Consider the following 461,373-nt stretch of genomic DNA (forward strand, 5'->3'; position numbering starts at 1 on the left):
AGCCAGAGCCGGCTTCACCATTAACATATCCGCGCCTTCCAGCACATCGGATTCTGCTTCACGGAGTGCTTCGCGCAGATTGGCAGGGTCCATTTGATATGTTTTGCGATTCCCGAACTGTGGTGCTGAATCCGCTGCTTCGCGGAAAGGGCCATAAAATGCCGAAGCATATTTGACCGAATACGACATAATCGGCACATGCTCAAAGCCGTTCTCATCAAGTCCCGCACGAATTGCGTGAACAAATCCATCCATCATGTTGGAAGGGGCGATAATATCTGCTCCAGCTTTTGCTTGGGATACCGCCGTACGAGTCAAAAGCTCCAGCGAGGCATCGTTGATAACATCGCCATGGACCACACCATTCACCGTATGCGTATGCACCATTCCACAATGTCCGTGATCCGTAAATTCACAAAGGCAGGTATCTGCAACGACCAACAGCTCTGGGTACCACTGCTTGATCAAGCGAGTAGCCTCTTGCACAATTCCATCCTCTGCAAAACCGGAAGAACCGATAGCATCCTTCGTCTCGGGAATCCCGAACAACAATACAGCCGGGATGCCTAGTGCGGCGATCTCGTCCACTTCTGCTTTTAACGTATCCAGCGAAAAATGATACACGCCCGGCATTGAGCTAATCTCATTCTTCACACCTGTTCCATAAGTCACAAAAATAGGCTGTACCATATCCAGCACATTCAGTATCGTCTCCCGCACCATGCCACGAATTCCAGCAGAACCGCGCAAACGGCGGTGACGTGTAATTGGAAAGCTCATTTGTTCATCCTCCTGAAAAATCAAATATAAAACCAAATTATGTGTCTGGCAGCAAACTACAACTAGCCACAGCCAAGTCTAAATTAGCCGCAACCAAACCGCCGACCACTGGCTAACTACGTATAGTTGTAGTTTGTGCAACTATCTCGATGTTTTGTCCTAATTGTAAGCTTTAGTTGCATTCTCTACAGTTATTTATTACAAAAGTGCGAAGATTCCTCATTTAGCGGATATTTAATTGCACATACTACAACTAAACTCGGCTTTAGCTGATATATAGGAAATTTAATTGTATAAAGTACAACTAAACCTAAACTTCAAGCAGATCTGCTCACATTAACCTACTGCATATTCTCTACATACCAGTTAGTTTACAACCAAATATTATCCTCCGAACTCCATAAGTAACTACGTTCGGAGTTCAATTTATATGTTACTTGAAGGTAGCGATGTGGCACTTTTGAGCGTAGATATAACGGCGAGTAAACCAACAAATGTTAGTTAGTAAAAGTAACCGCAAACTCATTAATAATTACCCACTCACGTGTAACCACGAACTATTTAGTAACTACGAACAAACTCTAAACTCACATGTAACCACGAACTATTTAATATCTACGAACTATTTAGTAACTACGAACTATTTAGTAACTATGAACAAACTCTAAACTCACATGTAACCCCAACTATTAGTAACTACGAACAAAACTCTAGCCTATAATCTAACTAAATATAAGCTGAGCGCTATATTTCTAAGCAGGCACTGCCTTTCTCCGTTGAACAGCTACTACTCTCCCCGCAGAGTAATCAGCTTCTACCTTCCCACCAGAAAGTAAGCTGCGTAAGCTAAGCACACCTGTAAACTATTGCTTCGTTCTATCCTCGATCCGAGCGCTACTGCAGCTGAGTCTCCGCATTCCAGCGGCAGAGCTCCTGCACCAAACCATCTATGGTTGCCTCTTCAGACAAGAGACCCGGTGTCAGTCCCGCGTCTACCGCAGTCTGCTCCGTTAACGGACCGATGCAGGCGATTTTCACATTTGCAAGCAGCGGGAGCGGATCTTCAAGCCCCAACCGTTTCAGGATGTGTAAGAAATTACGCACGGTTGACGAGCTGGTGAAGGTTACCGCGTGAACGCGACCTTCCTCTAGCAGCTTCAGCAGCTCGACGTCATCCTCACCCGTGACAACCGTCTCATAGGTATCCACGTCTGTCACCTGAAGGCCAAGCTCTCTCAGCTTGTCCGGCAGCCAGTCCCGCGCCAGATCGCCGCGCGGCAATAGCACGTTCTGCCCCGGCAGCAGCTGGGGACCGAACGTCTCAATCAGACCTTCCGCCTGAAACTTCGCCGGAAGTTCCTCAGCAATCACCCCGCGCTGCGCCAGCGCGGCGGCTGTGCCTGGCCCCACCGCTGCAATACGCGCGCGGTGTAGCCCGCGAATGTCCGCCCCCAGCTCCGCCAAGTGGCGCCAAAAAAACTCCACGCCGTTCGGGCTAGTGAAGAATACCCAGTCGTACGATTCCAGCGCGCCAAACGCCGCTGCAATCTTCGCCTTCTTCTCTGCCCCTTCCGGCATGATCGTCTCGATCACCGGGAACTCGTAGGGTTCCCCGCCGAGTTCTTCAATTCTATCCACCAGCTCGCTTGCTTGGCTGCGAGCCCGTGTCACCACGATGCGTTTGCCGAATAACGGCATCGCCTCGACCCACTTCAGCTGCTCACGCTGCAGCACCACGTCACCGACGACGATGACTGCCGGCGGCTGAAAATCCGCCGCCTTCACCTTCGCCTCAATGTCGGCGAGGGTTCCCGTCAGCGTCTCCTGATCCGCGCGGGTGCCCCAGCGCACAAGTGCCACTGGTGTTTCTGGCGGCCGCCCGTGCTTGATCAGCTGAGCGCTGATGTAACCTATTTTAGCTACGCCCATTAGAAACACTAACGTTCCCGTGGCGTTCGTTACTTTATCCCAATGAATGGAATGATCCAGTTTATCCGGACTTTCATGCCCGGTGATAATCGACAGGGAAGAGGCATGATCGCGGTGCGTAACAGGTATACCCGCATAGGCAGGTACACTGATCGCTGACGTGATGCCCGGTACGATTTCGTAATAGATCCCATTTTTGCGCAGCAGCTCCGCTTCTTCACCCACCCGGCCAAAAATCGTAGGGTCCCCACCCTTAAGCCGCACCACTGTTTTCCCCTGTAAAGCCAAATCAACTAACAATTGATTAATCTCTTCCTGCTTCATCGTGTGGCGATCCGGCAGCTTGCCTACATAAATCTTCTCCCCGCCGGGTTTCATGCATTTCAGCAATCTAGGACTTGCCAAGCGATCATACACCAACACGTCGCTTTTTTGGATACACTCGAGGCCTTTCACAGTAATCAGCTTTGCGTCCCCGGGACCTGCACCTACCAAATAAACCTTCCCCGTCAATCCACTCATCCCCTAACGTCTGACAGTATCTTCTCCGCTCCTCTTGCAATCAGCTTTTTAGCGACTTCTTCGCCGAGCTGTACCGGGTCAATCCCCGTGCAAGTTTCTTTCAAAATCGTTGAACCGTCCGGTGTTCCCACCATCCCCGTTAACGAGATTACTTTGTGCTCAGCGGTAGCAGCTTTGGCGGCTGTGTCAAGCACCGCATGAGCACCAATCGGCACTTGGCAGCCGCCATTCAGCACGCCAAGGAACGTGCGCTCCGCCGCTACCGTCAATGCCGTATCGGCATCGTTGTATAATGCCAGCAGCTTCCGCAGGTCAGCGTCATCTGCGCGGCATTCGATGCCGAGTGCGCCCTGCCCTACAGCGGGCAGGCAAACCTCCGGCGGCAGGTAGGCGCTCACGCGATCCTGCCAGCCCATGCGCGACAGCCCCGCCGCTGCCAGCAGGATTGCGTCGTATTCGCCGCTCTCCAGCTTGCGCAGCCGCGAGTCAATGTTGCCGCGCACAGGCTCAATGACCAGATCAGGCCGCAGCGCAGCGAGCTGGCTGGATCGGCGTAGGCTGCTTGTGCCTACGCGTGCACCCTGAGGCAGCTCGTCTAGCGAGACGCCTCCGTTAGAGATCAAAACATCACGCGGATCGACACGCTTCGGCACAGCACCATTGATCAACCCATCCGGTAACTCGGATGGCATATCCTTCATGCTGTGCACCGCCATGTCGATTTCTTTTTCCAGCATCGCTTGCTCGATTTCTTTCACGAACAACCCTTTGCCGCCTACCTTGGATAAAGTAACGTCAAGAATGCGGTCACCTTTGGTGACGATCTTTTTCACTTCAAAAGTAAAACCAAAACCATGCTCCTCGCTAAGTCGCTCCAGATCAGCAATCACATGTCCCGTTTGCGTCAACGCAAGCGCGCTTTGTCTACTCCCCACTATAACCTTACGCATTTGTCCATTCCTCCTGGTAACGTTCGCCTCTTACTCTTCACCGCAAAACCTTGCACTAGAAATCCAAACCCAAACTAACCAATTAACTACTCTCACTCTAAAAAAGGCATTATTGCCTTTGAATTCGCTACTTCGGATAATTCCCGCCGAATTTGAGGCATTTTTGCCTTTCATAAGCTCCTTCGGCGATTGTTGCTTATTTTAAGGGCATTGTTACCGTACATTCCGCCATCTCAGCTACTTAAGTCCAATTCAACAGCATTTATACCGTACATTCCACCCTCTAAGCTACTTCAACTCAATTCAACAGTATTTATACCGTACATTCCACCCTCTAAGCTACTCCATCCCAATTCAACGGGATTTATACCGTACATTCCGCCATCTCAGCTACTTAAGTCCAATTCAACGGGATTTATACCGTACATTCCGCCATCCAAGCTACTCCATCCCAATTCAACAGTATTTATACCGTACATTCCGCCATCTCAGCTACTTCAACCCAATTCAACGGGATTTATACCGTACATTCCGCCATCCAAGCTACTTAAGCTCAATTCAACAGTATTTTTACCGTACATTCCGCCATCCCAGCCACTACGAGCCAACTCAGCCATTCATTATAGTTACTCAAAACCGCTCATCCACTTCATATCTTAATCTAACCCAATTTTCTAATCTTTACAGTGTCCACGCGCACTTTTACTCCACCCGTTGCTCAGCAATCCAAGCGTCCATATCCTCCGGGCTCCACGCTATGAAGGTACCCTTACTCATCTCGTTCAACACATCCAGCGTGCCAAGCTTCCGCAAAAGCCTTCCACGAACTTCAGCAGAAGGTTCTTTTTCCTTAATCCGGGTACGCATGGCATGCACAAAATCCAAATATGGCTCATACGCCGCATCCAGCGCTTTTTCAAGCACATTTTTGATCTTCGTTGCCTCAAGCGGGCCAGCACCCGAAGTAGATACAGCTACCGTCAAACGTCCCCTCCGAACCACTCCGGGCGTGATAAAGTTTCCCGCTTCGGCATGGCTGGCCACATTCACATGAATTCCAAGCCGTCTAGACTCCCGCGCAACCTCTTCATTAACCGCCCTATCGTTAGTGGCTGCATATACGAGAAAGGCCCCACGGAGATCTCCGGGAGCATAAGTACGGTCCATCCAGATCAGAAGACCTTTTTCAGCTAGAGAATCAAGCGGATCTGTCAAAGAAGGACTAATCACCTTAACCGCCGCTCCAGCTTCCAACAGCCCGCTCACCTTACGTTCAGCCACGACACCACCGCCAATAACCACACAGTGCTGCCCTTCACAATCCAGCATTATGGGTAAATAACGCGTCATGCCCTTCACTCCCCGCTCCAACCGTGAAAATCAGACCAAGAATTCAACAGAAAATTTAAGATAATAAAAGCATATCCTAAAATCGCCCAGCGAGCCATACTTACTCCACTTTTCCGCCCGGACTTCTTAAAGATAATATAAAATATGTAAATCCCAAGACCGATAAGAGTCGTTAATACTTTTAAATCCTTCAATAAAAGCGTCCGTCCCTCAGAAACTATAGATAAACCCGCCACCACCAGCGATATTCCCAGCAAAGGAGTGCCCACCAAAATAGCGGTATAAGAGTATTTATCTGTAGTCTCCAGGTTCGGCAAACGACGGATCCGGTCGCTCCATTTCTTGCTTTTGAGTCTGGTGTGCAGGAACAAGTACAATATTGCAAAAACCGTCCCTAACGTCAGTGCTGCAAAACTCAAATTTGCCAAAATCACATGCATCGTCAGCCAGCCATACACCGCACTCCAAGTCTCGAGCGTATGCCCACCCGCCGTCAGCCAGACCCGATTAAGCAGAAAAACACTAAACCCGGCCATACTGAGCAGCAAAATCGTAAACTCGCCACCACGTGTAAACGCCACCGCAAGCGAAGTCAGCACAATACTAAACGCAAACCAAAACAAGAAATCATAAGGTGTAAAAATAGGCAGGCCTTTCTCCTGAGAGAAACGAATTCCAAGCCCTGCAACTTGCAAAAGACCCACAACAACAAGAAGCCCCGTGCCTAACCGCTTCCCACCCGGACTCCTTTTAAGGCAATCCGAGAAAACAAACAGCAGGCTCAGGGCATAGACCAGCAGAGCGGCGTCATATATTCCGTTCAGCAGTTGCATATTATTCACCCACCCAGCAAGCCTGCCGGAGCAAGCGCCGTTTTAGGCACAGAGAAATCAGCGCTGCCAGCCGTACGTTCTCCAGAACTAGACTGCTTAACCGGGGCAATGTCTCCATCATCTGAATCGGATTTGAGCTGTTCCTGCAACGCAAAGATTTTGGAAAAATAATCAAGAGCTTCATTCCCCTGCTTACCACCGGACAGCTCTTTAATTACATTGATCGGATCATGCATCATCTGGTTCACGATACTTTTAGTCAGGCGGCGGATTACTTTCCGCTGATGCTCGTCCAGCTCGGGCAGCTTGTTGAACAGACTCTCCATCGTTTCTTCATGAATCGTATTCGATTTATCCTGGAGCGCCCGGATCACCGGTCTTACCCCAAGCGTCTTGAGCCACAGCTGGAACTCATCCATTTCCTCGCTGATCATCACTTCAATCTTCGCAGCTTCACTTCGGCGCATTTCCAGATTGTTCTCCACAATGCCCTCCAGATCGTCAATATCATACAAAAAAACATCCGGCACATTTGCCGCCGCAGGATCAATATCACGTGGTACAGCAATATCAATCATAAAAAGCGGCCGCGAAGGGCGGCGTTTCATAGCATGCGCTACCTTATCAGCCGTAAGCACATACCCGTCTGCTCCTGTCGAGCTGATCACGATATCTACTTCATTTAGAGTTGTTAACGCATCTTCAATCGTGCTCGGCTTACCCGAGAACTTCGCCGCCAATTCAATCGCACGCGACAGCGTACGGTTAGCGACAATCACTTCTGCCGCACCACTACTGTATAGATGCTTCACGGTAAGCTCGCTCATTTTGCCGGCGCCGAGAATCAGCACTTTTTTCCCAGTGAACATGCCAAAAATCCGCTTGCCCAGCTCCACAGCCGCATAACTGACCGATACTGCGCTCTCGCCGATTGACGTTTCACTATGTGCTCTTTTGCCGAGCGTCACCGCTTGCTTGAACAACCGATTGAACCAAGTTCCAGTTACACCCTCAGCCTGAGCTGTGAGAAAAGAACTCCGCACCTGTCCCAGGATCTGCGTCTCCCCAATCACCATGGAATCCAGGCCGCAAGTCACGCGGAACAAATGCGCAATCGCCTGTTCGTCTTCATAAATATACATATGCTGAGCAAATTGCTCACTTTTCACACTAAACCATTGCTCCATAAAGCCGCGGATGAAATAACCAGCCATATGAAGGCGGTCCATCACCACATAAATTTCCGTACGGTTGCAGGTAGCTACTAAGACCCCTTCTAGCACACCCTTCGTCTTCATCAGTTGATGGAGCGCTGCCGGAAGATCACTTTCCGCAAAAGCAAACTGTTCCCGAACCTCCACGGGAGCCGTACGATAATTCAGGCCAACGACGACGATGTGCATCGATAGTTCACCATCCTAGTCTCTATAAGTTGCTGAAATCCAATTATATAAATTAATATCTTACATACCGTTCACTTTCACAACATCTCAAAACACTGTGTTAAGTATATCACACGAAAATAAGACTTTTTACAGATTTTTTGAACGCTTTATGAAATCCAGATAATAATTATTATAAATAAAAAACCGTAGGTTCGCTACGGTTAGGATGAGTTATTTTTAGCTAATTTATAAGGTTGTGATAGCAAAAAGGAAACATTAGGGCCTACTAGTTCTTAAAATTGTCAAAAATTCCGTTCTCAAAAAAAAAAATAAGTCACTGCTCAGTGACTTAAAACTTCTCAGCCAAAAGAGATAGACCTCGGAAGTTATATAGTAGACTCTACTCTTTTCAGAAGTCGCCGATGCTTAGACCAAACTTTAACCCAAACACGATTTTCATCATCCAGATAAAAACGAATATTCACTAATTTTAAAGGCGTCCATATTTCTTTAAAATAGTAATTAGGCATTTGGCGTCTCTCCCACGAGAATAATATTGATATAGTTATAAGTATAAAACTATTAAACAATATTGTTTGTCGTAATGCGCCTTAAGCCAAGATAAGAAAAAAACTGTTTTTGTCGGATTATAGTGAACATTCTACAGCAGATTAGCGAAACCAGTTCTTAATCTGATCAAGAGTACTTTTTGCCTCCGGACCATTGTAACCAAAGGTGTTGCCGATCATTTTTACATACTCGTTGAACGTTGTTTCTCTACTCTTTCGGTCACTCCACCAGCGTTTAGCGTTATATCCTGATGCAGAACCCACATACGTCAGCTCAAACTCCGATTTTTTGTACACACGACCAAAAAGAAATTTCACCCTCCGCATGTGAAAGTCAGAGGAAATAACAATCGCAGATTTAAAACCGTATTCTTTCATTATTGGAAGAGTGTACTCGGCATTCTGATGAGTGCTTTTTGCCGCGTTCTCAGTATAAATAACATCCTGGGGTATGCCTAAGGCTAGGGCATTTTGGACCATGTCACCCGACTTACTTGTAGACTCTTTAGCATTGGAAAGAATTATATAAGGAGCATAGCCTGCTTTATATAACTCAGCTGCCTTTTCCACACGACCTTGACCTCCGCTTAGGACGATGATCACATCTGATTGTTTGGGAGATTCAGTTAGAGCTAAGAAGCGGCCTGCACTGAAGAAACCAGTAATCAACAATAGTAAGCATACAAAAAGGACAAATCTTCTATTCATTAAATTACCTTTTCTTTTCTTAACAGATAAATCATTCATAAATCACTTATGCGATTCGTTACTAAGGATTTGTTGCCACCATTCAGCATTATCAATATACCATTGGATCGTCTGCGCAATTCCTGTCTCAAAAGTATAAGTTGGCTTCCAACCTAAATTCTCAAGTTTCGTTGGATCAATGGCGTAGCGTTTATCATGTCCTAATCTATCTGTTACAAATTCAATCAAATCTTCAGATTTCCCCAAGGTACTGATAATCGTCTTAACTACTTCAAGATTAGTTCTCTCATTATGACCACCTACATTATATACTTCACCACTTACTCCTTGGTGCACAACAAGGTCAATGGCCGCACAGTGATCCCAGACATGGAGCCAGTCGCGAATATTTTTTCCATCTCCGTATACAGGAACCTTCTCTTCGTTTAATACTCTTGAAATGGTTAGTGGAATCAGTTTCTCAGGAAAATGATAGGGGCCGTAATTGTTCGAGCAGCGTGTTATGTTCATTGGTAAACCAAAGGTCTCATAATACGCACGGACTAGCAAATCAGACGCCGTTTTACTAGCACTATAAGGACTGTTAGGCTGCAAAGGTGTTTCTTCGGTAAAAAATACAGTAGGATCAAAATCGAGTTCGCCATACACTTCATCCGTAGAGACATGGAGGAATTTAGTAATGCCGAATTTTTTAGCTGCATCTAGTAGTACCTGTGTCCCCATAACATTCGTACGAACGAATATCGCAGGATCAGTAATTGAGCGATCCACATGACTCTCCGCAGCAAAATGAACAACATAATCGAATTTCTCCAACTCAAAAAGAGACAATATTGCCTCTCGGTCAGCAATATCAGCTTGAACAAACCGATAGTTGGATTTGGACTCAATATCCTTATGTTTCGTTAGATCACCCGCATAAGTTAGCAAATCCAAATTCACAATATCATAATGCGGATATTTATCTACCATATACTGTACGAAGTTGCCTCCAATAAATCCGGCACCACCCGTAACCAGCATCTTTTGCTTACTCAATGAACGCACTCCCGATCTATTAGCTTTATTAGTTATTGTAAAAAAAATTCAAATTAGCATCTTTTAATAAAGGCGCCTTCTCATCCTTGGCAGATAATACAGGTGTAATATGAAGAGGCCATTCGATGCCAATAGAAGGATCATTCCACAGAATACCCCCATCACATTCCGGGGCATAAAGCTCATCGCACTTATACTGAACCTCTACGTCTTCTGTTAGTGTCATGAATCCATGTGCGAATCCTTTTGGGATCAGCAGTTGCTTTTTGTTCTCAGCATTCAGTTCAATGCCGAACCATTTACTATAGGTATGACTACCTTTTCTGATATCTACGGCTACATCAAAAATAGCACCACGTGTACAACGAACCAATTTCGTCTGTGCCTTGGGATGTAATTGATAGTGCAAACCACGTAATGTTCCTTTAGTCGCAGAGTAGGATTGGTTATCTTGTACAAACTCCATATCTATTCCATGCTCTTTAAACTTAGCTCCGCTATACGTCTCCATAAACCAACCGCGGTGGTCCCCAAAAACAGCCGGTTCAACGACTAATACGCCTTGCAATAAGGTTTCTGTAATTTTCATCACTGCCACACTTTCAGTTATTAGTATTGTATTTTACCTGTAGCTACTTTCATCAAATACTGACCATACCCCGTCTTACTTAACTTCTCCCCGCAATTCCACAAGTGTTCTTTAGTAATCCATCCATTAATATATGCAATTTCCTCCGGAGCGGCGATCTTGATTCCTTGATGATCTTCAATAGTCCGTACAAAGTTAGTTGCGTCGACAAGACTTTGATGAGTTCCTGTATCTAACCAGGTGAATCCCCGACCTAGAAGTTCCACATCAAGCTCACCAAGATTTAAGTAAGCTTCATTAATGGAGGTAATCTCCAATTCTCCACGTGAAGAGACCTCAACGTTCTTAGCAATCTCAATAACTCTGTTATCATAAAAATATAGACCAGTAATTGCATAGTTAGATTTTGGTTGTGTTGGTTTTTCTTCTACACTCAATACTTTACCTTCTTCATTAAACTCTACCACACCGAAGCGCTCTGGATCTTGCACGTGATATCCGAACACCGTTGCTCCTTGTTTTTTTGAAGAAGCACGTTGCAACATCTTCCGCATTCCATTTCCATAGTAGATATTATCTCCAAGGATCATGGCAACTGAATCATCACCTATAAAAGATTCACCCAAAATAAAAGCCTGCGCTAAACCATCAGGACTTGGTTGAACTTTGTATTATAATGAGATGCCAAATTGAGAACCGTCACCTAATAAGCTTTCAAATCTAGGCGTGTCCTCTGGAGTTGAAATAATAAGAATTTCTTTAATGCCCGCTAGCATTAATGTGGATAGTGGATAATAGATCATTGGTTTGTCGTAAATAGGTAAAAGCTGCTTACTTGTGACCATTGTTAATGGGTATAGGCGCGTACCGCTGCCACCTGCTAGGATAATGCCTTTCATTTATATACCACCTCTTCTGAAACATAAATTATATAACAAAGTTCGTAATTAATTAACTCACAACGCAATTATCAATGGTATCTCTCATGATAAATGATCTTATTTAATTTTTCATTAAGTACTTAAAATTCTCTAATGTCTTTACTATGTCTTTTCGCTTTATAACTAGATATATTACATATACGACTAAATATAGGACTAGTGCAATCCAAGAATTCAGATACCATCCTGTTATTATAAAAATAAATGACATAATTAATTCTAAAACTATATCTTTATATAAGGATAATCTTAGAATTTTTGAAAGAAAGATTTCTGCTAAAACACACCTCAATGCTAGTAGAAATACAATCGAGACTATTGCTGAATCTAGATTTTTATACAATACAGTGGTAAAAAAAGTGATAATTACTCCTAGCACTAGCGATATCAGGTTGATTTTCAGCATTAGTTTTTCTTTTCTTAAAGTCTTAAGATATGTATTAATTAATAGTGCCATTTTCCCTTCATAAACACACATTGGAAATACTAATGCCATATACGCTAAACTATCTGAATACTTTGGTAGCCACCCAGATAAAATAGCTCTAATAGGGTAATATAAAGTAATTAAACCCAATAATATTACCATCAAAAAGTTCCTCATAGACACATATATACTTGGCAACTTTTTTTCATTTGTCCTCCGCAAAATTGGAAACATTATAATTCCGACGGCATTTATGAATAACATCATAAGGTTAGATATACTTAATGTGAGTGAAACTACACCAAATGTTGAAACAGTCCATGTTCTCTCAATACCAAATCTGACTACTCCTATAATCAACATACTTGCTATATTTGAGAACATTAACTTCATACCAACGTTAATATTTAGCTTTGTTTCTTGAAAGCTAAACTGAAATAAAGAAAATTTACGAAAAACAATATCTCTACAACAATACATCGCATACAATAAAGATAATAATTTTCCAATTAAATCAGCAACTATCAGCAATTTATATTGTCTCACACCAAATATTAAAAAAACTATAATCAAGGTGCAGTATAATATCCGGTCCATCATTGTAATTTGTGAATACTCTTTGATTCGATTAGTAGCTTGTAAAATATACAACAACATAAGTCTGATGTTTACTATCACCAAACATATTGACACCATTTCTATCACAAAAGTTTTATTTATATCAAAACCAATGAGAGTAGAGCTTAGAAGTAACAGTCCTGATATTGTTAATTGCAAAACAACCAACATACAGAACTGTGAGAAAAATAGCCCCTTATCTATTTCTTTATACTTTTCCCCACCATACCTTAGATAGATTCCATCATTCCAACCAAAATGCATAAATCCAACATAGGAAGAATAAAATAAATATATCTGCCAATAGCCGTATTCTTCAACACCAATTAATTTTGGTACTATTAATATTACTAAAGTTGATACTATCAGTGAAACCAAATTTGATGTCAGGGTGTACGAAAAATTTTTTATGAAATTAACAGTTTTATCGTTCAATTTCTTTTCCTCAACATACTATTTTCCCCTTTTCCTAAGATCTACCGAGAAATCAATTCAGTAATTTATATAGTTTTAATAAACTATTATTTTATCATTTCTCTTAATTTCAAAAGAAAGAATTTTTCGTATTTTCCTAAATTAAACAAAGAAATATACAATGCTTTTTTGAATTTAGTAACTTTTAAATAGTTTTCAATATAAACTTTGTAACTATTTTCAATAATCTTATTTTTTTGGCGCCAGCTTTTTATATTCTTACTTATAGTAACACCTTGATAGTGAATAATTTTTTCATCACATAGTATACATTGTTTATAGTTCTTTTCATTTATTTTATAAGCCAATATGTTCTCTTCACAATATAAAAAAGTACTCTCATCAAAGTAATTGATTTCACTCAAAACATTACTTTTAATAACAAAAAAACACCCCGATAATACATCAACATACATTTTAGTTTTATCGCTTAGAGTCCTAATATCATAAGTAATACTAATGTTGAATACTTTCTCGAATATCTTAGATGATAATAAAAAGGAATTTATCAATACATTTCTATATGATGGCAATTTCCAAGCAAAATTTTTAACAATATTATCATTAACATCATGAATTAATCCTGAGGCAGCTGCAACATTTCGATGTGTATTTAAAAATTCGCAAATATTCATTATACTTTTCTCAGACACTTCAATATCAGGATTAGAAATGATTATGTTCTTTGGGCTATAATAACTTTCAATATGTTTAATTCCAAAATTATTACCACTTGCGTAACCATTATTCCTCTCCGTAGAAATAACATCTACTTTTTCTGATTTCAACTCCTTTAATAATGAATAAGAATTGTCAGATGAGCAATTATCTACGATCACAATCCTATCAAGAGAGCTATAATTTTTTATTTTTGTAATATACTTATATGTAGTTTCATAATCATTGTAATTCAAAACAACAGCTATATTCATTTTCCACCTCAATGATTCAATCTTAATTCTTAATTCGACTTTACAGCTTAATTCAATGAATCGCTAATCATAAACTACGACTTTATAGATACATTACGTGGAAATACATACAGACAAAGTACAATGAAAAACCATAGGCCCTGAGTTAAAAATGCCATTTCAATCATAGACATAATAAACACGTAGCATCCAAGCATTACTACTCCAATGTACTTATTCTCAATTTCACAACTTCTCACTAGGAAACAAACCAATCCAAATATTATACATGTAATTATCACACCAATAATTCCAAGGCTAAAATAACCTTCTGTGAACGAACCAATACTTGCGTTAGTCCCTGTACCAATAACATTTATTCCAAACCAATTTGTTATATTCCCGCTACTTCTATAAACAGAATCGACCCCAAAAATAGAAGCTATTTTAGTATGTGAGAAAAACGTTAAATTCCCACTAAAATATTCAGCGTACTGTCTTGATAATAAACCCTCAACAAAAAAAGATCTACGAATATAAGTTGTTATGTACATTTTTCCAGTAACAAGAAACATAAATAATTCAAGTGAAAGACCTACACAAAGCCAAGCTAAAAAATTTCCCATTTTTTTAAACTGAGAGTCACCAAAGAATAAAAGCACCATTAATGCAGTATATACTAAATACCCTTTCAAACTTCCTGTTGTAAGATAAACAACTATAATCATTACTAACACAATTACAGTCCCTATTTTTTTCTTATTTGACATGAAATATATTAATAAGAATGGTAACAAATATCTTTCAAGTGGGTTGGCGACATACCCGATATATGGATTATCCAATGACTTTGCTAGAGCTCTTGACTCATATACTTCCTTGAGCAATAAATTAGATAAATCGATATATTGATATCTTGATAATAATGGTGTTACCAATATAAGTGCAATGATTGTCCATTTTATTGCCTTACGCTTCTCAAAAATTATTTTTTTCGGACTTATTTCTATTTTAGGTGTGAATTTATCAAGAAAGAAAAGTGTGAAAAGTGGAAATAAAACAATTAACACAGGCGCTAACTTCCACCCCATGCAAATAGCTAATATTACTGCCGGTATAAAATTCATAGTCAATATACAATGAAATAACATGTAGTATAAAAAATCTTTTATTGTTGCTCCCAGTCCTGTAATTAGAATCACAAGAAAAAAGCCACCCAGCAGTGACGTAGCTGAAAAATCCCAAATTCCAAAACCAGCATAACTAAATAATGGTGCTATCATATAAAAGTAACTCAAAAACAAAAGCCAGAAGAGAACTATAAAATTAACTATAACTCTATACTTGGTATATTTACTAGGCCTTAAATGAATTGCTCTTGATGTCATATTTTCACCTACTTTGTTAATTGTCCAGTATTGTAAATATCTATAACTTAATTTTTTTATAGAGATAAATCTTTCAAGAAACTTCCCAAAAACATTTGTAACTAATTTAAAAGTTAACAAAATAAAACCCTATACACGTTTGTATTATTCTTATGGAATACTTTTAAGATTAAATATGCCATGAATACCCTGATTATTGTTTATTAGAAGTAAGTCCCAATATATCACTTCATTTAAATATATTAACACTGAAGTTGACGCTTTTTTTCTCCAACAGTAATAACCAGTAATGAGTACTCTACACATAACATTCATAGTATCCTTATAGAGTCAAATATTATTAAATAATCATTGATTGTTATCTATAAACACTATAATTAATTACCGAGCAAATTATATATCTCATTATAATCCGTAACAACTTTCTCCCAACTAAAAACATTAGCTGAATTTATACATTGAATACTTATTTGCTTATAATTATCTAAAATTTTTTCTATCACATTAGCAATTTCATTTGGATTACCACAATCCACATGGTATCCCACTTCACCTTCTTGAAACTGTTTATCAAACCCCTGTCCTTTTGTATAAACAATCGGTAGTCCTTGGCTCATTGCTTCCGCGTAAACTAGACCAAAAGTTTCTTTGATTGAAGGCATTATAAATATATCATTAGTACGATATATATTTAGAAGTTCCTCTTTAGGTTTAGGGTCTATATATTTAACATAGGGGATTCTGGATATTCTTTTATAGATCCCTTTATCAGCAATCCTGCCTACTATAGTAAATTCTACATTAAAGCCCTTTCTCAAAAGTACTTCAATCGCCTTAACTGTTGTTAGAAGATTTTTGTTTTTATTTATTACACCTGCATAAACCAGTCTTAATTCTTTATGTTCATTTTTCATTTTAGGTTTTCCTTTATTTTGAAGCCAAAAATCATCTATTCCATTCGGTATAATCACTGTTTTATGCATAATATCCTTTTTTAAGTTAGAAGAAATATATTTATCTAAAACAATGTTTCTATATGATTCCGAAAGAAAAATCACCTTATCAGCTTCCTTTAAAATCTCAATGCCAATTGCCCTTAAGTGAAACATGTACTTGAAAAAGATGTTTACATCAGTATTTCTTACTGCGACAATATATGGTATGTCATATTTTTTCTTCAACAATAAAGCAATATATCCATTTGAGAATAAAGAATGAGCGTGTGTTATATAAATAGTATTCATATCATATTTTTTAACGATATCTGCATATATTTTCACATGCTTAATATGAAAAAAAATCCTGTCATATTTACCATGATTAGCACTTTTGGTAGTGTATTCGCCAAGGTTTAAAGCAGAAACATCAGTAGACTTTGAAACGGGTACATACACATTTATATCTAAGCCATTTTCTATTTGCCTATCATATAAGTTTTTATAAAAGTTACTACCACTGTAATATGAATTTATGTGCAATATATTCATTTTTTTCTCTCTCTCATTCCTAACTTTATAATGTTTTTATTCGATTTTTTTATAATCTCCAAAAGCTATAACCCATATTTTCTATCTCTGATTTATCCAGAATACTTTTCACATCAATGATTACCTTCTCGCTATTATCAAAATTTCCAAACAACATATCTATCTGTTTCAAACTCATAGATTTGAATTCCTCATGTGCTACTGCAAACACAAGGCAGTCTGCGTCTCTAACATTTTCAATACTGACTAATTCTACACCGTATTCTCGTTTTGCATCGATAGCACTAGCTTGAGGATCGACTACTATTGGAGATATGTCGTATTCGTTTAACCTCTTTATTATATCTTCTACTTTTGAATTCCTAGTATCAGGACAATTCTCTTTGAAGGTAATCCCAAGGATAACTACCTTCGCCTGTTTAACAACTTTATTTGCTAGTATTAACTTTTTAATAATTGCATCTGCTATAAATGAGCCCATACCATCATTAATTTTCCGTCCTGAAAGAATTATTTGAGAATGGTATCCTAACTTTTCAGCCTCATATACAAAATAATACGGGTCAACTCCAATGCAATGACCCCCAACTAACCCCGGATAAAATTTCAGAGCATTCCACTTTGTATTCATAGCTTCAACAACTTCATTAGTATCAATATTCATACGATCAAAGACCATTGCTAACTCATTCATGAACGCTATATTAATATCGCGTTGACTGTTCTCTACAACCTTTGCAGCTTCTGCTACTTTGATAGAACTTGCTTTGTGTACACCAGCCTCAATAACCAATTCATAAACATTTGCAACTTCTTCGAGAGTTTCCTCATCTATACCAGATACAATTTTTATTATATTTTCCAACCTATGCACTTTATCGCCGGGATTAATACGTTCGGGAGAATATCCAATCTTAAAGTCTATCCCACACTTTAAGCCAGACTCCTTTTCAAGTATGGGAATACAAATATCCTCTGTAACACCTGGATAGACTGTAGATTCATATACAACAATTGAACCTTTTGTTAAATTTCGCCCTACAATAGCACTAGCTCCTTCAACAGGACTTAAATCTGGGGTCTTGTCTGCGTTTACCGGAGTAGGCACTGCGATAATATGAAACTTTGCTTCTCTAAGCTTATTTTCATCTGAAGTGAATTCAACTGATGTCTGTTGAATTGCTTCATCTCCTACTTCATTTATCGGGTCAATACCCTTTTTAAATTGTTCGATCTTTACTTTATTCAAATCGAACCCGATAACATTAGCCTTCTTCGCAAAAGCGACTGCAATAGGCATACCAACATATCCCAGTCCCACTAATGATATTTTTTCTTCTTTATTAACTATTTTTTCGTATAAGCTCATAATCAACTCTCCACTTTTCTGTATTTTGATTTATTGTTAATATATGTATTTATTTCATTAAAAAAATCTAATGGTGACACTAGTATCATAATTAACGCATTAATGAAGGCACGAAAATAATTTTTATTCCGTTTATAGGCTACGACCATAACGGCGTAATGTCTAAATGTAATAAACATCTTTTCACGTAAAGAAAAAAGATGAAAATACTTCTTTTTAAACCTATATAATAATTTCTCACCATCAATTTTATTCTTCCCCTGTGAAATCCCACCATCATTATGTCTATAAGCTATCACATCGCATACCGACAAGTACCGGATATTCAAATCCCACTCTATTGATTTAAGCATTAAATAAAACTCTTGTCCCATTTTAGAATCCTCAAAACCTCCTATTTTTTTCAACTTTTCCGCTTTATACATAAATGTTGGCGTACCAGTTAAATGTCTCATTAAATGATATTTAAGTAATGTCATTTTATCGAAACTCTTTAATTTATGATAATCTCGATATTCTAGTATTTTTTTATGTTGACTAACCAATTGTAGATCTGTAAATGACATATCACAGCTAGTTCTAATCATGAATTCTAATTGATTTTTTACTTTATTTGGTAAGTATTCATCATCATCATCTAAAAATGTAATAAAATCTCCTGAAGCGGCATTGATTCCGTTATTTCTAGCTAAAGAACCGCCTACATTTTTAGAATTCATTAGATAAATAACGTCAGGATCAGAACTATATTTTTTCATTAACTGCATCACTTTTTTTCTATAATCTGAGTTGGGAGGATTATCATCAATTATAATTAATTCAATATTTTTAAAAGTTTGATTCTTAATGGAATCTATAGCTCTTAAAAGATAATTATTTTCACGTTTATATGTTGGAATTATTACACTTACTCTTTTATTTCCCTCACTCATTTTGCTATAGTCTCCTCTTTCCTAACGTTAACTTTTTGATAATCATTTACTCCAATTCTGCCTTCTACAACACCTTCATGCTTCAACACTGATAAAATAGTGTCTAAGAAGCATTTGATATCCATCCCTATGGATATTTTAATAGTATATTCCCCATCAAAGTATGCCTTCTTTTCAATAGTTAGTTCATCTCTACCATTAATCTGAGCCCACCCAGTCAAGCCAGGTTTAATATCGTTAGCTCCGTACTTATCACGTTCAGCTATCAAATCATATTGATTCCATAATGCAGGGCGAGGTCCAACAATACTCATTTCACCTTTAAGGATATTGATAATCTGAGGTAATTCGTCCAAGCTTGTTTTTCTTAGGAACTTACCTATTTTGGTAATGAAGAAATCAGGGTCTTCTAGTAGATGCGTTGGCATGTCCTGAGGGGTATCTGTTCGCATCGTTCTAAATTTAAGTATGTAGAATTCCGATTTATTTTTGCCTAAACGTTTTTGTTTAAATAATATAGGACCTTTGGAGGTTGTCTTAATTGCGATCGCAATAATTAAAAAGACTGGCCATAATAATAACATTCCAATTAAAGCTAATAGAAAATCAATGGTTTGCTTCACGTAAACATAAGGTCTCATAAATTCACCTGATCCTTTAAGTTACTATTTCTTCATATATGTAGATCATCTCTATGCCAAATGAGCATAGAGATGATATTGTACTACTCTCTTAATCCCCCATTTTCGCAGCCAGGTCTTTCCCCAACTGAAGCTGTGATTCAAATTCACTTTTATATTGACTAATAACTTCTGTACTGTAGCCATTGCTGTTCAGTTTTTGTTCAGCATCAGCAACTATACTATTGAAGCTAGCAGTAAATGAGGCTAGTTGTTGTACCCCTTTAGCTTTTATACTTTTCTTACTCGCCTCATCTGTTGCTCCAACATACTCAAATGCAATACTCATTAATGTCGATTGACTTTGATTTTTAAGCGCCGTAAGTTTAGCTTCTGTGTCACTAGTGATAGTGTCATATGAAACCTTTCCAGTTCCTGCAGAACCACCACCTGTTGCACCTGTTGTATCCGTTGGCGCTGGTGTCGCTACTGGAGATGGGTCCTTAACATTGTCATTGTTTGTCGATCCATTAGTGGCTTGTTCCTGATAAGCCTTGGAAGCTGCAGTAATGGTCTTCGTCTTCTGATCCCAGCTAATGTTATGACCTACAGATTCCGATAAAAAACGTAGGGGTACATATAAGGAACCATTCAGGATGAAGCTAGATTGACCTGTAGGCAAAGCCTTGGTTGCACCGTTAAATGCATAACTTGCCTTTACTTGATTGAGGACAATATTCTTCGCTGCTGCTGAAGAACCATTCCCGTTCTTTGCATTCATTAGGTATTCTTTAATCACAACTAGCTCTGAACTACTAGGCTCTGCTACGGTAACTTTAACGTTTTTATCATCCCAAGCTACACTCTTTTGTAAAGCATATGACATAAACCGTAATGGAACATACGTTGTATTGTTGTACATGAATACATACTGGCCTGCGGGTGGCTGAATACTCACGCCGTCAAAAATCAAATTCACGTTCATACTTTGCACTTTAATCATATTATTTGCAGCCTTAGGCGTTGCACTTGGTACTGCCGCTGCTGATACTGATATAGGTGCGGATGCTGTTAAGGGTGCTAAACCAATTGAAGCAATTAATGATAAAGCTACGACTGATAGTATTGCTTTAGACATATTTATTCACTTCCCTTTTCTTTACCTTTTATTTGATCATATGTCTTTCCTTGACTGACTCCGTACTTCTTAGCAATCTGAGAAAGCTCATTATATTGCTCTTCTGATACTTTACCTAAAATGATACTACGTGCTTCTTTCTTTTCTTCTAAGGTCAAGCCGCCCTTGGCTAACTCTTTTAGGTGGTTAATATCTGATACGCTAAGTTGACCAAGAACAATAGAAGCAACATCTGCTTTATCCTTAATCGTTACATTTTCTTGAATTTGCTTAGCTTTATCTGTGGAGACCTGTGCTGTGTAACCATCTGAAGAGCCATCTTTATCTGATGATGGAGCTTTGGTCGGTTCACTAGTAGTAGAAGCTGTTGTTTCACCATTAGGTTTATCGTTATTTTTACTACTTTGATTACTATTTCCCTCATCATTTACTGGTGGAGTAGAAGGTACCGCAGACTCTACAGGTTCGACATTACTATCATCAACTGTATCAGTCGGTGCCGTTCCTTGATCTTGACCACCAACATTATCCTCAGATTCCAGATCAAAACCATCTGCCATTGAATTCATCAGCTTATCGACAGCATAATTCGCGGCGAACAAGCCGCCAACACCCAGTACTACAATAACTGACAGCGTCCATAAAAGGATCTTTTTCCATCGTTTGTTGAACACTTTATATCCTCCTTTATGAATTACTTAGCTAATAGCAACTTGGGCAACGGGCTGCATCGGTACAATCTGATTGATTATTTCGCGGATGACTTCTGGTTCCTCAGCGAGAACACGTTCCAAACGTTTAAACTCCAGTTCTAACTGGTTCAGACTTATGACATTAGGTTTACCGATAAAGATTCTTCCATGATCAGTAGAACCTAGATTTTCTTCATCTGTAAGCAACTCTTCATATAACTTCTCACCCTCACGAATACCGGAGAAATGAATATCAATGTCCTTATAGGGTTCATATCCAGAGAGCGTAATTAAGTCTTCCGCCAACGTTAGAATCTTAACCGGCTCTCCCATATCCAGAATGAACACTTCTCCGCCTTTGGCGAAAGAACCAGATTGGATGACAAGCTGAACAGCTTCCGGAATCGTCATGAAATAACGCACCATTTCTGGATGAGTCACAGTCACTGGCCCCCCGGCAGCGATCTGCTGCTTAAAGGCTGGAATCACACTACCACGACTGCCAAGAACATTCCCAAAACGCACAGCAGAGAACTTTGTTTGACTTGTGGTGTGCAGGCTCTGCACATACATTTCCGCAATCCGTTTAGTGGCACCCATTACACTGGTTGGGTTAACCGCCTTATCAGAAGAGATCATTACGAATCTCTCGGCACCATATTTATCTGCACAATCCGCAACATTTTTGGTGCCAAAAACATTATTTTTAATGGCTTCCGAAGGATTACGCTCCATTAAAGGAACGTGTTTATGTGCTGCTGCGTGAAAGACCACATGCGGTCTATGGCCACTGAATACATCCATTATCCGACTGCGATCCTGTACATCTGCTATCACGGTTACAATGTTCAACTCCGGAAAACTCTTACGAAGCTCCATTTCAATCGTGTAAATACTGTTCTCACCGTGTCCAAGTAACATTAGCTTGTCCGGACCAAAAGGAGCAATCTGCCGGCATAACTCTGAACCAATAGATCCGCCAGCCCCCGTAACTAACACCGTCTTATGATGTACATAACCTAAAATACTGTTTAAATCAGCTACGATCGGCTCACGACCTAATAAATCTTCTACGCTAACATCGCGAAGCTTCTTAACTGATATTTTCCCAGCGATCAGATCATTAAGAGCCGGTATAATCTTAAGCTTTGCTCCAGTCTTTTTGGCAAGATTAATAATTTCAGAAATCTCAGTACGTGAAACAGAGGGCATGGCGATGATTATCTCATGAATTTCTCTTTCTTTCACAATAGCTGGGATTGCATAGCGATTTCCAATTACAGGAACACCCATAATATACATATGGTATTTATTCGCATTATCATCAATGAAACCAACTAATTTGGTATGCGCAAAAGAGGGTCCCATCATTTCCCGAGCAATTAATATCCCACAATCACCAGCACCTACAATTAGTGTATGGGTCTTAGTGTCTTTGTAATTGATTCGATCATTATGAAGTACTCTCCACAAAAATCGGACTCCACCTACTAATAAAAGAATAGTCTCCATCGACCGAACTTCTATGGCAAGAGGTACTCTATCCGGCAAAATTAGATATGCCAGTGCAAATGAAAATAAAGACCCTACTACAATAGCTTTAGAAACCGATATAATTTCACCGATGCTGGCATATTGCCACATTCTTCGGTAAAGACCGAAGTATATCAGGCTTCCACCAAATGCAAATGTTGCAATCAAACCAAATTGCAGCATCTGTACAACGTATTCCTGAAGAGCATGGTTAGGGTACCGAAACAAATAAGATGTCACAATACTGAACCAAATGATCGCAAGATCAATGAAGAATAAAAGAATCACTCTAGATTTCGCTGTCATTTTCAGTGCCTCCAAAAATAACATTTTTAATTATGAATAAATCAATTTCCATAGTAGTAGTAATAGTACCCTTCACTAGCTTTACGTTTTACATTATTGAGAACAACGCCGAGCATTTTTGCACCTACACGATCTAGATTAGCTTTAGCTTTTACTGCGATATCGCGTTTCACCTTACCATAACTGACAACCATAATAACGCCATCACTCTTCGAGGCCACAATTTGTGCATCCGTAACCGCTAATAATGGTGGAGTATCAATAAGAATGACATCATACCGCTGACGCAAATCCTGTAAAAGAGTGCTCATCCGATTAGATGCCATCATTTCCGCCGGGTTGGGCGGGATTGGTCCAGAGGTCATAATTGAAAGATTATTAACACCGGAGTCTTGGACAGTGTCCTCAAGAACTGCCTGTTGAGACAGTAGGGAGGATAAACCAAAACGGTTGCTTAGTGTAAAAGTCTTATGTGCCGTCGGCTTCCGCAAATCGGCGTCAATCAACAATACTCTTTTATCTGCTTGTGCGTAAGCTGCCGCCAGGTTAGCAGATACCGTAGATTTACCTTCTTCCGGTCCGGATGAAGTGACCATAATCACTTGAATAGTCTGATCTACAGAAGAAAAATCAATATTCGTGCGCAATGCGCGAAACGCTTCAGAGACAGGAGAGCGTGGGTTCGTAACGGTGATCAGATGGCGTTGTTTATTTGGAAGCTGTGACATGTTCGAGGTCCCCCGCCTTTCTGGATGATTGTTTCTGTGTTTGTGCGGCACCTTGCTTGCTTTCATCTTGACCCAATCTAGTAATCATAGCTATGGTAGGCAAACCAAGATACTTCTCAATATCAGCTTCTGTCTTCAGGGTGTCATCCATATATTCCAGCAGGAAGGCAATCCCTAATCCAATCATCAAAGAGACGATAAAAGCAATAGCCATGTTCAGTAAAACATTCGGTTCTACCGGCCGTGGCTCAACAGTTGGATTCACTTTAGCTTCATTCAGAATCGATACATTTTCCACATTAAATAGACTTGGAATTTCTTCCTTGAACACAAGTGAAATGGCATTCACGATTTCAGCAGCCCGCTGATAAGAATTATCTCGAACGACAAGTGTCATCACCTGCGTATTATTTACGGAACTCACATTAACCTTTTTTAATAGCTCTTCCGCAGTAATATTGAATTGCGGATAATCCTTTGTAACAATATCAAGGATGGCCGGAGTCTTAATAATTTCCTTATACGTATTAATTAATTGAATATTGGTATTAATCTGGTTTAAATCAAGCTGCCCCACCGCTGACTGCGTCGGTGTTTGGTTAACGATAATCTTCGTGGATGCCTCATATACCGGGTTTTTAATATACAGACTATATACACCAGCAATACCGCACACCAATACAACTATGCTGAAAATGAGCCATAGTCTCTTCCTGACGATCTGAAAATAATCGCGAAGATCCAATTCTTGTGATGACAAGTGAAATTACCCCCAAGCTATTTCTGAAATATTTCGATGCCTGTTCAAATCTTCCCTATTTGCAAAAAAATCGCCTCCTCTCACCTACATGAGAGGAGGCTGTATACTATAAGTTTTATTTACTTGAAGTTAATAGTACGGTAGATAATTACTGCTGCTTCAGCACGGGTAGCTGTATCGTTCGGGTTGAACTTGCCAGCATTTCCGATAACCAGGTTGTGGCTTGCTGCAAACGCTACGCCATCTCTTAGGGATGCGCTGATCTTAGCAGCATCAGAGAATTTGCTGATTGCAGTAGAATCGGTTTTCGCATCAGGATTGATAGATTTCAACGCACGGGAGATCATTGTTGCCATTTCTGCACGTGTAATAGTTGCATTAGGATCAAATTTGGCCGCACTGCGTCCAGTGATAATCCCTTTTTCTGCTGCAACTGCTACATATGGTGCATACCAAGCAGTTGAACTTACATCGCTAAAGCTTTGTACAGCAGAGTTGTTTTCCAGGTTAAGCGCACGAATCAACATTTTGGAGAACTCAGCACGAGTTACGTTGTTCTTCGGTGCAAATTTACCTGCTCCGACTCCTTCAATCGCACCTTTAGCAGCTACGACTTGAATTTGTCTACCAGCCCATGCTTGTACAGCAGCAATATCATTAAAGGAGACTTTATTCTCAAGTACTGCATAAGAAGAGAATGTATCACGTGGTTCTACGATGAACTCTCCATCAAGTACTCCACCTTGGAATTGCAAGTCGCCGTATACAAGCTTACCAACGGAAAGCAATTCTTTATCAAGACCATCAGTATTCTTAAGTGGCAATTTGATAGTAATTGGTTGTTTAAATGTGCTTTGTACTACACCGTTCACACTAAGTGTGAATTCATACACATCCGAAGCCAATTTCAGCTTGGTAACGGAAGTTACAACTTCTGGTTTAGCTGTAGTTACTGTCAATGAAATCGCTGTGCTGAATTGGCTTACAGGAATCGTTACAGTTACACCATTGAAAGTAACGGCGATATTCGCAATACCTTTAGCTTTTGCAGCTTCAATAATGGCTTGGGAAAGTGGAACTTCAACTGTAGTAGCGTTTACTGTTCCCAGATTCAGGGTCAAAGTAAGACCAGTTTTACCAGGGTTCGCTGCAACCAGCTTATCAAATTCTTTAATTACATCAGCATCAACCAATTTCAAGGTTGCTTTACCGTCAACAATGCTTACGAGCTTAGATACGTCATAGATTCCTGGAGTTTGAACAGGAGCTACAGGCGTTGTAACACTTCCACTCCCACTGCCACCGCTACCAGGACCGACTCCGCCGCCAGTACTAAATCCATAAGCTTTAACGTAAGCAACAGCAAGTGATTTTGCCGCAGGTTTTGCGGATTTAATATTATTGTTCAGGTTTTTCAATGTTTGCTTAACATCATTAGCAGTAACTCCAAGCTTGTTCAAAGCCTGACTTACTGTAAGAGCTCCTGCACCTGTAGTGTGGTTCATCACTTTCGCAATGGCTTCATCCAACAAAGTCTCGTAACCAGATTCAGATGTAAGAATTGCCAACAAATCTGCTGATGACTTGTTACCTACCAGTTCACGAAGTTCTGTTTCAATACTGCTCAAGAATTCAGCAACACTATCAACAGTAAGTCCAGACACACCCGCTTTAGCTGCAATTTTGCTTACCAAAGCAATGTTTTTGTCATCGTTACGGATCACTTGGATTCCGGAGAAGTCATTTCCATAGACATCGTAGACTACACTAGTAACGCTTTGGAACAATTTAAGTGATGTTTTTGTTTCTTCTCCATCCAGTGAAAGCTTGTTCAGTACTGGAGCAAAAATTTCTGTAAATTCTTTCTCACTCAGTGCTGCAACCTCAGTCTTCAAATTGTAGAGATAAACTGCATCTGTTGCGGATAATTGTTTGTAAACAGCAAGAACCTTATCCTTAACTGCTGTACTGCTACTAACTGTAGCCGCAGATGCTGTGCCTACTGCTCCAAGGCTTCCCAACGGAAGACCCGCTACGGATGCTGCTACCATACTTGCTGCTAATGTTGATACTACTAGTTTCTTTTTCAAAGTCACTAAATATCCACCTCTTCTTATGTATTAAAATACTGTACTACCATAGACCTAGAACAATTCGCCCAAATGCTACGCTATTACGTATAGCATTAAATCACCCAATAAAACCCATTCTACCACTATTAGGTAGATTAGTCAGCCCTTTCGGAAAAAAAATCCAAACAATTTTTGTCGGTTTCCCCTTGTTTGTACGTGTTTTCCATGAATAACCTCGCCATTGGTCATAATTTGCTGAGCATTGCCGCGAACATAGTCACGCATCTCAGGGCCTAATTCTTTCTCCATAACCACATAAGCAGCGTTTAATCCAAAAGGACGATGAACACTATCATGTGCATCAGAGGCCAACACATGTACTGCATTTCTACGGCATAGCTCCAGCGACAATCTCTGTAGCTTATTCCCGAAAACGCCTGCAAGACTCTGTGCGGTTACCTGTCCAAGTGATCCTAGCTCTATCAATCTCTCTAGTTTAGAAGGATCAGCAGCTATTTCAGCATTGCGCTCCGGATGGGCGATGACCGGAACGAACCCTTGAATGATCAGCTCGTGGCAGATTTCTTCCATGTTACGTGGTACTCGTGAAGAAGGCATTTCTAGTAAAATATACCGCGAATCTGCAAGACTCAGCAGTTCCCCCCGCTCCAGATCATTCAGCAGATCACCGTAGATACGGATCTCTTGACCTGGAAGAACAAGCAGTGGATTACCAGCCTGACGAAGTCTCTCATTCATCATCTCCACAGCTTCTTTAATCTTGGGGGCATTATTCATATATTGACCGTTGGCATGATGTGGCGTGGCGATGACTGAAGTAATCCCTTCTCTGTGGGCGTCTTGCGCCATGGCAAGAGCAGCTTCCCAATCAGAGGCTCCGTCATCCAAAAAGGGTAAGATGTGGCAATGAATATCTATCATATGTTATCTATCGGTCCTTTTCCATAGAAATTTTAGTTTTATCAACAAAAAAATACAACCATTCCCACCAGGAATGGTTGCTTGATTGTAAATGAGTTCATATCTTACGCTTCGGTTGACTCCTCTTGCTGAGATTCATTTGCTATCATTTCAGCATTCTCTGAATCCGGAGATTCATTCTCAGAAGGGCGAATATACCCATCGATTAAGCCCCAAAGCTCGTCTTTGCCGAGACCAATTTCCGAGGAGAATGGAATAAAATTATCCCCTGGCAGCACGCCCAGCTCCTGCTTCATGGTCTTGATATGCTTTTGCCAGCGTGTCTTAGGAATTTTATCCGCTTTGGTCGCTACAACGCACATAGGAAGATCATAATGCTTCAACCAGTCGAACATCATCTTATCATTGCTGGTAGGCGAATGCCGCAGGTCCACAATAAGCAGAACAAGCTTCAACGTATCGCGCTCAGAGAGGTATTTTTCAACCATTTTACCCCATACCGCGCGTTGCGTCTTGGAAACCTTGGCATACCCGTAACCTGGAAAGTCAACAAAATACATGCTGTCTTCATTGATACGGTAATAGTTCATGTGTTGTGTCTTACCAGGCGTGGAGCTTGTCCGAGCCAGATTCTTACGGTTAATCATTCGGTTAATGAGGGAAGACTTCCCCACATTGGAACGCCCTGCCAGAGCAACCTCTGGCAAGGAATCATCAGGGTACTGATCAGGGCCAACGGCACTGATAATAAATTCGGCAATATTAACTTTCATAGGACTTCCTTTCTAATGCACACTACTCGGTGGCTCACTGCTAATTTCATTATGATGCTCAACTAACGCATGATGCAAGACCTGATCCATATTAGATACCGGTACGAACTCAACATCATTACGTACGCTCTCAGGAATATCTTTCAAATCCCGTTCATTGTCTTTGGGAAGAAGGATCTTTTTATATCCAGCTCGGTGAGCCGCAAGGGATTTCTCTTTCAATCCACCAATTGGCAGTACACGTCCCCGCAAGGTGATTTCACCTGTCATCGCCACATCCTTCGAAACATAACGTTTCGTGAGCGCGGAGATCAATGCGGTTGCAATCGTAATCCCTGCAGACGGACCATCCTTCGGAATTGCACCTTCCGGAATATGGATATGAATATCAATCTTCTCATAAAAATCGGGCTGGAGCCCCAGCTCCTCCGCCTTCGAACGAGTATAGCTGAATGCGGCCTGTGCCGACTCCTTCATTACATCGCCAAGCTGTCCGGTGAGGGTTAGTTTACCTGTTCCCTGCACAACCGTAACTTCGATCAGCAATGTATCGCCGCCAACCTCAGTCCAAGCCAGCCCAGTGACCGTACCGATCTGATCTTCAAGCTCGGCCATACCGTAACGATATTTAGAAGCCCCAAGATAATCCTTGATGTCGTCAGGAAGAATGACCACTTTCTCTTTTTCCTCAGACACGATTTGTTTCGCAGCTTTGCGGCATAATGCTGCAATCTGCTGTTCCAAATTACGAACACCGGATTCACGGGTATATTCGCGGACAATGCGTAATAAGCTATCGTCTTCGATAATCAGTTGATCTTCTGCAAGACCGTGGTTTTTCTTCTGCTTAGGCAATAGATAACGGCTGCCGATTTGCAGTTTCTCCAGTTCCGTATAACCTGGAATGAACAGCATTTCCATCCGATCCAGCAAAGGACGCGGAATATTATGCACTACGTTCGCTGTTGTTACAAACATTACGTTCGACAAGTCGAACGGCAGCTCTACAAAATGATCACTAAACGTGTTGTTTTGTTCTGGATCCAACACCTCAAGCAGCGCTGAAGATGGATCTCCACGGAAATCCGCAGCCATCTTATCGATTTCATCCAATAGGATAACCGGATTAATCGTACCCGCCGTCTTCATGCCTTGGATAATCCGACCCGGCATCGCACCTACATAAGTCCGGCGATGACCTCGAATCTCCGCCTCATCACGTACACCACCTAACGAGATACGGACGAACTTGCGATTGAGCGAACGGGCGATGGAACGGGCCAGTGAGGTTTTCCCCACCCCTGGAGGACCTACAAGACATAAAATCGGACCCTTAAGCTTCTTAACCAGCTGCTGAACGGCCAAATATTCCAATACCCGTTCCTTCGGTTTTTCCAAACCGTAGTGATCCTCATCAAGTACCTGCTCGGCCTTTTTGATGTCAAGATCATCCTCTGTCTGTTCACTCCAAGGGAGACTGAGCAGCCAATCTACATAGTTGCGAATAACGCCGCCTTCCGCAGAGCTGACTGGCATTTTTTCCAGCCGATCGATTTCTTTCTCCATCTTTTCTTTCACACGTTCTGGAACATTTTTCTCTTCCATTAGCGTCCGCAGCTCTTCCGCTTCTCCTACCCGGCCTTCCTTCTCGCCGAGTTCTTTCTGGATCGCTTTCATTTGCTCACGCAAATAATATTCCTTCTGCGTCTTTTCCATCTGCTTTTTGACACGTTGATTGATCTTACGTTCAAGCTCCAGCACTTCACGCTCATTATTAAGAATATCAAGAAGCTTCTCCAGCCGTTTACTAACATCAATCGTCTCGAGAATTTCTTGCTTATCCTTAATTTTTAGCGATAAATGACTCGTAATGACATCCGCAAGTCGACCAGGCTCTTCTATATCGGATACAGCAGCGAGGGTCTCTGGGGTCACTTTTTTGGATAACGTAATATAGTGTTCGAACTGATTGAGTACTGTACGCATCAGCGCGTCACATTCTTGATCGCTATCTTCATCTTCCGGCAGCTCACGCGCCATAACCTCATAGTACTCATCATTATCGATATAATTAATAATTTCGGCCCGTTCTACACCTTCAACCAGTACACGTATCGTACCGTTTGGAAGCTTCAGCATTTGCCGCACATTGGCGACAGTACCGACCCGAAAAATATCGTCCTGACCTGGCTCTTCAATATTCACTTCCGACTGGGAACAAAGAAGAATCAAATTATCTTCAACCATAGCTTTCTCTAGCGCCCGAACTGACTTCTCACGGCCCACATCCAAGTGAAGAACCATGCTTGGGTACACAAGAAGCCCTCTTAGCGGCAATAAAGGAAAACGACGACCTTTTGTTTTATTTGTCATCATCGCTTTCGCACCTCCCATGGCTCTCAATTAATCTCATATGCATTCATTCTAACAAAAGCAGCCCCAAAACACCAACAGAGTCCTTAGATTTCAAGAAGAACCGACTTGCTTTTCCATAAATAGAGACAACGTTCTTGTAGCATTTAAAAAGGAAGCAGCAGAATTGCCTGCAGCCTCCTTTATTTTACAGCGACAAATCTCACCTTATTCTTCGAATTAGGGATCAATTTAGTTTAACCCTTTGCAGATTCACCAGCCGCATCGGCCTTTAGGAGTGAAGGTGCAGCGGAGAACAGCTCTCCAGCAACTGCAGGCAGCCTTACATCAGCTGTATCGGCACCGAACAGGTGACGGAACACCTCTTCTACTGTTTCCATTGGAATAACGCGTAATGGTGCGAGGTCAGCGAAGAGCGACTGCCAGTTTTCTTTTGGAATAAGCACTGTAGTGGCTCCAGCTTGAAAAGCAGCTTCTACTTTGGCAATTACACCACCCACTGGCTTAACTCGACCATGGATGCCTATCTCACCTGTGATCGCTACCGTGTTATCCACGGGAAGTCCACGAATAGCGGAGACAATTGCTACTGCCATCGCTACTCCAGCAGAAGGTCCGTCAATCGGTGTACCCCCTGGGAAATTCACATGTAGATCATAACGATCGGGCTCCAGATTCATCGTACGCAGTACGGTCAATACATTCTCAACTGAGCCCTTTGCCATACTTTTTCGCCGAATCGTGCGGGAGCCTCCACCGATCTCTTCTTCATCCACCACACCTGTCACGTTCAATCTGCCTTGGCCGTTCACAGCAGGCGCTGCGGAAACTTCGATTTCGAGCAGAGTACCCATCCCTGGCCCATACACGGCAAGACCATTGACTAATCCAATCTGCGGTGCCGAAGGAATCTTGCGTTCCGTACGCAGCGGAAGCTGGCTGCTGCCTGCCACCCATTCCACATCAGCAGCATTTAGTGTATCTCTCTGCTCAGTTAAAGCTAATCCGGCAGCCAACTGAATCATATTAACTGCCTCCCGGCCGTTGGTTGCATACTGTTGCACCACAGTGACTGCTTCCGGACTTGGTTTAAGCCCAATTTTCTGTATCGCGTCACGCGCGATGACGGCAATCTCATCCGGCAGCAGCGGGCGGAAATAAATCTCCATGCAGCGCGAACGCAGCGCAGGTGAAATCTCATCTGGAGAGCGCGTAGTAGCGCCAACTAGCCGGAAATCAGCAGGCAATCCATTTTGAAAAATATCATGAATATAAGCCGGAGTATTATTATCCTCCGAATTATAATAAGCGCTCTCTAGCAGGACCTTCCGGTCCTCAAGCACTTTAAGCAGCTTATTCATCTGAATAGGGTGAAGCTCTCCTATCTCATCCAGAAAAAGAATCCCGCCATGCGCCTTAGTCACCGCGCCCGGTTTCGGCTGTGGCACACCCGCCACACCCATGGCCCCTGCACCTTGATAAATAGGATCATGCACAGAGCCGATCAACGGGTCAGCAATACCACGCTCATCAAAACGAGCGGTAGTGGCGTCAATCTCTGTGAATTTGGCGTCACTTTTAAAAGGAGAAAGCACATTCTTTTTCGCCTCTTCCATGACAACACGTGCTGCCGCAGTCTTGCCGACTCCCGGCGGACCATAAATAATCACATGCTGCGGATTAGCGCTGCAAAGTGCGGCTTTCAGGGCGCGCAGCCCATCTTTTTGCCCGACAATATCTCCAATAGAAGCCGGACGTGTTTTCTCCGACAATGGTTTAGTTAATGTAATCATCCGCATTTTCCGTAACTTGTCCAGTTCCTTGCGCGACTCTCGTTCTACCGCTGTCTTATTTGTCTTCTGACCCCGCAGCAGATTCCAAAAGTATACGCCGATAACCAGCGCGAAAAAGAGCTGCACGATCATCACAACTATACTTAATTCCATAGGTCATCCTCCTGTTTCGTTCAGTCTACCTTTCCACCCTTGGCTACTATTAGGTAGTATAGCCGTTTCGGTAATTAGTAAACGCAAATTTAAGGATTTGTTGAATTGTTGCAGTAGGATAGACTCTGATAATTAACTATAAGGGCATTAATGAGTGTGGGAATTGCGAATGTGGCTTAGGTAATTTTTAAAAAGGAGATAGTTGAGGAGGTTGGAGAGGAAGGAATGCGGAGGAGTGCGGAGTTATACTCAACATTTTTGACGCCGATTCCCCTCTTCACAGGGGTAAGCCAGCCTTTTTCACAGAGATTCTTTAGCATCATGCGTACTGTTTTGGGATCTAGCGTGAAATAATCAGCGACTACTTTAGGGCGTATCACCCCAGCTTGACGCACCACTAAACGCATGATTTCCTTCTCAGCGATTAGCAGTCTGCCACGCGGTGCATCTACAATTTGGTAGCGGCTTAGCGCCAAACGCAGCAGTGTAACACATAACTCAGGGCGCTGTTCAACATCATCATAGGCAAATGAAATTACTTGATAACCCATTCCGTACAGAAAAGTTTCACGATTTAGCTCATTACAATACTTCAGCCTATCCATGTCTCTTACATGAGCTGCATACCCTTTGATCTCAAACAAAAGCTTGATCGGCCCCGGCAAAAAAGCAAAATCAGCAAAATAAGCTCGTCTTTGTAAATCCAGCACCTCATACTCCGGATGAAGATTATTGAAATCACCACAAAGCGGCCACCAGACATTCTGCAAAAATAATTTCTCGGCGTGGCCATGCCCTCTCTCCAGCCTCCCCCGACGTTCGCCCGCTCTGCTTGCAAGATGATGCGCAATAAATTTTTCATGGGCTTGTTCATAGTTCATGTTTAATCATCCCTTCCTCCAAAATGGAAATAAACGCAAAAAAAAACGCCCCATGAGCCCCCGGATATACCGGAACTGCACAGGACGTTCTTCGCCACTTAGATCACTACTTACCTAACGTCGCCCAAAATTACTATACGATGCTAAGAAGTGTTTATAATATTATGAGATTGAAAATTCTTATAAATACCATTCAGACCAAGTTACTTCGATTGCACCGGAGGTGCAAGGTTAGCGTGGGCGCGGCCTGGGATTTCGCCCGTTGCCTCGTAAGCCACCACAATCGCATCAATTTCCTTCTTCAGCTCGTTTACGAGTTCAGCTTCAGGCACTTTACGGATCATTTGTCCGTAGCGGAAAAGCAAACCTTCCCCACGAGCGCCAGCAATACCGATATCTGCTTCACGTGCTTCACCAGGACCGTTAACAGCACAGCCAAGGACGGAAACTTTAATAGGCACCTTAAGCTTCGAAATGTATTCTTCCACCTCATTAGCGATGGAAAAAAGATCGATATCCAGTCGTCCGCAAGTCGGACAAGAGATCAGCGTCGCCGCGTTAGAGATCAGACCAAACGTCTTCAGCAGCTCACGCGCCACCTTAACCTCTTCAACCGGATCGGCACTAAGCGAGATACGCAGTGTGCTGCCGATGCCCATAGAGAGCAGTGCACCAATACCTGCGGAGCTCTTCACTGTACCAGCAAACAATGTGCCAGATTCTGTAATCCCCAAGTGCAGTGGATAAGGGATGACTTCCGCAGCCTGACGGTAAGCTTCGATGGCCATTGGCACATCGGATGCTTTTAGAGAAACGATAATGTCGTGGAAATCCAGTTCCTCCAGAATCCCAATATGGTATAACGCACTTTCTACCATAGCTTCTGGGGTTGGGTATCCGTATTTTTCCAAAAGGTGATTCTCCAAAGAACCGGCGTTTACACCAATCCGAATCGGAATTCCTTTTTCTTTACATGCTTTAACTACCGCTTCTACCTTTTCGCGACGACCAATGTTCCCCGGATTAATCCGTACCTTATCGATGCCGTTCTCGATAGCCATCAACGCTAGCTTATAGTTGAAATGAATATCCGCTACGAGTGGGATATGAATCTGTTTCTTGATCTCCTTGATTGCGGCAGCCGCCTCTTCATTGTTGACAGTTACACGTACTAGCTGGCAGCCTGCTTCCTCAAGCCGCAATATTTCAGCTACAGTAGCCTCCACATCAGCGGTTTTGGTTGTACACATGCTTTGAATCGCAACCTCGTTGTTTCCCCCAATAATGAGCCCGCCAACATTGACAGGACGGGTTTGGTGTCTCAAGAACATGATTTTTCTCCCCCATAACGCCAAAGCTCCACCCCTTCGCTCCCGCTAATGTGAAGCGGGATAAGCGGAAGAAAGGTGGAGACTGTGACATGTATTGTTAAGGAAAAGCGGCTTACGCGCTTTCCTCTTTCTTCTTGTCTTTCTTAAGGTTGAGCTCAGGCAAAGCTTTCTCCTGAACGACCTGTTCCGTGATCACACAATCCTTAATATCATCGCGTGAAGGAACTTCATACATCACATCGAGCATGATGCTCTCAATAATCGCGCGCAGTCCACGGGCTCCCGTATTACGTTTGATCGCTTCCTTGGCAATTGCTTCGAGTGCCAATGGTTCGAACTTCAACGCTACGTTGTCCATTTCCAGCAGCTTGATATATTGTTTAGTGAGTGCATTTTTAGGCTCGGAAAGGATACGTACAAGCGTATTCTCATCAAGCGGCTCCAAAGTCGAGATGACTGGCAGACGGCCTACAAATTCAGGAATAAGACCGAATTTGAGCAAATCTTCAGGCAATACCATCGACAAATATTCGCCAGGCTTAAGATCCTTTTGTCCTTCAACTGCTGCGTTGAAGCCAATGATTTTTTTACCGATACGGCGTTTAATCATTTGCTCCAGGCCGTCAAAGGCACCGCCAACGATGAACAGGATGTTCGTCGTGTCGATCTGAATAAACTCCTGGTGAGGATGCTTACGTCCGCCCTGCGGAGGCACAGAAGCAACAGTTCCTTCCAGAATCTTCAGAAGCGCTTGCTGCACACCTTCGCCGGAAACGTCACGAGTAATGGACGGATTCTCGGATTTACGTGCTACTTTATCAATTTCATCAATATAGATAATGCCGCGTTCGGCTTTCTCCACATCGTAATCTGCAGCTTGAATGAGTTTGAGCAGAATGTTCTCAACATCCTCGCCAACATAACCAGCTTCCGTTAAGGAAGTAGCGTCTGCAATAGCAAAAGGAACGTTGATAATCTTCGCCATCGTTTGTGCTAACAAGGTTTTACCAGAACCTGTTGGACCGAGCAAAAGGATATTACTCTTCGTCAGCTCAACATCTTCGATCTTGCTTTGGCTGTTCACGCGCTTGTAGTGGTTATAAACCGCTACAGAAAGAGATTTCTTCGCTTGCTCTTGACCGATTACATATTGATCCAAAATATCACGAATTTCCTTTGGTTTTGGAATGTCCTTCAGATCAAGCTCTTCCTCATGACCGAGCTCTTCTTCCACAATTTCCGTGCAAAGCTCGATACATTCGTCACATATATAAACGCCCGGTCCTGCTACAAGCTTACGAACCTGCTCTTGTGATTTACCGCAAAAAGAACATTTCAATTGCCCTTTTTCATCATTAAATTTAAACATCTAACCACCCCTTTAAGATTTCATCGGTGAAGAAAGAACCTGGTCAATAAGCCCATATTCCTTGGCTTCTTCCGCGCTCATGAAGTTATCGCGGTCTGTGTCCCGTTCGATTTTTTCAAGGGGCTGACCTGTGCGATCTACATAAATTTGATTCAGCTTCTGTCTCGTCTTGAGGATCCAGTCAGTGTGAATCCAAATATCAGACGCTTGACCTTGAACACCGCCGAGCGGTTGATGAATCATTACTTCGCTGTTGGTCAGCGCATATCTTTTGCCCGGAGCCCCAGCTGTTAGAAGGAGCGATCCCATGCTTGCTGCCATCCCTACACAAATGGTTGAAACATCCGGTTTGATATATTGCATCGTATCGTATATACCCATGCCGGCTGTTACTGAACCACCGGGTGAGTTGAGGTACAAGTGAATGTCCTTCTCGGGATCATCTGCTGCCAAAAACAGCAATTGAGCAATAACCAGATTGGCGACATCATCGTCAATCGCACTGCTTAAGAAAATGATGCGATCCTTGAGCAATCTGGAATAGATATCGTACGAACGTTCTCCACGACTTGTTGATTCCACAACCATTGGTACCAGACTCATGCCACCAACCTCTTTTCTCTGTACAGATTAGTCTTATCGTTTCAGAAATATTTTAACACGTTCACGGCGCGATGTCATTTTTTCACTACAGTGGACAGTCCGCTGCTTGTGAATTGTGACGTTACCGCCCCTATTACCTTATTGCCATACGTTCATACGGATACCTATGTAGTCACATATATTTGCGGCCGAGGATAAAAATAAGGCACGTAACGAAACTTACGTGCCTTATCATATCTGTATGGAGGCCGTGTAACTTGGCCGTTCTAGGTAGTGTCAAGCTAAAACGCCTTCGGCGTCCATTTAAGGACGGTAAGCGTTTATGCGAGAATTATAAGAATAAAGTATAAAGTGAAACTTATACCTTCTTATAATTTTAAAATATCCTACTCAGCTTTAGTGTCTTCAGCAGCTGGTGCTTCTTCTACTGCTTCAACTTCTACACTATTGCTAACAAGGAAATCAATGGTTTTACGCAACGAAAGCTCTTCGCTCAAGCTGCCCAGTGAACCGTTAGCTGCCAAGATGCTGCGGATTTCTTCTGGAGTACGTTTGTAAGCTTCAGCCATAGTAGCCAACTCTTCGTTAACTTCTTCTTCGGAAACTTCAATGTTCTCTTGTTTTGCGATAACTTCCAATACCAGGTTGTTGCGAACGCGTTTTTCAGCATCGCCTTTCATTTGGTTCTGCAAGTCTTCACGAGTTTGGCCGGAGAAGCTAAGGAACATATCCATGTTCATGCCTTGTTGACGAAGACGAGTGTCGAAGTCACGAACCATATTCTCAACTTCACTGTTGATCATAGCTTCAGGGATTTCAACTTCAGCGTTAGCTGCTGCTTTATCAACAACTGCATTTTCACGAAGGCCTTTTAGTTCTTCCTCTTTACGGGATTCGAGCTGAGCCTTCAAATCTGCTTTGTACTCATCCAAAGTTTCGAATTCACTTACATCTTTAGCGAATTCATCATCCAATGCAGGAAGTTGTTTGCGTTTGATTTCGTGCAGCTTCACTTTGAATACTGCTTTTTTACCCGCAAGGTTCTCTGCATGGTATTCATCAGGGAAAGTAACTTCAACATCTTTGAAATCTCCAGTAGCCATTCCTACCACTTGCTCTTCGAATCCTGGAATGAAGGAGTTGCTGCCAAGCTCAAGAGAGTGACGTTCAGCTTTTCCGCCTTCAAACGGTACATCATCAACATATCCGTCAAAATCGATTACAGCGATGTCGCCGTTAGCTGCTGCTTCTTCTTCAACTACTACAAGCTCAGCATGACGTTCTTGCAGACGAGCAAGTTCAGCACTCAACTCTTCTTCAGTCACTTCAGCTTTTTGTACTGGAACTTCCAGACCTTTGTAATCGCCGAGCTTCACTTCAGGTTTAACCGTGATCTTCGCTTTGAAGATAAAGGATTGGCCTTTAGCAAATTGCTCAATATCAACTTCAGGACGGTCTACAGGGAAGATGTCAGTTTGTTCAACTGCTTCACCGTAAGCTTCAGGAAGAAGAATGTCGATTGCATCTTGGTACAAGCTTTCTACACCAAAACGGGATTCAAAGATCGGCCGAGGTACTTTACCTTTACGGAAGCCTGGTACGTTAGCTTTTTTAACGACTTTGTTAAAAGCTTTATCAAGTGCTGCTGTTACGCGTTCTGCGTCTACTTCTACTTCAAGAACTCCAAGGTTCTTCTCTATTTTTTCCCATGTTGCTTTCATATTATACTTTTCCCTCCAAAATATAGGTTCACAAGTTTACTTCAAATAATGATACAATCCACGCACAGAATAACCATTATATTATATACAACATTACTTTATTTATCAAGTAGAGAAGTCTTTACAAAACCCTTGAGAGCACGATAAGCTCCCTCAAATTGAAAGCGCATGCCGTCTGTGATGCCATACATTCCACGTGTCTCTTCCTCTTGTCGGGAGCCGTTTAAACTCTCAGAAACAAATTGGTGCAACGCTCCTGCCCAAATATCCAGCAAAACGTCTTCGCCTTCCAGCAATTTCCGATATTCATCCGACCCATAAATCGACATGATGAACTGGCCCCAGAGCTCTTGTGCAAAATAATACAGCGTAGGCTCATGCACCTCAGCCTGCCCGGCTACCCGCTCCAGCACATGACTCACCTGCGGAGGAAAATCCTCCGTCTGCAGTGGCACGCTCTCGATCTCTACAAGTACCTTTTCATGTCCGCGAATCAGCTTCACTGTTCCCTGCATCCCACGCCGCTTAAGCGTCTGCAAGGTCCGAAATTGCAGCAGTGGATGAACATTATCCCCCTGTAGCCAAGTGGTCAGCTCCTCGTCAACGCCGCCACCTTCCAGATAGGATAGCTGCTCTAGTGCAAGTATTGTCGCCTCAGACAGAGGCTCGTTCATCACCCGCTGCAGCAGCTTTTTGGGATACCCCGTATCCTCGTTCATTTTAGATTTGGCCAAAAAGCGGGCCATATCCTCTTCCCTTAAATCTTCGTCTTCGGGGTGAACAGCTCCCTCCGCATCTCCATTCTGGGACGCGTAAGGAAATGCCGTTTCGAGCCATTCCAGCAGGGACCGCCATTCCTCGTAATTTCGCTCTTCCTGTCCTTGACACTGCAGCAAAAAACGAAGCAGCTCCATCGCTTCCCCGTAGCGTTCACTTTCCAGCATCACCGTCAGCTGGATTTGATAATAGTCCAGTGTCTTGGGGAAAAGGACGATATTCTCTTTGGTGGCGGGGGAATCCGAATGTTTAATGAGGGCACCTCCTTATGTCTACTTATGTGAATGGAATCCTAACCATTATAAAAGTTATTAATACCTTAAGCTTCTTCCGAAACTTAATAATTGTAGATTATAGCATACCCCGTACTCTTTTTAAAAAACAGCTTGAAAAAAAACACCCCATATGATATGATAATTCCTGCTTGCTTTTCTGCCAGCAACCATGTCCCGGTAGCTCAGCTGGATAGAGCATGCGCCTTCTAAGCGCACGGTCGGGGGTTCGAATCCCTTCCGGGACGTCATATAGAAACAGCCTTCCTTCGGGAAGGCTGTTTCTATGTTCAGGGGAGAGGTTGGGCGGAGCTCAGGGAGTCACTGGGACGAATAGACGACTGAACGACTGAGCTTAAAGATTCGCGGCTCTGGATTAGTTGAGTTTCAGAGATTAATGGAGCTTGGATTCGAAGCTCAGAACTTGATGAAACCTTAGCCTCGTCGGAGCTCAGGGTCCGATAGAGCTTAGCATTCGAAACTTAGAATTCAGTGAAAACCCATGCCTCGTCGGGCTATGAGTCGATGGAGCTTAACTTTTGATGCTCGCTCGGACTTGGTCACACTTAGAACTCATTGGGGCTCAGGGTTCTGTGAAGCTTAGCAATCGATGATCAGTTTCTATGAGTCACTGCCAGGTCATCCCACGTTTAGCATTAGAACATTACGGCTGCTTTTCCGGAGAAACGCCGCTACATGCTATCTAATTGCATTTTCTGCAACTAAAAGTACCCTTTTACCTCCAAAACTCGCTTTAATTGCATTACATACACTTATATTCTCAGATTTACGCCTAGAATGGCCTTTTCACCATTTTTAACTGCACAAAGTACAATTAAACCCAAACAAACCTATCCCCCTTAAAAATAAGTGCATAAAGTGCAATTAAAAACCACTCTTATCACCATTACTCACTCATCACTCACTACTCACTACTCACCACTCATTACTCACCACTCACCACTCACCACTCACTACTCACTACTCACTACTCACTACTCACTACTCACCACTCACCACTCACCACTCATCACTCATTACTCATCGCTCACTACTCATCACTCACCACTCACCACTCATTACTCATCGACTATTACTCTTCACATTCCCATTTCTGATTTTTAAATATGGAAACTTTTTTAGCTCTCTATAAGCGTGGCCAATCCAATTACTCAAAAGACACGCGCATTAGCAATTTTATCGAAGGATGAGAGTACCTTTGCTTATTTAATCGGGAATAAAAAAACTGTTCACGGCGATTTCTCGCCGAGAGACAGTTTTTTATGCATGTCTTCCTATATTAGCGGAATCAGCGCCCTTTGCGACGATTTCCGAGCCAGAGCGGAAAACGGAAGGCAAAGTTAATAAACAGAACTACAAATACGAGTACGGCTGCTGATTTGTCAGCGATTTGCCGCGCATCTTCTACAATTGCTTCAGATTGTACATACCATAGATGCACTGCCAGGGTTTCTCCCGGCGAGAACAGATTAAAGTCCCACATTTCGCCCGAGGTACTAAGGCCAGCGGTAAGGATAATAACCGCAGACTCCCCGAAGGCGCGCCCAGCAACGAGACAAATCCCAGTAACAATGGCTGACATTGCAACGGGTAGAACTACTGTGCGGATCACGTGGAATTTAGTCATGCCCAGTGCATATCCAGCTTCACGCATCTCCCCAGGAACAGCACGAACCGCTTCCTCCGTCACACGTGCAAGCATAGGCAGATTCAAAAGCGCCAAGCTTACCCCACCGCCAAGAATCGTCAGGCCGATCCCAAAATATTCAGCAAATATCGCAAGTCCAAGCATACCAAATACAATTGAAGGAACCGAAGAGAGAGCTTCTACACATATACGCAGGCCGCCTGTAAAAGCATTATCCGGAGCATACTCCGCCATATAAATCCCCGCACCTAAACCGATAGGGACGGAAATAAGCAGCGAGATGAACAAAATATAAAAAGAGTTGAAAAGTACAGGACCGATCCCGCCACCTACGTCAATCTCTTCAGGCTGTTTAATCAGGAAGTCAGGCCGCAGTGCTGGCAGACCTTTACTAAGAATCGTGAAGAGCAGCCAGAAGATTAGCAGCATAACTAAAGCCCCAAGCGTATAAAACCCTATAGTCGCCATCTTATTGCGTCTCTGAGCACGCGCTGTATGCTTTGTACTTGCGAATCCGTTCACGCTGCATCCCTCCTTTTTCTACCCAGCACGCGGATGATCAGAATCAGTACAAATGAAATCACCAGCAGAAGAAAGGCCATCATATGTAGGGCATAATTCCAGGTTGACTCAAACTCTACATTCGAGATTTGCATAACGATGTTACTAGTCAAGACCGAGGCAGGTGTAAATAAGGTTTTTGCCAACTGTGGTGTGTTTCCTATAACCATAACTACAGCCATTGTCTCCCCCACAGCACGAGTCATCCCGAGAATGACCGCGGAGATAATTCCTCTGCTAGCCGCAGGCAAAACAACACGCATAATAACTTGCAGACGGGTAGATCCAAGAGCGTACGCAGCATCCCGATATTTGCGTGGAACAGCGACAATTGCATCATCACTGATTCGGCAAATTGTTGGCAGGACCATTAATGCGAGCACGAGGGCCGCAGCCAGTAATCCATCGCCCAAGCTCTCCCCACTAACTCTACGAAGAAATGGAAGTAATACCGTTAAGCCTAAATAACCATATACTATAGAAGGTATACCAACGAGCAAATCGAGCACCGGGCGAATGAAGGTCTTCATCCACTTCGGAGCAATCTCCGCACAGAGCACGGCCATACCCACAGAAATAGGTACTGCGATCAGCAGGGTCAAAGCCGTCAGTGAAAGTGTATTTACGATGAAGGCAGCAGCCCCAAAGGAGTCCTCTTCAGGCGTCCAGTTAAAAGAAAAGAAAAAGTCCGCAGGCGAGAGATGACCAAACAGAAGCAGCGCCGTTTTGCCGATAAATAGAATTACAAGTCCAAGCACGAAGCAAAGTGCAAGAATGCTGAATAAGAAATAAAAGCGGAATAATCGGTTGCTAAACATATGTCTACTGTGACGTTTGGAGTTGGCGCTAACTTTTGTAACGCCCTCCTTAACCTTAGTTGCCAGGTTGTGGACTGGTGCCCCCATACTTTCCCTCCTGTAAGCGGCCAACCCCGTATCAAAATCGGGGCTGGCCGCTGTTACCGTTCAATATGATCTTCAGATGTTATTAACCCTTCATTGCTGCGATCGGAATGAATTTAAGCTTTTTCAGAGAACCTTGTTGGAACTTTTTGCTTTGTACGTATTCGATAAATTCTTTAGTTGCGCCAGTAGGTTGGCCTTTAGTCATGTAGTAACCATAAGCCCAAATCTTATAAGAACCGTTAATTACGTTGTCTGTAGTAGCTGCGATACCGTTGTGTTTCACTGCTTTTACGTCGCCACTTACATAAACAAGGTCGATATAACCGATGGAGTTAGGAGTAGTTCCTACTGCTGTTTTCATGTCGCCGGATGAACCTGTTTCTTTGTAGTTCTTAGCTTTTTTAACGATATCTCCGCCATCCAAGGCTTTAGCTTGATAGTTAACGCGGGTACCAGAACCGAAAGAGCGAGTGATGACAACGATATCTGCATCTGCGCCGCCTACTTCTTTCCAGTTGGTAATTTTGCCAGCGAAAATGCCTTTAAGTTGTTCTGTTGTGAGGTTATCTACACCCACATTTTTGTTTACAATCGTTGCAAAAGGAATGACAGCTACTTTGTTCGCTACCTGTCCGTCAAAAGCTTTGAAGCCTGGTACGTCGATGCTAGCATCCCAGTCGCAAGCGCCGATATCAGCGATGCCTTTTTTCACAGCTTGTGGTCCAGTTACAGAACCTTTACCAGATGCTGCGATTTTTACTTTAGGGTGCAGCTTTTGGAATTCTTTTGCCGCTTGCAAGGTCAATGGAAGAAGTGCGGTTGAACCGTTAACGGTGATTTTGCCACTAAGTGAATCTGCTGCTGCTGCAATCCCTGCAAAAGATGCGGTTACCGCGATTACGGCTGTTAAAGCCGTTACTGTTAATTTCTTGAAGATTTTCATTGTACTATTTTCTCCTCTCGGCTCTAGGCCGTTAAAATATGTTTTAGGATAATCATTATTTAGTCAGTTGCAGCCCTTTACCGCCTTGGATAACCCATACGCTGTCGCCGCTCACAATCGCAAGCTTGCTTCCATCTTTAGATACAGATACTTCAGATACATCTTCAGTCGTACGGAACAGTTCGGTCTTTGCACCACTACCATCGATAGAATAGATCACTGTGCTTCCGTCTGCCGTAGTACCTGCCACTACCAAACCATTGCTAACGCCAGTGGACCAATTCACTTCGATATCAAGTGCAATATTAGTGCTGGTTGCGTCCGCTTTTACAAGCTTCAGGGTATTCTTCGCATTGCCGTCTGCATCTGCGCTCAGGTATGCCACATTTCCATCAGCCAAAATCTCTGGGTAAAGCTTGTTATCCGCTGTGGTTGTTAATGCAGCTGGTTTAGCATCTTTTGTAGCCAGATCAAGCTTGTAAAGCTGCTCTCCTGCCGAGCTAAAGTCTACCGTAAGAGAATCTTCTGTGCTGTCTGCATCATTTTTAGCAACACCCGTCAAATTAACGATATAAACGGCACTTTTTTCGTCAGCAGAAATGCGCAGTTCAGATTTATTCTCAACCTTGTCAGCCAATACGGATTTAACATCACCAGTCTCTACTGAGATTTTAGCGATTTTTTCTTGCTTGTCTCCTTGGATGAAATAAATGCTTTTCCCATCTTTGGACCAAACCAGATCTGTCTTCACGCTATTGTCGGTGCCTAGTGTTTTAACAGCTCCGCTAGACAAGTTAATCAGATTCAGCAAACCTTTCTCATCATTAAAAGCTCCCCACTGTTGATCCGGCGATACTGCAAAGTCCACCGCACTGTCATTTGACGAAAACACTTCATAGTTACCTGGTTCTGTACTGAATTTGATAAGCTGAGTAGTTTCTGCATCACTTTTGTTCGCAATCAGGTTACCAGCTGCCGTCCAGTGCAAAGTATCAAACAATCCTTCCGGACGTGCAAAGCTCAAAATCGTGCTAGCATCAGCGTCCAGCTCTCCACCTAATGCAATAACTAACTTAGTCAGCTCTACATAGGTTTTACCGTTATAAAACACTGGAGCCACTGTGAACGATTCGGAATTACCATCTACTTGATAGCTCTTTGAGCCTGTTTTGAGTTGCACATTATGTAGTCCTTTGCTGTCGTTAAGTTCAAACCCGCTTGTTCCCAGTACTACCTTAGCCCCAATTTCACCAGCTACCTGAGTCAGCGAGTAAAGCTTGTAACCACTGCTGTTAATGGTGTTAAACACAATCGGCGTTCCGTTTACATTCCAAGTAGTTGTACCTTCTTTAACTGCTGTAACAGCAGCGACTTGATTGGTAGCTACAGATTTTACATTACTGCCGGTGCTAGCTGCAGATACACTTCCAACGCCTACTGTTGCAAGAAGTGCTGAAGCCAACGTTGCGCTAATCCATTTACTGTTTTTCAATTAGATTCACCCTTTTCGTATAGGTAACTGCTAATGTCATTTTCGTCTACAATTGTCAATTCTGTTGCAGAGGAATGTAATGGAAATATTAACTAGTATTCTTTTTTTTAAAAAATCAGGTATATTAGCTCATTTAACAATTTTCTTGATCTAAACCAAATGAACTAAACAGCAAAAACAGCCTATTTTCGTAAAAAGGTGCTTGGTGTGGCTACCTTATTTAGTTGGAGAATTGTTTGGAATTTGGCGTGACGAGGGACTAATTTGAGATTGCAGGCGGGTGGGGGGAGCTTGTTGCCGAGGTGGGCGGGTGGAGTATATTGGGAGGTCGCTTGGGCGCGTGGGGAAGCTTGTCGAGGAGGCCGCTGGGCACGGTGAGTATATGTGGAGTTCGCTTGGGCGCGTGGGGAAGCTTGTTGCTGGGGTCGATGGGCACGTGGAGTATATGTGGAGTTCGCTTGGGCGTGTGGGGAAGCTTGTTGCTGGCGAGAGTCTGCTATCAATTATGTGGCTGCTGCTTACGATTTAAAAACTACCTGGTCTGTTGGGGCGGTTTCTGCGTAAGGTTAGGAGATTCGGCTGATTGTACGGGATTTATACCGTTCTTTTACTGACTTTAGTAGGATTGGGCTCATTGTGCGGGATTTATACCGTTCTTTTACTGACTTCAGTCGGATTGAGCTCTTTGTGAGGGATTTTTACCGTTCTTTAGCTGACTTCAAAGAATGAGCTCACTCTACGGGATTTATACCGTTCTTTTGCTAACTTTAGCGGGATTGGGTACATTGTACGGGATTTATACCGTTCTTTTACTGACTTTAGTAGGATCGGGCTCATTGTGCGGGATTTATACCGTTCTTTTACTGACTTTAGTAGGATCGGGCTCATTGTGCGGGATTTATACCGTTCTTTTACTGACTTCAGTCGGATTGAGCTCATTGTGCGGGATTTATACCGTTCTTTAGCTTGATTTATCTAAATCATGCCTATTTAGTGGCATTTATGCCCTTCTTTTGTCTGGTTTAGGTAAACCCGTGCTATTTTGAGGCAATTATGCCTTTCTTTTAGCTGATTTAAGTGGATCGACGCCATTTAAGGGCATTTATGTCTTTCTATTACCTAGTTTAGGCGGACTGACACTATTTAGTGGCACTTTTGCCTTTCATTCAAATCATCTCTATATACATAGTAAAAGGACATGTTGAATTAACAAACGTCAATCGGGATTAAGCTAATACTGTGGGATACCTTTGTATAAAATATATGGTTTACAATTCCTAACTTTTGATGCAGAGTAATGAGTGAGTACTCACTCATTATATAATTAGAGTGTTTAACGCAATGCAGTTCATCACCATCACCATCACCATCACCATCACCATCACCATCACCAGCAACATCTTCAACTCAAGTAAGTATCCCAGAACATTCAGAATCGAGGAGATAAACATGGGTTCAGAGGTTCCAGTTATTTCAGTGAGCCATGTCGGGAAAGCGTTTGGAGAGAAACAGGTGCTCGAGGATATTTCGCTTCAAGTGGAACGTGCGGAAACCTTTGGCATACTAGGGCCATCGGGCTCAGGAAAAACAACATTAGTGAAGCTGCTTACAGGTATCGATGAGGTAACCTCCGGCGAGGTGAAAATACTTGGCGTGACGATGCCGAAGCTGACTATGCTGCAACAGATTGGGTATATGGCCCAGTCTGATGCCTTGTACACGGAGCTTAGCGCGAAGGAGAATCTGGAGTTTTTTGCAGCGCTATATGGACTAAAGGGGGAGCAACGCTCCAAACGCATCACAGCCGTAATGGAGATCGTTAATTTACAAGATCATTTGCGAAAAAGAGTAGACCAATACTCCGGCGGGATGAAACGCCGCTTATCATTGGCGATCGCGCTGCTGCATGAACCGCCGTTGCTTATTCTTGATGAGCCTACAGTTGGCATAGATCCGGTATTGCGGCTATCCATCTGGAAGGAACTAAAAGCGCTGAACCAGAAAGGCACCACTATTGTGCTGACCACGCATGTCATGGATGAAGCTGAAAAATGTGACCGGCTCGGAATGATCCGTGATGGCAAGCTGCTTGCTGCCGACACGCCTGCCGGACTGCTGCAAGCCACCGGTTCAGCTTCTATTGAAGAAGCCTTTTTATATTATGGAGGTGTGCGTTCATGAGAATCCGAGCGATCACCTTAAGGATTTTGCGACAATTCATTCATGATAAAAGAACAATGGCATTAATGTTCATTGCACCACTCCTCGTTCTAAGCTTAATGAGCTTGGTCTTCAACGGTGACGCCTATGAACCCAAAATCGGTGTGTCCGGTGTACCTCTAAATATGTCAGCTGCGTTAAAAGAACAAAATGCCATCATCAAAGAATATGCCAGCTCAGAGCTGGGAAAAGGCGCTTTAGTAGAAGGAAAAATTGACGCTTTGATCACTTTGAACGGAACCGCCGGAGATTCGCAAGTTACGCCTCAAGTGCTGCTAGAAGGTAGCAACCCTACAGCCAACAAGGCAGTAATCATGACGCTTCAACAAATCTCCCAGAAGCTTCTTCCAAGCACAAAGGAACAATTACAGCCGCAGATCAGCTATCTTTACGGTTCTGAGAATATGAAGACAATCGACCGTTTCGGTCCCATTATGATTGGCGTATTTGTTTTCTTTTTCGTATTCTTGATTGCAGGTGTATCCTTCTTAAGGGAACGAACCACAGGCACGCTTGAACGCCTACTTTCGACTCCATTGAAAAGATGGGAGATTGTGATGGGGTATGTATGTGGTTTCGGCATATTTACCGTTTTTCAGGCGCTATTGATCTCATGGTATTCCATACAGATTCTTGGCATTATGATGACAGGCAGCTTTGGTTACGTATTGCTGATCACATTACTCCTATCGATGACAGCGCTGACGTTGGGCACACTGCTGTCGGCTTTTGCAGCCAATGAGTTGCAGATGATTCAGTTCATTCCGCTCATTATAGTGCCACAAATCTTCCTCAGTGGATTATTCCCGCTTGATACCCTTCCACTGTGGCTCCAGCGCGTTGGCCTCGCTACACCGATCTATTACGGATCAGAAGCTCTGATGGACATTATGGTCCGTGGCAAAGGATGGAGCGCAATTGCACTGGATGTCTATGTACTAATAGGATTTTCGCTGCTATTTATGCTGCTGAATGTATTAGCACTGCGCAAGCATCGCAAAATGTAACTTCACAAAAACTATTATCATTGAAACAAAATGAATCAAGCATGGAGGGCTATTGTAATGAAAGAGGAAGTTTCTAGGGAACAAAATATAGAAGAGCAGTGGATAGAAGAACTGCTGACCCTTGGCAAAGACGAGAAACTGACACCGAAGCAGATTTCTATTCTACAAGCGGCGATTGAGGTATTCTCCGAAAAAGGATACTCTGCGACTTCAACGAGTGAAATTTCTCAGAAGGCGGGCGTGGCGGAGGGAACGATTTTTCGCTATTACAAGACTAAAAATGATCTGCTGCTTGCCATAGTAGGTCCTACCATGAGTCGCATGCTTGCGCCTTTTGTGCTGCGGAATTTCAACGGCGTGCTTGATATGCCCTACGACAGCTTTGAGGAGTTCCTGCGGGCATTTATGATCAATCGGCTGGATTTCGCCCGCAAGAATTTTAAAATTCTTAAGATTCTTATTCAGGAGATTCCTTTTCAGCCAACAGTTAGAGCGCAGTTTGTAGAGAATATTCTTAGCAAAATACTGGAGCGCGTGATTGATATTGTTGAACATTTTAAGGAAAAGGGTGAAATCATCGAGGTGCCTACACCCACACTTATACGCTTCACACTCTCATCTGTCGTAGGTTATTTGATGAATCGCTTGCTGCTGCAGCCAGATAAGGACTGGAACGACGAGGAAGAAATCAACCTGACGATCGCTTTTATCATGCATGGAATAAGTAAAACAACACCCCCTATTTGATGCGCACGCCCGTTCTGTTATCATAAGTACTATATTAAATTCGGGCTTTTCAAGATCAAGTTATGAGGAAGGAATTATGTTATGGGCTTTAGTGTATCAGAACGGGTAATCAAACTGCTGTGCGGCAAGTCTATTTTTGAAAAAGGATTAGCTTATTACCAAACTGAAAGTGTCGATATAATTGAAGTTGAAGAATACAATGACTCCATTCCAGATTTGCCCCGCTCTCGATATGAAGCCATTGTTCAGGGGGCGATCGACTATGAAGTTATGGTGGTCATTGATATTGATGGGGATGTCCAGGCAGAGTGTAATTGTCCAGCCTACTCCCATGGGGGGCCATTCTGTAAACATATCGCGGCTGTGCTGATCAACGTTGACGCCCTTAAAACTGGCCGAGATCGTTCAGAGCCTACCGGAGCTTCGCACCTGTCCTCTATAGAAGATACTGAGATTCTAACCCCACGTATTTTTACAGATACTGCGCAAGACAACGGGGGAAAGTCCAGAGATCAACAGCTCGTGAGCAGCCTACTGGGGATGTTCAGCAACCATACACCGCGTCCTAGCGGTACGGGGGCTTTTGTAGATAACAGACTTCCTCTAAATATAGAGTTTACATGCAAGCCGTTCACTTATAGTTACAGCCACACCATGCTGGGTATAGAAATGAAAGTCGGTCCAAAACGTCTATATATTGTTCAGAAAATAAGGGGTTTTCTAGAAAGCGTACACCGCGGAGAATCCTTTGAGTTCTCGAAACATTTTATCTATGATCCTGCCATTTACAGCTTTCGGAAGGAAGACAATGTTGTTCTACAGAAGCTGATTGATATTGTATTAAATGAAAAAATGTACCGCGATAACGTAACTCCTTACTCACCTTATGGGGGAAGTATTGGGGGAGATCGTTTGCTGGCCGTCCCTCCTTTTTTCTGGGAGTCGCTTCAGCCTGCGCTTTCAGAGGTCTCTTCGGTATTTTTGCAACAAGAAGAGGTGCTGTACGAAGGCATCCTTGTGTCTAATGAGGCGCCTCCACTCAGCTTTGAATTTGAACAGGCAGAAGAGGATGGATATCATCTGGATATTCAAGGACTTGAGCAGATTTCGGTCTTAGAAGATTACGGGATAGTACTGTCGGAAGGTAAGTTGCTGAAGCTATCCCCTCAAGAAAGCATACGCCTTGCTGAAATGAAAAAAATGCTGGATTCCTCCCGCCGAAATGGCATCGATATTGCCCCCGAGCAAATGGAGTCTTTTATGGACAAGGTTATTCCTGGTCTGAAAAAGCTAGGCAACGTCCATATCGCCGATTCCATCGCGGATCGGATTGTCCAACATAGGCTTATCGCGAGACTTTATCTGGACCGTGTGAGAGATCGGCTGCTCGCCGGACTAGAGTTCCAATATGGTGACATTGTGATCAATCCCTTAGATGAAAAAGCCCATGTTCGCGGGACGAATTTGATTCTTTTGCGAGACGGGGAGGGAGAAGCCCGCATTCTGGAGCTGATGGAGCACGAATCCTTCGCTAAAACTGAGGGCGGATATATTATGACAGACGAAGAGGGCGAGTACGATTTTTTGTACCATACCATTCCGCTGCTGGAACCGCTGCTTTCGGTCTATGCGACCTCCGCAGTCAAAGCAAGACTGTTCACGAGCACTACACCCCCAAAGGTGAGCATTAGTTGGAATGAAAAGACGGACTGGCTTGATTTTAAATTCGATATGGGCGGGATTCCAGAAGCTGAGATTGTTATGGTTCTGAAATCCCTGCAGGAAAAACGCAAATACTACCGCTTGCCTGATGGGGCCCTACTACCGCTGGAGAGCGAGGAGCTTCAAGAAATCATTACCTTTATGAATGATATAGGCATCCGGGAAGGTGAGATCAAAGGGGTGGAATTTTCTCTGCCCGTTGTTCGCGGGCTACATTTGACCTCCACGGATGCTAAGAGTGACTCCATTAAGCTGGGCAGATCCTTTAAAAGGTTACTTGCGAACATGCGGAATCCTGAGAATCTTGATTTTCCTATACCTGACAGTCTGGTTCCTGTGCTAAGGGATTATCAACAATATGGATTTCAGTGGTTGAAGACGTTGGCCCATTACCGTTTTGGTGGTATTTTGGCGGATGATATGGGGTTAGGCAAAACGCTGCAAAGTATCGCTTTTCTCCTGTCAGAACTTCCAGAGATCCGCCAGAATGGACTGCCTGCCCTAATTGTCGCTCCTGCGTCTCTCACTTATAACTGGCTTAATGAGCTTAAAAAATTCACGCCAGAGATCAAAGCTGTCATTGCAGACGGTAGTCTAATTGAGCGCGGGCGGATTTTAAAAAATACAGCAAAAGCTGATGTAATCATCACTTCTTATCCGTTGCTTCGCAGAGATGTTCAGCTGTATGCTAAAAAGTCTTTTCATACCCTGATTCTCGATGAAGCACAAACTATAAAAAACCATACTACACAGACAGCCCAAGCTGTAATGGCGCTTCAAGCCCGGCACCGTTTTGCACTTACGGGTACTCCCGTGGAGAATGCGTTGGAAGATTTATGGTCCATTTTCGGCACCGTGTTCCCTGGGTTGTTTCCAGGCAAAAAAGCTTTTCATGATTTACCAAGAGAAACGGTTGCGAAGCGGGCGCGTCCCTTTTTGCTGCGGCGCTTAAAGAGTGATGTGTTAAAGGAACTTCCGGACAAAATTGAATCCGTACAAGCATGTGAACTGCTGCCGGAGCAAAAAAAGTTATATGTAGCTTATCTCGCCCGTTTGAAAAAAGAGGCGCTTAAGCATTTGACCCAAGATAGCTTCGGCAATAATAATCGGATCAAAGTTCTGGCGGGACTAACTCGTCTGCGCCAGTTGTGTTGCCACCCTGCTCTTTTTGTCGATGGATATGAAGGAAGCTCTGCTAAATTCGAGCAGCTGCTCGAAATCATAGAAGAATGTCGTAGTTCGGGTAAACGTATGTTAGTATTCTCACAATTCACAGAGATGCTCGGCCTGATTGGGCGTGAACTAGGATATCAGGGCATTCCATACTTTTATTTAGATGGTCAAACGCCTGTTTCTCAACGAGTAGATTTATGTAATAAATTTAATGAAGGAGAGCGTGATATTTTCTTAATCTCCTTAAAGGCCGGCGGGACCGGGCTCAACCTAACTGGGGCAGACACTGTAATCCTTTACGATCTTTGGTGGAATCCTGCCGTCGAGCAGCAAGCTGCGGATCGGGCTCACCGTATCGGGCAGAAAAATGTAGTGCAAGTAATTCGTCTCGTCACCCAAGGCACCGTAGAGGACAAGATGTATGAGCTGCAGCAGAAGAAAAAGAACTTGATCGATGAGGTCATCCAGCCAGGTCAAGAAAGCTTGTCTACCCTCACAGAGCAAGACATCCGGGAGATTCTAATGATCTAAATAACAACGTTGGAGAAAAAATCAGGATATCCTGCAGCCCATAGGGCTATCGGGATATCCCTTTTTCTTCAGATTATGCGATTGTAACTCCTGCACTAGCATAGCCAGCAACAGTTGTTGCAACGTCAATGCCAGCCGTGACCGTCGAAGTGAAGACCAACAACAAGCGTTCTCCCACAGTTACAGGGATGCTCAAACCTGTGGTATTACCACTGCTAATAGTTCCAAGAGCAACTAATCCTGTAAGCGGAGGACTTAACGTAACTAAAGCCCCAGGTACTGCTGTGAAGGTATTGTTAGGTGTAGTAGATCTGTATAATTGAGCCGTGATTGTTACCGTAGTCCCCACTAAACTAACGGAAGCTGTCGCACTGAAATAGGCTGCCATAGACGTAATCGTTCCAGTTCTAGGAACCGAGAACGCAAAGTTCAGCAAGGTTCCAGCCGCTCCGGTGAGATCTATAGTACCGCCTGTAATACTGATATTGGTTGCACTGCTACCAAAACCAACTGCACTTGAAGTATTCAAAAGCCCCCCTAATACAGTGGTCATTGCTACTGGAAGACCAGAAGAATATGGAATAATTGCACCTGAACCAGTAGCACCTGTTGCTCCAGTTACACCAGCACCTGTTGCTCCCGTTGCTCCAGTACTTCCTGTCGCTCCAGTTACACCAGCAGTTCCTGTCGCTCCAGTTACACCAGCGCTACCCGTCGCTCCCGTTGCTCCAGCACTTCCTGTCGCTCCCGTTACTCCAGCAGTTCCTGTCGCTCCAGTTACACCAGCGCTACCCGTCGCTCCCGTTGCTCCAGCACTTCCTGTCGCTCCCGTTACGCCAGCACCTGTTGCTCCCGTTGCTCCAGCACTTCCTGTTACTCCCGTTGCTCCAGCAGTTCCTGTTGCTCCGGTTACGCCAGCACCTGTTGCTCCCGTTGCTCCAGCACTTCCTGTCGCTCCCGTTGCTCCAGTGCTTCCTGTTGCTCCCGTTGCTCCAGCAGTTCCTGTTGCTCCGGTTACGCCAGCACCTGTCGCTCCCGTTGCTCCAGTGCTTCCTGTTGCTCCCGTTGCTCCAGCAGTTCCTGTTGCTCCGGTTACGCCAGCACCTGTCGCTCCCGTTGCTCCAGTGCTTCCTGTTGCTCCCATTGCTCCGACGCTTCCTGTAGCTCCAGTAGCTCCAGCACCTGTGGCTCCCGTTGCTCCAGCAGTTCCTGTCGCTCCCGTTGCCCCTGCACTTCCTGTCGCTCCCGTTACTCCAGCACCTGTGGCTCCGGTTACGCCAGCACCTGTCGCTCCCGTTGCACCAACGCTTCCTGTAGCTCCAGTAGCTCCAGTAGCACCTGTAATTCCTATATGTTCTCCATATAATTCAGAGTAGACAAGGCGATGAGCAGTCACTAATTGACCTGTGCTACTCTTCCCCCAAACTGAAATTTGAATGGGATCATCAATCGTAATAGGTGTTGTGAATAGAAATTCAAATGAATCAAAGTTTGCATAATAATCCCTATTAACCACTTGATTAGGAGCTAAATTAACCTGTTCACTTACATATAAAGTTCTTGTCCCATTCATATAATAGCCTTCGACTTGAACCGTTGACGGAGTATCATCACTCTGATTGACAATTTTAAGAGTAACAAGCTGAGTAGGTCTTACACCGCCTACCAGATTATTTTCTATGGGACCAGTAGATAGTTGACTCAATTTTCAACACCTCATTTTTTATGAAATTATAATACTCGTATTATTTGAATTTCGAAAATCAACTCACCTGAACAAAACTATCCTCAAGAGTTACGTATAAACTAGGGTTTTATCTATAATCATTCCTCCCCCTGCTCTAAGTTGATAATCTATGAGCCTACAAATCAGTTCATATTTTTTGGCTCTTTATAGTATTATTCTTATTTTGAATTAAGGTGTGGACATCCATTTAAAAACTACTATTACACATATTTGATTTATTAAAATAAGCTAAAAATCTGTAATGGTTTAATAGAATAAGAATCTAATAAGCAACGTTCCAGTCGACTTATAACATATGCCAACAAAACAGAGGGTAACCCGAGAGCCGCACTAACGGCTACCGAATTACCCCTGTTATAAACACTGAACTTGAAGATAAATAAGCTTAAGTTAATTCATGAACAGACCAGACGATACCTGCTGAGTTCGCTCCACCCAAATTCAAAGGAACCGTCAAACCATTTGCCACATAGAACAAGCCAATCACATCACCTGCGGTTAATGCAAATTCTCCAGCCAGCGTCACAGTACCACTTCCCAAAATTGCTCTCAAATCTAATATAAGCGCTACATTCACATCAAGTACTGGGAACAACCCACTTACCAGATTTGTTGCAGTAGGAGAAGTTCTCTGAACTACGAAAGCCGGATTAACTCCAGCACCAAGACTGATAGAAAGTGAGGCAGTTGTAGAATAATTGATAGTCGCTTCAATCGAATATCTACCAGTTGTCGGAATGGTATAATTTCCGCCAACTTCGTCGAAAGACGGGCTATCATAAAAAGGTGTTGTCACAGTCCAGCCAGTTAATTGTGTAGATGTGGAAATTGCCAATGAGGGCTTGAAAGCAGAAAACCCTTCTTGTTGAATGTTCGGACCTGTAGCTCCAGTTACTCCGGTTGCACCTGTTGCACCAGTGAGCCCAGTTGCTCCGGTAGCTCCTACCACTCCAACTCCTGTTGCTCCAGTTACACCAGCTACTCCTGTTGCTCCGGTTACACCAGCTATTCCAGTCGCTCCTGTTACTCCCGTTGTTCCCGTTACTCCAGCTACTCCTGTTGCCCCCGTTGCTCCTGCTACTCCAGTCGCTCCGGTCACTCCAGCTTCACCCGTTGCTCCGGTTACACCAGCTACTCCAGTCACTCCGGTCACTCCCGTTGCTCCCGTTGCTCCAGCTACTCCTGTTGCTCCGGTCACTCCTGTTTCACCCGTTGCTCCGGTTACACCAGCTACTCCTGTTGCCCCCGTTGCTCCTGCTACTCCAGTCGCTCCGGTCACTCCAGCTTCACCCGTTGCTCCGGTTACACCAGCTACTCCTGTTGCTCCCGTTGCTCCGGTTGCCCCAGCTACTCCCGTTGCTCCAGTCGCTCCAGCTTCACCCGTTGCTCCGGTTGCCCCAGCTACTCCCGTTGCTCCGGTTGCCCCAGCTACTCCCGTTGCTCCGGTTGCCCCAGCTACTCCCGTTGCTCCAGTCGCTCCAGCTTCACCCGTTGCTCCGGTTGCTCCAGCTTCACCCGTTGCTCCGGTTGCTCCAGCTACTCCCGTTGCTCCAGCTACTCCCGTTGCTCCAGTCGCTCCAGCTTCACCCGTTGCTCCGGTTGCCCCAGCTACTCCCGTTGCTCCAGTCGCTCCAGCTTCACCCGTTGCTCCGGTTGCCCCAGCTACTCCCGTTGCTCCAGTCGCTCCAGCTTCACCCGTTGCTCCGGTTGCTCCAGCTTCTCCCGTTGCTCCGGTTGCTCCAGCTACTCCCGTTGCTCCGGTTGCTCCGGTTGCTCCGGTTGCTCCAGCTACTCCTGTCGCTCCGGTTGCTCCGGTCGCTCCAGTTGCTCCAGTTGCTCCATCCGCTCCGGTTGCACCAGTCGCCCCAGTTACTCCGTCTGCTCCTGTCGCACCAGTCGCACCAGTCTCTCCATCGGCTCCTGTCGCTCCTGTGGCACCCGTTGCTCCATCGGCCCCCGTTGCACCAGTCGCACCAGTCACTCCATCTGCTCCGGTCGCCCCTGTCTCTCCTGCTCCGGTCGCTCCGGTAGCACCCGTTGCTCCGTCAGCTCCCGTTGCACCAGTCGCACCAGTCACTCCATCTGCTCCGGTAGCACCCGTTGCTCCATCCGCTCCAGTTGCTCCCGTTGCACCTGTAGCTCCATCTGCTCCTGTTGCACCAGTTGCACCTGTAGCTCCATCGGCACCTGTTGCCCCAGTCTCTCCTGCTCCAGTCGCTCCAGTTGCTCCATCCGCTCCCGTCGCCCCGGTTGCACCAGTTACTCCATCTGCACCTGTCGCCCCAGTCTCTCCTGCTCCGGTCGCTCCCGTTGCTCCTGTTGCTCCATCCGCTCCCGTTGCACCAGTCGCGCCAGTTGCTCCATCGGCTCCTGTTGCCCCAGTCTCTCCTGCTCCGGTCGCTCCTGTTGCACCCGTTGCTCCGTCAGCTCCCGTTGCACCAGTCGCCCCAGTTACTCCGTCTGCTCCTGTAGCTCCAGTCTCTCCTGCTCCGGTCGCTCCTGTTGCACCCGTTGCTCCATCGGCTCCTGTTGCACCTGTAGCTCCATCGGCTCCTGTTGCCCCAGTCTCTCCTGCTCCGGTCGCTCCTGTTGCACCCGTTGCTCCATCCGCTCCCGTCGCCCCGGTTGCACCAGTTACTCCATCTGCACCTGTTGCCCCAGTCTCTCCTGCTCCGGTCGCTCCAGTTGCTCCGTCTGCTCCCGTTGCACCAGTCGCCCCAGTCACTCCATCTGCCCCTGTTGCACCTGTCGCTCCAGTCTCTCCTGCTCCGGTAGCACCCGTTGCTCCATCGGCTCCGGTCGCTCCCGTTGCACCAGTCGCACCGGTCGCACCAGTTATCCCTTGCGTTACACCAAGCAATTCTGCATGTACAAGTCGATGGGCAGTCACAATCTGGCCAACGCTATTTTTTCCCCATACTGAGATTTGAATCGGATCATCTACCAGACTTGTAGTTGTAAAAATAAATTCAAACGCATCAAAATCGCCATAATAATCACGTGTTATAACTTCATTAGGTGCTACATTTATCAGCTCGCTGACATATAAAGTTCTTGTCCCATCCATATAGTATCCTTGAACAAGAGCCATTGATGAATCAATGTCACTTCGGTTATCAATTTTGACAGTAACATGCTGAGTAGGTCTTACACCCCCTACCATACTATTGTCTATCGGTCCGGTAGATAAATAACTCAATTTCTCATCACTCCTTTAACGTTAACTGTGTCACAAAAATAATTATTAAATTAATACTGCCTGCTTCTCCCACGCAACTATGCGATGAGGATCTACCAATGCCCCCGAGTTCTGTTTTCCCCAGACTGAAATCCCAACCTCTGCTTCAACTGCTTCTACTGTTGTAAACACAAATTCAAATGCGTCCAAATCGGCAAAATAGTTCTTAGTTAAAACTTGATTAGGTGCTAGATTTACTGTTTCATTCACATACATCGTTCTTGATCCGTTAAGAAGGAAACCTTGAATAACTAGATTATAAGGATTAAGAGAATCCCGATTAACTACTTTTACGGTTACCAGTTGCGACGGTCTGACCCCTAGGATCGGGCTGTTATCTATAGGTCCAGTAGAAAAAATAGCCATGTTTTATTCACTCCTCCCTTCCACTACAATTTGAAAGATTAGTGGCTCCGTATAGTAATATTCCTTGGCTTGAGTTAGCGTGTGGACTGTTGTGTAAAGGAACAGCTAGTCCTATAACAAGACAGCCTTCTTTTTTCAAATTTATAATCTACTAAACTGATAATCTAACAACAAAGAGCAACCAAGATTGTTAAGAAGCTAACCACTATTGCTTTTTATGAAATATTAGGTATACTGGTAAAAATTAATTAAGCATCGATGAGCGGGAGAGTAGTTAACGAGATCTAGTCCTCAGCGAGCCGGGAGAGTGTAAGCCGGTACAGATCCCTTTAATGAAGCGCACCCGTGAGATGGACTTCTGAACCTTAGTAGGAAGTCCCGGCTGAAGGCCGTTATCCCGTAAGGTGGCTGAACAACTTGTTCAGCAACGAGAGTGGTACCGCGAGCGCTAAAGCCCTCGTCTCTTTTGAGACGAGGGCTTTTTTGTATTTTCAAAGGAGGGTATACCATGTTAAATCAAATCATCAAAGACGGAATCGAGCACAGTGTACAACGTGTATTCAATACCTTAGGAGCTGACTATCCAGAGGACATTGCCATTCTGATCGAACAGCCAGCAAATCTAGAACATGGTGATTATTCATGCAATATCGCTATGCAGCTAGCCAAAACTCTACGTAAATCCCCAATGGTCATAGCAGAATTAGTGAAAGCAGAGCTTCAATTCCAAGGGCGCTTCGCCGGTCTTTTACAAAAAGTTGAAGTCGCTGCTCCCGGATTTATCAATTTGTATATGAATTGGCAAAGCTGGGCTGAACATTCCTTTGAACTGCCTGCCAGCACTGGGGAAAAAGTCATCATCGAGCACACTTCTATCAACCCCAACAAAGCCGCCCACGTAGGTCATCTAAGAAACGCCTGTATCGGCGATACTCTAGTCAGAATTATGAAAAGAACTGGGTATAACGTAGAGGTCCATAACTACATTGATGATCTCGGCAATCAGCTGGCGGATACAGTTGTTGGATTATTAAATATATCTTTAGAAGGGGAACACCAACGTTTCGGTGATTTTTGCTGGGATCTTTATGCCAAAGTGAACAAAGAATATGCGCTGAACCCTGAGATGACACATAAGCGCACAGATATACTGCACTCCCTTGAACAAGGGGGCGGTAACGAAGCCTGGCTGGGCAACCTTGTAGCTGAACGCATCGTTAGAGAGCATGTAGAGGAAATGAAACATTTTGGAATTTATTATGATTTGCTGGTATGGGAGAGCAGTATTTTAAAAGAGGGATTTTGGGCAGCCGCAGCTGAGCTACTGAAGCAGACAGCCGTTTTTGTACAAGAGACTGAAGGTAAACTCGCAGGCTGCTGGGTGCTGAAGCAAGGAACAGAGGCTAACATTGGAGCGGATTCAGAGGAGCATCAGCTCGATAAGGTGCTGGTGCGTTCGAATGGGATTTTAACGTATACAGCCAAAGATATTGCCTATCATCTCTGGAAATTTGGTCTTTTGACCAAAGATTTCTCCTATAGCGAATTCTCCTCCGGTTTATGGACAACTGGATTAACTGGAACCCAAGAATCTTATGGGCAGGCGGACAGAGTCATCAATGTGATCGATTACAGACAGGAATATCCACAACAGATGGTTAAGCAAGCCTTAGGGGCACTAGGTTATAACGAGCAAGCAGACAAACTCCATCATGTGAGTTATGGTGTTGTATCTCTTAGTCCCGCCTCGGCGGCCGAGCTGGGTATAGATATTTCAGAAGGCAAAACTTCTTATGCTATGTCCGGACGCCAGGGAATCGGGATTAAGGTAAGCGATCTGGTGGAGCTTATGGAACAGAACATTGAGCACTCACGTTCCGATAAAGACGGCCTCTCCAGCCGATTGATTGCCACTGCTGCGATTCGCTACTATCTGCTGCGGTTTAATTTAGGAACGGAAATCGTGTTTGATTTCAAACAGGCTACCGAAATATCCGGCAATACCGGAGTTTATCTGATGTATACTTTTGCGCGTGCGACAAGCGTTTTGAGTAAAGCTACGATCCCAATCCTTACAGCTGCCGCACAGCTTCAGTTCCCTTCCGAATTGGAAAAAGCAGAGCTTGCGCTGCTAAGACAGCTAAGCCTCTGGCCGGAGACATTACATTCAGCAAGTATAGAGTTGACGCCAAATACGCTCTGCACTTACGCACATACCTTAGCTACCCTGTTCAACAACTTCTATTCTGTATGTCCGATTCTAAAAGGCGATCCAGCTACGATCGAATTCCGCCTCTGGCTTACTTCAAGATTCAAGGACATCTTGGGAGATGTGCTCGAAGTGCTTGGGTTACCGACACCGAACCGAATGTAGAAGATACAAAAAAAGGGCAATTTCCGCGCTTAACGCGGAGATTACCCTTCTATATATAATGTTACTTATAAATCTCTATCACATTTCCAGCTTCCGTGCTGAGACGATCAAAGTCCGCACGTTTGATGCGAACACCACCACTACGATAGCGGTTAGGTGTACCTTCTGTTTGCACTTCCGTACCATTGATAGTAATTTGACTAATCTCACGACCTGTAAGGTGATAGATAAAGTCTACCTTAGTGCCTGCATATTCAAAACTAAAGTGCATTCCATCCAGCGATTCCGGCAGAATAGGGTCAACAATTAAGTCTCCACCTTCCGTACGGATCCCCAGTGCATTCGAGATTAACTGGTTCATATAGATCCCAGGACCGCTGGAATAGATTCTCCAGCCACCTTTAACAGCTACGTCACCATTGCGCAGTTTATCGAAATTCTCCTGTGCCTCATAACGGGTGTTAAATTTACCATCCGAACTACTGAAATAGGAGTTAGCTTGACGTAGTTCAGCGTTTGGCACCACATCGCGGATTCCGATCGGATTAATCGCTGCCAGACCCTTCCAGACCTGATCGGTTTTACCGAGCTTGGCCATAGCCTCTACATAACGGATATGTGCATGCACATACTGAAGTCCAATTTCCCGGCCAAAGTTAGCCGCTTGCTCCGCACGTTTGAAATGAGTGCTGACCCCGCCAACATATTGAGCTGGACGATTCATCAGACGCACACCATCAGGGCAGAATAGTTTATCCTGAATGACATCATAGTGTGCTTCGGCCTGTTCCGGAGTAAGCAGCTCACTGATCATACTGCGCGTCATAGGCAGCAGACGGTACTGAATACCTGTTTCTGTGTCACTTGGGTGCACCATAAGTTTAATTTGCTCAGGGTCTTCCATATACAGGAAGCCAGGAATCACTTCGGATTGAAGCATATGAGTATGGAAATCCTTACGGATCCCTTCCACCATCGCCTTCAGTTCCTCTGCCTCAGCTTGATCAACTGAACGAAGCACCTCTGAGAACTGATTAAGTGTCTGATAGGTAAGTGCCACTGTCCAGCTGCTGACCATATACTGCTTCAGCTGTGGATTTGCAGGTTGGAGCGTATCATCCCAGTCTCCATCACCGTAAGAAGACAGATGTGTGTCATGCAGGAAATGATCCTTAATATAAGCAATTTCCTTCCGTGCGTGATCCAGCAACGTCGCCTTTTCTTCTGTAAAGTCAAAGCTGTGCTTACGGGTATACGGTAATGTTGCTCCCAAGATGCTGTAATCCTGAGTTACTGCCAAGTAGTCTCCAAGCACCTTAAGCGGCCATACAATAATATCTCCATGACTTTCTTCTTGTTGTATCTTCGTGTATTTATCAAACATGAACCACTGTGGCCAGTTGCCATCATCTTCATATTGATGACTATACAGCGTCAGCAAAATTTCCCGAACCTGTTCGTATTTTTGCGTAGCCATGAAATATTCCACAGGTCCCTGACATACATCCCGGGTTCCCCAAGCAGCGCCACCATATTGCTCTAAACCATGTGGAACCGAATAGTGAACCAGCATGTTATGTGTGTACCACCAAGTCAGAGCGTTAACCTTAAACAGTTCACCTTCTGTTCCGTCCCCAAGCGTCAGGCGGAAGCCATTCATCACACCAGCATAAAACGCGCGATAAGCAGAAATCTCTTCCTCAGCTGAACGATTTCTTGGAGCAAGTGACTTACCATCCAGAAGGCCTTGAATATTCAAGGTCCATTCACTGCTGGCAGACAGCTCCAGAACTGCTAACGGCGCTTCAGTTGGTTGAACCGGAGAGACAAGTCTACCTTCATCCTGCAGAGTTAACTCCGCACCCTGTACCTGTAATTTATACTGTAAGTCAGGATATTCACCAGCACTTAGTGCGCTTCTGTCAGCCGAGAAGATTACTGCTCCACTTTCTTGCTTAGATTGATATGGAAGCTCGTATTCATTAACGTTCATGGTGATTTGATTAGTGACTAAATAACGATAAGCTCGTCCGCTTTCCGAACGCACATTCAGGAATATCTCCGGCGAATCTTCGGTGGTGTAGTTCGTAATAATGAAGCATTCACCATCTGTTCTGTAATACCAACGAGCATAGTTGAAACCAACCTCAAATAGAGAAGGCATGGTCAGCAAACGATATTCACCGTTCCACTCTACATAAATGCGTTGTCCTGAAGCTTTTGGAATGTTAAGCGCATTTCTTGGATTGGACATTAGCTTGTTGAAATTGGTATTTCCAATTACCACTTGGGAGTTAAAGATCCCGTACATATAAGAAGTTGTTGTGATGACCTTATCATTAAGTCGAGCGTTATCCCCACTCATCAGGATATGGCCGTGTGGCCGTTCTACGCGCATTTCTTTCTCTTTTAATACTACGTGCTCATAATTCTCCGTGAAAAAGGAAAGTAGTGTGTCTCCTTCTCTCTCCTCCTGATAACGAACCGGAAACAAGACCCCGATCTCTTTCTCTGTCAGCGAATCTGCAGCCAGCGGTGCTCCCAGCTCCTTCGAGAAGAAAGAACGTTCAAGTGCTGCTTCAGCTTCTAAAGGTAAATCTTTAACAGCATCCCAAGCCGCAGCAATATCATTAGCAAATTCTAGCGCAGTGATCGCTTCTGGATGATCTTGCTTAAACAATCCGTAGAACACAAACCGTGTTTCCCCGCTCAGCTTCACCCGTTCCGATTGCAGCGCAGTATATGCAAATTCATATTGATAGATCTCATTACTTAATTGCTCACGACCCAAGCTCTCTGGTTGGTTGGTTTCTTTATAGGACAGTCCAAAGAATTGAAAACCGTCTGTTGAGAAGCTTGTTGCCTTGGTAAGTGAACCCTGTTGCAGATATGGGAATTTCCCGCCCTGCGGCTGATTCTGTCTAGAGCAAACAACGTACCCGTTGGATTGATCCTCAAATACCGCATGATCGATATACTGTGACAGGTAAGCTTCATTACTGCGGACAGCGGCGATATCAGCAATCCCTACATCCTGTCCGTACACAAGATCTACCTCTGCATTTTGTCCAGTAAGCTTCACATCCCAGAACCAAGCTCCTCCTGCAGTAGGGGTGAAAATAACTTGATATTCAATATTTTCCGCAGTACCTTCCCAAACCAAACGGTTTCCAGCCTTACGTACAGTGCTTGAAGAATGAATGCCCAGCAAAGGAATGGCTTGAATGTTTCCATCATTGTGCACTCGCAAATATAGATTGGATAATGAACCATCCACAATGCTTGGCAGCAATTGATTGATCATTGTCCGTTCGTAGAGGACTTGGAACAAGTCCCCGCTGTTTGTAAAAGTGAAGGATAGATCCCCGGCGTTTAAACGGATGTTAGTATTCAAATTAGTAGTCATATTATACACTTCCTCCATTACGGCGTTACTGCCGTATATATTCTACTTATGCTAATGTTAAGCAAAAATCCCGTTCTTTAACCTCATTGCTGTTCGAACCGACGAATAATTTAAATCGTCCCGGATCGCTGCTAAAGCTTAGATCGCTATGATAGTAACGAAGCTGCTGTTCGGTAAGTGTAAAGGTCACTTCACGACTTTCCCCTGGTGAGAGGTTGATTTTGGCAAAATCCTTCAGTTCCTTCATTGGTCTGACGACCTCTCCGGAAATGTCTCGGATATACAGCTGCACTACCTCTTCCCCATCCACTTCTCCAGTATTGGTCACCGTAACTTTTATTTCAATAGGCTGATTTTCAGTCATGATATCACCGGACAGAATTGGTTCACTATAGCTAAATGTCGTATAGCTCAGTCCAAAACCAAATGGCAAAAGCGGTTCATTAGGAATGTCCAGATATTGCGAGACATAACGTTTGTCGGCACCCGGAGCATGAAGTGGGCGTCCAGTGTTGAAATGATTGTAATAGACTGGAATCTGCCCAACGGATACCGGGAAAGACATCGTTAATCTTCCTGAAGGATTCTCATCTCCATAAAGTAGACTGGCAATTGCCGCTCCGCCTTCACTGCCCGGGAACCAAGCTTCCAGAATAGCATCTGCATGCTCGTACACACCGGCCAAGTCTAGTGGACGTCCATTAAACAACACCACCACGATAGGCTTATTCAGCTGTTTCAGACGTTGTAAAAGCTCAAGCTGCGCTTCCGGCAAACGGATATCTGAACGGCTGCCCGCTTCTCCACTCATCTCTGAATGTTCACCAAGCGCCAGTACAATCACATCAGCTTGCTTAGCAGCCGCTTCCGCCTCCAGCCACTGTTCCTCTGTAAAGCTATCGACTCCAGAACCTTCTGCAACAGTAATCTTACCCGCACCTGCGCGAGCTTGAAGTGCTGGTGCAAGACGGCTTGCCTCTTCCGTTGAACCCAACCACGACCACGGTCCAAGAATATCACCGCTAGTAGCAAACGGTCCAATTAGCGCAATCCGTTGCTCTGCAGCAAGCGGCAGAACCTGATCATTCTTGAGCAGTACGCAGGATTTAGCCGCCAACTCACGCGCCGCATTTCGATGATCTTCACAGAAGATTACCTCACGCTCTTTCTCGACGTCAGCTCCGCGGAACGGATGCTCGAACAAGCCCAATCTTTGCTTCAATTTCAAAATACGAAGCACAGCTTCATCAATAATCTTTTCATCTACTTGTCCATCTGCAACAAGCGCCGGAAGCTGATGAACGTAACAAGCCGTCATCATCTCGATGTCTACACCCGCTTTGATGGCTTTAAGTGCTGCCTCAGCCTCATCCTCGGCGACACCATGTGGGATCAGTTCCTTCACTGCACCCCAATCCGAAATCAATACGCCATCAAATCCCCATTCCTCACGAAGCAGCTGGCGAAGCAGCTTGACGTTGCCGCTTATCGGAATCCCATCAATCGTATTAAATGAAGTCATGACCATTTCTGCACCTTCATCCAGTGCTGCACGATAGGCCGGCAGATAATATTCACGCAGCTGCCGTTCCGATAAATCCACCGTATTATAATCACGACCGCCTTCGGATAGACCATAGGCAGCAAAGTGCTTAATACAAGCCGCCAGACGATCTACATCACCAGTCAAGTCGCTTCCTTGAAATCCGCGCACAAACGCACGGGCAAACCTACCATTCAAATATGGATCTTCTCCTGTAGATTCCATTACTCTTCCCCAACGTGGGTCCCGTACAAGATCCGCCATTGGCGCATAAGTAACGTGCACACCGGAGACTGCCGCTTCTTTAGCCGCAATCTCGGCGCTCAGCTCTGCGCGATCCATATCCCAAGAGCAGCCAATTGCCAGCGGGACCGGAAAAATCGTCTTGAAGCCATGCACAATATCCGCCATCATCAGCAAGGGAATGCCCAATCTATTTTTGCGTAAATGGGCTTCCTGAACCGCAATGACTTGCGCTGCACCTGATAGACCAAGTACAGAGCCGCTGCTCTCGATCATGTGGTCCGTAATTCCCATGGATGCCATAGGGCCAGTGATTTTTCCTCCATCCTCTGCCCCTTCATAGAAATTAGCGGCTAGCTGCTGCAATTGTGCAATCTTTTCTTCAAGCGTCATCTGGTTCAACAAGGTAGTCAGTTGCTGCTCATTCATTTCAAATCCTCCATTGTTCAATTCTGCCGATGCCTATGAATGGAAAAACCCGTGTGCAAGAATTGCACGCGGGTCCTGTAGGTTCATTCCTACATGCATAGGGCGAAAGCTATTTTTTTAGATTGTTTAGTTCATCTAGAACCGGCTGAACGAGGGATTGTTTGCTCTTAACCCATTCTTTCCAGTTCGCCTCTAGATCGCCTGGTTTCAAAATCAGGTTAGTGTATTCTGTAGCATAGTCAAAGGAAGCCTGATTTTTAGCCTTGGAATCATACAACTGGTAGTCCCAGTCATATTCAGCCGTTGCTTTGTCTTTTAACGCAAGCTCAGCTTTTTCCTTGAACAGTTCTACAGAACGATCGCGATATTCTTTTTTGATCGCAGGGTTCACGACACTAAAGTCATCCGCCAAGACATACAGTCCTTCAAAACGGTTCGGATATTTCTTATCCAATGTTGTTCCTTCAGGGAGTAGGCTGATTAATTCGCCATTTTCGCCTTTTTTCCAGTCTGTTCCTTCAAAGCCCAAGTTAACGGTCAATTGACCTTCTTTACTTGTTGTATATTCCATGAAGTCCATAATCCGTTCAAATTTCTCTTTGCTAATATCTGGCGAGAAGATTACAGCAGACCAGAAGTTAACTTGATCGAGGTTACGATATTTACCGTCATCGCCAAGTACAATAGCTGTGTGTACTAGGTCATCACTATTTACACCTAGGTTATCTTTCATTTTAACGTCCATGTCTTTTCTGTAAGAAGCCAAACCACCTAGACTCGTAATACCGGAAACACCGTTAACTGTGAACTTTTGGCCAGATTCACCATTTTTCCAAGTATAAAACTCAGGGTGCAGTAATCCTTCTTTATAAGTAGTTTGAAGTTCTTTCAGTGCCGCTAACGTTTCATCGTTGGCTGGACCCCATTGGTATTTGCCATCTGCATCTTTATAGAATGCTGACTCTACTCTGGAATGCACGCTATTAGCCATTACAATATTAGTCAAAGCATCGTTGATGTCATAAGAAATAGGAATGAGTTTATCTCCTACCTTGCCAGGGTCTTTCTCTTTAAGCAATCTAGCAAATTCCATCAGTTCTGTAGTAGTGTAGGCATCCTTCAATTCAAAACCAACGGCTTTAGCCCAGTCAGAACGCAGAGCAATTACTCCGATTTGGTTAATAAGCGGATCTGCCGGCTTGTTCTCAAAGTATACCGGTCTTGGCAGAACATAAGTGCCACCTACCGCTTTCTCCAATTCATCGCCAAGTCCTGTCAGCTTATAAGCGGCTGCCACATTCGGCCAGCGTTCTTTCCAGTCATCTGGCAGCTTGTACAGCAGCCCTTGATCAATGTAATTAAGCGCATCACCGTGAACATAGTTCCAGCTTGCTACGTCAGGAAGATCACCAGAGTTAATCCATAGGCGAAGCTTCTCAGCCCATGAATCCCATTCAATATAGTTGTAATCCCATTTAATATTGAACTTATCCGTAAAATATTTATGATACACGTTATCAAAATCAGATTCTGTTGTCTTAATGGTACTGGCTAACGAAATCTTCAACTCATCTTTATATCCATCTGTTGGATTGCCTGAATTTCCGCTATTAGCATTGTTGTCTGAGCTTGAGCATGCTGCCAACATGATTGGAGTAAGACATAAAACACCGGCAAGGATTGACTTTACAGATTTTCTTTTTAAAATATTCATTTTGTCCTCCTTAAATTGTGTGACTGACCCTCTTTTATATGGATAAATCATAAACCACTAGGTCTTGATAGCCCCTGTAAGTACCCCTTTGGCAAAGTGCTTTTGGAGCATTGGGAAGAAACACATAATAGGAACCATGGTAACGAATACTGCCGCCATTTTCATACCCATGGAGAATGATTGTTTACCCACTGCGTCAACACTTGTGGCATTCGATGCATTCACTTGGGCTTCCATAATGATAGATCGCAACACGTTCTGCAGTGGCATCTGATCCGCTTTCCGCAGGAAGATCATGGCGTCATACCATCCATTCCAGAAGGCTACTCCGTAGAACAATGTGATGGTAGCTACGATTGGAGCAGATAATGGCAGGACTACAGAGAACAGGATTCTCCATTCCCCAGCACCATCAAGTCGCGCAGATTCCATCAGGGACTCAGGCAGACTGCTAAAATAGTTCGACATCAGAATCAGGTTAAACGCACTGAAGCTTCCAGCCAGAATAACTGACCAAAGGTTGCCTGTCAGATGCAGATCCTTCATCACCAGGTACAAAGGTACAATCCCGCCATTAAAAATCATTGTGAACAGGACGAGCATAAAAATGAGCTTTTTACCCGGGAATTTATTGCGGCTAAGGCCGTAAGCCATACTTGTCGTTAAGAACAAGCTAAGCGGGAGTCCTAAGATTAAGATCTTAAAGGTATTCCAATACCCTGTCCCGATCCGCCCATCAGCAAAGAGTGCCCGATAGGATTCCAGTGTTGGGTTCTTCGGAAATAACATCATAGGGTTATCAGCGTATTCTTTTTGCGTAGAAAAAGAAATCATAATGACATTCCAGAATGGAATAAGAATGGCCAAAGCGCCTACACTCAGAATTACGAAAATCACATAATCCATAGCGGTCATTTTTTTATGGTCTTGCATAATTGTCAGCTTTTTTTTACTCATACATTTGCACTCCTTTCTTACCGGAATAAACCGTCTCCGCCCATAAGTTTGGCAGCTCTGTCTGCCAGAATCAGCAGAATCATATTAACAAGTGAACGGAACAAACTGACTGCAGTGGAGAATGAAAAGTCTGTTGAAGACTGGAACGTGATTCGGTAGATATACACATCTAGTACTTCCGAGACGTTTTTCGTTGCAGCGTTGCTCAAGTTAAAGATTTGGTCAAATCCAGATGACATCAGGCCACCGACAGAAAGGATAAACATAATCGTAATCGTCGGAAGAATGTTAGGCAGAGTAATGCGGAACATTTGCTGCAAGCGTGTAGCGCCATCAATCTGTGCGGATTCATATTGGTCTGTATCAATACCAGAGATAGCGGCCATAAAGATAATGGCTCCCCAACCTGCTGATTTCCAGATATCCGTAAGATACAACATCGGAACGAACATTTTTTCAGAACCCAGGAAGTTAATGCCTGTCCCGCCAAACATTTGAATGAGGCTGTTAACCAGACCATCATAGGAAAGCACATTGATAACAACCCCGGATACTACGATCCATGACAGGAAGTTCGGAAATGTAAACACCGTCTGTAAAGCTTTTTTGTAACGATTCATGCGCAGTTCATTCAGCAGCAATGCCAATATGATTGGAAAAGGGAACTGAATAATCAGCTTACCGATGTTAATGGTTAACGTTCTCCATACGGCGTCAATAAAAGCCGGGTCACGGAACACATAGGTGAAATTCTCGAATCCGCTCCATGGGCTGCCCCAAATTCCTAAGTTCGCTTTAAAATCTTTAAAAGCCAGAGATAGACCACCCATCGGCAGATAAGCGAATAGGAAAAGCCACACTAGTCCAGGAAGCACCAGAGTATAGACCATTCTGTTCTTCCAGACTTCTCTTAGGAACAGTTGGAATCTGCTGTCGTTCATTTTTTTAGCCGGTATTGCAACTTCGGATTTCAATTTGCATCTCCTCACTCTGCTTATGTCTTTTAGTTGTACAAGAAATCAAAGGTTGTCTTCAGATGCTCCTCCCAGAATCGCCATTCATGAGTTCCAGGGGTCTCAACATACTGAAATTTATAAGGGGTCGTCTCTAGGTAAGCTGCGAATTCCCGATTCATCTCCACAAACGGATCTTCCGAACCACAGCAAGTCAGAATCGAAGGCAGGTTACGTTTATCGTCGACCAATTGCGCAGCTAAAGCGTACAGATCCTGATCCGGCTTAATTTGTAAGCGTTTTCCAAAAGTACCCGCCATCTCCCTCGCCATGTCCTTGGACATTTGCGGATCGTTTAATCGTTTCTGGAGATCGGTAACTCCTGATAACGAAACCACTTTGCTGTAACGCTCGGGATAGGTAAGTCCACATTTCAGAGCACCATACCCGCCCATCGATAAACCAGCGATATACGTCTTCTGCGGATTATCATCCAACCTCATCATTCGGCCACAAAGCTCGGGAAGCTCATGGGTCACATAGTGGAAGTAATCCAGTCCGTACTCCATGTCTGTATAATAGCTCCTGTTTACTTGGGGCATTATGACTGTACAACCATGTTGACTTGCATACTGCTCAATAGTAGTCATCCTGTGCCATGTACTGGCGTTATCACCAGCACCATGCAGCAGGTAGAGCGTTCCTCCAGACATGTTGCCTGAATCGACGGGGGAGATAATACTGATGGTCGTTGTCATTCTCAAGGTAGGAGAACCTGTCTCAACTGTTAATAATGCCATGAGTTATCTCCTTTTCGTTCTTATTCATTTGTTTATTTTCTTGCAAGATCCCCGCTTAACCAGTACAGATTCGAATACCATATGTTTGTTTTGCGAATCACCTGTGATCAGGTCAAACAAAATTTCAACACTGGCCTTCGCCATATCCACTCCGGGTTGGCTGATCGTATCCAGAGATGGATGATAATATTCTGCCATTTCAATCCCGTCGAATCCGATAATCGAAACATCATTTGGAATTGATAAGCCCAAGGACAATAACGCCTTAGCCGCCCCAATGGCAATCGTATCTGATGCAGCAAAAACAGCAGTGATATCTTTTTTCTTATTGAGCAGACGTTTGGTAGCTGTAAAGCCAGAGCTTGGACTATATTCACAATCCTCTACCATTGAAGGGTCGTACTCAATTCCATGCTCCTCAAGCGCCTTGATATATCCCATAAGCCGCCGGTTACCTGTTGTATTTTGCACCAGAGGAAATCTGGCTAAAAAACAGATATTGCGATGTCCTAATGAGATTAAATAGCTGACAGCCTTATAAGATTCCTGAAGATCATCAATGATCACGCTTGAAAAAACAGCAGGATCGACTTCTTTTGTAGTCGTGATGGTAGTCAGAACAAATGGAATTTTTAATTGTTTGAATTTATCTTCGGAGTGATCATACGTTCCGCCCATAAAAATTACGCCATATAGATTTTTTTCTTTTACAAGCTGTAGAGCGATATCGATCTCGTCTACTCCATCTTCTACATGCTGGATCATTAGCGGACATCCCCGCAGGTTCACCTGGCGTTCAACTTCTTTGATCATGTCGGCAAAAAACGGGTTTGAGATCCCTTTTACCATTAGCGCTATGGTATTGGATCGCGTTTTTTTCAAGTTGCTCGCATTACCGTTTGGAATATAGTTATGTTCTCTAACAACCGCCATCACTTTAGCTCTAGTTGTATCGCTTACAACACCGCTATTATTGATTACTCTGGAGACTGTGGCGATACCCACGCCTGATAGCCTTGCAATATCTTTGATATTCATATTTACCTTGCTCCACTCCTATGATGAGTCCCCCCTTCACCCGATGAAAATCAGGTTGTGGAAACGCATGAAATGATGGGAAACGTTTCCCACGACATCATTTTGAGTCCTTAGCGCGTTTTTTCCGCTTACTTCGTCCATTATGAACAGGTAATTTTTATAAGTCAACTAAAAACGCAAAAAAAAATTGTGATTCATCACTTTTTATTTGGTTAAAATTACAATAAGTCTATAGTTACTAAATCAATGAATTAGAAATAATTGTAATTTATATATCAAATAATAGTTCCACTTGCTTTATTGACTTTAAAATAAGAATGGAATACCATCAATTTAGTGATTTTCATCGCAATAACAGAAAACGTTTCCACTTATTTTTCTAGTTTTTCTTTTTGTCACTTCGCTATCCTAGCTAGGAATATCAAGAGAAAGAAGGACTCTTTTTATGTTGAACATGGCTCCATTCGCAGCTAAGGCTCGTGAACGAAACCTGAATATCTTCAATGTTCGTGTGCTTCAAAACGGAAACCTTGTGGGAAAACTGGATCTCACGGAGGATATTCGGCGCTTGCAGCATTCCGTCAGCAAGTCTTTTACTTGTATGGCAGTAGGTTTTGCCATTGATGAAGGGAAGCTGACACTGGAAACAACGCTTAAAGATGTTTTTCCGGAGTATGCCTCTCCTCTTAAACCAACACCTCCATCCATGCAGCCCGGAGATATAACTTTGTTCGATTTGCTGCGAATGAGTACAGGGCACGACTCCCCTCCATTTTGGGCTGAAGAGAGATTAGCCTTGAAGGATAAAAATTGGGTGCAGCATTATTTGGCTCTGACTTTAGACAGAGCTCCCGGAGAGAAATTTACATACAGCAGCGGAGATACCATTATGATCTCTGCAATGGTGCAAGCCCGCGTCGGGCAAACCGTAAAGGATTATCTGGTACCTCGTTTGTTTGCACCTCTGGGCATAAACAATGTCGATTGGGAAACAACACCTCAAGGGGTAACCCTTGGCTGTGCCGGACTTCAGATTAACACGGAAGAGTTAAGCCGGTTTGGACAGCTGCTTTTACAGCAAGGAAAGTGGCAGGGCCAGCAACTAATTCCCGCAGCATGGATCGATTTTGTTACACAAAAACAGATCGACAATGATGGAAACGGCGACTGGGGAGAAGGATACGGCTGCCAATTCTGGCTCTGCTCCCACGACGCTTACCGTGCCGATGGCGCTCATGGACAATTCTGTCTTGTGGTGCCGGACGCTCAAGCAGTCATTGCAATTAACAGCATGGAAGATAACATGCAGGGAATCCTGGATACCGTCTGGGAGGAAATTTGGCCGCTTCTTTAGGAGCGGTCTTTTTTTATGACTTGAGGTTAGCGTGCGCATAATGGGTAATTTACATTCTTCGGCGATTAGTACATAACACCGCCAAGTAACCAGCACTGTTTGAGGCTGAGGAGGCTTGCGGACTCAGATGACGCTATTTACTCATTTATCGCCTTTTGAGCAACGTTTCGGACTCCAGCGCAGCTATTCCTGAGAAAGTAGCTCATTTGGGGCACGTTTGGCACCAATAGCGACGATGGAGTCCGATGACATCGCAAATCCCGCACTTTTCAGCATTTAAGGTCCTCTGTGTCCGATAGCTGCTGCGTATGTACAATATAAGTAACTAAACAGATGATAAGTAACTAAACACGCCCAAGCGTTCACACCAATAAATGCTCAAACCGTAAGTCCCCAACGCCAAACACGCCATGCAGTCAACACCAATAGATGCACAACACCAAGTAACCAGCATTACTTAGACTGAGGAGGCTTGCGGACTCAGATGACGTTATTTACTCTTTTATCGCCTTTTGAGCAACGTTTCGGACTCCACTGCAGCCATTGCTGAGAAAGTGGCTTATTTGGGGCACGTTTGGCACCAATAGCGACGATGGAGTCCGATAACATCGCAAATGTGGCACTTTTCAGCATTTAAGGTCATCTGGGTCCGATAGTTGCTGCGTATGTACAAATGTGGGCTAGATGCTGGAAGTTTGATGTTCAACGGTGAATCGAATTTCGACGTTTAGATCAAGAAGGAAGACAAAGCACCCCGTGTGTGACCTCGAACTAAAACTCGCGCACGCAAAAACAGCCTTCCCGAAGGAAGGCTGTTAATTGACGTCCCGGAAGGGATTCGAACCCCTGACCGTGCGCTTAGAAGGCGCATGCTCTATCCAGCTGAGCTACCGGGACATATAAGAAATAAATACTATGTATTGACGCAACGATATTTATTATACCTTATTCAGCGGATTTTTCAAGTCAAAACAACTTAGAAAAATAATAAAAGTGTTTCCGGTGCAGCTTTTTCACACATCAGCGTAACCACAGGAAATGAAAAAAACGGCATTTCTGCCGTCCTTTTCAGCCATTCCAGTGTGCATTTTACAAACCTTCGCTATTTACTCCAGCTTTCGAAAACGCTTCTCCAGCTGCTTTTTTAAATCCCCAAAAGTGAGTAATTCTCGTTGAAATTTGGAATGCTCATCTTCTGGCGACATAAAGTTGCTGCCTGTAAATGCACTCGAGGTCACATCTTGAAAAGCGTCATGCATATTGTTATCAAACCAATCGGTAGAGGTATCAGCATCATTAGTCAGAATACGGACAATCTCATATCCTTCTTCACGCCGATCCTCAACGATATACACCAAAAGCGCAGGATCACTAACAGCACCCGGCAAAACACCCACTTCTGCACAAGGCGCACCATCGTACTCCATCATTCTGCGAATTTTGGCGTCTTTAATATAATACACCTGTCATCCTTCCCTCCTGGCAAATTCCCCTCTCCCCTAGTGTTCGGATAAGGACATACATTTTATGCCTTCCTTCGGCATATATCTGTATTACTTGGCAAAAAAGTAAGGACAACAATCGCACAAAAGAGAGGATGAACCATCATGTGCGGAATAACCGGATTTATCCAGTGGCGCGGAGATCTCACTCAGCACTCGCAGCTGCTGGTCAAAATGACTGAAACTTTAGCAAACCGCGGCCCCGATGCAGCCGGAACCTGGATCTCAGGCCCCTGTGCTTTCGGTCACCGCAGACTTAGCGTTATCGATCCGGAGAACGGTGCCCAGCCCATGATCACCCGCCATGAGGAACAGGTATACGCGATTGTTTACAACGGCGAATTATATAACGCCCTCGAACTCAAACAGGAACTTAAGCAGCGAGGGCATCAATTCCGCACCCAGTGCGATACAGAAGTGCTGCTGCATTCCTATATCGAATGGGGGCCGGATTGCGCAGAGAAGCTCAATGGAATCTTTGCTTTTGCAGTATGGGACGGTCTTCGGGACCAAGTCTTTTTTGCACGTGACCGTTTAGGTGTGAAACCCCTGTTCTACAGCAAGGTTGATGATGTCCTGGTTTTTGGCTCAGAGCCTAAAGCGTTACTACAGCATCCCAAGGTACAACCAATCGTCGGTCCTGAAGGTCTCGCAGAAATCTTCATCATCGGTCCAGCGCGTACACCGGGTCATGGTGTTTATAAGGATATGCAAGAGCTTCGTCCAGGTCATGCTATGATCTATAGCCGTGAAGGTCTGCGCAGTTATGCCTATTGGAAGCTGGAGAGCGCAAAGCATACTGACAATGAAGCAGAGACAGCCGCTAAGGTGCGTGAACTGCTCCAAGATACACTCGAACGCCAACTGGTCTCAGACGTCCCTGTTTGCTCTCTTTTGTCGGGAGGGCTGGATTCCAGTGCGCTGACGGCACTTGCAGTGGATTACTACAACCGGAATGGTCAGGGACAAGTGGATACTTATTCCGTAGACTATGTAGATAACGACAAACATTTCAAAAGTCATACTTTCCAGCCGGGAGCAGATGGGCCCTGGATTAAACGAATGGTCGATGAATTGAATACAAATCACCACTACATCTCGTTCGATACTCCGGAGCTTGTAGAAGCGCTGGATAATGCTTTGTACACTAGGGATTTACCAGGGATGACCGATGTGGACTCTTCGTTGTACTTATTTTGCCGGGAGATTAAAAAGAACGCGACAGTAGCTATTTCCGGTGAAGCGGCGGATGAGATTTTTGGCGGATACCCTTGGTTCCACCGTGAGGAAATGCTCTCCTCAGGCACTTTTCCTTGGTCAGTTGCGCCGAAAATGCGTGCAAGTCTACTTTCCCCAGAAATTAACGAGTGGATTCGTCCACTGGAATATTTGGGTGACAGATATAGCGATGCGGTGGCTGAAGTTCCAAAGTTGGATGGAGAAACAGGAAAACAAGCACAAATGCGCGTAATGTCCTATCTGAATATCACCCGCTTCATGCCTACTCTGCTAGACCGTAAAGACCGAATGAGCATGGGCGCAGGGCTAGAGGTACGTGTTCCATATTGTGATCACCGACTCGTTCAATATGTATTTAATATTCCGTGGGAAATCAAGAATCTGGGGGGCCGTGAAAAAGGGATTTTACGTAAATCTCTTGAAGGCATTCTTCCAGACGATGTGCTCTACCGCAAAAAAAGCCCTTACCCCAAAACTCATAATCCTGCCTATTTAAATGCGGTACGAACTCAGGTATTAAACATTCTGGATGACTCCACTTCCCCCCTACTTCCGCTAATTGATGCTGCCAAAATCCGTGAGATCGCCGCTTCCCCGGAATCCTCAACCAATCTGCCTTGGTTCGGCCAGCTCATGTCCGGTCCTCAGCTGTTTGCTTACCTCGCCCAAGTGGATCTCTGGCTGCGTAAATATAACGTCTCCATCCAATAAGCACGTAGAGAACTGAGGTAACCGACAAGCCAAACAGCAAGTCCCCGTATCCGGTGGCTTGCTGTTTGGCTTGTATTTGCAATGATTACTCTACGATCTTATCTGAACGATCTTTAAAAGTTAAAGTTGTCCGGGTCCGGGCCAAATCGATGGTCTTTGTTCAAGCCCTCGATAGCTTTGACATCCTCGTCACTAAGCGTAAAGTCAAAGAATCCGGCATTCTCCTTGATTCGATCCGCATGTACGGATTTAGGTATCGTAATGACACCTTGCTGCAAATCCCAGCGAAGTACAATTTGAGCAGGGGTCTTGCCATACTTCTCAGCCAACTCGTTTAAGAGTGGTAGATCAAGATTCCCCTGCATTAATGGACTCCATGCTTCAAGCTGAATACCCTGTTCATTGGCATATTTCAGCAGCTCGCGCTGAGTCAACAGCGGATGGAATTCCACCTGATTCACCACAGGCACCACTCCGGTATCCTCGATGATATCTTTCAGATGATGAACCTGAAAATTGCTCACGCCGATAGATTTGATGAGGCCTTCTTTTTGCAGATGAATTAAGGCCTTCCATGTCTCACGATATTTTCCTGCCACCGGCCAGTGTATGAGATACAGATCTAGATAGTCCAGACCTAGCTTACGCCGGCTATCCTCGAACGCTTTTAGCGTAGACTCATAACCTTGATCAGGATTTCGTACTTTAGTCGTAATAAACAACTCATCCCGGGCCACTCCACAATCACGAATAGCTTGTCCTACCCCTTCTTCGTTATTGTATCCGGCTGCCGTATCAATACTGCGATATCCTAATTCCACTGCGGTTTTGACCGCATGAATAACCTCTTCGCCATCTTTAGTCTTATACACGCCAAGACCCAGCCACGGCATGGTCACCCCGTCATTTAAAGTAGGACCACCCGAGAACGGTGCATTTAATTCACTCATCGCTTAACCCTCCAAGCTTATTGTTATTTCGTTAAACATACTTAACCTATTTACCCACTTAAGAAGCAAACGCTACCATAAAAAGTATAGCAGATGGCTTCATCATTCCCCAAATCCTTATAAAAAAACGGAGGCGTAAGCGCCCCCGCTCTTCTTTATTTCTCAATTAGTTTGAAATCATCAAAATGGAATTCAGGAGAAACAATACAGGATACCAGCGTCGGCTCTTTGCCTAACGAGCGCGCGGCCTGCCATACTCCCGCTGGAACAACCACTTGTGGCTGCTGGCCTGCAGCAATATCGAGACCCAGAATAACTTCCTGCACATCCTCAGGCTTATCTCCATTACCTCCGAGACTTAGCACGATTGGACTACCGGAATGCCACAACCAAACTTCATCGGACAATACAGTATGCCAATCAGATTGTTCGCCTTCGTGAAGTAAAAAATAAATTGAAGATGCCGAATGACGTGATCCAGAATAGCTATCGCCTAACACTTCCTGCGAAATTTCAAATTCCGAATTCCAAAGTCTTTTGTACCAACCACCCTCAACGTGAGGCTGTAATCCAAGCAGTTCAACTAGCGGTGAAATTTCTTTTTGCGTCACAGTAGCTTCTCTCCTTCAAAGTTAGCATGAACAACAATAGCTTCGTATGCATAAGGTTGTTTTTGCTTTTTACTTTAACGGAATAAGCTCGAATTGTAAAATCTATTTACTGTCCTTGCTCGCTTTGAAGACTTCTGCAATCGCTCCAAGACTTCCCAGCGTTTCAACAGCGCTTGTTGGCAAGAACACTTTATTAGCAGGACCTTTGGCAATCTCAGCCAGAGCCTCGAAGGAACGATAAGCCAGAACATGCTCATCCAGACCTGCCGAACGAATTAGCTCAATGCGTGATTTTTCTGCTTCTGCCACGGCTTGAATCGCTTTAGCCTCACCGTGTGCTTCCAGCTCTTGCGCCTGGCGAGAACCCTCCGCTTGACGGATACGCGCTTCTTTATCGCCTTCTGCTTTTAGAATCTTACTTTGTTTATCCCCTTCAGCGCGTAGGATCATATCCTGCTTGGCAGCTTCCGCCTCCAAAACAATGGCACGTTTGCTCCGCTCTGCTTTCATCTGCTTATCCATCGCTTCCTGAATATCCAACGGCGGTTTGATATCGATAACTTCCACACGCTCGATCCGCACGCCCCACTTCTCAGTAGCTTCATCGAGAGCAAGACGGATATCCGTCGAAATCTTTTCCCGTCCAGACAAGGTCTCATCCAATTCCAGCTTACCGATGATTTGCCGCATTGTTGCCGTCGAAATGTTTCTTACCCCATACACATAATCAGAAATACCATAAGTAGCTTCCTCTGGTCCAACCACCTGGTAGAAAATAATCGTATCAATCTGCACCTGCACGTTATCCTTTGTAATTACCGTTTGCGGAGGTACATTCGCTTGTTGAATCCGTAAATCATGGTACGTGCGCACCTGATCAATTACAGGAATCAGAATGTTCAACCCCGGTGTCAGCAGACGATTAAATTTACCGAGCCTTTCCACTACGCCTACCCGTTGCTGTGGTACGATTTTGACTGTTAATGCCACAAAAACTACGACCACTACAATAATAATTGCGATAATTGCCCATTGCATTAGTTCATTTCCCCCCATCGTTCTACTTCGATAATCGTCGTGCCTCTTTTCACTACTCTTACAACCTCATCCTTGCCCAGATTCTGATCAGAGCTCGCGCTCCACGTATCTCCGCCTACCTTCACTTGCCCGTAACGTCCCTGCTCTATCGGCTCAACAACTACTCCTTGCCTACCGATGATTTCTGTACCTGTATCCTTGAACCCACGTGAATGGCGAAATCTTGAAACCAGTGGTTTCGAGAATATAGTCAGACCAAGTGCGACCAGTGATCCAAGGACCACCTGAAACAAAATGGCTTCGGGAACAATCAGCGACACCAAACCTGCGGCCAAAGCACCAATACTAAGCCACAATAAATAAAAAGTAAGCGTCATCATCTCAACAACAAACAGGACACCGGCTGCGATCAGCCAAAACACCCACACAACCATCGGTGAGCCCACCACCTTCCGTATGATACTACTATAACGAAAAGAAACATCGATGCGTTGCATAGTTCCATAAAAAAATATTTCAGGCATGTATATGATTTATATTCATTACATCGGTGGTTATGTGTTTCTTCATGAGTTTCTTGATAAAAGCGAGTATACAAATCCAAAAGGGTTCACTTTTTGAAGAGTCACTATAAATTAGAAAATTGTCCCCCTATATCACCTGATTTTATCCCTAGCGCAATTGCAAGCTATGCTTGAGAATAAGAGTTACCATCACCCATTTATATCTAATTCATCCTAATTATCCAACTTCCAAACATCCTCCTCTATTCATTCAAACCATACACAGCATGTTACATCTTTAAAAATCCATGAAACAGCAGCACACAAAAAGCATAAAAGAAAGCGCTTACTGATTGGGTAAGGCTTGATTTGGACCGCTGCTTTTTTGCTGCTGAATCTACGAATTGATCTTCAATAGAATGATAGAAACGCCAAGGGTGATGGTGCACTAGAACCGACGGGAGGTGAAGGTCAGGACATCTTGCCGAAAAGAATTTCGAACTACACTTTGAATATAGGAGGTAGAAATTCAATGATCTTCACGAAAAAAGCTTCACGCAAAACCTTTGCAATTGCGATGATCGCCGCGCTTGTTCTGACACTCTTTTCCACCTTGGGCGGCAGTCCCAAAACAGCCAACGCCGCACAGGATTACAAACTGGTTGGTTATTACGCTTCATGGGCCGCTTACGGGCGTGCTTACAATGTAACTGATATCGATCCTACCAAAATGAATGTCATTAACTACGCTTTTGCGGATATTTGTTGGAATGGAATCCATGGCAATCCCGACCCCACCGGCCCTAATCCGGTGACCTGGTCTTGCCAGAATGAGCAAGGCCAAGCCATCAGCGTTCCGAACGGTACGATTGTTCTTGGTGACCCTTGGATTGACACTGGAAAAAGCTTCGGGGATGACAAATGGGATGATCCCATCAAAGGTAACCTGAAGCAGCTATGGAAGCTTAAGGAAAAGAACCCGAACCTGAAGACCCTAATCTCCGTTGGGGGCTGGACCTGGTCGAACCGTTTCTCGGATGTAGCTGCGACAGCTGCGACCCGTGAGGTTTTTGCCAATTCCGCGGTTGATTTTATTCGAAAATACAAGATGGACGGCGTGGATCTCGACTGGGAATATCCAGTAAGTGGTGGACTCGCAGGCAATAGCTACCGTCCTGAAGATAAAGAAAACTATGTACTGCTGCTGCAAAAAGTTCGCGAAAAGCTGAATACAGCCGGCGCGGCGGATGGAAAAACCTATCTGCTGACCATTGCTTCCGGAGCAGGCCCAACGTACATCAACAATAATAATCTGGCTGGCATTGCTTCCGTTGTAGACTGGATCAATATTATGACCTATGACTTTAATGGGAGCTGGAACACCACCACCGGACATAATGCTCCGTTGTACTATGATCCCGCAGCTTCCGCTTCGGGCTTAACCGAACCGCAAAATTTTAACATCGATAAAGCGGTAACCTCCTATCTTGCGAATGGTGTACCTGCGAACAAGCTTGTACTTGGCATGGCTTTTTACGGTCGTGGTTGGGGCGGAGCTCCTGCTTCAGGAAACGGCCAATATCAGGTGTCCGCTGGCATCTCACCAACGGGTACATGGGAAAAAGGCAGCTATGATTTCTATGATCTCGAAGCCAATTATATCAACAAAAACGGTTATACCCGCTATTGGAATGATATATCCAAAGTGCCTTATCTCTATAATCCAACAAATCAAACCTTTATCAGTTATGACGACGTAGAATCCTTTGGCCACAAGATCAGCTACCTGAAGTCCAAAGGTCTTGCAGGTGCTATGTTCTGGGAAACAAGTGGTGACCGGAACAAAACACTAACCAATAAACTAAACGCCGATCTTGGTGGCGGAGTGGTGCAGCCGACACCGACACCATCCACATCACCAACACCTACTGCAACTCCAACCGCTACACCTACTGCAACTCCAACTGCAACACCAACACCAACGCCAACCCCAACGCCTACACCGGGACAATGTTCAGCAGCGACCTGGGGTGCAACAACCGTATACACTGGCGGACAGCGTGTCTCCTACAATGGCTCAGTCTATGAAGCCAAGTGGTGGACGCAAGGGGATCGTCCTGATCTTAGCGGAACTGATGGGGTCTGGAAATTCATCAGCGTATGCGGAACAGCGACACCAACACCAACTGCAACTGTGGCCCCAACTTTAACACCTACGGTAGCACCAACGGTAGCACCAACGCCTACCGCAACCGTTGCACCTACGCCTACTTTAGCGCCAACACCAACTGCAACCGTTGCACCTACACAAACTCCTTTACCTACCGCTACGCCTACTTCGGAAGGGTCTAGCTGGGGAACAGGCGTTGCGTACAAAACAGGTGATGTCGTCGCTTATAACGGAAAAACATATACCTGCTTGCAGCCCCACACTTCACTTCAGGGCTGGGAGCCAGCCACCACACCTGCGCTATGGAAGCTCAATTAAAGACTTGCTGGAAGCATCGTTCCTGAAATAACATTATCCCCCTTTGGAGGTATATTAAATATGATTGCAAAAGCACGTGCTAAGCGCAAAATATCCATAAGTTACCTTGCTGCGCTAATGAGCCTAATCGTTCTGGTTCCACTTTACACCGGGACAGGTGCATCCTTACCAGTGGCCCATGCCGCGGAAACAACACCTTCCGCTCCCGCTCCAGCAGCTGATCACCCTCGTAAAATCGTTGCTTACTTCCCAGAGTGGGGCGATCAGGAGAACAAAGGATTTTACACCGTAGACAAGATTCCGTGGGATAAAATTACCCATATTAACTACGCCTTCGCCAAGGTAAATCCTCAAACGAACAAGATTGATCTCATGGACCGTACAGCTGCAATCGAAAAAGACTATCCCGGTCAGCTGACCACCCTGCCTTTTAAGGGGCATTTTAACCAACTGGTTAAGTACAAACAGCTCTATCCTGATGTCCGCACCCTGATTTCTGTTGGCGGCTGGTCGGGTTCCGGAGGGTTCTTCAACATGGCGAATTCAGAAGCCGGGCGAGAAGCTTTTGCCAATAGTGTTGTGGATTTTCTGCGTACCTATCAGTTCAACGGAGTAGACATCGATTGGGAGTACCCTTCTGGCACTGGGCAGTCCGGTAATCCTAACGATTTTGCCGTGGCAGAACCGCTGCGTACAGTTAATTACAACAACTACGTTCTTCTTATGAAAAAACTCCGCGAAAAGCTCGATCTGGCAGGTGCTCAAGACAATCAGAAATATGACCTGACCATTGCGGCCACCGCCTCTTCCTGGATTCTTGGGGGCATGAAGCTTGGGGAAGCCAATCAGTATTTAGACTGGGCGAACCTTATGACCTATGATTTCCATGGGGCTTGGAATGGATATGTAGGGCCGCATTCTGCATTGTACCCGGATTCCCGCGATACTGAAACTGCTGCGCTGGGCACTCCGGTTCTGAATACCGACTGGGCGGTCCGATACTATCTTGGAACGCTTCCTCCGGAAAAAATCGTGATCGGAGTTCCTTATTATTCACGAGGCTGGAAAAATGTGAATGGAGGCATCAACAATACCGGCCTTTACGGCACAGCTCCGACAACCGGTGGGGGAGCAGATGGCCAATACGGGATCTGGAATGATCCCGCACCAGAGCAGCCTGCTGGTGCAAATCCGATCTGGCATGTGCTAAATCTGCTCAAAGATCCAGCGAATAAGCGTTACTTCGATCCTGTTACCAAAACACCGTACTTATTCAATGCAGACAAGAAGATTTTTCTTACGTATGAAGATAAGGAATCTCTTGGCTACAAGCTGGATTACATCAAGCAAAAAGGCTTGGGAGGTATGATGTTCTGGGAACTAACGGGCGATTACTCTGAGCAGAGCGATGGCACTTATACGTATGGCAATTCTCTGACCGATTTTGCCTATGATCAGCTGAAGACAGCCTCGCCGCCGGGCGGAGCTCCTAAGCCGCAGTTGCCTGAACCTAAAAACTTCAACCTCAGCTTCAGCGGCGCCTATGATCATCCGAACTATACCTATTCATTAAAAATAACGAACAATACCGGCACAGATATTTCCGGTGGCTGGAAGCTGGAGTTCGACCTGCCAACAACTACAACCCTAACCTCGGCATGGGGAGCCGGTAGCGTTGAGCAAATCTCCACGGCCTGGGATTTCAACCGCTACCGTATTACAGGTACAGCTACTCAAACTATTGCGAATGGAGCTTCACTTGAAATTCCGGGTATGATGAAGCTGAATTTTTCAGGCGGTCCACAGCGAATCACCCTGAACGGAAACTCGTCCCAACAGGAATACGATAAACTGTACGGAGGCATTACGCCAACACCAACACCGTCTGCATCACCGACAGCAACACCTACTCCTACGACTACACCAACACCAACGTCTACTCCAACGGCAACACCGACTCCGACGGCAACCGTGACGCCTACGCCAACTGTAGCGCCAACACCTACTCCTACGCCGGGACAATGCTCGGCAGCGACCTGGAATGCGGCAACCGCATATACTGGCGGACAACGCGTTTCCTACAGCGGCTCACTCTATGAAGCCAAGTGGTGGACACAGGGAGACCGTCCCGATCTTAGCGGACCGGACGGTGTCTGGAAATACATCAGCGTGTGTGGAACAGCAACGTCTACACCAACGGCAACTGTAGCTCCAACAGTAACACCGACGGTGGCACCGACGCCTACTGCAACCGTTACTCCAGCGCCTACGGTGGCACCGACGCCCACCGCAACCGTAACACCGACGCAAACTCCATTACCGACTGCTACTCCTACTTCGGGAGGGTCTAGCTGGGTAACAGGAGTTGCTTATAAAGTAGGTGATGTCGTCGCCTACAGTGGAAAAACGTATTCCTGCTTGCAGCCTCACACTTCACTTCAGGGGTGGGAGCCAGCTTCCACACCTGCTCTTTGGAAGCTGATATAATCCGGTACTCTCCTTGATTCCAACAAGGAGAACATCCCATTATTAGTGCAGAGTCATACTCATTCTCTGGGGCTTTCGTTACGGACCCAGTTGACGTTATTTACAAATTTCAAGCCTTTGGAGCTGTGTTTCGGACTCCAGTGCTGCTATTCCCTATAAAATGCTTCTTTCGGGGTGTTTTTCGTGCCCATAGCGACTTTGGGGTCCGTTCGAATCTCAAATATCGGATAAAGCTGCGTTTAAGGTCAGCTGTGTCCGGGTAGCCGCTTCATACGGGTGAATGTGCTAGAATCGAACGAAGTTTGATGCTTTGTTTAAGGGGAAGGAATAAAAAACGGGGGTGCCCAGCAGCCATTTCGCGGCTTTTGGACACCCCCACTTTTATATAAAAATCTATTCCTGCGATAAGCCGCCTTCGGCTGCCAGTTTTTTCTCCAGCTTTGCCGTCAGCAGTCGCAGTGCAGTTCCTCGATGGCTAATCTGCTGCTTCTCTTCCAGCGTAAGCTCGGCCATAGTTTTTTCATGTTCCGACAGATAAAATAGCGGGTCGTAACCGAAACCGCCAGCACCTGATGGTTCTGAAGTAATCCAACCTTCGACCGCACCTTCTGCGGTTAGCTCCTGCTTGGAAACTGGATCGTACAGCGATAAAGTACAGACGAACCTAGCTGTGCTCAGCAAAGGCTGATCTGTGTCTTCCCCCTGTTTCAATCTCTCTAGCTCGCTAAGCAGCTTCAGGTTATTTTCCCCATCCGTAGCGTCTTCACCGGCAAAACGTGCAGAGTACACACCCGGTCTGCCATCCAAAGCATCTACACAAAGGCCCGAATCATCAGCGAGTACCGGAATTCCAAGTGCATCACCTACGGCTTTGGATTTTTTAAACGCATTCTCTGCAAAAGTAGCCCCGTCTTCCACCACATCGGGCAGATGCGGATAGTCATACATACTCTTAACTGTCAGGCCCAGCGGGGCAAAAGCGTGCTCGAATTCGCGCACCTTCCCCTTATTCTTCGTTGCGACAATGAGAATATTGCCCGTGGAATTCATGTTACACCTCTTGGCCCGGTTGGCCGGAAGGGATTTTCAGAGCAATCACTCCGAGCGCTTCTTTTTGCGCCGCAATCAGTTCATAAATTCCCTTCTCACCTAGACCTAATAATAGGTCCAGCTCTTGACGCGAGAATGGTCTTTCTTCGCCAGTCCCTTGTACCTCAACAAAAGCACCGCCGCCGGTCATGACTACATTCATATCCACTTTGGCTTTGGAATCCTCTTCATAATTCAGATCGAGCAATGTTTTATCCCCTACAACACCTACACTAATTGCTCCCAAAAAGTCTGTAATAGGAAAAACAGCCAGCTTGTGCTGTAGTGCAATTTTATTAATAGCAAATGCCATGGCAACAAAAGCGCCTGTTATCGAAGCCGTCCGAGTTCCCCCATCCGCCTGAATCACATCACAATCCAGCGTAATACTACGTTCACCTAACGCTTGTAAATTCACCACAGAGCGAAGCGCACGGCCGATCAGCCGCTGGATCTCCATTGTACGTCCGGTAAGTTTACCGCGTGCAGCTTCACGTTGATTACGGGACTGGGTGGCCCGAGGAAGCATCGAATATTCGGCAGTTACCCAGCCTTTTCCTTGTCCTTTAAGAAACGGAGGCACTTTTTCCTCTACAGTAGCCGTACAAATAACTTTGGTGTCTCCCATCTCAATGATCACGGAGCCCTCAGCATATTTATTCGTTTGGGTCGTTATTGTCAGCGGCCGTAATTGGTCGTCAGTTCGCCCGTTTGATCTCATCTTTTCTGCCTCCTACATCGTATAGCTAATAGTTTAGTGTGAGTCCCGTTTCCCTGTTGTTCATTGCGGCAGTTCACCGTTCGGGACGTTACGTCTTTTTGAGCAACTTTTATTCTACCAAAGAGGAGGCACAAAAGCATCTTTTAAACCTTAGAAGGTCATTCTATAACGGGAGCTCGTTCAAAAATTCAGGTGCAGAAACAGGTTTGCTATAGTCCACATTGTCAGTGTCGGTAATCGATTGTTTGCCGTTCAAACGAATTTGAACCAGAGCATCTTCCGTATTTTGCGCAACAGTCAGAACAACCGATTCCAGTAATTCGGCAGGAACTTCCTTCCCATCTGCGAACATATCGTCAGTCAAGGATACAGTAACAACACCGTTTTGTCCGGCTTCAACCGAATCAAGTGATGTGCCCTGTGTCATAACCATTTCCAGACCGTCTCCGGATTCAGGTCCCGCAATCAGCTCATTGATAGCAGCAGTCAGCTGCTCTTGCCCTGCGGGTACAAAGCGCGTAACCGGAACATAATATTGGATACCGTCAGGAGATGTTGTGGAAAAATAAACAGTAACCGCACTAGAGTTCATCAAAGATGGACCTTGTTTAGGCAGGTTAATGCCCATTGTACGGGACAGCGGGCGATCCAGCGGAGTACCTTGAAGCGGCATTTCCGTAAGCTTTTTACCATCTACCCAGAACTGTACACCTTTAATGTCATCTTGACCGGTAAGTGTCCAAGTGATCGCTTCAAGGATTTTGCGTTCATCCGCAGCATCATAGTTGTTAAATTCCGAAGTGAACTCAACAACTGCCAAATTCGACTTGTCTACCGTAATGCTTTGCACCTCAGTTCCAGCTGGTAGAATGCCTTGGAAGCCTTCTGGCAATGAGGACGCATATTCTCCCTTATTCACTAATGCCATTAAAGAGTTCTTGAGCGTGCTGGAATCTTTGCTTTTTGGCAGATTTAGCGACACTGGAGCGAGTAAGCCATTTCCATCTTCCAAATATACGGTCGTCCGGTCACCGGAAGCCGTTGCTTTATCCGTTGCTTTAGCGGCTTTGGTGCTGTCCTTCACAACTGCTTGTGCATCATCCTGAGCCACTGGACCAAATACACCTGAATCCAAAGTATTATTTCCCTCTGTCTGTAACATCTGCGCTTCAACCTCAGGTGGCGGAGCATCAATCGATGCTGATTCCGAACCGAACAAGCCGCAACCGGACAGTGCCAGTGGAACTGCGAGTAGGCAGACTGCGGAAATCCCGCGGATTTGTTGCATTGTTTTCATCATTTATTACCCCTTTCAAGGTTAGATAGCATTTGTACTGCTATGTATACGAGACCTTTGTCCAAAAAATAACAACTGCTTATCCTAAATTGTTGGAAAAGCCTGTGCGCTTTATTTTCAGGTTAGGTTGGATCTAGATTTTAATTCATATAGACTCCGTTTTCTGGACAAATACTTTTTCTAAACGTACAATCTGAGATAACACCAGCACTTAACATCATGCTAACGAACGTTGTAATGCAAAGACTTAACTTACGAGGTGACTAATCATGGCTGATGAACCAATCGCAAAAATACCTTACAGTCTGAACAGCAAGGCAGTCGCAGATGCGACCAAAATGTGGTTGAATAAGCGTGGAGTAAACCTGCAGGAAATCGCAGAGCTCGTAATGTTTCTGCAAAAAAAATATTATCCAAACTTAACGATGGAAGAATGTGTCCATAACGTTGAGATGGTACTCAGCAAACGAGAAGTGCAAAATGCGGTACTTACGGGCATTCAATTGGACATGCTCGCGGAGGAGGGGAAGTTGTTTCCACCGCTTCAGGATATGATCGAAAATGATGAGGGATTATACGGAGTGGATGAGATTCTGGCTTTCTCCATCGTAAATGTATATGGCAGCATTGGCTTCACCAACTATGGTTATGTGGACAAGCTTAAGCCAGGCGTTCTTGAACGGTTGAACGACAAAAACACCGGGCAGATTCACACCTTCCTCGACGATATCGTCGGCGCGGTAGCCGCTGCAGCTAGTAGCCGAATCGCACACCGTAAGCAAGCGGAGCGTGAGATAGACCTCGAACTTCCGCATTCGCCTGAGGATCGCGAAGAAGCTGCAAGGAAACTTGCAGAACATGAAAAACAACCGGAGTAACCGGTGTTTTGGGTACACTCTGAGAATTAAAAAGCGATTGTTTCGTAACCCTTGCGGGTTATGAGACAATCGCTTTTTTTAAGGTTGGGTTGGGTTGGGTTGGGTTGGGTTGGGACCGTTTTAGGGAAAAACTCCCTAAAAAATACCGAAAATCGTTCAAAACCTAAGTTATTAGGGAATTCTTCCCTAATAACTCTACGAAAACCTTAATTTATAGCTACATTCATAGATTATTAGGGAGATATTCCCTAATATCCGCTCTACACCCCAACAAACCTCAATAAACAGGGAGAAATTCCCCAATTAGTCAATACCAGCACTTAGTTACTCGATAAGATGTGTTTCTACCCACGAATAGCGGCATCTGAGTCCGAATGTTCTGTGTGACGCATGAGTAAAGTAATCAAATGTTAGTTTGGTAATGCGATCGGACTCAGGTGACACTATACTCACATATCCCCTTTGATTTGGACACTTTCGGACTCCAGGGTCGCTATTCATTCAAAAATGACCAATAACAACCCATTATTCTAGCAATAACGCCTCTCCGGTCCGATACTAACCTCATAAGTACCAAAACCCACGAATAGCGGCTTCTGAGTCCGAATGATCTGTGTGACGCATGAGTAAGTAATCAAATCTGAGCAAGAATGATCAGCATGACGCATGAGTAAAGTAATCAAATGTTAGTTGGTAATGCGATCGGACTCAGGTGACCCTATTTCCATAAAACACCTTTGATTTAGTCACTTTCGGACTCCAGAGTCGCTATTCACTCAAAAATGACCAATAACAACCCTCTGCACTAGCAATAACGCCTCTACAGTCCGATACTAACCTCAAAAGTCCCAAAACCCACGAATAGCTGCATCTGTGTCCGAATGATCTGTGTGACGCATGAGTAAGTAATCAAATCTGAGCCTGAATGACCAGTGTGACGCACGAGTAATGTAATCAAATGTGAGTCCAAATGATCAGCATGACGCATGAGTAAAGTAATCAAATGTTAGTTTGGTAATGCGATCGGACTCAGGTGACACTATACTCACATATCCCCTTTGATTTGGACACTTTCGGACTCCAGAGTCGCTATTCACTCAAAAATGACCAACGACAACCCTCTGCACTAGCAATAACGCCTCTCCGGTCCGATACTCACCTCAAAAGTCTCAAAATCCACGAATAGCTGCATCTGAGTCCGAATGACCTGCATAACGCATAAGTAAAGTAATCAAATGTTAGCCCAAATGATCAGTGTGACGCATAAGTAAAGTAATCAAATGTTAGTCCAAATGATCAGCGTGACGCATGAGTATGTAATCAAATGTTAGTCCAAATGATCAGCATGACGCATGAGTAAAGTAATCAAATCTGAGTCCAAATGATCAGCGTGACACATAAGCAAAGTAATCAAATGTTAGTCTAAATGATCAGCGTGACGCATGAGTATGTAATCAAAGGTTAGTTTGGTATTCGGTCGGACTAAGGAGCTCAATATTCATATAAATAACCGAATTATACTCTCTGCTTAGTCACTAAAACCAAAACCCAAAAAAAGAGCAGTCCCAATAACACAGGACTGCTCTGTACCTCTACTCGATCATAACCTTCATATCTCAATTCATTTCATCATTCATCACTCATCACTCATCACTCATCATTCATCACTCTTCGATCCCGCTAGAAACTCTAACTAACATGGTCTCCAGCACTTTCAGATGCTGCAAACAATATAGCACCGTCCGCCTCTATCATTACCGCTTGCTCCCGGCGCATTAACTCCGCTAAATGCGCAAGTGTCTCACTCATTGCAAAGCGCATCTGGTGAACGGTGGTTACCCGGCTGCGAAACAGAATTTCGCAGACGGCGAAGCCGCTCAGCGGGCCGTTTGCGAGCAAGGCTGCCGTGGTATCCAGCCGCTCCTCATGATGAGCGAGCAGGCTGCTGACCCGATGCGCGAAGCCCGTGAACGGTTCCCGATGACCCGGGAACGCCATGCTGACCGGGTAGCTCCCCAGCTCCCGCAGCCCCTGAACAAACGTCTGCAGCGGCTGTGGATCGCTGCCTGGAAGCAGGCTGACATTGGGCGAAATCTGCGGCAGCACAGCATCGCCGCAGATCATTTGCCCGCTGCCCGCATGATAGAAACTCACATGTCCCGGTGCATGTCCGCCAGTTACAATCAATTTCCATTCACGGCCACCCATCCCGAAAGGCTCTACCTCATTCAGATAAGTTACAACCGGCTGCGGCTCCACTTGCGCGTCAAAGCTCTCCAAATGCGCTTTTATTCCACTCGACCATTCTTCCGACATTCCGTGTCTGATGAAATATAACGGCAAAACTTCATTGATATCCGTGTCACCGCCCCACATCAACATCGCTTCGGCATGAGCACGTTCAGTCATCCATACTTTACATCCGGTCTGCGACTGCAACCATCCCGCCAATCCATAATGATCGGGATGATGATGCGTTACGACGATATCCCGCACGTCCTTCCACGACAATCCCAGCTCCTGCAGGATCGCATGCCAGCATTTTTCTGTCTCCGGGCTACGCGGACCCGGATCGATAATAGTAATTCTGCCATCCTCATCGGGAAGAATATAGCTGTTCACTTGACGAAGCGGCGAGTCCATGGGTACCGAGACCTGAAGAATGTTCTCGTCCCATGAAGTGATATCCGCCTTAGACATGGTGCGATCACCGCCTTTGAATCTTTTTCCTGATACCATTACGATCGAATTCCACTAAAAATCATCCGCGTGGAGCTTGCTGCATTATAAACCTCATCTTCATAGCTGCCATGCACAGCTTCGAGCTGTAAACCCGCTTCCTCGATCATTCCGCTGAATTTCTCCAAGGAATACAGCTTCACACGTTCATGATATTGACGAGGTGTAGAATCATTCTTAGAGGTTAAAATGATGTCCTTCTTCACATACCCATCCTCGATCCGCCGCGACTCATCAATCAGATTCTTTCCATCCTCACGGGTAGAATGCGGCACCAGATGACGAATCACATACGCAGGGTTCAGATAATCAATAACAAACTTGCCACCCGGCTTCAACATCCGATAGATTTCACGCAAAACCTTTACCTGCTCCTCATCCTCTTCAAAATAACCAAAGGAAGTGAATAGATTAACCACAGCATCGAAACCTCCTATTAACGGTAGGTCGCGCATGTCAGAACGCAGCCAAGTTACCTGCTCCGCTCCTTTTTGAGATCTTGCCTCACGCAGTAATACCTCTGATAAATCTACTCCAGTTACCTCGTACCCTGCTTCCGCAAGTGCCAGTGAATGACGTCCCATCCCACAACATAAATCCAGCACTTTGGAGCCTGGCGGTAGTCCCAGCCACGAGATCATTCGTTCAACTTCTTTACGAGCTCCGCCAAAGTCTCGATGTTTGTATACGACCAGATAATCCTCTCCGAAGCTCTTTTCATACCATTCAGTCATGTTGTCTCTCCTCCCACAGGCGTCTTCCTGTAACTCCACTCTATGTATGTTAATGTATCGCCATTGTACAGTCTTTTACTCACAAACTCAAAGAAGAGTTGTCACAGTGGAGCGCTCAGCCCCTTCATGACAACTCATTCCTGTAGCTTCCCTTACACAAGCTGCTGCAAATATACTCGTGCTTCATAAGGACGAAGTTTAAGCGGTTGGATCTGCTCATCTTTTTCCACGGAATAATTAGAAATTAACAGCTCTATATTGTCTGGTTGGAACTCCGCTGGCCATTCGAATACAGGCTCTCCATCATAAAAATTCAGAATAACCAGCAGCCGCTGATCTTCTAATGTCCGAGTATACGCATATATCTCTGTATGCTCTGCGAGCAGCAGCCCGTAGGCTCCATAAACGATGACTTTGTGTTTTTTTCTCAGGGCAATCAGCTGTTTATAGTAGTTGTAGATGGAATCGGGATCTTTAATCGCATTGCCAGCGTTGATCTCCATATAGTTGGAATTTACTTCAATCCAAGGAGTGCCCGTCGTAAAACCACCTGCGTGACCATCGTCCCACTGCATCGGGGTGCGGGCATTATCCCGGCTTTTATAATGAATGGCAGACATAATCTGCTCTTCTGGAATGCTGTTTTTTCGCTTTTCTTCATAATAATTAAGCGTCTCTACATCCCGGTACTCATCAATGGATTCGAAACAGACATTCGTCATACCAATTTCTTCGCCTTGATAAATATAAGGTGTGCCTTCCAGCATGTGAATGAAGGTCGCCAGCATTTTAGCCGAAGGAATCCGGTAAAAAAGGTCGTTCCCAAACCGGGACACTGCGCGCGGCTGGTCATGGTTGCAGAGATAATTCGCATTCCAGCCTTTGTCATGCAGAACCGTCTGCCAATTACTCATAATCTTTTTCAGCTCCAGTAGACTCCATGGGACGACATCCCATTTTCCACTACCTGCCGAAGCGGCATCCAGAAACATATGCTCAAACTGAAAAGTCATATTCAGCTCTCTACGCCCGTCCCCTACATAATCTAGCGCCTGCTCCGGTCCAAGTCCTGAGGTCTCTCCTACCGTCATAATATCGTAGAAATAAAGCACTTTATCATATAAATTCTGTAGCAGGGTATGCACATCTGCCAGATTGGAGAACATTCCATAAGCCCTTACGGTAGGTGTTCCACCTGGATTATCCGCATCCGGGTACCCTTTCGTCTTCACGATATGTGCAATGGCATCAAAGCGGAATCCGTCCACACCCTTCTTCAGCCACCATTCCACCATCTCATGCAGCTTATCAATGACCACCGGATTCTCCCAGTTCAGATCAGGCTGATATTTGGAGTAAAGGTGAAGGTAATATTCATCCGTCCGCGGATCAAGCTCCCACACCGAGCCACTGAAATAAGACTCCCAGTTATTCGGGGGTCCCCCATTTTTTCCTTTTCGCCAAATATAGTAATCCCGTTTCGGATTATCTTTCGACGATCTAGATTCAACAAACCATGGGTGCTCATGTGACGTATGGTTCAGAACCAAATCCATCATCAGCTTCATCCCACGTGCGTGCATCTCCCTCAGCAAATGGTCAAAATCATCCATCGTGCCAAATTCCTTCATAATGTCACAGTAATCACTGATATCATAACCGTTATCATGGTTTGGTGATTTATAAATAGGGCAGACCCAAATCACGTCTACACCTAAATCCTGCAGATAATCCAGTCTGGATATGATTCCTTGCAAGTCTCCAATCCCATCTCCGTTACTATCCATGAAGCTAATCGGATAAATTTGGTACACGACACTCTCTTTCCACCATTTCGGGTTCATTTCTCGGTTACCTCCTATTTAGCTATATGTAGAGTTTAACCACACAAAGCCTAGTAGATAACAATTTACTCCTACTTCCCTAGTCCCTTTTGATATTGTGAGGGCGTAAGTCCGGTCCATTTCTTAAAAGTAGCACTGAAGTGGCGTTCTTCCCCATAGCCCACTAACTTTGCAACGGCGTACATTTTTAAGTTTTGGCGGAGCAGCTTTTTTGCCTCTTCTACCCGGTATTGATGCAAGTAATCGAGAAAATTCACACCCAGCTCCTGGCGGAACAGTGAACTTAAATAAGTATTAGATACATAAGCTTCCTTCGCAACATACTCCAGAGATAGATTGGTATTATATTTGTTACGGATGATCTCAAGCGCTGTAACTACTGTTCGATGCAGAGGGCGATGTTTAGAAAAAGCCTCTACCACATTCTGCATGATCTTATTCAGGATCGTAGATAATTCTTCCAGCGTCTCGATCTGTGGTGCCTGCTCCATCCAATTGACCAAATGCTGCTTCCATTCGAATCCAGCTACTTGTTTTTCCTGCGCAAGCCTCTTAAGGCGAACGACAAAAGCTGTTGCCCGAATATTCACCTCCTGCTTGAGGCATCCGGGGTTTCCGCGAAAACGTTCCAGCCACTGCTCCAGCAGATCGAGGGCAAGCTCATTACTTCCTGCACCGACTGCCACAAGCATCTCATCCTCCAGCACATTTAATTCAGGATCATCTAAAATCCCGATCTCCTGTGCGCCACCCCCAATAACTCCCGAACCTTCTGTAAAAAAATAAACGCCGCCTTTCCCGTTCAGAAAGCGGGATTCCATAGCCTGAAGCGCTTCTTTATAAGACAGGTGAGCTTCCGAAATATCCGCACGACAGGAGCCTACAGCAATACTGATTGACAGCTTGAGGTATTTCTCCAGATTGCTTTGCAGCATCCCGATCTGCTCTTTTAAATAGATGGGGGTTCGGTAAGACTTGCGAGAATCCGTTCCAGCTAAACCACTGCCGATCCAGAGCAGGAGATTGCCATCATGAAAGGTCTCGATTTTTCCTTTATAGATAGGAGACAAGGTCTCACTAATAATATTTAGGGCCGCGTAACGTAAAAGTACAAAATCCTGTCCAGACCCACCAGCAGAGGGAGGATCAAAATCAAAGCTGACCAGCCCAATCTGCGGACCTTCGTGACTAATAGCCATAGCTAACTCACCGATCAGCTCCTGCCGCCGCTCCAGCGGAACCGGAGGATGATGAATCCATTGGGACAGCACTTGGCTTTTGACAAGCGGTGCATTTTTATGCCAGGAACGATCTCTTTTTAGCTGCTCATTCTCCTGACAACGCTGCCTTTCAATTAGCTCCTTAGCCTTGAGTACCGTCTTCAGAATTTCCTCCGGCCGGCACGGCTTCAGCACATAATCGACAACCCCCAGCGCAATCGCTTGTTTCGCATAAGAGAACTCATTATAGCCAGATAAAATAATCGAGCGAAAGTCGTAACCGCGACGCCGTCCAGCTTCGATTAGCTCCAGACCATTCATCTGCGGCATGCGGATATCCGTTAACAATAAATCCGGCTGTTCAGACTCCATCAGAGCCAGCGCTTCACTTCCGTTCCCCGCTTCGCCCATTACCTCAATCTGATGCGAATTCCAGTCAATCATATTGACGATACCCTCACGGATGGTGTCTTCGTCTTCAGCAATCAGCAGCTTCAGCTTCATCATTTAGGGACCCTCCACAGTGATATGAATGATAATACGTGTGCCTGCTCCTTCTACACTCTCTACTTGCAATGAGGCTCCGGCAAAAAACAAAGCTAAACGTTCCTGTACATTCGAGAGTGCAAACCCCGAACGTCCAGCATTCTCCTCTTCCTCCGAGATAGAGCTTCCTCTCGCTAAACGCTGATGTAGCTCCTGAAGTCTTTCCGGCGTGATTCCCACCCCGTTATCTTGAACTTCGAGCACAATAGTCCTATCTTTGCGGAAGGCGCGAATCGAGATTAGTCCGCTTCCAGCCAGTGGCTCGATCCCATGAATCACTGCATTTTCCGCCAGTGGCTGGAGCAGCAGCTTAGGAACTGTAAAATCCTTGATACTCTCATCCAAGGTAATTTCGAACTCAAAACGTTCTCTAAACCGATTTTTTTGCAGGAACAAATAATTCTTTACAAGCTCTACTTCCTGTTCCAATGTAAACGTATCCCGCCCATCATTTAAGCTCAGCCGGAATACTTGAGAAAGCGAATAGACCATATCCGCTATTTCTTTGTCGCCTTTCTTCTCAGCTTCCCAACAAATCGTATTCAGCGTGTTATATAAAAAGTGCGGCCTGATCTGTGCCTGAAGCGTTTTCAATTCTGCTTCCTGCTGCTTCAGTTTGGAGGCATATACATCATTGATGAGCGATTTGATCCGCTGCACCATTAGATTATAACCATGGCCCAAGAGACCAATCTCATCATTTCCTTCAAAAAATACGCGCTGCGTGAAATCCCCTGTCTGGAATCTGCGCATGGAGCGGGAAAGTTTTTTCAGCGGTTTCGTTATTGAGGCGGCGGCGAGCCAGGTAACCATTAAGCTAACTGCTAAGCACAGAAAAGCGATCGTCACCGTGACCTGTGAAATCTGCCCCAGCTCTTTGACAAGCTGCCGTTTGGAATGCACCACCACTACATACCAACCCGTCGTTTCTGACTGCAGATGCGAGACAATCCACTGTTTGTGATCCGCTGTAGACTCCAGTCTCTCCTCTAGGTTCAACTTAGGGTCGCTGTCCGCAAAATACGGAAGATCAAGATCTCTTTTGCCGATCCAGCTCCGGTTAGAAGCCGTAATGATGAGTCCGTCTCGATCTACCACAAACATATCTACATCATCTTCAGAGTTGTCTAGATATTGGCTTCCGATCTTTCCAGCATCGACCCCGATCACCGCTAGCCCTGCCGGTTTTAAAGTATATACATTCTTGATAATTCTGGAAAGTACAATCTTATGATAATGATCACCAACAAATATGCCATCCGTGGGTCTGGACAATCCAAAGGTTGGACTGCCTGCGGCTTCAACGGCTTCCTTGTAGTACGAGGTTTGGACAAAGTTAGAGAACTTCATGCCAGTCGTCAATCCGGCTTGGTTCGCAGCAAAAGGCTCCGCCCCGTTATTCTGGTCTTCCAAAGAGTATAGAATCAGGGATTGAATCGAGTTGCCAGCGACCATCAGGTTGGTGACCGTTTTAAATACGGAATTACGTTCTTTTTGTGCTTCTGACGACACTAAGAGCCGCTGCACACTTTCATCCAGAAAGAGTGTATTGGAAAAAGAAATCATTCCCCTCACCATCTCATCAATCTGCTCTGCTGTTTTTCGGGTCAGGTGATCCTGTGACTGTTTCATTTTCTCCACCACCTGCTGCGAAGAGATCTGATAGGAGTTCCACCCCATAGCAAATATAGTCACGAGAAGCAGCGGCACAAACCATAATAACAGCTTAAACTGGAGCGGAAGATGGCGATAACGGCTTAATAAGCGGATGTTTCGATTCATGAGAACCACCTTCATGTATAATCAATAAATGTGTAAACCAAGTATAACTGAAATCATTAAACCCTGAACCAGCTTTTTACAATCACTGAAAAATGCCTACATAGTTCTTAAATATGGACCATGTTTCTATCGGTCATAAACTCTTAAGATGGGGATGCAAGAAGAAACGACATTGTCGTCCTCGTTTGATGACAGCCGTTCTCGTGGAAATATATCTCATAAAAAAGGTGGGTTTTTGATGAAAGGTAAAGGAATAAAGCTAGCACTTATGAGTCTAATGCTACCAGCTCTGCTGGCAGGCTGCGGTGGCGGAAATAACAATGCGAAAGCTACCAATGCACCTACAAATGACAAGGCCGAAGCTACTGCCGAAGCAACAGCTAGTGCAGGGGAAAACACACCCGCCGAAAAAATCACACTGAAGTTCTTCACCGCGCTCGCGGATCGGGCCAATGGTTCAGGTAAGGTAGAGCAAGACATTATCGATGCTTACATGAAAGAGAACCCTAACGTCAAGATTGAAGTGGAAGCGCTTCAAGATGAGCCTTACAAATCAAAAATCAAAGTATATGCCTCCAGCAATCAGCTTCCCGATATCATTCAAGCCTGGGGTCAGCCCTCCTTCCTGAGTCCGCTGCTGGATAACGATCTGCTGCTTGAACTGAACAGTGCTGACTTCGAAGGTAATCAGTTTGTGTCCGGATCCATGGACGGCTTCAGTAAAGACGGTAAGCTTTACGGCTTGCCGCGTGGTGCCGACTACATGGTGATGTACTATAACAAAAAAATATTTGCTGACAACGGCATCGAGGTGCCAAAAACAACAGATGATTTGCTTGCCGCCGTCAAAACACTTCGTGCCAAGAAAATTAACCCGATCGCTATGAATGGTATGGACGCTTGGACACTGCCTATCTGGTATGAATTTGTAGCCCAACGTCAGACTGGCGATTTCAATACAATGGATGAAGCTGTGGCACGTAAAATATCCTTTACAGATCCTAGTCTGGTTGCAGCTGCAACTGAAATGCAGCAATTCGCCGATGCTAAAGGTTTTGCCGATGGCTGGCTGACTGCCGATTACGGTGCTGCACGCAACTTGTTCGGACAAGGGCAAGCTGCCATGTTCTTTATGGGCGCTTGGGAGTCGGGTCTGGCAACAGACGAGAACTTCTCTGAAGAATTCCGCAATAACGTAGGTGCTTTCGCATTCCCAGCTTCAACTAAAGGTAAAGCAACCGATGATGCCGCTTGGTATGGTGGTGGATATGCAGTCAGCAAAAACTCCAAACATGCTGAAGCCGCTGTTGATTTCTTGAAATATTTCTTCGCTCCAGAGCATTGGTCTAAAATGCTATGGCAAGCTGGCGCGGGTACACCTGCGCAGCAATTCGATCAATTCCTAACGGGTAACGAAACCCAGCTGCAAAAAGAATTGATTGAAGTGTTCAGCTCCATGACCTCTTCCAGCGGTACTCCACTGCAGGATGTGGGTGACGATGAGTTCAAGCAAAAGGTAATGGAGGCGCATCAAAGCCTGCTTTCTGATGCGATTACCCCTGAAGAATTCGCCAAAGCACTGGATGCTGCATCCGATAAATTCGCTGGTAAATAAACCAGAGAACTACAAAAAACATGAACCTTAGCGCTCCTGAAGTAACCTTATAGATGGCAGTGCGCAAACCCCGGCTTCCCCCAGAGGCCGGGGTTTTGTTTTCGAAAAAATGTATACACCGATCTGAAATTTACGGCATGTTCCGGTGCCTGGCTTCCCGTTACGATGGTAATAGATAGATTACTCTTTAAAAGGACGGAGATTTCCATGCACAGAGTGTTAAGCGACAAAAAAGCGATATTCTTACTCATCGCACCTGGACTGTTCCTATTTGCTTTTATGATCTGCATCCCTATCTTCATGAGCGCTTATTACGGTTCTACGGATTGGGGCGGAATCGGCAAATACAATTTCATCGGCTTTGATAACTACCGCGAAATTCTATTTCATGACAAAGTGTTCTGGAGATCGCTGGTCAATGCCCTGCTCCTGACCGCCGCCACTGTATTTTTACAACATCCCTTTGCCATTCTCATGGGGATATTCCTAACCAATTCCGGCAAATACGAAAAAATATTCCGGACGATCTTTTTTATCCCCGCTGTAATTTCCGTCGTCGTTACAGCCAAGCTGTGGACCGGAATTTTCCATCCGAACTACGGACTGCTCAACAAGCTGCTAAGCGGAGTTGGATTGGACGCACTTACGCATGATTGGCTCGGTGATCCGAAGACAGCCATCTGGTGCATCATCATTGTTGTTATGTGGCAAGGCTTTGGGTATGCACTGCTGCTGTATTATTCAGGTCTGCAAGGCATTCCGGAAGATTTAAGCGAAGCCGCAAGAATCGATGGCGCCAACAACTTTACCCTCTACACGCGTATCATCATTCCGCTGCTTTCGCCGATGATGCGGGTTGCCATCATCATTGCCGTCACCACCTGTCTTAAGCAAATGGAAACCGTATTCTTAATGACCAACGGTGGCCCTGCAAATAGCACACAGTTCCTAGGGAACTATCTTTACAAAACCGCCTTCTCATCATCGCTATACGGCTATGGTAATGCCATTTCGATTCTGTTTATTGTGTTCTGCCTGATCCTAACCGTTATCCTCAACAAGATTTTAAAGAAAGATATCGGAGAATTTTAAAGAAACCCTGTAACCGGAGGATATCCTATGAATAATTCCTTATCGCCTGCCGCTTCACCCCCTAAGCTAAACCTTCACAAACAAGAACGCAGAAAGCCTACAACGGGCAAAATTCTAATGATGGTGTTCCTGTGTATCATCGCGTTGATTCAGTTATTTCCGCTTATTTGGTTGATCGATTATTCCCTGCTCAAGAGCGGTGAGTTCTTCGGAAGCTCATTTCTGAAATGGCCCTCTCCACCCCAGTGGGAGAACTATCGAAACGCTTTTACCTACGGGCGTGTGCCACGTTATTTTGCCAACAGTCTTATCATTACAGTGATAACTGTTATGCTCTCTGCGCTGGTGTCCCTGATGATGGGATATGCGTTTACCCGGATGAAATGGAAGCTAAGTGGCATTGTCCTCTCTCTAATCATGTTAGGCATGATCATTCCCATTCACGCCACATTGCTGCCAAACTTCATTCTGTTTAACAAGCTTGGGATGCTGAACAATATGTACACATTGATTTTGCCTTACTCAGCCATTGTCATCCCCATGAGTGTCCTGATTATGACCGGGTTCCTGGAGACCATCCCACGGGCCATTGAAGAGTCCGCCGTTATTGATGGCAGTGGCATTTACGGGTTAATCTTCCGTATCATCCTGCCCATCACCAAACCGGCGCTGGCAACCATCTGTGTGCTCAACTTCATCAGCACTTGGAATGAATTCATTATGGCGAATACCTTCCTCACCTCGGAAGATCTTAAGACGATTCCCTTCTCCATTATGAAATTCACTGGTGAGTATTCATCCAACTATGGTGCACAGTTCGCGGTTATGACGATCATCGCTATCCCCACCATCCTGATCTACCTGCTCTTCACAGAACAGATGACCAAGGGAATTACCGCTGGAGCGGTTAAGGGCTAACACAATAAACTTAATCCTAACAACATTAAAAGGCTGACAAGACAGGTTTCGTACCCGTCTTGTCAGCCTTTATTCATTCTTACTAATATCTCTTACGGTCGTTGCCAATCCTCCCTCAGCCATTCAACCAAGAGGAGCTCTGGCACATTCACTTTATTAACTTCGGCATAGTCTCTCACCCGTTCAAGCAAACGTCCCGCGGTTCCAGCACTAACCTCTAAACCATGTGCGTTCAGAACATGCATGATTCCACCACTTCCGGAATGTTTACCTAACACAAAATGATGTGCTCTCCCCACCTCTGTGGGATCAAAGGTCTGGTAGGTGGCTGTTTCTTTCAACAAACCGTCAACATGTATCCCAGATTCATGTGTGAAGGCGAGTGATCCGACGATTGGTTTGGCATCGCCGACACTTCGGCCCGAGGCTGTGATCACCCTATCCGCCAGCCCTTTCAAACACTCCGGACGTACGCTGCTCTCTCCGCCATAAAGATAACGCCAAGCCATCACTACTTCTTCCATTGCTGCATTCCCGGTACGTTCACCAATCCCTGCTACCGTAGTGCTTGCCCAGACCGCACCCGCGGCAATACCGCTAAGTGTGTTTGCAGCCGCAAGACCAAAATCATTGTGGCAGTGTACCTCAAGCTCTACATCTACAGGAACAGCACTAAGTAATGTGCTTACCCGCTCTGCCATTTGACCCGGATGATGAGCAGATACCGTATCTGCATAACGGAACCAACGAATGCCTTCTTTATATAATGTATTTACCAGTTCAACCAGGTACTCCATACTTGCCCTTGAAGAGTCCTCCATCCCCACCGACACAGTCATTCCTAGCCGTTGACCATATTCCGTCGCATGCAGTAATCTTGTCAGACCTTTGGCAGGTGTTAAACCTAGCTTACCTTGTAATTGAATTTCCGAGACAGGGATCGATACATGACTCCAGTTCACACCCGTCGCCCAAGCTTTGTCGATATCACTTTCCAAAGCCCGATTCCAAGTCATCATCTTCATAGGTAGACCTAAATCAGCGATAGCCGCAATATCTTCTTGCTCTTGCTTGCCCATGGCAGGAATTCCTACCTCTGCTTGCTCCACTCCGCATTCCGACAGCAACCTTGCGATTTCCAGCTTTTCTTCCCTCGTGAATGAAACTCCAGCCGCCTGTTCACCATCCCTAAGTGTCGTGTCACATAGCCTGAGACTTTTCACGGTTTACCTTCCTCTCCGCAGCAAGTGCAATTCGGATTACGGGTAATATGGACGCTGTAACAGGCGAAGTCGAGTGAATTGAAGCGATGCATTACGCCCGCATAAGTCGTCCCTACCCTTGTAACCCATTTTACGGCTTCCAACGCAGCCAGACAACCCGCAATTCCGGAGGTTGCTCCCAATACTGGAAAGCCAAACGGTTCCCATTCTGGATTCACATCCGGATAAAGACACTCTAAGCAAGGGGTTTCACCAGGTATAACCGTTGTTAGTGAAATCTCAAATCCATACATCGCCGCCTCTACCATTGGCGTGCCGGTTTCTACACATAGGCGGTTCAACGTATATCTTTCCGGAAAATCATACCGTGCATCAATCACTATATCGGCTTGTTCTACCCAAGGTTTTGCTATATTATATTCTATCTTCGAATTAAATCCTTCCATTTCAACATTTGGATTCAGACGTTTTAGCTGCTGAATGGCTGTGCTCATCCTTTCCATACCCAACTGATCACTGTCCATCAAAATCTGTCGATTTAAATCTGGAGGCACAATGTTTCCTTCATGCGCCAAGATCAGCTTGCCGATTCCGGCAGCAGCTAAATAAAGTGCGGCAGTGCCTCCAAGCCCTCCAATTCCAGCAATCATCACTGTAGCTTCTTTTAGCGCTTTCTGCCCGCCTTCTCCAAGCAGCTTCAATTGGCGAGCGTATCGTTCCAGTTCGGTGCCGCCTACAAGCTGCTCCATGTTGCTCCCTCCCTGTGGCTGAGCTGCATCATTGGAATCTAACCCTCCAGACCATCCGTTCCATAAAGAGCTGTCATTTCATTAAATTTATCCATAAAGGCTAACCCTTCTTCTACACAAGCAACGCCGTAGCGAATTACTTTCTCCTCAGAGGTAAAAGGAAACGGAAAACCTGCTCTCAAGCTTTTTAACACAAGAATAATCCGATCACTATATAAAAGAGCACGCCCAAATCCTTCCCCGTTTATTTCAGATGAACTCTGAACCAGAACCCCACTCTTCTCCTCGATCACGCCCGCCACCGCCTGAAACAAGAGAGGAACCTGCAAACGGACTTTTGGAGAAACCGCGCAGTTAAAATCAGATTTGTTCTTATCTTCAGCGGAAGCGAGAAACAATCGTTCGATCTTCTTCTGTGGTGAAAGAGAAGCCTGTCTTCCAAAAAAGTCTTCTGTATCAAGCAATTGACACAACTGCCGTATGAACATCTCTGCTATATCTTTATCCAGCTCTTTCTCCGTGGTTCGACTACGGTGTTTTAATGCTGATGCTTCCGGAGCAACCCGGCCCATTAATGCAGCACTCTCATTAGCTATGGGATCCATCTACACTCGCCCCTTCCGCTTCATTTTCAGCATGTAATACCTTGGCTAGCCACATTGGTGGTTTGCCCTGTAGCATTTCAACAATCCGCTTCACTTGCTCATCAATAGGACTGCCTGGTGGAACCTTTACCGGCATAATTTTACGACGTGTGACTCTTGCCGCTGCTGAGGCTCCAATCTGCATGATGAATATTAGCGTGCAATCCTCTACCACCTCCAGACGACTCTCTATTTTGCCTGCTTCATCCTGATTGAGAATCGTTGGCAGTTTACGAAGACCTATAAGCTCCCCGCCACTTTTGGTAACTTTATAAATTGCGAACATCGGACTCTGCCCAAAATGGGCATTCACTCTAATTCCATCCTCTGTAGCGAATGCTACTTTCACGATGTTCCTCCTCCCTTCGCATTAACAGATTCGCCGCTTTATTCGTCCACTCCATCGCTCCCCGATACCCTACAGAAGTGGCCATATAAGCACCAAGCTCATTCCAAACGGGAAATCCAGCCGCCATAAATACTGCATCTAACCGCGCCGCTCCATTTATCCCATGTGAGTTACCGATCCATAAATCTGCACCTTTACCCAAAAACTCAACATCATCCAGATCACCGACCCATACCTCTCGTTCCATCTCAACCACCAAAGGAGTTTCATAGGAAGTGACCAGGGCCTTTTGCTCCACCCCCAGCTCTTCGAGCCAAGAAGATACGGTATACAAATGATCTGGCTCCAGCGCAACAAGTGCAGACATTCCCGCAAATTGAAAATGAGCATCCAGCATGCTATCCAATAAATTCTCTCGTTGCCAGCAATAACGAAGCTGTACCGGCTGCCCGCTAATTTGATGCAGAAATTGCAAAATATCATCCGTTGCTTTAAGCCCCATAGCACTCTCGAATACTTTGTAGGGAGTTCCCAGCGCATTATGCAGTCTTCTAGCTGGACGCTCCATACTTCCGCCGATGGCAAGGGTTAGACCCGAATGCAAGCTTTGCAGCATCGAATCTAGAGGCACCCCACCTCTTGTTAGCGGTGAAAATCCTGTCAGCAGATGCCCAGACAAAGAGGTCGATATATCAGGTACAGCGATTACCTCAAAACCGAAGGAGGATATCATTTCTTTCAGCTCCATCACATCACCCGGCGTCAGAAACGATCCCGGCAAGAGGGTAATCTGACGTGAATTCACACTCCTTGAACCCCGATGGCCTACCTGCTGAATCATCTCATCAAGCATCGCCTCCACGGTAGAACTGAACCCCGATTCCAATGAACCACGAAAGTCAGGTAAGGTGACGGAAAAAGCAAGCCCACCCCGCATGTTCCGCTCCCTTTTATAGGTCTTGAGCATGGATTGATAATCCACTCCAGCCACATCCGTCAGCTCAGTCCCAATAATGCCTATAATGTCTGGTCGGTGTTTACTGAGTATGGTATTTAGAGCTTCCTCTAAATTACGATTCGCATCAAAGATTACATCCATCTCCTGCAAAGCAGAGGTCTGTACGGCTATAGGCTCGCGAAAATGCCGGGTAAGCAGCGCCTTCGGAAATGCGGAACAACCTTGCGCGCCATGCACAATAGGCAATGCCTTGTAGCAACCCTGAAATGCCAGTACGGAACCAAGGGATTGACCGATTTTGATTGGATTAACTGAAGTAGGTTTACTCCTTTTGTTAACGGTCATAGGAAGGTTCCTCCTTATCCCAGGGAGCGGCACTGGCAGCCAGCTTCCAGATTGGATTAGCAAGAGAATACGTCAGCTCCTTAGCCAGCCTTAGTAAACCTTCGTAACCAGCATAGGCCTTGTGTCTTTCTTGATTAATATCGATAAACGGAATTTGCTCTTTCATTGCCACATACATATTCCGTCCGCCAGCAATCATAATATCTGCCTTACGATCCCGGACGGTTTTGATAATTCGGCTTGCCCCGCCCTCCGGGATATATTCGGTGTCATCACTAACACGATCCGCTATACGCCGTATATCATCTTCCGTGCTTTTGTTCGTGCCTACACCTACCACCTGAACGCCTAACTCCTTCAGTGCGGAAATAATCGACCAGCTTTTTACTCCACCCGTATAGAGAACTGCTTTCTTTCCTTTAAGCAGCTTGCGGTAGGGCCGCAGCTCCTGAATCAGTCTGCTTTCCTCTAGTTCCGTCAACCGATCCACACGCCGCTCCATCTCACGGTCATTCAGCAAATAAGCCATTTGACGTAAGGAATAAGTTGTCTCCTTGGCCCCATAGAAGGAGCCTTCGAAATAAGGAATGTGGTATATTGCCTCCATTTCTTTTGCCAGACCTAACAATGCACGGCTGCACACAACCATATTCACTTTTGCATGATGTGCCCATGTAATTTCCTTATATCTTGCATCCCCTGTAATTCTGGACATTAGCGTAATTCCAACACTCTTCATTAATTTCTCGATATCCCACATTTCACCCGCGATATTGTACTCCCCAATCAAATTCACACCTAAAGGAATCTCAATCTCTGGTTCACCTGTGCCAATTACATATTGTAGCAGCGCTTCACCAGCCAGCCGATTTCCAAGATTCTTACTGCCTACGAATCCGGGGCTGTTCACGGGGATCACAGGAAGCCCCAATCTGCCTGCCGCTTCCTTGCATACCGCATCCAAATCCTCGCCAATCAATGCTGTCACACAGGTCGCATATACAAATATTGCCGGAGGCATAAAGCGCCCGGCAATATAGTCAATGCTATCTTTCAGTTTCTTTTCTCCGCCAAAAATAATATCGTTATCGTTGAGATCTGTAGTGAATCCGTATTGTGAAAGCGAAGGCCCGCTTGACAAAGCCCCTCTACTTTCCCAGCTATTCCCGGCACAAGCAGCCGGCCCATGGACAAGATGCGCAGCATCCATGATCGGCAGCAGCGTGATTTGGGCTCCGTCAAAGGAGCAGCCCCCAGCCGCTTCGCCCGGCTTGGGGCGTGGACATGGTTTCGATTTCGGAGTTAAGCTCCCGCAAGCTTGCGCGTCGGATACATCGTTTCTGATGGACTCCATCGTACCACCTCCCGTAACTGAATACTCCTTACGCTTAAAATGCTCAATTATTCAGTGTCACTACGATAAATATTGCACTTCCGGCCGCTCCCCAACGCTCGGCTCCGTATGAGGACGAGGGAATGAATCGGAAGTATACGATTCGGCTTAACGTTCTCCTACTAACGAACAAGATCGTGGTTGAAGCCAGATGAATCCTCATCCAACCCCTGCAGAATTGTATTTACTATAGTAGTTAACAAGTTCAAGGCACCTTGATAACCGATAATCGGATAACGATGCAGATGATGGCGGTCAAAGACAGGGAAGCCTACACGGATCAAAGGAACGTCGGCATCTTTGGCAGCAAATTTAAGATGAGAGCTTCCAATGGCCAGATCCACAGGATCATCAATCAGCAGAGAGCGCATATGCCACAAATCATTTCCGATATGAACCGTTGTTTCTGCTCCGTAGGGGCTGGCAGCAAGCAGAGCTTTCGCTTCTTCTTTAAATCCGTTTTCCCCATTAGAGCACACAATATGAATAGGCTCTATACCGACTTCCAGACAGAATTCAATCAGGCCGATCAGCAAATCCGGATCGCCAACTAAAGCCACTCGTTTGCCATGCAGATAAGGGTGGCTATCGAGCAAAGCATCCACTACCCGGCCACGTTCTTCCACAAGCTCAGGCGGAATGGGCAATCCCGTTAATTCACTGATAGACTCTATTAGCCGATCTGTGGCATGAATGCCCAGCGGAGTCGACATCGCAACGGTCTGTTGTTTCCATGTGCCGCTGATGTATTCCAATGTTTTTTTGACAGAATATTTCTGAAGTGAAAGAGTTCCCAACGCATTAGCTGCCTTCGGCACATCCGCCAGCTTCGTTCCCCCATAATAATAGGAATATTCTCCCGTAGCCGGGGAATCAAAATTTCCGCTGTGGTCACCAAGGAAGGTGTAGCCTGTATCAAACGCGGCAAGGATTTTTCGAATTTCCGCAAAATTCCCCGTATAAGGCTCAAACCCTAAAATGACATTCAGCTTCTCTCCAGTTCCCTCTCCACTGCCAGGGGTAGCTTCAATCCCAGAGCGGATGAACAAGGTACTGAGGATGGACTTTAACATGGAATCGTAACCTGTAATATGTGATCCGGAAAAACTTGGCGTGTTGGCGTAGGGCACTGGAATTTCGTTCGAAATTGCATCCTTCTGGCGGGCATTGGATATAAAAGCCTGCAGATCATCCCCTATAACCTCAGCCATACATGTAGTGGATACAGCTATCATCTCTGGCTTATAGAGCGCCACACTATTTTCAAGACCATCAATAAGATTATTCATCCCTCCAAACACCGCACCATCTTCTGTCATAGAGGAAGAAACTGCGGGGGTCGGCTCCTTGAAATGACGGCTTAAATGACTACGAAAATACGCAGTGCAGCCTTGAGAGCCATGTATAAACGGCAGAGTTTTTTCGAATCCCAGCGCAGCCATCAAGGCTCCTAGGGGCTGGCATGCTTTATGAGGATTAACTACCAGTGAGGTGCGGGCAAAATTCTTATCCTTATATTCAGACGACTTCGAGTAGGCTAATGCTTCTGCTGTCTCTTGCTCACTGCAGGGTGCCTCGAATACTTTTTTCCCTTCACGTTGCTTCACATAGGGTTCAGTTTGAAATAATGTATTGTAATCTGGGATCTCCAGTTTGTCCTTCATACGCCCGCCTCCTTTTTAGGGAGTGATCCTGTTTTCCCTGAATTAATCAAGCTCCACACTGGGCTGTTAATGGTCATGTCCATGTCCTTAGCAAAAATCTTAAACCCATCATAGCCATGGTAAGGACCACTATAATCCCAAGAGTGCATTTGCCGGAAAGGAATACCCATCTTGTGATACACATATTTCTCCTTCACACCCGAGCCCATCAGATCAATATCAAGTCTTTGCGCAAGCTCTTCCAGCTCGTAAGCGGTTGGATCATCGTAGATAATAGTGCCTTCCGGAAGTTCAGGGAATGTCTTCTCGTAATCATCCTTGTGAGCGAACTCATAACCTGTGCCCACTACCTCCATCCCCAGATCCTCATAAGCCCCCAGTGTATGGCGGGCACGTAATCCGCCTACCAGCAGCATGACCTTTTTACCTTCCAGCCGGGGTTTAAATTTAGAGATTATCGCCTCCATTTGTGGCGTGTACTTAGCGATGACTTTCTCGCAGTTTTCCTGAATATATTCATCAAACCTTGCGGCGATGGCTCGAAGGCTTTCAGCGGTTTTGGTCGGCCCGAAAAAGTTGTATTCCAGCCAAGGAATCCCATATGCTTTCTCCATCGTCGTTACCATATAGTTCATGGAGCGATGACAGTGAATCAGATTGAGCTTCGCCTTATGCGCAATCGCCAATTCATTGATGGTTCCATCCCCAGACCACTGCGCAATAACACGCAGACCCATTTCCTCCAGTAAAATGCGTGAAGCCCAAGCGTCCCCACCGATGTTATAATCTCCGATAATATTAATATCGTAAGGACCACATTCCGCAAGCTCCTTCTTCCCCATCAGAAAATCACGGATCGCATCGTTAGCAATATGATGACCCAAGGATTGGCTAACCCCACGGAACCCTTCACAACGAACGGGAATGATCGGGATACCTAGCTCGATAGACATTTTTTTGGACACCGCTTCAATATCGTCTCCGATTAGCCCCACAGGACACTCTGATTGGATCGAAATTCCTTTAGCCAGTGGGAACATTTCTTTAATTTCACGGCAAATGACTTCAAGCTTCTTGTCACCGCCAAATACAATATCTGTCTCCTGAAAATCACTCGTCACCTGCATAGCCGTAAAATTATCAATGCCCAGTGTTCCGTTGGCATAATTCCGTCTTGTTCCCCAGCTATATTGCCCACAACCTACAGGACCATGGCTGATATGCACCATATCCTTGATCGGGCCCCAGACCACGCCCTTCGAACCGGCATAAGCACATCCTCTTTGGGTCATAACCCCCGGACGGGACTTCATATTCGATTTGATGGCGCATTTGCCACAGTTTATTAACTCTTCATTATTGATTTCAAAATGCTTCTGACGATCCTTCCGTGCCTTTTCCGGGTAAGCCTCAAGAATCTCTTCGAGCATCTTTTGGTTATCTTCGATATTAAGCCCCATTCTGAACCCTCCTCATCCCTTAGAGTGATCCAGTGAACAGCCGTCTCTCCACTCCTGTTCACCGGACGAACCTAATTATTGGCCAGATGCCTGCAGCTTTTTCAGCGCCGTCTCTTCATCCTCAATCACACCAAATTCCATGAGTAAATCCTCCAGCTCTTCCATAGAAATCGGGGTCGGGATTGTCATCATATTGTTATTCAGGATCTTTTCTGCCAAAATCTCATATTCTCTCGCTTGCTGATGATGAGGATTATATTGGGCCACGGTCATTCTTCTCAGCTCTGCATGCTGAACCACATTATTCCGCGGGACAAAATGGATCATTTGTGTATTCAAACGGCGTGCCAGCTCCATAATGAGCTCATCCTCACGGTCCGTATTACGACTGTTGCAGATCAGACCGCCCAATCTTACGCCACCGCTGTTGGCATACTTTAGAATTCCGCGCGCAATGTTATTGGCCGCATACATAGCCATCATTTCCCCGGAGCATACGATATAAATTTCCTGTGCTTTATTCTCACGGATCGGCATTGCAAATCCACCGCATACCACATCACCAAGTACGTCATAGGATACAAAATCCAATCCTTCATAAGCCCCTTGCTGCTCCAAAAAATTAATAGCTGTAATAATCCCGCGGCCGGCACAACCCACACCCGGTTCAGGTCCACCACACTCCACATTAAGAATGTCGCCATATCCCAACTGAACTACATCCTCGAGCTCCAAATCCTCAACCGTTCCTCTTTCTGCTGCCAATTGGAGCACTGAATTCTGAGCTTTAGTGTTCAAAATCAGCCGTGTGGAGTCCGCTTTAGGATCACAGCCTACGATCATTGTTTTTTGACCAAATTTAGTGGCGAGCTGCGCCAAAGTGTTCTGCGAAGTTGTGGATTTACCGATACCGCCCTTACCGTAAAAAGCTATTTGTCTCATCATTCATCATCCCTTCGAAATCGATATATTTTCAAAATAAGAGCTGAATTTCACACTTTCTAGAATCGCATCCTGTATTTCACCTTTACGCACCAGAGGCAATACTCCGGCTTTATTTAAGCTGGCGCGAGGGACATCGCCAATACCAGAACAGAGCAATATTTGACAGTCCTGTAATATAGAAATAATTTCTTGTAACGTGGCATTCTTATCCCCATTACAATCCGCTTTACCGTGGCAATAGGCCTGAATCTTTCTGATACCTAGCAGTTTCACGTTTATTCCATCCGTTTCATAAACCATGAACTCTGTCGCGTGGCCAAAATGTTGATTGACCTTATCCCCACCACGTGTAGCAACAGCGACTTTGGTGGTGTGCTGCCCTTGCTGGAAAGAGTTCTGCCTTAGCTCTTTGGCTTTGACACGCTGACGGATTTTGGCATCGAGTTCACGTTGAAAGAGCGCTCTAGCTCGCTCATTAATAACTGGATTTTCATCCATCTTTTCTAATATAAAATCCTGATTACGATCCTGACCTAGCAGCCCAATGGCATCAGCACGACATTGCCGACAATGGCGCATGACCTTCATCCCTTCGCGCCCAAGCACTTCCTGCAGGTTGTGCAGTTCTTTAGGACGCGGCGCCTTGCGCCCATCCCGTTCATACTGACTTCCCGGTGCGATAATTAAAGGCGTCACATTATGCAGAGTTGCCCCGAGCGCTTTAACTGTTCGCGATACTTCAGGGAGATGATGATCATTGACCCCTGGAATCATAACGGAATTAACTTTAACAAGAACACCTTGCTGCGCCAGTAGCTCCAAACCTTGAAGCTGGCGGCTGATCAGCAGCTCCGCTGCTTCTTGTCCTTCGTACCGGATCCCTTCGTCAACAACCCATGGATAAATTTCACGGCCCACATTGGGATCAATGGCATTGATGGTGATCGTGACATGACGGATACCTAGCGCTAGTATGGCGTCTACATGCCTGTAAAGGGTCAATCCATTAGTACTCAGGCAAAGGGTAACATCAGGGACCTGCCGCTTGACTCGTTCGAACGTGTCAAAGGTTCGTTCTGGATTCGCCAGCGGATCACCCGGACCTGCAATCCCAACTACCGACAGTTGCATCAGCTGTGCGGCTACACCTTTCACTTTGCGTTCAGCTTGCTCTGGAGTTAGCACTTCACTAACTACACCAGGCCTGCTTTCATTCACACAATCGAATTTCCGGTTGCAGTAATTACATTGGATGTTACAGGCGGGAGCAACCGGGATGTGCATCCTAGCAAAAAAACGATGAGCTTCCTCACTGTAGCAGGGATGGCGGCTGAGCTCCTCCTCTGCTTCAATGGATAACCTCGATGACGCCTGCGGCATTTCCCCACCTCCTAAAAATTTTATGCAGCATGAACTACTAGTACTTCTTCGCAGTAAAACTCACTCCGATAGAACAACTCATGTAATTTTAGTTAATATAGTTCTCGCTTGATTGCTTTGATTAGTTTCATCATATTTTCATCAACCTACATCGTCAATCGAGTTTTCCCTTTTTAAGTCCTGTTTTTCCTTATGTTTGCAGTTTCGTCATATTAAATGTTAGTTTATATAACCTATATATATCATGTCTCCGTTTCCATTTTATTCAATCTCTGTTGATTCTCCGTCATCATGTCATGTTTCTGGCCATTTTAAGGATTCTTAAAAGATAGAATCCATTTATTTCTGCAACTTTTATTGACAATGACTTTCATCTCGTATATGATCTCTTTAGGCAAGAACACATTGAATAATCTTAAAAATTTAATATATCCCGTAAAGGGGAGTAGCTGTTAAATAAAGTCGTCAATACGAGAATATGAGGATATTCTCCGGCTTTATTGGCAATTCACATTGTTAGCGAGACCTTTACCAATCAGGTTAGACCTTTATTCCAAAGGCTAATCTGTTTGGTAAAGGTCTTTTTTATATAAATTTGGTTAAAATGGTAGGGTAGATATCTTTTGGTAGATATTTGCATTCAAAAAGGGAGGACAACAGTAATGGATTGGGGATTATTATTAGAGTACGGTTGGGTATTGCTTGTTCTGGTAGCACTAGAGGGACTACTCGCCGCAGATAACGCATTGGTATTGGCAATTATGGTTAAGCACCTTCCTGATGAGGAAAGAAAAAAAGCGTTGTTTTACGGATTAGCGGGGGCCTTCGTGTTCCGATTCGGTTCGCTATTTGTCATCTCCTATCTGGTCGATATCTGGCAAGTACAAGCCATCGGCGCGATTTATTTATTATTTATCGCGGGTAATCATATTTTCCGAAAACTGTTGTTTAAGAAGCCCGTCACAGATGAAGCTGCTGAAAGCGGCACTGACGGTGCGGTCAATAAAAAGAAATCCAGCTTTTGGTTTACTGTTCTGAAGGTAGAAGTTGCTGACATCGCCTTCGCGGTCGATTCCATCCTAGCCGCAGTTGCACTCGCGGTTGCTCTTCCTGCAAGTGGTCTTCCAAAAATCGGAGGCCTCGATGGCGGACAATTCCTCGTCATCTTTGCCGGTGGATTTATCGGTCTGGTCATTATGCGTTTCGCAGCTTCCTTCTTCGTTAAGTTGCTGCATTCCCGTCCAGGACTTGAAATTGCAGCCTTCTTTATCGTAGGTTGGGTGGGTGTTAAGCTCTCAGTCATTACATTGGCGCACCCTTCACTTGGTGTTCTGTCCGAAGATTTCGCTCATAGTACCTGGTGGAAAGCCACCTTCTACGTTGTGCTCGTACTCATCGCTGTAATCGGCTGGTTTATGAGTAGCCACAAGGTTGAAGAGAATGTTGGCGAGAATCCGGTTCGAGAAGTAGACAAACAACTCGGTAAGTAATCGTTAAAATACAGCCACAAACCATACCCCGAAAGATGCACCTTCTGAACAGGTGTCCGTCTTTCGGGGTATTGCTATTTATCCTCGTTTTTGCTCTCGATATTCCTGCGGCGTACAGCCAACGGTTTTTTTGAAGAATCGAAAAAAATAGTGCTGATCACTAAACCCGAGCTGGCCGGAGATCTCGTGCATTTTTAGAGCAGTTCCAAGCAGCAGCTCCTTACTCAGCTCCACTTTTTTCTCCAGAATATAATCAGAAATCCCCTTCCCTGTCGTTCTTTTATACCAGCGTGACAGATAGGACGGATTAAGTGAGACTTCCTGCGCAATCCGGGTTAAGGACAAATCATCGGCCAGATGGGATTTAATATATTGGTGGATCATGGACAGGATATTCGATTCATCATGTTTATAGGTAGCGCTTCTGTTCGAGATAATCCATTCAAAAAACGTGTGATAAAAAGAGATGACATCCGACCAGTGTGTATTGATATTAAAATATAACATGCGTGATAAATTCATACCGCTATGTGCTTTTTCCGTTAAACCTAACTCTTGTAAAGTCTGCAGCAGAGTGTTACTGATCCCAGACATTAATCTTAATCTCAAAAAAGGATCCTCCGGCCCACCTTCCCCCGAGAGCTCCACCCATTTGCGAAAAGATGTGCCCCAATCGAGATCACCTTCAAGCAGCCTTTGTTTTAAATAGTCGAGCAGTAATTCCGCTGTTGCATTTCGATTATGCATAGAACCTGGACTTGGGCCCACTTCCTTGGTATTTATCCTCAGCAGCTTTTCCATCCCAAGTCCGGGGCTATCAAAAATGGCTAATCGTAAACGGTTCAAGGCATAGTTCAGCTCATGCCAATGCACTTCCTGATCACTGGCGATGATAGACACAGATAGTTGCAGACATTTGCCACAGGCTTGTTGAACGGATTCCATTGTTCCGTGGACGAAGCGCAGCGTTTTTAACCAGAGCTCTTCTTCCTTGATTGAGGATACACTTTCACTTTTAGGCTGAACAAAACAAGCTATCGTCCCCGGATCCAGATCCACAGCCTTAACTTCAACCTTGTCGCTGAGCAGCTCCTCCGCAATATTGGCTACCGCATAACGAATTAAACTCCGGTCTGAAGCCGTTTCATAATTTCGCCAAGCCTCCATCCGCAGAATAATAGGCAGGACGGATCCATCCGCTTTGAACGGGAGCTGAATGGCATCGAATTCAACCTGCAAGCTCTGCCGGTCTATCCGTTCGGTGCGTCTTAGAATATCGTGTAATAACTGCTGCTGTAACTGGGGCAGCGCGCGCGGGAGCTTGTCGCGAAGCCACTGGCTTTTATAGAAATAATCCTCTTCTGAAGATATTTTCTCCAAAGTCAGCTCCACAGCGGCACGAATTTTATCCATCCCCTCTGTCTTCAATAAATAGTCAACTACACATGGATTTCGGATCGCCTGATGGGCAAAATCGAATTCATTATGTCCTGTCAGCAGAATTACTTTACAACGTGGCCAGCGGTCGACAATTTCCTGAATTAACGCCATCCCATCCATACCTGGCATACAGATGTCACTAAGCACAATATCTATTTTTACGGTATTAAGCCAGTCTATGGCATGATCCGCTGAATGAACCTTTATGATCTCCAAATCTTTAAAATCTGCCTTTACAAAAAATTCGTACAGCCCATCCAAAATATTAGGCTCATCATCAACTATCATCATTCGTTGCATCCTGCACGTCCCCTTTAAGCGGTAAATTGACTCTTACACAAAGTCCGCCCAAACTGCTTCTCTCTGCCATCAAGCCATAAGGGGAACCAAATTTGATCCTCAATCTCTGATTTACATTTAATAAACCCGTGATCTCCCCCTGAATGGCATTCTGCTCGGAGAACTGGCGCTGCAAGAGATTTAACTTGTCCTCACTAAGTGAGTCACCGTTATCTTCTATTATAATAGTCAGCGTATGCTCAACTTTTTCATAACTCATTTTTAATAGGCCATTGCTGCTTTTTTGCTTAAGCCCATGCTCGAATACATTTTCAATAATGGGCTGCAGGAGAACCCGTGGGACTTTGATGTCCCGGCAATCCGCTGCAATCTCATCTACCTCAGCTCTAATTCTCGCGCCAAAACGAATCCGCTGTATAGCCAGATAGACCAAAGCATGCTCCTGCTCTTGCTGCAAAGTAACCTCCTGGGCGGAATCCCGGGTCATGTACCGAAAATATTGCCCTAAATAATCAGAGAATTCCTTGATCAGCTCTACATTTTCCACCTCAGCCATCTGTTTTATGCTAAATAGACTGTTATAGAGAAAATGAGGCGTGATCTGCGATTGTAAATGTTTAAGCTCCGCTTCCCCTGTCCGGATACGCTGCACGTAGTTCTCATCGATTAACGTATTCAGATGCTTAAGCATCTCATTGAAACGAGAATATAGATACCCAAACTCATCCCTGCGGGAGTGAGTTATAAAGATCCCCGTCTGCCCCTGCTCCGCTTTCTTAAACCCCCTGATAAGAATAGACATCGGGCGATGAATCATCCTGTATGTCCATAAAGAGAACAAGATAATGATCACTATCGAGACAACGAACAACAGCCATAGCAACAATGAGTAGACATGAATCGGCTTCATGAGCACCGTATTGGGAATATTTGCGGTCAGCCTAAAGTTATTGCTGTGATCGTAGAGCGAATAGTAAAAAGAATTATCAAAACGATACCGCTGCACACTTACAGTCTCTTCACTATTTAGTGGTTTCTCTATGGGGAACAACCTGGGCTTCTGGTCAGAAGTTGATATCACATAATCGTTATTGCCGAAGGCTAACGTAATATCGCTCCCCCCTGATACCGCAAATTCTTTCAAACGCAACTCAAGCTCAGGTGAGGAAAGCTTCACTCCCAGCAAAAAATTAGGTGAAAGATTGCGATCCAGGTTATAAGGATTACTACGCAGTAAATATAAGTCATCTTCGTATTTAGATAAAGCACCCTTCAGATTGCCCATAGTGGCCAGCAGACTTTGCCATTCCTCGTTGGTTACATCCCTAACCCCCACCGCAGCGCTAACCCGCTTATTAATTTCCGGTACATAATACACAACATCACTAATATAAGGACTGGTTTCTTTGATTTGTTTTAGCTTGGTGTATATATTGTTCAGATTAGAATCCACTTCGTACCGGCTCATAATTGGAATACGGGTACTGAAAGTAGCCAGCGTTTCATCCTGAGAGTACTCCGTGACTAAGCCCGTTATCCGTTGCAGCTCAAATTCAAGATGGCTGTAGTAAAAATGAACCTTCGATTCGTTCGCCCTCTCCACTTCAGCTTGCATTTGGTTGGAGCTATAGTAGGTAATAGATACACTCAGCGCGCAGAGTGGAAGCATGACCAATAGGAAAGCTCCGATCAGCTTGATCACAATGGAATCGGGGTTCCACCCGATGGAGAATGATTTCATTGGAATTTTCTCCCTCTTCTATCGAATAATAATAAAGAAGGAGCCATGTTCAGGCTCCTTCTTATTTTTAGGTCCAGTCCAGTTTAACCCTTTACACTACCCACGACTAGTCCATGCACAAAATATCTTTGCAGGAACGGATAAATCGCCAGGATCGGAATGATAGACAAGAAGATCTGGGAGGCTTGCGTTGTACGGTCTGAGATTTGGTTTAATAACGCAGCTTGTTCAAAAGTAATATTTTCGGTCTGGATCGATACCTGCTGAAGTATGGATTGTAAATAGGTGGCCAGCGGATAATGTTCCGGGCTTCTCATATAAATCATGCCATCGAACCATGCATTCCAGTGACCTACCAAAGCGAACAACGTAATGGTCGCAATACTTGGCATAGATACCGGCAGGTACACACTCCATAACGTGCGTAAGTGTCCCGCGCCATCCATCCATGCGGCTTCCTCCAATTCTTTGGGCAAACCTCTGAAGAAATTGAGCATAAGCAGAACATTAAAGATCGGCACCGCGCCCGGTATAACAAGCGACCAGATGCTATCCAGCAGCCCCATTTCCTTTACAATTAAATAGCCAGGAATCAGACCCCCGCTGAAGAGCATCGTGAACACAAAAATCCAGGCATACACGGTCCGTGAGCGGAAGGACTTTGCCTCTTTAGACAGCGGATAAGCTACTAGAATCGTAAACAACAAGTTAACGGATACCCCAAGCACTACCCGGAGCAGACTAGTTCCGAAGGAGTGAATGAACTGGTTGTTCTGAAGGATATATTTATAGGAAGAAAGAGTGAAATCCACAGGCCAGAAGGTTACGCTACCCGCGTTAACAGCTGCGCTGGAGCTGAAAGAGATCGCCAGAATATTCACGATTGGAAAAAGACAAAGCACCGCGAGCAAAGTCAGAAATACATAATTGCAGCGGAGAAACCAACGATAAGCAGTTGAAGTATGGTGCATTTAGTCCACTCCTTTCTCTCTAAAAAATCCGATATTTAGCAAAACGATACGCCAGATAATAACCCAGCCCGATAAATACGAAGGAAACTACCGATTTTATCAAGCCTAGTGCGGTCGATACAGAGTACTGAGCATCCTGTAGACCAATTCGGTAAATCATCGTGTCCAAAATATCACCTGATTCATACACTAGCGGATTGTACAGGTTGAACACTTGGTCAAATCCCCCATTCAGGACGTTGCCAAGGCTGAGTGTAAGCATCAGGATCATAATCGGGCGAATGCCCGGAAGCGTAATATGCCAGGTCTGCTTCCGTCTTCCGGCACCATCGATTACAGCAGCTTCATAAAGGGAGGAGTCAATGCTGGTTAAAGCCGCCAAATAAATGATCGTCCCGAATCCAAACTCCTTCCATTGATCTGTGATCACTAGTACGTATGGGAACCAGCTATTGTCCGCTAGAAATTGAATAGGCTGCATGCCTAGTGCTTTTAAAAGCATGTTGACAATCCCGCTGCTCGGAGACAGTACATCTACGATAATCCCGCCCAAGATAACCCATGAGAAAAAGTGCGGCATATAAATAATCGTCTGAATCGAACGTTTGAAGCCGTTTACACGAACCTCATTAAGCAATAAAGCCGCTATAACTGGCACGGTCAGCCCAGCAATAATTTTCATGACGGAGATAAATACAGTATTCCATACGACCTGACCAAAACCGGGAAGCTCAAACAAATAACGAAAGTTTTCGAGCCCTGTCCAGTTCATATTCTTAAACCCTGAAATCGGGGAAAAATTCTGGAAGGCAATTACAAGGCCAGCCATCGGAATATAACTAAAAATAATGATTACTATTAAGGCAGGTAAAATCATTAAATGGAGCGGAATATTACGTAGAAATTGCTTAGTATTAAAGTGCATATGCTTTCTCCTCCTTGTATCTCAATTATAGAGCAGCCCCAAATTGCCTTAATAGTGTAGCGTATTGACTTTAAGTATCTTTTGTTGACCTGGTTATCGAACCGAATAGCTGTTCAGCCAAAAAAAGAACTGCCCGTTTGTCATTATCATGACTAGGGGCAGTCCTCTTCTGCGTCGTTTTTACTAGTTTGCTTTTACGATATCATTTACTTCTTTCGTTATTTGATCTCCACCGAGCTTTTTCCAGTTGGCTACGAATTTGTCGAATTCATCGATAGGAAGACTTCCGTAAATGATTTTGACAAAGGTCTCTGCACGCAGTTTATCCAAGGTAGCCGCTTTGCTGTTCATCGTTTTAGTTGGGGCATAAATGAACTCATTCATCAACACCAAGTCATTGTCGCGGTAGTGTTTGATAACCGATTGTGAGCTAAGCGGCCCAAAGATCCGTTCCATATGCCATTTATCAAGATCTCCACCGCGGTAGCTTTGAATATCATCATAGAATAATTTAGCTTCAAGGCCCATGTTTGAGGTATCTCCCGATTCAAGGGCTTTTTCCACTTCATCCTGTGCTTTTACATTTTTGTTCGGTGGCAGGTTGGATACAACCGCATTTTGGAAGCCCAGACCTGTGTCCCCGTTCAAATATTTTGCCCGTTCTGTTTTAGCGGACTCCCCAAACATTTTCTCTGCTTGGAAATTAAGCAGCTTGATCAATGCCTCCGGATGTTCGTAGCCCTTACGGACCGCGAATACGCCACCAATTGTAAGATGGTTTTGGGTTTTGGCAGGTTGGTCATCAATAGATTGTACTGGATAAGGCACCCAGTTAACATTTTGATCCTTTTTAATCATGTCCTTTACTTGGAAAGGGGCCCATTGCGGCAAAAATAACATACCGGATTTACCAGCATTCACATCCTCCATCGCTTTGGCAAAGTCTTTTACCCCAAACTCTGGATCAATGACTCCTTCTTTATACAATCTTTGCAGCTCCGCAAGTCCAGCCTTTACCTCCGGTTGAATCGTACCATTCACAACCTCGCCATCGGCGTTTTTGATCCAAGTTTCCAGGTAAGCATGGTACCCGAGTAGAAACGCATTGATTGGCAAGTCCTTGTTCAACGAAATGCCGTAAGTATCCTGTTTGCCATTTCCGTCTGGATCTTTAAATGTAAAGTCTTCTGCAATCTTAATAATATCCTGCATGGATGTTGGCTCTGCCAGATTCAGCTTGTCCATCCAGTCTTTTCGAATCCATATCATATCAGAGGAATCCAGCGAACCCGGGAAGCTTACCATCGCCATCAGTTTTCCATCTTTCGTAACCGGCTTTAGCCCTGCTCCGTCCTCTTCTGCGTAATATTCTTTGACAAGATCCGAAGCATATTTATCAAATACCCCGGTCAAATCCTCCAACATGCCAGCTTCATAAAGCTGCTCGAATTGCACCGTGGACACCTTTAACAAATCAGGCAAATCCCCGCTCGCCAAGGTAACATTCATTTTATCGTTATAGTTAGCATCAGCCACAATCCAGTCATAGGACACTTTAATCCCAAGCTCTTCCTCGTATCCTCTGGTCCAGATGTTATTGGAATGTGTATCGCCCTGCGCCAACGTCTCTTTGCCTGTTTCGTTCATCGTGGAGCGAAGTTTGATCGGCGGATCATATTTGGTTAAAGGGCCACCTTCCATTTCCGTTTGCACACTAGTGTTTCCCTCTGCGGAACTACTACTGTTTCCACTATTATTGCTGGAGCAACCACTGAAAACTAATGATAAAACAATGGCCGATGCCATTAAAGGCAAGCCTTTAATCTTTCTTTTCATCTATTGAACCTCCCTTATTTTCTATATCCTAATTGTAAGAAGAAAGCGTTAACACAGCGAGTGTGAACCGTTTACATTCGGTATCTTTTCTTTACCTATTCATGTTCGCCTAACAAAGCTCCGCTTTAGGGTCACTCTGATTATCATAATACTGTGAGTTTGTAAGTGTCTATGTATTGGTAATTAATTACACAAAAAAGAGGCTGATCCTTATACTATCCCTTAAGAATCTTAGCCATCAAGATTACCTATATAGTGAGCCGGCGGTGCATAGTGTAGGCGGAATGGACTGAGGATTGCGTTGAGGATTACGCGGCATTACGCGTTTAATTGTATTTAGTACACTTATAATGCATCAAATCACTCGGCCAAAGGATATAAGTGTATTCCGTACACTTATATTCTTGCTTTTCTCGCCAGTAGGTGAATTCTCTAGTTTTTAGTTGCAGAGAATGCAATTAAAGATATACATTCACCTTTTGCATAAGAAATAGCTGTATAGAATGCAGTTATTTTTCGGATTCCAGCAAGAATCGGCGCACAAAAAATGCTGAGAGAATACTGGAAACTGCATCTGCCAGATAGAGATGCTTTAGTCAATCCGCCGCGCTGCAAACTAAAAAACCAAACAGCGATTCTCCAATCGTCGGAGAATCGCTGCCTGGCTGTCTTATTAACACTTATTGACCTATGATCTGATCGGTCTTTCCTTGCAGCTCCACTAGCTTCATGATCACCGAAGCCGCCAGCGCTTTTGTTACATTCTGCTGCGGATTAAACTTGCCGTTGTCATCCTTTAAGAGTCCCAATTTCACAACAAGAGCCACGGCCCCTTTATTGTTTATAGCTGAGCTATCACTAAACTGACTTACAGTCACATCTTTATCAAGATAAGCTGTGAGTTTATTGTATTTCAAGAAATTAGCCAGATGAACAGCAAGCTGTTCCCGGGTTAACTTACTCTCTACTTGCAGGCTTTCATCCTTATTGATCCATTTACGATCTGCTGCAAAAATAACTGCATCATAATATGAATTCTCTGGCTTCACGCCTGCCACAGTTTTTCGTTCATTATTATTATAATAATTGGTGAAATTTGGACTAGAAGCTTTGGCAAGATAGGATAACCAATCACCGACAGTTATTTCTTGATCCGGGTTCACTTTGCCATCGGCATCCGGTGTAATCACATGGTGGTTTACCAATTCTGATAATTCCCGCTCTGCTGCATGACCTTTGATATCCGTTGCAGATAGTTGAGCATCTTGCTGACCGAGGTAATCATACACCGCAACCCATTTTCCAGTGGCTGCATCCAAAACCTGATTCAATCCATTAGATTCATCAAAGGTTGTATCATATACCAGCTTCACCTTCGGTGCGACATAGTTACTATAAGTATTGTATCCACCAACCTGAGTATACTTCAGTTTAGTCTGATATTTAGGTTTATAACTTTCGAGCGCTTCTTTCTTGGAAATTGTTGCATCAGGCGATAATGTGATTCCATCGATACCGCTTATCCGATTCCCCATGTAAGAAGTCAGTCTGCCGTAAAGATCCAAGCTTACCGTAATGGTGCTGTCACTCACAGGAATTCCTTGATGATATCTAATAAACTGGTATCCATATCCTGATCCGTCTGAAGTCAAACTCGAATTATCCCCGTATTCTACCAGCTTTAGCTTCTGGCTCGCCTGAGGATATAGACTATTAATTATACTAAGCGCTTTCACCTTCGCTTCAGCCTCACTAAGCTTCTTACCTCCAGCAGGTGCCGGCTCTTCCTTCTTCTTATCCTGAATAGCACCATAAGCTTGAACCTGGTACTGCAATACTTCACCGGTCTTTGCATCGATCTCAGCAGAGGATTGTTCTGGAAAGCCAGCACCAATGTAACGATCATTTCCATTACTGCCCCAGTATAGCTGCCAGATTTTCCGATCTGAATCCTGATAGTCATTTCTCAAGGTTTGCGAGATCAATTTACGATCTGCCGGGATATAAGCAACCTTCTCTACAAGCTGTGCTGCTTCTTTTGCAGAAAGCTCTGTACTAGAACTTCTTGCCTGAAAAACATCCTTGCTCTTCGCTACTTCTGAATACACGACTGAGGTGGATACGGATTCTTTTCCTTCATAATCTATCCGCTTGCCCGTTAATGCATCGATAGGATATAGAGACTGATCTATTGGACGCCAGCCTAGGATCCAGTTGTTAGGTTTTCCGTTCTTATAAATAGGAATGTAAAATAGGCCCACATCAAACTGTTCCGCAAATTGCTTCTGTGCTTGCTCCAAGGTAATCTTGGGCTGTGCAGATGGGTACTCAAGCCCTTGAGAAGACTTAGAGAATTGCGTTACAGTTCCGTTACCATCCACAACTATGTTAATGCTGTCCGATCCAGAAGGAATACCATTTTTCAGAATACTGAAGTTATATCCATATTGAACAGGACCGAATAATGATTCCGAAAAATAACTATAACCAACATTCTCATTTAATTGCAGCTCACTGCTCTTAACCGATGAGGCTGCCTTAGCCACAAAAGTCTTGGCGATCTCCAATGCCTGAGTCTGCGATACTTTCGGTGGATAATAGGATTCGTTCTTCTCCTGGGAGAATGAGAGATAGGTGTTGATGATATCACCATTAATGGCGTCTACCTCACTGCTAAAACCATATCCTATATTCCCTTCTTGAACCTGCCACTGAATATGCCAGATCATTTGATTTGCTGGAGCTGGGTAGCTTTGGTTAGATCCCAGTTGAACATTGTTTACAGTTGCATCTTTTAGAGATGGGAATAGTTCTTTTAACTTTGCAATGGCTTGCTCCTGCGTGAATTTCACTTTTGCAGGATCAGCCTCAGATTTCGTAGTCGTAGCTGGAGCCGCTGATTGCGTACTAACCTGCGTTACGGAAGTGTTGCTGCTAACAGATATAGAATCGGCTGCGGCTAAGCCAGGGGGTAAGAGTAACGCGAGTGCAACGGAAGTGATTAATACCGTTTTAGCTGTTTGATGAACAAAAAGAGTACTATTGCTTTTCAAAAGAATTCATCCTCCTCTAACACGTGATTCATATTATTATACAGATATTTTCTTGTATTTTCCATAATTATTTAACGACAGGAAATTACGACATTTTTGTGATGTGAGCTATAATGGTAAACAGTTGCAGCTATAATTCATCTAGAAAGGGGGTCACCGACATTACTGACTGGAACCTTCAGCCGCTTATTGACGGTATTACTAACCTAGACATTCGCAGTTGTTTGATCATTCAACATGGAGAACCCATACTGGAGCATTACCGCGATCCACAAATCGCTGAAGAGCTTGGCAAAATCAACTCGTGCACCAAAAGCGTACTCTCCGCCTTAGTTTGCATAGCCATAGATAAACAAATGATTCCACCTCCAGACACACCTATTTCTTTATTTTTTCCTTCATTAAAAGAAGATCGTGACCCACGTAAAAGTGAGATCACTATCGAACACTTATTAACGATGACCGGAGGCTTTAACTGGACAGAGTTTGGTGGGCAGAATTCTTTTCCGGCCATGACTAAAACCGCAGACTGGATAAAATTTGTGCTTGCACAGCCATTAGCTCATACACCAGGAACCGTGATGACTTATAACTCAGGCTCCTCTCAGCTCTTGTCCGCAATCCTGCGTGATTGTGCTGGACAGGCGGTTGCAGAATTTGCCGAAGATCAGCTGTTTCAACCACTTGGCATTCAAAGCTATCACTGGGAGAGTGATCCGCAAGGCATACATACCGGTGGGTTCGGACTTCATCTGAAGCCGGAGGATATGCTGAAATTCGGCTTACTTTATTTGCAAGAGGGACGCTGGAAGGATCAGCAGATCCTTTTTCCAGATACAATTCAGCAATCTACTCGCCCTTACGTTGAAGCCAATCATCCGCAAAAAGGATTCTACGGCTGGCATTGGTGGGTATCCCAATTCAATGCAGGTTCAGAGCAACAGCCGAACGAGATCCCTTATTATTTTGCACTCGGCTTTAAAGGGCAGCATATCATTGTAGTTCCTGCTTACGAGCTGGTTGCCGTTATCACCGCGGATAAGTACAAAAAAGGCTCTCCTGCAAATGTTTTCGGCCGATTTATTGTGCCGGCTCTTCTAGGGCAGTAAGAACCAGGAATCACATGCAGTTCTATGTGTGGATACCACACAATCCATAAAGCAGCCGCAGCCATAGACTGATAAAGTCTTGGGCTGTCGCTGTTAGTTTTGTACAAATGATCGCTATTAATTTTTCTTCAACTCGTTTGCTACAAGCTTAAATGACACCAAATTTCTTTAATGCGTAGGCTATCCCGCCTTCACTTGCTTTTTTTGTAACAAAATCGGCTTTTTGTTTTAACTGTTCCGCACCGTTTCCCATCGCAATGCCCAATCCCACATACTCCAACATGTCGATATCATTCCCACCGTCACCAAACGCGATAACCTCTGACTTGCAAATATTCAGATAATCCAGCACCTGTTTAATCGCCGTTGATTTAGAAACTTTTGTTTCTTCAAGCACATTCATAACGTATCCGTGAAAACGTTCGAACCATAATTCAGGAAATCTTGGGATACTTCTATCAATTTCACTCACTAGAGTACCGTCCACATCAAAAAATACAATCTTATACATATTATGAAATAAGCCTCCCCGTTCGATCGTAACTAGATAGATTATATTTCATGGGATCTAAAACAAGAAGGAAGCCGATCACACGGATCAGCTTCCTTCTTGTTTTCTTATTCAGCTTCGGCACAACAAGCTTACGTCGTTAATTTTGCATATACCACAAAAAATAACATCATTTCACCAATGATCAGGTAATTAGGTATAAGGAACAACAAATCTACTACGAAAAAAACACCAAGTAAACCTAATAACAACGCCAAATGGAATATCCCTAACCGTTGCTGTATACGTCTATATTTATGGAAGACCAGTGAGGTAGAGCAGAAGTAGAGCAGGACCGATCCAAAAATAAAACACACCATAAATATATAATTTAATTGATCTAAAAATAGCAGTTGGATCGAAGCTGCAATCATACTCAAGGATACATAAATAAATAAATGCCCGTAAATTATGGTTTGCCCGGCAGTCTCTATAGTCTTATCCACTTTCTTTTCAACATTATCAAAATATTGCCACCACATAGCTATAATTAATAGAAAAGTTAATAATGCAAATACAATAGATTGCCACGTCCAGTGGCTAGACTGTAAAACCGCAAGGATACTGACCACTGATTCCCCAAGCAGAATAAGCGTAAACAACGAAAAGCGTTCCAATAAATGATGAGTATTGATCGGACTTTTTACCAAGTATTTCCGACCTACTAATGGAAGCAGAATGTCTACAGTAATTCCCGCATACAAAACTACATAACGCATCCAAGAGTCAAAGAAAAGTGATAAAGAAGAGATCACTAATCCAATCCAAAATCTGCTTCCCAAATACCGGGCAGTGCCCTTTCTATCAGCCGCTTCATTCTTATTTATCGTAAGATATTGAATGGCTGTCATAGCTCTTAAACCAACATAACCTATTAAGAATGGCATATAATATTGATCAAAGTTAACCGATAGGCTCGCCGTCATTATTAATACAAAAAATAATTGTAGAATCAAGAATATCCGATGTGAAAAGATATCTTGCCCAAACCGATTCACAAAAAGCGATTGCCCTACCCAAGCCCACCAGATCGGAATAAATATTAAGATAAATTTGGATAAGTATTCAAGTGGAATTGTACCCGCCTCTACATGCAATAGGACATGGCTCGCTTTTGAAACTGCTGCTACAAAAAGCAGATCATAAAATAGCTCCAGCCAAGTAACTTTCTTCTCAGCAATGGATACTGTACTGTGCTCAAATCCCGATTTGCGTTTATTCATCGTCTGACTCCCTTGGTTTGGATGTGTATTTCTAATACAGTTTATCGAATACTTATCCATCTTAACCGAATTGATATACTAATTTGAAGACCCTTTACCTAAAAATAAAACCAGCAAGCCTCCACACAGAGAGCTTGCTGGTTTTTAGTAAATAAAGTTATTCCCCGGCAATACCGGAGCGTTCCACACTTTCTACAAAATGACGCTGTACGAACAAATACAGAATCAGAATTGGCAGAATGGTTAGAATACACGCCGCCATAACCTGATTCAGTCCAGTTGGGGCCATCCCAATAGAACCCGAAGTCATTTGCGACATCGTCTCCGCTGCCTGATTATTGGAACCATAAAACATCGCTAATCGCTGCGACAGATTATAGAAATCCGGTGTTGTTAAATACGTATTCGGTTCAAAGCTGTCATTCCAGTGCCATACCACAGAGAACAAGAATACGATCAGCATTGCCGGCTTGGCGATAGGAAACATGATTTTCCAGTACGTTCTGAATGCGCCTGCACCGTCGATACGTGCTGCTTCCTCCAACACTTTAGGCATTCCGCGGTAGAACTGAATAAAGATCAGTACGAATAATGCCCCCTTCAACCCGTGCCCAAACATAGAAGGAACCACAAACGGCAAATGTGTATTAATCCACCCCAAGTCACTAAAGAACAAATACAGTGGCACAACAATCGTCTGCGGTGGAACTAGAAAAGTAAACAGCAGCAGAACGAAACACACTGCGTAGCCTGGAAAACGGTATCTGGCAAAACCATAACCGATTAAGGAACAGCTTAAGATTTGCAGAACCGCACTCCCGAAGGAAATAATCGCACTATTTGCGAACCCGGCCCAGAATTTAAGCGAATCCCATGCCAGAAAATAGTTGCCAAAACTTATCTTTTTCGGAAGCCATTGCACTGTGGCATCAGCTACGTCTGTTACTTGCATCATGGATTTGGATACCATGTATAACAAGGGATATAGGAATACGAACGTTAAGCTGAGAATAACCAAGTAATAAAAAGCGATATTCAGCACCTGAAGCGAACGTTTCACGACCCTGTCCAGCTTGCCGCTTGCTTTTAGACGAGTTGTCAGATGTTCCATGTTCGTTGTCCGAACCTGCTTTACGGATTCCTTCAACATCTTCTACTTCCTCCCTTCGGTGGCACCGAGCGACTTGCTGAATAACAGGAAGACCAAACCCAGAACCAAGAAAATAAACACAAAATAAATCCAGCCCATCGCTGAGCCATATCCAAAATCATTATTCTTAAAGACGACATTCAAAATATGACTCATGATTTGATTATCTGCCTTCGTGAATGAGCTGACGATACTAAACAATGTGTTTACGAGCATCATCGGCATAATCATCGGGAAGGTGATTTTCCAAAAACTCTCCCACGCGGTTGCTCCATCACATTTGGCCGCTTCATACAGTGAAACAGAAATCGTCTGTAACCCCGCTAGAAAAATCAGAATTTGCACGCCAGAATCCCACATCACCAGCGTTAAAGATTCTGCATATTTCAGCAATGACTTCAAAATGTCGCCGGGGATAAAGTTATGGAGCTTATCATATAAATCCTGATTATAAAAAATTGGTAAATTTGCGGCACCCTGATCCATCAATTTGCCCAGAATCGCCCCTGAAGCAATGATGACCGGCAAAAAGAACACGCCACGAAAAAAGGTTTTTCCTACGAGTCCGCGATTTAGCAGAATCGCACAAAAGAGCGAAAAGATAAGAATTAACGGAACCTGAGTCACCGTCGACACCATCGTCGATTTCAGCAGAGGCAAGAAATTAACATCTGTAGTAAAAGCGGCGCGATAATGCTCCATCCCAACAAAAGTGGCCAGTAAACCGCCTTTGCTCACTTGGAGATCCTGAAAGGAATAATACAAGGAACGGCCCAGCGGAACAGCCATAAACACCAGAAATCCGACCAGCCACAGGCCGATGAAGGAATATCCTTCAACGAAATAACGCGCTCGCATCGATAGCTTTGATTTTTTCACTTCATCATCCTCCTGTTACCGCATAGCTGAATGCCTCGACGGTCTGACCAGACACGTCAACAGACTGCTCATTATAGTTGACTATAATGCTCACACCGTTTGCATAAGTCGTCCGAAAGACCTTACTTTGCAGCTGCTCATGATTCGTCATTTGCTGGTTGCTAATGCTGTCATAGACCTCTTTCAATGCGAGATAATTCTGCACAGAAGGTGCCAGCCAGTTCTCAAGACTAGAGCTGAACAGCCGGTCTGCCATGGTTCTCTGAAGATCGCTAGTCGGAGCATAGGTTAATTCATAACTTGGAAGGGCTCCATATTCCAGCGCCCGTAAGGTTTGGTTACGGGAATCATCGTACAGATTAACCGGGCTTGCTGTATAAGGCACTAAGCCGTGTAACACTAGTTGATAAAAAGGAATCGCCCGATCTGTATAGACAAATTGACTGGAGTCGAGCGGCACCTGATCAATCCGGTTCACATGTCCTAATGTATAGGCAAAACCATAATCTACTGCCGTGTTAAGCTCACCCTTACGGAAGTTATCCAATGCATTAACATAAGTATCTTCTGTAAGCTGGCGGTCCGTATTGGATTTATTATCCTCATCGGAGTATAGCAAGCTTCCAAAGTGTTCAAACTGTACACCCTTCACACCCAGATCCTGAAACTTGCTTAACTCAGCATTACTGCGTTTTGCGATAACACTAGGTTTCATTAAATAAAAATAGTCATCCGTATTCCACCGGGTAGAGAGATAATAGACGTACTGCTTCAAGACTTCACGATTAATACCGCGGACAGCATCTCTGCTTGCCTTCACGCCGTTGCTATCTTGGTAAGGTTTCACGTAGTTAGCTTTCAAATAAAGATTTACGCCCTTGCCTGCGGCATATTCCTGAAGCTCTTTTAGTCCCTTATTGCCTCCCAACTTCTTCTCAACAGGGAATTGTTCTGGCTGGTTTCCGTATAAACCATTTTTGGACCATCCCTCGATCGTAATCTCTAGCTGAGTAACACCCTCTGCCTGATATTGATCAATCATGTCCTTGATTTGTTTAAACGTAGCTGCTTCTATAAAAGTTGAACCGATGACTTCATCACGTGAAATCCCACCGAGCACTTGAAGATACAATGGCGTGTTCTCAAGAACTACTTCCTTGACCTTTTTCTCCTCCATTAAGTAATTACGGTATTCCTTCGCCATCCCAACGTAGTTGGCTTCCTCACCTTGGAGCAGAACATAACGTACGTTACGATCGGTTTTGATCATCTCACCCTGATAATAAGGAATTTGGCCGGAATTGCCGACAAAAATAACATCATCCTTGCGCAGGGTAAATTCACTTGATGCTCTATAAAGCGAAATAGCGCGAATGCCTGATGGAACACCGTTGATTTTAGCGTCGGTATCTCCCTTAGTAACAATTGCTAAATATCCTGTGTCTCCCTGATAGATCCCAAACACTGGCAAGGCGATAGCTTTTTTAAGAGGTGCCGCCTTTTGCCAAGAGTTATCCGTAATTTCATGATTTTGTTTCACGAAGGTTTCGTCCCCGCCGTAAATGTATTCAGAATAACCTTTCAAATAAGCGGGATGATCTTTCCGAAACTCCAGCAATGCCCCTGAACCATCTGGAAGCATCATTGCCCCCTCTGCATCTTCTCTAGCCGCATGAAAAAATGGCAGCACCTCCAGACTCGTGAATTTCGCATTCCCCTCTTCCTTCAAATACTCCTGTGGAATGGAAGCCTCGAATCCATTAGCAGTCAGTCTGTACTCCAGAGCAAAAGAAAGCTTCAGGCTAATAAAAGCAAACTCCGCGCGGACGACATCTTGCTCAATCGTTACGGTAACCGTGGAGTCTTCATCTTTAAGTGGGTAGACCTGTGTAATGTCAGCCCCCTGTGTGTATCTGGCATAAATTGGCGCGGTCGTATATTTCTTAATATTTGGCATGGCTGTTCGCTCCAGCTGTGGAGATCCAAGCCACTCCTTGTTTGTGATTTTGTCTGTGATGCGAAGATTTCCCGATTTCTCATCTACATATAAAATATAGCGTTCGTTCTCCAATGCTTTTGTTCCAGGCGTGACCGGCTGTAGCTCAACCTTCTGTACAGGTGCTGCTACAGCGGCTGGAGCCTGCTCTTCTACGGGATCCGTGGTCTCCTTTTCTTGCACAGAAGTGGCCTGCCCTTCAGCTGGTTCAGTCACCACCGATGTTTGCTCTTGCCCAACCTCTTTGCTTTCTTCAGTCTGAACAGACTGCGCAGCGGTGGACGGATCGGCGGAACTGTGTTCGGGTTGAACATTTATCACTGCGAACAGCATCATCACAACAATACAGAGAATGGCCCGCACTTTAACTTTTTTTCTCATCGTGTTACCTTTCCCTCCTTACGCGCGCAATCTCAATTCTTTGAGCAGATCGACAATAAATGAAACAAATTGATTGGAAATACCAAATAGCAAAATGCCTACAAACCAGATAATGGCGATCCCTATTACACTGATTATGGTGATAAAAATAACCTTGCGAATCTCAAAATCATGCAGGATCTTCACCTTCATTAAAATCAACCAAGCCACCCAAAGAATCACAAACTTGTGCAGCAGATTGAAGGTTGAAGCCTCATCCAGCGAAAGGACCAACGTTAGCAGTGTGACTGGGATGATAAAGAGCATGTATGGAACAAGCGCAAAGGCACTGCCCACAAAAATCTCTTTAAATTTCCCCTCACCATCCATAATCGTACTGACACCCCAGTTCGAGACACACCAGGTCAACCAAGGAACGATAAGCCAAATAAACTCATGAAACATAGAGATTTCATGCGGCTCTCTAGTTTGAAAAGCATACCCTGTAATCAGAATCGAGATCATTCGTGCCACAAAGGTCAGTAGAACGATGGCAATCCCCTGTATCCAGCGGATACGCTGCTTTCCTTGAATATCGTTATAGAACTGATAAGGATGAACTACAACCTGATGAATCATTCGCAAAGTGTTCATCCAATCTCCCCCTTTGCCGGTTCCAAAACTGCCTTGTTTCCTCTATACAGCCAGGTATGGAATCTCCGGTATAATCTCGGCGCACTCCAGAACAGTACTAAGAACAGTCCAATTCCGCCGGCAAAGAAATAAGTAAAGTGCTCCCGGATATACAATTTACGATATTCGCGGAAAGCGGATGAATAGTCAGCTTTGGAATTTGAAAGCTTGAAATAGCTCATAGATTCCTTATATTGCTCTGCTTTATAAAGCGCTTTGCCGATAGCCTGATAAGCCATATCATAATTGGCGTTCAATCGCAGCACCTCTTGCCATAAGGATTGCGCTTCGTCATAGCTGCCATCTACATATAGCAAAGATGCCTGATGAACCAAATCCGCAAACGGCGTGGTCCGGAAGCGATCGATTCTACCCCGTCCTTTATCCACTACATAGATCAGACCATCAGCGGTTTGATCTACGGCGGAAGGAGTCACGAATAGTCCATTCTGATCCCCGATCCCGCCGAAGCTGAATAACAAATTCCCCAGCTTGTCATATTGGAAGACTTTACTGGACTGCAAATCCAGCGCGGTTATAAACCCGTTCTTATCAATACTGATGCCCATAAAAGAAGCCATACTGAATGGACCCTCGGAGTAATAATCGCCGTACCAGTGTTTACCAATGTTCAGCGTATCTACGCCTACCGGAGATAACCGTTTGATCTGGTTATACTCTTCGCCCAGGGTCGTGCTGTAGATAAATCCTTCTTCATCCAGATCCACGTTGGAGAACTCAGAAGGTTTAACGGTCGCCAGCTGGTTCTGCTGCTCTTTGGTGGCCACCAGCTTAATTAAGAGTCGTGTCCAGGAGAAGCCTACATGGTTCGCTCCATAGAACCCCTTGAACTTACCGCCCGAGTCAATTTGCAGCAACCCCTGCGTGTTACCATCGCTCACCACATACATATAATCACGCTTATCTACAACTAATTTAGAAGGAGAATAAGAGAAATTAGCACCCAGTAATGGGCTATCCGGTTTTAGAAACTCTTTTACGAACTTGCCATTTTTATCAAAAATAGCAATACGCGCGTTTTTTGTATCTGCTACATATACCGTTCCATCCTCTTTCACGAATACACCCTTCGGCTCCTGCAGCTTGCCGCTGCCCTCCGCATCACCGATCAGATTTAGCAGACGACCGTCCTTATCCATATGAACAATACGGCTATTGCCCGTGTCTACTACGTAGAGTGAATCGTCATCACTAATAAAGAGAGATTCCGGATTTTTGAAGGACCCCGTATCTGTTCCTGTTGGATCGATAGAAGAATCGTAGAGATAACCATTAATCGAGCGGACCTCATTGCTGGACTGATTCCACGTATACCCCTCATACGGGGCTTCGCCAGCTAGCGCCTGCCCTGGAAGCAGCAGCACTGGCAGTGTCAGCGTCACCAGTAGCCCTGTTAGCAGCATTTTTTTCATATTACGTCCTATCATCATGACTCCCCCTATTCCTTCAGCCCCGAATGGGCCATTGTCTGAAGCACCATCCGCTGCGTTAATATAAAGACAAGAATAGTCGGGAGAATCATCAAGAAGCTTGCTGCTGCCAAAGTGCCTACCCTAGCAACGACTCCGGCTCCACCACTGATGGTTTGGATGGCAAGCGGCAATGTCTTCATTTCCTGAACAGTCGTATAGACCATTGAAGGATACGGATCATTCCAAGCAGAAATGAAGCTAAATAAAGCAAAAGTCGAAATCGCCGGCTTAAGCATTGGCATCACAACCACCCAGAATACCTTCCATTCTGAAGCCCCGTCTATGCGGGCCGCCTCTAATAAAGCGTCTGGAAGCTGCCGCAGGAACTGGGTCATAAGAAACATTCCCATCGGTGCAGCCAGATAAGGTAAGATCATTGCAAAATACGAATTCATTAATCCGCTGCGGCTAATCAGCAGATATTGCGGTATTTGCAATACTAAAGGTGAAAACATCAGCGCCGCCACAATCATACTAAAGATAGCGCTTTTAAATGGCATATTGTGCTTGGCAAGCGGATAAGCCGCCATTGCTGAAATTAAGACACCCCCGACCACAATCCCCGATGTAACGACCACGCTATTGAAAATAAACCGTGAGAACGGCACCGCCGAAGTTCCGGTAATTAACAGCAAATCACGAAAGTTCACCAACGTCGGATTCACTACGAAAAACCGCGGTGGGAACAGGAATAGTTCGCTTGTTGGTTTTAAAGCAGTCACTGCCATATAGACAAGTGGCAGCAGCATAATTAGGCCAAACACCGTTAAGAACAGATATAAAAAGATGCCGCCATAGTCAATACGCCTTAAATTTATTTTGTGCATCCTAATCCCTCCCCAGCACTTTGAAGATGAGACGGTTGAGCCCAAGCATCAAAGCGAACAGTAATACAGCAATCGCTGACGCATATCCCATCTCAAAGCGGATAAATGCGTAGTCGAACAGATGCGCCATAATCGTATGGCCTGCATAAAGGGGACTCGGAAATCCAACAAGCCGCATACTGACGTCAAATACGGTAAGCGAACCGACCACCTGCATCACCGCACCGAATAATAGCTGCGGTTTGACGCATGGAATCGTAATGTACCAAAGCTCCTGCCAGCGGTACTTGACCCCATCAATTGAGCCAGCTTCATATAAATCTGTCGGTACATTTTGAAGTCCGGCCAGAAAAGCAAGGAAACCTACCCCCATACTCATCCATAAGGAAACTATGATGATCACCGGTACGATCGAATCTACATTTTGTAGAAATAAATAAGGTTCATTGATAATCCCCAGCTGAATGAGCCAGTGATTGAGCAACCCCTTGCGGTCTCCGGCGAACAAATACAACCAAACCACGGACATTGCTACTGCACTTGTAATCGATGGCACATAGTAGCATAGGGTATAGAAAAAGCGGAACTTCTGCGGAATCTGGCTAATCAGCCAGGCCAGCAAGAAGGCCATAATATAACCTATCGGACCTGTAATAATAGCAAATTTTAGCGTAATCCCAACAGCTTTAAGAAAGATATCATCGTCTACAAACAACAGCTTATAGTTAGAGAAGCCAATGAATCTCGGTGTCTCAATAATGTTGTAATAGCTGAAGCTTAGAACGACGGACATGATAATAGGAACAATAGTAAAAACGGTGAACAGAATCAGGAAAGGGGCCAAGAAATAATAGGAAACTTTATTTTTCTTGATATCCAACCAAAGCTGAGCCCATTTCCCGGGAGTTTTCGTCGGCTGCATCTGTACGGCTTCGTTCTGTGCCGGTGTAATTATTTCACTACTCATTTCTGACCTCCTTCCTCTTTAGCGCTTGAAGTCTGGGAAGTTTCAATTCCGAACTCTTCGCGTTTCTTACTAAGCTCTTTATTGATTTCACGCACACCTTGCTCCATCGCCTCCCGCGGGAATTTACCGTTGAGCACAATTTCATTCCAGATGTTGGCGATATGCCGGGTCGTGTAATATCCTCCAAGCACCACTTCGCGCTCTTTAAACCACTCCCACTGTTCCATAATGGCGTCGATATCATCTTGCTGCCACGGCAGACGTTTGAGCGCTTCAACATTGGCTGTATTCCAACGAGCTTCAACACCCAGCAAAGACTCAAGCTCTGAGCCGAAGTTCTCCTGTGCATCCGCACTGGTCCACCATTTCAGGAACTCCCAAGACTCTTCTTTCATATCCGTATCCTTAAAAATAATTCCTGTCTGTGCAAGCCCGCCTGTAGAACGGTTAATCTGTCCATCGGCTTGTTCAATACCCGGCATTGGTTTCATGCCCCACCAGCCTGTCAACTCAGGTGCGGCAGTAGATAACAGAATGTATGTGGAATAATCAGCAACGCCGATTGGCATCTCTCCAGAACGGAAACGGTTATAGAAATCCGCTTGTTTCTGCAGCTTGTAGTTCGTAAAGAGTTCCGTCCACATTTTCATAGCTGTCAGTGCTTCTGGTGAATCCAGATCAGACAACATCCCATTATTCTTATAGAAATCTCCACCATACTGGAATAAGAACGGCGCAAACTCATTAATGGCTAGACTCGGATTGTTCGGGGCATGTGGATAATAGAAGTCCATCCCGTTTTGTTGCAGCACAGGAATCAGTTCCATAACCTCTTGCCACGTATTCGGAATATCCTTCTCGCTAATACCCAGCTGTGCCATAATATCTTTCCGGTAAAAGAGCATCGTGAAGTTCTGATTCTCCGGCAATGCGAAGTCTCCGTTATCATACTTATAAGGAATCAGTGCACCCGCTCTGAAACGTTCAGCAACCTCTTGATAATCTGAGAATTCATTCAGATTCACGAGTGAATTCCGCACCGCGAAGTCAATCGGCACTTCACCCTCAACCCCCAGTGCCACATCGGGAGCAAGTCCGGCAGTATTGGCTAATAACAGAATCTGCTTCTGATCCGCTGCAAGCGTAGGAATAATATTGACGTTCACCTTGATGCCCGTGTTTGGTGTAAAGTCCTCATCCACCATTTGCTTAATGATCTCCGCCCAATCACGTCCACGAGAGATCCAGACATCCAGCACCTTTTCATTTTTGTACGTATTTCCTATGCCGCTGTAATCCTTTGTAAAAGAACTAAAGAAGTCATACGTCATCGTCCCTACACGGGTATACCAAGGAGCCGCGTCTTTAGGCCATGGCTGATCTTCCGACTTCACTTCAATATAGTCCATTACAATACTCTGCTTCATTAATCCGTTGACCCATAAGCCAAGCGATGACTGCAGATCTGTAAATTGCTGAAGACGACCTGGAATACTTGAGGTATCCTTCGCCATTTCCAGGAACCGATCACGTGCTTCATAAAGCGTACTCAGCTCAGAGCTTCCATCCGCAACGCCAAAAGCATACATATCCTGCACGGCATCATCCAACGTCCGCGCCATCAAATGTAAACGTGGCACAAGATTAGGAATGTTCTGCTCCAGCTGCCAATCCCCGTTTGGATCGGGGTTCGTTCCCGTTACCTGCGTGATTTCACGTCCCAAAAGAGACATTTTATGTGTAGTGTTCAGCACAGCTTCAATCATTCCGCCTACACCCGATACTTGAACTTCCATCCGCAACGTATGCTTGCCTTGTTCGAGATAAAAGAAGTATTCTCCGTCCTCATTCCCCAGCTTGTTTACTTGCCATTCCGCTTTGTAAGGGAATTTCAAGGCATTCAGCTCTTGGAACGGTACCTCGCCATCAATCATAATCCGGCGTTCCACCGGTATCCCGTTTAGGAACCACTGGCCGTAACGAATTGCGATATTGTAGAGCCCTGACTCAGGAATCTCGAAATTCCATTCCGCCCATTGTCCACCCGTACGCCACCCGACACCCCCAAAACTATTAAGCACAATAGCATCTTTGTTAAAAGGTTCGGTGAGTGGCTCCCGGTCCTCGATCCGCTTCAGCGTTGGATCTGAACGAAGGGAGGATTCTTCTGCCTGAATTTTGATCACTTGATTCTGAACAGGCTTGTAACCCTTATTCTCATACTCCTGCTTCACTTCCGCATAAGTCGGGAGCGGTTCTGGAGAAAATATTCTCAGTTCACTAAGTGCAGCCGGTTCCCGGATGGCTTCCAGCTTCACCGTATGCTCCCCTTTGGTCAGATAAAAGCGAAAGGGATCCGCAGTTCTGGCCTCGGCATCTCGAAACTCCCGATATTGCCAGCCTGTTACCTCTTCCCGCTTGGGATTAAATTCATTCCCTTGATTGTCCAGCCATGGCTCTGCACTTTCCTTCCACATCCGCTGGAATTCCATTTTTTTTACTTGAGAGAATAAATACTCCCCATCAATCTTTACGCTTCGAATGATCGAGGATCGTTTACCAGGAAGGGCATAATACTCCATCCCCATCTGATATAACCCATCTGCCGGAACCGTAAATGTATATTCCACCCAGCTATCCTCTGCTTTAAGCGCTAGTACCTTGCCGGGTTTTCCACCAAGATCCGTCATTACCTCTGTACCTTCAGCACTAATGGCCGTATAATCCGCCGAAGGAATAGCAAGCGTAAAATCCGATGAGTCCTTTGCTCCATCCTGCTGTTTTTCCTCGTAATAGCTTAAGTAAGAGGCTTCGAGTTTTGAATTCACACTATCGCTTTCTAAAATAGAGCTTTCATCAACATCCGCATAAACGGGGATGCCCTCCATCGCTGAATTATCAAACCCTCGTGATTGATTCCACCACACTAGGGAGACTCCTAAAAGTACCAGTAACAACAAACTAATCTTATATTTTCGCAGTATGCGTAACACGCATCGGTCTCCTCCCATCTTTACGGGCCTCTCGGACTTAAGTGAATACAAGCAGGGCAGCTCTGGCAATTGCAGGCTGCCCCTCCTGTTATTAGATTTCCTTACGGCTGCATTCCCATTGCCTTTTTAAAGGCAGCAATTTCTTTGGAAGCTTGCTTCAAGACATCATCACCAATTTTTTGAATAGCCGTCTTGGAATCTGTGTTCTTAGCCAGTGCATCACCGATCGCCGCTATAAAGATTTCCCAGCCCTTGTTATCTACTGGTGTAAGGTGTTTGACTGGAATATCGTTGCTTAATTGCTCATATAGTTTAAATTCCTCTTGCCCACCCAGATATTCATTTTTAGTGTTTGCGTACCAATCAAGACTGGAAATATCCTTGTAACCCGGCTGAATGGAATGTTTTGTCCAAATTTTCCAAGCATTTTCACTTCTCATGCTCCACTGAATGTAAGCCCATGCCGCTTCTTTATTTTTGCTTTGCGAAGGGATAACAAAGCTTGAGCCGCCCATTCCCACGTTAATTCCTATTGGCAAACGGGTTACCTTCCATTTTCCGGCAAGCTCAGGGAATGTTTCCTGAAGTCCGCGCGCTCCAAATGAACCCGATACGACACCAACTAAATCACCTTTCAGAACTAGCTGTTTACCTTCGTCTGAGCCATAACCGATATGAGGTGCCCAGCCCAGCTGTTGTCCACGTTTTGTAATATCAAGAACTTTCACCATTTTGTCCGTATTACGTGTCCAGTTCATATCCTTATCAAAGTAGCCGACTTCATCTCCTGCCCATACGATCGGGCCATCGCTCCACTCCATGAAATATTTACCGTTAGCTTTCAAAATTTGAGCCAGGTTCAAGAGATTCTCTTCATCTTGCATGTATTCACCAAGCTCAGCAGGATCACTTGGCAATCCAAGCTCTTCAAAAATGTCTGCACGGTAGTAATAAACCCCCGGTGTCATATCCCAAGGCATACCAAGCAGCTGTGAGCTGTCTGGTGTCATCCAACGTTCCCAGTTATATGGAGCAACCAGATCTTTATATTTTCCAGCGTTATAAGGCTCTTCCAAAAGATTCTCCAGCACATTGCCCGCCATATAACGGTTCAACTGGTACATTTCTACTTCAGCTACATCCGGCGCTCCACTACCTGCGGCGATTGTCGTTTGCAGCTTGTCATGCAGGTCGCCAAAGGGCATAACTACCGTCTTCAGCTTGATTCCAGGATATTCAGCCATAAATGCAGCGCCGACTTCCTCGAACACTTTTTCATTAAAGGCCCAAACGGTAACCTCACCTTGAATATCTTTGCTTGGCAGGTCGTTGGCAGGATCTGCTGCTTCCGTGCCCTCAGTAGCTGTTGCATTGGTTGGCTCACTAGCATTATTAGTTTTTTCAGTGTTCGTTTTACCGTTGTTAGCTGCATTTTGATTCGTCGTTGAGCTTCCAGCGCTGCTACAGGCTGACAGAATAAGCACAAAAACCATTACCATACATACGACTAAACTGCTCGTTTTTCTTTGCGAAATCATAACCTAACCTCCCTCTTAAATTGAACAAATAAATGCTTGTTTATAGTGAAGGAGTGAACCTCCCTCCGTGACCGGCTATTTCCCCCCTTCCTTTAGTCTTAACACGGTCACGGAATATTTCGGGAATTCAAACTCCAGACTACCTTTGTCTACACTTACCTTTTGAGTTACAGGTACCACCTTGTCAGGTTCAGCGAAGCTATTCTCAGCATTTAAATCGTCCGACTGAAGTACGGTAGCTGTTCCTTCCAGACTTGATGTGGCAAGTCCGGCAAAAGAAACATCCGTGCGCTGAGCAGTGTCATCCGCATTAACGACTTTAACGATCAGCTCACCTGTGGCAAGATCACGGCTCGCAGTTTGGAACAGCGGCCCTGCTGGACTTTCATCGTTCACCTCTTGTATAAGCTCATCGTCGAGATAGAGCCGGATATTAGCACCTGATAATTCAATGCGAATATCGTACAATTTCCCAGTCTCAATCCTTACAGGAACCGTTCTTCCGATGACTGCTCTTGTTCCACCTACTGATTTTTCAATCGCGCTCTGCGTATTTCCCCAGCCGCCAAGATTCCACCAATAGAAGTTACCTTCATCTTTAGAGCCGAACATAACGAGCATGCCTTCTGCTCCGCCAGTCTTTTTCGCCTTAAGAGAAAGTGTATAATCACTCCATGAAGTCTCACCGGCAACTGCACGAATATCAATATCATTAGAAGTCTGCTTAAAAGTACCCTTGGATTGTTCCCAGTCCCCATTGTTTAGAGTCCAGGCTCCGGAATCCTTCTTGAAATGATCTTCAAAAAGAACGTCATCACCTTTCGCTACTCGTACATCGCTGTACTCTACCTGGGTGGCCCAAGTCCCCAAACCAATTCCACCTTGAATGGATTGCTTACCGGAGGTTTCTTCTTGACCTAGAGCCACAAGTGAGGTTGGAAGAACTACATCCCCCTTATTGCTTCCGAACATCTGCTGCACATGATAAGAAGGTGTTCCGTAGCTAGTCGATGAATCAAACACAATAGCGTCCGGGTTCCAAGTACGATCCTTCGTATTCACAAACAACGGGGCATAAGAGGACATTTTTACGATATCAGAATTCCGTTCCATGCCCATCATAAAAGCGGCCTCGCCGATTGCAGCGTTCAGATTGCCTTCTCCGGCACCCTTGGTTACCGCATACTCACCAACATAAATCTCAGGACCACTCCGGTCATAAGTATCGTATCTGTTCGAGTTGCTGAGGAACCATTCAGTGGTTTCATAGTAATGCTCATCAACCATCTCGATAGGCTCACCTTCAACTGCCGCATTGGCAATGAGATGAATCTCTGGATACTTCTCTTTAATTGCTTTATAAAACAAGCCATAACGCTTAATATATTCACTCATCTGGAAATTGTTTTCGTTACCAATCTCTACATATTTCATATTAAAAGGCTCCGGATGACCATTAGCGGCTCTTTGTGCCCCCCATTTGCTAGTAACCGGTCCGTTTGCATATTCAATGGCGTCCAGCGCATCTTGTATCCATGGCTGAATTTCACTGACTGGAACGGTATTCTGCTTGGCTATAGGATCTCCGTTATGTGAAATCCCGATATAAGCTACATATAATGGTTCCGCTTTCAGATCTTCGGCCCATTGCAGATATTCGTGGAAGCCCAGCCCATCTGAGGAGCGGTAATCCCAATATCCCTTATGACCGGGACGCGTTTCAATCGGACCAATGGTGTTCTTCCATTGATAAGCATCAGTTGGCGTTTTCCCTTCCACAAAACATCCCCCCGGAAAACGAACGAATGCGGGTTTCATCGCAGCTATCTTTTCAGCCAAATCGATGCGAAGCCCATTCTCCCTGTTGTTCCAAGTCTCAGGAAACAAAGACACCATATCGAGATAAACAGTCCCTACATTGGCAGCAGAGATTACAATTCGTGCGTTTGCTACAGTACCTGTAGAAGTCAGTGTGTATGTATATGGATGCCATCCTTCTTTTAACTTATCAACGGTCTGTTCTGCATATAGCTCTTTGCCATCTGGGCTCTCTAACGTTATACGCAGTGGCATATTGTCCCCTGGCTCTGGCCGCGCATAGAAAGACAACTTGTAACTGGCATCCTTCATCAAAGCAATCCCCCAGTAACCATTATTCACAGCAGATACCGAACCACCCTCGGCAGCTGATGATACTGTTAAAGCCATTGCCTGGGTCTGAGCATCGTTCAAAAGCTTACTGCTGGTCAGAGCAAGCTTCCCTTTACTCCCTCCTTTTTCATCAATCCACCAATTGAACAGTGTGACCGAACTATCCTCAAAGGAACGATTGGAAATCAGCTCTGCATATAGCCCTCCATCTCCCGCATGATTAATCTCTTCGAAAAAGGCTCCGTACAACATCGGGCTGATCTTAGCTCCCGGATTCCCCGTATCCACAGTCAACGTATATGCGGTTCCACTACTTGTGTTAGCTGCTGTCGCCGTTGGAAGAGTTTCCTTTCCCGCTTCACCCGTTGCTTCTTTGGCAGACTCCTGAGACAGTGTTGCTGGGTTTTCGTCCTTAGAAGCCCAATAATACGTCAGCCCGCCAATCACAATCACGAAAATCAGCACCGTAAGCCATAGCTTCCGTCCATATTTATTCAAAGATAATTCCCTCCAACTTTTTATTAGCGTTTTCATTTTTATGAAGTGAACAGATCCTTCCATTCGTAATAACTTAAAATCATTTCACAAAACCTAAATGAATCCGTTTCCATTGATAAAATACCATACTAAAATCTGGTTGTAAATAAATTAAACTAAACCTTTTTATACTTTTATGAATATAATTTCCAATAGTTTTGCAAGAAATCAAGAGATTTATTAGTTTTTTTAAAACAAATTCCCTCTTTTCATCTCACCATCTTTATATTTTTCTAAAATAAACGGGGGTTTACAGCCCTAAGTAAGTTTAATTTTCATTTTTTTCTTCATTTATTTTACTGTTTTATTTTTCCATTCAAATAATAATGAAACTAAAATTAATTGTATTGCCCCCAAAAAATCATATAAAAAAAGCTCCCCCTTGCCTAAACTCAGGCAAAGGAAAGCTATAGTTCAATCTCCAACTAAATTTAGTTCCGCCACTTCATAAACTTGTAATCAAGAAAATCAACAAGCAAGAAGAGAATAAAACCGACCAAGCTGAACAACATAATTCCCGCATACATCTCCGGATAATCTAATCTTAACCACGCATCCATGATGAAAAAGCCCATACCGTGCTCTGTTCCATAGATCTCCGTAAAAAACAGTACAGATATCGCCGTTCCAAGCGAAATACGAATCGTACTCAGAATTACTGACAATGCACCCGGCAGTGTCACATGCCAGAACTTCTGCACAGCGCTGGCACCTATACTAGTTAAGACATCATAGGTATTGTCCGGAATAGCCTTAACCCCATCCCTTACCGAAATGATGATCTGAAACAATAAAATCAGCATGATCATTAGGATTTTGGACGTCTCCCCAAGCCCGAAGAACAGCATCACTACTGGAAGCAGGGCAATTTTGGGAACAGGATACGTCAAGTAAACCACAGGGTCCAGCAGTTTGTTCCAGGTCAATGAACGTCCCATTAGAAGACCTATAAGCAGTCCAATAATTAACGCCAGTACCACACCTGCAAAAATTCTGAACAAGCTATACCCTACATTTATAGCAATATCCTGCGCCCCTAACTGAAACATCGCCTTATATACAGCAAAGGGACTTGGCAGAATCGAATGGTTCATAAGTAAAAATGCGATATACCAGACTACATTCATACAGACAAATACAAATAGCAGCCTTACTAGATGATGAAGTCGACGTTTGTTTACCATATCTCCTGCATTACCTTTCTAATCCGCTTAGTCTGCTCAAAGAAATCCACACTGTCCCGCTTATCCTCATGCTTCATATGAAACACCAAATGATTATCAATAATTTCAGGTGTAGTTTCTTTGTTGGACGGCATGACGATAATCTTTTGCCCCAGCAGAATCGCTTCTTCCACATCATGAGTGACAAATAATGTAGTCGTCGGGTTAGCCATCCAGTTCTCTAAAAAGAGGACCTGCAGCGTTTCCCTTGTTATCGCATCGAGTGCAGAGAATGGCTCGTCCAGCAACAGAATAGTAGGCAAAATGGCAAAAGCTCTGGCAATCGCTACTCTTTGCTGCTGGCCTCCACTGAGGGATAAGGGATAACGTTCTGCTAAATCAGAGATCCCCATCGACGAAAGCCACTGCTTAATCTGCGTCTCCCGTTCTTGCTTGGATGAACTTGCCGTATGCGTAATCTTCATTGCGATTTGAATATTATCATGTACAGTCTTCCAAGGAAGAAGCCCATAGTTCTGCGGCACCAGTCCAATTAACGTTTCTTTTTCGTGCACAGATTTCTCATTAAAAAGAATTTGTCCCTGATAACTAGGCAGCAAGCCCGCAATCGCCCGTAATAAAGTAGATTTCCCGCTGCCGGAGGGTCCGATAATGGTGTAGATCCCATGATCCGGCAAAGATAAATCCACCTGACCTAAGGCTAATTGTCCGCTCTTATATTCTACTTTCAGATCCTTTATGGCGAGTCCTTTATTTCTTGAATTGGACATCAGAAATCACATCTTCAGCCGAGATATTTTTGCTGAGCAAACCTTTTTCCCGTGCCCAAGCAAATGCAGCCTCTACTTCCTTCACATCCACTTGATAAGCTGGTACATAATCCGGTACTTTGATCTCATCTTTTAATGTCTCTGGATATCCTACTTCTTTGATTACAAGATCGATATATTCAGATTGCTCATGGGATTTCATATAAGCTACTGCTTCATCATATGCAGCATACATACTGCGGATAGCTTCTGCTTTGGCATCAATTGCAGTTTGCGGGAAAGCTAATACGAACGGATTTACTCCCGCAGTTAGCGTTGAGCTCAGTACACGCAGGCCTGAGGTTTTGCCCATCGTTACAAAAGGTTCTGGCAAAATTGCCGCATCCGCCTTATTATTCTTAAGCAATTCTAAACGGGTCGGAATCTGTGGAACCTCTGTCACTGTAATATCAGCTTCGGTCAGACCTGCTTGTTTCAGCATCATGGCCACTGTATATTGTGTGGAGGTATTTTTGGACAAAATCACGGTTTTCCCCTTCAAATCCTTCACATCCTGGATCGATTCATTTCCAGTCAGTAAATCAAATTCCCCAAAAGTTGTACTGGTGATCTTCACATCCAGTCCAGCCTCATTGTAAATGGAGATCGCAACCAGGTCAGCACTTAGACCATCCAGCTTGCCTGCTTGAAAAGCTACATCCCGATCTTTGGCGCTTTTAAACGTCTGGATGTCCAGATCCACACCGTGGTTTTTATCGAAACCTTGTTCATGTGCGATGATAAAAGGAATAGCATCAATCGAGGGTAATAAACCGAGCGACAAGGAGGTAACTTCTTTTGCAGCCTCTGGAGCAGCTCCCTCTGACGATTCTGTATTTGTATTATTTTTCGAACCACAACCGACTGCAAGTGCAGCGATGACAACAACCATCATAGATAACAACAACATTCTCTTTAGACCTTTATTCTTCATTTAACTCTCCTGCCTCCATTATTCTTTCTATAGTGTAATTCTCTGTAATATTCTTTGCTCACTCATAAATGTGCATGCAAAAAAATCCTTAAGCTCTACAAAAAAAGCTTTAGGCATGTTAAGTTTACCACCAATCTTTATATTTTGTATATTTATAAATTTAGATATAAGTAAATAGAAGCGATGCAAAAAAAGCTGACAGCGGAATGGTTCCGCTACCAGCCTCAATCTCTATGTTATGGAGTTAGTAGATTTGTATGGATTTTAATGACAGCTTTTTTAATCTGCTGCCCCGGTTGACCCATACCCGGTCTGTGAACATCATGAGGGAAAAAGACCGCGAACATTCCAGGCTTCAAAGATAACAATATTTCATCTGCTGATGGGGGATAAAGCGCATATTCTCCTTCGGCATCGTAAGGCTTAATGGGCTCGATCCCTTCTTGCAGGGGTGCCCAGCCAATCGTTTCTTCACCTTCGATCAGATAATGCACATCAATATAAGTCTCATGCTTCTCTGCGACTTGTTCCTCCAGCGATTTTGCCTCCAGAGCCATAATCGAAGCATACATTTCGTTCCCGCGGATTTCGATTCGCCCAAGATCAGGATCATGTTGTAAGATTACTTTCAATTCCTCAATAGCCTCAACAATGACAGGATTCTCATACTTGATATGCTCTTCCCAAGATGACAAAGAACCTAAGATCATAACTTCCCATTCCCCTCACATCTTAATGTGCTAAACCAGTTTCTCACTGACTGCTGAAGCTGTAGTTTCTTTATTGATTATGGATTGCTCACTAGTCTTCTTGAAATATTCTACATATAAAATATCAAGCAGATAGAGCTGCGATATCTTTGCAGATAATGAACCCCCTTGCAGCGGTCCTTCATTAGCACCACATAGCAGGGTCAGATCGGAGTACGAGGTTAACGGTGACTTTTCAAACCTGGTAATGGATATTACTTTGGCTCCTCGTTCCTTTGCTTTTCTCGCAACCTCAATGCTATCCTTGGTCGAGCCGGAATAAGAAATCACAACAGCGACATCCCGGTTAGACATCAACGCTGCCGACATCATCTGCAGATGTGAATCCATTAAACATTCCGTTTTGTTCGTAATACGCATAAATTTAATCTTGGCTTCCATAGCTGTGACTAGAGAAGAGCCCACACCGAAAAACAATACACGTTCTGCATTAATCAAATACTCAATGGCCTCACTGATCTTCTGTATATCAATTAAATTATAGGTCTCGTTGAGTGCACTTACATTCGTGGTCAGCACTTTAGAAGCAACAGCTTCAATTGTATCATCCATCAGAATTTGATCGGTAAGCTGCGGGATCTCATTCTCCACAGTGATGCTATGTGCCAATGCGATCTTGAACTCTTGATACCCTTTATAACTTAAAGATTTGCAAAATCGAAATATACTTGATTCCCCAACATCACATGCATCTGCAAGATCAGTAATCGACATGTAGACTACACTTCTCGTATTCTCCAGTACGTAGTCCGCTACCTTCTTCTCCGTATTTGTCAAATTATTGTATTTAGAATGAATTGAAGAAAAAATACTGATTGTCCGCAAAAAAGCCCCTCCTTTTCAATAAATTAATGTACGAATAAGGAGGAAGCTCCCAGCAGACCTGCCTTATTCCCTAATGAGGCTTTAACAATTCTCACTCCCGCAAAGCTTTCCATAATCAAAGACTTCGTGCGTTCTTCTACCCTTCGAACCAAATCTTCTTGTTCCATTACGCCGCCACCAATAATAATCGCGGATGGATTGAAGATATGTGTGATAGAAGCTAAACCCACAGCCACCTCAGTAATCCATAGATCTAGAATACGATCAAGCTGCTCATTTCCGCTCTGTATTTTATCAAATAAAGCTTTTCCGTCCGTGCATTCGGGATCTGCCAGCTGAGCCATCTTCACTAAAGCTGTAGTTGAAGCGTATTTCTCATAATACGGCAGTCCTTCTACTCCGGATGGGGCCGACAATGGGTGAGTAAAGATATGGCCAAATTCAGCCGCTACCCCATTAGCCCCTTTATAGATTTGGCGATTAATGACGATCGCACCGCCAATGCCTGTGCCAAAGGTTAGACATAAGAAATTGTTAAAGCTCTGAGCAGCTCCATAATAAGCTTCGCCTAATGCTGCTGAATTCACATCGTTCTCTACCATAACAGGTTTATGAAAATGATGGGTGACAATATCCTTAATTTTCATTCCAGTATATCTAGGTATATTTTCGTTAGCATAGACAATAAATCCTTCTTCTGCATTAACTTGGCCCGCGGTGCTTATGGCAATGGCATCAAAATGATCGTATTCTGCAATCTTTTCCAGCATTCTTGAGATTACATGGGGTCCCCCCAAGTAGCTTTCTGTTGCATACTCCTTGAAGTCATGTACATTCCCCTGTTTATCGCATATACACATCTTGGTATTGGTACCGCCAATATCTACGGCTACAATTCTCATTCCCATCTACCCTCTCTGGCGTTCTACTGAATAGCGTTCACAAACCGTTTCGTAATCTCCATCGGTCTCGTGATCGCAGAGCCAACCACTGCTGAATACACACCTAAATCAAACATGGTCTTTAATTCTTCAGGAGTGGAAACCCCACCTTCAGCTATAACGGGAACAGAGAAGTTGTTGACGATTTGCTGAACCAATTCAAAATCTGGCAAGTTGCGGCCTTTAGTAGCCTCTGTATAACCGCTCAAGGTAGTTCCTATCAGATCAAATCCCAGCTCAACAGCCTTCGCAGCTTCCGCAAATGTAGAACAATCCGCCATAAACAGTTGATCTTTATAGGTCTCTTTTAAAAGTGGAAAAAGTTCAGAAATAGTAGATCCGTCCGGGCGAATCCGGTCTGTAGCATCCATAGCAATGATATCTACCCCTTCGCGGTACAGCTCATCGACTTCCTTTTGAGTGGGTGTAATAAAGACTTCAGAGCCTTCATACACCTTTTTGATTATCCCAATGATCGGCAGATTCACTTGCTTTTTGATTTCTTGAATATCCGCTACGCTGTTTGCCCGAATTCCAGAAGCCCCGCCTAAGTAAGCAGCATAAGCCATTCTCCCCATAATAAACGGGCTATGCAGCGGTTCTTCTGGTAAGGCTTGACTGGAGACGACTAGTTTATGTTTTATTTTTTTAAGTACATTATTTTCAGTATTCATCAGTAACCCACTCCACATTTTTATTTATTCTTTAACTGCTCCTGCCGTAATCCCATTGGTGAAGAACCGTTGGAATAACATGAACACTAGCAACATCGGAATTGCAGCGATGGTAGCTCCGGCCATTTTATAAGCGAAATTAGGATTCAAATCCTGCATTAAGGTCGCAGTACCAACCATTAATGTTTTCATTTTGTTCTCTTGGCCTATAACCAGCTGCCACAAATAATCATTCCAGACTTGCACGAAATTCAGAATAAATAAGGCTCCAATACCAGGTTTGACAATAGGCAACATGATGCGCGTGAAGATTCTCCATTCATTTGCACCATCTATTCTCCCGGCTTCTCTTAAGGCATTAGGGGTTAAATCGAAGAATCCCTTTAATAGGAACACTCCAAATGCACCCGCCACGTTCGGCCAAATCATACCGTTATAACTATTTACCATTCCAAATTGTTGGGTGATCCGGAATAAGGGTACTATCATAATTTCTTTAGGAATCATCAAACTTGATATAAAGATAATGAAGATTATATTTTTACCTTTAAAATTAATCTTTGAGAACGCATAAGCGGCCATAGAGCCTACAACAATAACCAAAATAGTAGAAATACCAGATACATAAATACTATTAAACGTCCATCTTAAAGCCGGCTGGTTCTGAAATACATCCACATAGTTGGAGAATGTAATCGATTTGGGCCACCAGTCTGGAGGCATCTTCACAACATCCGAGCTGTTCTTGAGTGAACTTGTGAATAACCAATATAGTGGAAAAAGATTAAGGAGTGCGAAGAGGATAATGATCACATTCGATATCACATCAAACTTCTCTCTCTTTTTCTTGTTTTTAATCTTCGACATGTTGTATTCCCCCTCACTTCACCTTAATCATGCTTCGTAGCTGTGGCACAGACAATATCAATGTAATCACGAACATGATAACCCCTACCGCAGAAGCTACACCGAGTTGGTTATATTTAAAGGCATTATTATAAAGGTAGTACATCAGCGTTACGGAGGAATTGTTCGGTCCGCCACCGGTCAATAACTGAATAACTACAAAGATTTTTAATACGGCAATAATATTGATAATCGTAATATAAGTTGTTGTAGGTCCTACCGAAGGAATCAGGATCTTTGTAATCACTTGCCATCTGCTAGCACCATCGATTTCTGCTGCTTCAAAAAGCTCTTTCGAGACACCAATCATCGCAGCTATATACAGAATAATTGCCTGGCCCACGTTAGTTGCGAAGGTTACAAATATCACGACTGGCAGAACCGTCTTTGGATTTCCCAGCAGATTAATCGTCCCTAGTCCCATGTCTTTATATAGATAAGAGATAAGTCCGTTAGCCGGATTCAGCAAAAAGCTCCAGACCATACTCATAACCACCATGGACACCATTACCGGGATATAATAACTTCCTCTAATAAAGGAAACGTACTTAGCATTCTTATCAAATACCGCAGAGGCTACGAACAATGCAAACCCCACTGTAAGTAGAACGATAAATATTACGAACACAACGGTGTTGATAGTAGCCTTAAAAAATACCGGATCATTAAACAATGTGGTGTAATTGGCAAAACCCACAAACTTCTCGCTGTCATAATTAATCTGGTATAGACTCAGCCGCATCCCTTCTAAGATCGGATAGACAAGAAAGGCTAAGAATACTATCATCTGAGGTAAAATAAACAGATAACCTGTAATATTCTCTTTTAGGTAATTACTACGTAGTTTCATATCGTTTACCTTTCTAATTAACAGCCCTAGAGTCTCTTCAGACCCTAAAGGCTGTCAATCGTGTATTGTTTATCTGGTCTTAGATTATTGGAAAATTACAGAGCCAGCTTTATTGGTCTCAATCACCTTGTTGCCACTTGCCTGATAATCTTGCACAAACTGTTCCGGTGTCTTAGCTCCCATGTAAAGTGCTTGTAGCTCTGGATATAAGACCTCTCTTAATTGGCTGTATCCTGGAACGTTGCCTGTGAAGTTGAACAAATATTTAGAGTTGGCATCGTAAGCTGCAAACAGTGGATTCTCCGCTTTAAGCGCTTCGGCTACAGAACTTCTTACAGGAATACCATTCTTAGAGGATTTAACTAACTCAGGATCGCTTGAGAAGAACTTCACGAAATCCTTAGCTACTTCAGTCTTCTTAGCATCTTTGGACTTGAATACACTAGCGCCTACAACATAAGTAAAGGATAGAGGATCTCCGCTTTCCGACGGAATATTAGCAAGTCTCATATCGAATTTCGCTGCCGTACCGTCCGCCATATTTGCTTTCGTACCATTAAATAGAATCGGGTTAGTGAAACTGATTGCTAATTGCTGATTTTGGAACATAGCATTGGCATCATTAGAAGAAACAGATTCTGCGCCTGGATTTGTATATCCGCCGTCATATAGGTTTTTCAGCCAAGTTGCAGCTTTAACTCCGTTCTCATCATTCAGGACAATGTTGCCTTGATCATCAAAGAACTTATTGCCGAACATTCTCATATAGGCAAGGTTCCATGTATCGCCCTGATTATTTACAGCGAATAATGCCATTGGATATGCATTGGAATACTTATCCTTCGGCAGATTGTTTTTCAGACCCTCAAGAATTTGTTGATATTCATCCAAGTTCCAAGTTTTGATTTCGGATTCTTCACCCACAAACTTTTCTAAGCCTGCTGCTTTAAACATGTCCGCGTTGTAAACCAAGGTGCCTGGGTTGTGCTGGAATGGATAGAAATAAATATCTTCTCCGAACGTTACAGCGTCCCAGTAGTTTTGAGCAATATCGCTTTTCGCGTCTTCATCAATGATGTCGGTCAAAGGAACCAATGCTCCCCGGTGAACGTAATCCCCCATCGGGAATACACTCTCAAAGAACACATCTGGAGGTGTTCCTCCGCTTAAGTTAACGTTAAGCAATTGATCGCGCTGATCTCCAGCAATGACCTCTATTTGAATATCTGCATCGTATTTATCATATTGTGCTTTGAATTTCTCAGCGGCGTGCTTTAGGAAGCTATCATAGTCCGCGCCTGCCTCCGTGGCATCCACAACACCCTTCCACTGTGGAGTCAGCCATACTCTGATCGCCACTTTTTCCTTCCCAGACGCAGAAGAATTATCGGATGTATTAGAGCTCGCAGCATTGTTACCTGAGCAACCTGAAATTAAAGAAATAATCACCATTAGCGCAAGCATTGCCGAGAGTAAACGTTTTTTCTTCATTTATAAACCTCCCTAAAAGTTTTGTGAGCATTACCTTCTCTGAATCGCTACGTACAAAACTCGCATCGAAAGCATACGCTTAAAGTTTTGTGAGCATTATCTTCTCTGAATCTCTTCGTACAAAACTCGCTCGAAAGCATAGAACCTTTAATTTAAAATCCGTTTGGCATGGTATTGCACTAAATCGGCCATGCTGCGATGTCCTTGCGGATCAAGATGCATATAATCAATTTCATTCATCGATACATGGTCTCTGGAATCTACAAAGTGGATACCAGTTCCCGTTAGCAAAGCTGCAAGATGCTCAGCGAGCTCCATAGACTTCTCACTACATCCGCTACCCATTGGTTTGCCAATAGGGGTATGAATATACTCTGCTCCAATCGGAGGGGGCGCGATTACTAGAACCTCTGGAGCCTTCCCCTCAGGTCCTGCACTGCTACCTTTAGCTTTAAGAGCCAGCCTAACAATACCTTGTGCGATGTTATAAGAAGTTAATCCAAACCTTTCTTTGGTATCATTGGTTCCAAGCATGATCACAACCAAGTCTAATGGCGAATGTGACATCAGGCAGGGATAGATATAGGAAATTCCAGAAAGTCCTTCGAATAGAGGGTCCTCACTGACACTTGTTCTGCCGGGAAGTCCTTCTTCGATCATTCGGTAGGCGTCACCCAATTCTGTATGAAGAATTCCCGTCCAACGAATATCATCCTTAAATCTGCGGTCTGTCTCTGCGTCGTAGCCCCAAGTATTAGAATCGCCAAAGCATACGATGGATTTCTTCATTGTCTTAACCGCAATATCTTTCAATAGCTTGATCAATCAATTTTATAATGTCTGCGATCGGACCAGCATCTTTAGCGGCTACTGCCTCAAGCGGTGCTCTTACGCTACCAATGTTTACGCCTCTTAATTTTAGAATCTCTTTTATTCCGGCATACATGGCACCTTTGAGCGAACAAAGGGCGATGATAATATCGTTGATATCGCTTTGAATTTGTCCAGCTTCTTCGAACTTACCAGCCTTAACAAATTCATTTGCTTGCAGGAACAGCTCAGGCATAACCGCATAGGTTCCACCGATTCCCGCATCCGCTCCCATGATTCTTCCCGCAACATATTGTTCATCCGGTCCATTAAATACCACTACATCTTTTCCACCCACTCTTTTGAATCTTTCAATATCCATAGTCGGCATGGAGGAGTTCTTCACACCAATCACCTTTTTGTTCGCAAGCAGCTTCTCAAATAGGGACGGAGTCAGTGTATATCCAGTAGTCTGAGGAATGTTGTAGATGATGAAGCTTAGAGGGGTTGCCTCCATAATCTCGCTCCAATATTTATAGACTGCACTATCAGGTAACTTGAAATATATAGGCGGGATTGCGGATAATGCATCGTATCCTAAGGTTGCAGCATGTTTCGCTAACTCAATACTATCTCTAGTGGAAGGGGCACCCACGTGGGCAATCAGTGTCATTTTACCTTTCAGGTTACTAGCTACGTAGCTTAGTACCGCTTTGCGTTCGTCGAGACTCTGGTAAATACATTCTCCTGAGCTGCCTCCCACATATACACCTTGAACTCCTTTTTCAAATAAATAATCACATAAAGCATGCGTCCGGGATTCCGAAATATTTCCTTGATCGTCATAGCAGGCATAAAAGGCAGGTATAATTCCGTGGAACTTTGTGAGTGTCATTGTTAATCCCCCTTAAGTTGTGAGCGGTTTCTTTTCTACATAAACAAAATATCATTATATTTTGCTTTTGTAAATTATTTTCTCTATTTTTAGAAAAATAAAATTTATTTCCACCAATCTTATTTATGATTAGCAAAATAATGGTTTTCAGTGCAACTCGCAGCTAATAATCATTTATTTTTCCATATTCATTAGAAAATAATCCTGTAAATTCTCCACCCTAAATTTATTTCTTCAGGGCAGTATTTGTTGGATATACGGATGTAAAATAATTTAAAAAGGTGGTACTAATGAGTATCCTTTCAGCTTCGTTAAAAATGTCTCCTACAGGGAGACACTTCTCTCCAGATGAAGCACAAAACCTAAATAACACACAATGTTCACTGAATAATCTGTGTTTTACAGACGGACACACCTTTTAAAAAATGGAGTTTAGGATTATAATGAAAGCGTAAACAAAGAACAACAAAATCTATTTTGTTTCTTCGCCAAAGGAGGCTGGAGGAAATGCTAGCAGGACTTAAGGAACTTAAAAATTGGGTGACAGAAAACTGGAATCCAACATTGAATACAGGTAATGAGGACTACCGGAAAATGGAGTACTCCGTGGAGCGCCATCTGCACACTCCGCAATCTCCGAAACCACTTAGCTATGAAGAAGAGGCTCGCATCAAGACCGTTAAATTTCATTAACTAACCCTTCAGATAAAGATTGATTCATAACGAAGACATCAGACCGCCAGTTCTGGAAGCAATTTCAGTGGATGCGGTCTTTTATTATGCCTTGTAGTTGTATACCGAAAAAACCTCCTCCACCCTAAAGGGTGAAGAAGGCTAATAGGTTACTTTCAAGGACATGGCAGTAGGTTATCAATTCAAAGGCCTTGTTTAGTTCATCCTTCGATAAACCTCAGCGCGCGTTCCGATTGATAATCAGCTAGGCCTTGGGCGAATTGTTGATCAGGAAATCCTCTATGCAGCAGCTTTAATCCACCTGAAGTTAAGGAGACATGATGGTGGAATTGATAAAATAACAGCCTATCATGATCCAGAGCATCGTTCTTTAAGTACCGGTAAAAATCCCCAAATCTCATCTGCAAAAAACTATGCTCATGCTCAATATCATAAAACATTGCTCCTTCGATATCGATCAAGAAAGGTTCCAGTTTATCGTTAACCATAACATGGTCAGGACCCAGTTCCCCGTGAATAAACCCATATTGCTGTCTGGGTTGAATTTTTGATTCAAGCTCGTACAACTTATCGAGCAGTTTGCTTTGATTAGACCTGATCTTCTCAATATGTTGGGAGGCATAGGCTAGCTGTACTTTCGCATTTTCCATTTGTAATAAATGACATTGCCCCATGCTGCTCTCGTTAGCATTTGCTTTCCCAAAAACATGCCTCTCGTGGGTATGCATAGCAGTAAGCATCTCCCCCACACGCTGAAAAACTTTATCTTGAACACGTAACTCGGGATGATGAAAATAGGTTTCTGCCATTCTTCCATCTATATATTCAACCAGAGCATAATCGAAAGAGTAACGATCTCTTACCTTATTCAGATCATAAAGAGCAGGGGTCTGAATTCCATGTTGTGTTAAGTACCTGTTATTTAATTCGAATAAATGACTTCCATAGGATTGTTCGTTTATATCTTCATTTTCTTTTTCTTCTTTAAAATAATTCATAGAAAGATCCCACACATACAAAACGCAGGAAAATCCATTACTGCACTCAATCTTGTAGACCACCTTTTGTGCGCCGCCATGCATGCGCGAAACACGAGCAACGAAATAACTGCTGCCAAAAACCCTACTAATATAATCCTGTAAGTCAGCCTTATCGAGATGACAAGTAACGTCCATTAACAACACTCCATTTATTAGGTTTTGCCGGCTTCACAATAGTAAATAAAATCCAGCCGAAAGTATAGACTTATTCTTTCTGATCAATTATGATGTTGAATAAGGTCTTGAAAAAAACAAGCATACAAAAAGCCGTTGGAATTCATTTCAACGGCTTTTTTTTATGAAATATCTAAACAAATATAGAGGAGTACTTTCACAACATGTTCAAACGACTAACTGCACTATTTTCGATTCCCTCTTATGGCTTACTCTTTTTATGTATGTTACTGCAGGGGATGGGGATTTCACTCAGCGCACCCTTTTTATCCATTTATTTTACGGAGCAGCTTGGAGTATCTGTCGGGCTGTTTGGTGTTTTTCTGGCCACCACGTTAATTGCCGGGATATGGATCAGTACACTAATCGGAAGACGCTCTGACCTCGGCTTAAATCGAAGAAACATTTACCTTGTCTCCACGCTCTGTAATGCTCTGGCTTATAGCGGATACTTGCTCATTGGGGATTTTACGATCTTATTCATCTACATGATTGTGTTCACCGCCCTCGGTGCACCAGGGATGCCTCAATTGTTCGCCATAGCTAGAGAAGCAGTGAATAAGAGCGATTTTACGGATACTGCATTTGCAAATTCTACCTTGCGTTCTGCTTTCTCTCTCGGCTTTATTACAGGTCCTTTAATCGGTACTCTGCTAATTGCTGCTGTTGGGTTTAAGGGGATTTTCTCGGGCACCATCGGAGTATTCCTGCTGGTTGCCTTACTTATCTCGCTATTCCTGAAATCAAATACAGAAGTGAAAAGCAGTACTGCAGAAGTAAAAGTAAAAAGTTTCCGGTTGGGTCAGAACCGTAATGTTCTGCTTCCTTTTCTGATTATGATACTAATGTATGTAGCCCACTGGACGAGTAGCATCAATACTGCCCTTTTTATTACCAACAATCTAGGGGGAACAACAAGCGATGTTGGTTTAGTCAGCAGTATTTGTGCTGCGCTGGAAATTCCTTTTATGATCATGCTGGGACTACTTAGTGCGAAATACAGTAACCGAATCCTGATGATGTGCGGAGCCATTTTCGGAGGAGCTTATTATCTCGTTGTCATTACTTCAGGCGCGATGTGGCAAATGCTTGCAGCCCAAATTTTGCTTGCCTTTTTTGTTGCCGTTATTTCAGCGATTGGCATTAGCTACATTCAGGATCTGCTTCCAAACATGCCTGGGTATGCATCCACACTCTACTCTAATTCATCCACGATCGGCAGACTGATTGGCAGTCTTGTTGGCGGGTTATTAGCTAGTGTTGTTGGGTACCGGTATTCATTTGTACTCTGTTTCATACTCGTCATTATTTCTACAATCATGCTTGCGGTAAGCGGACGTTACTCTGTAGATGATCCACAAAAGCTAGCGATTTAATCCACTTTTTCGGGCTTCATTCAGCCCTTGAAACTTCTCCATATTTTCTCGCGACTAACTAACATATCTTTAAAAAGGTGGGGTTAGATGTTAAAAACTATTGCAAGAATGCTCATGTTGATGTCTTTAATCTTTCTGGCAGCATGTGCAGGGGATGTTAAACCCATCGAGGAGCCGAACACAGGAGCAAATACGCCAACCCAAAGTCCAGCGATGAATACGCAGAAGCCGCAAAACACAGAACCCAAGCAGCCAAATGAAACCAGCTTTAAAGCAGAATTGTCGATAAATCTGAAATCATATTCAGATCAATTGACAGAGTATGATCTCCCCGCACTTGAAGTGCTGGAAAAAAACCTAACTGCTTTGGTTGAGCATGACCACACACTTTTCCAATCCGGGTTCGTAAACAAAAAACTAGCAGATGCTATGGAACCTTATTATGACGAACAATATCAGTACAAATTCACAGACATCGAAAGCATCGATTCCATGTTACCCAACGAACATCAGGTAAATATAACGGTGACCGGACAACGCTTGGATATGGCCGCAAAGACCGTTGAAAATGTAAAAATGCTATACGCTATTCGGCCAAACGATCAAGGGGAATGGGTCATTTATATCATTGATTGATTGACTGATTGATTGACTAACTGACTGACTAGCTTTTGAAAATCGTCGTCCGATTCCTGACAGGGAATTTGAACGGCGATTTTTTTGTGAAAAAAAACCAATTTCTCCCCTTGCTAGCATTGCGAGATGCGGAGAATGGAATCATGTTTGTGGTAACCTTCTAGCTACCTACCCGATCTAATATTTAAGTAACGTTACGAACATCCTAAGACTTCTAGTCAAGAAAGCAGGTAAATCTTTGCATATAGATCCTATTGTCGTCAAAGCCAAAGCTGGAGACCCTGAAGCATTCGTGCAGTTGATGCAGGAGATAGAGTTACCTTTATACAGAACTGCAAGGTCCATCGTCAACAAAGAAGAAGATTGTGCAGATGCCCTGCAGGAGACGATGCTTAAAGCCTTTAAGAACATCCATACACTCAGAGAGCCCGCTTTTTTCAAAACGTGGATCTTCCGGATTCTGATTAATGAATGCAATAAAATGCTCAAAAACAACTCAAGATCCCTCCCTTATGGAGAGCTTCCCGAAATCCCTTCCACTTCCAAGGATTATGAGAAAATCGAATTATGGGATGCCGTTCAACATCTTGAGGAGAACCTCCGGATTGTCATTCACCTTCATTACCTACAGGACATGCCGATCCGTCAAATTTCCGACATTCTCGAAATTTCTACGGTTGCCGTGAAGACCCGGCTGCATCGCGCCCGCAAAAAGCTAAAGCATTCATCTCAATTCAATCAAGAAATGGAGTTGCGACATGGTAAACACTAAGTTAGAAGAACAGTTAAAGAACTGCCAAAGCCTACTTCCCGCTCAGTTATCGGATATTGCCCGCTCCAAACTGAATGAGACTTACCAAATCATCAGGGAGACCGATAATTCCACTTCCCCCATTCAGAGAAAGATGGATGCATCAAGAACTTTTAATAAGTGGTTGATTTCCACTGCAGCCGCTGCAATTCTTGGAGTTACAGTCCTTGCTTCCGGCTTTGTATCGCCCGCAATGGCTGGTGCACTCAAGCAAATTCCGGTTTTGGGACAAATCTATTCATTATGGGGCGAAAAAAACTTAGATCCCGGTGTTCAACAAGCCGGGGATTTCATCACAAACGTAAACCAAAGCGTGACCCATAGCGAGGTGACCATGAATATCCCAACGTTGTTATTTGACGGAACCCGAATTCTTATGAACCTAACCACTCCTGGAAACCGTTTGGCTTCGGAGCCCAATTCGCCGCCTTCAGATGCCAATAAAGGCGCGGTGGATAAGTTTGAGGTTCTCTATAAAGGTCAACCTCTGCTCTGGAGTTACGAACACATGGATGGTGAGACTGCTTCCAGCATAATGGTTCAGGTTTTGAACACTTATTATGATCCGAGCACAACAACACAGACTGTCCAGTTCCCTGATCAGTTTGACTTGACTGTAAATGTAACGTTAAAGGGTTACGATGTCCCGTTCGAATTCGTTCTGCCTGTTACCAAATCAACGCCTGTTACCGCACTAACTTCAGAGGAGACCAAGCATCACGATAACATTAACTTGCAGATCAGTAAGGTAGAAATCACCCCAATCACAACGCAGGTATCCATTGAGTACAAAACCAAACCGGGCCAGAGCGTAGAAGAAATGCTCGCTTCTATCCCTTCGAAATATAAGGGTGCTAACGGGGGCGTCATCGCTCTTCAATTTGACATTGTGGATGAACGTGGCGTTCAACTGAAGCCCATCGGTGCTCACCCCTTAAGCGAATCTTATAATGTTCGTTTTGAACCCTTCAAGACTATACCGAATACCGTAACCATCAAACCGTACTTAGTCGTTTCCGAAGGTCAAGCCCCAGCTGGGACTAAAGGACTGTGGGAAGACAACAATATGGTCAAGGAATATATCCCTGAGCTGGAGACTGTACTTTCGGTCCAATAGTTCATTTGTAAAAGGGTATGCAAAACTACAAAAGACGAAGCCATAATAGGCTTCGTCTTTATATTTAGATGGCTTCAGGTAGGTTGAATCCAATAAGGTTATTTTGATGAAGCCAGCTTCGATAATTTGTCGGCAATATCTTCGGCTTGTAACAAGGAGGAGTATGAATCTGCTGCAAAATATTTTTCCATATCAATCTCAATCATTCGATTGTTTTTGACCGCATCCAACATCTTCCATGTTGCTGGCAACTTAGGCGGTTCTTTGTCCTTTACGGTAAGGACAATAACGTAGTCACTGAAGCTAGAATAAAAAGTGGACAGTAGTTAACAGACTGGCGATAATGAGTCCACGGAGGTGTGTTCACATGGGAGAACATCGACAACGGTATAACGAAGAATTTAAAAAACAGACAGTGCAGTTCATTCAAGAGCAAACAAAGACAGTGGGCGACTTGGCGGAAGAGCTTAACATCCCAAAAAGTACCCTGCATCAATGGAGTATATGTTGCTGTTTACTCTGTCTACGTATCACATGTTGGCGAATATCCACCAGTTGAACCGTACATTCCACCGTTTCAGCCACTTCAGCTCTTTTCTACGGGATTTATACCGTACATTCTACCGTTTCAGCTATCCATGCAAAATAATTATGAAGTACGCTCGCAACTCCAGTTTTCGTTGCCCTATATAATAAATTCGGCCTCTTGAATGAGAGTCCATTCCCATAGATAACCTACGCAAATTATCTATATCGGCAAGATTTAGGGCCATCCTTTTACAGGATGGCCCTCTCATTGATTAAGTTGCAATTTTGCTAACCTTAATACTCTCCTTTAATTACAAAAAACGAACCCCGAATTGTTCCGGCTAGCTTGGACTTCTGCCTAGCAAACTTAAACTTCTCTTCTAGCTCCTTTGGGATCTCCATCCCCTCAGAAAGCTTAAAACCAACAGCCCGCTTCTTAGGGTCATCCACCGTATACATAACGTTCACCGCAAGACCATCCTCATAAAAGACATAAGCGAATTTAATATTTTCCACTTGAAAACGCGATGTTTCTAAAGGTTTGGCCGCAAACTCAATATCGCGTTCTTCTTTTAAAATTCGGTTCACATAATCAAGGGTCTCCTGACTTTCGCTGGCTCGTACAACCGTAAACTCATGTTTGTATTTGTTCATAAAGTAACGGGCCTCATTAGCACGCAGACCAGCAAGTGCATCTACTACAGGTGAAGATTCTAACCCAACCGTAGACACATTTTTAAAATCAACGATATAGGACATTTTCATCTCTCCTTTTCTCTCATTATTACCAAAAAAACTTATCGTTACTTAGGATACGGTTCGCGTATTGTCTGTAACGGCAAGTTTCTGTGTTAACTGCTGTGCTCTTTTTCTATTAAAGTGACCATCTCACGCTTCCACTTTTCTCGCTCCTCTGGCGGGATCGGCTCCCCTTTGTCATACAGAAATCTAATCATATAGAACCCATCCTTCGTAAGCAGGCTGGTAACAAGTTCATGTTCTAATACATTATTGTTCATCAACTGCGTCTCCACTATAGAGCTATTAACAGTCTGATGCAGTACTTGAGCGGTCAACAAGGTCTCTTGGGAGATATAATCCGCTGTATGCTTCTCTACAGAAGATGCCTCTATCTTATCAAAATAATTAATCGTGAACGTATGCGAAGGTTCGTACCGATGGTATTCTCCTAACGGATAATATCCGATAAATTGACTGTTACTGTAGATATGGAAGGTTGCAGGTACATAGCTATCAAGCTGAAAATACGGGATGAATCGCGCAATGCCTGAATTGATCTCTTCTCCAGGAGGAATGACCGCATCCACACCACTAAGGAAATCACCCTTCTTATCTACAAAAATCGTGCTATAAGGGCTGTACCTCGTAATCCAAATTGAACCATTCTCCTTCACAGCCTCAACGTAATAACTGATAATTTGATTTCTTTTTTCCTCACGTTCATCGGCGGGGTTGATACAGGTATGAATGTGCTTCCGAGTGTATGTAAAGACTGCTTTAGTGGCATCCATTGACAGCAATTCAAATTCGAGAATTTCAGATTTTATATTATAGATTTGAAATGTCATCATTAATTGAAAGTGATTTAAAAAGGACATTCCCCTTTTATCTGGATGAAATCTTTTGCTCAAACCTTCTTCATCCTTATCCATATAAGCCTGCTCCAAGCCTTCAACCAAGGCCTGTAGCTCCTCTTTTGTGATGCCTTTATTTTTTTTAAAGAAAAACATGTCTTCTCTCCCCTCATCATCAATCTACTTCCAATTACTTGCTCCTATTTATTATACGGGCATACCTGTGTACTTTTCTAGTTATGAAGAAACCATCCCTGACAAAGAAATGGTTTCTTTGAGTAGGTATACCTTTCGGTCATCCCTACATTTTTAAAATGTTCACGAACTAACCTAAATTGTTCTTCTACGCTCATGTTTGGTGTTCTTTCTATGGTTTTGATGCCCAGCTTAGTGCATTCTCTCTTCCGGGATAAACGGTAATATAAATTCAGGCATTATTCCTAAATCTATTAGGATTGGTTGGTCATCAGGTAACTTCAGCAAGTCAATAATAAGAATTCCATCATCTCTTCGACCACTTGAAATAACCATTGGCTAGAGATCATCCTGTAATGTTTGAAAACCTAATTCCTCTACAAACTTCTTGGTTTAATTGTTCTTTCAAATAATTATTATTTATCTTCATCCAACACACCCCATTTATATTTCAAAAAGCTTACTCTGACACATTGGTTGTGAGGGGTTGGCGGATTCTTATCTTTCTAGATAAAAAAAGCCTTCCCCACCCAAAAGGGTGAAGAAAGCTTAAATGTGTATCCCCAAAATATGGGCAGCTATATTAGGTTTTCGTACCCGAGGATGTCTTAGTCAATTGCTCCTCCAGCCACCTTATCGCCTCAGACTCTCCAGAGAAGGCGCCTCCGGGGCAGCCGTAGGTTCTTTTAGTGGACAACGCTGTAACTGGCTTGTAGACAGCAAGCAACTTTGCATTCTGCATTACGACCGCGATACCTGAACAATATTGGGCGATTTCCCGCTTGTTCATCTTGCACCAGTTCATATACAGCTGTGTGACCGCACGCTCTGGACGTGTGTTTTTCTCAGCAGAATGCACCATCAGCAGGCCGAAGGCAGATCGGCGCGCGAGCAGTTCTTCCCAATAAGCGATATATTCTTCTACTGTCTCCTGATCAAACGCCTCCCCCAAACTAAGGCTTATGATCGGCCAAGCGGATTCATCCTTTGTTATAGCCATACGTTTCCCTCCTAAAATGTGCCGAGCATTGCCTAAGATGTGATGCGGAATCCAACGGATTGCTGTTGCAGCTTCCAGAGCCGGTCGTACAGTCCGCCGCGCAACAGTAAGGCTTCATGTCGTCCCTGCTCGACCAGCCGACCGTCTTCCAGTACGATAATGTTGTCCGCACCGCGTATGGTTTTCAGCCGGTGGGCGATAACAATGACGGTTCTGCCCGTAATCAACGCATCAATTCCTTTCTGGATTTCGGCCTCATTCTGCGGGTCAAGCGATGCAGTAGCTTCATCCAACAGCACAATTGGAGCATTCTTGAGAATCGCACGGGCAATGGAAATTCGCTGCTTCTCCCCTCCGGAGAGCGTACTGCCGCCTTCGCCTACCGGCGTATCATAACCAAGCGGTAATTTCATGATGAAATCATGGCAGTGAGCCATTTGCGCTGCCTGCTGAATATCCCGACGCGACGCCCCCGGCCGCCCAAAAGCAATGTTGTTCCCGATGGTATCTTGGAACAGGTACACATCCTGAAACACCACCGATACGGATCCTAGCAGATGTTCTGGATCAATATCCTTGATGTTGCGCCCACCTAGCAGAACGCTCCCTTCTTCAGGATCATAGAAACGTGAGATCAGGCGCAGCACTGTACTCTTGCCGCTGCCTGAAGGGCCCACAATTGCAGTCAGTGAACCTTGCGGCATTTCCAGACTTAAATTTTTGAGAACAGGCTCTCCTCCATAGCTGAAGGTTACATTGTCAAACCGAATGGTGCTGCTTTTAGGAAGAGGACTCGTAGCACCTGTCATTACCGGCTGACGGAGCAGATCTACTATACGTTCACCCGCTTGTTCGTTGTAGCGGAATTCGGCATAATTGGCTAGCGCTGTAGTCAATGGATCATAAATACGTGTGCCGACAATAAGGAATACTGCCAACTGCAAAATACCGAGCTCCCCGCCTAATAATAGATGAACACCTACGTATACCATTAAGGTCAGTCCCGCACGAAGAAGAGCCATAGCGGTTAGAATAACCGGACCGAACATCCCCTCCAGCTTCACACTTTCCTTCATCAAAGTTTTAAAAGAGTTATCCAGACGGACAAATCGTTCTCCCGTCAGGTTATAGGCCTTCATCACCCGTATACCGTTCAAGTATTCTTGCAAGCGGTTCGCAGCGTTCAGCTTGGCCTTCATATGATCCGCTCCGAGTCTCCGCCGCAGCTTGCCCGATAGATACATGATCAGGAGAGCAACCGGCAGCGCTACGAACATAGAAAGCGCCATCCGCCAGTCCAGAAACAGTAAACCAGCAAGTGCAAATATCGGCAGTACAAAAGCTCCCGCAAGCTGTGGCAGCAGATGTGATATGCCCGTCTCAACGAGCGTGAAATCGCCCATCATCATATTGGCTAAATCCCCTGGGTCCCGGCGAGTCAGGTAACCCAGCGGAAGCTTCCGCAGATGTTCTGCTAATTCCGCACGTCCCTGTGCAGCAACATTGTATGCCCCGCGGTAAGCGGTGCGATAGGCGGGAATCTCACTCAGGAACATCAGCACCATGACGGCGACAAGCCCTGCGCAGATCCACCAAAGGCGTTCTGTCTGAAGTTCTGCGCCTACAGTAATATAAGGAGCAAAAATCAACCGCACCGCCTCAATTACAAGCGCGAACGGCAGCACACTAACTAGATTAGCCAACAAGGAAAAAAGCACAGGCTTCAGCAACTGCTGCGGTTTACCGGCAGTAATATTATGCAATACCTTCATAGCTGATCCCCTCCTTTTTCCATATGCCAATCTCCGGCGTCAGTGTAGGCATGCCACATTTTTGTGTAAAGCCCGTCCGCCTCAATCAAACCTGCGTGCTCTCCACGTTCCACGATTTCTCCATCCCGCAGCACCAGAATTTGTGCAGCTTCACGTATAGAGGAGAGTCGGTGAGCAATGACAATAACCGTCTTGCCGCGCATAAGCTCCGTAAGTGCTAACTGCATATGAAACTCATTTTCCGGGTCGGCAAAAGCGGTCGCTTCGTCGAGCACGAGCACTGGTGCATTTTTGAGAATAGCCCGAGCTACCGCAATGCGCTGCTCCTCACCACCCGAGAGATAGACACCGCCTTCACCAATTAACGTATCGTATCCCTGCGGCAGCCGAGTAATGAACTCGTCGCATTGTGCCGCTCTGGCTGCAGCCTGGACTTCCTCCAAAGTCGCTCCCGGTTTGCCGACAGCAATATTCTCATACAAAGTGTCATAGAACAGGAAGGTTTCTTGAAATACAAAAGCAACAGTATTCATTAATTCATGGATCGCCATATGGCGAATATCGACTCCACCGATACGGATCGCACCCACTTGCGGGTCCCAGAACCGCGGCACCAAGCTGGCCACCGTCGATTTTCCCGAACCTGACGGGCCTACCAGTGCTGTAACCTTCCCTTGTTCCGCACGGAATGAGACTTCGCTGAGCGCCGCTGCAGTCCCTGCATCTTCACTGTAGGAGAAAGTTACATCCACAAATTCAACATCAAAAGTATGCGGGGATAGCGGTTCTGCTATTTCCGGTACAGGCTGCTGTGCCAAGAGTCGGTCCATCCGCTCCACGCCTTCGCCAATATCCCGAGTGCTTGAAGCCAGCAGAAGTAGCTTGTAGAGCGGAGATGAAACGCCGGGTGCCATAATCAGAAAGAACAACAGCACAAGCGCAAAAGACATGGAATCCGGCCGACCGCTTAGCATGAAGACGCCCACCGGCAAAATAAAGGCAAATGGTGATGCCAGCAATGTTTTGAATAAGATATAACCTGTTTGATAACGGTCCGTATACTCCAGACAATAATCGCGGTAGCTGGTCATATCACTGTAGAACTTTCTGAAAGAATGCACTGTCTGCCCGAACACCTTAACCGCGGGCATCCCCCGTACATACTGCACCGCCGAAGTATTGATCTGCTCCAACGAATCATGATACTGCTTCACACTGGCCTTGCCTCTGCTGCTCATCATAAGCGCTGACTGCACACCTAATCCTATAATTATCGGCAGCAGGCAAGCTACCGCCAACGGCGGACTAAGCCAAAACATCGCCACGATCATCAGCACCGTAGAAGCCAGTACGCTGACTAAATCGGGAAGCTGATGCGCTACGAAATTTTCCACTTTGTCGACATTCTGCTCTAGCGTCTTCTTGACCACGCCAGTTGAAGTCCCGTTCAGGAAACCAAGCGGCAATCTGCCCAAATGCTCGGTCATTCGCACACGCAAATTATATTGAATACGAAAAGCCGCAATATGCGAGCACATAATACCACAGTACGAAGTCACCAGCCCTCCGATTAACCCTCCAAGTGCAATCCACCCCCAGCGGATCATATACGCACCGTCGACCTGTCCAGGCGATGAAGCATGGCGCAGCAGCTCTGCCAAAATGAAATAAACAGACAAAAACGGAATCAGCATTAATACAGCGCTGACAGATGACAATATTCCGGACAAGAGCAGCAAACCTCGCTTCTCTCCGGCGATCTCCAGCAGCCTTGGCATGCCGGTTTTGGTTTTACTCACAGCCGTTCCCCCACTCTTGGTAATTACACGCAAAAAAAGTGCACTGAGAATGATTCTCTGTGCACTAGTGTATAGGAACGTTGTTCACGATTGCTACCGTTTAAGGGATTATAATTAACCAAATCAGGAGCATCTGTGCAGGATACGGACTTACAACTTAATACCGAAGAGACGCTGCCTGCCGCTGATCAGATATTCTCCTGGACGCACACCGAACTTTTTGCGGAAGGCTGCCGAGAAATGACTCACATTACCGTATCCAACCCTTGAAGCTGCTTCACTTACAGTCATACTCCCTTGTTCCAGCAGCTGCTGCGCTCTCTGCATCCGTTGTTCGATAACGTAGGCATGCACGGTATAACCAAACATTTCCTTAAAGCCCTTTTTCAGCTTGAACTCATTGAGGCATATAATGCGAGAAAGGCCTGCAAGCGTCGGCGGGTGCAAATAATCACGCTGTAAAATCTCCTTAGCGAGCCGCAGGCTCTCCATATCCTCTCTGGACAGCTTGACCGAGCGTGGAATCCGGTCTGCTTCATATAAAGATTCATTGAGATAGACCGCCATAAGCTCCAGCATTTTGCCCTCCAGATAAAGTTCACGCATGCCATGGCTATAGGAACAATCCGCAATCTGCGATAGAATGAAGCGGATGGATGGTGTGATGTTATTTTTTCCAAAAAACAAACCCGCACCAGCTCCGATGCGAAGCCGTGTATCCTCAGTCAGACCACTGGTCATCCGCTCAAATTGTGCAGGGCTCATATCTATGCTGATGAATCGGTACCCCGCTCCACTCAGGTATGTGCAGTTTTCACTTCTTACTCCGCCATGAAACAGCGCAATTTCTCCTGTATCTATAACAAAATAGTCCGATTTCAGCGAGGTCCCCCACTCAATGCCATGCCCCATGCAGAATGCCAGCTCTGTACGCGGAGTGCTAAAATTGCCCTTCGCTTCGATATCCCGATTAAAACAGAGATTAAAATCTGTCATCTGGATATAACCATGGCTAAGCAGGCTGCGGCAACTGCCTTCCCCTATTTCGACTGGAGGTTTAATCTCAAAATGAGCCCCATCAAAACGATAATTATAATCTACCCCTTCACATGTAAGCGTCTTATGGGCATCAATCGTTTCTGCTTCTTTCAGTCCATTGCTTCGCTCCATGCACATCCCTGCTTCCTCTTACTTTGGGTTAATTATATATGTAATGAGAATGATTATCAATTAAACGTTACGATTCCCTCTTCGTTCAGACTGAGGAGTTGGGCAAATACACTGGATTATAATCAAAAAAACCTTCCCCACCCAGAAGGGTGAAAAAGGCTTATATGTCTCACTTCTGAAGCTGCATCTAGCCTTCATAGCTACTCTCGTTTCTTCCCAACTGCCCCAAGATAGATAACAAACTCTTCATCACCGTCTAATTCTAAAATCTCATCTATCAACTTTTGATCATAGATTCCAATTGCACAAGCACCTGCACCGATGGATTCGCTGGCTAAATAAAGGTTCTGGCAGACATGTCCAACATCGATGAGGATTTTTTTGTGAGCAGAAATATCATACTTCCATTCGGAGCGGTAGGGTGTGGTACTCCAGGCAAACAATACAGAAGCCTTTTTGGCAAAGTTAGGGACAAAGGGCTGATCCAAAGTAATAGCATCAATCTTTTGTTCAAGTTGATCTAATTCAAACATAAATAAGAGCTTATGTTCCACAGGCAGATATCTGTAGATCCCTTGCCCAATGCCCTCTACACGCATAATCATTAAATAGGTTTCAAAGGTGTGCGTCGCCCCACTGCAGGGTACAGTCCGCAGCGTAAGTCCGTTCTTACTCATGCCGCTAATCCCTTGGGTAGCCCATAATAAATAGGATAACTCCTCCAGACTCACAGTATCCTCAGAATAGAACCGTGTACTTCTTCTTTGATCTATACAATCAAAAATATTATCTTTACTCACAACGTCTTTGCTGACCTTAGGCAAATCAATAATTAGTGCATCTGAATCAAATGGCTTAACAATTGGCGGTTGTGCAATTCCCTTGATCTTATCTGTTTTGATATGTTTGAATTCATGAAAATTGGATTTCAGAAAATTTCTTTGTTGTTCATATCTGGTCATAACAGATCCTCCTGAACTACCTTAATAGCTCTAATTTATCATGTCATAAAAATCATACGGTGATCTAACTCACTCTTCAGTTGTTTTGGTGAGTAAACAAAAAACCTTCCTTTGCCCCGAAGGGCAAAAGAAGGCTTAAACGCGTCACTTCCGAAGACATGGCCAGCTATATTTTCAGCTCCCCAAGCTTGATCAGCTCGACAACCGCTTGTGAACGGCCTTTAACGTTTAGTTTTTGCATTACATTGGAAATGTGGTTTCGAACTGTTTTTTCGCTGATAAATAATAAGCCAGCGATATCACGAGTCGTTTTGTCCTGCACGAGAAGCTCAAAAACTTCGCGCTCACGATGAGTCAACAGAAATTTGCTGTGGTGTTCGTTCCCCTTCAATGGTGTCACCCCTCCTTGCCCTGGGTTTGTTTGGTATAACAAGGTAAAGGGATACAGTCAAAACATATTATGTATTGTTGATGTTAATGGTGCTGTCACAATTATAAAATGGGCTTAGTTCATTCAAATGCAAAAGTCTGAAATTTTCATGAATAAGAACATCTTTTTTCAGGGCAAACTACGGTTTGTTGTTCCTTATTAAAGGAGGTGTATGTATGAGCCATTCAAAAAACAATCAACCTACCAAAGCAGAAGTACAAACAACGAAATTAAACAAATTACCACTCGTAGGTAAATTCGAACCTGAATTTTCTGCAGAGGAAGCTGCAGAAGTGTTCGAAAACCAACCCTCTGCAGATCATGAATCCCATAATGAACGATAAAAAGCGGATGACGCCTTGATCTTATTCTTAAGCAGATCAAACCTTCAAAGAATGGAACTGTCGCATTAACAGCTTAATTAACTATAAATGAGACGGTTCGCTTCATTTAAAAATCGTAAACGACTTAGAACAGCGATTCGCCATTAATGGGAATCGCTGCTTTATGTTGTAGGCTGTTGGCTGCCCGCTCCAATAGTGTATTCACCAGCCCCAACTGAGGCTTTCGGACCCAGATGGCGTTATTAACAAATTTATCGCCTTTTGAGCGAAGTTTCGGACTCCAGTGACGCTATTCCTTAGAAACAGGCTCATATAGGGTACTTTTCAAACCAATAGCGACTATGCGGTCCGATAGCGACTCAAATATCGAATAATGCTGCATGTAGTGTCATCTGAGTCCTTTAGTTACTGCGTATGCGCAAAAGTTTGCTGGGGCGGTTACTGCTGCGTCGCGCAATGGTTCGCCGGGGCCGTTACTGCTGCGTGCGCGCAAAGGTTCGCTGGGGCTTTACTGCTGCATAAACACACTGGTTCGCTAGGTAGGTTACTGCTGCGTGCGCGTAATGGTTCGCCGGTTCGGCTGCCCGCTCCAATAGTGTATTCATCAGCCCCTACTGAGGCTTTCGGACCCAGATGGCGTTATTAACAAATTTATCGCCTTTTGAGCGAAGTTTCGGACTCCAGTGACGCTATTCCTTAGAAACAGGCTCATATAGGGTACTTTTCAAGCCAATAGCGACTATGCGGTCCGATAGCGACTCAAATATCAAATAATGCTGCATGTAGTGTCATCTGAGTCCTTTAGTTACTGCGTATGCGCAAAAGTTTGCTGGGGCGGTTACTACTGCGTGCACGCAATGGTTCGCCAGGTCGGCTACCCGCTTCAATAGTGTATTCATCAGCCCCTACTGAGGCTTTCGGACCCAGATGGCTTTATTAACAAATTTATCGCCTTTTGAGCGAAGTTTGGGACTCCAGTGACGCTATTCCTTAGAAACAGGCTCATATTCGGTACTTTTCAAGCCAATAGCGACTATGCGGTCCGATAGCGGCTCAAATATCAAATAATGCTGCATTTAGTGTCATCTGGGTCCTTTAGTTACTACGTATGCACAAAAGTTCGCCGGGTCGGTTACTATTCTGCTTTTTCAATTGTAATCGGATACATTGCTACAAACTATACTCCCAACCCTGGGAGTTTTTTGTCGTGCAATTATTACAATGAGATACATCACATTTTTATATTGACAGTAATTGTATACGGACTTATGATAAGTCCAGCATAATTGATAACGATTATCATTTAGATATAAAAAAAGGGGTGTTTTTTTAATGAAATTTACTTATGCTGTGCCTGCAAGTCTACTTGCGGCCTCCATACTGTTCACTGGATGTGCCAATAACAACCATTCTACAAATACTGTTGCCAACAGCACTACAGCCACCAACGCACCGACGACTGCTGCGGCTACCAACACACCGGAGACTGCCACCGCTGACTTCACGTCAGCTATAGATCAATATCGCACATACGTCATCCAGCAATGTGATGAATTTGTGAAGCAAACAGAGAGTTTCACCAACGCTGTAAAAGAGGACAAGATTGATGAGGCTAAGGCGCTCTACGCTCCTGCCCGCATGTACTACGAACGGATTGAGCCTATTGCAGAAGCACTTGGTGACTTGGACCCAAATATCGATGCCCGGGAAAATGATGTAGATGCGGCAGAATGGCGCGGTTTCCACAAGCTTGAGAAAGCACTCTGGCAGGACAATACAACTAAAGACATGACAGAAGTTGCTGACCAATTGCTGAAGGATGCACAGCTGCTGCGTGCGAAAGTTGAGACCGTTGAGATCAACGCGAATCTGCTCGTAACTGGTGCTGTTGAGCTTTTAAATGAGGTCTCCTCCTCAAAAGTAACCGGAGAGGAAGAACGTTACTCGCACACAGACCTGTATGATTTCGTCGCAAACGTTGAGGGTGCGCAAAAGATATACGAGCTGTTAAAACCAGAACTAGCTAAAAAAGATGCCGATCTTGAAAAAACCATTGGTGAACGATTCGCTGCCTTGCAAGCTGAGCTTGCCCCTTTCAAATCCGGAGATGGATATGTTTCCTATGAAGAGCTGAAAGAAGATGAAGTACGTAAACTGAGTCAGAATTTGGACGCCTTGGCTGAGCCATTGTCCAATATGGGAACTATTCTAGGAGTGTGACCCTCATGAATAAACATAACAAGTTCACTGGAGTACCAGGTAATCCTGAAAGTCCCCCTCTTAATGATCAATCGAAGAATGAGCCTATATTTGGTAAAAAATTAAGCCGCCGCGATATGCTGCGGCTTACTGGCGCCACTGGCCTTGGTCTTTTGTTAGGGGGCGGAGGTGTCGGTGGAATTATGGCTGCGCGTAATGCTGTAGCTGAGCCAACGAAATCCGCAGAAGGTGATTCCAGTTCCATTCCTTTTTATGGGAGCCATCAGGCAGGGATTTTGACACCTGCACAGAACTTTATTTATTTTGCTGCCTTTGATTTCACCACAACCAAACTGGCCGATGTGAAAAAACTAATGCAAGCATGGACCACTGCCGCTGCCGCTCTTACTACTGGCGAGCTTATTGGTGACGTAAATGACAACCCCAATCTTCCACCCTCAGACACCGGGGAAGCGGACGGGCTAAACCCTGCACGGTGTACGCTGACCTTTGGTGTTGGCCCTTCCTTTTTTGATGAAAGATTCGGCTTAGCTTCGAAACGCCCAGCCCTATTGACCGATCTTCCGGCATTTGCGGGTGACAATCTTGATCCGAAATGGTGTGGCGGGGATATTTGTGTGCAAGCCTGTGCGGATGATCTGCAGGTCGCATTCCATGCGATCCGTAATCTGGCGCGTATCGCCCGGGGGACTGCTGTACTGCGCTGGACACAGGAAGGTTTTCAACGCACTGGAGCAGCGGATCCCAAGGGGGCTACGCCACGCAATCTTTTGGGTTTCAAAGACGGCACGGGCAATCCCGATACAACCGATAACGCTGAAATGAACAAAGTGGTCTGGAACAGCAGCAGTGACGGTCCTTCTTGGATGAGCGGCGGCACTTATATGGCGGTACGCCGGGTACGTCTGCGTATTGAAGTCTGGGATCGGTCGTCGCTAAGAGATCAGGAGGCTACCTTCGGGCGTTATCGTCACACCGGAGCTCCACTCGGAGCTAAGGATGAATTCGATGATCTGGATCTTTCAGCTGCGGACGCTTCCGGGAAACCTGTCATTCCGGTGAATTCACATTCCGCATTGGCGCATGGTGACGGTACAGTCAAAATGCTGCGCCGCTCCTATTCTTTTTCCAGCGGTTTGGACGTCACCACGGGCCAGCTTGATGCAGGTTTGTTATTCATTAGCTTTCAACGTGATTTAATGAAACAATTCGTTGCCATTCAGCAGCGCCTCTCTAAGACTGATCTCCTGAACGAATATATGACTCACACCGGCAGCGCTGTATTTGCCTGCTTCCCCGGTGTCCGCAGAGGCGGCTTTATCGGGGAAACACTACTAAGCTAAATTTATGGCTGTCCATTATTGAAGGGGGATTATCCCGATGTTATCTCTTACGCATCCTAAACGGCAAATGCCAAAGGTTGCCTTGCTGATTCTGTTTGGCTTTTTGTGTATGCTTTTGCTCTCCAGCCCCGCGGGGGCGGAGGGCGATGGCACGGTCGACGAGCTCCTGCCGCCGGTCGGCAGCGCACTCGTCGAAGCCGGCCAGAGCCGCTGGGACGCGGCCGCGGCCGATGTAGAAGTGTTCGCTGCGCTGTGGCGCACCGCGAACACAGGCACGCCGGACCCGGCACTCGCCGGTCCGGCTGCTGCCGTTGACGCCGCGCTTGCAGACGCGGCGAAAGCCCTTGCGGCGGGCGGCGGCGAGCCCGCCAAAACCGCACTGTCCACGCTCGCGAGAAGCGTGGACGCGTACGTCACCGCCGCCTCCGGCACGGTCGGCGGTGACACCGGAGCCGCCGGACGCGAGACGGCGGCGAAGCTTTTGCCCGCGGCGGAACGCACGCGGGATGCGGCGCGCAGCGCCGACTGGAGCGCGGCAGCGGCAGCGTACCGCGACATCGTCAGCGGATGGAAGCCGGCGGAGCGCAACATCCGGGCGGACGATTCCACCGTCTACAGCCTGCTGGAGACGCGAATAAGCCTGCTGCGGATTGCGCTGCAGGCTGAACCGCTTCGCGAGGCATCGGCGAAATCGGAAGCAGAAGCTCTGTATCAACTGCTGGCTGATTACAGTGAAGGCAAAACCATTGACGCTGGGGATACTTCCAGTGAACCAGCTTCTATAGAGGGATTAATCAGCTACCTGAACAAAGCATCCTCCGCTGCCAAAGACAATAACAGCACAGAAGCCGCTAACATCATGGAGCAATTCATCGTAGCCTGGCCTTCTGCCGAAGGGCAAGTCCAGATCGCCTCACCAACAGTCTACAACAATATCGAAAATGAGAGTGCGGCTGTCACAGGTTACCTGCTCTCAAATCCGCCTAAACTGGATCAAGCTTTAACCATCATGAACAATATGCTTAGCGAACTAACGCCTTTGGCTGGTGAAACCACTTATAATGCTTGGGATGCCGCTTTGATTCTCTTGCGCGAAGGGCTTGAGGCTATTCTCGTCTTGTCAGCTCTTCTTGCTTACCTGAAACGTGATGGGAACGCCAAAGCGCAAAAATGGATCTGGTCCGGTGCAGCTGTCGGCCTCATCGCAAGTATCGGATTGGCTGTTGTGCTCACTTATACCATTTCTCGGGCAGCTTCCGGGGGAGCACGGGAGATGATTGAAGGAATTACTGGTCTTGTCGCAGTAGTTATGATGCTCACAATCGGACGCTGGTTACATAGCAAATCAAACACTGCAAATTGGAACAACTACGTGGGTAGGCAAGTTGATGGCGCGCTGGCCAAAGGAAACCTTTGGTCACTGTCCTCTGTTGCAGCGCTTGCGATTTTACGTGAAGGTGCAGAGACTACAATCTTTTATGTAGGCATGGCTCCATCCATCAAGCTGTCTCAATTACTGCTTGGGATTGGATGTGCTCTGATTATTCTTGGTATTGTAGGTTATGCAATTATTGCCTTGAGTGCAAAATTGCCGATTGCCGCCTTCTTCCGTACAGCTACAATTCTGATTTATTACCTAGTATTCCGCTTTCTTGGGGAGAGCATTCACTCGCTTCAGGTCGCCGGCAAACTTCCTGCACATGTACAAGAGGGCTTGCCTTCAATTAACTGGCTTGGCATGTATCCAACTTGGGAAACCTTGCTTCCACAGCTGCTTGTCCTGCTGTTTATTGTGTGGGAGCTGCTTCGGAACAGATCGCAAAAGGCTTCACGAACAGCTTAGTTTTATTAATACAATAGATATACCGGTCCGTCACGCCCTTGTGGTTACGCCGGTTTAGTCCGGTAATCTCTTGCATTTACAGTCTAATTTATGAAATGGATTCCATAGCAAGCTTTTTATTTGGGAGGTAATTTGCGGACAATATGATAAAATAAAATGACTATACACAAGCACAAAAGGGAGGCTGTTGTACTCTAATGGCTAATATTAAAGAAATTGCCCGTATGGCTGGTGTTTCTGTGACAACAGTCTCGCGGGTGCTCAATAATCACCCTTATGTAAGTGAAGTCAAACGAACCGCAGTCCTAAATACTATTGAAAAATTAAACTACACGCGTAATATGAACGCCGTGCATCTGATCACTGGGCGGACTCAAGCTATAGCTGTTATTATTCCGTATACCAACTTATTTTATTTCTCAGTCATTATTGCAGGCTTGGCTCAAGAAGCACTGCTGGCTCAATACCGGCTCGTTCTCTGCCAAACCGATTATCGTACGGAAGAAGAAATTAAGGTGCTTGAGATGCTGCGGAACAAAGAAATTGACGGTGTAGTTATGGTCTCTTCAACAATGAGCTCAGAAGCTATTGAAGAATATACAGCTTATGGTCCTATTGTGGTATGTCAGGATAGGGGAGAACGCCAATTTTCTTCTGTATATATTGAGCATTATTCTGCTTTTCGCAGTGGCCTTCAATATTTGAATGATAAAGGTTACCGCCATATTGGCTACTGTGAAGGAAGACCACACGGCAGCAGCAGCTCTATCCGCCAAATTGCCTTTAGAGACTTTCTAGAAGCTACAGATCAGCCTTACAATGATGAATGGATGATCTATAACTGTCTGACCGAAGAGGACGGTGCCCGCGTACTTCACCAACTGCTGCAGATGAAGAATCGTCCTGATGCCCTGATTATTTCAGCAGGCGATCATATAGCGGCTGGTTTAATCATCGAAGCTTGGAAAAAGGGTATCCGCATTCCTGAGGATTTGGCCGTCATTGGATTTGATGATCAGCCTATCGGCCGAACGTTAGGTCTGACCACTGTAGATAATCAGTTAACTGAAATGGGCATATCCGCTTTTCGGATTATCTATGATCAGATCCAGCGAAATGATGGACAACCCGTTCATCGCAAGCTTGAGTACCGTATTATAGAACGCAATACAGTATAGTATCCTTTTCATCTTATATCTCAGTAATTACATCATTTTAACGGTCCACTTTGCAGCCTTCTGCGAGTAGACCGTTTTTTATTTTTGCATATTCCCCTTTAGTATTCATTTTTATCCCTTGCTTCCGAATGGAATTTGTTTTATCCTAAATATGAAAATAATTTTCTGCATTTAGTTAATAATCATAAAAATAATTTCAATACCCCATTGAAACGAGGTGGATGAATGGATGTCCCCAATACTGCATGCACTCGAGCATGAGAAGGCCAAGCTCTCTCAAATGGAACGAAAGCTGGCTGAACGAATTCTCTCCTCACCAGGCGAAATCGTTCATATGGGCATTACAGAATTAGCAGAACAATGCGGAATAAGCCCGGCAACGATCACACGTTTCTGTAAGGTGCTTCATTTTAAAGGCTTTCCGGATTTCAAGGTGAAGCTGGCAGCAGAAATTGCTCATAGTGATGCCGCGCCGCAGGATGGTGGCTCTTCTTATCAAGATATTGTAGCCGGCAACCCACTCTCCGTGATTGTGGAAGCGATGCAGACGAACCATCTGACCTCCATCCGGGATACTACCTCACTGTTAGATCTGGAGCGATTGCAGGCAGCAGTTCATTTATTGTGCCAAGCACGCCGCGTTGATCTATACGGGATGGCGACCTCTTCCATTGTCGCTCAGGATTTCTATCAGAAGCTGATCCGCATAGGCGTAAATTGTACTGCTTTTGCTGATTCCCATATGCAGATTACCTCTGCTTCATCACTCTCCGAAGGTGATGTCGTATTTGCAGTATCCTATTCGGGAGAGACTCCCGAGACCATTGATGCCTTGATGTGTGCGAAGGCTAGCGGAGCAAGCACTATCGCACTAACCTCTTATGGCAGCAGCACCTTGGCTACTCTGGCGGATATCCCCCTATTCTCCTCATCTTTGGAGAAAGGCATGCGGCGGGGAGACATGGCCTCACGCATAGCTCAGCTTCACATCATTGATATTTTGTTCACTGGAATGGTCAGCACCCGTTTTGGGGATTTTATTCCTAGACTGGAGCAATCTTATCTCAATGTCCAACAATACCGAAACAAACGAGGAGGACAATCCTAATGAATATTCTAAAGTTCCATAGTGATGAAGATTTCGTACAAACGGGTGCGAATCTTATCGCCAGCCTGCTGCAAAGCAATCCTAAAGCCGTGCTCGGTCTTGCGACTGGAAGCTCCCCTGTTGGGGTTTATGCCAAATTGGTTGAAATGCACCAAAAAGGACTTGTGAGTTTCTCTAAAGCAACTTCCTTTAATCTGGATGAGTATATCGGCTTGCCTGTCGACCATCCACAGAGCTATCGCAGTTTCATGAACGAGCAATTATTTAACCATATAGATATTGATCCAGGACAGACACATATCCCTGACGGAAACGCAGCGGATATGGAAGCAGAATGCCTTGCATACGATAAAATGCTGGAAGAAAACGGACCCGTTGACTTGCAGATTCTCGGTATTGGCAGCAACGGCCACATTGGATTCAACGAACCCGATGCTAACCTCAGCAGCAAAACCCATGTCGTCGACCTGCTTGAAGATACCCGGGAAGCAAATGCTAGATTCTTTGACAGTTTGGATGAGGTCCCTCGGCAAGCGATCACAATGGGCATTGGAGGCATCCTAAAAGCACGCCAAATCCTCTTATTAGTTCGTGGTGCCGGCAAAGCTGAAGCCATCCGCAATGCTGTTGAAGGCCCGATTACAACCCAATGCCCTGCATCTTTGCTGCAGAGCCATCCAAATGTAATCGTTCTCGTAGATGAAGGAGCAGGCAAATGGCTGAAATAAATAAAGAACTAGAACAGTTGCTGTTCGGTAAGGTACTGACTCCCCAAGGTTTAATTGAGCACGGTGTGATTGCCGTATCTGGAGAGCAGATCCACTATGCTGGAGATGCGGCTTGGCTTCCAGAGCGTTACGCGCATTGGCCTGCCAGTGGTCAAGCAACGGATCTTCTGATCCCCGGATTTGTAGATGTACATGTTCATGGTGGAGCTGGCCACGACTTTATGTACAGTGATACTGAATCGCTGAATGCCATCACTAAGTTCCATAGTTCCCAAGGAACAACAACAATGCTGGCTACAACCATGACCGCTTCCAAGTCTGCTATTGACCAAGTATTCTCCGAAGTCAGCGCTTATCGCGCTGCTGAAATGCCTTACACACAAATCGCAGGCATGCATTTGGAAGGACCCTTCATCAGCCCGAAATGGTCCGGCGCACAAAATCCAGAGCATATTGTTCCTGCCAATATTGAGTGGCTAGCACAATGGGAGAACGATTATCCAGGAATGATCCGGCAAGTCACGCTTGCTCCGGAACGTGAAGGTGCCCTCGAAGCTATTCTCTGGCTGCGCAAGCACGGTATAACTGCAGCGCTCGGGCATACGGATGCCTCCTTTGAAGAGGTTATTGCCGCAGCAGATGCTGGACTTAACCAAGCCGTGCATATGTTCAATGCGATGACACCCCTACATCACCGTAAGCCTGGAGCGGCTGGAGCTATTTTGTTCGATAAGCGCATTCGCGCAGAGATTATAGCCGACGGGATTCATGTTCATCCCGCAGCCATTTCTATATTGACCCGTCTCAAGAAAGAGAACAATTTATTACTGATTACTGATGCCATGTCTGCAACTGGACTTAGTGATGGTGAATATACAATCGGTGATTTACCTGTACTCGTTCAAGATGGCATCGCTACCCTTAAAGATAATCCCGCTGCTCTAGCTGGAAGCACACTAACGATGATTCGCGGCTTCCGTTATCTGATCCAAGAGGTAGGACTCACCTTGGAAGAGGCCTCCCGCGCTGCAAGCCTTACGCCAGCGGCGTCCATTGGAATGGAACGAAGCATTGGCTCCTTGGAGGCTGGAAAACGCGGCGATATCCTACGCCTTGATGCTGAATTTAATATTCGCGGCGTATGGATCGGCGGACGTCCAATCACCACTTAATAAAATTAGCTCCAAACAAAAAAGCAACAATTCTCTCCAGATGGTGAGATTGTTGCTTTTTTATTTAGATCACAAAAATCATTAATAATTACGAGTTGGGAAAATTCGTTCAACCATGGTGCGGAATTCATCCACAAATCCTTTTATCGGATGACCGGCACGAGCCTCTTCAGCATAAACATTGGCGCGTTCCACGAAGTCAGGATTTGCTGATACGTATACATCCTTAATTCTCGCATCATGTTTTTTAACTTCCGCAGCAATTTTATCTTTAATTGCTTTGGTAACTGTTTCTGTTTCTCTTGTATTTATGGTGTTATTTGTGTTATTCGTGCTATTGGTGTTGTACATATGCGTCGAATTACTTCTGTAATTCGTATCATGGATACTAGGAGTGGTACTGCGCATGCCCATTCCCATTCCAGTTCCCATACCTTTTCCCATCCCCATATCTACATCATGTTTCGAGCCATTGCTGTTCAGCAGAGGACCATTATTATAAGTATGGTTTCTTGTCGTACCTGTTCCCATAGTACCTGTACCTGTTCCTGTTCCCAACATATCCGCTCCCAAATTACCCATGCCATTGATTCCATTTCTGGTTGCCGGTCCAGTACTTGTTGTACCAGGAACTGTATTTACAGTACCTTTTAAGGCTCCGTTCATACCATTGGTTACGGCTCCAGTATCATTCATTCCATCACGGCCAATTTTCACTCTTCCTGTACCAGACATTACGCCTGTCGGTCCGTAATTGTGAGGAGTGGTTGAGGATTTTGCCCGATACGATGGAGTCCCTTTGGCACGCAGGCCAGCAGTTGCATCATTTAAAGTTACTGCTACATACGCGCTTTTTCCTGCAAGCATTACATTCGCTGAGCGGACTTCAGGCATTGCAGCAATCCGGTCTGCAAGCTCCTGACTAACTTCCATCTTAGTGATGTTATGCGTGCCACCGCGTACGGAATTCACACCAATACGCCCATCATTTACTCCCCGGACACTATTGGTTTGCACATTCGATTTTTCTGCCGTATTGGTTCCACACCCTGTAATACTCACCAAGCCGAGAAGCAATGCAGCTGAGACTGACATACTGATCTTGGATCGCAACATGAATTCATCCTCCATCTCTAATGTTGTATGTGTGCAGTGTACGATCGTTAGGATGACCTTCTGAAGAACAAGCTATCCTGAAAGGATTTGGAACTATGCCGCTTTGACCGTCACCCGCGAGTGCAGATCGGCGTATCTTATAAACAGTAAGCCATATCTCAACAAGTCGGTATTACTCCGCAAAAGTCAGGAGGCTTGTGCATGAAAGTTCTATTTACGTTTTATGTACCGAGTGGCGGGGTGGAGACATTAAATAAGCTGCGATGTGAAAGTCTCCAGCGAAGTGGGATCGAATGCCATGTTTTATATCTAATGCCGGGTTCAGGCCAGAATACGACCAATTTTCCGGTATTTGTCTCATCTTCAGATGAAGAAATTAAAAATTTGCTGGAGACCCATAATTACGATGCCATTATTGTTACATCTGATTATTTATTACTGAAACGTCTGCGTGAACTTGGTTACCGCGGTATTATGATATACGAATCTCAAGGCCTTGGAAAACGCAGTCATGCGGAAACTCTGATCAGAGATGCCGTCCCTTATTTACGTTCTTATTGTAATGCGGTACTAATCCCGCCAACCGATCATTTATTGGAGCTGTTTATTGAAATCTGTCCCTGGCTGCATCGTTATGTAATTCCGAATATTGTTGATGTCCAGTCCTTTCAGCATATCCCTGCTGAACCTCCCGCTAATCCGGTTATCGCTTGGGTAGGCCGGCTAGAGAGCAATAAAAATTGGCGGGAATATTTGAGAATCGCCCATGAAATTCGCCTTTATAAACCAGATATTCATTTGTGGATGTTCCATGATCCTAATTTAGCCGCAGAGGATCAGAAACAATCCTTTCAGGAGGAGCTACGCGCCCTAGGACTGAATGATCGTCTAAGTACTTTTACCAATATTCCTAATCATGTAATGCCCATTTATTATTCCTCGATCGCTAATTCGGGTGGATTCCTGTTAGCTACCTCCATTACAGAAGGATTTGGATATGCTGTTGCCGAAGCGATTTGCTGCACTTGTCCAGTACTTAGTACAGATTCCGATGGTGTCAGATCCTTTATTGTTCATAATGTCACGGGTAAATTTTACCCGCTTGGCAATATTCCAACTGCCGTCAACGAAGGACTGGAGCTTATGAACAATATTCCTCTGCGAGAGGGTCTCCGCCAGCAAGGAAGAGGATATATGGTCTCACGCTTCGGAACCGAGAAGTATGCGCAATCTTTTCGTGAAATGATGAATTCCTATGCCATCTTCTAACCGATATCATGCAAAAAAACCTTCAAGCCACTTCTTACGTGGTATTGAAGGTTTTTTATATTTTAAGGACATATTATTAAGAGTTCCTCGCTACGATCTCAAACAGTGCATTCTGAAACAATTGTGTGCTTTTTTCCCAAGTGAAATGCTGTGAATCCTGCTCCCCCTTACGAGCCAGCCGCTGGCGTAAATCCGGGTCTTTAATTAAGGTTATGATATCATCCGCGAGCCGATTCTCAAACCGGTAGGACATTAAGCAGTTATGGCCATGCCTGCCATATTCCATATTTCCACCGGAGTAAACAGTAACGAGCGCTGCTCCACAACGCATAGCCTCGATGCCTGGTAGCGATCCCGTATCATACGTACTTGAGCTTACAAAAATATCGCTCTCACTATAATGGTAACAAAGCTCAGTATCATTTGCAGGAGTCCTTATATGATATCGTTCGTCCGCTAATAAAGTTTGCAGGGTAGTCGACTCAGCAAATTCACCAGGAGGAATGATCAAATAAAGTTCAACTTCTGGATGAAGTCTTCTGACCCGATTTAACTGTTCAAGCAAATAGTCTTGTTCACGATGGCCTGAGAATCCACCCTCTGGCTTTCGCATAACCGCGGAAACTACAAGCTTATTTTCAGGTTCACGAATGTTCAAATTTCTAAAAACAGGATTCACACCAATGGGCACGATTGTCCCCTTAATCCCATGATTCATCTGGACGATTTCTTGCTGCCAACGGGATAGTACAAGCAGATTGCTGGTTAAACTATAGGATGCAAAAGAACGGCTATTGTCAGGTAAAAAAGTGGGCTCGTAGCAAAGCGCTAAACGAATATGAATCCCTTTTCCCTCATTACTTGCCTGCTGCGATACCTCGACTGTGGTATAAAAGTTGGAGACAATCACGTCCCCCACTGGAAAATCGCTGGCCGACAAATCACCATCTGCCGCATAACGCAATTCACAATTTATCTCGTATTCAACGACACCATCGCTGGGCAAGAGGATCGTAATTTCATGACCGATCTCTGACAGACGATTAGCCAGTTCTGCCAGCATCCGTTGTGCTCCGCCCCTAGATAGAGTTAGAACAGGAAATATTAATTTCATTCCCCTCTCTCCTTTAGCAGCAGATGCGATAGAACCCCATGATGGTTTGCTTGTACCTGTTCTATCTCTCTTTTCTGCGCCTCACTATAAATCACTGAGCCCATCTCTTGATGCACTCGATAATCAAGCTGCGGATACTCAATATAAGACCAGCTAAAATGCGGTAAAATACGCAGCCATAAATCATAGTCTTGAGTATATAACAACATTTCATCGAACGTTCCTACAGCACGAAATATATCCATATGAAGAAGAACTGTACTCCCATTCACCGGACAACCCAACATCATAGTCTCAATAAAATGGGCTCTGCTGCTAAAAAGCATACTTACCGTATCTGAGATCCGTTCTCCCTGCTCATTTATATAATAATAAGCTGTATAGTTAAACAAAGTACCCGTACTTTTGAGCTTTTCTATTTGGTTTTTGATTTTATCCGGGTGAAATTGATCATCTGCACTGAGCCAGGCAAAATACGTTCCGGTAGCCACTTCTATCCCTTTGTTCAAAGCAGAAGCCGTCCCTCCATTACTCTTTTGTATATAAATGATTCTGTCACGAAAGGGGGCCAACTTCTCCAGCCATAGGGTAGAACCGTCATCGACTACAATAAGTTCTATATTCGGATAGCTTTGATCCAAGACACTTTGGATGGCGAGATCCACATACGAACAGTTATAAAATGGGATGATCACCGATACTTTAGGTTCTTCACTCATACGCACTCACCTCCTTCACCCGGAGCTCAACTTTTATACTGTTTTACAAGCAAGCAGGGCATCTACTGGTGCATGGCTCTCCCCGAATGCTTCACGAAACGATGGGTTTTGGGCATGATGGAAACCTTTCAGTACCGTTACCTCATACCCAAGTGCAATAAAATCCTCCGGCTCCCACCCGCTCCGATGCTTTTGATAATGCTCTCCCTGCAAATGATAATGATCCATACCCTCCTGTGGAAAAAAGCCCCGAGGGGTAAATACAACTACTCGGTTATTGGCGATTCTTTCGGCCATCCCTAGCAGAGTCTTCGCTTCATTTTTATTAAAGTGCTCTATTGAATCAATAAAGGTAACCGCTGAAAATGTTTTGGGGAGGAATAATTTATCCATATGACTGGCATCTGCATGTACCGGAATAATATGAGGTGACTTATATTGACGATGCAGCAGGTACGGCCTGTGAATTTCTAATCCAAGCACTACTGCGGCTTCATATCGTTCAAGCAGGGTACCGGTGCCGCTGCCGATATCCAGAATACTCTGGCAGAATTTCAACTGTTCCAGTAAGACTGGCAGAAAGTCATTCACTTCAATTTCCCGGTACATTACCTTCAGCCCCCCATAGAAGAAATCAAGTGCTGCAGCGAATTCTTGTAGCGGGCATTGGTCGCAGCTGCCTCTGCCATAATTACATCAAAATATTTGATCGTTCCCATGCCCTCATGCGTCCGGTAAGCTGTGAGGGATTGATTCAACATCACCGGTGGATATCCGTTCAGAATGGCGCGGAACCATAAGTCATAATCATGGGTGTAAGGAAGTGATTCATCAAAAAGTCCGATGGCTCCAAACACCTCTCGTTTAAACATCACCGTACAGCCATTAATGGGATTACCGTGTAAAAAACAACGTAAGTAATCCAAGTGACTAGGAAACAATGGCGCAGCATTCAGCTGAACCAGCTGCGATTGAGCGTTAATATAATTAAAGTTGGTATAGGAGATTAACAAGTGGTTCTGCTCCATGAACAGAACCTGATTGTTGATCTTATCCCGATAAAATAAATCATCCGAGCTAAGCCAGACCACATAGTCCCCCGTTGCATTCAATATGCCGTGATTCAGTGCGGAGGCGGTTCCCCCATTGCCTTTGCCCAAATAATGAATTCGGGAAAGATACGGTGTAATTAGATTGCTATGGGCATGCGAGCCGTCATCGACAACAATGATTTCGTAAGGTTCCCAAGACTGGGAGAACGCACTTTGCAGGGCGTGCTCAATATAAGGACAATTATAAAAAGGAATCACTACCGAAACCTTCGGTCTCATAACAACCTCCCCTCCCCGCTAACTCGGTAATAATTCAAAATATCCATTAACGATTGCTTAAGCCCAATTTCCGGAAGCCAGCCCAGTGAAGTCACATCAGCCTCAGGGGTTGATGCTTCTGAATGAACCTTCTTATCCGCTGTGGCTGCGATCTCTGAAATAGCCCGTTCAGCATCTGCAGGTCCCCAGTCCATTGGCACTGGACCTACAGAATGACTGAGCAACTGCTCCGCGATCTCCCCGAGTTCCCGCTGCTTCCCCGAATCGATGCGATAGATGGTTCCATTTGTACCTTTACGCAAAATGTAATCATAAGCTCTAACGGCATCTCTTACATCTAAAAAATCACGCAGCGCATAACGAGAAGAGAGCTTAAATGGAGGTATTTCCTCTTCTGGCTGGCCTTCACTTCGGACAATGTGCTGTGCTAATAAAGAGCAGAAGCCGGTGGAAGGACCGGGACCAATCAGATTACAGGGCTCAGCCAGCATAACCGGCTGTTTAAATAAGGTGCCCCAAGCGAGGGACACCAGCTCTTCTATTGTTTTGCTAAGACTGTACGGGTGTGGTGGCCCAGCCACCACACCCGGTTTGAACTTAAGTCTGGAGCCAGCCACTAGAATCCGACTGCTCGGCAGGCTTCGCATAGCCTCCAGTAAATATAAGGTGGCCATCACATTGGTCTCCATATAAAGCAAGGGATTAAGCCATGACTCGGGTACGGAGTTCTTCCCAGCCAAATGAAGGACAGCGTCCGGTGTAGTTTGCTTGATCATCTCAGCTACTGCTTTCCGGTCACTTAAATCACAAATATATATCTTTACTCCTTCTGGAAAAAGAGTGGAGGCAGCTGTCGATTGCGGCCGCAATACAGCGATAACCTCAGCCCCTCCTGCCGAAAATAATCGAACGGCATGTTGCCCGGTAAATCCACCGGCTCCGGTAATCAGAAGTCTTTGACCTGTCATAAATACATCTCTGACTGTTTCATCCAGTCAGCCAGTTCCTGCAGCATTAAAGGATATGAAGGCAGCGGCAAGAGGACATCCGCTCTTGTATTCACTAGTGTACGATCCTGAATATGTTCATCCTCAGGGATGATCTCCACATTTTCTTTATGAAAAGCCACCTGAATATGCTGAAGCAGCTCATATTTACTTACCGGCTCTGGATGCGCTAAATGGATTAGCCCCGATACGGGGGAATCCAGCATTACATCCACTGCTTTGGCTAATTGGAGCGTTGTGACCCCGTTCCACATCACCCGCCGGTATCCTGAAACTTTACCACTCTGCGCCAGGAACCAATCCATCAGACCAATACCGCCTGAGCGGATTTCGGGACCAATAATGGAAGTGCGAATCGTAAGATGCCCGGGTTTTTGCACCTCACCGAGACTTTTCGAAATTGCATATACAGAGGTTCCATCAGGAGCATCCTCTTCGGTGTACCCTCCGCGTGTTCCTTCGAACACGCAGTCGGTACTGATATGAATGAGCCTTGCCTGAACATCCTCCGCCTTTCGCCACAAGTGATGAGGGAGAAAGCCATTCACGTGGTAAGCCCCAATTTTGTCACGCTCCGCGAATTGATTGAGAACCCCCATTGCATTGATAATGCAATGAGGGGAAACGATATCGACCAGCTTCTCAACTCCGGCTATATCGTTCGCATCTACATACAGCCCGCCAAGATCGCTCTTATCCCGGGTTGTATGGAAGACGTGATGCTTGCCCTGGCGGCGAAAATAATCCGCCAGCATATGCCCCGCCATACCGTTTCCACCTAGGATAAGCAGCTTCATTGCAGGAACCCTCCCCGGATCAAGATGCTTTTGATCTCTTCCCGATCCATCAGATTCGTCTCTGAACTGAAGCTATTGAAAGAGACATGAGGATAAGCGCTATAATGTGCCTTTAATTCCGGCATGTTCAGCGTAGGGAGAATTACTAGATACTGTTCATCGTAGACAACGGTAGTTAAGCTTTCGAAATCGCTCATCAGAATCTCGTGGATTTTCTCCCCCGGACGAATCCCGGTCTCAACAATACTCACATTGGACTCTCCGGAAGCCTCAATCAGCACCTCAGCAAGATCGATAATTCGGCAGGTAGGCATAGTCATGACGAAGATTTCTCCACCCAAGCTAACCTCAGAAGCTTTAAATAATAACGTAATAGCATCGCGTAGGGTAAAAAAGAAGCGGGTCATTTTCATATCCGTAATGCGTACCTGACCCTTATCTTTAATCTGCTTCATGAACAAATGCACTACGCTGCCGTTCGTTCCGAGCACATTACCTCCGCGTACAGTAACGAACCGGGTGTTTGAGCCAATCAGATTGGCATAAACGAACAATTTCTCCCCGATCGCTTTGGTCATTCCATAGAAGTTGGATGGGTTCGCAGCCTTATCGGTAGAGATGTAAATTGCTTTCTCAACGCCATTTACAATGGCAGCTTCGATCACATTTTGAGTTCCCACTACATTGGTTTTGAGTGCTTCATAAGGCTGATCTTCACAGACTGGAACATGTTTGAGCGCCGCCAGATGAAAGATATAATCAACGCCACGGCAGGCTGCAATCAGCGCATCCTTGTCACGGATATCGCCAATGATAAAGCTGAGACGTTGATCTTCAAACTCCCGGCTCATCGCCACTTGAGCGGATTCACTGCGGGAGAATACGATGATTTCCTTAGGATTTTGTGGCAGAAGTTGCCTAATCAGCTCATGCCCCCAGGAACCAGTTCCGCCTGTGACCACAATCCTTTTATTATTGAACATGCAGGTTCCCTCCAAGCAAGAATTTAACTACCTTGACCGAAACATCCGGAGTCATGTATCCTTCCGGTGCCTCCCAATCCCGATTGAGCGCCGTCATCAGCTTGACGCTGCGCAGAATACTTTTCTGATCTACACCTGAGACTACATTGCTGCCACAATCCACTGTTTCTGGACGTTCCGTCGTTCTGCGAATCGTAACTGTTGGCACTTTCATCAAGCAGCATTCCTCCTGTACAGTCCCGCTGTCGGTGATGGCACATAAGGCGTGCTGTTCCAAATAGACAAAATCAAAAAATCCGAAAGGTTCATGAAATTCAACTAGTGGGTTCATTGGAAGGGAAAATTGCTCAGTAAGTTTGGAGCGAGTGCGAGGATGAATGCTGCATATTAAACGAATTCCAAAATGCTCAGCCACTGCGTTAAGACCCGACATAATTTGTACAAGGGACTCTGGATCATCTACATTCTCAGCACGGTGGGCCGTGACTAGGAAATACTGTCCTGAGGTAAGCTTCAGCTGTTCCAGAATGTCGCTAGTCTGGATTTTGTGCTCAAAATGGGTCATGACCTCATGGATCGGATTTCCTGTTAACACGATACGCCTGCTGGGGAAACCTTCGCTGATTAGATGTCTTTTGCTCTGCTGCGTATAAGGCATATTAATGGTCGAAACGGCGTCGATGACACGGCGGTTTTTCTCTTCTGGTACTTGGAGGTCATAGCAGCGGTTGCCCGCTTCCATATGCACCACCGGAATTCCCATACGTTCAGCCAAAATCGCACATAACGCGCTGTTCGTATCGCCCAGAAGCAAAACGCGATCTGGCTGTTCTTTTAGTAAAATACTTTCTAACCCTCCGAACATGGCGGCAAGCTGGCCGCCTAGTCCTGCTTGTTTATCCTGCAGCACATAATCCGGTGCCCGCAGTCCCAGCTCAGCAAAGAAAATGCCGCTGAGACTGGCGGTGAAGTTCTGGCCTGTATGCACCAGGATGTGCCGCTCAGCATGTTCGTCGAGAAGCGGAATGATTACACTGAGGCGAATGATTTCAGGCCTCGTGCCTAAAATCGTCATGATCTTCATGAGTTCACTCCCCTGCCTGTTTAATTATGGTCTGACTTGGCTCAGTCAGCGGACTGTGCTCTGGTTGCTGGATTGAGACATTGAGCGGGAAATGTACCGTTCATTTGGCTCAAGTTGCTGGAATGAGCTCATTTAGCGGGATTTATACCGCTCATTGGGCTCAAGTTGCTGGAATGAGCTCTTTTTAGCGGGATTTATACCGTTCATTTGGCTCTGGTTGCTGGATTGAGATCAATAAGCGGGAATTATACCGCTCATTGGGCTCCGGTTGCTGGAATGAGCTCATTTAGCGGGATTTATACCGCTCATTGGGCTCCGGTTGCTGGAATGAGCTCAATGAAGGGCATTTTTGCCTCTCTTTGCGCTCAGCTAGCTGAATTCGACGTATTCGAGGGCAGATATGCCTCTCTTTGCGCTCAGCTTGCCGAATTCGACGCATTCGAGGGCATATATGCCTCTCTTTGCGCTCAGCTTGCCGAATTCGACGCATTCGAGGGCATATATGCCTCTCTTTGCGCTTAGCTTGCCGCTTCGCTGCAATCGAGGCATTTACGCCGCGCGCCGCCGTCCACCGCGGCGGGCCCGGCGGCGCTTGCCCCCGGCGGTGCTGCGCCGCCGGGCAGGACCTTTACGCCGCTTGCGAGCAACGCGGCGCAAAACCAACGGGCGCCCGCTTCGCCGGCGCGCCCGGGCTTTGCCGCGCCGCTTGCGGGCGACGCGGCTTGGCAGGCCCTTGCTTCGCGGCGGCAAAGCCGGCGACGCTGCGGGTAAATCAGGCTGGACAGCAGGTGGTTCCACCACCACCACGCTGTCAGCCTCGCGCACCGCAGGTGCGCTGCAATAGCGGAGGTTCCACATCTCCGCAAGACCCTGCAGGCGGCTCCGATAAGCCGCCGGACCATAGACGGCGTCGACGCGCTCCCGCGCTTGACTGCCTAGAGTCAACGCCAATCCCGGCTGCGCCAGCATGACGTTGACTCTTTCTGCCAGCGCGGAAATGTCCGATGCTGGCACGAGATTTTCGCCGCAGCCCGCTGCGTGCAGAATTTCCCGCAAGCCCCCAGAGTCGTAAGCGATCACGGGCTTTCCAAAAGCCATTCCTTCCAAAGCAGTCATACCGAAGCCTTCGCGGATCAGACTAGGAACCACTAGCACATCCATGGCGCAATAGGCAGATGGAAGACATTCAGCATAACCAACAAATTTAAACCGGGTGTACAGTCCCTCAAGCTTCACCTTGCGGACACAGCGCTCATAGTAGCTTTTATCGCCAGCTGACCCAATGACAACAAATTTCGAGGTTGGATGAACCGCGTGCACAAGCACAGCCATTTTCACAAAATGTTCTAGACCTTTTTCTTTGTTGATAAAAGAAGAAATATAACCGATCAGCTGTTCATGCGGTTTAACCCGCAATTCCCGCCGCCGTTCGCTCCGAAGCTTGCTCCAAGCCTCAATCATCATCTCTTTATCATTCCAAGAGGGAGGCAGCTGGATCACTTTTTCCGCTCTCACGTCCTCTGGAAAGCAAGCTGCAGCTGTTTGTGAAATAGCTAGTATCTCATCACTATTCCGATGAATCAGCCCTACACTAATAGGTGTATATTCATTGTCTGTTATCGTCTCTGATATTTTCCATATCACCGGAATGCCCAGTGACTTTGCAGCCATTGCTGGCAGAGCATGCACACAGGTACTTGTAATAACAAACGCCGGGCGCAGGGAATTCAGCCAGTCTGTTAATTCGTGATACTCCCTGCTTTCCTGGAATTTCTGAGCATCTGCCTCCAACCCTGCATAAGGAGTGTACATTCCATATAAAAGAGGAATCGAAAGCAACTGTACACTTATTCCACAGCTTCGAGCCTGAGAAGTCAGCTTGCCGTCCTGAGGCGCAACGAGAATACAATTAAAGTACGGAGAAAGCTCCTGAGCGAAAAACAACAATAGCTTCTCCGCTCCCGTAATACTGCGTGTATTGGATACATGTGAAAAGAGGACGATTGTAGCTTTGTCAGCCATGGCGTTTCGGCGCTCCCTAACGAGGGGCCTGGAGCAGCCATTCACCTCCTTAAAAAATTTACAAACTTTGCGCTAAGTTCTATCCTTCGCAGTAAAACTCTCTTTGAAAATGGTCGCTCCTGTGACTCGCAACATCGCTTCCGCTTCGCTCTAGAATCTCGTCAGTCAATTTCAATTCGCTCCCGAGCTTCGCCCCTTCACTTCCACTCTGCTCTCGAATCTAGCCAGTCGCTTCCGCTCCGCTATACAAGCCCGCTCCAGACGTTGCTTCTTTTCATCAGGCCACAGGCATAAGCTGAGGTTCGGTTCTACAGTATATCGAGGAAAAACAGATGCCGGCACGACACCTGTCCCCTGGTAAGCGCACATTTCCGTTCCATTTCCGGGCATATGACCTAGCCATAAATTACTGTTAACAGCTGGTGTATACGTTTGGTGTAGGTGTGATCCTTAAGCGTCCGTTCAAAAGCGCGCAGGGCAATCGCACGGCGTTCTTCCTCATGAGTCAGGTAATAACGGATTTTATCCATCATTTCTTGAGGGCTTGCAAAAGTCTCAATTTCTTCACCAGGTTTGTAGAAAGATCCCATATCATCTCTGGCATCCACTAATTGCAGCGTACCCGTAGCCGCGATTTCAAAAGTACGCGGATTAGGAGATACCGCCGGAATCGAAAGCGTATTGTTGTTCACTACTTCATCAATGTGCGAGCGATGGAGGTTAATGACGATTTTGGATCCGCTGTAAGCTACCGCTGTTTCCTGTGGTGACATCCACTTGCCAATCTCAATTCGATCTCCATAGAGTGCCGCCTCAGGCAGACGGTCCCACCAGATGCCGTTAATCACCGTGTTATAGTTCATCAAATCCGGAAGAATCTCACGGAAGAAATTAACCCGGTTCCAATAGGCAGAGCCAATAAAACTAACTTCGCGATTCAATGGTGAACGTGTTGTAGTTGGACGGTAATGCTCGCGGTGAGCGGCAAAAGGAAGATAATGAACTTCAGGGCAGCCAAGTCCCTTATAAAAATCAATACAATTACGCTCAAGCGTGAACACAAAATCGTAATGCGCCACAATTTTAACTGTAAAATCAGTGTAATAAGGATCATCTGTAAGCCAAATGGCTGTCTTAATTCCGCTAGCCCGAAGAACGGAGATCTGCTCAAGCGGTAAATCCATACCATCCAGCACAAGTACCAGATCCGGTCTTTGAGCGGCGGCTAACTCCACTAAGTTTTGACGCACATCTGTTATCGTGACTTGTGTGGTTAATTTTTGCAGCGCGTAGAGGACTGCATCGTCTAATGGAGAGTAGGGATATCCTTTACCAGAAGCCACATACATTACATGAATATTCCGTACAGGAAATACTTCTTCTGGCCGACCATCTAAAATCGCAAGCCGTCCCCGTAAATATCCCTCATCATATCCGCCCTTAAAACCACTCAGACGACCACGAAGCTTTTCTTCCTCTGGAGGTGTCAGTGGTAGCGGTGGTGCAGGCATAATAAATTCATTGTTGTTCATCATCATCCTCGCTCCTTTATCCCGTTATAGATTTCATACACTTGAAGCAATCACATTCAGCAAATGAGGCAAACGCGCAGTGAATGTATGGTTGCGCATGGTTGTCTGTAGTCCCCGTAAAGCGTAAATTCGGCGCTCTTTTTCATGCTTCAGATAGTACTCAATCTTCTCCTGCAATTCCTTAGCAGAGCCAAATGTATCCAAGTCATAACCTAGCCGATAATAATTGCCCAGATCCTCACGAACATCCGTAAGCTGCATAGTACCGCAGGCACTGATCTCATAAGTACGTGGGTTGATAGAGCGTGATGGTAAACGGAAGCTATTCCGGTTATCCTGCCCCTCCTCCCACGGACGGTGAATATTAATGACTAGCTTTGCACCACTGTAATAGTTCGCAGTTTCCTCAGGCGGGATAAAGCCATTGCTAATAAAAGGGGCAAGCTGGTCATAAGTCGCAAGCCGTTCCCAGAAGCCACCAGCGATCAGCACCTTCTTATCCTTTAGATAGGGGGCAAGTTCATCAAACAGCGCTGTCCGATTATGAAATGCATTGCCAATAAACACAATGTCGTACTTATACTGCGGTGCCGTACGGCGCGGATAGAACATCTTTGGATTGACGCAAAGCGGTAAATAATGAACGGATGGAACTCCAAAGGATTGATAAAACTCCACACAACCGAGCTCATGCGTAAAGACGTGATCATAATGCCGGCAAATCACTGAAGTATCCTCTGTAAAATAAGGATCATCCACAAACCAGATCGCAGTCCGAATGCCCAGCTTTCTGATTTCTGTAATCTGTTCTAAATGATTTTCCGGAAAAACATGCAGTCCATTCATAACCAGCACTGCCCCGGGCATCTCCCGAGCTGCGGTCTCCAGCATAGTTTCTGGAGTGCTTATCACAAGCTCACTTACAAGCTGCTGAAGCGCCTCAATTACCCCAGTATCGATTGCATGGAACCCTTGAGGAACATACATTAGCTTAAATGGCCGACAGGCTTCGACCTCTACAGTACTCCGACGCTGCACAGCCTCACACATGCCAAGACGATATCCTTCGTGATAACCGTCGCGATAATCTCGCGGACGCTTGTGTTTTCTCCTTTTCGCTTTCACGGCCTTCACCCTGCCCCGTTGTATTCTCAAGACAGTATAACTATATGCGGAGTCAGCACTCGCCTCATGGACATCTGTCATTACTAAAACTAAATTGGCAGATGTACCCTGTCTTTTGCCCGGCTTGCCCGAACCCCACCAGATTTCATCCACTCGCTGGATGCTGTTATACTATAAAGGTCTAGCTAGAGGCACTAAACTTGTCATCTCTGTCCAATCTGTCCGAAGATGATTACTTTTTGAAATTCACAAGGGGGGAACTATGAATAACACCACGTTGTATTTGCGACACGCGGAGCTGCTGCGTGATCTGGTGCCATCCTTTCAAACCTATCCATTTCATCTGCCTGCTGTTCGAACGCTGGATCGCCTGACTTTTCAAAAACCAGTGACCTTTCTTGTTGGAGAGAACGGCACGGGCAAATCAACCTTGTTAGAGGGAATTGCTGCTGCTTGGGGCTTTAACCCTGAGGGTGGAACGCTAAACTTTTCTTTTAACACTCGTTCCTCGCATTCGAATCTTTATGAGTATTTTCGAATTGCTAGAGGGGTTAGACGGCCGAAGGACGGCTTTTTTCTGCGTGCGGAGAGTTACTATAATGTGGCTTCTTATATTGATGAGTTGGATGAACAACCCGGTGGCCCACCGATCAAAGACTCCTACGGAGGCAAATCTCTGCATGAGCAGTCCCACGGAGAGTCTTTTTTAGCTACATTCGTTCACCGTTTCGGCGGCCGCGGCCTTTATATCCTCGACGAGCCTGAAGCAGCGCTTTCCCCCTTACGTCAAATGTCTCTGCTGGTGCGTATGCATGAGCTGGTCGGACAGGATTCACAGTTCATTATCGCAACTCATTCCCCCATTCTGATGTCCTATCCCGGTGCTGAAATTTTTCTCTTGGAGGGGGAGGGAGTACGGTCCGTCGCCTTGGAGGAAACCGAACATTATACCGTGACCAAAGCGTTTATGAACGATCGTCAAGGGATGTTGCGTGAGTTATTTGAAGATGAATAAGCATACACGACTTCGACGTCCCTTTAAGGACGGTAAGCGTTTAAGCGAGAAATATAAGGATAATTTACAACATGGAACATATAAATTCTTATATTATAGGCTATGTTAAATTCTAATGTTGATATTTGACCATAAGAAAACCGCCTTCGTTGAAAAGGCGGTTTATTGCTATCGTGTCCCGTTAGCGCAACGACTTACTCTGTTGAATTTCGTGTTCCTCAACATAAAGCGGCATCAGAGAAGGCGGATCGTACCTTATCACGGCCTTTAAACGACAAAATGGTGCCGATAGCCATAGCCCCATAGCCGCAACGAAATAATAAGCCTAATCCGACAGTGCCCGCATGATGTTGGATTTCGCCTCTGCCGCAATTGCTTCATTCCCGTCATCGACCGCTTGCATTAAGATCAGTATGGGGATGTATACCGCGATTAGCCGCGCCAGCAGCTTCGTTTCCTCGTCCGCTCCTCCGTACGTTTCGAAAAACACGCCGCGAGCGTAAGGTGGTAAAAAGCTATAAGCAACGCTCAAATCGCAAGCCGGATGGCCTACGCTCAGATCGCCCCAATCAATGATGCCGGAAACGATCCCGTTCTCATTCACAAGCATATTTTTGAAATGAAGATCGCCATGTAGCAGTGCATTCACCGCCTCGACACGGTCCTTTTGCAGCCTGCTAATATACGCTTCAATCACACCGGACTCCTCCGGCGACAAGTGTTCAACCACCTTCGATAGAAAGCCCTCCAATTTCACTTTGCGCGATGCTATGTCCGTCAAGTTTCGATGATCTTGCTGAACTCCGCACTTCAGCGCCGCCTGCACCGGAAACTCATGCAATCTCCGCAAAAATTTCGCCAGCGTCTCTGCCGATAAAGCCCGGCGTTCTTCCGTCAAACCGATTGGGAAATCTCCTAGCACGTAGGCATAGCCAAGAAATGGTGCCGGGTATTCGTCACTTGCTTCGCCATAAAACAACGGTTTCGGATAGGGGATGGTTATATATGCCTCCAGCTTTGGCAGCAGCTTCCCTTCCATACGAATCGAGCCAACTGCAATCGTTCTTCTTGGAAACCGGAACACGTACTCGTCACCGATGAGAAAAACCGTATTGTCCCAGCCCCAGCCCAATCGCTTCACTTGCTTCGATGACAGCTGAGGGAATTGTCTGCCGATCAGCGTCCGCGCCTGCTCTTCGTTAACCTCCCACTCCGCATCCCATACATTCGTTCCTCCCATGAATTGTCTGCCTCCTCGTTCCTTACGTTATTTAGATGTTTACATTCCCTAAAAGTGAAGCGATCCATCCATTTCTTCAAGCGGCTGTGGTAGCTGTTTACGTTTTGGATATGGTACACGCCTTTCACACGTTGTTTTCCGTCGGACTTGAATCGGTAATGAGTCATGCCTTTTGAATTCGCATAGGAGCTAAATGCCCTCCATGAATCAGTGCATAACACGTTTGAGTCAGATAGATGACCACCAATCGCTTCGTCTAATTTTGTAATCCGAATACGTCCACGCCCAAGTACGCCAGAGTAAGTCATTTTCTGACGGTCACGGGCAACCAGCACGCACACTAGATCGTGGCTTATACCACGATATTTCGCTTTGCCGCCACGTTTACGTGGCTTGCGTTCGGTAATATTCCGCTTGCCCTTTTCCGAGTAAAGAAAGTAGGTCTCGTCCATTTCACCAATATCTTGAAATGCTTCGGTTGGAATCTGCTTCAGAGCGGAAAGAATCTTATGCCGCTAGTAAAACAAGGTGACATGCGTGACTTCATCGTTTAACTGATCTGCACATTTTCTCAGAGAAAAGCCCTCAATCATGCATTCGATATAACGAACCCACATATGAGGTCGCCTCATTCGTTGCAGAGGGGTGTTCGTAAGGTCATTGAATGTTTGGCGACAGGACTTACAACGGTAACGTTGACGTTTAACCTCTCCAGTGCGTGTTCTTACAGCCTACTTTCCAAATCGAACAACAGAATGGTTTTTGCAATGCGGGCAAACAAGTCCATATTTATGCTTCTGCTCTTGAATTTTATTAATCGCTCGAACCGGAAGTGCCACTCCCTTGGTTCGGGACTGCAAAAAGTAGATAAGTTCTCGCTTACCATTATCGTCCAACGTATCAGCAAGCTTTTTCAGTTCCTTTAAATCCATGGGCAAATCATCTCCGAACAGTTATATCGCCCTTATTATAGAACATTCGTTCGTAATTATCAAATATCAACAACAAAGTTTAACATAGCCATATTTTAAAAAAAACAGCAGGTCTCCAAATCGGAAACTTGCTGTTTGCTTTGTGTTATTTTGTGTTTGATAGGTGCTTGAAATTAGCGTCTCGCAATCCCCGTCAGCTTGTGTACAATCCATCCAAACATGACTACAACCATCATATCGAAGCACACATTAAACAAGAATAAATGCTTACCGATGTCAGCCCTTCCGTCCCCAAGAATCGGAACCAAGAAGGAGAAAATCCCTATTAGCCCTAGCAGCATCAGCAGCTCGCCGGCAACTTTGCCACGAATATCCCTGCTGCGGAAATACTGGAACAAAGCTCCCGCAAAATACACCAGATAGAATATGGAGAGAAATCCGAGCGTGTGCGGAATATGTTTGTTTTTGAATTGGCTCCATGCACTGTAAGTATAGGATAATGCACCTGCTGGTTTATTCTCGCTTTTCTCATAGTTTCCTAGATAATACGGGCGAATCGCCATGCTGTTACTCGCAGCATATTTCATATTATCTATCAACCGGTCCGGATGCTTCAGATAGAAGAACAATACATCTTTATGAGATACACGGTCATAGAAGTCCGGAACCAGCGAAGGATCATCCTGCTTAATCACTGTATCGGTCTGAAAATAATTTGTACCCGCCAGTACCTCCAGCCGCTCCGGCAATCCGAGATCCTGCAAGTCTCCCTTCACATCCGGCGATTCGTTTAAGATCCCAAAAAACACCGTTTGATACAGATTAATATGCTTCAGATCTTTTGGCGCTGCCACATACAAAACGATGGATACAAGAAAGATGGCAATCGAAAAACGTAACGCCAGCTTCCTCCATTTGCCCTCTCCGTCAAGCATCATAAACCGCAAGAAAATCAGAGCAAAGGCAATCCCAATGGGTGCATTCTGGATTTTGGAGGTGACCAGAAACAGAATTGCGATAAAAAACAAAGTTAATCCTTTAGTGGTTGGCTTCTCTTGGCTGGTTAATCTTAATCCTAATGCAAATGTCAGCAGCATAAACACCATCGACACTGGTTCTCCAAACAAGGAGTTGAAATAGGCCACATACCCGATATCGTAAAACACAAATAAGATAGCTGCTCCCAACAGCAGCCCTGTAACATAAGAGCCACGAGCATTATACTTCACCAGCAGCCAAGTTGCCGCCAGTAAAAGAAGCCCATAAACTGCACCCAGCAAACGAACATCAAAAAAGCTGCCATGGATGAGCCCGCCGATCAATCTCGGCACAAGTACTATTAAAATCTGTGAGGAAGGATAAAAACCTCTAAATAAATTTTCATAAGCAAAACTGGAATGACTAAAATTGAAAAACTGGTCGGCATACGATGCTCCAGTGTCATAGTAGTTCAGACCGATGGTATTCATCATACGCAAAAAATCTCCGTTATCGGCAACACCAATAAAAGGCCCTACGAATAGCAAATAAATAATGATACCGCAGCCGGCAAGGCCTACGAGATACTCCGGTTTCCAGAACTTTTTCATGATTCCCCCTATCTCTGTGGTAACAGCTTCACATATTCGTCGGACAAATTCATTAGCTTCAAAATATACTCATAATCAGTCTGATATTTTGTGAAATCCGATACTGGCTTAAGCGTATCCAGCGACACAGCTTTACCATCAGCAAAATCTTTACCAGGCACATAGAGAATATCATCATTAAAGAAAGAACCAGAAGGCAAATAATACCGCATTCCTAACACATTACGATCAATGTTCAAGAGATCATGACCAAATGCTGTATAACCTTCTTCTTTTAAAGAAACCCCCAATAGGTTAGCTATCGTAGGAAGAATATCCAACTGTCCACCTGTTCTCTCTACTACCTTCCCTTGCTCCATTCCTGGTACATGTACAATCAATGGAATATTAAAGCGACTGATCCGGGAATCGTATGGAATCCCCAACGCACTTTCTACTTGCTCCGGTGGCACATCCTGCGGCTGCAAGCCAAAATGATCGCCATACATCACCAGCACAGTGTTATCCCACATTCCATTTTTCTTCAAACCCTCTATTAAAGTTCCAATGGCATAATCAGTATAGTTAATAGCAGTCAAATAATCGCCAAGCATCGTGTTTTTTAACTCATCAGGCACTGAGATCTTCTTAAAAGAGTCCGGAATTTGGAAGGGATGATGGCTGGACGCCGTCACCATTTGTGCGTAGAAAGGAGTTTCTTTCTTCTGCAGCTCTGCCAATTTCTCGACACCCGTAATATAAAGCTGTTCATCGGAAGCACCAAACGCATTAAAATGATCATTGGTAAAATAATCTTTATCATAATAGCCGTTAAATCCAAGTGCAGGATATAGCTCATTCCGATTCCAAAAGCCCACTTGATTCACGTGAAAGGTGTACGCCTCATATCCTTTATCTCTCAGCAGACGTGGTAGGCTCGGCAGTTCTCTGTCCCCGAATCCAGTGGACATTGCCAAGGTCCCGATTGGATAAATCGACGTGTTGCTCATAAATTCAGCGTCAGAAGTATTGCCCGGACCAATCTGCTGGTAGACATGGGGGAAGTAAAATCCCTCATCTGCCAACTTGTTCAACACTGGAGTCAGCTCTTGACCCTTCAGGGATTGATGCAGCGGGAAGTTTTGGAAAGCTTCCATTTGGATGACAATTACATTTTTGCCCTTTTGCGAGCCGAAATACTCAGGTGCTGTGCCCGCGGCCTTACTACTATAAGGATAGGAAGCTTGTAGCTCATCAATCTTCGTGATTGTATCCTTAATATCTCCGGTTCCAATGAGATTGTTATCTTCCTTGACCTTAATTGCGGCAACGACCTCATAATTCAGGAATCCGGCACTTTCTGCCTGCACAAGCTCATTTGTAATTCCCCGCGCAGAATTGACAGAATTGGCCGATAAAGCAAAACCTCCAAGAATAGCCACCAGAATCACCATCATATGTGCCAATCGTGTGTTCCGGGAGCTGAATCGCTCACGCTCACGCGGATAGGCTTTTCCATGCTTCCATCTGCGGATCAAGACATAGATTGCCATGATCACAAAATCAGCGAAAAATAAATAATCAATAGTCTGTATCGTTGATTCTACGCTTGCCTTCACTTGAAACACCTGATTCAGTTCATATAAAGCCAGATACGTAGGAACAGAACCAAAGTGATTGAAATATACACTGGCTGCGAACAGCAGCAGCGATAATATCCCGTTAAATGTCCAATAGACGGCTGTTCTCACCCGCGAAGGAGTAATGACCGTCAGTATCCCCATGATGAAGAGGACTGGAGCAACATCTGCTGCAATCCATTCCCAAGCAATTCTATCAAAGAACAGCACTCTCAGCAGGAGCAGCTTCAACCATAGCAGCAGGACAACAATATAGAACTGAGCTCGATTCGGCCCGTGCTTTTTCACGTTTTAATCCCCTCTTACCTTTTCATTTGTTCTGATTATGAACTCTATTCATCTTTTCTGTAAAATATCAGATTGTTCTAGTATAACAATACTTACTTTTTTTATCAAAAATGTGCACCATTCGCTCCCACTACAAACAGGGAAATCCCGCACCTTTTCGGCTGTGGAACCTCCCTATTTAAGCCTATTATGTTATGCCTTTCAATCTAAGACTGGCTTGCTGGCAAATCCTCTTTTACCTTCCAGATCGTTAAATCACTATCATAATATACAGTGATCTCAGGACTGCCAAGCTTATGAAAGGTGAGATTCCCGGGCTCCTGATCTCTTTTAAGCAAGCTATATTCGCCCACATCAGCAACGCTAAATATCTTAGTCAGCAGAGGTGCTGCCTTCTCACGTAGGCGATCCCCATCAATTAGAGACAACTCCCGGTCTAATACCGTTAGTTGTTTGGGATCTGTTTTATCACTAGCACGAGGATTTGTATCACTAATCTGCTCAACCCTTCTAGTAACAGTATCGAACGTAACCGAAACCTTTGATCCGTATTGCAGCGTAAGCGTATCCTGATCCTTGTCCATAGCCCGAAATACTAAACTAAGCTCTTCATCACCTCCGTTACCTCTCAACACCTTCAATGCCTCTTCCCCAGCTTGACGCATCTCTTCTGAAACCGTCGAGGCCTCAAGCGTGGCTGATGCGTAATCGAATTCACCATTTACAAATCCGATACGCCATTTCTCCGCCCTAAAGTTATTCTCAATTTTCACGCCAGAATGTTGTGTAACATCATATTCAACGTATCTGAGCACTTCATAAGCTGAATCATTCGCATAACCCAGTTTGCCCTTGATCTCTTCCGCACGGGTATTCATTTCAGCGTCGATCTCCGCAGCTGTCAGAATCCTACTCATCTTCGTTTGCACCAGTTCTCCTGTCTCATAATTGATCCAGATATATGCGGAGTCCTCACCTTTCTGGTAAGAGTAAAATATCTGCTGTTGCTCCTTAAGCCATTCCCGGTGATCTAGCGGATAAGTCTTTCCAAGTAAACTCTGCATCACCTGATCTGCGTTCCGCTGTAGCTCAGCCTCCGTGAAATGCGACGAAACCTCAGTTTGCGCAGGGTTGCTTGATTCATTACCGAGGAACCTTCCGTTCAGAAAGAATACACCTAAGCCCAACAATACAATAAAACTCGCCACAGCCAACAATTGCACAGGCAGTCTTTTTCCTGAGTAAGATTTCGCTCCCTGTTGATCTTCTTGAATTCGGCGAATGACGTTGTCTGCATGCCTCATAGTAAACTTTTCATTTCCAAAAGGTCCTTTTCGGGCCTGAGCATACCATTCCGGTTTATGATCCTCCATCATTCTACCCCCTTTAATTTGTTCTGAATTTTTTGCCGCGCTCGGTGCAATCTTGATTTTACCGTTCCGTGACTCAAGTTCATCAGTTCAGCTATTTCTTTTATAGAGAGTTCATATTTCAAATCCAGGACCAATATTTCGCGCAGCTTTGGAGACAATGCCATAATTAGATCCCATATCTCACCAATGGACTGATTACCCAAATACTCCATCTCCGCAGATCGGGCTACGCCAATAGGTTCGATAGTTTTTTCCCGCTGCTCCACATCAACCGTGGACAATGGCTGTACACCACCCCATAAGCCCGAACGAAAAAAGCGCGATTTCCGGTGCGAAAAAACAGTATTCCTGGCAATCGTAAGCAACCATGCTTTAAATGAAGAATTCCCCCGGTACGTTCCAATCCGGTAATAACATTTAATAAATACTTCTTGAGCCAGATCATCGGCTTGTTCAGAATTTTTGGTAAGATAATAGATATAATTCCATATATCCTCTCCGTAACGGCTCATGATTTCTCTTAGTTGCTGTTCATTCATCGTCTCGCTATGCTGAAGACCTTCCAGTTCCAATTAGCTTCACCTCACTTAATACGACCTCATAAAAGGCACTTTAGTTCCCTTATGTTCATATTTTCTCATAAAAAAACAGGGGGTCCAGTGATGATCCCCTGCGAATGATAAGATATCCGAATCCGAATCGACCTTTCCCCTCAAACGATCGAGGTATGCGTGAGTAATCTTTTAATAGAACGGTTAGCTTCATTTAGTACAATTTCTTTATCCACAGTCTTTAGCAAACCTCTTTCCATCACGATCTCCCCGTCGATTATCGTTGTCTCCACATCTGCCCGCGTAGCGGAATATACAATTCTAGAGATGGGATCTACGTCGTAAGAGGGGAAGGTATGAAAATTGTAGAGATTCAGGAGCACTAGATCTGCTTTTTTGCCTACCTCGATACTCCCGATCTTATCCTCCATCCCTACGGCCTTCGCCCCACCAATAGTAGCCATACGGAATACACTGCGGGCATCCATGGTTGTGGGTCCGTGATGAGGCTTTTGAATAATCGCCGCCAATCGCATCTCATTAAACATATCCAGATTGTTATTGCATGGAGCGCCATCCGCTCCCAGACTAAGAGAAACATGCTCATGAAGCATCCCTGGTGTGTCCGCAATTCCGGAGGCCAATTTCAGATTGGAACCCGGGCAATGACTTACATGCACCCCTCGATCCCGCAAAATCCGCCGCTCCTCAGCATCCAGCCACACGCAATGCGCCAGTATAAGCCGTTCATTGGCTAATCCTAGATGATCCAGATAGACGATGTTACGCATGCCAGTCATGGCCTGCACAATCTCAATTTCCCCTAAATTCTCAGACGCATGAGTATGCACCTTCACATCGTATCTTGCGGACAGATCTCGCACCTCGGTTAATAAAGGCTCTGTACAGGAAATCACAAAACGTGGAGAAAATGCATACTGAATCCGACCGTTTCCATAACCATTCCATTTTTCCAGTAGATCGACACTTTCCTGCAAAGAAGATGCGGTATCCTCCTGCAGCGCCTCAGGCACATCTCCCCCTTTTTGATCCATCATCACCTTGCCGGACAAGGCCCGGATTCCACTTTTAGCTATAGCCTGAAACGCAAAATCCGTATGATGGACAGTCTCCATATCCACAATCGTCGTCGTGCCGCTAGTGATCAGTTCGCCGATGCCAAGCATAGCCGAATAATAAAGGGATTCTTCATCATGCGCGGCCTCTAATGGCCAGATTCGTTTGCGCAGCCAATCCATCAGCTCCAGATCGTCCCCTTTACCACGGAATAACGTCTGGCATAAATGAATATGAGTCTGGATAAAACCCGGGATTAATGTACGGTTCGTAGCATCAATGATCTGCTCGTCGCCCTGCGGGATCAGGCCAGTGCCGATTTCAACAATGAGATCATCCTTAATCCGGACATCCCCGTGTATTATTTCCTCTTGCTTGTTCATCGTAATGATTTCGGCATTTTTGATCAAAATATTTCCCATAGCCCTTCTCCCCCTCATTGAGTTAATTCCAGTACAACCTCACGCATGTAGCACAAAAAGGCCACAAAAATATGCCTGAGCATATTTTCGTAGCCAGAAATTTACGGTTCCCGGTAGAGACCCTTAAACCAATTATTAAGGATATACGAAAAAAGGCTATTCATTTGTAATTTGAATAGTCCAATAATAATCTAAAGACAGGTTATATGTCAATATATATGACATTTAAAAATCGATTTCGTTTTATTAATACTGTTTTATAAAAGTGATTTAGTATTTTATGTTATGTTAAATAACATAATTCGATTTATGATCACGATTATTCTGTTTGAAGAAAATTTCGATCACGATACCCTGTACTTTGCGTCAGATTTACTGTCAGGAAAACATAAAAAAAAAGCTATCCGAGAGCTATTTCATGGCTTAAGAGACAGCCGTTTCGTTCGATTAGTCGGCCATTTCGCACGATTAGGTCGACCATTTCGGACAGTATCTCTGCTTACTCTAACGCGTTGTGCTAAACCACTGCCTGCATATAGCGCAATATGATAAACTGGTCAGAGCCCGCTAGTGCACGCCTAGCTCTATTCATCTAACTGACCTATGCCGGCCCTACTGCTACTCAACTGCTACTTCTGCACTGCTTCGGCTTCTACACTACTCCTACTTCTGCGCTTCTACTTCTGCTACTACTACAACTACAGCTCCTACACTACTCCTACTTCTGCACCACCACTTTCCCCTTGCGCCTATTACACTGCTACGTCTACTGCTTCTGCTACTACTGTCCCTACACTACTTCTACTACTTCTACTTCTGCACGCACTTCTACGTTCCCCTTGCGCCTATTACACTGCTACGTCTACTGCTTCTGCTTCTACTACTGCCCCTACACTACTCTTATTTCTGCACTTCTACGTTTCCCTTGTGCCTATTACACTGCTACGTCTACTGCTTCTGCTTCTACTACTGCCCCTACGCTACTCTTATTTCTGCACTTCTACTTTCTCCTTGCGCCTATTACACTGCTACGTCTACTGCTTCTGCTACAACAACTACAACTCCAGCTCTACACTACTCTTATTTCTGCACTTCTACTTTCTCCTTGCGCCTATTACACTGCTACGTCTACTGCTTCTGCTTCTACAACTACAACTACAACTACAACTACAACTACAACTACAGCTCCTACACTACTCCTACTTCTGTACCACCACTTTCCCCTTGCGCCTATTACACTGCTACGTCTACTTCTGCTACTACTACACTACTCCTACTTCTGCACTTCTACTTTCTCCTTGCGCCTATTACACTGCTACGTCTACTGCTTCTGCTTCTACTATTGCCCCTACACTACTCTTATTTCTGCACTTCTACGTTTCCCTTGTGCCTATTACACTGCTACGTCTACTGCTTCTGCTACAACAACTACAACTCCAGCTCCTACACTACTCCTACTTCTGTACTTCTACTTTCTCCTTGCGCCTATTACACTACTCCTTCTTCTTCACCGCTACTTTCCCCATGCGCCTACTCCACTGCTACATCTACTTCTGCTTCTACTGCTCTCGCTACGTCTACACCACAGGTGAATCATAATCCTCCATACTTTCGGACCCAGATGACGCTATTTGCACATTTATCGCCTTTTGAGCAGGGTTTCGGACTCCTGTGACGCTATTCCCTCGTAACAGGCCCATATGCAGTGTGTTTTATAGCAATAGCTGCGCTGGAGTCCGATAGCATCCCAAATGTGGGAAAATTCCACGTTTAAGGTCATCTGGGTCCGTTACTATCGAGTCACACTCAGCCACTGATGCTTTCGGACCCAGATGACACTATTTGCACATTTATCACCTTTTGAGCAGGGTTTCGGACTCCTGTGACGCTATTCCCTCGAAACAGGTCCATATGCAGTGTGTTTTATAGTAATAGCTGCGCTGGAGTCCGATATCATCCCAAATGTGGGAAAATTCCACGTTTAAGGTCATCTGGGTCCGATAGTGTCGAGTCATACACTGCCACTGATGCTTTCGGACCCAGCTGACGCTATTTGCACACTTATCACCTTTTGAGCAGGTTTTTCGTAAGCGCAAATGCGCAAATGCTACCTAATCAAACAAAGTTTTTGTTTAGAGAAAGGTGTTATTTTCACGAAAAAAGAGGATATCCCAGCAGCCATTTGATGGCTCTGAGATATCCTCTGGTTCTCTTGCTATGTTAAGCTTCCGAGTTTCCATGCTTTTCTAGAACCTTCTCGAACACCGGAAAATTAGCGGTGCGCCCCGGAAAAGTTACTTCACCCCTGCGATCATAACCTAACTTGGGATATAGGGCGAGTGCCCCAGTGTTCTTAGCATATGTATCCAGACGGATACTGGAATAACCATTCTGGCGAGCATATTCTTCTGCATAAGTGCTAAGACGGCGTGCAATTCCCTTCCCTTGCACTTCGGGATGCACAGCCAATCTATGCATAATTAAATGAGGCCCTTGCGTTTCAGTCCAGTCAATCTTCCCATACTGCTCAGATTGATGCTCGTCCAACACTAGAATGCCGGCCACCGCATTGTTCTCCTCACATACCCATAGATTGCCACGTTCAATATCAAGGGAGATGATCTCCCGGTTCGGATAATGCTCGTCCCACTGATCGCTGCCACCTGCTTGCATCACCTGTACGCATTTGGCAATCAGCTCCATAATTTCATCAATCTCATCTTTGCGTGCTCTGCGAATCTCAGTACCCATGAATCATCCCTGCCTTCATCTTAACCTCATATTATTTTCACTTTCATTATGAAGTTTATCACATCGGCAGCGCAGCAAACCAGTCCGCACGAAAACCCCAAGACCCGCTCACGGACGGAGCGGATCTTGTCATCTGTGTCTCCTAGCTGAATTCCAGCTTATGTCCGTCCTCGAAGCCCTTGGCGAAACCGGCGTCGAACCCCACGTTGTATGCTTCGGTGTAGCCCTGTTGAAAGGCGTCTGCCGGAGGCGTTTCCGGCGAAACGCCCAGCTCCGGGGGGAGCGGAATTACCTGTGGAGCAGGCGGAGCCTCGCTCACGGGTACCACAATCACCGGTGGCTGCGCAACCCTTACTTTACGAACAAGCTTGCGACGAAGTCTTCTTTTCTTGCGTAGCAATAGGCCTTTCTTTGACTTCCCATAACGAGCAGTTTTCCGGGCAAGAACTCTGCGGGATTTACGGGCTAGCCCTTTACGAACTTTTGCTTTCCGCGAGAGCAGCAATGTGCGTCTACGGGTTCTGCCCGAACGTAGCGTTCTGCGGCTTTTTTTCTTCATGCTTCTATTCCTCCTGTGCTCCATGTTCTCTGGAGGTTCCTACGGCGTATGCCTTGCTCAGCCATGGCGCAGCAGGAATTCCCCGTTTAGGACGATGTAGTGAAATCCCGGACATCATCCGGCACATCGCACTCTGATACCCACTTAAAATCCTGATATTGTCGCTCAATTTGCGGGCCGTCAACTCAGATTGCTCCGTCAATTCGGCGATGCTCTCCAAGATGGCCGCCAAAGCAGCCTGACTGCGCGAAATGGAGCGAATCATCTCCAGCTTGACGGCATGTTCAGAGAGACGGTCCCCGCTCATTTGCTGTCTTCTCCAAAACTAAAGCCATCACCTGACATGTCTCCAAAACCTTCCCCGCCACCATCGTCTTCACCACTGCCCAGCACTGCTTTTAAATTGCTGTAGAGTCCGTTCTCCAGTTTGGTCAGCCCTTCGACCATCTCCACGATGACCTCGTGTATAGAGAGGGACTCCTTCAGTTGCTCACTGTGGGAATCAAAGGCTCTAGCGTGGATATGATGCTGTGCCCACTGCTTTACCTTTTCAGCTTCAACCGCCTTAGCTTCCAGAATCAACGCAACGTTCCACTGGATGGCGGCGGTGGACTCCAGCATTTGCAGATAAGCCTTTTCTCTGCTCATCTTCCGCCTCCTGCTCCTATAGCGTTACTCTTCTTCTTGACCGTTCAATTCCTTAATCACTCTGCCTACCCCATCAGCCATCGCTTCTTCCAGATCTGCAAGTGCATTCAAGTAAGCAATAATATTCTTGTTTACCTGAGTTGAGCTTTCGATCATCCCGCTGATCCCATCAAAATCAGGCTCCGCATCTGGCAGATCGTGGACAATTTGCGACATACGGACAGCCACATGGCGCTCAGCGTCTAATATCCGCGCCATCTGTTCGTGCGTATGGGCCATGTGCTGCAGGACTTTAGTTATTTTACTCTGCACCTTCATGTCTCCTTTGCTCAAACGCCCTGCTACAGCATATGCGGCAGGAGCCGGGACGGTGCCGGGATCCTCGACAAGTTAAGGCTCTATTCGTGACTGGAATGACATAAAAATTACGTTATTGCTAAGTACATTTAAAAGGATTAAAATGTGAAATGCGCAATCCTGAGTTTACCAAAGGTTGGTGGGGAATATATGAAGCTTGAAAGCAAGCGTATCGATCTAATACCTTTAACTGCCCCAGAGCTCTCGCTAGCAATAGATAACTATTCGGAGCTACAGCAACAATTAGGCTTAGCTGCCATCAGTGCGGCGCTTGATGATGAAATGCAATATGCTATGCAGATCAGGCTAAAAAAGGTGCAGCAGGACCCCGACCATTACCTATGGTTAACGAACTGGGCCATCATCCATCGGGAAGATCAATGTATTATAGGATTCATTATCCTTAAAGGTTACCCGAATGAGAAAGGCGAGGTTATTCTAGGGTATGGGATTGATGAGAAATATAGAAGAAAAGGGTATGCAACAGAGGCACTACACACAATTAATGCATGGATCTTCTCCCATCCCCAAGCTGTCTATGTAATCGCTGACACTGAAAAAGATAATACAGCCTCCCACAAAGTATTGGAGCGTCTAGGCTCTGAGAGATACAAAGAAACTGAGGATTTAATCTGGTGGAGGATTTCTAACCCTCGAGCTCTCTGAGTAACGTGTGATTTCAAAGCCCTTGCGGCTATCTATAGCAGGATTACAACAAAAAAAGCACTGCCTTATGGCAGTGCATCTTTTAACTTTTCCCCCGCCTCGTGCAAAGACTGGAACGTCCCCGCATCACTCCACCAATCCTTAAGCACATCATAACTAAGTCTGCGATCAGCGGCGTATATATTATTTACATCGGTAATCTCCAGCTCCCCCCTCTTGGAAGGCGATACCCGCCGGATGATATCAAATACAGCTTCATCGTACATATAAATACCAGTTACACAATAATTGGTCTTCGGATGCTCAGGCTTTTCTTCGATATAAGCAATCCATGCCGCATCTTGACTATCAAACACAGGTACACCGTATCTGCGCGCGTCCTCCACCGGCTTCAGCAACACCTTTGCAGTGCCCGCTGGCTGACGAAGATAACTCTCCACATAAGGCTTCAGATCATCCATAAAAAGATTATCCCCGAGCAATACAACAAATCGTTCCCCTGGGAAAATGAACCCTTCTGCTAAATCAAGCGCCTCGGCAATGCCTCCGGCAGCTTCCTGAATTTTATAGGTCAGAGATACACCAAATGCAGCACCGCTGCCTAAAAAATCCGTGTACAGGCCAGCAGACTGCTTGCTTATGACCAGAAGAATGTCGGTAATTCCTCCCCGGCGAAGCCGGTCTATGCCGTAACAGACCATAGGATATTTGCCGACCGGAAGCAAATGTTTGTTCATAAGCCGGGTCAGCGGTTGAAGTCTAGATCCTGTTCCGCCCGCCAGTATGACTCCTTTCACTTACTTTCCTCCTCTTTATCTACGTCCTTTGCCTTCGGATCTGCACTTCATATAAAATTAATAGGATCTACATTCCATTTATCTATAAAGATCTTGCGATTTCGTTCCACCAGTTCTTGCAGTCCGGTATTGTAAACTTGCTTGAAACTTGCACTTCCTTCATGGTGCACCAAGCAATCTCCGGCGATAAGCAGCCGATATCCCTTTATCCTGGCGCGATAACAATAATCATCATCTTCGTAATGTCCAGGTGAGAATCTCTCATCCAGTAGACCTACGGAAGTTAGCAGCTCTCTTTTGAATAAAAAACATAATCCTACCAGCCGTCTCGTCTCCAGCCATTTCTGGGGATTTGGAAGGTTCGCCCTCTCAGCAGCCTGATGAAAACCTATCAGACCTTCATAATCGGTCTTCACCTGTTGACGTCCACTGGCATAGTTTGTGACTGGTCCAACAATACCTACATCAGGAGCACTATATAGAGCCCTCTTCAGATTAGTTAACCATCCTTGAGACACCACTACATCGTTATTCAGCAGCAGGACTTCATCACCTGACGCTAGCTGTAGCCCCAAATTGCATGCAGTTGGAAAGCCGCGATTGTCTGGCAATGAAATAAACGTTATATGATTCGCACGGCAATAGGTGTCTGTTCCGTCCGTTGAAGCATTGTCCACTACGATAATCTCATAAGGCGGCGGAGTGTAGGCACGAATAGATTCCACACAGGCCCGCAGCAAGGGCAGCGCATTGTAGGTTGGAATAATAATACTCGTCAGCGTCATATCCGATTCCTCCAAGCGGCTACCTGTCTGCGGTACTCACGCTGTGTTTCACTACTTAGCAGACCACCAGCTTTTCGCCGGGAAAGAACCTCATGTAGAGCCTCAGCATGATCTCCTATGATCAGTTTTTCCACAGCATTTCCAACCCCTGTATTTGCCTTGCGCAGCCGATTATGTTTAATAACATTTACCGTTCCTACCTTCTCCACCCGTAACTTTTCTAATACAGAGCGAGCTTGGGCTTTAGGTGGAACCATTAATTCACGGTAGCCTATGGTCTCAAGCGCATGCCGCGAAAGCGCATGAGGAACAGCTGTCATAGAGCTAACCCCGAGATCGTACCTATCCAGAGCATAATTCAGAAACAGTTTGCTGCGGGTGACATCATCACATAATCCAAAGGAAGGCATCAGTGAGTCTAAATCATTAAGAGCTACATCAATTCCGCGATCTACAGCCGCCGTGAATGAAACGAGCTGAGAGGCCGGAATGACCATATCTCCATCCAGAAAAAGCAATATATCCCCGCGACTCAGCTTTGCACCGATAGCCCGGCCCACATCATGTCCGACAGACTCTGGGCAGTGTACTACAATGGCTTGACGATGTTGTCTAGAAATAGGAAAAGAGTTATCACTGCAGCCATTAAGTACGACGATAATTTCTGCAGGTTCAAGCCGTGCAACCTGATGCAGCAGACGGGACAAGGTCTGCTCCTCATTACGCGCGGAGATAATGACTGACAAAGTCCCACGTAACTTCGGTAATTTCAGAGTCTCCTTGCCTGCCTTCGATTGCCGAGACAGAAGCGGGCGAGCAGCAGCGTTGGCTTTTACAGAGCGATTGGCTGACCTGTGACGGATTGGGCGTTTCTTTGCCGTTCGAGCTGCTGTGCCTCGTAAAGTTGCAACCATCATCTCACCATCTCTCTGCGCCGGGCTCCGTCGCCAAAGCCCGCTCTGTTCCCCCGATGTTCCAGCAAGAGGGATACAGCCTCCATATGATCCGCTGTAATCAACTGCTGCAATGGATCTATGCCGTCTTCCTTGCGTCTCACCGCATTTAACTTCCCTACAGGTACTTTGTGAGCGGCTACCACTTGCAGTCCACTAAGAATTGCCTGGGCATGCGCCAGTGGAGGACGTGATAATGAATCGCTCCCTAAAATATCAAGTGCTCTGCGGCTGATTGCGTGCGGAACTGCCGTCATCGAACATCCCTTCAGATCTGGACGGCCAAGCAGAATATTCAGTGCATGTTTAGACAGCACCACCGGATGGGGGGACAGCTTCCGGACCGGACCGGAATAATCATTAAGCGCTATGTCCACTCCACCACTAACAGCAGTGACGTAAGGACGCAGCCCCGAAGCAGGTATCACCAAATCTCCATCTGTAAACAATAGGATTTCTCCCTTGGCTGCCTCAGCTCCCACACTACGGCCAGCGTCGTGTCCAAGCGGCAACTCATAGGAAATAACACGCGCACCTAGCGATTGTGCAATCACTGCCGTTTGATCAGTGGATCCATTCACGACCACAATTACCTCGCAGCGCGGGTGGACCCCTCTGGCTCCAGATATCACTCCCGCAATGGTCTGAGCTTCATTCATGGCTGGAATAATAACCGAAACATAGGGATTAGGATGGTTAACTATAGGGACTACAGCGACTTGCCGCACTGGGCGTGAAGTCCGCCGCTTCATCCGAGAGACCCGCCGCCCTGTGCGGCGGGCAGAAGTTCGTTTGGGCTTCATGCTCATCCACCTTCCTTACAGAGCCAATTCTTCAGGCTGAGGGTTACATCACAGTTTATGTACTACAACGCACAGGGTAACGGCAATTGTCTCCTGTCGTTCTGAAAACAGGACAAATGTACTCCCCACCAAACTTCGGCTTAGATACATTGCGCATAGCCAGCTGCCGCGGACACAACCTGCGGCGGTAACGAACGCAGTAACGCAGCAGGGGGATTAGGTTAGGACGCTATCGGACACAGCCGAATCCGCATCAGGTAATTGTACTTTAGCGCTATCGGACACAACCGAATCCACAACGGATGATTATACTTTTGCACTATCGGACACAACCGAATCCACAGCGGATGATTATACTTCAGCGCTATCGGACACAGTTGCTCCTATTCGCCGCATTATCACACTTTTAGGTTATTAACGGACTCCATAGCAGCTATTGGCATGAAAAGAACCCAATAAGGCTCTTTTTCTATACAATAGCGTCACTAGAGTCCGAAACCAGCCTCAAAAAACGATAAATCTGCAAATAACGCCATCTGGGTCCGTAGTGGCAGCGGATGTTAGACTACCAGGCTATCGGACAGATCCGCAGCCACAGCGAATAATTAGAACCCGGCGATGCTGACAAGTACCGTTCCCCACCAAAAAAACAGAGCAGCGATCTCCAATAAGGAGATTCGCTGCTCTGCTGTTTTTAAGAGGAATTGCTTAAGGTTCAATCAAATACGCGATCATCCGCTGCCGGTTTAGCTAAAGGAGCGCCTATAGCAATCCAAGAGATGACCCCATAGAAATGCGGAGTTTCGCGCAACCGCACCACTTGAATCACTGCTTCTCCATTGGCTCTGCTCTTTAAGGAAGCATAGAAGTAAGGCTGATTGGTCATGGCAACAAGCACATAACCCGTATGCCCAAAGCTCTCATCAAACGATACGGTCACCTCTACACTCTCAGCATCCCCATTGAACATAAATGCTGTCATTCCAAACTGCTGTAGTGCTTCTCGCTTCCCAGCTGTCTGAATCGGACTGAAGGAAAGATGATCTGTATTTACAGAGTTCGGTGCCAGATGAGTCCCGTTTACTGCACCTGGGGAAATATGATATTCCTGAACACTCTCTTCTTCCAGATGGCGGGCTTGAATCGCAAACGAAGAGATTTTGGATGCTACTACCGCTTCATCCTGAAGCTCTGTTGTCCCTACTGCACCTTCTGTCAGATGAGCAGACTCGATACTGCCTTCCTTCAGCTTAGCTCCGTTGATACTGCCATCCGGGAGCAGGGCTGAGCTGCGTGTTTCATCCGCAAGATGTTCTAATTTGATGATGCCAGGCTGCAAATGCCGATCTGCCACGATCTTATCAGCAAGATGCTCTCCGTAAACACTCCATGGTTGTAAATGTGAAGAACTCACGGAGCCTTCAGCGAGTTTTTCTTCCGTAATGCTGCCATCCGGCAACAAATCCGCACTGCGTACCTCTTCTGCCAAATGCTTCAGCGTGATGCTGTCCGATCGAATATGGCGGCCATCCACCGCATCCCCGGCCAAATGACCTCCAGAGACGCTGCCTTGGGCTAAATGGAAAGACTGAATCGTCGCGACTTCAATCTTCTCGCCTGTAATACTGCCTTCCGGTAATAAATCAGCGCTGCGCACTTCTTCTGCCAAATGATTCAGAGTAATGCTTCCAGCACGGATATGGCGGCTATCTACCGCATTCCCCCCTAAGTGTCCCCCATAGACACTGCCAGGAGCCAAGTGGTAGGCAGTAATAGATCCACCCTCCAACTTTTTACCGGTAATGCTGCCATCCGGCAGTAACTCGGTGCTGCGTACCTCATCCGCTAGATGTGCTAGCTTGATCTCACCTTTTCCAATATGGAGACCTTCTACTGCAGACGGACTCAGATGAGTTCTATCCACACTTCCAGGCACTAGATGAATTGCTTCTACGGAGGCTTCCGCCAGCTTCTCCCCAGTAATGCTTCCGTCTGGCAGCAGTTCGGAGCTGCGTACCTCATCCGCCAGATGCGCTAGCTTGATCTCACCTTTTCCAATATGGCGTCCTTCTATTGCAGACGGACTCAGATGAGTTCCCTCCACGCTTTCAGGTACAAGGTGATTTGAATTTATGGATGCTTCCGCCAGTTTCTCCCCAGTAATGCTACCGTCTGGCAGCAAATTGGAGCTGCGTGTTTCTTCGGCCAAATGAGCCAGCGTGATCTCACCATATCGGATATGACGTCCTTCTATTGTGTCCGGACTCAAATGACTGCCATCTACGCTTCCAGGCACCAGATGATTAGAATTTACGGATTCTTCCGCCAACTTCTCCCGAGTGATGCTACCGTCTGGCAGCAAGTCAGCGCTACGTGTTTCTTCGGCCAGATGAGCTAACGTAATCTCACCTTTTCCAATATGGCGCCCTTCGACAGAACCTGAACTTAGATGAACGCCTTCCACACTTCCAGGTACTAGATGATTTGAATTTACGGAAGCATGTGCCAGCTTTACTCCAGAAATACTACCGTCTGGCAGCAATTTGGAGCTGCGTGTTTCTTTTGCCAAATGAGCCAGCGTAATCTCACCGTATCGGATATGACGTCCTTCAACTGTGTCTGGGCCTAAATGGCTGCCATCCACACTGCCAGGCACTAGATGTATAGAACTTACGGATTCTTCCGCCAACTTCTCTCTAGTAATACTACCATCTGGCAGCAGATCAGCGCTTCGGGTTTCATCGGCGAGATGAGCCAGGGTAATCTCACCATTTCCAATATGACGTCCTTCGACGGAACCTGAACTCAGATGTCCACCCTCCACACTTCCTAACACTAGATGAATAGAATCCACGGATGCTCCCGCCAGCTTCTTCCCGGTAATACTACCTTCAGGCAGCAAGTCGGAGGTATATGCATCTGCAGCCAGATGAGCCAGCGTGACCTCACCCGGTAGGATATGTCGACCTTCGACAGAACCCGAATTCAAATGGCTTCCGTTCACACTTCCAGGCAGGAGATGATTGGAATCTACCGATCCTTCTGCCAGCTTCTCCCCAGTTATGCAACCGTCTGGCAGCAACTCAGAGCTACGTACCTCTTCCGCCAGATGAGCCAGCGTGATCTCCCCCGGTAGGATATGACGGCCTTCAATCGTATCGATACACAGATGACTGCCGTCTACACTGCCAGGTGAAAGATGCTGAGAATCCACGGCACCTTTTACCAGCTTAGAGCTATTAATACTGCCCTCTTGGATTTGAACCGCAGAAATAGAATTCGGAAGGATATGACCATTCCCGATAGACAACGGCCGGATATGCGCCCCACTGACACTGCCAGGATTCAAATGTCTACTTTGAACAGCACTTTCGCTTATGGTTTTCGAACTTACAGCATTTACCGACAAATGCTCAGCTTGAACTGCTGACGCCGCCAGTTTACTGGATTCTATGCTGCCGTCTGCAAGCTTAGCCGAAGTGACTGCTAAATCACTGATTTTATCCGTTGAGACACTTTCCGGTGAAAGCTTCAACGAGGTTACTGCATGATCGGCCAGATGATGAGGCTGCACGGCTCCTGCTGCCAGGTGAATTTCTCTCACCGCAGCGGAAGCCAGCTTATCTCCTGAAACTGAGCCCGATTGAATCGCAGCGGAAGTCACACTATTTTCACCAAGATGTCTTCGTTCCACGGCTCCCGTGGCCAAATGATCCTTATTTACCACAGCATCCTGCAATACACGGCCGCTCACACTGGCATCCGCCAGATGCTTTTCCTCCACTGTACAAAAAGCGATATGTTCGCCACTGACTACTTCACGCGCAATCGTGCTGCCAATCACTGCACCTGCTGCCAGCTTAGCTGCATTTACACTTCCATCTGCCAACTTGGCTGAAGTAACGCTCTGTGCACGAAGATGCTCCCCACCCACAGATTCTGAAGCCAGCTGTTCTCCAGTCACAGCACCGGAAGATAAATGTTGAGTCTGAATAGCTTCTTCCTTGAGCTGCTCCGAGCCGACCGCTTCCGCAGCTATATGCGAATGATTCACTGCTTCACGTTCCAGATGAATAGAAGTTATGGCTTGCATAGCAATTTGCGGTCCGCGGATGGCGGATTTAGCAATATGTCTTGTAGTCACTGCTTCGTCTGCCAGCTTATGTGGGAGAATGCTTTGGTCAGCAATTTTGGACGAGGTTACCGCTTGCTCCACTAACTGCGCAGTCCCTACTGCACCCTCAGCCAGCTTTAAAAAAGAGATGCTGCGGTCAGCCAAATGCCGACTCGATATTTCGCCATCACCGATATGATTACCATTCACACTTTCTGGGCTTAAATGGATGCTTCTCACGACATCTGCACCAAGTTGCTTGGAGCCTATAGCTCCATCAGCTAAATGCCCGCCTTCGATAATACCCGACTGCAGCTGTTCCTTACCGATCAATTTGCTGGCAAGCTGATCAGAACCAATCGCTCCCGGGGCCAGATGTCTGGCGGTTATCAAAGCGTCGCTAAGATGGCGGCCTTCAATGACAGCATCCGCTAGCTTTGAACTGCTGATTTCACCATCAGCTATTTTATCGCCAGATACCGCTGCATCGGCCAGCTTGGAACGGTCAACACTGCCGTTTGCTAGGTGGCGGCTTGTGATGCTGCTGCTTCCTATTTTGTCACTAGTAACGGCTCCATCTTCCAGTAAATCCGCAGTAATAATCAAATCGCTTAAATGGCGGCTCTCAATAGCTTTATCTGCAATTTGACCGCCGCCTATAATCCGATCAGCCAGCTTCTCTGGACTAATACTGCCATTTTTCAGCTTCTCTCCACTGATCGAATGATCCAGCAGCTTACCGCCACTAACGCTTCCTTCTGCTAAATGCTCGCCCACTATCGATTCTGGTGCGATTTTTGCAGAAGTGACTGCCTTGTCCGCGATATTGATACTCTGTACAGCGTAATCTTGCAGCCAAGGTGTACCAATAATGCCGAACTTTAGCTTAGAACCGTCAATGGTACGTGGAGCGATTTTGGCTCCGGTCACCGCTGCATCCGAAAGATCATCTGTATAAACGGGCTGAAAACGTTCTTTCTCTGGAGGAGCGAACCATACGGTTTCAGGAAGATTATCCGCCTGTTTCTGAAGCTGCGCTTCCTCTATAAGCTCCGGCTCCAATTGTAGAACTGGAGCAGAAGTTGGCTCCTCTAGAACGACTTCAGCTATTGCTCCCCCACTTACCTGAACTTCCGCGATCTCTGCTTCACTGACTCCGTCACTGTTATTCCCCGAGCTTCTAGAGCTGCTTTTGGTATCCAGCATACTCAGTTCCTCTTTATTGGGATTATCTACAAAATAGAGTCGTTTCTGTGGACTGCGCGGCTGCTTTTTTTTGGAACCCCTCACAAGCAGTCTCCTCCTTCCATCTAATGTTTCTCCTAGGCATCATATGCAGCGGTATGGGCTTATGACACCCTTTTGCGATGAGGCCTTCATAAGATTATGTATAAAAAAAGGCATCTGCCTTCGCGCATTCGTCCACCCTGACACGCGGGTACAAACATACTATGACAAGAGTAGAAAAAGCAGGGATCATGTAACCGATGAAACAGGAGGAACAAACATGGGGCATAAGCTCGTTGGAATATTACTAAATGCCGATATGCACCGGGGCGTTCCCCGGCTAAAAACAGGACAGGAGTCTCTATCCAACTATGAAGAGGCCGCGGCGGCATACGGTTTAGTCCCTTGCTTCCTGAAGCTCGCGGACATCGATACGGACACAGGCTTTAGTGCCGCCTATATAAAGGGAGTTAATGGATATAAAAGCGTAGTTGTTCCTACGCCTGCTGTTATCCATAACCGGGCAATATACAGCAAAAACAGCCCGGGGATGCAGCGTCTGCTGAAGCACTATCCCCTGATTTTCAATACATGTAATCGATACGGCAAAGATGAGATCCATCAGCTGCTTGAAAAAAATACGGAGCTTCGCGAATATTTACCCGTAACAACGAGAGTCTCAGGCCTAAAAGAAATGATGAATCTTTATCCCGATCTCATTCTTAAACCTTGCCGTGGAAGTATAGGGAATGGGGTCATGCGGCTGGTCCGCAAGGGAGCTCAGCGTTGGACCTTGAGCTACCTCTCCCCTTCGATGCAGCGCTGGAGAAGTATTCCCGTTAATCCGGCGGCGTTGCCACAAGCGCTCCGCGCACGCCTAACCTCCGTGCCTTATCTTGTACAAGAACGTATTCCCCTTGCTGAGATTGGAGGACGTCCCTTTGATCTACGCGTCACCGTTCAGCGCGGCTGGGGAGGAGATTGGCAGGTCACTGGGCTCTTCGCCAAACTGGCTGCCCCAGGGGGCTTTGTCTCCAATATAGCCCGCGGAGGAGAAGCGTTAAGCTCCTCCCTGGCGCTCGAAAAAGCCTTTTCAAGATCCACAGCGGCCCACATCCGTATGTCTGTCGAAATACTTAGCCTTGCAATCGCGCGGTGTCTGGAGCAACACCTTCCCGGACTGGCCGATATCGGACTGGATATAGGCATTACTAAGGACGGACGACTCTTCTTCATAGAATGTAACGGTCGCGACCAACGCTACGGATTTCATAAAGCCGGCCTTACGGAAATTTGGAAAGACAGCTATCGCAGACCTATGGGATATGCGCGTTTTTTAATAGAAACGAACAGTACGGTATATAACAGTTATTGATTTGTCTCCTATTCTATGTCAATATAATGCAGAGCAGAGACGACCCGTATACAACCGTACTGCTGCATTATGGAAGGGAGATGGGCATGGTAAAACAATTGCTACGGCTGATGACCGAGCTATCCTCACACCGGTGGCTTTCACGGTTAATGGGATCTTTTTCTCATAGTAGAATCAGCCGTTTTCTTATCCCGGCATTTATTAAGACTTATCAAATCCCCTCCGCTCAAGCGGAGAAAAATCCTGGAGAATATCTCACTCTTAATGAGTTTTTCAGCCGCCGGCTGAAGCCGGGCATGCGGCCTATTGCAACCGACGCTGACGCTTTGGTTAGTCCCGTAGACGCAACGATTACTGCTATGGGTGACATTAACGCCGGTACGATTATGAATGTAAAAGGGCAGGATTATAAGATCGAGGATCTCCTTAATCACTCCCCGCATCTGGAGCTGTACAAGAAGGGTTTTTTCTTCGTTCTTTATTTGAGTCCTACCGATTATCACCGGATTCACTCTCCCCTTACCGGACAAAAGGTGGAGAGCGATTATATTCGCGGACGGGCCTATCCTGTCAACGATTTCGGAATGCGACATATGAAGGGTGTCCTGAACCGCAACGAACGTCTCATTACGTATATTGCCGGGAGTCACGGAGAAACCGCGGTAGTAAAGGTAGGCGCAATGAACGTCAGCAGTATTCGTTATACGGATGATACCGCTGCCGAGTGGCAAATAGGCGATGATCTGGCTTATTTTGAGTTTGGCTCCACCGTAGTGCTGCTCACGGAAAGCGGTACCTTTACCCCGAGACCCAAGCTTGAGGTCAACTCAAAGGTAAAAATGGGCGAACTACTGGGAACGTTGCATCGACCTTTGTAGGGAGATTTAGGCGAATTCCCAGAAAAATTAGAGGGTGCCTCAAAAGCCATGAAATGGCTGCTGGGGTGCCCTCTAATTTTTGGGACTTAGTGTGGAGCACAGTTGCGGAGGCGAACGCTCTAGCTATCGTCTAACCATCGTGTACCAATCGTCCAGCTATCATCTACCTATCGCTAGCCAACGTATACATATCGTCTAACCAACGTACACCTATCGCTAGCTATCGGACCCAGCTGACCTTATACGCGGATTTTTGACACATTTGCGATTCTATCGGACTCCACCGCAGCTATTGGCATGAAAAACACCCTATTTGCGCTAGATCTTAGGCAATAGCGGCGCTGGAGTCCGAAACTCCGCCCAAATGGCGATAAATGAGCAGATAGCGGCGGCTGAGTCCGTAAGCATTTGCAGAGCTTTGGTGGAGGTTGGTCTAGCGTTAGTTGAGGGCTAGTCGAGAGCTGGAGGAAGGTGGTCGAGCGTTAGTTGAGGGCTGGTCGAGCGTTGGTCGAGAATCAACGGAAAGTTGGTGAAAGGTTAGCCTCAGCGCTATCGGACCCAGATGACCTTATACGCGGCTTTTTCACACATTTGCAATTCTATCGGACTCCACCGCAGCTATTGGCATGAAAAACGCCATATTAGAGTCGATTCTTGGGCAATAGCGACGCTGGAGTCCGAAACTCCGCTCAAATGGCGATAAATGGGCAAATAGCGGCGGCTGAGTCCGTAAGCATTTGCAGAGCGTTGGTGGAGGTTGGTCGAAAGTTAGTTGAGGGCTAGTCGAGAGCTGGTGGAAGGTGGTCGAGAGTTGGTCGAGAATCAACGGAAAGTTGGGGAAAGGTTAGCCTCAGCGCTATCGGACCCAGCTGACCTTATACGCGGATTTTTGACACATTTGCGATTCTATCGGACTCCACCGCAGCTATTGGCATGAAAAACACCCTATTTGCGCTAGATCTTAGGCAATAGCGGCGCTGGAGTCCGAAACTCCGCTCAAATAGCGATAAATGGGCAAATAGCGGCGGCTGAGTCCGTAAGCATTTGCAGAGCGTTGGTGGAGGTTGGTCGAAAGTTAGTTGAGGGCTAGTCGAGAGCTGGTGGAAGGTGGTCGAGAGTTGGTCGAGAATCAACGGAAAGTTGGGGAAAGGTTAGCCTCAGCGCTATCGGACTCCACCGCAGCTATTGGCATGAAAAACGCCATATTAGAGTCGATTCTTGGGCAATAGCGACGCTGGAGTCCGAAACTCCGCTCAAATAGCGATAAATGGGCAAATAGCGACGGCTGAGTCCGTAAGCATTTGCAGAGCGTTGGTGGAGGTTGGTCGAGTGTTAGTTGAGGGCTGGTCGAGCGGTAGTGGAGGGCTGGTCGAGCGGTAGTGGAGGGCTGGTCGAGCGGTAGTGGAGGGCTGGTCGAGCGTTGGTCGAGAATCAACGGAAAGTTGGTGAAAGGTTAGCATTCAACGCCATCGGACCCAACTGACCTTAAACGCGCCATTTTCGCACATTTGATTGGTCACAAACACACTAATAACAAAAAGGACAGCCCCAAGGCTGTCCTTTTATCTTTTCATGTAACCCACCTATTACACCTGTTGCGCCTATTTAACCTACTACACCTGTTATGCTTATTCAACCTGCTACGCCCTAATATGCTTATTACACCTAATACGCCTGTTACGCTTATATAACCTATTACACCTGTTGCGCTTATTTAACCTTTACGCCCCGTTTTGCTTATTACTGTACACCCGTCATACTCAATACACCTGCTACGCCTATACGCTTATTACACGCCAATTACACATGTCCCTGCTTAGCAACATCAAGCGCCTTGGCCGCTACCTGTTCCGGATCGCCTAGATAAAAGCGACTGATAGGATTCATGTCCTCATCCAGTTTGTACACGAGTGGTACTCCGGTAGGGATATTGAGCTCCAGTAATGCCGCTTCATCAATATCCTCCATAAATTTAATCAATGCACGCAGCGTATTGCCGTGGGCTGAGATAAGCACCCGTTCTTTTTTACGCAAAAGAGGTACGATCCGGTTTCCCCAGAAATCGCCTACACGATGTACAGTGTCCTCCAGGCTCTCTCCACGCGGGATATCTCCCGGACGAACACTGCTGTAGCGAATATCGTTTCTGGCATACCTAGGATCATCAAGCTCCAGCAACGGGGGTCTTACCGATAAACTCCGCCGCCAGATATGCAGCTGCTCATCTCCATATTTTAGTGCTGTCTCGCTTTTACTTAATCCCTGCAATGCCCCGTAATGGCGTTCATTCAATTTCCAAGACTTTTGCACGGGAATCCACAGCAAATCCATCTCATCCAGTACATAGTTAAGAGTTTTAATCGAGCGTTTGAGTACCGAAGCAAAAGCCAGATCAAATGTATACCCAGCGTCCTTCAACAGCTTACCAGCAGTCTTTGCCTCTTGGATACCCTTCTCAGTTAAATCCGGGTCACTCCAGCCTGTGAACAAATTCTGTACATTGTACTGGCTCTCACCATGACGTATAAGTACGATTTCGTACATTTTCTCTCTCTCCTTCCAACTATGAACCTTATATATTCTACCGACGAACAACATTATGCGAAACGTATCGCAGAAAGCTCTCACCTTAGTAATAACCCAATCGTAGAAATAAATATCTACCGCTACCTCATAGTTAGGCCAATTAAACATCCTCAAAGGTACGTGAATGAGGCGTGCATGGAGCGTGAATGGTGTGTGGATATTGCGGTAAATGAGCGTACGCTTCATTGCAGAATGTGCAACAGAAAATCTTAACTATCACTTGAAGATACATTATATTGTACTTCGTGCAATAGATTATCGTGATAATCTCTAGAAAGGCTGTTTCTCCTGAATTTGAATGTAAGATGTGCTTCAGAATTCAAATTCGACTGCTATTAGAGTCAATCTATTGTACAAAATACAACGTGAGGCACGATGAAATGCCCATCAGTTACTCTAATCTTCGACTTAAGTTCATTATATATATCATTTTCTAACAACACAAAAAAACCGGATGCCTCACGGCCCCGGCTATTTATATTTTTAGTCATATCATGCGATTCTATGCTTGCTTGTTCAATTAGAACCAGCTATCCACGACAAAAGCATTCGCCTGCTTTAACCTTTTTAAGCGGTTTCTAAAAATACCTCCGCCTCCACTCTTACAATCCGTGTTGCAAATTCTGCGTCTGATGATCATGCCAAGAGTCTCCTTCCAAGAAGTTATGTAAATTCTCTGTAAACTAAACTGCAAAGTATTTACCCTTGGTTGAACAAACTGAAACAAAAAAAGTGAATCAGCGGATCTCAGATGGACTTTTTCCGGTATATTGCTTGAACTGGCGGCTGAAAAAGAAAATGTCACGATACCCAAGCGCATCTGCTACCTCAGTAACATTCATTCCCGCGTACAGCAGTAAATGCTGAGCACGCTCAATCCGGGCTCGGATGACATAAGACTGCACAGAAGAACCCGTAAGCTCCTTGAACTTAATTGAAAAATACCGCGGTGAAAGCCCCGCACGAGCAGCAAGATCCTCTACACGATGTGCAATCCCCGGATGCTGGCTCACATAGTTCGCTATTTCGTGAATGATTTCTGTCAAATGGTTGCTAACATAACGTTCTACTGGCTTCACACGGTCCTCCCTCAGCAGATGAATCATCAGCTGCTTCAGTACAAGCTGCCCTTCTTCCTCAGCGGCGTAAGTATCCACCAGAAATAGTCGAACGTACCGAGCAAGCAGATGTTCAAATTCAACGGTTTCTGTAAGCTCACGATAGGGCAGCGGAATATCCGTCACCTCTTCGGAGACATCAAAATGAATATATGTAAGTACAAGTGGCTTTTGCGGATTATGTGTAGCACTTGTATGGTCACCCGGACGAAAAAGGAAGCAGCTTCCCTTGCCTACTTGAAAGGGTTCATCGTTACGCACAACCGTCCCTTCCCCGCTCCATACATAAAATAAATCATAATTTTGCAGCGACTTCTCTCTTTTTTGCCATTTCCAGCCCGGCTCGCATACAATCTTAGCCAGAGCCGGCAAAATAACAAAAGAGGACGGCGATGCATGCAGCATAACGTTCCCTCCTAAAAGTTTTGTTAGCATAACCTACTTTGAACTTCTTCGCAAAACTTGCTTCGTAAGCATTTCGCTTTGTTTTGTTAGCAAATCTACTTTGAACTACTTCGCAAAACTTGCTTCGTAAGCATCCGCTTTGTTTTGTTAGCAAAACTTGTCTCGTAAGCATCCGCTTAGTATTCTCAGCAAATCTGCTCTTTCTGACTTCGCAGTGTCTATATAGTTTTGTTTAGCTTAATCTACTCCGAGTTTCTTCGTCAAAATTCGTAAGCATTCGCTTAGTTTTGCATTTCATCTTCTTTATCATACCTTGTCATGTTGCATTTTGTACATCTTCCCACGCCAGATGCAGGCTTGTTATCCCTTCCTCCAGCTCCGCGGCATTCAGATGGGCAAAAGAAAAACAAGCGGCCGGCGCTCCCGGTGATAGCTGATATAACGCGGCATCTCTAAAATCCGTGCCGCGCCTAAGCGCTGCCGCTCGGAAAGCAACAAACTCTTCGCTGCTGCGCAGCCAGCGGGCATATACATGCAAGCCTGCATCACCAGGCAGCAGCTCGAAGAGCTCCTTAAGCCGTTCCGACAGCAGCGTCCTGAGGATTCGTCCGCGTTCACCATAGATGCGTGTCATCCGGCGCAGATGACGGCCATAGCCGCCTGTATTCATGAACCTCGCCAAGGCTCGCTGCTCCAGCAGCCCTACCGGCAAGGGCTCATATAGCGCCTTGGCGGCGATAGTCGGCTTTACTAAAGAGGGCGGAAGCACTGCAAAGCCGAGCCGCAGGCCTGAAAACATCGTGTTTGAAAAGGAGCCCACATATACGACCCGCTCTTCGCGATCCAGTGCTTTTAAAGGCTCAATAGGACGCCCAGCCCAACGGAACTCACTGTCATAATCATCTTCAATAATTACTGCATGATGCCGCTGCGCCCACTCCAACAAGGTTCGGCGTCGTTCCAAAGGCAGTACCACACCCGTAGGAAATTGACGGCTCGGCGTAACAAACAACAGCCGGGCATCCCAATCCTCCGGAATAAGACCATTGCCATCCAGCTCCCCTGCCAGCAATCGGCCTCCGGTGATCTCTACGGCTCGGCGAATCCCGTGAAAGCCCGGGTTCTCAACGACCGCTGAGCCTCCTGCATCCAGCAGCAGCTGCGTCAAAATAACGATGCCTTGCATCGAGCCGCTGAACAATACGATATGCTCTGCATCCGCGCGAATCCCGCGGGTAATCCGCAGATGTGCAGCGATAGCTTTCCGAAGCCCTTCATCGCCTTGAGGTGGACAAGTGCTTTGCAGCAACCCACCTTCCTTCCCTCCGGCATAAGAGAGCGCACTGCGCCATTCGGAGTAAGGAAAATGTTCCATCCGCATACCACTACTCTGGAAGCTCACTACTTTCTTGTTACTCTTTCCATAGAAGGGTATTGGGCGCGCAAGCAGCCGCTTTCCCCATGCCGAGATTGGAATCGTAGTCTCGCTTGCACAATCTCCTCCAGCAGCATCTGCGTCTTCACCCAAAGCCCGGTTCTCACCGTCACTGCCACTGGTAGCTGAAGCAAAGCTATCTTCCGATACGAATGTCCCCCGCCCCGTTTCAGTCCTTACATAACCATCAGCGAGCAACATTTCATACACCTGCGAGACCGATCCGCGCGACAGCTCATAGTGCTTAGCAAGACTTCGTGTAGACGGCAGCGGAGTGCCTCCCGGAAGTGTTCCTTCCAATATTCCTGCGCGGAGCGCGTGATATAACGCTAAATATTTGTAGCGGTGTATCGCCAGATATTGATCGTATGCCAGCGTGATATTCATCGTTATCCTCCTTGACCAGCAAGTGGTCCATTAAAAACTATCTTAATTGGTCCTTTTTAATTGTCAACCACTCTACTATTCTTTAAAGAACATTTACATTGGAGCAGACGCTCTAGACTAAAAAGAAAGAGGACGTGATCCCTATGCGCAGAAAAGAATTTAAAGTAGATCAGGAGGAAGATTTGGTCTCTTTTCTTAACGGAATGAGTTTTGGTTTTCTCGGTACAAGCGATGAACAGGGGCAACCGCGGGTGACACCGCTGAATTTTGTATATACAGATGGTTGTTTCTATTTCCATGGCAGTCATGCTGGTGGCAAAATGAAGTCGATCCGCAATCAGCAGAAGGTCTGCTTTACGGTAGCGGATGAGTATGCCCTTATCCCGTCTTATTTTAGCGATCCCGAGCTGGCCTGCCCAGCAACCGCCTATTTTAAAAGTGTGACCGCCTACGGCACAGCCGAACCTGTTGAAGACATTAGTGAAAAAGCCAGTGTACTCTCCTTATTTATGAAAAAGCTCCAGCCCGAGGGGGGTTATGATTCCATCGATGCAGAGGACCCTAAATATCGTCCCCGTCTAAAGGGTGTTGCCGTTGTGCGCATTACCCCCGATGAGATCACTGCGAAGTTTAAGTTTGGGCAAAACCTAAAAGAAGAAGAGCGCTCCGGCATCATTTCCGGCCTGTCTGAAAGAAATAATCCGCGTGATGAAGAAACGATAGAAATGATGAAAAAATACTGCCCTTTCCACGCCGAATGATATTTTTTAAAAATCGTATCTTTCCAAGTGACGGTTGCAATTGGCGGTGATATAATGTTAGGCAATGTTAACAGTATGTTATCCCCAAAGAACCCTGGAAGGATGAAACTGATGAATCCACTAGCTGGACAATTAAACGAAAGTATCAAAGCAGGAAATGAACATGTGTATGATATGCTCTCTACGCTTGGCAAAGAGATTTACTTCCCAAAAGAGGGCATCCTGAGCCAATCCGCTGAAGCAGGAGCTCACGCCAAGAAATACAACGCAACCATCGGTATTGCTACTGAAGGTGGCGTACCTATGCACCTCGGCGTCATTCAGGATAAACTCTCCGCTTACAGTCCTAAGGATCTTTATAGTTACGCCCCTCCGGCAGGTAAACCAGAGCTGCGTACTGTATGGCGTGAAAAGATGCTGCGCGAAAATCCATCGCTAGAAGGTAAAACCATCAGCAATCCCGTTGTAACCAATGCCCTGACTCACGGGCTTAGTATTGTCGCTGACCTCTTCGCAGAGCCAGGTGACGCGATTATCTACCCGGACAAGAACTGGGAGAACTACGAATTAACCTTCGGAATCCGCCGCCATGGGGAGACCGTTAACTATCCGCTGTTCACAGAAGAAATGACGTTTAACAGTGCAGGTCTGGAAGACGCGCTGCTTGCTCAAAAAGAACGCGGCAAAGCGATTGTGCTGCTGAACTTCCCTAACAATCCTACCGGATATACTCCAGGGATTAAGGAAGGCGATGAGATCGTTGCAGCTATCCTTCGTGCGGCTGAGGAAGGCATCAACGTTGTTGTTGTAAGTGATGATGCATACTTCGGGTTATTCTTTGAGGATTCACTTAAAGAATCGCTGTTTGGCAAACTGGCTCATCTGCATCCTCGTGTGCTTCCAATCAAGATTGACGGTGCGACCAAAGAAGAATTTGTCTGGGGCTTCCGTGTGGGTTTCATCACTTATGCCTCGGAGGACAAAGACCTGCTGGCAGCATTGGAGCAAAAAACACTAGGCATCATCCGTGCCACCATTTCCAGTGGTGCGCATCCTTCGCAGACCTTCGTACTAGACGCCTTGAAATCTCCGGAATTCGAAGCACAGAAGGAAGAGAAGTTCCAGATCATGAAAGGCCGTGCGAATAAAGTAAAAGCACTGCTGGATAGCGGCAAATACGGCGAGGATGTGTGGACGTATTATCCTTTTAACTCCGGTTACTTTATGTGTCTGAAGCTGCACACAGTTGCGGCTGAAGATCTCCGGCTTCACCTGATTCATAATTACGGACTAGGCACTATTGCTTTGGGTGAAACTGACCTACGTATTGCTTTCTCATGTATCGAAGAGGAACAGCTCGAAGATCTTTTCGATCTTGTATACGCAGGTGTTCGCGATTTAGAAAAAGCCTAACTGAACTTTATATAGCTTACAATCAGCTCCGTTTTCACGGAGCTGATTTTTTTTGTACACGAATCCGACATTGGCCTATACACGCCCCACTCTCCGCACATACAATACGATGTACTCAAGTACAACACACACACCGAAAGGGGAATGAACATGAGCGAAGAAGTTAGAGGCGGATATGGATGTTGTGGAGGTGGCCCATTCACTAGCACTGGCGCCATCCTGGTTCTCTTTATCTTGCTGGTTATCATCAGCCGTTCACTTTTTGTCTAACCATTAATGACAGTCTCGGGAGAGAGCTCTAAGCTCTTTCCTATTTTCAATCCCTTTTTTTCACAATAGACGTGGGTGTCCAGTAGGTCATGATAATGGCTGCTGTGACGTCCGCGTCTTTTTTTAAAATTCCACCTTGGTCTAAGCACCAACCGCACCAACCTTTGTTACCTCAGATCACATTTGCCCGCACAAAAGCAGCTATCGGACACCGCAGACCCTAAAGGCAGTATAATCCCATATTTTACTCACTTACGGACCCCAAAGCCGTTATTGGCATGCCAAACCCCAAATATGAACCTCTTCATAGGGAATAACGCCACTGGTGTCCGAACTTCCCCGATAAAGGTTGTATATTTGCAAATAACGTCAACTGGGTCCGTAAGCCTCAGGGGATAATTATGATTGGCGGCGGAGGTGCGGGCTTAATGTAGATCCAACAACCACACCTAAAAAAGGCTGTCGCAAACGTAGAAAATCTACGGATGCGACAGCCCAAAAGCTAAAAGTATCTTTACAGCTGATGTATTACAGATTGTACAGGTTGTAGATCAAAACCGCTGCCTCTGCACGGGTGGTAACACCTTGTGGATGAATCCGCAAGCCGTCTCCCTTGATCAGGCCAGCACGTATTAGTGCTGCCACACTGTCACGTGCAAACGCTGATACTTGCTGGCTATCCGTGAAACGGGTCATTGAAGCTCCGTTGCCGGCTGGAAGCTGTCTGCCGGCTGCTGCAATCGCTTTTGCAGCCAATGTCATCATTTCCTGCCGCGTAACAGAAGCGTTAGGATCAAAGCTTCCATCTGGACGACCAGTGGCGATCCCCAACTGCTTCGCTATAGCCAACGCTTCATATCTGTAATCGCCAGGCTGCACATCTGTGAAGCTTTCTGCACTAACGCCTTCCAAGCCAAGCGCTTTTATAAGCAGGAGCACAAAATCTCCCCGCTTCACTTCCGCTTGAGGCACAAATTGATCCTCTGTCATTCCGTTGATGATGCCTTTGGAGCCAAGCACCTCAATCGCATTGCGGGCCCAATCAAATTTGCCGATATCCCGGAATGTCTTCTCCGTAAAGGTGATACTGTACGTACCAGAGAGAATTCCTGTAAAAGAAACCATCCCTGTAGCAGCGATATATCTGCCACTTGGAACAACCGTTAGAATCCCCAACGGATTCAGACTATGAATCGTTATATGTCCTTCTTTACCACGTTCTTCTGATCGTGGAATATACGGTAGGGACACCTTAACCCGCATGTCAGGACTGTTCCATACGGCTTCCTTGCCATTGATAGTTACGCTCAGTTTAAATTCTGGACGAGAATCTGAATCCACCTTGGTTATCGTAATTACCCAAGGGGTTCCTGCCTCTTTTGCCGCTTGTTTCAGCAGACTACCTGGCAGCTCCAGCACACCAAATTCAGTATGAACAACCAATGAAGTCTTATCATCTGCAAAGATTATACCGTTTGGCAATTGCAGCTCATAACCCTTAGCTGTAGCTACTGCCGGTATATCAACAGTAACCGCTGAAGTTGCTCCACTTAAGCCTGCTGTAGCAGCCTTTTTCAAGCTCTCCAGGTCTACACTTGCTCTCGCCGCACCGGTATTACTGTTCAGCACTGGTGTTGCTGTAAGGATGGTGCTGCCGGTTACACTGCCAGCATTTCCGCTTGAATCCCCCCCTGTTGTTCCGCTGTTGCCACCACCTGTGGTACCCCCGCTTCCGGAAGTTGGTGCTGTCGTTGGCCGAGTAGTCGGTTCAATGGTTGGACTTGGGGTTGGTTCAGGCGTTGTTGGTGTAGGTGTTGGATCAGGTTTATCCGCAGAAACAATATATTCAAAACTGGAAATATCACTTGGCTTCCAGCCCTCTTTTACAGCAATCGCCTTAATCGTCTTGCTCTTGCCTACATAAATCACTCCACTATAAAGTTCGCTGGCTGCTGTAGGTACAGTGCCATCCAACGTATAATGAATAGACGCTCCAGCTGTAGCTGTAGTTAACTTCACGGCAACCTGCCCTGAATAAGTTCCCCCGGCAGGATCAGCCTGCGGTGCAGACACCGTTTTCATATCAACCACTCCGCTGATCACATACGTGAATGGAGCTACAAAACTGTTTTCCATGCCCTCTTTTACCGCTATCGTACGAAGAACTGTGACTCCTACTGCGTCAATAGTTCCGGTATAAAGTGGACTGTCTGCTGTAGGCAACGACCCATCGGTTGTGTAATGAATCTCTGCTCCTGATGTCGCTGTAGTAAGGCTGATCGTTTCTAATCCGCTGTAAGCTCCCGGTTTCAAAGAAGAAACGGGTAAGGAAACCTTTGAATGAATCGGCTGCTCTCCTTCTTCCGTCCGTTCCAGCGTAAACCAATCTAGATTGGCACCGTCATTATTGAAGCTCATCCGTACTACCTGTTTTCCTTGCGCAAGTTGTACGACACCACTCGCCAGCGTGTAATTCGACCATCCACCTGTAGTAGGCATAGGCACTGTTGAGAGTTTTGTACCCTTTACAGATAACGTAGTGCTTACCCCGCCTTGTGCTGTAGCATATCGATATACGATTTTATAAAATCCGGCTTCAGTAATATCAAGGACATAATCCATGGAACCCCCTGCAACGGTAAACCCTACATTTCTAAAGTCCAGCACACCGCCAGTCATGGTACTCTGAATTCCATTGGGTGTAGCATCGTAATAATTCTCGGCTTCCACCTTTAAAGAACCAGCGCCATCCATGATTTCTTCAGTATAAGGTTCTATTTGAATACCACTGAGCTCGTATCCTGCTGATCCAGCTTGCAGGCGCAGCTTCTGTTCACCCGCCTTCAATTGAAGAACGGTGCGTATGCCAACGGTTTGCGAGTAAAGATTCGGCACATCAACGGTTCTTAATGTCTTCCCATCCTCCGTTTTATAAATAATGCCCTTAGGAGCACCATTCGCGGAAGTCGCGGTAAGCGTAAAAGCATAGTTTCCATCCTGCGGCACATTTACCCAGTAATCGATGCTGTCTCCAGCATCAATGCCGGTCAGCTTCGCTCCGCTGCCTTGACCGCTGACTGTGATCCCTTGCAGCTGGTAGAATTGATCCAGTGCGTTCAAGCTTGTGACTTCTATAGGTGCTGTAGCACTAGTTGTTCCTAAGAGCTTAACCTCCGCACGCAGCACGCCGCCACCACTTGAATCGGCATAAGCATTTGCTGGCACATTTACGGTAAGCTGCAAATCACTATAATACGGGGTATGATCATTCCAGGCCAGCGTCAGCTTCACATGGGTAGGGTCAAGTAAGGCAGCTGCCCCAATACTTACATGCCCCTGATCCTTACCTGGGCCCGAGACAGAAATGCTCTGAATGGCATCAGGATTAAATGTCCCTCCTGAAAGGCTGACTACCAATTCATTCCCGTTCACTTGATAAGGAAGCGTGCTCGGAGAAAGACTGATGCTCTCTTCGTCGTTGATTGCTGTAACTATAAGAGGCAATTTCAGAACATGTACGCTGTCAAAAGACTGATTTGATTCTGTCTGATACACATCAGCGGTAACCGTAAGAATACGATCCGTGTCGAAATCAATAATTCGCGTACCCGCTAATACGACCTTCGCTGTATAATCATCCACCCGGTATACGCTATTGACAACTGTACCTTCGTAACCTTCAATAGACCAATAAGCGGTGTCCAGTTCAGGTGCATATTTGTCATTTACTAGCTTGACGATAACTTCTGCACCCTCCTCATTTCCTTCTACCAGAGCAGTCTCCGATTGAAGCGCGGGGCCGATTGTAAGCGACTGCAGATGAAATCCTGCTCCATTTACTTTCATGGTCAGCGTCTGCTCCCCGGCAGGCAAGGTTACCGTTCCATTAGCTATTTGCCAATTGGACCATCCCCCCGTCTTCGTCAAAGCATAAGTAGCTGCCGTTACCGTTACTCCATCCTCTCCCGTCAGCAGTTCCAGCTCTGCATCATCCTGATTAGTAGCATAGGAGATCAGGAGTGGGTAGGTACCGCTGGCAGGTACATTAATCTTGTACTTCACCCAATCGCCGGGGTCAGTATAACCCACTGCACCACCCGTTACTAATACACCTGAAGCAGTCGTGTAGTCTTGCCCTTGAAGCACAGCAGGAAGCTCATGTGATCCGGAAGGCGCTTGGCGTAAAGCTAATGAACGGATATTATAACCGTTCCCGTTCGTCTTCAAGGTGAGCTTGTGAATGCCCTTGTTCAGAGAGATCACGGATTGATAATCTGCAAAATCGGTCAGACTCTCCGTCTGCTGCACAATTGGAAGCGTAGCAATGACCTTACCATCTTCACTAATCTCCACCGATTTTCCGGCGCCATCGCTGAATTGAGCAGCATGCTTAAATTGAAGTGAATATTCACCGCTCTCTTTAACATCAATCACATAGTCGAAGGTGGACGATGCGTCTGGCGAGAACCCGCCAATATAACCCTGCTCATTCACAGTGTAAACCCCTTGCGCTTCTTCAAAATCAACAGCATTCACTACACCCGGCACCGCCTGTATACCATTCAGACGTTCCCAGCTATAAGTGCCCACTGATTTCGCCGGCAGCACAGCACTAATTTGCGCACCGTCCACTAGCAATTTAAACGGCTGTGGATCCGACGTCTGGTTGATTACTACCGTCACAATCTCTTTTCCATCTGGACTAGCAAAAGCTACGTTCGTTACAGTACTGCTTGAGCCGTAGTCACTATCAATCCGCACGTACCCCGGTTTAACGAATTTTGTATATTGGCCCATCAGATAATATTCTGGCAGCAGCCAGTAATGGTTACGGTCTCCCGAATCCTGCACAATCGGGGTTGGGTCTGGCGTTCCGGTCCACTGATGGGAGGCAATATCACTGTCCAGCATCGCTACCCAGGAGTTATAGCTGCGGGCCCAATTACGGAAATATTGAGCAATGCGGTCTGCGCCTGAGGTACCCCAGACTGCGCGTTCGGTCAAATATACATTTTTGTCAGGATAGAGATTATGGAGTTGGGTCATCAGACCAAGGTCACCGCCATAATCATGAAAAGCAGTTCCGTCCACCGCATCGTAGGCACCTAATTCAGGATTGCCTAGGATTTGTGCTGGATAGGCCATCGTGTCACCAGGATTATGATCAAATGTCCACAGCTTCACGTCTTTGAAACCATGTTCATCTAATTCCTTCCGCAGCAGTTTAGCCAGCTGGGCTTCTTGCTCCCACGGCATTTTGGTGCTTGGATATTCAATTTCCAGCAAAGGTTCATTCTGCAAGGTCAGACCTTCAAAGGTAATTCCCAGCTTCTCGTACTCCTGTACGAATTTAAGATAATATTTGGCCAGTACAGGCAGATATTCATCCTTCACTTGGCCTTTGATCATACTGTCTGTAGTCTTCATCCAACCGGGCGGGCTCCAAGGTGAAGCAAAAAACTTAATATCCGGATTGATGTTTTGAATTTTTTTAACCGTGCTGATGATATGGTAGTCAATGTCCTTTTGGATGGAGAAATTGTCCAAATTAATGTCGGTTTGTCCTGGAGGCATATCATCGTAGGTATAAAATTGTTTATCTGTAAAGTCAGCCGTCCCAATCGTCAACCGGAGCATACTCATTCCGATCCCCGATACAGGATCAATCATTTTCCGCAGCAATTCCTCCTGCTTCGCCGCAGACATCTTAGCCAGATTATTGACCGTCGATTCCTCCATGGAGGTACCGATCCCTAGAATAGATTGATATTTCCGGTCAGGATCAATATGGAGCTCTGTACCTGCCTTCACGTCGGGAACCACAATATCCAGCTTCGCCTGCTCTTCCAGCTTCAAATCACCCTCTTGATAACGGTCAGCATAATACCACTTCCGATCGGAAGGATCTCGCTCACTCGATACCCAAGAGCTAACTACATCTGACTTAATAACATGTTTAGTGCTTTCCCCGCCATCTCCGGGATTCGATGGATCTACAGGCACATCACCTGTTCGAGTGAAGCTTACCCAGTTCAGGTTGATATCCCCACCGGTAAATTCCAGACGGATCTTTTGCAACCCTGCCTTCTTAAACACAACATTTTCTACAGCTTTCGTCTGCCAATTCTGCCAGCCACCTGTTGAGGTCACGCTTAATGTTCCTAGCTTAGTTCCCTCTGCTGATTTGATGTTGACGCCTGTAGTGCCACTATTAACGGAATAGCGGAAATCGGCTTGATACGTACCTGCTTGCGCCACATTCACGTTATATTCGAGCCACTGGCCAGCCGAGGTATAGCCGACATTGAGACCGCCACCTATATCCTGCGTATTTTCAGTTTGCAGTCCTGCGCTTTTGTTCAAAAAATCCTCTGCTTCAATTTTGCCGGGAATCGGCAGGGAAGGAATCTCTGGAGCTTCCGGATCGACAGGAGCGGTTGGAAGCTTTGGTGTTTTCTCATTTTTGGTCAAGCCATATCCCGTTTTGAACAACACATTGGTACTGTTATTGTCTGCCGGATAATTGTTCAAAGTGAATGGCCAACGAATTGGATTTTTGCCTACAAAATCCTTAGTACCAAATAACACATCCGCTACTCCAGCACCCTCTGTACCTGGTAGCCAGGCTGCCACAAGCCCATCCCAATCTTCCAATTGGCTGGCTATCGTCATTGGACGTCCAGACACCAGTACAACGATAAGCGGAATATTAGGATCAGCAGCACGTATATTCGCAAGTGTCGCCAGATCCTGCTCATCCAGATTCAAGCTGGTCCGGTCGCCATCGGTCTCGGCGTAAGGTGTCTCACCGATAACAGCGATCGCCGCATCATAACCCGCAGCCCCACGCCCATTAAGGTTATATGTGACCGTTGTAGAAGCAGGAACAGCCTCCTTTATCCCTTCGAGGATCGTCGTGCCTTCAGTTATATTGCCCGACTTCCCTTGCCAAGTGATCGACCAGCCGCCGGCTTGGTTACCGATATTATTAGCGTTTTTACCCGCTATGAATATTTTATCCATCCCGCTTAATTGCGATAGAATTGGACTTCCATTTACCTCATCGTTCTTCAAAAGAACAAGCGACTCCGCCACAGCTTGGCGGGCTAATTTGCGGCTTTCTGCTGAGCCAAAAGCACTCAACAGCTCCGGTTCGCTTTTGGGATGCTCGAACAATCCTGAAGCGATTTTGACCTGCAGGATACGTTCTGCCGCATCATCTATGCGCTCCGTAGAGATTTTACCTTCGCCTACAAGTTCTGTGATGTACTTAATCGTATCCTTCCAAACGGTCGGCATCATGAACATATCGACTCCGGCGTTTACGGACACATTTAGCTGGTTCTTCAACCCGCTAACAGCTTTGCCCTCGCTATCCACTGTGATTTGCTGCACAGCGTTATAATCCGAGATAACGAAACCGGTAAAGCCAAGTCCGCCATTTTTCTTGTCACCCTTCAAAACATCGGTCAGCAAATGTTTATGGGCATGCATTTTAAGACCTTGGATGCTGTGATAGGAGGCCATAACCGTCTGCACCCCTGCGTCTACAGCTGCTTTATAAATTTTCAAATCCTTATCCATGATCTCTTGCTCGGTATATTTAGTGATGTTGCCTTGATTTACACCATTATCCGTATAACCTTCACCTAGATAATGTTTTGCAGTTGCCGTGATTGTATCTGTCCCTGCCAATGCAGCAGCAGTCCGTCCTTGCAGACCAAACACATAAGCCGCACCTAGTTCTGCTGAAATATCCTGATTATCACTAAAACCTTCATAGGTTCTACCCCATCTTGCATCATGAGGGGAGGCTATCGTTGGGGCAAACGTCCAGTTCGCTCCTGTTGCGGCTACTTCCTTAGCAGCAGCTGCACCAATAAGCTCAGTCAATGCGGGATCATTAGCAGCCCCTAGGCCAATATTATGCGGAAAAAGCGTCGCGCCTTTGACATTGTTATGTCCATGCACCGCATCCACCCCATAGAGCAGCGGAATGCCTAATCTGGTAGACAATGCACCATCCTGATAGCTATCAATCAAACTTCTCCAGTTATCGCGAGTGCTGTCACTTTCTTTTCCGTTAGGGAATGAGCCTCCCCCGCTGAGTACAGAGCCAAGAGCATATTTCTGTACCTCCTCAGGAGTGACGGCAGCTCTTTCTGCTTGAACCATCTGCCCAATCTTCTCTTCCAGCGTCATTCGGGATAATAGATCCGCAGTGCGCTCCTCCACACTTTTTGTGGGATCATAGTACACTGGAACTCCTGCGGCATCCGCTGCGGCCCGTGGTATACCCGCCTCAAGCACATTCAAGAATAAGGATGATAGTAAGAGCGCCACTATGAATATTGATAATCTTCTTTTCACGCCTGAATCCTCCCCCAATACTGTTTTGTTGGTACGGATGACTACGCCCATGATTGGAAGCGTATACATGATGTAAGATACAGGCTTATTATGCTGGAGCTATCTGGTAAAAGACATACAGCATTTTTTAAATACTCTGTTCCGTTTTTGCAAATTTAAGGACTTGCCCGGCTCAAATTATGCTTCCAGCAAAAAAAAGGCTCTCTCATTCGTAGAATTTCTCTACTGTGAGACAGCCTTTTTATTGTGAATATGAAATTGCCTTACAGATCGTCGTCATCCAATCGTGCTGCTTTGCGGGACAAGTATCCTTTAAACAGAAAGACTACCACAACACCTGCCGCTAAGGTAAAGATCACTGGCATCAGACGGTCACCTATGGAAGCTAAGAAAGGTAATCCAAGAATCAATGCCACAACCAGATGCGCACGGAATACAAATTGTGTCGTGTTGTCCGCCTTACTGCCTTCAGGAAAAGGATACACTGTCAGCCAAAAAGACTCGCTATGCAATTTGCGGAGTGCCGACAATTGAACACCAATGATGAACAGGAAGAACAAATAAATTCCGGTGCCAAAGTAACTATCACGGTTCCACCAATTCAGCAGCAGAGCCAGCACCGATATCCGCATAATGATTCCAAAGATATCGCCCCGGGCAAAGCTTTTCGTTAGCAGATACCGATAAGCAGTATCCTTGCGCCAAGGCAGCTTAGCGCCCCATTTGGAAAGATAACGGCGGGAATATACCCGTTGCTCACGGCCCGGCACATCCACGAACCAGCCCAGAACCATCAGCGCACGTGCACCTTGATTGTTTTCCATGGCGATCAGTCTTTCCCATGGCACAGCGTGACGTCCGGGCACAGACAGTGCAGCAAGATAGGCTGCGGCCAATAACACCATAAATATCAGGCTCGGACCGGCAGGCTGCCACAACCAAGCGGCAATAATCAAACCTCCAACTGCCCAGCGCAAGAAAGCATACACGCCTGCCATCGGACGTGACAGCATAGCTATCTCTTTCCATAACCCATAGCTCGCGATCAGCTTCACAGCAATCAGGATCAACACTGTAAATAAAAGTCGCTTGGGAGAATCATCTGTACGTATGTACAACGGCCAAAGGGTGATCAGTACAAATAACAAGCGAATGATCTTCCACACGTTACCACTGACCCAGGATGGTGCAAAATATTCCTTCATGCGGTGACCCTGAGGCAGCAGAAAGATCGTATCCGGGGTCTGCAAATAGGTTCGGAAGCTGCTATGCACTGTCGCAGGCAACAGTAATGCTAACATAATCCAGCGAATGGGAATGCCTTCAGGTACATTTTGTAGCAGCGATGTATACCAAGCAGAGAAGACGATCAACACGAACAGGAAGACCATGGCTACGCCGCTTTGAATGATATATCCCACATAAGGAAGCATACTTCCCATGAATCGACCGCGCCGCGTGCGCCGCAGCTCTTTCAAATCCATATTATTTCCCTCCCTGAACCAGCTCGTAGAACAGCTGCTCCAAAGTCAGCCCCTGATGCCCGGCAGTTGCCGCTATTTCCGCCAGCGTGCCCTGTGCAATCACCTTACCTTTATGCAATACAATAAAACGGTCGCAATAATTCTCTATTGTGGAAAGAATATGAGAGCTTAACAGAATCGACGATCCAGAGTTCTTCAGATCCATCATGAAATCAAGCAAGGAGCGGATCCCTAGTGGATCCAATCCTAAAAAAGGCTCGTCGATGACATATAATGCAGGTCGTGCAACGAAAGCGCACATGATCATAACCTTCTGTTTCATCCCTTTGGATAGATGGGTCGACAGGGTGTCCATCTTATCCTCCATATGGAACAGCTTGGCAAGATGCGAGGTGCGGGATTCATAATCCTTTTGATCTACCCCATAAGCTCTGGCAGTAAATTCAACATGCTCACGAACCGTCATTTCGTCATACAGTAGCGGCGATTCCGGTACAAAAGACAACGCATTATTGTATCCAACGGGATCTTCAGCACGCGTCTTGCCCTGTACGGTGATATCGCCCTTATGGGGCGACATCAATCCTAGAATATGCTTCATCGTCGTACTTTTTCCTGCTCCGTTTAAACCAATCAATCCAACCATTTCACCAGGCTGCACCTGAAGTGCAATATCATGCAGCACTGGCTTATTCAGGCTGTACCCACCACTGAGACCCGTAATTTGCAATACGGGAGCATTATTCATTGACCGTCACCTCTCGGAGTTTTGTCTTTCAACCACTTTGGAGCTCCTTTATTTTTACGGTTCTTCTCACGTTCCGCATTGCTGCTGCGTTTGCTCCGTGCAGGAGTCGCATCTCCGCGTGCTCCCGCAGAAGGATTCGCGCTGCGCTGTGGATCGCGTTGTTGTTCTCCGCTTGTTGTTTCACTTGTGTTAATCGTAGCCATTCTTTTGGCAGGCGGTGTACCTGCTCCAACGGATGGCGACTGAACATTGGAGGCTCCAGATGTGCTAACAGGCGGCTTGCCGCTGCGTGGAGCGGATCCATCACGGCGTTGCCCACTGCCTTCATTACTCCGTCCCCGTCCATTGTGCAAAGCGCTGCGTGCTTCATCTGCTGCAAGCACCTTACCACCGACCATCTCCCGCTCCTCAAGCGCAATATCCAATTCGCGGGCGAACTTCCGCATGATAAAGGTCTGTTGCTCTGTAACAATTGTTACAGATAAGCCGCGGCGTCCCATCCGTCCGGTACGGCCTGCACGGTGTACATAATGTTCAGAATCAAAAGCCGGATCGTAGCTAACTACCAAAGAAAGATTCTCAATATCCAGTCCTCTGGCAGCTACGTCACTGGCAACAAGCACACGAAATTTGCCTTCCCGGAAACCTTTTAATACATTGCTGCGCGTTACCTTATCGGCATCTCCGTAAAGTGCTGCCGCAGTAAGCCCAAGATGATTCAGCTTAGCCTCAACCTCGGCAATATCATCTGTAGCATTCACGAACACAATCGCTTTATCGGGATTGTAATGGCGAATCACCCGGCGCAGCATGTCCATTTTGTTACGCTCTTCAGCAACAACATAATGATGCTCCAAGCTTTCAGCAGTCATTACACCTGGAGCAATCCCAACCTCTGCCGGATTCTTCATTTCACGATTAGCCAGCGCTTTCGTCTCTGGTCCGATCGTTGCCGACAGCATAACAAGCTGGCGTGAACGCAGCGCACTGCTGACAATCTTTGTGACTTCGCCGGCTCCGCTAAGCTGGAACATTTGGTCCGCCTCATCCAGAACAATAGTACTGACTTCATGCATCTTCAATTTACGAAGTCCAATCAGCTCACGGATCCGCCCAGGTGTTCCCACAACTAGCTGTGGATGCTCACGCAGCTTGTCAATCTGGCGTTTGATTGCGGCCCCGCCAATAAGACCCATAACTCGGATTCCGCGCTGTTCACCATAACGTTCCGCCTCGCGTAAGATTTGCATCGCCAGCTCCTGTGTAGGGGCGAGCACCAGCTTTTGGACCACCTTCTGCTCCGGATTAATCGTTTGAAGCAGCGGCAATAGATAGGCCAGCGTCTTACCCGTTCCAGTCTGGGAAGCTGCAATAACATCTCTTCCCTCTAGTAGAAGCGGTATTGTCTGCTCTTGTACCGGGGATGGAGCGTTAATGCCGAATTCCGACAAACGGGCAATGAGGTCTTCCTGAATGCCGATAGCCGCAAAAGAAGCTTTATTCATAAGTGTAATTCATCCTTTTCGCTTGAGATAATATCTTCATTATATGCCAAAAAGGCCTCTCCACCAAATGGAAGGCCAATAAAGCTGACAACAGGGTCTATTTTCTGTTCATCGCATTATAAGTAAGCTTGTCCGCCAGGCGAGGAAACAGCCCGTAAAGCCGTATGCCAAACCCTGCCAGACCCGGAAGATCGAGCTCTTCTTTGCCGGTCTCCATAACCTTAACGATCTTAGAAGATACATGCTCTGGGGTCATCATCATCCGGGCTACACTCTTCTCATAATTGCCAGACGGGTCAGCCGTTTTGAAAAAATCGGTGGCAATCGGCCCCGGGTTCACAGCCGAGACGATAATTCCACTCTTCCGCAGCTCCTGACGGAGCGCATTTGTGAATCCGAGTACAGCATGTTTGGTAGCCGTATAGGCTACGGATTTGGCCGTGCCTATCTTCCCTGCCATGGAAGCCACATTTACAATCTGCCCGCTTCCCCGCTCCAGCATATGTGGAATAACAGCCTTCGTGCACCGGACAATCCCCATGTAGTTAACATCCATCATATCGTCAAATTCATGAGGCTCCATCTCCGTAAAAGCAGCAAATTTGCCGTACCCTGCGTTATTTAGCAAAATATCAATTCTGCCATATGCCTCCAAAATTTGTGCGAAGGTCTTCTGAACACCCTCAGCATCTGTTACGTCACAGGTGTACAGTCCAAAAACGCCCGGGATACCGGCCGCTGTTTCTTTCAGCTTCGCTTCGGAACGTGCTACCAGGACAGGGATTGCCCCCTTTTTACTAAGCATCTGTGCCGTTAATGCACCAATGCCGCTGGACGCTCCTGTAATCACAACAACCTTATCTTTGAGTACCATGAATAGTATTTCAGCTCCTAACTCTTGCCTAAGAGATCATCACCTGAATATCCATCTCTCCAACCCCATCCATCAACAACGGAATACTAAGCGCTTTACGAGGCATAAAAGACATGCTTTCCATCTTCATAATCTGAGGAGGACTTATATCCACCGAAACACCTTGATTATATAGAATGGTACTGGCATTCCCACTGATCATATTGCTCAGCTCTGAAATTGCACTTTGACCCATCTCATCCATCTCGGTGATCACAAAGCCACCCATCATAATCGATACCATTCGCAAGGCTACCTGCTCCGCGATACCAAATATAATATTTCCGCTCAGTTGGCCTGTCATCCCTACTTGAATCCATATATGATTATCGATCAGTTCAATTTCTTTAATGCCTAAACTCCCCGTAGAAGGCGAGACCTGAATTACTTGTTCTATAACAGTCCGTGCAGACTCTAGAAACGGATTAATTACTTCTGCTTTCATGAATGTCTAGTCTCCCCCTTTATCGTGCTTTGGTCATATACCAAAAGTCCCAAGCAATATGGATATATTATACTTTATATATCGGCACAATTCAGCAAAAATTAATGCATATGTCGAATTCAAACCCAAGATAGTTTACGCAGCAACATTGCTCTGCCGGGTATTATCTCCTATAATTTAAACAAATGCCAACGTGGAACGTAAGATATTAACGCAATTACACATCCAATTCGATGGTCCAAAGGAGGTATTCCATGAACATCAGCCAGCTGGAGACACTAATAACAATTTCCAAAACGATGAGCTTTCGCAAGGCCGGAGAACTGCTTAATCTGACCCAACCAGCGGTATCAGCACAGATTAAGAGCCTTGAAGAAGAGTTCAAGACTCAGCTGGTTGACCGAAACCAGCCTGTTACATTAACGGATAGAGGGACTGTCTTTCTGGAGCATGCGGAACAAATAGTGAGGATTGTCGAGGAACTTAAGGAACGGCTTGCAGATCTTGATGAAAATCCCCAAGGTCATATAGTTTTAGGCACAACTACCTCAATCGCTATTCAAATTTTACCGCGTATTCTATCTTATTTTAAAGACCAGTTCCCCCATATCAAAACATCAATTTCCTCTATGTCCTCATCACAAATTTATCAGCATGTCGAAAACGGCATTGTTGATGTCGGCATCGGTTATTTAATTGGACGTAGCCCGGGCATGTCTACTTCCATTTTGTATTATGATACCTTCGAACTGGTGGTCTCTCCCAGACACCCTCTCGCTCAAGTGAAGACCGCTGGGATAGAAGCCTTAAGCAAAACCCCGCTGATTCTGCTCTCACCAGACACAGTGGGCCGTAAATTTGCGGATGAGGTTCTGAACAAACATGGCATTCAACCTCAGGTCATTATGGAGCTGACCAGCAGCGAGGAAGTGAAACGGATGGTCGAGCTCGATTTGGGCGCCGCCATTATTTCCAAGCAGTCAGTTACCGCTGAGGTTCGAGCCGGCACTCTCAAAATTGTGCCAATTATTGAGTTGGAGGTCACGCATCCTGTTGGTGTGATCACGAAATCAGGAAAATACGTAAACTCTGCTATGAGGCAGTTCCTAAGCGATCTTAAAGGCATGCCAGAAACCCAATTTATCGGGTCTGAATAAATCCCACCCACAAAGTGGAACCGATTACTTCTGAGCTGATTGCATAACCTTGTTTAAAGGAGATGTTCTTGATGAAATTTGATTTACACACCCATCATTTCCGCTGTGGCCATGCTGACGGAACGATTAGAGATTATATCGAAGCTGGGATTGCCGCTGGATTGGGCGTTATAGGTATTTCCGATCACACTCCCTATTTCGGAGATTCATCCGATCAGGCTTTTCCCAAAATCGCAATGGCTAAATCCGAATTTGCTAATTATGTAGATGATGTTCTCTCCCTCAAAAAAGAGTACGAAGGCGTTATCGACGTACTGTTAGGCATCGAATCAGATTACTTTCCCGAACATGCTGAGATATACCGCAAGACATTATCCGCCTACCCTTTTGATTATGTGATTGGATCGGTACATAGTGTTGGTGGTATCAGCATTTTTAACAAAGGGCGCTGGAAAAACCTTAGCAAAAATGAGAAGATCCGCGTGAAGTCTGAATATTACCGGTTGATTTCTGATTCCGCACGCAGTGGTATGTTCCAAATACTCGGGCATATTGATGCGATGAAGGGGAATTATCCTGCTTTTTCCGAAATTCCTGCACCTCAGCCGATTGACGATTGTCTGCGTGTAATTAGTGAATGTGACGTGGCCATCGAAATCAATACCTCAGGCGGAACTAAGCTGGTCGGCGGCTGGTATCCCTCTGAAGATATTCTGGAGCGGGCACTACATTTTGGCGTAGAGGTTAGTTTCGGTTCGGATGCACATAAGCCGTCCCGGGTCGCTGAGGATCGTGATGCGGTAGCTGCACAGCTCAAAGCAATAGGCTTTACACACTGGGTTTATTACAAGCAGCGCCAAAAAGTCAAAGTTTCTCTGTAATCAAGCCTAAACGCCTTCAACGTCCCTATAAGGACGGTAAGCGTTAAAGCGAGAAATTAAATAATGCACCAAGCGTTATTGGTTTAGGGGCAGGGTTCACCCTCCGTTAAACCAATCTCAGCTTGGTGCATTATTTTGTTTATTTACAGATTATCACAGCTAAAACCTTGTTGTTTCAGCGTACGTTTCGCATCTCCATATTCCGGGTTGATCTCATAAAAATGAGCAATCGTACTGGTCCAGTCTCTCTCCGTCATCCCCTGCTGCTGCAAGTATTCACGGTGGGTTTGATTATATGCCTCCAGGAGGCCTTGTACATCCGGATTGTATTGCTCCTCATGAAATATAGCTTCCAGCGGCAGCCGCGGCTTCTGAGAAACCTCCTCCGCTGGGTATCCCACGCAGAGACCGACGACAGGGAATACGTACTCCGGCAGCTTCAGCAGTTCAATCACACCCGCTGTGTTGCGGCGCACACCCCCAATAGGAATGATGCCCAGTCCCATGGATTCCGCCGCTGCAATCGCGTTAGACAATGAGATTCCCACATCTGTAGCTCCAACCAAAAGCGCATCCACATCTTTTACGGCTTCAAAAGACTTGCCTTCCAGCTCACTAGCTACTTTAGCTCTATAAAAATCCATGCAAAACACCAAAAAAACCGGTGCTGCCGCTACATGCTTCTGATTTCCGCATAAAACTGAAAGCTGCTGCTTACGCGCAGGATCTTTGATGGCGATTATCGATACCTGCTGTCCATGAACCCATGACGGTGCGGCTTGAGCCGATTCAATCATTGATTGTAGCTTCTCTGGCTCCACAGGCTGGTCTGAATATTGCCGGAAAGAACGATGATTTTTTAATGTTTGTACCACTTCATTCAAAATGTTACGCCTCCTTGGTCATTCCACTCCATAGTATGTTAATCATAAACGATCGGATTCGGTACTGCCAATCACTTACGCTACTCTTTTCAAACAAAAAAAATGGACCCGAATCATCGGGTCCCAAAGCAGTATATTTTTAAAAGGGGGTCATGTACTTAGTTTAACCGCACACTGTTAGAGTTTGATAACGGCATTATTTCATTTGTGTAACAATGTGAATACTTTCATTACATCGTCCAAGGAGCCGACTTTGGGCATCACCCGCTCCAGCTTCATACCGTTCTTGAGCATCACACGTTCCGATCTAATATTATCTCCTGTGCAGCGTCCTTCGATCCTTGTTATCCCAAGGGTATGAACACTATAGTTCAAAAACAAACCCACGGCCTCCGTCGCCAGCCCGCATCCCCACCATGCCGGGTCCAGCATATATCCTAAGGTAGCTGTGCCCTCACGGCGGTTCCAATTCTGCAAAGCCACTATACCGATCAACCGCTGCTGCCCCTTTAAATAGATCCCGGCATGCAGCGCACAAGGATCGAAGGCAAATAACATCCGGTTTACCAGCTTCTCCACCTGGGCAGATACTGATCCAGGGCCGGAGCGTACTAGAATATGGCGCTGCACATCTGGATGGGAGAGCAGCTGCCGCAAAGCTAAAACATCCTCAGGCATGATCAGCCTCAGATCTACCGCTAAACCATGTTGTGTCTCTAACAACACTGCTCCATAGGTGCTCATCTTCTCTCCCCTTCCGTGCAGCTAAAATTCCAGCCTAATCAGCTCATGGACCGATGCAGCGTCAGAACCGTTAATTCTGGCCTACACAATAACCGAAAAGGCATGTATGTCTCTCCAAACCCTCTATTCACATACACAGGCATGGCTTTGTCTTCTGTATAATACAATCCATTTATGTATTTAAGAGATCCATAAGGTGTAAATGGCGCACCTATAAAGGGCAGGCGAATTTGTCCGCCATGACTGTGCCCGGAAAGCTGTAGATCAAATGAATAGGCCTGTGCGGTATCCGCATAATCCGGCTCATGCATCAAAAGGACGTTAAAGGTTCCTTCAGGAACACCAGTAATGGCTTTCGCTGGGTCGGGTTTACCGTGTAACAGATCATCCAGACCCGTAACCGCCATGACTGCCCCGCCTCTTTTTAGAAGGTAGGATTTATTCCTTAGCACCCGGAAGCCCGCAGACTCCAGCAGCTCGGTAACCAGCTGGGTATTCTTGTAATCATGATTGCCTAATATCGCAAATTTACCCAATGGCGCACTTAACGCTGCCAGCACCGGTACGGCTTCAACAAGATCCTCAGGATCGCTGTCCACAATGTCACCCGTGAAGCAAATAAGATCCGGTTCAGCTTTGCTTATATGTTTAGCGAGCCGGGCGAGATCCCTGGCATCCTTATTAAATCCGAGATGCGTATCACTGAAATGAACAAGCTTCATCCCTGAAAAAGCGGAAGGAAGCTCCTTAAAGCGCAAGTCCAGCTTAGTGACCTCAATCCAGTTCGGCTCCCCCTGCCATGCATATCCGCTTGTAAGCAATCCTGCGCCGATTACAGCAGCCGCACTCCGAGTCAGGAACTGCCGGCGGGTAATTGTTGACTCGCCACCAGAACGCCCCTTAGAGGTGTCCTTGTGGATCTTATCGCCATTCTTATTGGGAGAAGCCCCAGACGATTGTATCTTCATAGGGAGATTCTCCTTTCTTTACCTTTTCCCCGAAAAACAGATGGTCCAAATAATAACTTATATATTATTTCGGGCAGTTAGAACAATCCGGCATTCTTTCTCCGGAGTTTCGCTGTAAGCGCGTGCAATCCCTTTTTTTGCGATTTCTGATTTTTCAACTCGTCTCAGCATAAATGCTACTTCCAGCGTTTTTTCAAAAGGAAACGGTTCAAGCATTAACGTTGACTTATCCTGCCACTCCGCTGTGATAACACGACCTGACGTAAAACTGAAATCTTCAGTACCTGAGAACCCTTCACGCCACCATGGATGCTCCTCTGATTTCGGACACCCCGGCTCATTTAAGGCCAAATACAAGGACAGATCATCGCAGAATTCTAAAAGGCGGGCATCATAATACAGCTCATCTTCCCCAATAGGCTTGGAAGCTTCAAGTTCCCGATGGATACGTGCTCTGCGTTCCTCTTCATGTTCTTGATACAATGTAAGTTCTGGATAATCGAGTCCCGCAATCTTAATAAGCCGCTCAAAATGCAAGCTGCACAGCAACGCTCCGTACGGTGTGTGTTCCTCGATCTCATCTAATCCACGCTTATAAAAGGTCAACTTAGGCACTACAGGAAAATCAATAAAGGTGTAGGGTGCTTGCTCCGCATCATTCCAGAAAGGGGTCTCATCGAGATCAATCCAACCCCTATCATGCTGGGCTACTGCCCACAGTACCTCTTCCCGGCGTCCTTCAGTTGGCACATGCTGCTCTTTGAACCCAATGGCCAGCTCTCCGGCAAGTTTCCCGTGATCATGCTGCTTAACCATTACAATTGCTCCATCTTGCTCCCGACAAATCACGATTATTCCTCCTTGTTCCACAGCTAACATTACGTTAACAATGGATATTATAGCATAAATTGGTCAATGTTCTGAACCTGCTCCAGCCCTGCAAGACTTTCCCGCCACAAGCAGATAAGAGAGTCATAACAACATAAAAAAAGCTACCCCCCAGCGAATGGAATCCACTTTGAGGATAGCTCAATAGATAAACATTTGGCGGTACTATTAATTACACACCTAACCAACGTTTGAACATATGCTTCGTTGTTTGCTTGTTAATTTCTGCAATGGATGTCGTAAGAGGTATTCCCTTTGGACAAGCGCGTACACAGTTCTGTGAGTTACCACAGCCATCGATCCCGCCATCCTCCATCAGAGCGTCCAATCTTTCGTCAGCGTTCATTTCACCTGTAGGGTGAGCATTGAACAGACGTACTTGAGAAATGGCTGCCGGTCCGATGAAATCCGTCTTTTCGTTGACATTCGGGCAAGCCTCCAAACATACGCCACAGGTCATACATTTGGATAATTCATAGGCCCACTGCCGTTTTTTCTCCGGCATCCGCGGTCCCGGTCCAAGATCGTACGTACCGTCAATCGGAATCCATGCTTTCACCCTTTTTAGTGCATTGAACATCCGGGTACGGTCAATGACTAAGTCACGCACCACCGGAAATGTCTTCATAGGCTCAATTCGTACAGGCTGCTCCAGATTGTCTATAAGTGCAGCGCAGGCTTGGCGGGGTTTGCCATTAATCACCATGGAGCAAGCTCCGCACACTTCTTCTAAACAGTTGGAATCCCAGCATACGGGAACTGTGCTGTCACCTTTGGCATTCACAGGGTTACGCTGAATTTCCATCAAAGCACTGATCACATTCATACCTGGACGATAAGGAAGTTCAAATTCCTCGACATACGATGAACTTTGTGGATCGTCCTGGCGGGTGATGATAAACTTTACGTTTTTGGGAGCTGCAGCTGTTTCCGCCATAATGGTTCCCTCCTAAAATTGCCTGATTTTATTTCATGAAGCTTGCCTCGCAAGCTATTCTGTTACTGGAAAGCATTAATCCTTCGAATAATCGCGTACCCGTGGAGGAATCAGCGAGACATCCACTTCGTCGTAGGAGATTTGTGGACCCTCTGCAGTCCAGGCTGCTTTTGTGGTCTTCAAGAACTCCTCATCATTACGATTCGGGAATTCCGGTTTGTAATGTGCACCACGGCTCTCATTCCGCATAAGCGCTCCAAGTGTCATCGCTTCGGACAGCTCCAGCATATTCCAGAGCTGGCGAGTGAAGGCCACACCTTGGTTATTCCAGCGCGATGCATCATTCATATTGATCTTGCGATAACGCTCCTTAAGCTCTTTGATTTTACCAATGGTCGCTTCCAGCTTCGGATTGTGCCGCACCACGGTCATATTAGCGGTCATCCATTCGCCCAGTTCCTTGTGGATCACATAAGCATTCTCTGTCCCTGACATTGCCAATAGAGACTCATATTTGTCCGTTTGCTTTTTGTGGAAGCTATCGAATACGGAAGAAGAGATATCCTGCGATGATTTCTTCAGGCCTTTAATGTATTCAACAGCCTTTGGTCCTGCGACCATACCGCCGTAAATAGCAGATACCAGAGAGTTGGCGCCTAGACGGTTCGCTCCGTGATATTGATATTCACATTCTCCGGCTGCAAAAAGACCCGGAACGTTCGTCATTTGATTGTAATCAACCCACATGCCGCCCATAGAATAGTGCACAGCCGGGAAGATCTTCATTGGTATTTTACGGGGATCATCCCCCATGAATTTTTCGTAAATTTCAATAATCCCGCCAAGCTTCACGTCCAGCTCTTTCGGATCCTTGTGAGAGAGGTCCAAATACACCATGTTCTCGCCATTAATGCCCAGCCCTTGATCCACACACACATTAAAAATTTCACGTGTAGCAATATCGCGCGGCACCAAGTTACCGTAGGACGGATATTTTTCTTCGAGGAAATACCACGGTTTCCCGTCTTTATAAGTCCAGATACGGCCGCCCTCGCCACGTGCCGATTCCGACATCAGGCGGAGCTTGTCATCTCCCGGAATAGCCGTTGGGTGAATCTGGATAAATTCTCCGTTGGCATAATGTACGCCCTGTTGGTATACCGCACTTGCGGCTGTCCCTGTATTAATTACGGAGTTCGTTGTTTTGCCAAAAATAATACCCGGCCCGCCGCTTGCCAAAATAACAGCATCCGCAGGAAAAGTCTCAATCTCCATCGTCTTAAGATTCTGGGCACTGATGCCTCGGCATACACCTTCGTCGTCGATGATAGCTGAAAGGAACTCCCAGTTCTCGCGTTTAGTTACGAGACCTTCAGCTTCCCAGCGGCGCACCTGCTCATCCAAAGCGTACAGCAACTGTTGGCCTGTAGTCGCGCCGGCAAAAGCTGTACGGTGCCGCTTCGTTCCGCCGAAACGCCGGAAGTCGAGCAGGCCTTCCGGCGTACGGTTGAACATAACGCCCATCCGGTCCATAAGGTGAATGATACCTGGCGCAGCTTCACACATCGCCTTAACCGGCGGCTGATTCGCCAAAAAGTCACCGCCATAGACGGTGTCATCAAAATGCTCCCAAGGGGAGTCGCCCTCACCTTTGGTATTTACAGCGCCATTGATGCCGCCTTGCGCACATACGGAGTGTGATCTTTTTACAGGAACTAATGAGAATAAATGGACATGCGCACCAGCTTCCGCTGCCTTGATGGTAGCCATCAGGCCGGCCAGGCCGCCGCCCACGATAATGATATCGGATGTTGCCATGATAGTTCACTCCTTTTATCGAAAATATCAGAAAGGATTCTTAAATTAAATGAAGGTCTTTATGGACTGGGCAATGGTTGCTGCAGTTTGAAATTCACTGTCACGGAAAGTAACCAGCGAAATCAGGAACATGAAAGTTACTAATACAAATATGCCAAGACAGAGGTAAGAAGATACCCGCTGTGCACGTGGACCTACGGTAATTCCCCAGCTGATCAAGAAAGACCAGAGACCGTTCGAGAAGTGGAAGCATGCAGCAACGATACCGATAATATACAGTGTCAGCAGAAGTGGCTGAGTCACGATATCATGCATCAGACCGCCTAATTCTTCATGCTCCACATTACCCACCGCCACCTGAACCCGTGTTTGGAACAAGTGCCAGACGATAAAGATGAAGGTAACAATACCTGTAATCCGTTGCAGGGTATAACGCCAGTTTCTTTCAATGTTGAAACGGTTCAAGTTCGGCTTGGATTGATACGCAATATAAAGTCCGTATACCCCATGGTACAGCAGAGGAAGCCATATACCGAACAATTCCAGGAAGAAGACGAGCGGCAGGCTGTTCAGCCATAACACGCTGTCAGTGAAACCGGAAGCGCCACCCTCTACAGCCGCAAAATTCGTCATCATGTGCTCAATGAAGAAGGCTCCAAGTGGGATAACGCCTAGCAAGGAATGAATCTTTCTGGAATAAAATCCTTTCATACAAAGTAACCCCTTTCCGATTAAAACAGCGTTTTCATTAATGGGTATTCATCGCCGGAACTACATTTGACACAGGATAACGTTGACAATCCAATGACATAATTCCTTAATTTACCGTTATCCTAGAGTTTACCGGACTTAGTTTTATTTTTCACAAAATGTGAATATCTTGTGTCACTTTTCATGTTACTCTTTTTTCGCTTATAAGGGAATTGCAATCTAATTATTAAACGTTATACAATAAACGCATAAGAATAGATTTTATATGATAATAATTCTCATTTAGCAAAACAACATTTTCCGACATAACCTGATTTTCCTTATGTAATAAGAACAGTTACTCTTACGGCTATGAATTTCATCACTACTGATCGTACATCGCATTAGGAGAGGAACTCAATTATGTTTGACGATTTAGATGTTTTTGCAGCAGTTGTGGAACATTCCAGCTTAAACCGGGCCTCACGCCAGCTCAATCTATCCCAGCCCGCCTTGTCTCGCAAAATTTCTAAACTCGAGGAACGTCTGGGGGTCGCACTGTTTAATCGTTATGGCAAACGACTGGAATTAACCGAGGTTGGGCGTCTCACTTATTCCTATGCGCTTGAACAACGGCAGCAGCGTTCGAAGTTTCTGGAAGCCCTTTCCAAATTTAAAGAGGGGGAGCCAAGGCTTGTCACCTTGGGGGCTAGTCTTACCTCCCTGCAGACCACGCTTCCGCCGCTGGTAAACGCTTATATGGACAAATATCCGACCGCAGAGCTGAAGCTGATCACAGGCCGAACGCATGAGATCGTATCCTCAGTTAGTGAGGGAAAATCAGATGTAGGTCTGATCGCTTCCTCTATTCAAGAACCCGGGTTGCGCTGCATTTCTCTATTTGAGGATCAACTGCGACTAGTCGTCTCAGAGCAGCATCCTTTAAATTTATCTTCCAAGCTAACCATGGATAATCTATCCCGGCTGCCTATGATTCTCTTCTCAAAGGGGACCTGGTACCGGCGTCTGACGGACGATCTATTCCAGCGCTGCGGGATTGATCCCGATGTGCGCATGGAGATTGACTCCTTCGAAGCCATCGTACGGCTGCTTCCGACTGTCAAAGCGGCTGCGTTGCTGCCAAAGTCTTATCTGCGTCCAGAACTGCTGAACGGCGGCGGGCTGGTGTCCTTACATATCAAGGAGCTGGAGCAAACTCAACGGACCACCTGCCTGATCTACCGTGACGATGGAAGCATGAGCACGGCGGCTCGCAGTCTGGTGCAAGTTACCGAAGAGATGTTTCTGACAGAACGTGAGCAGTAAAGCCGGACCAAATGAATCAAGGGGCGCACCTATTGATCTCCAAATGAGGCAATAAGTGAAGTACTTATAGCGTAATTAGAGAATTTCTCCCTGAAGTTCAGAGATTTCTGTTCAGCAGACTTATAATTAGGGAAAACTTCCCTAATTTTCGGCCGATTCAGTAACTAACTAATAAAGGAATCCCTCTGTTTATTAGGGAGGAATTCCCTGATGTCGTTCATTTAGAGCGAATAGCGGCTATTTTTAGGGAGGTTTTCCTAATTAGTTCACATCCACTCTGTACATCGTACAAACAAAGAACGCATATCGCCCATAATGCACCGTCACAGATACCACAAATCATCTACTACAGCCGTACGAATATCACACCTAGCAACTCGCCTACCCCCAAAGCAATATCTTAGAACACTACGCATGGTCTATAGTCATATGGCATATTAAAATCCAATACGTTTCCTACTCTTTACTCCATAAAAAAGAAGCTGCCCCTAAGTAGAATTCACTACTTTTGAGTCAGCTTCTTTTTCTATGATTCTTGGTTCACAACTTCACTCTCAAAACGGTCAATACTTTCATTAGGACCAATGAGTACCATAACATCGCCTTCACTCAAATAATCATGGGCAGTTGGAGCGACGATTATTCCGCTTTCCCTATTTAGGGCAACAATACTGCAGCCATATTTAGCTCTTGTATTTAAATCAGACAAGCTTCTGCCGTTCATGCAGGAAGGTACGGTCAGCTCGACAATTTTATAATCCTTGGACAGTTCAATATAATCCAGCAAATTGGGCGTCACCAGCTGATGTGCCACACGAATCCCCATATCCCGCTCCGGAAAAATAACCCGATCAACCCCCAGCCGCGACAGTGCGCGGCCATGAAGGATAGAGATTGCCTTAGCCACCACTTGCTTGACTCCAATCTCCTTCAACAAAATGGCCGCCAGAATGCTTCTCTCCATATTGTCACCAATCGCAACAATCCCACAATCAAAGTTCCGTACACCAAGCGAGCGCATAATTCCCTCATCTGTAGCATCTGCTACTACCGTATGCGTCAGCTGATCGCTCATTTCCTCCACGCGTTCTTCATGGTGGTCAATGCCGAGCACCTCGTAGCCCATTTCCATCAGCTCAAGCGCCAGGCTTGAACCGAAGCGACCTAAGCCGATTACTACAAATTGCTGTGCTTTCATTTCTAATTAACTCCTATCCAATAATTATTTTACCTTCCGGATACTTATACAGTGGTTTACCCTGTTTGGGACCGAGTGCATACGCTAAGGTTAGTGGACCTAGCCGACCTGCAAACATCGTCAGACAGAGTAGAATCTTACCGATCGCTGACAGTTCCGGAGTTAGCCCCATAGTCAGTCCTACCGTAGCAAAGGCGGAGGTCGTCTCAAACAAGATTGCCAAGAAATTACTGTCTTCAGTTGTGGAGAGTATCATCGACACAGAGGCGATTAACAACAAAGCCAGCAGCGTGATCGTTAATGCCTTGTAGATGCGCTCTTGAGCCAGCCGATAACGGAACAACACAACATCTTCCCGTCCACGCAGCATAGCAATTACAGCACCAATCATCATTGTAAAGGTTGTTGTCTTGATCCCGCCGCCCGTTGAGCCCGGAGAAGCACCAATAAACATAAGAATCACTATAAAAAATTGTGTAGCCTGCCGAAGTCCAGCAATATCTACTGTGTTCGCGCCAGCCGTACGGGGAGACACGGATTGAAAGAAGGCCGATAATATTTTACCGCCGAAATTCAGTGAACCCAGGGTACGAGTGTTAGTAAACTCAAATATAAAAATAACCAAAGCTCCGATCAGAATCAGCCCTGTGCTGGTGGACAGGACAACTTTACTATGTAGAGACAGCCTGCGGGTTACCCGAAACTCCACCAGATCTGACATTACAATAAAACCAATCCCGCCGGAGACAATCAGAAACATCACAATAATATTCACAAGCGGATCATATACATAATCAGTTAAACTGCGAAAATCCCCAAAAATATCGAACCCCGCATTATTAAACATAGACACCGCATGAAATATGCCATAATAAATCGCTTTTCCCAACGGCATATCAAAAGCCCAGCGAATAGACAGCAGCACAGCGGCACAGCCTTCTATGACAAGAGAATATATGAGGACTCTCCGGATCAGTCGCACAATTCCTTCCATAGAGCCTTGATTCATGGCTTCCTGTAGGATTAGCCTGTCCCGCAAAGATATTTTACGCTTTAACACCAGTGAAAATAGAGTGGCCATGGTCATAAAACCTAAGCCGCCGATCTGGATCAGGATCATAATTACGGTTTTCCCAAAAATGGTGAACGAAGTTCCGGTATCCAGCACAACAAGCCCTGTAACACAGGTTGCCGACGTTGAAGTAAATAATGCATCAATAAATTCCACGGAATTCCCGCTTGTGCTTGAGATGGGCAGCATAAGCAGCAAGGCCCCTATCAGAATGATCGATGCAAAACCAAGCACCAGTATCTGCGGCGGCGAGAGCTTCAGAAACTTAAATTCAGAAATCCTGCGAAACTGTGAAGCCACTTTGCTCACCTTCTTATCAAAAATTCCAACAAAAAAAGCACTGGAAAACCAATGCTGACTTGGTTCCTGCAGTAAATTAGCCTACGAGGTTAGCTGTCGGATTCGGACTGTGCAGGCTGCCCTATTCGTTCCCAGAACGAAATTCACCCCTGATGAAAGTGCCATTTATCGTGTACACTCCACTTTTCATCACTTCTTATGGTTCCCCCGTTTTCACCAGAAATTCGGCTACTATACAATTGCATACAAATTATATACGTTATTTAGTGAATTCACAAAGACACAATTAATGCTCATTCACATGAAAAAATGCGGTTTAAAGAGACTGCATCAAAAGGAGTGCCTTTTCTCATCACTTTTCCGTGTTTTCCCTGCAATTACACCGATTCTCATCATTCGTGCAGAAATGAACACGATAAAATTCATGGTATAAATTCACATGACTATTCTATACTATCTCTATTACCCATAAAAAGAACATATAATGTTTTTTGTAACCAACCAGGCACTAATACTATAATGGAACATAACATTGTCAGTACATAACAAGGAGGCGTTACATGAATCCCGTCGGCCAGCCCTTACAGCAACGTGCCCTCTCCAAGAGGCTCATCATCTCGGGCATTATCGGTCTTATTCTATTTATTATGTTTCAGATTTCCCCTTCACTGCTTAGTAGCCCTACAGGTGAAGATACCACCGTCATTAGCAAGGCAGAAGCCCGTGATCAAGCCATATTATTCGCAGAACAAAAGCTCAACTACACCGAAGCACCAAACGATCAATGGAATGTACTTTACCAGACGGACTCTTCCTTTTATGGTTATATGTCTCGCGAGAAGCTTGTGGAGGACTACACCAAGAAAAAATTGGATCAAAAATATCCTTTTGATGTCTTTCGTGCAACGCTTACTCCTTCAGCGGAGCAAGAGCCGCAAATCATCGTTGACCTCAATATGTATAACGGTAAGATTGTCGCTTTCTCAAAGGCTGCAAAAGTTACCTCCGAAGAGGGGTCAGGCATCGCTTCCGTTGGTGCAAAAGAGGACAAGGGAGCTGACCTCACTCTAGCGCAGAAGGAGAATCTTGCTCGTCCTTGGCTTCAGGAATGGGAAGTAAATCCTGCCAAGCTACAAATTGAATCGAATACAGGAAGCCATGGGCTAGTGTATACGGATAGTACTGTTCAGGTCGGCGAATCCTTATTGCACTATTATTTTGATTTCAGTGGAGAGCAGGTATCCAGCTTTAATGCCGGATTCACTGCACCAGCTTGGCATACCTCCTACGTACAAGGACAGACCTCTTTAGCGGAAAAGCTAACATTATTCGGTTACGGTATACCCACACTGATTTTAGGAATTCTGGCACTCGTCTACAGTATTCTTAGAAGAGAGCATACTTCCTTTAAACGTGGAGTATTCCTAAGCTCAGCCTATTTTGTAATCATGATGATCAGCACCTATAATATGCTGCCTGAATCTACGGGTGAAGGGCTAGAAGCACAGATTACCTCTGTCATTATGTTTATCATTTATGCTTTGTACAGCCTGCTGATGTCCTCCTTGCTCTACTTCTCTTTAGTGGGCGGCAATGGCTTATGGCGAAAAGAGGAAGGCATGAACCCTTGGCCCCGCGCCAAAGAGCCCGGCTATGGACAATATGTGTTGGACAGTATCCGGGCTGGTTACATCTGGGCTTTCGTTCTGCTAGGGGTGCAGACGGTTATGTTCATCATATTATCGTTTACCTTGCACAATTGGTCTACTACAGACGCCACCCAATCTCCTTATAACATGAGATATGCTTGGCTTCTGCCTATCGTCGCATGGCTCGCTGGTTTATCTGAGGAAGCCATTTATCGCTTTTTCGGAATTCCTATGCTGAAAAAGGTGTTCCGGAACACTTTTATCGCTTGCTTGATCACCACGCTGGTTTGGGCGTTTGGCCATACGTTATATCCGATCTATCCCATCAGCTCCCGTCCCATTGAGCTGACTGTAATCGGGCTGCTGTTCAGCTATATTTTCCTTCGTTACGGGTTTATTGCTGTCATGTTCAGCCATGTCGTGTTTGACAGCATCCTGATGGGCGCTACGCTGATCTTTATGAAGGAGAGCGTAAATGTAGGCGCGGGTATCTTCGCGATTATTATGCCGTTCATAGTCGCTTACATCGTCTATCGATTTAATCCACCACAGAAGCCTAAGCCGGTGGAGCCTTCTTCTTTGATTTAAACTAATGTGAAGACGTAATGAAATTAAAAAAGGGCATCAAAGCCGCTTTAGTCGCTGCTTTGATACCCTTTTTCTTTTGTCACCATTGCTATGAGGTTGGCTCTTCATCCTTGAGCGCATCAAGAATTTGTTTTGCCAGCTTTTCTCCAATAGAAAGTGTACGGAAATCATCCACGGAGGCTTCTTTAATTTTCTTAAGCGACCCGAAATGCTTTAGCAGCGCTTTACGGCGCTTCTCACCTATACCAGGTATAGAGTCCAGCTTGGAGGTAACCATGGACTTCCCGCGCTGTTCACGGTGGAAGGTAATCGCGAACCTATGGACCTCATCCTGAATCCGCTGCAAAAGGTAAAATTCCTGACTGTCCCGGGCTAGCGCGACAGGCTCTGGCGGATCTCCAACCAAAAGCTGAGCCGTCTTATGCTTATCATCCTTAACAAGGCCGCAGACCGGAATGAATAATCCCAGCTCATTCTCCAGAATATCAATAGCAGAGGAGATTTGCCCTTTCCCTCCATCGACCACGATAAGATCTGGTATCGGAAGATTCTCCTTCAATACCCGCTCATATCGCCGCCGAATGACCTCGCGCATCGTTCCATAATCATCCGCACCCACTACCGTACGAACCTTATATTTACGGTACTCTTTTCGTGCAGGCTTACCATCAATGAAGACAACCATCGCTGAGACCGGATTAGTCCCCTGAATGTTCGAGTTATCGAACGCCTCAATACGGCTCAAGCGTTCAAGCCCCAAGCTCTCGCCTAAGCTGATCGCTGCTCCAGAGGTCCGCTCTTCATCTCGTTCAATCAGCCGGAATTTCTCGTCGATAGCCACTCTTGCATTTTGGCAAGCCATGCCAACCATCTGCTTCTTAAGACCGCGTTGTGGCACAAGCACCTTAATGCCCAGCCACTCCTGCAGAATGGAGGCGCCGCCAGCGGCATCCACGATCCCAGCTGCCGCAGCTTCCTCCGCCGCCGTCGCACGTGCCTCAGCCTCTTCAGCCGATTCAGGAGTATCTTCACCCTGTTGTAAATCCGCTTCTGCTGGAGCAGCTATGGCGATCTCGGGTTTAGTCTCTTTATTAGCCAGAGACTCCTCATCGAGCACATCCGGCAGCAGGATCTCCTGCGGCAAAGCGGGATTATCACTATAATACTGCGTCACATAAGACATAAAGTCACTGTAGGCTTCACCATAGAACGGGAACACGGAGGAATGGCGCTGAATCATCTTCCCTTGTCTCATGTACAGAATCTGTACACACATCCATCCCTTGTCTACAGCATAACCAAATACATCCCGGTCCTTAGTATCTGTAGTGTTGATCTTCTGCTTCTCCATCAATGCATCGATATGGATAATCTGATCCCGCAGTTCCTTCGCCCGCTCAAAATATAATTCCTCAGCAGCTTCCTGCATTTTTTGCTGTAAATCCTTTTTAACCGCCTCATGACCTCCGCCTAGAAAAGCAGCGATGTCCTGCGTAATCTGCTCATACTCGGATTTCTGAACCTCCTTCTCACACGGTGCCAAACACTGGCCCATGTGATAGTAAAGACAGACCTCCTTTGGCATCACGCCGCATTTACGAAGCGGGTACATACGATCTAGGAGCTTTTTTGTCTGCTGAGCAGCATAAGCATTAGGATAAGGGCCAAAATATTTTGCTTTATCTTTAATCACCCGGCGTGTAACCTCAAGGCGCGGGTGAGTTTCATTCGTTATTTTTATATAAGGAAACGTCTTGTCGTCTTTCAAAAGCACATTATAACGCGGCATATGTTTCTTAATCAGATTACACTCTAGAATGAGCGCTTCCATGTTACTGGACGTAACGATGTATTCGAAATCAGCAATATTAGCGACAAGCCGCTGCGTTTTACCATTATGACTGCCTGTAAAATAAGAGCGTACCCGATTCTTAAGTACCTTCGCTTTGCCCACATAAATAATAGTGCCTTCCTGATTCTTCATCAGATAGCAGCCAGGCAGATCGGGTAGTAGTGCCAGTTTATTGCGGATATTGTCCAAAATGATCCCCTCCAGCTAAATTGGACCCATGATTAGTTGGCATTCAGCACACAAAACGCCTCCGGAATGAACCGAAGGCGCTGAGTGGCAGGGCCGAGGCCCGAACAGTAGCATCTATCAATTATTGATGTTTTGCTACGATATTTTTCAGGGATTCTTTGGAGTTCAGTCCCACAACTTTATCTACCGGTTGACCATCTTTGAAGAAGATCAGAGTTGGGATACTCATAACACCAAAACGGGAAGCCGTTTCCGGATTCTCATCCACATTCAATTTTGCAATTTTCACGTCGTCTCCGAGCTCTGTGGACAATTCATCCAAGATTGGAGCGAGCATTTTACAAGGACCACACCAAGGAGCCCAGAAGTCTACTACTACAGTACCTTGACCTTCCACTTCGTTACTGAAGGATTGGTCAGACACGTTCACGATAGCCATGATATTGTTCCTCCTTTAAGTTTTGCGAAGCATTACGCACATCTTAAGCCAAAGCTTAGTTCATGGAAGCTGCTCCGAAATATGAGTTAATAAATTGTTTCATGTAATATGATAACCAAATTACCACTTACCGACACATTACAAGTATAACATATCTTTATGGGATATGTGAAATATCACTCGCAATTATATTGCCTTCAATGTATTTTTTTTGCGTACTCTTTTCTTTACAACCTCCCCAGCATTTCGGTATACTTAAAGAAAGCGCATTAATTGTCAATGACTTATTTCATAAACTAATGTCAATTTGCATCTAATAATACAGGGCTTGTCCCTGTAAGGAGGCAGAAACTATGGATGTTAACGCGCAAGTACGGGACCCACGAGAACATATCAACGAAGAACCCCGCAATGATCTTGGGGATTTAATGACCGGATTTTTCGGAATGACCACGTTTATGACGGTTGTCTTTTTCGGAATGGTCATCCTTAAGTTTATTCTCTCGGAGTAAAGGAATCATCGCACAATAAAAAGAAGCTGTCTCAAAAGTAGTGAATGCTACTTATGGGGCGGCTTCTTTTTTTGAGAATAATGAGGGAAAACCTCCCTGATTATAGCCGATATTTGCTATAAATGATCGGAATCAGGGAATTCCTCCCTAATAATCGGGAGAATATCTGTTTTCGCTGACGAATCAGTTCATTTTTAGGGAGACTTTCCCTAATTATCGATCAGATTCAGTATGCCCGCCAGATGCTGCAACCCGAAAGTGTGTTTGAACAAGTGAAAAACAATCAGGACTTAAGGCGATCCTGCTTCGTAGCAGGGAGAAAGCGGCGTTTGAGTTCGAATAACTAAAAAAACGAAGAGCAGCGATCCTCCAATAAAAGGGGAACCACTGCTCTTTTGAATTTTACATTATGAATATTCCAGGCTTATCTATTGGCCCCTCGTTGATTTTCCCCATGCAGTGGAAGAACATCCACAAAAGGAGCAATGCGATCCATTAGTCGTTGGCCTTTATAGACCTCTTCACCATCTTTGCTCGTAAAGCTAAGATGTTTCTCCAAGCCATCCAACGGATAATTCGAGGTGTAGAAGGTTGGTTTGCGGTTCATCCGATAATTCAAGATCGCCCCAAGTACATGATCACGAGCCCAAGGATTCAAATTTTCCGCACCAATGTCATCAAAAATAAGTAAATCGCAGTTTTTCATCGTATCAACAGTTTCCTTCATCTTCTGGCCATCCATCATGATCGATTTCAAGTCCTCTATAAAGTCTGGCATGTATACGATCACTCCGGTATATCCAGCAACAGCAAGCTCATGCAGTAAATAACACATCAAAAAAGTTTTGCCTGTTCCGAAAGAGCCATGTAAATAAATGCCGCGTGAAGTCAGGCCTTCCTCTTTAACATTCGTGATATAATCAAATATTTTATTCACAGCCGAGACCCGGCGCGGGTCTTTGCCCATAATATCTATCTCATCATAACCGCCGTTAAGTACACGCTCGTCCACATAAAAGCTACGAATACGTTTGCGGATGTTATCCTGATTATCTTGTGCCACTTTAAGCCGGCATGCCGTCTTGCGTTCATATAGATCCACTGAACCATTCACAGTTTCTACCGTTAGTTTACTATAATGGCCAGGAAAATCATTTGGACACTTCTCTAGTCCTGGGCAGTTCGCACAGTTTCGGCTTTCCTCTACATATTGATACAGGCGACTCATATGAAGCCGCAGTCGTGATTCGTCCAGTTCAGGATGTTCGGACTGTAATGCCTTCACAAGTGGATGATTGAATAACCCCTGTTCAAGATCGCGTTGACGCTGCCGTAGAGTTGGATTGTTGATCGAACGAAGTACATCGCCCATAGACTCCATTGTTCCACCTCTCTTTCATTAAGGCGTTTGCGATACGCCTTTTTTCTTACTGGCCTTAATTTCTGCCGCTTTCTTCATCATCGCCGCGAATTCCTCTTCCGATACTGTTCCGGCACTTCCATCATCCAGCACAATCGGAATTTCCGGTTTATTGGAGCGGCCTGTATTTTTGGCATAAGAACGTGATCGTGTTCCTCCAGCCGTATTAGCCGTTGTCCCCTTGCCCTTCACTTTGGACTGATCTCTAATATATCTTACAGCCTTCTCGTAGGTGTTCACTTGTTTAACCAGCATATTGGAGGCGATAGCCTCTACAAAATTGCGGTTCATCCGCTGTTCTCCACCCGAGGCTACCATAGTCATTAAATAATGAATGAGTACATTAATTACTTCACCGCTCAGCTTATAGTTCAGATCTATTTTCTCGAACATATCCATCAGATGGCTGGGTACTGCACCCGGGAAAAAGGTTTGTAGCAGTCTTGTATAAGGTTCGTTTCGCAGCATCATATTATATTGGTGAATGTCACACTTGGACAAAAATTGTGGCGGTACTTCTACATAAAACTCCATCTCTACTGATTGCTCTGGTGGTGCTATAGAATCATCATTCTCTTCGGTCGCACTGGACCGGATAGAAACAACTTTCGCAGCTGCAATTTCACGTTTTTCCTGTCGTTTCATATCTTGCCTGAAATGTTGGCTCGCTTTATATTGCAACGCATCCAGCATGACCTCGCCCTCCGGTGAGAACACTCCATCCTCATCCAGCAAACGACATAAATCCTGCGGACTCAGTTCGTATTTATGAGCAACATAGTTAATTACACCCATTTGAGTATGGTCAAAGCGCAGTTTTTCTACATGAGCCCGATTCACAGATTCCCGTGGAAAACGCAAAATAATGTCACTATATCCGATTGCCTGCTCTCCGGATTCAAGCGTGCCGGGCTGTCGAACAGAGGCTACCTCTGCCAAAGCTTGCTCCAGCTCATAATCAATGACATGTGTATTAAGTTGAAAAATATCATAAAAAGGCACGGAAATATTCTCTTTGCCTATAGATCTGCGACTCCACTCTTCCGGTTCGCGATTCCAGAACTGTTCCCGTAAGGACAGCACAGCAAATTTGCCAATCTTATCACGTAACAGCAAGGTTAAATGCTGAGTGGCAAAAAAGTCGGCTGGCGATAGCGGCGGCATTAGCTCATATTCATATAAATAATCATCTGTTTCCGGCACATAGATTCGACAGGTCTGCAACAGACCCACTGCTTCTAACCGGGAAGCCTGATCAATTAAATATTTGCGGCCTTTCTCATTGGGTTCAACACCCAAAGTCATAAATAGCCTGCGCTGTTGCTCCACTCCAGAATAGCCAATGCTATCTGCTGGCACATGTTCAACCAGCAAGCGATAGAAACTGATTGCAAAGGCTCCTACCATAGGTTGATATACAGAGCTAAGCATACGTCCATCTATAACACTAAGACCAAATTCGCGGGAAACGCAGTACCGATGATGTTCGGTGAAATGATGTAAGTTACTCATCCGCATCTACGGATACCCCCTTGTTTACACGAATTCATACAGGATTCTATTCTATCACAAATTAACATAGCGAAAATGTAAATAAAATCCCAATTTCGACTCTTTTCGCAATATAATCAACTTCTTCTTACGAATATCTACCTCTATTAAACAAGAAGAAACGGCTTCGCCGTCCTCTAAAGAGGAAGGTATCCCGTTTCTCGCAGAAATATAAGACTGATTCATAACATAGGCTCTTTCGAATCTTTAAAACATCTTGTAACCGCCAAAGCGCAGCTTTTGAATGGTCCATCCACTAAGTATAGCACCTGCAAGACCAGCGACACCTGTAAGATAATCAACAAAGTGGAAACTGGAGAGATGCTCCCAGAGCGACATCGCGTTTCTATCCCAAATAGAATAGATTACGACGGGTAGAATAATAAGTACGAATAGATAAGCGGGAAACCAGGTTGTCTTCATTAACATGTTAAGAATAAAGCCGATACCAAACATCATCACAAAGAATAAAACGGCTAGGATAAACACTGGAATAAATCCCATCTTACCGTCTCCACCCCTTTCTATAAAGAAGCGCACATCTTTTACAAGCTAGTAGTAAGTTTACTAGAAAAAATGTCACGAAGCAATGAACTTTATTCAAATTCACGCACTAATTCGCACACTTAGAGGATGCCTCCGTTTGCTCTTGGCGGCTTGATTGCGATACAATGCAAGTAGATTAATCAGATCATACATAGCCTATGAAGCAGATGCTTCGTAAGACTAAGTTTATGCTTCAATTGCGAGTTTTACGCGATGTTATTTTGGGCGAGGCTTATGCTTCGTAAAACTTTTAAGGAGTGAGATCATGATCGAAGCCGCTTTGACACTGGAAGGCTGGTATGCACTGCATGACTTCCGCTCTCTGAACTGGACCGCTTGGACGGCAGCAGATGATGAAGAACGTGCCGTTGCCCTGGAAGAACTACATGCTTTTATGCAGGAATGGAGCCCTGTTGAGGAAGCTAAAGAAGGCAGCACCGCAGTATACTCCATAGTGGGCCAAAAGGCTGATTTTGTAATGATGTTTTTGCGCGAAAGCCTAGAAGCTTTGAACCAGCTTGAGACCGCCTTTAACAAAATCGCTTTTGCTCAATATACAACCAAAGCTTATTCATATGTAAGTATTGTTGAATTAAGCAACTACGCTGCTGGCGGCAGTGGCAGCGACGGCAGCGACCCTATGCAGAATCCGCATGTTGCCGCACGTTTAAAGCCTATTTTACCGCAAGCGAAACACATCTGTTTCTATCCTATGAACAAAAAACGCGAGCTTGCCGATAACTGGTACATGCTTGATATGGACAAACGCCGGGAGCTCATGGCTTCACACGGGTTAATTGGACGTTCATATGCAGGTAAAGTGAAGCAAATTATTACCGGCTCCGTCGGTTTTGATGACTGGGAATGGGGCGTGACTCTGTTCGCTGAAGATGCACTGCAATTCAAAAAGCTGGTATACGAAATGCGTTTTGACGAAGTAAGTGCTCGCTACGGCGAATTCGGACCTTTTTATGTCGGCAATCTGCTGACAGAAGAATCTTTTGAAGAAATGCTCAAGCTGTAACAACAAAAAAAGGGTGTGTCTCCAGTTCGCATGGAGACACACCCTTTTTAACTGCCATATTATTAGATTAAGACACCGAAGTTCCTGAATCCTCATCTTCGTTATCCTCATCATCTTCACGTAAACTTTCCAGATATTCAGCCGTGGCCCGATCCCGAGCGCGCCCTTTATCCTTCAGGCGTTCGATACCAGGGAGAATGAGCAGATCAATTTCCTTCTGAACGATATAAGCCAGATCATACTGGTTCTGATCCTCCAGATAAGATCCAACCTCTATCAGTCCGTTATAACGGTCCAATTCTTCCCGAGTCAGCAGTCCGCGTACCTGTACGCTGCAATGGCGCATCTTATAAGAATCTTCCTTTTTTCAGAACCAGCGGAATTCCGCCGATAATGAACAAGTAGCGCATATCTACAACTTTTTTCAACTGAGCTGCAGTCCAGCCCTTGTAAGTTTTGCTGCCTACTACAGCGATTCCTTGGCCTTTGCCTAGGGAAGCTACGGTTCCTTTATTGCTGAATGCGAATTTCTTCGGCTGTTGATTGCGGATTGCCGCCACCAAATTATGCGCACAGCATTCACCCTGCTGCATAGCAATTTGAGCGGTTGGCGGGTAAGGGCGTCCTTCCGGATTAATCATAAGGGAGCCATCACCAATAATGAAGATATTCTCTTGGCCCGGTGCACGTAGATATTCATCTACCTTCACGCGCCCACGCATAGCTTCAAATCCGGCAGCCTCAATAAGACGATTGCCACGGATTCCGCCTGTCCAAATAATTGTGGAGGCTTTGATTTCTTCGCCTGATGCCAGAATTACCCCGTTTGGCAGACACTCCTTGATCGCAACACCCATCTTGAAGGTAACTCCCTTTTTGGTGAGCAAGTCCATCGCATACTCAACAAGCTCAGGAGCAAAACCAGGCAGTGCTGTCGGAGCAGCCTCTACGTTATATATATTAACCATACTTGGATCAACGTCATATTCTTTACACAGTCCAGGGATACGGTCAGCTAATTCAGCTACAAATTCGATACCGCTAAAGCCGGCACCACCGACAACAAAATTAATATGCTCCTGAGCATTGTTCTCGTTCTTGTACTTAGCGAATTGATATTCAATATGCTCGCGAATTAAACGAACGGAATTGATGCTCCGGATTGTCAGTGCGTATTTATCAAGTCCAGGAATACCAAATGTTTCAGGCTCTCCACCTAAAGCAATGACAAGATAATCGTACGATAGGGTACCATCCTCCAAAATAATCTTTTTCTGCTGAGTACGAATTTCCTGAACAGATGACTTCACGAGGTCAATCTTGAATTCATCGATTAGTTTCGAAATGGACACCCGAGTGTGTTCAATACTGTCCGTACCCGCCGCAGGCATATGTAGATGGGTAGTAAAATAGTGGTACTCGTGACGGTTTACAAGCGTGACATCCGCTTCATTATAATTCAAAGCCTTCTGCAAGCGCTGTGCGGTCAAAATACCCCCATAGCCCGCGCCTAAGATAACGATTTTGGGAATACTACTCATGTTCCGGCTCCTTCCAAGAGGTAAATCTGTCTTTGTATTTTTTATTGAAACAATGTACGGTCCTTTTTGTGAATTTATACACTTATATTTAGAAGAAATTCCAATCAAACTTGAAGCATTTCTAAATTGACCATATCCATTGTAAACCTTAGTGTAGCATTAATCAAACATTAAAATACTAAAAAACGTCACACTTTTATTGACTTCTAAAGTCTTTCTTTGCAGGTATGTGTCACAATGATTATAATAAGTAGGTACACAAGTATGGCAAAATGAATATATCAACTCGGAGGTGTAATATCCCGTGACCCAAGAGCAATCCAGCGTTCCTATGAGCGACCTTTTAATCATAGGTGGCGGGCCAGCTGGCATGTTTGCCGCATTTTACGGCGGAATGCGTCAGGCATCAGTAACCCTTATTGAAAGTATGCCCCAATTGGGGGGACAACTTGCTGCACTTTATCCAGAAAAATACATTTATGATGTGGCAGGTTTTCCAAAAGTAACAGCACAAGAATTGGTCGACAACCTGTCTCGGCAAATGGATATGTTCCAATCCAATATCCGGCTGGAGGAGAAAGTGATTTCTGTTCAAAAACGGGACGAACGTCATTTTGTGGTTACAACCGATGTAGCCGAATACCACAGTAAGGCGATCATCATTACAGCTGGTGTAGGTGCATTTGAACCTCGTCGTTTGGAATTACCCAACGCTGGACGTTTTGAAAAAGCAAACCTCCATTATTTTGTAAATGATCTAAATGCCTTTAAAGATAAAAAAGTTCTGATCAGCGGTGGCGGTGACTCTGCAGTTGACTGGGCGCTCATGCTGGAACCCATCGCTGAACAGGTAACCCTGATTCACCGCCGGGATAAATTCCGTGCGCATGAACATAGCGTTGAGAACCTGATGGCTTCCAAGGTTAACGTAGTTACTCCTACTGAAATTACAGAGCTGCATGGTGATGAGTTCATTACCAAGGTTACATTGTCAAATATCAAGACCAAAGAAACTCAAGAAATTGAAGTGGACAGCGTTATTGTGAACTTCGGATTCATCTCTTCCCTAGGTCCTATTGCCGAATGGGGTATTGATATTGAGGGGAACTCCATTGTTGTTGACTCGCGTATGGAAACAAGCATTCCAGGCATATTTGCTGCCGGCGATATCACAACTTACCCTGGTAAGCTGAAGCTGATTGCTGTAGGATTTGGCGAAGCTCCAACGGCTGTGAATAATGCTAAGGTGTACATTGATCCAGAAGCGAAGCTATCACCGGGTCACAGCAGTAATATGAAACTCTAAATCTATTAACACAATAAAAAAGGGTATTCTTACAGGCCTGTTGATAACAGCCTGTGAGGATACCCTTTTATGTTTGTTTGTGCCTCGCGGTTTTATATATGTAGCCTGCTACAAAGTTATCCTTTGCGCTTTTTTAATGAAGAACCGCATGTACTGGAGAGTGTAAGTTTCGTTTGCGAATTTCAACGAGTAGAAGAGCGATGAAATCATGCTCTAGTTGCAGCTCTATTGCTCTATGGTAAGAGTCAAGCAGCATCTCATCCGACAATTCAACCATAAACTTCATCTACCTTTCCTTTATTTGGATCTGAATCTATCATATCAAACTATCATTTTTCGAACAAGCGTTCGCGTTATCCACAAGTACATGTGGAAATCCTGTGTATAAAATGTGTGTAAGCGTTATAAAGGTACTAGCTACACAGTGGACTATGGGGATAATAGTTATACACAGGATTGAACCACTTGTATAAAGCAAAAAATATATTTTTATTGTAAATAAATTACAATGTTATTTACCCCAAAAGAACGCAACTAAACGCAATTTTATCTTACTACTCTATTATCGTCAATTCTTAAAATAATTGTTAATTTATTGAGGTCTTGTATTAACCTCCAAAATCCATATTTTCCCCGAATAATCTACAGCATAATCAAAGCCCAGCTCACCTATTCCCGGAAAATGCCGTTCCATAATTCCGATACATACATGGGTTAGTCTCCGCATTTCTGCTTTCTTCGCTGAAGCTTTAATCCGCGGCAACGATCTACGAAGTCCTTCACGACATGATAGCATCGTTCCCCCTTTACAAAGATTGGTTACGAACAGACCTGGCCGAGCCAATCTCCCTACCATGGAGCGAAATTCCCAAACCTCACCATTCTTAACTACTTTGACCCGATAATCAATAGGCCGCCCGCCGATTCTCGCCAGGGAAATCCCTTGTTGAATCAAATATCTGCGTTTTGCCTTCACAGTATTAAGCGCACGTCTCATGGATCCAAAATCCTTGTAAATTCGAGTTCTGTCCATATAGGTGAATCCATAACCGCGACTATCCCGAAAAACTTTGATTACACCGTAACCTCCGCCACCCACAATAGGTTTAATGACAACATTTCCATATCTACGAAGCATTGCCAGGAGCGTTTCTGCCCTGTACCCCCTCGTCATTGGGATATAGGGTGCAACCCGAGCGTCGGTCAGCAACGCCTCTGTCTTCAGCCACTTACTGGCCAATTGTCTTCCTGCCATCGTCCTTTCCCTCCCTTCACAATCCAGCCTACCCTATACATTACTCAGAGAAGGTCTCGCCCTCTTGTATGATTGTCCGTGTAAGATGCCGCTCTTAGCAAAAAGGGCTTAGTGTTTAGCACAGCATCAGTCGACAGCGACAGGGTACAACCGCGGATTTTGTAGATTCAGTTCTCAAGAAATTCGACATCAATATCTTAATGGATGAGTTCACTATAACTAGAATAATCTTCAAAATCGTTGTATTATTAATAGCGGTTACATTTTCAATTTCTACTATTATAGTGAGTACTAACAGAATCACTAAAAAGCACAGCGCGGGGAGGGCTCAGAATGGCACAGTTTTTTGAGGTTTTATATTGGGTGGCTATGCTTGGGATGTCCATTGTATTGGCTGGAACGACTATACTGATCTGCGCCATTGGCTTTAAATTTATTAAAGACAAACGCAGAGCACTGGGTACGGGCTGTATCGCCTTCTCCCTTGGAGCTGCAGCGCTCATCGTATTTATGATTAATTACAAGTTTATTATTCCAGCCTAATGTACGCAGGGGACTGCCTATAAACAGCTTACTTCTATGCACAGACGGTCCGACCCTCGCAAAAAAAACACAGAGCAGCGATTCTCCAGTTATGTGGAGAATCGCTGCTCTGTGTTTTTAAACAATAGCTATCTGCTTCAACAGTGTCGTTAACCCATGAGCATTTCGGACCCAGATGACGTTATTTGCAGATTTTCAACCTTTGAGGCGTGGTTTCGGACTCCAGTGACACTATCGCTTAGAAAGAGCTTCATATTTACTGATTTTCATAGCAATAGCGGCAATGCGGTCCGTTGGCACCACAAATATGGGAAAATGCGGCGTTTAGGGTCCTCTGTGTCCGATACCTGGCTTGCGATACATGATTAGCGATATATCGTTTGCTTCCTATGTAAAAGAATAAAGAACTACCCCAGCGCCCATTAAATGACTTCTGAGAAACTCCCCTATTACTCATAAATCCAGCGACAGGCGTATCATATCTATGACTTGAATCCCATTTTCAAAGATTTCTTCACTGTAATGCCTAATAAAAAAATCTCTATCAATGCCGGTGATTCTGAATCCACATTTCTGATAAAGTGCCAATTGTCCAACACTCGAATTTCCTGTGCCAATTTCAATGGTTTTTGCCCCAAGCTGCTTGGCATTCTGAATCGCATGGTTCAGCAGCTGCTTACCTATTCCTTGCCCGTGTTTATTTTCGTCGACGGCGATATTTACGATTTCTACAGTCTCCAGTCTTGTCTGCAGCACAACGTAGACTCCGATGATGCTGTTATCCACCTCAGCCACACAACATAACCCTCTTTGTAAATATCCGTTAACTAAGCTCTCCGAAGGATCTGCTAATAGAAGTAATTCTAATGGAGGCTGTTCACCAGCTTTTAATTTTCTGATTTCCATTTCCATTTCCGAACTCCTTGTGATGATTTTTGTCATTGAGAATAAAAAAAACTCCAAGCCTGTGTTGTTAGAATCCAACACGGGGCTTGGAGCCGTGATTGCTGTGATTAGCAAGGCTCTTCGTTAGGTTTCCCTGCATCCGTAGCTGTACGGAAGCTTGAACCGCAGCCGCAAGTTGCAGTAGCGTTAGGGTTGTTGATGGTGAAACCACCCGTCATACCGGATTCTTCAAAGTCGATTTCGAGACCGTCCAGGTAACGAAGGTTCTCCTTCTCCACAACCACTTTCATGGCTTGAATGTCCATATATACGTCCTGATCGGTTTCATTATCATCAAAGCCCATAGCGTACGAGAATCCACTGCAACCGCCGGGCGTTACTCCAATACGGAGGAACATGTTCGGTACTTCTTGTTCAGCAAGCATCGCCTTTAATTGTTCTGCTGCCTTTTCACTAATATTAATCATGATCTCATCCTCCTACAAATTCGTCTCCCTTCATAAGCGGAAACTTATGTTTAAGGGACCTTCCGGCCAAAAGTTATTTCTTAAAAATATAAGAAAGTATAAGTGTTGCACCTATTCTTTATGTCTTATATTTCTCGCTTAAACGCTTATCAACTTTATAAGGATGCCAATGACGTTTATGCTTGATAAATTCAGTATAACCGACTATTCCGTTACCCTCAAGTCACAACTGCCTTCGGCATGACCCTTCACAGCAAAAAACACCATCAATATCAAGCTGTTGATACCCTTAGGAGAGTAGGTTTATAATAGGGAAGGCACTCTAAGTAAAAATTCGGAAATTTGTCACGGAGGCAAGCTCGCCTCTTTCTTTTCTAGAATGAACAGCTACCACTTGGGTACGTCTGGAATTTATCTTCGAGCAATCTGCTCGTAAACTTTCAGGAGGAAATCATAATATGTCTACTCTTTTTACCCCCCACACGGATGCCCGAATGGCGAACATTATTGATAAGGTTCGCAGCGGCGAAAGATTGAATTTGGAAGATGGCGTTTATTTATATCAAAGCAACGATTTACTTACCATTGGCCAGCTAGCGAATGAAGTCAATATCGCCAAGAATCACAATCGGGTATATTTTATCGAAAACATGAGTCTATATTTCACCAATGTTTGCGAATCGCACTGTGCATTCTGCAATTTCCGCAAAGATGATGGAGAAGAGGGAGCCTATACCCTTTCCGGTCAGGAAATGGTGCAATATGTCGAACAGCATATCCACCCAGGCGTACGCGAATTCCATATTGTTGGTGGCCATAACGACAAGGTTCCCTTCCAATATTATGTGGATTCTTTAAAAGCTTTGAACGAACGTTTCCCTGAGGTTACCTTAAAAGCCTACACTGCCGCTGAAATTGATTTTTTCACCCGTATTAGCGGTTTGAGTATTCGTGAGGTACTGGAACAATTGCGTGCTGCTGGACTGAAAACACTCACCGGTGGTGGTGCAGAAATATTATCCGACCAATATCGTAAAAAAATGCGTGTAGACAAAGCTAATGTGGAAGAATATCTGGAAGTCCATCGGACAGCACATCAGCTTGGGATGAAGACCCATACCACTATGCTGTACGGCTCCATTGAATCTCATGAAGACCGTATCCGCCATATGATGCAAATCCGTGATTTGCAGGACGAAACCAATGGCTTTATGGTATTCATTCCATTGTCCATGCAGCCTAAGAATAAAAACGCTGGCATCATGCGCCGCAACTCTGCTTATGAGGATCTGAAGACCATTGCGATCAGCAGATTGATGTTGGACAATTTCGATCACATCAAAGCGTACTTCATTAACATTGGCCCCCAGCTTACTCAAGTTGCGCTGAACTTCGGTGCATCAGATGTGCATGGCACAATTCTAAAAGAACGTATCAGCCACGCGGCTGGCGCCTTAACACCGGAAGGTCTGACTCGCGACGAATTGATCTGGCTAGTGAAAGGTGCTGGACGAATTCCTGTCGAACGTGACACTTTCTATAATGAAGTTAAGGTATACGAATAAGAAGACTACCTGAGATTTGTTATCCCATATTGGAAAGGAAGTTCGGTCAGCATGAGAACAATACTCGTTCTTGGCGGTGGCTACGGCGGCCTAGCCTTAATTCAAGAATTACTCAATAATCATCTTCCTCATGATGTTGAAATTATCTTAATTGACCGAATGCCTTATCAAGGAATCAAAACGGAATATTATGCGCTCGCCGCAGGTACCGTAACTGATTATCACCTGCGCATTCATTTTCCGGTTCACCCCCGGCTTACTGTCCGGTACGGTGAAGTGAGTTCCATTGATTTGGAGAGCAAAATAGTCAGTATGGAGTCCGGTGAGATTGTATCTTATGATCTCCTAGCCATTGCTCTTGGCTGTACCGACAATTACCACAACATCCCTGGTGCTGATCAATATACCTGCAGCATCCAGACCTTTGCTGGTACTCGGGAAACCTACCGCCGTTTAAATGATGTGAAGCCTTACGGAACGATAAACATTGTAGGTGGAGGATTGAGCGGTGTTGAATTAGCCGCAGAGCTTCGGGAAAGCCGTCCTGACCTTAACATCGCTATTCTGGATCGCGGTGAACGTGTTTTGTCTGCCTTTCCGGCAAAGCTGTCACAGTACGTAGAGGAATGGTTTCATCACCATCAGGTGCAAACGCTGGGACGAATCTCTGTATCTCATGTAGAGAAGGATTCGATTTTTAACGGTACCGAGGAAATCCTTTCAGATGTGACAGTATGGACCGCAGGGATTCAACCTGTAAAAGTAGTTCAAGATTTGAATGTGTCGAAGGACCGCGGTGGACGGATTATGCTGGATGAGTATTATCGTATACCGGATTATCCGGAGGTATATGTGATTGGTGACTGTGCCAGTCTGCCATTCGCACCAAGCGCACAAGCCGCTGGAGCACAGGGTGAGCAGGTAGCTCAGGTTATCCAAGCGACCTGGCGCGGTGAGACTCCTAAGCTTCATCCTATTCGCCTGAAGGGTACTTTAGGGTCACTAGGAAAAAAAGCAGGATTCGGACTTATGGGACAACGCTCCGTCAAAGGACGGGTTCCCCGCATCCTCAAGAGCGGAGTGCTCTGGATGTCGAAACGCACTTTAGGATAAGCCTATGATTGGTTCATAAGTATTAAAGGAAGCTACTCTCAGATAAACACGAGAGTAGCTTCCTTACGTTATTGGTGCGTATACCCTTCGGACTCAGATGACCTTATTTGCAAATTTTCAGCCTTTGAAGGAGAGTTTCGGACTCCAGTGAAGTTATTGCTTATAATGAGGTTCATTTATGCTGTTTTTCAGGTGAATAGTGACTATGGGGTCCGATAGCAATCCAAATGTAGGAAAACACTCAATATAAGGTCGCCTGAGTCCGGTGGCACCTTCACGGTAGCCCCTGCACTCTCCAATATGTTGCCTAATCGATCAAATTGGTGGATTTTGTTCAAGTAAGGTTCCAAAAAGAGGGAGCACTCCATAATTTAGATTATGGAGTGCTCCCTCTTTTTTTCTCGAGAAATTTAGTCAAGATCTATATTAAACCAAGCCTCAAGCTCTTTGATCTTGGCCTCAATTTTCTCTTCTAGCTCTGCAACAGTTTCTGCTGCAATAATGTCACCTTCAACCATGGCGAAAGGCATTAAATAACACTCTCCACAATTGTTCAGACATCCGTATTCAATGACATCATAATCTGGATTTTCCTCCAGCTTATGCATTAGCTTGTCTGTTCCGTGACCCATGTTGCTGGAACAAAATTCAATAATTGGTCTCATGATGATCTCCCTATTCCGCCTAACCATTTTATTTTTTAACTTTTTGTACTATAATGAACTTACGAAAGGAGTGATTGAGAAATGAGTGAGAATGCACAAAGCACCGAAATGTATGATGAAGTACTAGAAGTGCTGGATAAGCTTCGTCCGTTCCTGCAGCGCGATGGCGGTGACGTAGAACTGGTCGATGTGGAAGACGGCATCGTTAAGTTGAAACTTATGGGTGCCTGCGGCAGCTGCCCAAGCTCCACGATCACCTTGAAAGCCGGGATTGAACGCGCCCTCCTTGAAGAAGTAGAAGGCGTTGAAGAAGTAGTTCAAGTATTCTAAATCCCGTTCAATAACCCTCCCGATTCTCCTGTAAAGGAGATCGGGATTTTCTTATTATAGAGGATTTAACATTCTCTCACAACCTTAGAACATAAAACCCGCAAGCCAACTTGGCTGCGGGTTCTTGTTATGACTATAGACGAATTTAGCTTCATTCCTTAAAACGCTGGAATGATCGCACCTTCGTACTTTTCTTCAATGAAAGCTTTAGCTTCTGGAGAATTCAGGGCAGCAACCAGCTTTTTGATGGCTTCGGAATCTTTATTGTCTTGACGGGTTACCAAAATGTTAGCATAAGGGGAATCTACACCCTCGATGAACAATGCATCTTTAGTTGGCACAAGACCAGCGTCTAGTGCAAAGTTCGTGTTGATCAAAGCAAGGTCTACCTCATCCAGTTGACGTGGGAGCATAGCTGCTTCCAACTCAATGATGTCGAGATTTTTCTTGTTTTCAGTGATATCTGCTTTTGTTGCAGCAATGTTTGTATCATCTTTCAAGGTAATCAGACCATTTTTTGCAAGTAGGATTAGTGCACGGCCACCGTTAGTAGCATCGTTCGGAATGGCAACTTTTGCACCATCAGCCAACTCATCGATCGATTTGATTTTTTTGGAATAAGCTCCAAAAGGTTCAACGTGAACGGATGCAACAGAAACCAGGTCGGTTTTATTATTTTTGTTTTGGTCATCCAGATACGGTTGGTGTTGGAAAAAGTTAGCGTCTAACTCCTTCTCATCAAGCTGCACGTTAGGTTGAATATAGTCAGTGAATTCTTTGATTTCAAGTGTAATTCCATCTTTTTCAAGCAATGGAGCAATAGCCTTCAAAATTTCAGCATGAGGAACAGGTGAGGCACCAATCACCAATTTCACTGGATCTTTAGTAGGTTCACTTGTTGCTTCTGCGTTTGGTGCTGTTGTAGCAGCCGAGCTCCCAGCATTATTAGATGCATTGTTGTTACCGCAAGCCGCAAGCACCGCAACCAGTGTCAGGCTAAAAAATGTAAGTAGTACTTTTTTCATTGTAAATCCCCCTCTAATCTATATTTTGTATTGAATAAGGATATATATGGATGTACCTTATTTCCGTGTGTAATGTTTTACGAGTCGGTCACCGGCCATTTGTAGCAATTGCACCAGTACGACAATAAATATTATAGAAACAATCATAATCTCCGTCTCATAGCGGTGGTAGCCGTAACGAATCGCCAAGTCACCTAATCCGCCGCCCCCAACCATACCAGCCATTGCTGTATAGGAGACCAGTGTAACCAGTGTGATCGTAACTCCAGCTAGCAGACCTGGACGAGCTTCTGGCAAAAGAACACGCATAACGATTTGGTTCGTCGATGCTCCCATACCTTGTGCGGCTTCGATGACTCCGCGGTCTACCTCTCTTAACGACGTCTCTACCAAACGGGCAAAAAACGGAGCTGCACCAATCACCAGAGGTGGAATCGTACCGAGTACACCAATGGAGGTTCCAACAACGGCTTTGCTGAAAGGAATTAGAGCCACCATCAAAATGATAAAGGGTACGGAACGTAGGATATTTACAAGTAATGATAAGACCGAGTAAGTTACTCTGATTACTATACTATTCGATTTCCCCCATAAATACAATAGAATTCCGAGTGGTAAACCAAGAATAATTGTGAACAATCCGGAAAAAAATATCATTTTTATAGTAGCAACCGTAGCATCCATCATTTCTTGCCAATTTAGATCTGCAAAATTCATTACGAAATCACCTCCACATCAAGGCCTTGAGCAATTAGTCTGGAGATCGTTACAGCAATCGCCTCAGCTGGCCCTTCGAACCGCACAATCATCTGTCCATAAGGCACATCTTTAATCGTTGAGATGGTACCATGTAAGATTGCAAAGCTTACACCCGTATCACGCACGACATCGGATAGTGCCGAGCCGTAAGTTTTTTCTCCGAAAAAAGTAATTTTGACAGCTTGAGAGTTATCCCCGGCAGCAGCATCAAGCGCCACTCGAAGAGGTCCTTCATTCTGTGTCTCACTGCGGATGAAATCGCGTGTAACCTCATGCTGCGGCTTGAGAAATACCTCTGTAACTTTGCCTTGCTCAACAATCCCACCACCATGAATGACCGCGACACGGTCGCAGATGCTCTGGATTACATGCATTTCATGTGTGATCAGCACAATGGTCAAATGGAATCTTTTATTAATATCGAGTAGCAGCTTAAGAATGGAATCTGTTGTCTGGGGATCAAGCGCAGAAGTGGCCTCGTCACACAGCAGCACATCAGGGTCACTGGCTAGTGCCCGGGCGATGCCGACCCGCTGCTTTTGTCCTCCAGATAACTGAGAAGGATACTTATCTTTATGTTCTTCAAGCCCAACTAGAGCGAGCAGGTCTTTGACTTTTGTATCAATAGCTGTTCTAGATGTACCTGCAAGGCGCAGTGGAAAGGCAATATTATCGTATACGGTCGCCGAAGACAGCAAATTGAAATGTTGAAAAATCATTCCAATCTTGCGCCGCTGTTCCTGCAGCTGACCTTGGTTAAGACTGGTTAGCTCAACACCGTCTACCCAGACCTCTCCTTCTGTCGGACGTTCCAACAGATTAATGCAACGGATCAATGTACTTTTCCCGGCTCCAGAGTGGCCGATGACTCCGAATATTTCACCTTTCTCGATGGACAGATTCAATCCAGAAAGTGCTGTTGCCGCATTACTCCCTTTTCCATAAACCTTTGTTATCCCTTTTAGATTAATCAACTCTCGTCGCCCCCCCTTTATACTTCACTTATTCTATACAAAAAAACCTCCAACGATCGATGCAGATCGCAAGAGGCTCTGTGGGTTTATTAAGACAATGCCTTCTCATCTGCCAACGACCGCAACCTGCGCCATTGTAGGAATTAGCACCATGACATTTGTACAACGCTTCCCGCGCTGGATACAAATCGGTTGCCGGGCTTCATCGGGCCTATCCCTCCGCCGCTCTCGATAAGATAAAGTTATGAAATTATATTTTTTCTGAAATCGTACATACTTTAATGCAAGCATAAGTATAGTGAGTTTATCTATTTTTGTCAAAAGGAAATATATTGAACAATTACGATTTTATGCTCTTTACCTTGCTTATTTCCTTACGCAGCTGTTCATTGCTGTAGCTGAATGCCGCGATTAATGTCTTACAGTTCATTTCGAGCGATTGTTTTAAATCCTCAAGATGGCTATCCAGATCCTCGAGCTGAATTTTGTCATGCAGACCTTGGTGCCGCTGCCACAAATCATCCTGCATTTCGGAATTCATATAATGAATTTCAGCATTTCTGCGCTTGCGTAAATTCTCCAATGGATCGCGGTAGGAGTTCTTAATCTCTTCCAGTTGATCCGCTAATGCAGGATGCACATTCAATAATTGAAGCTGACGCAGCACTGTAAAGTAAGAAAAGTGCGTTTTTAATTTGGATGTTTTGAGATCATAAAAATGATTCAGTACCGTCCCAAGCTTGTCCAGAAGAGAGAAAACCCGGATAAAGCCATCTTTATAAAAATAAACATAACGTGCATAATCGCCCTGTTCCACCGGTGTCATATCATCCATATAACCCGCAATCACTAATTTCCGGTAAAAAGCGGCCGCGAACCAACTTTGCTCCAGTTCATCCAGAGAGGAAATCAGCCCACGTGTCCAAATCTCCAGCTTGCGGTATTCATGGTCATTATCCTCATGGGCACTCATTTCCTTGCGCAGCAATGCTGCAAAAGTGGCCATATTCTCCATCGCATCAGCCAACACACCGCTGTTCTTTCGAGGCGGCTCTCCAAGTAATACCCGCAGCATATCCCAGTCCTCCTAAAGTTTTGTTCAGCGTCTGCTTCCATGGACTGCTTCGTACAAAACTCGCGACGTAAGCATCGGCCAATCAGCTCCACGATATACCGATTTCCACTTTATTATTCCGCGGGTGAAGCACCTCTATCCACGGAGGGAATGTTCTACCAAGGCGGTGGAATCATTGGGCTCGTTACATTTTTTCCAGACACGACACTACTCGAGCGATTTAGCTGCCAGACTCTTACACTCATATAACATAAGACACCAAACAAACTGGCAATCAGCAAAATATGAGCCAAAGCGGCAAATATGTACAATCTTTCATTATCTAAGGTGTAAACCACAGCCGCCCCACTAAATACCTGCATCAAGCATAACAGCGCTGCAGCTATACCTAGCGCTCTAAGCTCTGGATAATCCTTATGTTTCCAAAATGCTAAATGCCCGAGCAGCGCAGTAAGCATGAATAAGATTAAAGCCGCAATCCGATGTGTAAAAACAACACCTACTCCTCCGGAAAGCTCCGGAACCCATTCTCCATTACAAAGCGGCCAACCCGAACACCCGCCTTGTGAATCCGTATGACTTACAAAGGCTCCAATATACACGACAATATAAGAATAGATGGCAGTAAAACAGGTTAAATTGCGAAAAGCCTTACTTACGGGCTTCTTTTGAGCCTCCAGTATATGATCATATTCGCGCGCTTCATGCCATCTCTTGGTTCCAAGAGCCAACATCATAGCGCTTGAAAAGGCGATCAAAGAAAAACCCATATGCAACGCCATTACAGCAGCGGATTGGGATTTAATTACTGCAAGCGCTCCCATACCACCTTGAACGATGACGAATACTAAGGTCATAAATGCATATCCCAGCAAATCGCGCCGCGTACGAGCATAACGCCAAAAAGCAAACATCGAGGCAAGTGAGAATAACCCTGCCAAACCGCTAAACAAGCGATGGGTGTATTCAATCATCGAGCCTATAGTATAAGCCGGAATTAATTTTCCATGACAGAGCGGCCATTCATTTCCGCATTCCAAGCCCGATCCAGTCTTCGTCACTACCGCTCCTCCGAGTACAGCGAGGAACATGATAAGGCAAGTAAGATAACTAAGCCATTTCAACTGATTTGTCGTCAAAAATATCACCCGCAGTTTTTAGTAATGAAGAAGCAGCCAGACTTATATTTCAAAAAACCACCGCTTTGCACAAACAAGCGAAAGCGGTGGTTCCTTAGGAATTACTTTTGAAGGCTTTGATGCACTTGGACCGCTTTATCAAGGAAATTCTCAATCTCTTCACGGGATTTGCGTAATTTATTAACGAATCTAACCAATTCCCGTCCATCCGAATATGCGACGAAGCTTGGAATACCCATAATATTTTGTTCTTGACTAACATCGCCCACGGCATCAACATCTACCTCAACCAGTGTAAGGCGGTCTGCATAAGACTGCTCTACCTCTGGGATAAAAGGATCGATAAATTTGCAATCCGAGCACCAGTCAGCCTTGAAGATGGCCACTGTTAATCGAGGTGATTGAATGGCTACCTGAAATTCAGCAGGAGAACTAATTTTGTCCATGATTTACTCAGTCCCTTCTTCAATATCTGTCTATTTTCTACTCTTTAAGTGAAGCAAAATGCAGTGTAGAAGTCAAACCTATTCTCTCATACGAACACGTGCAGGCTGTAACTTCATCAGCGGATTCAATAATTTTTGCAGCGCCCGCGGATAACTGGAGATTTCCTGTTTAGTCAGCACGCCCAGCACAATAAGCAGTACTAGATAAATAACAACAACAGCGGCTCCTACAACAAGACAAGTGATCAGAAACGCCAAACGTGCAGGCATCAGATCTGTTAACAGAATCCCAGCCTCATTCAAGCCATAACCAATCCCGCCGGACACAAGTACCGCAATCACGAAACCGCCCCAACGTTTGCCCATAATTTCAAAAGACACAATCGATTTCAGCATACGTAAGTTAAGCAAAGTAATGACCACGAAACAAAGTGCTGTTGCACCGATGATTCCGTAGATGCCAAATACCTTACTAAGTAATAAGCTTGCCACTAATTTTACAATAATACCCGCTAACACATAATACATGGAAATTCGCGATTTGCCCATACCTAACAAAATAGAGTTCGTTGTCATCATCGTAATCTGAAAGATCGTTCCTAAAGTAAGCATGGCTACGATACCACTGCCATCTAAACTACTGAATAAGAGGCCATTAACTGAATATGCAGCAACTACGAGTGATAGAACAATCGGTGCTCCTGTTAAAATAGAGATACGAAGCGCTAACGTCACTTGCCCTTTTAGATGTTTCTCATCCCGACGGGCATATGCAGCTGAAATAATTGGTATTAGTGAAGTGCTCAGTGCTATAGAAAGAACCGGCGGAATCCCGGCGACACTCTGTGCCCGACTCCCGAAAATACCCAAAGCACGTGTGGCATCAGCTACACCAACTTGTCCACTCAGTAACGGTACAATTAAAGATGTATCAATAAAGTTCACTACTGGAACCGTAACTGAAGATAGCACGATAGGAATGGATAATTTAAATATATCCTTATAAATTCCAAATAGAGGAAGCTTCGCTTCATTCGTTTCGTATAACGCAGTTTGCCCCTCACTACGCCGTAATTTCATAGCGTAATAGAGCATTACACCAAAAGCACCAACACTACCAAATACACTACCGAATGATGCTCCAGCAGCCATCCAAGTGTTGTCGTACCCTTTTTGTAACAATACAAATGCCAGAAGAACAGCTGTAGATACCCTCGCGATCTGCTCCACAATTTGAGAGATGCCACCAGCCATCATATTATTCCGCCCTTGAAAGTACCCACGCATCATTGCTATAGAAGGGAAGAGTAGGAGTGCCGGAGCTATGGCCCGGATCGCCAAAGTACTTTCAGGAACTTTTGCATATTCTGCATAATAAGGAGCACCTATGTATAACAATGCGCTCATAATTACGCCAACTACAACACCAAACATTAATGCCGCCCGATACACCTGTTGAGCTTCATTTGGCCTATTCAGTGCATAACGCTCAGATACCATTTTACTTAATGTACTTGGAATCCCTGCTGTAGCCAGCGGTAATAACATCAAATAAACTGTGTTTGCCTGCGTAAATGAAGCATTACCAACATCATTAAATAAATGCTCCAGCGGCACCCGCTGGACAAGCCCGAGTACCCTTGCCACCAAAGCTGCAGCAGCAAGGATAAGCGTGCCTTTAACAAAAGACTCTTTCTTGGACAAACTCTTTCCCCTTCTTCACTGTTAAATTAAAACCGGGCGACCCATATAAAAAAGAGGACGACCATAATTACCTGCAACACGATTTTGACCAAGGTGCTGCTAAATAAGCCGAGTATGGAGCCAACACTTACCTTAGCAGCTTTAGACGGGGAAGATCCCACGATCAGTTCTCCAATAAAAGCCCCTAGAAATGGTCCAATGATAAGACCAAAAGCCGGAATAACAAAAGGTCCCAAGATCAGCCCTATCGTGCTCCCGATAATCGATGAACGTGAACCGCCAAATTTTTTGACACCCCACGCTCCTACAACATAATCAGCAACAAAAAGAACTACAACGATCAGTGTTTGAATAATCCAGAACCAAACCCCAAAGGGCTCAAAAGAAAAGAACCAGCCGTATACAAAAAAGGCAAGATAGATCGCTAACGCACCCGGCAGTATGGGATACACAGCCCCTGCCAATCCTACAGCAAACAAAACAATAATAAGAATCCAACCCAGGATCGTCAATTCCTTAACCTCCTACTAGCATAATGCTCCATGGATTCACTTCGCAGTACTGCTTTTATTATTTGCTGCCTACAGAGGCTGCAGCTTCGGTAAAGATATACTTTTGGATGACCTCGGCAATCCCGTCTTGATTATTGGTCGCCACCACAACATCAGCCTCTTGTTTAACCGTCTTTTGCGCATTGCCCATGGCAACCCCAAGCCCAGCCTGCTGGATCGCCGCCAGATCGTTAAGGCTGTCGCCCACAGCTACAACTTGCGACATTTCTATTCCCAGCAGCTTGCAGACTTCCTTTATTCCTGCTGCCTTATTCACGCCTAGAGGATTAATCTCCAGATTGTGCGGAGAAGAGTTCGTAATCTCCAGTCCACCCATATCTTGAAGACGAAGCAACAGCTTATGACGAAGCTCATCATCTTCAGTATGATAACCGAACTTAAGCCATTCTCTACCCGTTACATCCCCATCCCAGTTATCCTGTTTAAGAACTTCGTCCAGAGAATAAGCCCAGAACCAGATGTCATCTGCTTTTGCAAGATCATACATTTCTTGTACCAGCTTGGGGTCCATTAGTGATCTCCGGTATATTTCATGTGGCGCTCTCCACACCTCACTGCCGTTCACAGTGATCATCGGTGTCTCTAAACCTAGCTGCTCTGCATAGGGTAAGGCACTTACAAATGCCCGGCCTGTCGACAGACAGACATGAACGCCTGCGTTGACCGCCTTTTGAATCCATTCCACCGTTGTGGGTGTAATTATCTGTTCATCATTCAGTAGGGTTCCATCCATATCCAATGCAAGCAGGCGGTATTTGGCAATCATTTGCCACCCCTCCATTCTTGTATGCTCTCATTTGAGAAGCTGTTTATTTTTTTACATCTTAGCCATAGGGTCAGAGTTACTCGGTACCTGTAGTCTCTCCCTCCTTCGCATTATCATTAGTATTATTGCCAGACTGGAGACTTTTCTTTGGAACTCCATCAAGGCCATATTCCCAATCATAGGCATCAAATATTTTACGTGCGACTGGTGCCGCACTTTGTGAACCAAAACCACCTTCAGGGATTACAACCGCCACAGCCAACTTAGGATTATTACGTGGAGCATATGCAATAAATACCCCATTATCGCGAATTTCACCCTTAGCTACTTGCTGAGAGGTTCCCGTCTTACGGGCAAAGTCATAAGGGAAATCAGAAAAAGCACTAACTTCACTTCGCATCCCCTGCTTAATTTCATTCCAGTAGGACTTATCGAAGTTTGTTACTTCATCAAGCACCTCACGTTTAAATTCTTTGATTATATTTCCATCTGCATCAGTAATCTTGCTAACCAGTTGAGGTTTAATCCGCTGTCCTTCATTAGCAAGTGTTGTAACATACTGCGCAAGCTGCATTACTGTATAACTTCCTTGTTGTCCGAAAGAGGCATAGACCAGTGCGGACTGCGCACTACCAGCAGCTTCTATATTGGTATAGTTTCTTTGACCCAAGAATTCATTTGGCAGGTCAATTCCCGTAGATACACCAAGGCCGAACTCTTTCATATAGACATCCCAGATGTCTATCCCCTTGCTTTTATATTTGTCATACAATCTTTTACCGACCATATCGACCATAAATGCATTCGAGGATTTCTCAATGGCTCTAGCAGGATCCAAAGAACCATATACGTGGTTAGAAGAGTTTCTTACCTTCGTTTCATGCCCAGACTTACCAAAAGTCGCAAAACCTTTATCCTGATAATACGATGAAGTTGAAAACAACCCTTCATTCAGGCCCACGAGTACACTCAAAGGTTTAATCGTTGAACCTAGAAGCAATACAGATCTTAGTCCGTTCCCTGAGGTTCCTGAAGAAATAGGAGTTATCGTGCCGTTCTGATAGTTATCCATAATACTGTTCCAGACATCTGCAGATAAAGAACCCGTTGTCCAAACATTCGTATCATAGTCAGGCATACTCGCCATAGCAACAATATTGCCAGTATCCACTTCCATCGCTACTGCATATCCCGTTAAAGCATTCGGATGCGTTCTGCCTTGTACGGTATTAGAGTGCAACCATTTGAGCTGATCTGTTATCGCCTGTTCTGTCTTCATCTGAACGTTCTTATTAATCGTTGTCCAGATGTCATTTCCTTTGACAGGCGGAACGACACGCTCAATTTTCTCCGCCATATTCTGCGGATTGACAGAAATTTCCTGATAGCCGTTTTGCCCGCGAAGCTCACGCTGATATTTCAGCTCCAGCCCATCGAATCCAACAAATTCATCATCCTTATACGTTAGCCCTGGCTCCGGATTGTTTTTCATAGCACTTAGAATGTTTTTATAAATATTAAGACTGTTCGCGGATTTGAAGGGTTTGATATAACCAATCGTCTGTACAGCAACCGTATCTTTATCGTAATGACGAATGCTCTCCTCGACAATCTCAAGCCCCGGATATTCTCCTTTATGTTCCATGAAATAAGCAACTTCTTCAGTAGTCAGATCAGCCTTAATTCGCCGTGCCATAAAGCCAAGTGATTTACGAAAATATAAATCCAACGCATCAATTACATCTTTCTCCGTCATCTTCTCTGCATTTGGATCCCCATATTTATTGAAATCAGCTACCAGCTTGGCTGCCAATGCATCAGACTTGGCCTTAGCCTCTGGGGTCAGCGTTGTTTTACCGGTGACTTTATCTGTTTCCTTAGCCGTATACTCTTTATTGAGTGTGATATACAGCGATTGAACAGGTGTGGAATAAGCTAGCTTCTCACCACCTGCAGCGTATATAACCCCTCTCATGGAAGCTAACGGTACATTTTTAGTATCTCTACTCGTCTCTACCTCAGTTAAAGTTGGGCCTTCCACGAACTGCAGAACAGCTAGTCGGATGATGATTACGCAAAATATAACGAACGTGCTAAAGAAAAACACGTTGAGTCGCAGGCCGATGGAACTTTTGCTGCTGGTCTCGTCAGGAGGTGAGGCCTGCTTACGGAAAAAACTCACAGTTTGTCTCTCCTTTTTCTCTAATTTAAGCTTATTGTTCTTGAACGGGATCTGCAACAGGTGGAATATTCTTCTTCGGAACCCCATCCAGCCCATATTCCCAATCATAAGCATCAAAAATCTTACGGGCAACCGGAGCTGCACTATTGGAGCCAAAGCCGCCCTCCGGAATCACAACCGCTACAGCCAGCTTCGGATTCTCTCGTGGAGCAAAGGCAATAAAAACGCCGTTATCACGGTTTATATTTTTTCTATCCGTTTTTTCAGAGGTTCCTGTCTTACGGGCAAAATCATAAGGAAAATCGTCAAAAGCACTAACTTTACTGCTCATTCCCTGTTTGATTTCTCTCCAGAACGATTTATCAAAGGTTACGCTATTAAGCACTTCTTTTTTAAATTTCTTAACCACCTTACCTTGCGCATCCGTAATCTTACTTACAAGCTGCGGTTTAATTCGCACACCTTCATTTGCAAGTGTAGTAGCATACTGGGCAAGCTGTAATGTAGTATAACTGCCTTGCTGGCCAAAAGATGCGTAGACGAGCGCGGCCTGTGAGCTCCCTGCAGCCTTGAAATCTGTATAGTTAATCTGACCTGGTGATTCACCGGGAAGACCACTTTGTGTTGATACACCCAGTCCGAACTTTTTCATATATTCGTCCCAGACCTCTACACCTTTATCCCCCTGGTATTTTTTGTATAGTTGCTTTCCGACCATATCTACCATAAATACGTTAGAGGATTGCTTGATAGCATCAGCCGGATACAATTTTCCATAGACGTGACCTGATGAATTTCTAACCGATGATTTATCATCCTTACCGAAATAGGTAATCCCCACATCGGGATAGGTGCTCGAGGTGTTAAAAAATCCTTCATTTAAACCAATTAATACACTTAACGGTTTAATGGTCGATCCCAAGAATACAAGTGAGCTAAAATCATGACCCGATCTCCCGGAAGAATTCGAGGTAATTGTACCATTCAGATGATTATTCATAATTTTATTCCAGACAGATGTAGGCAGTGAGTCCTTTGTCCATACATTCGAATCGTAATCAGGCATACTCGCCATAGCGACAATATTCCCAGTCTCTACTTCCATCGCTACTGCATAACCTGTTAAAGCATCAGGATGAGTTTCGCCTTGAACAGCATTGGTATGCAGCCATTTAATCTGATCCAATATGGCCTGTTCAGTCTTCATCTGAACATTCTTATTAATGGTCATCCAAATGTTATTGCCTTTTATAGGGGGAACGGTCTGTTCTACCTTCTCCGCCATATTTTGAGGAGTGACCGAAATGACCTGATAACCATTTTCTCCGCGCAGTTCGCGTTGATACTGCATTTCCAGACCATCAAATCCTACATATTCTTCCGTTTTATACATAAGTCCCGGTGAAGAATTGTCTTTCATTGCACTACGAATATTTTTGTACATCGCTATGTCTTCGGTTGATTTAAAAGGTTTACCAAAACCCACCGTCTGCACAGCTACCGTATCTTTATCGTAGTGGCGTACACTTTCTTCCACAATGGTAATACCTGGATATTCATCCTTATGTTCCATGAAATAAGCTATTTCTTCTGAAGTTAGCCCTGCTTTTATACGACGCGGTACATAACCCAGATACTTTTTAAAGTCCAGATCAAGTAAATCCAGCACGTCCTGCTGCGTTAACTTAGGGGCATCTGCACTTCCATATTTCTCAAACTCCGCTACTAATCTTGCTGCAAGGTCATTAGACTTATTTTTCGCTTTTTCCGTTAGTGAGGTTTCACCCGTTACTTTATCGGTAGTTTTAGCTGTATATTCCTTATTTAGGGTAAGATAGAGCGACTCAACAGGTGTAGAATAGGCTATCTGCTCACCCCCGGCAGCAAAAATAATCCCTCGCATGGCTGCCAGCGGAACAAACTTCGTATCCCGTTTGATCTCTTCTTCTGTCAGCAAAGCTCCCTCAGTAAACTGCAAACCTGCAAGACGCACAATAATGATACAAAAAATAAAAAAAGTGCCAAAGAAAAACAGATTCAATCTCAGACCTACAGAATGTTTCGAAGATTTCCCGTCCGCAGGCGGGAGCTGCTTCCCAAAGCTCACCAGCTTTCTTCCCTTCTATATAAAAATAATGTCTGAATTGCCTTAGCCAGCGACATTGCTCTTATAATGAAGGTGATTTCTAAGAAGCTGATTGTGAGCATTGCACTCGCATTTGTGTTAGAGCGGTTGGTATGAGTTTATTGTACCACACGGAAGGAGTGCGGCGCCCTCACTCAGAGTGCGTTCTCCCTAATATGCGTATCGTCAAAATCCTTCGGATTAAACCAATCTCCACTGCTCGCCCAAGTGGGATCCAATGGAATCCAAGCTTGCCGGTCACTTATATAAACTTCATTCCAGGCATGTGCGCCATACCCGCCTCGACCATCATAGCCTTGACCCGTTACAACGCGCACCTGCAATCCTTGGGAGCGGGCCATTACAGCGTAAAGACGGGCATAATCAATACATACCCCTATGCGTGTGTCGAAGGTATCCTGCGGGGTCTGTTCATGCCAAATTCTATTTTTTTCATAATTTTCCGCTTTGGCGTAATCATAAGTTACTCGTGTTCCTACCCAATCATACAGTAGTTTGGCTTTCTTCTCGTCTCCTTGCGCTTGTCCAATAATATCTTCAGCCGCACCCACAATATCTTGTGGAATGTCATGATCAATAACTTCATATTTTCTGCGCAGGATATCATTCATCTCAGCTGCAACGGTCTTCGTCAGAATAGGCAGCTTTTTCTGCACGGTCTCCCCAACAAAGGGCTCAAATACAGCGGCAGCGCTTTGACTGTAGATCGGAGAAGATTCCACATAACGGCTAAATTGACTTTCTGGATTTAGGCCAACACAAATGAAGAGAGCAAGCACAATAATTAAACCACGAGTCAAGCCTATAATTAATCCTATGATAGCTCCGCCCATACGGCTTACTTGCGTAATCTTTCTGTCCTTAAATGTCTTGGTGCGCCGTAGCTGATGGAATGGGAGCAGCATAGACAACAATCCCAGAAGCATGCGAATTAAGATATAAGAGAGCAATAACAACAATAGAAACCGCACCAGCGGCGATTCCGCCAGCACAGACACAGCCGTATAATAAATTTGCTGCCACTGGGTCAGCTGTTTATCAGGCAGACTTATTCCTGCTGCCCAAGTCTGTACATGAGGATTGAGATAAGCCGCAGCAGGAATGGCCAGCACCAAAGAAGCTATTGTATACAGTCCTGTTCCCAGCAGACCGAATAATCTTCCGGTAGCACTTGAGAACCCTCTGCTCCAGCCTTGCAATAGTGAAAAGACTACTACCAGCAGGAGGGCGATGGAGATGATATTTGCATCACTCAGACTAGTCAACCAACCGTTTATCATATCCAATCTCCCCTTTCAGTCGCCCGCTTGCTTGTTTTTGATAATGATTTAAACTGAAGCCGTTTATTGATGTTTCCGAGCTTCCTCGATAAATGTTTGTGTGGTATCAGTAATACTCCACTTCCCAAGACTAACTCCGCGGAAAGTAACCTCTACCTTATCTTCGCCAGTCGTACCTTTCACTTCAATATTCGGAGTTGTGATCGTAAATGTTCCGTCACCATTTGAAGTGTACTTCGCATCCTGCGCCTCTTTAAGCATAACCTCTTGTGCTTCCTTCTTCACCGTACTTACCGTTCCATCTGCCACCTTATTCACAGCGTTACCAATTTGGTCCATTGTCACACCACTATAGATGAATAGACCTACAACGATAATAATGACAATCGCCCATTTCAACATCGTTTTGACCAAATTAACAACCGCGAACAACAGAATGAGCGCAATAACAATAACTAACCAATTCTCTCTAATAAACTGTGACCACACCTCTGGATCCATCAACCTCACAACACCCCTATCACCTAGTTTCGTCCTAAGGATTATCTCCTCTATAGACATGACGCCAATATTAATTATTATACATGAATGCCCATCATAATTCATGGTTCCACAGCCAGAGAAAGGTATACCTGCTTATAGGAATTAAAAAAGCGGTATAAGCCCTCTCTGTCCCACGTAAAGTACAAGTAGTTGCTTAAATTTGATCTTCTTAAAATCCGCCTTCCTGCATTAATCTTTATTGTAGGTGGCTCTCGGAGGTGTTTCCCTGTGAAAACTGCGCTGTGGCTGTACCTGTTTCTTTTTCTGGCGTTTTTTGATTTACATGCACAGTATCCTATTCTAACGCCCTTTGCCATCTCTCTTGGTGCGGGACCCGCCTTTATTGGCTGGATGATGGGCATGTATTCGTTAACCCATCTTCCTGGCAATTTGCTCGCAGGCGTACTCGTCGATCGTAATGGCAGCCGCCGCTACATCGTCTTTAGCCTTGTTACTGCGGGAGCCATTCTACTGCTGCAGGCTCATGCTCAGCTTCCGTGGCATTTGCTGATGCTACGAGCAGCAAGCGGGTTCGCGCTCGCCTTCCTCTCTCCAGCGTGCATGACCTTGCTGGCTTCATTATCATCTGATGCTACTGAGCAGGGGAAATATATGTCCGGACATGGTATCGTTCATACCTTAGCTTCAGTGGTATCCCCGGCAGCGGGGGCCTTTATCGTAGCTAAAGCTGGCTATTCCGGCACCTTCACCACATTGGGATGGCTGCTTATCGCTACAGGCATCATGGCTTTTTTCAGTGTACCGGCGCCTGCCCGGCGTTTAGTGCGCCCTGTAAACTCTGCAGCACCTCCTTTAAAAAAACAGGATCTTCCTTCGGTCCCTATATCCGATGCCAATCCAGTTTCCAAACGTTATTATCTGCTGCCTTTTTTCGTTTCTTGTTCACAAGGGGTTCTGTTCTTTGAACTTCCTCTATCTCAGACCGGAAGTAATAGCATTGTTTCCACAGGCATTCTTTTATCGCTCCTTAGCTTAGGGGCTTTGGTAACACTCAGTTTGTTCTTCCTGAACCGCTTTTCCCCAGGAGGAAGAATAGCCGTGGCCTTGCTAGGTATGGCCCTTTGTTTTTTTGCGCTTGCCTCACTTCACAGCATTCCCGCTTCCGTTATTCTCTTTATGCTGGGTGCAGCCAAAGGAATATTATTTCCTGCAATGGCATCGCTCTTTATTAGTCTAGGTGGACCAGGACGTATGGGACGCACCTTCTCCATGCAGTCGATAGCCATGTCACTAGGCGCATTCGCAGGCCCTGTGGCCGCAGGACAATTAAGAGCCGTTGTTTCACCTTATTTCATTGCCTTTCTATTGCTGATGGTTGCACTATTACTGCTTCCGCCAAAAAATTCAACCAAGCTGTCTACCTACTCTTCCAAATGGAATGGGCGGGCCGCATGATTTATTGTTTTACGACATTTCCCGGGGAATGAAGATTTTCCTGTAGAAACAGTTGTTAAAACTGCTCCTCCTTCGGTAAACTATAATGAGTCTGTAAGTTCAGACTTCATTTCCGGAGGTGATTGTCAGCAAATGTCCATTACGATTATTGTCGAAGGCAAAAACGATCGCAGCAGATTACGACGCGTGCTGGTACCGGAAGTCGAAATCCTCTGTACCTTTGGTACATTAAATACGCTCAAACTCGAGTCCCTGCGACAAAAAGTAGGAGATGGAGAAGTATATCTTTATATGGATAACGACAGTTCAGGCAAAAAAATACGCGGGATTCTCCGCGATGCCTTTCCCGATGCTGGTCACATCTATACACGCCGGGGTTATGCCGGAGTGGAAGGCACTCCAGATGAATACAATATTAATCAGCTTGAAAAAGCGGGTCTGGAAGAGTTCATCATTTACCCTGAACCCATTCCTTTTTGATTCGCGATATATTGCCTAAGAAATTAAAAACGCCTTTTTCGTTATCCTTCAATAAATGGGATTCGAAAAAGGCGTTTCTGTTATGCGGTTAGGTTCTATTCACGAGCCAATTCATTCAGCCTATCGGCAAGAAATTCAGGCGTTATGTTATCCGTATCCCCTGCGTCATACAATGCACGGAGACGATTGTCTCGATCAACCAATGCTATGCGATTGGCATGTACGAAATTTTCTTTACTATTCCCTGCAATTAGTACTTTAAAAGAATCAGTTGCCAGCTTACGAATGACTTCCTGATCCCCCCGTAAGAAGTACCAACCCTTATAATCTGCCTGGAAACGGTCCGCAAAGCTTTTAATGGCTTCACGCGTATCATTCTCTGGATCAAAAGAAATGGAGACGAACGCCGTATCTTTTCCAAAGCTGCCATCGTCGACCAGAATTTTCTGCGTCTGAGATAACAAAAACGTAGTTATAGGACATACATCCGGACATTGTGTGAAAAAAAAGTATACCAGCCGTGCCTTACCTTGTGTATCAGCCAGAGTAATCTGGTCTCCATCCACATTTTCAAGTGAAAAGTCCTGCACTTCTCCGATTACCGGCAGTTTTTCTTTTCCTAAATTCAAAGAATTAACTGCCAGATAACCAGCCATTACCAAAGCAAGCAATAGTAGAATCCAGGTCCATTTATAACGCTTAAAGGTCTGCACGGACAATAATACCCTCCCTCTTCTTAACCGTGAATCGTATTCAATACAAGTACGATCAAACTTACCGTTAGGTAGTTAATGGAGAAGAGGAAGTTCTTCTTCGCCCAGACTTCGTCATCTTTTGCTGCAAAGCCCATCAAGGTTATGATTAACCAAGCCAGAGACAGCGCTGTTGAAATCACCAGATAAAAAATGCCTGCATAATCGTAGGCGTACATTAACACTGGAATAGGCAGCAACAGTGCTACATAAGGAATCATTTGAAACTTCGTACGACGTGTTCCTTTGACTACAGGCAGCAGCGGAAATCCAGCGGCTCTATATTCTTCTTTACGTCTAATCCCGAGTGCCCAGAAATGGGGAGGTTGCCACAGAAACAACATCGCAAACATCAGCCAAGCCCCTAGATCAACTGTTCCCGTAACTGCAACGTAGCCAATTACCGGTGGCATAGCTCCAGAGATCGCACCTACTGAAGTGCTCCATGTTGATGTCCGTTTCAACCAAAGGGTGTATACTACAACGTAAACGAACATCCCTACAATCCCGAACAGACCGGCTAAAACTCCGGAAAAAGCAAATAGTACAATCAAGCCCGCAATCCCTAGCCCAATAGCATACAGCAATACGGTTTTGGGTTTCAGTCGTCCTGTAGGAAGTCCCCGATCGCGCGTTCTTTCCATCTTCATGTCCAGGTCACGGTCGAAATAGTTATTAAAAACACAGGCCGAAGCCATAACCAGCATTGTACCGAGCAGAGTCAGAACTAATCTGCCGTATTGAACATCCCAACCTGAAGCCAGCCAATATCCTGCAAAGGCAGCGATGAGGTTAGATCGGATAATACCGGGTTTTGTTACGGTAATGAAATCACGCCAACTTGCACCTTCCGGTGGAGATTTTGCAGACATAGCTGCAGAATCGGAAGAAGCTTGAAATGTTATATGATTATCCACACCAAATGATCCTCCTTCTAAACGAACTTCTAACGTTCTAGCCGAAGCACTAAATAGACTTCGCTGTTAACTTTATCATATCAAACCCGAGGAGACTTTGACAGTCATGGCACAGTATGTTCATGAATTTGACAATTACGTGACAATATTTATTTCCAGCCCGTTAATAACCTAAGCTGTATTTGGGTAATTATTAATAATGTACTTCCGAACAACAAAGGAGAACTGACCAATGGACACCGCTACACATTTAGTTATGGGCATAGGGTTAGCCGGACTTTCATTCGTAGATCCTGTCGTTGCTTCTGACCCTAAACTGGCCGGGGCCGTTATGCTGGCTACGATTTTAGGCTCACAAGCTCCTGATGCCGATACCGCATTAAGACTAAAGGACAATGCAATATATATTCGTAATCACCGGGGAATCACACACTCCTTGCCTTTTCTAATTTTGTGGCCCGCTCTGATTGCCCTAGTCTTAGGGCCTCTGTTTGGATTTACTGATTTGGCAGCTTTAAGCCATGTTGCACTCTGGGGTTTCATAGGCGTAGGCGTGCACGTCTTCTCTGATCTGTTTAACACCTATGGAACCCAGGCCGCCCGTCCATTTACTGAGAAATGGATTGCCTGGAATATCATCCACATTTTCGATCCATTTATTTTTGGCAGCCATATCGCAGCTATTCTACTCTGGATCACTGGGATTGTGCCGCCCAAACCTTTATTTATTACGCTTTATGCCTGTACCATTCTTTATTATATTTGGAGAACGGTTGTTCATGCCCGCCTTACACGAAACATCAAGCTTAAAGATATACACCATAATGCTGGTGAACGTTATATTGTAATCCCTACAATTTCACTTAAACGCTGGAACGTAGTTAAAGTGAAAAAAGACGGCAGCTATGACGTTGGACAGCTACTGAACAACCGCCTGGAATGGTTCAAACATGCGGTCTGCTCGAATCATCCCGCTGTGGAAATATCCAAGTCGCATCCAGATATTCAGTCCTTTCTATATTTCACCTCTTATGCGGTTGCCGAAGTGGAGGAGCTTCCTTCAGGATATATGGTGCGCTGGGGAGACGTTCGTTATTTACACCGCAAACAATACCCTTTTGTGGCTGTATTAGTTATGGATAACCAATATAAACCTTTAAATACTTATGTAGGCTGGCTTAGCAGTGATAAGCTCGACAAACGATTTTCCATCGACCCTGGTTCTTTACGATGAAACTGTAGACTTACTGAGAGATCTATTCTATAATCACAAAAAATCCCGGAGTATTTTATAATACTCCGGGATTCATTTTAGCAGACACGGAAAGGAAGGCTCTTAATGGGTAAAGGACTCTCACTTTGGTTCGCTTGTTCTTCTATTCTTATTCTCACTGCCGCTTCAATCGCGATCAGCTATAGCTTCTGGCTGGCACTTCTGCTTGGTTTTCTTTGCGTAATGAATATTGGCTGGGGATTTATCCTCAAAGCCAGAATTAGACGCAAACAGGAAAGCTTAAGCTCTGACTAAGATTAACGAGCTGGCAGAAAGCCCATCCGCTCTTTTACGCCATTCAACGTCTCAGCTGCAACAATACGTGCACGTTCAGCACCTTCAGCAAGAATATCAGTGATCGCACCTGAACTGCGAATTTCATGATATCTTTGTTGCAAAGGCTCAAGTGTGGATACAACCACTTCCCCAAGATCCTTCTTAAAGCCACCATACATTTGTCCTTCATAACGATCGGCAATTTGCTGGAGGGACATCCCAGAACATTCCGAGTAAATACTCATCAAGTTACTAATCTCTGGCTTGTTAGCCGGATCAAAGATCACTTCACGTCCAGAATCAGTCGTTGCGCGGCTGATTTTTTTACGGATCACATCCGGCGAATCCAACAGGGCAATATAGCTGCCTGCATTCGGGCTGCTCTTGCTCATTTTTTTAGTGCCATCATCCAGAGACATAATGCGTGCGCCCACTTCAGGGATATACGGTTCAGGAATCGTAAAGAATTCGCCAAAACGGTTATTGAAACGGCCAGCTAAATCACGGGTCAACTCCAAGTGCTGCTTCTGATCTTCACCTACTGGCACAAGATCCGCATTATAAACAAGAATATCTGCTGCCATTAAAGAAGGATATACGAATAGGCCCGCGCCAACTGAATCCTTACCTGATGATTTATCTTTGAACTGTGTCATACGCTCAAGCTCGCCCATTGCCGTTAGCGTAGTCATGATCCAGCCCAATTCCGCATGCTGAGGCACATGAGACTGCATATATACATTCGAACGCACAGGATCAATTCCTGCCGCGATAAAGAGTGCAGCTACAGCTTCAGACTGCTCACGCAGTGCCGCAGGATCTTGAGCAACGGTGATCGCATGCATATCGACAACCATAAAGAAACATTGATGATCGTCTTGCAGCTTCACAAAATTTTTCAGCGCTCCGATATAGTTACCCAAAGTTAGAGAACCGCTCGGTTGTATGCCTGACATTACTTTTTTCAACATAATATAGACCTCCGTTAGATGTGATTTCCAATTTCCGAGAACGCAAAAAAAGCCTCATCCGCAAGGGACGTGAGACCGTGGTGCCACCCTTATTCGCTGCTTAACCCTTGTATAGTCAAAGGGAAACAGCCTTAGTCTTCCGTTAACGGGGAAGATCCGGCCGGTCTACTAGGGCATCTTGCTCCCGTTCAAGCGCGGCGCTCAGGGGTCCATTCATCAGGAGTGTCCTACCGGTTCGCATCAACCACCGGCTTTCTGAAGGTGCATTTCCTGTCTACTTGTCCCCGTCATCACATTCTCATCATAATTTAATGCCTTCATCATAGAACCATAAAGAGAAGTTGTCAAATCACTTAACCACTTCCGCATAAATCTGTTATGATAAGGTTATCCATGTTCTATTCGATTACAGTTACGATAAAGGAGCATATCTCATGAAACAGGTGACCAAAGGGCAGTGGGGCGGTTATGATACTTATATTTTGCACAGCCGCGAACTGGAAGTCACGCTTTTGCCGCGACTAGGAAACAACGTGATTTCATTGTTTGATGTAAAAGAACAACGGGAAATTCTGCGGCGGCCTGATGAAAGCGATCAAGCTTTCTTTATGCAAAAACCTTACCATTTTGGCATCCCGCTCTTAATTCCACCCGGAAGAATTCGTAAAGGAAAATTTCAATTCGAGGGTACAAGTTATCAATTTGACCAGAATACCGCTGGTGACAATCATATCCATGGCCTACACCGGACTCAATCCTGGTGTGTCAGCGATATTGAAGAAGACGAGGACGGTTGTGCAGTCACTACTGAATTCCTTACTGAAGATGATCCGCACTGGATGGAGCAATTTCCCATTCCACTCAAATTCGAAATGACATTCAGGCTTCAGGATGCCCGGCTCAGCCAGACTTTAAAGGTTACAAATCTCGGCGATCATCGTATTCCCTTTGGGATCGGCTATCACACCTGGTTTATGATCGATGGAGAACCTGAACGCTGGAATCTCAAGCTGCCCGTAAACAGCATTTATGAACTAAACGATGAATTGCTCCCTAGCGGCAATCTAATTCCACTTGGTGATCTAGATTCACTAAACTCTGGAATCAACCTCCAGGGAACTAATTTTGATACTGCTCTACGTATTGGTGACAAGCAGCCCGTAGAAGCCTTGCTATTACGCGATGATGGTTATGGTCTTCGTTATACAGCTGACGAGAATCATTTCCGCCACTGGGTCCTGTATACCAAAGGTCCGGCCGATCAATTTCTGTGCATCGAACCTTACACCTGGCTCCCGGATGCTCCTAACGTTTCCGATGACCCTTCCTTCACGGGCTTGCTGAAGGTAGAACCAGGTCAAAGTCTTGAGCTGTCCACTATGCTGGAAATGATCTATCCCGAGAATTAAAGCAGATATACATTATATCGGTCTTCCCTTGCGTTTACGTAAGAGAAGGCCGATTTTTTGTGCGAGCTTAGTTATTTGGGCTTTCTACCCTTACTTTTAATCGACTAATAATTACCATCCTTAAAACCTTTCGATAGCATGCATGAATTAGCCTCTTAGCGCTCATACTATCTTCACAACGGGCGAAGGAGGTGACACACATGGGTCAAGCAGGTCAAGGTCGTAGCAGCCGTTCCAATAACCTTGTAGTTCCTCAAGCAAATGCAGCGTTGCAACAATTGAAATATGAAGCAGCACAAGAGCTTGGAGTAACGATCCCAGCTGACGGTTATTACGGGAACTACACTTCCCGCGAAACTGGTTCTTTGGGAGGTTACATCACTAAACGTCTAGTACAACTGGCAGAACAACAACTGTCCGGTCGTCAGTAACATCGTTATCTTAAGTGTTTTATCCGGCAGAGGTCTTAAAAAGCCTATTGCCGACTAGCTTTCAAACCTCTCACACTTCTTCTAGAAGCTGTGGGGGGTTTTTCTAATTTATAGCCTATAGTCCCAGCTGCAAACAATTTTTATGTAAAACGTTTAACTTAAAAATTGATCAGCACTCTCGGCGTAAGCATTACGGGGAGATCGAATCATCAGATTCGCCATATTATAATTAGACTCCAGCGTAGCATCTACGATTAGCTTGCCCTGTCTTATAGCGAATTCATAGCTGATCTCACCATGAGTCCAACGGCGTTTGTATTTCAGACTCTCCAGTGCCATTAAACGAAAAGAAGACTGCTGGCTCTCCGTTATTCCTTCCTTCACTTCTGTGAATCCACCCCCCCGACCGGCTAAAGGGTGATGACGTATGCCGAATTTGCCAATGGTATTATTTCGTATTTGCACAAATACGGTACCGGAAGATAGTCCTGATAATTCCTCTTGCAGTTCCCTAAACACCAAATCCATCTGTCTTGCTAATGATAGCTGTTCTGTCTTAAGCATATCTTTCCTCCTAAAAGTTTTGTGAGCTTAGCTTCTTCGAGTTTTCTTCGTCTTATAAATCGAACCCTAAATATTTGGGCTAAGAGTCCGTCGCCACTGCGGGGAATGTTTGGACTTCCAGCCGCTGTTGTCTCCAAATTTCTTGAATTCTTACGCGTATAGCGGGTGAAATTCGGAGACAAAGGCAGTCGCTCCCGCTCTTACAGTTCCAAAATTCCCCTCCGCCACTCCTTCCCCTTTTCCCAAGTTTCTGGTTCGATTTATATCGTTTTGTGAGCTTAGCTACTTCGAGTTTACTTCGTACAAATCGGCTTAGTAAGCGCTTACTTAAGCTTTTTGAACTGAGCTCATTTGTCTTCCATGCAAGCCTTTTATAAGGCTCAAGGCTCATTATAGACCCCTTAAATACGTCAAACAACATTATTCTACAAAATTGGGTTATTATCCCTAGTAATGCGCAAAATTCATGGATCATTCGTATATTAATTTTTATAAACCGGGGGTTTTCGACATTTAAGCATTAAAAAAAGACCCCTTAACCAGGGTCTTTGCGTGTTCACACTGAAATTCCGTTATTTTTTGCGCACTGAAATTTGTCTTATTTTAGACATTTCATGCTAAATGCTCTGTCATCTCCAAGAACTCGTTGATATCAGCCACAATCAGATCTGTAGCTCCTTGCCAGAAATCCGGTTTTGTCAGATCCACACCCAAATGTTTGAGCACCAAATCCTCCAATGTCATCACGCCGGTATCCTGCAACAAGCTATCGTATTTGTCTGCAAAGGAAGCTCCCTCTTGTAATGCCAGACGATATAAGCCTGTACTGAACATATAACCAACGGTGTACGGGAAATTATAGAAAGGTACATCTGTGATATAGAAATGCAGCTTCGACGCCCAGAAGTGAGGATGGTATTCAGAAAGCACACCACAGAAAGCTTCTTTCTGTGCTTCCACCATCAGAGCGGACAGTTCCTCAGCATTTACAAGACCTTCCTTACGTTTCTCATAAAAGCGAGTCTCGAACAAGAATCGAGCGTGAATGTTCATAAAGAATGCCACACTGTTCTGTATCTTCGTTTCAAGCAGAGCCAGCTTCTCCTCTGCATTGCCCGCAGCTTTAACCTGAGCATCAGATACAATCACTTCTGCAAAGGTTGAAGCGGTCTCTGCAACGTTCATTGCATAATTCTGATTAAATACAGGTTGATCATCAAGCAGGTAGGAATGATAAGCATGTCCCAGCTCATGGGCCAATGTTGAAACATTGGAAGGTGTGCCGCTGTAAGTCATGAATATCCGTGATTCTTTACTCTCAGGGAAGGAAGTACAGAATCCACCAGGGCGTTTGCCATTACGATCCTCAACCTCGATCCAGTTATTATCAAAGGCACGCTCTGCAAACTCAGCCATCTTAGGACTAAATTTACGGAACTGTGTGACGATATCCTTCGCAGCTTGATCATAAGGGATCTTGCCGGAGGATTTGCCTACAGGAGCTTCGACATCGACCCATGAGAGAGAATCCAGCCCCAGCAGCTTGGCTTTACGCTGAAGGTAGGACACAAGTACAGGTTTGCTATTCGTAATCACGTCCCACATCGTATTTAAGGTGTCCTGTGTCATACGATTGATGCTGAGCGGATCTTTCAGAACATCGTCCCAGCCTCTGCCCTTATAGAGCTTCAGGCGGAAGCCTGCTAAGTGATTTAAGGTATCCGCGCAATTATCTGCCGCTTCAGTCCAAGCCTCTTCCCATTTATGGAACATCGTTTGACGCACTTTTGGATCTGGATCATCCAGCTTATTAAAAGCTTGGCCAGCAGATAGCAGCTTTGTTCCTTCTTCATCCTCAAATGGGATCTTGATCGAGCTCACAATCGTATCATAGTGCCCGCTCCATCCATGATATCCGTCAACAGCTAATTCCAACGCTAAGCTTTCCAGCTCAGGGCTCATCTTCTCACGGGCCAAATCACGGCTCTCGCTCAGTACGAACGTTAAAGGAGCAATCTCTGGACGAGCCATCCACTCAGCCCATACCTTGTCCGTAGTCTGACGAAGGACATTGCTAAATTGCGAGCTGATCCCTTCGAATCCAGCGCGCATGCTTGTCACTTTGGCCGCCAGCCTTACCGCACCCTTGTCCATCTGATTCTGAGCGCCTAGACAGTCTGCGAAGGAAGTGACCTCCACAAGTCTTCCTGAACAGCTCTGAAGCAATGCTATAACCTCATCCAATGCTTTTGTAGACGCAACATCCGTTGGTGCCACAGCATCCTTCACAAAGCCTTGCAAGGATAAAATATCTTTTTCAAGCTTGCTCAAGAACCCTTCTAACTCTGCAGACGAAGAACCCCCCGGAAAAATAGTATCAAGTTCCCAAGTCAGTGATAACGGTTGTTTCATGTGTACTCACCATTCCTTTGCTTTCATTTGACTTTCTTTGTAATTGTCTTAACACCATGGTAAAGTGAATAACGATATCTGAACATTTATAGCCGATAAACTTTAGGAGGGCATCCATATGAAGCCACTACAAATTTCACCGGAAACAGCCATTACGTTATCCAAGCAACTAGGCGTTCCTTTGGAACACTTGATGCATATGCCCCAACATATTTTACTACAAAAAATAGCGGAGCTATCCAAAAAAGAAAATCCCCCACAAACTGAGGGCGAAAATGAAGAGACTCCTTCTGGGAAGGACTCACAATGATTCCATTTAGTCATACCTGGCCTTATGACATCATTCTAGGCGATATGTATGTGCAATACTGTCCATTCTGCAACTCAGAGAATGTGCTTCTGCCTATGAAGCCTAAAGAATTACAAATCGTTCGTGACGGCAAGAAAAAACTGCTCGTCTTCCCCTGCTGCAGCGCCAGTCCTACAGTTATAGATAATGACGGCGATTACCTTTTGTTCGATCGAGCTGTCAGATAAGCAAATCCTAACATTTTCTTTCTACAAAGCGCAGAGGAGAATTTAATTCTCTTCTGCGCTTTTTGTTCTTCGCAAACATTATGAACTTGAAGACAAGCCTTCGATATCAACTTCAACATCTAGAGCCTCAGCACGCATTTGCTCCCGTAAAATAACCCACTGCTCACGTGCCGCTCGAATCATCGCCGCATCCATGATCTTCTGATCATTGATCAGACGGGAGAACCACATTACAGCCACTGAGTATTCTCCGATCCGCCGATTAAGTTCGCCGATCAGGTACATGAGCCGGGCATCATTGCCGGCAATGCCATCTATTTCATAGACCTTAACATACTCGTCCAAAGAATAGCGTAAAAAACGCTTCTCTTGCTCAGTCTCCCCTTGATAGCGATAGAGCCAAGCAATATGATGAAGCAGACTTGCGATAATCCGATCTTTATCGTTAATACTTTGAGCACATAAAAGCGCCAGCTTATAGGTCTCGAGCGCAGTTTCCCAGTCTCGTTTCTCTCCAAAGTCCCGGCTCTTCCAGCGTTTCCCTACCTGTTCATTAAATGCCTTGCGCTGGCGTTCCGTCAGCTTGTCAGCCGAATTTTCTGTGGAGGCAAACCCGCAATTGGGGCAGACCCGTACAACATAATAATCCGGATTCTCATTTTTATAATACGCGCAGAAATCAGCATCACGCCGAATAGCCTTTTTTAGACTAGGACGTACCCGCGAGGTTGAAAATTCATTTTCACAGTTGCAACACTTGACCTTAATAGAATATAGGGGTATTAACTCTGTCAAGTACTCTCATTCCTTTCAGGATCAACCTGTCCCTTATTATTCCTGGGGCATGTTAACAAAATGATGTGCAGGACCTGCAAGGCGGCTAAGCACGAATGAACGCAGTGGTTCTTCGACTCCAGTCTCCACCAGTGCCTCTTTCATACATTGTAGCCACTCCTCAGCACGTTCTGGAGTAATAGGAATATGCATATGCCTTGCTCTCATCATGGGATGTCCATGTAATTCCGAATAAAGTGGACCCCCGCCAAAAAACTGTGTCAGGAATTGATATTGCTTCTCCAGAACTGGAGTAATATCTTCAGGGAACAAGGGTCCCAGCTGCGGATGAAGCTGTACCTTGGCATAGAACACTTCCACCAACCGATGTAGTGCTTCAGCCCCCCCTAGATTGTCATATATACTCTCATTTGGATTCATTGAGGTTACCAGCCTTCTTCCATATTAATGAAACGTTACTTATTTTATTATACCAAAGATAAGCATAACACGGATATCCGTCGAAAGTGCTCTCTAAACTACAGAAAAAAGGCGCTAAACTATAGTTCAGCGCCTGAAGAGTAAGGTTAGTAGGTCCTAAATTCCTCATCACCAGGAGGGACGAGAGAGACCCGGATTACATATACAAAAGCACAAACGAGAACTCCGGCTATAACGCTCATCGCCATCACTCCATCCCATTTAATCGTGTAACAGAGGGTGCATTTATTTATTACATAATATCATAATTCCTGCGAAAAAGCACAGATAATTGTAACCGCTTTCTCCATTTTTTTGTGCTGTTTGTCCCTCTTTTTGCATACATCTAACCATAGACCAGGAGGCGTTAATTATGACTTTTAAAAAGATTGGCGGCCCGCTGCTGGGATTCATATTGGCAGGTTGTATGCTGCTTATGTTACTTCATCCTGAAGCATCTCTTGCCGCAGCCTTACGTGGCCTGGCCATCTGGTGGGACGTGCTCTTCCCTTCACTGTTTCCCTTCTTCGTCATTTCTGAAATCATGCTAGGCTTAGGCATTGTCCATCTCTTCGGCGCTTTACTTGATCCACTGATGCGTCCCCTCTTCGGTATATCAGGCAGCGGTGGTTTTGTCGCGGCCATGGGATATGTATCAGGATATCCCGTTGGAGCCAAATTAACCGCTAAGCTGCGGGAGCAGAAGTTGATCAGCAGAATTGAAGGTGAACGCCTTGTAGCATTTACAACCTCCTCCGATCCTATTTTTCTATTAGGGGCGGTATCCGTTGGGTTCTTTCGCGATGCTTCTTTGGGGCTAATATTGGCACTAGCCCACTACGGAAGTGGCTTAATGGTTGGTCTCCTAATGTCATTTCATGGACGTAAGGAACAAAAGACCCCCACCCAAGACCCAACAAAAAGTAGTTCTGACGTCCCCTCTGCTCCAGCAAAACAAGGATTCGGCAGAATACATGCCGCACTCCTTGCGATGTCCGAAGCCCGGCGCAAGGATGGACGTAGCTTCGGGGAGCTGTTAAAAGGAGCGATCCAATCCTCGCTACAGCTTATTATTGTCGTAGGGGGTCTGGTTGTATTCTTCAACGTGCTAATGGAGCTGCTTGCCCGTGCCGGAATCCTGCCCTCACTATTTAGCCTGGCCGGATCTCTCGTCTCCCTTGTTGGAGGGCCTCCCGAATTAGCTCAGGCCTTGATCAGCGGATTATTCGAGGTCACCATAGGTGCCCGTTCTGCTGGTGAAGCCGCTTCTTCCATCCCGCTTCAATTCAAGGTCGCAGCAGCTGCCTTTATTCTCTCTTGGGGCGGATTATCTGTACATGCCCAAGTCGCCAGTATTTTGAACGGTACCGGGCTGCGTTATCTGCCGTTCTTAACTGCGAGACTAATACATGCCGTACTCGCAGCAGGTCTCGTGGTGCTGCTATGGAAGCCTGTGATGGGATCAGGATTGTCTTCTGCCTGGGTCTCTCTGCCAGCCTCCACCGCCTTCACACCTTCAGCCTCTGGTGTCACTGCCAGCCTAGCTCTACTGAGTCTTATACTGGCCGTTGCTCTTCTAGTGTCACTGCTTATTCCTGTCTTTATGGCAATGCTCCGATTGATGCGCCGAAGTTGATTACATATTGTGTTCCGGGGCAAGATTGATTATGATCGGTGTATGACGGAATTATATAAAGGAGCTTGTACATCTTGAGATATTATGTTCTGGACCGCGGTGATGAGCTGTCAATCAAACTTGCCGAGCAATTTCACAAGCTGGCGGCGGAGCGGGATTTGCAACTGGATGCCGAGTCTCCGGAAATCGTCATCTCGATAGGTGGAGACGGCACAATGCTGCACGCTTTTCATACCTTTATCGATCAGATTCCCAACTTAGCCTTTGTAGGTGTGCACACAGGACACCTCGGCTTCTATGCGGACTGGCAAGCAGAAGAGCTGCCCACCTTAATCGATTATATGTGCGGAACCGGTGATACTGAGCCGCAGAAACCGCGCATTGTGAAATATCCATTAATAGAGCTGGAGATTCACAAAAAATCGGGATCTTCGTCTCACATTGCCCTCAACGAATTTACCCTTAAAGGGGTGGATGGAACTATAATGATCCAAATCGACATCAATGATGTCACCTTCGAAATGTTCCGAGGCGATGGACTTTGTATTTCAACTCCCTCTGGCAGCACCGCTTATAACAAAAGCCTTGGTGGCGCTATGGTTCACCCTTCAATAGAAGCGCTGCAGATTGCCGAAATCGCGTCTATTAACAACCGTGTATTCCGGACAATGGGCTCGCCGCTACTACTGCCGAAGCATCATCATTGTGACATTTTTTCATGTAAAGACCAGCGTTTGCTGCTCACCGTAGATCATAACAACATTCCTGTTGATGACCTGATTTCAGTACGCTGTCAAGTTTCAGACAAAAAAGTCAGCTTCGCAAGGTATCGTCCGTTTCCGTTCTGGAACCGTGTCCGTGAAGCTTTCTTAGTCTGAGATCAGGGGATCAAAAAGCTGGAGATTTCAATATCTCCGGCTATTTTTGGTGTGACAAAACTAACACCAATTGATAGACATAGAGAGAAATCAAATGGTATAATGAGGCTATTTTACAAAGAGTTACATAAAAGGAGAGAGTACTGTTGAAAAAATTATTATCCCTCTTGAGCATAAGTCTTCTGGCCCTGATACTGGCGGTCCCGGCTTTTGCTGCTTCAAAACCGATTGATGTTTATATCAACGGCAGTAAGGTTTCCTTTACCGCAGGAACCCCATACTTAGCGAACAATTCTGTACTTGTCCCTTTCCGGGTCATCTTCGAAAAGCTTGGACTCCAGGTGCTTTGGGATGCCAAGACTGGAACAGTAACAGGTAAAAGTTCAAATCTGGCGATCAGCCTGAAAATTGGCAGCAACCGCGCAACCGTTAACGGAACCGTGAAAAAACTGACCACCGCACCAGTCTCCTCAGCTGGCACTACATACATTCCTTTACGTTTTATCGCAGAGGCAACCGGAGGCACAGCCGTCTGGAATTCAACCAGCAGAAGCGTGCAAATTACCACCCCAGTATCCAAAGATAAGGACGAAGCAGCGATTACAGCATTAATCCGTTTGTCTAATAAGTATTTCAATGAAGAAAAAGCGATTAGCTTCTATTCCCTTATGGATTCAGAATCCTCAAATGCGGAGTCAGTAGCGGATCTTAATGCATCCTTTGAGATTTTTGACATAAAAAATACTATTGAGAGTTTGGAAATCATTGATATTTCAGGCAATGACGCTACTGTCTATACACTGGAAAGCTCTCGCCGGACAGGTGGGGCCTATACGCCAGATACAGAGGACGAATACATGTATACACTTGTCCGCAAGAATGGAAGCTGGAAAATATCATCTGTGGAATCCCAAAGCTCCGTGATACTGCTGACTCGTGAACAAGCTCTAAAAACAGCAGCTAACATTCCTCAAAATGATGCGGATGCCATCAAAGGTAATATCACCAAATATTATCAAGCTATGAATGAACAAAATTCGGCCGCTGTTCTTTCCACCATGACTTCATACGGAGAAGAATATGATACTTCCCTTAAGGAAGATCTGGAAGATTTCTTTACTTCATATGACGTCATTTATACTCCAAGCGTTTCGAGTATCTACTATTTTAGCGCCAAAGAAGCAGCTATTTATGTAGAAAGCAAAGAGAAGGATGCCAGTGAAGAGGAAACTTTTGAGCAAGGCACGATCTTCATTTTATCCAAGTCGGATAACGGGGTATGGACTACTGATAACACCTACAGCGTTTACTATAAACTTGTGAAATCCTAACAACCATACGTCACAGAAAGTTAATTCGTGCAGTGTATACTTTCTTATCTTATAAATTATATAAAAAGGGCGTATGATTCCATGAAATCCAATAAAGTAATAAGTGCACTTCTAGGCAGCTGTCTGGCTTTATCCCTAACTTTTGCTCCAGTGGTGTCTGCTGCCGATGCCGCTCAGGCATCTACAGATAACCGTGATCTTATCAATGAAGTCATGAATATTCTGGAGAACTATAACCTCTCCGGTGTAGATAAGGATACCTTGATTCGTGGAGCCATTGATGGCATGGTGAACACCCTGGATGATCCCTATAGCCAATACTTCAATACCGAGGAAGCGGCACAATTTGAACATGATGTTGATCTGGAATACGTTGGTATTGGTGTTAGATTGCAATATACCGCAACAGAGCTCTACATCGAAGACATAACACCCGGTTCGCCTGCAGAACAAGCAGGTCTGAAACGCGGCGATACGATAGTCAAAATTAACGGAATCCCCGTTGAAGAGACTGAAGGTGACGAGTTAAGCGGAGCCGCAGGCACCAAGGTCACTCTGCAGGTGCTCCGGAATGGAGTGTCTAAATCATTTCGTGTAACCCGGAATGAAATCAGCTCAACTTCCGTTACCGGAACCATTGTTGGACAGAAGATAGCCTACATCACACTGAGCGGTTTCACACAGAATTCCGATGAAGAATTCGCCGCTATGCTGAAAAAGATGCGCGCAGCAGGTATGAAATCGATGGTGCTTGATTTGCGTGACAACTTAGGCGGCTATATGGATTCGGCATACAACATTACCTCCAATTTTATGGATAAAGGCATTATGATGTATACCTCTGATCAAACCGGAGCACTTACTCCAGTAACGATTACCAGCGGCAGCAAAATAGGCGTACCCGTCGTCATTCTAACGAATGAGTACACTGCCAGCGCTTCTGAGGCGCTTACTGGCGCATTACGTGACAATAAGCTCGCTACCGTCGTAGGCACTCGTTCTTTCGGCAAAGCACGTATTCAGAGCCTGCTTCCAATGTCTAATGGAGACATGCTGAAGCTGACTACGCAGAAATACCTAACTCCAAATAAAGAAGACTTTAATCACATCGGGCTTGCACCGGATATTGAGGTTAAAGGCAAAACTGCACAGCTAATTACCGCTCTACAGATTGCAGGAATGAAAAGCATTGAGGTTTCCGGTGATCATCATATCTTGAACGTCAACGGGGTTGCTTTTGCTGGTAATGTAGGTCTAATAAAGCAAGGAGATAAGACTTATGCTTCTTCGCTCGTACTAGGTGCACTGATCGAAGGCGACATCACATGGGATGCCAAGAACAAAAAAGTCATCGTAACGAACGGGGCAGGTAAAGCGACCGGCTTTACATTGTCCTCCAAAGAGGCGCTTTCTCAGAACGGCGAGACCTTCATTGAATTAAATGCCTTTAAGAAGAAGTTCCCTGCGCTTGTATGGAGTTACAATGCAACACAGAAACAATTGAAATTATCTGTAAAATAGATCCTTAATCTCACTAATCATTAAGCTGCTGAATCAAGCACCAATGAGTAAAAACAGGAGTTGTCACATAAGCCATGAAATGGCCGTTGGGACAACTCCTGTTCTTTGTTTAGTTTGATAATATTTGGACCTACGAAACATCTGTAGCACCTATCGGACATGGATGACCCTAAACGCAATATTAATCCATATTTGTTATGCTATCGGACTCCATAGTCGCTATTGGTATGAAAAACACCATAATTACGCCTCTTTCTAACGAATAGCTTCATTGGAGTCCGAAACCCTGCTCAAAAAGCTGAAAATTCGCAAATAACGGCATCTGGGTCCTTAAGCCTTAGGGGATGATGAAACTGCTGGGTCAAGCAGCCAACGACTAACAGCATAGAGCAGCAGAGCAACACACAGCAGCACAGCAACACCGAGCGGCACAGCAACACCGAGCAGCACAGCAACACCGAGCCACACAGCAACACCGAGCAGCACAGCAACACCGAGCCCACAGCACAGAGCAGCACTGAGCAACACCGAGCGGCACAGCAACAGCAGAGCAGCGATCTCCAAGTAACGGGAGAAACGCTGCTCTGCTATTTTTTATAAGAAAAAAAGCTGGCTCATTCGTAGAAGGACTCTACTTATGGTTCAGCTTTCATCATTAAGGTTGTGAATTTTCTATGTTTTGGTTGTTCTGGTTATTCTGGTTGTTTTGGTTGTTTTGAGCGCTTTGAGGTTTTGGTGTGTTTTGGGGCTTCTGAGACTGACCTTGTGGCGGTCTGCCTTGGAAATCCTTTTTGGATTTCTTGCCCTGTGAATCCTTGCCCCGGTGATTTCGGCTCTGATGTTCTCTCACAGGTCTATCCTTCACCATATTGTCCTTAGAAGAAGTCATCTCTTTAAATGCCAATGAGTGATTCGAGCCTTGCTTAGAGGATGTTTCTTTAACAGAGAACTCTTTATCTGCAGCCGCTTCATCACTAGCTTCCCCTTCTTGCTCCAAGGCCTCTTCATCACTCAGCTCTGGTATTTCTTTGATTAAAATATCCTTGAACATGCCTTCCTGTGGTACCTCTTTCAATTTATGCAGCACAAAATAAGCGCAGCCAAAATTGCAATATTCATTAATATAATCAACCATACCCGAAATCGCTGTATCCCGATTCACCTTAGGATGGTTGTCCCGGTAAAAACCTTTCAAACGCAACTGACTGTAACCCCAGTCACCGATAATATAGTCGTATCTTTCCAGCACCTCGCTATATCTCCCGCGAAACGCCTCCGGATTCCAACCATCCTTATGATCCAACATAAGTTCATAGCCTTTTCCGCCTATTACGATCAAACCTTTTGTCGCCTGCCTTTCTTTGGGTATCGTGGCGTTGATTATGCCGCCATCTATGTGGAATATTGGGCTTTCGGTCGCTGTTCTAGAACCGCTCCTACAGCACCAATATTCCCCTCCGATGACGCAAATCAACGATTTTTATGGGTAACCTAAGAGCAGAGATATCAGAACGCTGTCGCTTCTTCCTCCTCTTACTAACATTCTCCGTGAATTAAACCACAGAAAAGCAATAATTAGCTAGAAGAAACCGCACGCTCCTCGCGAGCTTGAGCTGCAGACTTCACCTGCTCATGCGCATGATAAGAGCTACGGACTAGCGGGCCTGATTCCACATGGCTGAAGCCACGCTTCATTCCCTCTTCCTTCAACAGTGCAAATTCCTCCGGTGGATAATATTTCTCCACATTTAAGTGTTTTGGAGTGGGTTGCAAATATTGTCCTAAAGTCAATATATCACAATTTACGGCTCGCAAATCATCCATTGCTTGTAAAATCTCATTCCACTCTTCACCGACACCAAGCATGATGCTCGATTTGGTTGGAATATTGGGTTTCATTTCCTTGGCTCTGCGCAGCAATTCCAAGGAACGAGGGTACTTCGCTTTAGCCCGTACACGATCTGACATCCGTTCCACGGTCTCAATATTATGATTAAGAATGTCTGGATTACTGTTCATGACAATCTCAAGACTATTCCGGTCTCCTAAAAAGTCTGGAATAAGCACTTCAACACTACATAACGGAAGGCGTTTACGAATCGCCGCTACCGTCTCAGCAAAAATCTGAGCGCCACCATCCGCAAGATCATCGCGGGCCACACTAGTCACCACACAGTGACGAAGATTCATTTTCTCTGCAGCTTCAGCTACACGTTCAGGCTCCTGCAGGTCCAGTTCTGTAGGCATCCCTGTATTCACTGCACAAAAACGGCATGCGCGTGTACAAATATCACCTAAAATCATGAAGGTAGCCGTACGGTTTGCCCAGCATTCATAAATATTCGGACACCTAGCTTCTTCACATACGGTATGTAAAGTTTTGGAACGCATCATGCTTTTGATTTCCTGATAGTTGTCACCGGTAGTTAGCTTAATCTTAATCCAATCCGGTTTAGGTTGCTTTGCTGTTTTATTAGACAAAATGATAAACCCCGCTTCCTCCTGAATGTGATGCTGCAGATGAAAGTTGCTGCCTCATATTATAACATGTGCGATTTACAATTGCCTGTTTTTGTGAAATATGCAGGGTGTATCATCTGGAGTTTCCAGCGAGATTTTTCTGGTACCTTTAGACAAGAACGGATAAAAAGTAGCATTTTGCACCAATCTATAAAAAAGCTTCATCCGAAGTGACTACACTCAATTTAATGCCCGGACAAAAGGAGGCTGTTATCTTGCTGGCCCTATTTAAGAATATTAAAGACCGGAGAACCCTGTTATGCCTGTCCGCGGCCGCTATCCTCTGGGGTGGTTTAAACCTTCCCGTTTCAGCAGCTGTAGCGCGGCCTACAATCCAACCGGTGATGAGCAGCGGGGATCCCGCTAGTGCTAGCAAAGAAGCGCAATGGTCTGGCCGAAGACAGATTTATGAGCAAATGAGCGCAGCTACTGGTATCCCGTGGTTTAGGTTCGCAGCCGTTGATCAATATGAACGCACGCTCGCCAAAAAGGGAGCCTCAGGGCAGCCTGTCTCCACGCGCCTTACAGCCATAAAGATCCCGGCACCGGTATGGGCTGGTCCACTCAATCCGGATCAAGGGGATACTTCCCCGAACTCCATTAGCTTCTTTGATGGTTTTGGCAGTGATGGCTCAGGAGACGGGATTGCTGATCCAGAGAATGATGCGGACGTTCTGTATAGTATGGCTAGACACTTATTGAAGTATGGACAATCCGCTAGTGATTTCAGTATCGGGGTCTGGGAGTATTATCACAATGGCCGCGCCTCGCAGCGCATTACCCAGTTCGCGAAGTTATATGAACATTTTGGACGGCTGGACCTATCCGGCAATGCCTTCCCGCTTCCCTTAAGTAACCTTTATTCTTATCGTAGCACTTGGGGCACTGGAAGAAGCTGGGGTGGAGCACGTATCCATGAAGGAACAGATTTATTTGCACCTCAAGGAGTGCCCGTCCGAAGCACCTGCTTTGGCTTAGTGGAGACAAAAGGCTGGAACCGATACGGCGGCTGGAGAATCGGGATTCGCGATATTGAGAACCGTTACCATTATTACGCTCATCTATCTGGATATAACAAAACCATTTCTCGCGGAGATATAGTCACCCCCGGTGAAATTATTGGCTGGGTAGGCAGCTCGGGTTACGGCAATCCCGGAACTCAAGGGAAATTTCCTCCGCATCTACATTTTGGCATTTACCGCGATCGCGGAATTACCGAATGGGCTTTTGATCCGTTTCCGTTGCTGAAACAATGGGAGAATCAGGAATATAGAGACTTAAAGAACAAAAGAAGCAAAAAAAGTGCCGTAAATTAGAATAAGGTCCCTTTCCTTAGAGAGGGGCCTTTTCTTTTTTAATACAACATCAAACAGCCGAATGGTTCAATGCTGACCGTAAGCTTATTATTATTTTTAAAAATTACTCCAGACAATAAATCAGTTAATTCGTTCTTATCAGCTCGATATGGGCTAAGCTCTAGTTGGTAAGGGTTTGGAGAATTATTGATAATCAGCCCTATCTTTTCGTGCTCCACACCTCGTATGTAACCAAGCACATTACGAACTTCATCAGTAAACCAAGGACGGAAGGAGCCTTTGCGCAGAACCTCATGACTTTTTCTCAGAGAAATCAACTGTTGATACCACTTATGCAGCACTGCATTCTGAGCTTGTTCTTGCCATATCATAGCTTTTCTACAGTGGGGGTCCGTCGCCCCTTCCATCCCAACCTCATCCCCGTAATAGATCATTGGAATGCCGATATAGGTCATCTGGAAAAAAACAGCCAGCATCATACGTTCAACAGCGGTACCCAAGCGGTCCCAACCACGCCCACCTTCTTTACACGCTGTAAGAAACCGCAGGGTATCATGGCTGCCAAGCAACTGAAACATAGCTGAATTCGCCTGGTCATTATACAACGCCTCCTGATGGAGCAATTGCTCCATAAAGCGAACTGGCCCCGTCGATTGTTCCGCAAAAAATTCTAACACTGCATCACGAAGCACATAATTCATTCCTCCATCGAACTGATCCCCTCTAAGCCATGGCCCAGAAGCATGCATAATCTCACCGATCAGCAGGATTTCAGGATATTCAGATTTGAGTTCTTGCCGAAACCGGGACCAAAAACGCGGATTAACTTCATTGGCCACATCCAGACGCCAGCCGTCAATCCCTGTCTCGCGCACCCAATACTTCGCAACCTCAATCATGTAATTCGCCGTATCCGGATTGTCCATGTTCAGCTTTGGCATATGCGCTTCAGCTTTGGCAAACGTTTCATAATTGGGTACAGGGGTCTGCGTAACCGGAAAGGAATGAATGAAGAACCAATCTTTATACGGAGATTGCTCTCCTTTTGCCAACACATCCTTAAACGCGAAAAAGCGGTCTCCCGAATGATTAAACACAGCATCTAAAATCACTTTGATTCCATGTCTGTGCGCCTGGCTGACCAGTGCCTTCAATCCTTCCGTATCCCCAAATACTGGATCAACCTTATAGTAATCGGAGGTATTATATTTATGTTCTGAAGGAGACTCAAATACAGGCGTCATATAAACAACGTTTACTCCTAACTGTTGCAGGTAGGGCATTTTGTCAGAGATGCCTTGTAAGGTTCCTTCGTTATAACTGCTGGGATAGATTTGATAGGTTACTGCATCCATGCTCCATGAAGGTAACTTCAACGCCTCAGAATGATGGAGATATGCATATTGAAAAGAACCCGCACGTTCCCGGTTCTCCGACGCCCCTCTCTCTCCATACCAGACATATTCACCAGCAGGATTAGTTACATGGAATAGATATCTGCATTTTTTAGTAGGGGTCTCAATGACCGCTTCATGTATCTCATAAACACCTGCCGACCCAATCCGCTCCATCTGCAAAGGAACTTCATGCCCCGGAGAATCATAACGGTCTGAGTAGATGACGGTACAGGATAATTGCTGTCCAGCTTGCGTGAACAGTCTGAGCTTCAAGATGCCCGTACCCATAGGATAGGCAAACGGATCTTCACTTGTATGATATAAAAACCATGTATGAGGCATAACTTCTAAACTCCTTTTTATGCTTTTATCGTTAAATCTATAAGACTCTTTGTAATTAGAGAGACTGCTAAATTTGTGTTATTATGGTTACAAATACCGTTCCGGATTATGAGGGGAAGACAATGAAAGTAACCATTTCTGATATTGCCAAAGCAGCCAATGTGGCTAAATCTACCGTATCCAAAGTATTAAACGATTCCCCCAAAATATCACAGGAAACGAAACACAAGGTTCGCGAAATTATGAAGCAAATGAACTATACACCAAGTAGTATCGCTACCGGATTAGCCAGACAAAGCAGCTGTAATATTGGTCTCCTGGTCGATATGTCCAAGGAAAGTGAATTTCTAAACCAGTTTTTCTACAACATCATCGGTGGAATAGAAAGTGTAATTGCGCCTTTAAAATACGAGCTGACTATTTCCAATGTACAGCATAGTAGTCCGGAAGGACATTTTCTAAATAGACTTGTATTCAGCAAACGTGTCGACGGAATCATAGCGAATAACTCCGTACTCACGGAAGAGCTTTGCGAAGAACTGAACCGCTTGGAGTTTCCCTACATCTCCATCGGCGAAATTATGACTCCCGGAAGCTGGGTTGATTTCGATAATGAAGCAGGCGGCAGCATGCTGACCTCACATTTAATAAAGCAGGGGTACTCCAAAATAGCCTTCATAGGCGGGCAGCAGCAGGAAAAGATTTATACCCATCGTCTGAGTGGATATTTGCAAGCATTGCAGCAAGCAGATCTTGCCGATCAGCAGCAATGGATTATCAATTGTAAGGCTGATGAACATGAGAGCTATCATGCTGCACTTGAGCTTCTACAGAGCGAAGATCGACCAGACTCCGTAGTATGCATGAACAGCTATGTTGCCTTCGGGGTGCTTCAAGCTGCAAAATCACTGGATATTCATGTTCCCTCACAGCTCGGCATTGCCGCATTTGATGAATATCCTCTGTCCCGTTACACTACGCCTCCTCTAACCTCGCTGAATATCGACACCTTCCAGCTGGGGGTATCTTCAGGCGAGCTGCTGATGCAACGCATTCGTAATAACAACATACCCTCTAGGCATTTGCTTCTCGAGCCAGAACTCATTCCTCGTGAGTCAACTATGAGATCGCAGTTCCCGGCGGGAACGTAGTGAAGAGGCGGGAAGCTTGGTTGCTCTGACTGCTGATTTAGCTTGATTTAGCTTGATTGAGCTTGTATAGCTGACTGAACTTTATTACGCTGCGTGCTGTTTTGGCTTGATTGTCTGGAGTAACTGCTTTAGCTTGATCGAATTTGAGTAGCTAAAATGGCTACATCGGATTTAATTGCATTTTGTGCAATAGAAATCCTTATAGGATGGGTAACATTCGATTTAATTGCACTTTGTGCAGTCAAAACTCGTGAAATCGGCAAAAAACAGCCTTTTTCCTGAATTCTACTGCACAAAATACAGTTAAATCTTTCTACCAGCTTCAAACAGAAAGTTTAATTGTACTTTCTGCAATTAAAAAGCTTCATACTGCTTACCAAGGAGCGGCCCCATACGGGAGCCGCTCCTTGGTGTGTTTAAGCTGTAGATATTATGAAGCTTATAGATCCTTCCAGCGCTGAACCGTCAGATTTACGGTTTGTGCACCGCCTGATGGCGTAAGGGTTCGATTGGAAAGATCCGATCCATTCGAATTCACCTCCACATTAGTCCAAGCACCTCGTGTAACTTTGTATTGAATTGCTGTTCCCGCCGGTAGACTTAGTGTGATGGAGTAAATACCATCACTACCCTTCGTCAGTTGGTAGTTCGGATCTGCCGCATTCCAGCTATTGAAGGAACCGGAGAGATAAACGGGACCACTCACAGGAGTAGACGCAGGAACAGTTGCTCGGAATGTAACACTATCCGCTTGTGGCTCTCCTGCGGTGATGTTACCATTCACCATACTCCAGGTGCCCGCAGCAAAATGATAGTTATTGCCTCCATTGTTATCCCATGTGCCACTGCCATTATTAAAGGCTGCGGTCAGCCCAGCTGCCGTGTCCAACTGAATCGTAACCGCCTTATATCCTGTAAAAGCAGAAGCTTGAAGCTGCTCGCCTGGAGACGTCGTCCAGACCGTTGAACCATCGAGCTTATAATGGATATAAGAGCTGCTATAAGCCGCATTCTTATAATAGATCGTTGCCGTACTGCCGACAGGTGTTGCCGTTGGTGTTGGCGTTACGGTGGGTGTCGGCGTTACCGTTGGCGTCGGTGTTGGCGTTACGGTTGGTGTCGGTGTCGGCGTTACCGTCGGAGTTGGCGTTACCGTCGGAGTTGGCGTTGGTGTTACCGTCGGTGTCGGTGTCGGCGTTACCGTTGGTGTTGGTGTCGGCGTTACCGTTGGTGTCGGCGTCACTGGTCCACCCGATTGAATATTGCCAGTTGGTGTATAGGTCCAGGTGCCGGCACTAAATAAATAGTTGCTGCCCCCGTTACTGTCCCAAGTGCCGCTGCCATTGTTAAAGCAAGCTTCAAGCTGGCTGGCTGAGCCAATATTAATCGTTATTTTGTTGTAGCCTGCTACATCAGAGACAGGTATCGCCACACCCGGTGATGTCGTCCAAGTTCCTCCTGCAGGACGATAATGAATATAAGGCGAGGTATAGCCCTGCTTATAGTAAATAGTGACACTGTTCCCCGCTGGTGTTGTCACTGAAGCAATCGCGCTAAGGAGGGATAGATTGCCTGCTGCATCCATTGCTTTTACCGTATAGTCATACGTAGTACTGGCAGATAATCCGTTATCCGTATATGAAGTAGTTGCGGATGTACCCACTTTTACGCCGTTGCGATAAATTTCATATCCGGTCACACCTACATTGTCGGTGGAAGCGGTCCAGCTTACTAAAGCACTGGATGCATTTTGAACGGTTGCGGTCACGTTAGTGGGTACAGTTGGAGCAACTGTATCTGTAGGAAGCTGTTGTTTGGCATAGATTTTGGCTGCATTTGCACCCACGGTTACAGTGATCTGCTTGCCAGTTGCTCCACCCGATTGTACGGTTACCGTATCCGAAGTGTTCAACTGGTTATAAAGAACCGTCCCGACTGCCAAGCTGCTCTCTGCACGCAGTGGAATGGTAACGGTCTGCGAGCCGCTGGATTTATTACTGAATACGGAGATAACTTCCTGCCCCAGATTAGTTCCAGTGTCAATACGACGTGAAAAAGCATATAAGTTCTGTGCAGACCACATTTCACGTTGAGTGCCTGTACGGAGTGCCGGATTATTTTTCCGAATCTCATTAAGTTTGGCTACGTGCTTGTAGGTGCTGGCATTCTCATTAAAATAATTCTCTATTACATTGCCGTTTGCATCCCGTTTCACCATTGACCAGCGGTTCCAGGTATCGGCGATGCCTCCCGTCATAATCTGCCCATTACCATTGCCTTTGTTCTGTTCCGTACCTTGGAAGACAACGGGTGTTCCACGCACTGTAAAAATAAAACTCAAAGCGTTCTGCAGCTTATCTACGCTTCCTCCAGCTTCTGTGAGAAAACGATTGCGGTCATGATTGTCGATAAAGGTAACCATGTGATTGGCATTTCCGTTATAGTAGGAATCCTGTGCCAAGGTGCTTTTAATATTGGAGTCAAAAGACTGCCCATATGCGAAGCTATTTAGAACGGAGAAGAACATTGGGAAATCAAGCATGCCCCACTCCTTGTTGTTGCCGACCCAGCGCGAGACAAATTCAGCATTGCCGTCAAAATTCTCGCCAAAGGTATTAACCCCCAGATAATTTTGCAATTCACCAATATCAGTCGGCTTCATCAGCTTGGCTGCGTCTACACGCGCACCATCTGCCCCTGTATAGTCAAACCAGCCTTTAATCGAATCAAATATGGCCTTTTTAGCAGCAGGGACATCGAAGTCAATGTCATCCAGTCCGCCTAGATCATGATTTTCTAAGTAATCCTGTGCCCATTGATCGTATCTTCCGTCTGCCAAAGACCAGTTGATATCTCCGTTATGGTGATACCAAGCCGGGTTATTGAAAGGAGCTGCTGGCTGCAGACTAGGGATATCATAGTAGGCTTGGGTACCCAGCATATAATCCCCGATATGGTTTGGCACAACGTCTATAACCACCTTGATGCCAACCGCATGTGCGGAATCCACTAACTCCTTCAGCTTCTCCTTTGTACCGAAGTAGGGATTGGCTGCGTTAGGGTCCTTAACGTTGTACCCGTGATACGCCGTGTTTTTACCACTGCCGTTGTTCTCCCGATTCGTCATTTGCGGCTCCGCCACTGGGGAAATCCAGATCGCGGTGTAGCCCATATTTTTAATATAAGACAGCTTGTCGATCACTCCTTGCCAATCTCCGCCTTTCATATAACGGAAATCTTCTTCAGAGTTCTCGCCATAGCGAATTGCCGCTCCCGTAGCATTGTTGGAAGAGTCCCCGTCATTAAACCGGTCAACCATAATCTGATAAATGGTATCATTCTCGTTAATCGTACCGATGCTGGCTGCATCTGCCTGTTGTGGCGCTAAGACGAATAAATTAATCACAGTAGAAAGAAGAATAGATGTAATCAGAACGGGCACGTACCATAACTTACGTTTCATCGCGCGCATCTCCCTCTCTTATTAAAGCGTATTCATAACACACTAAAACCTACTTCTTGGATTAAAACCGACCTTTCCAGCGATGTTTTTGGCATAGAAACAAACGAATTTTAGGGAAACCGGTTTCCCTACTAAAAATTACCATGACACCAGACGCGTTGTCAAGCCTTAAAATTGAAATGCACAACAAAAAAAGAGCTCCTATTTAGGAAGCTCTTGGAGTTGAATATTTACTGTTTGAGTTCAGCGTCCCGCCGTCTGAATAAACTGCAAGACCTCATTCATAATTCGGTCCTTCTCTTCACAATGGCACACCATATGACCACTGTTGTCGACCATCAGCACCTGTTTTTGGGTCGCCTTGATCATATGATGTCGTAGGTAATCGGCGCTTCTAGTCTTCACTAGATGATCTCTTTTTCCTTGCACGATCAGGGTTGGAGTCTCAATATGCGGATAGACAGAAAAGCTCTCACGAACCAATCGCTGGAACTCTCGAGTTGCTTTTGGAGGCGTTGAACTGAATTTACTAATATAAGTTTTTAGCATGGAAAAGCTCCCAAGGGTCTTAATAATTTCTACAGGATTCAGCGGAAACACAGGGGTAGACAACAAAGTGAGAGATTTAATCCAAGGTTTATAGCGCACGGAAAGATGTGAAGCAATAAGAGCACCGGTTGAAAAACCGATCAGATGAACGCCGTCATTTGTCTTTAACAGCTCTGTTAATTCATCCTCAGCACTTTGCTGCCAATCATGTCGATCCGAATGCAGTAGATCATTCCTGCTGCCCCCGTGCCCCTTCAGGGTAAATGTTCTGGAACGATAATTATGCTGCTCCATAAACTGGGACAAGGGAGAGATTTCATGCTCACCTCCGGTAAAGCCATGAATAAATAAACAACTTTCCATAATTGTCCCTCTTTTCACATTCCATACTGAATTCCAACTTTATTGTATAATGCCAATCCCCTTTATTTTCTATTCATTCCAACCTTCTATGTAAAACCTTAACCAAATGATGTCAAGGTTTACCACCGTTATAGGTTCAAAAAAAATATAAACTCTATTGCTCCCACCAAAGAAGACCAAGTGCAGAAGTAATCGTTAAGCCTACAGCCGAGCTAGATGAAGTTACGTTAGCACAAATAGCAGTCCCCGGCGGAACGATGATGCTGCCCGTAAAGTTCTGTGAGAAAGCGCCTGGAGCTAATTGATAATTGTAAAGCGTCGTCCCCCCGCTAATTGCCGCTGTTGAAGATTGAACGGTCATCGCACTTGTAGCCGCGCTTCCGAGATTATTATTGGTTGGTGTCAAGGTTGCAGGAGAGGTTAACGTCCCTCCTTTTACAATTGTAAAGCTTCCAGACATAGCCGATAGCAGAGAAGATCCGCCGATACTGCCGCTAATACGAGAGATATATACGGTTTTCCCGCTACCAGCAGCATTACTAATCCGAATAGAAGTAATTGCAGAAATAAGACTAAGTACGACCAAACTAGACGCGGATGTGTTGGTAGAATACAAGACCGCAGCCTTCGAAGCACTTATTTCAGGTGGCGCGCTGATATCCGGAGATTGGAAGGTATTGACCATATCCACAAAAAGAGGTTGATCATTGTCGTTAAACACATATTGATTAGGCATGATTATCCCCTCCCATTTCTAATATTCCCACCAACTAATAGATGTTGTCGCTGCTGAAGTTCCCGATGCAATCGTGATGGACGTGGTTATGGAATTTCCGGGAGGAACAACGATTTGTCCAGTAAAATCAACAATGACGGGCCCCGCTGCCAGTAATAAAGATACTAGAGTGGCCGGACCTCCCGTAGGGGCAGCAGTCGAGGTTCTGGCCGTCATCACACTGGTTAACGCACTTCCAAAATTAAAATTTATCGGTGTAACGGTAGTCCCGGTGACCGTAGCGTTCCGAAGCAGAGATAAAGTAACAGCAGCTGTTGCCGAGCTAGCTGCAACACGGGATACATACAATGTACGTCCGCTGCCTGCCGGATTACTAATCTGAACAACTAACGGTGCAGCAGTCGTTACCGTAGAAGTAAAAGGGATTCCAAACAATAGCCCCGCCTTAGCCGCTCCTCCCTCCGGAGCTGAATCTATACCAGGTGCAACATACGTGTTGACTTGTTCTGTAAAGAGTGGCTGGCTACTCTGATTAAAGACTGAATCGTTTGGCATGCGCTATCCTCCCCGTACTTGAGCTTATCTTATTTTATGCCACTCTAAGTAACAGGTTGTTTGGGAATGTGCGTATTTTTGCTTTCACAGCCCAATCACCTCTTATTTTTCACCATATATTATTATCACCATTCGAATGGCTAAGGATTGTCCCTAACGGTTCGCGGCTTATTGAACTGCGGTTTATTGATGCTCAGGGCTCAAACGACGGTTAGGGTCCTTTTATGGACAGGGTTCCAGAAAACCCGTAGGAGGTGAATGAAATCCATAACGGTCTGGAACTAAAAAAGCGCAGCAAAATAAAACACTCAAAAAAACAGGGGAATTGTTCTAGAAATCCGCAATCATTTCCACCTCCAAAGGGTCGAAGAAACCGCCGTAAGGTGACGATCAGTCCTTTATTTTCCGAGCATCAATTTATCGGATTCCCCGTGTTCAGCTCCATTTCACCTCTGTCTTGGCAAAAAAGCGGAACTAAAACGATGATCTCTTACGCAGTTATGAACCAAGGAGACCACCCTGTTAGCGTCCGCTTGGAGATTAGTCCGAACAGTTTTGATTCTTTTATAGATTCAGAAGAGATCGTGGCTGCAAAAGAAATGAAGGTGCTAGTGCCAAGCAGATTTTTAAAGTGGACTCGGATATCCGCCTCCACGCAGCAGTCAACGGGTTTAGGCAAAATTGATGTATACGTCCAAGCCCAGTCTATAGGTATGAGTTAACAATTTTATAAGAGAGGGACGAGGAACTTTGCCTAACTACAGCTCTTTTCAAGCTAATCCCGATAATCTACGAACGCTTATTTTTGGCCGGGATGCCTCGCTGATTGATCATCCGCTCACTACAGATCCAGGCGGAAATCTAACGACAATTATCCTAGATGGTACGATTTCCAATATACTCGGAGCTACCATCACTGCGGGTACTTTGTCATCAGCAGGAACAGTTACTAACATTCTTAACGGGACCATTACTAGCATACTTGGAGCTACCATCACAGCTGGTACCTTGTCTTCCGCAGGTACCATTACTAACATTCTCGAAGGTACCATTACTAACGTACTCGGAGCTACCATCACAGCTGGTACCTTGTCTTCCGCAGGTACCATTACTAACATTCTCGAAGGTACCATTACTAACGTACTCGGGGCTACCATCACTGCGGGTACTTTGTCCTCCGCAGGTACGGTTACCAACATTCTTAACGGGACTATTACTAGCGTACTTGGAGCTACCATCACAGCTGGTACTTTGTCTTCCGCAGGTACCATTTCTAACATTCTCGAAGGCACGATTACTAGCGTGCTCGGAGCTACGATTACGGCTGGTACCATTACTAGTGTACTAGGCGCAACTATTACCGCGGGTACTTTGTCCTCAGCAGGAACGGTCACCAATCTCTTAAACGGGACCATTACCAGCGTGCTTGGAGCCACAATCACCGCGGGTACTTTGTCCTCCGCAGGTACAGTAACCAATCTCTTAAACGGGACCATTACCAGCGTGCTTGGAGCCACAATCACCGCGGGTACTTTGTCCTCCGCAGGTACAGTAACCAATCTCTTAAACGGGACCATTACCAGCGTGCTCGGAGCCACGATCACTGCGGGTACTCTGTCTTCGGCTGGTACAGTAACCAATCTCTTAAACGGGACCATTACCAGCGTGCTCGGAGCCACGATCACTGCGGGTACTCTGTCCTCAGCAGGTACGGTCACCAACCTCTTAAACGGGACCATTACCAGTGTGCTTGGAGCCACCATTACCGCTGGTACGCTCAGCAGTGTGACCTCTATTTCACAACGCAGCTTTATCGAACAGACGACGACGGGTATTGCAACTGCTAATGCCTATACTCCACTGCCAGCAGTGACTACGAGCGTATTGGGGACCTATTCCTTTTTCATCAATAACACTGGAGCTAACCCGGTCAACACACGAGTAGAAATCAGTGCTGACGGAACGAACTATTTCGTCGATACCACAGGAGATAATCCTTTAGCAGCAGGTTCTATCGATGTCATAGTTCCAGCCAGATTCCTGAAATATACACGCTTATCCTATCAATCAACGAATGCAGGGGCCGCCTCAACAATCAATGTAAGTTTCAACGCACAGGGAACGTAATGCAGATGCCCATCATATGTTGTAACGAAAGAGTGCATGGATATCCATGTGCTTTTTCTTTTGATAGCAAAAGCTGATTTCTACTTCTACATATGTAACAAGGAGGAAACAACGTGAACAATATTACGCTTGGCGTCCACCTCATCGTTAACAATGAAGCTGATCTTCTGCCCCACTGTCTCACAAGCGTAGCAGGTGTTGACGAGATTGTGGTCATAGATACAGGCTCTACTGACGAATCCATAGCTATTTCCCAAGCGCACGGGGCTAGAGTATTCCAACGGGAATGGACAGAAAACTTTGCTGCAGCACGTAACGAAGGTCTCGATCAGGCGGATACCGATTGGATTCTAGTCCTTGATGCCGATGAACGCCTGCAAACTCCACTTCCGGAACTCCGCAGCCTCCTGCAAAACACGCAAGCTCAGGCTTTTACAGTACACATTGATAATTGGCTTGGCGTTCGGCCTGAGGATAAGGTAAAGCACAGTGCGATTCGTTTATTCCGAAATGGACAGGGTTATCGATATAGCGGAAGAATTCATGAAGGAATTGACGCTGCAATTCTTAAATCACATAACATCTCGGCGATTGTGCATAGTGATATTGAGATTGAACACTTCGGATATTTGCCGGAAATCATGGCACGAAAAAATAAAATCAAACGCAATGAGCAGCTGCTGCGACTCGCTTTAGCCGAACAACCGGAAGATCCTTTTCACTCGTATAATTTAGCAGTCACCTGCTGTCAGAACGGTCGTCTTCAGGAAGCAGAGGCATTACTTCGCCAGACCCTTCACCATGTGCCACTTGAAGCTTCTTACCGTCCTACGATGATTAGAGATCTCTGTAAAATTTATCTGACTCAAGGAAAAACCAATATCATAGATCCCTTGCTGTTGCCTGAATTGGAGCGTTATGAGGATTACCCTGACCTGCATTTTTTATTAGGCCAATCTTTGGAGAGTCAAGGCTTGTTAGAACGTGCTTTTCAAGCTTATCAGCGTGCAGCATCCATTTCTGGAGATCAGGTTTGTCAAAAATATGTATCTGAGCAAGGGATGAACACCTTCCGCCCACTTTATCGACTAGGCTTAATCTCAGAGCGGCTTGAGCTTCAGGAGGACGCTGCGAGATTCTACCACCGTGCGCTTCAACACCACTCTTTATATAGGCCTGCCTTGCAGGGAATAGCTTCTGCTTTTCAACGCTTAGCTGTACCCGATGAGGAGATTGCCGGCTTGCTGATACAACTCGTCCCCCCAACTAATGCTGCCCAACGAGCTGCAATCATTGACAGCTTATTTGCGATAAATGCTAATGAGACCATCACTAACTTATCCCGAGACACTTTTCCCTTGGAATTAGATACGGCAAATTGGATGATCTCTTCACTCCTCATCACCGGCAAGCTAGAGAACGCCTATACAACCATAAGACAAGTGACCTCCTTAGCTACGCAAGATAACCATGATTTAGAATATCTGAAAAAGTGGGCTACCCTCTGGGCTATTTGCTCTTGGGCGCTTTTTGGAGAATTCCATAATGACCTGCTAACCTATGCACCAGACGAACTCCGTTTCGGACTGCAATACATTCAGAAGTGCCACCAGCAACAAAAGGTAGATCCCGTTGAAGCAGAGGTAGATACATTAACATTACATTCCTCATTCATTTCAGATTTGATCGAACAATCAGTAAAACTACACCAGCCCGCGTTAAGCGAAGCTTTGATAAAGCTGTTCCCTACCTTTCGGTCTGAATTAGCCGCAGCATTATATAAAGAAGGGAATAGGAATACAGCCGGCGAGCATTTTATCAGGTTAGTTAGCGATCAAGCAGCTGATACGAAGGTTCTTTTTTATATAGGTGAGATGGTCTTTGACAAAGGGCATTACACGGAAGCCAGTGAATGGTTTCAACAAGCGCTGGAGCAGATGCCTGAGCATGAGGCTGCCCGAGTGGGTTTAGCACTCTGTTACCTTCAGCAAGCGAAGCATAGCATGGAGGAGGCACTAAACAGCTTGGATGCAGCTAACGTTCATGGTCCACTGCAAACGGATATTGGTGCCATCCATAAATCCATCTTTTTACTAAATCGTACACCGTGGCATACACAGTGGAGCTTCCGCCAGAGTGAGGGGAGGACAGCCAAATGAGCATGCCCAGCCAAAAACCTCTGATTTCTCTATGCATGATCGTTAAGAACGAAGCAGATAACCTAAACCAATGTTTAAAAAGTGTACGTGGTATCGCCGATGAGATTATTGTAGTCGATACTGGCTCTACTGACTCCACGCTACAAATTGCTCTAAGCTTTGGAGCTAAAGTTGTTCACCATACTTGGAATGGCGATTTTGCCGCTGCCCGCAACGCGGGTCTTCAGCAAGCCCACGGACAATGGATTCTCATTCTGGATGGAGACGAGGAACTGGATGCGAAAAGTAAGGGGGAGCTGTTGCTGTGTGCGGAGCATTTGGAGTATGAAGCTTTTTTTCTGCGCATTCATAATCATAAAGGTTTAACCGCAGCTTCACAGACCATTACTGTTAATCCGATTATCCGGCTATTCCGTAACCGCCCGCAGTACCGTTTCAGCGGCATCATCCACGAACAGATTGCAGAAACGATCGTAAAAGCTACTCCCAAAGCAGCAATGCATTTAAGCAACGTAGTCATCCATCATTACGGTTATGCAGACGGCGTAGTAGCAAAAAAAGATAAGATCAAACGAAATGTTGAGCTGCTCAAGGAACAGCTAAAGTTAAATCCCAATGACCCCTTCCACCATTTCAATATGGCTGTTGAATATATGCGGCTTGGTGAATATCAACCGGCTCTAGAGCATATCAAAAGATCACTTAACGAAGCTCCACCCGATACAAGTTATGTTCATCTGCTGCACAAATATCAAATCCGCTGCCTGGCAGAATTAAAAGATTTCAACGCGGCGCTGGAAGCTTGCGACTCAGGGATAACCTTACATCCGGATTATCCTGACTTGGCTCATATCAAAGGTGTGCTGCTGTTTCAAATGGGGGCCCTAGTTGAGGCCAAAACAGCATTGCTGCAAGCCTTAGTCATTGGAGAAGCTCCTTCCGGTTACCATACCGAGTCCGGATTCGGATCTTATTTGACATTTTATTTGCTGGGACAGTTATGCGAAGAGATAGGCGATGAGACCGAGGCCTGTGTCTGTTATACCAAAGCTGCTCAGCTTCATCCCGAGCCAACGCCCATTATAACCCGACTGATCCGAGCCTTAAAATGTGCTGAGCGCGAAAATGAAATTTTGGGCTGGCTTCACGCTCATCTACCCGAATACACAGCCGCTAAAAGCGGACTTCTCTTAGATTTATTGCGGATTGAGGGATGTGAAGAGGCAGCAAAACAGCTGATGAAGACCACAGGGCAGTCCTCATCTAATGACTCGTTATTCAACCCAGCCTATCACCCAGGGCGTTCGGAGCTTTTGTTGGCGGATCGTCTGCTTGCCTCCCTCACTTCTTCAACCCCCTATTCTCCAGCGGCTAAAAGAGTGCGACTCGCACTTCCACTGCCCAGAGTTTCAGATTAGGAAGGACGTATTCCTATGACCACACCGGATATCACACTTTGCATGATTATTAAGAACGAGGCAAACCATCTGGAGAAATGCTTATCCTCTGTGCGCGGGCTAGTGTCTGAGATTATCATTGCGGATACAGGCTCAGAGGATAACAGTAAAGAAATCGCTCAGAGGTTCGGTGCAAAGATTATCGACATTCCTTGGGAAAATGATTTTTCCAAAGCGCGGAATATAAGCCTAGAGTATGCAACTTCCGCTTGGGTTCTGGTACTGGATGCTGATGAGGCTGTGGATCATTGGAGTGAGGAGCTGCTCCAGCCCTTGCTTGGTGCCGAGTATATTCATGCGTATTGGCTGCCCATTATCCACTATGTCGGTGAAATACCTGAAGCGAATTTTGTTACAGATCATGTCTGTCGATTATTCAAAAATGATAAAAGAATTATTTTTCGTGGAAGTATTCATGAGGAGATTGCCAGCAGCATTTGGGAGCTTCCAGCGGGGGAGATCGCTTATGCAGATTTGCGTATTTTCCACTACGGATATTTAGAAGATGAACTGATGCGTAAAAATAAATATAACCGCAATTTAGCACTCATCAACAGGGGTCTGCGGCTTCAACCGAACCATCTTTTTCTTCGTTACGCGTTAGGGGCAGAGTATTATCAGCAGGGTCAATATAAAGAAGCGGCAGAGATCCTCCTTCCGCTGCTCACCGATGCTCCAGCCCCTTCCGGTTATGTCTCAGATATTTACCTTAAGACGGCGTACGCCTTACAACTATGTGGCCGAAAGCAGGAAGCCGAGGAAGTTTTTCGTACGGGGAGCGGTCTTTTTCCTGATTTCACGGATTTATTAGAAAGCTATGCCCTCCTATTACTGGAACAAGGGAAGCTCAGCTCAGCCAAGCACTTCTTGGAGAACGCACTTCAGAGCGGGAATACAGCACATAAATACCCTTCTTCCTCAGGCAGTGGAACGTATCGGACAGAACTACTAGCCGGAAGAGTCTGTGAGAAGTTATACCAATATCCGGATGCGTGGAGACATTACGAGGCTGCTATACAACATAAGCCTGATTATAGCGAAGCGTGGAAAGAACTCGTCCCACTAAGCCTTCTATCTGGAGAGAAGGCACAACTACGAGCATTGACCCACAACTATCTGCACTCTTTATCTCCTGATACTTTGAGTTATCTTCTGCCCGCAGCGCTCAATGCCCGCGATCCGGAATGGCAAGCTGAGCTTTCTATAGCCAGCCAGTTACCCTCATCTGTTCAGGCTGCATTGCTGGCGATTCTGGAGATAAACAATCAACCGGAACATTTTCAGACACTCGCACCGCTTGAACAGCTGCTTCATGATCCTTCCCATCTTTCCAACCGATCCTTTGTACTTGGCTACCTGTGGGCTTTCTCTTGCCGTATTGGAGATACTGAGTCTGCCATGCGCTGGCTTGTCTGTCTATTGCCTTACAGACCGGGGATTTTATCGATCCATCATATTTTAACAGGGAATTATAGTCTTAAGGCTGATCTTTCGGATCTAAGCTATGCAGCACAATTGCTGCTTCAGACTGGTGCTTGGAATAGTTTATTAGCACTTTATCGCCATTCGGAAGGATCTTCCTTACACTGGTCCAGTCTGCCGCAGCCCTTACTCTACGGATTACTCGAAGCCCCCACCTCCATAAAAAAACAATGGTGCTCTATTTATGTCAGCAAGCACCCTCAATATCATACACCTGCGGACTGTACCGAGTGGCAATTATACGCTGCGATAGCCTACTCCTGTGGAGAGATGCCCATCCTTCATGTAGAGGATGAAGCCGCTTTGCGTAGAGTCGGGGGGGCTACCGCAGCCGTGAGCCTCGCTTATTACAAGCTGCAGCTCGCAGCAGAAGTATATCCGCAAGGGATACCATCAGCTCATATCCCTTCTGCGCTGCTTCTGAGATCTGCCAGCCGGACTTAGCCGGTTGGCAGATCAGATGCGGATTTCAAAGCTCCTCTTGCCATTCCACCAGATGGGGCTGCTCATCAAGGATAGATTCGTACTGCTCCAGACTACCCCAGCGCCCCTCTGGATCAAGCTCCAGGTAACGCGAGTATTTTCGCCGAAGCTCCTCAGGGGATATCGCCCAACCATAATGTTTCACACGCAGCTCGGTAAGAAACCCCGGCAATACCGAATAAGAGAGCGGAAGTCTTGGCACATGATGATCCATTTTCGGAAAAAAATAATGAAAGTTCGGCAAATACCGGACTAGTGTACGGGTATGCTTCGTGTGTATATTCCAATGCTCATCTTCACGGTAATGTGTGGTGCCGCCCCAAAAATCAAATAATCGGAAGGATACCCAGTCATACACATCCTGATCGATGAGTCGCCTCATCTCCCGTTTAGCAGACTCTTCATAGAACTCATCGGCGTCCACAGACAGCAGCCAATCCGGATTCGTAGATACCGCCAGCTCCCACAATGTTTGCCGCAGCTCCCATTCACGGTTAAACAAAGAGCTTTGCAGGGTTACGAGCTTCTTAACTTTGGCAAAAGAGAGACATAACTGAGCCGTATGATCTGTACTTCCATCATCCACGATCACAATATCATCCACGAACTCACTTAATTCCTCCAGCACCTGCTCTAAATACCTTCCGGCTTCGTTCCTAACCTGCATAATAGCGGTCAGACGGTTGCCTGATGTTTTGCGGAGTGGCCCTCTATGACTACTCATCCTCCACTCTCCTTCTCAATCGTCTTACAGCCTCTTCGAGATCTGCCATCTCTGACAAAAGTGGCCATGCCTGATTGTCTTGCCCTCCCGCATTTAAAAAGCTGCGGATGGCCTCGTGCCGCCTGCCATACAGCAAGTGTATGGTGCCTTCCATGGCTTCATCCACATTTTCTTCCTGCTCATGTTGCAGCACTATTGCCTTTTCCCATTGAAAAGTCCGCACATAATTTTGCACCAGCAACGCTTTTGCCTCGGAAGAAGTTAGCGGACTTAAAATTCTTACCGCCGCTGCCTCATCCTCATTCAGGTGGAACAACTCCGCACGAACCAGTTCATCCTGCCCGGAATGGAGCCAGCCCTCCATCCTTTCTACTGCTCGCTTCTCCTCTGCGGTAAATGCTGTAATCGCAAATTGGCGGACCGCCGTTTCCAGATTCCCTGTCTTGGCTTCTATTGCAGAAAAAAACCGGAAGTGTGAAATAAGGCAATCCAAATATTCATACAGCACCATTAACTCAAAGGATTGCGCCAGATATCGATTCGCTGTGGAGTCCCCAAGCAAATACAAATAAGATGCTGCCAAATAATGTACAACAGGCTGGCTGGGCAGCTTGGCGCACATCGAAGTATAATAATCCGCCCTAAGCTGGAGTTGAATCCTAAACCAGTCCTTAGCAAGGAGGGGATCCTCCTGCCATAAGCTCCCAATCGCCTTACTCCATAACACTTCATAATCTGTCAGAAAATAAATCCGCTCGCGCTGACATACAACTCCATACGATTCCTGCTGATCCCCGTCGAGATAAATAACATTCTCCCTGCACAAGCTCTGCTCCAGATAGATCCGTTCTGATCGGGTTCCTACTAGATCGGCCTTTGCTCCAAGCAAGCCGCTGTATTTATCCCATAAGACCTTATTTTCTTCTTCCGGACAGCGCTCTAACAAAGCCACTATATATCCCGCTTGCAAAGAAAGAACCTCTGGTAGCCAATAGGGAGAAGAGACCAGAAGTGTGTACTCCCTCGCCTTGAGAGTATGAATATCCGCGATCATTACCGGCTTGATCTGGCTGTTAGTCTGCTGCTCAAGAGTCATTCTTCCGGCAAAACAGACCTCTTCCCGCTCGGGCAGAAGATCCAACAGTCTTTTATATTCGTATTCCTCCCAGGAGCCTTTGCTCAGAATTAAATATTTCATGACTGCGCCTCCTTGCCCTTGCTGCTATCTGCCTTCTTCCCCTGCGGTTCGGACAAATCCCCCACATAACCTATAGTTAGTGAAGCTTCAGGGTGAAGCTGCAATTGGTGCGAAGTAGACGCCTTACAAGTAATCACTCCAGGCACATTCCCGCCTTTATGAGCAACTCGCTCTAATGGAAAAACAATTCCCGAAGGGTCCCCCCTAAGCAACCGCCCCACCTCTTCGTCCATATCCGTAGATAAACTAACGATCAGATCTGCGGAACCTTGGGTGATCGCCTTCACTACCCGTTCAACGTAATATTTCTCATATCTGATAGAGTCTGATAAATACACAGTTATCTCACACTCAAATAATGCAGATGCATTCTTCAAAGCCCGCAGCCAAGCCTCTTGACCACGAACTGTAATCACTACATCCTGTTCATTTACTGGCAAGCCGGGAGCTGTGTTCATCCAGCTGTCCTTGATCCAGATCCAGCGAATATTCTTGTAGCTCTGCTGCTCCTGTGTAGCTGCCCATTCCTGCGGAAGATGGTCCCCATTCCCATCCTCTTCACAATAAACAATCGCCGTCACTAATGGGGTTGCCAAGGTTGCCTTACCGAGTGGAATAACAGGTTGTGTTGATTGTAAGAATCCATTCTGCGGTACAAGATGTTCTTCGGCTTCTAAGACATCCTCCAGCGCCCATTTTGTACTGTACGCCTGCCAGCCATCCGCAAGTGTTGGTCCGTTCAGCCTTCTCTGGCCCCTATCAAGTGAATGTATAGCATGAACATACACAGCATCACTTAGCGCCAGCTTGGCTCCAGACTGCCGGGCTCGAAGACACCAATCGGCAATCATAAGAGGCCGCGCTTGAAGCGAGATGTCCAACCCTCCAATACGCTGAAGCAGCTCTTTAGAGAACAGGAGGCAAGAACCCGTTAGTACATGCATCTCTCGCCATTCTCCTTGATGCCGGCCAAGACTGTAGCTTACATGCGCAGCAAACTCATCATAGGTGCCGAAGTGAAGACGTTTCTTCCCTTCCCCTCTTTCGGTTGAAGAGCGAGGGGCCACCACCTTAACTGAAGCGTCATCAAAAGGAACCCACAATAGCTCACTTAGCCAGCCAGGTGATACCATGATCGAATCTTCAAGCAAAACCGCGAAACTGGTTTCGATCTGTGCCAAAGCCTGGTTAGGCATGTACTCCTCCTTTTCATAAGGAAGAAAGAGAATCGGCTGCTCCGGTGAGAACTGTTCCGCTAAAGTTTCCATAGGAAAATCAGGAGTCATCGCCACAGCAATAATGCGCACAGACTCTCCAGAATGGAGCAGCAGCAAGGGTAAGCAAGCTGCGGCACATTCCAGGCGGCTTAGCTCAACTACAAGGGTAAGTCCATCTTTACTCGGCAGTGGAAGTAGTCCCGTGCGCTCCAAGAACCCATACCTACCCGCCAAGCGTTCCACATACAGAGATTCTTGCGACATTAGGATTCACGCTCCATTTATTAAAGCTGTTCTACCTATAGTCTATGAGCGCTGAAGCATGATATCCCCTTAATTTCCTCCGCCCGCGCCTTTGTCTTCTTCCGTATGATCTGCACCCGTACTCGCGGGATCGGTTGCCGCTGGAGACGAGCTGTTATCTTTCTGACTGTTACTGGAGGTATCCTTGCCCTGATCCACTACTCCACTCTTATCCCCGCCTACAGCTGGAGCAGGAATGGCAATTCCCGGAGCACTGCTGCCGTTAGCCCCCACAGGTTGACCTTGATTATCGTAATAATACATAGGTACATCTCCAACAACCATCAGATAAGACACAGGAATTTCTGTATCCACTACCTGCGGCTCCATATCAAAAGGAATGACGACTGCAACCTCTGTCACAATATGAATGTATACCTCGACCAGAATCATATTGATCCCAGCGTTTTGCTGGCGGGTGCTGAGTTCAACCTTAACCGCACCTTGTGGTTCAATCTTGATCGGAATATCGGGTCCATAAGAAGCAATAAGGGGACTGCCCAGCGCTTGCCCCAGCGGAATATATTCTGTTCGATTATGCAATTCCTGCAGCGTAGACTGAATGACCTGTGCCGCTTGCGAAGTAATACGCATATGCTCCGCGTAGTTGAGCATGAACCCTGATATTTTCCCGTTCTTATCCGTCTTCCAATCAATTAGCTCTTCCGCATTCCCTCCATTCGCAACCTGAGAGGTAATCGCCTTATTAATCGATTCCGTAGCGATTTGCTTCACACGTATTTGTGCTAAATGCAGGATGGGCGGCTTCATATGCAGCTCCACATAGCGCAAGGATTGCAGCACCAGCACAAGTATTACTAAGGAGGCTATCAGCCAAAATTTGCGTCGGCTTCTTGGCTTATGTGTTCTTCCGCCTGCAACCGTTACCTTACTCTCTGGCCGGCTGGATAACCTAAAGCGGCCTTTGCTACGTTTGGCTTCAAAGCGCGTACGCTGCGGCCTAACCGCTGCCCGGCTGGGTTTTGACTTGAATGCGGAGCTTCTCGCTGAGAATCTCCGATTCGTGTCCCCATTTATTTTTGGCAGCCGAAAATGGCCTAGATCAGGTATTCTCAGCCTTCGGTTCCCCCATTTTTTCAATCTGCCCATTGCAATAGTCCCTCCCGCCTTACGCAGAGGTCAAGCCACCTCCACTTAATTTAAGGTATTCGCTAAGAGGACAAAAAAGAAGAACGTTCCCTCCGGCAAACTGCGCCTGAAGTAACGTTCTTCATCCTTTAGATCATGAACTGGGAAGATGATATTAGTGCATTCTGCTCCGCTTATCCTCCTGCAAATGGTCCCAATGACGCCGAATAAAGATGCCAATGAGAATAGCTATAAACACCGCATACCAAGTAAGATAACCATTCCATTCTTCACGCGGAACAATTAAGGTGGATCCGATCGTACCGAATAACCATATATAAGACAAATTACCAAGTACGGTTCCCCATATAAAAGATGAGGCTTTAATCGGTGAAACAGCAGACATGAAATTGATTACATTATTCGGAATAATCGGGATTGTACGCAATAGCACCAGTGTCCAAATCCCATATCGATCCAAGTAACGTTGCCATTTATCATAGCGCTTCAGTTTGCTTCTCCATTTTCGGTCAAACCAGTTATACAGATATCGCCGAATGAGAAAATACATCAGTATTCCTCCCAGATTGCAGGCCAGCCAACTGATCAGCATACCTCCAATTACGTTAAAAACAGAGACATGCAGCACGATCAAAATTACGAATGGAAAAAATCCTAATATACTCTGCAAAAGTGCGAGCGGGATGGTCACGAATAAAATAGATGGCCCGCTAAGGCCCAGCGTTTGCAGCAGCCAATCAATCCAGGTATTTATGGTCTCTGTCATGAAGCAGTCTCCTCTCTTGACTCCTTGCAGCAGCTGCCTCCTGATTTACTTTGACAAAGCATAAGTCTAAGTGTGTAAACTAGGTATCCATTCTTATTGAAATATAAGCAGGGTACACTAAGAGCTTGTAATACTTTGCTTATATTCCCAAGAAAAACACCCCTTACGGGGTGTTTTATTGAATGAGCTTGCTTATGAAGTGTAATGTGTAAAGAACAGTAGTTAGCGTACAAGTTACATTTTTGTTTCCATTTATTCTTCACATCATAACACAGTTTTTAATCTACTTACAATTCTATACCTGCAACCCAAGCATTCACTTTATCCGGATTGCTCTCCACCCAAGTTTTAGCGGCTTCTTCTGGTGACTTGCCACCCTGAACCTCAATCATTACTTTGGCCATATCTTCTGCTGTCCATTCGAATTGATCCAGGAATTTGTAGACATTCGGCATGTCATCTTTCAGACCTTGGCGAACCATCGTGTGGATCTGTTCATCCGCACCGTAAACCCCTTTTGGATCTTCCAGATATTTCAGATCCATATTGGCGAACATCCAGTGCGGTGTCCAGCCTGTAACAACGATTGGCTCGTTGTTGTCATAAGCCTTTTGCAGTTCCTGAGCCATCGCTGCGGATGAGCTTTCAAGAAGTGTGTAATCGCTAAGATCATATTCAGCGATAGCTTTTTCTGTGGTTGTCATAATGCCGGCACCTGGCTCAATGCCGATAATGCGATTGTTCAGCTTTGCTGCCATATCACTGTTCTTCAAGTCTTCAATAGAGTTAATATCCATATAGGCCGGAACAGCCAAGCCAACCTTAGTCCCGTTTAGATTTGCACCCAAATCTTCAATTTTTGCACCGTACTTCTCTAAATAAGCCGCATGGGTGCTTGGCAGCCAAGCTGCAACCATTCCATCCGCACTACCGTCTGCAACCCCAGCCCACATTGGACCAGCATCTACCTGCAGCATTTCAACGGTAGCTCCAAGCTTAGTTTCAAGTACTTCCTTTACTACATAAGTACTCGCAATTTCCGAATCCCATGCTACATATGCTAATTTTACCTTCTCTTTACTTGATGAAGAACATCCAGCAATAACAGCAATCATCATAATAACTAACAGGAATACCCCTATATTTTTCTTCTTCATTTATTTAATACTCCTATCTTTGTTTTGGTTTTAGTGCGTTCTGTGTCAAACGGTCCAGCAGAATGGCGATAATAACGATCGCAATCCCTGCTTCGAATCCGTCTCCTGTCTTAGCCTGTGATACCGCACGGTATACATAGGCACCCACGCCCTGTGCACCAATCATCGATGAGATAACAACCATTGACAGTGACAACATAATGGTCTGGTTCACACCTGCCATAATTGTTGGTAAAGCGATTGGAAGCTGCAATTTAACCAATTTCTGAGTAGGTGTCGATCCGAAAGCATCTGCTGCCTCCACCAGTTCCTCCGAAACCTGACGAATTCCGAGATTGGTCAAGCGAATCGTTGGCGGAATTGCAAAAATAATCGAAGCAATAACCCCTGGAACTACGCCCAGTGAGAAAAAGGATACCGCTGGCAATAAATATACAAAAGCCGGCATCGTCTGCATAAAGTCCAAAATAGGCGTAACTATATTTCTAACGGTATTTCTCTGCGCACATAAAATACCAATCGGCACACCAATTACTACAGCCAATATCGAGGCGGTTAGAACAAGGGCCAAGGACTGCATAGAAGGTCCCCATAATCCAAGATTATCAATCAGAAGCAGCCCAATGACCGCAAATAGTGCCATGCGCCATTTACCGATCCAATAAGACAAAGCTGCAATAAGCACGATAAGTACTAATGCTGGCAGGAAGGTAAGTGCATTTTCAATGCCAGCCACCATACCACCGATAATCGAATGGATGAAGTCAAACAGGGGCCCACAATAAGTCGTCAGCCAATTTTCCAACCACTCGAGTGCCTTTCCCAAAGGCAGTTTAGGAATGTCCATTATAATCCTCCTTCCGGTACCGCGTTGCCGGCGAGTGCGGAAAGAACGGCTCCTTTAATCACAATACCCTTCAATTTATCCGCTTCATCTACGACGGCTACAGGCAAATGTGTCTCAGATATTAATTCAAAGAAATCATTGAGTAGCGTTTCCGGTTGAACACGTGGGATTTCTCTCCGCGTTACTTCCAGAATAGATTTATTATCATTCAGTGCCTTAAGGGCATCCTCAGCTGTAATAACACCCAGAAGCTTATTTTCCTTGTCCACTACATACAGACTGAATATACCACTGTCACGCATTAATTGAAGCGCTACCCGAGGCCCGCGTTCAGGTCTGACTGTTTCCGGCTGACGCATTACATGAGCTGCAGTCAACACCTTGGACAAGTCCACATCCTCCACGAATCGCTCTACATATTTATTGGCAGGTTGGATGAGGATTTCTTCCGGTGTACCAATTTGCACAATGACTCCGTCCTTCATCAGTGCGATCCGATCTCCAATCCGCAAAGCTTCGTCTAGATCATGAGTGATAAACACGATGGTCTTCTTCACTCTGGCCTGTAATTCCAGCAGCTCTTGCTGCATGTCTTTACGAATAAGCGGATCCAGTGCACTAAATGCCTCATCCATAAGCAGGATATCCGGGTCGTTAGCAAGGCCCCGTGCCAGTCCAACACGCTGCTGCATCCCTCCACTGAGTTGATCAGGACGATGATTCTCCCAACCTTTCAGACCTACCAGATGCAAGGCTTCTGTTGCCAGTTCAGTTCTTTTCTTTTTATCTACGCCCTGAACTTCAAGCCCGTATGCTGCATTCTCCAGTACGCTTCGATGTGGAAATAATGCGAACTTCTGAAACACCATGCCGATGTTCTTCCGTCTGAATTGGCGCAGCTGCTCCGGATTCATTTTCACAACATCTTTCCCTTTAAAAAGAACTTGCCCCCCTGTAGGCTCAATCAAGCGGTTCAACAAACGAACCAGCGTCGACTTACCGCTGCCGGACAAACCCATAATGACGAATATTTCTCCTTCTTCAATGCTGAATTCGGCTTTGTTGACTCCGACTGTCAACTTCAATTCCTGAGCAATTTTTTCCTTCGACATCCCTTGCTCTAATAAAGGAATCGCGCGTCCCGCATCATGACCGAATACTTTGGTTAGTTGTTTCACCTCTATAATAGCCATGCCGTCCTCCTTCTCCCGAAATGTTATCCGGGTTTAGTTCACTTATAGTAGTTTACCGGACTATTGAAAATTCATGCAAACACCATATACGGATAAAATTTAGTGTACAGTTTTAACTTTATGAACTTTATGTATGGAATACTCTGTTTTACGCCAAATTCCTTTCTTCATGAATTCTTTACTTATGGAGGGGGATTTGATTACAATACATTGTATAAGGTTGCAGTCTATCGACCTATTCCTCAGGAGGGACATCATGAACGATTTAGAAGGGCTTACGCCCGAACAAATAGAGAAGATTAGTAAAGCCCGTGAACGTGTGATCGATTCTATCGGCAAAAACATGGATCTGTATGGCATTACCTTGTCTATTGGACATTTATACGGTTATATGTACTTCAATCAAGGTCCAGTGACACTGGATGAACTCAGTAAAACAATGGGAATGAGTAAAACGTCCATGAGTACGGGAGTCCGTACCCTTCTAGATCTGAAAATGATCGACAAAGTATGGGGGAGAGGGACGCGCAAAGACTTGTTCACCACTGTGCCTGACTGGCATCAGAACTTCAGTGATTACTTCTCTATTAAATGGAGAAAAGCCGTCGAAGGTAATATGATCTCACTAGCGAAATCACTTGCAGAAATTAACGATATGAAAAAAGAGTATAGTGACGATAGTAAACTTATGCAGCTCTTAAATACAGATGAAGAAAAAATAACTGAATCCATTAACTACTACCGCTGGTTGCTGAAACTAATAGAATCTTTTGAGAGTGGCAAAATTTTTGAATTTATCCCTAAAGAAACTTAAGTCAAACCCACAAAAAACACACAAAAAAACGACAGTGCTCCTGTAAAAAGGAAAACACTGCCGTTTTTTCTCGTTTACCCTTCGATCAAGCTTACATCATCTAAATAAATTGTACTGCCCGCGCTAATTTCACTATTCGTCTCCGTACTATTCCCATCTATAAGCCCTAGCAAAAACACCAGATGAACACCAGCGTCTGTTGCCCCATTCATGGTAAAAGTGTAGCTGTACTCGTCCATATTCTGGGTCAAGGCTACAAGCTCAGCTTCCATATATTTGGTGTAGTCCCCGCCCTTATGCTCCACAGCTACCTGAATATTGCGGTTTACTGTAGAACGAGCTTTAAACTTCAAGGTGTACGTCTTTCCCTGAACGAGCTTGAGATTTTCGTAATCCACCTGTGCGCTATAAGGGGCTTGCCCGGTACCTGTTAAGTTGATAGCAAATTCCCCCTCTTGAACAGAAGCAGTTCCGATTCCGTCAAAATACTGGCTCCAGCCCGTTGCATCTACATCGAAGGTTCCATTATCCAGGGTACCGCTTGGCGGTGTTACTGGTGGACCCCCTTGTACCTCCCTGACCACAATATCGTCAAAAGAAATCGTATGCGGTGTACTGTTAGCCGCAGGATCAGCGCCCAGCGTTTTGCCGATCAGATAATTAAGCTTCAGCGGGTTGCTGTTCGACACCGTAAATTGTGCTGTATAAGTAGCCCAATCCGCATGAATATCAAACTTAGCTTGCGCGGAAGCAGCTGAAGTATTGGAGTATTCTAACACAATTTGGCGCGGAACCGTTGATTTTGCTTTGAAGCTCACCTCATATGTTTTTCCGCCCTCCAGTGGAATACCCTCTTGGAAAAATTGTGTATGCCACGCTTCCCATCCGGCCGACGTAATCAGGATTTCAGCTACGCCATCCTTCACATTAAACGCGGAGACGCCACCTTCTCCGGACCATGTAGTCCAGCCCGTCTTATCGCTGCCAAACGAACCATTGATGACTAGATTGTTATCATTAGCTAGAATAGTCTGCGCGACAGTTGCAGTAACATAATGTTCAGCCTCAACAGTAATGGTATAACTTCCTTCTGCCGGAAATACTGCTGCTTCAATTGTGATTTTTCCCGGTTCAATAGTGTACTGCTCTGCATTAAGTGTTGTACCGTTAACCTTTACCGCCATGATTTGATTCCGCCAATTTGCATTGTCGATAAAAGTAAGCTCAATCGGCTGCGAAACTCTGTTATTACTGCTGTCGCTCAGCAGCTCCTGCGGTTTGGCCGGTGCATTTTTGATCTCAAATTTCACATTGTCAATGATAATATCATGGTTTTGAGGAATACTAATCCCCTCAACCTTCCCAAGCAGGAATTTAAGAGACAATGTATCCTTGCTGCCTTGCCGGAATTCGAATCTGTAATGATTCGTCTCCGGCGTTACCTCCAGAATATTGCTGAACGAGGCCTGATACGTACCATTTTCTACGTTCACCCCGATTTTGCGGATTACGGTTGAACTGGCATCAAATTCAACCACATAATCCATTCCAGCAGCAGCTTTCAAGTTGTTCTGAAACAACATTACAGAATAAGCCTGACTGCCAGTATTCGTAATGCTAAATTTCGCTGCTCCATCTACAACCGTAGCGCTGCTCTGACCACCCTGCTCTGTCAACAGGCGGTCCCAGGCGCTAAACCCAAAGTTAAATTCACCATTCAGGAGCGGGTAATATATTAGCGATGGATCAAAATAGAAGCTAGTACGTATCATCTGGAAGTTATCCAGAACGACTGTATCCGCTGCCCCGTTTAACAATAATACGAATTGTCCTTCATGATCGGTTGCACCTGCAAGATTGATAAAGTTGGCTTTAATTTTTTGCTCACCTTCGCTTAAGTTAACCGTTTGTTCTGCCTGTACACTGCCGTCTTTTCCTAGTAGTTGGACCGTTCCTGTGCGTGCAGAGGAGACTGAAGCATTGAAGGTAACCTCGTAGTCCTGCCCTTGAATGAGCTGAATTCCCTTCTGAAGTAACCGAACCTCACCATTTTCACTGCCGCCAATCTGTAGCTTTAACTGGCCATTGTCATTAACGCTTGATTCTACCGTGACACCACCAGCTGCTTCCGTATGCCAATAACTCATCCGATTGGGTTCGCCAATATCGAAAGTACCATTGTACAGATGATTACCGTTGGCCAGCGGTTCCTTCACACTATCATGCGGGAATTGAATATTCTCAATCTCTTCTAATCTGACATTACCAAACCATACCGGTGAAGTATTGGTACCCACGTTGAACTCGACGCGTGCAGCAATATCTGAGTTCTCCTTCATTTGAAACATCGTTTCGTAATGCGTCATCGCTGAAGTTAGATCTACCTTAAACGATGGAGAATACGCTGCAAATCCACGAGATTCTCCACCTGTTAACCGAACGCTCATACTGCGGGACATATCGGTTTTGGCATCGAAGCTGAGTTTATAGAACCTGCCTTTAGCTATAGATACGATAGCTTGGGGTTGAATCGAATAAAAATTCCCGCCGCCACTGCTGATATCTACCTTCACATAATTGCGCTCCCCAATAGGAACAGTAGAAACCGTAGCTTCAGCCCCTGCTTCTTTATAAAGTGCCCAATGTGCGGTATTTGGGATTCCCATACCGTCATCCCCCGGCACCTGCTCCGAATAATTGTTGTTATAGACCATGTTGCCGTCTGCCAGTGCAAGCTTGGAGCCTTCTGGATAGGCTTCCTTCTCCAGTGTAACTGGAATAGGCTCGCGGTACTCACGACCTGTCAGCTCGTAGACTCTAACGTAATCAATCTCCATCGATTTTGGAAATACGGTTTCGCTAGTCGGATCACCATCAAAGTTACCGCCTACGGCCAGATTCATCAGCAAATGGAACTTCTGATTAAACGGCGCTGGATACACATTATTGGCAGGCTGCCCATTGCTGATGCTGTACCAGTCATTTTTGGTCGAATATAATTCACCATCCACATACCAGCGAATTTCGCCCGGCTCCCACTCAATAGAGTACGTATGGAACTGCTCAATCGTAGCGTTATCCGGAAATACATACTCTTTGCCGGAGTATACATTGTTCGGCGCCATACCGCCGTAATGAATCGTCCCCGCTACCGTGTCTGGACGACTGCCCCAGCCTTCCATAATATCAAGCTCACCGGAAGCAGCCCAAGTCCCGTACACATCGTTCTCCGGCAGCATCCAGATCGCCGGCCAGTACCCTTTTCCAGTAGGTGCTTTGGCCCGAATTTCAAATTTGCCATATTTTTTACTAAACAACCCTTTAGTCTTAATCCGTGTAGAAGTATATTGTTTACCAGCTTTTTCTTCTTTGTGGGCCGTAATGATCAGGTTACCGTCCTGTTCCTTTACATTCTTCTCATCGTTGGTATACCACTGCTTCTCATTGTTTCCCCAACCTGGATTGTTGTATTGCGAACCATCTCCAAGGTCATAGGTCCACTTTGTTGCATCAATCTCTCCATCATCAAACTCATCCCCCCACACCAGTGTCCACGGATCAGTGGTTGGTGTTGGCGTGGCTGTGGGTGTTGGCGTTGGTGTTGGTGTTGGTGTTGGTGTTGGTGTTGGTGTTGGTGTTGGTGTTGGTGTTGGCGTTGGCGTTGGTGTTGGTGTTGGTGTTGGTGTTGGTGTGGCTGTTGGTGTTGGTGTTAGTGTCGGTGTTGGTGTTGGTGTCGGTGTGGCTGTTGGTGTCGGTGTGGCTGTTGGTGTCGGTGTGGCTGTTGGTGTTGGTGTTGGTGTTGGTGTTGGTGTTGGTGTTTCGATTGGCGTAGCAGTTGCCGTAGGTGTCGCCGTTGCTTCAGGTGTGGAGTTTGGTGTCGATATTGGACCTACATTCCCCGAACTGCTTGGCGCTGAGCTTGCTATTGGCAATGTTGTTTTGCCAGTGTTTCCTTTTTTTAATGCTACACCGCCAATCGTTACTCCATCGGCTTTGTTATCTATTGTGGTTACGCTTCCGCTGCCTTGAATTGTTGTACCTCCAGCGCTCGCAGATAGGATTAGTGCCGCCACTTGTGAATTGTTCTCCAATGTTAATTGGGCCGGACTTCCCAGAATAAGGCTGCCGACAGTTCCAAGGATTCTTAACAAAGAACCGCTGACTGCTGAGTCTGCCGAACGAACCGCTGCAAATGTTCCGCGAAGCGAAATATTGTGAGGAACGACATCCATCTCAACATCCCCAAACCCTGCCCCGGTAAGATCGCTGCTTTCTTCCAAGATTGCCCCAGATAGCAGATGCACAGTACCCACAGCTGTTGACCCGCTGGCATAAACCCGAACCTTACCATTAGGCTTGGCTACTTGAAGCAGTCCAAGAGAAGTATGGTGTAAGCCGATACTTTGCTCGCCGCCTCCCCGTACAAAAGTAGTCCCTGTTACCTTTACACCTTCAAGCTTTGCATTCCCTTCAGCTATCCCCTCGGTTAGATAAAGATTACCTTGGATGACCGTGTCTTTAAGAATCACGTCAGCCCGATTAATGACTACATTGCCCTTTACTGTTCCTAGTGAAGTCTCTCCTGATTTCAGGAGGAGTCCCGAAACCATTCGATCAGCCAACTGAGCTAACTCTGCACGGGTGATCCCACCATCTGGCTTAAACAAACCTCCAGGATATCCTTTTACAAAACCTGCACTCGATAGAACAGCTATTGCTTTTGCGGTTTCATCGCTGACTCCGTTCAGATCGGTGAATGCTGCTGTACTGCTTTTGTCTGCATTGAAACGAAACACTTTCTCCAATGCTAACGCCGCCTCAGCGCGCGAAAGTGCTTTTGAAGGATAAATATTGTTCTTCTGATCACTGCTTAAATATCCAGCTGCAATCCCTTTGGCTATATCATTTTTATACCAGTCTGTAGCCTGGACATCAGCGGGAACCTTATCCGATTGCTCCTGATAATTAAATATACGATTCATAATAGCTGCGAATTCTGCCTTCGTGACTTCCTTACCCGGACGAAACGACCCGTCGTCATATCCGCTTATGATCCCATTTGCGCTCCAACGCTGTAATGGGCCTGCGGCCCAATGACTTGGAGATACATCGGTAAACGCTTTCAATCCATTGATTGGTTCATTTTCCACTTTCGTTGCCGCTGAATCAGGTGAGTTTTCCTTTAACGCCTCTGCCGCTGAAGCATTCATGCTCCCAACCGGTGATAGCAGCCCGGTGACAAGGAGCATAGCAGCAAGTGCTGCTGTGAAATTCCTTTTCATCCTAAACATCACTCCTCGAATTTCGTAATATTCGTAATTCAAGCGAAAAGTCGAAATCGGTTTCGACAATGCTATTGTTGCTTAGTTTTCTATTTTTGTAAAGATGTAATTTTGAATTTTTTTACATAGATTATTTTGGAATAAATCTGCATAGTGAAATATATATTTGACTTGTTTCGGCAATAATAATAGACTGAAAATAATTGAATTTTCATTCACCCTATTCATAATAACTCGCAAATAACCGCTCTAGAACAGTCTTTTTCTCAAATTTCAACTATTCAGCGGAGGGTGGCTTTATTAACTATGAATATCAAAATGATTGCCGAAATGGCCGGCGTTTCTGTCTCGACTGTTTCGAAAATTATGAACAATTACAGTGATGTTTCCGAAAAAACCAAGCAAAGAGTTTTGGAGATCATCGAACAAACCGGATATTCACCTTCCAACTCCGCCAAGACACTCGCAACTAAGAAGTCGAATCTGATCGGGGTTATTTTTGCTGGCGAGCTTAATGTCGAATTTACCCATCCCTTTTTCGTAGAAGTGCTAAATTCCTTTAAGAAGCAGATGGGCGTTCTGGGCTACGATCTCATTTTCTTTTCCAACGAGAAATTCATCAGCAGCGGCGATTATTTCGCTCGATCTGTTCATTTCAATGTGGATGGATGTGTCATTATTTCCGGGCAAAAGATGGAGCCTACCATCCGCGATCTGGATATGAGCAGTATTCCTTGTATCGGAGTCGACCTCGAGCTAAAGGGGAAAAAATCCGGCTTTGTGATGTCAGATAACTTTCAGGTTTCTTCCAAGGTCGTGGAGCATTTTTATCTACTTGGCTATAGAGAGCTTGGATTTATCGGAAGTGCAGCGGATTCAGATATTTCTAACCTGCGGGAATCCGGATATGTCAAAGCTATTGAAAGTTTTGGCCTCACTTTGAACCGTCAGTGGTTTGTTCATGGCGACGATTTCTTTGAGCCCAGCGGTTATACGGCTATGCAGCAATTAATTCAAGCCGGAAATTTACCAAAAGCCATTTTTGCGGCTTCTGATTTGCTGGCTCTGGGAGCCATCCGGGCTTTGAAAGAACACGGCCTCAGCGTTCCTGAAGATATTGCCATTATCGGTTGTGACGACATTGAAGCCTGTAAATATACCAGTCCAAAACTGTCGACCATCCGCCAGAACAAAGAACGGCTTGGCATCCTCGCTGCCCATATGCTCTATGACTTGATTAACAATCAGTCTGGCGGTGGATCGTTTGTAGTGGAGCCTGTGCTTATTGTACGTGAATCCTGTGGCAGTCAATTAAATACTCAGTAATCAACAAAAAAAAGACAACAGCCAATGTAAGCGGGTTTCCGCAAACGGCGTTGTCTTTTTATTGATTAACCGAAACGTTTCGTTATAAACATTCATTGGACATTAACTCGCCAAATTCCACCTCTTAATATGGAGTAGGTATCCCTACCTGATGATCCAAATTCAACTCAATCAATTGTCCAGCCTGGGTCAATCCGGCACCAAAACCATACATCAGGATCTTTTGTCCATTTTGTACTTTACCCTCGCGGATGCCCAAATCGAGTGCTAAAGGAATCGTGGCAGCAGAAGTATTGCCGAAATTCACAAGACTGTGCAGCACCTGCTCCAGCGGATAATTTAATCGCTCACAAATTGGCTCAATCATGCGCATATTAGCGCTGTGTGGAATAAACCAGTCTACTTCCTCCAGAGTTACCTCCGCTTTTTCAAGCAGTTGTTGCACACCTAAAGGAACCGTTCTGACCGCCCAGCGAAACACTTCACGTCCGTTCTGTACCAGCATTTGTGTATCTACCAGCTCAATATTGTTTACAGTATGGGCAAGCCCCGTACGGTACACATGATGTGCCCCACCGCCATCACTTGCCAGCTGGAAGCCCAAAAATCCCGTCGACTGCTCATCACTTTCCACAAGCACAGCTCCCGCTCCATCCCCAAAAAGAATACATGTACTGCGGTCAGTATAATCCGTAATCTTGGAGATCGTATCCGCACCAATAACCAGTACCTTACGATGCATTCCTGAGGCCACATAACTGTGAGCAGTATGCAGTGCATAGACAAAACCCGCGCATGCTGCGCTCAAATCCATAGCACCCGCAGTCTGTGGAATGTTAAAGCGATTTTGAATCAAAGAAGCTACTGAGGGAAAGGAAAAGTCAGGTGTGCTCGTAGCTACCAGGACCATATCGACATCCTGAACGCTTTTTCCATAACGAGTCATAAGATCCTGCACAGCTGCTGCACATAAATCACTTGTATACTCATCCTGCCGACTAATTCGACGCTCACGGATTCCGGTCCGTTGCACAATCCATTCATTATTTGTATCTACGATCTGTTCCAGATCGGCATTAGTCAGTCTTTTAGCTGGGACATAGGTTCCGATAGCGGTAATTTTTGCACCTGTCATTCCAATCACCTCTTCAATTAGTATCTGATATTAGTACTTGGTACTAATTATAACTCTGTGCCTGCTAAAAAGTAAAGAAGGCCGGTAAAGCATCCTAGCTTCCCGGCACTTCCTAAACCTTACGAACCCACTTAGAACCGTTTTCTATTACGCTGCTTTCTTTTTCTGACGAACAATATAATCGCAGTTACAATAACCACCACTAAAATGATAAGCACAATCACGATATTCCATACATTAGGCACATAAACCTGCATTTGAATTGGCTCTGTATCCGCTAGTGTAACATTCCAAGTAAGGGTTCTGCCGTCCTCCACATTTGCATTATTGTCTCCATATAAATCCACAGGTAACGTTAATTTAAAGTCGAAAGCCATGTTTTGCAAAAACGCCCGAATAATCGGCTTCGATAAGCTGAGCGATCCCATATTATCCATTATGGTGTCTATGTAACTATTTAATTTGGGCTTCGCCTCAACATCATATTTGGTATAAAACCAATAATCTTTGGTATCTAATTTCAGGTCCACAATATCCAAGTCACCAGAGAGTGCTTTCATTTCCTCAAAAGAGGCATAAGATTTCATGAATTCATAGACTGTAGATTTTCCATCTTGGCTTTTCTCTAGCTCAATCCCCTGATCTTTAAGTTTGTTTACCAGAGCATCTTCCATTTTTTCGCTAATCAACGCTTCTGCCCGCGAATTCACTTTCATATTCACTGCAAAATCTACGCTTCCATTCTTATTCACTGTGACATGCGCTGTTCCTTTAGAACAGCCTGATAATAGTACAAGCATTAAGAGCAGCCCTAGTAACGAAAACCCTCTCCATTTTGACAACAACATTTCCCTCAAACCCTTCACTAACATGTATTTATATAACGGCTACCCATTCTATAAAGGCTACCTCATTTATATCATAGAATCAAACTCTATATGAATGAATAATCAAATTTGAGGACCGTCAAACTTAAACTTTATACTCGCATAAAAAAGAGGCCCTCACAGAAGTAATTATTTCTACTCATGAGGTAACCTCTTTCAAAAAAAACATCAGCAAATTTAATGTTACTTGAAGTGCTCGTTGTCGCTTGGGTGCACGGTGTTACTTGAAGTGCTCGACGTTACTCTGGATGCTTAATGTTACTCGAAGTGCTAGTTGTCGCTTGGGTGCACGGTGTTACTTGGGCTTTCAAAGTCGCTTTCGGACTCCAGAGCCGTTATTTCCGCACAAACGTCTCTTTTCATAAGCTATCGGACTCCAGAGTCACTATTGGTGCAAAACGACCCCATTAGGAGCCATTTTACGAGGAATAGCGCCTCTCCAGTCCGAAACTATCCGGAAAAGGCTCTAAATTAGCAAATAGCTGCATCTGAGTCCGAAAGCACAACGCCCTACTGCCCCTAAACTAATCAATTTTCAAGCCACAGAGTTGCTCTATGTTACTTGAAGTGCTCGTTGTCGCTTGGGTGCACGGTGTTACTTGGGCTTTCAAAGTCGCTTTCGGACTCCAGAGCCGTTATTTCCGCACAAACGTCTCTTTTCATAAGCTATCGGACTCCAGAGTCATTATTGGTGCAAAACGACCCCATTAGGAGCCATTTTACAAGGAATAGCGCCCCTTCAGTCCGAAACTAACCGGAAAAGGCTCTAAATTAGCAAATAGCGGCATCTGAGTCCGAAAGCACAACGTCATCCCTCCCGCAACCGCCCTACCTACCGCCCGCAACCGCCTTACTACCGCCTCCCGCAATGGCCCTACTATCGCACTACTGCAGCACTACTACCACCCTACTGCCGAAACAAAAACACTACTCCACAAACAACGTCCTACTCTAAAACCACTCCATTGCCCATCAAGCTGGGCTTATAGAGTCCCGCTTATGTGGTTAACGAGGCGCTTCTTTTCCCCGCTCCATGTAGTGAAGCATTCTCTTCACTCAAGCCGGTGTCCGCTTGGCGGAGAACCTTTCGCCCCCTCCAGCGCGCCAAAACAAGCAAACCTCTCACCAATTCGTCGGCTATCATACAACAATAGATACCTATGAGTCCCCAGCCGACGCTGATTCCTAACCAATAGGAGCAGCCCACGCCAATGAGGGACATAGACACGATGGAAGTATACATCGTATAACGCGTATCCCCGATGGCATTCAGCGCGTTGCCGAGGGCCATATTCAGCATTTTGGAGGGCTGAAGCAATAGATTTAGAGCTAACAAAGAAACCCCGATCGCAATAATTTTCGGATCAGATGTGAAATAACCGAGCAGCTGTTTTCCGAACAAGAATAATAACAACATGTTAGCTGACACAATGCTCAAACCAATAAAGAGTGTACGATACGCACTGCGATAAGCTTCTTTCAGTTTGCCTGCTCCGAATAAATGAGCAATCTGTATCTGCCCCGCCAGCGCAAAAGCATAACCAAGCGTGAAGCAAAAGGACTCCAAGGTGTTAAGATACGTGCGTGCTGCTAACGCTTCGGCTCCAAGTGCAGCCAGAAAGGAATACACAATAAGCTGGGAGAATACCCAACAGGAAGAATTGATCCCCAGCGGCCAGGCAATCTTCAGAATTTGCTTGAACAGCTTCCCATTGAATATACGGAAATCTCTAAGTCTAACCTTGATTTCGAAAGAACGCCGGAATAAGGAATAGAGAATAATCACTCCGACCAGTCTACTGACAATACTGGAGATCGCGATGCCCGCAAGGCCTAGCTGTGGCAGACCGAATACACCAAATATAAAAATATAGTTCAGAATTATATGGATGACATTGATTATAATCCCTGTGTACATCGGCCCTTTGGTATTCCCTGTGTTCCGGATAGCGGTACCGAGGGAAGCGATCATCCCGACCATAAAAAGTCCACCGCCGACATAGGAGATATAGACATTCGAAAGTGATAATAGTTCCGGTGCTATATTTAGAACCCCACCAATAGGGCCCGCATAGAAAAACAACACAATACTCACGACAATCCCCAACACGAGGCTAACCGATACTCCCATAATAGCAATCGTGCGCGCTTCACCAAAACGTTTGGAGCCCATTCTCTGTGCGATCAGAATCCCCGCTCCACCCGCAAATGTTGTAAAAAGTGTGGTCAATGCACCGAACAATTGATTGGAAATGCCGACTACGGCGACTGCATCATCAGAGATACGGCTGACCATTAATGTATCTACCGTACCCAGCAGAGTCTGTAGAAATACCTCTATAAATATAGGCCAAGCCAATACCCAGAGTCCAAAACCCTGTCTTTCTTTTTTCACTATACAAACCCTCCTCGTAAACCATACCTATAGACTTAGCCTAAAAAATAACATCTTTATTCATTATGTCAGACTAAATTATAGATGATATACTTTGGATGATGGTACAGATTTCAAACCAATTATTACATTATTCCAACCTCACTAAAAGGAGCTTCTGACATGAACATCTTGAACTTCACCGTTCCTCCGTTGCTGTACTACATTGTGAGCGGATTCCATACTTTCTCCCCCGGCCATTATCATATGAGCCGCCATAATACCCGGGTGTTCGATATGCTTGTAGTTAAACAAGGCTGTTTATATATGAGTGAAGGCGGTCTCCCTTTTCAAGTAAAAGCAGGTCAGGCGCTCTTACTTCGTCCAGACAGCCATCATTTCAGTACGGATAGCTGCAAGGAATCCACCTCTTATTATTGGCTGCATTTTCAAACGGTGGGCGACTGGAATATGACCGAGGATACGGCTGCTGCGCTTGAGAAAGATAACGTCAAAATAGAGAACTCCCTGCAATCTGACGAATTTGATATCCGGCCGTTTAGCTTACGCTTGCCTCAATATACAACTCTGCTGCAGCCGTCCAAGATGGAAGAGCTGCTCTCGCAGCTGAATCAGCTTGTGCCTAATTCCCATTTAAGCGATACTCCATTTCAGCAGCAGCTGTTGTTTCAGGAGGTTATTCAGCAGTTATCCGCCTCCCTCAGCCATGAGCGCCCCTCGCCCTCCAAAATATGTGCAGAGCAGGCGGCCTCCTATTTACGCAGCCATTTTCGTGAGCATATCACTGCGCAGCAGCTCGGGGAAAGTCTAAGCTTTCACCCTGTATATATCGCTCGTTGCATGAAGAAGGAATACGGCTGTGCGCCGATGGAATATCTGCTGCATTATCGGATTCAGCAAAGTAAACTTTTGCTGATGCAGACTAGCTACACGATTGCCCGTATAGCCGAGGAAGTCGGCTTCAATCAGGCCCCTTACTTCAGCTCCAGCTTTATTCGAATAGAAGGAACCACTCCACGGGAATTTCGCCAACGTTTCTCGTAAATCTGAGTACGTTAAAGAACACAAAAAAAGGGATGCTCCCCCCATTTGGCTTAGGGAACATCCCTTGCTGTTTTATTTCAAACCCTTCTCCTGCACATAAGCATCCCATTGCTTGATATATTCGGTCTGGATTTTCTCAAGGCCGGCTTGCTTAGCCTTTTCCATAAAGGTGGCTAAACCCGCATCAACATCCTCTACTAATCCAGCTTGCAATGGATACAGGTATTGCTTTTCCACCTGCTCTAGTGCTGCTTTTTCCGCCTGATAGGAGGTATAATCCTCAGCAAAACCTGTGAAAATATCCGGCTTCTGAATTTTGTCGAGCTCAGCGAAAATTTCCTTCACGCCATCATAGGATTTATCAAATAGCATGAACTCCGGATTCCGCCAGGCCCAGCCATTCATTCCCTCGCGTGTAAAACCGTTCGTTGAAGCATCTCCAATAAGTTCATAGTAACCGTTCGCATCAATTTTATAGTTCTTTCCTTCCACACCGTATTGTGTCAGCTGATTATAACGTTTATCCATGACCATTTTTTCATAGAAGGCCAGTGCACGTTCAGGGTTCTTGCTGCTCTTCGGAATGGCGAAACCATTATGAATAGGATGAACTGGTGTTGCATAACCAATGGTATTGCCATAAGGATAGTAACCTAGATCCCAATCCGGATGTGCTGCTTTCACCTTCATCAACGTATCGTTGAAGCGAGTCGGATTATCTCCAAAGATGCTTGCTGCCTTGCCCGCGATAATCGGAGCCTGGATGGTATCCTTCAAGTTCAGGACGTTTTTGGAAATCAATCCGTTTTCCTGCCAGCGTCTCATCGTCAGCAGCTCTTCTTTATGTTCCTCCGAGCCCCAATACAGATAAGCTTTTGAAGGATCATCGTACTTAATACCAATACCATAAGGCAGCGGACTGCCGACCTGTGCGGTAAGTGTTGAATATACATCATGAATGTTACCTCTTACATCACTGTTAAAAGAAGCAGGTGACATCTGCGGTTCATTTTTCTTGATTCCTTCCATGTATGCTTCATAGCTAGCCAGATCTGTCGGCTGAGGCAGATTGTATTTCTTGCGCAGATCCTCACGCCATACGAAGCCGTTCGTTACATACTCCTTATAAGTCGCTGGAACGGTGTAAATCTTGCCATCAATCTTCACGGCATCCCACATTTCCTGTGGTACGAATTGCTGGAGTTCCGGGGCAGCTTTGGGCAGCAGATCATCTATAGCCAAAAAAGCTCCCTTTTTCGCATAAGCCTGATATTGTGTCCAGTCCGCAGTGAAGATCAGATCGATCGATTGACCCGACGACAGCAGCAGCTTATATTTCTGATCCCAATCTGTCCAGGTTGTATAGTTGAATTTAACGGTTGCATTCAGATCCTCTTCGGCCATTTTGTTAATTTCCGCTTCAATGCTTGAGAGGTCCTTCGGCGCATCGCCTAGCATATAGAATTGCAGCTCGACCTTTTTGGAAGTGTCCAGTCCGGTCTTCTCCTCCGTCCCTGCGTTCGTACTTTGTGCTGTGTTTCCTCCGCTATTACTCTCTTTTACCGCCGCATTGTCTCCGTTTGCAGAATTAGAATTCCCCCCGCAGCCTGCCAGCAGCGTCAAGCCCAGTACTGACGTAAGCAGAATAGACATGCGTTTGCCCCGTTGTTTATTCATCTGAATCCTCCCTTTTCACTATGCTTCTATGTTAGCCGACTGTACCTTAACCCGGTAGTGGGCAGGTTGCGGTTCTAACCTTTTACAGCGCCGATGGTTAGGCCTTTGACAAAATAACGCTGAACGAACGGGTACAGAAAAAGAATAGGTCCCGTCACGACAATTGCCATCGCCATTTTGGTAGACTCAGCAGGGACCTCCGTAGCCAGTGACACCCCGGTTCCCGCCCCCATCTGTGCGATAAACTGTGCTGAATTAATAACATTGTACAGATAGAATTGCAGCTGATATTTATGCGTATCATTGATGAACAGTGAAGAGGTGAACCAGTCATTCCAGTAATACAAAGCCAGAAACAAACCGACTGTAGCGATGCCCGGCATGGAAAGCTTGAGTACAATCTGCCAGTAAATCCGGAAATCACCGGCCCCGTCTATTTTGCCAGAATCGAACAATTCCTCAGGAACTGCTGATTTGATGAAGTTTTTCATTAAAATGATCAAAAATGGCGTCATCAGACCTGGAAGCACCAGTACCGCATAGGAATCCAGCAGACCGAGGTATTTCGTAATCATGATGTACCACGGGACAAGTCCTCCCCCAAACAAAGTCGTAAAGTATATATAGAAGGAAAAGCTATTTCGATATTTAAAATCTTTACGCGCCAGTACATAACCCGCCATAGTCATGAAAAAAAGTCCCATTACCGTTCCAATAGCAGTTGTGCTGACTGTGACCGCATATGCCCGCAGCACCTCATCCGGGAAGATGAATACCGTCTTGTAGCCCTCCAGTGAGAACTGTGCCGGAATCAGATGATAGCCATCGCGAATAATGGACTCATTGCTGGTCAAAGATGCAGAGATAATTAGCAAAAAGGGCAGCAGGCAAGCGATCGATAAGCCAATAATGACCACATAGGCAATCCAATGAAGCATTCGCGTATATTTATCCTTTTGAATTTTCATTTCTTATCCTCCTAGAACAGGGCGTAGTCATCGTTTATTTTGCGGATAATGTAGTTGACCGTCATAATGAGGACGAAGCCGAACAAGGATTGATAGACCCCGGCAGCCGTTGCCATGCCCACATCAAAGGTTACTTTAAGCGAACGGTATACATAGGTATCAAGGATATCCGTCGTATTGTAGAGCAGCCCGTTATTGCCTATTAATTGATAGAAAAGATCGAATTGGCCCTTCATAATACTCCCGAGCGCAAAGAGCAGCAGCACCACAAAGGTTGATTTCAGCATCGGCACCGTTATATACCAAATCCGCTGGAAAATATTAGCGCCATCAATTTTGGCCGCTTCATAATATTCGTCACTAATCCCCGTAATCGCCGCCAGATAAATCACCATGCTGTAGCCAAGATTTTTCCATAGATAAAAGATAATGATCAGAAAGATCCATGCCCAAGGTTTACTGTAAACGTCGACCGGATCAAGGCCAAATTGGGTAAGCATTGTATTTAAGAAACCGCTGTCATAATTAAACAAGTTGTAGACAATTACGCTGAGAATTACAAAGGATACAAAGTAAGGCAGAAACATTACCGATTGGCTAATCTTTTTAAACCATTTTCCATTGAGCTCACTCAGCAGGATCGCACAGACAATTGCCAGCACATTCCCTAGTACAATAAAAGCAATATTGTATCCTATCGTGTTCATCGTGAGCTTCACCAGCGTACCGGATCTCCAGAGGAACTCGAAATTCTGTAATCCCACAAACTTGGAGTTGAACATGCTGCTGTTGAAGTCGAATTGAGTGAACGCATAATAGATGCCTACCATTGGAAAATAGGAATTCACCAGAAAAAAGATCAAGGTGGGCAGCAGCATCAGAAACATTACCCGATTGTGCACCAGCTCATACAACAATCCTTTCTTCTTTCTTGTCGTTCGTAAGCGTGCTCTACCATCAGCCTGGATGCCAAGTTCGACGTTTGAAATTCCTTTGGATGAGGTTTGGCTCAAGATCTCTCACTCCCCTTAATATAGAAACTGCATAATTCCACTATAGGGGGATTCTTCTGAACACAGAAGTGAAGCTTACAAGCCTTACTGCACAAACTGGCGAAACAGGAACTGAACAATCAGGATGTTTATGTAAAAGTCTTCGGAGACCCCCAGAGCTTCTCAAGCTTCGCTAACTCCTTATAATCCTTGTAGAAAAGACTGTTTTGTACACGAATATTTAATTTGTTCACTCCCTTCAGATTGGAAAAATGCAGGATTCTAAGGTTGCTCCACTGTTCTGTTCACTCTTGGGGACTTATAATAAAGGAACTTCATAATATGAATTCATCCAGAGTCTTGTCCGAGTAAGTCATATGATGATCAGGGGGGACGGTATGAAGAATAATGATCTACGGAGAAAAAGACTACTGTATGGCAAGCTGCTCACCACCATAACCCTGTGCATATCGTTAACCCTTCTTATCTCTACTTTTGTTTACTATACGTACTACATCGGCGTCGAGAAGACGCAAACCTTTCGCTCCGATCTGAGGGATCTGACCCAGACTGGCAAAAAAGTGGTCAACATGGCTGAAGTCGCGCAAACGCTTTCATTTCAACTGTATCGAACCAGCACGATTTCTCATCTGTTGTTCTACAACAAGCCCTCTATTTATGAGGTAACCGCGGCGATGTCCGATCTCGGAAACTACTTAAATTCCATGCCTTATATTGAATCCATCTATGTATATAATCCGAATAATGACACGGTTTATATTTCGGCAGCACAGGGCCAGAATGGCGTATTCACCACCCGCGAACTGGTGGACACTGAAATTATTCAGATGCTGAATCATTATCAGGATTACAAAACATTTACGCCGATTCCGCGAACCTATTCCATAGATGAACCTGAGAAAAAAACCATCTCAGTCTATACTTACCTTTGCTATGATGCGATCAATTGGGACCGCTCTATTAACTCTGCGGTTATTGTTAACATATCCGCGGCTTGGATCAATAAAGAACTGGCTAACGGCAATACACCCGGTAGTGGCAGTACCTACATTTTGGATGACCAAGGCCGTTTTCTGTCGGGGAATAAGCTGACATTGGAGAAGCTCTCCGGGGATGAAAACAGTTGGCTGGAGCATCAAGTAAAAGCACGTTCTGCCGGCTATTTTACTGCCCCTTTTAGAGGGAATAAATCACTGGTGTCCTATACTTCGCCCGATTCCCTTGGCTGGCAATATGTGCGCATTACTCCTTATGAGGTAATTACTGAACAGACCAATCATATCCGCAATACTACGCTTCTGATTTCTTTAATTATTTTATTGTTCGGTCTTGTTATTTCTAGGGTACTGTCCAAACGGCTTTATCTGCCGATTGATTCGATCGTAAGCCGAATGAACACCCTTGAGGCAGATAAACGCAACAGTATGTTTACGATCAGGCAGAACTCATTACGCAATCTGGTGCTTGGCATTAAATCTCCTCATAACAGCCGGCAAAATGATGTTCAACAGCTGGGTATTTCTTTTAATTTAAACGAGGGCTACCGGCTAGTATTACTACGCATTGATGAGTACGAAGCTCTGCGAAAGGAACGAGGCTCTTATCTCCTTCCGTACAAGTTTGCCATCATGAATATTGCCTCAGAGATCTGTGGACAGACTTATCAGGTGGAAACTGTAGATATGAATGACGATAGTGTAGTCATGTTGCTTAGCAGCATGACCTCCACTGAGCATCTGGATACCGAGCTAATTGAAGTGCTGCTGCGGCAGATCCGTGTGGCCTGTTGTGATTATCTAAAAATCGGACTGTCGTTAGTGTACAGCCCCATCAGTGATAATCCAGATGTACTAAACCGGCTGTACAGTCAGGCCAGAGAAGCTTCCAAGCATAGACTGTTTTATGGTCATGGCAGCCTGATCAATGCTGAGCACATTAGTGAGCTTCAGAATAATCTTTACTCTTACCCGGCTGACAGCGAGAAAAAGCTGGTCGATGCGCTCACAAGTGGCAGAACAGACGAAGCCCGCAGTCACTTCTCCGAAATGGTACGTGAAATGGAGCAATATCCCTATCATGTGCTGGAACTTACTGTTTCAAGGGTGACGCTAACGATTAAACGAATTGTCGATAACATCAAGAAGCTTAGTCCTACCCCCACCGAAGGGATGATGGTGATGCCTTCGCTTGAACATTATGAAACAATAGAAGAATTTGAGGCAGCTTTTTACCAGCTTTTTGATCATATTCAGGAATTCCAAGCGGATAAGCGCAGCTCCAAGCAAAGCGATCTAATCCGGCAAATTAACCAAACCATTCAGCAATCTTACATGGACCCTTGCTTAAGTCTGAACCAAATTGCCGATGAACTTAATATGTCTCCAATCTATGTCAGCAGACTTTATAAGCAGCAGACCCTAACCACTATTGTGGATGTCATCATGGAGGTACGGATGAAGGAAGTATGCCGCCTGCTTGTAGAGAGTGATTTATCGGTATCGGATATTGCTGAAGTAACTGGCTTCACCAGCAGTTCTTATCTCCACCGGATGTTCAAACGCAACTTCAGCCTTACACCAATAGAATTCAGACGGACCAAAAACAGTTCATAACATGAATCACCTATCCCCCAAAAAGAAAGGTGCTCCAGCAGCCATTACATTGGCCTTTGGAACACCTTTCGATATCAAAGGAAATATTAAAATACCTTCGCAATATTTGCTTCATTCTCACCTGCAAGAATGGTGTATTCTTTGGTCAACAGATTAGCTTCAAGCTTCGCCACACTGTTTTCATTTTTCCAAGTGATGTTCAGCTCATTCTCACTACCTTGTTCAATCTTGATCTCACCATTAAAAGCTGGACAGCTATTTCTGAATTTCAACAATGCGAACAGCTTTTGAACAACAGGACGTTGTACCTCAGCAGCAATTTCATCTTTAGAATAATAATGGCGGTTAATATTGCGTCCTTCTTTTGTGCTTTCGAGCAGCTCAATATCATTCTCGCCAGCGAATAGACCTACATAATAAATCTGTGGAATACCAGGGGCGAAGCACTGAATAGCTCTGGCCAAAAGATATGCCTGATCATCATTGCCAAGTGCAGAATAATAAGTGCAGTTAATTTGATAAATATCCAGATTATTATAAGCGGCGGAGCTATATTTTTTCTTAACATTTGCTCCTTGGCTATATAGGCTTTCTCTGGTCATCTCAGCTTCTTCGTCGGTCATCAGATCCTTAACATCCACTACGCCAATGCCGTCATGTGTATCCAGGGTAGTGAATTGTTTTCTCGGACAGATTTCCAGCCAATGCGCAAGCCGATTTACTTTTCCACTGTATAGAGCATGTAATACCAACATTGGCAGGGCGAAATCATAGACATAATAATCCTTGTCTGCAATCTTCAATTGAATGCTGTAATGCTCATGGATTTCCGGAAGAACAGTTACGCCATAAGGCTCCACTACTTCTTTAGACAAATTCAACATTTCCCAAATATCCGGTTCTACGAAAAAGCAGTTGGTACCCATCTTTTTGTTGGCATAGGCAAAAGCGTCCAGCCGGATAATCGATGCTCCTTTATCAGCAAGGAAGGTCAGATTGTCTTTTACAAATTTCTTCGTAGTTTCCGTAGTCACGTCCAGATCGATCTGCTGCTCATCAAACGTACACCAAACCTTTTCCTTCGTCCCATCTTTAAAGGTAACCTCTACGTATGGCGCCCGCGGTTTACGTTTATAAATTAAATCCACATCAACCTCAGTTGGTTCACCGTTAGGCCAGAAATCCTTGTAACGAATAAATAAATCCTTGTACTGCGATGCATCCTTCTTCTCAAGGAAATCTTGAAAGTATGGAGACTGCTGTGAAATGTGATTGATCATGAAATCATACATCATGTAGAACTTCTCGCTCATCTCTTCGATTTCCGCCCAGTCGCCAAAAGCCGAATCAACCTTCGTATAATCCATCGGAGCAAATCCCCGGTCGCCCGAAGAGGGGTAAAACGGCAATAAATGAACCCCACCCACGACTCCTTGCAAGTGTGTATCCAGTACTTCGTTTAGTTCTTTTAAATTGTTTCCCATGCTATCTGCGTAAGTGATAAGCATAGCTTCATTTTTAATCTGCATATTGGCGTTCTCCTTCTATTTCAATTTATACACTCTTGCTTCATAAGGTCTGAGAAATCATCAAACTAATGCAACTTATGAAAGCGTTCTCCTAACGATCTTGTTCCTCCCTAGATGAAGGTTTATTCAAAACCAATTTTATAGATGCGCAAATAATATGTCAAACGTTTTCATATAATTAAATCAATAAAATATGGGTATAATGATTGATTTTTAATATTATATCTAAATATTTGTGGTAACGTATAACATACCTATTATAACTATCAGAAACTATCTATGCTTTTACAATTGTTAGTCTCGATTAGTGTCAACAATCCAAGAAAGTTGTAGAATATAGATTAGAGCATTTTATGAAACGGGGATGAGGGTATGGCAAGTATTAAAGATGTTGCCAAGGAGGCGGGCGTTGCTGTAGCTACCGTGTCCAGAGTAATGAACAACCGGGGATATATCAGCAAAGAGACGCGTAAAAAAGTTGAAAAAGCGATGGACGCCTTAGATTATCATCCTAATCAAATCGCCAGAGCCTTACAGAAGAATCAATCCTTTTTTATTGGGATTATTGTTCCAGATTCAAATCACCCTTTCTTTTCCGATCTCATCAAGTATGTTGAAATGAGTACTAATGAAAAAAACTATAAATTGCTAATATGCAATTCTCTTGACGATCCTGAGAAGGAAGCCAACTATATTAGCATGCTTCGCCAGAATCAAGTAGATGGCATTATCATGTGTAGCCACACCATGAATATTGAAAGCTATAAAAAGGTCCCTTTCCCTATTGTCTCTTTTGACCGTTTTATTTCCTCCAATATCCCTTGTGTGGGATCGGATAATTACCGCGGTGGTGAGCTAGCTACCGAACATTTGATACAGCTGGGCTGTAAACGGTTGCTACATATCTCCGGCCCGCTAGATCTGGATATTCTAGCGAATCGTCGTCGGGATGCTTTTGTCATCACAAGTATGAAACATGGTGTAACTTACGATATTATCGAAGGCGCGCACAACAAGCTTACCTTTGATTATTTTTGGTCCTTTGTCACCGAAAATATCTCTCCGGCCCAACTTCGAGAATATGATGGAGTATTTTGCAGTAATGATATTGTGGCTTATGCTTTATACATTTATGCTGAACAGCAAGGCATTCGAGTGCCCGAGCAACTGAAAATCATCGGTTATGATTACCACAGCTTTACCCGCATGCTTCAGAGTCCTAAATTGACTACCATTATGCAACCTAGTGATCGAATCGGGGTCATGCTGACCAATACTCTCCTGCAAATGATCGAAAGTGCTGACGGAGAGCTAATCAACAACACTACTGTAGACGTAACTCTCATTAAAGGAGAGACTACTTAACGTATCTATTAAAAAGGTAGACTACCGTAATTAGCGGTGGCCTGCCTTTTTTGTATTGCTTCATTAATAACGACTTTCAGGAATAACGGCTTTTAGGGCGATTTTTGTAACAACTTCCGCTTCTCAGAATATGCTGATTGGGCAGGTTCCCATTTTTCAAAGGAATGAACAGGAGAAGTTCAAGGAGGAGATATAGAAATATGCCTGATTACAGACCATTTAAAGGCGATGCTATCCTAAACAAGCATGGAAGGATCAGCAGTCCTATTAGAAAGAGGGAGTGTAACGCACTATTAAAAATAGTCACTGATCTCTCTGCAGTGGTACCCCCCGTACTTACGAATCCCACAACACTTCATATTGCCAATCTACAAAGAGTGTTAAGAGAACTATTGGAATTCTTGCATACCTCTAAGTTATGCAGTCCTTTTAGAACTGAGCTACTTTCTGTAGTAGAGATAACCATTGTATCGACCGAAGTCAGTCCCTTCTCTGTCGTAAGCGTGGGCACCAATCTTCAACTGTTGTTAGCTGAGTTATTATCTTTTATTCTCGCCACGAAGATTGACTCTAATTGTAAAGATCAGTTGATTATTCAGATCAGACATATTCAAGCTTCTATTACACAAGCAATCGGATTGCCTATTAAAGGTGCGACTGGACCTCAAGGGCCACAGGGACCTCAGGGTCCGCAAGGAGCGCAAGGGGTTCCGGGCGTAAAGGGAACCACCGGGGCAGGGCTGCAAGGAATTGTTGCTTTTAATCCTGCATTAAGCCCTACTTATCCAGCAGGTCAAGTAGTAACCTTTAATGGCAGTACCTATATTGCTATTGTTGCTGGACCAACGGGAACACCTGGAAGTTCACCAGACTATTTATTAATTGCTGGTGGCTCCACAGGCCCCCAAGGACCGCAAGGACCGCAAGGACCACAAGGCCCTCAAGGAAAGCCTGGACTTCAAGGACCTCAGGGACCACAAGGGGTAGGGCTGCAAGGGATTGTAATATTTAATCCTGCACAAAGTCCTACTTATCCAGCAGGTCAAGTAGTAACCTTCAATGGCAGCACCTATATAGCTACCGTTTCCGGACCTACTGGAATACCCGGGAGTTCACCAGATTACTTGTTAATCGCTGGTGGCGCGGTGGGACCGCAAGGACCACAGGGTGTGCAAGGGATTCAAGGACCAACAGGTGCGCAAGGACCAGCGGGTCCAGGCGTAGGAGCAACTGGAGCCACGGGCTCGACTGGTGCTGCCGGCTTGGCGGGCCCTGCCGGTGCAACGGGAGCGACGGGCGACCCGGGCGCGGTCGGCGTTGCCGGAGCTACGGGTGCCACAGGGGCGACTGGTGATCCGGGGGCGGTCGGCGTTGCCGGAGCTACGGGTGCAACGGGCGCGACGGGTGATCCCGGCGCGGTCGGCGTTGCCGGAGCTACCGGTGTAACGGGTGCCACGGGTGATCCCGGCGCGGTCGGCGTTGCCGGAGCTACGGGGGCGACTGGCGCGACTGGTGATCCGGGGGCAGTCGGCATTGCCGGAGCTACGGGTGCAACGGGCGCCACGGGTGATCCCGGCGCGGTCGGCGTTGCCGGAGCTACCGGTGTAACGGGTGCCACGGGTGATCCCGGCGCGGTTGGAGCTACTGGCATTACCGGAGTCACTGGTGCAACCGGTAACGGTGCAATTATTCCGCTGGCATCCGGAGGACCTATTATTATGACCACAGTTTTGGGTGGTTTGGTTGGAACAACAAGTCTTGTAGGCTTCGGAAGTTCAGCCACAGGCATTTCGCTTGTTGGCGGTAATATTGATTTGACAGGTACTCTCCTTGGACCGCTTATCAACTTTGCATTCTCAACTCCTCGAGCAGGAGTAATAACTTCCATTGCTGCTTACTTCAGTAATACCATAGCTTTATCGCTACTTGGTACTACGATAAATGTAACAGCACAGTTGTACCAATCGACCACACCAAATAATACATTTACTGCTATTCCAGGGGCAACAGTCCCACTTCCACCTATCACCGGTACTATTAATCTTGGAACTTTTGTCAGCGGAATTACGAATGGTATCAATTTTGCTGTAACTCCACAGACACGTTTGCTTATGGTATTCTCAGCCACCGCTACAGGCCTCACCCTTGTAAATACAGTCACTGGTTATGCAAGTGCTGGCTTTACGATTGTATAATCACTAAAACAAATTTTAAAAAAGCATCTGCGATTCCTTTTGAAGGAATGACAGATGCTTTTTTTTGTAATATGCGGGTTCAACTTCTTGATCCTTCGGACTCAAATGCCGCTATTCGTTAATTTATCACTGTTTAGAGAGATTATCGGACCTGAGAGGCGCTATTGGGCAGAAATGATGCTCAATTTTGTCTATTTTGTACAAATAGCGACTATGGGGTCCTATAACAACCCAAAAAGAGGAAAATGTTGCAGATAAGAGCGCCTGAGTCCGATAGCGAGTCCGTTCACTGAGATTCATAATCCGTTCACTGAGAGTCATAGTCCGTTCACTGAGAGTCATAGTCCGTCCACTGGAAGTCAAAGTCCGTCCACTGGAAGTCAAAGTCCGTTCACTAGGATTCACACTTTGTCACTGTTTGCAAAAACGAACCTCACAACTAATACGATTTCAGCTTATAACAAATACACCTTCAGCTTATCGATGACCTCATCGATTTCCGCTGTAGTCGTATATCGTCCCACACTAAAACGAACCGCCCCCCGTCCAATGTTCTCCGACACATGCATAGCCTTTAAAACAGGCGAAATCAACGTTTCACCGGAATGGCACGCCGAGCCAGTTGAAGCAGCCACAGCTTCCAGGGAATCGATAATTTCATGACCCACTGCTCCAAGAAAACTAACGTTAAGGGTGTTAGGCAAGCGCTTGTGTTTATGACCATTCAAATGAATTTTTTCGCCAAAAGACTCCTGCAGTCTTCCATAGAAATACTCCGTAACTTGCTTAACTCTTTTTCTAGAATCAGAGTCAGCAGCAAGCTCGCAGGCTTTTCCTAAGCCAATAATGTAGGGTGTATTTTCTGTCCCCGCTCTTCGCCCCTGTTCATGGCCCGCACCGTGTATCAAAGGCTCAATGTGAATGCCGTCCCGAATGTACAATGCTCCAATGCCTTTGGGCGCATATAATTTATGGCCTGCAAGCGTTAGAAAATCCACCCCTAAATCCGCTACATCGAGGTCTACTTTTCCCGCAGATTGTGAAGCATCTGTATGAATAAGAATGCCCCGTTCGTGGCAGACCTCAGCTATTTCCTTGATCGGCTGGATCGTACCCGTTTCGTTATTAGAGTGCATGATGGAGACCAGAATGGTTTGGTCCGTGAGCTGCTTTTTCACATCGTCAACCTGCACCATTCCATACGAGTCAACAGGTACATAAGTCAGGTTGTATCCCATCTGCTCCAGGTACTGACAAGGTTTAATTACCGCTGGATGCTCAATAGCAGACAGGATAATGTGATTACCTTTATGGCGATACGTTTGGGCTACTCCTTTAATGACAGTATTATTAGACTCACTACCCCCACTGGTAAAAAGCACCTCACCCGGCGCACAATTCAGGAAATCAGCCACCTGTGTTCTTGCCTGCTCTATTCCGAGTTTAGCTTCCCGCCCCAAAGAATGACTGCTTGAAGGATTCCCAAAATGACCGTAAAGATAAGGGATCATAACCTCTACTACTTCCTTATCTACTGGTGTTGTAGCGTTGTAATCTAAATAGATCATATTAAGTAAAGCCCCCTTTAACCATAACGCGAAACTTATACTTCTTGATGTTTTAAAAAAGAACGCACAGCAGTCTCAGCTTCATCCAGATTATTCACTTTAAAAGTAACTCTCTCAATGCCTTCATACTGAGTGGACGTATAATCGTATCTAGGATCATAGTAATATTCTAGCAGCAGCGCCACAGCTTCGCCGAACAAATCTGCCTGCAAGCATCGCTCGATTTCTGCCGCAATAGGGATATGAATTCGGGATTTAATACTCCGAAATGCAGAAATACATTGCTCCTTGTATTCTTCTGGCCGATAATCCTCAAGGATTTGCTCCACTCTGGCATGTAAAGGCATCTCAATCCAGATCTGTGTTCCGATCTCTTTTTGCTCGGCCATAAACGGGGGCATCACTACCTTACCAATCTTTTTGCTCTCCGCTTCAAATAGTACATAAGGAGAATCCCCGATCTTAATTAACTCCTCTAAAAGAAGACTATCGAACGTTTTTTGATTGTTCGCACGAAGGCCAATCTCACCAAAAATAGAACCACGGTGACCTGCCATCCCTTCCAAATCCAGAACAGGATACCCCTGTGTCTTCAGGCGGTGTAACAGATTGGTTTTACCTGTGCCTGTATTTCCGTGAATCACATAAGACTTCGCCTTACATTCATAGGACTCCAATTCGTCGAGCACCCATTTACGATAAGCCTTATAGCCGCCTATCAGCCGGTAAGCATGAATATCCATTAAAGAGAGTACGGTCGCAGTTGTACGGCTGCGCATACCTCCCCTCCAGCAGAATACAGCTTTGTCTCCTTGAATCGCTGCAAATTCTTTGACAAAAGAAGGCAGTTTTGCCGCAGCAATCTCCAAACCACGTTCTTTCGCGGCCTGCACACTTGTCTGTTTATACAACGTCCCTACTTCAGCCCGTTCCTGATCATCAAAAAAGGGAATATTCAAACTATCCGGCAGCGTTGCATCTTTATATTCAGAAGGAGATCTAACATCAATAATGGTGATCTGCTTCTTGTTTTTTAACACTCTAAGTTCTTCCAGTGTAATGTCCTGAAACAATATGCTCTCTCCTCTGGTGGCTAACCTTCATAATTTGCTCTAAGCTGATATACAACAGTTATTCCACAGCAGCTATAACCGTAATCTGACCCGGATGCTCTTCCGTTACCTCTCCGATCAATGCCGCTTCTACCCCTGCATCTACTAACTCTTTTAGCAAATCTTCGCTTTGTTCAGGGGCCACAGAGATCAGCAATCCGCCAGAAGTCACAGCGTCACATAGAATATAGCGGCTTAGTTGGTCCATCTCTTCCGGATAAAGAATGCTGCCTTCCAGATGGGCAAAGTTATTCTTAGTGCCTCCTGGAACAAATCCCTGTTCCGCAAGCTCTCTTACTCTTGGCAGCATCGGTACATCGCCTTGACGAATGATCAGGCCCGTGCCGCTCCCTTTAGCCATTTCCGAGGCATGTCCCAGTAGCCCAAATCCGGTAACATCTGTACAAGCATGTACATCATAAGGCTCCATGATTTCAGCCGCTTTTTTATTCAAAGTAGACATTACTGTCGTAAGGCGTGTGGTTTCTTCAGGAGATAGCTGATCCTTTTTAATGGAAGTTGTTAAGATCCCCACACCGATAGGCTTCGTTAGAATCAGCTTGTCTCCCACCTTGGCGCTCGCATTCGTTCTTACTTTGTCAGGATGCACAAGGCCCGTAACGGCCAATCCGAATTTGGGCTCTTTATCGTCGATGGAATGTCCGCCCACAAGAGTAGCTCCTGCTTCCTGTACTTTATCCGCTGCACCGCGCAAAATGTCACCGAGAATACTTTTATCTAAAACAGAAATAGGGAAGGCCACAATATTAAGCACCGTAAGCGGCTTTCCACCCATCGCATAAATATCACTTAATGCATTGGCTGCTGCAATTTGACCAAATGAATAGGGATCATCCACGATCGGCGTGAAAAAATCAACAGTTTGCACTAACGCTAATTCATCACTTAAACGGTACACCCCTGCATCATCACTAGTGTCCAGACCTACAAGTAGATCCGGGTTAGGAACAGTTGGTGGCAGACTGCGAATAACCTGCATGAGATCAGCGGGACCGATTTTGCAGCCGCAGCCCCCTTTTGAAGATAATGAAGTCAGTTTTATAGTTTCAGCTTGAGACATCATGACTCAGCTCCTTTAGTATGAATTATCTTAATCTTACACGAGTAGACCGCATTGTACAAAATGCAAGAGTAGCAGATGTGCTGCTTGTTACGCCTTCCTCTATACACTTACCATCACTACTTAGGTCTACCGTTCTTTCCCACGTCGGGTGAGCTATATTTGATGCTGTGGTAGGGTGGGACATTAAGTGGCGTTCTAGGTACAATATGCTTGTAAATGTTCAACATCCATCGGTTAGTAAAATAACCAAAGGCTGGCTCATTCGTAGATTTTACTACTGATAAGCCAGCCTTTAGTTGGATGTCCATTATATTAGGGAAATCCTCCCTAAAAACATCCTATTATTAGGGAAGTTTTCCCTAATCCATGTTCTAGGAGCCATAATCTCCTTCACTTTAGGGAGAATTCCCCTAAAGTTCAACCCAAAAGGACGTCCCATAGCCAGCTCGTGCTCCCTGGCTATGGGACGTCTTTTTTCTCACTTAAACGCTTCGCTTGTGAAGGTCTCCCAATAGATCAGCTAATCTGCTGAGTACCCTGCTGCTTCTCTAAGAAACGTTGAAGAATCGCATTGAATTGCTCCGGTTGGCACAGATTACTTGGATCTAATGCGTTCGGAATAATCGCCAACTGCGCATGTGGCAGCTGAGACACCATTTCCTTCATACAATTCACTCCAAATTCATTAAAGTCCCCTACAATACATAAAGCAGGACGTTTAAAAGCCTTTAAGCATCTGGTGTAATCAACATGGCTCGTAGCCAGCCTTTGCCGATATAGCTCCCGGGGACGTTTGTCCAGCAGCCCTCTTCTAATCTCATTGTAGGCCAGACTCCAGCGCTCTCGGTACATCATCCGAATCGAAGGCAACACCAGCTCGCTTGGGAGATAATACATTAGTAAACTGCAATATGCTGCCATAGTTTGTATTTTCCCTACTATTGTTGATCCGTGAGTCCTACAAAAGCTATCCGCAACCACAATGGCTTTTACACGCTCAGGATATTGTTTGGCAATATGCTGAACGACTAAGCCACCATAGGCGATTCCTACAAAAACTGCTTCACGGATACCTAGGTCATTCAACAGCATAATCAGATCCAGACATTGCGTCTCAATAATCTCATGTGGGGCCTCCAGCAGTTTACCAGACTTGCCATTCCCCCGTAAATCGCACAAAATCACTTTATATTTATCGGAAAAATACTCCAGCTGTGGTTTGAACATACTGTGTGTTAATCCATGTCCATGGATAAACACAACCGGAGTGCCAGTTCCATTGATTTCATAATAGAGCGAAGTTCCGTTCAGTTTAGCGATAGGCAAAGGTAACACCTCTTTCATAATAAATTCTACGACTATATCTGCTTAAAAACGCAGCAAAAAACCACAGAGGGATTCTCTGTGGCTATTCATCACTAAACACGCCATTCATCCTCTCTCCATACGCTTACGAGGTTAGCTGTCGGATTCGGGCAGTGAGAGTTGCCCTACCTGCAGGGATGCATATTATGCACCCGGAACAGGATTCACCCCATAACCAGTGCCGACTCTCACATCGGCTGCCAGTTGTTGGTTCCCCCGCTTTCCAGAAACGGAAATTAAGCGGATTGCTTATGTAATTGTAAATTTAAGATAATTCTCAGTTCTGAGATGAATCATACTCTTGTAAGGTTTTCTTGTAAAGGAGGGCTCTGGTCAAAATAATGTTGAAAGCAATGCTTTTCATTTCATATTAAGCATACTCTTCATTTTCTCTTTCTTTTGCTCTTGTTTACTCGTTTTCTTTAGAAAAACAGCTCTGAAGCAAGCGAAAAAGGGGGTGATTCACCAGTACTTTCCTATTTAATAAGAAACGACAATCTTCAATACCAATATTGGGCCAGTTTCTGTACCTTGGGGTGTTCGTCGTTTCTATGTCCCCGATCCGTTTGGCAAGCTTGTTAATATTATTTCACATGAACAGCACGAATGATTTCATAAAAAAGAAAAAAGCTAAGCAGAATCAGAGATCTCCCCCTGTCCACTTAGCTTCCTTTTACAATACTATGGCTACAAAAGATCGGCGTTTTTCAATGCATGCTCCCAGCTTGGAAAAAAGAACAGCGCACTTCTCATAAGCTCTGGGTCGCTTTGCTTCACTTGTTTTTTACTGATCGAGCTTCCGTCGCTTTGCAGCTTTTTGATCCGACTTAATACTTCATCAGCCTCCAAAGGAATTTCCATTGAAACACTCCTTTCTCAGTGACCTGTTTCCCTTCATTTTCTCCATAATATGTTTATTTATTCCGTACTCTTAATTTCCCCAGATTAAACCATCTGATAGATGGGTTGTTCAGCAATGAACCGGGTAGGAAGCATGGGATATTTGTCTGCTAAGATTTCAGCTAAATATTTCATCCCCGGCGCTTCACTCTCCGCATGACCTAACATGATGAGCGCTTTAGATCTGCCTTGGTGCCCTGCATCCCGCACATATTCCGGAGTCTCCCACTCTGGTCCCTCTCCAGCGATAATTAAATCAAGATTGTGATCATTAAAAAGCGGAATAGCCATCATCCCGCCTCCTCTGTAACCTACTAATATCCCTACGCGTTTGCAGGACAGAGACAGGTCACCAGCAGCGCGTACATAAGAGATGCCTAGCTTACTTTTAATATACTGAGCAGCTTCCATTACAGTCATAGCAGGAATAGTGAGAATCGTAGCAGCCGCTTGCTGCTCTTCCACATAGTCTGACCAATCCAGCTCTCGCAGCAAGCCCATCATAATCCCATCCGGCTCTTGCCGATGCCAATAATCATGATAACGAAAAATAGCTATTGGGGAATGTTCGATCAGACTTTTTTTCGCATGATAAACCGGATCAGCTTCTAACCACTCGCTCGCTGCATGATGGCTATAAAATACACCTTCATGCGTGATCAGCAAATTGGCTCCTAACGCTATTGCTTGCTCCACAATATTTTGTGTGGCAGAGAAGGCCGTAATAATCCCTGTGACTTCAGTTTCCGGTTCCCCTGGGTTCAGAATATCCACAGTCCCTTCTACCTGTTCCACAGTTCCCATTAAATCTTTCAAAATCGCTCTAATCGTGAGGCTCACTATCATCATCCCTCGAATCGAAATCTAATAAATCTTTCTGCCTTTAAGATCCTCAATTCCGCTCTTACGGTAAAAATACGTATTGATCCGATCTCTCCATTCCTGCGCATGCTCTGCTTGCTCTTCAAGACGTTGCTTCACTTGCACATACAATCCACTATCCATGCTGCCTTCAAGTGATTCCCATGTTGCTAGAAGCTGTGCAGCCTGCTCTGCCCCTTCGAAATGAGTATCGTAGATATGTTGTATAACCGTTTGCCCCGATTGCAGAACATGCGTGTATGGAACATGATGGAAGAACAGCAGCAGCTCTTCTGGACAAGACGCTAGATTCTCATAATTTGATGCATTAAGACCCATATACTGTCCGCTATACCCCGTTCCCGATTTGACTGAACGATCCACACCAATGCCCTTATGATCCGCATAATGGTACGTTCCCCACTTGGCGTATTCATATCCATCCACATTCGGCCCATAATGATGATCCGGATTAACCATCCAGCCCACACCTAATGGAGCTGTGTAAGATTCGTAAATCCTCCATGAGTCCATTAACATCCCGCGAATAGCAACCACTAGACCTTTATCAGTGCCAAAGGTAAGGCGAATCCATTCCTCAGCTATTTCTTTTGCCGTCAGCTCCGGATTCCAAATTAATCTCCCATATCCATACAGATTGGCTTGAGCTAACCCATGCCCCGTCCAGTTCATGTCATCCCCGACATTAGTTACAGCAGCCACACCATTATACTTATTTCCCCACACCGATCCGTCCACAATATGTTTCACAAGCGTAGTTTGCCCTTTGGCATAAGTATTGAAATCAAGGACTTCTTTCCACTGTGGAACAAGATAACAGAGATGCCGCTGCTGCCCCGTATATTCTTGAGCAATCTGAAACTCCATCAGATGATTGGTATGTTCCAGTGCGCCAAACAGCGGAGATACCGGTTCTCTGACTTGAAAATCCATCGGTCCATTCTTGATTTGCAGCACTACATTATCATTAAATCGGCCATCCAATGGTTTGAAATGATCATACGCTGCTCTGGCCCGATCGGTCTTACGGTCACGCCAATCCTGCTTGCAGTTATATACGAAACAACGCCAAATCACGATTCCGCCAAACGGCTCCAGTGCTTCTCCAAGCATATTAGCGCCATCGGCATGGTCACGCCCGTAAGTGAATGGCCCTGGTCGATTTTCTGAATCTGCTTTGACCACAAACCCGCCAAAATCAGGGATCACTCGATAAACCTCACCAGCCTTATCTTTCCACCATTGCCGCACCGCTGGGTCCAGTGGATCAGCTGTCTCCAATGCTCCGATCTGTATCGGACTGGCAAAGTTAGCACTGAGGAATAGCTTAATTCCGTATACGCGGAATATTCCTGCAATTAACGCGATATCAGGCAAATATTGCTCCGTTATAAATAGAGATTCAAGCTCATGAACATTCACATTGTTAATCGAAATCGCGTTGATCCCCACAGAGGACATCAATCTGGCATAATCACGCAGCCGCTTTGTATCGTTAAGAAATTGATTGGACTCGTAAAAAAAGGACCGTCCAGCATAGCCACGTTCAATACTGCCATCAAAATTATCCCAGTGATTAATCATTCGCAGGCCGTTCCCCGGATTCATAGACAAATTCAGAGCGTCTATCTCGCTTTCTGTTCCTATCAGCCGTAACAGATGGAATACGCCATACAATATTCCAACAGGCGTTGAAGCACCGACAGCGATACATTGCTCAGTAGCATTTGTACGTATAAGGAAACCTTCAGGACCCAGTGAATCGGTTCGTTCTCCTGCGAATACTCTACTAATTAATGGATTCCCCCCTTGGAAGGTTCCTATAACGATACACGGTCCTTCAGGTTTCGCTGTGAGCAGTGGCGCTTTGCCCAGCATAGAGGTCATCCCCTGTATGAATTCCGCGGCTGCCGCCTGAATCGTCTCGTTGTCCTCCGTTACTACCAACTCAACACACCAATCTATATATTGATTGTATAGAGATCCTGATTTCAGCTGACCATAATTGAGCCAAGCCTCATAAGCGGTATTTGTCATGTTTATTCCTCCCGTATAAATAACCCGCCCTGGATTGAAAAGGACGGGTTCATGATTCGCAAGCTTGAGCAGGTTACCCGCTCTATGATTTAGTGACAGCGTTAAGCAATTGGTGATACGCTGGCTTAGGATTATGCTGCTCATCGAATAGAAATGGCCAATTTTTCCGTCCCCGAACAGGGAAGCCGTCCAGCCATGTATAGTCATCCGCTGCTCCCCAGAAAGTGACTGAGCTAATCACGTCGCGGTATTCTTTCAACAGAGCAAACATCGCTTCATAGCGCTCTGCCTGTAGCTCGAGCAGTTCGGCAGGTGCAACCTTTAAATCCATTCGTTTGTCATCGAAACGGAACATGGACACATCCAGCTCTGTCAATTGGAGCTGAAGCCCTAAAGATGCATACTTCTCAATAGCAGCACGTATTTCATCTAAGTCCGGATCGTATAGATTCCAGTGGGCTTGCAATCCGACGCCATGGATCGGCACTCCTTGTTCCAGCAGCGACTTCACCATTTTATAGATTTTGTCACGCTTAAGAGGATTAGACTCGTTATAGTCGTTGTAGAATAATAAAGCCTTAGGATCGGCTTCATGAGCGAATTCAAACGCTTTGCCGATAAACTCCGGTCCGACAATGTCCAGCCACTTTGACTGGCGAAGAAGTTCTTCTCCTTCATCTGCAATAACTTCATTTACAACATCCCAAGCATAGATATCTTCCTTGTAACGCCCAACCACGGTCTGAATATGTGATTTGAGCCGTGCAAGCAATGTCTCTTTGCTTACACACCCGCCCTTCTTATCCTCAAACAACCAGTCCGTAGTCTGGTTATGCCAGACTAAAGTATGCCCACGCATAGCCATATGATGTTTTCGGGCGAACGCAACCAACTGATCTGCTAGTTTAAAGTTATAAATGTCTTCAAGCGGATGCAGACTTTCAAACTTCATCTCATTCTCAGCGGTAATGCTATTGAAATGATAGGCGAGCAAGTGCTCCTGTGATTGTATCGTCATCGGGTTAACGGCTGCGCCAATTTTGAAATCCTCAGCAAATATTGTTTTTAGTGCAAGTTCTGTGTAATCACTAGCTTGTCTCAACAAGTTCCCTCCTGACAAAAGCATTTATATCAGTATTCGAATAATTAAGACTGATAATCGAACCAATCGAAGTAGGCAGGCACCTCAGCCACCTTGCCATGACCTGTTGCATATAATCCAATAAGAACACCCGTAAATCCATTTCCTTTTACGGCTTGAGGAGATAATGGGTACGCTGCTGCTGTTGATAGCTTATTCCACTCCTGCCCATCCAAAGAATAAAGGAAGCTGTATTCGGAAAGCTCAGCCTTAACTTTCAAATAAATTCGCTCGGCAGTAGTTGGAACCTCTGCCACTGTATGGGTTATTCCATCCATAGTCACATGAGCTGTAATCACTGTTTGCCCGTTTTTTTGAACAAGTCCAATTTCATAATGAGCATTCTCATCTAATCTGGCGCAAAGTCCAGCTTCCACATCAGCAATAGATGAAGGCATTTCAAGCAGCGTGCTCCATTCTGCCGAAGTATGCTGCTGTCTTCTGCCTACAAAAGCCACTTGGCCTACTTCACTGAGACCTGCAGATTGTCCTCGAAGAGATAACCATCCCTGTCTTTCGTTTAAGGACCAGCTTCCCTCAGCCGGATTCCGCAGAAAGGCTAATCCTAGCGGCAATACTTGATCATCAAAATCATATCTTCCACTAGTCTTAGGTTTTGGCGATTGACCAGGTACACGTGAAACCTTCATTTCCAGTCCAACTGTGTCTTCATTATTATCGATCATCGGCCATCCGTCTTCAGTCCAGCTTACCGGAGCAAGGAAAGTCTCTCTTCCAAGCACAGTGAATTTTGTATCTACTAGTCTTACCCCAAGGAATACGGCCCACCAATCCCCGTTACGATCCTCAATCAAATCGGCATGCCCTAAATACTGAATGGGATTGTCAGTACCGCTGTGCGTCAATATTGGATACGGCAATCGTTCAAACGGTCCATATGGAGAGGAGCTGCGGCCAATGATCTCCCGATGTTCCTTAGCCGTTCCTCCTGAAGCCGTCATGATATAGTACATTCCATTTATTTTGTACAAATGGGGTCCTTCCGTCCAAGGTCCGCCATCCCCAGTCCAGATAACAACAGGTTCTGTTAACGCTGCTCCCGTAGCAATATCTATCTCATATTGGATGGCATGGGAGTCATAATCTGCCCCCTGCTGGGTGGTTACATATACCTTTCCATCCTCATCAAACATTAGGGAAGGATCAATTCCTCCATAAGGAATACTAATCGGATCTGACCACGGACCCGCAGGATCCGTAGCCGTAACATAGAAATTTCCTTTCCCGTGTACTTCGGTCGTTATCATGTAAAACGTTCCTTCATGATAGCGGATCGTTGGGGCAAATATCCCCCCAGAGCTCTTGCTTTTACGAGTATCCAGCTGACTTACACGATTGAGCACATGACCTATTTGTGTCCAGTGAATCAAATCCTGACTATGAAAAATAGGTACGCCAGGGAAATACTCAAAGGAGCTGCAAACTAAATAGTAGTCATCCCCTGCCCGAGTGATACTTGGATCAGGATAGAAGCCTGGAAGTATCGGATTCGTGTATGTGATTGAAGATGGGGTCATAATTTAACAGACAACCTTCCTATTACTTAATAGTGATTGCAAGCTCCTTATTCCTTCACGCTTCCTACATTTAGACCGACCACAAAATATTTCTGCATGAATGGATAAACTAGCAAAATTGGAACCGAAGCAACGATCGTAACGGCTGCCCGTATGGAGATTGGTGTAACCATGGCATGTACCGACTCCTGAGTCATCCCTGTCCCGTTATTTACACTAGGGTTACTGTTCGAGTTCATAGTAGAGGATAGCAGCTTCATTAATTCATATTGCAATGTACTCAAGTTCTGGCGGGAAGAGGTGTAGATAAACGCATCAAACCATTGGTTCCACGCACCTACTGCAACAAAAAGGGCGATGGTAGCAAGAACAGGTTTACACAAAGGGAAGACTACTTTCATGAAGATCTTGAATTCCCCGGCACCGTCGATTCTTGCAGATTCCATAAGACTTTCATGTAAGGTACCAATATAAGTACGGATAACGATCATATTAAATGCACTTACCATGGACGGGATTACATATACCCAGAACGAATTGAGCAAATGAAGATCCTTCATAAGGAAATAGTTTGGAATCAGACCCGCACTAAAATACATGGTAAGGACGAATATAAAGGTAATATGTTTGCGGAAAACATATTCTTTCCGGCTTAACGTATACGCAAGCATCGTGGTTAAAAATAGATTCAGGATCGTAGATATCACTGTTCGTGCTACCGAAATCCAAAAAGCATTATAAATTGTACCTGAGGCAAAAACCGCTTTGTAGTTCTGTATGGTCCACTCTCTAGGCCATAAATAAATGCCGCCGCGGATGGTATCATTCCCCGCATTAAAGGAGACTGCTATAGTATTCAGGAATGGATACAAGGTAACAATAACTAGACAAACCATAAATATAGTATTGAAGGTGCTGAACACTACGGGTTCGAACCTCAGATTTTTCATCCGGTTTCCAGCATTACTTTTTGGAGATTTTTGAGGAATCAATTGAGTTTTTTCCATGATTATAACAGCCTCTCTTCCCCTAGCCGCTTCGCAGTCCAGTTAGCTAATAGCAGCAACGTTACACTTACGACTGTTTTGAAAATACCACCCGCGGTAGCTAAGGAATAATTCCCTTGCGCTATACCATATTTCAATACAAATATATCAATCGTTTCCGACCAATCTACGACAAGCCCGTTTCCTAACAAGTACTGAACCTCAAATCCAGCTTCCAGTACATGTCCTACGGACATTATTAACAGGATTACAATGGTTGCTTTCATGCCCGGCAAAGTTACATGACGCATTTTCTTATACCGGTTCGCTCCATCAATCTCAGCAGCTTCATATAAAGCCGGATCAATAGAGGCGATAGCCGCCAAGTAGATGATAGTACTCCATCCGACTTCTTTCCAGACGTGTGAAGCACCTACAATACCCCAGAAATACTTCCCTTCACTCAACCAAAGGATCGGTGAATCAATGAGATGCAATTTCATGAGCACGATGTTGATAATCCCGTCATTAACCGAAAGAGAAGTAGCTACAATGCCTGTTACAATAATCCAAGAGAGGAAGTGAGGCAAGTAGGATATGGTCTGAACGGTTCTTTTCCAAAATACATTTTTGATCTCATTAAGCAGCAATGCCAGTATTATCGCAGTCACAAATCCTAGAACTAGATTAATTAGGCCCATGGCCAACGTATTGCGCAGTACTCTCAAAAAGCTATCGTCCGTAAAAAGAAACTTGAAGTGTTTTAAACCCACCCATGTTTGTTCACTAAATGCTCTAGCTGGTTTATAATCTTGGAAAGCCATCGTCCATCCCCAGATGGGAACATAAGCAAATAGTATAATATAAAGCATTAATGGAACCGACATCCAAATCAGCTGTTTCTGATTCTTAATCAAGGTCATAGTAATCGGTTGCTTCTTTTTTCTTTTAGGATGCCGGTTAACTTTTTTCCCCGTTAATATCTCATCCATATATGTTTTCTCCCCACATCATCCATATATTTCAGAAAGTGGTTGGCCTAATAAGCCACCACTTTCTGATTTTTAAGCAAGCTCTAACTATTTAACACTCCAAGTATCAAATCTCCATTTAAGCTGTTCATTGATTTTGTCTTCATAGGCTTTGACATTCGCTTTACCAATTTCTCCAACAAAGTCATTCCAAACCTTATCGAATTCTGATGGACTGGCCAAGATTGCTTTTGGCAGGTATTTGGTTCGCAATTCATTCAGCTTCGTTTCGGCAATTTTGGCATCTGAGCCTTCAACAAGATCTATGGACCAAGCTGGATAAGCTACTGGGTTCGGCTCAGGCTCGCTGAAGAAATCCACATAACTGTTGTAGCCATAAGCATCAAGAATTTCCTTGTCATACGGCTTGAGTGCAGCCCGGTATTCTTCTGGTTGAGCCGCAGCATCTGTTGAGTTTCCATCCTCAAAGAATCCTTGCAATTTCGGAGCTGTAGCATACCAAGCATCTGCTTTGTTGCTGAGCTTCCATGTAGCATCAACTGCGTTCTTCCGTTGTTCTTCATTTCTTATAAAACGGCCATTTTCCACTTGATAATCTTCACCTTCAATACCCCAAGTGAAGATTTTTTGCCAATCTTCTTGAATCAATGTATCCATTAGTTTAATAATTCTTTCAGGGTTTTTGGCATTGATACTGATCCCGAAGCCATTATTCAAGTTCAGCGCTGGGCGATCCAGATAATAATCTTTAGTGCTAGTATCAAACACAAGTGGAAGTCCTACATAAGTTCTTTCATCTTTACCTTGTGTCCGGAGTGAATCTTCTGCTGAACCAAAGTTCCAGTGCTGATCAAACATTCCCAGAACGGCTCCACTGGACAGTTTCGCCAAATATTGATCGTAGTTTTGCACAAATGTTTCTTGGTCGATAACGCCCAATTGGTTCATTTCATTAAGCTTTTGATAGTACTGCTTAGCATAGTCTTTATCTGCGAAGATTTCTGCAACGTTATCATTAACTACTACCCCGCCATCATTAGGGTGTCCGATCAGATGCTGAGGAGCGTTAAACAACCCCCAGTTTCTCCAGTCGTTGTTAAGAATTTCGAATCCGATGGTTGGCGTTCCATCGATGGTTAGATTTTTTTCTTTATATTTCACAATGAGGTCAAAATACTCGTCCAAGGTCTTCACCTGTGGGTAACCAGCATCTTTCAGGATGTCCTTCTGAATCCAGAAAGCAGGACCTGCATAATAGGTTGTATTCACTTTACCGTTATACGCACCATAATTCGGAAGCGTATAAATATGTCCATCATTCGGGTCTTTCATCATGTTCCAGTAATCTGCGTAATGCGCTTTCAAATTTGGAGCATATTGTTCAATCAAATCTTCAAGCGGGATAAAAGCTTCCGCTCCTGTCAGCTTAGTATTGGCAGTCATCAAATCCGGATAATCCTGACCGGCAATCATTACGCCTAACTTCTGGTTAAGATCCCCAGCTAAGAATTCGAAATTGAAGGATGCGCCTGTTTTTTCTTTAATCATTTTGTAAATTTTATTATCTGGTGTTGGTTGCTGGCCTGCTTCTCCAAGAAAGATACTAATTTCAAAAGGTTCAATCTTCTCAGAATCTGTTCCTGCAGCAGTTGAAGTGGCTGTTTCTGCTGGTTTGTCTTCCCCTTTAGCCGTCGTATTGTTGCTGTTATTTCCTCCGCACCCTGCTAAGGTAAAGCTTAGGGATAACACAGCAATCAGACTAAGTTTCCATTTGGATATTAACTTGCCCCCCATAAAGCACCTCCATATATTTGTTGGTGTAACAATGTTGTAAGCCCTTACAAGTTAAATTATAGAGGTGATAATCTTCTGAAAATACGCCAGAATTAAAGATGTACCCCCAAAAAGTTTAGGTATTAGTGTTTTTAAATTCGTTAGGGCTCATATGCAGTTTTTTTTCAAATTGCTTGAGGAACTGACTATAATTGCCATAGCCCACTTTTTCAGCGATTTCACTATTTTTTAATTTATTTTGTTGAAGTAAATGTACTGCCTCTTTTATTCGGAGGTTATGCAGCTGTTCATTGAAATTAATACCGTTCTTCTTGATCAATAATTGACCCAGATATACCGGGTGCAGGAAAAAAACCTCTGATAGTCTCTTAATGGTAAGACATTCGCGAAAATGCTCTTCAATATAATTGTTAATCTCCTGAACAATCCCCTGTGATTTTAGGTTTTGTTCCTTAAGAAGGATATCGATACTGGCCTCGCCGCAGAATAGCAAATTACGCATTAAGTCCGTCAAGGTGATCATTGAGTCTAACATCGCGGGGATTCTAATTTGATTAGATAAGGAGGACTCATGAACTTCACTGGCTTCCGAGGTAAACTCAATAATCTTATACATCATATGAATAACAATTTTCTTCACAACCTCTGGAGCGATGCGCTGTTCCCGGAAACTGCGGGCTGCCGAGTTCACAGCTTGGCTAAAGCCTGCGGAGTCCAGGGTGTTAATCGGTCTTATCAAGTCATCCATCAGTTGAATTTGATCATAATGATAACTAAAGGGACTATCCTTAATCTCCTGATAAGTCAGGATCTCTACATTTTCAGAATAATAAAAATAATACATTAATGCTTCTTTCGCCATTCGGAAACTGTTCCCGATCTGAAGCAAGGAGCCTACACCAGCACCTGTTGCAATATATAAAGCTTGTTTGGGGTGTTCATTCAGCAAAGGAGTTGCAATCTGATCGATCACAGCTCCCTCAGTGGACAATGAATTGTATCCATATACGATTCCAAAACAATGACTCTCCAGATCCATCAGAAACATAGAATCTTTATCGGTTAGGAGGGCTGAGGCTTGCTCTCTGATCTCCGTATATAAAACCGGCTCTGTCTGTATCAAACAAATATTCCAATGGTTTTTACCTTTCGATAGTCGGTTAAGTACCTCCTGATTCGACTGCTCAGCTTTCTCATGCAGCATTCCTTTCAGGAGAGAAACAGCCTCCTCCGCGGAGGCTATTTGATTTAAACTGCGCTTCTGAGCTTCCTGCTCCAGCTCCTGATATATCTCCAGCAATTCTTCTGCCGCCTCTTCGGGAAACACTGGCTTCATCAGATAATGATTAATTCCATAGTGTATAGCTGTCTTGGCATATTCAAACTCACTATAACCACTTAGTATGGCAAATTTGATCTCCTTAATCTCAGCTTGTTGCCAAGCTGCGACCATCTCCAGCCCATTCATTAGCGGCATATTAACATCCGTAATTACAAGATCTGGCTCTAGCTGTTTCATTAGCTCCAGCCCCTCTTTGCCATTGCTGGAGGTTCCACATACCTCAAAGCCAAGCTCCTGCCAATCAATCCACAGCTGCATCGCTTCAAGCGCACTAGGCTCATCATCGATCAATAATACTTTGTATTTCATTGGGGGTCCCTCACTTTCTAGCTATTCTTCCGTTCCAGGAGTTTTAGTGGAATGTCAAAAGTGACAATGGTCCCTTCATCCGGAACGCTGCTGATATCAAAACGGACCTGATCTTCATAGTACAATTCTAATCGGCGGTACACGTTGCGGATTCCGATATTCGTTCCCGAAGACGCTTCATTTTGAACATTACCTAATAATTCTTGCAGCTTCTCTGGCTCTATCCCTTTACCGTTATCAGAGACGGTAACTTTTAATCGTCCCTCCTCCACTAACGTCTTCACTTTTATCACACCTAGTCCCTCTATGGCCTGTAGACCATGTTTGCAGGAATTCTCAACGAGCGGCTGCATGCTTAGCTTGGGAATCTTATATTGAAGCGACTGCTCATCGATCTCAAATTGATAGTCGAATTTATCCCTGAACCGGAATTTTTCAATTTTCAAATACATCTCGATGAAAGTCATTTCTTCTTCCAAGGTAACGAGATCCTCTTTCCAGCTCAGCAGCCGTCTAAGTAATTTCGATAAACTCTTAATGATATCCGTAACATCCGAGTAATTATTTTTAGTACAGACCACCAAAATGGCATTTAACGTATTAAACAGAAAATGCGGATTCATCTGGCTTTGCAGGAAATTCAGTTCAGCTCTTACTCTTTCCATCTCCAGATTATTTTTTTGAATCTCCAGTTTATATACATCATTGATCAAGGAATTAATGGTAGTGGTCATCCTGTTAAAATTACGGATCAAGCCCCCGATCTCATCCTGACCTTCATCAATCCGAATCAGCTCAAATTTCTCATTGGATACTTTCTGCATATGTCTGGACAACCGTTTCACCCGATAATTATAGGATCTTAACATCACATATAAAAAAGCGGTTGTGATTAGCGTGACAATAGACGCCAGAATCCCTGCATAAATCCGAATCTCCATTATCGCTTGGGCAATACGCTCACCTTGTGTAATTCCTATTATCCGCCAGCCTTTTATATAACTAGCTCCGCCGACGGGTACAATATGCACATCCTCCTTGCGCTCATCATCCTGCAGCTTGAACACGGGATAAGGTTCCGTGGTGCCTCTTTGATACCCGCTTTGGGCAGACATAATAATCTCGTCCTGCTCGTTAACCAGATAAAGACTCAAGTAATCTTTTTCTCTGATAATCACGTCATATATTTTACTGAGATCCAAATCAATTCTAAGCAGCTTTTCAAATTTATTGTATGAGCTGTAAGCGTCCATTCGCTCAATAACACTCAAATAAGGCGCTGTAGAAATCACACTAGAGATGTCACTCATATGATAAGCGGCAAGAAACAGATGTTTATTCGCAGCCTTCGACTGCTTATACCATTCACTATTCATAACCTTTTCATTGATGACCTGATAGTTGCTGCCAGAAACAATGGAATCATTGTTCGTGAATACAGTAATCCGTTCAATCTGATTGTTCACCGGCATATAGCTATTCATGCGGCCTCTTAGCTGTTCATCAAAAGTGTCATAGAATTCAATAGAGTTCCCATACGTCCGCTCAAGCAATTCATACAGGTTCTTATCAGCAGAAAGCGTATAGCTGACAGCTACCCCACCTTCAATGAAGTCATGAATATCCTTTCGGGCTCTTTCTAAGGATATCTCTAGATTCTGCTGCTCTCTCGATTTGATCAGATCGGAAATCCGATCCAAAAAAACAAGGTTAATAATAATGATAGGGAGAAGAACACCTATGATATAAATAAGGGAAAATTTATAATTTAAGGGAATATCATTCACTACTTTTCTAAATCTGAATTTTTTTCTCTCCATATGAAACACCTTGCTTCCCCTAGAGCTGTTGGTTCTTATTCTCATTTTTATACACGGATGGTACTACCCCTACAAGCAGCTTAAACTTATCTATAAAATAATCAGTGTTAGAGAATCCCACCTGCACCGCTATATCCGATATCTTTAACTGTGTTCGCTTCAGCAGACTTTTTGCCTCTTCAATCCGTTTGGCATTTAGGTATTCACTAAAACCCTGACCCGTTTGCTTTCTGAACAGTTGTCCCAAATAGGTAGAATTAATATGAAATTGTTGTGCCAAATCCTGAAGCTTTAATTTATTCCGAAATTCCCGATCCACATACTGAATAACCTTGTAAATCGTATTTTGTTCATTCTGCTGCTCTAGTTCAGACAGATAGACGGCAGCCCGTTCACACAGACTTTGTACATAACGGCTTAATATAAAATAATCACTAAGCTCACCTAGATTTCCGTATTCTTGCTGAAGCTTAATCATAATCGTATCCGGGTCTCCATTCATTTGAGCTATAATTCTACAGATCGTAAGCTCTAAATGGGCCACTTTTGCTTTTACAACTTCAAGGGTCAACAGATTCTCAACGAAAGCAGTGAACGCTTCTTTTACACAAGGCTGGATCTGTTCCGTATCATTCGTTTGGACCTTATGCAGCAGCTGTCTGAAATGGTCCTCATGAGGTTCTTCCTTTTTCAGGTTCCTAAGCTCACTATAATAAAAGACCCCTCTTTTCTGCTGATGCGTTTTTCGTTTCCATACCTCAAGTGCCTGCCTATAAATCTCTCGAATCGAGCTCACCCCGACCATTCTGCTGCTAAGTGCTAAAAAGACCAGCTCCTGTGATTGTTCAGTGAGATCTGAATGCATCTGGTTGACGATAGTCTCCAGGCTCTCATTGCCGATAGAAGCAGACTGAAGAATGATCCCCGCTCTTCCCGATCCGTCTTGAAAGAAGCAGAAGTGTTCCTCGGAAAAATAATCACTTATCTGCGGTTGGAATGGATTCATAGAGGAGGCCGGTTCGATAAGAATACACATTAACTCTGCATCCGCTTGAAGCTTCAAGGTGTTTCGGGTTAGAAGCTCTAAATTTTCGTTATACTCCCCTTGGATCAGGCGGTTGATGATATTATTTACGATAAAAAATTGCTTTTTATCAAACTCCTCATTGGAAGCGATTTCATTTTGGATTATTGGAGTGATCCTGCTTAATAAAGCCTCTATTTCTTCATCATCAATGGGTTTTAATAAATATTCATTTACCCGCTGGCGCAATGCCGTACGTGCATACTTGAAGTCATCATATCCAGACAGAATCACAAATTTAGGAGGTTTCTCCATGACCTCATTCAACTTTGTAATAAGCTCAAGTCCGTTAAATACAGGCATATTAATATCCGTAAGAACCAGTTCCGGTTTATTCTCCTGGATAAGCCTCATCGCATCCGTGCCATTTTGAGCTTCACCACAAACTTCATAACCGAATTTTTCCCAGTCGATCATCGTCCTTAGCCCCTCAAGAACCCAGGGTTCATCGTCCACGATCAGAACCTTAAGCATGATGTTCGCTCCAATCTTATTAAGATAAGCCCGCGCTTTACACCAAAATATATAGATCATGCTATCATACTTGGATAATGATGTGAATTCATAAATTTTCCTTCTTTTGTTTAAAACAGTACTTTTTTTACTTGAAAAAACGTACAAAAAACGACATATCCTAAATTTCAGATACGCCTTTACAAGTGCCCATCATTCCATTATCATGGTTTACATCGAGTAAAGAATTACATAATGTAAACCATATGGGAGGGCTAAGATATGAGCAGCTTATCTAAGTCTGCTAGATTTCCACTTTTCATTCTGATGTTGAATCTATTTATCGCTTTATTAGGGCAAGGTATGGTTATTCCCATTCTACCTGAGTATCTGAAGCTGTTTAATGCGTCAGGAGCTGCTGCCGGATATCTTATTGCAGCTTTTGGAGCAGCACAGTTTATTTTTTCACCTATAGGGGGACAGCTTTCGGATAAATGGGGAAGAAAATCAATGATCATTTCCGGAATGTTTTTAACCGTGCTTTCAGATCTGATATTTGCTGTCTCTACGACATTACCCCTACTCTATATCGCAAGATTTATTGGGGGTATAGGTATCGGAATCATGGTTCCTTCCAATATGGCCTACGTCGCTGATATCACCACCCATGAAACCCGCGCTAAAGGTATGGGGTACTTGGGGGCTTCCATGAATTTGGGTATGGTACTTGGTCCAGGGTTAGGCGGCATTATCGCTGGGTTTGGCATACGGATGCCTTATTTTTTTGCGGGTGGACTTGGGCTTATCGCTACGATACTTTGTTTTTATATGCCAGAGACACTCCCAAAGGAAAAACGGAAATCCGTTAACAAATGGGCCCCTCGGGAAGCCATTCGTAATCAAATCGTAAATTCATTCCGGACGTCCTATTTCCGCTATCTGCTGCTCATTCTGATTATGACATTTGGTTTGATGAATTATGAAACGGTGTACGCCCTTTTTGTGGAACAAAAATACGGTTTTGATGCAACGAAAATCTCAATCATTATTACGGTTGGTGCTATTATAGGCATTATTGTGCAGATCTGGCTGCTTGATCATCTGATTAAGAGACTTGGCGAGATAAAGCTTATACGTATATCATTGGTGATGACCGCTATAACCTTATTGTTGATGATATTCAAGATCAATTTAGGTTATTTATTAGTTGTGTCCGGTTTATTTTTTGCTTTTAATGCTTTTTTACGACCCACAGTAAGTACATTGATTGCCAACTCAGCTGGTGATCGGCAAGGATATGCTGCCGGATTAAATACAACGTATACCAGCATTGGAAACATACTTGGACCCATTTTAGCGGGATTGATGTTTGACAAACACATGGATATCCCCTATATTTTTGGGGCAATTATCCTGGCCTCTGCCTTTTTCATCACCTTACAAAAACCAAAAAAAGAACAAGAAAGGAGTGTAACCCATGACTGAGAACTGGCACCAGAATTTAAAAAACAGAAACCGGGAAGAATTGATTGCTGCGGCGAAGGATCTTTTTATGAAGCAAAGCTTTCTCAAAGTTAATATTAAGGATGTCTGCGACGTGGCTGGTGTAAGCCGGGTTACCTTTTATAAGCATTTCCAGTCCATGAACGAACTGATTTTTGAGGTCCAGATGGAGATCCTGGAGAGCATGACGCAATTTGTTAGAAGCGCACCTTCTTCAATTGAAATGAATGGTAAGCAAATGCTTGCTTCGATGCTTAATGCTTGGATTGATTATGCCCGGCAACACCCAGGTTACATCAAATTCATTCTTCTATTCGATTTGCATTTTGAAGCCTATGATTACAGTAAAGAACTCAAAGAAAATTACAGAAATTTTGTGATGCGGGGTAAAGAACGACATTTCTTAATGGATGCTCTGGAGGCCGGAGTTAAAGATGGATCATTAAAATTTGATACAGAACCCTTATCCACTGCTCATTTCATCTTCACGTCTATGATGGGTTTATTGCAGAAAATAAGCCTGATTTCCAAAGACGATTTCAACAACGAACTTCAGGATATTCAAATTGCTAACCGATTTGTGGACATGTTAGTTCAGTATTTAAGTACAGAAAGTGATGAATCTCCTGCCTTGAGGTAAGGGGACCCATCACTTTCTCCGTAATAGAGAGAAGTAGTTAAATGAAATTATTCTCCTTTAAGGAGCGGTTAGACTCATGTTTGATTAACCATTCTTTTCTGGCAAGCCCGCCTCCATAGCCCCCCAATTCACCATTGCTATTTATCACTCGATGACATGGAACCAAGATTGAGAGTTGATTGGTGCCATTCGCCCTTGCTACAGCGCGGCAAGCAGAAGGATTGTTGATTTTCTCTGCAAGCTCCTTATAAGAAGCTGTCTGTCCCAGAGGTATTTTCCGGAGTTCATTCCACACCTTTTGCTGAAAGTCTGAGCCCAAATAACGAACCGGCGTTGTAAATTCCGTAAGTTCACCGGTGAAATACAGCTTCAATTCCTCCTCAATTTGGTGAAGGACGGCTACCTTTTCAGGTAATATAGTTGCATTTAAGCGAATGCGTAATCTCTTGATTTCATTTTCAAGTCCCTTGCGATCCACAAATTCCAGCAGTAAAAGACTCTCTTCATCGGAGATGGCCAGCATAGAACCCAATATCGTTTCTATCCAAGTACAGTACAGCACTTTAATTTGCTTGGAATGATTCGGGACAGTCCCCATCGTTCGTGAAAAAGCATCCCTAAACCCATTGCTCGAATCGTACCCGCTTTCCAGTTGTGCGTTAATGATTGAATCCCCATTCCTAATATGTTTGAATGCCAGTCCTAAACGTCTAGAACGTGCATATTCGATAAAGGTCATTCCAAATTGTTTCTTAAATTGGCGGCGTGCCGTGTTTGCACTAATAGACAGCTCATCAAAATCTTTATCTGTCCATTTTCGTTCCGGATTGCTCTCAATAGCTTCTACTAGCAGCTTTACTTCAGGAGACATTTTTGTTGGATTGGATAGCGGCTGACACCTTTTACAAGGTCTATATGAAGCTAATAAGGCTTCCTTGGCTGTAGCAAAAAACTCACAATTTTCTTTTAATGGCTTTTTAGCGGGACAAGTTGGCCTACACATGATGCCCGTTGTTTTCACTCCTACAAAAAATACGCCCTCATAATTCGAGTTTTTCTCGACCAGCATCTTATAATATTTATCGATATCCTGCTCATTAGTTATCATAGTGTGGTTAGCTCATTTCTAAATAAAGTCCTGAGGCATCAAGCATTTGCCGGGCATTTTCTTGGAGGTTATGTTGTGCCTGAAAGAAACTACGCGGTCCATAGCTAATCCGTTTCACGCCAATATTTTGCAATTCATGATTTGAAAGCATACTGTCCATAACCATGATATTCACAGGCAGTGGCGATTTTTTAACAAATTGTTCAATCAAGCTTGGATCAGCGAGCCCCGGTATAAAAATCCCATCCGCTCCAGCGTCAGCATAAGCATAGGTACGTTCTATAGCTTGATTGACTAGATCCATCGAATGTTCCTTAGCCTTGAAAAAGATATCCGTTCTAGCGTTAATAAACACGCGCTTTTGCAGTTTGGAGGCTACTTGTTGTATGGTTTTGATCCTCCGGCTTTGTTCGCTGGTCTCCCATAGTTCATTGTTAGGATGATTTACGATCTGATCTTCAAAATTGATACCACAGATATCTAATTGAAATAACTGCTCCATGTTATGCGCTAAAATATCCTCATCTATAGCATATCCACCTTCGATGTCTACGGTCAATGGAACTGCTACTCGTTCGGCAATCTTTGATATCATCCAAAGCATAAGCTCAAATGTAAGCTGTTCACCGTCCGAATATCCCCACGCTTCCGCCATGGAATAGCTGCTGGTTGCTAGCGCCTTTGATCCAGCTTGCTCTATTGCTTTAGCCGAGGCTACATCCCAGCAGTTGTACAGGATCAGTGGATTTTTTTGATCATGCAGCGTTTTAAAATAGTCATAGTTTTTAGTGTTCATAAGTGGTCATCTCCATTTAGTTAAGAATAGAACCACTATATAATAGACATCCATTATCGATACCAGAAAAATTAACACCAATCTTTTTTTCCACAAAAAAAAACACCGATAGATAATCTAATCCCCTCAGGATCAGATCATACCATCGATGCCAGTTTGCCGATTAAAGTTCTACCTTACGGAGTGATTGTTTTGGTGATTGTTTTGGTGATGGTTTGGATGACTTTTTCCCTGTCCCCATCGGTAGGATTTGTGGAGCTGCGATCCCGATCAGAACTACGATAATCCCGATCCAGCGAAGTAATGATACCTCTTCTTGCAGAACTAACACGGAGGCTACTACAGCTGCCGGTAACTCCGCTGCCCCTAAAATCGCGCCTAGACCTGAACCCAGCTTCGGAACCCCGATCGAAAAGAACAGAACTGGAATTACGATGCCCAACAAACCTAGAGGTAGGCCGTATTTCCAAAGCCCATCGGTAATCGCACCGTCATATAAAAACGAAGGCGAAAAAACAGTCATAATAATAACCATTGCACTAGTGGTCATATACAAGCTTTTATTAACGGCAGGCACCTGCGTAGCTACTCTTCCACTCACAAAAATATAGAAAGCAAACGACACGGCTGACATTAAGCCAAAAATCACACCAGTGGTCGTAATTCCACCTATACTCGGCTCAAGGATGCCCCCCGCTAATACTGTACCAATTAGAAGGATAACCATCGAAATCACTTTTTCCCGACTAGGAAGTTTTCGATCTACAACTGCCTCCAGAATTACACCGATCCAAGTAAATTGGAATAACAGTACAATCGCAATCGAAGCAGGTAATTGTTCAACGGCGAAGCCATAAAATATGCCAGTTAAACTGATGGTGATCCCAGCGGCTAATAATTTCCCGCCTGTTTTTAACCCTAATTTCTTTCGAGAAAATAATAAGACCAGCAAGAGCAGCATACACCATCCAAAAAAGTATTGTGATCCTACCAATTGTTTCATTCTAAAACCATCGTTCATTCCAAGCTTGACGATCGTAGAGAGTGAGCCATAACTACAAGCGCCTAAAAAAACTAGTAAAGCATATTTGAATAACTTCATATTCATCGTAAACCTCTTCCCTTTCTCTTGAGCAAGCTCATTAACATAATAAAGCCCCTTGTCATCGAAATGACAAGGGGCGATTGAAACCAAAGAATACATCTTTGACAAAATTCCGCCACTCCATCCACTGGATAGAGTTTGGTTTATTTACTTATAACAACTCCAATCATAATATGATAAATCACACAGGGTGTCAACTTGAAATTTAAGGATTTAGCTGGAACAATCGATAGACAATAACAGCTGCCTGAGCACGAGTTGTATTGGCTTTAGGTGCAAAGTTATCTTTGCCCACACCTTGAATAATCTTTGCTCCGCTCATGAATTGTACAGCCTCACGAGCGTAGGCTGAAACGTCAGCGGCATCATTGAAATTCACTGGCTGGTCCACTCCCACGACCGTAAGCTTAGCGAGCTGTGCTGCACGATAAGCCATCAACGCCATTTCCTCACGGCTAATCGTTTCATTAGCACCGAAGGTTCCATCAGATCTGCCCTGAATAATTCCTAGCTGCTGAGCAGCAGCAACGGAGCTGTAGTACCAAGCATCCAGTGAAACATCCTTAAATGTACTTGCCGCATTACCTTCCTCTAGCTCTAATGCAAGCATCAGCATCTTCAAGAACTGTGCCCGAGTTACATTCAGCTGTGGCCCGAAATTATGATCTCCGGTGCCATTCAGGATGTCTCTGGCGGCGAGGGCCTGAATGCTATTTTGTGCCCAGCCTAGTCCAGCGATATCCTTAAAGGAATTTTCCGCATATGCTACTGCGAATCTGCTGGAATTGTCTGGTCTAAAGATGATCTTGCCAGTTGTCAGATTAAACTGAGAGTTTCTAACCACCTCCACAGTCCCGTCTTCACGGATTTGGTAGACTACTATTTGTTCTACACCTGAAGTTGTCTTTGGTTTGTAATCCCGTTCAACCTTCAGTCCACGCCCAAAGCTGTCAAACTGTTTGCCATCAACAAAGAACTTAAACTCATAAATATCCCCGACATCTGTCTGAAGCGACAGTGTCTTCGCGTCAACTTTGCCAACTACAAGCTTAACGCTTACGGCGTCAGATCCTGCCATCGCAAGAAGCAGGTCAGCATTTATTCGGAACGTAGACAATCCCATGTCTATTTCTAAAAGTTGAATTGCTTTTGCTCCCGCTCCAGCCAACTCACGAGCTGGCAAGGTCAGTTCAACCTCAGAGCTGGCAGAGGCTGGCTTCACTGTGATTCTCAATACTCCATTCTGCATTGAGCCAATTGCTTGTTGCAGAATCGCTGAGGATACCTCTGCAATAGCTTTACCATTCACATCCGCTGTCACGGAAAGAGTAACTCCATCTGCGTTCACAGTTGGTTCCGGTTGTTTCACTGGTTTGACTGTCGTTGAAGATGAAGTACCGCCCGATTCTGAAACCTGCGATTTTGCCTTAATCTCAATGGACATCGTACCTACAACACCGGAGCCATCTTTAGCTGTCGCTCTCACGGTTACCGTGCCTGCTGCAATTGCAGTGAGCAAGCCGGTATCCGTAATAGTTGCTCGCTCAGTAGCTGATCCATCCTCATTCACTACTGACCAGCTCACTGCTGGATCGGATGCATGGTCCGGCAGGATTACAGCTGCCATTTGCAGGGTTTGCCCTGACTTGATTTCGCTCACATTATCTTTGGAGGAGACTTTTATCTCCATGACGGATATAGGCATGACATGAACAACCGACTGTGCCTCATGCAGGATGTCAAAATCAACATCTGTGTTGGATCCCCGGAAAGAAATAAATCCAAGCGGCACGGCGATTTCACGGGTTGTCTTCTTCGCTTTGAAGACCATTTCTAAGAATTCCGCATCATCGGTCAGGATATTTCCTGCCTCCGTTCCAGCTACACTAACTGTTATTAGACCTGGACTGTCCTCATTAATATGAGTGATGCTGAATCCGTCTGGCAAGGTCTGAGCAGATACAAATTCCACACCAGATACGTCATATGCCATGGTAAAGTCTACAGCATACACTTCCTTGTAGACGGAGGTAGTAACATTTGTAATCCCTACACGGTAAGTGAAATCCTGTCCTGCCACCACTGTGACCGGTCCGTTCAGCGTTGCAGCGGGCAGATTACGGGCAATCTCATCTTGTCCGCTGATGTTAATCTCTAGGCTTCCGGATACTCCACTTCCATCTATAGCTCGCGCAGTTACTTGTACGCTACCGTTCTTTCTAGCTGTCAGCAAGCCCTTCTCATTAATAACCGCTTTATCCGTAGAGGTTACCCCATCTGCTTCAGTTACCGTCCAGATAACTTTAGGATTCGTCGCATTCTCTGGAAGCACAGAGGCTTGCAGCTGCAAGGCACCGCCCTTCGACTCAATGCTGCTAATTCCATCTTTACCCGTTACAGTAATTGAAGAGACATGTGCCTCAGGTATCTGCTCTTGACCCACTAAGATCTTGGATTGCTGTGGATTCCAGCCATCACTTCCACCAAGCACAGCTTCAATCGTATAGGCAGCCGCCTCTTCTGCTGTTAATTGTTTGGACCAGCTGTAACGTGAAGCTGCATTAGCACCCTCTCCGTAACTTAAAAACTCAGAGAACCGTGCAGTTTTGGAACGACCTTCATACCATTCATGCCAGCCAGTAGCACGAATATGAGCTCCCAGCTCCGTGTTAATGAAGGTAGAGCTGCCATATTCTCTCCATGGCCGGCCCAAATCAACGGTTCCAGCAGCAACGCCCTCACTGGCAGTTAGTCGATTATTGATGAACACATAACCAGGCTTACCCGTTGCCGTGGAAGGCGCAGTAACATAGCCAGCACCCGCACTTTGAATCACATTATTCTCGAATACGGCAGCGGAATTACCGAAGATAAAGTCTACTGTACCTTCAATATGGCTGTCGACGAAATAGGCTCTTCCCTTATCTGCGAACAGGGTATCCTGATATCCTAGAAGCTTAACATTTCTGTACACTCCCCGGTCTCCTTCAGCATATAAAGCGACTGCCTGACCGGCATCCCGCCCAGCACTGTTCTCAACCGTCATGTTCTCCAGTGTGAAATCAGTTGCAGCAGCCTTTAGTGTATAACTGCCGCTGGTGCCCATTTCTTTACCATCTGAGCCAATGGTTTTCGCGGAGTCACCGTTAATAAGTACGGTACCTTCCCGGCTCTCACCGATGATACTAATATTCATCTTACTAGAAGGTACAAGCACCTTCTCCTTATACGTGCCGTTCTTCACTTTAATAATCGTGGTTAGGGCACTATTATCAGGTGCTGCTTGAATAGCGTCATTAATCGTTTTATAATCTCCTGTCCCATTCTGAGCAACAATAATGACAGGAGCTGGAATTCCCTTGACCACCTCGGATGGAAGACTGGCACCCTTATCACCGATGGCGATTACCGCATATTGATAGGCAGTCCCGTTGCTCAAGCCTTTATCGGTATAATCGGTTGCTTCGATGCCGTCGGCCACGACCGCATAACTGCCACCGCTCTCCGAGCGTAGAATTTGATAGCTGCTAGCTCCATCAGCTACATTCCAAGTCAGATGGATGTCAGTGTTGCCAGGCTCAGCACTAACTCCTTGTGGAGCCTGCGGCTGGCCGGAATTCTGGTATGGAACCGCTGAGGCAACAGCTGAATCTAGACTACTACGGGTACCATTTATTGCTTTGACTTTGTAATAATACGGTGTTCCGTTTACGAGCCCACTATCAGTAAAGCTTGTGCCTGATAAATCAGACCCGAGCACTTCATAAGGACCTTTCGCCGATGAGGCACGTTTGACAATATACTGGCTCGCTTCCTCAATCGCTGGCCAGCTGAGTTTCATTACACTGTCACCAGCTTCAATGGAAACGACAGGCGTTCCCAAAGGAGATTGCGGAGTAGCTTCAACAGGCGCTGATTCTTTTCCCTCTCCGGCCACATTGGTTGCAGATACGACGTAACGGTAGGTTTGCCCGTTGGCCAGACCTCCGACGCGGTAAGTTGTGCCGGCGATTTCTTTTGACACGAGTTCATAGCTGCCTGAAGTCTCATTCCACTTCTTGATGCTGTAGCTAGCTGCATTCTCCACAGCATTCCAGCTGAGATCCAGCTGAGTATTCCGACTTACAGCCGCGAACGATTCTGGCGCAGGCAATTTCACCGCCAAAGCGGATGGGGTAATACTAATTTCATTGGAATTTCCCGATTCACCAGTGGGCGCCATCGCCGAGATAACATAATAATAGGTAGTTTCGTTGGTAACTTCAGTATCAATATATGATGTCTCTGTAATAGCGTTGGCAATAGTCTCATAAGGCCCCCCGCTCTTAAGACTTCTCTTAATATTGTAGGAAGTTGCCCCTTCAAGAGCAGGCCAGGATAGCTGGGCTGCTTGGTTTCCTGGAAGTCCAGTCAGTCCAAGCGGTGTTTCAATCGGCTCAACATAGATCTTTAAATTATCTAAGTAATAATTTCCTGAGCCGCCGCCCGGTGTCTTGGACAAAATACGCCCAATGCCATAGCTGGCGAAATTCGTGGTTGTGAACGGAAAAGAGCCCGCAGGCTGATCATCGATATATACATCCACTTTATCGTTGTTCACATCCACCTTTAGCTTCAGGTTATACCATTGTTTTAGGGAATAAGAGTTCATCAGTTGATGATACTGACTGCTTCCCCTACTCATGGTTAGCGTATATTTACCTGTAGCTTCAGGAAGCGTTGGCTTTCTGCTCTCAATGGAGAATGCCGTTTTGCTTCCATCTGTACTCTGGGCCTGCAGGAACACCGAGGTTCCCGATTCTGTCGCAAACATAAAGTCAGTGTCAATAACGAGTGCACCCGTAATTGGCGCGAATTTGCGGATAAACTGCACGCTGCCGTTCGCACCATCGAACACATTCAACACTTGATCTGACGTATTCCCCTTACTGTCAGACGGTGTGGGAGATACAATAACCTTTTGAATTTCAGTCTGTGGATTTGGAGTCACATCATAATACTCTGGTGTCACACCCACAGCAACCTGTTCAAAGTCTTCATCCACATAATACACATTACCTGCTTCACCTTCAGCCGTAGCGCTGGCCTCATCGGAATCAATGCTTTCACCAAGCTCATTCACTGCACTGACCACGTAGTAATAAGTTTTTCCGGAGCTGAGTCCGGAATCAGTATATAGGCTATCTTTAATTTCAGTATTGATCGTCTTGTATGGACCGCCTGAAACCTCACTACGTTTAACACTATACGACTTGGCAGAACCAACATCCTCCCAGTTCAGCTTCACTTTTTCCTCACCTGCTGTCGCTGTAAGACCACGGGGCGCAGTAGGAAACTGATCACTAAGCGGTTTCAGCTCCACCTCACTGAAGACAGATGCATTATAACGATTAACCTCGTTATCTACCTTAGCGGCATCGGCTGCCAGACCAAAATAAACCGTATCATTCAGGTCAAGCTTCACCGTGCCTACCTTGCTCCATGTTACTTTATCCGGCGATACCAGGCCTGTCACTTCGTTACCAAGACGAACCAGCTTCACCCAATAAGGTGTATTGATGAAGCTGTCCGGTTCTGTTTTTACCACCTTGGCTCCTGTGGTGGAGCGGGTAATCATAACTCCCTTCTTGCCATATTTGACATAAGGGATTGCCAGCATTGTCATTTTAGAGTTCTCATTGAGATTATCACGAATCATGGCACCTGCTTTGGCATAATCGTCAGTTCCCGTTACAGAATCGATTCTAGCAATAATTTCACCATTGCCTGTCAGGGTTTGATAAGCAAACTGAAAGTTATCAACAGCCGTTTCGCTCTCTGATGTTGCTCCGATAAGTCCAGCCGATTTGAGCGTAATCTTCCCGCTATCCGGATGAAGCGTAGTCACTCCCGCTATCCCTGGATGGCCAATATCCACCGAAGTCCAAGGAAGAACGGATCCAGACGTGTTGACATGAATAGCCACGTTATCAGATTGTGTCTTGAGACCCTTATTGTCTATAGCCTGAACAACGAGATAATAGGTACCATCCTGCACATTGTTCCAATCGAAACTATAAGGTGCTGTGGTAGCTTCGGCTTGCTTCACACCATTAACGATAAATTCCACCTTAGCAATACCATCGCTATCACTGGCAGAGGCTGTAACCTTCACATTGTTGCCCGACTCTATGATTTGGTTATTCACAGGATAATTGATAGCGGTTACAGGATTGTCTGTATGCTCATTCCCTGCTTTTCCCAACACAATCAGATCATTCAGATACACTTCTAGATTCGTATAGCCCTCCGTAGATAACGTCGTCTTCTTACCATCCTCAGAATCGGTAGGGTCTAGTCCATTAGCAATCTCCCAGCTGTCATCCATACCGTCATGATCCATGTCGATTACATTGGAAGCTGTCTCTGTATAGTCTGGGTAACCGCCTATTTCAATAGGTGAATTAATATGCTGTCCAGTGCGATTCTTCACATCATTAATGACCCGCGCATCGTAAGCATCACGCCTTGGCAGAGTGGCACCGGCATCAGCCATTACATTTACGTAGGCTTCCTCCGCCGACACTGCCGCATAGGGGTTAGGCATCTTTGCCGGCTCCGTAAGCTTAGAGATATCCGAATACTTTTGCACACCCTTCCAGTTGTCTTCAGTAACCTTCGGATTACCATCCATGATGTTCCCATCTATAAACAACCGGGTTTCTGGTGACACTTCCCCAAACAATTGATTTTTTACACTGGTGTAGGTGTTTGGACCATTTTTATAATAATTGTTAGTGATATTATATCGATAATCTTCTGCTCCCCCACCATAGGTCGAAGCGAATCCCCAGTTATAGATAACGTTATTAGACATTTCCGTCAGGTCCACCAATTTGGTCACCGTCGGCAAACGGGGGTTGCGGCTGGTGCTATGAGCAATCAGATTGTGAAGGAAACTGGCATTTTTGCCACCCCAGATTCCTCCGTAGCCGTGACGTCCCTTCTGGTGTGTCGTCATCAGCATACTTTCAGCGGATATCGACCATTGCACAGTAGTATTCTCGTTATCATACAGACTGACCACTTCATCCACCGACCAGCTGAATGAGCTATGATCGATAATGAGATCCTTATGGTACCTTGATCCAAAAGCATCATCTTCACTAGCTACCCGGTCGCCTAACCGGAAACGCATATAGCGCATAATAATATTGTCAGCTTCAACAGAGGTTGTGTAGTCGGCAATTGTAATTCCGTCACCTGGAGCCGTTTGCCCGGCAATCGTCAGATTTGAGCCGGTAATCTTGAGGGATTCCTTCAGATGGATGGTTCCCCCCACTCGAAAAACAATGGTCCGATTACTTTGGCTTACCGCATCGCGGAAGGAGCCGGGGATCGGAGTTTCCTTGATACCATAATCAGCCAACGTCGTTACTTCATACACAGGTTGAGCTCTTCCCCCGGTTACATATTTGCCGCCGCCTTCCGCGCCCGGAAAAGCAGGAAGCGCTTCCAAAGAAGCGGCCTCGACACCACCAAATGGCATACATGTTGCAAGAAGACTCGCGACCAGCGCCCCGGATAACCATTTTCTCTTCATACAATACCTCCTAATATCTATTGGAATAAGAAGGGGGCCCTGTCCTCAGAGCAACCCCTTCCTTAGTAAAGCCGTGTGTATTATTCCTTGCCCTGATAACGGAAATATGCGAAATCAGCACTGCTGCCACCGAACTGCTGCATATCATGCGCCGCAATGCCAACAAAATTCCCAGTGAAGCCTCCCGACAAAAAGCTGATATTCTGCGGATCGCCAAGTGGCTTCCACTCCGTATCGTCACCCTTAAGATAAACAAATTGCCCAGTCACTTCCTGCACCTCAACCGCGATCCGCACTGTCTCCCCTGCATTTAGTTCAATCATTACAGGCTCCGCAGTGAATTCATCGCGCTGACAGCGCATTAACCGCAGCACCTTGCCACGTCCTTCTTCATGGCTGATATACGCATAAAGATAGTTATCTTCATTCAGGTATAACAGTAGTCCTGCCATCTGCAGATAAGTATTCGGTTCATATTCAAGCGCTGTTTCGGCGCGGAAGCTTATATCCGTCTGGCGAATAGCCAGAATATGATGCTCAAACAGACTCTGCACGGACTCCCCGGCCCTGATTCTTAACCAGCCCGGTCTTTCAGCAAGGGAACACCAGCTTTCATTCCTAGGAATCCGCAGTGTATTCCAGTTCTTTTTCAATTCCGGACCATTAAAATCATCCTCGAATTCAAGCGTCCGCACTTGGTTCAGGAACTGTGTTCCTTTAGGTGCTGGTACCTTGAGCTGTGGTGTATTTCCGCCTGAGGTTAGTCTTAACCAGCCCTCCTCATTCCAGTGCACCTGCTGAACGGCAGTCTCTCTCCCCAGTATGGCGTATTCGCCTTCCAGGGGTCGCGTACACAAATGGGCCATATACCATTCACCTTCTGGTGTCTCTACCAGACTTCCATGGCCGGCACATTGAAGCGGCAGCTCGGGATTATCCCGTGAGGTCAACATCGGATTGAGCGGATCCACCTCATACGGGCCAAGCAGCGCCTTGGAGCGCGCTACGGTTACCGCATGCCCTGATCCAGTACCGCCTTCCGCTGTAATTAAGTAGTAATAACCTCCCCGCTTGTAAATATGCGGCGCTTCCGTCTTCTTCAGCGGCGTGCAATCAAAGATTTTCACAGGTTCACCTATTAATTGGCACTGCTCTGGATCGTACTCCTGAATTACAATCCCGCAGGACTTATTGCCTTCCGTAATCCGGTAATCCCACAGCTCATTCAGCAGCCATTTGCGCCCATCCTCATCATGGTACAGAGATGGATCGAACCCGCTGCTGTTTAGGTATACCGGTTCAGACCAAGGTCCCTCAATACCCTCCGCAGTGATCAGATAGTTATGACAGTCTTTAAAAGGCCGTTTGGTGCTCTTAACATCGGTATAAATCAGATAAAACAAACCGTCATAATAACTAAGCTGTGGAGCCCAGATACTGCAATTTTTCGGATTTCCCCGCAGATCTACCTGATGAGTCAGAATATCTGTGCAATGCTCCCAGTCTGCTAAGTCCGCTGATTGATACACCCTCACACCGGGCAGCCATTCAAAAGAAGAAACAGCAATATAGTACATCTCCCCCGCTCTTACAATACAAGGGTCAGGATTGAAGCCTTTTAATATGGGATTGTGAATAACTCCAGTCTGAATATTATCTGTAATCATCTTCATACTCCTTCCTATTTCCATACATCCGCACCCTTCACCCTAAGCAAATCTGCGGTCTATCCTGTCAATTATCAGTCTGTCTGCTCACTTAGATCTTCCTGTGACGGGATAACGGTTACCTGCTGCACTAATTCTTCCACTTTACGGGTGTTTCTCGATTGGCAGCCGGTGATATCTACCGTTTCTCCATTTTCAATATAAAAAGCCGGTCCTTCATGATTCTCGATCGTCACTTGGCGGAAGCGGATATCTCTTACGTTGCCCAGATAAAACCCACGGTTGTTCATATCCTGGATTCCTGACATCATGGCTGGACGACCAGGGATTGCATTCTCTGCCATGGAAATATCAATATCGGAAAAGGTAATTTCTGAAATGTATTGCTCCGCAAGGCCGTAAAGAAAACCTGCAGCCGCGTGAACATTCCGAGCAGTAATATTAGCAAAATGAATCCGTCGGAAGCAGGGGGTCTCCTCCGTCACCGGATAAGGATTCTTATCCCATACATATTTGTCCTTACCACGTGGTCCGCAGAAATAATAAAGATTAAGAATAAACGGACAGATCACGTCCTCCATCACGATATTGCTGACACGAATATCTTCGACAACACCTCCGCGCCCGCGTCTGGACTTCAGCCGAATGCCGCGGTCCGTCTGCTTGAACACGCAATTGCTGATCACGATATTACGGATATCTCCGCTCATTTCGCTTCCCAGCACCACACCGCCATGACCATGAATCATCGTGCAGTTAGTTATCGTGATATTCTCGCAGGCAACCCGCTCCTTCGTATCCTCCGTCCCTGCTTTAATGGCGATGCAGTCATCACCCACATCGATATTGCAGTTGCTGATGCGGACATTCACACAAGACTCTGGGTCAATGCCGTCTGTATTAGGCGAATCCGCCGGATTATAGATCGACAGATTATCAATCGTAACATCATGGCAACAGATAGGATTCACAGTCCAGCTTGGGGAGTTCACGAGTGTCAGATCTCTGAGCGTGACTCTACGGCAGTTGTCGAAGCTGATAAGCTTCGGGCGGCGATACAGCAGTGAATCAGGAGAATTCCGATGTTTATCCCACCAAGGTGCGCCCCTTCCATCCAGCTTGCCTGCACCTGTAACCGATACATTCTCTAGATTTATTCCAAAAATACATGAAGCATGGACGTTCTGTTTCACGCCCTCCCAGCGGGAACTCACCACCGGATAATCGTTAGGATCAGAGCTGAAGCTAAGCTCAGCTCCAGGGCTAAGCTGTAGCTCAATATTGCTTTTCATGAAGATAGCGCCTGTCTGATAGTGCCCGGAAGGAACATAAACTGTTCCTCCCCCCGCCTCGCTTGCCGCATGAATGGCACGGGCTATCGCTTCCGTTGAAGGCTCTGCACTATTAGGATGTGCTCCGTAATCATTTATATTGTAGATAGACATGCGCTTCACTCGCTCCCTTTCGTCGCGGCAGGACGCTGCAAATATTCATATTCTCCGCAAGCCAGAAGGAATGCGCCAAGCCCCTTCTGATCATTGGTTACGATAGGTTCACTGATATAATAGGCGTAAGTACCATCTCTCCGGTCCTCACCACCGAGTCCAGCGACCTGGCAGTTTTTATTCAGGTTAACCCAGCCATTTTTGGTTTCCAGCACAAATTCAGCAATAAGGCCTTGATAAGCACGGTCAAGTGTCTCGAACCAACTATCATCCAGTACACCAATCCGAATGCCCTTAGCCATTGCATAGGTGATCATACTTGAGGCAGAAGCCTCCAAATAATTGCCTTCACGGCCGCCCATGTTTACAACCTGATACCAGACTCCAGCATCCGCATCCTGAACCTGACGAAGCGCTGTCAGCGTATCTGTCAGAATACGTGCCAAGATCTCGTAATCCGAGTGTTCCTTAGGGAGCATTCCGAGTACATCCACTAGCGCCATCACATACCAGCCCAGCGAACGCCCCCAAAAGTTCGGAGACAACCCCGTTTCAGGATCGCACCACGGCTGTACCCGCTTTTCATCCCATGCGTGAAACAGGAGACCCGTCTCAGCATCCTTGGTATGACGCTCGCACAGAATAAATTGCCGGGTCACATCGTCCAGACCCTTGCCGCCTTCATACTCAAGTAAATACTCCAGATAGAAAGGAGAGCCCATATACAAGCCATCCAGCCAAATCTGATAAGGATATACATTCTTATGCCAAAACGCACCTTCTGAGGTTCGAGGATGCGTTGTTATCTGCTTTCTTAATAAATCTGCAGCCATTTTATATTTTGCTAACCCAGTTTCTTTATGGAGCACAAATAGGATCTTTCCGTTATTTAAGTGATCAATATTATGTTCGCTCAGGCGATATCCCTTCACAGAGCCGTCTTCCTCAATAAAATAATCCATATTATCTTTGATGAATTGATAATATTTAACCTGCCCGGTCTGTCTCCACAGCAGCTCAAAACCCTTCAAGATGACTCCATAATCATAAGACCATTTTCCATGATATCCGTTATCCTCATATAATCTTGGCGTTCGCTCCATAATCGAATCTGCCATTCGAACACCCCAGCCCATACTCCTAAGTGCATTGTTGTCTTTCATTTTTTCCTCCTGTTTGAATAGATATGGTCCTAAACGCAGCCTCCCCATTTAGGACCCCTCTACTATTTTCTTAGAATATAGTCTGTAGTACTTCTTAAGGATTTACAGCTTTATAAGCAGCTTCATATTCAGTAATGATTTTGCTGCCGCCGGATTTCTTCCACTTTTCAACCTCAGCTTTAAATCCGTCCAAATCAATTTTGCCTAGGATATATTTATAAGTGGCATCTGTCATAATCTTCTGTAACTCAGATCCTTGAGTAGAATAGGTCTCGGATTCCAGAGAGTAAGCAGGATTCAGTACAGCATATTTAGCATTCTCAACGATCAGCTTATCAGCTTCAACTTTGAGTGGATCAGCATCATGGATAATGAATCCATTCTCTAATGGACGAGATGCCGAAAATGGCTGAACTTCTTGCTTCCAGAGATCTGTATCCTTAATCGTAACCGCTTGTTCTCCATCGATTGTATAGTGAACATCCTTAATACCATAAGTCATCAAGCCATAGACATCTTCATTCATAAGATCATTAACAAATTTCAAGATCCGTCTTAATTCATTTTCATCCTTGACTTCGGATTTCGGGAAAGACAGCAGTCCCCCAATTCCGTTATTACCAGCCCAGATGGCGCGATCCGCTTCATTACCAGTGGAAGTGATATCGTTAACCATAACCAAATCCATACCATCCTGTATGCCTTTAGACAGATTCAGCAGGTTCTTGCTGTCAAACAAGGCACCCACATAAATTCCAGCCTTTCCTTGCGCAAAATTCTGCTGCTGATCTGTTTTAGCCGTCACAGCGAAATCCTGATTGATATAACCACCATCATATAGAGTCTTCATATAATCCATGGTCTTGACATAAGCCTCTGTATCGAACTCTGGTGTCATTTTACCCGCATCATCTACACTCCAATAGTTCGGTGTTCCAAAGTATGAGCCCAATGTCTTAAATGCTCCATATACAAGATCGCTGCGGTCCATGAAGCCTGTGGTATCCTTTTTGCCATTACCATCAGGGTCTTTTTCGGTAAACGCTTTCGCAACTTCCATCAACTCATCTGTTGTTTTTGGAACCTGCAGTCCAAGCTTATCCAGCCAATCTTTACGGAGAACAACACCGTTTCTAGCCAAGGACTTCTGGAAAGGAACCCCGTACAGCTTACCTGCAATCGATGCCGATGTACGTGTATCCTGTGAAATTTTAGCCAAATTCGGGAACTCATCAAGATAAGGACTTACTTCCCAGAACATACCGGCCTTCAGTGCATTACGTACAGAAGAGTTATCAAGAATAGTCAGGGTAACGATGTCCGCTAGGGAATTCGATGCTAATGAAGTATTAATACGTTCTTCTTTGGAAGGATCCGGAATCCATGAGAATTCAATCTCTGTATTCGTCAATTCTTCAATTTTGTCCAAAATAGGACCCGTTGGTGTTGTAGACGTTTGTAAAATGTTCAGCCAGCTAATCTTTGCTTTAGCATCTAGCACATCTGCAGGTGCAGTAGTTGTTTTAGCCGTTGAATCCGTTCCCCCATTTGAAGAATTTGACTCCTTCGCGTTATTGCCTCCTCCGCATGCAGTGAGTACTAACCCGCTACACAACATTAAGGCTGCAATTTTTTTGTAATTGCGATTCATCAACATTACCCCTTTTACTAATGTATTTGTGTTGTATCTTCCACCTCTGCCCTTAAGGCAGAGGTAAGAATTCAGCATACTGTGAAGCCTAGTAAACACCATCTTCGCCGATTTTTTTGGCTAACTTGTTCGACAGCATAACGAGAATCAAGCCAACCACACCCTTGAACAGACCTACTGTGGTACTGAAACTCAATTGTCCGTTCTTTAAACCAGCTGTATAGATATAGGTATCGAAAATTTCTCCAACTTCGCGGTTCAAGGAATTGATCAGCAAGTACATATGCTCAAAGCCCAAATCCAGCGTGTGGCCAATCTTCAGAATAAGCAAGGTAATAATGATTGGACGAATCGCCGGCAGGGTGATATGCCATGTTTTGCGCAATCTTGCCGCTCCATCCATCTCAGCTGCTTCATATAACTGCGTATCCACTACGGTAATGGCTGCCAAATAAATAATGGTTGACCAACCAATTTCTTTCCAAATGATCTGTCCGATATACACGGTACGCAACCACTCGGGAGAAGTCAAAAAGCTGATCTTCTGCATCCCAAAGGCCGCCAACATCTCATTCAGCACCCCTCCATCCACATTCAAAAAGACATAGGAAATGGATACGATGATAACCAATGACATGAAATGGGGGATATAAATAATCGTTTGAATGGTGCTCTTAAATAACTTGTGCTGAACTTCGTTAAGCATTAGCGCCACTATAATAGGTAGCGGGAAGAAAATAACAATGTTTAATGCAAACAAGATTAGTGTATTACTCAATAGCATAAAGAAGGTAGGTTCTGTAAACAATCGGACGAAATGCTTAAACCCAACCCACGGACTATCCGCTATACCCAGAAACGGCTGATAGTCCTGAAATGCAATGATAAGACCGCCCATAGGCAGGTACTTAAAAATAACAAAATACAAAAATCCCGGGAGAATCATTAGATACAATAACTTGTTTCTTTTTAAACTCAGCCAGCTAGGCCCCGTTCGCTTTTTTCTTACTGGATTAACTTTCGTGTTCAGCATGGTGACGTTTGCCTCTTTCACCTGATCGGCCTCCTTGATCGCGTTTCTTTACGATTCCCAGATTACGATCATTCGTCCATTACGTATATAATCATCAGATACTGATACTCCAAGAACCCTACAGCTATAAGGTTTTCCAGGCCCGTGCATCTTATAGTGATTACTACAATACATAAAGATCATCTATCCCTTATCACGCTTTTTCCTCCCAAAACAAAGCCCAAGCTAATGATTATATACGGAATAACAGACCCCTGTTAAAGTTTCAATGAAACGATTACAAGGAGGATATCTGCATGTCGCAATCATCTTTTAAAAAAGAAACTATGGGTAGCCGGCTGTTTACTATTGTAAATACCACACTGCTTACACTCATTGCCCTAGCCTGTCTTTTACCCTTTGTCAATGTGTTTGCCAGTTCCTTTGCTTCAACACAAGAGGTAGTAGAAAAAAGCTTCATTCTGTTCCCGACGACATTCTCTTTGGATGCTTACCGTTATATACTGTCAACGCCTACTATCTTTAAAGGGCTTGGCGTATCCATCGGTGTAACCTTAGTGGGTACAGTTGTCAGTATGGTTCTTACCTCTTTAATGGCTTATGGATTATCTAGAAAATATCTATACGGAAGAGATTTCATCAATTTCGTAATCGTGTTCTCCATGCTCTTCAGCGGGGGAATGATCCCTACTTTCCTGGTAGTTAAATATTTCGGATTAATCGATTCCTACTGGTCCATGATTATGCCTGTTGCGATCAATGCTTTTAACCTGATCATTATGCGCAACTTCTTCCAGGCGCTGCCGGAAGGGCTAGAGGAATCAGCGAAGATTGACGGTTCTAATGATTTTGGTGTATTTTTCAAAATCATGCTTCCGCTGGCGATGCCATCTATCGCGACCCTCTCCTTGTTCTACGGGGTAGCTTACTGGAACACTTATATTAGTGCAGTTTTATATATGACAGACTCCACTAAGTGGCCTATTCAAGTCCTGCTGCGCCAAATTGTTATCGTCGCCAGCGGGATGCAGGGAGATAATGCTTCTGTTGATATTATCCCACCTGCTCAAACCATCAAAATGGCGGTTATCGTAGTCGCAACCGTTCCAATGCTGCTCGCCTATCCTTTCGTACAAAAACACTTCACCAAAGGAGCCCTGCTGGGTTCTGTAAAAGGCTAAAACATTGCAGCTACACAAACAGCCAGCCCGGTCTCCCGGGGCTGGCTGTTTGTGTTCAGCGCTTTACTTCTCCTGTTTCTGGGTTCGGTATGCACCTGGTGTTACATGTTCTTTTTTACGGAAGGATCGAATAAAGTTCTGCGGATTATGGTACTGCAGCCTTTCTGCAATTTCTTTAATGGTCATATCCGTTTCTACTAGCCACTTCTTAGCCATTTCCAGGCGATAGTTCATTAGATACTCGCTAAACGTCATCCCGTACTCTTTTTTGAAAATACTGCTTAAATAGTTCGGACTGTAATGGAGGCGATCACCGATTAATTCTAACGTTAAATCCTGATCAAATTCCGAGCGGACAATCACCGCAATTTTATCAGATAAGAGGCGGAACTGACGGTCTGTCTTCTCCTTAACGCTGGTCACCATTGGATGGATAACTTCTTTTACCAAAATGCGTTCGATCTCTTCCGGATTACGGATGTCTAACAATCGGTGATACAACGTAGAATTGTCCTCTGTCAGCAGAACCTCTACACCCAGCAGCTGCTCCAGCTGAATCAGATTGTTGACGAAACGTATTAATGTGACTTCGAAATTCAAAGGGTTCTTACTGTGCTTCATCATTTCCCCGAGTAATGGGTACAGAGAACAAGAGACTTGTTCTTCATCTCCAATCCGAATCGCGTCAAATAATTGGGACTCAAACTCAGACGGATAATGCAATAGAACTGGACCCGAGATCACCTTCGATATATCCTCATAGAAGATGATGGACTCTTTGCCCAGATTTAAACGATGATGCAGCGCCTGCTTACTCATCTCGCAAGCTTCCCTACTAAACAATAAATTATCATAAAAATTGCTGATTCCAACGCTAATGGATAGTTTCAGGATCTCTCTAGCTGTTCGAATAATTGTCTTCGCATAGTCCAGTGCTATTCTCCGGTTCTCCTGTTCATTCGCTCCCTCAAAAATCAGGATTGTCGCTTGTGTACGGTCATTTAATAGGATAGGAATCATTCGCTTCTCCTGCGGAATCAGCTCTTCCACCAGTTTGTTGACCGCCACAAGCAAAAGGTCCTTGTCGCTAGCCTGCCGTTCCCCATAGTTATCCAGCTGTATCAGCAGCGTTGCATACACCGAATTCTGTGACAGCTCATAACCGAAACGAGGCAAACCTTGATTCAGCTCTTCTTGGGATATCCGGCTACGAAACAGATTAAGAATAAACTGAGTTTCCAACTTAGGCATTTCAGACTCAATGAGACCCTCTAGGCTTTCTTTCTCCGATAAGATGGTATCAATCGAATTAATAATCCAGTCTACCTCATTCTTAGGCTCTAGCTCCGCATTGGCAGGCAATAATCGGCGCTGAATCTGCCGGAATGGCTTAGTGAAATACAAAGAGATAACGTAAGCGACTACCGCAATCAACAACGTAATAAGCAGTACCATCATCACTATCCCGAATCGGGTTGTCTTTAGTGCATCTGAAATTTCAGATTTATCCAAAAGAGTTACGTAAATCCAATTATTATAAGAAGATTTAGCATAAATAGCTTTTATCGATTGGTGATCAGCCCGCTCCATAGTAATCGTCCCCAATTGCCCCCCGCCTCCGGCAACATTAGTAATATGGCTAAGCTGATTACTAGTCAGCAGGGACTTCCCGGTTTCCGACTCATATAAAAGCTCACCCTCCCGGTTAAGAATAAACACCGGTGTGTTTCCTTCGGTCTGAAGGGTGCTCTGCAAGGTCTGAAGGGATATATCAGATAAGGCAATCGCCTGTTTGGTCTGTGAGAATACCGGCAGGGTATTTACAAAGCGGATGCCTTTATCCGTCTTCACCCAAAATAAACCCCGGCTACGGTTATTGATATAGCTCTCATAAAGTGTCCTGCTCTCTTCTTCCGTTAAATGTGAAAGCTTCCCATTAGTAATCTGCCATTTCTGCTCCAAACTGATTAGAGAATAATTAACAAAATCCATCCCCATACTGGCAATGTAGTTAAGCTGGGAATTAATCTCACGATACTCCTCAAAATCCTGCTCCGTGATAGGATTTTGCACAACCTCTCTGAAGGAACTGGTGGTACTGTAAGTATTAAAAGCGTATTCGATGGTCTGAATTTTCTGCTCCAGGGTGTTTTTAATTTGGGTAATTAAACTTTGTTTATCATCCGCTACTCTTTCATTTACCGAATTAATCGTCGTCAGATAAATATAGCCACCGAAGCTAATAACCAGGCCAATTCCCAGCACTAGAATAGGAACAAAAATCTTGTAGAATATCCTGCCTCTTTTCATGATAGACTCCTTAAGCATGTAATTATTTTCAATTATAGCGCTTCCAATAGGTTAAACCAAATGTTTTAAATGTGTATAATCGCAACCCTATTTTTATTAAAATAGAAAACAAAAAAACAAGGCAAAAAAACGCTTCATCAAGCCTAGTGCTCAATGAAGGTTTTTTTGCCTTATATTATAATGCCTTTATTCCCTATCCTTATATTTCAATCTCTTCCGTTGAATCCGAAAGACCACCACTCTGCACGCCATTATTATTGGCTACCGCAAGAACATATACTTTATATTTAACACCCTTAACAATTAATGCACCATTAACATCTCTTCTTGAGGCTACAATTGTAGGATTCGTTCCGTTAGGCGTTATCGACGTATAATACGAGGATTTCACCTCAATTGCTTCCGCTGAACCAAAACCTTGTTTAGACGGAACCACCAGAATTCGATATTCCGAAATATTAGACTCGTTAGAGGAACGGTTGAAACTTACTAGTATTTTACCCTCATCCACACTGTACGTTACATTGGTGACAGAGGTTACCGGCAGCTTAGTGGATAAAGTTATGGCATTCGACTCTGAGGACAACACATTAGTGCCTGAGTACTTGCCGCTGCCAATCGTTAACACATACACTCTGTAACTGATTCCACTCTTTATTAAATTTCCGTTTACGTCTCTGGCTGAAGAATCCAAGACTTGACTGGTGTTATTTCCTGAAGTGCCTACCGCTGTGTAATTGGAGCTAGAAACAGCATTTGCCTGGGTTAAACTAAAGCTGCTGTAATAGGAAGTAGGTACAATCAGGATTCGATACTGGCTAATGTACGTTTCATCCGTGGCATGGTTAAAGTATACTTTTAAATCCCGGCCGTCTTCGTAATCATTAACGTCCCTTACATCCAAGCTCGAAATAGGAGCCAATTTGTAATCTACATTCAACGTAATTAAAGGTGAACCAGAAGAAAGAACATTGCTGCCCGAGTAATTCCCGCTTCCGACGGTTAATACATATACTCTGTAATTGATTCCACTCTTTATCAGGTTACCGCGCACGTCCCTTGATGACGAGGTTAACACTTGATTGGTGCTGGATCCTGTTGTGCTCACTGCTGTGTAGTTGGAACTGTACACATTATTGGCGTCAGATAAACTGAAGCTGTTGTAATAGGAAGTAGGTACAACCAGGATTCGATACTGGCTAATATACGTTTCATTCGTAGCGTGGTCAAAGGATACTCTTAAATCACGGCCATCATCATAGTCATTTACGTCGCTTACATCCAAATTGTAGACAGCACTCACATTGTAGTCAACAGCCAACGTAATTAATGTTGACTCCGTTGAGAGAATGTTGGTGCCCAAATTCTTCCCGCTTCCAATCGTTAACACATACACTCTGTAAGGTGTTCCATTCTTAATCAAATTACCACGCACGTCTCTTGCTGACGAGGCTAACACTTGACTGGTGCTAGATCCTGTTGTGCTCACCGTTGTGTAGTAGGAGCTGGAGACATTATTCGCCTCAAATAAACTAAAGTTGTTGGAATAAGCTGTAGGCACAACTAGAATTCGGTACTGGCTAATATACGTTTCATCTGTAGCGTGGTTAAAAGATACTTTTAAATCCCGGCCATCTCCAAAGTCACTAACGTCGCTTACACTTAAATTAGAGATATTGACCGAGGACAGCGTAATCGCAGATGAAGCAGCAGACAATAGATTATTGGCTGTATTACTGCCACTATCTACACCCATAACAAACACACGGTAACCAACTCCCGTCTTAATGAGGGCACCATCTACATCCCTCGCTCCAGACGATAAGATCTGGGTGATATTGGAGCCTGTTTTGTTGACCTGTGTGTAATTTGAACTGCTAACAGCATTTGCTGCCGCCAAATTAAAAGAAGAATAATTAGTAGCTTTGACTACAAATATCCGGTAAGAACTCACCTTGGATTCATCCGATACCTTATTAAAACTTACGGCTAAATCGCGGCCATCACTATAATCGCTCACATCACTTACTTGTACATTACTTGGGGCTACGACTACGGTATTAGTATTAAGCGATATAGTCGCAGAACTATACGAAAGAGCACTCGTATTATTGCCTTTGCCCACTGCGAAAACATAAGCTACATAGGTTTGATTACCTTTAATGAGGTCACCATCAACATCCCTTGAATTTGCGGTCATTCTAATCGTAGGATTAGTGCCTGTAGCTAAAACAGTAGAATAATTGGCGGATGTAACCTTTTGTGCAGATGAGATATTAAAAGCGCTCCAAGCCTTTACAATCATTACCCGGTAATGATCCACAAGAGCTTCATTAGAAGATTGGGTGAAGCTGACCTGGAGATCACGGCCGTCACCGTTATCACTTACATCCTTTAACTGTACATTCGATGCCGGATTTACAGTTCCAGTTTTACCGCCGGAAGTCGTTATGGTCACCACTTTGGTACTTGGATTCCAACCCACATCATGACCCAATGACTCACTTACAAACCGTGTAGGAACCATCGTTCTTCCTTTCAAATTCTGACCCGGCACATCTAGAGTTACAGCTTTATTGTTAATCGTGGCTGTCTTTGAGCCAATCTTTAACATAATCGTTGTATCATCTTTAGTTGCAGTTACAGTTTGTGTTTTCTGATTCCACTTGATGGTGGCATTAAAGGCTTCAAAGATTGCCCGTAGGGGTACCATCGTCCGTCCATTTACCATCACCGGTGCTTGATCTGTGGACAATCGAACCCCGTCAATAAAAATACTGATGGGCGCAGTAGCAGCTTTCACTGAAGATTGAAACATCATCGGCAAAACTAATAAGCCCACTAAAATAGAAATCCATAACTTCTTCACAGATTCACCCTCCTGGAATGACGAATACATTTTTTTCCTAACCTTTTGACGCTCCTACTAGGATAAAAGTTTCACGCATTATGGTTACAATATTTTAATCTTGAACCCGTTCCTTCGATCTGCCATAAACCGCTCTGTAAAAAGAAAAAGAAAGCGCAGTGTGCGCTCTCTCCTTTGTGTTATTCGCTGATACTTTTATCCACATTTTTCTTCGGAATTCCATCCAATCCGTACTCCCAATCATAAGCATCAAAAATTTTTCTCGCTACAGGTGCTGCACTGCTAGATCCAAATCCGCCTTCAGGAATAACTACAGCTACAGCAAGTTTTGGATTTTCACGTGGTGCAAAAGCTATAAACACTCCGTTATCACGGTTTATGTTTTTACTATCCGTCTGTTGTGAAGTTCCTGTTTTACGCGCAAAATCATAGGGGAAATCACCGAAGGCACTTTTAACGTCACTGTTCATCCCTTTCTTTATCTCCCGCCAATAGGATTTATCGAAAGTAGTCACTTCATCAAGCACTTCCCGTTTGAATTCTTTGATAACTTTACCTTTGGAGTCCGTGATCTTGCTTACTAGCTGTGGTTTGATTCGTTGCCCTTCATTGGCTAGTGTAGCCGCATATTGCGCCAACTGAAGAACGGTATAACGTCCCTGCTGCCCAAAAGAAGCATAAACAAGTGCCGACTGAACTGAACCCGCTTTAGCTTCAGCTTTATAATTCAAATCACCCAAGTATTCCCTTGGTAAACCTATCCCTGTTGGAACACCTAGACCGAATTCTTTCATATATGTGTCCCATACCCCAATGCCCTTAGACTTGTATTTGTCATACAATTTTTTCCCGATCATATCAACCATATATACGTTTGAAGATTTTTCAATGGCTGTATAAGGATACAAAGAGCCGTATACATGATTGGATGAGTTCCTTACATTAGTCTCATGTCCTTCCCTACCAAATGAGGTGATCCCCTTATCTTGGTAAGTAGAAGAAGTACTTATAAAGCCCTCTTTTAAGCCAATTAACACACTCAATGGTTTTATGGTCGAACCAAGCAGCACGGTGGATTCAAAATTATGCCCTGATCTTCCTGATGAATATGGAGTTATCGTTCCATTTTGGTAATGCTTTTCAATTTTTTTATACACCTCTGGAGAGATCGAACCCGTAGCCCAGCTGTTGGTATCATAGTCAGGCATACTTGCCATAGCAATAACATTACCTGTATCCACTTCCATGGCTACAGCGTAACCTGTTAAAGCATCAGGATGTGTTTCTCCCTGAACGGTGTGTGAATGCAACCACTGAATCTGATCTTTAATGGCTTCTTCGGTCTTCAGCTGAATTTTTTTATTAAGGGTAGTCCAGATAGTGCTTCCTTTGACCGGGGGTTCAATACTGACAATTTTTTCCGCCATATTCTGCGGATCTACGGAAACTTCCTTATAACCATTCTGTCCCCGAAGCTCCTTCTGGTATTGCAGCTCCAAGCCATCAAAGCCTACTAGCTCATCCTCTTTATAGTTAAGTCCAGGGTTCTGATTATTTTTCATCGCCTGAAGTACATCCTTATAAAGATCTAAACTAGTAGAGGATTTAAAAAATTTCACGTAACCAACAGCTTGTACAGCCACCGTATCGGTATCATAATGCCTGCTACTTTCCTCTATCACTTCAAGGTTTGGATATTCGTTTTTGTGTTCTAAAAAATAAGCGATTTCTTTCTTAGTTAAACCTGATTTAATTCTTCGTGCTACATAACCAGAGAGTTTTTTTGAATATAAATCCATAGACTCAAGGATCTCTTCTGTGGTTAGTTTTTTCTCATTAGGATCACCATAAGTTTCGAAGGCTTCTGCTAACTTGCTGGCGAGCGCCTTTGATTTATTATTTGCCTCAGCAGTTAAGGTAACTTTTTTCGTAGTTTTATCTGTTTTTGTTGCGGTATATTCCTTATCCAAAGTAAGGTACAAAGATTGAACGGGCGTTGAGTATGCCAATTTCTCACCATCAGCAGCGAGGATATTCCCTCTCAATGCCGATAATGCCACTATTTTCGTATCCCGATTAGCCTCAGCTTCAGATAACGTAGGTCCTTCGACAAATTGCAAGACCGCAAGGCGTAGGATAATCACACAAAAAATAATAAAAGTGCTAAAGAAAAAAATGTTGATTCTTAATTCGCCAGAGTTGTTAATAGTTTTGCTGTCGTCTTGTACACCTTTTCTGTCGAAGAGCCTCACATAATCCCACTCCTTATTTCCAAAATTCTACAGCATAAGATTAAAGTATAAACTAGCAAATGGAAATATACAAAATTAAGAATAATAGTTAAATAATTGTTCACAAATCGATAATATCCAATTAAAAAAGCAGCTTTCCCCGGTATGGGAGAATCGCTGCTTTTTGTTTATGGGCGTTGGTGGCCTGCACCAATAAATTGTCATCATTCGTTGAGGCCTACGGACTCAGATGACGTTATATGCGCATTTTTAGCCTTTGGAGCTTGGTTTCGGACTCCAATGAGGTTATTTCATAGGAAGAAGGGCAAATCGGGTGCTTTTCATGCCAATAGCGACTATGCGGTCCGTTGTCACTTCAAATGCGAAATAAAACTGCGTTTAAGGTCATCTGTGTCCGATAGCTGTAGCGTAAGGGAGGGAAATCTTAAACGAATGAAACGATGTTTGAGGCGTTCTAGATGGAGTAAGCTCTAATTAATCAGGGGGTGCCCCAGCAGCCATTTTACGGCTGCTGGGGCACCCCCTGATTTTTTCTTATAACAAAATCTACACTTTTCTAACCTGTGACCGGTACATTAGAAACAAGAAATACGGAGCCCCAATCAGCATAATAATAAGGCCTGAAGGGATTTCTTTCGGCGCCATTATGGTTCTTCCGAGCGTATCGGCAATGACGAGCATCAAGCCGCCAAGTAATCCTGACAAAACAATCGAGCGTCTCGTATGATGACCAATCATCATACGCACCGCATGCGGCGCCATGAGTCCGAGAAAGCCAATTGTTCCCACACTTGCAACGGCTCCCGAGGCAAGCAAAACGCCGATAATCATAGCCCAAAGCCGCGTTCCTCGAACCGGCAAGCCCAATCCTGTTGAACTCTCGTCACCAAATGCCAACAAATCGCATTTTCGGCCCAAATAGTATGCAATCGGAACAAGTACAAGCAGGAATGCAAATAGGATGTAAAATTGATTCCAGCTTCGTCCATAAGTCGAACCCGTTAACCAAATTAAGGAGCTACTGCTCCATAAACTTCCTTTGACGATCATGACCTGGATTCCGGCAGAGGCAATAGCAGAAACTGCGATTCCAAGCAAGATCAGAACCGATGGATTCAAGGACCTGCGCCAGGCCATAAAAAAGACAAAAGCTGCAGCCAGTGCCCCACCCACGATTGCGGCAAGCGGAACTGCAAATACCGTCAATGCTGGCCAAACGGTCATTACGGCCAAAGCACCAAAGCCAGCCCCTGAGGTCACACCAATAATAGAAGCATCTGCCAGTGGATTTCGAACAGCGCTTTGAATCAGTACACCACTGATTGCAAGTGCGATCCCTCCTGCAGCCGCTACGAGTGTACGGGGAAGCCGTAAATTCAGCAGGACGGAATAGGATTGATCCCCCCTATGGAACAGACTGCTCAGCAATTCGCTGATCGGTATTTTTGTTCCCCCAAACGATAAGCTTACCAGGATAATAGCAATCAGCAGCACAGTCATAACTATAGCCGTCGGCACAAAGCGCAGACGCAGTCCCGCCCCACCGATACTCATCGATGATTGGCCAGCGCCTGAGCCCGATATATTTTTCATCTTGGTGAGTACCAGCCAAATGAGCCACGGGGCTCCAATAATCGCCATAACTGCACCAACAGGCATTTCTCCCACACTGCTTCGCACTACACGCGCTAGCGTATCCGCTGCCGTGATGAGCAAGGCTCCCCACAACGCGCTTGCAGGAATGAGCAGGCGATGCTTGCGAATTCCACTAAGCCGGACAAGATGGGGAGCCACTAAGCCGACGAAGCCAATCGGGCCGACCACGCTGACTACAACCGCAGCCATTAATACCGATAGGCCAAGCCCCGTCGCCCGAATTAACCCTACTCGCTGTCCAAGTGAACGAGCGGTTGACTCATCGAGCTCCAGCGCATCAAATTGTCTGCCGGCAAATATCGCTGCCAATAGCAGCACTACGACAAAAGGCCAGGCATATATAACACCGTCCCAATCCAACTGGATTAGGGAACCTGAACCCCATAAAAACAGATTTTGTGTTTCTGTTCTTTTAAAAATATGTATGGCCGATGTAAACGCTCCGAGCACCATGGAGACGATCATACCTGACAAAGCCAGCCGAACAGGTGTGGCCGCCTTGCCTCCACTCAATAAATAAGCGGCTAAAGCAGCAAGCAGTCCCCCTGCAACTGCCAACAAAAATGGAAACTCATGCTGCAAAGCAGGAAAAGCTACCATACCAAGCACGACCATAAAGTATGCCCCGGCATTAATCCCAAGTGTATCTGAGGAAGCAAGCGGGTTCTTCGTTATAGTTTGCAATAATGCCCCAGCCACAGCCAGAGCAGCCCCGGCCAGCAGACCAATAACTGTACGTGGCATGCGGATATCCCAGAGCAGATTATGTTCCATTATATCTTGGCGATTCAGCAAACCATCTATTACAGTAGCTGCAGGGATCTTGGCTTCCCCAAAGCCTAAACTTAAAACGAACAGAATGAAGAGGACGGCAAAGCCGCCCCCAAATATTCCAATGATCCGCCAGTTCATGCCGATAGAGGCTTCTTTGCTACTCTTTTCGTTCATAACCGCACTCATTTCGTTAATGTATTTACAACTTCATCCACGATAACTTTGGAGGAGATCGGACCGCCGAACACCCAAGTAGTACTGCTCAATCCGAAGGTGCGATTCTCTTTTACAAAGTTAAGGCCATTCCAAACGGAATTATCCTTCAGTTCTTTCGTGAAAATATTATCATCCTCTTGGACGATATAGATCAGATTTGTATCCTGAACCGCAGGCAATGCCTCAACTGTAGAGGTACTGAATCCGTAAACTTCGAAATTTTCGGGTTTCCAGTCGTTTTTCAGACCGATCCGATCCAAAGTTTGTACCGCAAGTGAATTATCTGTAAAAAGACGCATCGTTGCTGCATTCTGGTAGCTGTATGCTTGTGTCAGTACATAGTTCAAGCCTTCTTTGCCTGCATCAGCCAGCTTTGCTTTTGCATCTGCATAATGTGCATCCAAATCAGCAAGAACCTTATCGGCTTCTGCTGTTTTACCTACTGCCGCTGCAATCGTTTTGAAAGTATCTTCCATCAGTGTGTACTGATTACCTTCTCCTTCATTCGGATACAAGCCGAAAATCAATGTTGGAGCGATACTTTTAAGTTGATCATAAATTCCTTCATGCCCACCCGTATTGGCAATAATCAGATCAGGCTTTAATGAAGCAATTGTCTCCAGATCTGGCTCGTCACGGGAACCAACATCAGTCACGTTTGCATCAAGTGGTGCTTCAGAAGTCACATACAGCTTATAGTTTTCGTTATCTGCGTTACCTACTGGCTGCACTCCCAGTGCAATAACATCCTCCGTAAAGGTCCATTCCAATACCACAACTCTTTGCGCAGGTTTGTCCAGCGTAATCTCACCTTTAGAATCCTTTAAAACAATAGGACCGCTTGTAGATTCACTGCCCGCGTTTTCAGCAGCTGGTTTATCAGTTGCTCCCGCGTTCGATGTTGAATTGTTCTTTTGGTTAGTACCACAGCCTGATACGACCAATATAATAGCAATAACCATAAATAAACTAATTAACCTTTTGTGCATTTGCTTTATCCCCCTGGATTCAACGTTCGAAGTTGATTCCATGATAACCGTTATCAATCTATTGATAATGATTATCACAGAAAACATATTAGTAATCTTATACGCGATTCTCCCGAAAGTCAAAGTTAAAATTTAAGGCTTAACCGTCCCTACTCCATGATCTGGTTTGTAATTCTTTCAATGTGTATGGTCAGATACAGCATTTCATCATTTGTTAACTCCCGATTATATGTTTTATCAATATAGATTTTAATTTTCTCAACGCTTGCGAAAGCTTCCTTATACTGCTGCTTTACCAAAATAAATAGGCCATTCTCATTATCAGGAGGTGGAGTACCGTTGATGAGACGTTGTGCAAAAAATTTCAAATGAGTGATAAAACGGTAATAAGCAAGGGACTCCTCATCGTACTCTAGCCTGAAATGGCGCTTCACGATATTTAGGATGTCGTTCATGATCTTGGTGATATTCACCATGTTAGGCATCTCTTCATTTAGTTCTGCATTCACCAGATGGAGCGCAATATGTCCGGCCTCATCTTCGGGAAGTCTGACTCCGAGCTTGGAATGTATAATTTGAAGCGCAGCTTTCCCAACCTCATATTCTTCTTTATAGAATTTTTTGATTTCCCAAAGCATGGCGTTTTTAATCTTCATCCCTTTTGAGAATCTCTCCAGCGCAAAACTGATATGATCTGTCAGACTAACATAAATACTGTCATCCAGCATTTTACCGAGCTGCAGTTTGGCGAAGTTGATAATCTCTTCTGAGAGCTCCATGTGCTCGATTGGAATCTCGGAAAGCAGCGTTTTTAGCTTATCTGAAAGTTTTTGATTGCTTAAAGTGAATATCTTTTCAATTTTATCTTCTTCTAAAAAGTCTCCACGTTTTTTCTTAAAGGCCAGTCCTCTTCCCATGACTACTAGTTCAAAATTTTGGTCATCTATGACAGTAACAACATTGTTGTTTAACACTTTTTCGATCCGCATATTACAGCTCCTTACCTTTTCATTTTTACGAAGCTAGCACTTTTTTATAGTATTCTATAATAAAAAATCGATCTCTAAGTAGCAGTACTAAGAGATCGATTCCATTCATACCTTATGACTCTTCAATAGATCACACTACAACAGTCAGCAGATCTTCACCCGGTGTAATAGCTGTTTTATTGGTACCAATCACATCACTATAATTAGCCGTATTGGTAATAATTATCGGCGTTGTGCATTGATAACCTTCATTTTTTATTTGTTCAAAATCAAACTCAATCAATAGATCACCCTGTTTAACTGTTGCTCCTTCTTGCACTTTCACATCAAAGTATTTACCTTTTAGCTTCACGGTTTCTATACCGATATGAATCAAGACCTCAACACCCTCATCCGATACTACCGCAATACAATGACCTGTTCTGAAAATAGTGGATACAACTCCACTTACCGGTGAATAAAGCTTACCTTCTGTGGGTTCAATTGCAATCCCCTTGCCCATTGCTTCTGAAGCAAAGGCAGCATCATCTACTGAGGTTAACGGGATTACGTTACCAGCCAGAGGGCTTACAACGGTTGAACTTTTAACGGCGTGAGGGAGGATAACCTCGCTTTTTTCAGTATTCGTTTTTTCTTCTACAATATTCACTTTCTTTTTATCTTCATAACCAAATACCATGGTAATTACCATAGCCAATACAATGGTCACTCCTGCTATAATCGCTTGAACGGCCAGCGGAGAGAATGCAGGAAGACTTAATACGCTGACAAATGCGAAGACTTCCATCTTCACTTTGAAAAGACCACTAAGTGCTCCACCTACTCCGCCGGCAATGGTTACATAAATGAAAGTTCGTTTGTAACGAGTCAGCAATCCGTAAATAATAGGTTCTGTTACACCGGAAAGCGCGCCTGGTATAAATGTACTGCCGGCCAATGTTTTCAACTGATTGTCCTTTGTTTTCAGGAAGATCCCCAACGCTACACCCAGCTGAGCGAAGATGGCCATGCCGGCCATTGCATATATCGGATCTCCACCCTTAGCAATATTCTCAAGAATAATTGGCACAAGTCCCCAGTGCAATCCGAGTACAGTCAAATACGTCCAAGCTATTCCCACAATTGCTCCCGTAACAATACCGCTTTTCGTACTGAGGAACAAAATAGCGTCTCCAATTAAATTCCCTACATTCACGCCAAACGGTCCGAACGCTAAAATAGTTAACGGCACAATCACAATCAAACATATCATAGGGACTAAGAACATCTGCAAATCCTTGTGTATAAACTTTCTTAGCTGCTTATCCAATAAAGCGTATATACAGATGGCGATAAAAATCGGAAACACGCTTGATGAATAGTCCGAAATTACTAAAGGAATACCTAAAAAATGTGGAGATTCAACACTTGCTAATCCCGTAATATTAGGCTCAAGTAAGGCCGCACCGATACTACCACCCACATAAGCATTCACACCCAGCCTAATCGATAACGTAATCCCTAAGAAAATGGGTAGAAAATAAAACACGGCATTACTAGCGCCGGCTAATACTTTGTAAGTTTCGCTATCCGCACTTAGAACATGTAACGAAGCAAGTACGGTTAATAGCGCTTTCAACATACCCGCACCTGCTAAAGCACCAATCAGAGGCGAAAAGCTTCTAGAAATAACATCAAAAATCAAAGTCCCTATAGGTTTCTTTACCTTGTTCTCGCCAGAGTCACTGTTAGGGGATATGGATTTGGCAATTTCTTTATACACATCAGCAACATGGGTACCCACTATAACTTGAAACTGTCCCCCTTTGCTAACGACCCCAATAATCCCTTTCATTTTCTCCAAATTTTCTTTATCAGCTTTTTGCTCATCGTTAAGTGTGAATCTTAGTCGCGTGGCACAATGAATCACATTGTTAATATTTTTCTCCCCACCGACAGATTGAATAATGTCTTTACTTAGCTGTTCATAACTCATTTTTATACACCCCTCTGTAACAGATCAATTAATCACGGATATCAGGGAACACAAAAAAACCTAAATCACATCTATGTACGAGTGAGATTATCCCCGTAATCATAAATGAAACTTAGGTTTTGCCTGCTATGCAGTAGCAATCCTGATATCCGATTAATTTAATATTTACAAATTAACATGTTCAATTAATGATGTCAACAATAAACCAGTGTCTGTATAATATTGGATAACAAAAAAAGGCCCTGATAGATCAAGAATAACTCGATTATCAGGACTTTTTTTATTAGAACAGGCTTTGTCCGTTGGATTCAATTACTTCTTTGTACCAGTGGAAGGACTTCTTACGGTATCTCTCCAGTGTACCTGAACCATCATCATGACGATCTACATAAATGAAACCATAACGTTTCTTCAGCTCGGCGCTTGTTGCGCTAACCAAGTCGATGCAGCCCCAGCTTGTGTATCCCATAACTTCCACGCCATCAGCAATAGCTTCTGCTACTTGAACCAAATGATCTCGCAAATAATTGATCCGGTAATCGTCGTTTACGATCTTCTCACCGTTCCCGTCTACAACCAGCTGATCGACGGCGCCAAGGCCATTTTCCACGATAAACAGCGGTTTTTGGTATCGGTCATAGAATATATTCATCACATAACGCAAGCCCTGCGGATCGATCTGCCAACCCCATTCGCTCGCTTCCAGATACGGATTCGGTACCCCACCCAGCAGGTTTCCTTCTCCTCTGATCTGTTTCTCCGGATCGGCTGTTTCACATGTGCTCATATAGTAACTGAACGATATGAAATCCACGGTATGCTTCAGAATTTCTTCGTCCCCTGACTCGAAATGAATGTGAATTCCATTTTCCTTAAAGAACCGTTTCATATATCCTGGATAATAACCTCTGCTATGAACATCCGCAAAAAACATATTTTTGTGATCACTTTGCATCGCCTTGATCAAATCGTCCGGATGCGGAGTGAGCGGATAAATTGGCATGCTCAGCACCATGCAGCCTATTTTGAAATCAGGATTGATCTCATGGCCGATCTTCACCGCCAAAGCACTTGCAATGAACTCATGGTGAATGGCCTGATACAGATCCTGCTTACTCAATTTCTCCAATGGAGTATTGATTCCGCCACTCATAAATGGGAACTCTAGGATAGAATTGATCTCGTTGAAGGTCAGCCAGTATTTAACCTTATTCTTGTAACGATTAAAGATCGTTCTCACATAACGCTCGTAAAATTCCACCATCTTACGGTTAACCCATCCATCATACTCTCGTGCCAAATGCAGCGGGGTCTCATAATGGGAGATCGTAACTAGCGGTTCAATGCCGTATTTATGACACTCGTCGAACAGGTCGTCGTAGAACTGCAAGCCTTGTTCATTCGGCTCCAGCTCGTCCCCTTTCGGAAAAATCCGTGACCAGGCAATAGACGTCCGGAATACTTTAAAGCCCATTTCCGCAAACAGCTTAATATCTTCTTTATATCGGTGATAGAAATCGATACCAATTAACTTCATGTTATCGTCGGTAGGAACTTCTGTAGGCGCAGACTTAATGCCATGCGGCATGACATCTTGGGTAGACCAGCCTTTGCCATCATCCTGATACGCCCCTTCAAGCTGGTTAGCGGCTACAGCCCCACCCCATAGGAATCCTTCTGGAAATTGTAAGTTCATATTTCTTCCCGCCTTTGCTATTGTGATAGTATAGGTTTACTGCTCTAATCCGAATCCTAAACCTTGGAACGCGTTACATGTCAAGGATTAATCTTGCAAAGGAGATAAGCCGATGTCCACACTTGACGAAATTGCTAAGCTGTCGGGCTTTTCCAAAGCTACGGTATCCCGAGTCCTGAACGATTCTCCCCATGTCAGCAAGGAAACTAGGGAGAAAATTCTCGCCATTATGAAAGAGACGGACTATGTTCCCAATCGGAATGCCATATCTTTATCCAAAGGCCAAACCCAGCAAATCGGCATGATTACCTTAGACCTCAACGAGCTTATTTTGTGCTTCATGAACAGCTTCGTCGAAATTTCCGGCCGTTACGGATACCAGACGATTATTTATACCACCGGTGGAGATAAGCAAAAGGAACTTCAGGCCTTCGAGGATCTCAAACAAAAAAGAGTCGACGCCCTGCTTATTCTGACCGCTGTTAACGATAAAAATGTCATAACTTCCTACTGCAAATACGGCCCGATTGTGTCTTGGCAACGCATGGACCATCCTGAAATACCGTCAGTTGCCATGAACCAATATGACGGATATGCACTCGCTCTAGAGCATTTGATAGAGCGGGGTTATACGCGTATCGCTAATGCTTTTGGCCGCCCAAGCAGCATAAATACCCAGAGTAGACGACTAGCTTATGAGCAAATCATGACCAAATATAATCTTCCCATTGTTGAGAAATGGTATTACTCCACGATTTATGGAATCCGTGACGGAGAGCAATTGGTGCGAACCCTAATTGGACAACCCGATCAGCCGGATGCCATTCTGTGCTCCAATGATTTGGTGGCGGTGGGCGTTCTGAGCGAAGCACGTAGACAGCAGCTGGAGGTGCCCCGTGATCTAGCCATCATTGGTTTTGATAATTCGGAGCTGTCACAGACACTCGGAATTACCACTGTTCGGAATCCGATTGCAGGACAGGCGGAGAACGCCTTTCTTCTGCTGGCTCCAACCCTGCTTGGACTGGATATGGAGCTGCAGCCCCTATCGTTCCAACTGATCGAACGGGAGACAACATAGGTTGCCCATTCCCAGAAGATTACGACTGTACATTCCATAAAAAAAGTAAAATTGTATTGAAAATATGATGAAGATGGGTGTTTTTTATGACAAATAATGTATTGAATCCTAGGGTTGATAAATTTTTAAGTAAAGCGAAACAATGGCGGGAAGAATATGAGCAGTTGAGAACGATCGTGCTTGATTGCGGGCTGACCGAAGATTATAAGTGGATGCATCCATGTTACACATTTGATGATAAAAACATAGTATTAATTCATGGATTTAAAGAATATTGTGCGCTTCTCTTTCACAAAGGTGCCTTGTTACAGGATCCCAATGGGATTCTAATTCAACAAACAGAAAATGTGCAGGCAGCGCGCCAGATTCGGTTTACGAATGTGCAACAAATCGTTGAAATGGAAGCTGTTCTGAAAGCCTACATTCAAAATGCCATAGAAGTTGAAAAGGCGGGTTTGGAAGTCGAATTAAAAAAGAAAGAGGATTACCTCATTCCTGAAGAGCTTCAGACTAAATTCGCTGAACTTCCTGGCTTAAAAACTGCTTTTGAAGCCCTAACGCCTGGACGGCAAAACGCATATATTTATCATTTTTCTCAAGCCAAACAATCCAAAACCCGCGTATCCCGAATTGAAAAATTCATCCCGCAAATCCTTGAGGGTAAGGGATTAAATGATTAGCGTTGCTGACAATGAGTCAATTAAGCCTTAGGGTTTATTGGCTCTTTTTTTAAATTGTCTTCTTTTAACTGCTTGTAATAATCCTCAACAAAGGCCTTGAACTTTTTAGCGACATTAGTCATGTACCGGTTGGTATACCATGAGATTTCAATGGTGCGGGTACTTATGGGTTCTTCAATAGGAAGAAGCACAACAGAGGATCCTTGAGAACCCCCCCAAGTTACAGCGGGGATAAAAGAAACCCCTAGTCCCGAACGGACTAGACTGCGTACCATCGAAGGCTCATCGCATTCATAAATGATACGCGGAGCAAATCCGGCGGCGTGACAGAGAGAATCCGTCGTTTCGCGCAGCTGCTTGCCTATTTTCAAACTAATAAAACCGTCTTCCGCGAGTTCATTCAGACGTACACTTTTACGGGTTGCGAGCCTGTGCTCATTAGGAACCGCCAGCAGGATTTCTTCCGTTAATACCGGTGTGGACACTGTTCCTGGAATCTTGAGCGGAGTAGAAGAAATACACAAATCAAAAGCCGGATAACGTGAGATCTCCTGATCCTGCTGCAATAGCTTGAATTGAGCTTCCGGGTACTTCTGACGAAATAATGTGATCATATCCGGAAGCAAATAGGAACCCGCTTGGATAAAAATCACTACAGTTCCTGTCGGTCGCTCAGACAAGTCCAATAGCTCTGTTTTCCCCTCCTCTAACGTTTGTAGGGCTAAATCAACTTTCACAAGAAACCGCTTTCCATATTCATTTAATCGAATGTATTTTCCTGTGCGATCAAACAATTTGACGTTTAATTCGCCCTCAAGATTTTTGATCATTTTACTTATAGCAGGCTGTGAGATTCGGAGTATTTCGGCTGCTTGGGTCATATTCTCAAGCTTTGCAACCGTTTGAAAGTACCGAAGCGAAAGTAAATCCAACGAACCCACCCTCTTCTATAACCTTAGAGTTATGTATTTTATATATAATAATATATTTTTCATCATCATAGCAGAACACTATAATAAAGAGAATTAAAAATACATAAGAATCTGCAGGAGAAAGGGGAACTATAAATGAGCACACGAGAACCCATGGAAGAAATTATTACAGTCTCCAGCGGTCAGCTTAAAGGCATACGTCTGCCAACACTTGGGGCGATCGCATGGTTAGGGATTCCTTATGCGGAACCTCCCATAGATAAGCTCAGATGGAAAGCACCGCGTGAGATAGAACCTTGGACAGGTGTATTGCCTGCATGCCATTTTAATAATAGCAGTGTCCAATTCATTCAAGGGGAACCTGGCGGCAGTGAAGATTGCCTCTTTTTGAATATTTGGCGACCGGATCATGCCGAGGCAGGCTTACCCGTATTCGTCTTCCTCCACGGCGGCGGAAATATTGGGGGTTCGGGACGGGATTTTCAAGGTGGAGAATTGGCGTGTAAGACAAATAGTATAGTGGTTACAGTGAATTACCGTTTAGGAGCAATGGGATTTTTCCGGCATCCCTCACTCCGAACCGGGGACCCCTTGGATGACTCAGGAAATTACGGTCTCCTCGATGTTCTTCATGCGCTAAAGTGGATGCACAATAACATTATTTGCTTTGGGGGAAATCCAGGGAACATAACATTAGGGGGCCAGTCTGCAGGTGCAAGAAATGCATTAGCTGCTTACCTTTCACCGCTGGGCAGAGGGCTCTTTCATAAGCTTTTTATTATGAGCGGAGGTTTAACAACGGCTGTTACGGAGCAAAGCGAAGAAAAAGCAGATGACATTTTAACAGAGTTATTAATAAAAACAGGAATGGTCAGCACTCAAGATGAGGCAAGAGTATGGATTTCCACACAATCTGCGGATAAGATTTCCGCCTTCCTATATCGTCAGAATGCCTTTCACTTTGTCAAAATCATTCGTGAGACGGGGCTTCAGATGGCTGCTTTTCCCCATTTGATCGAAGATGGCACGGTCATTCCTATTGGTGGCTTCGACAATCTAAATAACCGCGATCACCCTTCCCTGCCGATCATCCTTGGCAGCACTGCCAGCGAATTCTCCGAGTTCACTTTATGGGATACTCATTTCTTCTCCCTAGTGCAAAAGGAAGAGCTAGCCGGAAATCTGGAAGAAAAGAAGCTCTATGAAGCTGCAGTCCAATATGGGAGCGATCTGTATGCAGAATTTAATGTAGAGCAGACTACAGAGATATTATTAAGTGCGATTCCGGAGATGCCCATCTATGCTTACCGCTTCGCCTGGGGGTTAAGAGACGGAGTGATCGATCCTTATATCCGTTTTCTTATGGGTGCCCCGCATGGTGCAGACATCCCCTTCTATACAGGTGACTTTTCCGGTGTCCAGGAAAGATTTCCTGCGGATGTAATTTCCGAGCATAACGAGCCTGGGCGTAACATGCTCTCTTCCCTAATGAGGGACTATTTACGGCATTTCCTATATACCGGTAATCCTAATGCTGAGGGACAACCTGCTTGGCAACGATACACTCCTAATCCCCGGTCTGCGGAAATTCTCTGGTTAGATGCTAGCCAGGATCAAACTATTGTTCAATCCGTCTGCAAACTTGTAAAAAAAGATATCCTGTCCCAAATGGACAATGATCCCCGTTTAGCAGCAGAACAGCGCAATTGGCTAAAAAACAATTTATTTGCGGGACGTTTTTTCTGGTAAGATAAATGATTGTAGAATTCACGTAGAGGAAGGAACATGCTGTTGTGCTAACTTACTTACTGCTCTTAGTCATCGGGCTAGCAGCTGGCATTTCCGGTTCATTGGTCGGACTTGGCGGCGGGTTCATCGTTGTGCCTGCGTTGGCTTTCCTTTTTCCTGATATGGAGCCTTCACATCTGGCTGGAACATCAATGGCGATGCTGCTTTTCAACTCCATCTCAAGTACTTATGTGTACGCAAAGCAGAAGAGAATCGATTATCAAGCAGCGCTCACCTTCGCCGCCGTTTCGATTCCGGGTTCAGTAATAGGTGCACTCTTTACCAAGCAAATGGGCGGGAGAATGTTTTTCGTAAGCTTCGGTATTTTCTTAATCCTTGTCGCTTTATTGCTCTTGTTCAAGCCGAACAAACCCATCCATTGGCCTTTCAAACCAACCGTGAAGCGAAGCTTTTCCGATAATAGCGGTGCTCATTTCGAATATGCTTATCATATGCCTACCGGCATAATCATCAGTTTTCTTGTTGGCTTTGTAGCAAGCCTATTTGGGATTGGCGGCGGGAGTCTTATGGTTCCGACAATGACCTTACTTCTCGGCTTTGCCCCCCATATCGCTGTTGCAACTTCTATGCTTCAAATTTTCCTGTCAGCTATCGTAAGCACCACAACACATGCCTTTTTATTGAATGTTGAATGGTTTATGGTGTTAGCCCTAGCACCTGGCGCAATTATCGGCGGTCAAATTGGCGCACGCCTGGCAAAACGCCTTCCTGCCAAGCTGCTTTTAAAGCTATTAGCCGTTTTTCTCATCATCGTTTCGCTTCGTTTGATGATGAAAGGGTAGGTCATTATGTAAAAAGTCCTGATGGATCAAGAGTTTCTTGATCCTCAGGACTTTTTTATTGTGACTGTGGGACTAATTCCTTGATATCAACGACATTTCAAATTGCAAGGCAGAAACGGATCCCTTCTTCTATCATAATTTAGCCCCCTATAAATAAGCGACTTGGCCAATCCTATCGAATTTTAAGTCTCTTCAGGATTTCTTTAGAATTCCCCCACCTAATTCCTCAGTTTTTTTAGTTAAGATTTCTGTATTGAAGTAAGCGAAGGAGGTGGCATATTGGCCAGTAATACCGTCTTAGAGCTAATCAATCAGTATGGATATCTGATTTTTTATCTTGCTTTCACGTTAGGCCCTTTTGGAATTCCAATCCCTAATGAAATTACAATCCTCACTGGAGCTACCCTAAGCCACATGGGGATTATCAATTCCTGGATGACTTATTTCTGCATTTTATCAGGGCTATTAACGGCCTTTACGGTTGCCTACTTTGCAGGTAAATTCTTTGGGCAAAAGCTGAAGTGCAAATTTGAAGCTAACAGACATTTTAAAAAAGCAGAGCAGATTCTAAAAAAACGTGGGCGTACAGCTATGTATATCGGCATGTTTATTCCAGTTGTACGTTACATCATTCCCATGTTGATCGGGCTCAGCGGTACAAGCTATAAACGATTTGCCCTTATTTCATATCCCAGTGCTTTAAGTTGGACCTTACTGTTCTTTTTTGTAGGAACGTACTTTGGAGATCACATCCTATCAAAATTAATAAACATCTAAATCAATTCTAAAATTATGGAGGAATTCCGAATGAGCTTCAATGAAAAACTCTTATTTTTAAGAAGTTTTATTCATGATCCAAAACAGGTAGGCAGTGTTACCCCGAGTTCCCGGTTTCTGGCACACAGCATGGTTAACCAAGCCCCTTGGCATGAAGTTAAAGCAGTCGCTGAACTTGGATCAGGTACAGGTGCAATCACCCGTGTAATCAATACTAAGGTAACTAGTACAACGAAAGTGTTACTATTTGAGATGGATAAAACCATGAGGCATAACCTGAAGACAAGCTATCCGGACTTTTCCTGTTATCATAATGCTGCTAGTTTAGTAGAAACAATTAAAGGTTCACATATTCATCAGTTGGATTGTATTTTTAGTGGGCTGCCCTTTTTCAATTTTGAGCCCGAATTAAGAAATACATTGGTTGAACAGATCTACCAATCCCTTAAACCTGAGGGATTATTTATCGCCTTTCAGTATTCACTTCAAATGAAGAAGCAACTCTCCGAATATTTTAATATTGATACAATAAAATATGTGCCATTTAATTTCCCTCCCGCTTTCGTCTACGTCTGTCGTAAAAGGGAAACATAATAAAATAAATATAGAAGAGGGGCAGCGTCCATTGAATACAATTCTTGTTGCAGATGATGATTCTGAAATTCGAGATGTGATTCATGTTTATTTAAGAAATGAAGGTTACCAAGTGCTTGAAGCTGCAGATGGTCAAGAGGCATTGAGTACAATACAAACAACTTCCATTCAATTAGTTATCCTGGATGTGATGATGCCTCAAATGGACGGTATCACAGCCTGTCTCAAAATTAGGGAAATATCAAATATCCCAATTATTATGCTCTCAGCCAAGCAAGAGGACATTGATAAAATCACAGGTCTAACTACCGGGGCAGACGATTACATGATCAAACCGTTTAATCCACTGGAACTACTGGCCCGTGTAAAAGCTCAGTTACGGCGTCAGTCCTTAATTGGAAAGGAAGAATTCAACTCTCTGCTTATAATTAAAAACCTGATCATAGATAAAAATAAACATTCCGTAAAGTTAAATGGAATTGAAGTTTCATTAACTCCACTAGAGTTTGCGATTTTAACCCTGCTTGCAAGCCGGCCTGGGCAAGTTTATAGTTCGGAGCAAATTTACGAGAGTGTATGGAAAGAGCCTTACGGATATTCTGACAATACCGTAATGGTTCATATTCGTAACTTAAGAGAAAAATTAGAGGAAAATCCAAGAGAACCTCTGTATATTAAGACAGTCTGGGGAGTTGGTTACAAAGTTGATTAAAATCATACGAAATCTACAAATAAATAAACGCATTCAATCCAATATCTTAATCAGGATGGTGTTGAGTTTCATAATTACCATTGCGATAAATACCTCACTTAGCATCTTGTTCTTTCATTTTGGAAATGCAACAAAATTGGATTGGGTGTTCAATTTTCTTGCCTACCTTCTTACTCCGATGTTTTTCATTATTTTCGTTATTACATTTTTTACATTGACCCGGCGAATCGTCAAAGATTTAATTGCGCTGGAACAAGGACTTCAGATTATATCCGAAGGTAATTTGAGTTATCGGGTAAATGTTGTGCGCCAAGATGAACTAGGACTGGTGGCTTTGAACATCAACCGGATGGCAGAGCGCTTAGAGCAACAGATCATCAAGGAACGCGAAATAGAAAAATCCAAGATGGAGATGATCACGGGGATTTCACACGACTTACGCACCCCTCTTACAAGTATTATCGGGTATATTGAGCTTTTACGTACAGAATCGTACCAAGATAAAAAAGAATACACACGTTTTATTCAAAACACCTATAACAAGGCGCTTCATTTGAAGAAACTCCTTGATGATTTGTTTGAATATACCCGACTTAATTCGGTGGATTCCCGTTTAAATCTGGAGAGAATCGATTTGTCGCAGCTTTTGAATCAATTGTTATTCGAATTCGAACCGATCGCTCAAGAAAACAATGTCCACCTTATAAAAGATATAGATAAGAATCCAATCATCACCTTAATCGACAGTGAGAAAATAGCCAGAGCCATAGATAATCTACTTATGAACGCCTTAAAATATTCCATCAGCCCGGGAAGCATTAGCATACGAATTACAACTGATTCTGAACACTGTACCATTGCGATTGAAAATAAAGGAACTCCCCTCTCACAGGAGCAAGAAAACCGTCTATTTGACCGATTTTATAAGGTTGACCACTCAAGAAAAAGCCAGGGAATTCAAACCGGAGCAGGACTTGGTCTTTCGATAGCTAGGAATATTGCTGAGTTGCACAAGGGTACTTTAACGCTTAAACACACTCATGACGTCTTCACATTCCAACTGAGATTGCCTTTCGGAGAGGATTGCTAATTGATTATGTCTGAATACTTACTTTTCTTACAAGGCTTCCTCAAAGATCCAAAGCGGGTAGGAAATATTCTACCCAGTTCGCAATTATTAGCCAATAAAATAGTCCAGTCTGTACAATGGCATAATGTAAATGCCGTTGCAGAACTTGGAGCTGGTACAGGTGCTATTACACATCTCATGACATCACAATTAACGAATTCTACAAAAGTGCTTTTGTTTGAGCGGAATAAAAAAATGAGAGAACACTTAAAAGCAATTTATCCGGAATGCATTTTCCATTCCAACGCCAGCTACTTACTCAAGAAATTGAATCAGGAAGGCATCCGTGAGTTAGATTGCATAATTTGCGGATTACCATTTTTTAATTTTTCAATTGAAATGCGTGACAAAATCCTACATCAGATTGTTAAGTCACTTAAACCAGGCGGAATTTTAGTTGCATATCAGCACTCGCTGCACATGAAAAAAAGATGGGCTAAACAACTACTTATTGAGAAAATTGAATTTGTGCCTTACACTTTCCCTCCAACATTCGTATATATTTGTCGTAAAAAAGAATGACACATGAATATTCGGAAAACAGTAATTTCTAAAGAATGTATAAGTATTGAGAATGGAAATGGCCAGGCTTATGTGCAGCCAATACTGTTGCAGGATTATAAAAAAGTCCTGATGATCAAGATTATCTTGATCATCAGGACTGGATTTACTGTGAGAAAACTACGTTCCAAACGGTGACAAGATGACTTACAACTCACACCACGTTACAAACGGTGACAATTTATCCCCGCTGTCTCATGCCCTCAAACAGCAAAATCGTCGCCGCCATTGCGGCGTTCAGCGATTCCGCGCGGCCTGCCATCGGGATGATGATACTCTTGTCCACGAGTCGCGCCGTTTCCGGCGAGATGCCTTTTCCTTCGCTGCCAATCAGCAGCCACTGGCTGCCCTGAAAATCGTGCTCATAGCACGATTCTTCGCCCTGCAGCGAAGTGCTCACCAGCAGCGCCCCATTTTCCCGGGCCTGTGGCAAAATCTCACTTAAATCTCCCTCCACCACCGGAAGATGGAACATCGAGCCCATCGTGGACCGGATGGTCTTCGGATTATAGAGGTCGGCACAGCCTTGTCCGAGGATCACTCCGTCTGCTCCCGCTGCATCCGCACTGCGAATGATGGTGCCGACATTGCCGGGATCTTGCACGCCGTCCAGCACAACCACAAGGCTATCCTTCTTCGCTAGGATAGCTTCTACAGCCTGCTGTTCCTTCCGCACGATGGCGAACACCGGCTGCGGCGTATTGGTGCTGCTGCATTTTGAGATGATCGCCGCCGAAACGCCAATCACTTCCATTCCCTGAACGGCCTGAAGCAGCCCCTTAAGTTCAGCAGGCATTCCTTTGTCGAGGTCATAAGCAAGGCATTCCACATCTGCTTCAGCCAGCAGTGCTTCTTGAACCAGATGAACGCCCTCTACGATATATTTACGAGCCTTGTCACGATGCTTTTTCTCCTGTAACCCGGCCCACTCTTTAACCCGCGTATTTTGCGGAGACATGATTTCCATAAAGTCTTCCTTTCTTCTGCCTTGCCATTTATTCTTTGTTCCTACTGATACGCCATCTCCAGCTTCGTCAAATTATCCTTATGCCCAACAATAACAAGGATATCGCCATCGATCAGGCGATCCTCTGCACGGGGAGAGATGTTCATTTCTTCACCTTGGCGGATGGCCATTACGTTGCAGCCAAATCTTGCGCGGATGTCGAGCTCCTGTAGATTTTTTCCGAGCATCGGTCCGGATACCTTCATATCCAGAATACTGTAGTCCGGCGACAGCTCAATATAATCCAATATATTAGGCGAAGCAAGATGATGCGCAACCCGCATTCCCATATCCCGTTCAGGATAAATCACCTTGTCCGCACCAATTTTGCTTAATACTTTGCCGTGCAGTTCACCTTTGGCTTTTGCCAGAATTGCAGGCACACCCAGGTCTTTTAGGATAAGTGTTGTCAGGATGCTAGCTTGTATGTCCTCGCCAATGGCTACAACCACCACATCAAAATTGCGAATACCAAGGGCACGCAGCGCCTCCTCATCCGTGGAATCTGCAGATACGGCATGAGTTACAATACTTGAAATTTCCTGTGTTCGCTGCTCGTCAGCATCAATCGCAAGTACATCAAACCCCATGCCGCTGAGCGCCTTAGCAACACTAGATCCGAAACGCCCCATACCGATGACGGCATATTGTTTTTTGGCCATGTCTATGTACCTCCCGTAGCATTCTATATCTCAAACAGTATAGCATAAGCCAAGAAGAAACGTCATTGCCGTCCTTATGGATGACAACCGTTTCTCGTAGGAATATAAGGATGATATATATGTGTCAAACTTATACTATCTTATATTTGGACAAAAACTTGAATTTCCAGCACCTTTGCAGGGCACATTATAACGAGGTCAATATCACTATATTTTCAAAAAAGGAGGTACATTATGCCCGTTACCATTGACTTGCGCCAGGCGATTATTCATAAAGTGCACGGTCAATCTGAAGAGGATTTACGTCATATGATTGAAGGCTCTGTGGACGGTCCGGAGGCAGCACTCCCGGGACTTGGCGCCGTGTTCGAAATGATCTGGAAGGATTTAGATCCCGCTAAGCAAGATAGGTTGGTTACCATGCTACATGATCACCTGGAGACTATTACCCCTGGGGATATCACATCGTAAACTGACCGCAACTAGTCAAAAACCTCCGCTCACCATGGTGTAACTTCACCTATGGAGGCGGAGGTTTTATTATTACATTCAGAAAGTTATAGCGTCCTAATTATAGTAATGCTTTTGGAGCCATTTCCAGGAATTTAGCTGTCGGGTTCTTATCCATCGCTGTCCGCATAGCATATTCGTTCTCGAACAACACGACAAAATTGCCCTTCTTATCCGTCACCAACGTTGAGTTGATTCTGAATTTGCTCGCATCCGGCTTAGTTTCATCTACGATCCAACGTGCAAACTGGTACGGCATTCTCTGCAACTGAACATCCACACCATATTCACCCTTCATGCGGTACTCAAACACTTCAAACTGCAGTTGTCCAACTACGCCAAGCAAAATATCGTCAAAGTTGACCGTGCGGAACACCTGGATCATGCCCTCTTCAGTCAGCTGATCGACACCCTTCTGGAACTGCTTCGATTTCAATGCATTTTTAATACTCACTTTAGCAAAAATCTCTGGTGAGAACGTTGGCAGCTCATCGAATTCCATATCTCCTGCTTGGCTCAAGGTATCACCAATTCTAAAAATACCTGGATCAAACAGACCGATGATATCTCCCGGATAAGCTTCCTCTACGATATCGCGGTCCTGCGCCAAAAATTGCTGTGGTTGCGCCAGCTTGATATCTTTACCGGCACGTACATGCTTCACGCTCATACCCCGTTCGAATTTCCCGGACACAATACGCAGGAAAGCAATCCGGTCACGGTGAGCCGGGTTCATGTTCGCTTGAATTTTGAACACATAACCAGTGAATTTCTCATTCGTTGGTTCTACTACCCCTATAGTACTGCGGCGTGGTTCAGGCTTCGGTGCCAGATCCAAGAAATTATCGAGGAAAGTCTGTACGCCAAAATTGTTGATCGCACTGCCAAAGAACACAGGTGTGAGTTCACCACTTAATACTTTTTCATAGTCAAAAGCATCGCCTGCTACATCCAGCAGCTCCAGATCCTGACACAGTTGATCATGCAGATACTCTCCAGCCATTTCACGAATGATTGGATCACGGTATCCGTCAACCTTTTGAACCTTGATTACGGAGTGATCGTCACCTTGGAATAGCTCTACCTGATTTTTCATCCGGTCATATACGCCGCATAGCTCACGTCCACTACCGATCGGCCAGTTCATTGGCACAGAACGAATACCAAGAACCTGCTCCAGCTCTTCCATCAGATCAAACGGGCTACGTCCTTCACGGTCCAGCTTGTTAATAAAGGTAAAGATCGGAATACCCCGTTTAGCACATACCTGAAACAGTTTGGTGGTTTGGGCTTCCACACCTTTTGCCACGTCAATAAGCATGACCGCACTATCCGCTGCAGTTAGGGTACGGTAGGTGTCCTCACTGAAGTCTTGGTGACCCGGTGTATCCAAAATGTTCACGCGATGATTCAAATAATCAAACTGCATCACGGAAGACGTTACAGAAATCCCCCGCTGCTTCTCAATTTCCATCCAGTCACTCGTCGCATGCTTATTCGCTTTACGGGCCTTAACCGTTCCCGCCAGACGGATCGCGCCACCGAATAACAGCAGTTTCTCCGTTAAAGTTGTTTTACCCGCATCCGGGTGGGAAATGATCGCAAAGGTTCTGCGTCTATCCACTTCCTTTTGCAGCTTCTGATCTATTGCTTTGTTCATTACACATATCCCTTCATATATAAAATTCCTGCTTCTGCTTCAATTACACTGGGGTTCATCAAATCGGTGCTCTGCTCATTGTTCATACCCCTTCATTTCTGAATGAATAGCTCTTAGGTCTAGCTCCAGTCCGCTTCAAGTGAAAGCATCCTCTAAAGTATATCAAAATCCGGCAGACATTATCTACTAAAAAGCGCGTGCCGCAAAATATCTCCTGAATGGTCTGGATTATGATCCCCACATATCATCGCTCAAGAAAATAGATGTATTTCCTACACTTACTTGAAGTATTAGCATTTTCATTAGCCTTTAGTTGCATTTGATGCAATTAAAAATAAGTTGTGCACGCTTTTCCGCCTTATCCGGTGATTATAGTTGCAGAAAATACATCTAAAAGACTAATCACAACGAGATAAGCGATTTTAATTGTACAAAGTGCAGTTATTAGAACAGTGCCCAGATCCCCCAAATACCGTCTGAAGTCCGATCTTTTAGATCTTAGCATTACAAAAAATCTCCCTGCATCCTCTGCAGGGAGATAGCATTAACTCAAGGTTTAGTTATTCTTCAGCCAAACCACATTATCTTCATCTTGGCCGTTTACAGGCCACCAATGGAAACCTTCTTTAGCAAGCAGTTCATCTGCTTCCACTGGACCCCAAGAGCCAGCAGGATAAGAAGATAAGTCGCTAGACTCTTCGCTCCATGCTTTCGCAATACGATCCACGAATGACCATGCCGAGGATACCTCATCCCAACGAGTGAAATAAGTGGAATCGCCGCGTGCGGCATCATGTAGCAAGCGCTCATATGCTTCCGGAGAATTGATTCCAACCAGGCAGCTCTGACAGAAGTCCATAGCCAGCGGTTGAATCTCAGACTCTGAACCCGGTTTCTTGGCATTAATCTTTACATAAATGCCTTCCATTGGGTTCACACGGATTACAAGGAGGTTAGGCTCAAGTTTATGCTTTTGTCCCAAATAAACGTTGGTTGGCATACCTTTGAACTCAACTACCACTTCCGTCGTCTTCACCGGGAGACGTTTACCTGTACGGATGTAGAAAGGAACTCCAGCCCAGCGGAAGTTATCTACAAATACACGGGCAGCAAAATACGTCTCTGTATTCGACTCAGGGTCAACCTTATCTTCCTGACGGTAAGCAGGAAGGGTTTTGCCTTGGTGTAAGCCTTGAATATATTGTGCTCTTACGACATTCTCACGCACCTCATCAGATGTCGCATAAGGACGAAGGGAACGAAGTACCTTCACTTTCTCATCACGAATATCTTCTGCGAGCAGACGGCTTGGTGGTTCCATTGCAATCATAGTCAGCAGTTGCAGTATATGATTCTGGCCCATGTCCCGTAAGGCTCCCGCATGGTCATAGTAACCACCGCGTTCTTCTACACCTACGGTTTCGCCAAGTGTAATTTGAATATTGGCAATATGTTTATTATTCCAGAGCGGTTCGAAAAAAGCATTAGCAAAACGAATCACTTCGATATTCTGTACCATTTCTTTACCAAGATAGTGGTCAATCCGGTAAATTTCCTCTTCTTTGAAGACCTGACGAATCTGTTCGTTCAGCTGTTCAGCCGACTCGAGATTATAGCCAAAAGGCTTCTCAATTACGAGGCGATTCCAACCCGTACTATCCAGCATCCCACCAGCTTTAAGGTTGAAGGAGACACTGCCGAACAATTCAGGCGCCAGCGCAAGATAGAACATCCGATTGCCCGGAATACTGAATTTCTCTTCAAGAACTTCAGTTTGTGCTCTTAGCTCGCGGAAACCATCAATATTGTTAATGTCCAGAGATTTGTATTCGAAATGCTGTACAAACTCATTCCATTCGCTTTCTTCTCCCGCTTTGTAACGGCAGAATTCAAGGATGGATTCCTTCACATCACTTCTAAATTCTTCCTGAGTACGCGGGCGCCGCGCCACGCCAATTACCGCAAAATCTTGTGCCAGCTTACCTTCACGGTACAAGCTGTAAATCGCCGGGAAAAGCTTACGCCGGGCTAAGTCTCCGGTTGCCCCAAAGATAAAAAAGACAGCACCGGGTGTGTGCAGTGCATCAAGGGTTTGATTTTCAGCCATGGCTCCTCATCTTTCTGTATGTAATATAGTTTATTGACATGCTCAGCGTCGATACTAACATAAGGTGAATAACGACGTTATGTCATTTTAGCATATTCCTAAAAAGGATGCTATCACATTCCTGACAAATACTCTCGGGATTTCGCAAATTTCAATTAATATTTCTTATTATTAACTATATCTGCGCTTATATAAGAGAAAAATGTCAATATTCGATGGTTATTAAAGGAAAGCCTATAGTTACGCGGTTTGTCCCCTTCTGATCTTCATGATGCACTGCGATTTGGGCAGAAACTAACTGATTTCCACTCATCACAGAGCGATTCAAATTAGGAATCGAATACGTACGGCTAACCGTTGAGATATCCTTGTAGCTTTCTCCTCCGGTCACAGCTTCAAACTGTTCATCCATTAATGACTCCGTCTGTGCTAGAACTTTTTCAGGTGCTCCCTGTTCTTGCGCGCTTCCTTGAAGGGATACATTCCATTCCGCCTTAATTTTATTCTGTTCAAGAATCATACTTACTTCACGAGCAGCCGCTTGAAAGCCAGCTTCATTTTGCAGATCAGCCGTTTCTAACGTTACAATCACATAACTGTTGCCTTCGCTAAGCTCACTCCAAAATAAGGAGAGCCGCGATTCATATGGTTTTACAGCTTCTGTACGATACGTCATATGTCCATCTTCCTCAGTACCTGACGGTACATTCAATCCGAGACTTGTGCTTAACTTAGCAACTTCGGCAGACAGATCCGCGTAATTGCTGCTTTCTCCCTGCCACTTTAACACTAAACGCAGCAGTGAATCAGAAACGGTTGTTTCTTTTCCGAGATCTATTAAACTCACAAGAGCATGATTCAGTTCGGCTCCTGTTGAAGCTTGGTTAACGCCCTCATCAAGAACGGTTGAATTCGCTTTAACACTTTGCAGATTAACTAGCAGAGCCGCAGCACAGCACACGATTATCATTATAAAAAAAGTCCCTTTTTTTGTTCCGTTGTTCAGCTTCATCTTCCGCATATGTCATTCTCCCTTCGAACCTCTCTAGCAATCTACTAGACAGTATGTTCGAATTAGGAGATTCTATACCTGAAATATTCCCACAAAGAGAGGGATTTGCTTCAATGCGTACTCAGATACTTTGCGGAGGCCCCAAAACTACTTTCTTGTACAATAAAAAGGACTGAAGCAGAGGCTTCAGTCCTTTGTTGTTATTCAGCTAGTCCATTTTTATATGCATAAATTGCTGCTTGGGTCCGGTCTTCTACGCCCAGCTTCGCGAGAATATTCGTCACATGAAATTTCACAGTTTTGATTCCAATAATTAGTTGATCGGCAATATCCTGATTGGATTTACCTTGCGCCAACAGACGTAATACTTCCATCTCGCGCTCCGTAAGCTCTTTATAAGCAGGTGATTCTCCTTTTGCATTGTTTCGAAAACGGTTCATCATTTTAGAGGCCACCTGTGACTCAAGCACGGACTGTCCTCTTGCCGCAGCGCGGATCGCATCCGCCACTTCACTAGCCCGCGAAGTCTTCAGCAGATAACTAAAGGCGCCCGCTTCAATAACGGGATACATCTTTTCATCGTCCAAATAGCTTGTTAGAACAATAACTTTGATCTCTGGGTACTGCTTCATCAGCTGTTTAGTCGTTTCTATGCCATCCATCCCATCCATTACGAGATCCATTAAGACCACATCGGGATTGTACTCTTGAGCCAGCCGAATACCTTCTTCTCCACTTCCAGCTTCACCTACGACCTCAATTCCATCCTCGGTACCTAAAACTGCTGCTAGCCCGATCCGTACCATTTCATGATCATCTACGAGTAGTACTTTAATTGCTTCCTCCATCTCCATGGTTACTCTTTCCTCCTATTATTCATTGACTAACGGAACGGTAATTTCAATACGCATTCCTTTACCCGGAGCGGTAATGAACTGAATGGAGCCTCCGATTTCATTAATCCGCTCCTGCATGTTCGACAAACCATAGGAAGCTTGTTTGGTGTCGTCCATCTCAAAGCCGATCCCATCATCACGCAACGTCAAGCGAACTGTATCTCCCCGTCTATGCAGCCGGATTTCTATTTTTTCTGCTTTCGCATGACGAAGTGTATTAGAAATCGCCTCTTGGACGATACGGAACAAGTGATTCTCTACCCCTTTTAACAGCTGCACATCAGGGTCCATCTCAAATACAATTTCGATCGGTACCTTGACCTTAAGCTCCTTGATCAATTCCTGCAGACCTTGTTCGAGTCCCTTTCCTTCCAAATAAACAGGTCTCAAATGCAGCAGCAATGCCCTCATCTCCGATTGGGCTACGGCAGACATTTCTTCTATAAGCGCAATTTGCCGCTGGGCTTTATCGAAATCCTTCTCCAATGTCCGGCCTACCGCCGTGGCAGTCATGGAGATTGCAAATAGCTGCTGGGAAACAGCGTCGTGCAGTTCACGCGCAAGCCGCTGCCGTTCCTCCATAATAGCAGATACCCGCGCCTGCTCCGCAAGCTTCGCGTTATTCGTGGATAACCGCTGCAGCGTCGTCACTTGATTCTCCCATTTGCCGCTAATCCGGCCAAGCTGTTCTCCGAGCCTTCCCAGCTCATCATCACCTAGATCCGGCATGGACAGCGTCAAATTCCCCTTTTCCCATAATACGAGGGTCTGCCTAAGACGTTCCAACTGCCGCTTCACACGAAAGCTCTGATAAAAGCCATAACCAATCCCAAAGCCCATAGGCAGAAGAATTAGAGTGACGGCTGTCCGCACGCCAAATTTCCAGCTTTCAAAAGGCTTCAAATAGCCATATGTATACATGACATACATTATCACAAGCAGCATGACCAAAGAGAACAGAGCCCCCTCACCCATGCTGCGTGATATCATGTTTTTGTTCTTTTTTTCCATGCGGGGGACTCTCCCTTCTCTATCAAGCTTTTCAAGATAGTCGTACATCTAGATCTCCCATTAAATAAGAAACACTAAATTTCACTTTGTATTCACTGCTGTCATAATTAGCTGATTTCCAATTCAGACGGTTCAACATCCCTGTATCTCGCTGGTTGCCGAATTCAATGGACCCAAAGAGCACAAAAGCTTCAATTTCCACGCCGTAATCATCGGACAGGTTAATGTCCATATCGCCAAAAATCCCTTGAAACAGCATGACCGTTTCCTTATGATCCGCCATAGCTAATGAAAGATCCACATCGGCCTCACCCAGTACATGCCAAGAGCTAAGGCTGTGCATCACCCAAGGTGAGCGGTCCCAGTCAAATCTGGATGAAAAGTTCTGCTTCTGCATAAACCCTTCCTTACGCTGTACTCTTTTGGATTTGGTAAAAAACATCCCAAGTGAGATTAAACAAATCCCCAGCACGAGCACCAAATGGTCCAGCAAAAGCAATACAGCACCTATCCCGAGCAGTTTATAGCCCTGCTTTACTTTGCCTGATGTCGTACGGTAGACTCCCAGCAGCAGGAACAGAAGCGCGACAATGGAGAAAAAGCCGAGCCATCTACCAAAAATCATCATGCAGCCAACAGCAATCAGTCCGATGGCAATCAAACGGTTTCGTTTATCCATTTCGCACCTCCTAAAAGTTTTGCGAAGCAAAACTCATTTTATACTATCGGTTAGATATCCGTCACTATGATGAGGAATATTATCACCGTTAAATATTATAGCTAGCCGCTATAAAAGCCATATCGGTATGGAGATCCATACCGTATGGCTTCTTCTTGTCCAGCATATCATATCCGTCCAAGTTTTAGGAACAGGATTTATTGTTCTTTTTTGTTTAGAGAAGGAGCCGCGGGTGTATCATTCAGCTTGTTTTTCAGTAGTGCCAATTGCTCATCCACTTTCAGTTGCTTCTCAACATCAACGGGTTTGCTATAAGCAGCGGATGGGCTGTAAGGTGCACGCATTACATCTGCTTCAGCCTCAAGCTGCATAATTTTCTCTTCCATCCGGTGGAATCCGAGTGATGCACTGCCACTTTCAATGGAATGTACGCTGCTGATTTGCGACATTTGTTTTTTAGCTTTAGCCATTTGAGCACGGGATACAAGCTCGTTACGTTTGTTGCGCAGCTTGTAGAACTCATCCTTCATGTCATGCAGTTGTTGCACTAATTCCTTAGCGTGTACTTCAGCTTGTGCGTGAAGATCACTGTACTCCACTTGCTTTTGGTCAAAGTAGATTTTTTCTTCCAACAGCTTGCGAGTTACTTCTTCTTGGCCATTTTTCAGTGCCAGTTCAGCTTGTGATCCACGTTGTGCAGACATTTTTGCTGCTTCTTCCACACGTTGCTTCATACGGCGTTCGTTAGCCATTTGTTTAGCAACTGTTACTTCTGCTTCGTGAATTTCAGCCTCCATATCGCGCAGATATTGGTTAAGCATTACGATTGGGTCCTCTACCTTATCCAACAAGTCATTTACCGACGCTTTTGTCATATCTTTAATTCTTTGAAATACTCCCATGATTTACAATTCCCCTTTCTCATATTTAGACAGTTTTTGTTTGAGTTCTTCTACTTCTTTTTGCAAAGCCTTCTTCTCAATATCCTTCATCATCGCATCCAAACCGGAGTCCGGTGCGGAATAAGCGTTGTTCTTCTCAAAATTAGGATTGTAATTTGGCTGGCGTCCATAAGGTCCATATCCGCCAGTAGCTTGTGGTCCGTGTCCATGTTCCGGTCTGCCTGAGTAGGGTCCGCCGAATGGGCCACCCGGTGCCCCAGGCCCTGGTCCAAATGGATTATAATGCGTCGGTTCCTTAGGAATGACCATTGCTGCAATGAAGTATACCGGAATCACCGCACCACCTGTAAACGGAATGCTGACCAGTAATAGAATCCGGAATAACGTGGAATCAATACCGAGTGTCTCAGATAATCCACCTGCAAGACCCGTCATCACTTTATCTCTTGTTGAACGATACAATCGACTCATAGCGCTACTCCTTTCCACCATTGTTCAGTTTCTCCTTTAGGCGAGCCATTTCTCTTTCGAGTACGGTCGCTACGGTCTCACCCGCTTGCACCGCATATTCCTGTCCCATGCGCCGCAAATCACGCAAGCTCTTTGCTTCTAATTCCCAATCCGACATCTGATCTTCCAGACGTCCGAACATTTTGGGAACATCACCACCATTGCCATAAGCACTGGCTCTTTGATTCATCCGTTGCTGCAATCGCAGCGACTCCATTCGTGCCGAATAATACTGACGTTTGCTGTACACCGTTTGATACTCTATTTTCAGCTCATTCAGCTGAGCTTCAAGTTCAAACAAGGATTGCTTGCTCTGTTCTAGCAGCCCGCTATATTGCTCCAGTTTTTCCTCGTGAATGATCTTTTCTTGTAAAGCCAGCTTCGCGAGATGATCCTCGCCTGCTTTAAGTGCCAACAACGCCTGCTCTTCACGTTTGTTTCTCATGGCAGTTGCTTGGTTCACTTGCTGCTGCAATTGCTTCGTGTGGGAAGCATATTGCTGGTACAGCCTTTCAGCTTCACTGATTTCCTCACGGGTTGAATGTAGAAATTGATCAATTAGTTTCACGGGATCTTGGCTTTGCTCCAGACGTTCGTTTAGATTAGCTACAGTAATATCCCTCATGCGACGAAAAACACTCATGATCTCCTGCTCCCTCCCTGCTTCTTGTTTAAGTACATTGCTTCTTAATAAGTACCCTTGTTACTTCTGCCCTTTAATGCTGATACGCCCCAGACGATCAACGCCACTCCTAGAAGTGGTCCAATGATCCAGGAAAGCTTCGCGATCAGGGACATCACACCAATGAACATCAGTACCCAACCAATAATCTTGCGTCCGCTCTTAATCCCGTAGTACCCGAGAACAACCAGCAATACCGGGAAAAGTAATCTGAACATTCCGTGGATCAGAGGAAGCGCAATGCCGAGCAGCATAACCGCACCAATCACAATCAGTACAACCGCTAATCCGTTTCCTTGTCTTCTTTGCATTTTTTCTCACCGCCTTTCGTTGTCCTTAACCTTATAGCCTTATTCTAGGGTAAATCGCAGACTTTCAAAACAGACCAACGACGGTTTTTCGTACTGGACCTTAGTCGAGGTAGCTGTACGACTACAGACCACTGTTGGGCTAGTTGTAGCTCATAACCAACCTTTGCACATATAAATGGGAATGCACCCATCAAAAATTAAAAGGACACCACCCTATATAGGTGATGCCCTTTTGAACTTTCCTTTAGGGTTAACTATGCGGCTCTTTATCAAAAAACCTCGCTCCGTAATCTTTCAATAATAGTCTTCTTAGATATGCTGTGGTAACACAAAACGGGTACTACAATAGAGATCAGCATAAAGGGGATTATACTAAGTAAAATAGGGGTTAATGTAAAAGTCCAAGTAAAATAATCAAGTTCTGCTCCCATTGCGGGTACTAGGGTAGTATTTGCCAAGCTTCCTAGCACAATCGAAAACATCAGCCCTAGGAAGGCATACCCGACCCCCTCAAAGATAAGCATTTCTTTTACCTGCTTATCCGTCATGGCTATTGATTGCAGCATGGCAATTTCTCGTTTTCTGGTTAAAATAGAAGTTTGCATGGAATTTATGAAATTCAGAATCCCAATAACACCTAGCAGAATACAAAATGCACCTCCTACCACCTCATACATAAAGATTAAACTACGAAAGGTTTCTCTAGAAGTATTCTTCGAATAGAAATCCAATCCGGTATCCGTATGTAAGCAATAGTCCTCCAGCCATTTTTCTGTCTGAGTTAAATGTTCATCATCTACATTAAAGATTGTATACATTGGCAGCATAGAATCTGCATGGGCAAGCAGTTCATCCGAAGGCAACAAATACTCTAATCCTATATCATAATATGCCACTGAGTGAATAGCTCCCGGAAAATCAACAATGGCAAGCACTTCATATTCCTTTTCCTTTCCGTTTCCAAAACTCACTTTAACTTTATCTCCCGGATGATAAATGCTGCTTGTACCATCTAGGAATTTCTTACAGTTAGTAACATAGATTCCCTCTCCTTTCTCCCAGCGTTTTTGATCCAAAGCTCCTTCCTTTACTTGAATCATCTGTGCCGGCCACTCACTGAAACCAAATGTATTCACTATTGATCTCCGTTTCACCATTTCCTGAGAACTCAGAAATTCCTCTTGGTCCTTTTCATTCATCAAGCCGACTTCTCTTTTCAGCGCAGACATTGCCTGATCACTTAAATTTTGTGTTAAAGGGAGTACATAAACATTACCGCTATTTTCAAGCCCGTCCAATGACTCTACTTGTTTTATGAACTCATTGCTTACACCGGAAGTATCAAATGGAGGCGAATTATTTATGATCGAAGTATCAGCAACCGTAAAGTCCGAAACAGACTGAAACTCAATGAACTTATTAAAATCAAAAGAATGCACAAGACCATAAGTACTATTAAGAATAACCAAACTAAGTGTAAAAGAAAGCGTGACGATGATCACTTTTCGGGGGTTCCTCTTTAAATTAGCCATTGCTAGACGAACGGATGTTATTGGTTGAGCTTTTTTCTTTTTTCTTCTTAGTTCTCCCGCCTGTTTTCCTTCAACATAACTTAGAGCTTCTATTGGAGAAACCCTTGATGCAACCTTTGCTGGCCCTAAGCAACTTAATAACACTGTGCAGAGGCTGAATATAGCGGCAATAGCAAAAATAAGCGGGTGTACACTTGTTACGACGCGCATATCTTCACCAAAAATATCGATAATAGCCGGAACAAGAAAACGACCGATCGTCCAACCTATCACTAGTCCAAAAGGAATACCGATACAAGCAAGATATATTGCCTTATAACGAACCATTCTTTTGATTTGTTTTGAAGTTGTCCCAATGACTTTTAATAAACCATAAGATTTAATTTCTTGTGCAATTGAAATATAGAATATATTGTAGATTAACAAATATCCAGCTAAGGAAATCACTATGATTACAAGGAAACCTAGAAGTATATTTTGAGGTTCAGATCCTAGAATATCATAAGAAGCGTTAACAGTTATTTGACCATCAAAATCACTTCTGCTGGCAAGTTGTTCAGATTTCGTTTCAATATCCCACGTATTCGAAAACCAAAATTGACTGTTGATATAGCCTGAGTACACATTGGGACGGTTGTTCCATGGTTCAGTTGCCACAGGAGCTATTAAATCTGCATATTCACGAGAAAGCCAAATATTTTGACGCCAAGAGAGCGGATTTCCATCCCAAATTCCACAAACGGTAAAGGTATCTGTTATTGTTTTTTCATCTGTTTTGAAGGTTAACGAAATAGATTGACCTAATGTATGGGGAAGACCCAGCGCATCCAATACCAAGGTGCTTACACTTATGTCTTTCTTTTGCTGTGGCATGTTTCCAAGCTGTGGTAAGCTATACGCCCATTTTGCATACTTTTCCTCACCATACCTCACTTCTGTAGGTAACTTAGAAAAGGCAACCCCCTGTGCATCACCGATAAGAACCGAATAGGAGATGTCCTTAATCATTAAATCTGAAGAGACTCTTTTATACTCAGGCATAGACATTTGATGAAATCCACCATGAGCATTGCTCCCCGCGATTCTCATCTTGTTGTCTTTCATTGACTCTAACAAACTCCCTGCAATAGTAAATACACTGGTGAACATAATCGCAGCCAAGGCTATTGCCAGAATAGCAAAATAATTTTTGCTAGATTTAAGAGAGCGCTTTGCCAACTTTTTCATAGTTTTTCCACTATTGTGTTTCAAAGTTCCCACCTCCCTTGCATTATTATTCTGCTTGTCTTAGCTGTTCAATAACACTTGAACGGGAAATAGATTTGTACAACAAACCAGGAATTATTGAACAGATCAACAAAACAACCCCCGAATATATGATTAAAGAGGTGACCGGATATCTAAACACTCCATAGCCTATATATTCATGCAATATATTAAAGACCAGATAACTAATGCCACTACCCACTATTAATGTAAGAACAAAAGCAATTAGAGCAAACCAGATTCCTTCAAAGGTGATCAGCCATTTAATCTGCTTCTTCGTCGCGCCAATAGATGCTAGAACAGCAAACTCCTGTTTTCTGGATACAATGCTTACTAATATAGTGTTAATAAAATTCAAAACACCGATGCTGCTTAAAATGATAATGATAACAATAGAAAGATTGGAAAAAGACTGCTTTAAGTCAGCAAACGCTTTTGCCTGTTCAATTTTTGAGGTGCCTGAAATGCTGCTGTCTCCGCTTGTAAGTAGTTTAACCTCATTCAACACATCCTGTTCTTTTCCTTTTTGCGCATTAATCTTAATAGAGTAAATCACAGCATCAGAATGATATTTGTTGATAACATTATTTGACACAATTAGCCATGGAGCAGCACCACTATTCATAGCATCACGTTCAAACGTCATTTGACCGCCAATTTTCACCTTATAGCTCTTGTTGTTGTCAATTACCGTGAAGGGTATCTGTACACCTATTGGAATGCCATTCCCATTAATATCAGTTACCAATGCTATCTTCCCTTTGGAAAAGTCGCTTAAATTAATCGGGTTCTTAGCAGTACGGTTATACTCCTCCAGTTTTTTATCATCAATGCCGATCAATAAACCCCAAAAGTTAGTTTTAGGATCTTCTTCATAATGTTTTTTATCTCTGAGTTCCTCATTCACACCTGCACGAAATTCATTGTAATTTCGCAGCCACTCACCATGAGTACTATCTGAATAATGCTGGAAAATAGATACTACCGTCGTTCGTTCGAGTTCACGGATCCCGTTTACTGCGGAAATTTGCGACAGCAACTCAGGAGTAAAGTGCTGCTCCTCTGTTGGATTAAAACTGGCTCTGGTCATTTGGTTATACATAGCAATGTCGTATTTAACCTCTGCATTGATGTATTCCTCCGCACTGAAGGATTTTAGAAATGTGGAAAGCACCACAAGTGCAGTGCTGCCTAAGAAGAGCGTTAACACAACAAAAAGCAATCTTTTTTTACTACGGAGTATATTTTTTAACGACATATACGGTATTTTCGCACCATGTCTACCTCTTGATTTTTGTTTTCCGGATTGTGTATCAGTATGTTTCGACGCTTCAATCGGAGAAATTCTCCCTGCCTTCTTTGCAGGTGCTCTATAGCTTAAAAATAGAGTTAACGCTGAGAAAAATAGGGCCAAGAGCAACACCCATAAGTTGACTTGCCTATCTATGGATGAGAAACCCTCATACGAAGATAAGGCAAGCGGCACTACGTAAAATGAAAGCCCCCATCCCAACAGCATCCCCACAGGCAGGGCAAAAAAGGCTACTTTAGCAACACTGTAATAGACAATTTGCTTGATTTGCGCACTAGTCATTCCCAGCATTTTCAGCAGCCCATAAAATCGTACGTCTCGAGTAATAGAGATATACGCAACGTTGAAAATAATAAGGTATCCATCAAACATAAAAAACAAAACCATTATTACTGCAACCAGTGAATCCTTGACATTCATATTCAATTTACCGTCATATGAAGGAATCAACTGCTGATTTCCATCCAAATCAATGGAGGCTCGAATCTGCTCGATTTTATCGTGATAATGTCTGGTATCTTTAAATAATAACCCTACAAGATTCGGCACTTCCTGCGGATATTCTCTTAAAAATGTTTCTGAAAAAAAGACAATTCGATTGTTTTCAGAATTGATATTTGCCGTGTCCTCATAGAATCCAGACAGAGTAAAGGGAAGGCTCTGAACCTCTGCGTCGCCGTTTTTTGAAATATCACTGATAGCAACAGACAATGAAACCTCCATTCCAGTCTGCGGCTTTGAGTATCCCAACCTATTCAACAGCCATGTTGACATCATGATTTCATTGCCTTTAGCAGGATAGGTACCCTGCATATTATCTACAAGTGATCCGCTATATTCCTCCCAATTTGTAGAACTGATCATCTGTATATCAATCCCAGCCTGTCCCTTATTATTGACAAGTGATCCCATTTTGGTTTGAATATTCATTTCAGGCTTTAAAATATCAAATTTACTTAATAAATCTAATTGATTCTGTGTTGGACGACTCAAAATAACATTAGCACTTGTCCCGGTTTCTTTCATTTCTTGATGTTTAGATAATTTCAAGTAACTGTAAAATGTGCTGCAAGCTGCTGTAATCAGAATGGTCGTAAGAATGATGGCGCATGCCAATATAATATTTCTGGTTTTGTTTGCCTTATAGTATCTCTGAAATAATTTTCGGATGACGGATGAAGAATGATTTCTATACATTTTTTCCCTCTCTAATCCACGATTTTCCCATCCTCCATACGGAGAATCCGATCAGCACGCAAGGAAATTTCGTTGTTATGTGTAATCATAATGATTGTTTGATTTAGTTGGTGACTAGTCATTTCCAGCAGCTTGATTACCTCTTCACTTGTTTGACTATCCAAATTTCCAGTGGGCTCATCGGCAAGGATAATAGCGGGCTTCATCGCTAAAGCCCTTGCAATTGCTACACGCTGTTGTTGGCCCCCAGACAAATTGTTGGGTAAATTATTCAGCTTCTCCTTCAGTCCTAACATCCTTACAATGATGTTCACATACTCCTTATCCACCTTGTTTCCATCAAGTTCAATCGGCAGAACGATATTCTCGTAGACATTAAGTATCGGCATTAGATTATAATTTTGAAAAATGAACCCGATATTTTTACGTCTAAAAATCGTAAGCTGATCACTGTTCATCTTTGACAGTTCTTTCCCATTCACTTCTACGGTGCCAGAGGTAGGATTATCAAGGCCCCCGAGCATATGCAGTAGCGTAGACTTACCGCTGCCGGAAGTCCCAACGATAGCCACAAATTCACCTTGCTCCACACTCATTGTTATGCCATCCAACGCTTTGACAGGGTTTGGTTCACTACTGTAATACTTTCTCAAGTCGTTAGCTTTTAATATACTCATGCACAACCCCTCTATTTCTTTAGAATATCTGATTCTTCATGTGTCATACCGTCGTGAAATTTCTTGCAATACCAATAACTAGAATAAATAGTGTGTGCTTCGACATTTTTTTCCAAGATCCACTTTATTCCAAAAATTTACTATTTTATATAAAAAAATTCGTTTACAATGTTTTTTTTGAGGACTATACTAACTATTTGTTCTAGAAAATTACATTTAATATACAATAAAACATTTTTAAAGATTATAAAGAAAAGTCCACTTTCAACTGTCTACTAAATAAAAATCTCGCTTTCGAATAAATCCCGAGAATGTATAATGATCAAATAAGAAACAAAGGAGAATTACTATGAACATACTGATCGTTGAGGACGACCGTAGTTTAAATAAAGGGATCGCTCTCACTCTTTCTCAAAACAATGTCATGATCCATCAAGCCTACGATATTGCCGCGGCGGAGCATATTTTCGCAGTTAACCCTATTGATCTCATCATTCTGGACATCAATCTGCCAGACGGCAGTGGACTGGATTATTGCGAGCAACTTCGCAAGACCTCACGCGTACCCATTATTTTCCTAACCGCCAATGATATGGAGTCCGACATTATCACCGGTTTTGCATTGGGGGGCGATGACTATATCACTAAACCATTCAGCCTAATGGTGCTTCGCGCCAGAGTAATGGCAGTGCTCAGAAGAACGGAATCACTAGGGACTGGAAAAATAACATTGGGTCCCTTAGAACTCGATTTTGAGAAACTGGAGTACAGCAAAAATAAACAATCGCTCCAGCTGAGCAAAACTGAGCAAAAACTGCTGCGGCTGCTGGTGACGAATACGGGCAATATTTTGACCCGAGAACAGCTGATAGACAAGATCTGGAGCAAGGATGCCGAATTTGTGGATGAAAACGCATTGACAGTAGCCATCAAACGGCTGCGTGCTAAACTTGAGGATGACCCGGCAGCACCCAAATATATCAAGACCATTTACGGACTTGGATACATGTGGACTGAAGGGCAAAAACCATGAAAACCAATAGCCCACCTGCTAATTTCAAGCAAATTCATAGGCTCTTTTTACTGATCATCCTTATACTAGTAGCCTGTTTTATCGGCAGTATAATGTTTCTGTACGGGTTCGACCCCACTCTGCTCCAACTGACTTCTCTATTTATCATCTGTATATTAGCGACAGGAGCCGTATGGGTCTGGTTATGGAACCGCCAGATCGCAATCTATATACAGACCTTGGACACTGCGATTGAACGGGCTATACATGACCTGCCGCCACTCACTAACTATGAAGAAACCGCTCTGTCTTCGATGGAACATAAACTAAAGCGGTATATAGGGATGGCTAAGGCGAATGAACGAAATATCCAAACAGAGAAAAACAAAATAAAAGAGCTGATCTCGGATATCTCCCATCAAACCAAGACCCCCCTCTCTAATATCATGGTATTCAGTCAGTTGCTCGAAGAGATGCCCGGACTAAATGAGAATGTCCGGCACTACATACAGCATATTAAAGCGCAGTCAGATAAGTTGGATTGGCTGATTCAGTCTCTAATCAAATTATCACGTTTGGAAACAGGAATGATCTCCCTACAGCAGATTGAGGCGAAACCGCTCATACAAACTCTGACGCAGGCTTTATCCCAGATTTATGCACAAGCGGAAAACAAACAAATTACGATCAATATTGACTGCGGGACACACATCTTAGCCTGCCACGATGTCAAATGGACAAGTGAAGCACTATTCAACCTGCTCGAGAATGCTGTGAAGTACACACCGCATAACGGACAAATTTCCGTTCTTGCTGAAAGCAACGAGATGTTCACCTGTCTCCACCTTACCGATACTGGACTTGGAATCCCCAGCGAAGAAATCCCTCACATCTTTAAGCGGTTTTACCGAGGAAAGCAAGCGCGTGAATTCGAGGGGGTCGGCATCGGGTTGTTTTTGTCCAGAGAGATTATCACGGCGCAAGGCGGCCATATCAACGTCATTTCTGAAACTGGAAAAGGTACAACTTTCTCTGTTTACCTGCCCCAGCGCTGAAATAGAATGTGTCATTATGGTCAGAATTCAGACACTCTCCTGTCAGATTGATTTGCTACCCTTAAATCATGGACAAACAGATCTCATTGGAGGGGAAGAGTTATGCCGATTCTACAGACTGAAAATTTAAAAAAACACTATGGAAAGGTTGGCGCAAGCGTTAAGGCTTTGGACGGTATATCACTGTCAGTGGATAAAGGGGAGTTTGTCGCCATTGTCGGCACTAGCGGCAGCGGCAAAAGCACTCTTCTTCATATGCTTGGCGGATTAGATCGGGCAACAGAGGGCAAGGTTTACGTGGACGGGAACGATATTTTTGCGATGAGTGATGAGAAGCTGACCATTTTTCGGCGCAGATCGGTGGGGTTTGTTTTTCAGAATTACAATTTGGTACCCATACTAAATGTGCGGGAGAATATTGTGCTGCCCATTGAACTGGACGGTGGCAAAATTGACGAAACTTATCTTGATCTAATCATCCGCACTTTAGGCTTGCAGGAAAAGATGAATACTCTACCTTCTAATCTGTCTGGCGGACAGCAGCAACGGGTGGCAATAGCCAGAGCATTGGCGACCAAACCTTCAATCATCTTAGCAGATGAACCTACAGGTAATCTGGACAGCAAAACAAGCCAAGAAGTGCTGATTTTACTTAAACAGATGAGTGAAAAATTCAACCAAACCATTGTGATGATCACACACAATGAACAAATTGCTCAAACTGCTGACCGTATTATCCGTATTGAAGATGGCGTCATTTTCACTGGCTCACTCCGTAGCTCCGGAGTGAGCCAGCCATGATCAGCACGAATAACCATAAGACCATTGCTACTTTAGCCAAAAAAAGCCTCAAAGCCAACCGTGCTCGCAATTTCACTATCATCTGTGCCATCGTACTGACTACGCTTTTGATCACCAGCGTGTTTACCTTGGCGCTCAGTATTAACAAATCGATGCAACGCGCACAAATGCAGACTACCGGCAGCGATTATCATGGAAGCTTCAAATATCTGAATCCTGCCGAGTTGGAGAAGCTGAAGAATCAACCATCCATCAAAGAGTATGGCGTCTTCCTTAAGGTTGGCGATATAAGCACCAGTCTGTTCAAGAATCACCGGGTAGAGGTCCTTCGAATTGACGAGAATTATGCCAAACACGGTTTTATCAACTTTATAGCCGGCGGACTGCCCTCCCAAGAGAATGAAATCGTCCTAAATACTTGGGCGCTTGACTTGCTAGGAGCAAAACATGAGTTAGGCCAGACTGTGAAGCTGGATATAGACATTGGTGAAAAAGTCATAAGCCAAGACTTTAAGCTCTCCGGATATTACGAAACCGATCAAAATTTGGCGATGTCAGGATTGGCTTTTGTATCCGAAGCATTTACACAGAAGAACATTTCCCATATTGACCCGGACATCTCTGAGGCAACGGGTTCTTATGTGAACACCGCAGGTCTAGGGGTGATGTTTAATAATTCTTATAATATTGAACAGAAGGTACAAAAGATTTTGACGGACACCGGCCTGGATGTACCTTATGGTGTCAATCCGGCTTATACAAGTGTTTCTCTCTCCGATAATCTACTGAATATCATTCCTTATGCAGTTGTCATTCTTATCACCATGCTGAGCGGCTATTTACTAATCTACAATATCTTTTTTATTTCCGTCGTGCGGGATGTCAAATTTTACGGGCTGCTAAAGACCATCGGTACCACACCCCGACAACTGAAAAAGATCATCTCCATTCAGGCCCGGTCACTTTATCTCGTCGCATTGCCTTTTGGATTGGGGTTCGGGTATCTGCTAGGTCTGCTGATTCTCCCTATGGCCTCCTCATTTTTAAACGGTTCTACTGATAATGTCTATTCTGCTAGCCCGTGGATATTTATTGGTGCAGCAGCATTCTCGTTTATGACAGTATGGATCGCCGCAAGCAAACCGGGCCGAATGGCTTCGCGAACCTCGCCGGTAGAGGCTGTAAAATTTGCCGGAGTCAGCAGCGGTGGAAAACGGAATGCCAAAAAATCAAAACATGGCGCAAAACTTCACAACATGGCGTTCTCCAACCTGTTCAGAAGCAAAAAGAAGCTGATCCTGATGCTCTCTTCACTCTCCTTGAGTATCATCTTGTTCAGTACCATTTTTACAGTAATTTCCTCACTGGATGTGAATAAATATCTGCGTGCCTTTATCTCCGGTGATTTTGTGGTTCAGAATGAAGTGCTAGTCAGTATTACAGGACCTCGAGACGGTGATCCATATAAGCTTTCAGAGGAATTCGCCAACAATCTAAGTAAAATTGACGGTGTAGAAACTGTTGATAAGGTTTACCACAGATATGTTCCATCTCCTGTCGATGATGCTGTCCGGGCTATTTTGGAGCCAATGGCAGCTGCTGACCCACATCCTTATCTTCTCTCCACTTTAGATAAGGGGGGGATGGTCTACAATCATTTATATGGATTAGATCCGGGCTGGTATGATCTTGTGGACAAGGATATTATTGAAGGGGAGTTTAACAGGCAGAAGTTTGCTTCAGGAAAATATGCGGTCATATCTGAGGCCATGTTTATAGAAGAAGATAGCTACCGCACCTATTATCATCCTGGAGATACAGTCACTTTCGAGAAGTCGGATAAATCTTATGAAGTGATGGCAGTAGTAAAACATGATGCAGTATATGCTGCCACAACAAAATCTTACTCTATGTTAGGTTACAACATCTTCCTCCCTGCTTCGGAGCTGCAGAAGGAAATGCCGAAGGGTACAGATCCAGCCAATATCGTTTCAGCCACACTACATGTCGATCCGACTAAGCTGGACCAGGTAGAACAAGTGGTCAAAGCTTTAACAGATTCAACTGATGAATTAACTTTAAAATCAAGGGAGGATTACAAGGATGAGCTCGGTGGATTCATTCGCATTTTTCAAACCGTCGGGTATGGGCTTAGCCTGGTCATTGCTCTAATCGGGGTGCTGAATTATATCAACACTGTACTCACCGGGGTAGTCTCCCGCCGGAATGAACTTGCCATGCTGGAGAGTATTGGCATGACCAAAAAGCAGCTAAAACGTATGCTGATCCTTGAAGGATTCTACACCGTTTTGCTAACCGTCCTCATAACCTCAACATTAGGTGTATTGCTGACCTATAACCTTTCCAAAAACATCACGGATAATATGGCCTTTATGGTATTTCAGATGAGTTGGCTGCCGTTTATCCTCACCGTTCCTATTTTGTTAATTCTCGCTTACACAGTGACACTGAGAGCCTATAAAACGTTATCCCAAGCATCCATTGTGGAACGGCTGAGAGAAGCCGAGTAATGTAAGACACACCTAAATACTCCTATTACAAAAAGGGCAGCCCGGTAAATATCGCCGGGCTGCCCTTTTTTATAGATCCATATTCAGCTTATTTAAACGCAGGCAACGCAATATCCGCGTAATTATCCTCAAGGAACTTTTTCACTTCAGGACCGCTGATCCGTTTAGCCAGCTTTTGAATGGCGTCAGAGTCCTTGTTATCTTCACGTGCCACCAAAGTAATTGTGAATTCGGAATCTTCGCCTTCCGTAATCAGTGCATCTTTCTTCGGTGTCAATCCTAGTGGGCTCGCATAAGCCGGAGTCATGGCTACCAGATCGCCATCATCAAGCATACGGGCCAGCATTAAGAGATCGACTTCTTCAAACTTGAATTTTTTTGGATTTTCAGTAATGTCTGCTTGTGTGGCTTGAATGCCTACGCCTTCTTTTAGCTTAATAAGATCAGCTGCAGCGAACATTTGCAATGAACGGCCGATGTTAGATGGATCATTAGCCATTACAAGCGTAGCCCCTTCAGGAAGATCAGCTATAGTCTTATAACGTTTGGAGTATCCGCCATAAATAGCGTCATAAACAGGCTGTACCTCTACCAGATTAGAGCCTTTGCTTTCATTATATTGCTTCATATAAGGAACGTGTTGGAAAAAGTTAGCGTCTACTTCTTTATTAGCCAACGCCTCATTAGGCTGCACATTATCAGAGAGAACAACGATCTCCAGATCAATGCCATCTTCCTTCAGGAGCGGCTTCACAATATCCAGAATTTCTGTCATAGGTGGGATCAGTGTAGCGATCTTTAATTTGGTTAACTCATCATTACTACCTTTTGCAGCATTGTTCTCGGCTGCTTTATTAGAGCCACAACCCGCTACGACCAATACCATTAATGTAAGCACAAGTATCATTGATTTTTTCATTAGTACTACTAACCCCCAGTTTATATATTGAACTATTTTGTATTACCGCTTATCCAACAGCCTTGCGATAGTCCCCCCGGTGAACTGAACCAATTGGACTAATACAATCATCACTAAAATGGCATAGATCATCACTTCCGTCTCAAAACGCTGATAACCATAACGGATAGCGAAATCACCAACCCCTCCCCCACCAACAACTCCCATCACGGTCGAGAAGGAGATAAAGCTAATTGTAGAAGTAGTAAGTCCAAGGACTAGACCCGAACGAGCTTCCACATACAGAAATTTAAAGATCAAGCCCAGCTTCGAGGCTCCCATCGATAATGCTGCTTCAATGACCCCTTTAGGAACCTCCAGCAACGACTGCTCCACTAACCGAGCATAATAGGCAATAGCGATTATAGATAATGGAACCGCTGCTGCAATCGTACCAATGGCGGTCCCGACCAGGAAACGAGTGACTGGAATTAGCGCAACGACCAGCAGCAGGAACGGAAAAGAGCGGATAATATTAACGATACTGTTGAGCACCAGAGACAACGTTGTATTCTCATAAAGCTGCCCTTTTCGGAAAAAAAACAACAAGGTACCCAGTGGAAGCCCCAGCAGCACGGCCGCTCCAACAGAAATACCAACCATCACAAAGGTTTCACCAATCGAATCCCACATCTGTGCCTGATATTGAAGTACACTATCAAACATGATCTTCCCCCGCTTTACCAAGAATCTGATCGCGGTATGTCCCGGTACTGGCTGCCGCTGGACGGAATTCACCGTCTTCACGAGAGAACGAATCTACAATGCGCCCTTTTTCCATCACCGATACATGAGTACATATGCTTTTAACAACATCCATCTCATGCGTAACAATGACAACCGTTACTCCAAGACTTGAATTCACATGCTTCAGCACGTTCAAGATATCTGTAGTGGTTCCAGGGTCCAGGGAGGACGTTGGCTCGTCACACAGTAATATTCCCGGACTGTTCGCTAGCGCGCGGGCAATCGCAACACGCTGACGTTGTCCTCCGCTGAGCTGTGCCGGATATTGTTTTGCCTTATCTGCCAGTCCAACAAAATCCAGACACTCCTTCACACGCTTCATTCGTTCATGCTTTGGGACATCTGCCAGCTCCAGCGGGATCGAAACATTCCGCTCTACAGTGACGTTATAAACAAGATTAAATTGTTGAAAGATCATTCCAATCTTTTGCCTTGCTTTACGCAGTGCTTTACTAGGCATTTCGGTCAGGTTGTGGCCATCTACGGTAACCGTTCCCTCATCCGGCTGTTCCAGAAGATTCATCAGTCGCAGCAGCGTAGATTTCCCCGCACCACTCTCACCAATGATCCCATGAATGGATCCCTGCTTTACCTCCAGCGATACCTCATCTACAGCCTGATAGATGCCTTCCTTCAGCTTGAACCCTTTACTTACCCGACTCAGCGACAGTATTAGAAGCTCCCCCTTCCTTTCCCTTATATAATGAACCTCCATCAAGTGAGACATTGTATTACAATTTTCTAAAATCTGTTTTATTAAAAATCTCCTTAAATAATAAGACATTTCTTCTGCTGTGTCATCATTTTTCTTTAAATGATATACCAGGAAGGTTGATGAAAACCTAAAACCCCTTTATACCGGGCTCTTTTTACACATTTATTAATAAAATAAAAAGGGTTAGCAAAGATAATCCTTCCCTCTTGAAATCATGATTCTCCTATTGCCCCACCACTAAACGCTCCACTGTTAATATAGCCATATTTGGTTTTTTTAAGTGTATGAAATGCAGTTAAAGCTACATTTGGTTCGTTGGAGTGTGATTAAAGACCTGCTGTTACACAAAAAAAGATGTCTAAGCCAATAGCTTAAGACATCCCATAATTCATATAGTAATCCCTGAATCCCTGATCTATCGAGTCCCATACTCGCTAAATCTTTTATGCCTTTTCGCCAAGCTCTCTGCGAATCTTCAAGAACACTTGGTAGCTGCGTTCCGCACATTCCGAAATCGCTATCGGATGAAATCCGGGCAGATCGGCATATAACGTATCGTGAAGCGGTTCGATCCATGAAGCCGGCAACTTACTTGCTCCAAGCTTCGCTCCCATAATTGAGCCCACAGTAGCCCCGTTACAGTCTGTATCCATTCCACCATATACGGAAGTGACAACTGTTTTTTCAAAGTCATTCCCGCCATAAACAAGCGACGCAGCTACAAGAGCAGCATTATTATTTGTATGGACTGCATCATAGTGGCTAAAAGTATCCCAAATGTTACGAACCAACTCCCGCTCACTTTTGGCCTTCTGCGCAATATCTATCCCCCGCAAAACATCACTGGCCAAACGACTGGTACGCGGAATCTCACTAAGGCCTATCTCTAGGATCCGTTCATTATCCTTCTCTGCAAAAGCTGCCGATATCATCGCCGCATTCAACATCTCACCGTAGATACCATTTTTCACATGTGAAAATGAAGCGTCGCGCCAGCCTAGTTCTGCCGCAAGCTCAGGATAACCTGCTGCGCCATAAGCCAGTCCATCTGCGCGTATAGCGGCACCAATCCACTCGCGGTAAGGGTTTAAGTGCATCCGCACTCTTTCCTGCCGCACCAGCCAATCCGCAGGTTTCTCGCCATGCAGATGAGAGGTCTCTTGCGCAAAATTCATATATGACTGTGTCTCCGCCGTGCACACCTGACTATATGTTAAATGTGTATGCCACAGCTTTCCGATATCCCAAGAATCCCAGTTCAGACCCTTCTGCTCCAGCAGCATAAGACCCAGGACAGTGTAGCGAATATCGTCATCGCTTTCCATATACTTGATCGTCTCACGGGTACTCGCATGTGTCCATTCACTTAAGCCAAGACCATATTCAGCCTCTGCCCGTGAATGCCCAGGCGTATAGCCAGTAATTGGCCAGGCGTCCGCACCCTGAAACCATAGCTCAATATTCTCCCAGCCCGGACGGCCATCTTTCCCATAGAGATAGTCCCAATACTCCAGCGGTTTCCCGAGTGCGCAGCCGACACTTCTACCGAGCCAGGCTCCATAGAACTTATCTCTCCATTCCGCTTCGCTCCAGTCCGCCTCAAGCTTACGTGGGCCTTCTGGACGTAGATGACGAATCTCCTCCAGAGAGGATGGCTCTTGATACGGAAAATCCTCACTGATCGTAAGCTCCATTAGCTCATTGTATACCTGCATCAGCTTGAGCTCATCGGCACCAGCAGCCGCTAGCTTATCCGCGAACCCATCAATCTCGCAACCTTCTTCTCCACGCTGAGCAATTTCAAACTGCACGGTCTCTTGAAGTCTCTCCCATCCTGCCATAGGCTACTTCCCTTCAGCCGCTAGCAGCAGCTCTTGATCAAGCTTTTCCAGTGAATCAAAGATCAGCTTCATAAATGCTTCCCGGTCAACGCCCACCAATACTTGCACATTCGCTGGACGATCCGTCTTCTTCCGTCTGTCTGCAACTGTCATTCCCCGCGTCAGCTTGCCTTCTGTCTCCACCGTTACATATAGATGCTCAGATTCAAATAGTTCCGGATGCAGCAGCCAGGCAACAGCACATGGATCATGCAGCGCACTGCCGACATAGCCCATTTTTTTGCCGTAAATCGAATAGAAATCCAGCAATTCTCCGACCATTGTAGACACTGGTCCCCGCTCTTTCAATGCTAGGATCTCATCTTCAAAAATAGCAGCCTTATCGGTCACATCCAGACCACTCATTGTGATCGGAATCCCCGACTCAAACACAATACGGGCTGCTTCAGGATCTACATAGATATTAAACTCCGCAGTAGAGGTGACATTCCCATAAGAGATACCTCCCCCCATCAGTGAGATTTTTTCAATTCTGTCTTTAATCTCTGGATAAGCCGTGATTAGCAGTGCGATATTTGTTAAAGGAGCCATCGGCACGAGCGTAATCTTCTCCTCTGAAGAACGGATGATATTCAGCATAAACTCCACAGCACCCTGCTCTACAGGGCGGAATTTACTTGGAGGCAAAAGCGGCCCATCCATGCCCGATTCACCATGCGCTTCCTCACCTGTAACAAGCTTGCCGAACAGTGGGCCAGCAGCCCCTTTAGCTACAGGAATGTCAGCATTCACGAAGCTGATCACCTTCAGGGCGTTTTCCGTGATTTTATCTAAAATTTGGTTTCCACCAACCGTTGTAATCCCGCGCAGATCTAACTTCTCCGAATTTGCTATGGCAAGCAGTATCGCTATTGCGTCATCATGCCCTGGATCGCAGTCAATAATAATAGGTGTTGGCATAGGTACTCACTCCTTGTCTGTGTATCAATCATTTCAATCGCTATTTAACTAGCGGGCTTTTAAGTTTTTTATTCTTTTTTCGTGTCTCAGATACTGCGTAGATCACAAGTCCAATTACTGTGGCTACATAAGGAAGAGTGGCGATTAGCTCCGCAGGAATCTTTAACACCTGTAGCGCATTCGACAATGCATCTGCAGTACCAAATAATAAAGAGGTCAGCGCCGTGCCTACGGTCGTACTTCTTCCCATCGACTCAGCGGCAATGGCAATCCAGCCCCGGCCAGCGATCATATCGCGGGTAAACAGTGACAAATACCCCATCGACATATAAGCACCGCCTAAACCGGCAAAAAATCCGCTAAGCAGCAAAGCCATATACTGTATTTTCACAACACTTACACCCACGGATTGAGCCGCATGTGGATTTTCACCCACTGAACGAATGCGCAGTCCAAGCGGTGTACGGTTTAATAGATAGTAGACAACAAACACAGCCAATATAGAAACATACGTCAGAATGTGATGCCCCGATAAAATAGGTCCAAGCACCGGGATATCCTTCAACAAAGGAATCTGGACACTAGGTAGAACTTTACTCGCCAGCGAAGTGGAAGAACCCTTGTCGCCACTAAGCAGATAGAGGATAAACACAGTGCCTCCCGAAGCGAACATATTAATGGCCACACCCCCGAGAATGATATGTGTTTTGAATTTCAGGGTGAAAAAAGCTAATATTCCAGCGATCAATGTTCCAGACAGCACCGCCCCAAGCAGACCTACCCATGCGCTATGTGTATAGCTGCTTATGATGACACCCGCTAAAGCGGCAACAAGCATGATGCCCTCCATCCCAATGTTAATGATCCCTGCACGGTTGGAGATGAGTGCGCCGAGCGCGGCGAACAGAATCGGAGTCGTCACGCGAAGGACAGAGAACGCAAAGTCAGTTGTAAAAATCACATCAAACAAACTATTCACGCTTCCTTCGCCTCCTTCAAGAGCATCCGATTTTTCCAGAACTTCAGAAATTGCTCAGCCGAAATCAGAAGAATGATAATTGCCTGTATGATTGAGATCATCTCTGAAGGTACATCAGACAGACGCGCCATCATGTCAGCCCCAATTCGAATGTACGCTAGGAATAATGCAGAGCCGATTACGGACAGCGGATTATTTTTGGCTAACATCGCTACAAGGGCACCATCCAAACCATAACCAGGCAGTGACGTCCATTGGAAACGGTTATACATCCCCAGCACTTCTACGGAGCCCCCCATACCTGCGATAAAACCTGCAATCAAGTGAACGAGAATAATAACCTTGGCTGTCTTCATACCGGAATAACGGGCAAAGTCCCGGTTGATGCCTGTCATGCGCAGCTCATATCCCCATTTCGTTTTGTATAGGAATAGATGAGCTGCAATAATAAGCACGATAACGATAATAAGACCGGTATGAATACGGGTGCCCGAGACCATTTTACTCAGCAGTGCCGTTTTCTCGAATTTGTAGGATACATTGGCAAAAGCTTTAGCATCACGCAGATGATAGTTCAGTAGGTATAGCCCTACTCCGAACAAAATATTATTGAACATTAAGGATGTAACCAACTCATTAGCATTCCATTTTGCCTTCAGAATACCAGGTATTGCCGAGAGCAATGCTCCTACAATTGAACCTGCAGCAATAGCTACCATCGGATGCAGCCAGCCGTCCAGCGTTAAATGAATAGCCAATACGGAAGTTACAACACCGGAGAAATAGAAAATCCCTTCAGCTCCCAGGTTAAACATATTGGCTCGAAACAACAAGGATACTGCCAACCCAGTGAACATGAGCGGAATCGCCATCTCAATCACATTACCAATATGACCTTTACTGGATAACGGCTCTAATAGGAATATACCAATCGTCTTCACAGGCTGATTACTGACCAAAGAGATGATCAGAAAGGCAATAGCGAGTGCAATAACGATTACCGCCGATGTCCGAATGTACTCAAAATATTTAACTTTAAACATGATTTACGGCCCTCCCGATGTGCTCCTCGTCCTGTCGATGAATCCCCAGCATATAAAGACCTAATTCTTCCTCACTAACCTTAGATGGCTCCTCGAAAAAGGCAACAATCTTACCCTCGTACATTACTAACAGACTATCGCTGATCTCCAAGATCTCATTCAAATCTGCCGACACTAGCAAAATCGCGCAATCGTCTGAACGTAATTCCAACAACTTTTGATGTATGAACTGGGCTGCGCCTATATCCACACCCCGTGTCGGCTGTTCTGCAATAAGCAGCTGCGGTTCAGTCGAACACTCTCTAGCTACGACCACCTTCTGCATATTACCGCCTGACAACATTCCTATGGGCTGAGAAGGTCCTGAACAGCGGACTTTAAATTCCTCTACAAGGGATACTGCTAGCTTGGCAATTCGTGAGCCATTCAAAAAAAGACCTTTATTCATTGCTTTTGTACGATACTGAGTAGATAGCAGATTATCAGCTATGCTTGCTTCACTAGCGATCCCTTGCCGCATCCGATCCTCCGGTATATAGGAAACGCCTAGCTTACGAATATCCAAAATATCCGATTCACGGATATCCTTTCCCTTCACTAGTACAGAACCCTGACTTGAGACACCTCTCAAGCTACCTGTAAGAGCTTCAATAAGCTGTGTCTGCCCGTTGCCTTCTACACCAGCAATCCCAACGATCTGCCCACCACGTACCGCAAAATTGATATCCGACAATAATGCTTTGCCATCTGCATCATTCACACCGAGTCCCTGCACCGTTAGTACTGGCTCACTAACAGCCAGAATCTCTTTGTCATATTTCAGCACGACATCTCTGCCGACCATTAACCGCGAGATTTCCTGTTCTGTCACATCCTGTGTTTGAAAAACACCTCCACTACGGCCGCTGCGCATAATCGTAATTCTGTCGCAAATCGCTTTGACTTCCTTTAATTTGTGCGAAATAAAAACTATCGTATGGCCCTGTTCCCTTAATTGCTTAAGCTCGCGGAACAATTCCTCTGTTTCCTGTGGAGTCAACACCGCAGTTGGCTCATCAAGCACCAGAATCTTCGCACCACGCAGCAGCGCCTTAAGAATCTCAACCTTTTGTTTCATCCCAACTGTAAGATCCTCTACTTTTGCCTTTGGATCCACGGCCAGATTGTATTTCCTTGCGGTCTCTTCCGTCATGCGCACAGCCTCGGCATAATTAATGCCAACTCCTCTGCGCGGCTCCATACCCAGCACCATATTCTCTGCCACCGTAAAAGAAGGTACCAACATGAAATGCTGGTGGACCATGCCGATGCCTCTATCAATGGCGTCCTGAGCGGATTGCAGCTTTACTTTTTCACCCTTGATATAGATCTCGCCTTCACTTGGCTCTTCCATGCCGAACATAATCTTCATTAAAGTCGATTTACCTGCACCGTTCTCACCTGCAATCGCATGTATTTCTCCCTCACGTAAAGAAAAATGCACGTCTTTATTTGCAACGACGCCATTGGGATATACCTTGGTAATTCCCCGCATTTCCAGCAGAGCTGTGTACATAGGTCTCAACGCCTTTCAACTTGGAGGTCTGCAAAAATATACAGCTGGAATTCCCCTGACTAGAAGAATCTCCAACTGTAGGTTTATCTCTATAGAGCTGATCTTAAGATTTAAAGCTTAAGGCTTAACTGCGTTACGAATAGCTTCTACCTCTGCGGTTTCCATCCCCATCGCATTATCCACTTTAACTTCTTTATTGATCAGCTTTTGCTTCACTTCTTCAACCTTGGCCTGAAGATCAGCCGGGAATACATTTTTATAAATATCATTCTCAGCAATACCTACACCATCATCTACAAAGCTCAATACATCACGTTTGCCCATTTCTAGCGTACCCTCTTGCAATCTCTTCACTGCACCTAGAATAGCCGTATCAATCTTTTTAATCGATGAAGTAACGATTAGATTTGCTTTTTCACTATCCGTATCGTTAATCAACATTGCCTGATCGGAGTCTACACCGATTGCATATTTTTTCTTCTCTTTAGCTGCGTCAAAGATCCCAAGACCTGTACCCCCAGCCACGTTAAAAATAACATCCACACCGGAGTTATATTGAATTAGAGACAGCTCCTTACCTTTTGCAGGGTTAACAAAATCACCAGCGTACGACACAGCCACTTTTACATCAGGATCAACGTACTGAGCGCCTTGAATGTAACCGACCAAGAAAGCATTAATCCCCGGAATATCCATACCGCCCACAAACCCAATCACATTCTCAGGGGTAGCATTCGGCATATCCGATTGTGTAGCTAATGCTGCTACGGCACCTGCCAAGAAAGATACTTCATTTGTCGCATAAGACATGTTGTACATGTTATCTGGTGCTTCATCGATGTCGGTATCATAATTAATGAATTTTTTGTCTGGATACAATTCTGCCGTTGCATTAAACATCTCTGTAATTTCAGAACCGCCAGAAATAATTACATCCCAATCCTCGGAAGCGATATCGTTAAATGTAGGCTCCCATTTCGTTTTATCAACGCCCATTTCAACAACCTTTGTTTCTGCACCAAGTTCATCCTTAACCTTTTGCAAGCCGTTATTAGCGGAATCAAAAAATGATTTATCCCCAAGTGTCCCCGGAATCAGCAATACAACCTTGAGTTTATCCCCTGCACCTGTTTCTCCACCCTCAGCAGCGTTTGATCCAGTATTCGCAGAAGAACCGTTATTGGACGTGTTATTTCCACATGCTGTGACCAGAACCATCACCATTAATAACAACAAAGAAAGAACTTTTTTATTCATTACTCTATTCCACCCCTAATTTTAGTTGGTTAGTAATCCGCAGAATCCCATCTTCACCCATTGTGTAATTCACGGTTCAAATGGAAATTCTCTTTTTTCCAAATAAAGTATCATTGAAAGTAATAAATTTAACGTTTAGGCTCAAAAATAGCAATAAAAATACCATTATTATTAATAATCCGCTTTATTTCCGAACGAGATGGCCAGTCAGGTTGCGAACTTTCGGATTTATTGATACGATCATAACAAATATTATTAAAAATAATTATATGATTTCGGTCATAGTTTTGTACGATTCGGCTAAAACATAAGTATTGGAGGATCATCATGGATCGTGTTCTATATATTGTAAGTGCCACACATGAGCTAAATACTTATATCCCTCCACACCAGCATGAATGCTACGAACTAGTCTATTATTTACAGGGGGTAGGGACAACCAATGTTGGCCCACGAAGTTACCATTTTCGCTCCTCTTCTTTCGCGCTTGTGCCACCCAATCATAAACATGACGAGCACCACCGTGAGGATGCAAATGTATTATTTGTAGGCTTCCACTCAGAACACCCTAATATGAGTAATCTGCTCGGCGTATATGAAGATGATAAAGATCAGACCGTTCTTCAAATCCTGCTGCGAATGAAAGCAGAGTTTACACGCAAGCAAGACGGATTCTCTGAGCTTCTAAACCTACAAATGAGCGAGATTACCGTCCATCTTATGAGGCTTCTTAGTGCCTCTGGATATCAATCCCCAACAGAAGATCGAGTACAATATGTCCTTAATTATATGAATGAGCATTATCGCCATAAATTGTCCGTCGAAACACTATCAGAAATGTCCGGATATAGTTACGATCGTTTTCGCCATCTATTTAAAGAACGTTTCGGGTCTTCACCCCTGCGGTATTTGCTGTTAAAACGCCTGGATTATGCAAAATCTCTATTACGTCATACTCAGATGCAAATCTCTGAAGTATCCGCTGCTGCAGGTTTTGTGAACGATGCCCAATTCTGCAATATGTTTAAACGAGAAATAGGTCTTACTCCGCGAGCATTCCGCATTAATAATCAATCAGGTTAATCACTAATCAGATTAAAAAAGCCGTTGAATAGAGAGTTTCTCTATTTCAACGGCTTAATGCTGTAAACCCAAGAACATAAAGAAAAAAGGTTTGTAAGAATGCTTATAAAAGCAATCTTACAAACCTTTTTAAGATACCGGCGAGAGGACTCGAACCTCCACGGTTTCCCACTCGATTTTGAGTCGAGCGCGTCTGCCATTCCGCCACGCCGGCACATATGAACTAAATGGAGGCGCCACCCAGATTTGAACTGGGGATAAAGCTTTTGCAGAGCTTTGCCTTACCACTTGGCTATGGCGCCATGTAAATTTTGGAGCGGACGACGGGAATCGAACCCGCGACCCTCGCCTTGGCAAGGCGATGCTCTACCGCTGAGCCACGTCCGCATAAAATGGCTGGGGATATAGGATTCGAACCTATGAGTGACGGAGTCAAAGTCCGTTGCCTTACCGCTTGGCTAATCCCCAATAACATTTTAAAGTAAAATGGGGCGACTGATGGGTCTCGAACCCACGAATGCCGGAACCACAATCCGGTGCGTTAACCCCTTCGCCACAGTCGCCATATTAAGTTGATATTGTTGCCATTATTCATTTTAAAGTAAATGGGGCGGCCGATGGGTCTCGAACCCACGAATGCCGGAACCACAATCCGGTGCGTTAACCCCTTCGCCACGGCCGCCATATTAAACTTTAGAAAGAACTTGGCAGGGGCAGCAGGAATTGAACCCACACCAACGGTTTTGGAGACCGTTGTTCTACCTTTAAACTATGCCCCTAAAAACTGGTGGAGGATGATGGATTCGAACCACCGAACACTCACGTGAGCAGATTTACAGTCTGATGCGTTTGGCCACTTCGCTAATCCTCCAAGGATGGTGCCGGCGAGAGGACTTGAACCCCCAACCTACTGATTACAAGTCAGTTGCTCTACCAATTGAGCTACACCGGCATGGCACTCATTCTTTTGTGATGATAAATGGTGGCTCGGGACGGAATCGAACCGCCGACACGAGGATTTTCAGTCCTCTGCTCTACCGACTGAGCTACCGAGCCATGATGAAAATGGCGGAACCGACGGGATTCGAACCCGCGATCTCCTGCGTGACAGGCAGGCATGTTAGGCCAACTACACCACGGTTCCAAAAGATATAATTGCTTAAGTTAATTGGTTGCGGGGGCAGGATTTGAACCTGCGGCCTTCGGGTTATGAGCCCGACGAGCTACCGGGCTGCTCCACCCCGCGTCAGTAAGAAAGTGTTATGGTGGAGGCTGAGGGGATCGAACCCCCGACCCTCTGCTTGTAAGGCAGATGCTCTCCCAGCTGAGCTAAGCCTCCATAAACAACAATTGTTATTGTACCAAAGTCCACTAGGATAAATCAAGTGAAAATTTGGTGACCCGTATGGGATTCGAACCCATGTTACCTCCGTGAAAGGGAGGTGTCTTAACCCCTTGACCAACGGGCCATACTAATTAAAAATTTGTGGCGGAGAGAGAGGGATTCGAACCCTCGAGACGCTTGTGGCGCCTACACGATTTCCAATCGTGCTCCTTCGGCCAAACTCGGACACCTCTCCATATGGCTCCCCGAACAGGACTCGAACCTGTGACAACTCGATTAACAGTCGAGTGCTCTACCAACTGAGCTATCAGGGAATATTCATACCAGGCTTGATGCCTGAAAACTGAATCCGAAACGAATCTGCATTCTAACTATAGGATAAGCCCTCGACCGATTAGTATTGGTCAGCTCCATGCATTGCTGCACTTCCACCTCCAACCTATCTACCTCGTCGTCTTCAAGGGGTCTTACTAATTGGGAAATCTCATCTTGAGGGGGGCTTCACGCTTAGATGCTTTCAGCGCTTATCCCGTCCGTACGTAGCTACCCAGCCATGCTCCTGGCGGAACAACTGGTGCACCAGCGGTACGTCCATCCCGGTCCTCTCGTACTAAGGACAGCTCCTCTCAAATTTCCTGCGCCCACGACAGATAGGGACCGAACTGTCTCACGACGTTCTGAACCCAGCTCGCGTACCGCTTTAATGGGCGAACAGCCCAACCCTTGGGACCTACTTCAGCCCCAGGATGCGATGAGCCGACATCGAGGTGCCAAACCTCCCCGTCGATGTGGACTCTTGGGGGAGATAAGCCTGTTATCCCCAGGGTAGCTTTTATCCGTTGAGCGATGGCCCTTCCAT

General features: G+C 44.9%; 362 protein-coding genes, 18 tRNA genes, 1 rRNA gene, 5 pseudogenes, 4 riboswitches and 2 other annotated features (2 of these 392 cut by a window edge). Of the genes and pseudogenes, 96 read left to right on the forward strand and 290 right to left on the reverse strand.

The features are described 5' to 3' along the window. The 3 genes from hemB to hemC all read right to left on the reverse strand — a co-directional run. A protein-coding gene (gene hemB / locus MHB56_RS08525) for a porphobilinogen synthase (RefSeq protein WP_076129402.1) crosses the window boundary here: on the reverse strand, positions 1-780 show its 5' portion. Its footprint begins 219 nt before the window's first position; 780 of the gene's 999 nt are visible here — the first part of the coding sequence; the start codon lies at positions 778-780; the stop codon falls past the left edge of the window. Positions 781-1,674: 894 nt separating this feature from the next. Beyond that, positions 1,675-3,222: a uroporphyrinogen-III C-methyltransferase gene (gene cobA, locus MHB56_RS08530; protein ID WP_076219621.1), complete on the reverse strand. Its 1,548-nt coding sequence runs from the start codon at positions 3,220-3,222 to the stop codon at positions 1,675-1,677. A gap of 5 nt (positions 3,223-3,227) precedes the next feature. Then, positions 3,228-4,181: a hydroxymethylbilane synthase gene (hemC, locus tag MHB56_RS08535; protein ID WP_076129403.1), complete on the reverse strand. Its 954-nt coding sequence runs from the start codon at positions 4,179-4,181 to the stop codon at positions 3,228-3,230. A gap of 210 nt (positions 4,182-4,391) precedes the next feature. Between hemC and MHB56_RS29835 the strand changes: the two are divergent. Then, positions 4,392-4,640 (forward strand): annotated as a pseudogene (locus MHB56_RS29835) (hypothetical protein); the annotation flags it as partial. A 243-nt stretch (positions 4,641-4,883) separates the two neighbouring features. On the opposite strand, the gene MHB56_RS08540 reads toward MHB56_RS29835, so the two are convergent. The 30 genes and pseudogenes from MHB56_RS08540 to MHB56_RS08685 all read right to left on the reverse strand — a co-directional run bounded on the left by MHB56_RS08540 (position 4,884) and on the right by MHB56_RS08685 (position 39,932). After that, entirely contained in the window at positions 4,884-5,531 is a 648-nt protein-coding gene (locus tag MHB56_RS08540; RefSeq protein ID WP_341143469.1) for a precorrin-2 dehydrogenase/sirohydrochlorin ferrochelatase family protein, read from the reverse strand. Positions 5,532-5,536: 5 nt separating this feature from the next. Beyond that, positions 5,537-6,364 carry a cytochrome c biogenesis protein CcsA gene (gene ccsA / locus MHB56_RS08545; protein WP_076129405.1) on the reverse strand — a complete coding sequence of 276 codons (828 nt, stop codon included), beginning with the start codon at positions 6,362-6,364 and terminating at the stop codon, positions 5,537-5,539. Between the two features lie 5 nt (positions 6,365-6,369). After that, positions 6,370-7,767, reverse strand: coding sequence for a glutamyl-tRNA reductase (hemA, locus tag MHB56_RS08550; protein ID WP_341143470.1), 1,398 nt, complete (start codon positions 7,765-7,767; stop codon positions 6,370-6,372). 653 nt (positions 7,768-8,420) lie between these two features. After that, positions 8,421-9,065 (reverse strand): YdcF family protein, encoded by a 645-nt coding sequence (locus MHB56_RS08555; protein ID WP_341143471.1) that lies wholly within the window; start codon positions 9,063-9,065, stop codon positions 8,421-8,423. A 3-nt stretch (positions 9,066-9,068) separates the two neighbouring features. Next, complete coding sequence (gene rfbB / locus MHB56_RS08560; protein WP_076099447.1) at positions 9,069-10,064, reverse strand: dTDP-glucose 4,6-dehydratase; 996 nt, start codon at positions 10,062-10,064, stop codon at positions 9,069-9,071. Positions 10,065-10,092: 28 nt separating this feature from the next. After that, positions 10,093-10,653, reverse strand: a complete 561-nt coding sequence (rfbC, locus tag MHB56_RS08565) for a dTDP-4-dehydrorhamnose 3,5-epimerase (RefSeq protein WP_076179299.1) — start codon at positions 10,651-10,653, stop codon at positions 10,093-10,095. Between the two features lie 20 nt (positions 10,654-10,673). Further along, positions 10,674-11,552: pseudogene (rfbA, locus tag MHB56_RS08570) on the reverse strand (glucose-1-phosphate thymidylyltransferase RfbA). A gap of 103 nt (positions 11,553-11,655) precedes the next feature. Continuing rightward, positions 11,656-13,074, reverse strand: a complete 1,419-nt coding sequence (locus tag MHB56_RS08575) for a hypothetical protein (RefSeq protein ID WP_280753782.1) — start codon at positions 13,072-13,074, stop codon at positions 11,656-11,658. 86 nt (positions 13,075-13,160) lie between these two features. Further along, entirely contained in the window at positions 13,161-14,045 is an 885-nt protein-coding gene (locus tag MHB56_RS08580) for a glycosyltransferase (RefSeq protein ID WP_280753781.1), read from the reverse strand. 74 nt (positions 14,046-14,119) lie between these two features. Continuing rightward, positions 14,120-15,532, reverse strand: a complete 1,413-nt coding sequence (locus tag MHB56_RS08585; RefSeq protein WP_280753780.1) for a hypothetical protein — start codon at positions 15,530-15,532, stop codon at positions 14,120-14,122. A gap of 257 nt (positions 15,533-15,789) precedes the next feature. Next, entirely contained in the window at positions 15,790-16,899 is a 1,110-nt protein-coding gene (locus tag MHB56_RS08590; protein WP_280753779.1) for a glycosyltransferase family 4 protein, read from the reverse strand. A 49-nt stretch (positions 16,900-16,948) separates the two neighbouring features. Beyond that, on the reverse strand, positions 16,949-18,268 hold the full coding sequence (locus tag MHB56_RS08595) for a nucleotide sugar dehydrogenase (RefSeq protein WP_280753778.1): 1,320 nt from the start codon (positions 18,266-18,268) through the stop codon (positions 16,949-16,951). 2 nt (positions 18,269-18,270) lie between these two features. Continuing rightward, positions 18,271-19,200 (reverse strand): glycosyltransferase family 2 protein, encoded by a 930-nt coding sequence (locus MHB56_RS08600; protein WP_280753777.1) that lies wholly within the window; start codon positions 19,198-19,200, stop codon positions 18,271-18,273. Continuing rightward, entirely contained in the window at positions 19,197-19,841 is a 645-nt protein-coding gene (locus MHB56_RS08605) for a sugar transferase (RefSeq protein ID WP_280753776.1), read from the reverse strand. Before MHB56_RS08605 ends, MHB56_RS08600 begins: the two co-directional genes overlap by 4 nt. Positions 19,842-19,932: 91 nt before the next feature. Then, positions 19,933-20,958, reverse strand: a complete 1,026-nt coding sequence (locus MHB56_RS08610) for a copper amine oxidase N-terminal domain-containing protein (protein ID WP_341143472.1) — start codon at positions 20,956-20,958, stop codon at positions 19,933-19,935. A 2-nt stretch (positions 20,959-20,960) separates the two neighbouring features. After that, the gene (locus MHB56_RS08615; RefSeq protein WP_341143473.1) at positions 20,961-21,632 is read right to left on the reverse strand and encodes a hypothetical protein; all 672 of its coding nucleotides are present in this window, start codon (positions 21,630-21,632) and stop codon (positions 20,961-20,963) included. Between the two features lie 24 nt (positions 21,633-21,656). Further along, positions 21,657-23,489, reverse strand: coding sequence for a polysaccharide biosynthesis protein (locus MHB56_RS08620; RefSeq protein ID WP_076129424.1), 1,833 nt, complete (start codon positions 23,487-23,489; stop codon positions 21,657-21,659). Positions 23,490-23,530: 41 nt separating this feature from the next. After that, the gene (locus tag MHB56_RS08625) at positions 23,531-24,217 is read right to left on the reverse strand and encodes a CpsD/CapB family tyrosine-protein kinase (protein ID WP_036685074.1); all 687 of its coding nucleotides are present in this window, start codon (positions 24,215-24,217) and stop codon (positions 23,531-23,533) included. After that, complete coding sequence (locus MHB56_RS08630; RefSeq protein WP_036685072.1) at positions 24,198-24,977, reverse strand: YveK family protein; 780 nt, start codon at positions 24,975-24,977, stop codon at positions 24,198-24,200. The genes MHB56_RS08625 and MHB56_RS08630 overlap by 20 nt, the downstream gene beginning before the upstream one ends. A gap of 119 nt (positions 24,978-25,096) precedes the next feature. Further along, positions 25,097-27,073: an S-layer homology domain-containing protein gene (locus tag MHB56_RS08635; RefSeq protein WP_341143474.1), complete on the reverse strand. Its 1,977-nt coding sequence runs from the start codon at positions 27,071-27,073 to the stop codon at positions 25,097-25,099. 135 nt (positions 27,074-27,208) lie between these two features. After that, entirely contained in the window at positions 27,209-27,991 is a 783-nt protein-coding gene (locus MHB56_RS08640) for a tyrosine-protein phosphatase (protein ID WP_076129427.1), read from the reverse strand. Between the two features lie 104 nt (positions 27,992-28,095). Continuing rightward, positions 28,096-28,764, reverse strand: a complete 669-nt coding sequence (gene yihA, locus MHB56_RS08645) for a ribosome biogenesis GTP-binding protein YihA/YsxC (protein WP_076279992.1) — start codon at positions 28,762-28,764, stop codon at positions 28,096-28,098. A gap of 12 nt (positions 28,765-28,776) precedes the next feature. Beyond that, positions 28,777-31,140, reverse strand: coding sequence for an endopeptidase La (gene lon / locus MHB56_RS08650; protein ID WP_076129428.1), 2,364 nt, complete (start codon positions 31,138-31,140; stop codon positions 28,777-28,779). 233 nt (positions 31,141-31,373) lie between these two features. Beyond that, entirely contained in the window at positions 31,374-33,083 is a 1,710-nt protein-coding gene (gene lonB / locus MHB56_RS08655) for an ATP-dependent protease LonB (protein WP_038573063.1), read from the reverse strand. A 176-nt stretch (positions 33,084-33,259) separates the two neighbouring features. After that, positions 33,260-33,964, reverse strand: coding sequence for a BlaI/MecI/CopY family transcriptional regulator (locus tag MHB56_RS08660; RefSeq protein ID WP_341143475.1), 705 nt, complete (start codon positions 33,962-33,964; stop codon positions 33,260-33,262). 203 nt (positions 33,965-34,167) lie between these two features. Continuing rightward, positions 34,168-35,295, reverse strand: a complete 1,128-nt coding sequence (ispG, locus tag MHB56_RS08665) for a flavodoxin-dependent (E)-4-hydroxy-3-methylbut-2-enyl-diphosphate synthase (protein ID WP_036685055.1) — start codon at positions 35,293-35,295, stop codon at positions 34,168-34,170. Between the two features lie 112 nt (positions 35,296-35,407). Continuing rightward, complete coding sequence (gene clpX, locus MHB56_RS08670; RefSeq protein WP_036685052.1) at positions 35,408-36,664, reverse strand: ATP-dependent protease ATP-binding subunit ClpX; 1,257 nt, start codon at positions 36,662-36,664, stop codon at positions 35,408-35,410. Between the two features lie 12 nt (positions 36,665-36,676). Beyond that, positions 36,677-37,267, reverse strand: a complete 591-nt coding sequence (gene clpP / locus MHB56_RS08675) for an ATP-dependent Clp endopeptidase proteolytic subunit ClpP (RefSeq protein ID WP_076129430.1) — start codon at positions 37,265-37,267, stop codon at positions 36,677-36,679. Between the two features lie 386 nt (positions 37,268-37,653). Further along, positions 37,654-38,988, reverse strand: coding sequence for a trigger factor (tig, locus tag MHB56_RS08680; protein WP_036685045.1), 1,335 nt, complete (start codon positions 38,986-38,988; stop codon positions 37,654-37,656). A gap of 98 nt (positions 38,989-39,086) precedes the next feature. Then, complete coding sequence (locus MHB56_RS08685) at positions 39,087-39,932, reverse strand: hypothetical protein (protein ID WP_036685042.1); 846 nt, start codon at positions 39,930-39,932, stop codon at positions 39,087-39,089. Between the two features lie 279 nt (positions 39,933-40,211). Here MHB56_RS08685 and MHB56_RS08690 point away from each other — a divergent pair. After that, positions 40,212-40,285: transfer RNA gene (locus tag MHB56_RS08690), tRNA-Arg, on the forward strand. Between the two features lie 1,061 nt (positions 40,286-41,346). On the opposite strand, the gene pstA is transcribed toward MHB56_RS08690, so the two are convergent. The 4 genes from pstA to MHB56_RS08710 all read right to left on the reverse strand — a co-directional run bounded on the left by pstA (position 41,347) and on the right by MHB56_RS08710 (position 45,607). Continuing rightward, positions 41,347-42,174 carry a phosphate ABC transporter permease PstA gene (gene pstA / locus MHB56_RS08695; RefSeq protein ID WP_076194563.1) on the reverse strand — a complete coding sequence of 276 codons (828 nt, stop codon included), beginning with the start codon at positions 42,172-42,174 and terminating at the stop codon, positions 41,347-41,349. A gap of 50 nt (positions 42,175-42,224) precedes the next feature. Next, positions 42,225-43,172: a phosphate ABC transporter permease subunit PstC gene (gene pstC, locus MHB56_RS08700; protein ID WP_341143476.1), complete on the reverse strand. Its 948-nt coding sequence runs from the start codon at positions 43,170-43,172 to the stop codon at positions 42,225-42,227. Between the two features lie 82 nt (positions 43,173-43,254). Beyond that, a complete protein-coding gene (locus tag MHB56_RS08705) occupies positions 43,255-44,115 on the reverse strand; it encodes a phosphate ABC transporter substrate-binding protein (RefSeq protein ID WP_038573065.1) in 861 nt (286 codons plus the stop codon). Positions 44,116-44,170: 55 nt separating this feature from the next. Further along, complete coding sequence (locus tag MHB56_RS08710; protein WP_076129434.1) at positions 44,171-45,607, reverse strand: stalk domain-containing protein; 1,437 nt, start codon at positions 45,605-45,607, stop codon at positions 44,171-44,173. 340 nt (positions 45,608-45,947) lie between these two features. On the opposite strand from MHB56_RS08710, the gene MHB56_RS08715 reads away from it, so the two are divergent. From MHB56_RS08715 to MHB56_RS08735, 5 genes are all read left to right on the forward strand, one after another. Continuing rightward, positions 45,948-46,136 (forward strand): hypothetical protein, encoded by a 189-nt coding sequence (locus MHB56_RS08715; protein ID WP_341143477.1) that lies wholly within the window; start codon positions 45,948-45,950, stop codon positions 46,134-46,136. Between the two features lie 920 nt (positions 46,137-47,056). Further along, the gene (locus tag MHB56_RS08720; protein WP_076129437.1) at positions 47,057-47,788 is read left to right on the forward strand and encodes an ABC transporter ATP-binding protein; all 732 of its coding nucleotides are present in this window, start codon (positions 47,057-47,059) and stop codon (positions 47,786-47,788) included. After that, positions 47,785-48,834, forward strand: coding sequence for an ABC transporter permease (locus tag MHB56_RS08725; protein ID WP_341143478.1), 1,050 nt, complete (start codon positions 47,785-47,787; stop codon positions 48,832-48,834). Before MHB56_RS08720 ends, MHB56_RS08725 begins: the two co-directional genes overlap by 4 nt. 57 nt (positions 48,835-48,891) lie before the next feature. Continuing rightward, positions 48,892-49,581 carry a TetR/AcrR family transcriptional regulator gene (locus MHB56_RS08730; protein ID WP_341143479.1) on the forward strand — a complete coding sequence of 230 codons (690 nt, stop codon included), beginning with the start codon at positions 48,892-48,894 and terminating at the stop codon, positions 49,579-49,581. Between the two features lie 81 nt (positions 49,582-49,662). Next, a complete protein-coding gene (locus MHB56_RS08735) occupies positions 49,663-53,007 on the forward strand; it encodes a DEAD/DEAH box helicase (RefSeq protein ID WP_341143480.1) in 3,345 nt (1,114 codons plus the stop codon). Between the two features lie 73 nt (positions 53,008-53,080). On the opposite strand, the gene MHB56_RS08740 is transcribed toward MHB56_RS08735, so the two are convergent. The 3 genes from MHB56_RS08740 to MHB56_RS08750 form a co-directional block, all read right to left on the reverse strand. Beyond that, positions 53,081-54,712 carry an exosporium glycoprotein BclB-related protein gene (locus MHB56_RS08740; RefSeq protein WP_341143481.1) on the reverse strand — a complete coding sequence of 544 codons (1,632 nt, stop codon included), beginning with the start codon at positions 54,710-54,712 and terminating at the stop codon, positions 53,081-53,083. A gap of 427 nt (positions 54,713-55,139) precedes the next feature. Next, positions 55,140-57,953, reverse strand: coding sequence for a beta strand repeat-containing protein (locus MHB56_RS08745; RefSeq protein WP_341143482.1), 2,814 nt, complete (start codon positions 57,951-57,953; stop codon positions 55,140-55,142). Positions 57,954-57,998: 45 nt separating this feature from the next. Continuing rightward, a complete protein-coding gene (locus MHB56_RS08750; RefSeq protein WP_036687001.1) occupies positions 57,999-58,358 on the reverse strand; it encodes a hypothetical protein in 360 nt (119 codons plus the stop codon). A gap of 249 nt (positions 58,359-58,607) precedes the next feature. Beyond that, positions 58,608-58,826, forward strand: a binding site (T-box leader). Positions 58,827-58,866: 40 nt separating this feature from the next. On the opposite strand from MHB56_RS08750, the gene MHB56_RS08755 reads away from it, so the two are divergent. Next, positions 58,867-60,732, forward strand: a complete 1,866-nt coding sequence (locus MHB56_RS08755) for an arginine--tRNA ligase (protein WP_076129211.1) — start codon at positions 58,867-58,869, stop codon at positions 60,730-60,732. Between the two features lie 61 nt (positions 60,733-60,793). Here the strand turns inward: MHB56_RS08755 and MHB56_RS08760 are convergent, their stop codons facing one another. The 7 genes from MHB56_RS08760 to MHB56_RS08790 form a co-directional block, all read right to left on the reverse strand. Next, a complete protein-coding gene (locus MHB56_RS08760; protein ID WP_341143483.1) occupies positions 60,794-64,138 on the reverse strand; it encodes a GH36-type glycosyl hydrolase domain-containing protein in 3,345 nt (1,114 codons plus the stop codon). Positions 64,139-64,184: 46 nt separating this feature from the next. Next, positions 64,185-66,353 carry a beta-glucosidase BglX gene (gene bglX / locus MHB56_RS08765; RefSeq protein WP_341143484.1) on the reverse strand — a complete coding sequence of 723 codons (2,169 nt, stop codon included), beginning with the start codon at positions 66,351-66,353 and terminating at the stop codon, positions 64,185-64,187. 109 nt (positions 66,354-66,462) lie between these two features. Next, positions 66,463-68,067 (reverse strand): extracellular solute-binding protein, encoded by a 1,605-nt coding sequence (locus MHB56_RS08770; RefSeq protein WP_076129208.1) that lies wholly within the window; start codon positions 68,065-68,067, stop codon positions 66,463-66,465. A 57-nt stretch (positions 68,068-68,124) separates the two neighbouring features. After that, entirely contained in the window at positions 68,125-69,024 is a 900-nt protein-coding gene (locus tag MHB56_RS08775; protein ID WP_036686985.1) for a carbohydrate ABC transporter permease, read from the reverse strand. A gap of 17 nt (positions 69,025-69,041) precedes the next feature. Further along, the gene (locus MHB56_RS08780; protein ID WP_036687012.1) at positions 69,042-69,965 is read right to left on the reverse strand and encodes an ABC transporter permease; all 924 of its coding nucleotides are present in this window, start codon (positions 69,963-69,965) and stop codon (positions 69,042-69,044) included. Positions 69,966-70,027: 62 nt separating this feature from the next. Next, positions 70,028-70,777 (reverse strand): alpha/beta hydrolase, encoded by a 750-nt coding sequence (locus tag MHB56_RS08785; RefSeq protein WP_076187563.1) that lies wholly within the window; start codon positions 70,775-70,777, stop codon positions 70,028-70,030. 24 nt (positions 70,778-70,801) lie between these two features. Then, positions 70,802-71,815 carry a LacI family DNA-binding transcriptional regulator gene (locus MHB56_RS08790; RefSeq protein ID WP_076142395.1) on the reverse strand — a complete coding sequence of 338 codons (1,014 nt, stop codon included), beginning with the start codon at positions 71,813-71,815 and terminating at the stop codon, positions 70,802-70,804. A gap of 445 nt (positions 71,816-72,260) precedes the next feature. Between MHB56_RS08790 and MHB56_RS08795 the strand changes: the two genes are divergently transcribed. Further along, on the forward strand, positions 72,261-73,169 hold the full coding sequence (locus MHB56_RS08795) for a serine hydrolase domain-containing protein (protein ID WP_076305678.1): 909 nt from the start codon (positions 72,261-72,263) through the stop codon (positions 73,167-73,169). A 480-nt stretch (positions 73,170-73,649) separates the two neighbouring features. Here the strand turns inward: MHB56_RS08795 and MHB56_RS08800 are convergent, their stop codons facing one another. From MHB56_RS08800 to MHB56_RS08810, 3 genes are all read right to left on the reverse strand, one after another. Continuing rightward, positions 73,650-73,802 carry a hypothetical protein gene (locus MHB56_RS08800; protein ID WP_248549553.1) on the reverse strand — a complete coding sequence of 51 codons (153 nt, stop codon included), beginning with the start codon at positions 73,800-73,802 and terminating at the stop codon, positions 73,650-73,652. A 190-nt stretch (positions 73,803-73,992) separates the two neighbouring features. Continuing rightward, positions 73,993-74,066: transfer RNA gene (locus MHB56_RS08805), tRNA-Arg, on the reverse strand. A 209-nt stretch (positions 74,067-74,275) separates the two neighbouring features. After that, complete coding sequence (locus MHB56_RS08810; protein ID WP_036686975.1) at positions 74,276-74,632, reverse strand: hypothetical protein; 357 nt, start codon at positions 74,630-74,632, stop codon at positions 74,276-74,278. 144 nt (positions 74,633-74,776) lie between these two features. Here MHB56_RS08810 and asnB point away from each other — a divergent pair, with 144 nt between their 5' ends. Beyond that, positions 74,777-76,621: an asparagine synthase (glutamine-hydrolyzing) gene (gene asnB / locus MHB56_RS08815; RefSeq protein WP_076129204.1), complete on the forward strand. Its 1,845-nt coding sequence runs from the start codon at positions 74,777-74,779 to the stop codon at positions 76,619-76,621. Positions 76,622-76,734: 113 nt separating this feature from the next. Here asnB and MHB56_RS08820 read toward each other — a convergent pair whose 3' ends face one another. The 4 genes from MHB56_RS08820 to MHB56_RS08835 all read right to left on the reverse strand — a co-directional run bounded on the left by MHB56_RS08820 (position 76,735) and on the right by MHB56_RS08835 (position 79,654). Further along, complete coding sequence (locus MHB56_RS08820) at positions 76,735-77,571, reverse strand: aldo/keto reductase (protein WP_076146344.1); 837 nt, start codon at positions 77,569-77,571, stop codon at positions 76,735-76,737. A 155-nt stretch (positions 77,572-77,726) separates the two neighbouring features. Next, positions 77,727-78,182, reverse strand: a complete 456-nt coding sequence (locus tag MHB56_RS08825; RefSeq protein WP_036686965.1) for a cupin domain-containing protein — start codon at positions 78,180-78,182, stop codon at positions 77,727-77,729. Between the two features lie 102 nt (positions 78,183-78,284). Beyond that, positions 78,285-79,220 carry an SPFH domain-containing protein gene (locus MHB56_RS08830; RefSeq protein ID WP_076129203.1) on the reverse strand — a complete coding sequence of 312 codons (936 nt, stop codon included), beginning with the start codon at positions 79,218-79,220 and terminating at the stop codon, positions 78,285-78,287. Next, on the reverse strand, positions 79,220-79,654 hold the full coding sequence (locus MHB56_RS08835) for an NfeD family protein (protein WP_076129202.1): 435 nt from the start codon (positions 79,652-79,654) through the stop codon (positions 79,220-79,222). Before MHB56_RS08835 ends, MHB56_RS08830 begins: the two co-directional genes overlap by 1 nt. A 601-nt stretch (positions 79,655-80,255) precedes the next feature. On the opposite strand from MHB56_RS08835, the gene MHB56_RS08840 reads away from it, so the two are divergent. Continuing rightward, positions 80,256-82,211, forward strand: coding sequence for a glycosyl hydrolase family 18 protein (locus MHB56_RS08840; protein ID WP_341143485.1), 1,956 nt, complete (start codon positions 80,256-80,258; stop codon positions 82,209-82,211). A 60-nt stretch (positions 82,212-82,271) separates the two neighbouring features. Further along, on the forward strand, positions 82,272-84,698 hold the full coding sequence (locus MHB56_RS08845) for a glycosyl hydrolase family 18 protein (RefSeq protein WP_341143486.1): 2,427 nt from the start codon (positions 82,272-82,274) through the stop codon (positions 84,696-84,698). Positions 84,699-85,091: 393 nt separating this feature from the next. Here MHB56_RS08845 and MHB56_RS08850 read toward each other — a convergent pair whose 3' ends face one another. The 3 genes from MHB56_RS08850 to MHB56_RS08860 all read right to left on the reverse strand — a co-directional run bounded on the left by MHB56_RS08850 (position 85,092) and on the right by MHB56_RS08860 (position 87,805). Further along, entirely contained in the window at positions 85,092-85,748 is a 657-nt protein-coding gene (locus MHB56_RS08850; protein ID WP_076129200.1) for an XTP/dITP diphosphatase, read from the reverse strand. A gap of 1 nt (position 85,749) precedes the next feature. After that, positions 85,750-86,508 carry a ribonuclease PH gene (gene rph / locus MHB56_RS08855; protein WP_339169547.1) on the reverse strand — a complete coding sequence of 253 codons (759 nt, stop codon included), beginning with the start codon at positions 86,506-86,508 and terminating at the stop codon, positions 85,750-85,752. A 163-nt stretch (positions 86,509-86,671) separates the two neighbouring features. Further along, positions 86,672-87,805 carry a GerMN domain-containing protein gene (locus tag MHB56_RS08860; RefSeq protein WP_341144363.1) on the reverse strand — a complete coding sequence of 378 codons (1,134 nt, stop codon included), beginning with the start codon at positions 87,803-87,805 and terminating at the stop codon, positions 86,672-86,674. A gap of 269 nt (positions 87,806-88,074) precedes the next feature. Between MHB56_RS08860 and MHB56_RS08865 the strand changes: the two genes are divergently transcribed. Beyond that, the gene (locus MHB56_RS08865) at positions 88,075-88,683 is read left to right on the forward strand and encodes a phosphatidylglycerophosphatase A family protein (RefSeq protein ID WP_076129198.1); all 609 of its coding nucleotides are present in this window, start codon (positions 88,075-88,077) and stop codon (positions 88,681-88,683) included. Between the two features lie 1,689 nt (positions 88,684-90,372). Here the strand turns inward: MHB56_RS08865 and MHB56_RS08870 are convergent. From MHB56_RS08870 to MHB56_RS08890, 5 genes are all read right to left on the reverse strand, one after another. After that, positions 90,373-91,383 (reverse strand): MBL fold metallo-hydrolase, encoded by a 1,011-nt coding sequence (locus MHB56_RS08870; RefSeq protein ID WP_341143487.1) that lies wholly within the window; start codon positions 91,381-91,383, stop codon positions 90,373-90,375. Positions 91,384-91,421: 38 nt separating this feature from the next. Beyond that, positions 91,422-92,156 (reverse strand): class I SAM-dependent methyltransferase, encoded by a 735-nt coding sequence (locus MHB56_RS08875; RefSeq protein ID WP_076186340.1) that lies wholly within the window; start codon positions 92,154-92,156, stop codon positions 91,422-91,424. Positions 92,157-92,308: 152 nt separating this feature from the next. Further along, complete coding sequence (locus MHB56_RS08880; protein ID WP_341143488.1) at positions 92,309-94,000, reverse strand: glycoside hydrolase family 13 protein; 1,692 nt, start codon at positions 93,998-94,000, stop codon at positions 92,309-92,311. 71 nt (positions 94,001-94,071) lie between these two features. Further along, positions 94,072-95,727 carry a response regulator gene (locus tag MHB56_RS08885; protein WP_076129195.1) on the reverse strand — a complete coding sequence of 552 codons (1,656 nt, stop codon included), beginning with the start codon at positions 95,725-95,727 and terminating at the stop codon, positions 94,072-94,074. After that, positions 95,728-97,548: a sensor histidine kinase gene (locus tag MHB56_RS08890; RefSeq protein ID WP_339169554.1), complete on the reverse strand. Its 1,821-nt coding sequence runs from the start codon at positions 97,546-97,548 to the stop codon at positions 95,728-95,730. Positions 97,549-97,786: 238 nt separating this feature from the next. On the opposite strand from MHB56_RS08890, the gene MHB56_RS08895 reads away from it, so the two are divergent. From MHB56_RS08895 to MHB56_RS08905, 3 genes are all read left to right on the forward strand, one after another. Next, complete coding sequence (locus MHB56_RS08895) at positions 97,787-99,163, forward strand: ABC transporter substrate-binding protein (RefSeq protein ID WP_076186349.1); 1,377 nt, start codon at positions 97,787-97,789, stop codon at positions 99,161-99,163. Between the two features lie 207 nt (positions 99,164-99,370). Next, positions 99,371-100,255 carry a carbohydrate ABC transporter permease gene (locus MHB56_RS08900; protein ID WP_036679565.1) on the forward strand — a complete coding sequence of 295 codons (885 nt, stop codon included), beginning with the start codon at positions 99,371-99,373 and terminating at the stop codon, positions 100,253-100,255. A gap of 27 nt (positions 100,256-100,282) precedes the next feature. After that, complete coding sequence (locus MHB56_RS08905) at positions 100,283-101,173, forward strand: carbohydrate ABC transporter permease (protein WP_036679567.1); 891 nt, start codon at positions 100,283-100,285, stop codon at positions 101,171-101,173. A gap of 92 nt (positions 101,174-101,265) precedes the next feature. Here MHB56_RS08905 and MHB56_RS08910 read toward each other — a convergent pair whose 3' ends face one another. The 10 genes from MHB56_RS08910 to nifB form a co-directional block, all read right to left on the reverse strand. Continuing rightward, positions 101,266-102,396, reverse strand: a complete 1,131-nt coding sequence (locus MHB56_RS08910; RefSeq protein WP_076186351.1) for a homocitrate synthase/isopropylmalate synthase family protein — start codon at positions 102,394-102,396, stop codon at positions 101,266-101,268. Then, positions 102,393-103,145, reverse strand: a complete 753-nt coding sequence (locus MHB56_RS08915) for a HesA/MoeB/ThiF family protein (RefSeq protein WP_076129191.1) — start codon at positions 103,143-103,145, stop codon at positions 102,393-102,395. The genes MHB56_RS08910 and MHB56_RS08915 overlap by 4 nt, the downstream gene beginning before the upstream one ends. 38 nt (positions 103,146-103,183) lie before the next feature. Continuing rightward, on the reverse strand, positions 103,184-103,750 hold the full coding sequence (locus MHB56_RS08920; protein ID WP_341143489.1) for a DUF269 domain-containing protein: 567 nt from the start codon (positions 103,748-103,750) through the stop codon (positions 103,184-103,186). Further along, positions 103,734-104,138 carry a NifB/NifX family molybdenum-iron cluster-binding protein gene (locus MHB56_RS08925; RefSeq protein WP_076186358.1) on the reverse strand — a complete coding sequence of 135 codons (405 nt, stop codon included), beginning with the start codon at positions 104,136-104,138 and terminating at the stop codon, positions 103,734-103,736. Before MHB56_RS08925 ends, MHB56_RS08920 begins: the two co-directional genes overlap by 17 nt. Next, positions 104,104-105,441, reverse strand: coding sequence for a nitrogenase iron-molybdenum cofactor biosynthesis protein NifN (gene nifN, locus MHB56_RS08930; protein WP_341143490.1), 1,338 nt, complete (start codon positions 105,439-105,441; stop codon positions 104,104-104,106). The genes MHB56_RS08925 and nifN overlap by 35 nt, the downstream gene beginning before the upstream one ends. Continuing rightward, positions 105,431-106,795, reverse strand: coding sequence for a nitrogenase iron-molybdenum cofactor biosynthesis protein NifE (gene nifE, locus MHB56_RS08935; RefSeq protein WP_341143491.1), 1,365 nt, complete (start codon positions 106,793-106,795; stop codon positions 105,431-105,433). Before nifE ends, nifN begins: the two co-directional genes overlap by 11 nt. A 161-nt stretch (positions 106,796-106,956) precedes the next feature. Next, the gene (gene nifK / locus MHB56_RS08940; protein ID WP_076281907.1) at positions 106,957-108,498 is read right to left on the reverse strand and encodes a nitrogenase molybdenum-iron protein subunit beta; all 1,542 of its coding nucleotides are present in this window, start codon (positions 108,496-108,498) and stop codon (positions 106,957-106,959) included. Beyond that, entirely contained in the window at positions 108,495-109,958 is a 1,464-nt protein-coding gene (nifD, locus tag MHB56_RS08945; protein WP_076129186.1) for a nitrogenase molybdenum-iron protein alpha chain, read from the reverse strand. Before nifD ends, nifK begins: the two co-directional genes overlap by 4 nt. A gap of 75 nt (positions 109,959-110,033) precedes the next feature. Next, the gene (nifH, locus tag MHB56_RS08950; RefSeq protein ID WP_256717248.1) at positions 110,034-110,903 is read right to left on the reverse strand and encodes a nitrogenase iron protein; all 870 of its coding nucleotides are present in this window, start codon (positions 110,901-110,903) and stop codon (positions 110,034-110,036) included. Positions 110,904-110,906: 3 nt separating this feature from the next. Next, positions 110,907-112,283, reverse strand: a complete 1,377-nt coding sequence (gene nifB, locus MHB56_RS08955) for a nitrogenase cofactor biosynthesis protein NifB (RefSeq protein WP_341143492.1) — start codon at positions 112,281-112,283, stop codon at positions 110,907-110,909. A 662-nt stretch (positions 112,284-112,945) separates the two neighbouring features. On the opposite strand from nifB, the gene MHB56_RS08960 reads away from it, so the two are divergent. Further along, complete coding sequence (locus MHB56_RS08960; protein ID WP_036679597.1) at positions 112,946-113,773, forward strand: TerC family protein; 828 nt, start codon at positions 112,946-112,948, stop codon at positions 113,771-113,773. Positions 113,774-113,851: 78 nt separating this feature from the next. On the opposite strand, the gene MHB56_RS08965 is transcribed toward MHB56_RS08960, so the two are convergent. The 6 genes from MHB56_RS08965 to MHB56_RS08990 form a co-directional block, all read right to left on the reverse strand. Further along, positions 113,852-115,513: a response regulator transcription factor gene (locus MHB56_RS08965; protein ID WP_076218885.1), complete on the reverse strand. Its 1,662-nt coding sequence runs from the start codon at positions 115,511-115,513 to the stop codon at positions 113,852-113,854. Then, entirely contained in the window at positions 115,491-117,254 is a 1,764-nt protein-coding gene (locus MHB56_RS08970; protein ID WP_341143493.1) for a sensor histidine kinase, read from the reverse strand. The genes MHB56_RS08965 and MHB56_RS08970 overlap by 23 nt, the downstream gene beginning before the upstream one ends. Positions 117,255-117,337: 83 nt before the next feature. Next, a complete protein-coding gene (locus MHB56_RS08975; protein WP_038573097.1) occupies positions 117,338-118,225 on the reverse strand; it encodes a carbohydrate ABC transporter permease in 888 nt (295 codons plus the stop codon). Positions 118,226-118,244: 19 nt separating this feature from the next. Further along, positions 118,245-119,150 (reverse strand): ABC transporter permease, encoded by a 906-nt coding sequence (locus tag MHB56_RS08980; RefSeq protein ID WP_341143494.1) that lies wholly within the window; start codon positions 119,148-119,150, stop codon positions 118,245-118,247. A gap of 183 nt (positions 119,151-119,333) precedes the next feature. Next, entirely contained in the window at positions 119,334-120,986 is a 1,653-nt protein-coding gene (locus tag MHB56_RS08985) for an extracellular solute-binding protein (protein ID WP_341143495.1), read from the reverse strand. Between the two features lie 680 nt (positions 120,987-121,666). After that, positions 121,667-124,039: a YcdB/YcdC domain-containing protein gene (locus tag MHB56_RS08990; RefSeq protein WP_076279966.1), complete on the reverse strand. Its 2,373-nt coding sequence runs from the start codon at positions 124,037-124,039 to the stop codon at positions 121,667-121,669. A gap of 113 nt (positions 124,040-124,152) precedes the next feature. Here MHB56_RS08990 and MHB56_RS08995 point away from each other — a divergent pair, with 113 nt between their 5' ends. Next, positions 124,153-125,148 (forward strand): serine hydrolase domain-containing protein, encoded by a 996-nt coding sequence (locus tag MHB56_RS08995; protein ID WP_341143496.1) that lies wholly within the window; start codon positions 124,153-124,155, stop codon positions 125,146-125,148. A 148-nt stretch (positions 125,149-125,296) separates the two neighbouring features. On the opposite strand, the pseudogene MHB56_RS09000 reads toward MHB56_RS08995, so the two are convergent. The 24 genes and pseudogenes from MHB56_RS09000 to MHB56_RS09115 form a co-directional block, all read right to left on the reverse strand. After that, positions 125,297-125,593 (reverse strand): annotated as a pseudogene (locus MHB56_RS09000) (HAD-IIB family hydrolase); the annotation flags it as partial. Between the two features lie 197 nt (positions 125,594-125,790). Then, positions 125,791-126,879 carry a low temperature requirement protein A gene (locus MHB56_RS09005; protein WP_341144364.1) on the reverse strand — a complete coding sequence of 363 codons (1,089 nt, stop codon included), beginning with the start codon at positions 126,877-126,879 and terminating at the stop codon, positions 125,791-125,793. A 199-nt stretch (positions 126,880-127,078) separates the two neighbouring features. Then, entirely contained in the window at positions 127,079-128,071 is a 993-nt protein-coding gene (locus MHB56_RS09010) for a carbohydrate ABC transporter permease (RefSeq protein ID WP_051491074.1), read from the reverse strand. A 3-nt stretch (positions 128,072-128,074) separates the two neighbouring features. Further along, positions 128,075-128,950, reverse strand: coding sequence for a carbohydrate ABC transporter permease (locus MHB56_RS09015; protein ID WP_081382489.1), 876 nt, complete (start codon positions 128,948-128,950; stop codon positions 128,075-128,077). Positions 128,951-128,954: 4 nt separating this feature from the next. Then, positions 128,955-131,327, reverse strand: a complete 2,373-nt coding sequence (locus tag MHB56_RS09020; protein ID WP_076194600.1) for a DUF5696 domain-containing protein — start codon at positions 131,325-131,327, stop codon at positions 128,955-128,957. Positions 131,328-131,345: 18 nt separating this feature from the next. After that, positions 131,346-131,960: a YIP1 family protein gene (locus MHB56_RS09025; RefSeq protein WP_076129177.1), complete on the reverse strand. Its 615-nt coding sequence runs from the start codon at positions 131,958-131,960 to the stop codon at positions 131,346-131,348. After that, positions 131,957-133,450 (reverse strand): hypothetical protein, encoded by a 1,494-nt coding sequence (locus tag MHB56_RS09030; RefSeq protein ID WP_341143497.1) that lies wholly within the window; start codon positions 133,448-133,450, stop codon positions 131,957-131,959. Before MHB56_RS09030 ends, MHB56_RS09025 begins: the two co-directional genes overlap by 4 nt. Before the next feature lie 8 nt (positions 133,451-133,458). Next, positions 133,459-134,319 (reverse strand): carbohydrate ABC transporter permease, encoded by an 861-nt coding sequence (locus MHB56_RS09035; protein WP_036679629.1) that lies wholly within the window; start codon positions 134,317-134,319, stop codon positions 133,459-133,461. Between the two features lies 1 nt (position 134,320). Beyond that, positions 134,321-135,286, reverse strand: a complete 966-nt coding sequence (locus MHB56_RS09040; protein WP_076129175.1) for a carbohydrate ABC transporter permease — start codon at positions 135,284-135,286, stop codon at positions 134,321-134,323. Further along, a complete protein-coding gene (locus tag MHB56_RS09045; protein WP_341143498.1) occupies positions 135,283-138,213 on the reverse strand; it encodes an extracellular solute-binding protein in 2,931 nt (976 codons plus the stop codon). Before MHB56_RS09045 ends, MHB56_RS09040 begins: the two co-directional genes overlap by 4 nt. 167 nt (positions 138,214-138,380) lie before the next feature. Further along, a complete protein-coding gene (locus tag MHB56_RS09050) occupies positions 138,381-139,817 on the reverse strand; it encodes an ABC transporter substrate-binding protein (RefSeq protein WP_076129173.1) in 1,437 nt (478 codons plus the stop codon). 75 nt (positions 139,818-139,892) lie between these two features. Further along, positions 139,893-142,466 (reverse strand): alpha-L-arabinofuranosidase C-terminal domain-containing protein, encoded by a 2,574-nt coding sequence (locus MHB56_RS09055; RefSeq protein WP_341143499.1) that lies wholly within the window; start codon positions 142,464-142,466, stop codon positions 139,893-139,895. A 470-nt stretch (positions 142,467-142,936) separates the two neighbouring features. Beyond that, entirely contained in the window at positions 142,937-143,689 is a 753-nt protein-coding gene (locus MHB56_RS09060; protein WP_081383954.1) for an ABC transporter permease, read from the reverse strand. Beyond that, the gene (locus MHB56_RS09065; RefSeq protein ID WP_341143500.1) at positions 143,683-144,459 is read right to left on the reverse strand and encodes an ABC transporter ATP-binding protein; all 777 of its coding nucleotides are present in this window, start codon (positions 144,457-144,459) and stop codon (positions 143,683-143,685) included. Before MHB56_RS09065 ends, MHB56_RS09060 begins: the two co-directional genes overlap by 7 nt. After that, positions 144,440-145,432 (reverse strand): ABC transporter substrate-binding protein, encoded by a 993-nt coding sequence (locus tag MHB56_RS09070; protein WP_139330176.1) that lies wholly within the window; start codon positions 145,430-145,432, stop codon positions 144,440-144,442. Before MHB56_RS09070 ends, MHB56_RS09065 begins: the two co-directional genes overlap by 20 nt. Before the next feature lie 236 nt (positions 145,433-145,668). After that, positions 145,669-146,142 (reverse strand): YhcH/YjgK/YiaL family protein, encoded by a 474-nt coding sequence (locus tag MHB56_RS09075; protein ID WP_076186392.1) that lies wholly within the window; start codon positions 146,140-146,142, stop codon positions 145,669-145,671. Positions 146,143-146,172: 30 nt separating this feature from the next. Further along, the gene (locus tag MHB56_RS09080) at positions 146,173-147,027 is read right to left on the reverse strand and encodes a MurR/RpiR family transcriptional regulator (protein WP_051491079.1); all 855 of its coding nucleotides are present in this window, start codon (positions 147,025-147,027) and stop codon (positions 146,173-146,175) included. A gap of 23 nt (positions 147,028-147,050) precedes the next feature. Further along, complete coding sequence (locus MHB56_RS09085; protein WP_341143501.1) at positions 147,051-147,929, reverse strand: ROK family protein; 879 nt, start codon at positions 147,927-147,929, stop codon at positions 147,051-147,053. Positions 147,930-147,952: 23 nt separating this feature from the next. Continuing rightward, positions 147,953-148,642 carry an N-acetylmannosamine-6-phosphate 2-epimerase gene (locus tag MHB56_RS09090; protein WP_036679646.1) on the reverse strand — a complete coding sequence of 230 codons (690 nt, stop codon included), beginning with the start codon at positions 148,640-148,642 and terminating at the stop codon, positions 147,953-147,955. A 24-nt stretch (positions 148,643-148,666) separates the two neighbouring features. Then, positions 148,667-149,509, reverse strand: coding sequence for a carbohydrate ABC transporter permease (locus MHB56_RS09095; protein WP_081382492.1), 843 nt, complete (start codon positions 149,507-149,509; stop codon positions 148,667-148,669). A gap of 13 nt (positions 149,510-149,522) precedes the next feature. Further along, positions 149,523-150,398: a carbohydrate ABC transporter permease gene (locus tag MHB56_RS09100; protein ID WP_076129168.1), complete on the reverse strand. Its 876-nt coding sequence runs from the start codon at positions 150,396-150,398 to the stop codon at positions 149,523-149,525. An 84-nt stretch (positions 150,399-150,482) separates the two neighbouring features. Further along, positions 150,483-151,889, reverse strand: coding sequence for an ABC transporter substrate-binding protein (locus MHB56_RS09105; protein ID WP_076129167.1), 1,407 nt, complete (start codon positions 151,887-151,889; stop codon positions 150,483-150,485). Positions 151,890-152,036: 147 nt separating this feature from the next. Beyond that, a complete protein-coding gene (locus MHB56_RS09110; RefSeq protein WP_341143502.1) occupies positions 152,037-152,678 on the reverse strand; it encodes an SGNH/GDSL hydrolase family protein in 642 nt (213 codons plus the stop codon). A 4-nt stretch (positions 152,679-152,682) separates the two neighbouring features. Beyond that, entirely contained in the window at positions 152,683-153,594 is a 912-nt protein-coding gene (locus tag MHB56_RS09115; protein WP_341143503.1) for a dihydrodipicolinate synthase family protein, read from the reverse strand. 507 nt (positions 153,595-154,101) lie between these two features. Between MHB56_RS09115 and MHB56_RS09120 the strand changes: the two genes are divergently transcribed. Then, the gene (locus tag MHB56_RS09120; RefSeq protein ID WP_036679656.1) at positions 154,102-154,287 is read left to right on the forward strand and encodes a hypothetical protein; all 186 of its coding nucleotides are present in this window, start codon (positions 154,102-154,104) and stop codon (positions 154,285-154,287) included. A gap of 200 nt (positions 154,288-154,487) precedes the next feature. Here the strand turns inward: MHB56_RS09120 and MHB56_RS09125 are convergent, their stop codons facing one another. Further along, the gene (locus MHB56_RS09125; RefSeq protein WP_076218773.1) at positions 154,488-155,417 is read right to left on the reverse strand and encodes an aminoglycoside phosphotransferase family protein; all 930 of its coding nucleotides are present in this window, start codon (positions 155,415-155,417) and stop codon (positions 154,488-154,490) included. Between the two features lie 248 nt (positions 155,418-155,665). On the opposite strand from MHB56_RS09125, the gene MHB56_RS09130 reads away from it, so the two are divergent. The 4 genes from MHB56_RS09130 (at position 155,666) to MHB56_RS09145 (ending at position 159,441) form a co-directional block, all read left to right on the forward strand. Beyond that, a complete protein-coding gene (locus MHB56_RS09130; protein ID WP_052097297.1) occupies positions 155,666-156,877 on the forward strand; it encodes a sugar efflux transporter in 1,212 nt (403 codons plus the stop codon). Positions 156,878-156,964: 87 nt separating this feature from the next. After that, positions 156,965-157,513, forward strand: a complete 549-nt coding sequence (locus MHB56_RS09135; protein ID WP_076218769.1) for a hypothetical protein — start codon at positions 156,965-156,967, stop codon at positions 157,511-157,513. A gap of 238 nt (positions 157,514-157,751) precedes the next feature. Beyond that, the gene (locus MHB56_RS09140; RefSeq protein ID WP_076279971.1) at positions 157,752-158,285 is read left to right on the forward strand and encodes an RNA polymerase sigma factor; all 534 of its coding nucleotides are present in this window, start codon (positions 157,752-157,754) and stop codon (positions 158,283-158,285) included. Then, positions 158,272-159,441, forward strand: a complete 1,170-nt coding sequence (locus MHB56_RS09145; protein WP_076279972.1) for a DUF4179 domain-containing protein — start codon at positions 158,272-158,274, stop codon at positions 159,439-159,441. The genes MHB56_RS09140 and MHB56_RS09145 overlap by 14 nt, the downstream gene beginning before the upstream one ends. 98 nt (positions 159,442-159,539) lie before the next feature. On the opposite strand, the gene MHB56_RS09150 is transcribed toward MHB56_RS09145, so the two are convergent. Then, entirely contained in the window at positions 159,540-159,692 is a 153-nt protein-coding gene (locus tag MHB56_RS09150; RefSeq protein WP_175619009.1) for a hypothetical protein, read from the reverse strand. A gap of 116 nt (positions 159,693-159,808) precedes the next feature. On the opposite strand from MHB56_RS09150, the gene MHB56_RS29840 reads away from it, so the two are divergent. Then, complete coding sequence (locus tag MHB56_RS29840) at positions 159,809-160,000, forward strand: transposase (RefSeq protein ID WP_076194580.1); 192 nt, start codon at positions 159,809-159,811, stop codon at positions 159,998-160,000. 263 nt (positions 160,001-160,263) lie between these two features. Here MHB56_RS29840 and MHB56_RS09155 read toward each other — a convergent pair whose 3' ends face one another. From MHB56_RS09155 to MHB56_RS09190, 8 genes are all read right to left on the reverse strand, one after another. Next, positions 160,264-160,728, reverse strand: a complete 465-nt coding sequence (locus MHB56_RS09155; protein WP_076194578.1) for a phage tail protein — start codon at positions 160,726-160,728, stop codon at positions 160,264-160,266. A 92-nt stretch (positions 160,729-160,820) separates the two neighbouring features. Continuing rightward, positions 160,821-161,720, reverse strand: coding sequence for a hypothetical protein (locus MHB56_RS09160; protein WP_076219520.1), 900 nt, complete (start codon positions 161,718-161,720; stop codon positions 160,821-160,823). Between the two features lie 622 nt (positions 161,721-162,342). Further along, complete coding sequence (locus MHB56_RS09165; protein ID WP_081390604.1) at positions 162,343-162,759, reverse strand: hypothetical protein; 417 nt, start codon at positions 162,757-162,759, stop codon at positions 162,343-162,345. A 32-nt stretch (positions 162,760-162,791) separates the two neighbouring features. Then, positions 162,792-164,531 (reverse strand): ABC transporter ATP-binding protein, encoded by a 1,740-nt coding sequence (locus tag MHB56_RS09170; protein WP_076186415.1) that lies wholly within the window; start codon positions 164,529-164,531, stop codon positions 162,792-162,794. Continuing rightward, positions 164,528-166,309, reverse strand: a complete 1,782-nt coding sequence (locus tag MHB56_RS09175) for an ABC transporter ATP-binding protein (protein WP_076186435.1) — start codon at positions 166,307-166,309, stop codon at positions 164,528-164,530. Before MHB56_RS09175 ends, MHB56_RS09170 begins: the two co-directional genes overlap by 4 nt. Positions 166,310-166,480: 171 nt before the next feature. After that, the gene (locus MHB56_RS09180) at positions 166,481-167,500 is read right to left on the reverse strand and encodes a helix-turn-helix transcriptional regulator (RefSeq protein WP_179086330.1); all 1,020 of its coding nucleotides are present in this window, start codon (positions 167,498-167,500) and stop codon (positions 166,481-166,483) included. 200 nt (positions 167,501-167,700) lie between these two features. Further along, the gene (locus MHB56_RS09185) at positions 167,701-168,462 is read right to left on the reverse strand and encodes a SagB/ThcOx family dehydrogenase (RefSeq protein WP_341143504.1); all 762 of its coding nucleotides are present in this window, start codon (positions 168,460-168,462) and stop codon (positions 167,701-167,703) included. Between the two features lie 166 nt (positions 168,463-168,628). Continuing rightward, a complete protein-coding gene (locus MHB56_RS09190) occupies positions 168,629-168,853 on the reverse strand; it encodes a helix-turn-helix domain-containing protein (protein WP_019908812.1) in 225 nt (74 codons plus the stop codon). 215 nt (positions 168,854-169,068) lie between these two features. On the opposite strand from MHB56_RS09190, the gene MHB56_RS09195 reads away from it, so the two are divergent. The 8 genes from MHB56_RS09195 (at position 169,069) to nagA (ending at position 178,828) form a co-directional block, all read left to right on the forward strand. Continuing rightward, complete coding sequence (locus tag MHB56_RS09195; RefSeq protein WP_169744806.1) at positions 169,069-169,236, forward strand: hypothetical protein; 168 nt, start codon at positions 169,069-169,071, stop codon at positions 169,234-169,236. Positions 169,237-170,568: 1,332 nt separating this feature from the next. Next, positions 170,569-171,456 (forward strand): iron uptake system protein EfeO, encoded by an 888-nt coding sequence (gene efeO / locus MHB56_RS09200; RefSeq protein ID WP_341143505.1) that lies wholly within the window; start codon positions 170,569-170,571, stop codon positions 171,454-171,456. A 5-nt stretch (positions 171,457-171,461) separates the two neighbouring features. After that, entirely contained in the window at positions 171,462-172,799 is a 1,338-nt protein-coding gene (gene efeB / locus MHB56_RS09205) for an iron uptake transporter deferrochelatase/peroxidase subunit (protein ID WP_341143506.1), read from the forward strand. A gap of 238 nt (positions 172,800-173,037) precedes the next feature. Beyond that, positions 173,038-174,642, forward strand: coding sequence for an FTR1 family iron permease (locus MHB56_RS09210; RefSeq protein WP_341143507.1), 1,605 nt, complete (start codon positions 173,038-173,040; stop codon positions 174,640-174,642). A gap of 197 nt (positions 174,643-174,839) precedes the next feature. After that, a complete protein-coding gene (locus MHB56_RS09215; RefSeq protein ID WP_076130419.1) occupies positions 174,840-175,820 on the forward strand; it encodes a LacI family DNA-binding transcriptional regulator in 981 nt (326 codons plus the stop codon). Between the two features lie 229 nt (positions 175,821-176,049). Further along, on the forward strand, positions 176,050-176,928 hold the full coding sequence (locus MHB56_RS09220; RefSeq protein ID WP_076219325.1) for a MurR/RpiR family transcriptional regulator: 879 nt from the start codon (positions 176,050-176,052) through the stop codon (positions 176,926-176,928). Beyond that, positions 176,928-177,656 carry a glucosamine-6-phosphate deaminase gene (nagB, locus tag MHB56_RS09225; RefSeq protein ID WP_341143508.1) on the forward strand — a complete coding sequence of 243 codons (729 nt, stop codon included), beginning with the start codon at positions 176,928-176,930 and terminating at the stop codon, positions 177,654-177,656. The genes MHB56_RS09220 and nagB overlap by 1 nt, the downstream gene beginning before the upstream one ends. Further along, positions 177,644-178,828: an N-acetylglucosamine-6-phosphate deacetylase gene (gene nagA / locus MHB56_RS09230; RefSeq protein WP_076130422.1), complete on the forward strand. Its 1,185-nt coding sequence runs from the start codon at positions 177,644-177,646 to the stop codon at positions 178,826-178,828. Before nagB ends, nagA begins: the two co-directional genes overlap by 13 nt. 81 nt (positions 178,829-178,909) lie before the next feature. On the opposite strand, the gene MHB56_RS09235 is transcribed toward nagA, so the two are convergent. Next, positions 178,910-179,944 (reverse strand): YhcN/YlaJ family sporulation lipoprotein, encoded by a 1,035-nt coding sequence (locus tag MHB56_RS09235; RefSeq protein ID WP_341143509.1) that lies wholly within the window; start codon positions 179,942-179,944, stop codon positions 178,910-178,912. A 201-nt stretch (positions 179,945-180,145) separates the two neighbouring features. On the opposite strand from MHB56_RS09235, the gene MHB56_RS09240 reads away from it, so the two are divergent. Then, a complete protein-coding gene (locus MHB56_RS09240; protein WP_076195135.1) occupies positions 180,146-181,213 on the forward strand; it encodes a glycosyltransferase family 4 protein in 1,068 nt (355 codons plus the stop codon). A gap of 76 nt (positions 181,214-181,289) precedes the next feature. Here the strand turns inward: MHB56_RS09240 and MHB56_RS09245 are convergent, their stop codons facing one another. Genes MHB56_RS09245 through wecB form a run of 8 tightly spaced genes read right to left on the reverse strand, consistent with a single transcriptional unit; the run spans position 181,290 to position 188,248 of the window. Then, positions 181,290-182,327, reverse strand: coding sequence for a glycosyltransferase family 4 protein (locus MHB56_RS09245; RefSeq protein ID WP_076141521.1), 1,038 nt, complete (start codon positions 182,325-182,327; stop codon positions 181,290-181,292). Then, on the reverse strand, positions 182,324-183,046 hold the full coding sequence (locus MHB56_RS09250; protein ID WP_076141520.1) for a glycosyltransferase family 2 protein: 723 nt from the start codon (positions 183,044-183,046) through the stop codon (positions 182,324-182,326). Before MHB56_RS09250 ends, MHB56_RS09245 begins: the two co-directional genes overlap by 4 nt. Before the next feature lie 33 nt (positions 183,047-183,079). Next, positions 183,080-183,655, reverse strand: a complete 576-nt coding sequence (locus tag MHB56_RS09255; protein ID WP_076130427.1) for a class I SAM-dependent methyltransferase — start codon at positions 183,653-183,655, stop codon at positions 183,080-183,082. Positions 183,656-183,660: 5 nt separating this feature from the next. Further along, complete coding sequence (locus MHB56_RS09260) at positions 183,661-184,377, reverse strand: glycosyltransferase (RefSeq protein ID WP_076130428.1); 717 nt, start codon at positions 184,375-184,377, stop codon at positions 183,661-183,663. Further along, complete coding sequence (locus MHB56_RS09265) at positions 184,374-185,345, reverse strand: NAD-dependent epimerase/dehydratase family protein (RefSeq protein WP_076195131.1); 972 nt, start codon at positions 185,343-185,345, stop codon at positions 184,374-184,376. Before MHB56_RS09265 ends, MHB56_RS09260 begins: the two co-directional genes overlap by 4 nt. Further along, positions 185,342-186,181 (reverse strand): dTDP-4-dehydrorhamnose reductase family protein, encoded by an 840-nt coding sequence (locus MHB56_RS09270; protein ID WP_076195129.1) that lies wholly within the window; start codon positions 186,179-186,181, stop codon positions 185,342-185,344. The genes MHB56_RS09265 and MHB56_RS09270 overlap by 4 nt, the downstream gene beginning before the upstream one ends. Beyond that, positions 186,178-187,164, reverse strand: a complete 987-nt coding sequence (locus tag MHB56_RS09275) for a polysaccharide biosynthesis protein (protein ID WP_036679704.1) — start codon at positions 187,162-187,164, stop codon at positions 186,178-186,180. The genes MHB56_RS09270 and MHB56_RS09275 overlap by 4 nt, the downstream gene beginning before the upstream one ends. Beyond that, entirely contained in the window at positions 187,154-188,248 is a 1,095-nt protein-coding gene (wecB, locus tag MHB56_RS09280; protein ID WP_076103696.1) for a non-hydrolyzing UDP-N-acetylglucosamine 2-epimerase, read from the reverse strand. Before wecB ends, MHB56_RS09275 begins: the two co-directional genes overlap by 11 nt. A 225-nt stretch (positions 188,249-188,473) precedes the next feature. Between wecB and MHB56_RS09285 the strand changes: the two genes are divergently transcribed. After that, positions 188,474-188,770, forward strand: a complete 297-nt coding sequence (locus tag MHB56_RS09285; RefSeq protein WP_341143510.1) for a hypothetical protein — start codon at positions 188,474-188,476, stop codon at positions 188,768-188,770. A 27-nt stretch (positions 188,771-188,797) separates the two neighbouring features. Here the strand turns inward: MHB56_RS09285 and MHB56_RS09290 are convergent, their stop codons facing one another. The 4 genes from MHB56_RS09290 to MHB56_RS09305 form a co-directional block, all read right to left on the reverse strand. After that, positions 188,798-190,270, reverse strand: a complete 1,473-nt coding sequence (locus MHB56_RS09290) for a glycosyltransferase (RefSeq protein WP_341143511.1) — start codon at positions 190,268-190,270, stop codon at positions 188,798-188,800. A gap of 171 nt (positions 190,271-190,441) precedes the next feature. After that, positions 190,442-190,612, reverse strand: coding sequence for a hypothetical protein (locus MHB56_RS09295; protein ID WP_175619029.1), 171 nt, complete (start codon positions 190,610-190,612; stop codon positions 190,442-190,444). A 53-nt stretch (positions 190,613-190,665) separates the two neighbouring features. Further along, complete coding sequence (locus tag MHB56_RS09300; protein WP_076134266.1) at positions 190,666-191,781, reverse strand: CgeB family protein; 1,116 nt, start codon at positions 191,779-191,781, stop codon at positions 190,666-190,668. A gap of 54 nt (positions 191,782-191,835) precedes the next feature. Next, positions 191,836-192,936 carry a CgeB family protein gene (locus MHB56_RS09305; protein ID WP_341144365.1) on the reverse strand — a complete coding sequence of 367 codons (1,101 nt, stop codon included), beginning with the start codon at positions 192,934-192,936 and terminating at the stop codon, positions 191,836-191,838. Positions 192,937-193,189: 253 nt separating this feature from the next. Between MHB56_RS09305 and MHB56_RS09310 the strand changes: the two genes are divergently transcribed. Beyond that, positions 193,190-193,942, forward strand: a complete 753-nt coding sequence (locus tag MHB56_RS09310) for an AAA family ATPase (protein ID WP_076278170.1) — start codon at positions 193,190-193,192, stop codon at positions 193,940-193,942. Between the two features lie 325 nt (positions 193,943-194,267). Here the strand turns inward: MHB56_RS09310 and MHB56_RS09315 are convergent, their stop codons facing one another. The 12 genes and pseudogenes from MHB56_RS09315 to MHB56_RS09370 form a co-directional block, all read right to left on the reverse strand. Then, positions 194,268-195,182, reverse strand: a complete 915-nt coding sequence (locus MHB56_RS09315; protein WP_038572780.1) for a phosphotransferase — start codon at positions 195,180-195,182, stop codon at positions 194,268-194,270. Between the two features lie 26 nt (positions 195,183-195,208). Then, positions 195,209-196,114 (reverse strand): annotated as a pseudogene (locus MHB56_RS09320) (IS1595 family transposase); the annotation flags it as partial. A 173-nt stretch (positions 196,115-196,287) separates the two neighbouring features. Next, positions 196,288-197,703 carry a glycan biosynthesis hexose transferase WsfD gene (wsfD, locus tag MHB56_RS09325; RefSeq protein WP_076130437.1) on the reverse strand — a complete coding sequence of 472 codons (1,416 nt, stop codon included), beginning with the start codon at positions 197,701-197,703 and terminating at the stop codon, positions 196,288-196,290. 8 nt (positions 197,704-197,711) lie between these two features. After that, complete coding sequence (locus MHB56_RS09330; RefSeq protein ID WP_341143512.1) at positions 197,712-199,610, reverse strand: LTA synthase family protein; 1,899 nt, start codon at positions 199,608-199,610, stop codon at positions 197,712-197,714. Between the two features lie 206 nt (positions 199,611-199,816). Further along, complete coding sequence (locus MHB56_RS09335; protein WP_341143513.1) at positions 199,817-200,983, reverse strand: hypothetical protein; 1,167 nt, start codon at positions 200,981-200,983, stop codon at positions 199,817-199,819. Then, a complete protein-coding gene (locus MHB56_RS09340) occupies positions 200,983-201,555 on the reverse strand; it encodes an RNA polymerase sigma factor (protein WP_076141513.1) in 573 nt (190 codons plus the stop codon). The genes MHB56_RS09335 and MHB56_RS09340 overlap by 1 nt, the downstream gene beginning before the upstream one ends. Positions 201,556-201,695: 140 nt before the next feature. Continuing rightward, positions 201,696-203,033: a 5'-deoxyadenosine deaminase gene (locus tag MHB56_RS09345; RefSeq protein ID WP_076130441.1), complete on the reverse strand. Its 1,338-nt coding sequence runs from the start codon at positions 203,031-203,033 to the stop codon at positions 201,696-201,698. Positions 203,034-203,103: 70 nt separating this feature from the next. Beyond that, positions 203,104-203,202: riboswitch (purine riboswitch) on the reverse strand. 2,051 nt (positions 203,203-205,253) lie between these two features. After that, a complete protein-coding gene (locus MHB56_RS09350; protein WP_076179672.1) occupies positions 205,254-205,784 on the reverse strand; it encodes a GNAT family N-acetyltransferase in 531 nt (176 codons plus the stop codon). A 142-nt stretch (positions 205,785-205,926) separates the two neighbouring features. Then, positions 205,927-206,367, reverse strand: coding sequence for a hypothetical protein (locus tag MHB56_RS09355; protein WP_341143514.1), 441 nt, complete (start codon positions 206,365-206,367; stop codon positions 205,927-205,929). Then, positions 206,348-206,650: a hypothetical protein gene (locus MHB56_RS09360; RefSeq protein ID WP_051491084.1), complete on the reverse strand. Its 303-nt coding sequence runs from the start codon at positions 206,648-206,650 to the stop codon at positions 206,348-206,350. Before MHB56_RS09360 ends, MHB56_RS09355 begins: the two co-directional genes overlap by 20 nt. Then, positions 206,647-206,991, reverse strand: a complete 345-nt coding sequence (locus tag MHB56_RS09365) for a hypothetical protein (RefSeq protein ID WP_036679724.1) — start codon at positions 206,989-206,991, stop codon at positions 206,647-206,649. Before MHB56_RS09365 ends, MHB56_RS09360 begins: the two co-directional genes overlap by 4 nt. A 24-nt stretch (positions 206,992-207,015) precedes the next feature. Beyond that, positions 207,016-207,303: a hypothetical protein gene (locus MHB56_RS09370; protein ID WP_036679726.1), complete on the reverse strand. Its 288-nt coding sequence runs from the start codon at positions 207,301-207,303 to the stop codon at positions 207,016-207,018. A 195-nt stretch (positions 207,304-207,498) separates the two neighbouring features. On the opposite strand from MHB56_RS09370, the gene MHB56_RS09375 reads away from it, so the two are divergent. Then, entirely contained in the window at positions 207,499-208,014 is a 516-nt protein-coding gene (locus tag MHB56_RS09375; RefSeq protein ID WP_076187147.1) for a GNAT family N-acetyltransferase, read from the forward strand. A 65-nt stretch (positions 208,015-208,079) separates the two neighbouring features. Here the strand turns inward: MHB56_RS09375 and MHB56_RS09380 are convergent, their stop codons facing one another. The 5 genes from MHB56_RS09380 to MHB56_RS09400 form a co-directional block, all read right to left on the reverse strand. Next, positions 208,080-208,811: a sugar phosphate nucleotidyltransferase gene (locus MHB56_RS09380; protein WP_076130445.1), complete on the reverse strand. Its 732-nt coding sequence runs from the start codon at positions 208,809-208,811 to the stop codon at positions 208,080-208,082. Positions 208,812-208,858: 47 nt separating this feature from the next. Beyond that, a complete protein-coding gene (locus MHB56_RS09385; protein ID WP_076142551.1) occupies positions 208,859-209,596 on the reverse strand; it encodes a glycosyltransferase family 2 protein in 738 nt (245 codons plus the stop codon). Continuing rightward, positions 209,593-210,513, reverse strand: coding sequence for a glycosyltransferase family 2 protein (locus MHB56_RS09390; protein WP_111505479.1), 921 nt, complete (start codon positions 210,511-210,513; stop codon positions 209,593-209,595). The genes MHB56_RS09385 and MHB56_RS09390 overlap by 4 nt, the downstream gene beginning before the upstream one ends. Next, on the reverse strand, positions 210,510-211,352 hold the full coding sequence (locus tag MHB56_RS09395; protein WP_341143515.1) for a glycosyltransferase family 2 protein: 843 nt from the start codon (positions 211,350-211,352) through the stop codon (positions 210,510-210,512). Before MHB56_RS09395 ends, MHB56_RS09390 begins: the two co-directional genes overlap by 4 nt. Positions 211,353-212,067: 715 nt before the next feature. Next, positions 212,068-216,756, reverse strand: coding sequence for a WIAG-tail domain (locus MHB56_RS09400; protein WP_341143516.1), 4,689 nt, complete (start codon positions 216,754-216,756; stop codon positions 212,068-212,070). A 217-nt stretch (positions 216,757-216,973) separates the two neighbouring features. On the opposite strand from MHB56_RS09400, the gene MHB56_RS09405 reads away from it, so the two are divergent. Together MHB56_RS09405 and asd are read left to right on the forward strand one after the other, a co-directional pair. Continuing rightward, positions 216,974-218,068: a YheC/YheD family endospore coat-associated protein gene (locus MHB56_RS09405; protein ID WP_339244823.1), complete on the forward strand. Its 1,095-nt coding sequence runs from the start codon at positions 216,974-216,976 to the stop codon at positions 218,066-218,068. 86 nt (positions 218,069-218,154) lie between these two features. After that, positions 218,155-218,946 carry an archaetidylserine decarboxylase gene (gene asd / locus MHB56_RS09410; RefSeq protein WP_076130450.1) on the forward strand — a complete coding sequence of 264 codons (792 nt, stop codon included), beginning with the start codon at positions 218,155-218,157 and terminating at the stop codon, positions 218,944-218,946. Between the two features lie 1,800 nt (positions 218,947-220,746). On the opposite strand, the gene gpmA is transcribed toward asd, so the two are convergent. The 3 genes from gpmA to pdxR all read right to left on the reverse strand — a co-directional run bounded on the left by gpmA (position 220,747) and on the right by pdxR (position 224,877). After that, entirely contained in the window at positions 220,747-221,490 is a 744-nt protein-coding gene (gene gpmA, locus MHB56_RS09415) for a 2,3-diphosphoglycerate-dependent phosphoglycerate mutase (protein WP_076127912.1), read from the reverse strand. A 779-nt stretch (positions 221,491-222,269) separates the two neighbouring features. Further along, on the reverse strand, positions 222,270-223,055 hold the full coding sequence (locus MHB56_RS09420) for a helix-turn-helix domain-containing protein (RefSeq protein ID WP_036679782.1): 786 nt from the start codon (positions 223,053-223,055) through the stop codon (positions 222,270-222,272). 316 nt (positions 223,056-223,371) lie between these two features. Continuing rightward, entirely contained in the window at positions 223,372-224,877 is a 1,506-nt protein-coding gene (pdxR, locus tag MHB56_RS09425) for a MocR-like pyridoxine biosynthesis transcription factor PdxR (RefSeq protein WP_341143517.1), read from the reverse strand. Positions 224,878-225,020: 143 nt separating this feature from the next. Between pdxR and MHB56_RS09430 the strand changes: the two genes are divergently transcribed. From MHB56_RS09430 to MHB56_RS09440, 3 genes are all read left to right on the forward strand, one after another. Beyond that, complete coding sequence (locus MHB56_RS09430) at positions 225,021-225,638, forward strand: pyridoxamine 5'-phosphate oxidase family protein (protein WP_339188393.1); 618 nt, start codon at positions 225,021-225,023, stop codon at positions 225,636-225,638. A gap of 111 nt (positions 225,639-225,749) precedes the next feature. Beyond that, positions 225,750-227,051: an aminotransferase class I/II-fold pyridoxal phosphate-dependent enzyme gene (locus tag MHB56_RS09435; RefSeq protein WP_036679816.1), complete on the forward strand. Its 1,302-nt coding sequence runs from the start codon at positions 225,750-225,752 to the stop codon at positions 227,049-227,051. Positions 227,052-227,201: 150 nt separating this feature from the next. Then, a complete protein-coding gene (locus MHB56_RS09440) occupies positions 227,202-227,321 on the forward strand; it encodes a YjcZ family sporulation protein (RefSeq protein WP_212592220.1) in 120 nt (39 codons plus the stop codon). 528 nt (positions 227,322-227,849) lie between these two features. On the opposite strand, the gene MHB56_RS09445 is transcribed toward MHB56_RS09440, so the two are convergent. The 6 genes from MHB56_RS09445 to MHB56_RS09470 all read right to left on the reverse strand — a co-directional run bounded on the left by MHB56_RS09445 (position 227,850) and on the right by MHB56_RS09470 (position 240,786). Continuing rightward, complete coding sequence (locus tag MHB56_RS09445; protein ID WP_341143518.1) at positions 227,850-235,691, reverse strand: glycoside hydrolase family 3 N-terminal domain-containing protein; 7,842 nt, start codon at positions 235,689-235,691, stop codon at positions 227,850-227,852. Between the two features lie 263 nt (positions 235,692-235,954). Continuing rightward, the gene (locus tag MHB56_RS09450; protein WP_341143519.1) at positions 235,955-237,175 is read right to left on the reverse strand and encodes an ABC transporter permease; all 1,221 of its coding nucleotides are present in this window, start codon (positions 237,173-237,175) and stop codon (positions 235,955-235,957) included. 1 nt (position 237,176) lies between these two features. After that, positions 237,177-237,923 (reverse strand): ABC transporter ATP-binding protein, encoded by a 747-nt coding sequence (locus MHB56_RS09455; RefSeq protein ID WP_036679788.1) that lies wholly within the window; start codon positions 237,921-237,923, stop codon positions 237,177-237,179. Next, entirely contained in the window at positions 237,920-239,428 is a 1,509-nt protein-coding gene (locus MHB56_RS09460) for a DEAD/DEAH box helicase (RefSeq protein ID WP_339244835.1), read from the reverse strand. Before MHB56_RS09460 ends, MHB56_RS09455 begins: the two co-directional genes overlap by 4 nt. A 97-nt stretch (positions 239,429-239,525) precedes the next feature. Continuing rightward, positions 239,526-240,302: an SDR family NAD(P)-dependent oxidoreductase gene (locus MHB56_RS09465; protein ID WP_076141978.1), complete on the reverse strand. Its 777-nt coding sequence runs from the start codon at positions 240,300-240,302 to the stop codon at positions 239,526-239,528. 28 nt (positions 240,303-240,330) lie between these two features. Beyond that, positions 240,331-240,786 (reverse strand): chemotaxis protein CheX, encoded by a 456-nt coding sequence (locus tag MHB56_RS09470; RefSeq protein WP_036679793.1) that lies wholly within the window; start codon positions 240,784-240,786, stop codon positions 240,331-240,333. A 254-nt stretch (positions 240,787-241,040) separates the two neighbouring features. Between MHB56_RS09470 and MHB56_RS09475 the strand changes: the two genes are divergently transcribed. Together MHB56_RS09475 and MHB56_RS09480 are read left to right on the forward strand one after the other, a co-directional pair. After that, the gene (locus MHB56_RS09475; RefSeq protein ID WP_038573173.1) at positions 241,041-241,943 is read left to right on the forward strand and encodes a LysR family transcriptional regulator; all 903 of its coding nucleotides are present in this window, start codon (positions 241,041-241,043) and stop codon (positions 241,941-241,943) included. Positions 241,944-242,014: 71 nt separating this feature from the next. Beyond that, on the forward strand, positions 242,015-242,824 hold the full coding sequence (locus MHB56_RS09480) for a histidinol-phosphatase (RefSeq protein WP_341143520.1): 810 nt from the start codon (positions 242,015-242,017) through the stop codon (positions 242,822-242,824). 143 nt (positions 242,825-242,967) lie between these two features. Here MHB56_RS09480 and MHB56_RS09485 read toward each other — a convergent pair whose 3' ends face one another. The 7 genes from MHB56_RS09485 to MHB56_RS09515 all read right to left on the reverse strand — a co-directional run bounded on the left by MHB56_RS09485 (position 242,968) and on the right by MHB56_RS09515 (position 249,774). After that, positions 242,968-243,699 carry an NADPH-dependent oxidoreductase gene (locus MHB56_RS09485; RefSeq protein ID WP_339191286.1) on the reverse strand — a complete coding sequence of 244 codons (732 nt, stop codon included), beginning with the start codon at positions 243,697-243,699 and terminating at the stop codon, positions 242,968-242,970. A 210-nt stretch (positions 243,700-243,909) separates the two neighbouring features. Further along, complete coding sequence (locus tag MHB56_RS09490) at positions 243,910-244,452, reverse strand: GNAT family N-acetyltransferase (protein ID WP_076184756.1); 543 nt, start codon at positions 244,450-244,452, stop codon at positions 243,910-243,912. Between the two features lie 38 nt (positions 244,453-244,490). Continuing rightward, entirely contained in the window at positions 244,491-245,420 is a 930-nt protein-coding gene (locus MHB56_RS09495) for a metallophosphoesterase (protein WP_341143521.1), read from the reverse strand. A gap of 57 nt (positions 245,421-245,477) precedes the next feature. After that, positions 245,478-246,269 carry a DUF3891 family protein gene (locus tag MHB56_RS09500; protein ID WP_076206377.1) on the reverse strand — a complete coding sequence of 264 codons (792 nt, stop codon included), beginning with the start codon at positions 246,267-246,269 and terminating at the stop codon, positions 245,478-245,480. A 211-nt stretch (positions 246,270-246,480) separates the two neighbouring features. Next, positions 246,481-247,245, reverse strand: coding sequence for a succinate dehydrogenase iron-sulfur subunit (sdhB, locus tag MHB56_RS09505; protein WP_036679800.1), 765 nt, complete (start codon positions 247,243-247,245; stop codon positions 246,481-246,483). 75 nt (positions 247,246-247,320) lie between these two features. Then, entirely contained in the window at positions 247,321-249,063 is a 1,743-nt protein-coding gene (sdhA, locus tag MHB56_RS09510) for a succinate dehydrogenase flavoprotein subunit (RefSeq protein WP_076127961.1), read from the reverse strand. Between the two features lie 45 nt (positions 249,064-249,108). Beyond that, entirely contained in the window at positions 249,109-249,774 is a 666-nt protein-coding gene (locus MHB56_RS09515) for a succinate dehydrogenase cytochrome b558 subunit (RefSeq protein WP_036679804.1), read from the reverse strand. Between the two features lie 402 nt (positions 249,775-250,176). On the opposite strand from MHB56_RS09515, the gene MHB56_RS09520 reads away from it, so the two are divergent. After that, on the forward strand, positions 250,177-251,079 hold the full coding sequence (locus tag MHB56_RS09520; RefSeq protein WP_036679806.1) for a LysR family transcriptional regulator: 903 nt from the start codon (positions 250,177-250,179) through the stop codon (positions 251,077-251,079). Between the two features lie 526 nt (positions 251,080-251,605). Here MHB56_RS09520 and MHB56_RS09525 read toward each other — a convergent pair. Further along, a complete protein-coding gene (locus MHB56_RS09525) occupies positions 251,606-252,277 on the reverse strand; it encodes a potassium channel family protein (RefSeq protein WP_036679808.1) in 672 nt (223 codons plus the stop codon). 13 nt (positions 252,278-252,290) lie between these two features. Then, positions 252,291-253,649 (reverse strand): TrkH family potassium uptake protein, encoded by a 1,359-nt coding sequence (locus tag MHB56_RS09530; protein WP_249267754.1) that lies wholly within the window; start codon positions 253,647-253,649, stop codon positions 252,291-252,293. A gap of 62 nt (positions 253,650-253,711) precedes the next feature. Next, positions 253,712-253,889, reverse strand: a riboswitch (cyclic di-AMP (ydaO/yuaA leader). Between the two features lie 320 nt (positions 253,890-254,209). Between MHB56_RS09530 and MHB56_RS09535 the strand changes: the two genes are divergently transcribed. Further along, a complete protein-coding gene (locus MHB56_RS09535; protein ID WP_339169666.1) occupies positions 254,210-255,886 on the forward strand; it encodes a CPBP family intramembrane glutamic endopeptidase in 1,677 nt (558 codons plus the stop codon). Positions 255,887-255,974: 88 nt separating this feature from the next. On the opposite strand, the gene uvrC is transcribed toward MHB56_RS09535, so the two are convergent. Both uvrC and trxA read right to left on the reverse strand, forming a co-directional pair. Then, positions 255,975-257,927, reverse strand: coding sequence for an excinuclease ABC subunit UvrC (gene uvrC, locus MHB56_RS09540; protein WP_282580007.1), 1,953 nt, complete (start codon positions 257,925-257,927; stop codon positions 255,975-255,977). A gap of 121 nt (positions 257,928-258,048) precedes the next feature. After that, the gene (gene trxA / locus MHB56_RS09545; RefSeq protein WP_036679814.1) at positions 258,049-258,366 is read right to left on the reverse strand and encodes a thioredoxin; all 318 of its coding nucleotides are present in this window, start codon (positions 258,364-258,366) and stop codon (positions 258,049-258,051) included. A gap of 353 nt (positions 258,367-258,719) precedes the next feature. On the opposite strand from trxA, the gene MHB56_RS09550 reads away from it, so the two are divergent. Further along, positions 258,720-258,878 carry a YqzM family protein gene (locus MHB56_RS09550; RefSeq protein WP_094902239.1) on the forward strand — a complete coding sequence of 53 codons (159 nt, stop codon included), beginning with the start codon at positions 258,720-258,722 and terminating at the stop codon, positions 258,876-258,878. A 424-nt stretch (positions 258,879-259,302) separates the two neighbouring features. Here MHB56_RS09550 and dnaI read toward each other — a convergent pair whose 3' ends face one another. From dnaI to MHB56_RS09565, 3 genes are all read right to left on the reverse strand, one after another. Next, on the reverse strand, positions 259,303-260,259 hold the full coding sequence (dnaI, locus tag MHB56_RS09555; protein ID WP_076134190.1) for a primosomal protein DnaI: 957 nt from the start codon (positions 260,257-260,259) through the stop codon (positions 259,303-259,305). Positions 260,260-260,277: 18 nt separating this feature from the next. After that, the gene (locus MHB56_RS09560; protein ID WP_076184760.1) at positions 260,278-261,816 is read right to left on the reverse strand and encodes a DnaD domain protein; all 1,539 of its coding nucleotides are present in this window, start codon (positions 261,814-261,816) and stop codon (positions 260,278-260,280) included. A gap of 240 nt (positions 261,817-262,056) precedes the next feature. After that, on the reverse strand, positions 262,057-262,353 hold the full coding sequence (locus MHB56_RS09565) for a YuiB family protein (protein ID WP_036685224.1): 297 nt from the start codon (positions 262,351-262,353) through the stop codon (positions 262,057-262,059). Positions 262,354-262,660: 307 nt separating this feature from the next. Here MHB56_RS09565 and hemQ point away from each other — a divergent pair, with 307 nt between their 5' ends. Further along, positions 262,661-263,419, forward strand: a complete 759-nt coding sequence (gene hemQ, locus MHB56_RS09570) for a hydrogen peroxide-dependent heme synthase (protein WP_036685226.1) — start codon at positions 262,661-262,663, stop codon at positions 263,417-263,419. 67 nt (positions 263,420-263,486) lie between these two features. Here the strand turns inward: hemQ and MHB56_RS09575 are convergent, their stop codons facing one another. Together MHB56_RS09575 and MHB56_RS09580 are read right to left on the reverse strand one after the other, a co-directional pair. After that, positions 263,487-263,765, reverse strand: coding sequence for a hypothetical protein (locus MHB56_RS09575; protein WP_036685228.1), 279 nt, complete (start codon positions 263,763-263,765; stop codon positions 263,487-263,489). A 1-nt stretch (position 263,766) separates the two neighbouring features. Continuing rightward, complete coding sequence (locus tag MHB56_RS09580; RefSeq protein ID WP_036685230.1) at positions 263,767-264,960, reverse strand: NAD(P)/FAD-dependent oxidoreductase; 1,194 nt, start codon at positions 264,958-264,960, stop codon at positions 263,767-263,769. 331 nt (positions 264,961-265,291) lie between these two features. Between MHB56_RS09580 and MHB56_RS09585 the strand changes: the two genes are divergently transcribed. Beyond that, complete coding sequence (locus MHB56_RS09585) at positions 265,292-266,266, forward strand: NAD(P)/FAD-dependent oxidoreductase (RefSeq protein WP_076128050.1); 975 nt, start codon at positions 265,292-265,294, stop codon at positions 266,264-266,266. Between the two features lie 133 nt (positions 266,267-266,399). On the opposite strand, the gene MHB56_RS09590 is transcribed toward MHB56_RS09585, so the two are convergent. Beyond that, complete coding sequence (locus MHB56_RS09590) at positions 266,400-266,543, reverse strand: sporulation histidine kinase inhibitor Sda (protein ID WP_036685584.1); 144 nt, start codon at positions 266,541-266,543, stop codon at positions 266,400-266,402. Between the two features lie 315 nt (positions 266,544-266,858). Further along, a complete protein-coding gene (locus MHB56_RS09595; protein ID WP_341143522.1) occupies positions 266,859-267,521 on the reverse strand; it encodes a YheC/YheD family protein in 663 nt (220 codons plus the stop codon). Between the two features lie 333 nt (positions 267,522-267,854). On the opposite strand from MHB56_RS09595, the gene MHB56_RS09600 reads away from it, so the two are divergent. Then, the gene (locus tag MHB56_RS09600; protein WP_036685233.1) at positions 267,855-268,064 is read left to right on the forward strand and encodes a hypothetical protein; all 210 of its coding nucleotides are present in this window, start codon (positions 267,855-267,857) and stop codon (positions 268,062-268,064) included. Between the two features lie 453 nt (positions 268,065-268,517). Here the strand turns inward: MHB56_RS09600 and MHB56_RS09605 are convergent, their stop codons facing one another. Together MHB56_RS09605 and MHB56_RS09610 are read right to left on the reverse strand one after the other, a co-directional pair. Beyond that, a complete protein-coding gene (locus MHB56_RS09605) occupies positions 268,518-268,970 on the reverse strand; it encodes a GNAT family N-acetyltransferase (protein WP_312149031.1) in 453 nt (150 codons plus the stop codon). Between the two features lie 107 nt (positions 268,971-269,077). After that, positions 269,078-269,437 carry a HesB/IscA family protein gene (locus tag MHB56_RS09610; RefSeq protein WP_076184761.1) on the reverse strand — a complete coding sequence of 120 codons (360 nt, stop codon included), beginning with the start codon at positions 269,435-269,437 and terminating at the stop codon, positions 269,078-269,080. A gap of 458 nt (positions 269,438-269,895) precedes the next feature. On the opposite strand from MHB56_RS09610, the gene mqnE reads away from it, so the two are divergent. Both mqnE and MHB56_RS09620 read left to right on the forward strand, forming a co-directional pair. Continuing rightward, a complete protein-coding gene (gene mqnE, locus MHB56_RS09615) occupies positions 269,896-271,002 on the forward strand; it encodes an aminofutalosine synthase MqnE (RefSeq protein WP_036685236.1) in 1,107 nt (368 codons plus the stop codon). A gap of 51 nt (positions 271,003-271,053) precedes the next feature. Continuing rightward, complete coding sequence (locus tag MHB56_RS09620; protein WP_076099373.1) at positions 271,054-272,115, forward strand: NAD(P)/FAD-dependent oxidoreductase; 1,062 nt, start codon at positions 271,054-271,056, stop codon at positions 272,113-272,115. Positions 272,116-272,525: 410 nt separating this feature from the next. Here the strand turns inward: MHB56_RS09620 and MHB56_RS09625 are convergent, their stop codons facing one another. Beyond that, positions 272,526-272,780 carry a YuzB family protein gene (locus MHB56_RS09625; protein ID WP_076099374.1) on the reverse strand — a complete coding sequence of 85 codons (255 nt, stop codon included), beginning with the start codon at positions 272,778-272,780 and terminating at the stop codon, positions 272,526-272,528. An 81-nt stretch (positions 272,781-272,861) separates the two neighbouring features. On the opposite strand from MHB56_RS09625, the gene MHB56_RS09630 reads away from it, so the two are divergent. Next, positions 272,862-273,110, forward strand: coding sequence for a NifU family protein (locus MHB56_RS09630; protein ID WP_036685249.1), 249 nt, complete (start codon positions 272,862-272,864; stop codon positions 273,108-273,110). Positions 273,111-273,268: 158 nt separating this feature from the next. Here the strand turns inward: MHB56_RS09630 and MHB56_RS09635 are convergent, their stop codons facing one another. The 13 genes from MHB56_RS09635 to MHB56_RS09695 form a co-directional block, all read right to left on the reverse strand. After that, positions 273,269-274,135, reverse strand: a complete 867-nt coding sequence (locus MHB56_RS09635; RefSeq protein WP_036685252.1) for a MetQ/NlpA family ABC transporter substrate-binding protein — start codon at positions 274,133-274,135, stop codon at positions 273,269-273,271. A 57-nt stretch (positions 274,136-274,192) separates the two neighbouring features. Continuing rightward, on the reverse strand, positions 274,193-274,822 hold the full coding sequence (locus MHB56_RS09640; protein ID WP_370510542.1) for a methionine ABC transporter permease: 630 nt from the start codon (positions 274,820-274,822) through the stop codon (positions 274,193-274,195). A 29-nt stretch (positions 274,823-274,851) separates the two neighbouring features. Continuing rightward, positions 274,852-275,868 carry a methionine ABC transporter ATP-binding protein gene (locus MHB56_RS09645; protein ID WP_111505487.1) on the reverse strand — a complete coding sequence of 339 codons (1,017 nt, stop codon included), beginning with the start codon at positions 275,866-275,868 and terminating at the stop codon, positions 274,852-274,854. 102 nt (positions 275,869-275,970) lie between these two features. Continuing rightward, a riboswitch (SAM riboswitch) is annotated at positions 275,971-276,106 on the reverse strand. Positions 276,107-276,208: 102 nt separating this feature from the next. Further along, a complete protein-coding gene (locus MHB56_RS09650; RefSeq protein ID WP_076127978.1) occupies positions 276,209-276,943 on the reverse strand; it encodes a Cthe_2314 family HEPN domain-containing protein in 735 nt (244 codons plus the stop codon). Positions 276,944-277,098: 155 nt separating this feature from the next. Further along, positions 277,099-278,082: a COX15/CtaA family protein gene (locus MHB56_RS09655; protein WP_339188424.1), complete on the reverse strand. Its 984-nt coding sequence runs from the start codon at positions 278,080-278,082 to the stop codon at positions 277,099-277,101. Positions 278,083-278,183: 101 nt separating this feature from the next. Continuing rightward, positions 278,184-278,528, reverse strand: a complete 345-nt coding sequence (locus MHB56_RS09660) for a thioredoxin family protein (RefSeq protein ID WP_076127982.1) — start codon at positions 278,526-278,528, stop codon at positions 278,184-278,186. A gap of 78 nt (positions 278,529-278,606) precedes the next feature. After that, positions 278,607-280,232 carry a putative polysaccharide biosynthesis protein gene (locus tag MHB56_RS09665; protein ID WP_076184764.1) on the reverse strand — a complete coding sequence of 542 codons (1,626 nt, stop codon included), beginning with the start codon at positions 280,230-280,232 and terminating at the stop codon, positions 278,607-278,609. 26 nt (positions 280,233-280,258) lie between these two features. Next, positions 280,259-280,744: a DUF456 domain-containing protein gene (locus tag MHB56_RS09670; RefSeq protein WP_038573189.1), complete on the reverse strand. Its 486-nt coding sequence runs from the start codon at positions 280,742-280,744 to the stop codon at positions 280,259-280,261. Between the two features lie 58 nt (positions 280,745-280,802). Continuing rightward, complete coding sequence (locus MHB56_RS09675; protein WP_036685270.1) at positions 280,803-281,570, reverse strand: Cof-type HAD-IIB family hydrolase; 768 nt, start codon at positions 281,568-281,570, stop codon at positions 280,803-280,805. Between the two features lie 76 nt (positions 281,571-281,646). Continuing rightward, positions 281,647-283,752 (reverse strand): peptidoglycan D,D-transpeptidase FtsI family protein, encoded by a 2,106-nt coding sequence (locus MHB56_RS09680; protein ID WP_076127985.1) that lies wholly within the window; start codon positions 283,750-283,752, stop codon positions 281,647-281,649. A gap of 31 nt (positions 283,753-283,783) precedes the next feature. Then, positions 283,784-285,859 (reverse strand): peptidoglycan D,D-transpeptidase FtsI family protein, encoded by a 2,076-nt coding sequence (locus MHB56_RS09685; RefSeq protein WP_341143523.1) that lies wholly within the window; start codon positions 285,857-285,859, stop codon positions 283,784-283,786. 173 nt (positions 285,860-286,032) lie between these two features. Next, complete coding sequence (locus MHB56_RS09690; RefSeq protein ID WP_076127989.1) at positions 286,033-287,178, reverse strand: transglutaminase domain-containing protein; 1,146 nt, start codon at positions 287,176-287,178, stop codon at positions 286,033-286,035. Positions 287,179-287,241: 63 nt separating this feature from the next. Further along, a complete protein-coding gene (locus MHB56_RS09695) occupies positions 287,242-287,679 on the reverse strand; it encodes a hypothetical protein (RefSeq protein ID WP_076127990.1) in 438 nt (145 codons plus the stop codon). Between the two features lie 270 nt (positions 287,680-287,949). On the opposite strand from MHB56_RS09695, the gene MHB56_RS09700 reads away from it, so the two are divergent. Further along, complete coding sequence (locus MHB56_RS09700) at positions 287,950-289,137, forward strand: MFS transporter (protein ID WP_076127992.1); 1,188 nt, start codon at positions 287,950-287,952, stop codon at positions 289,135-289,137. 132 nt (positions 289,138-289,269) lie between these two features. After that, positions 289,270-289,617 (forward strand): DNA primase, encoded by a 348-nt coding sequence (locus MHB56_RS09705; protein WP_036685586.1) that lies wholly within the window; start codon positions 289,270-289,272, stop codon positions 289,615-289,617. Between the two features lie 95 nt (positions 289,618-289,712). Here the strand turns inward: MHB56_RS09705 and MHB56_RS09710 are convergent, their stop codons facing one another. Together MHB56_RS09710 and cyoE are read right to left on the reverse strand one after the other, a co-directional pair. Next, positions 289,713-290,330: an SCO family protein gene (locus MHB56_RS09710; protein ID WP_036685589.1), complete on the reverse strand. Its 618-nt coding sequence runs from the start codon at positions 290,328-290,330 to the stop codon at positions 289,713-289,715. Positions 290,331-290,353: 23 nt separating this feature from the next. Continuing rightward, positions 290,354-291,286 (reverse strand): heme o synthase, encoded by a 933-nt coding sequence (cyoE, locus tag MHB56_RS09715; protein WP_036685285.1) that lies wholly within the window; start codon positions 291,284-291,286, stop codon positions 290,354-290,356. A gap of 232 nt (positions 291,287-291,518) precedes the next feature. Between cyoE and MHB56_RS09720 the strand changes: the two genes are divergently transcribed. Together MHB56_RS09720 and MHB56_RS09725 are read left to right on the forward strand one after the other, a co-directional pair. Further along, the gene (locus tag MHB56_RS09720; protein WP_076218717.1) at positions 291,519-292,520 is read left to right on the forward strand and encodes a metal-dependent hydrolase; all 1,002 of its coding nucleotides are present in this window, start codon (positions 291,519-291,521) and stop codon (positions 292,518-292,520) included. 105 nt (positions 292,521-292,625) lie between these two features. Further along, positions 292,626-292,814, forward strand: a complete 189-nt coding sequence (locus MHB56_RS09725) for a hypothetical protein (protein ID WP_036685291.1) — start codon at positions 292,626-292,628, stop codon at positions 292,812-292,814. A 2-nt stretch (positions 292,815-292,816) separates the two neighbouring features. On the opposite strand, the gene trpS is transcribed toward MHB56_RS09725, so the two are convergent. Then, positions 292,817-293,803, reverse strand: a complete 987-nt coding sequence (gene trpS, locus MHB56_RS09730; RefSeq protein ID WP_036685592.1) for a tryptophan--tRNA ligase — start codon at positions 293,801-293,803, stop codon at positions 292,817-292,819. Between the two features lie 63 nt (positions 293,804-293,866). Further along, positions 293,867-294,106 (reverse strand) — a binding site (T-box leader). Positions 294,107-294,240: 134 nt separating this feature from the next. Here trpS and MHB56_RS09735 point away from each other — a divergent pair. Together MHB56_RS09735 and MHB56_RS09740 are read left to right on the forward strand one after the other, a co-directional pair. Then, on the forward strand, positions 294,241-295,215 hold the full coding sequence (locus tag MHB56_RS09735; protein ID WP_076184767.1) for an aldose 1-epimerase: 975 nt from the start codon (positions 294,241-294,243) through the stop codon (positions 295,213-295,215). Positions 295,216-295,415: 200 nt separating this feature from the next. Continuing rightward, on the forward strand, positions 295,416-295,646 hold the full coding sequence (locus tag MHB56_RS09740; protein ID WP_036685295.1) for an alpha/beta-type small acid-soluble spore protein: 231 nt from the start codon (positions 295,416-295,418) through the stop codon (positions 295,644-295,646). Between the two features lie 153 nt (positions 295,647-295,799). On the opposite strand, the gene MHB56_RS09745 is transcribed toward MHB56_RS09740, so the two are convergent. Both MHB56_RS09745 and MHB56_RS09750 read right to left on the reverse strand, forming a co-directional pair. After that, positions 295,800-296,210: a hypothetical protein gene (locus tag MHB56_RS09745; protein WP_036685297.1), complete on the reverse strand. Its 411-nt coding sequence runs from the start codon at positions 296,208-296,210 to the stop codon at positions 295,800-295,802. A 612-nt stretch (positions 296,211-296,822) separates the two neighbouring features. Continuing rightward, on the reverse strand, positions 296,823-298,622 hold the full coding sequence (locus tag MHB56_RS09750) for a M3 family oligoendopeptidase (protein WP_076184769.1): 1,800 nt from the start codon (positions 298,620-298,622) through the stop codon (positions 296,823-296,825). 118 nt (positions 298,623-298,740) lie between these two features. Between MHB56_RS09750 and MHB56_RS09755 the strand changes: the two genes are divergently transcribed. Further along, on the forward strand, positions 298,741-298,932 hold the full coding sequence (locus MHB56_RS09755; protein WP_036685305.1) for a YycC family protein: 192 nt from the start codon (positions 298,741-298,743) through the stop codon (positions 298,930-298,932). After that, positions 298,929-299,159 (forward strand): hypothetical protein, encoded by a 231-nt coding sequence (locus MHB56_RS09760; protein ID WP_036685307.1) that lies wholly within the window; start codon positions 298,929-298,931, stop codon positions 299,157-299,159. The genes MHB56_RS09755 and MHB56_RS09760 overlap by 4 nt, the downstream gene beginning before the upstream one ends. A gap of 78 nt (positions 299,160-299,237) precedes the next feature. Here MHB56_RS09760 and MHB56_RS09765 read toward each other — a convergent pair whose 3' ends face one another. Beyond that, positions 299,238-299,954 carry a DUF2225 domain-containing protein gene (locus MHB56_RS09765; protein ID WP_036685310.1) on the reverse strand — a complete coding sequence of 239 codons (717 nt, stop codon included), beginning with the start codon at positions 299,952-299,954 and terminating at the stop codon, positions 299,238-299,240. A 36-nt stretch (positions 299,955-299,990) separates the two neighbouring features. Then, positions 299,991-300,374 (reverse strand): globin domain-containing protein, encoded by a 384-nt coding sequence (locus MHB56_RS09770; protein WP_076134176.1) that lies wholly within the window; start codon positions 300,372-300,374, stop codon positions 299,991-299,993. 412 nt (positions 300,375-300,786) lie between these two features. Here MHB56_RS09770 and ylbJ point away from each other — a divergent pair, with 412 nt between their 5' ends. From ylbJ to MHB56_RS09790, 4 genes are all read left to right on the forward strand, one after another. Beyond that, positions 300,787-302,049 carry a sporulation integral membrane protein YlbJ gene (gene ylbJ, locus MHB56_RS09775; RefSeq protein ID WP_341143524.1) on the forward strand — a complete coding sequence of 421 codons (1,263 nt, stop codon included), beginning with the start codon at positions 300,787-300,789 and terminating at the stop codon, positions 302,047-302,049. Between the two features lie 74 nt (positions 302,050-302,123). Continuing rightward, on the forward strand, positions 302,124-302,927 hold the full coding sequence (locus MHB56_RS09780) for an NAD kinase (RefSeq protein WP_076184770.1): 804 nt from the start codon (positions 302,124-302,126) through the stop codon (positions 302,925-302,927). A gap of 146 nt (positions 302,928-303,073) precedes the next feature. After that, positions 303,074-304,258 (forward strand): copper amine oxidase N-terminal domain-containing protein, encoded by a 1,185-nt coding sequence (locus tag MHB56_RS09785; protein ID WP_076279682.1) that lies wholly within the window; start codon positions 303,074-303,076, stop codon positions 304,256-304,258. Between the two features lie 81 nt (positions 304,259-304,339). Beyond that, entirely contained in the window at positions 304,340-305,779 is a 1,440-nt protein-coding gene (locus tag MHB56_RS09790; protein ID WP_076128004.1) for a S41 family peptidase, read from the forward strand. Between the two features lie 330 nt (positions 305,780-306,109). Here MHB56_RS09790 and MHB56_RS09795 read toward each other — a convergent pair whose 3' ends face one another. The 3 genes from MHB56_RS09795 to lipA form a co-directional block, all read right to left on the reverse strand. Then, a complete protein-coding gene (locus MHB56_RS09795; RefSeq protein WP_139331114.1) occupies positions 306,110-306,322 on the reverse strand; it encodes a hypothetical protein in 213 nt (70 codons plus the stop codon). A 112-nt stretch (positions 306,323-306,434) separates the two neighbouring features. Then, entirely contained in the window at positions 306,435-307,118 is a 684-nt protein-coding gene (locus tag MHB56_RS09800) for a YutD family protein (RefSeq protein ID WP_341143525.1), read from the reverse strand. A gap of 236 nt (positions 307,119-307,354) precedes the next feature. Beyond that, positions 307,355-308,260, reverse strand: coding sequence for a lipoyl synthase (gene lipA, locus MHB56_RS09805; protein ID WP_036685320.1), 906 nt, complete (start codon positions 308,258-308,260; stop codon positions 307,355-307,357). Positions 308,261-308,514: 254 nt separating this feature from the next. Between lipA and MHB56_RS09810 the strand changes: the two genes are divergently transcribed. Then, positions 308,515-309,615: a M23 family metallopeptidase gene (locus tag MHB56_RS09810; protein ID WP_341143526.1), complete on the forward strand. Its 1,101-nt coding sequence runs from the start codon at positions 308,515-308,517 to the stop codon at positions 309,613-309,615. Between the two features lie 38 nt (positions 309,616-309,653). Here the strand turns inward: MHB56_RS09810 and MHB56_RS09815 are convergent, their stop codons facing one another. Next, the gene (locus tag MHB56_RS09815; RefSeq protein WP_076128007.1) at positions 309,654-311,354 is read right to left on the reverse strand and encodes a glycoside hydrolase family 13 protein; all 1,701 of its coding nucleotides are present in this window, start codon (positions 311,352-311,354) and stop codon (positions 309,654-309,656) included. A gap of 122 nt (positions 311,355-311,476) precedes the next feature. Here MHB56_RS09815 and MHB56_RS09820 point away from each other — a divergent pair, with 122 nt between their 5' ends. Next, entirely contained in the window at positions 311,477-312,505 is a 1,029-nt protein-coding gene (locus MHB56_RS09820; protein ID WP_076128009.1) for a LacI family DNA-binding transcriptional regulator, read from the forward strand. Between the two features lie 439 nt (positions 312,506-312,944). Here the strand turns inward: MHB56_RS09820 and MHB56_RS09825 are convergent, their stop codons facing one another. The 4 genes from MHB56_RS09825 to MHB56_RS09840 form a co-directional block, all read right to left on the reverse strand. Continuing rightward, positions 312,945-315,968, reverse strand: coding sequence for a carbohydrate binding domain-containing protein (locus MHB56_RS09825; RefSeq protein WP_076128011.1), 3,024 nt, complete (start codon positions 315,966-315,968; stop codon positions 312,945-312,947). 243 nt (positions 315,969-316,211) lie between these two features. Beyond that, positions 316,212-316,880: an alpha/beta hydrolase gene (locus MHB56_RS09830; RefSeq protein ID WP_036685332.1), complete on the reverse strand. Its 669-nt coding sequence runs from the start codon at positions 316,878-316,880 to the stop codon at positions 316,212-316,214. A gap of 154 nt (positions 316,881-317,034) precedes the next feature. After that, positions 317,035-317,616: a hypothetical protein gene (locus MHB56_RS09835; RefSeq protein WP_036685335.1), complete on the reverse strand. Its 582-nt coding sequence runs from the start codon at positions 317,614-317,616 to the stop codon at positions 317,035-317,037. Between the two features lie 18 nt (positions 317,617-317,634). Further along, positions 317,635-318,171 (reverse strand): hypothetical protein, encoded by a 537-nt coding sequence (locus tag MHB56_RS09840; protein ID WP_076128012.1) that lies wholly within the window; start codon positions 318,169-318,171, stop codon positions 317,635-317,637. Positions 318,172-318,554: 383 nt separating this feature from the next. Here MHB56_RS09840 and MHB56_RS09845 point away from each other — a divergent pair, with 383 nt between their 5' ends. From MHB56_RS09845 to MHB56_RS09865, 5 genes are all read left to right on the forward strand, one after another. Further along, complete coding sequence (locus MHB56_RS09845; protein WP_341143527.1) at positions 318,555-318,893, forward strand: DUF6385 domain-containing protein; 339 nt, start codon at positions 318,555-318,557, stop codon at positions 318,891-318,893. A 28-nt stretch (positions 318,894-318,921) separates the two neighbouring features. Beyond that, complete coding sequence (locus MHB56_RS09850) at positions 318,922-320,298, forward strand: DUF6385 domain-containing protein (RefSeq protein WP_341143528.1); 1,377 nt, start codon at positions 318,922-318,924, stop codon at positions 320,296-320,298. A gap of 113 nt (positions 320,299-320,411) precedes the next feature. Then, a complete protein-coding gene (locus tag MHB56_RS09855) occupies positions 320,412-322,457 on the forward strand; it encodes a glycosyltransferase (protein WP_341143529.1) in 2,046 nt (681 codons plus the stop codon). Beyond that, positions 322,454-323,875, forward strand: coding sequence for a tetratricopeptide repeat-containing glycosyltransferase family 2 protein (locus tag MHB56_RS09860; protein ID WP_076184777.1), 1,422 nt, complete (start codon positions 322,454-322,456; stop codon positions 323,873-323,875). The genes MHB56_RS09855 and MHB56_RS09860 overlap by 4 nt, the downstream gene beginning before the upstream one ends. Before the next feature lie 15 nt (positions 323,876-323,890). Further along, positions 323,891-325,840 carry a tetratricopeptide repeat-containing glycosyltransferase family 2 protein gene (locus tag MHB56_RS09865; RefSeq protein WP_341143530.1) on the forward strand — a complete coding sequence of 650 codons (1,950 nt, stop codon included), beginning with the start codon at positions 323,891-323,893 and terminating at the stop codon, positions 325,838-325,840. Positions 325,841-325,865: 25 nt separating this feature from the next. On the opposite strand, the gene MHB56_RS09870 is transcribed toward MHB56_RS09865, so the two are convergent. The 8 genes from MHB56_RS09870 to MHB56_RS09905 form a co-directional block, all read right to left on the reverse strand. Then, on the reverse strand, positions 325,866-326,603 hold the full coding sequence (locus MHB56_RS09870; RefSeq protein WP_076193397.1) for a glycosyltransferase: 738 nt from the start codon (positions 326,601-326,603) through the stop codon (positions 325,866-325,868). Next, a complete protein-coding gene (locus MHB56_RS09875; protein ID WP_248549581.1) occupies positions 326,596-327,801 on the reverse strand; it encodes a hypothetical protein in 1,206 nt (401 codons plus the stop codon). The genes MHB56_RS09870 and MHB56_RS09875 overlap by 8 nt, the downstream gene beginning before the upstream one ends. Further along, the gene (locus MHB56_RS09880) at positions 327,798-329,282 is read right to left on the reverse strand and encodes a hypothetical protein (RefSeq protein WP_248549580.1); all 1,485 of its coding nucleotides are present in this window, start codon (positions 329,280-329,282) and stop codon (positions 327,798-327,800) included. The genes MHB56_RS09875 and MHB56_RS09880 overlap by 4 nt, the downstream gene beginning before the upstream one ends. 69 nt (positions 329,283-329,351) lie before the next feature. Then, entirely contained in the window at positions 329,352-330,431 is a 1,080-nt protein-coding gene (gene yunB / locus MHB56_RS09885) for a sporulation protein YunB (protein WP_076302408.1), read from the reverse strand. Between the two features lie 154 nt (positions 330,432-330,585). Then, a complete protein-coding gene (locus MHB56_RS09890; protein WP_076099392.1) occupies positions 330,586-331,197 on the reverse strand; it encodes a TVP38/TMEM64 family protein in 612 nt (203 codons plus the stop codon). Between the two features lie 287 nt (positions 331,198-331,484). Continuing rightward, complete coding sequence (locus MHB56_RS09895) at positions 331,485-332,354, reverse strand: glycine betaine ABC transporter substrate-binding protein (protein WP_038573223.1); 870 nt, start codon at positions 332,352-332,354, stop codon at positions 331,485-331,487. A gap of 13 nt (positions 332,355-332,367) precedes the next feature. Continuing rightward, positions 332,368-333,201 (reverse strand): ABC transporter permease, encoded by an 834-nt coding sequence (locus MHB56_RS09900; protein WP_076099393.1) that lies wholly within the window; start codon positions 333,199-333,201, stop codon positions 332,368-332,370. After that, the gene (locus MHB56_RS09905) at positions 333,201-334,394 is read right to left on the reverse strand and encodes a quaternary amine ABC transporter ATP-binding protein (protein ID WP_036685362.1); all 1,194 of its coding nucleotides are present in this window, start codon (positions 334,392-334,394) and stop codon (positions 333,201-333,203) included. The genes MHB56_RS09900 and MHB56_RS09905 overlap by 1 nt, the downstream gene beginning before the upstream one ends. Positions 334,395-334,650: 256 nt before the next feature. Here MHB56_RS09905 and MHB56_RS09910 point away from each other — a divergent pair, with 256 nt between their 5' ends. Beyond that, positions 334,651-335,208, forward strand: a complete 558-nt coding sequence (locus MHB56_RS09910) for a GbsR/MarR family transcriptional regulator (protein WP_036685364.1) — start codon at positions 334,651-334,653, stop codon at positions 335,206-335,208. A 74-nt stretch (positions 335,209-335,282) separates the two neighbouring features. Here MHB56_RS09910 and MHB56_RS09915 read toward each other — a convergent pair whose 3' ends face one another. Next, positions 335,283-340,490, reverse strand: coding sequence for a carbohydrate binding domain-containing protein (locus MHB56_RS09915; RefSeq protein WP_341143531.1), 5,208 nt, complete (start codon positions 340,488-340,490; stop codon positions 335,283-335,285). 306 nt (positions 340,491-340,796) lie between these two features. Here MHB56_RS09915 and MHB56_RS09920 point away from each other — a divergent pair, with 306 nt between their 5' ends. Further along, positions 340,797-341,816, forward strand: coding sequence for a LacI family DNA-binding transcriptional regulator (locus MHB56_RS09920; RefSeq protein WP_076128026.1), 1,020 nt, complete (start codon positions 340,797-340,799; stop codon positions 341,814-341,816). 124 nt (positions 341,817-341,940) lie between these two features. On the opposite strand, the gene MHB56_RS09925 is transcribed toward MHB56_RS09920, so the two are convergent. From MHB56_RS09925 to MHB56_RS09935, 3 genes are all read right to left on the reverse strand, one after another. Next, positions 341,941-342,951, reverse strand: a complete 1,011-nt coding sequence (locus MHB56_RS09925; RefSeq protein WP_076128027.1) for a ketoacyl-ACP synthase III — start codon at positions 342,949-342,951, stop codon at positions 341,941-341,943. Positions 342,952-343,082: 131 nt separating this feature from the next. Continuing rightward, the gene (locus MHB56_RS09930; protein ID WP_341143532.1) at positions 343,083-343,799 is read right to left on the reverse strand and encodes a hypothetical protein; all 717 of its coding nucleotides are present in this window, start codon (positions 343,797-343,799) and stop codon (positions 343,083-343,085) included. Between the two features lie 1,036 nt (positions 343,800-344,835). Then, positions 344,836-346,236, reverse strand: coding sequence for an MATE family efflux transporter (locus tag MHB56_RS09935; RefSeq protein WP_405169625.1), 1,401 nt, complete (start codon positions 346,234-346,236; stop codon positions 344,836-344,838). A 159-nt stretch (positions 346,237-346,395) separates the two neighbouring features. Here MHB56_RS09935 and MHB56_RS09940 point away from each other — a divergent pair, with 159 nt between their 5' ends. Further along, the gene (locus MHB56_RS09940) at positions 346,396-347,277 is read left to right on the forward strand and encodes an AraC family transcriptional regulator (protein ID WP_076302405.1); all 882 of its coding nucleotides are present in this window, start codon (positions 346,396-346,398) and stop codon (positions 347,275-347,277) included. A 72-nt stretch (positions 347,278-347,349) separates the two neighbouring features. Here MHB56_RS09940 and MHB56_RS09945 read toward each other — a convergent pair whose 3' ends face one another. The 3 genes from MHB56_RS09945 to MHB56_RS09955 all read right to left on the reverse strand — a co-directional run bounded on the left by MHB56_RS09945 (position 347,350) and on the right by MHB56_RS09955 (position 350,809). Further along, entirely contained in the window at positions 347,350-348,960 is a 1,611-nt protein-coding gene (locus MHB56_RS09945; RefSeq protein ID WP_139329889.1) for an extracellular solute-binding protein, read from the reverse strand. Between the two features lie 68 nt (positions 348,961-349,028). Beyond that, positions 349,029-349,922 (reverse strand): carbohydrate ABC transporter permease, encoded by an 894-nt coding sequence (locus MHB56_RS09950; protein ID WP_036685379.1) that lies wholly within the window; start codon positions 349,920-349,922, stop codon positions 349,029-349,031. Between the two features lie 11 nt (positions 349,923-349,933). Further along, entirely contained in the window at positions 349,934-350,809 is an 876-nt protein-coding gene (locus MHB56_RS09955; RefSeq protein ID WP_094903677.1) for an ABC transporter permease, read from the reverse strand. A 503-nt stretch (positions 350,810-351,312) separates the two neighbouring features. Here MHB56_RS09955 and MHB56_RS09960 point away from each other — a divergent pair. After that, positions 351,313-353,547, forward strand: a complete 2,235-nt coding sequence (locus tag MHB56_RS09960; RefSeq protein WP_341143533.1) for an AraC family transcriptional regulator — start codon at positions 351,313-351,315, stop codon at positions 353,545-353,547. 86 nt (positions 353,548-353,633) lie between these two features. Here the strand turns inward: MHB56_RS09960 and gtfA are convergent, their stop codons facing one another. Next, positions 353,634-355,076 carry a sucrose phosphorylase gene (gtfA, locus tag MHB56_RS09965; protein WP_076302404.1) on the reverse strand — a complete coding sequence of 481 codons (1,443 nt, stop codon included), beginning with the start codon at positions 355,074-355,076 and terminating at the stop codon, positions 353,634-353,636. A gap of 372 nt (positions 355,077-355,448) precedes the next feature. On the opposite strand from gtfA, the gene MHB56_RS09970 reads away from it, so the two are divergent. Together MHB56_RS09970 and MHB56_RS09975 are read left to right on the forward strand one after the other, a co-directional pair. Then, positions 355,449-356,441: a LacI family DNA-binding transcriptional regulator gene (locus tag MHB56_RS09970; RefSeq protein ID WP_341143534.1), complete on the forward strand. Its 993-nt coding sequence runs from the start codon at positions 355,449-355,451 to the stop codon at positions 356,439-356,441. Between the two features lie 200 nt (positions 356,442-356,641). Then, entirely contained in the window at positions 356,642-358,636 is a 1,995-nt protein-coding gene (locus tag MHB56_RS09975) for an exosporium glycoprotein BclB-related protein (protein ID WP_341143535.1), read from the forward strand. Positions 358,637-359,091: 455 nt separating this feature from the next. On the opposite strand, the gene MHB56_RS09980 is transcribed toward MHB56_RS09975, so the two are convergent. The 4 genes from MHB56_RS09980 to MHB56_RS09995 form a co-directional block, all read right to left on the reverse strand. Beyond that, the gene (locus MHB56_RS09980; RefSeq protein ID WP_341143536.1) at positions 359,092-360,204 is read right to left on the reverse strand and encodes a cysteine desulfurase family protein; all 1,113 of its coding nucleotides are present in this window, start codon (positions 360,202-360,204) and stop codon (positions 359,092-359,094) included. A gap of 35 nt (positions 360,205-360,239) precedes the next feature. Continuing rightward, positions 360,240-361,277, reverse strand: coding sequence for a tRNA 2-selenouridine(34) synthase MnmH (gene mnmH / locus MHB56_RS09985; RefSeq protein WP_341143537.1), 1,038 nt, complete (start codon positions 361,275-361,277; stop codon positions 360,240-360,242). A 58-nt stretch (positions 361,278-361,335) separates the two neighbouring features. Next, positions 361,336-362,397: a selenide, water dikinase SelD gene (gene selD / locus MHB56_RS09990; RefSeq protein WP_341144366.1), complete on the reverse strand. Its 1,062-nt coding sequence runs from the start codon at positions 362,395-362,397 to the stop codon at positions 361,336-361,338. Between the two features lie 519 nt (positions 362,398-362,916). Then, complete coding sequence (locus MHB56_RS09995; RefSeq protein WP_339169733.1) at positions 362,917-363,726, reverse strand: alpha/beta fold hydrolase; 810 nt, start codon at positions 363,724-363,726, stop codon at positions 362,917-362,919. 105 nt (positions 363,727-363,831) lie between these two features. Beyond that, a riboswitch (cyclic di-AMP (ydaO/yuaA leader) is annotated at positions 363,832-364,018 on the reverse strand. A gap of 246 nt (positions 364,019-364,264) precedes the next feature. Here MHB56_RS09995 and MHB56_RS10000 point away from each other — a divergent pair. Continuing rightward, positions 364,265-364,375: pseudogene (locus MHB56_RS10000) on the forward strand (glyoxalase); the annotation flags it as partial. Between the two features lie 77 nt (positions 364,376-364,452). Here MHB56_RS10000 and MHB56_RS10005 read toward each other — a convergent pair. The 11 genes from MHB56_RS10005 to MHB56_RS10055 form a co-directional block, all read right to left on the reverse strand. Next, positions 364,453-364,626 carry a hypothetical protein gene (locus MHB56_RS10005; RefSeq protein WP_169744809.1) on the reverse strand — a complete coding sequence of 58 codons (174 nt, stop codon included), beginning with the start codon at positions 364,624-364,626 and terminating at the stop codon, positions 364,453-364,455. Between the two features lie 84 nt (positions 364,627-364,710). Continuing rightward, entirely contained in the window at positions 364,711-365,505 is a 795-nt protein-coding gene (locus tag MHB56_RS10010; protein ID WP_445667743.1) for a Nif3-like dinuclear metal center hexameric protein, read from the reverse strand. A 24-nt stretch (positions 365,506-365,529) separates the two neighbouring features. Further along, positions 365,530-367,584, reverse strand: coding sequence for an alpha-glucuronidase family glycosyl hydrolase (locus MHB56_RS10015; protein ID WP_341143538.1), 2,055 nt, complete (start codon positions 367,582-367,584; stop codon positions 365,530-365,532). An 82-nt stretch (positions 367,585-367,666) separates the two neighbouring features. Beyond that, positions 367,667-368,686: an endo-1,4-beta-xylanase gene (locus MHB56_RS10020; protein ID WP_254847706.1), complete on the reverse strand. Its 1,020-nt coding sequence runs from the start codon at positions 368,684-368,686 to the stop codon at positions 367,667-367,669. A gap of 44 nt (positions 368,687-368,730) precedes the next feature. Next, positions 368,731-370,263, reverse strand: coding sequence for a glycoside hydrolase family 43 protein (locus MHB56_RS10025; protein ID WP_076130470.1), 1,533 nt, complete (start codon positions 370,261-370,263; stop codon positions 368,731-368,733). 47 nt (positions 370,264-370,310) lie between these two features. Then, the gene (locus tag MHB56_RS10030) at positions 370,311-371,213 is read right to left on the reverse strand and encodes a carbohydrate ABC transporter permease (RefSeq protein WP_139329891.1); all 903 of its coding nucleotides are present in this window, start codon (positions 371,211-371,213) and stop codon (positions 370,311-370,313) included. 59 nt (positions 371,214-371,272) lie between these two features. Continuing rightward, complete coding sequence (locus tag MHB56_RS10035) at positions 371,273-372,241, reverse strand: ABC transporter permease (RefSeq protein WP_076130468.1); 969 nt, start codon at positions 372,239-372,241, stop codon at positions 371,273-371,275. An 87-nt stretch (positions 372,242-372,328) separates the two neighbouring features. Further along, on the reverse strand, positions 372,329-374,035 hold the full coding sequence (locus MHB56_RS10040) for a sugar ABC transporter substrate-binding protein (RefSeq protein WP_341143539.1): 1,707 nt from the start codon (positions 374,033-374,035) through the stop codon (positions 372,329-372,331). Between the two features lie 115 nt (positions 374,036-374,150). After that, positions 374,151-375,686 carry a response regulator transcription factor gene (locus MHB56_RS10045; RefSeq protein WP_341143540.1) on the reverse strand — a complete coding sequence of 512 codons (1,536 nt, stop codon included), beginning with the start codon at positions 375,684-375,686 and terminating at the stop codon, positions 374,151-374,153. A gap of 17 nt (positions 375,687-375,703) precedes the next feature. Further along, positions 375,704-377,506, reverse strand: coding sequence for a sensor histidine kinase (locus tag MHB56_RS10050; RefSeq protein ID WP_076184836.1), 1,803 nt, complete (start codon positions 377,504-377,506; stop codon positions 375,704-375,706). A gap of 19 nt (positions 377,507-377,525) precedes the next feature. Continuing rightward, positions 377,526-379,064: a response regulator gene (locus tag MHB56_RS10055; RefSeq protein WP_280753745.1), complete on the reverse strand. Its 1,539-nt coding sequence runs from the start codon at positions 379,062-379,064 to the stop codon at positions 377,526-377,528. 261 nt (positions 379,065-379,325) lie between these two features. Here MHB56_RS10055 and MHB56_RS10060 point away from each other — a divergent pair, with 261 nt between their 5' ends. Both MHB56_RS10060 and MHB56_RS10065 read left to right on the forward strand, forming a co-directional pair. After that, positions 379,326-380,528, forward strand: coding sequence for an MFS transporter (locus MHB56_RS10060; RefSeq protein ID WP_076281961.1), 1,203 nt, complete (start codon positions 379,326-379,328; stop codon positions 380,526-380,528). Continuing rightward, a complete protein-coding gene (locus tag MHB56_RS10065) occupies positions 380,521-381,186 on the forward strand; it encodes a TetR/AcrR family transcriptional regulator (protein WP_341143541.1) in 666 nt (221 codons plus the stop codon). Before MHB56_RS10060 ends, MHB56_RS10065 begins: the two co-directional genes overlap by 8 nt. A 37-nt stretch (positions 381,187-381,223) precedes the next feature. On the opposite strand, the gene MHB56_RS10070 is transcribed toward MHB56_RS10065, so the two are convergent. The 9 genes from MHB56_RS10070 to MHB56_RS10110 all read right to left on the reverse strand — a co-directional run bounded on the left by MHB56_RS10070 (position 381,224) and on the right by MHB56_RS10110 (position 398,649). After that, positions 381,224-382,294 carry a bifunctional transcriptional activator/DNA repair enzyme AdaA gene (locus MHB56_RS10070; protein ID WP_076307005.1) on the reverse strand — a complete coding sequence of 357 codons (1,071 nt, stop codon included), beginning with the start codon at positions 382,292-382,294 and terminating at the stop codon, positions 381,224-381,226. A 7-nt stretch (positions 382,295-382,301) separates the two neighbouring features. Next, positions 382,302-383,090 (reverse strand): isocitrate lyase/PEP mutase family protein, encoded by a 789-nt coding sequence (locus tag MHB56_RS10075; protein ID WP_341143542.1) that lies wholly within the window; start codon positions 383,088-383,090, stop codon positions 382,302-382,304. A 163-nt stretch (positions 383,091-383,253) separates the two neighbouring features. After that, positions 383,254-384,192: an EamA family transporter gene (locus tag MHB56_RS10080; protein WP_341144368.1), complete on the reverse strand. Its 939-nt coding sequence runs from the start codon at positions 384,190-384,192 to the stop codon at positions 383,254-383,256. Between the two features lie 208 nt (positions 384,193-384,400). After that, a complete protein-coding gene (locus MHB56_RS10085) occupies positions 384,401-391,777 on the reverse strand; it encodes a pectinesterase family protein (RefSeq protein WP_341143543.1) in 7,377 nt (2,458 codons plus the stop codon). 80 nt (positions 391,778-391,857) lie between these two features. Continuing rightward, positions 391,858-393,444, reverse strand: a complete 1,587-nt coding sequence (locus tag MHB56_RS10090) for a glycoside hydrolase family 43 protein (protein ID WP_076280130.1) — start codon at positions 393,442-393,444, stop codon at positions 391,858-391,860. A 74-nt stretch (positions 393,445-393,518) separates the two neighbouring features. Then, on the reverse strand, positions 393,519-394,889 hold the full coding sequence (locus MHB56_RS10095; protein WP_076302390.1) for a glycoside hydrolase family 28 protein: 1,371 nt from the start codon (positions 394,887-394,889) through the stop codon (positions 393,519-393,521). A 5-nt stretch (positions 394,890-394,894) separates the two neighbouring features. Then, entirely contained in the window at positions 394,895-396,052 is a 1,158-nt protein-coding gene (locus tag MHB56_RS10100) for a glycoside hydrolase family 88/105 protein (protein WP_076302389.1), read from the reverse strand. A gap of 94 nt (positions 396,053-396,146) precedes the next feature. Then, positions 396,147-397,703 (reverse strand): extracellular solute-binding protein, encoded by a 1,557-nt coding sequence (locus tag MHB56_RS10105; protein ID WP_341143544.1) that lies wholly within the window; start codon positions 397,701-397,703, stop codon positions 396,147-396,149. A gap of 88 nt (positions 397,704-397,791) precedes the next feature. Then, positions 397,792-398,649 (reverse strand): ABC transporter permease, encoded by an 858-nt coding sequence (locus tag MHB56_RS10110; protein ID WP_370510695.1) that lies wholly within the window; start codon positions 398,647-398,649, stop codon positions 397,792-397,794. Positions 398,650-399,032: 383 nt separating this feature from the next. On the opposite strand from MHB56_RS10110, the gene MHB56_RS10115 reads away from it, so the two are divergent. After that, the gene (locus MHB56_RS10115; protein WP_076302388.1) at positions 399,033-399,917 is read left to right on the forward strand and encodes a carbohydrate ABC transporter permease; all 885 of its coding nucleotides are present in this window, start codon (positions 399,033-399,035) and stop codon (positions 399,915-399,917) included. Between the two features lie 63 nt (positions 399,918-399,980). On the opposite strand, the gene MHB56_RS10120 is transcribed toward MHB56_RS10115, so the two are convergent. The 8 genes from MHB56_RS10120 to MHB56_RS10155 all read right to left on the reverse strand — a co-directional run bounded on the left by MHB56_RS10120 (position 399,981) and on the right by MHB56_RS10155 (position 415,643). Beyond that, positions 399,981-402,227 carry an AraC family transcriptional regulator gene (locus MHB56_RS10120; protein WP_076302387.1) on the reverse strand — a complete coding sequence of 749 codons (2,247 nt, stop codon included), beginning with the start codon at positions 402,225-402,227 and terminating at the stop codon, positions 399,981-399,983. Positions 402,228-402,426: 199 nt separating this feature from the next. Next, a complete protein-coding gene (locus MHB56_RS10125) occupies positions 402,427-405,096 on the reverse strand; it encodes a copper amine oxidase N-terminal domain-containing protein (RefSeq protein WP_341143545.1) in 2,670 nt (889 codons plus the stop codon). Positions 405,097-405,275: 179 nt separating this feature from the next. Beyond that, positions 405,276-407,348: a peptidoglycan D,D-transpeptidase FtsI family protein gene (locus MHB56_RS10130; protein WP_248549563.1), complete on the reverse strand. Its 2,073-nt coding sequence runs from the start codon at positions 407,346-407,348 to the stop codon at positions 405,276-405,278. A gap of 546 nt (positions 407,349-407,894) precedes the next feature. Continuing rightward, a complete protein-coding gene (locus MHB56_RS10135) occupies positions 407,895-409,952 on the reverse strand; it encodes an iron ABC transporter permease (RefSeq protein WP_341143546.1) in 2,058 nt (685 codons plus the stop codon). A gap of 8 nt (positions 409,953-409,960) precedes the next feature. Further along, on the reverse strand, positions 409,961-410,983 hold the full coding sequence (locus tag MHB56_RS10140) for an ABC transporter substrate-binding protein (protein WP_076130322.1): 1,023 nt from the start codon (positions 410,981-410,983) through the stop codon (positions 409,961-409,963). A 149-nt stretch (positions 410,984-411,132) separates the two neighbouring features. Further along, positions 411,133-411,972, reverse strand: a complete 840-nt coding sequence (gene licT, locus MHB56_RS10145) for a BglG family transcription antiterminator LicT (protein WP_076144575.1) — start codon at positions 411,970-411,972, stop codon at positions 411,133-411,135. A 130-nt stretch (positions 411,973-412,102) separates the two neighbouring features. Beyond that, positions 412,103-413,947, reverse strand: coding sequence for a beta-glucoside-specific PTS transporter subunit IIABC (locus MHB56_RS10150; protein WP_341143547.1), 1,845 nt, complete (start codon positions 413,945-413,947; stop codon positions 412,103-412,105). A 283-nt stretch (positions 413,948-414,230) separates the two neighbouring features. Then, entirely contained in the window at positions 414,231-415,643 is a 1,413-nt protein-coding gene (locus MHB56_RS10155; protein WP_076130319.1) for a glycoside hydrolase family 1 protein, read from the reverse strand. Between the two features lie 112 nt (positions 415,644-415,755). Between MHB56_RS10155 and MHB56_RS10160 the strand changes: the two genes are divergently transcribed. Both MHB56_RS10160 and MHB56_RS10165 read left to right on the forward strand, forming a co-directional pair. Then, a complete protein-coding gene (locus MHB56_RS10160; RefSeq protein WP_076130318.1) occupies positions 415,756-416,724 on the forward strand; it encodes a LacI family DNA-binding transcriptional regulator in 969 nt (322 codons plus the stop codon). Between the two features lie 86 nt (positions 416,725-416,810). After that, positions 416,811-417,404 (forward strand): YdeI/OmpD-associated family protein, encoded by a 594-nt coding sequence (locus MHB56_RS10165; protein ID WP_076098816.1) that lies wholly within the window; start codon positions 416,811-416,813, stop codon positions 417,402-417,404. Between the two features lie 20 nt (positions 417,405-417,424). Here the strand turns inward: MHB56_RS10165 and MHB56_RS10170 are convergent, their stop codons facing one another. Continuing rightward, a complete protein-coding gene (locus MHB56_RS10170; RefSeq protein ID WP_341143548.1) occupies positions 417,425-418,336 on the reverse strand; it encodes a LysR family transcriptional regulator in 912 nt (303 codons plus the stop codon). A 135-nt stretch (positions 418,337-418,471) separates the two neighbouring features. Between MHB56_RS10170 and MHB56_RS10175 the strand changes: the two genes are divergently transcribed. The 7 genes from MHB56_RS10175 (at position 418,472) to MHB56_RS10205 (ending at position 424,661) form a co-directional block, all read left to right on the forward strand. Further along, positions 418,472-420,085 (forward strand): carboxylesterase family protein, encoded by a 1,614-nt coding sequence (locus tag MHB56_RS10175; protein WP_341143549.1) that lies wholly within the window; start codon positions 418,472-418,474, stop codon positions 420,083-420,085. 44 nt (positions 420,086-420,129) lie between these two features. Further along, entirely contained in the window at positions 420,130-420,927 is a 798-nt protein-coding gene (locus MHB56_RS10180) for a sulfite exporter TauE/SafE family protein (RefSeq protein WP_076098819.1), read from the forward strand. A 279-nt stretch (positions 420,928-421,206) separates the two neighbouring features. Further along, positions 421,207-421,704 carry a DedA family protein gene (locus MHB56_RS10185; protein WP_076130315.1) on the forward strand — a complete coding sequence of 166 codons (498 nt, stop codon included), beginning with the start codon at positions 421,207-421,209 and terminating at the stop codon, positions 421,702-421,704. 30 nt (positions 421,705-421,734) lie between these two features. Further along, entirely contained in the window at positions 421,735-422,298 is a 564-nt protein-coding gene (locus MHB56_RS10190) for a class I SAM-dependent methyltransferase (protein ID WP_076308856.1), read from the forward strand. 31 nt (positions 422,299-422,329) lie between these two features. Continuing rightward, positions 422,330-423,010, forward strand: coding sequence for a response regulator transcription factor (locus tag MHB56_RS10195; protein WP_036685458.1), 681 nt, complete (start codon positions 422,330-422,332; stop codon positions 423,008-423,010). A gap of 55 nt (positions 423,011-423,065) precedes the next feature. Next, positions 423,066-424,100 carry a sensor histidine kinase gene (locus MHB56_RS10200; RefSeq protein ID WP_341144369.1) on the forward strand — a complete coding sequence of 345 codons (1,035 nt, stop codon included), beginning with the start codon at positions 423,066-423,068 and terminating at the stop codon, positions 424,098-424,100. A gap of 6 nt (positions 424,101-424,106) precedes the next feature. Then, complete coding sequence (locus tag MHB56_RS10205) at positions 424,107-424,661, forward strand: class I SAM-dependent methyltransferase (protein ID WP_081383349.1); 555 nt, start codon at positions 424,107-424,109, stop codon at positions 424,659-424,661. Positions 424,662-424,881: 220 nt separating this feature from the next. On the opposite strand, the gene MHB56_RS10210 is transcribed toward MHB56_RS10205, so the two are convergent. Both MHB56_RS10210 and MHB56_RS10215 read right to left on the reverse strand, forming a co-directional pair. After that, positions 424,882-425,667, reverse strand: a complete 786-nt coding sequence (locus MHB56_RS10210; protein WP_248549719.1) for a TrmH family RNA methyltransferase — start codon at positions 425,665-425,667, stop codon at positions 424,882-424,884. Between the two features lie 41 nt (positions 425,668-425,708). Continuing rightward, the gene (locus tag MHB56_RS10215) at positions 425,709-426,368 is read right to left on the reverse strand and encodes a potassium channel family protein (RefSeq protein WP_036685517.1); all 660 of its coding nucleotides are present in this window, start codon (positions 426,366-426,368) and stop codon (positions 425,709-425,711) included. A 234-nt stretch (positions 426,369-426,602) separates the two neighbouring features. Between MHB56_RS10215 and MHB56_RS10220 the strand changes: the two genes are divergently transcribed. Continuing rightward, on the forward strand, positions 426,603-426,839 hold the full coding sequence (locus MHB56_RS10220) for a small acid-soluble spore protein SspI (RefSeq protein WP_076130310.1): 237 nt from the start codon (positions 426,603-426,605) through the stop codon (positions 426,837-426,839). Between the two features lie 100 nt (positions 426,840-426,939). Here MHB56_RS10220 and MHB56_RS10225 read toward each other — a convergent pair whose 3' ends face one another. From MHB56_RS10225 to MHB56_RS10285, 13 genes are all read right to left on the reverse strand, one after another. Then, positions 426,940-428,538 carry a peptide chain release factor 3 gene (locus tag MHB56_RS10225; RefSeq protein WP_076184819.1) on the reverse strand — a complete coding sequence of 533 codons (1,599 nt, stop codon included), beginning with the start codon at positions 428,536-428,538 and terminating at the stop codon, positions 426,940-426,942. Between the two features lie 556 nt (positions 428,539-429,094). Beyond that, the gene (gene zwf, locus MHB56_RS10230; protein ID WP_036685526.1) at positions 429,095-430,645 is read right to left on the reverse strand and encodes a glucose-6-phosphate dehydrogenase; all 1,551 of its coding nucleotides are present in this window, start codon (positions 430,643-430,645) and stop codon (positions 429,095-429,097) included. 205 nt (positions 430,646-430,850) lie between these two features. After that, positions 430,851-431,666: a YwmB family TATA-box binding protein gene (locus MHB56_RS10235; RefSeq protein WP_341143550.1), complete on the reverse strand. Its 816-nt coding sequence runs from the start codon at positions 431,664-431,666 to the stop codon at positions 430,851-430,853. A 191-nt stretch (positions 431,667-431,857) separates the two neighbouring features. Continuing rightward, positions 431,858-432,511, reverse strand: coding sequence for a response regulator (locus MHB56_RS10240; protein ID WP_036685532.1), 654 nt, complete (start codon positions 432,509-432,511; stop codon positions 431,858-431,860). Positions 432,512-432,529: 18 nt separating this feature from the next. Continuing rightward, a complete protein-coding gene (locus MHB56_RS10245; RefSeq protein ID WP_340394612.1) occupies positions 432,530-433,564 on the reverse strand; it encodes a sensor histidine kinase in 1,035 nt (344 codons plus the stop codon). Positions 433,565-433,595: 31 nt separating this feature from the next. Beyond that, positions 433,596-434,243, reverse strand: coding sequence for a cell wall-active antibiotics response protein LiaF (gene liaF / locus MHB56_RS10250; protein WP_036685537.1), 648 nt, complete (start codon positions 434,241-434,243; stop codon positions 433,596-433,598). A 197-nt stretch (positions 434,244-434,440) separates the two neighbouring features. Next, positions 434,441-435,145 carry a PspA/IM30 family protein gene (locus MHB56_RS10255; protein ID WP_036685540.1) on the reverse strand — a complete coding sequence of 235 codons (705 nt, stop codon included), beginning with the start codon at positions 435,143-435,145 and terminating at the stop codon, positions 434,441-434,443. 3 nt (positions 435,146-435,148) lie between these two features. After that, positions 435,149-435,616, reverse strand: coding sequence for a PspC domain-containing protein (locus tag MHB56_RS10260; protein WP_076184838.1), 468 nt, complete (start codon positions 435,614-435,616; stop codon positions 435,149-435,151). Positions 435,617-435,620: 4 nt separating this feature from the next. After that, the gene (locus tag MHB56_RS10265; RefSeq protein ID WP_036685541.1) at positions 435,621-436,298 is read right to left on the reverse strand and encodes a PspA/IM30 family protein; all 678 of its coding nucleotides are present in this window, start codon (positions 436,296-436,298) and stop codon (positions 435,621-435,623) included. 44 nt (positions 436,299-436,342) lie between these two features. Then, positions 436,343-436,648, reverse strand: coding sequence for a LiaF transmembrane domain-containing protein (locus MHB56_RS10270; protein ID WP_076130307.1), 306 nt, complete (start codon positions 436,646-436,648; stop codon positions 436,343-436,345). Between the two features lie 269 nt (positions 436,649-436,917). Next, on the reverse strand, positions 436,918-439,431 hold the full coding sequence (locus MHB56_RS10275; protein ID WP_339281417.1) for an ABC transporter permease: 2,514 nt from the start codon (positions 439,429-439,431) through the stop codon (positions 436,918-436,920). 22 nt (positions 439,432-439,453) lie between these two features. After that, positions 439,454-441,955: an ABC transporter permease gene (locus tag MHB56_RS10280; protein WP_341143551.1), complete on the reverse strand. Its 2,502-nt coding sequence runs from the start codon at positions 441,953-441,955 to the stop codon at positions 439,454-439,456. 11 nt (positions 441,956-441,966) lie between these two features. Then, complete coding sequence (locus MHB56_RS10285) at positions 441,967-442,632, reverse strand: ABC transporter ATP-binding protein (protein ID WP_341143552.1); 666 nt, start codon at positions 442,630-442,632, stop codon at positions 441,967-441,969. Between the two features lie 349 nt (positions 442,633-442,981). Here MHB56_RS10285 and MHB56_RS10290 point away from each other — a divergent pair, with 349 nt between their 5' ends. The 4 genes from MHB56_RS10290 (at position 442,982) to MHB56_RS10305 (ending at position 448,031) form a co-directional block, all read left to right on the forward strand. Next, entirely contained in the window at positions 442,982-443,665 is a 684-nt protein-coding gene (locus tag MHB56_RS10290) for a response regulator transcription factor (RefSeq protein ID WP_076130304.1), read from the forward strand. Continuing rightward, entirely contained in the window at positions 443,662-444,699 is a 1,038-nt protein-coding gene (locus MHB56_RS10295) for a sensor histidine kinase (protein ID WP_076130303.1), read from the forward strand. Before MHB56_RS10290 ends, MHB56_RS10295 begins: the two co-directional genes overlap by 4 nt. Before the next feature lie 102 nt (positions 444,700-444,801). Continuing rightward, complete coding sequence (locus MHB56_RS10300; protein ID WP_248549724.1) at positions 444,802-445,500, forward strand: ABC transporter ATP-binding protein; 699 nt, start codon at positions 444,802-444,804, stop codon at positions 445,498-445,500. Then, entirely contained in the window at positions 445,497-448,031 is a 2,535-nt protein-coding gene (locus MHB56_RS10305) for an ABC transporter permease (protein ID WP_248549725.1), read from the forward strand. The genes MHB56_RS10300 and MHB56_RS10305 overlap by 4 nt, the downstream gene beginning before the upstream one ends. 88 nt (positions 448,032-448,119) lie before the next feature. Here the strand turns inward: MHB56_RS10305 and MHB56_RS10310 are convergent, their stop codons facing one another. The 9 genes from MHB56_RS10310 to MHB56_RS10350 form a co-directional block, all read right to left on the reverse strand. Beyond that, positions 448,120-448,950 carry a MetQ/NlpA family ABC transporter substrate-binding protein gene (locus MHB56_RS10310; RefSeq protein ID WP_036685556.1) on the reverse strand — a complete coding sequence of 277 codons (831 nt, stop codon included), beginning with the start codon at positions 448,948-448,950 and terminating at the stop codon, positions 448,120-448,122. A gap of 42 nt (positions 448,951-448,992) precedes the next feature. Continuing rightward, a complete protein-coding gene (locus tag MHB56_RS10315) occupies positions 448,993-449,655 on the reverse strand; it encodes a methionine ABC transporter permease (RefSeq protein WP_036685560.1) in 663 nt (220 codons plus the stop codon). Then, the gene (locus tag MHB56_RS10320; RefSeq protein WP_081387310.1) at positions 449,648-450,409 is read right to left on the reverse strand and encodes a methionine ABC transporter ATP-binding protein; all 762 of its coding nucleotides are present in this window, start codon (positions 450,407-450,409) and stop codon (positions 449,648-449,650) included. The genes MHB56_RS10315 and MHB56_RS10320 overlap by 8 nt, the downstream gene beginning before the upstream one ends. 485 nt (positions 450,410-450,894) lie before the next feature. After that, positions 450,895-452,292, reverse strand: coding sequence for an ADP-ribosylglycohydrolase family protein (locus MHB56_RS10325; RefSeq protein ID WP_312148399.1), 1,398 nt, complete (start codon positions 452,290-452,292; stop codon positions 450,895-450,897). A 3-nt stretch (positions 452,293-452,295) separates the two neighbouring features. Continuing rightward, positions 452,296-453,252 carry a nucleoside hydrolase gene (locus MHB56_RS10330; protein ID WP_076184827.1) on the reverse strand — a complete coding sequence of 319 codons (957 nt, stop codon included), beginning with the start codon at positions 453,250-453,252 and terminating at the stop codon, positions 452,296-452,298. A 40-nt stretch (positions 453,253-453,292) separates the two neighbouring features. Beyond that, positions 453,293-454,231: an ABC transporter permease gene (locus MHB56_RS10335; RefSeq protein WP_036685567.1), complete on the reverse strand. Its 939-nt coding sequence runs from the start codon at positions 454,229-454,231 to the stop codon at positions 453,293-453,295. Then, positions 454,228-455,274 carry an ABC transporter permease gene (locus MHB56_RS10340; protein WP_036685569.1) on the reverse strand — a complete coding sequence of 349 codons (1,047 nt, stop codon included), beginning with the start codon at positions 455,272-455,274 and terminating at the stop codon, positions 454,228-454,230. Before MHB56_RS10340 ends, MHB56_RS10335 begins: the two co-directional genes overlap by 4 nt. Beyond that, positions 455,267-456,829, reverse strand: a complete 1,563-nt coding sequence (locus MHB56_RS10345; protein ID WP_341143553.1) for an ABC transporter ATP-binding protein — start codon at positions 456,827-456,829, stop codon at positions 455,267-455,269. The genes MHB56_RS10340 and MHB56_RS10345 overlap by 8 nt, the downstream gene beginning before the upstream one ends. Positions 456,830-456,946: 117 nt before the next feature. Beyond that, positions 456,947-458,086, reverse strand: coding sequence for a BMP family ABC transporter substrate-binding protein (locus tag MHB56_RS10350; RefSeq protein WP_076302372.1), 1,140 nt, complete (start codon positions 458,084-458,086; stop codon positions 456,947-456,949). A 327-nt stretch (positions 458,087-458,413) separates the two neighbouring features. On the opposite strand from MHB56_RS10350, the gene MHB56_RS10355 reads away from it, so the two are divergent. Continuing rightward, on the forward strand, positions 458,414-459,169 hold the full coding sequence (locus tag MHB56_RS10355; protein WP_076130295.1) for an AraC family transcriptional regulator: 756 nt from the start codon (positions 458,414-458,416) through the stop codon (positions 459,167-459,169). Between the two features lie 135 nt (positions 459,170-459,304). Here the strand turns inward: MHB56_RS10355 and MHB56_RS10360 are convergent. The 17 genes from MHB56_RS10360 to MHB56_RS10440 all read right to left on the reverse strand — a co-directional run. Continuing rightward, positions 459,305-459,383: transfer RNA gene (locus tag MHB56_RS10360), tRNA-Leu, on the reverse strand. A 14-nt stretch (positions 459,384-459,397) separates the two neighbouring features. After that, positions 459,398-459,471, reverse strand: a tRNA-Cys gene (locus MHB56_RS10365). 10 nt (positions 459,472-459,481) lie between these two features. After that, positions 459,482-459,556: transfer RNA gene (locus MHB56_RS10370), tRNA-Gly, on the reverse strand. Positions 459,557-459,562: 6 nt separating this feature from the next. After that, positions 459,563-459,637, reverse strand: a tRNA-Gln gene (locus tag MHB56_RS10375). Positions 459,638-459,656: 19 nt separating this feature from the next. Beyond that, positions 459,657-459,732, reverse strand: a tRNA-His gene (locus MHB56_RS10380). Positions 459,733-459,775: 43 nt separating this feature from the next. Next, positions 459,776-459,851 (reverse strand) — tRNA-His (locus MHB56_RS10385). Between the two features lie 23 nt (positions 459,852-459,874). Continuing rightward, positions 459,875-459,948 (reverse strand) — tRNA-Trp (locus MHB56_RS10390). 6 nt (positions 459,949-459,954) lie between these two features. Next, positions 459,955-460,040, reverse strand: a tRNA-Tyr gene (locus tag MHB56_RS10395). A 5-nt stretch (positions 460,041-460,045) separates the two neighbouring features. After that, a tRNA-Thr gene (locus tag MHB56_RS10400) sits at positions 460,046-460,121 on the reverse strand. Between the two features lie 28 nt (positions 460,122-460,149). Further along, positions 460,150-460,225 (reverse strand) — tRNA-Phe (locus MHB56_RS10405). A gap of 10 nt (positions 460,226-460,235) precedes the next feature. Continuing rightward, positions 460,236-460,313 (reverse strand) — tRNA-Asp (locus tag MHB56_RS10410). Positions 460,314-460,338: 25 nt separating this feature from the next. Further along, positions 460,339-460,415: transfer RNA gene (locus MHB56_RS10415), tRNA-Met, on the reverse strand. Between the two features lie 17 nt (positions 460,416-460,432). Further along, positions 460,433-460,508 (reverse strand) — tRNA-Val (locus tag MHB56_RS10420). Between the two features lie 55 nt (positions 460,509-460,563). Next, a tRNA-Glu gene (locus MHB56_RS10425) sits at positions 460,564-460,638 on the reverse strand. 18 nt (positions 460,639-460,656) lie between these two features. Next, positions 460,657-460,749 (reverse strand) — tRNA-Ser (locus MHB56_RS10430). Positions 460,750-460,752: 3 nt separating this feature from the next. After that, positions 460,753-460,828 (reverse strand) — tRNA-Asn (locus MHB56_RS10435). Between the two features lie 60 nt (positions 460,829-460,888). Continuing rightward, positions 460,889-461,373 (reverse strand): 23S ribosomal RNA (locus tag MHB56_RS10440); it runs 2,442 nt beyond the window's last position.

It is taken from the genome of Paenibacillus sp. FSL H8-0315, from assembly GCF_038005365.1.
GTDB lineage: Bacteria > Bacillota > Bacilli > Paenibacillales > Paenibacillaceae > Paenibacillus_AQ > Paenibacillus_AQ odorifer.

Excerpts from the sequence above, each read along its gene's own strand:
- MHB56_RS10160 (WP_076130318.1), top strand. The coding sequence starts at position 415,756 with ATGTCCACACTTGACGAAATTGCTAAGCTGTCGGGCTTTTCCAAAGCT.
- MHB56_RS09030 (WP_341143497.1), bottom strand. The coding sequence starts at position 133,450 with ATGATGATAGGACGTAATATGAAAAAAATGCTGCTAACAGGGCTACTG.
- dnaI (WP_076134190.1), bottom strand. The coding sequence starts at position 260,259 with ATGGAGTCTATGGGCGATGTACTTCGTTCGATCAACAATCCAACTCTA.
- MHB56_RS09135 (WP_076218769.1), top strand. The coding sequence starts at position 156,965 with ATGTTAAAAACTATTGCAAGAATGCTCATGTTGATGTCTTTAATCTTT.
- MHB56_RS08555 (WP_341143471.1), bottom strand. The coding sequence starts at position 9,065 with ATGAATGATTTATCTGTTAAGAAAAGAAAAGGTAATTTAATGAATAGA.
- MHB56_RS09980 (WP_341143536.1), bottom strand. The coding sequence starts at position 360,204 with ATGATCTATTTAGATTACAACGCTACAACACCAGTAGATAAGGAAGTA.
- MHB56_RS08775 (WP_036686985.1), bottom strand. The coding sequence starts at position 69,024 with ATGAGTAAAAAAAAGCTGACAATTATGCAAGACCATAAAAAAATGACC.
- MHB56_RS09300 (WP_076134266.1), bottom strand. The coding sequence starts at position 191,781 with ATGCCTGCACCACCGCTACCACTGACACCTCCAGAGGAAGAAAAGCTT.
- MHB56_RS10220 (WP_076130310.1), top strand. The coding sequence starts at position 426,603 with ATGCCCGTTACCATTGACTTGCGCCAGGCGATTATTCATAAAGTGCAC.
- MHB56_RS09345 (WP_076130441.1), bottom strand. The coding sequence starts at position 203,033 with ATGGGAAATATTTTGATCAAAAATGCCGAAATCATTACGATGAACAAG.
- MHB56_RS09355 (WP_341143514.1), bottom strand. The coding sequence starts at position 206,367 with ATGGAGCACAGGAGGAATAGAAGCATGAAGAAAAAAAGCCGCAGAACG.
- MHB56_RS09620 (WP_076099373.1), top strand. The coding sequence starts at position 271,054 with ATGAGAACAATACTCGTTCTTGGCGGTGGCTACGGCGGCCTAGCCTTA.
- MHB56_RS08540 (WP_341143469.1), bottom strand. The coding sequence starts at position 5,531 with ATGACGCGTTATTTACCCATAATGCTGGATTGTGAAGGGCAGCACTGT.
- MHB56_RS10260 (WP_076184838.1), bottom strand. The coding sequence starts at position 435,616 with ATGAGTCGATTGTATCGTTCAACAAGAGATAAAGTGATGACGGGTCTT.
- MHB56_RS09270 (WP_076195129.1), bottom strand. The coding sequence starts at position 186,181 with ATGAAGCTGCTTATCCTAGGTGGAAACGGTATGGCGGGGCATATGCTG.
- MHB56_RS09745 (WP_036685297.1), bottom strand. The coding sequence starts at position 296,210 with ATGCTTAAGACAGAACAGCTATCATTAGCAAGACAGATGGATTTGGTG.
- MHB56_RS08965 (WP_076218885.1), bottom strand. The coding sequence starts at position 115,513 with ATGCAACGAATGATGATAGTTGATGATGAGCCTAATATTTTGGATGGG.
- ylbJ (WP_341143524.1), top strand. The coding sequence starts at position 300,787 with ATGACTTTTAAAAAGATTGGCGGCCCGCTGCTGGGATTCATATTGGCA.
- MHB56_RS09375 (WP_076187147.1), top strand. The coding sequence starts at position 207,499 with ATGAAGCTTGAAAGCAAGCGTATCGATCTAATACCTTTAACTGCCCCA.
- MHB56_RS10135 (WP_341143546.1), bottom strand. The coding sequence starts at position 409,952 with ATGAACGAAAAGAGTAGCAAAGAAGCCTCTATCGGCATGAACTGGCGG.
- MHB56_RS09580 (WP_036685230.1), bottom strand. The coding sequence starts at position 264,960 with ATGAGTAGTATTCCCAAAATCGTTATCTTAGGCGCGGGCTATGGGGGT.
- MHB56_RS10285 (WP_341143552.1), bottom strand. The coding sequence starts at position 442,632 with ATGAGTATATTAAAAGCTAACGACTTGAGAAAGTATTACAGTAGTGAA.
- MHB56_RS09350 (WP_076179672.1), bottom strand. The coding sequence starts at position 205,784 with ATGGGTACTGAGATTCGCAGAGCACGCAAAGATGAGATTGATGAAATT.
- MHB56_RS10245 (WP_340394612.1), bottom strand. The coding sequence starts at position 433,564 with ATGGAAAAAAAGAACAAAAACATGATATCACGCAGCATGGGTGAGGGG.
- MHB56_RS09750 (WP_076184769.1), bottom strand. The coding sequence starts at position 298,622 with ATGAAACAACCGTTATCACTGACTTGGGAACTTGATACTATTTTTCCG.
- MHB56_RS09590 (WP_036685584.1), bottom strand. The coding sequence starts at position 266,543 with ATGGTTGAATTGTCGGATGAGATGCTGCTTGACTCTTACCATAGAGCA.
- MHB56_RS09065 (WP_341143500.1), bottom strand. The coding sequence starts at position 144,459 with ATGTCCAATTCAAGAAATAAAGGACTCGCCATAAAGGATCTGAAAGTA.
- ispG (WP_036685055.1), bottom strand. The coding sequence starts at position 35,295 with ATGTTCTTGAGACACCAAACCCGTCCTGTCAATGTTGGCGGGCTCATT.
- MHB56_RS10040 (WP_341143539.1), bottom strand. The coding sequence starts at position 374,035 with ATGGGGGGCAAGTTAATATCCAAATGGAAACTTAGTCTGATTGCTGTG.
- MHB56_RS10150 (WP_341143547.1), bottom strand. The coding sequence starts at position 413,947 with ATGAGTTATGAACAGCTAAGTAAAGACATTATTCAATCTGTCGGTGGG.
- MHB56_RS09070 (WP_139330176.1), bottom strand. The coding sequence starts at position 145,432 with ATGAAGAATAAAGGTCTAAAGAGAATGTTGTTGTTATCTATGATGGTT.
- MHB56_RS09755 (WP_036685305.1), top strand. The coding sequence starts at position 298,741 with ATGAAGCCACTACAAATTTCACCGGAAACAGCCATTACGTTATCCAAG.
- gpmA (WP_076127912.1), bottom strand. The coding sequence starts at position 221,490 with ATGTACGAAATCGTACTTATACGTCATGGTGAGAGCCAGTACAATGTA.
- MHB56_RS09440 (WP_212592220.1), top strand. The coding sequence starts at position 227,202 with ATGAGCGAAGAAGTTAGAGGCGGATATGGATGTTGTGGAGGTGGCCCA.
- MHB56_RS09830 (WP_036685332.1), bottom strand. The coding sequence starts at position 316,880 with ATGGAAAGTTGTTTATTTATTCATGGCTTTACCGGAGGTGAGCATGAA.
- MHB56_RS10350 (WP_076302372.1), bottom strand. The coding sequence starts at position 458,086 with ATGAATAAAAAAGTTCTTTCTTTGTTGTTATTAATGGTGATGGTTCTG.
- MHB56_RS09060 (WP_081383954.1), bottom strand. The coding sequence starts at position 143,689 with ATGGTAAACAAACGTCGACTTCATCATCTAGTAAGGCTGCTATTTGTA.
- MHB56_RS10065 (WP_341143541.1), top strand. The coding sequence starts at position 380,521 with ATGACTGAGAACTGGCACCAGAATTTAAAAAACAGAAACCGGGAAGAA.
- MHB56_RS08640 (WP_076129427.1), bottom strand. The coding sequence starts at position 27,991 with ATGATAGATATTCATTGCCACATCTTACCCTTTTTGGATGACGGAGCC.
- MHB56_RS08840 (WP_341143485.1), top strand. The coding sequence starts at position 80,256 with ATGATCTTCACGAAAAAAGCTTCACGCAAAACCTTTGCAATTGCGATG.
- MHB56_RS09265 (WP_076195131.1), bottom strand. The coding sequence starts at position 185,345 with ATGACAGGTCAAAGACTTCTGATTACCGGAGCCGGTGGATTTACCGGG.
- gtfA (WP_076302404.1), bottom strand. The coding sequence starts at position 355,076 with ATGCAGATTAAAAATGAAGCTATGCTTATCACTTACGCAGATAGCATG.
- MHB56_RS09865 (WP_341143530.1), top strand. The coding sequence starts at position 323,891 with ATGACCACACCGGATATCACACTTTGCATGATTATTAAGAACGAGGCA.
- MHB56_RS10035 (WP_076130468.1), bottom strand. The coding sequence starts at position 372,241 with ATGGATGAGATATTAACGGGGAAAAAAGTTAACCGGCATCCTAAAAGA.
- MHB56_RS09970 (WP_341143534.1), top strand. The coding sequence starts at position 355,449 with ATGGCAAGTATTAAAGATGTTGCCAAGGAGGCGGGCGTTGCTGTAGCT.
- MHB56_RS09085 (WP_341143501.1), bottom strand. The coding sequence starts at position 147,929 with ATGAGAATTGTAGCCGTAGATATTGGCGGTACCAATACCAAGATGTGT.
- MHB56_RS08835 (WP_076129202.1), bottom strand. The coding sequence starts at position 79,654 with ATGGTTGTGTGGGTGTTTTGGCTGATCGCAGCCGGTGTCCTGTTTGTT.
- efeO (WP_341143505.1), top strand. The coding sequence starts at position 170,569 with ATGAAATTTACTTATGCTGTGCCTGCAAGTCTACTTGCGGCCTCCATA.
- MHB56_RS09535 (WP_339169666.1), top strand. The coding sequence starts at position 254,210 with ATGAATCCCGTCGGCCAGCCCTTACAGCAACGTGCCCTCTCCAAGAGG.
- MHB56_RS09550 (WP_094902239.1), top strand. The coding sequence starts at position 258,720 with ATGGATGTTAACGCGCAAGTACGGGACCCACGAGAACATATCAACGAA.
- MHB56_RS08705 (WP_038573065.1), bottom strand. The coding sequence starts at position 44,115 with ATGAAAATCTTCAAGAAATTAACAGTAACGGCTTTAACAGCCGTAATC.
- MHB56_RS10340 (WP_036685569.1), bottom strand. The coding sequence starts at position 455,274 with ATGTTTAAAGTTAAATATTTTGAGTACATTCGGACATCGGCGGTAATC.
- MHB56_RS09915 (WP_341143531.1), bottom strand. The coding sequence starts at position 340,490 with ATGAAAAGGAATTTCACAGCAGCACTTGCTGCTATGCTCCTTGTCACC.
- MHB56_RS10165 (WP_076098816.1), top strand. The coding sequence starts at position 416,811 with ATGACAAATAATGTATTGAATCCTAGGGTTGATAAATTTTTAAGTAAA.
- MHB56_RS08895 (WP_076186349.1), top strand. The coding sequence starts at position 97,787 with ATGAAAGGTAAAGGAATAAAGCTAGCACTTATGAGTCTAATGCTACCA.
- MHB56_RS10190 (WP_076308856.1), top strand. The coding sequence starts at position 421,735 with ATGAGCTTCAATGAAAAACTCTTATTTTTAAGAAGTTTTATTCATGAT.
- MHB56_RS09165 (WP_081390604.1), bottom strand. The coding sequence starts at position 162,759 with ATGGCTATAACAAAGGATGAATCCGCTTGGCCGATCATAAGCCTTAGT.
- zwf (WP_036685526.1), bottom strand. The coding sequence starts at position 430,645 with ATGGCTGAAAATCAAACCCTTGATGCACTGCACACACCCGGTGCTGTC.
- MHB56_RS08875 (WP_076186340.1), bottom strand. The coding sequence starts at position 92,156 with ATGACTGAATGGTATGAAAAGAGCTTCGGAGAGGATTATCTGGTCGTA.
- MHB56_RS09515 (WP_036679804.1), bottom strand. The coding sequence starts at position 249,774 with ATGAAAGGATTTTATTCCAGAAAGATTCATTCCTTGCTAGGCGTTATC.
- nifH (WP_256717248.1), bottom strand. The coding sequence starts at position 110,903 with ATGATGAGACAAATAGCTTTTTACGGTAAGGGCGGTATCGGTAAATCC.
- MHB56_RS09840 (WP_076128012.1), bottom strand. The coding sequence starts at position 318,171 with ATGCCAAACGATTCAGTCTTTAATCAGAGTAGCCAGCCACTCTTTACA.
- MHB56_RS08915 (WP_076129191.1), bottom strand. The coding sequence starts at position 103,145 with ATGGAGCAGCTTGTAGGCGGCACCGAACTGGAACGATACGCTCGCCAA.
- rph (WP_339169547.1), bottom strand. The coding sequence starts at position 86,508 with ATGAGATCAAACGGGCGAACTGACGACCAATTACGGCCGCTGACAATA.
- MHB56_RS08885 (WP_076129195.1), bottom strand. The coding sequence starts at position 95,727 with ATGATGAAGCTGAAGCTGCTGATTGCTGAAGACGAAGACACCATCCGT.
- MHB56_RS08905 (WP_036679567.1), top strand. The coding sequence starts at position 100,283 with ATGAATAATTCCTTATCGCCTGCCGCTTCACCCCCTAAGCTAAACCTT.
- MHB56_RS09480 (WP_341143520.1), top strand. The coding sequence starts at position 242,015 with ATGAAATTTGATTTACACACCCATCATTTCCGCTGTGGCCATGCTGAC.
- MHB56_RS10085 (WP_341143543.1), bottom strand. The coding sequence starts at position 391,777 with ATGAAGAGAAAATGGTTATCCGGGGCGCTGGTCGCGAGTCTTCTTGCA.
- MHB56_RS08685 (WP_036685042.1), bottom strand. The coding sequence starts at position 39,932 with ATGCTGGAAAGTGAACGCTACGGGGAAGCGATGGAGCTGCTTCGTTTT.
- MHB56_RS08790 (WP_076142395.1), bottom strand. The coding sequence starts at position 71,815 with ATGAATATCAAAGATATTGCAAGGCTATCAGGCGTGGGTATCGCCACA.
- MHB56_RS09880 (WP_248549580.1), bottom strand. The coding sequence starts at position 329,282 with ATGTCGCAAGAATCTCTGTATGTGGAACGCTTGGCGGGTAGGTATGGG.
- MHB56_RS10255 (WP_036685540.1), bottom strand. The coding sequence starts at position 435,145 with ATGGGAGTATTTCAAAGAATTAAAGATATGACAAAAGCGTCGGTAAAT.
- MHB56_RS08735 (WP_341143480.1), top strand. The coding sequence starts at position 49,663 with ATGGGCTTTAGTGTATCAGAACGGGTAATCAAACTGCTGTGCGGCAAG.
- efeB (WP_341143506.1), top strand. The coding sequence starts at position 171,462 with ATGAATAAACATAACAAGTTCACTGGAGTACCAGGTAATCCTGAAAGT.
- ccsA (WP_076129405.1), bottom strand. The coding sequence starts at position 6,364 with ATGCAACTGCTGAACGGAATATATGACGCCGCTCTGCTGGTCTATGCC.
- MHB56_RS08580 (WP_280753781.1), bottom strand. The coding sequence starts at position 14,045 with ATGAATATAGCTGTTGTTTTGAATTACAATGATTATGAAACTACATAT.
- MHB56_RS09465 (WP_076141978.1), bottom strand. The coding sequence starts at position 240,302 with ATGGTACTCAAAGATAAGGTTGTTGTGATTACAGGAGCGTCCAGCGGC.
- MHB56_RS09890 (WP_076099392.1), bottom strand. The coding sequence starts at position 331,197 with ATGACAGAGACCATAAATACCTGGATTGATTGGCTGCTGCAAACGCTG.
- MHB56_RS09075 (WP_076186392.1), bottom strand. The coding sequence starts at position 146,142 with ATGATCTTAGGTTCTTTGTCATCTTGGGAAGAGCATATCAAGTATGAG.
- liaF (WP_036685537.1), bottom strand. The coding sequence starts at position 434,243 with ATGGATAAACGAAACCGTTTGATTGCCATCGGACTGATTGCTGTTGGC.
- MHB56_RS08600 (WP_280753777.1), bottom strand. The coding sequence starts at position 19,200 with ATGAGTGAGGGAAATAAAAGAGTAAGTGTAATAATTCCAACATATAAA.
- MHB56_RS08830 (WP_076129203.1), bottom strand. The coding sequence starts at position 79,220 with ATGCAATGGGCAATTATCGCAATTATTATTGTAGTGGTCGTAGTTTTT.
- MHB56_RS10080 (WP_341144368.1), bottom strand. The coding sequence starts at position 384,192 with ATGAAGTTATTCAAATATGCTTTACTAGTTTTTTTAGGCGCTTGTAGT.
- hemQ (WP_036685226.1), top strand. The coding sequence starts at position 262,661 with ATGATCGAAGCCGCTTTGACACTGGAAGGCTGGTATGCACTGCATGAC.
- MHB56_RS09475 (WP_038573173.1), top strand. The coding sequence starts at position 241,041 with ATGAACATCAGCCAGCTGGAGACACTAATAACAATTTCCAAAACGATG.
- MHB56_RS08845 (WP_341143486.1), top strand. The coding sequence starts at position 82,272 with ATGATTGCAAAAGCACGTGCTAAGCGCAAAATATCCATAAGTTACCTT.
- hemC (WP_076129403.1), bottom strand. The coding sequence starts at position 4,181 with ATGCGTAAGGTTATAGTGGGGAGTAGACAAAGCGCGCTTGCGTTGACG.
- MHB56_RS09145 (WP_076279972.1), top strand. The coding sequence starts at position 158,272 with ATGGTAAACACTAAGTTAGAAGAACAGTTAAAGAACTGCCAAAGCCTA.
- MHB56_RS09095 (WP_081382492.1), bottom strand. The coding sequence starts at position 149,509 with ATGTCGAAGATTAAAAACAAGAAAAAGAGAGAGAAGTTTGATGTGATA.
- MHB56_RS09360 (WP_051491084.1), bottom strand. The coding sequence starts at position 206,650 with ATGAGCGGGGACCGTCTCTCTGAACATGCCGTCAAGCTGGAGATGATT.
- MHB56_RS08960 (WP_036679597.1), top strand. The coding sequence starts at position 112,946 with ATGGATTGGGGATTATTATTAGAGTACGGTTGGGTATTGCTTGTTCTG.
- MHB56_RS09575 (WP_036685228.1), bottom strand. The coding sequence starts at position 263,765 with ATGCGCCATTGCAGCGTACAGGTACGCGGACTGCTGACTCGGGAAGAA.
- MHB56_RS09595 (WP_341143522.1), bottom strand. The coding sequence starts at position 267,521 with ATGGCAGGAAGACAATTGGCCAGTAAGTGGCTGAAGACAGAGGCGTTG.
- MHB56_RS09900 (WP_076099393.1), bottom strand. The coding sequence starts at position 333,201 with ATGGACATTCCTAAACTGCCTTTGGGAAAGGCACTCGAGTGGTTGGAA.
- MHB56_RS08880 (WP_341143488.1), bottom strand. The coding sequence starts at position 94,000 with ATGAACCCGAAATGGTGGAAAGAGAGTGTCGTGTACCAAATTTATCCG.
- mqnE (WP_036685236.1), top strand. The coding sequence starts at position 269,896 with ATGTCTACTCTTTTTACCCCCCACACGGATGCCCGAATGGCGAACATT.
- MHB56_RS09420 (WP_036679782.1), bottom strand. The coding sequence starts at position 223,055 with ATGCTGCATGCATCGCCGTCCTCTTTTGTTATTTTGCCGGCTCTGGCT.
- clpP (WP_076129430.1), bottom strand. The coding sequence starts at position 37,267 with ATGAGTCTGGTACCAATGGTTGTGGAATCAACAAGTCGTGGAGAACGT.
- MHB56_RS09105 (WP_076129167.1), bottom strand. The coding sequence starts at position 151,889 with ATGAAGAAAAAACGTTTACTCTCGGCAATGCTTGCGCTAATGGTGATT.
- MHB56_RS09020 (WP_076194600.1), bottom strand. The coding sequence starts at position 131,327 with ATGAGAAAAAAAGTTAAAGTGCGGGCCATTCTCTGTATTGTTGTGATG.
- MHB56_RS09120 (WP_036679656.1), top strand. The coding sequence starts at position 154,102 with ATGCTAGCAGGACTTAAGGAACTTAAAAATTGGGTGACAGAAAACTGG.
- MHB56_RS09390 (WP_111505479.1), bottom strand. The coding sequence starts at position 210,513 with ATGATGGTTGCAACTTTACGAGGCACAGCAGCTCGAACGGCAAAGAAA.
- MHB56_RS10110 (WP_370510695.1), bottom strand. The coding sequence starts at position 398,649 with ATGATTCTCCCGGGATTTTTGTATTTTGTTATTTTTAAGTACCTGCCT.
- MHB56_RS10315 (WP_036685560.1), bottom strand. The coding sequence starts at position 449,655 with ATGTTTGATAGTGTACTTCAATATCAGGCACAGATGTGGGATTCGATT.
- MHB56_RS09790 (WP_076128004.1), top strand. The coding sequence starts at position 304,340 with ATGAAATCCAATAAAGTAATAAGTGCACTTCTAGGCAGCTGTCTGGCT.
- MHB56_RS09630 (WP_036685249.1), top strand. The coding sequence starts at position 272,862 with ATGAGTGAGAATGCACAAAGCACCGAAATGTATGATGAAGTACTAGAA.
- MHB56_RS08595 (WP_280753778.1), bottom strand. The coding sequence starts at position 18,268 with ATGAGCTTATACGAAAAAATAGTTAATAAAGAAGAAAAAATATCATTA.
- MHB56_RS09955 (WP_094903677.1), bottom strand. The coding sequence starts at position 350,809 with ATGTTTCTGATGCTGCTGCCCACCTTGATCTTTTTTCTGGTGAATTCC.
- MHB56_RS09155 (WP_076194578.1), bottom strand. The coding sequence starts at position 160,728 with ATGTCCTATATCGTTGATTTTAAAAATGTGTCTACGGTTGGGTTAGAA.
- MHB56_RS09250 (WP_076141520.1), bottom strand. The coding sequence starts at position 183,046 with ATGAGTGAAGAACCTAAAGTATCGGTGATCATCCCATTTTATAACTGT.
- MHB56_RS10055 (WP_280753745.1), bottom strand. The coding sequence starts at position 379,064 with ATGCTTAAGGTTCTGATCGTGGACGATGAACCCTGGGTTCTTGAGGGG.
- MHB56_RS09610 (WP_076184761.1), bottom strand. The coding sequence starts at position 269,437 with ATGATTAATATTAGTGAAAAGGCAGCAGAACAATTAAAGGCGATGCTT.
- MHB56_RS09920 (WP_076128026.1), top strand. The coding sequence starts at position 340,797 with ATGAATATCAAAATGATTGCCGAAATGGCCGGCGTTTCTGTCTCGACT.
- MHB56_RS08970 (WP_341143493.1), bottom strand. The coding sequence starts at position 117,254 with ATGAAATCATTCTCCATCGGGTGGAACCCCGATTCCATTGTGATCAAG.
- sdhA (WP_076127961.1), bottom strand. The coding sequence starts at position 249,063 with ATGGCAACATCCGATATCATTATCGTGGGCGGCGGCCTGGCCGGCCTG.
- MHB56_RS09585 (WP_076128050.1), top strand. The coding sequence starts at position 265,292 with ATGAGCGACCTTTTAATCATAGGTGGCGGGCCAGCTGGCATGTTTGCC.
- MHB56_RS09640 (WP_370510542.1), bottom strand. The coding sequence starts at position 274,822 with ATGATGGATGCTACGGTTGCTACTATAAAAATGATATTTTTTTCCGGA.
- MHB56_RS08605 (WP_280753776.1), bottom strand. The coding sequence starts at position 19,841 with ATGAGACCTTATGTTTACGTGAAGCAAACCATTGATTTTCTATTAGCT.
- wsfD (WP_076130437.1), bottom strand. The coding sequence starts at position 197,703 with ATGAAAAAGTTCTGGAAACCGGAGTATCTCGTAGGCCTTGCCGGCTGC.
- MHB56_RS10005 (WP_169744809.1), bottom strand. The coding sequence starts at position 364,626 with ATGGAAATTCCTTTGGAGGCTGATGAAGTATTAAGTCGGATCAAAAAG.
- MHB56_RS08800 (WP_248549553.1), bottom strand. The coding sequence starts at position 73,802 with ATGCTGAAAAGTGCCACATTTGCGATGTTATCGGACTCCATCGTCGCT.
- MHB56_RS09905 (WP_036685362.1), bottom strand. The coding sequence starts at position 334,394 with ATGGCTATTATAGAGGTGAAACAACTAACCAAAGTATTCGGTCATGAT.
- MHB56_RS10045 (WP_341143540.1), bottom strand. The coding sequence starts at position 375,686 with ATGAAATACAAAGTATTATTGATCGATGATGAGCCTAGTGCGCTTGAA.
- MHB56_RS10240 (WP_036685532.1), bottom strand. The coding sequence starts at position 432,511 with ATGGAGATGGAGGAAGCAATTAAAGTACTACTCGTAGATGATCATGAA.
- MHB56_RS08890 (WP_339169554.1), bottom strand. The coding sequence starts at position 97,548 with ATGAATCGAAACATCCGCTTATTAAGCCGTTATCGCCATCTTCCGCTC.
- MHB56_RS09240 (WP_076195135.1), top strand. The coding sequence starts at position 180,146 with ATGAAAGTTCTATTTACGTTTTATGTACCGAGTGGCGGGGTGGAGACA.
- MHB56_RS10295 (WP_076130303.1), top strand. The coding sequence starts at position 443,662 with ATGAAAACCAATAGCCCACCTGCTAATTTCAAGCAAATTCATAGGCTC.
- yihA (WP_076279992.1), bottom strand. The coding sequence starts at position 28,764 with ATGAAAGTTAATATTGCCGAATTTATTATCAGTGCCGTTGGCCCTGAT.
- MHB56_RS10100 (WP_076302389.1), bottom strand. The coding sequence starts at position 396,052 with ATGAAAGACAACAATGCACTTAGGAGTATGGGCTGGGGTGTTCGAATG.
- MHB56_RS09895 (WP_038573223.1), bottom strand. The coding sequence starts at position 332,354 with ATGAAGAAGAAAAATATAGGGGTATTCCTGTTAGTTATTATGATGATT.
- clpX (WP_036685052.1), bottom strand. The coding sequence starts at position 36,664 with ATGTTTAAATTTAATGATGAAAAAGGGCAATTGAAATGTTCTTTTTGC.
- MHB56_RS09565 (WP_036685224.1), bottom strand. The coding sequence starts at position 262,353 with ATGGGATTTATTCCAGTGTTTATCCTAGCCGTTTTATTCTTTGTGATG.
- sdhB (WP_036679800.1), bottom strand. The coding sequence starts at position 247,245 with ATGGCGGAAACAGCTGCAGCTCCCAAAAACGTAAAGTTTATCATCACC.
- yunB (WP_076302408.1), bottom strand. The coding sequence starts at position 330,431 with ATGGGCAGATTGAAAAAATGGGGGAACCGAAGGCTGAGAATACCTGAT.
- MHB56_RS08770 (WP_076129208.1), bottom strand. The coding sequence starts at position 68,067 with ATGAATATTTTAAAAAGAAAATCTGTAAAGTCAATCCTTGCCGGTGTT.
- MHB56_RS10140 (WP_076130322.1), bottom strand. The coding sequence starts at position 410,983 with ATGCACAAAAGGTTAATTAGTTTATTTATGGTTATTGCTATTATATTG.
- MHB56_RS09820 (WP_076128009.1), top strand. The coding sequence starts at position 311,477 with ATGAAAGTAACCATTTCTGATATTGCCAAAGCAGCCAATGTGGCTAAA.
- MHB56_RS09770 (WP_076134176.1), bottom strand. The coding sequence starts at position 300,374 with ATGAATCCAAATGAGAGTATATATGACAATCTAGGGGGGGCTGAAGCA.
- MHB56_RS08755 (WP_076129211.1), top strand. The coding sequence starts at position 58,867 with ATGTTAAATCAAATCATCAAAGACGGAATCGAGCACAGTGTACAACGT.
- MHB56_RS10280 (WP_341143551.1), bottom strand. The coding sequence starts at position 441,955 with ATGTATAGAAATCATTCTTCATCCGTCATCCGAAAATTATTTCAGAGA.
- MHB56_RS09725 (WP_036685291.1), top strand. The coding sequence starts at position 292,626 with ATGGGTAAAGGACTCTCACTTTGGTTCGCTTGTTCTTCTATTCTTATT.
- MHB56_RS08995 (WP_341143496.1), top strand. The coding sequence starts at position 124,153 with ATGGTAAACAGTTGCAGCTATAATTCATCTAGAAAGGGGGTCACCGAC.
- MHB56_RS09720 (WP_076218717.1), top strand. The coding sequence starts at position 291,519 with ATGGACACCGCTACACATTTAGTTATGGGCATAGGGTTAGCCGGACTT.
- MHB56_RS09870 (WP_076193397.1), bottom strand. The coding sequence starts at position 326,603 with ATGAGTAGTCATAGAGGGCCACTCCGCAAAACATCAGGCAACCGTCTG.
- MHB56_RS09740 (WP_036685295.1), top strand. The coding sequence starts at position 295,416 with ATGGGTCAAGCAGGTCAAGGTCGTAGCAGCCGTTCCAATAACCTTGTA.
- lonB (WP_038573063.1), bottom strand. The coding sequence starts at position 33,083 with ATGGAATTAAGTATAGTTGTGATGATCGTGCAGCTCTTTTTCGCGCTG.
- MHB56_RS08865 (WP_076129198.1), top strand. The coding sequence starts at position 88,075 with ATGGCTGATGAACCAATCGCAAAAATACCTTACAGTCTGAACAGCAAG.
- MHB56_RS10310 (WP_036685556.1), bottom strand. The coding sequence starts at position 448,950 with ATGAAAAAATCAATGATACTTGTGCTTACATTAATGGTATTGGTCGTA.
- MHB56_RS10330 (WP_076184827.1), bottom strand. The coding sequence starts at position 453,252 with ATGCCAACACCTATTATTATTGACTGCGATCCAGGGCATGATGACGCA.
- MHB56_RS09365 (WP_036679724.1), bottom strand. The coding sequence starts at position 206,991 with ATGAGCAGAGAAAAGGCTTATCTGCAAATGCTGGAGTCCACCGCCGCC.
- asnB (WP_076129204.1), top strand. The coding sequence starts at position 74,777 with ATGTGCGGAATAACCGGATTTATCCAGTGGCGCGGAGATCTCACTCAG.
- MHB56_RS10025 (WP_076130470.1), bottom strand. The coding sequence starts at position 370,263 with ATGACCCCATCTTCAATCACATACACGAATCCGATACTTCCAGGCTTC.
- MHB56_RS10290 (WP_076130304.1), top strand. The coding sequence starts at position 442,982 with ATGAACATACTGATCGTTGAGGACGACCGTAGTTTAAATAAAGGGATC.
- lon (WP_076129428.1), bottom strand. The coding sequence starts at position 31,140 with ATGATGACAAATAAAACAAAAGGTCGTCGTTTTCCTTTATTGCCGCTA.
- MHB56_RS09235 (WP_341143509.1), bottom strand. The coding sequence starts at position 179,944 with ATGTTGCGATCCAAGATCAGTATGTCAGTCTCAGCTGCATTGCTTCTC.
- MHB56_RS10265 (WP_036685541.1), bottom strand. The coding sequence starts at position 436,298 with ATGAGTGTTTTTCGTCGCATGAGGGATATTACTGTAGCTAATCTAAAC.
- MHB56_RS09025 (WP_076129177.1), bottom strand. The coding sequence starts at position 131,960 with ATGAACACTTTGCGAATGATTCATCAGGTTGTAGTTCATCCTTATCAG.
- MHB56_RS08980 (WP_341143494.1), bottom strand. The coding sequence starts at position 119,150 with ATGCACTTTAATACTAAGCAATTTCTACGTAATATTCCGCTCCATTTA.
- licT (WP_076144575.1), bottom strand. The coding sequence starts at position 411,972 with ATGCGGATCGAAAAAGTGTTAAACAACAATGTTGTTACTGTCATAGAT.
- MHB56_RS09130 (WP_052097297.1), top strand. The coding sequence starts at position 155,666 with ATGTTCAAACGACTAACTGCACTATTTTCGATTCCCTCTTATGGCTTA.
- MHB56_RS09815 (WP_076128007.1), bottom strand. The coding sequence starts at position 311,354 with ATGCCTCATACATGGTTTTTATATCATACAAGTGAAGATCCGTTTGCC.
- MHB56_RS09195 (WP_169744806.1), top strand. The coding sequence starts at position 169,069 with ATGAGCCATTCAAAAAACAATCAACCTACCAAAGCAGAAGTACAAACA.
- MHB56_RS09600 (WP_036685233.1), top strand. The coding sequence starts at position 267,855 with ATGGCACAGTTTTTTGAGGTTTTATATTGGGTGGCTATGCTTGGGATG.
- nifD (WP_076129186.1), bottom strand. The coding sequence starts at position 109,958 with ATGGGGCTTAATATCGAAGATAACCAAAAGATGCTCGAAGAGATTCTT.
- MHB56_RS10305 (WP_248549725.1), top strand. The coding sequence starts at position 445,497 with ATGATCAGCACGAATAACCATAAGACCATTGCTACTTTAGCCAAAAAA.
- nagA (WP_076130422.1), top strand. The coding sequence starts at position 177,644 with ATGGCTGAAATAAATAAAGAACTAGAACAGTTGCTGTTCGGTAAGGTA.
- nifN (WP_341143490.1), bottom strand. The coding sequence starts at position 105,441 with ATGACCGTTAACAAAAGGAGTAAACCTACTTCAGTTAATCCAATCAAA.
- MHB56_RS09860 (WP_076184777.1), top strand. The coding sequence starts at position 322,454 with ATGAGCATGCCCAGCCAAAAACCTCTGATTTCTCTATGCATGATCGTT.
- MHB56_RS10105 (WP_341143544.1), bottom strand. The coding sequence starts at position 397,703 with ATGAATCGCAATTACAAAAAAATTGCAGCCTTAATGTTGTGTAGCGGG.
- MHB56_RS09040 (WP_076129175.1), bottom strand. The coding sequence starts at position 135,286 with ATGAGTAGTGAAATAATTACACCGGCACAGAACGAAGCCGTACAGATG.
- MHB56_RS10225 (WP_076184819.1), bottom strand. The coding sequence starts at position 428,538 with ATGAACAAAGCAATAGATCAGAAGCTGCAAAAGGAAGTGGATAGACGC.
- MHB56_RS09930 (WP_341143532.1), bottom strand. The coding sequence starts at position 343,799 with ATGTTGTTGTCAAAATGGAGAGGGTTTTCGTTACTAGGGCTGCTCTTA.
- MHB56_RS09495 (WP_341143521.1), bottom strand. The coding sequence starts at position 245,420 with ATGAAGATACAATCGTCTGGGGCTTCTCCCAATAAGAATGGCGATAAG.
- MHB56_RS09450 (WP_341143519.1), bottom strand. The coding sequence starts at position 237,175 with ATGGATTTGAAAGAGCTGCGGCGCACGCGGCGCGGTCGATTCATGGGA.
- MHB56_RS09435 (WP_036679816.1), top strand. The coding sequence starts at position 225,750 with ATGAATCCACTAGCTGGACAATTAAACGAAAGTATCAAAGCAGGAAAT.
- MHB56_RS08625 (WP_036685074.1), bottom strand. The coding sequence starts at position 24,217 with ATGTCACAGCTTCCAAATAAACAACGCCATCTGATCACCGTTACGAAC.
- MHB56_RS08730 (WP_341143479.1), top strand. The coding sequence starts at position 48,892 with ATGAAAGAGGAAGTTTCTAGGGAACAAAATATAGAAGAGCAGTGGATA.
- MHB56_RS09260 (WP_076130428.1), bottom strand. The coding sequence starts at position 184,377 with ATGAGACCGAAGGTTTCGGTAGTGATTCCTTTTTATAATTGTCCTTAT.
- pstC (WP_341143476.1), bottom strand. The coding sequence starts at position 43,172 with ATGGGGGCACCAGTCCACAACCTGGCAACTAAGGTTAAGGAGGGCGTT.
- MHB56_RS10325 (WP_312148399.1), bottom strand. The coding sequence starts at position 452,292 with ATGGCAGGATGGGAGAGACTTCAAGAGACCGTGCAGTTTGAAATTGCT.
- MHB56_RS09430 (WP_339188393.1), top strand. The coding sequence starts at position 225,021 with ATGCGCAGAAAAGAATTTAAAGTAGATCAGGAGGAAGATTTGGTCTCT.
- MHB56_RS08660 (WP_341143475.1), bottom strand. The coding sequence starts at position 33,964 with ATGAACTATGAACAAGCCCATGAAAAATTTATTGCGCATCATCTTGCA.
- MHB56_RS08720 (WP_076129437.1), top strand. The coding sequence starts at position 47,057 with ATGGGTTCAGAGGTTCCAGTTATTTCAGTGAGCCATGTCGGGAAAGCG.
- MHB56_RS08975 (WP_038573097.1), bottom strand. The coding sequence starts at position 118,225 with ATGCACCATACTTCAACTGCTTATCGTTGGTTTCTCCGCTGCAATTAT.
- MHB56_RS09975 (WP_341143535.1), top strand. The coding sequence starts at position 356,642 with ATGCCTGATTACAGACCATTTAAAGGCGATGCTATCCTAAACAAGCAT.
- MHB56_RS09695 (WP_076127990.1), bottom strand. The coding sequence starts at position 287,679 with ATGGATCCAGAGGTGTGGTCACAGTTTATTAGAGAGAATTGGTTAGTT.
- MHB56_RS09100 (WP_076129168.1), bottom strand. The coding sequence starts at position 150,398 with ATGAAACTACGTAGTAATTACCTAAAAGAGAATATTACAGGTTATCTG.
- MHB56_RS09405 (WP_339244823.1), top strand. The coding sequence starts at position 216,974 with ATGGGGCATAAGCTCGTTGGAATATTACTAAATGCCGATATGCACCGG.
- MHB56_RS10030 (WP_139329891.1), bottom strand. The coding sequence starts at position 371,213 with ATGAAAAATCTGAGGTTCGAACCCGTAGTGTTCAGCACCTTCAATACT.
- nifE (WP_341143491.1), bottom strand. The coding sequence starts at position 106,795 with ATGGAGTCCATCAGAAACGATGTATCCGACGCGCAAGCTTGCGGGAGC.
- MHB56_RS09490 (WP_076184756.1), bottom strand. The coding sequence starts at position 244,452 with ATGAGCACCTATGGAGCAGTGTTGTTAGAGACACAACATGGTTTAGCG.
- MHB56_RS09650 (WP_076127978.1), bottom strand. The coding sequence starts at position 276,943 with ATGCTGCGGGTATTACTTGGAGAGCCGCCTCGAAAGAACAGCGGTGTG.
- MHB56_RS09825 (WP_076128011.1), bottom strand. The coding sequence starts at position 315,968 with ATGAAACGTAAGTTATGGTACGTGCCCGTTCTGATTACATCTATTCTT.
- trxA (WP_036679814.1), bottom strand. The coding sequence starts at position 258,366 with ATGGCTATCGTGAACGTGTCTGACCAATCCTTCAGTAACGAAGTGGAA.
- MHB56_RS09675 (WP_036685270.1), bottom strand. The coding sequence starts at position 281,570 with ATGATTGCCAAATACCGCCTGCTTGCATTGGATATGGATGGAACCCTA.
- pstA (WP_076194563.1), bottom strand. The coding sequence starts at position 42,174 with ATGGCGACTATAGGGTTTTATACGCTTGGGGCTTTAGTTATGCTGCTA.
- MHB56_RS09175 (WP_076186435.1), bottom strand. The coding sequence starts at position 166,309 with ATGCCAAGGCTGCTGGAGATCGCCGGAGAGAAGCGAGGTTTGCTGCTC.
- MHB56_RS09460 (WP_339244835.1), bottom strand. The coding sequence starts at position 239,428 with ATGAATAAAGCTTCTTTTGCGGCTATCGGCATTCAGGAAGACCTCATT.
- MHB56_RS09455 (WP_036679788.1), bottom strand. The coding sequence starts at position 237,923 with ATGAATAATGCTCCCGTATTGCAAATTACGGGTCTCAGTGGTGGGTAC.
- MHB56_RS09335 (WP_341143513.1), bottom strand. The coding sequence starts at position 200,983 with ATGGAGGATCATAAACCGGAATGGTATGCTCAGGCCCGAAAAGGACCT.
- MHB56_RS08920 (WP_341143489.1), bottom strand. The coding sequence starts at position 103,750 with ATGGATCCCATAGCTAATGAGAGTGCTGCATTAATGGGCCGGGTTGCT.
- MHB56_RS08860 (WP_341144363.1), bottom strand. The coding sequence starts at position 87,805 with ATGAAAACAATGCAACAAATCCGCGGGATTTCCGCAGTCTGCCTACTC.
- MHB56_RS09010 (WP_051491074.1), bottom strand. The coding sequence starts at position 128,071 with ATGTTGAAGGAATCCGTAAAGCAGGTTCGGACAACGAACATGGAACAT.
- MHB56_RS08590 (WP_280753779.1), bottom strand. The coding sequence starts at position 16,899 with ATGAATATATTGCACATAAATTCATATTACAGTGGTAGTAACTTTTAT.
- MHB56_RS09315 (WP_038572780.1), bottom strand. The coding sequence starts at position 195,182 with ATGGGAGGAACGAATGTATGGGATGCGGAGTGGGAGGTTAACGAAGAG.
- MHB56_RS29840 (WP_076194580.1), top strand. The coding sequence starts at position 159,809 with ATGGGAGAACATCGACAACGGTATAACGAAGAATTTAAAAAACAGACA.
- selD (WP_341144366.1), bottom strand. The coding sequence starts at position 362,397 with ATGTCTCAAGCTGAAACTATAAAACTGACTTCATTATCTTCAAAAGGG.
- MHB56_RS10215 (WP_036685517.1), bottom strand. The coding sequence starts at position 426,368 with ATGGCCAAAAAACAATATGCCGTCATCGGTATGGGGCGTTTCGGATCT.
- MHB56_RS09310 (WP_076278170.1), top strand. The coding sequence starts at position 193,190 with ATGAATAACACCACGTTGTATTTGCGACACGCGGAGCTGCTGCGTGAT.
- rfbC (WP_076179299.1), bottom strand. The coding sequence starts at position 10,653 with ATGAAAATTACAGAAACCTTATTGCAAGGCGTATTAGTCGTTGAACCG.
- MHB56_RS10050 (WP_076184836.1), bottom strand. The coding sequence starts at position 377,506 with ATGGAGAGAAAAAAATTCAGATTTAGAAAAGTAGTGAATGATATTCCC.
- MHB56_RS09705 (WP_036685586.1), top strand. The coding sequence starts at position 289,270 with ATGTCCATTACGATTATTGTCGAAGGCAAAAACGATCGCAGCAGATTA.
- MHB56_RS10210 (WP_248549719.1), bottom strand. The coding sequence starts at position 425,667 with ATGGAAATCATGTCTCCGCAAAATACGCGGGTTAAAGAGTGGGCCGGG.
- MHB56_RS08900 (WP_036679565.1), top strand. The coding sequence starts at position 99,371 with ATGCACAGAGTGTTAAGCGACAAAAAAGCGATATTCTTACTCATCGCA.
- MHB56_RS09625 (WP_076099374.1), bottom strand. The coding sequence starts at position 272,780 with ATGAGACCAATTATTGAATTTTGTTCCAGCAACATGGGTCACGGAACA.
- MHB56_RS10115 (WP_076302388.1), top strand. The coding sequence starts at position 399,033 with ATGTCGCAATCATCTTTTAAAAAAGAAACTATGGGTAGCCGGCTGTTT.
- MHB56_RS08725 (WP_341143478.1), top strand. The coding sequence starts at position 47,785 with ATGAGAATCCGAGCGATCACCTTAAGGATTTTGCGACAATTCATTCAT.
- MHB56_RS10155 (WP_076130319.1), bottom strand. The coding sequence starts at position 415,643 with ATGAACTTACAATTTCCAGAAGGATTCCTATGGGGTGGGGCTGTAGCC.
- MHB56_RS08760 (WP_341143483.1), bottom strand. The coding sequence starts at position 64,138 with ATGACTACTAATTTGAATACTAACATCCGTTTAAACGCCGGGGATCTA.
- MHB56_RS09940 (WP_076302405.1), top strand. The coding sequence starts at position 346,396 with ATGAACATCTTGAACTTCACCGTTCCTCCGTTGCTGTACTACATTGTG.
- MHB56_RS10205 (WP_081383349.1), top strand. The coding sequence starts at position 424,107 with ATGTCTGAATACTTACTTTTCTTACAAGGCTTCCTCAAAGATCCAAAG.
- MHB56_RS08850 (WP_076129200.1), bottom strand. The coding sequence starts at position 85,748 with ATGAATTCCACGGGCAATATTCTCATTGTCGCAACGAAGAATAAGGGG.
- MHB56_RS10015 (WP_341143538.1), bottom strand. The coding sequence starts at position 367,584 with ATGACAAATACCGCTTATGAGGCTTGGCTCAATTATGGTCAGCTGAAA.
- asd (WP_076130450.1), top strand. The coding sequence starts at position 218,155 with ATGGTAAAACAATTGCTACGGCTGATGACCGAGCTATCCTCACACCGG.
- MHB56_RS10095 (WP_076302390.1), bottom strand. The coding sequence starts at position 394,889 with ATGTCTATCTACAATATAAATGATTACGGAGCACATCCTAATAGTGCA.
- MHB56_RS09470 (WP_036679793.1), bottom strand. The coding sequence starts at position 240,786 with ATGAAAGCAGAAGTAATTAATCCGTTTCTAGAGTCTGCACGGACTGTT.
- MHB56_RS08820 (WP_076146344.1), bottom strand. The coding sequence starts at position 77,571 with ATGAGTGAATTAAATGCACCGTTCTCGGGTGGTCCTACTTTAAATGAC.
- MHB56_RS09760 (WP_036685307.1), top strand. The coding sequence starts at position 298,929 with ATGATTCCATTTAGTCATACCTGGCCTTATGACATCATTCTAGGCGAT.
- MHB56_RS09395 (WP_341143515.1), bottom strand. The coding sequence starts at position 211,352 with ATGAAGCCCAAACGAACTTCTGCCCGCCGCACAGGGCGGCGGGTCTCT.
- MHB56_RS09245 (WP_076141521.1), bottom strand. The coding sequence starts at position 182,327 with ATGAAATTAATATTTCCTGTTCTAACTCTATCTAGGGGCGGAGCACAA.
- nagB (WP_341143508.1), top strand. The coding sequence starts at position 176,928 with ATGAATATTCTAAAGTTCCATAGTGATGAAGATTTCGTACAAACGGGT.
- MHB56_RS10060 (WP_076281961.1), top strand. The coding sequence starts at position 379,326 with ATGAGCAGCTTATCTAAGTCTGCTAGATTTCCACTTTTCATTCTGATG.
- MHB56_RS09185 (WP_341143504.1), bottom strand. The coding sequence starts at position 168,462 with ATGACCAGATATGAACAACAAAGAAATTTTCTGAAATCCAATTTTCAT.
- MHB56_RS09835 (WP_036685335.1), bottom strand. The coding sequence starts at position 317,616 with ATGCCTAATCAATATGTGTTTAACGACAATGATCAACCTCTTTTTGTG.
- tig (WP_036685045.1), bottom strand. The coding sequence starts at position 38,988 with ATGAAAGCAACATGGGAAAAAATAGAGAAGAACCTTGGAGTTCTTGAA.
- MHB56_RS09050 (WP_076129173.1), bottom strand. The coding sequence starts at position 139,817 with ATGATTTCGCAAAGAAAAACGAGCAGTTTAGTCGTATGTATGGTAATG.
- MHB56_RS10300 (WP_248549724.1), top strand. The coding sequence starts at position 444,802 with ATGCCGATTCTACAGACTGAAAATTTAAAAAAACACTATGGAAAGGTT.
- MHB56_RS09660 (WP_076127982.1), bottom strand. The coding sequence starts at position 278,528 with ATGGACAAAATTAGTTCTCCTGCTGAATTTCAGGTAGCCATTCAATCA.
- MHB56_RS09255 (WP_076130427.1), bottom strand. The coding sequence starts at position 183,655 with ATGTACCGGGAAATTGAAGTGAATGACTTTCTGCCAGTCTTACTGGAA.
- MHB56_RS10270 (WP_076130307.1), bottom strand. The coding sequence starts at position 436,648 with ATGCAAAGAAGACAAGGAAACGGATTAGCGGTTGTACTGATTGTGATT.
- MHB56_RS09605 (WP_312149031.1), bottom strand. The coding sequence starts at position 268,970 with ATGGAAATCAGAAAATTAAAAGCTGGTGAACAGCCTCCATTAGAATTA.
- MHB56_RS09520 (WP_036679806.1), top strand. The coding sequence starts at position 250,177 with ATGTTTGACGATTTAGATGTTTTTGCAGCAGTTGTGGAACATTCCAGC.
- MHB56_RS09635 (WP_036685252.1), bottom strand. The coding sequence starts at position 274,135 with ATGAAAAAAGTACTACTTACATTTTTTAGCCTGACACTGGTTGCGGTG.
- wecB (WP_076103696.1), bottom strand. The coding sequence starts at position 188,248 with ATGAAGATCATGACGATTTTAGGCACGAGGCCTGAAATCATTCGCCTC.
- nifK (WP_076281907.1), bottom strand. The coding sequence starts at position 108,498 with ATGAAGGACAAACTGGAGATCCCAGATTACAATACATTATTTCAAACT.
- MHB56_RS09035 (WP_036679629.1), bottom strand. The coding sequence starts at position 134,319 with ATGCACAAAATAAATTTAAGGCGTATTGACTATGGCGGCATCTTTTTA.
- MHB56_RS09220 (WP_076219325.1), top strand. The coding sequence starts at position 176,050 with ATGTCCCCAATACTGCATGCACTCGAGCATGAGAAGGCCAAGCTCTCT.
- MHB56_RS08610 (WP_341143472.1), bottom strand. The coding sequence starts at position 20,958 with ATGTCTAAAGCAATACTATCAGTCGTAGCTTTATCATTAATTGCTTCA.
- bglX (WP_341143484.1), bottom strand. The coding sequence starts at position 66,353 with ATGAATGAGCAGCAACTGACTACCTTGTTGAACCAGATGACGCTTGAA.
- MHB56_RS09160 (WP_076219520.1), bottom strand. The coding sequence starts at position 161,720 with ATGTTTTTCTTTAAAAAAAATAAAGGCATCACAAAAGAGGAGCTACAG.
- MHB56_RS09525 (WP_036679808.1), bottom strand. The coding sequence starts at position 252,277 with ATGAAAGCACAGCAATTTGTAGTAATCGGCTTAGGTCGCTTCGGTTCA.
- MHB56_RS08985 (WP_341143495.1), bottom strand. The coding sequence starts at position 120,986 with ATGAAAAGAAAGATTAAAGGCTTGCCTTTAATGGCATCGGCCATTGTT.
- MHB56_RS10175 (WP_341143549.1), top strand. The coding sequence starts at position 418,472 with ATGAGCACACGAGAACCCATGGAAGAAATTATTACAGTCTCCAGCGGT.
- MHB56_RS09170 (WP_076186415.1), bottom strand. The coding sequence starts at position 164,531 with ATGAAGGTATTGCATAATATTACTGCCGGTAAACCGCAGCAGTTGCTG.
- MHB56_RS09925 (WP_076128027.1), bottom strand. The coding sequence starts at position 342,951 with ATGACAGGTGCAAAAATTACCGCTATCGGAACCTATGTCCCAGCTAAA.
- MHB56_RS08780 (WP_036687012.1), bottom strand. The coding sequence starts at position 69,965 with ATGAACGACAGCAGATTCCAACTGTTCCTAAGAGAAGTCTGGAAGAAC.
- MHB56_RS08750 (WP_036687001.1), bottom strand. The coding sequence starts at position 58,358 with ATGGCTATTTTTTCTACTGGACCTATAGATAACAGCCCGATCCTAGGG.
- MHB56_RS10355 (WP_076130295.1), top strand. The coding sequence starts at position 458,414 with ATGGATCGTGTTCTATATATTGTAAGTGCCACACATGAGCTAAATACT.
- MHB56_RS09690 (WP_076127989.1), bottom strand. The coding sequence starts at position 287,178 with ATGATAAACGGTTGGTTGACTAGTCTGAGTGATGCAAATATCATCTCC.
- MHB56_RS08785 (WP_076187563.1), bottom strand. The coding sequence starts at position 70,777 with ATGGCATTATTAACAGTTGAGACAGGTTCTCCTACCTTGAGAATGACA.
- MHB56_RS09290 (WP_341143511.1), bottom strand. The coding sequence starts at position 190,270 with ATGGCTGACAAAGCTACAATCGTCCTCTTTTCACATGTATCCAATACA.
- MHB56_RS09960 (WP_341143533.1), top strand. The coding sequence starts at position 351,313 with ATGAAGAATAATGATCTACGGAGAAAAAGACTACTGTATGGCAAGCTG.
- MHB56_RS10235 (WP_341143550.1), bottom strand. The coding sequence starts at position 431,666 with ATGCGGAAGATGAAGCTGAACAACGGAACAAAAAAAGGGACTTTTTTT.
- MHB56_RS09385 (WP_076142551.1), bottom strand. The coding sequence starts at position 209,596 with ATGACGCTGACGAGTATTATTATTCCAACCTACAATGCGCTGCCCTTG.
- MHB56_RS09950 (WP_036685379.1), bottom strand. The coding sequence starts at position 349,922 with ATGAAAATTCAAAAGGATAAATATACGCGAATGCTTCATTGGATTGCC.
- MHB56_RS09090 (WP_036679646.1), bottom strand. The coding sequence starts at position 148,642 with ATGAATACTGAAAATAATGTACTTAAAAAAATAAAACATAAACTAGTC.
- MHB56_RS09910 (WP_036685364.1), top strand. The coding sequence starts at position 334,651 with ATGAACGATTTAGAAGGGCTTACGCCCGAACAAATAGAGAAGATTAGT.
- MHB56_RS10070 (WP_076307005.1), bottom strand. The coding sequence starts at position 382,294 with ATGATAACTAATGAGCAGGATATCGATAAATATTATAAGATGCTGGTC.
- hemA (WP_341143470.1), bottom strand. The coding sequence starts at position 7,767 with ATGCACATCGTCGTCGTTGGCCTGAATTATCGTACGGCTCCCGTGGAG.
- MHB56_RS10345 (WP_341143553.1), bottom strand. The coding sequence starts at position 456,829 with ATGTACACAGCTCTGCTGGAAATGCGGGGAATTACCAAGGTATATCCC.
- MHB56_RS10090 (WP_076280130.1), bottom strand. The coding sequence starts at position 393,444 with ATGATTACAGATAATATTCAGACTGGAGTTATTCACAATCCCATATTA.
- MHB56_RS09115 (WP_341143503.1), bottom strand. The coding sequence starts at position 153,594 with ATGACACTCACAAAGTTCCACGGAATTATACCTGCCTTTTATGCCTGC.
- MHB56_RS09215 (WP_076130419.1), top strand. The coding sequence starts at position 174,840 with ATGGCTAATATTAAAGAAATTGCCCGTATGGCTGGTGTTTCTGTGACA.
- MHB56_RS08795 (WP_076305678.1), top strand. The coding sequence starts at position 72,261 with ATGTTGAACATGGCTCCATTCGCAGCTAAGGCTCGTGAACGAAACCTG.
- MHB56_RS10200 (WP_341144369.1), top strand. The coding sequence starts at position 423,066 with ATGGTGTTGAGTTTCATAATTACCATTGCGATAAATACCTCACTTAGC.
- nifB (WP_341143492.1), bottom strand. The coding sequence starts at position 112,283 with ATGCCGCAGGCGTCATCGAGGTTATCCATTGAAGCAGAGGAGGAGCTC.
- MHB56_RS09110 (WP_341143502.1), bottom strand. The coding sequence starts at position 152,678 with ATGAAGAAATCCATCGTATGCTTTGGCGATTCTAATACTTGGGGCTAC.
- MHB56_RS08620 (WP_076129424.1), bottom strand. The coding sequence starts at position 23,489 with ATGACAGCGAAATCTAGAGTGATTCTTTTATTCTTCATTGATCTTGCG.
- MHB56_RS09560 (WP_076184760.1), bottom strand. The coding sequence starts at position 261,816 with ATGCGGATGAGTAACTTACATCATTTCACCGAACATCATCGGTACTGC.
- pdxR (WP_341143517.1), bottom strand. The coding sequence starts at position 224,877 with ATGAATATCACGCTGGCATACGATCAATATCTGGCGATACACCGCTAC.
- MHB56_RS10120 (WP_076302387.1), bottom strand. The coding sequence starts at position 402,227 with ATGAAAAGAGGCAGGATATTCTACAAGATTTTTGTTCCTATTCTAGTG.
- MHB56_RS09735 (WP_076184767.1), top strand. The coding sequence starts at position 294,241 with ATGAAACAGGTGACCAAAGGGCAGTGGGGCGGTTATGATACTTATATT.
- MHB56_RS08870 (WP_341143487.1), bottom strand. The coding sequence starts at position 91,383 with ATGTCTAAGGCGGATATCACTTCATGGGACGAGAACATTCTTCAGGTC.
- MHB56_RS09275 (WP_036679704.1), bottom strand. The coding sequence starts at position 187,164 with ATGTTCAATAATAAAAGGATTGTGGTCACAGGCGGAACTGGTTCCTGG.
- MHB56_RS10075 (WP_341143542.1), bottom strand. The coding sequence starts at position 383,090 with ATGAACACTAAAAACTATGACTATTTTAAAACGCTGCATGATCAAAAA.
- MHB56_RS09180 (WP_179086330.1), bottom strand. The coding sequence starts at position 167,500 with ATGGAGCGAAGCAATGGACTGAAAGAAGCAGAAACGATTGATGCCCAT.
- MHB56_RS09875 (WP_248549581.1), bottom strand. The coding sequence starts at position 327,801 with ATGAAATATTTAATTCTGAGCAAAGGCTCCTGGGAGGAATACGAATAT.